The 349,211-nt window shown below is 58.8% G+C and carries 339 protein-coding genes, 5 tRNA genes, 1 other RNA gene and 3 pseudogenes; 218 read left to right on the top strand and 130 right to left on the bottom strand.

The window, feature by feature from the left end:
- Positions 1-185 (top strand): annotated as a pseudogene (locus tag ACR0K1_RS10615) (hypothetical protein); the annotation flags it as partial.
- Between the two features lie 640 nt (positions 186-825).
- Here ACR0K1_RS10615 and ACR0K1_RS10610 read toward each other — a convergent pair.
- Together ACR0K1_RS10610 and ACR0K1_RS10605 are read right to left on the bottom strand one after the other, a co-directional pair.
- Positions 826-1,689: a carbon-nitrogen hydrolase family protein gene (locus ACR0K1_RS10610; RefSeq protein WP_480850523.1), complete on the bottom strand. Its 864-nt coding sequence runs from the start codon at positions 1,687-1,689 to the stop codon at positions 826-828.
- Between the two features lie 151 nt (positions 1,690-1,840).
- Positions 1,841-2,857, bottom strand: coding sequence for a LysR family transcriptional regulator (locus ACR0K1_RS10605; protein ID WP_480850521.1), 1,017 nt, complete (start codon positions 2,855-2,857; stop codon positions 1,841-1,843).
- A 126-nt stretch (positions 2,858-2,983) separates the two neighbouring features.
- On the opposite strand from ACR0K1_RS10605, the gene ACR0K1_RS10600 reads away from it, so the two are divergent.
- The 8 genes from ACR0K1_RS10600 (at position 2,984) to ACR0K1_RS10565 (ending at position 10,973) form a co-directional block, all read left to right on the top strand.
- A complete protein-coding gene (locus tag ACR0K1_RS10600; RefSeq protein ID WP_480850519.1) occupies positions 2,984-3,760 on the top strand; it encodes a 5-oxoprolinase subunit PxpA in 777 nt (258 codons plus the stop codon).
- A gap of 24 nt (positions 3,761-3,784) precedes the next feature.
- Positions 3,785-4,021 (top strand): acetyl-CoA carboxylase, encoded by a 237-nt coding sequence (locus ACR0K1_RS10595; RefSeq protein WP_480850517.1) that lies wholly within the window; start codon positions 3,785-3,787, stop codon positions 4,019-4,021.
- Position 4,022: 1 nt separating this feature from the next.
- Positions 4,023-5,393 (top strand): acetyl-CoA carboxylase biotin carboxylase subunit, encoded by a 1,371-nt coding sequence (locus tag ACR0K1_RS10590; protein ID WP_480850515.1) that lies wholly within the window; start codon positions 4,023-4,025, stop codon positions 5,391-5,393.
- A 10-nt stretch (positions 5,394-5,403) separates the two neighbouring features.
- The gene (locus tag ACR0K1_RS10585) at positions 5,404-6,279 is read left to right on the top strand and encodes a 5-oxoprolinase subunit B family protein (RefSeq protein WP_480850513.1); all 876 of its coding nucleotides are present in this window, start codon (positions 5,404-5,406) and stop codon (positions 6,277-6,279) included.
- The gene (locus tag ACR0K1_RS10580; RefSeq protein WP_480850511.1) at positions 6,269-7,240 is read left to right on the top strand and encodes a 5-oxoprolinase subunit C family protein; all 972 of its coding nucleotides are present in this window, start codon (positions 6,269-6,271) and stop codon (positions 7,238-7,240) included. Before ACR0K1_RS10585 ends, ACR0K1_RS10580 begins: the two co-directional genes overlap by 11 nt.
- Before the next feature lie 71 nt (positions 7,241-7,311).
- Positions 7,312-8,388: a TMAO reductase system periplasmic protein TorT gene (gene torT, locus ACR0K1_RS10575; protein WP_480850509.1), complete on the top strand. Its 1,077-nt coding sequence runs from the start codon at positions 7,312-7,314 to the stop codon at positions 8,386-8,388.
- A 69-nt stretch (positions 8,389-8,457) separates the two neighbouring features.
- Complete coding sequence (locus ACR0K1_RS10570; protein WP_480850507.1) at positions 8,458-9,966, top strand: sugar ABC transporter ATP-binding protein; 1,509 nt, start codon at positions 8,458-8,460, stop codon at positions 9,964-9,966.
- Positions 9,963-10,973: an ABC transporter permease gene (locus ACR0K1_RS10565; RefSeq protein ID WP_480850505.1), complete on the top strand. Its 1,011-nt coding sequence runs from the start codon at positions 9,963-9,965 to the stop codon at positions 10,971-10,973. The genes ACR0K1_RS10570 and ACR0K1_RS10565 overlap by 4 nt, the downstream gene beginning before the upstream one ends.
- 112 nt (positions 10,974-11,085) lie before the next feature.
- Here ACR0K1_RS10565 and ACR0K1_RS10560 read toward each other — a convergent pair whose 3' ends face one another.
- The gene (locus ACR0K1_RS10560) at positions 11,086-11,652 is read right to left on the bottom strand and encodes a cupin domain-containing protein (protein ID WP_480850503.1); all 567 of its coding nucleotides are present in this window, start codon (positions 11,650-11,652) and stop codon (positions 11,086-11,088) included.
- A gap of 143 nt (positions 11,653-11,795) precedes the next feature.
- Between ACR0K1_RS10560 and ACR0K1_RS10555 the strand changes: the two genes are divergently transcribed.
- The 11 genes from ACR0K1_RS10555 to ACR0K1_RS10505 are packed head-to-tail and all read left to right on the top strand — an operon-like array spanning position 11,796 to position 21,767.
- Positions 11,796-13,073 carry a 4-aminobutyrate--2-oxoglutarate transaminase gene (locus ACR0K1_RS10555; RefSeq protein WP_480850501.1) on the top strand — a complete coding sequence of 426 codons (1,278 nt, stop codon included), beginning with the start codon at positions 11,796-11,798 and terminating at the stop codon, positions 13,071-13,073.
- Positions 13,074-13,075: 2 nt separating this feature from the next.
- Positions 13,076-14,530: an NAD-dependent succinate-semialdehyde dehydrogenase gene (locus ACR0K1_RS10550; protein WP_480850500.1), complete on the top strand. Its 1,455-nt coding sequence runs from the start codon at positions 13,076-13,078 to the stop codon at positions 14,528-14,530.
- A 30-nt stretch (positions 14,531-14,560) separates the two neighbouring features.
- Positions 14,561-15,970 (top strand): Glu/Leu/Phe/Val family dehydrogenase, encoded by a 1,410-nt coding sequence (locus ACR0K1_RS10545; protein WP_480850498.1) that lies wholly within the window; start codon positions 14,561-14,563, stop codon positions 15,968-15,970.
- A 3-nt stretch (positions 15,971-15,973) separates the two neighbouring features.
- A complete protein-coding gene (locus ACR0K1_RS10540) occupies positions 15,974-17,284 on the top strand; it encodes an NAD(P)/FAD-dependent oxidoreductase (RefSeq protein ID WP_480850496.1) in 1,311 nt (436 codons plus the stop codon).
- 7 nt (positions 17,285-17,291) lie between these two features.
- Positions 17,292-18,053 carry an energy-coupling factor ABC transporter ATP-binding protein gene (locus tag ACR0K1_RS10535; RefSeq protein WP_480850494.1) on the top strand — a complete coding sequence of 254 codons (762 nt, stop codon included), beginning with the start codon at positions 17,292-17,294 and terminating at the stop codon, positions 18,051-18,053.
- A complete protein-coding gene (locus tag ACR0K1_RS10530; protein ID WP_480850492.1) occupies positions 18,028-18,642 on the top strand; it encodes an energy-coupling factor transporter transmembrane component T family protein in 615 nt (204 codons plus the stop codon). The genes ACR0K1_RS10535 and ACR0K1_RS10530 overlap by 26 nt, the downstream gene beginning before the upstream one ends.
- A 1-nt stretch (position 18,643) precedes the next feature.
- Positions 18,644-19,207, top strand: a complete 564-nt coding sequence (locus ACR0K1_RS10525; RefSeq protein ID WP_480850490.1) for a biotin transporter BioY — start codon at positions 18,644-18,646, stop codon at positions 19,205-19,207.
- A complete protein-coding gene (locus ACR0K1_RS10520; RefSeq protein WP_480850488.1) occupies positions 19,197-19,880 on the top strand; it encodes a nitroreductase in 684 nt (227 codons plus the stop codon). The genes ACR0K1_RS10525 and ACR0K1_RS10520 overlap by 11 nt, the downstream gene beginning before the upstream one ends.
- A 31-nt stretch (positions 19,881-19,911) precedes the next feature.
- Complete coding sequence (locus ACR0K1_RS10515) at positions 19,912-20,208, top strand: cupin domain-containing protein (RefSeq protein WP_480850486.1); 297 nt, start codon at positions 19,912-19,914, stop codon at positions 20,206-20,208.
- Positions 20,205-21,272 carry a GNAT family N-acetyltransferase gene (locus ACR0K1_RS10510; protein WP_480850484.1) on the top strand — a complete coding sequence of 356 codons (1,068 nt, stop codon included), beginning with the start codon at positions 20,205-20,207 and terminating at the stop codon, positions 21,270-21,272. Before ACR0K1_RS10515 ends, ACR0K1_RS10510 begins: the two co-directional genes overlap by 4 nt.
- A gap of 21 nt (positions 21,273-21,293) precedes the next feature.
- Entirely contained in the window at positions 21,294-21,767 is a 474-nt protein-coding gene (locus tag ACR0K1_RS10505; protein ID WP_480850483.1) for a phosphoribosyl-AMP cyclohydrolase, read from the top strand.
- Between the two features lie 44 nt (positions 21,768-21,811).
- On the opposite strand, the gene ACR0K1_RS10500 is transcribed toward ACR0K1_RS10505, so the two are convergent.
- The 3 genes from ACR0K1_RS10500 to gltX are packed head-to-tail and all read right to left on the bottom strand — an operon-like array spanning position 21,812 to position 25,733.
- Positions 21,812-22,912 carry a thiolase family protein gene (locus tag ACR0K1_RS10500; protein ID WP_480850481.1) on the bottom strand — a complete coding sequence of 367 codons (1,101 nt, stop codon included), beginning with the start codon at positions 22,910-22,912 and terminating at the stop codon, positions 21,812-21,814.
- Complete coding sequence (locus tag ACR0K1_RS10495; RefSeq protein WP_480850479.1) at positions 22,909-24,030, bottom strand: ANL family adenylate-forming protein; 1,122 nt, start codon at positions 24,028-24,030, stop codon at positions 22,909-22,911. Before ACR0K1_RS10495 ends, ACR0K1_RS10500 begins: the two co-directional genes overlap by 4 nt.
- Positions 24,031-24,080: 50 nt before the next feature.
- Entirely contained in the window at positions 24,081-25,733 is a 1,653-nt protein-coding gene (gene gltX, locus ACR0K1_RS10490; protein WP_480850477.1) for a glutamate--tRNA ligase, read from the bottom strand.
- 522 nt (positions 25,734-26,255) lie between these two features.
- Here gltX and ACR0K1_RS10485 point away from each other — a divergent pair.
- From ACR0K1_RS10485 to ACR0K1_RS10470, 4 genes are all read left to right on the top strand, one after another.
- Positions 26,256-26,576 carry a hypothetical protein gene (locus ACR0K1_RS10485; protein ID WP_480850475.1) on the top strand — a complete coding sequence of 107 codons (321 nt, stop codon included), beginning with the start codon at positions 26,256-26,258 and terminating at the stop codon, positions 26,574-26,576.
- Between the two features lie 290 nt (positions 26,577-26,866).
- On the top strand, positions 26,867-27,613 hold the full coding sequence (locus ACR0K1_RS10480) for a bestrophin-like domain (protein WP_480850473.1): 747 nt from the start codon (positions 26,867-26,869) through the stop codon (positions 27,611-27,613).
- 128 nt (positions 27,614-27,741) lie between these two features.
- Positions 27,742-28,863 (top strand): alpha/beta hydrolase, encoded by a 1,122-nt coding sequence (locus tag ACR0K1_RS10475; RefSeq protein WP_480850471.1) that lies wholly within the window; start codon positions 27,742-27,744, stop codon positions 28,861-28,863.
- A 97-nt stretch (positions 28,864-28,960) separates the two neighbouring features.
- Positions 28,961-29,275 (top strand): hypothetical protein, encoded by a 315-nt coding sequence (locus tag ACR0K1_RS10470; RefSeq protein WP_480850469.1) that lies wholly within the window; start codon positions 28,961-28,963, stop codon positions 29,273-29,275.
- Between the two features lie 30 nt (positions 29,276-29,305).
- Here the strand turns inward: ACR0K1_RS10470 and ACR0K1_RS10465 are convergent, their stop codons facing one another.
- Together ACR0K1_RS10465 and ACR0K1_RS10460 are read right to left on the bottom strand one after the other, a co-directional pair.
- A complete protein-coding gene (locus ACR0K1_RS10465; RefSeq protein ID WP_480850467.1) occupies positions 29,306-29,950 on the bottom strand; it encodes a hypothetical protein in 645 nt (214 codons plus the stop codon).
- A 179-nt stretch (positions 29,951-30,129) separates the two neighbouring features.
- Complete coding sequence (locus ACR0K1_RS10460) at positions 30,130-30,525, bottom strand: lysozyme inhibitor LprI family protein (RefSeq protein ID WP_480850465.1); 396 nt, start codon at positions 30,523-30,525, stop codon at positions 30,130-30,132.
- A gap of 656 nt (positions 30,526-31,181) precedes the next feature.
- Here ACR0K1_RS10460 and ACR0K1_RS10455 point away from each other — a divergent pair.
- Positions 31,182-31,691 (top strand): HNH endonuclease signature motif containing protein, encoded by a 510-nt coding sequence (locus tag ACR0K1_RS10455; protein WP_480850463.1) that lies wholly within the window; start codon positions 31,182-31,184, stop codon positions 31,689-31,691.
- Positions 31,692-32,178: 487 nt separating this feature from the next.
- Here the strand turns inward: ACR0K1_RS10455 and ACR0K1_RS10450 are convergent, their stop codons facing one another.
- Entirely contained in the window at positions 32,179-33,846 is a 1,668-nt protein-coding gene (locus ACR0K1_RS10450) for a hypothetical protein (protein ID WP_171181334.1), read from the bottom strand.
- A gap of 546 nt (positions 33,847-34,392) precedes the next feature.
- On the opposite strand from ACR0K1_RS10450, the gene ACR0K1_RS10445 reads away from it, so the two are divergent.
- Positions 34,393-35,979 (top strand): ATP-binding protein, encoded by a 1,587-nt coding sequence (locus tag ACR0K1_RS10445; protein WP_480850460.1) that lies wholly within the window; start codon positions 34,393-34,395, stop codon positions 35,977-35,979.
- Between the two features lie 344 nt (positions 35,980-36,323).
- Here ACR0K1_RS10445 and ACR0K1_RS10440 read toward each other — a convergent pair whose 3' ends face one another.
- The gene (locus ACR0K1_RS10440; RefSeq protein ID WP_480850458.1) at positions 36,324-37,094 is read right to left on the bottom strand and encodes a TIGR01458 family HAD-type hydrolase; all 771 of its coding nucleotides are present in this window, start codon (positions 37,092-37,094) and stop codon (positions 36,324-36,326) included.
- Between the two features lie 105 nt (positions 37,095-37,199).
- On the opposite strand from ACR0K1_RS10440, the gene ACR0K1_RS10435 reads away from it, so the two are divergent.
- The 4 genes from ACR0K1_RS10435 (at position 37,200) to ACR0K1_RS10420 (ending at position 42,346) form a co-directional block, all read left to right on the top strand.
- Positions 37,200-37,273, top strand: a tRNA-Gly gene (locus tag ACR0K1_RS10435).
- Between the two features lie 266 nt (positions 37,274-37,539).
- Positions 37,540-39,360: an ABC transporter transmembrane domain-containing protein gene (locus ACR0K1_RS10430; protein WP_480850456.1), complete on the top strand. Its 1,821-nt coding sequence runs from the start codon at positions 37,540-37,542 to the stop codon at positions 39,358-39,360.
- Positions 39,361-39,520: 160 nt separating this feature from the next.
- Positions 39,521-41,410: an acyl-CoA synthetase gene (locus tag ACR0K1_RS10425; RefSeq protein ID WP_480612788.1), complete on the top strand. Its 1,890-nt coding sequence runs from the start codon at positions 39,521-39,523 to the stop codon at positions 41,408-41,410.
- Between the two features lie 12 nt (positions 41,411-41,422).
- Positions 41,423-42,346 carry an alpha/beta hydrolase gene (locus ACR0K1_RS10420; RefSeq protein WP_480612790.1) on the top strand — a complete coding sequence of 308 codons (924 nt, stop codon included), beginning with the start codon at positions 41,423-41,425 and terminating at the stop codon, positions 42,344-42,346.
- Positions 42,347-42,360: 14 nt separating this feature from the next.
- On the opposite strand, the gene ACR0K1_RS10415 is transcribed toward ACR0K1_RS10420, so the two are convergent.
- The 10 genes from ACR0K1_RS10415 to ACR0K1_RS10370 form a co-directional block, all read right to left on the bottom strand.
- The gene (locus ACR0K1_RS10415) at positions 42,361-43,197 is read right to left on the bottom strand and encodes an alkaline phosphatase family protein (protein ID WP_480612792.1); all 837 of its coding nucleotides are present in this window, start codon (positions 43,195-43,197) and stop codon (positions 42,361-42,363) included.
- 123 nt (positions 43,198-43,320) lie between these two features.
- A complete protein-coding gene (locus ACR0K1_RS10410; RefSeq protein ID WP_480612794.1) occupies positions 43,321-44,424 on the bottom strand; it encodes a glycerate kinase type-2 family protein in 1,104 nt (367 codons plus the stop codon).
- Entirely contained in the window at positions 44,424-44,861 is a 438-nt protein-coding gene (dtd, locus tag ACR0K1_RS10405; protein ID WP_480850453.1) for a D-aminoacyl-tRNA deacylase, read from the bottom strand. Before dtd ends, ACR0K1_RS10410 begins: the two co-directional genes overlap by 1 nt.
- 38 nt (positions 44,862-44,899) lie before the next feature.
- Positions 44,900-45,568: a nitroreductase gene (locus tag ACR0K1_RS10400; protein ID WP_480850451.1), complete on the bottom strand. Its 669-nt coding sequence runs from the start codon at positions 45,566-45,568 to the stop codon at positions 44,900-44,902.
- A gap of 73 nt (positions 45,569-45,641) precedes the next feature.
- Positions 45,642-46,730 carry a TFIIB-type zinc finger domain-containing protein gene (locus tag ACR0K1_RS10395; protein ID WP_480612800.1) on the bottom strand — a complete coding sequence of 363 codons (1,089 nt, stop codon included), beginning with the start codon at positions 46,728-46,730 and terminating at the stop codon, positions 45,642-45,644.
- A gap of 41 nt (positions 46,731-46,771) precedes the next feature.
- Complete coding sequence (locus ACR0K1_RS10390; RefSeq protein WP_480612802.1) at positions 46,772-47,920, bottom strand: SPFH domain-containing protein; 1,149 nt, start codon at positions 47,918-47,920, stop codon at positions 46,772-46,774.
- Between the two features lie 22 nt (positions 47,921-47,942).
- Complete coding sequence (locus ACR0K1_RS10385; protein WP_480612804.1) at positions 47,943-48,794, bottom strand: DUF2927 domain-containing protein; 852 nt, start codon at positions 48,792-48,794, stop codon at positions 47,943-47,945.
- Between the two features lie 120 nt (positions 48,795-48,914).
- Positions 48,915-50,105 (bottom strand): toxic anion resistance protein, encoded by a 1,191-nt coding sequence (locus ACR0K1_RS10380; protein ID WP_480612806.1) that lies wholly within the window; start codon positions 50,103-50,105, stop codon positions 48,915-48,917.
- Between the two features lie 30 nt (positions 50,106-50,135).
- Positions 50,136-51,050, bottom strand: a complete 915-nt coding sequence (locus tag ACR0K1_RS10375; protein ID WP_480612808.1) for a 5-bromo-4-chloroindolyl phosphate hydrolysis family protein — start codon at positions 51,048-51,050, stop codon at positions 50,136-50,138.
- Between the two features lie 174 nt (positions 51,051-51,224).
- On the bottom strand, positions 51,225-52,040 hold the full coding sequence (locus tag ACR0K1_RS10370) for a pseudouridine synthase (protein WP_480850447.1): 816 nt from the start codon (positions 52,038-52,040) through the stop codon (positions 51,225-51,227).
- A 61-nt stretch (positions 52,041-52,101) separates the two neighbouring features.
- Here ACR0K1_RS10370 and ACR0K1_RS10365 point away from each other — a divergent pair, with 61 nt between their 5' ends.
- Positions 52,102-52,557, top strand: coding sequence for a nucleoside deaminase (locus ACR0K1_RS10365; RefSeq protein ID WP_480612812.1), 456 nt, complete (start codon positions 52,102-52,104; stop codon positions 52,555-52,557).
- Between the two features lie 7 nt (positions 52,558-52,564).
- Here the strand turns inward: ACR0K1_RS10365 and ACR0K1_RS10360 are convergent, their stop codons facing one another.
- Together ACR0K1_RS10360 and ACR0K1_RS10355 are read right to left on the bottom strand one after the other, a co-directional pair.
- Positions 52,565-53,536 carry an adenylate/guanylate cyclase domain-containing protein gene (locus tag ACR0K1_RS10360; protein ID WP_480612814.1) on the bottom strand — a complete coding sequence of 324 codons (972 nt, stop codon included), beginning with the start codon at positions 53,534-53,536 and terminating at the stop codon, positions 52,565-52,567.
- Between the two features lie 7 nt (positions 53,537-53,543).
- On the bottom strand, positions 53,544-54,236 hold the full coding sequence (locus ACR0K1_RS10355; RefSeq protein ID WP_480850445.1) for a metal-dependent hydrolase: 693 nt from the start codon (positions 54,234-54,236) through the stop codon (positions 53,544-53,546).
- 59 nt (positions 54,237-54,295) lie between these two features.
- Here ACR0K1_RS10355 and ACR0K1_RS10350 point away from each other — a divergent pair, with 59 nt between their 5' ends.
- Complete coding sequence (locus tag ACR0K1_RS10350) at positions 54,296-54,991, top strand: ceramidase domain-containing protein (RefSeq protein WP_480612818.1); 696 nt, start codon at positions 54,296-54,298, stop codon at positions 54,989-54,991.
- Here ACR0K1_RS10350 and ACR0K1_RS10345 read toward each other — a convergent pair.
- The gene (locus ACR0K1_RS10345) at positions 54,951-55,709 is read right to left on the bottom strand and encodes a class I SAM-dependent methyltransferase (RefSeq protein ID WP_480850443.1); all 759 of its coding nucleotides are present in this window, start codon (positions 55,707-55,709) and stop codon (positions 54,951-54,953) included. The two genes, ACR0K1_RS10350 and ACR0K1_RS10345, sit on opposite strands and share 41 nt — an antisense overlap.
- A 6-nt stretch (positions 55,710-55,715) precedes the next feature.
- On the bottom strand, positions 55,716-56,279 hold the full coding sequence (locus tag ACR0K1_RS10340) for a DUF4202 domain-containing protein (protein WP_480850441.1): 564 nt from the start codon (positions 56,277-56,279) through the stop codon (positions 55,716-55,718).
- Positions 56,280-56,519: 240 nt separating this feature from the next.
- Here ACR0K1_RS10340 and gatC point away from each other — a divergent pair, with 240 nt between their 5' ends.
- The 5 genes from gatC to rnpB all read left to right on the top strand — a co-directional run bounded on the left by gatC (position 56,520) and on the right by rnpB (position 60,219).
- On the top strand, positions 56,520-56,807 hold the full coding sequence (gene gatC, locus ACR0K1_RS10335) for an Asp-tRNA(Asn)/Glu-tRNA(Gln) amidotransferase subunit GatC (protein ID WP_480612824.1): 288 nt from the start codon (positions 56,520-56,522) through the stop codon (positions 56,805-56,807).
- 3 nt (positions 56,808-56,810) lie between these two features.
- Positions 56,811-58,298 carry an Asp-tRNA(Asn)/Glu-tRNA(Gln) amidotransferase subunit GatA gene (gene gatA / locus ACR0K1_RS10330; RefSeq protein WP_480612826.1) on the top strand — a complete coding sequence of 496 codons (1,488 nt, stop codon included), beginning with the start codon at positions 56,811-56,813 and terminating at the stop codon, positions 58,296-58,298.
- Positions 58,299-58,336: 38 nt separating this feature from the next.
- Complete coding sequence (locus tag ACR0K1_RS10325; protein WP_480612828.1) at positions 58,337-59,041, top strand: hypothetical protein; 705 nt, start codon at positions 58,337-58,339, stop codon at positions 59,039-59,041.
- Entirely contained in the window at positions 58,992-59,702 is a 711-nt protein-coding gene (locus ACR0K1_RS10320; protein ID WP_480850438.1) for an N-acetylmuramoyl-L-alanine amidase, read from the top strand. Before ACR0K1_RS10325 ends, ACR0K1_RS10320 begins: the two co-directional genes overlap by 50 nt.
- A 124-nt stretch (positions 59,703-59,826) precedes the next feature.
- Positions 59,827-60,219, top strand: an RNA gene (gene rnpB, locus ACR0K1_RS10315) — RNase P RNA component class A.
- Positions 60,220-60,228: 9 nt separating this feature from the next.
- Here the strand turns inward: rnpB and ACR0K1_RS10310 are convergent.
- Positions 60,229-60,561, bottom strand: a complete 333-nt coding sequence (locus ACR0K1_RS10310) for a GYD domain-containing protein (protein ID WP_480612832.1) — start codon at positions 60,559-60,561, stop codon at positions 60,229-60,231.
- 52 nt (positions 60,562-60,613) lie between these two features.
- Here ACR0K1_RS10310 and ACR0K1_RS10305 point away from each other — a divergent pair, with 52 nt between their 5' ends.
- From ACR0K1_RS10305 to ACR0K1_RS10290, 4 genes are all read left to right on the top strand, one after another.
- Positions 60,614-61,018, top strand: coding sequence for a hypothetical protein (locus ACR0K1_RS10305; protein WP_480612834.1), 405 nt, complete (start codon positions 60,614-60,616; stop codon positions 61,016-61,018).
- Positions 61,019-61,042: 24 nt separating this feature from the next.
- Positions 61,043-61,747 carry a DUF533 domain-containing protein gene (locus ACR0K1_RS10300; RefSeq protein ID WP_480612836.1) on the top strand — a complete coding sequence of 235 codons (705 nt, stop codon included), beginning with the start codon at positions 61,043-61,045 and terminating at the stop codon, positions 61,745-61,747.
- A 128-nt stretch (positions 61,748-61,875) separates the two neighbouring features.
- On the top strand, positions 61,876-62,043 hold the full coding sequence (gene rpmG / locus ACR0K1_RS10295) for a 50S ribosomal protein L33 (protein ID WP_005630270.1): 168 nt from the start codon (positions 61,876-61,878) through the stop codon (positions 62,041-62,043).
- Positions 62,044-62,262: 219 nt separating this feature from the next.
- A complete protein-coding gene (locus tag ACR0K1_RS10290) occupies positions 62,263-62,769 on the top strand; it encodes a hypothetical protein (protein WP_480612838.1) in 507 nt (168 codons plus the stop codon).
- 143 nt (positions 62,770-62,912) lie between these two features.
- Here ACR0K1_RS10290 and ACR0K1_RS10285 read toward each other — a convergent pair whose 3' ends face one another.
- Together ACR0K1_RS10285 and ACR0K1_RS10280 are read right to left on the bottom strand one after the other, a co-directional pair.
- A complete protein-coding gene (locus ACR0K1_RS10285) occupies positions 62,913-63,650 on the bottom strand; it encodes a Bax inhibitor-1/YccA family protein (protein ID WP_480612839.1) in 738 nt (245 codons plus the stop codon).
- 183 nt (positions 63,651-63,833) lie between these two features.
- A complete protein-coding gene (locus tag ACR0K1_RS10280) occupies positions 63,834-64,043 on the bottom strand; it encodes a DUF1127 domain-containing protein (RefSeq protein ID WP_480612841.1) in 210 nt (69 codons plus the stop codon).
- Between the two features lie 126 nt (positions 64,044-64,169).
- On the opposite strand from ACR0K1_RS10280, the gene ACR0K1_RS10275 reads away from it, so the two are divergent.
- Positions 64,170-65,048 (top strand): LysR family transcriptional regulator, encoded by an 879-nt coding sequence (locus ACR0K1_RS10275; RefSeq protein ID WP_480612843.1) that lies wholly within the window; start codon positions 64,170-64,172, stop codon positions 65,046-65,048.
- Positions 65,049-65,054: 6 nt separating this feature from the next.
- Here the strand turns inward: ACR0K1_RS10275 and ACR0K1_RS10270 are convergent, their stop codons facing one another.
- The gene (locus ACR0K1_RS10270) at positions 65,055-66,011 is read right to left on the bottom strand and encodes an NADPH:quinone oxidoreductase family protein (protein WP_480612845.1); all 957 of its coding nucleotides are present in this window, start codon (positions 66,009-66,011) and stop codon (positions 65,055-65,057) included.
- A gap of 344 nt (positions 66,012-66,355) precedes the next feature.
- On the opposite strand from ACR0K1_RS10270, the gene ACR0K1_RS10265 reads away from it, so the two are divergent.
- From ACR0K1_RS10265 to ACR0K1_RS10255, 3 genes are all read left to right on the top strand, one after another.
- Positions 66,356-66,727: a helix-turn-helix domain-containing protein gene (locus tag ACR0K1_RS10265; protein WP_480612847.1), complete on the top strand. Its 372-nt coding sequence runs from the start codon at positions 66,356-66,358 to the stop codon at positions 66,725-66,727.
- Between the two features lie 45 nt (positions 66,728-66,772).
- Entirely contained in the window at positions 66,773-67,564 is a 792-nt protein-coding gene (gene hisN / locus ACR0K1_RS10260; protein WP_480612849.1) for a histidinol-phosphatase, read from the top strand.
- A 115-nt stretch (positions 67,565-67,679) separates the two neighbouring features.
- Complete coding sequence (locus ACR0K1_RS10255; RefSeq protein ID WP_480612851.1) at positions 67,680-69,014, top strand: 8-oxoguanine deaminase; 1,335 nt, start codon at positions 67,680-67,682, stop codon at positions 69,012-69,014.
- Here ACR0K1_RS10255 and guaD read toward each other — a convergent pair.
- Positions 69,011-70,297: a guanine deaminase gene (gene guaD / locus ACR0K1_RS10250; protein WP_480612853.1), complete on the bottom strand. Its 1,287-nt coding sequence runs from the start codon at positions 70,295-70,297 to the stop codon at positions 69,011-69,013. The genes ACR0K1_RS10255 and guaD overlap by 4 nt on opposite strands.
- 140 nt (positions 70,298-70,437) lie before the next feature.
- Between guaD and mgtE the strand changes: the two genes are divergently transcribed.
- Together mgtE and ACR0K1_RS10240 are read left to right on the top strand one after the other, a co-directional pair.
- A complete protein-coding gene (mgtE, locus tag ACR0K1_RS10245; protein WP_480612855.1) occupies positions 70,438-71,832 on the top strand; it encodes a magnesium transporter in 1,395 nt (464 codons plus the stop codon).
- Positions 71,829-72,386: a 5-formyltetrahydrofolate cyclo-ligase gene (locus ACR0K1_RS10240; protein ID WP_480612856.1), complete on the top strand. Its 558-nt coding sequence runs from the start codon at positions 71,829-71,831 to the stop codon at positions 72,384-72,386. Before mgtE ends, ACR0K1_RS10240 begins: the two co-directional genes overlap by 4 nt.
- On the opposite strand, the gene ACR0K1_RS10235 is transcribed toward ACR0K1_RS10240, so the two are convergent.
- A complete protein-coding gene (locus tag ACR0K1_RS10235) occupies positions 72,383-72,613 on the bottom strand; it encodes a putative hemolysin (RefSeq protein ID WP_480612858.1) in 231 nt (76 codons plus the stop codon). The two genes, ACR0K1_RS10240 and ACR0K1_RS10235, sit on opposite strands and share 4 nt — an antisense overlap.
- Before the next feature lie 131 nt (positions 72,614-72,744).
- Between ACR0K1_RS10235 and ACR0K1_RS10230 the strand changes: the two genes are divergently transcribed.
- The 3 genes from ACR0K1_RS10230 to ACR0K1_RS10220 all read left to right on the top strand — a co-directional run bounded on the left by ACR0K1_RS10230 (position 72,745) and on the right by ACR0K1_RS10220 (position 75,962).
- Complete coding sequence (locus tag ACR0K1_RS10230) at positions 72,745-73,557, top strand: TIGR00282 family metallophosphoesterase (RefSeq protein ID WP_480612860.1); 813 nt, start codon at positions 72,745-72,747, stop codon at positions 73,555-73,557.
- 76 nt (positions 73,558-73,633) lie between these two features.
- The gene (locus ACR0K1_RS10225; RefSeq protein WP_480612862.1) at positions 73,634-75,412 is read left to right on the top strand and encodes an SLC13 family permease; all 1,779 of its coding nucleotides are present in this window, start codon (positions 73,634-73,636) and stop codon (positions 75,410-75,412) included.
- A 97-nt stretch (positions 75,413-75,509) separates the two neighbouring features.
- Positions 75,510-75,962 (top strand): META domain-containing protein, encoded by a 453-nt coding sequence (locus ACR0K1_RS10220; RefSeq protein WP_480612863.1) that lies wholly within the window; start codon positions 75,510-75,512, stop codon positions 75,960-75,962.
- 10 nt (positions 75,963-75,972) lie between these two features.
- On the opposite strand, the gene ACR0K1_RS10215 is transcribed toward ACR0K1_RS10220, so the two are convergent.
- The 4 genes from ACR0K1_RS10215 to ACR0K1_RS10200 form a co-directional block, all read right to left on the bottom strand.
- Positions 75,973-77,634 (bottom strand): FAD-binding dehydrogenase, encoded by a 1,662-nt coding sequence (locus tag ACR0K1_RS10215; RefSeq protein WP_480612865.1) that lies wholly within the window; start codon positions 77,632-77,634, stop codon positions 75,973-75,975.
- 11 nt (positions 77,635-77,645) lie between these two features.
- Positions 77,646-78,503, bottom strand: a complete 858-nt coding sequence (locus tag ACR0K1_RS10210) for a bile acid:sodium symporter family protein (RefSeq protein WP_480612867.1) — start codon at positions 78,501-78,503, stop codon at positions 77,646-77,648.
- A gap of 73 nt (positions 78,504-78,576) precedes the next feature.
- Positions 78,577-79,311 carry a glutamine amidotransferase gene (locus tag ACR0K1_RS10205; protein ID WP_480612869.1) on the bottom strand — a complete coding sequence of 245 codons (735 nt, stop codon included), beginning with the start codon at positions 79,309-79,311 and terminating at the stop codon, positions 78,577-78,579.
- A gap of 16 nt (positions 79,312-79,327) precedes the next feature.
- Positions 79,328-81,100, bottom strand: a complete 1,773-nt coding sequence (locus ACR0K1_RS10200) for an SLC13 family permease (RefSeq protein WP_480850430.1) — start codon at positions 81,098-81,100, stop codon at positions 79,328-79,330.
- A 110-nt stretch (positions 81,101-81,210) separates the two neighbouring features.
- On the opposite strand from ACR0K1_RS10200, the gene ACR0K1_RS10195 reads away from it, so the two are divergent.
- The gene (locus ACR0K1_RS10195) at positions 81,211-81,951 is read left to right on the top strand and encodes a YebC/PmpR family DNA-binding transcriptional regulator (protein ID WP_480612872.1); all 741 of its coding nucleotides are present in this window, start codon (positions 81,211-81,213) and stop codon (positions 81,949-81,951) included.
- A 6-nt stretch (positions 81,952-81,957) separates the two neighbouring features.
- The gene (locus ACR0K1_RS10190; protein ID WP_480850428.1) at positions 81,958-83,379 is read left to right on the top strand and encodes an MFS transporter; all 1,422 of its coding nucleotides are present in this window, start codon (positions 81,958-81,960) and stop codon (positions 83,377-83,379) included.
- On the opposite strand, the gene ACR0K1_RS10185 is transcribed toward ACR0K1_RS10190, so the two are convergent.
- Positions 83,370-84,275 (bottom strand): LysR family transcriptional regulator ArgP, encoded by a 906-nt coding sequence (locus ACR0K1_RS10185; RefSeq protein ID WP_480850426.1) that lies wholly within the window; start codon positions 84,273-84,275, stop codon positions 83,370-83,372. The two genes, ACR0K1_RS10190 and ACR0K1_RS10185, sit on opposite strands and share 10 nt — an antisense overlap.
- Before the next feature lie 86 nt (positions 84,276-84,361).
- On the opposite strand from ACR0K1_RS10185, the gene ACR0K1_RS10180 reads away from it, so the two are divergent.
- The 7 genes from ACR0K1_RS10180 (at position 84,362) to ACR0K1_RS10150 (ending at position 90,862) form a co-directional block, all read left to right on the top strand.
- A complete protein-coding gene (locus ACR0K1_RS10180; protein ID WP_480850424.1) occupies positions 84,362-84,961 on the top strand; it encodes a LysE/ArgO family amino acid transporter in 600 nt (199 codons plus the stop codon).
- Between the two features lie 40 nt (positions 84,962-85,001).
- Complete coding sequence (locus ACR0K1_RS10175; RefSeq protein WP_480612880.1) at positions 85,002-85,910, top strand: DMT family transporter; 909 nt, start codon at positions 85,002-85,004, stop codon at positions 85,908-85,910.
- A gap of 88 nt (positions 85,911-85,998) precedes the next feature.
- Positions 85,999-86,571 carry a choline-binding transcriptional repressor BetI gene (betI, locus tag ACR0K1_RS10170; RefSeq protein WP_480612882.1) on the top strand — a complete coding sequence of 191 codons (573 nt, stop codon included), beginning with the start codon at positions 85,999-86,001 and terminating at the stop codon, positions 86,569-86,571.
- Positions 86,568-88,076 carry a choline-sulfatase gene (gene betC, locus ACR0K1_RS10165; RefSeq protein ID WP_480612884.1) on the top strand — a complete coding sequence of 503 codons (1,509 nt, stop codon included), beginning with the start codon at positions 86,568-86,570 and terminating at the stop codon, positions 88,074-88,076. The genes betI and betC overlap by 4 nt, the downstream gene beginning before the upstream one ends.
- 89 nt (positions 88,077-88,165) lie before the next feature.
- Positions 88,166-89,824, top strand: coding sequence for a choline dehydrogenase (gene betA, locus ACR0K1_RS10160; protein WP_480612886.1), 1,659 nt, complete (start codon positions 88,166-88,168; stop codon positions 89,822-89,824).
- 54 nt (positions 89,825-89,878) lie between these two features.
- Positions 89,879-90,523, top strand: a complete 645-nt coding sequence (locus ACR0K1_RS10155) for a thermonuclease family protein (RefSeq protein ID WP_480850421.1) — start codon at positions 89,879-89,881, stop codon at positions 90,521-90,523.
- Between the two features lie 99 nt (positions 90,524-90,622).
- Positions 90,623-90,862 (top strand): HP1242/YdcH family protein, encoded by a 240-nt coding sequence (locus tag ACR0K1_RS10150; RefSeq protein ID WP_480612890.1) that lies wholly within the window; start codon positions 90,623-90,625, stop codon positions 90,860-90,862.
- Positions 90,863-90,934: 72 nt separating this feature from the next.
- Here ACR0K1_RS10150 and ACR0K1_RS10145 read toward each other — a convergent pair whose 3' ends face one another.
- Positions 90,935-92,335: a helix-turn-helix domain-containing protein gene (locus ACR0K1_RS10145; protein ID WP_480612892.1), complete on the bottom strand. Its 1,401-nt coding sequence runs from the start codon at positions 92,333-92,335 to the stop codon at positions 90,935-90,937.
- 65 nt (positions 92,336-92,400) lie between these two features.
- Positions 92,401-93,606: a multidrug effflux MFS transporter gene (locus ACR0K1_RS10140; protein ID WP_480612894.1), complete on the bottom strand. Its 1,206-nt coding sequence runs from the start codon at positions 93,604-93,606 to the stop codon at positions 92,401-92,403.
- Positions 93,607-93,790: 184 nt separating this feature from the next.
- On the opposite strand from ACR0K1_RS10140, the gene ACR0K1_RS10135 reads away from it, so the two are divergent.
- The 3 genes from ACR0K1_RS10135 (at position 93,791) to ACR0K1_RS10125 (ending at position 96,405) form a co-directional block, all read left to right on the top strand.
- Positions 93,791-95,323: an acyl-CoA carboxylase subunit beta gene (locus ACR0K1_RS10135; RefSeq protein WP_480612896.1), complete on the top strand. Its 1,533-nt coding sequence runs from the start codon at positions 93,791-93,793 to the stop codon at positions 95,321-95,323.
- Positions 95,324-95,543: 220 nt separating this feature from the next.
- Complete coding sequence (locus ACR0K1_RS10130) at positions 95,544-95,915, top strand: DUF6497 family protein (RefSeq protein WP_480850418.1); 372 nt, start codon at positions 95,544-95,546, stop codon at positions 95,913-95,915.
- 136 nt (positions 95,916-96,051) lie between these two features.
- Positions 96,052-96,405, top strand: coding sequence for a hypothetical protein (locus ACR0K1_RS10125; RefSeq protein ID WP_480612899.1), 354 nt, complete (start codon positions 96,052-96,054; stop codon positions 96,403-96,405).
- An 86-nt stretch (positions 96,406-96,491) separates the two neighbouring features.
- On the opposite strand, the gene ACR0K1_RS10120 is transcribed toward ACR0K1_RS10125, so the two are convergent.
- Entirely contained in the window at positions 96,492-97,643 is a 1,152-nt protein-coding gene (locus ACR0K1_RS10120) for a DcaP family trimeric outer membrane transporter (RefSeq protein WP_480612901.1), read from the bottom strand.
- Between the two features lie 650 nt (positions 97,644-98,293).
- On the opposite strand from ACR0K1_RS10120, the gene ACR0K1_RS10115 reads away from it, so the two are divergent.
- Both ACR0K1_RS10115 and ACR0K1_RS10110 read left to right on the top strand, forming a co-directional pair.
- Positions 98,294-98,497 carry a hypothetical protein gene (locus ACR0K1_RS10115; protein WP_480612903.1) on the top strand — a complete coding sequence of 68 codons (204 nt, stop codon included), beginning with the start codon at positions 98,294-98,296 and terminating at the stop codon, positions 98,495-98,497.
- 116 nt (positions 98,498-98,613) lie between these two features.
- A complete protein-coding gene (locus ACR0K1_RS10110; RefSeq protein ID WP_480612905.1) occupies positions 98,614-100,659 on the top strand; it encodes an acetyl-CoA carboxylase biotin carboxylase subunit in 2,046 nt (681 codons plus the stop codon).
- 76 nt (positions 100,660-100,735) lie between these two features.
- On the opposite strand, the gene ACR0K1_RS10105 is transcribed toward ACR0K1_RS10110, so the two are convergent.
- Positions 100,736-101,182, bottom strand: a complete 447-nt coding sequence (locus ACR0K1_RS10105; RefSeq protein ID WP_480612907.1) for a DUF4174 domain-containing protein — start codon at positions 101,180-101,182, stop codon at positions 100,736-100,738.
- Between the two features lie 165 nt (positions 101,183-101,347).
- On the opposite strand from ACR0K1_RS10105, the gene scpA reads away from it, so the two are divergent.
- The 6 genes from scpA to ACR0K1_RS10075 all read left to right on the top strand — a co-directional run bounded on the left by scpA (position 101,348) and on the right by ACR0K1_RS10075 (position 106,839).
- Positions 101,348-103,474, top strand: coding sequence for a methylmalonyl-CoA mutase (scpA, locus tag ACR0K1_RS10100; protein ID WP_480850415.1), 2,127 nt, complete (start codon positions 101,348-101,350; stop codon positions 103,472-103,474).
- A 139-nt stretch (positions 103,475-103,613) separates the two neighbouring features.
- Positions 103,614-104,216, top strand: coding sequence for a VOC family protein (locus ACR0K1_RS10095; protein WP_480850413.1), 603 nt, complete (start codon positions 103,614-103,616; stop codon positions 104,214-104,216).
- Positions 104,213-104,701, top strand: coding sequence for an N-acetyltransferase family protein (locus ACR0K1_RS10090; protein WP_480850411.1), 489 nt, complete (start codon positions 104,213-104,215; stop codon positions 104,699-104,701). The genes ACR0K1_RS10095 and ACR0K1_RS10090 overlap by 4 nt, the downstream gene beginning before the upstream one ends.
- 45 nt (positions 104,702-104,746) lie before the next feature.
- The gene (locus ACR0K1_RS10085; RefSeq protein ID WP_480612915.1) at positions 104,747-105,427 is read left to right on the top strand and encodes a TerB family tellurite resistance protein; all 681 of its coding nucleotides are present in this window, start codon (positions 104,747-104,749) and stop codon (positions 105,425-105,427) included.
- Positions 105,428-105,431: 4 nt separating this feature from the next.
- Complete coding sequence (locus ACR0K1_RS10080) at positions 105,432-106,424, top strand: endonuclease/exonuclease/phosphatase family protein (RefSeq protein WP_480612917.1); 993 nt, start codon at positions 105,432-105,434, stop codon at positions 106,422-106,424.
- A gap of 37 nt (positions 106,425-106,461) precedes the next feature.
- The gene (locus ACR0K1_RS10075) at positions 106,462-106,839 is read left to right on the top strand and encodes a hypothetical protein (RefSeq protein WP_480850409.1); all 378 of its coding nucleotides are present in this window, start codon (positions 106,462-106,464) and stop codon (positions 106,837-106,839) included.
- 6 nt (positions 106,840-106,845) lie between these two features.
- On the opposite strand, the gene ACR0K1_RS10070 is transcribed toward ACR0K1_RS10075, so the two are convergent.
- Genes ACR0K1_RS10070 through ACR0K1_RS10060 form a run of 3 tightly spaced genes read right to left on the bottom strand, consistent with a single transcriptional unit; the run spans position 106,846 to position 110,203 of the window.
- On the bottom strand, positions 106,846-108,390 hold the full coding sequence (locus tag ACR0K1_RS10070) for a Ppx/GppA family phosphatase (RefSeq protein WP_480613324.1): 1,545 nt from the start codon (positions 108,388-108,390) through the stop codon (positions 106,846-106,848).
- 49 nt (positions 108,391-108,439) lie between these two features.
- A complete protein-coding gene (locus tag ACR0K1_RS10065) occupies positions 108,440-109,129 on the bottom strand; it encodes a P-loop NTPase family protein (protein ID WP_480612921.1) in 690 nt (229 codons plus the stop codon).
- The gene (locus ACR0K1_RS10060) at positions 109,130-110,203 is read right to left on the bottom strand and encodes an AI-2E family transporter (protein ID WP_480612923.1); all 1,074 of its coding nucleotides are present in this window, start codon (positions 110,201-110,203) and stop codon (positions 109,130-109,132) included.
- A 258-nt stretch (positions 110,204-110,461) separates the two neighbouring features.
- Here ACR0K1_RS10060 and proS point away from each other — a divergent pair, with 258 nt between their 5' ends.
- On the top strand, positions 110,462-111,802 hold the full coding sequence (proS, locus tag ACR0K1_RS10055) for a proline--tRNA ligase (RefSeq protein WP_480613326.1): 1,341 nt from the start codon (positions 110,462-110,464) through the stop codon (positions 111,800-111,802).
- Positions 111,786-112,679 (top strand): glycosyltransferase family 2 protein, encoded by an 894-nt coding sequence (locus tag ACR0K1_RS10050; protein WP_480612925.1) that lies wholly within the window; start codon positions 111,786-111,788, stop codon positions 112,677-112,679. Before proS ends, ACR0K1_RS10050 begins: the two co-directional genes overlap by 17 nt.
- Here the strand turns inward: ACR0K1_RS10050 and ACR0K1_RS10045 are convergent.
- A complete protein-coding gene (locus ACR0K1_RS10045) occupies positions 112,676-113,035 on the bottom strand; it encodes a hypothetical protein (RefSeq protein WP_480612927.1) in 360 nt (119 codons plus the stop codon). The two genes, ACR0K1_RS10050 and ACR0K1_RS10045, sit on opposite strands and share 4 nt — an antisense overlap.
- 379 nt (positions 113,036-113,414) lie before the next feature.
- On the opposite strand from ACR0K1_RS10045, the gene ACR0K1_RS10040 reads away from it, so the two are divergent.
- Together ACR0K1_RS10040 and ACR0K1_RS10035 are read left to right on the top strand one after the other, a co-directional pair.
- Entirely contained in the window at positions 113,415-114,710 is a 1,296-nt protein-coding gene (locus ACR0K1_RS10040) for a lipoprotein-releasing ABC transporter permease subunit (RefSeq protein WP_480850405.1), read from the top strand.
- Positions 114,703-115,389: an ABC transporter ATP-binding protein gene (locus tag ACR0K1_RS10035; RefSeq protein ID WP_480850403.1), complete on the top strand. Its 687-nt coding sequence runs from the start codon at positions 114,703-114,705 to the stop codon at positions 115,387-115,389. The genes ACR0K1_RS10040 and ACR0K1_RS10035 overlap by 8 nt, the downstream gene beginning before the upstream one ends.
- Here the strand turns inward: ACR0K1_RS10035 and ACR0K1_RS10030 are convergent.
- Positions 115,373-115,810, bottom strand: coding sequence for a DMT family transporter (locus tag ACR0K1_RS10030; RefSeq protein WP_480612933.1), 438 nt, complete (start codon positions 115,808-115,810; stop codon positions 115,373-115,375). The genes ACR0K1_RS10035 and ACR0K1_RS10030 overlap by 17 nt on opposite strands.
- A gap of 98 nt (positions 115,811-115,908) precedes the next feature.
- Here ACR0K1_RS10030 and ACR0K1_RS10025 point away from each other — a divergent pair, with 98 nt between their 5' ends.
- Positions 115,909-116,304, top strand: a complete 396-nt coding sequence (locus ACR0K1_RS10025; RefSeq protein ID WP_480612935.1) for a c-type cytochrome — start codon at positions 115,909-115,911, stop codon at positions 116,302-116,304.
- Positions 116,305-116,308: 4 nt separating this feature from the next.
- Here ACR0K1_RS10025 and ACR0K1_RS10020 read toward each other — a convergent pair whose 3' ends face one another.
- Entirely contained in the window at positions 116,309-116,995 is a 687-nt protein-coding gene (locus ACR0K1_RS10020) for a hypothetical protein (RefSeq protein ID WP_480850401.1), read from the bottom strand.
- A 42-nt stretch (positions 116,996-117,037) separates the two neighbouring features.
- On the bottom strand, positions 117,038-117,700 hold the full coding sequence (locus tag ACR0K1_RS10015; RefSeq protein ID WP_480612939.1) for a DNA-3-methyladenine glycosylase I: 663 nt from the start codon (positions 117,698-117,700) through the stop codon (positions 117,038-117,040).
- A gap of 401 nt (positions 117,701-118,101) precedes the next feature.
- Between ACR0K1_RS10015 and ACR0K1_RS10010 the strand changes: the two genes are divergently transcribed.
- The 5 genes from ACR0K1_RS10010 (at position 118,102) to ACR0K1_RS09990 (ending at position 123,533) form a co-directional block, all read left to right on the top strand.
- Positions 118,102-119,052, top strand: coding sequence for an ABC transporter substrate-binding protein (locus ACR0K1_RS10010; protein ID WP_480612941.1), 951 nt, complete (start codon positions 118,102-118,104; stop codon positions 119,050-119,052).
- A gap of 10 nt (positions 119,053-119,062) precedes the next feature.
- A complete protein-coding gene (locus ACR0K1_RS10005; protein ID WP_480850398.1) occupies positions 119,063-120,112 on the top strand; it encodes a quaternary amine ABC transporter ATP-binding protein in 1,050 nt (349 codons plus the stop codon).
- Positions 120,109-122,172 carry an ABC transporter permease gene (locus tag ACR0K1_RS10000; RefSeq protein WP_480612944.1) on the top strand — a complete coding sequence of 688 codons (2,064 nt, stop codon included), beginning with the start codon at positions 120,109-120,111 and terminating at the stop codon, positions 122,170-122,172. The genes ACR0K1_RS10005 and ACR0K1_RS10000 overlap by 4 nt, the downstream gene beginning before the upstream one ends.
- 105 nt (positions 122,173-122,277) lie before the next feature.
- The gene (locus ACR0K1_RS09995) at positions 122,278-122,943 is read left to right on the top strand and encodes an NnrU family protein (RefSeq protein WP_480850396.1); all 666 of its coding nucleotides are present in this window, start codon (positions 122,278-122,280) and stop codon (positions 122,941-122,943) included.
- Positions 122,944-123,011: 68 nt separating this feature from the next.
- Positions 123,012-123,533: a DUF2478 domain-containing protein gene (locus ACR0K1_RS09990; RefSeq protein WP_480850394.1), complete on the top strand. Its 522-nt coding sequence runs from the start codon at positions 123,012-123,014 to the stop codon at positions 123,531-123,533.
- A gap of 127 nt (positions 123,534-123,660) precedes the next feature.
- Here ACR0K1_RS09990 and ACR0K1_RS09985 read toward each other — a convergent pair.
- Positions 123,661-123,744: transfer RNA gene (locus tag ACR0K1_RS09985), tRNA-Tyr, on the bottom strand.
- Positions 123,745-123,859: 115 nt separating this feature from the next.
- Between ACR0K1_RS09985 and rlmB the strand changes: the two genes are divergently transcribed.
- The 4 genes from rlmB (at position 123,860) to ACR0K1_RS09965 (ending at position 126,160) form a co-directional block, all read left to right on the top strand.
- On the top strand, positions 123,860-124,633 hold the full coding sequence (gene rlmB, locus ACR0K1_RS09980; protein WP_480612949.1) for a 23S rRNA (guanosine(2251)-2'-O)-methyltransferase RlmB: 774 nt from the start codon (positions 123,860-123,862) through the stop codon (positions 124,631-124,633).
- On the top strand, positions 124,614-124,928 hold the full coding sequence (locus tag ACR0K1_RS09975) for a hypothetical protein (protein ID WP_480612951.1): 315 nt from the start codon (positions 124,614-124,616) through the stop codon (positions 124,926-124,928). Before rlmB ends, ACR0K1_RS09975 begins: the two co-directional genes overlap by 20 nt.
- A gap of 106 nt (positions 124,929-125,034) precedes the next feature.
- A complete protein-coding gene (locus ACR0K1_RS09970) occupies positions 125,035-125,487 on the top strand; it encodes a YHS domain-containing (seleno)protein (protein WP_480612953.1) in 453 nt (150 codons plus the stop codon).
- A 196-nt stretch (positions 125,488-125,683) separates the two neighbouring features.
- The gene (locus tag ACR0K1_RS09965; protein ID WP_480612955.1) at positions 125,684-126,160 is read left to right on the top strand and encodes a CoA-binding protein; all 477 of its coding nucleotides are present in this window, start codon (positions 125,684-125,686) and stop codon (positions 126,158-126,160) included.
- On the opposite strand, the gene ACR0K1_RS09960 is transcribed toward ACR0K1_RS09965, so the two are convergent.
- From ACR0K1_RS09960 to hisF, 3 genes are all read right to left on the bottom strand, one after another.
- The gene (locus ACR0K1_RS09960) at positions 126,157-126,720 is read right to left on the bottom strand and encodes a hypothetical protein (RefSeq protein ID WP_480850391.1); all 564 of its coding nucleotides are present in this window, start codon (positions 126,718-126,720) and stop codon (positions 126,157-126,159) included. The genes ACR0K1_RS09965 and ACR0K1_RS09960 overlap by 4 nt on opposite strands.
- Positions 126,721-126,793: 73 nt before the next feature.
- Positions 126,794-127,111: a phosphoribosyl-ATP diphosphatase gene (locus tag ACR0K1_RS09955; RefSeq protein WP_480612959.1), complete on the bottom strand. Its 318-nt coding sequence runs from the start codon at positions 127,109-127,111 to the stop codon at positions 126,794-126,796.
- Complete coding sequence (gene hisF / locus ACR0K1_RS09950; protein WP_480530064.1) at positions 127,108-127,869, bottom strand: imidazole glycerol phosphate synthase subunit HisF; 762 nt, start codon at positions 127,867-127,869, stop codon at positions 127,108-127,110. Before hisF ends, ACR0K1_RS09955 begins: the two co-directional genes overlap by 4 nt.
- A 120-nt stretch (positions 127,870-127,989) precedes the next feature.
- Here hisF and ACR0K1_RS09945 point away from each other — a divergent pair, with 120 nt between their 5' ends.
- The gene (locus ACR0K1_RS09945) at positions 127,990-128,436 is read left to right on the top strand and encodes a DUF302 domain-containing protein (protein WP_480612961.1); all 447 of its coding nucleotides are present in this window, start codon (positions 127,990-127,992) and stop codon (positions 128,434-128,436) included.
- 1 nt (position 128,437) lies between these two features.
- Here the strand turns inward: ACR0K1_RS09945 and hisA are convergent, their stop codons facing one another.
- Positions 128,438-129,157 carry a 1-(5-phosphoribosyl)-5-[(5-phosphoribosylamino)methylideneamino]imidazole-4-carboxamide isomerase gene (gene hisA / locus ACR0K1_RS09940; RefSeq protein ID WP_480612963.1) on the bottom strand — a complete coding sequence of 240 codons (720 nt, stop codon included), beginning with the start codon at positions 129,155-129,157 and terminating at the stop codon, positions 128,438-128,440.
- Between the two features lie 133 nt (positions 129,158-129,290).
- On the opposite strand from hisA, the gene ACR0K1_RS09935 reads away from it, so the two are divergent.
- The gene (locus tag ACR0K1_RS09935) at positions 129,291-129,689 is read left to right on the top strand and encodes a DUF2147 domain-containing protein (RefSeq protein ID WP_480612965.1); all 399 of its coding nucleotides are present in this window, start codon (positions 129,291-129,293) and stop codon (positions 129,687-129,689) included.
- A 3-nt stretch (positions 129,690-129,692) separates the two neighbouring features.
- On the opposite strand, the gene hisH is transcribed toward ACR0K1_RS09935, so the two are convergent.
- Both hisH and hisB read right to left on the bottom strand, forming a co-directional pair.
- Positions 129,693-130,331: an imidazole glycerol phosphate synthase subunit HisH gene (hisH, locus tag ACR0K1_RS09930; RefSeq protein ID WP_480612967.1), complete on the bottom strand. Its 639-nt coding sequence runs from the start codon at positions 130,329-130,331 to the stop codon at positions 129,693-129,695.
- Positions 130,332-130,919, bottom strand: a complete 588-nt coding sequence (hisB, locus tag ACR0K1_RS09925; protein ID WP_480612969.1) for an imidazoleglycerol-phosphate dehydratase HisB — start codon at positions 130,917-130,919, stop codon at positions 130,332-130,334.
- A 154-nt stretch (positions 130,920-131,073) separates the two neighbouring features.
- Between hisB and ACR0K1_RS09920 the strand changes: the two genes are divergently transcribed.
- Complete coding sequence (locus ACR0K1_RS09920) at positions 131,074-131,313, top strand: Lrp/AsnC family transcriptional regulator (protein ID WP_155147317.1); 240 nt, start codon at positions 131,074-131,076, stop codon at positions 131,311-131,313.
- A gap of 3 nt (positions 131,314-131,316) precedes the next feature.
- On the opposite strand, the gene ACR0K1_RS09915 is transcribed toward ACR0K1_RS09920, so the two are convergent.
- From ACR0K1_RS09915 to ACR0K1_RS09905, 3 genes are all read right to left on the bottom strand, one after another.
- Positions 131,317-132,183 carry a GNAT family N-acetyltransferase gene (locus ACR0K1_RS09915; RefSeq protein ID WP_480612971.1) on the bottom strand — a complete coding sequence of 289 codons (867 nt, stop codon included), beginning with the start codon at positions 132,181-132,183 and terminating at the stop codon, positions 131,317-131,319.
- Between the two features lie 85 nt (positions 132,184-132,268).
- A tRNA-Gly gene (locus ACR0K1_RS09910) sits at positions 132,269-132,343 on the bottom strand.
- A gap of 33 nt (positions 132,344-132,376) precedes the next feature.
- A tRNA-Gly gene (locus ACR0K1_RS09905) sits at positions 132,377-132,451 on the bottom strand.
- 146 nt (positions 132,452-132,597) lie between these two features.
- On the opposite strand from ACR0K1_RS09905, the gene ACR0K1_RS09900 reads away from it, so the two are divergent.
- A complete protein-coding gene (locus tag ACR0K1_RS09900; RefSeq protein ID WP_480612973.1) occupies positions 132,598-132,747 on the top strand; it encodes a hypothetical protein in 150 nt (49 codons plus the stop codon).
- Between the two features lie 27 nt (positions 132,748-132,774).
- Here ACR0K1_RS09900 and ACR0K1_RS09895 read toward each other — a convergent pair whose 3' ends face one another.
- From ACR0K1_RS09895 to ACR0K1_RS09880, 4 genes are all read right to left on the bottom strand, one after another.
- Positions 132,775-133,158: an MAPEG family protein gene (locus ACR0K1_RS09895; protein ID WP_480612975.1), complete on the bottom strand. Its 384-nt coding sequence runs from the start codon at positions 133,156-133,158 to the stop codon at positions 132,775-132,777.
- A 75-nt stretch (positions 133,159-133,233) separates the two neighbouring features.
- The gene (locus tag ACR0K1_RS09890; protein WP_480850386.1) at positions 133,234-136,671 is read right to left on the bottom strand and encodes a pyruvate carboxylase; all 3,438 of its coding nucleotides are present in this window, start codon (positions 136,669-136,671) and stop codon (positions 133,234-133,236) included.
- Between the two features lie 121 nt (positions 136,672-136,792).
- Positions 136,793-137,953: an alpha-hydroxy acid oxidase gene (locus ACR0K1_RS09885; RefSeq protein ID WP_480850384.1), complete on the bottom strand. Its 1,161-nt coding sequence runs from the start codon at positions 137,951-137,953 to the stop codon at positions 136,793-136,795.
- A gap of 38 nt (positions 137,954-137,991) precedes the next feature.
- Positions 137,992-139,737, bottom strand: coding sequence for a sensor domain-containing diguanylate cyclase (locus tag ACR0K1_RS09880; protein WP_480850533.1), 1,746 nt, complete (start codon positions 139,735-139,737; stop codon positions 137,992-137,994).
- A gap of 218 nt (positions 139,738-139,955) precedes the next feature.
- Between ACR0K1_RS09880 and ACR0K1_RS09875 the strand changes: the two genes are divergently transcribed.
- A complete protein-coding gene (locus tag ACR0K1_RS09875) occupies positions 139,956-142,577 on the top strand; it encodes an ATP-dependent helicase (RefSeq protein ID WP_480850383.1) in 2,622 nt (873 codons plus the stop codon).
- A 3-nt stretch (positions 142,578-142,580) separates the two neighbouring features.
- Here the strand turns inward: ACR0K1_RS09875 and ACR0K1_RS09870 are convergent, their stop codons facing one another.
- Together ACR0K1_RS09870 and ACR0K1_RS09865 are read right to left on the bottom strand one after the other, a co-directional pair.
- On the bottom strand, positions 142,581-142,871 hold the full coding sequence (locus ACR0K1_RS09870) for a DUF1330 domain-containing protein (RefSeq protein ID WP_480850381.1): 291 nt from the start codon (positions 142,869-142,871) through the stop codon (positions 142,581-142,583).
- Positions 142,872-143,246: 375 nt separating this feature from the next.
- Positions 143,247-143,594 (bottom strand): DUF1127 domain-containing protein, encoded by a 348-nt coding sequence (locus ACR0K1_RS09865; protein ID WP_480850379.1) that lies wholly within the window; start codon positions 143,592-143,594, stop codon positions 143,247-143,249.
- Positions 143,595-144,408: 814 nt separating this feature from the next.
- On the opposite strand from ACR0K1_RS09865, the gene mraZ reads away from it, so the two are divergent.
- The 9 genes from mraZ to ACR0K1_RS09820 all read left to right on the top strand — a co-directional run bounded on the left by mraZ (position 144,409) and on the right by ACR0K1_RS09820 (position 154,079).
- A complete protein-coding gene (gene mraZ, locus ACR0K1_RS09860; protein WP_480850377.1) occupies positions 144,409-144,876 on the top strand; it encodes a division/cell wall cluster transcriptional repressor MraZ in 468 nt (155 codons plus the stop codon).
- Positions 144,877-144,880: 4 nt separating this feature from the next.
- Positions 144,881-145,870, top strand: coding sequence for a 16S rRNA (cytosine(1402)-N(4))-methyltransferase RsmH (gene rsmH / locus ACR0K1_RS09855; RefSeq protein ID WP_480850531.1), 990 nt, complete (start codon positions 144,881-144,883; stop codon positions 145,868-145,870).
- The gene (gene ftsL / locus ACR0K1_RS09850; protein WP_480612991.1) at positions 145,867-146,235 is read left to right on the top strand and encodes a cell division protein FtsL; all 369 of its coding nucleotides are present in this window, start codon (positions 145,867-145,869) and stop codon (positions 146,233-146,235) included. Before rsmH ends, ftsL begins: the two co-directional genes overlap by 4 nt.
- Positions 146,232-148,019, top strand: coding sequence for a peptidoglycan D,D-transpeptidase FtsI family protein (locus tag ACR0K1_RS09845; protein WP_480850376.1), 1,788 nt, complete (start codon positions 146,232-146,234; stop codon positions 148,017-148,019). The genes ftsL and ACR0K1_RS09845 overlap by 4 nt, the downstream gene beginning before the upstream one ends.
- Before the next feature lie 21 nt (positions 148,020-148,040).
- Entirely contained in the window at positions 148,041-149,540 is a 1,500-nt protein-coding gene (locus tag ACR0K1_RS09840) for a UDP-N-acetylmuramoyl-L-alanyl-D-glutamate--2,6-diaminopimelate ligase (RefSeq protein WP_480850374.1), read from the top strand.
- Entirely contained in the window at positions 149,537-150,925 is a 1,389-nt protein-coding gene (locus ACR0K1_RS09835) for a UDP-N-acetylmuramoyl-tripeptide--D-alanyl-D-alanine ligase (protein ID WP_480850372.1), read from the top strand. The genes ACR0K1_RS09840 and ACR0K1_RS09835 overlap by 4 nt, the downstream gene beginning before the upstream one ends.
- A gap of 39 nt (positions 150,926-150,964) precedes the next feature.
- Positions 150,965-152,047 (top strand): phospho-N-acetylmuramoyl-pentapeptide-transferase, encoded by a 1,083-nt coding sequence (mraY, locus tag ACR0K1_RS09830; RefSeq protein ID WP_480612998.1) that lies wholly within the window; start codon positions 150,965-150,967, stop codon positions 152,045-152,047.
- A 150-nt stretch (positions 152,048-152,197) separates the two neighbouring features.
- Positions 152,198-153,595 carry a UDP-N-acetylmuramoyl-L-alanine--D-glutamate ligase gene (gene murD, locus ACR0K1_RS09825; RefSeq protein WP_480850370.1) on the top strand — a complete coding sequence of 466 codons (1,398 nt, stop codon included), beginning with the start codon at positions 152,198-152,200 and terminating at the stop codon, positions 153,593-153,595.
- Positions 153,596-153,704: 109 nt separating this feature from the next.
- Positions 153,705-154,079: a glycine zipper family protein gene (locus ACR0K1_RS09820; RefSeq protein ID WP_480613002.1), complete on the top strand. Its 375-nt coding sequence runs from the start codon at positions 153,705-153,707 to the stop codon at positions 154,077-154,079.
- 23 nt (positions 154,080-154,102) lie between these two features.
- Here ACR0K1_RS09820 and ACR0K1_RS09815 read toward each other — a convergent pair whose 3' ends face one another.
- A complete protein-coding gene (locus ACR0K1_RS09815) occupies positions 154,103-155,281 on the bottom strand; it encodes a BaiN/RdsA family NAD(P)/FAD-dependent oxidoreductase (RefSeq protein WP_480850368.1) in 1,179 nt (392 codons plus the stop codon).
- Between the two features lie 79 nt (positions 155,282-155,360).
- Positions 155,361-155,765, bottom strand: a complete 405-nt coding sequence (locus ACR0K1_RS09810) for a nuclear transport factor 2 family protein (protein ID WP_480850366.1) — start codon at positions 155,763-155,765, stop codon at positions 155,361-155,363.
- Between the two features lie 181 nt (positions 155,766-155,946).
- Between ACR0K1_RS09810 and ftsW the strand changes: the two genes are divergently transcribed.
- From ftsW to ACR0K1_RS09730, 16 genes are all read left to right on the top strand, one after another.
- The gene (ftsW, locus tag ACR0K1_RS09805) at positions 155,947-157,110 is read left to right on the top strand and encodes a putative lipid II flippase FtsW (RefSeq protein WP_480613007.1); all 1,164 of its coding nucleotides are present in this window, start codon (positions 155,947-155,949) and stop codon (positions 157,108-157,110) included.
- On the top strand, positions 157,110-158,207 hold the full coding sequence (locus ACR0K1_RS09800; protein WP_480850363.1) for a UDP-N-acetylglucosamine--N-acetylmuramyl-(pentapeptide) pyrophosphoryl-undecaprenol N-acetylglucosamine transferase: 1,098 nt from the start codon (positions 157,110-157,112) through the stop codon (positions 158,205-158,207). The genes ftsW and ACR0K1_RS09800 overlap by 1 nt, the downstream gene beginning before the upstream one ends.
- Entirely contained in the window at positions 158,204-159,616 is a 1,413-nt protein-coding gene (gene murC / locus ACR0K1_RS09795) for a UDP-N-acetylmuramate--L-alanine ligase (protein ID WP_480850361.1), read from the top strand. The genes ACR0K1_RS09800 and murC overlap by 4 nt, the downstream gene beginning before the upstream one ends.
- Positions 159,617-159,691: 75 nt before the next feature.
- The gene (locus ACR0K1_RS09790; protein ID WP_480613013.1) at positions 159,692-159,940 is read left to right on the top strand and encodes a DUF2484 family protein; all 249 of its coding nucleotides are present in this window, start codon (positions 159,692-159,694) and stop codon (positions 159,938-159,940) included.
- On the top strand, positions 159,937-160,203 hold the full coding sequence (locus tag ACR0K1_RS09785; RefSeq protein ID WP_480850359.1) for a DUF2484 family protein: 267 nt from the start codon (positions 159,937-159,939) through the stop codon (positions 160,201-160,203). Before ACR0K1_RS09790 ends, ACR0K1_RS09785 begins: the two co-directional genes overlap by 4 nt.
- 21 nt (positions 160,204-160,224) lie before the next feature.
- Positions 160,225-160,518 (top strand): hypothetical protein, encoded by a 294-nt coding sequence (locus ACR0K1_RS09780; protein ID WP_480850358.1) that lies wholly within the window; start codon positions 160,225-160,227, stop codon positions 160,516-160,518.
- Positions 160,515-161,441 (top strand): UDP-N-acetylmuramate dehydrogenase, encoded by a 927-nt coding sequence (gene murB, locus ACR0K1_RS09775; RefSeq protein WP_480850356.1) that lies wholly within the window; start codon positions 160,515-160,517, stop codon positions 161,439-161,441. The genes ACR0K1_RS09780 and murB overlap by 4 nt, the downstream gene beginning before the upstream one ends.
- A gap of 108 nt (positions 161,442-161,549) precedes the next feature.
- A complete protein-coding gene (locus tag ACR0K1_RS09770; protein WP_480850354.1) occupies positions 161,550-162,467 on the top strand; it encodes a D-alanine--D-alanine ligase in 918 nt (305 codons plus the stop codon).
- Entirely contained in the window at positions 162,455-163,456 is a 1,002-nt protein-coding gene (locus ACR0K1_RS09765) for a cell division protein FtsQ/DivIB (RefSeq protein ID WP_480850352.1), read from the top strand. Before ACR0K1_RS09770 ends, ACR0K1_RS09765 begins: the two co-directional genes overlap by 13 nt.
- A gap of 8 nt (positions 163,457-163,464) precedes the next feature.
- On the top strand, positions 163,465-164,799 hold the full coding sequence (gene ftsA, locus ACR0K1_RS09760; protein ID WP_480850351.1) for a cell division protein FtsA: 1,335 nt from the start codon (positions 163,465-163,467) through the stop codon (positions 164,797-164,799).
- Positions 164,786-165,205: a hypothetical protein gene (locus tag ACR0K1_RS09755; protein WP_480850349.1), complete on the top strand. Its 420-nt coding sequence runs from the start codon at positions 164,786-164,788 to the stop codon at positions 165,203-165,205. Before ftsA ends, ACR0K1_RS09755 begins: the two co-directional genes overlap by 14 nt.
- Positions 165,206-165,553: 348 nt before the next feature.
- The gene (ftsZ, locus tag ACR0K1_RS09750; RefSeq protein ID WP_480850347.1) at positions 165,554-167,161 is read left to right on the top strand and encodes a cell division protein FtsZ; all 1,608 of its coding nucleotides are present in this window, start codon (positions 165,554-165,556) and stop codon (positions 167,159-167,161) included.
- Positions 167,162-167,375: 214 nt separating this feature from the next.
- Positions 167,376-168,296: a UDP-3-O-acyl-N-acetylglucosamine deacetylase gene (gene lpxC, locus ACR0K1_RS09745; protein ID WP_480613029.1), complete on the top strand. Its 921-nt coding sequence runs from the start codon at positions 167,376-167,378 to the stop codon at positions 168,294-168,296.
- A 126-nt stretch (positions 168,297-168,422) separates the two neighbouring features.
- A complete protein-coding gene (locus ACR0K1_RS09740) occupies positions 168,423-169,265 on the top strand; it encodes an outer membrane protein assembly factor BamD (RefSeq protein WP_480613031.1) in 843 nt (280 codons plus the stop codon).
- Positions 169,266-169,301: 36 nt separating this feature from the next.
- Positions 169,302-170,951 (top strand): DNA repair protein RecN, encoded by a 1,650-nt coding sequence (gene recN, locus ACR0K1_RS09735; protein ID WP_480850344.1) that lies wholly within the window; start codon positions 169,302-169,304, stop codon positions 170,949-170,951.
- A gap of 92 nt (positions 170,952-171,043) precedes the next feature.
- Positions 171,044-172,729 carry a chloride channel protein gene (locus ACR0K1_RS09730; protein WP_480850342.1) on the top strand — a complete coding sequence of 562 codons (1,686 nt, stop codon included), beginning with the start codon at positions 171,044-171,046 and terminating at the stop codon, positions 172,727-172,729.
- On the opposite strand, the gene ACR0K1_RS09725 is transcribed toward ACR0K1_RS09730, so the two are convergent.
- Positions 172,726-174,093, bottom strand: coding sequence for a DUF3179 domain-containing protein (locus ACR0K1_RS09725; protein WP_480850340.1), 1,368 nt, complete (start codon positions 174,091-174,093; stop codon positions 172,726-172,728). The genes ACR0K1_RS09730 and ACR0K1_RS09725 overlap by 4 nt on opposite strands.
- A gap of 185 nt (positions 174,094-174,278) precedes the next feature.
- On the opposite strand from ACR0K1_RS09725, the gene ACR0K1_RS09720 reads away from it, so the two are divergent.
- Positions 174,279-175,451, top strand: a complete 1,173-nt coding sequence (locus ACR0K1_RS09720; protein WP_480850338.1) for an MFS transporter — start codon at positions 174,279-174,281, stop codon at positions 175,449-175,451.
- Here the strand turns inward: ACR0K1_RS09720 and ACR0K1_RS09715 are convergent.
- The 7 genes from ACR0K1_RS09715 to ACR0K1_RS09685 form a co-directional block, all read right to left on the bottom strand.
- A complete protein-coding gene (locus ACR0K1_RS09715) occupies positions 175,448-175,789 on the bottom strand; it encodes a DUF427 domain-containing protein (protein ID WP_480613041.1) in 342 nt (113 codons plus the stop codon). The genes ACR0K1_RS09720 and ACR0K1_RS09715 overlap by 4 nt on opposite strands.
- A gap of 64 nt (positions 175,790-175,853) precedes the next feature.
- A complete protein-coding gene (locus tag ACR0K1_RS09710) occupies positions 175,854-177,644 on the bottom strand; it encodes an aminopeptidase P family protein (protein WP_480850336.1) in 1,791 nt (596 codons plus the stop codon).
- Between the two features lie 74 nt (positions 177,645-177,718).
- A complete protein-coding gene (gene cobT / locus ACR0K1_RS09705) occupies positions 177,719-179,596 on the bottom strand; it encodes a cobaltochelatase subunit CobT (RefSeq protein ID WP_480850334.1) in 1,878 nt (625 codons plus the stop codon).
- A gap of 166 nt (positions 179,597-179,762) precedes the next feature.
- A complete protein-coding gene (locus ACR0K1_RS09700) occupies positions 179,763-180,140 on the bottom strand; it encodes a hypothetical protein (RefSeq protein ID WP_480850332.1) in 378 nt (125 codons plus the stop codon).
- On the bottom strand, positions 180,140-181,126 hold the full coding sequence (cobS, locus tag ACR0K1_RS09695; RefSeq protein WP_480850330.1) for a cobaltochelatase subunit CobS: 987 nt from the start codon (positions 181,124-181,126) through the stop codon (positions 180,140-180,142). The genes ACR0K1_RS09700 and cobS overlap by 1 nt, the downstream gene beginning before the upstream one ends.
- 155 nt (positions 181,127-181,281) lie before the next feature.
- Positions 181,282-181,650 (bottom strand): hypothetical protein, encoded by a 369-nt coding sequence (locus ACR0K1_RS09690; protein WP_480850328.1) that lies wholly within the window; start codon positions 181,648-181,650, stop codon positions 181,282-181,284.
- A 180-nt stretch (positions 181,651-181,830) separates the two neighbouring features.
- Complete coding sequence (locus tag ACR0K1_RS09685) at positions 181,831-182,457, bottom strand: J domain-containing protein (protein ID WP_480613052.1); 627 nt, start codon at positions 182,455-182,457, stop codon at positions 181,831-181,833.
- A gap of 107 nt (positions 182,458-182,564) precedes the next feature.
- Here ACR0K1_RS09685 and ACR0K1_RS09680 point away from each other — a divergent pair, with 107 nt between their 5' ends.
- On the top strand, positions 182,565-182,819 hold the full coding sequence (locus ACR0K1_RS09680) for a BolA family protein (protein WP_480850326.1): 255 nt from the start codon (positions 182,565-182,567) through the stop codon (positions 182,817-182,819).
- 37 nt (positions 182,820-182,856) lie between these two features.
- On the opposite strand, the gene ACR0K1_RS09675 is transcribed toward ACR0K1_RS09680, so the two are convergent.
- The 7 genes from ACR0K1_RS09675 to pepN all read right to left on the bottom strand — a co-directional run bounded on the left by ACR0K1_RS09675 (position 182,857) and on the right by pepN (position 191,804).
- Positions 182,857-183,933 (bottom strand): PLP-dependent cysteine synthase family protein, encoded by a 1,077-nt coding sequence (locus tag ACR0K1_RS09675; protein WP_480850324.1) that lies wholly within the window; start codon positions 183,931-183,933, stop codon positions 182,857-182,859.
- Positions 183,934-184,026: 93 nt separating this feature from the next.
- Entirely contained in the window at positions 184,027-184,437 is a 411-nt protein-coding gene (locus ACR0K1_RS09670; protein WP_480850322.1) for a DUF4177 domain-containing protein, read from the bottom strand.
- Positions 184,438-184,520: 83 nt separating this feature from the next.
- A complete protein-coding gene (pepT, locus tag ACR0K1_RS09665) occupies positions 184,521-185,762 on the bottom strand; it encodes a peptidase T (RefSeq protein ID WP_480850320.1) in 1,242 nt (413 codons plus the stop codon).
- A 93-nt stretch (positions 185,763-185,855) separates the two neighbouring features.
- Positions 185,856-187,367, bottom strand: a complete 1,512-nt coding sequence (gene gatB / locus ACR0K1_RS09660) for an Asp-tRNA(Asn)/Glu-tRNA(Gln) amidotransferase subunit GatB (RefSeq protein WP_480850318.1) — start codon at positions 187,365-187,367, stop codon at positions 185,856-185,858.
- 70 nt (positions 187,368-187,437) lie between these two features.
- Positions 187,438-188,697: a hypothetical protein gene (locus ACR0K1_RS09655; RefSeq protein WP_480850316.1), complete on the bottom strand. Its 1,260-nt coding sequence runs from the start codon at positions 188,695-188,697 to the stop codon at positions 187,438-187,440.
- Between the two features lie 129 nt (positions 188,698-188,826).
- Positions 188,827-189,255: a hypothetical protein gene (locus tag ACR0K1_RS09650; RefSeq protein WP_480850314.1), complete on the bottom strand. Its 429-nt coding sequence runs from the start codon at positions 189,253-189,255 to the stop codon at positions 188,827-188,829.
- A complete protein-coding gene (gene pepN / locus ACR0K1_RS09645) occupies positions 189,252-191,804 on the bottom strand; it encodes an aminopeptidase N (protein WP_480850312.1) in 2,553 nt (850 codons plus the stop codon). Before pepN ends, ACR0K1_RS09650 begins: the two co-directional genes overlap by 4 nt.
- Positions 191,805-191,992: 188 nt before the next feature.
- Here pepN and ACR0K1_RS09640 point away from each other — a divergent pair, with 188 nt between their 5' ends.
- From ACR0K1_RS09640 to ACR0K1_RS09630, 3 genes are all read left to right on the top strand, one after another.
- Positions 191,993-194,161: a malate synthase G gene (locus tag ACR0K1_RS09640; RefSeq protein ID WP_480850310.1), complete on the top strand. Its 2,169-nt coding sequence runs from the start codon at positions 191,993-191,995 to the stop codon at positions 194,159-194,161.
- 45 nt (positions 194,162-194,206) lie between these two features.
- Positions 194,207-194,632, top strand: a complete 426-nt coding sequence (locus ACR0K1_RS09635) for a GlcG/HbpS family heme-binding protein (protein WP_480613071.1) — start codon at positions 194,207-194,209, stop codon at positions 194,630-194,632.
- 220 nt (positions 194,633-194,852) lie between these two features.
- Positions 194,853-195,632 carry a gamma-glutamyl-gamma-aminobutyrate hydrolase family protein gene (locus tag ACR0K1_RS09630; protein ID WP_480850308.1) on the top strand — a complete coding sequence of 260 codons (780 nt, stop codon included), beginning with the start codon at positions 194,853-194,855 and terminating at the stop codon, positions 195,630-195,632.
- Between the two features lie 44 nt (positions 195,633-195,676).
- On the opposite strand, the gene ACR0K1_RS09625 is transcribed toward ACR0K1_RS09630, so the two are convergent.
- Both ACR0K1_RS09625 and ACR0K1_RS09620 read right to left on the bottom strand, forming a co-directional pair.
- On the bottom strand, positions 195,677-197,917 hold the full coding sequence (locus ACR0K1_RS09625) for a xanthine dehydrogenase family protein molybdopterin-binding subunit (protein ID WP_480850306.1): 2,241 nt from the start codon (positions 197,915-197,917) through the stop codon (positions 195,677-195,679).
- 3 nt (positions 197,918-197,920) lie between these two features.
- Complete coding sequence (locus tag ACR0K1_RS09620; RefSeq protein WP_480850529.1) at positions 197,921-198,385, bottom strand: (2Fe-2S)-binding protein; 465 nt, start codon at positions 198,383-198,385, stop codon at positions 197,921-197,923.
- Positions 198,386-198,484: 99 nt separating this feature from the next.
- On the opposite strand from ACR0K1_RS09620, the gene ACR0K1_RS09615 reads away from it, so the two are divergent.
- The 7 genes from ACR0K1_RS09615 (at position 198,485) to ACR0K1_RS09585 (ending at position 205,929) form a co-directional block, all read left to right on the top strand.
- The gene (locus ACR0K1_RS09615) at positions 198,485-199,063 is read left to right on the top strand and encodes a TetR/AcrR family transcriptional regulator (protein ID WP_480850304.1); all 579 of its coding nucleotides are present in this window, start codon (positions 198,485-198,487) and stop codon (positions 199,061-199,063) included.
- A 146-nt stretch (positions 199,064-199,209) separates the two neighbouring features.
- A complete protein-coding gene (locus tag ACR0K1_RS09610) occupies positions 199,210-199,659 on the top strand; it encodes a methyltransferase family protein (RefSeq protein ID WP_480850302.1) in 450 nt (149 codons plus the stop codon).
- A gap of 128 nt (positions 199,660-199,787) precedes the next feature.
- Positions 199,788-201,359 (top strand): Re/Si-specific NAD(P)(+) transhydrogenase subunit alpha, encoded by a 1,572-nt coding sequence (locus ACR0K1_RS09605; RefSeq protein WP_480613081.1) that lies wholly within the window; start codon positions 199,788-199,790, stop codon positions 201,357-201,359.
- A gap of 13 nt (positions 201,360-201,372) precedes the next feature.
- Entirely contained in the window at positions 201,373-202,827 is a 1,455-nt protein-coding gene (locus ACR0K1_RS09600) for an NAD(P)(+) transhydrogenase (Re/Si-specific) subunit beta (RefSeq protein WP_480613083.1), read from the top strand.
- A 154-nt stretch (positions 202,828-202,981) separates the two neighbouring features.
- On the top strand, positions 202,982-203,338 hold the full coding sequence (locus ACR0K1_RS09595) for a VOC family protein (RefSeq protein WP_480850300.1): 357 nt from the start codon (positions 202,982-202,984) through the stop codon (positions 203,336-203,338).
- A 107-nt stretch (positions 203,339-203,445) separates the two neighbouring features.
- A complete protein-coding gene (locus ACR0K1_RS09590) occupies positions 203,446-204,723 on the top strand; it encodes a DUF3422 family protein (RefSeq protein WP_480850298.1) in 1,278 nt (425 codons plus the stop codon).
- A gap of 69 nt (positions 204,724-204,792) precedes the next feature.
- Positions 204,793-205,929, top strand: coding sequence for an MFS transporter (locus ACR0K1_RS09585; protein WP_480850296.1), 1,137 nt, complete (start codon positions 204,793-204,795; stop codon positions 205,927-205,929).
- Between the two features lie 6 nt (positions 205,930-205,935).
- On the opposite strand, the gene ACR0K1_RS09580 is transcribed toward ACR0K1_RS09585, so the two are convergent.
- From ACR0K1_RS09580 to ACR0K1_RS09570, 3 genes are all read right to left on the bottom strand, one after another.
- Complete coding sequence (locus ACR0K1_RS09580; RefSeq protein WP_480613090.1) at positions 205,936-206,916, bottom strand: ABC transporter permease; 981 nt, start codon at positions 206,914-206,916, stop codon at positions 205,936-205,938.
- Complete coding sequence (locus ACR0K1_RS09575) at positions 206,909-207,916, bottom strand: ABC transporter permease (protein WP_480613092.1); 1,008 nt, start codon at positions 207,914-207,916, stop codon at positions 206,909-206,911. Before ACR0K1_RS09575 ends, ACR0K1_RS09580 begins: the two co-directional genes overlap by 8 nt.
- Positions 207,917-208,012: 96 nt before the next feature.
- Positions 208,013-209,722, bottom strand: coding sequence for a peptide ABC transporter substrate-binding protein (locus ACR0K1_RS09570; protein WP_480850293.1), 1,710 nt, complete (start codon positions 209,720-209,722; stop codon positions 208,013-208,015).
- 285 nt (positions 209,723-210,007) lie between these two features.
- Here ACR0K1_RS09570 and ACR0K1_RS09565 point away from each other — a divergent pair, with 285 nt between their 5' ends.
- From ACR0K1_RS09565 to ACR0K1_RS09545, 5 genes are read left to right on the top strand one after another with little or no spacing between them, the layout of a single operon-like run.
- Positions 210,008-211,828 carry an ABC transporter ATP-binding protein gene (locus ACR0K1_RS09565; protein WP_480613096.1) on the top strand — a complete coding sequence of 607 codons (1,821 nt, stop codon included), beginning with the start codon at positions 210,008-210,010 and terminating at the stop codon, positions 211,826-211,828.
- A gap of 4 nt (positions 211,829-211,832) precedes the next feature.
- A complete protein-coding gene (gene argE, locus ACR0K1_RS09560) occupies positions 211,833-212,999 on the top strand; it encodes an acetylornithine deacetylase (protein WP_480850291.1) in 1,167 nt (388 codons plus the stop codon).
- A gap of 29 nt (positions 213,000-213,028) precedes the next feature.
- On the top strand, positions 213,029-214,195 hold the full coding sequence (locus ACR0K1_RS09555) for a M20 aminoacylase family protein (RefSeq protein ID WP_480850289.1): 1,167 nt from the start codon (positions 213,029-213,031) through the stop codon (positions 214,193-214,195).
- Positions 214,196-214,210: 15 nt separating this feature from the next.
- The gene (locus tag ACR0K1_RS09550; protein WP_480850287.1) at positions 214,211-215,374 is read left to right on the top strand and encodes a M20 aminoacylase family protein; all 1,164 of its coding nucleotides are present in this window, start codon (positions 214,211-214,213) and stop codon (positions 215,372-215,374) included.
- Between the two features lie 17 nt (positions 215,375-215,391).
- On the top strand, positions 215,392-216,555 hold the full coding sequence (locus ACR0K1_RS09545) for a M20 aminoacylase family protein (RefSeq protein WP_480850285.1): 1,164 nt from the start codon (positions 215,392-215,394) through the stop codon (positions 216,553-216,555).
- Positions 216,556-216,601: 46 nt separating this feature from the next.
- Here ACR0K1_RS09545 and ACR0K1_RS09540 read toward each other — a convergent pair whose 3' ends face one another.
- Positions 216,602-217,930: a 3-deoxy-D-manno-octulosonic acid transferase gene (locus ACR0K1_RS09540; RefSeq protein WP_480850282.1), complete on the bottom strand. Its 1,329-nt coding sequence runs from the start codon at positions 217,928-217,930 to the stop codon at positions 216,602-216,604.
- Between the two features lies 1 nt (position 217,931).
- The gene (moaA, locus tag ACR0K1_RS09535; protein ID WP_480850280.1) at positions 217,932-218,939 is read right to left on the bottom strand and encodes a GTP 3',8-cyclase MoaA; all 1,008 of its coding nucleotides are present in this window, start codon (positions 218,937-218,939) and stop codon (positions 217,932-217,934) included.
- Between the two features lie 90 nt (positions 218,940-219,029).
- Here moaA and ACR0K1_RS09530 point away from each other — a divergent pair, with 90 nt between their 5' ends.
- Positions 219,030-219,443 (top strand): hypothetical protein, encoded by a 414-nt coding sequence (locus tag ACR0K1_RS09530; RefSeq protein ID WP_480850278.1) that lies wholly within the window; start codon positions 219,030-219,032, stop codon positions 219,441-219,443.
- On the opposite strand, the gene ACR0K1_RS09525 is transcribed toward ACR0K1_RS09530, so the two are convergent.
- Genes ACR0K1_RS09525 through glmU form a run of 3 tightly spaced genes read right to left on the bottom strand, consistent with a single transcriptional unit; the run spans position 219,431 to position 223,302 of the window.
- The gene (locus tag ACR0K1_RS09525) at positions 219,431-220,114 is read right to left on the bottom strand and encodes a DNA alkylation repair protein (RefSeq protein ID WP_480850276.1); all 684 of its coding nucleotides are present in this window, start codon (positions 220,112-220,114) and stop codon (positions 219,431-219,433) included. The two genes, ACR0K1_RS09530 and ACR0K1_RS09525, sit on opposite strands and share 13 nt — an antisense overlap.
- A 6-nt stretch (positions 220,115-220,120) precedes the next feature.
- Positions 220,121-221,944, bottom strand: coding sequence for a glutamine--fructose-6-phosphate transaminase (isomerizing) (gene glmS, locus ACR0K1_RS09520; RefSeq protein WP_480850274.1), 1,824 nt, complete (start codon positions 221,942-221,944; stop codon positions 220,121-220,123).
- A gap of 5 nt (positions 221,945-221,949) precedes the next feature.
- Positions 221,950-223,302, bottom strand: a complete 1,353-nt coding sequence (gene glmU / locus ACR0K1_RS09515) for a bifunctional UDP-N-acetylglucosamine diphosphorylase/glucosamine-1-phosphate N-acetyltransferase GlmU (protein ID WP_480850272.1) — start codon at positions 223,300-223,302, stop codon at positions 221,950-221,952.
- Between the two features lie 134 nt (positions 223,303-223,436).
- Between glmU and ACR0K1_RS09510 the strand changes: the two genes are divergently transcribed.
- The 3 genes from ACR0K1_RS09510 (at position 223,437) to ACR0K1_RS09500 (ending at position 226,657) form a co-directional block, all read left to right on the top strand.
- Positions 223,437-224,108 carry an HAD-IA family hydrolase gene (locus ACR0K1_RS09510; RefSeq protein WP_480850270.1) on the top strand — a complete coding sequence of 224 codons (672 nt, stop codon included), beginning with the start codon at positions 223,437-223,439 and terminating at the stop codon, positions 224,106-224,108.
- 40 nt (positions 224,109-224,148) lie between these two features.
- A complete protein-coding gene (locus ACR0K1_RS09505) occupies positions 224,149-225,339 on the top strand; it encodes a DegT/DnrJ/EryC1/StrS family aminotransferase (RefSeq protein WP_480850268.1) in 1,191 nt (396 codons plus the stop codon).
- Positions 225,340-225,493: 154 nt separating this feature from the next.
- Complete coding sequence (locus tag ACR0K1_RS09500) at positions 225,494-226,657, top strand: isovaleryl-CoA dehydrogenase (protein ID WP_480850265.1); 1,164 nt, start codon at positions 225,494-225,496, stop codon at positions 226,655-226,657.
- Positions 226,658-226,708: 51 nt separating this feature from the next.
- On the opposite strand, the gene ACR0K1_RS09495 is transcribed toward ACR0K1_RS09500, so the two are convergent.
- A complete protein-coding gene (locus ACR0K1_RS09495) occupies positions 226,709-227,314 on the bottom strand; it encodes an OmpW/AlkL family protein (RefSeq protein ID WP_480850527.1) in 606 nt (201 codons plus the stop codon).
- Positions 227,315-227,451: 137 nt separating this feature from the next.
- On the opposite strand from ACR0K1_RS09495, the gene ACR0K1_RS09490 reads away from it, so the two are divergent.
- The 32 genes from ACR0K1_RS09490 to ACR0K1_RS09335 all read left to right on the top strand — a co-directional run bounded on the left by ACR0K1_RS09490 (position 227,452) and on the right by ACR0K1_RS09335 (position 256,945).
- A complete protein-coding gene (locus tag ACR0K1_RS09490) occupies positions 227,452-228,978 on the top strand; it encodes an AMP-binding protein (protein WP_480850263.1) in 1,527 nt (508 codons plus the stop codon).
- On the top strand, positions 228,975-229,625 hold the full coding sequence (locus ACR0K1_RS09485) for a lysozyme inhibitor LprI family protein (RefSeq protein ID WP_480850261.1): 651 nt from the start codon (positions 228,975-228,977) through the stop codon (positions 229,623-229,625). Before ACR0K1_RS09490 ends, ACR0K1_RS09485 begins: the two co-directional genes overlap by 4 nt.
- On the top strand, positions 229,622-231,226 hold the full coding sequence (locus tag ACR0K1_RS09480) for a carboxyl transferase domain-containing protein (RefSeq protein WP_480850258.1): 1,605 nt from the start codon (positions 229,622-229,624) through the stop codon (positions 231,224-231,226). Before ACR0K1_RS09485 ends, ACR0K1_RS09480 begins: the two co-directional genes overlap by 4 nt.
- Positions 231,227-231,305: 79 nt before the next feature.
- Positions 231,306-233,237 (top strand): acetyl/propionyl/methylcrotonyl-CoA carboxylase subunit alpha, encoded by a 1,932-nt coding sequence (locus tag ACR0K1_RS09475; RefSeq protein WP_480850256.1) that lies wholly within the window; start codon positions 231,306-231,308, stop codon positions 233,235-233,237.
- Between the two features lie 78 nt (positions 233,238-233,315).
- A complete protein-coding gene (locus ACR0K1_RS09470; RefSeq protein ID WP_480850253.1) occupies positions 233,316-234,167 on the top strand; it encodes a hydroxymethylglutaryl-CoA lyase in 852 nt (283 codons plus the stop codon).
- 1 nt (position 234,168) lies between these two features.
- Positions 234,169-234,957 (top strand): crotonase/enoyl-CoA hydratase family protein, encoded by a 789-nt coding sequence (locus tag ACR0K1_RS09465; protein WP_480850251.1) that lies wholly within the window; start codon positions 234,169-234,171, stop codon positions 234,955-234,957.
- A 188-nt stretch (positions 234,958-235,145) separates the two neighbouring features.
- On the top strand, positions 235,146-235,511 hold the full coding sequence (locus ACR0K1_RS09460) for an NADH-quinone oxidoreductase subunit A (RefSeq protein ID WP_209504455.1): 366 nt from the start codon (positions 235,146-235,148) through the stop codon (positions 235,509-235,511).
- Complete coding sequence (locus ACR0K1_RS09455; RefSeq protein ID WP_037307875.1) at positions 235,502-236,035, top strand: NuoB/complex I 20 kDa subunit family protein; 534 nt, start codon at positions 235,502-235,504, stop codon at positions 236,033-236,035. The genes ACR0K1_RS09460 and ACR0K1_RS09455 overlap by 10 nt, the downstream gene beginning before the upstream one ends.
- A gap of 12 nt (positions 236,036-236,047) precedes the next feature.
- Positions 236,048-236,653: an NADH-quinone oxidoreductase subunit C gene (locus ACR0K1_RS09450; protein WP_480850249.1), complete on the top strand. Its 606-nt coding sequence runs from the start codon at positions 236,048-236,050 to the stop codon at positions 236,651-236,653.
- Positions 236,653-236,826, top strand: coding sequence for a hypothetical protein (locus ACR0K1_RS09445; protein ID WP_170433422.1), 174 nt, complete (start codon positions 236,653-236,655; stop codon positions 236,824-236,826). The genes ACR0K1_RS09450 and ACR0K1_RS09445 overlap by 1 nt, the downstream gene beginning before the upstream one ends.
- Before the next feature lie 10 nt (positions 236,827-236,836).
- The gene (locus ACR0K1_RS09440) at positions 236,837-236,962 is read left to right on the top strand and encodes a hypothetical protein (protein WP_480850247.1); all 126 of its coding nucleotides are present in this window, start codon (positions 236,837-236,839) and stop codon (positions 236,960-236,962) included.
- Positions 236,962-238,185, top strand: coding sequence for an NADH-quinone oxidoreductase subunit D (locus ACR0K1_RS09435; protein ID WP_480850245.1), 1,224 nt, complete (start codon positions 236,962-236,964; stop codon positions 238,183-238,185). Before ACR0K1_RS09440 ends, ACR0K1_RS09435 begins: the two co-directional genes overlap by 1 nt.
- Positions 238,186-238,444: 259 nt before the next feature.
- The gene (gene nuoE / locus ACR0K1_RS09430) at positions 238,445-239,536 is read left to right on the top strand and encodes an NADH-quinone oxidoreductase subunit NuoE (RefSeq protein ID WP_480850243.1); all 1,092 of its coding nucleotides are present in this window, start codon (positions 238,445-238,447) and stop codon (positions 239,534-239,536) included.
- Positions 239,537-239,566: 30 nt separating this feature from the next.
- Positions 239,567-239,785 (top strand): DUF5337 domain-containing protein, encoded by a 219-nt coding sequence (locus tag ACR0K1_RS09425; RefSeq protein WP_480850241.1) that lies wholly within the window; start codon positions 239,567-239,569, stop codon positions 239,783-239,785.
- Between the two features lie 12 nt (positions 239,786-239,797).
- Positions 239,798-241,096, top strand: a complete 1,299-nt coding sequence (gene nuoF, locus ACR0K1_RS09420; protein WP_480850239.1) for an NADH-quinone oxidoreductase subunit NuoF — start codon at positions 239,798-239,800, stop codon at positions 241,094-241,096.
- Between the two features lie 5 nt (positions 241,097-241,101).
- Positions 241,102-241,518, top strand: a complete 417-nt coding sequence (locus tag ACR0K1_RS09415) for an MAPEG family protein (protein WP_480850237.1) — start codon at positions 241,102-241,104, stop codon at positions 241,516-241,518.
- Positions 241,518-241,892, top strand: coding sequence for a hypothetical protein (locus ACR0K1_RS09410; protein ID WP_480850235.1), 375 nt, complete (start codon positions 241,518-241,520; stop codon positions 241,890-241,892). Before ACR0K1_RS09415 ends, ACR0K1_RS09410 begins: the two co-directional genes overlap by 1 nt.
- Positions 241,893-241,990: 98 nt before the next feature.
- Positions 241,991-242,395: a DUF5333 domain-containing protein gene (locus ACR0K1_RS09405; RefSeq protein ID WP_480850233.1), complete on the top strand. Its 405-nt coding sequence runs from the start codon at positions 241,991-241,993 to the stop codon at positions 242,393-242,395.
- A gap of 3 nt (positions 242,396-242,398) precedes the next feature.
- The gene (gene nuoG / locus ACR0K1_RS09400) at positions 242,399-244,420 is read left to right on the top strand and encodes an NADH-quinone oxidoreductase subunit NuoG (protein WP_480850231.1); all 2,022 of its coding nucleotides are present in this window, start codon (positions 242,399-242,401) and stop codon (positions 244,418-244,420) included.
- A gap of 45 nt (positions 244,421-244,465) precedes the next feature.
- Positions 244,466-245,503, top strand: coding sequence for an NADH-quinone oxidoreductase subunit NuoH (nuoH, locus tag ACR0K1_RS09395; RefSeq protein ID WP_480850229.1), 1,038 nt, complete (start codon positions 244,466-244,468; stop codon positions 245,501-245,503).
- A complete protein-coding gene (locus ACR0K1_RS09390; protein ID WP_480850227.1) occupies positions 245,500-246,129 on the top strand; it encodes a hypothetical protein in 630 nt (209 codons plus the stop codon). The genes nuoH and ACR0K1_RS09390 overlap by 4 nt, the downstream gene beginning before the upstream one ends.
- The gene (gene nuoI / locus ACR0K1_RS09385) at positions 246,126-246,620 is read left to right on the top strand and encodes an NADH-quinone oxidoreductase subunit NuoI (RefSeq protein WP_039524264.1); all 495 of its coding nucleotides are present in this window, start codon (positions 246,126-246,128) and stop codon (positions 246,618-246,620) included. Before ACR0K1_RS09390 ends, nuoI begins: the two co-directional genes overlap by 4 nt.
- The gene (locus tag ACR0K1_RS09380) at positions 246,617-247,027 is read left to right on the top strand and encodes a carboxymuconolactone decarboxylase family protein (protein ID WP_170545589.1); all 411 of its coding nucleotides are present in this window, start codon (positions 246,617-246,619) and stop codon (positions 247,025-247,027) included. Before nuoI ends, ACR0K1_RS09380 begins: the two co-directional genes overlap by 4 nt.
- Entirely contained in the window at positions 247,024-247,626 is a 603-nt protein-coding gene (locus tag ACR0K1_RS09375; protein ID WP_170466033.1) for an NADH-quinone oxidoreductase subunit J, read from the top strand. Before ACR0K1_RS09380 ends, ACR0K1_RS09375 begins: the two co-directional genes overlap by 4 nt.
- A 20-nt stretch (positions 247,627-247,646) precedes the next feature.
- Complete coding sequence (locus ACR0K1_RS09370) at positions 247,647-248,234, top strand: hypothetical protein (RefSeq protein ID WP_480850224.1); 588 nt, start codon at positions 247,647-247,649, stop codon at positions 248,232-248,234.
- Positions 248,231-248,536 (top strand): NADH-quinone oxidoreductase subunit NuoK, encoded by a 306-nt coding sequence (gene nuoK / locus ACR0K1_RS09365; protein WP_005984024.1) that lies wholly within the window; start codon positions 248,231-248,233, stop codon positions 248,534-248,536. Before ACR0K1_RS09370 ends, nuoK begins: the two co-directional genes overlap by 4 nt.
- Positions 248,537-248,542: 6 nt before the next feature.
- Positions 248,543-250,687, top strand: a complete 2,145-nt coding sequence (nuoL, locus tag ACR0K1_RS09360; RefSeq protein ID WP_480850221.1) for an NADH-quinone oxidoreductase subunit L — start codon at positions 248,543-248,545, stop codon at positions 250,685-250,687.
- On the top strand, positions 250,687-252,231 hold the full coding sequence (locus tag ACR0K1_RS09355; RefSeq protein WP_480613165.1) for an NADH-quinone oxidoreductase subunit M: 1,545 nt from the start codon (positions 250,687-250,689) through the stop codon (positions 252,229-252,231). The genes nuoL and ACR0K1_RS09355 overlap by 1 nt, the downstream gene beginning before the upstream one ends.
- A 15-nt stretch (positions 252,232-252,246) precedes the next feature.
- A complete protein-coding gene (gene nuoN, locus ACR0K1_RS09350) occupies positions 252,247-253,689 on the top strand; it encodes an NADH-quinone oxidoreductase subunit NuoN (RefSeq protein WP_480850219.1) in 1,443 nt (480 codons plus the stop codon).
- A 54-nt stretch (positions 253,690-253,743) separates the two neighbouring features.
- Positions 253,744-254,490 (top strand): biotin--[acetyl-CoA-carboxylase] ligase, encoded by a 747-nt coding sequence (locus ACR0K1_RS09345; protein ID WP_480850217.1) that lies wholly within the window; start codon positions 253,744-253,746, stop codon positions 254,488-254,490.
- An 11-nt stretch (positions 254,491-254,501) separates the two neighbouring features.
- Positions 254,502-255,281 carry a type III pantothenate kinase gene (locus ACR0K1_RS09340; protein ID WP_480850215.1) on the top strand — a complete coding sequence of 260 codons (780 nt, stop codon included), beginning with the start codon at positions 254,502-254,504 and terminating at the stop codon, positions 255,279-255,281.
- Complete coding sequence (locus tag ACR0K1_RS09335; protein WP_480850213.1) at positions 255,278-256,945, top strand: ribonuclease J; 1,668 nt, start codon at positions 255,278-255,280, stop codon at positions 256,943-256,945. Before ACR0K1_RS09340 ends, ACR0K1_RS09335 begins: the two co-directional genes overlap by 4 nt.
- Positions 256,946-256,949: 4 nt before the next feature.
- Here ACR0K1_RS09335 and ACR0K1_RS09330 read toward each other — a convergent pair whose 3' ends face one another.
- On the bottom strand, positions 256,950-257,651 hold the full coding sequence (locus ACR0K1_RS09330; protein WP_480850211.1) for an NUDIX hydrolase: 702 nt from the start codon (positions 257,649-257,651) through the stop codon (positions 256,950-256,952).
- 8 nt (positions 257,652-257,659) lie between these two features.
- Positions 257,660-258,058 (bottom strand): DUF983 domain-containing protein, encoded by a 399-nt coding sequence (locus tag ACR0K1_RS09325; RefSeq protein WP_480850210.1) that lies wholly within the window; start codon positions 258,056-258,058, stop codon positions 257,660-257,662.
- A gap of 223 nt (positions 258,059-258,281) precedes the next feature.
- Here ACR0K1_RS09325 and ACR0K1_RS09320 point away from each other — a divergent pair, with 223 nt between their 5' ends.
- From ACR0K1_RS09320 to ACR0K1_RS09305, 4 genes are read left to right on the top strand one after another with little or no spacing between them, the layout of a single operon-like run.
- Entirely contained in the window at positions 258,282-258,749 is a 468-nt protein-coding gene (locus tag ACR0K1_RS09320; RefSeq protein WP_480850208.1) for an EF-hand domain-containing protein, read from the top strand.
- Between the two features lie 6 nt (positions 258,750-258,755).
- Positions 258,756-259,370, top strand: coding sequence for an RNA polymerase sigma factor (locus ACR0K1_RS09315; RefSeq protein ID WP_480850206.1), 615 nt, complete (start codon positions 258,756-258,758; stop codon positions 259,368-259,370).
- Positions 259,363-259,707, top strand: coding sequence for a hypothetical protein (locus ACR0K1_RS09310; protein WP_480850204.1), 345 nt, complete (start codon positions 259,363-259,365; stop codon positions 259,705-259,707). Before ACR0K1_RS09315 ends, ACR0K1_RS09310 begins: the two co-directional genes overlap by 8 nt.
- On the top strand, positions 259,704-260,177 hold the full coding sequence (locus ACR0K1_RS09305) for a periplasmic heavy metal sensor (protein WP_480850202.1): 474 nt from the start codon (positions 259,704-259,706) through the stop codon (positions 260,175-260,177). Before ACR0K1_RS09310 ends, ACR0K1_RS09305 begins: the two co-directional genes overlap by 4 nt.
- 5 nt (positions 260,178-260,182) lie before the next feature.
- Here the strand turns inward: ACR0K1_RS09305 and ACR0K1_RS09300 are convergent, their stop codons facing one another.
- Positions 260,183-261,583, bottom strand: coding sequence for a diguanylate cyclase (locus ACR0K1_RS09300; protein WP_480850199.1), 1,401 nt, complete (start codon positions 261,581-261,583; stop codon positions 260,183-260,185).
- Between the two features lie 89 nt (positions 261,584-261,672).
- Between ACR0K1_RS09300 and ACR0K1_RS09295 the strand changes: the two genes are divergently transcribed.
- From ACR0K1_RS09295 to ACR0K1_RS09275, 5 genes are all read left to right on the top strand, one after another.
- Positions 261,673-261,957: a DUF3572 domain-containing protein gene (locus ACR0K1_RS09295; RefSeq protein WP_480850197.1), complete on the top strand. Its 285-nt coding sequence runs from the start codon at positions 261,673-261,675 to the stop codon at positions 261,955-261,957.
- Between the two features lie 25 nt (positions 261,958-261,982).
- Positions 261,983-262,675 carry an HAD family hydrolase gene (locus tag ACR0K1_RS09290; protein ID WP_480850195.1) on the top strand — a complete coding sequence of 231 codons (693 nt, stop codon included), beginning with the start codon at positions 261,983-261,985 and terminating at the stop codon, positions 262,673-262,675.
- Positions 262,676-262,795: 120 nt separating this feature from the next.
- A complete protein-coding gene (locus tag ACR0K1_RS09285; protein ID WP_480850193.1) occupies positions 262,796-264,355 on the top strand; it encodes a trimethylamine methyltransferase family protein in 1,560 nt (519 codons plus the stop codon).
- Positions 264,356-264,446: 91 nt separating this feature from the next.
- Positions 264,447-265,034, top strand: a complete 588-nt coding sequence (locus ACR0K1_RS09280) for a heme NO-binding domain-containing protein (RefSeq protein ID WP_480850191.1) — start codon at positions 264,447-264,449, stop codon at positions 265,032-265,034.
- Positions 265,031-266,017, top strand: a complete 987-nt coding sequence (locus ACR0K1_RS09275; protein WP_480850189.1) for a GGDEF domain-containing protein — start codon at positions 265,031-265,033, stop codon at positions 266,015-266,017. Before ACR0K1_RS09280 ends, ACR0K1_RS09275 begins: the two co-directional genes overlap by 4 nt.
- Before the next feature lie 34 nt (positions 266,018-266,051).
- On the opposite strand, the gene ACR0K1_RS09270 is transcribed toward ACR0K1_RS09275, so the two are convergent.
- The 8 genes from ACR0K1_RS09270 to ACR0K1_RS09235 form a co-directional block, all read right to left on the bottom strand.
- Positions 266,052-266,759, bottom strand: a complete 708-nt coding sequence (locus ACR0K1_RS09270) for a CbiX/SirB N-terminal domain-containing protein (protein ID WP_480850187.1) — start codon at positions 266,757-266,759, stop codon at positions 266,052-266,054.
- Positions 266,760-266,821: 62 nt separating this feature from the next.
- A complete protein-coding gene (locus tag ACR0K1_RS09265; protein WP_480613201.1) occupies positions 266,822-267,754 on the bottom strand; it encodes an AEC family transporter in 933 nt (310 codons plus the stop codon).
- 54 nt (positions 267,755-267,808) lie between these two features.
- A complete protein-coding gene (locus tag ACR0K1_RS09260) occupies positions 267,809-268,606 on the bottom strand; it encodes an MBL fold metallo-hydrolase (RefSeq protein WP_480850185.1) in 798 nt (265 codons plus the stop codon).
- The gene (locus tag ACR0K1_RS09255; protein ID WP_480850183.1) at positions 268,603-269,409 is read right to left on the bottom strand and encodes a TatD family hydrolase; all 807 of its coding nucleotides are present in this window, start codon (positions 269,407-269,409) and stop codon (positions 268,603-268,605) included. Before ACR0K1_RS09255 ends, ACR0K1_RS09260 begins: the two co-directional genes overlap by 4 nt.
- Complete coding sequence (locus ACR0K1_RS09250) at positions 269,406-270,527, bottom strand: DNA polymerase III subunit delta' (RefSeq protein ID WP_480850181.1); 1,122 nt, start codon at positions 270,525-270,527, stop codon at positions 269,406-269,408. The genes ACR0K1_RS09255 and ACR0K1_RS09250 overlap by 4 nt, the downstream gene beginning before the upstream one ends.
- A gap of 3 nt (positions 270,528-270,530) precedes the next feature.
- The gene (gene tmk / locus ACR0K1_RS09245) at positions 270,531-271,157 is read right to left on the bottom strand and encodes a dTMP kinase (RefSeq protein ID WP_480850179.1); all 627 of its coding nucleotides are present in this window, start codon (positions 271,155-271,157) and stop codon (positions 270,531-270,533) included.
- A complete protein-coding gene (locus ACR0K1_RS09240) occupies positions 271,154-272,314 on the bottom strand; it encodes a D-alanyl-D-alanine carboxypeptidase family protein (protein WP_480850177.1) in 1,161 nt (386 codons plus the stop codon). The genes tmk and ACR0K1_RS09240 overlap by 4 nt, the downstream gene beginning before the upstream one ends.
- Before the next feature lie 15 nt (positions 272,315-272,329).
- The gene (locus ACR0K1_RS09235) at positions 272,330-273,625 is read right to left on the bottom strand and encodes an SPOR domain-containing protein (RefSeq protein ID WP_480850175.1); all 1,296 of its coding nucleotides are present in this window, start codon (positions 273,623-273,625) and stop codon (positions 272,330-272,332) included.
- Positions 273,626-273,828: 203 nt separating this feature from the next.
- Between ACR0K1_RS09235 and ACR0K1_RS09230 the strand changes: the two genes are divergently transcribed.
- Positions 273,829-273,918, top strand: a tRNA-Ser gene (locus ACR0K1_RS09230).
- 375 nt (positions 273,919-274,293) lie between these two features.
- On the opposite strand, the gene ACR0K1_RS09225 is transcribed toward ACR0K1_RS09230, so the two are convergent.
- Genes ACR0K1_RS09225 through ACR0K1_RS09215 form a run of 3 tightly spaced genes read right to left on the bottom strand, consistent with a single transcriptional unit; the run spans position 274,294 to position 276,613 of the window.
- Positions 274,294-276,018 carry a recombinase family protein gene (locus tag ACR0K1_RS09225; protein WP_480850173.1) on the bottom strand — a complete coding sequence of 575 codons (1,725 nt, stop codon included), beginning with the start codon at positions 276,016-276,018 and terminating at the stop codon, positions 274,294-274,296.
- Complete coding sequence (locus ACR0K1_RS09220) at positions 275,970-276,386, bottom strand: DUF2924 domain-containing protein (RefSeq protein ID WP_480850171.1); 417 nt, start codon at positions 276,384-276,386, stop codon at positions 275,970-275,972. The genes ACR0K1_RS09225 and ACR0K1_RS09220 overlap by 49 nt, the downstream gene beginning before the upstream one ends.
- The gene (locus ACR0K1_RS09215) at positions 276,383-276,613 is read right to left on the bottom strand and encodes a DUF3489 domain-containing protein (RefSeq protein ID WP_480613218.1); all 231 of its coding nucleotides are present in this window, start codon (positions 276,611-276,613) and stop codon (positions 276,383-276,385) included. The genes ACR0K1_RS09220 and ACR0K1_RS09215 overlap by 4 nt, the downstream gene beginning before the upstream one ends.
- Before the next feature lie 461 nt (positions 276,614-277,074).
- Here ACR0K1_RS09215 and ACR0K1_RS09210 point away from each other — a divergent pair, with 461 nt between their 5' ends.
- The 3 genes from ACR0K1_RS09210 to terL are packed head-to-tail and all read left to right on the top strand — an operon-like array spanning position 277,075 to position 280,358.
- The gene (locus ACR0K1_RS09210; protein WP_480613220.1) at positions 277,075-278,469 is read left to right on the top strand and encodes a site-specific DNA-methyltransferase; all 1,395 of its coding nucleotides are present in this window, start codon (positions 277,075-277,077) and stop codon (positions 278,467-278,469) included.
- Entirely contained in the window at positions 278,462-278,893 is a 432-nt protein-coding gene (locus ACR0K1_RS09205) for a DUF5681 domain-containing protein (RefSeq protein ID WP_170693973.1), read from the top strand. The genes ACR0K1_RS09210 and ACR0K1_RS09205 overlap by 8 nt, the downstream gene beginning before the upstream one ends.
- Complete coding sequence (gene terL, locus ACR0K1_RS09200; RefSeq protein WP_480850168.1) at positions 278,880-280,358, top strand: phage terminase large subunit; 1,479 nt, start codon at positions 278,880-278,882, stop codon at positions 280,356-280,358. The genes ACR0K1_RS09205 and terL overlap by 14 nt, the downstream gene beginning before the upstream one ends.
- Before the next feature lie 439 nt (positions 280,359-280,797).
- On the opposite strand, the gene ACR0K1_RS09195 is transcribed toward terL, so the two are convergent.
- Together ACR0K1_RS09195 and ACR0K1_RS09190 are read right to left on the bottom strand one after the other, a co-directional pair.
- Entirely contained in the window at positions 280,798-283,932 is a 3,135-nt protein-coding gene (locus ACR0K1_RS09195; protein WP_170720343.1) for an efflux RND transporter permease subunit, read from the bottom strand.
- 15 nt (positions 283,933-283,947) lie between these two features.
- Positions 283,948-285,045 carry an efflux RND transporter periplasmic adaptor subunit gene (locus ACR0K1_RS09190; RefSeq protein ID WP_170746959.1) on the bottom strand — a complete coding sequence of 366 codons (1,098 nt, stop codon included), beginning with the start codon at positions 285,043-285,045 and terminating at the stop codon, positions 283,948-283,950.
- A 238-nt stretch (positions 285,046-285,283) separates the two neighbouring features.
- Here ACR0K1_RS09190 and ACR0K1_RS09185 point away from each other — a divergent pair, with 238 nt between their 5' ends.
- Positions 285,284-286,417: a patatin-like phospholipase family protein gene (locus ACR0K1_RS09185; RefSeq protein WP_170660734.1), complete on the top strand. Its 1,134-nt coding sequence runs from the start codon at positions 285,284-285,286 to the stop codon at positions 286,415-286,417.
- 367 nt (positions 286,418-286,784) lie between these two features.
- Here the strand turns inward: ACR0K1_RS09185 and ACR0K1_RS09180 are convergent, their stop codons facing one another.
- Positions 286,785-287,756, bottom strand: coding sequence for a TRAP transporter substrate-binding protein DctP (locus tag ACR0K1_RS09180; protein ID WP_170660735.1), 972 nt, complete (start codon positions 287,754-287,756; stop codon positions 286,785-286,787).
- Between the two features lie 237 nt (positions 287,757-287,993).
- Between ACR0K1_RS09180 and pip the strand changes: the two genes are divergently transcribed.
- Positions 287,994-288,950 (top strand): prolyl aminopeptidase, encoded by a 957-nt coding sequence (gene pip, locus ACR0K1_RS09175; protein WP_170689451.1) that lies wholly within the window; start codon positions 287,994-287,996, stop codon positions 288,948-288,950.
- 45 nt (positions 288,951-288,995) lie between these two features.
- Here pip and ACR0K1_RS09170 read toward each other — a convergent pair whose 3' ends face one another.
- A complete protein-coding gene (locus ACR0K1_RS09170; protein ID WP_480613230.1) occupies positions 288,996-290,279 on the bottom strand; it encodes a hypothetical protein in 1,284 nt (427 codons plus the stop codon).
- 117 nt (positions 290,280-290,396) lie between these two features.
- On the opposite strand from ACR0K1_RS09170, the gene ACR0K1_RS09165 reads away from it, so the two are divergent.
- Positions 290,397-290,792: a hypothetical protein gene (locus tag ACR0K1_RS09165; protein ID WP_170660738.1), complete on the top strand. Its 396-nt coding sequence runs from the start codon at positions 290,397-290,399 to the stop codon at positions 290,790-290,792.
- A 208-nt stretch (positions 290,793-291,000) separates the two neighbouring features.
- Here the strand turns inward: ACR0K1_RS09165 and ACR0K1_RS09160 are convergent, their stop codons facing one another.
- Positions 291,001-291,912, bottom strand: a complete 912-nt coding sequence (locus ACR0K1_RS09160; RefSeq protein ID WP_480561245.1) for a homocysteine S-methyltransferase family protein — start codon at positions 291,910-291,912, stop codon at positions 291,001-291,003.
- Positions 291,913-292,231: 319 nt separating this feature from the next.
- On the opposite strand from ACR0K1_RS09160, the gene ACR0K1_RS09155 reads away from it, so the two are divergent.
- Positions 292,232-292,693 (top strand): hypothetical protein, encoded by a 462-nt coding sequence (locus ACR0K1_RS09155; RefSeq protein ID WP_170660739.1) that lies wholly within the window; start codon positions 292,232-292,234, stop codon positions 292,691-292,693.
- Between the two features lie 328 nt (positions 292,694-293,021).
- Positions 293,022-293,855 carry an alpha/beta hydrolase family protein gene (locus ACR0K1_RS09150; RefSeq protein WP_170660740.1) on the top strand — a complete coding sequence of 278 codons (834 nt, stop codon included), beginning with the start codon at positions 293,022-293,024 and terminating at the stop codon, positions 293,853-293,855.
- Positions 293,856-293,938: 83 nt separating this feature from the next.
- Here the strand turns inward: ACR0K1_RS09150 and ACR0K1_RS09145 are convergent, their stop codons facing one another.
- Together ACR0K1_RS09145 and ACR0K1_RS09140 are read right to left on the bottom strand one after the other, a co-directional pair.
- Complete coding sequence (locus ACR0K1_RS09145) at positions 293,939-294,178, bottom strand: hypothetical protein (RefSeq protein ID WP_170736348.1); 240 nt, start codon at positions 294,176-294,178, stop codon at positions 293,939-293,941.
- A gap of 66 nt (positions 294,179-294,244) precedes the next feature.
- Positions 294,245-294,739: a DUF6714 family protein gene (locus ACR0K1_RS09140; protein ID WP_170517372.1), complete on the bottom strand. Its 495-nt coding sequence runs from the start codon at positions 294,737-294,739 to the stop codon at positions 294,245-294,247.
- A 76-nt stretch (positions 294,740-294,815) separates the two neighbouring features.
- Here ACR0K1_RS09140 and ACR0K1_RS09135 point away from each other — a divergent pair, with 76 nt between their 5' ends.
- Positions 294,816-295,523, top strand: a complete 708-nt coding sequence (locus ACR0K1_RS09135) for an IS6 family transposase (protein ID WP_480850162.1) — start codon at positions 294,816-294,818, stop codon at positions 295,521-295,523.
- Positions 295,524-296,969: 1,446 nt separating this feature from the next.
- Here ACR0K1_RS09135 and ACR0K1_RS09130 read toward each other — a convergent pair.
- Both ACR0K1_RS09130 and ACR0K1_RS09125 read right to left on the bottom strand, forming a co-directional pair.
- Positions 296,970-298,514 (bottom strand): ShlB/FhaC/HecB family hemolysin secretion/activation protein, encoded by a 1,545-nt coding sequence (locus tag ACR0K1_RS09130; RefSeq protein ID WP_171712220.1) that lies wholly within the window; start codon positions 298,512-298,514, stop codon positions 296,970-296,972.
- A 219-nt stretch (positions 298,515-298,733) separates the two neighbouring features.
- Complete coding sequence (locus ACR0K1_RS09125; protein WP_170790473.1) at positions 298,734-299,666, bottom strand: SdiA-regulated domain-containing protein; 933 nt, start codon at positions 299,664-299,666, stop codon at positions 298,734-298,736.
- A gap of 182 nt (positions 299,667-299,848) precedes the next feature.
- Between ACR0K1_RS09125 and ACR0K1_RS09120 the strand changes: the two genes are divergently transcribed.
- The gene (locus ACR0K1_RS09120) at positions 299,849-300,607 is read left to right on the top strand and encodes a DUF4956 domain-containing protein (RefSeq protein WP_480850159.1); all 759 of its coding nucleotides are present in this window, start codon (positions 299,849-299,851) and stop codon (positions 300,605-300,607) included.
- Here the strand turns inward: ACR0K1_RS09120 and ACR0K1_RS09115 are convergent, their stop codons facing one another.
- The 7 genes from ACR0K1_RS09115 to ACR0K1_RS09085 form a co-directional block, all read right to left on the bottom strand.
- Positions 300,608-301,519 (bottom strand): metallophosphoesterase family protein, encoded by a 912-nt coding sequence (locus tag ACR0K1_RS09115; protein ID WP_480850157.1) that lies wholly within the window; start codon positions 301,517-301,519, stop codon positions 300,608-300,610.
- Between the two features lie 19 nt (positions 301,520-301,538).
- Positions 301,539-302,972, bottom strand: coding sequence for a hypothetical protein (locus ACR0K1_RS09110; RefSeq protein WP_480850155.1), 1,434 nt, complete (start codon positions 302,970-302,972; stop codon positions 301,539-301,541).
- Between the two features lie 19 nt (positions 302,973-302,991).
- Positions 302,992-303,636 carry a protein-tyrosine phosphatase family protein gene (locus ACR0K1_RS09105; RefSeq protein WP_480850153.1) on the bottom strand — a complete coding sequence of 215 codons (645 nt, stop codon included), beginning with the start codon at positions 303,634-303,636 and terminating at the stop codon, positions 302,992-302,994.
- A gap of 120 nt (positions 303,637-303,756) precedes the next feature.
- Positions 303,757-303,930 (bottom strand): hypothetical protein, encoded by a 174-nt coding sequence (locus ACR0K1_RS09100; protein ID WP_170493938.1) that lies wholly within the window; start codon positions 303,928-303,930, stop codon positions 303,757-303,759.
- A 402-nt stretch (positions 303,931-304,332) separates the two neighbouring features.
- Complete coding sequence (locus ACR0K1_RS09095) at positions 304,333-304,947, bottom strand: hypothetical protein (RefSeq protein ID WP_171728198.1); 615 nt, start codon at positions 304,945-304,947, stop codon at positions 304,333-304,335.
- A 55-nt stretch (positions 304,948-305,002) separates the two neighbouring features.
- Positions 305,003-305,341 (bottom strand): hypothetical protein, encoded by a 339-nt coding sequence (locus ACR0K1_RS09090; RefSeq protein WP_480850152.1) that lies wholly within the window; start codon positions 305,339-305,341, stop codon positions 305,003-305,005.
- 324 nt (positions 305,342-305,665) lie between these two features.
- Positions 305,666-305,965 (bottom strand): hypothetical protein, encoded by a 300-nt coding sequence (locus ACR0K1_RS09085; RefSeq protein WP_170790054.1) that lies wholly within the window; start codon positions 305,963-305,965, stop codon positions 305,666-305,668.
- Positions 305,966-306,533: 568 nt separating this feature from the next.
- Here ACR0K1_RS09085 and ACR0K1_RS09080 point away from each other — a divergent pair.
- From ACR0K1_RS09080 to ACR0K1_RS09040, 9 genes are all read left to right on the top strand, one after another.
- Positions 306,534-307,049 (top strand): DUF805 domain-containing protein, encoded by a 516-nt coding sequence (locus ACR0K1_RS09080; RefSeq protein WP_480850150.1) that lies wholly within the window; start codon positions 306,534-306,536, stop codon positions 307,047-307,049.
- A gap of 73 nt (positions 307,050-307,122) precedes the next feature.
- The gene (locus ACR0K1_RS09075; protein ID WP_480617518.1) at positions 307,123-307,893 is read left to right on the top strand and encodes a hypothetical protein; all 771 of its coding nucleotides are present in this window, start codon (positions 307,123-307,125) and stop codon (positions 307,891-307,893) included.
- A gap of 162 nt (positions 307,894-308,055) precedes the next feature.
- A complete protein-coding gene (locus ACR0K1_RS09070; RefSeq protein ID WP_480609418.1) occupies positions 308,056-308,763 on the top strand; it encodes an IS6 family transposase in 708 nt (235 codons plus the stop codon).
- A 247-nt stretch (positions 308,764-309,010) separates the two neighbouring features.
- Entirely contained in the window at positions 309,011-310,060 is a 1,050-nt protein-coding gene (locus ACR0K1_RS09065; protein ID WP_480850147.1) for a substrate-binding domain-containing protein, read from the top strand.
- Positions 310,061-310,228: 168 nt separating this feature from the next.
- A complete protein-coding gene (locus ACR0K1_RS09060; protein ID WP_480609423.1) occupies positions 310,229-311,761 on the top strand; it encodes a sugar ABC transporter ATP-binding protein in 1,533 nt (510 codons plus the stop codon).
- Positions 311,762-311,773: 12 nt separating this feature from the next.
- Positions 311,774-312,934 (top strand): sugar ABC transporter permease, encoded by a 1,161-nt coding sequence (locus tag ACR0K1_RS09055; RefSeq protein ID WP_217354249.1) that lies wholly within the window; start codon positions 311,774-311,776, stop codon positions 312,932-312,934.
- A gap of 167 nt (positions 312,935-313,101) precedes the next feature.
- Positions 313,102-314,085: a substrate-binding domain-containing protein gene (locus tag ACR0K1_RS09050; RefSeq protein WP_480850144.1), complete on the top strand. Its 984-nt coding sequence runs from the start codon at positions 313,102-313,104 to the stop codon at positions 314,083-314,085.
- Between the two features lie 60 nt (positions 314,086-314,145).
- Positions 314,146-315,129, top strand: a complete 984-nt coding sequence (locus tag ACR0K1_RS09045; RefSeq protein ID WP_480609427.1) for a carbohydrate kinase family protein — start codon at positions 314,146-314,148, stop codon at positions 315,127-315,129.
- A gap of 34 nt (positions 315,130-315,163) precedes the next feature.
- Positions 315,164-317,512 carry a glycoside hydrolase family 65 protein gene (locus ACR0K1_RS09040; protein WP_480850142.1) on the top strand — a complete coding sequence of 783 codons (2,349 nt, stop codon included), beginning with the start codon at positions 315,164-315,166 and terminating at the stop codon, positions 317,510-317,512.
- Positions 317,513-317,563: 51 nt separating this feature from the next.
- Here ACR0K1_RS09040 and ACR0K1_RS09035 read toward each other — a convergent pair whose 3' ends face one another.
- Positions 317,564-318,721 (bottom strand): sugar-binding transcriptional regulator, encoded by a 1,158-nt coding sequence (locus ACR0K1_RS09035; protein ID WP_480609432.1) that lies wholly within the window; start codon positions 318,719-318,721, stop codon positions 317,564-317,566.
- Positions 318,722-318,858: 137 nt separating this feature from the next.
- Here ACR0K1_RS09035 and ACR0K1_RS09030 point away from each other — a divergent pair, with 137 nt between their 5' ends.
- The gene (locus ACR0K1_RS09030; RefSeq protein WP_480609434.1) at positions 318,859-319,521 is read left to right on the top strand and encodes an HAD family hydrolase; all 663 of its coding nucleotides are present in this window, start codon (positions 318,859-318,861) and stop codon (positions 319,519-319,521) included.
- 250 nt (positions 319,522-319,771) lie between these two features.
- A pseudogene (locus ACR0K1_RS09025) lies at positions 319,772-320,119 on the top strand (IS6 family transposase); the annotation flags it as partial.
- Between the two features lie 160 nt (positions 320,120-320,279).
- Here the strand turns inward: ACR0K1_RS09025 and ACR0K1_RS09020 are convergent.
- The gene (locus ACR0K1_RS09020) at positions 320,280-320,921 is read right to left on the bottom strand and encodes a GntR family transcriptional regulator (RefSeq protein ID WP_480850139.1); all 642 of its coding nucleotides are present in this window, start codon (positions 320,919-320,921) and stop codon (positions 320,280-320,282) included.
- A 131-nt stretch (positions 320,922-321,052) separates the two neighbouring features.
- On the opposite strand from ACR0K1_RS09020, the gene dctP reads away from it, so the two are divergent.
- From dctP to ACR0K1_RS08980, 8 genes are all read left to right on the top strand, one after another.
- The gene (gene dctP / locus ACR0K1_RS09015; RefSeq protein ID WP_480850137.1) at positions 321,053-322,033 is read left to right on the top strand and encodes a TRAP transporter substrate-binding protein DctP; all 981 of its coding nucleotides are present in this window, start codon (positions 321,053-321,055) and stop codon (positions 322,031-322,033) included.
- A gap of 64 nt (positions 322,034-322,097) precedes the next feature.
- A complete protein-coding gene (locus ACR0K1_RS09010) occupies positions 322,098-322,646 on the top strand; it encodes a TRAP transporter small permease (RefSeq protein ID WP_480850135.1) in 549 nt (182 codons plus the stop codon).
- A gap of 2 nt (positions 322,647-322,648) precedes the next feature.
- Positions 322,649-323,965, top strand: coding sequence for a TRAP transporter large permease (locus tag ACR0K1_RS09005; protein ID WP_480850133.1), 1,317 nt, complete (start codon positions 322,649-322,651; stop codon positions 323,963-323,965).
- Positions 323,966-323,989: 24 nt separating this feature from the next.
- On the top strand, positions 323,990-324,775 hold the full coding sequence (locus ACR0K1_RS09000) for a maleate cis-trans isomerase family protein (RefSeq protein ID WP_480850131.1): 786 nt from the start codon (positions 323,990-323,992) through the stop codon (positions 324,773-324,775).
- Between the two features lie 22 nt (positions 324,776-324,797).
- Positions 324,798-325,646 carry a helix-turn-helix transcriptional regulator gene (locus tag ACR0K1_RS08995; protein ID WP_480850129.1) on the top strand — a complete coding sequence of 283 codons (849 nt, stop codon included), beginning with the start codon at positions 324,798-324,800 and terminating at the stop codon, positions 325,644-325,646.
- Positions 325,647-325,749: 103 nt separating this feature from the next.
- Positions 325,750-326,283, top strand: coding sequence for a YbhB/YbcL family Raf kinase inhibitor-like protein (locus tag ACR0K1_RS08990; RefSeq protein ID WP_480850127.1), 534 nt, complete (start codon positions 325,750-325,752; stop codon positions 326,281-326,283).
- Between the two features lie 55 nt (positions 326,284-326,338).
- On the top strand, positions 326,339-326,974 hold the full coding sequence (locus tag ACR0K1_RS08985) for a YbhB/YbcL family Raf kinase inhibitor-like protein (protein ID WP_480850125.1): 636 nt from the start codon (positions 326,339-326,341) through the stop codon (positions 326,972-326,974).
- A gap of 50 nt (positions 326,975-327,024) precedes the next feature.
- On the top strand, positions 327,025-327,630 hold the full coding sequence (locus tag ACR0K1_RS08980) for a flavin reductase family protein (protein WP_480850123.1): 606 nt from the start codon (positions 327,025-327,027) through the stop codon (positions 327,628-327,630).
- Positions 327,631-327,897: 267 nt separating this feature from the next.
- Here the strand turns inward: ACR0K1_RS08980 and ACR0K1_RS08975 are convergent, their stop codons facing one another.
- Positions 327,898-328,977: a metallophosphoesterase family protein gene (locus tag ACR0K1_RS08975; RefSeq protein WP_480850121.1), complete on the bottom strand. Its 1,080-nt coding sequence runs from the start codon at positions 328,975-328,977 to the stop codon at positions 327,898-327,900.
- Between the two features lie 280 nt (positions 328,978-329,257).
- A complete protein-coding gene (locus tag ACR0K1_RS08970; protein WP_480850118.1) occupies positions 329,258-331,894 on the bottom strand; it encodes an AsmA family protein in 2,637 nt (878 codons plus the stop codon).
- Positions 331,895-331,984: 90 nt separating this feature from the next.
- Here ACR0K1_RS08970 and ACR0K1_RS08965 point away from each other — a divergent pair, with 90 nt between their 5' ends.
- Positions 331,985-332,395, top strand: a complete 411-nt coding sequence (locus tag ACR0K1_RS08965) for an AAA family ATPase (RefSeq protein ID WP_480850525.1) — start codon at positions 331,985-331,987, stop codon at positions 332,393-332,395.
- Between the two features lie 1,019 nt (positions 332,396-333,414).
- On the opposite strand, the gene ACR0K1_RS08960 is transcribed toward ACR0K1_RS08965, so the two are convergent.
- The 5 genes from ACR0K1_RS08960 to ACR0K1_RS08940 form a co-directional block, all read right to left on the bottom strand.
- On the bottom strand, positions 333,415-334,422 hold the full coding sequence (locus ACR0K1_RS08960; RefSeq protein WP_480617178.1) for an ABC transporter ATP-binding protein: 1,008 nt from the start codon (positions 334,420-334,422) through the stop codon (positions 333,415-333,417).
- Entirely contained in the window at positions 334,419-335,387 is a 969-nt protein-coding gene (locus ACR0K1_RS08955; protein ID WP_480850116.1) for an oligopeptide/dipeptide ABC transporter ATP-binding protein, read from the bottom strand. Before ACR0K1_RS08955 ends, ACR0K1_RS08960 begins: the two co-directional genes overlap by 4 nt.
- Before the next feature lie 9 nt (positions 335,388-335,396).
- On the bottom strand, positions 335,397-336,314 hold the full coding sequence (locus ACR0K1_RS08950) for an ABC transporter permease subunit (RefSeq protein WP_480850114.1): 918 nt from the start codon (positions 336,312-336,314) through the stop codon (positions 335,397-335,399).
- A gap of 11 nt (positions 336,315-336,325) precedes the next feature.
- Positions 336,326-337,249, bottom strand: coding sequence for an oligopeptide ABC transporter permease OppB (gene oppB / locus ACR0K1_RS08945; protein WP_480617175.1), 924 nt, complete (start codon positions 337,247-337,249; stop codon positions 336,326-336,328).
- A gap of 89 nt (positions 337,250-337,338) precedes the next feature.
- A complete protein-coding gene (locus tag ACR0K1_RS08940; RefSeq protein WP_480617174.1) occupies positions 337,339-338,961 on the bottom strand; it encodes a peptide ABC transporter substrate-binding protein in 1,623 nt (540 codons plus the stop codon).
- Between the two features lie 419 nt (positions 338,962-339,380).
- Here ACR0K1_RS08940 and ACR0K1_RS08935 point away from each other — a divergent pair, with 419 nt between their 5' ends.
- The 3 genes and pseudogenes from ACR0K1_RS08935 to ACR0K1_RS08925 all read left to right on the top strand — a co-directional run.
- Entirely contained in the window at positions 339,381-340,319 is a 939-nt protein-coding gene (locus tag ACR0K1_RS08935; protein WP_480850112.1) for a LysR family transcriptional regulator, read from the top strand.
- Between the two features lie 59 nt (positions 340,320-340,378).
- The gene (locus tag ACR0K1_RS08930) at positions 340,379-341,290 is read left to right on the top strand and encodes a glutaminase (protein ID WP_480850109.1); all 912 of its coding nucleotides are present in this window, start codon (positions 340,379-340,381) and stop codon (positions 341,288-341,290) included.
- Between the two features lie 86 nt (positions 341,291-341,376).
- Positions 341,377-341,535 (top strand): annotated as a pseudogene (locus ACR0K1_RS08925) (IS6 family transposase); the annotation flags it as partial.
- Between the two features lie 220 nt (positions 341,536-341,755).
- Here ACR0K1_RS08925 and ACR0K1_RS08920 read toward each other — a convergent pair.
- Positions 341,756-342,439 carry a GntR family transcriptional regulator gene (locus ACR0K1_RS08920; protein WP_480850107.1) on the bottom strand — a complete coding sequence of 228 codons (684 nt, stop codon included), beginning with the start codon at positions 342,437-342,439 and terminating at the stop codon, positions 341,756-341,758.
- Positions 342,440-342,745: 306 nt separating this feature from the next.
- On the opposite strand from ACR0K1_RS08920, the gene ACR0K1_RS08915 reads away from it, so the two are divergent.
- The 8 genes from ACR0K1_RS08915 to ACR0K1_RS08880 all read left to right on the top strand — a co-directional run bounded on the left by ACR0K1_RS08915 (position 342,746) and on the right by ACR0K1_RS08880 (position 349,032).
- Positions 342,746-343,717 carry a TRAP transporter substrate-binding protein gene (locus tag ACR0K1_RS08915; protein ID WP_480850105.1) on the top strand — a complete coding sequence of 324 codons (972 nt, stop codon included), beginning with the start codon at positions 342,746-342,748 and terminating at the stop codon, positions 343,715-343,717.
- A gap of 78 nt (positions 343,718-343,795) precedes the next feature.
- Entirely contained in the window at positions 343,796-344,329 is a 534-nt protein-coding gene (locus ACR0K1_RS08910) for a TRAP transporter small permease (protein ID WP_480850103.1), read from the top strand.
- 2 nt (positions 344,330-344,331) lie between these two features.
- Positions 344,332-345,618, top strand: coding sequence for a TRAP transporter large permease (locus tag ACR0K1_RS08905; RefSeq protein WP_480850101.1), 1,287 nt, complete (start codon positions 344,332-344,334; stop codon positions 345,616-345,618).
- Between the two features lie 18 nt (positions 345,619-345,636).
- The gene (locus ACR0K1_RS08900) at positions 345,637-346,071 is read left to right on the top strand and encodes a GlcG/HbpS family heme-binding protein (protein ID WP_480850099.1); all 435 of its coding nucleotides are present in this window, start codon (positions 345,637-345,639) and stop codon (positions 346,069-346,071) included.
- Positions 346,072-346,080: 9 nt separating this feature from the next.
- Positions 346,081-346,962: an NAD(P)-dependent oxidoreductase gene (locus ACR0K1_RS08895; protein WP_480850097.1), complete on the top strand. Its 882-nt coding sequence runs from the start codon at positions 346,081-346,083 to the stop codon at positions 346,960-346,962.
- Between the two features lie 56 nt (positions 346,963-347,018).
- Positions 347,019-347,762: an SDR family NAD(P)-dependent oxidoreductase gene (locus tag ACR0K1_RS08890; protein ID WP_480617165.1), complete on the top strand. Its 744-nt coding sequence runs from the start codon at positions 347,019-347,021 to the stop codon at positions 347,760-347,762.
- A 17-nt stretch (positions 347,763-347,779) separates the two neighbouring features.
- Positions 347,780-348,091, top strand: a complete 312-nt coding sequence (locus ACR0K1_RS08885; RefSeq protein ID WP_480617164.1) for a cupin domain-containing protein — start codon at positions 347,780-347,782, stop codon at positions 348,089-348,091.
- A gap of 5 nt (positions 348,092-348,096) precedes the next feature.
- The gene (locus ACR0K1_RS08880) at positions 348,097-349,032 is read left to right on the top strand and encodes a sugar kinase (protein WP_480617163.1); all 936 of its coding nucleotides are present in this window, start codon (positions 348,097-348,099) and stop codon (positions 349,030-349,032) included.
- Positions 349,033-349,211: the final 179 nt, after the last annotated feature.

Raw genomic sequence — 349,211 nt, 5'->3', positions numbered from 1 at the left:
TTCAGGCGAAAGGCTTCATTGTTGTTACAAGACTTGGCGCGCTTGGTGTGGAGGGTGAAGCACGTGGACCGGAGTACGAGTTGACCGAAATCAGAACGGCCACTGCACTGCCTAAACTGCTTTTTCTAAAATGGCCTGAGGAAGGTGATTTTGAAGTTCAGCGGCACCAACAATCAGGTGCCTAAGGATGAACAAGTCCGAAACCCCGTCTTGTATTTTGGAACACTGCTGTATCCGATACAGTGACGTTGAGAAGACACCGTCCTGCATCCGTTTGTCCATTGTCTTAACCCTTGTGACGTTGGGCTGGTTTAGCAGCTGTGTGTCGTCGCTAAAATCGCGACATCCTTATTACCATAGGGAAGAGCTTCGAAGGCGAGCTCGCCAAATCAATAGTGCAGTCAATGTGGAGATGCGGTGTGTGCCCATGCCCAAGGGGGGCGGGTAAAAGTCTGCATAGCGTATTAGGCTAGACCCGCCCTCCAATCATTCGGAGATTTTTTTTCTTCAGGTTGAAAAAATTTGCTTCAATAGTGGCGTGAAGTCAAGAATATCAAAGTAAATCATTGTAAATAAAAGACTTATTTATCTATTTCGACTGAATTCTGTAGTCAGAAGTGTTTTAATTTCTTTGAAGTCTGGGATTGGGTGTCGCTATCACCGAAAAACTTGATCAAGGACGCGCGTTTCAACACCCTCAGCTCTCAAATGCCAACTGCGCAAGCGCAACATCTGCACTTATGACATCGGATCCCATCCCTTTCCGGATTGATTGTTAGTGGCATAAGCATCGCTCATTCCTTTCTGGACCGCTGACAACGGAAATCAGCGCGGGTAAAAATCCCGGATTGGCATTTGAAGAGGGCCAAGACCGCGAAGGTATGTCGTGGTTGGCCCGGGTTTGTAGATGTCAAAATCGATCGGTTTGTCGCGGTATGACTTGAGTGTCTGGCCAAGCCCGATTGCGCCGCGTTTCCGGCATCGTTTAACCAGGTCGAGATCAAGCTCGAGCGGGAAAACGGCGTCTGCCTGACCCGCGTCGTGAACGATACGCCCTTTTGGATCAGCTACGACGGAGTGTCCGACGCCGCCAGCATCGAGCCCATTCACGTCTACCACGTAACACTGAAACATCACCGCAGTCGCTTGTGCGATGGCGAGTTCTGCTTGGCGGTCTGTGGTACCGGTCAAGACGGGGTGCAAAAGCACTTCTACGCCTTGCGACACAAGCGTCCTCGTCGTCTCCGGGAACCAGATGTCATAGCAAATCGTGATGCCAAATCGGCCGACGTTCGGTACGTCGAAAATCAGAAAATTTTCGCCGGCACGGACGCCTTGCTCGTATGGCCTGAACGGAAACATCTTGTCGTACTCGCCAATGACTTCACCTTCAGGGTTGATGATGACCGTATGGTTGAAGATGTCGTCACCGCGCTTCACGAAGTACGATCCTGGACATATCCAGATTTTGTGTTTTGCGGCGAACTCGCGAAATGGTGCTTCGACGCTGTTGGTATCTTCGGTTGCAAACGCAATGGAGGGCCCGTGAGGCGCGAGCTCACTGAATACGATCATGTCCGTCCATGGATGGACATGTACGATCTTGTTGGCCCGTTGGAGCATCGCTGGTGTGTTGTTTCCGGCGATGGAAACTGGCATTTGAACACCTGTAACAGAGAAGTAAGTCATCCAAGACACCTTTTGATTGATGCGTCACGGCCAAGAAAAGCGGCCGCGCGCGTTCAATCTGTTAGGGTCTTGTTGGGGACAAAATGAAGTTCAATTTAGTGATAGAGCATCTTCGGATTTACCGATTACAGTCTGTAATCAGAAAAGTTTCTCACTTCCGTCCGCTGAACTGGGCCATCTGAGGGGACACAAAGCTGGCCTTGAAGTAGTCCAGTAAGAGCCGCATGGCTGGCGAGAATTCAACCCCCTTTCGCCAAGCGATCCCTACGTCCATGGTTGGTGTCTCAACATCAGTCGATACTGTTTCCAACCGTTTTCCTTCCAGCGACCAAGGTCGATACACCATGTCAGAAAGGATGGCGACGCCATGACCGTTTGCCACCATGGAACGACATGCTTCTACCGATGATGTCCTAAGCTTAGTTTTGGGGCGGTAGTTTGTCTTGCTCCAGTATTTCATGGTTGTATGCGCCGCTTCATCGACCGTGAGCATGATATAGTCTTCTTTAGCAATTTCCGCGAAACTGGCCTTGCCTCCCTCCAGGAAACGATGACCGTTAGGAACCCAGAGCCTACGGGAAGACTTTAGCAGGGTTTCCGATTCAAGATCTGGATTATTGAGGTTTGAGGTCAAAACGACAGCTAAGTCGAACCGGTTGGACAGCAGCCCGTCTTCGATACTCTCACGATTTAGTTCACTAATCTGTATGTCGAGTCCAGGGTGAAGTTGTGCCAGTCGATGGATGTGAAAGGGAAGAAAGTATCCTAAAACTGTGTAAGTGGCAGCAACGGTAATCGTTCCGCTCACCTCAGATCGGCGTTTGGTCAACTTTTTGGCGTCGTCAACTTTGTCGAGGATCTCACGTGAGGCTGACAGGAACTCTCGACCGGAGTCAGTGAGCTCCATACCTTGCGAAGAACGCACAAAAAGCTCCGCATCTACAATAGCTTCAAGCTCTTTGATAGCTCCGGTCACTGACGACTGAGAAATGGACAAGGCGTTTGCAGCCCGACTCACCTGGCCTAATTCTGCGGTTGCAACGAAATACTTCAGATGTCGTAGATTCATGCGGATCAAATAACACAATGAATGATGCCTGGCCATCGGAAAAATCGATGGCAATTCTTTACTGTGCAGATGCAGAAAATAGATAAAATTTAAAAACAATGAGTTACGATATATATTGTGCAATCGCAGTATCAAAAAAAACGATAGAGCGTCCTCACAATAAAGAAATTCCAATTGATAACGTATTTTGCGACCGTATTCCAAACCAGAACAGGGATGCTAACCATGAAAGAGATTGTCGACCTCAACTGCGATATGGGCGAGGGATTTGGCCAATGGACATTGGGTGAAGCACCTGATGAAGAGATTATGTCCTTGATCAGCTCAGCCAACATTGCAGCAGGTTTTCATGCGGGCGACCCCAACTCTATGGATCGTGTTGTTAAGCTGGCGCATACCTATGGTGTCGGTCTTGGTGCACATCCTGGGTACAACGATCTTCAAGGGTTCGGACGTCGTTACATCAAAACCAGCTCGGAAGAGTTGGTGAACGACATTGTCTACCAAGTCGGCGCGATCCGGGAATTCGGCCGTCGGCATGGTGCGAGCCTACAGCACGTCAAGCCGCACGGCGCTCTTTATATGGAAGCTGCCGTCAACGAAGAGCTGTCTGAAATGATCGTGGACACTCTGAGCAAAACCTGCGGTACCGCAATCATTTTCTGCATGGGTACCTCCAAAACCTACGAGGTTGCAAAGCGCGTCGGCCATCCTGTCGCACGCGAGTTCTATGCTGACCGGGACTACGACAAATCTGGATCGATTGTTTTTGCTCGCCACGTATCTCGCCCCAGGCCCGAAGAAGTCGCTGCAAAGTGCGTGCGTGCCTGCAAAGAGGGGGTAGTGAGAACCGTCGATGGCGAAGACATCCCAATCGAATTTGAATCCATCTGCTTCCATTCCGATACGCCCGGTGCGTTGGATATGGGTAAGGCAATCCGCGCTGGTCTTACAGACGCGGGCATCACAATCGCTCCGGCCGCTACAGTACTAGGACTCTAAGACATCTCGAGGGAGGAGAAAAAAATGGCAAACGTGCTTTCGCCGCTACCAGGTACATTCTACACCAAACCGTCGCCCGATGAGGCCGCCTTCAAATCGGCTGGTGACGCTGTCGCTGTCGGTGACACCATCGGTCTTGTTGAAGTGATGAAGACCTTCATCCAAGTGAATTCCGAGGTTGCAGGCACCTTCACTGCTTATGCGGTAGAGGACGGAACACCAGTTCAGCCAGGCGAAATACTAGCCGAGGTGGCCGAATAACATGGGTATTCAACGTCTCTTCATTGCCAACCGTGGCGAAATCGCCGTTCGCATAATCCATGCAGCTAAAAAGCTCGGCATCACGACAATTCAAGCTTACTCTGAAGGCGACGCGGATATGCTGGCAGTGAGGCTGGCTGATGAGTCAGTGTGCATCGGGCCAGCCAAAGCCGCAGAGTCCTATCTGAACGTGAATGGCGTAGTTGCCGCAGCCATCGAAAAATCCGCTGATGCGGTTCACCCTGGCTATGGGTTCTTGTCGGAAAGCCCCGAATTCGCTCGTGCCGTCGAGCAGGCGGGCATCAAATTTGTAGGTCCTTCTGCAGACACAATTGAGCGGATGGGCGACAAGGTCGCTGCTCGTCAAGCCGCAGAGGCAGCAGGCGTACCCGTGGTGCCTGGCTCCAAGGGTCGAATTGAATCTGTCGATGAGGCTGTCGAAGTTGCTGCCAAAGTTGGCTACCCGGTGATGGTGAAAGCCGCAGCTGGCGGCGGCGGCAAAGGTATCCGGATTGCGGACAACGAAGAAGAGCTTCGGACGTTGGCCCCACAAGCCCAGCAAGAAGCTGCAGCGGCCTTCGGCGATGGCGGTCTTTATGTTGAGCGATCTGTCAAATCGCCGCGCCACATCGAAGTGCAGATTGTCGGTGATGGCAGACGCGCGGTTCATTTCTACGAACGCGAATGCTCTTTGCAGCGTCGCCGACAGAAGGTCTGGGAAGAGGCAGGGGCCGCTTGCCTTGATAATGAGACGCGCGAAAACCTTTGCATGGCTGCCGTCGCATTGGCGGAGTCTGTCAACTATCGCGGAGCCGGCACACTCGAATATCTCTACGAGGAAGCCACAAACGAATTCTTCTTCATCGAGATGAACACCCGAATCCAGGTCGAGCATCCCGTCACCGAAATGATCACCGGGTTCGACCTCGTCCAAGAGATGATCCGTGTCTGTGGAGGTGCGGCCTTGAGCGTCACTCAGGATCAGGTGAAGAAATCAGGCCACGCAATTGAAGTCCGGCTGAACGCTGAAGATCCGTTCATGCAGTTCATGCCGTGGCCCGGAAAGGTCGAAAGCCTGAAAGTCCCAACAGGGGAGGGCATTCGGTTCGATCACTTCATGTATGAAGGCTATCAAATTCCACCCTTCTATGATTCGCTGATCGGAAAGTTGATCGTGCACGGGAATGATCGCGCAGATGCGATTGCCAAGATGGCCAACGCGCTCGAAGACCTTGAGATCAATGGCCTGAAGACAACCGTTCCACTCCACAAGGCTCTTGCCAAAGACCCTGGCGTCGCCAACGACGACTTCCATACACAATGGCTGGAGCCATGGCTGGATGCTGGGAATTTGAAGCCCGAGAATACGTGAGGAAGCCAAAATGAAGACCAGATACACATTTGGGGGCGACGAGCACGTCTATGTCGAGATGGATGACGAAATGTCCCTCGACGCGTTCTTCAAGTCACTGTCCATGAGCAACGCGGTTCGTGATGCCAATATCGAAGGCGTTACCGAAATCTGCCCGGCGAACGCCTCCTTCCAGGTCCGCTTTGACCCTGACGTCATTTCTCCCGACGACATCATGACCAAAGTCAAGGAGCTGGAAGGTAAGGCGGAAACCGCCGAAAAGCGCCTCACCACACGCATTATCGAGATCCCTGTGTTCTATAAGGACCCATGGACTCATGAGACGCTGATGCGGTTCAGGGAACGTCACCAGGACCCGAATGGGACCGACCTTGACTATGCGGCGAAGATCAACGGTTTCGCGGATGCGGATGCGTTCATCGAAGCGCACCACTCGCAGCCTTGGTTCGTCTCGATGGTGGGTTTCGTTGCTGGCCTGCCGTTCCTCTACCAACTGGTAGAGCGCGAGAAACAGCTGCAGGTGCCAAAGTACCTGAGCCCACGGACCGATACTCCGAAACTGACTGTTGGATATGGCGGTTGCTTCTCTTGCATCTATTCGGTGCGTGGCGCTGGTGGTTACCAAATGTTTGGCGTCACACCGATGCCCATCTACGACCCGGAACAAAAGGTCGCGCATTTGAAGGACTTCATGGTGTTCTTCAAGCCTGGCGACATCGTGAAGTGGAAGCCAATCGACCACGCAGAATACGACACAATCGTCGCCGCAGTCGAGGATGGCACCTACGTGCCGCGTATTGCCGAAGTCGAGTTCGATCTCGACGAGTTCAACGCCGACATGCGCGGCACCAATGCCAAGATGTTGGAGGCCCTCAATGACGCTTAAGATCAAAAATCCAGGTCTTGCGACCTCCATTCAAGACCTAGGCCGCATCGGCTACTTCCACCTCGGAATTCCTCTTGGCGGTGCAATGGACCGTTATGCTCTGCGTGCTGCGAATATGCTTGTTGGCAACGATGAGGGCGCTGCTTGTCTCGAAGCTGTCTTTATGGGCCCAGAGATCGAGTTCACCGAAACAGCAACTGTTGCGGTAACTGGTGCAACGCTTCCGATCAAAGTTGACGGAGAGGCCCAGGAGCCCTGGACGTCGTTTGTTGTCAAGGCGGGTCAAACACTGAACTTTGAGTTCCTTCAGGCGGGCGCGCGCGCTTACATCGCGGTCAGTGGTGGGATCACCACACCCGAGGCTCTTGGAAGCAGATCTACCTACCCAATTGGAGCGCTTGGTGGTGTGGAAGGCCGCGCCATCCAAGCTGGAGATGAACTGCCAATCGGCGGTTCGGAAGGACCCGGTGCTGGCCGTACCGTATCGGAACCTCTACGCCGCAAGCCAGGTACTCCCGCCAGTTTGCGCGTCCTCCCCGGGCTGTATTGGCATCGCCTGACGGATGAAGCCGGTGCCGGGTTCTTCGAAGACGAATGGAAAGTGGCACCGGAAGCAGACCGCATGGGGTATCGCTTTAAAGGTGGACGACCACTTGAATTCGTAGATCGCGAGCAACCGTTCGGGGCGGGGGCTGACCCATCTAACATCGTGGATGGGTGTTATTCGTATGGCTCCATCCAAGTGCCAGGCGGGACGGAACCCATTGTGTTGCATAGGGATGCTGTCTCCGGCGGCGGCTACTTTACGCTCGGCGCGATCATTTCCGCTGACATGGATCTGATCGGCCAACTCCAACCTCACACCCCAGTGAAATTCGAGAAGGTCAATATGGCCCAATCGTTGGCTGCCCGAAAAGACAGGAAGGGCATGCTGCAAGAAATAAGAGAAGAGCTCGGCTAAGAGGCAGAAATCTAATCTGAAATCGCGATTTATCGCTTCGGACCACTGTAACTGACAAGGAGATCAGAACAATGAAACTCGTCCTAAAGACGGCCACGGCGCTGGCTTTGAGTGCTGCAATTCCAGCATCGGCTTTCGCCGAGGATGCTTGGTTCCCCTACGCTGCGGAAGAAGTCACCCCCGCATTCTCTGCTGACGGAGAAACGAGTGCAGTCACATATGAAGCTCTCGAAGCAGCTGAAAAGGCTTGGAACATCTGCGTTTCCTTTCCGCACATGAAGGACGCCTACTGGCTTGGTGTGAACTACGGTGTGACCGCTGAAGCTGAGCGTCTTGGCGTGAACCTCAACCTCGTCGAAGCCGGTGGTTACACAGAATTGGCACGTCAAATCAGCCAGATCGAAGACTGCGTTTCCGGCGGCGCTGACGCCATCGTTGTCGGCGCGATCTCGTTTGACGGTCTGAACAACGTCATCGGTGAAGTTGCCGCGCAGGGTATCCCCGTCATTGACGTGATCAATGGTGTATCCTCTGAAGGCATTTCCGCCAAGTCCTTGGTTTCGTTCCGCACGATGGGCTACCAAACCGGCGCTTATTTGGCCGCAAAGCATCCCGCTGGTTCTGAGCCCGTAAAAGTGGGTTGGTTCCCTGGTCCTGCGGGCGCAGGCTGGGTCGAAGGTGCGCATGCGGGCTTCATGGAAGCCGTTGAGGGCTCCGCAATCGAAGTGCTTGAGCCACGCTATGGCGACACCGGCAAGGAAACACAGTTGGCTCTCGTCGAGAACGTGCTACAGGCCAGTCCTGACGTTCGTTACCTGGCAGGCACAGCGGTGACTGCAGAAGCCGCGCAGGGCTTGATCCGTGAGCGCGGTCTGCAAGGTGAAGTGGATCTCTTGGCATTCTACATGACTCCCGGTGTCTACACGGGCATTCAGCGCGGCTTCATCCAAGCTGCACCGGCTGACAGCATGGTCATCCAGGGCCGTATTGCCATCGACCAAGCAGTTCGCATCCTGGAAGGCAAAGAGTTCGTCCAACACGTTGGCCCTGAAATCTTTGTCGTTGACCCAGACAACATTGGTGAAGTTGAGCGCACAAATATCCTGCCGCCGGATGGTTTCGCGCCCGTCTTCTCCGTGTCCAACTAACTCCCTCTCCCTGTTGGACTGCGGGCCGGTTTGGGCCAGTCCCTCCGGCCCGCATTTTTGGAGATATCAATGACCGCACAAGCACTCATCGAAACAAAGGGGCTGACCAAGCAATACCCCGGCGTTCTGGCACTTAACTCGGTAGACTTTGATCTGAAATCAGGTGAAGTCCACGTCCTCTTCGGCGAAAACGGCGCCGGGAAGTCAACTCTGATTTCAATGTTGGCTGGAGCAAACAATCCGTCTCAGGGCAGCGTGATCCTTGACGGTAAGGAAGTTCACTTCGACAATGTAGCCGATGCTCAGGCGAAGGGTATCTACACGGTGTTTCAGGAGTTTTCCCTGATCCCAACGCTGACCGTCGCGCAAAACATCTTCCTTGGTTGGGAGCCTATGCGTGGTCCTTTCATCGACCACAAGGCGATGCGCAAGCGCGCGCACGACATGCTGCTTGAGCTTGGTTTCGACATTGACCCGACTGAGGTCACAGCACGTCTGTCTCGCGCTCAACAACAGATGGTTGAGATCACCAAAGCCTTCCATGGCGATCTAAAGGTTCTGATCCTTGACGAGCCCACTGCATCACTCACCGATAAAGAAGTCGATCACCTCTTTGATTTCGTCAATGAACTGAAGGCGAAGGGCGTGGGGATCATCTATATCTCCCATCGCATTCAAGAGTTCTCCCGCATCGCAAATCGGGTCACCGTACTGCGCGATGGCGGCAAGATCGGCACAGTCGACATGACTGATACCGATGAAGATGCGCTCGTCGAAATGATGACGGGTCGCGCGATCGACGAAATTTATCCCAAGATCGAGAAAGGTTCGGGCGAGGTACTTTTGTCCGTGGAGAACCTTCGCACTGCCGGGATCCACAACGCGTCTTTTGAAGTTAGGGCAGGCGAAGTCTTGGGCGTTGCGGGCCTGGTCGGCTCCGGCAAGTCGAGGCTGTTCAGAACCGTCATGGGATTGACGACAAGGGTTGGTGGGCAGGTCACGCTGAAGGGCAAAGACATTTCTCACGCGCCAACCAGAGACATCATCAAAAGTGGGATCTACTACCTCTCCCCTGATCGGAAGGCGGAAGGGCTCGATCTTGCCAAGCCATCAAAGGACAACTTGGCAATCAATCTCGTCATGGGTGACAAGGTTGGTGGAGACGGACAGATGGTGAAATGGTCCGAGGTGAACTCCGAAACCGTGACCATCTCTGACTATGTTGAGTTGCACGAGGGATATCGAAACAAGCCTGTTTCGCAGCTCTCCGGCGGCAACCAACAAAAGGTCCTGTTCGGAAAGTGCTTTGGGCAGAATGCCGACATCATCATCTTTGATGAACCTACGGTTGGTGTCGACATGGGCACACGCGCAGCACTTTACCTCTTAATCAAAGAGTTGGCCGAGTCCGGCAAAGCCGTTGTCGTCATCTCTTCCGATCTACCCGAGGTCATGAACCTCTCTCACCGAATGATTGTTCTGGCGCATGGCCATGTCTCAGCAGAGCTGAGCGGCGATGACATGACCGAAGAACAAGTTCTCAAATACTTCTTCGACGAAACCGGAGCAAAACAATGACAACAGAAGCAAAAACATCCGGGCCAATGGAGCCCATCCGAAAAATGTTCATCAAAGTCGGTGTGCTGCCGTTCTTTTTGGTTGGGGCATTGATCATTTTCACGGCGCTTTCAGACAAGTTCCTGAGCCTTCAAAACCTGGTCAATGTGGCAAGGCAATCTGTGTACCTGGTTCTGGTATCGATGGGACAGATGCTCGTTCTCATCTCCGGTGGCTTTGACCTTTCAGTTGGTACTGCGATTGCTCTGACGTCGGTCGTGTCTGCTCTTGGCATGGTGTGGCTCGCGGGTATTTTTCCTGACGCAATCTGGGTCGCCATCTTGCTGGGCGCTTTCATGGGCTTTGCCGCAGCCATTGCTGTCGGTCTCGTGAATGGAATCGGTGTGGCCTATTTTGATGTGTCGCCCTTTATCATGACCCTTGGCGTGTCTTCGGTTGGTGCTGGTTTGGCGCTCTTCCTGACGGGCGGCGTTCCTGTTTCGAACCTGCCATTCGCATTTGGGGACACGTTCGGATTTGGACGCCTGTTTGGTGTGCCAATACCGGTCATCATTGCCGCAATTTGCATAGTCGCAATGTGGCTGTTTATGTCCCGGACACGCCTCGGTACACAAGTCTACGCTGTTGGCGGGAACATCAAAGCCGCGCATCTGTCAGCGATCAATACGAAGCGCACGCTGATGATGACCTATGTCATCTGCGCTCTGATCGCGTCCCTTACGGGTCTGCTGCTGACAGCACGGGTCGAGTCTGGTGAGGCAAACCTCGGAAGTTCAATCGCTCTTGAATCGATCGCAGCCTGTGTGATTGCGGGCGTGTCGTTGCGCGGCGGTATTGGTCGTGTCGAAAACGTGGTCCTTGGCGCGTTTTTCATTGTGCTTGTTCAGAACGGCATGAACCTCGCACAAGTCAGCTCATACATGCAGATGGTGCTGCTTGGCGCGTTGCTGATCCTGGCGGTGATCTTCGATCAAATGCGCTACCGAATGATCCTGAGTGGAGGCTAATCGGAAGCCCTCAAGTGAGAAGGGGGCTGGTTTCACCAGCTTCCTTTTTTTGTCGAAATAGGAAAGGAGAAACGTCAAACACCTCGATAATGATCTGGCATGAGCTTGAAGACTAGAACGTTGGAGGTGTGCAGGCACTCACCAGCACACAGGGTTCCGGTCCGACTTGCCGAAAGCGATGCGGGCACTTGCTGTCAAAATAGTAGGCGTCACCCGGGCCAAGGATCTTTCTTTGGTCATCGACGGTGATCTCGATGCGACCGTAAATCACGATTCCGCCTTCTTCGCCTTCATGAACATACATCACACGACCGGTATCGGCTCCCACGTCATAGGTCTCATGAAGTATCATCATCGCTCTGCCCAATAGATCGTTTCCGACCTGCTTAAGCGACAATCGCCCTTTCCCAATCTCGGGAAGTTCTTCGGCAGCATAAAACGTCGTCTTCTCAAGCTCTGGTTCAAATTCAAAGAACTCAGACAAGCTGATCGGAATGCCATTGAGGACCCGTCTTAGCGCCCCAACCGATGGATTGGTTTTCCCAGATTCCATCAAAGAGATCGTCGAATTTGGTGCTCCAGTCTTTTTGGCAAGAGCGCGCTGTGAGAGCCCCGCGCGTTCACGAATGGCGCGGAGGCGAGCTCCCAGGATGAAGTCTTCTTGAGTTGTGTTTGCCATGTCCAGAATACTCAAATTACGTGACTCACTGTTCATTAAATCAATGGGTTACGAGCATAAAGAAACAGGCTTTTGCATCATCGTGAACGCCATCACCATGAGAAAAAACGGGCGCGCCGCCCTGAGTCGAAAAGGAACCAACAATGTTGAACGCAGAAATCAGCAGCCGCAAAGATGAGGCCATCTCGCGCGGCGTAGGTATGCAAACGCAAATCTATGCAGACCGTGCAAAGAACTCCGAGGTCTGGGACGTCGAAGGCAATCGCTATATCGACTTTGCCGCTGGCATTGCTGTTGTGAACACCGGCCACTGTCATCCAAAAGTCATGGCGGCCGTCGAGAAGCAAATGGGGTCCTTCACCCATACCTGTCATCAGGTGCTTCCCTACGAAAACTACATCGGCCTCGCCGAGCGCTTGAATGCGCGGGTTTCAGGGGACTTTGAAAAGAAAACAGTCTTTGTCACAACCGGCGCGGAAGCTGTCGAGAATGCCATCAAAGTGGCTCGTGCCTACACTGGTCGGCCAGCCGTCATCGCTTTTGGGGGCGGTTTTCATGGCCGCACGTTCATGGGCATGAGCCTTACGGGCAAGGTTGCTCCATACAAGCAGGGGTTCGGCGCAATGATGCCAGACGTGTATCACGTTCCGTTCCCGATTGATGTCCATGGCGTCTCAACCGAAGACTCGATGAATGCGCTCAACAAACTTTTTAAAGCTGACCTCGACCCAGGTCGTGTGGCAGCGATCATCTTCGAGCCGGTCCAAGGTGAAGGGGGGTTCTACCCAGCACCCGTAGAGCTGGTTCGTCAAGTCCGGGCGCTTTGTGATGAGCATGGAATCGTCATGGTTGCTGACGAAATCCAAACCGGGTTTGCCCGCACGGGCCATCTTTTTGCCATGAAGGGCTATGGCGTCGCGCCTGACCTGACAACGATGGCCAAGGGCTTAGCAGGTGGCTTGCCTCTTGCTGCAGTGGTCGGCAAGGCGGAAATCATGGATGCCGCAGGACCCGGCGGACTTGGCGGGACATATGGCGGCAACCCGCTGGGTATTGCAGCCGCGCATGCCGTGCTCGATGTCATTGAAGAGGAAGAGCTTTGCGCTCGTGCAAACGAGCTTGGTTCTCGGCTCCGCCAGCGCCTTGAAGCCATTCGCGCCACGACACCTGAAATCGCCGACATTCGTGGGCCCGGCTTCATGGTCGCGGCAGAATTCAACACGCCTGACGGCTCTGCACCGAGCCCCGAGTTCACTCAGAAAGTGCGCGCGGAAGCACTCAAGCGCAATCTGATCCTCCTGACTTGCGGTGTCTACGGCAACGTCATTCGCTTCCTTGCCCCAATCACGATCCAAGATGACGTCTTTGCAGAAGCACTCGACATTCTCGAGGAATCCGTCGCCGCCGCGCAGGAGGCCTAACGATGCTGAAGTTGAACGACCCGAAGCTTCTTGAGAAACGTGCCTATGTTAACGGCCACTGGATCGAAAACGGCCAGACATTTCCGGTGACGAACCCGTCCACTGGCGAAAAGCTGGCAGATGTTACGGATCTTTCTGTTGAAGACGTGACGCTCGCGATTGATGGAGCCTACGACGCGCAAGCTGACTGGGCCGCCAAAACCGGTAAAGAACGTGGTGCCATTCTACGGAAATGGCACGATCTGATGATCGAAAATATCGACGATCTTGCCGCCATCCTGACCGCTGAAATGGGCAAGCCCTTGGCTGAGGCCAAAGGCGAAATCATGTATGGCGCATCCTACATCGAATGGTTTGCCGAGGAAGCGAAGCGGATCTACGGTGATGTGATCCCGGGCCATCAACCTGACAAACGCATTGTCGTCCTAAAGCAGCCAGTGGGCGTTGTTGGATCAATCACGCCTTGGAACTTCCCCAATGCAATGATCGCAAGGAAAGTTGCACCTGCGCTTGCTGTGGGGTGTACTTTTGTGGCGCGCCCCGCAGAGCTAACACCTCTTTCCGCGCTGGCAATGGCGGTCTTGGGCGAACGAGCGGGCATTCCCGAAGGTGTCTTGAGCGTCATTCCGAGCAGCGACGCATCGGCTGTTGGCAAAGAGCTCTGCGCCAACACCAAAGTTGCGAAGATCACTTTCACCGGATCAACGCGGGTCGGTAAAATTCTGATGGAGCAGGGAGCTGCAACCGTCAAAAAAGTCTCGATGGAATTGGGTGGCAATGCGCCGTTCATCGTCTTTGACGATGCCGATGTTGATGCCGCCGTCGAGGGTGCACTCATCGCCAAATTTCGCAACGCAGGCCAAACATGCGTGTGTGCAAACCGGATCTACGTCCAGTCTGGAATTTATAGGGAATTCTCTGAAAAATTGGCAAAACGTGTTTCGGAGTTTTCCGTGGGTGACGGCTTCGAAAACGGGGTAGTCATTGGCCCGCTCATCAATGAGGCGGCTCTATCGAAAGTGGAGTCCCACCTGTACGACGCTGTGACCAAAGGCGCTCGCGTCTTAACGGGAGGCCAGCGCTACACGTGTGGTGGAACCTTCTTTGAACCAACTGTTTTGACGGGTGTGACAAAAGACATGCGCGTCCAGCATGAGGAGACCTTTGGTCCGATCGCTCCGGTCTTTGAATTTGCCACGGAAGACGAAGCCGTCGAGCTGGCAAATGACACTGAATTTGGTCTCGCTGGGTATTTCTATTCCAAAAACATTTCGAGCGTGTGGCGTGTCGCAGAGCGCCTGGAAACAGGGATGGTTGGGATCAACACAGGTCTGATTTCAACGGAAGTTGCGCCCTTCGGCGGCGTCAAACAGTCCGGCCAAGGTCGCGAAGGCTCCAAATACGGAGCCGATGACTACCTCGAGCTCAAATACATGTGCTTTGGCGAGATCCGTTGAACTCGCTCAATCTGACTAAAGGATAAGAAAATGTCGGGCAGCAAAACATTCCTCCAAGACGTCAACCTGATGTTCCAGGAAGCGGCGGATTTGATTTCAATGGAAGAAGGATTGGCGACGAAAATAAGCGTCGCCAACTCCACCTATATCACAAGGTTCGGTGTCCGGCTTCGGGGCAAGATGCACACTTTTGAGGGGTGGCGCTCCGTCCACTCAAACCACCCCAGCCCGGCAAAAGGTGGGATCAGATATGCCTCCTATGCGAACCTTGATGAGGTAGAAGCACTCGCGGCTTTGATGACCTACAAATGCGCCTTGATGGACATTCCTTTTGGTGGATCCAAGGGTGCACTGAAAGTCGACCCGCAGGAATGGACCTCAGAAGAACTAGAGCGTATCACACGGCGCTTTACCCAAGAGCTGGTGCGCCATGAGTTCTTAACGCCAAGCCTCAATGTTCCAGCACCTGACGTCGGGACTAATGAAACAACGATGATGTGGATGGCCGACGAGTACCGGCGTCTCCGTCCCACCGACATCAACGGCTCTGCTTGCGTTACAGGAAAACCTCTCGCTGCTGGCGGCATTGAAGGTCGGATCGAAGCAACGGGCAGGGGGGTACAGTATTCTATCCAGGCCTTCTTTGAGGCTGAGAGTGATCGCACCAAAACCAAACTCCCACAAACACTCGACGGGGCAACTGTTGTCGTTCAGGGGTTGGGTAATGTTGGATACCACGCTGCAAAGTTCCTATCGGAAGAAGACGGTTGCCGCATCGTTTCTGTCATTGAGCGAGACGGTGTCGTCAGAAATCCTGATGGGCTGAACATCGAAGAGCTCAAACAGCACATTATCGACACCGGCGGTGTTCGAGGATTTGCCGGTGGAACGCACTCTCTAGATGCAACAGACGCTTTGGCTGACGAGTGCGATATCTTGATACCAGCGGCCCTCGAAGGCGTTATCACCGAAGAGAATGCACCCTACCTGCGGACCAAGCTCATCGTTGAAGCCGCGAATGGTCCGATGACGTTCAAGGCGAATGAAATTCTTAGAAAGCTCGGTGTGGTTATCATCCCCGACCTGTTCGCAAACGCAGGCGGGGTGACGGTTAGCTACTTCGAATGGGTCAAGAACCTGACGCATATCCCATTCGGTTTGATGGAGCGTCGCCGTGATGAAATGGGGCACCGAGTTCTTGCTCGATCTCTTGAGCGGATGACGGGCAGTCAGTTTCCCGAAGAAGGTGCCAATGCCTTCCTGCAAGGTGCGCGGGAGATCGATCTTGTGCGATCAGGTCTCGATGACAAGATGCGCTCGGCCTATGCCGAAATGTCAAACCTCTGGAACACTGACGAACAAATACCCGATCTTCGGACAGCGGCATACATCATCGCAGTACGCAGAATTGCCGGCATCTACAAAGCACTGGGGATCTGAACGATGGACGCGCAGGTTACACGGATCGTTGTTGTTGGGGGCGGGGCAGGTGGCCTCAACCTCGTCACACGTCTGAGCAGGTCTTTGGGGCGAAAGGGCCGCGCCGACATCACGCTTGTCGATGAAAACTTGTCCCACATCTGGAAGCCGTCGCTGCATGAGTTTGCAGCGGGAACGAAGGGCCCAGAGGAAGAAATCAGCTTCCTCGAGCATTCAAATAGAAATGGCTACAAATTCAGATTGGGACGCTTTGCAGGCATAGACTACCAGGAACGCTGGGTCATGTTGGACCCGGTCTTAAGCGATCAGGACGTCGAATTGGCTCCAGCTCGCGCTGTGCTTTATGACATTCTCGTCTTAGCCATCGGGAGCAGATCCAATGATTTTGGAACTCCAGGTGTCGTTGAAAACTGCTTGTTTCTTGACACACCAACCGAAGCCAAACGCCTTCAATCGCAGTTGCTGAACCTGTGCCTTCGCATGGAAACGGGTGCTCTTGAGGTTGAAGATGACAATGTTCGGATCGTTATCGTTGGTGGCGGTGCAACAGGCGTTGAGCTGGCGGCTGAACTTCGCGAAGCGACTGAACAGCTTGGGCGCAATGGCATCGACAAATTGCGGATACCAGACACGGTGGGCATCACCGTCGTGGAGGGATCGGATCGCCTGGTAGCAGCTCTACCCGAACAGATATCACAGAATGTCTTCGATGAGCTGAGGGAGCTTAATGTAGATGTCGAACTCGGCATGCGCGTCACTTCTGTCACTGAAACACAGGTTGAACTGGGAGATGGCAGAGTACTTGACGCCGAGATCGTGGTTTGGGCGGCGGGCATCCAAAGCAACAAAGCACTCGCATCCGCTGTTGGACTCGAAGTCGGCAGTCTTGGCCGTCTTGTAGTAAAGCCAACCCTTCAAGCCACAAATCAAGATCGAATTTTTGTGATGGGCGATGCTGCGGATTGCCTTTGGCCTGAGAAGGATTGCCCCTTGCCACCTCGAGCTCAAGTCGCTTCGCAGCAGGCCAAATTTTTGTCTTCTCAGATCGAGCGTGCCTTGAGTGATCAGCAACTGGTGGATTTTACTTACACGGATCGCGGATCCTTGGTTGCTCTTAGCTCAAATAGTGCCATCGGCTCGCTGATGGGGCGCGCGTTGGGAACAATGACCATCAAGGGTTGGTTGGCGAGGCGGGCCTACAAGTTTCTTCACTATCAGCACGAAGCATCAATCCAGGGACACTTCCGCGCGATGCTTCACACTGTTCTTTCGTTGGCGATGCGACGGGTGCGTCCACACTTGAAGCTGCATTGAGGACGCAATGAAAATAGATCCCATCAAAGCAAAAGGCATTGCCGCGCTAGAGGTCGATGTTGCGCTCTCTGGCGCAACTTTCGCTGTTGATGGCATCTCTATCCTCAACCAATTGTCATTCAATGTACGGTCGTCGCGCATTGGTGTCGTCGGTCGAAACGGGTCTGGAAAATCCTCACTCGCAAGATTGATGTCAGGACTGATCGCGCCAAGGAGCGGCTCTGTTTCAATCAATGGCCTTGATGTGGGGCGTGATCGGAAAGCGGCCCTTTCTGAGGTCGGCATTCTGTTTCAAAACCCTGATCATCAGATCATTTTCCCAACCGTTGAAGAAGAAATTTCATTTGGCCTGACCCAGCAAGGTCTACCCAAGCAGGACGTCAAGGATCGCACAACGCGTTTGTTGAAGGAGTTTGGTAAGGCGCATTGGGCGGGTGCTCATGTCGCAACCCTATCGCAAGGACAAAAGCACCTGGTTTGCCTGATGGCAATCGTCGCCATGCGTCCAAAACTCATCATCCTCGATGAACCATTTACCGGACTAGACATCCCGACCAAAGCGCAACTGAACCGGTATCTTTCCAGATATGACGGGGCACTGCTTCATATCTCCCACGATCCTCGAGATCTGGATGGATATGATCAGATCATCTGGCTGGAAGATGGCGCGGTCTCCTGCATTGGAGCCCCTGAAGACGTCCTGCCAAAATATGTAGATGAAATGAACAAGTTGGGAGGGCTCGATGATATCTCTGACCTCTCCCGTTAGAACCTTTGCGCATAGCTGGCCCGCAAGCCTAAAGCTCATAGGATTGTGTGCCGCGACGGCCAGTCTGTTTGCTGTCGACGATGTCTGGGTCCAAGGCGCTGTCTTTATGGCTGTAGCTGCCCTCTACGCTTTGCCAGGACGTTTGTTTTTTGCAGCCGGAATGCGTCAGCTTAAGCTACTGTGGCCGTTCATCGCAATTGTCGGCATCTGGCATCTATGGACGCAAGAGTTTGCACTTGGTGCAACAGTGATTTTGCGCATGCTTTCGGCCGTAGGCCTGGCCAATCTCGTCACGATGACGACCCGGCTTTCTGATATGATCGAGGTCATCAAAGTCATCACAAAGCCACTGAGACGCTTCGGGCTCAATTCCCGAATACTGGAACTCGCCATTGCGATGGTCATTCGATTGACGCCCGTTTTGGTTCAAAAAGGCAGCCAACTCAGCATGGCTTGGAGAGCGCGCTCTCGGCGTGCTCCGAGCTGGCGCATCATTTTACCCTTCACCGTTCTTGCGTTGGATGACGCAGATCATGTCGCAGAAGCACTGCGCGCCCGCGGTGGATTCAACAGTTTGGAGGAGACCTGACATGGAAAAAAAAGTAACCCTTGTTGCGCTCTTTGCGGCACTTATCGCAGCACTGGGCCTCATCCCCAAAATCACACTTGGCTTTGGGGTCCCAATAACAGCGCAAAGCCTTGGCGTCATGCTTTGCGGAACAATCCTTGGTTCGAAACGAGGTGCGCTTGCGGTCTTGTTGTTCCTGCTTCTTGTCGCTATCGGCCTGCCGCTTTTGTCAGGCGGTCGTGGTGGTCTGGGTCTGTTTGTATCTCCGTCCGCAGGCTTCTTGATCGGTTGGCCCATTGCAGCATTTGTCACAGGTTTGATCGTCGAAAAATGGCGGAGCGCTCCTTTGGCCGTTGTAGGAAGCATCGCATCCATCATCGGTGGCATTATTGTAATGTACATCTTCGGCATCATTGGCATGTCCATTACGCTTGAGAAATCCCTCATCGAAGCCACAGGGCTTGTGACGGCTTTTATACCGGGAGACATCCTGAAAGCGGTCATCGCCGGCATGCTAACAGCAGCATTGGCCAAGGCCCGCCCGGCAAGTGTTCTGTCGCGGTCTGGACCGGCTGATGCGGTCTGATCTGACCGAAATACTCGCGCAACGTCGTTCAATCCGAGCATACACCAATGATCGGGTTGAGCGGACCACGCTGGAACGGATTTGCGCGGCCGCACGGCGTGCACCGAGCGGCGCCAATCTGCAGCCCGGCAAGTTTCACATTCTGACTGGCCCGGCGTTGCGTTCTTTGACTGATAGACTTGCAACAGCACAGGCGTCCGACGAAACAGTCAGTTCGGAGTATTCCTACTTTCCTGCGAAGATGCCGCCGGCTTTGAAAGATCGGCAGCGACGAGCTGGATACGCTCTCTATCAAGCGCTTGGGATTGAAAGGCGTGACACTGAAGGGCGTCGCGCGCAGTTCGCCAAGAACTATGCATTCTTTGGAGCGCCGGTTGGTGTGGTCGTGACCATCGAACGTTCAATGGGGAAGGGATGCTTCATGGATCTCGGCATGGCGATCATGACCTTCCTCCTCAGCGCGGAAGATGAAGGCTTGGGAACCTCAGGAATAGGGGCTTTAGCGAATTATGGCCCAATCGTTCACGAGCACTTAGGCCTGCCAGACAGTGAATTGGTCGTTTGCGGCATCGCTTTAGGCGTCCCGGACAAGGGCGCCGGGGTCAACCACTTCAGAACCGAGCGGTGCAGCCTCGCAGAGTTCACAACATTCCGTGGCTTCGAAGATCTCTGATCAGCCATCGATTTCTATCCAGGACAGAAAAATGACCAAACGCAAACAAGCGACTGCGACCAAACTTGCAGATGATGATCGAGTTTTGATCACCCGCTACGATTTTGAGCCCAATTCTGAGACTGGGTGGCACCGTCACGCCATGGATTACGTGGTGGTCGCGCTGACAGATTGCCAGATGCTGATCGAGGATCGGGACGGTTCCAAGACAGTGAACGTAGCGCGTGGCGATGCCTACAGCCGAATGGCCGGGATCGAGCACAATGTCGTAAATTCCGCCGATCAAGCAATGTCTTTCGTCGAAATAGAATTGAAGTCGATGCGATGAATAATCGAGGACCAGTAACTCTTTTTGAGTGCGAAGCAGCTCTGAAACACATCATTGCTGCGCCCAAAGACTCTGCAGTAATAAGCGAACTGTGTGTCCGTCCAAATTTCAGCCAACGAGCGTTTCCTTCGGAAATCGAGGTAACCCAAGCAAATGGAATTTCCGGCGATCGTTGGCTTACGCATCCATGGCTCACTTTGGCCGATGGAAAGCCTGACCCAAGGATCCAAGTCTCTATCCTGTCCAAAAGGGTCATGGATCTATGTTGGCGCAGCCGCTTTACGGCACCTCACCCGGGTGATCTGCTCGTCGTGGATATGGATCTTGGCGAGGAAAACTTGCCGGCGGGAACCATTCTCAAAGCTGGAGAGGTAGAACTTAAGGTCAGCGACAAGTTTAACACTGCATGTGTGAAATGGCGACGCCGCTACGGTAATGACAGCTACCGCTGGATCAACCTCGCCAAGAACAGGCCTTTCAGATTGCGCGGTGTTCTCTGCAGCGTCGTGCGGGATGGCGCAATTAAGGTAGGCGACAGCCTCGAAAAAGCTTGGTGCTCTAAGGTGATCGTCCGAAGAGCCCGTCCGACTGATGTCGCAACGATCCAGGACGTGGTGCATCGAGCTTACACGAAATGGATCGACATGATTGGCAGAAATCCAATGCCGATGCAAACGGACTACCGCAAAGCAATCCGAGATCACGTTGTTGATGTTTTGGTGCTCAAAGGTCGCATCGTTGGCGTCATTGAACTGCATGTTCATGAAGGTTCTCTGGTTTTGGAAAACCTAGCTATTGCATCCGAAGTCCAGGGTTTTGGACTCGGCCAAAAAGCATTGCGCAATGCTGAAGATGCCGCTCGGGCGCTCAAGAAATCGGCGCTGCGACTTTATACAAATCAAGCGTTCCAATCGAACTTGGTCTTCTATAAACGCAATGGCTTCGTCGAGACGCATGAGGAAATGCTGCCCGACGGTGGCGTGCTCGTGCACTTCGAAAGGTCGCTGGATGTACCGCCAATTTCTCGTGACCCCGCAAATCCATTCACCACAGAACAACAATAATCCACTGATCGGAGGGACAAAATGGGTCAAGAACAAATACAAATGGCAAAGGCGCAGTCGCGTTGGGGCGACGGGCTGATTGAAATTTCGAAAGCCTATGAAAAAGACGGTATCGAGACTGCTGCAAAGGTTGCTGAGGGTCTTATCGATACGCTTTACGACTATGATGATCACCCTGTCCTTTTCAAACCGACACTTGCCAGCGGCGAGAAAACGTTCCGAAGCACAAAGCAAGGGGCCATAAGCTATTTCATCGGACATAATCCAGAGTATCCACTTGATACGGGATTTGCATTGAGAGGTTGGCGAAGCTGTGAAGCGGTGCAAGCCGTTTCTTACGTCGATGGCAACATATTTATGTGGATGGGCTCGGTTTTTCTTAAGGATCGAAATCGAGAAACAACTAAGGTCGACAAAAGCTGGGTCTACCGAGAGGATGCCAAAGGCAATCTTCGCATCACTCTTCATCATTCGTCTTTACCTTACGAACCATAGACGATTGGCGCGCATGGGATTCCCAATAAGTCTGGACTCGGGCACTAGCCCGCGTCCAGAACCAGACTTGTACCAAGGCCGCCGGCAGCTGCGATGGCCGCCAAACCTGGACCGCCCGTAGTTTTGAGCTGATGAAACAATTGTGTTGCTAGCACGGCACCCGACGCGCCGATCGGGTGGCCCCGCGCAAGACTACCGCCCCATTGATTAACTCTATCGATGGTAGCACTGACGCCCCTCATACAGGCGATGGCCTGGACGGCGAACGCTTCCATGATTTCAATGCTTTTCAGGTCATCCATCGTGAGGTTTGTCCGGTCCAGCGATCGTCTAATTGCCGAAATGGGTGCAAGGCCAGGCAGAACGGGATTGCCACCCAATGTTTGGCCTCCGAGAACACGAACTCCTTCGAGTTCTCGATCAAAGGCCCATGTGGCGGAAGCCAAAACCACAAACGCGGCCCCATCGGCAGCGACTGACATATTGGCTGCTGTTACGGATCCACAAACAATCGGTGCGCGTTTACAGTGTTTTTCGTTGAGTGATCTTGTAAAGCCATCATCTGTGACACCGCCAATCTCTACGCAATGATCTTTTGGGGCACATCGCGCCTTTGCATGACTGCTGACCGCCCATTGGTCTTGCTCCAATCTGGAAATTCTCAGTTTCTCGGCCAAGTCCGATGCCGCTTGTGCCATATCAGGGTCGCGATCGACCCAGGGCGTGAACTGGGCCTGTTCGTACTTCTCTGGCGGTCTGCCATCGGCGAAGGTCCTATACCGATCCGGACACCTTGAGTAGCTTTCGACGCCACCAGCGACGACGACATCGCAGTGACCCGAACGTATGAGGGCATCTGCAAGGAGTATTGCGTCCAAGCCACCCACACATTGGCGATCGATCGTCAAACCCGAGACTGTCTCGTTCAATCCGGCATACAGCGCCAAAATTCGAGCTGGGTTTCCGCCACCACCTAGGGCATTTGAAGCAATCAGTTCGTCGACTTGTGAGGGTCGGAGACCGGCATCCCGCAATGCCGCCAGAATGACTGGTTTAGACAGCTCTTCGATTGAATGACCGGAGAAAGCTCCGTTTCGGGGCGCAATTGGGCTGCGCCGCGCGGACAAAAGAACCGAGTAGGTCAATTTCCACTCACCGCTAGGCTTTGTATTTGCTTCATGTCGGGCTTGCCAGAAGGAAGTATTGGAAGCCTTGGGATGAAACGAACCTCCTTCGGGACATGGTGCTTACCCAGGCGTTTTCGACAATGTGCTCGAATTTCCGAGGGATCGACTTCTTGTGAACTCTTTTCAATGAAGCAAACGATGCGATTGCCGCGGTGTTCATCATCGACTGTGACAACGGCGCAAGTGCTCACACCCTTAATGTTCAAAACCTCCCGCTCGATTGCCTCGGGGAAAACGTTGACGTCCGAAACTGTGATCATCCTGTCGATACGGCCGAGAAGATGTAAGTTCCCGTCCGCGGCCTGGTAGCCGACCTCGCCGGTCCTAACCATGCCATCCACTGCTATCGGACCAGGATTTGGCCCGACATAGCATTCCGCAATATAGGGTCCAGTCACACAGACTTCACCGTGCAAGTCGTCTGGTGATTGCCGTCTAAACTGAAGTTCGACGCCGGGGTAGGGGCGTCCAACCGACCCCTTAGCGGCGTCGCCTGAGCGAATGGTCACGAAGCTGGTCTCGCTGGTGCCGTAGAACTCCGAAATGTCGGCGTTTGGCATAAAGTCCTGCACCGCAAACTGATCTTCCTCAAACAGCTTCCCCCCACCAACAAGCACTTGCCGCACGCTTTCAAGCCTAGATTTTACCCCTTTGCGATGGACGTCGCCAAGCATTCGAAGCTGTGTAGGTGTTGCATAAAGGAAAGTGACTTTCCTCGCATTTAACGTATCCAACTGTCGCGCAGGAGGTTGTCCTGTCAGCAGGCTGAGATTGGCCCCAACGTGGAGCGCTTCGAGGGCTGCGTAAAGACCAAGTGAATGACCGATGGATCCTAATACTGCATAATGGTCTTGAGGGCCAACACCGAACAAGGACGTGGAAACCTCAAAGCTAGCAATCCAGCTGGTTGGCGTCCTGCGAATGACTTTAGGCTCACCAGTAGTGCCGGAAGTTTCGCATTCAAGCCATTGTGCTCCGCCATGGCGTGTTGAAATCACTTTTGGACGCCTTTGCGATGACCGTATTGTCTTCCCAGCTTCCACACACTCCATCAACGCGGAAACACCCTGCGCCAATGGGTCGAGTACAATGCTATTGGTGTGAATGCAAAACCGTGAGTTGTTGTTCACGAGCTCAATCCCGATTTCAGGCGACGATTTATTCTGCTTTCGCCCAACGTCTGCATGACTGAGTAGAGATCAGGTGATGTAGAGTTTCCCGTTAGCAAGACGCGGAAGACTTGAGCTGCGTGCGCAACCGTACCCTTGAAGTCACTAGCTTGGCGTTTGAAGTCTTTCGGACGGGCCGCAAAACCGTGACGCAACGCGGTTTCTTTCAGCTTTCTAAACCAAATCTCACGAGTGTCGTCAAAGGCATAGGTTTCCATGAAATCCGATACGAAGTTTGCTATCTCATCAACAGCTAAGAAATCGATCTCATCGGCAACAGTGGAGCGATCCATTAAGTACCAGTCGTCAAAGAAATACCCTAATTCCCGCCGCAAATCCGTCCAGCGTCGAATGTCCTTGCGGGCATTATCGCCTCCTCTCTCAATTGAAAGAGCGGAAAGGGCGTAGTCGCGATCTGCCAGAAGCTGTGTGGCCAACTCATCATCGAACTCCTGGGCCCAAGCTAGTCCCTGATCGAAGACTTCGATGGCGCTCAAGTTGGCGATGTACTCTTTGCTAAGAAACTGAAGTTTCTCAAAGTCAAAAATCGGACCCCCTCCAGTCTGCAAGTTCCCAAGGACGATTGGAAACTCGAACAGTGATTTTGTCGCGTTTTCTTTGCGCCAGGCTTCAAAACTCGAGTCCGCTAGTGTCAGTAAATATTCAAGGACGGGTGTCCGCGGATATCCTTCCGCCGCGAAGTATTTAACGCTGGCCTCGGGGTCCTTTCGTTTGCTCAGCTTGCGGCGTGAATCGCCATCCATTTTGTTGATCGGAGCTACATGAGCATATTTGGGCGCAACCCATCCAAAGGCGTCAAACAGTTGCAAGTGTAAAGGTACGGACGCGAGCCATTCATCACCGCGAATGACATGCGTTGTACGCATCAAGTGGTCATCGATGACATGTGCGAAATGATAAGTGGGCAGGCCATCACTCTTCAGTATCACTACGTCTTGGTCGTTCTCTGAGGTCTCGCGCCCCCCAAACAAACAGTCATTGAACGCAATTCTATTCTCATGGCGGCCCGGTGACCGGAACCGTAGCACCCAGGGCTTGCCACTCTTTAGTGCCTGATCAACATCGTCACAGTTTCTGTCCCTCCAGGTGGCCCAAGCACCATAGTAACCGGTCCGAAACCCCAAGGACCGCTGTCTTTCCCTCGTTTCCTCTAGCTCATCCTTGGTTGCAAAACACGGGTAGGCTTTACCCTTTTCCACCAACAACTTGGCAAAGCTCTGGTAAATTCCCTTCCGGCGACTCTGGAAGTAAGGGCCGTAGGCACCCACTTCTGTTTTCGCGGCGACTGGCCCCTCATCTAACTTGACGCCAAAGTCCTTTAGGCTTTCCGCAATGAACGATGTGGCTCCATCGACTTCTCTTTGCTTGTCCGTGTCTTCGATTCGAAGGATTGAAACGCCTTGGGTCTGGCGTGCCAACATGAAATTCAGCAACCCAACATACAATGTACCAATGTGCATTTTCCCTGTCGGGCTGGGTCCAACACGCGTGACCCAAGCTCTGGAAGTGAGTTCGCGGATTGGGAACTGGTTCTCTAACTTATCCGGAGCGCTAAGTAGTTCCGGAAATAGAAGCGTTGTGTTGAGCAACTTTGGTTTCCTCATGAAATACGGCAATCTTTCATGAGATGAGAGTGTTTGGAATTTCAAAGAAATGAAGATCGAGTATCGAATTTTCCGATGGATTATAGATTTCAAGCTCACAACTGCCGCAACAGCGAAAAACCGCGGAACTTGTCCAGTTTACAAAAACCTAGGATCCTAAAAATTGTGCAAGTGATTTCCATTCCTTGCCCTAGGTCACTATAGAATGTCAGCACAAACCACACTGGACTAAATGGCCTGATCATCGTGAGACGTCCATTTTCATCTAAACACGCGACGCACCGCGAAAGCCTGTGGAGGTTTCTTCTGCTCCTAGAGCTTCTATTAGCCTACTTCGCGTATATTTGGTGGAAGTTCGACGCTGCAACAGGTGCCTGGATTGCCGTTCTTTCCTAGAGTTTTTTTGTACTTTGCACCCCTGTGGTGGATGGGGGTTTCATAATAGCATTCCCGGTGCGTCTCCTCTTTGGCGCACGAACGATCTGGACTCAAGTCGTCGTTTGGGTGTTGGCTATCCTGATCAATATCGCGGCACTGACACTTCTTCCATCTGCTTATGATAACAGTGCATTGACGCGCCTCCTGAAGGCAATACTGACCGAGCCTTGGCCATATTGGTCAATACTTGGGGTTTCCGTTGCCGGGACCGGCCTTTCAATTTGGTTCGGCGATGAATTGATGGATGTCACGTGCCATCGTGACCGGGAGAAGCACCATAAACACAGCTTTCTGTTCAAGATCGTTGCGACAGTCTCGCTCGGTGTTCTCACAGTTATTGGCTACTACCATCTCCTTCGCGAGCTTGGCGTGGAGATACCAGGCAGTTGAAATAGGCGCCTTTCGTTTTTTTGGCAGTTTCGACTTTCGCGCCATACGGGAAATTTACATGTGGGGTAATTGAACAGTGAGAATGATCCATGGTTGCGTTAATGCTTACAGATAGAGCTTCAGTCATAACTTGGAAGCCGCTATTCCGGCAACTGTCCGCCTAATCCGGGAGTTGTGTAGGCAGCGGGTGAATTTGAGATCAGTTTCTTATTGTCTTGTACAAAAGTTGCATCTTCGTTTCAGCGTCGATGTGTCTTTCGACGCAAGGATCGGTGGGAGCAAAATACCGAATGCTGACGGCAGTCTTTATCGTTCTCACAACTGTTTTTGCGGTTTACGCCGTTTACTTCCTTGCGCGGTTGATACTCGGCTCGAACCCGAACCAAGAAACGCGAGACCTTGCTGCATCGATTCTATTCCGAATTGCTGCTTTGCACAGCCTGGTTCTTGCCTTGGTCTTTGCCTCCGAAGTGGTTGAGTACCAACAATTGTCGTTCGAGAGCGCCGTCGAAACCAACGCTGTGTCTGATGCGTATTACGACGCTATCAGATATGGCGAGGAAGAAACGGGTGCAATTCAAGCTGCGCTTCGCAATTATTTATCGATTGCTGCTAACTCGGAATGGGAGAGCCTCGGAGAAACAGGAGATTTACTTGATTCAGGATGGGAAGCTTGGGGCATCGCTTACGATGCGGCACTAGAGCTTGGTCCCAAGACCGCACGCCATGAGTCCATCCGCGACAACTTGCTTGATAACCTAAATCTCGTCTCCGACAGCCGTGATCTCAGAGAATATCAAGCAAAATCGTCCTTGAGTTCTCTGTTTTGGATTGCCGCAATATCCGGCGTTCTGCTCTTGTCCATCGGGTATTTCCCATTCCCCCCAAGCAAAGAGAACCTCATCCTATTGGGGGCTTTTGCGGCATATACCGGGTTTGTCCTATTTACCACCTACGCAATGTCCAATCCCTATCGTATGCCGGCAGCCTTGGACCCAGTCCTATTCCATGATCTGGCACAAGAGCTTGGCAATTGAGGCTCTACATCTCTTGCGTTATGTCAACTCTTGTCCTTCGAACAGCTTGTAGATCTTATGGACAATCTGAAAAACCGGAACTTGGTAAAATCAGAAGCAAGTTAGGCGGTCATCGAGAGCGAAAGAGCATGATTGCGACGCATTTCTTTCGAATTCTTCTTCCTGTGTTTATCTCGGCAGCTTTTTTGATTGCCGCCTGTTCTCGCCCTCCTGACCTGATTGGTGTCGCCGATCCTGACAGTAGCCCTGAAGTTGACGCGCAGGCCTCTCGTCACGACATATTCATAGCCACAACACGTTCAACCTCGCCCGATACCGCTGAGTTATTTTCGTCAGAAAGATCTGACGAGTTGGGATTGGCAGTTGTCACAGTGACGATCCCACCCAACCACCAGCCCGGTGAAATCACGCGTCCTCGGAAGCTCCCCCCGGACGCCAGCCGGGACTTTACGGTCGTTGATCCAATAGTATTTCAGGACAGCTCGGGGTTTGTGGCAAAAATCAACAGCGCACTCTCCGAAAGACCGCGAGACAACCGAGACGTGTTGGTCTTTGTCCATGGCTACAACAATACACTGAGTGACGCAGTCTTACGCGTCGCACAATTCGTCGAAGATTCCGGATTTGAAGGCGTGCCGGTTCTGTTTTCCTGGGCTTCCGCCGGTCAGGTTGCGAAATACGCTTATGACCTGAACAGTGTCCTCGCGGCCAGACCGTTGTTGGAAGAGGCGTCCGGTCTGATAGTTCAAACAAATGCCTCCGGCTTCGATGTATTTGCACATTCCATGGGAACGCTTTTGGTCACAGAGGTCATGGTTCAGTCAGACTTGCAAGGATCGCTCGGCAGTTCTGGGCGTCTAAGGAACATTCTGTTTGCAGCGCCGGACATAGACGTGGACGTGTTCGCGTCTCAACTCAGCCAGATTACCAATAACCCTGGAAATCTTTATGTCCTCATTTCCGAAGGCGACGCCGCATTGGGGCTCTCGCGCCGGGTTGCCGGGGGCATCGACCGCGTTGGAGATGCCGAGGTGGACGAACTGGCCGGACTTGGCATCACTGTCATTGATCTCAGCGATATAGATGATTCCAGAACCGGGTCGCATTCCAAGTTTGCGGGCTCACCCGAAGTGGTGCAACTCGTAGGACGCACATTGCAGCAGCATGGATATTCGGAAAAGCGGACCGACACCATTGTGCTGGATGCGCTGCAACTTATCCCGAACACAGTGGAAAACTTAAGCAACTGAGAGGCTCAAGCGACAGACAGCGCTAATTGGCAAGTTTGATTGGCGCGGCGATGACCAATAACGCCTCTGAGCAACACGTATTTTTGGAGGAATAACAGTGAAACGAGTACTGGCCCTGCTGCTTATCATCACGTCCGGATGTGACATAACTTCTGATGATCTGACGGAGCCCGTCTATGTGATCGATGGTATCGCAGCAACTGTGCAACAATCCGATGATGAAGCTGTTGTGACGCTTGATACAGAAAACCCCTCTGATAGGGACGAGCAACAGAAAATGGTGCAGCGAGCACTGGAAGCAGCGGGTGTTTTGACCGGGTGTTATGCATCACCTAAACCGAACCGTGAACTGGACGCGTATATCGCAGGAGCGCAGCCCGTTCGCATTGCCGTCGATCTCCAGTGTTTTTGAACCTTGATGGCGCTTGATGAGATTCAATCTCTACTGTGCCGGTGCATCTTCGGGATCTAACGGCGCAACAAACACGTTTCGTATCACTTGCCGACTGGTCGCATAGTCTCCCGCACCCAGGTACTGAACCGGACCCAAACCAAGACGCTTCATGTCCTCCAAGCTATATGTCCAACCTGCTCGCCCACTTTGACGCCAAGCCTCAATATTGCCGGGGCGAAGGCCGTGCACAGTGAACTCGGCGTTAATGCCGAGAGTTGCGAAGAACTCCGCTTCGTCTTGTCGCGAGGCGTTTGCCAACTCGATTTGCTGATCTACTGCCTGCTCAATGTCCGCGTCAGAGGCATCTTCTGGCAAGACTGGGAGGAGTGCCGCTCGAAGCGACTCTCGTTCGAGAACCTCGCCACTCTTTCCGGGAATACTCAAAGCGGTAACCTCGTATTGCGTTTCAGAGCCATGCCAACCCACGAAAGAGTCGGCACGGATGCTGCGAGATGTCCCTGCCGGAAAAACGTAGTTGGCGCAGGAAGAAAAGCAGATCGCATCAACGACAACCTCCAGGCCTCGATCATAGATCCAGCGGCCAATGACACGACCAACGTGGGTATCGCCGCCAAGTGAGTTGATCACAAAACGCCTAAGACCTGACGTGTCTTCCGTCGCAACGAAATCCAAGAAAACGTCCTGTGAGTCGATTGAGATTGCACCCGAATAATGGATTGCATCTCCATCAATCCATATCTGCGCTGGGTCATCTTCTGCAAACTCGGGAACAGGTTCTTCGGCTGACGTGGCACTTGCGCAGATTGCAGCGACGATAGTCGCACAAACGCTGAATCGGAGTAGATGTGGAATCATGGAAGGGAATCCATGAGCTCAGCGATCCGTGAACGGGTCATCGCAACATGGCATGCGCCTTCAGCAATACCAGCCCCGGACCCACCACCGAACAATGCAGCACTATAGCTGCATTGTGCATCACGATAAGCTATCCAGGCTGTTTGTGCTGCTTCCAAAGCGGGCAGAGCAACATCGCGTTCAGTAACACGGTCCAGTTCGCTGGCTGCGTCTTGTGCAAAACCAATTGCCTGCTCCAGCGCTTGATTGAGAATGCGAACTTGCGCGTCGACGCAGGAGGCAATCTCAGCTTGGCTGGAGACTTGGACACCACACTCCATAGCTGTGTCCGCAAATGATTGCGCCATAGACGAAAACAATACAATTGAAGAAACCAGCGTAACTTTTTTCATTTAAGAATCCATTGCATCTGTGTGTGCTCAGTGGTGAAGATATCGTTGTCCACCCAGAAAACACCATTTTACCAAATGCTCAACAGCAGACACCGGAGAGCCGGATCACACTGTTAATGCGTCTTCTTCGCCTGCATTCGATGTGCACGATGCAGACGGCCGCTCTCTGCTTGGCGTAGGATTTCACACTCGTCTGCAACCGATTTCACCATGGACATCTCAAGAACGCCCTTCAGGAAAATCTGAAAGCGCGGAGCAAAAGTCTTGGCTCTCAGTGCCTTCAATAGCTGCTCTCAATTCCTTTGAAGCATAATGCTCAACAGATACGTCATGTCTGGTTTCTGCGCAGTTCTCAAGTTCTACAACCGTGACGCTGCTCGGCAGCGAATTGGAGCTTTCCCCGCAGAAGCAGACATTCGACCAAACTTGATGAACTACCGCTATGAGCCCCGAGCCGACATCGCCGCTCAGCTTAAGCGCTGCGGATGCATTCGGCGGCTTTCGGTCGGTTGCAGACCATGTACCTCAGGGTGATGAAAACGAACAATGCCGGACAAAGCGGGCTTTTCCAGGTAGGCTTTCTAAACGGAACGAAGTAAAATCACCTGACGACGACGGATCTACAACACCTACTGTCAGCACAGGAAAATCAAACCATGAATGAACCGCACGGTAACGCGATGCGAAAGCACGAGCTGCCGTCGATCGCTGAGCTTCGAGACAGATACGAATACGAGCCTGAAACTGGTGACATTAAGGGGACTTACGGAAAGGTCCTACGAGCTGAACTGCGTGGGTATTTGTGTGTAGATTTCCAAGGCGTAAAAATCTACCAGCATCGCCTGGCGTTCGCATTGATGATGGGCAGATGGCCTCACCTGATTGACCACAGGAATGGGAACAAGCTCGATAATCGATGGAATTACCTAAGAGAGACAACTCATTCAAAAAACATTACTGGTATACGCCGTCGGCCAAGAACAAAGTTCCCATATATTTCGAAAACTGAATTCGCTTACCGTTTCCGCTGCTGTGGTTTCAACGCGAAAACGAAACTATTTTGTAACGCCGTCAAGATCCGAAACGAATACGACCAATACGGACCAAAGGCTGCTAGAGACCTCGCGAACTTTCTCAAAGCTGCGAAGGGCGCGACGACTGCATAAGGCTCGAACCGACTGGCGGTCAGAGCCCTTATCGGCCGTTGATCACGCTTCAGTCTTTCGCCCATGCGTCAGGTCGCGAGTTTCAAAATCCGGACTTTCAGCACGTGGCGACAAATAGCAGGTGAGCGGACTTTCCCGTCGTTCGGTCTCGAGCGGTGAACTGGCGCTTTCTGCGCATTGCCGCCGTCGGACTGATTACTTTTTTCACACGCAATGTCGGTAGCGTGGTTTGTCCGACCCCAGAACGGACTTTGGACTAGTTTCTGTGAATTTCAGCAACAAGTCCAATGCAAGTTATCCAACCCATCCTTGCAATAAACAGAATAAGATGGCCACCAACATTTGTCATTGCGGCTGATTACTTGAATCCGGATTGCCAAATCGTAGAAATTAAGCCTCACAGTTTCGATGTTCTCATGACACTTGAAGGGAATGGGACAATGCTCGTTCCGATACTCAGGATATCTCTTGTCTTCGCCGCCAAGATTCAACTGTTGGCAAAATCATTGAGGTCTTTCACCTTGGATTTCAATTCATCAGCGGTTCCGACTATGGCGATAGATCCTGCTGCCACCTTCTCCGCCAGTGTTACTGATGCCTCGGCATACGCGATTGCAGCAGACGCGTCAGCCGCACCCCCTCCTGCGATTGCCGACAATTCCACGAGCGTCTTCGCCACCAAATTGGCCCGCTCCTGTGCCTTTGATATGTTTCCAATCCGTTTGAGCGTTGCATCAAGTGATTTGATTTTTTGCTCCACAGTGTGATAGCGACCTGATATCTTGGTTGCGCTTTTGAGAAGTTTGTCAAGCGGACGAGCAAACTCGTTCATGCATTGATCCAGGTCTTTGTACACTTTGGTATAGAAAAACTCCTTGTTTGGTGCCTTTGGAAACTTGGCGATTTTTTTCAAATCGTCAATCGCGTCCAACATGTCCATCACTTCATCAATCAGTTTCTGGGCTTGGAATCCACCGTGCCTCGTGTTCATTTTCAGGGTCTTCAGATCCGCTGTCGCCTTCTCCAACGTGGGGAATAAATCAACACCGATCAGGGCGTTAAAGGTAGTGCTGCCGGTCTCCGCTACACTACGTTTTGCTTTTTTGCGTTTCCGTTTCTCTGATACCCCTCCGCCTGCGGAGCCTACCTCGGATGCGGCAGAAGCCAGCGTCGTTAAGCCTTTCAACTCGGAAGATGCGACGGAGAAATTCCTTTGAAGCAATTTTAGTTTCTTTTCGAGCAAAGATGCTGCTTTGCTAATACTAAGATTATGCTCAACGATTTGCTGAGCCAAACCGGCTGCTGACCTGGCGCAGGCATAGATTGCAAGGGGTTGTGTCCCCGGCAAGGCAATTGCTGCTCCAGCTAACCCGGTCATCGCCGCTGACTTTGCTATCTGTTTTCGGCGCTTTTTCAGAGCTTTTTTGTACTCTGCCTCCATGGCCGCATTGAGACCAGCCTTCCGCAGAACGTTGGTTGGTGCCTTGTGGTGTTCTACTGCCAATGTCCCGGCATGGATGTTAATGATTTCGACCGCCTTCTCGCAAGTCGTGCCACGATGCTTGCCAACCCGTTCCTTGGCCATTTTCCGTATTTCGGTTGCCGCGACCTTGACCCGGCGTTCGAGAGGCTGAGAGTATTCTGCAAATAGCGCGTTCAGCAGGTTTTTTGTATCCAAATCTTGGACCATGGCTTCAAGCAGTTCGATTCTTACGTCATCTGACTTGAAAACCATTCCCGAAGCATATTTGTCCGATTTTAGGGCTGCCTCTACTCGGTTCCCGAAGTTAAACCGAAAAACTTCGCGAGTGGCTGTGCCAACCTTCTGTGTTCGTGCGATTTCAGCATCAACAAGCTTATCAAACTTGTCCAGATCCGTAGTTATGGCTTTCTCTCTGTTTTTTTCCTTCCGAAAAGACGATTTTGCATCCTTTCTCAACGCTTCTGTTTTCCGCTTTAGGTCCTCCAGCGCTGAGATTAAGTCATCCTTTGAAGACCCTCGAAGTGCCTTCTTGTAATCCTTTATTGAGAAAATCATAGGAGCGTAGTTGCCCGGCTGTTTGTCTCCTGGCCAAGCGCTCTTCCACCAACGTTCATTTAGCTCCGGTTTTGGCCGTTTTTTGACTTCTCTGTCCGTTAAGTCGCTACTCGACATGGTAATCTCCGCGTAGAAGTATGGGCCGGCATGATTTTAATATGATTTAACGTGGCAAAACAAACACGGATAATAGTTCGAATTTCCGATAATCGCAAATTCCTGCTTTGTCAGCTGTGTCGTCGTTAGAGCGACCCGTGCCGAATTTCCGGTTGGCGTCCGCCTTGCCCGTCGTAGGAAATGTTCCGAACGAATTGCTGCACGCGCAGCGAATGACTGCAAGATCGGCAAAGTGGCCGCCGGTGCTGCCCGCAGCATTCGGTAAAATGGGCTCGCTGCTGCCGTTCTCTGCGATGTGCTTCGAGTGGCGGTAAAGAGCCCATTGCCGACTTTGCCCTTGTTCAATGTGTTTGCAAACGCGGCATGATTGTCCGGCCCAATGCTGTCATCCAGATCATTTGCCAGCGCCGCAGTGCGACTTCCGAATTGCGGACATTGGCAGCGGCACATGGAACACCTACGATGTGCCCGGTATCGGCCTCCCCAGTAGGCCTGGCTGATGGACGCCTCTGGGTTTGTTGATCTGGCAAAAGCAAGGCAAAACTGATGGCCAAACAACGCAGTATTACCGATCAAGAAATCGCGCTCATCAAGGCGATGGCTGCGCGAGGCATGAAGAACAAGGACATTCAGTTCTTCTTCAACCGACCTGACCGCTCCGTAAATTCTGGCAGGATCACCGGCATCAAGAACGGCAGCTACAGCGATTCATCAAAGATTGGCGCGGCCAATGACAACACGCTTGATGCATTCCTGAAAGCATTCAAAGCGACCGGTGTTACCGCGTCGGTGGTGGTCCCAAGCGCGGGATCGCTGATGGTTCCTGAAAGCGGTCCGATGATTGAAGCCACCCTTGCCGCAATGTTCGAAAAGGATGACGGCGGTGTTTGGCGGTTCAAGTTTGGCGAAAGCGAAACTCACGAGTGCAAGCAGGACTTCGGTTTCAAGCACGCAGGGAAATGGCTTCGGGCTGTCGCGGCACTCGCCAATAACTCAGGTGGCTACATTGTCTTCGGAGTCAAAGACAAAAAGGTAACCGGCGGGAAAGTCGATCCCGAAAGTTACAAGGTGACCGGGCTCAAGGGGGCTGATTTCCCGAATGCCGATCCGGCAGATTTCACCAAGCGCATAAAATCAACGTTCGATCCTACGCCAAAAGTCGAGATCGGTGTTCTTGAAATTGACGGAATGACAGTGGGCATCATGTACGTTCATCAGCATGGCTCGCGCCCCGTGATTTCGCAAAAAGGCGACGGTGATCAAGTAAAGGAAGGAGACATCTTTTTTCGTTATCCGGGGCAGTCAGCCCGCATCAAGTACAGCGATCTGCGGTCAATTCTCGACGAACGTGATCGTCAGGCCAGAGAGCAGATACTTCCGATGGTGGAAAAGCTTCTCCAACTCGGCCCACGTGATGCTATGGTCGCGGACCTTGCAGATGGCAATTTAAGCGATGAAAAGCGATCCATCGTGATCGGAGAAGACCTCCTAGACAAGATCAAGTTCATCCGTGAGGGCGAATTCGATGAGAAGGAAGGCGAACCTACACTGAAACTGGTCGGAGAGGTTCAGGCTGTGGACGGGGCCGGTGGTGTTCTCCACAAAGGGTTTGCAACACCGACCGACCTGATACGCGATTTCCTCGACGGAACTTCGCCTTACGATCCCAAGGACTATGTGCGTTGTGCAGTCGAAGTGAGCAACGGGGCTTGGTTGCCAATGCAATTTTATGGCGAGAAGGCCGGGCTTGATCGCAAGGGTCTTGCAGATTTCATTCTCACGACCAAGGCGCCGGACAAACGTAGGCAAACCTACGCAGATCGTGCTCTCGGTAAAATCAGCCCATATCAAAAAGCTGGCGGATCCGCACTTGAGTACCTGGCCGAAATCAACAGCGGCAAAAAGCCAGAACCAAAGACACCGCAGACAGCGGCTGATGTCGCACGTGCGATTACTGGACTGGAAGACAAGCCGGAACTCTCTCTGGACGACCTGCTGTCAGTGCTGGATGTTTGCTGGAAAATCATTGAAACAAAGAAGCACAGTTGGCTTGGGATTGTCAGGAAGGCAATTGCACGGGTGGATGAGTTGTATTTTGCGAACGACGGAAACAAACAGCCCACAGGGAAATAGCACCGGGTGTTGAGAATCGAACGCGCAATCTGCCTGTTCTAAATCAGTTGATTGAATGTCCGCTCTCGCAAATGATGTCTTGGATTATTGCAACTGCGGCGAAAGTCCGGTTCCCGCCCTCCCGGCGGGTCGCTTTGCGTTTGCAGCGGGTTTTTCGCGCCTGCCGCGAACGTCGGCTGTGTGGCCAAATCGCGGCTCTGTTTACAGTGTTCTATGACACATTCGCATCGCCGCGGCATTGGAAGATTCAAAGGCGATTGCAATGAGTATTGATGCCTAACTATGGTGCCTGCGCACTTTCTGAATGCGGTATAGTTGCTGCAAAATTATCTTCTTGTCGTCGGTTAATCGGTTCGGTCTAAAATCTGCCTGGCAGCGGAAAGTATGGATTCTTCTGTTGATGACGGTCGCGGCTGGTGTCGCGCTTCATCTCCTGCTTGATACTTTCCCGTTCGGAGAAGAATGGCGGCTCCCAATCCTGCTTTCAAAGCGCCTGCGATATCGTTTTCGGCATCATCGCCGACCATTATGACCTTCGCAGGGTCTCGTTTTATGCTGTTGGCAGCGGCGTGGAAAAAGGCAGGTGCGGGTTTGCCGAACAGAAGTGCCTTTGTGCCGCTCGAATACTCGAGCGCCCGAACAAATGCGCCCGCATCCATGCTGAGTTCGCCATCTGCATCACGAAAGATCCTGTTGGACGCCAAAGCAAGAAAAGGCGCGCCATCTTTGATTAGACGAAAGGCAGCGTTCAGCCTTTCATAGGTGAAGTAGGGACCGGCATCTCCAACGATGACCGCGCAGGGATCTGACTTCCGGCAGGTTGCAAAGTCTTCCTCCAAATCTGGATGAATCAGCAGATGCGGCGCGTATCCGTTCTTTTCAAGCCAGGAACATGCAGCGGCCGCCGGTGTCAGGACTTCGTCAGAAGATGCGTCTATTCCAAAGCCGCGAAGCTTGTCCAATATCGTGCGCTTTGGCCGGCGGGTTGAGTTTGTTAGGAAACGGATCGGTAGCCCCGCGTTTCGAAGGCTCGAGACCGCTTCGGCAGCACCTGGCAGCGGTTGGTCACCCTGATACAAAACTCCAGCGATATCGAGCAAAACGCCGCGCGCCATACCAGCCTCGCACAATCCAGAACAGCTTTTTTGGGGCCAAATTGGCCCGCTGATAGTTCGCTCTTGACGCCCACTTGGCCATCACATAGGAAGGCGAAACCTTGAGCGGGTATAGCTTAATGGTAAAGCCCCTGCCTTCCAAGCAGGCTATGTCGGTTCGATTCCGTCTACCCGCTCCAAAAATAATCACCGACACATCGCCTGCAAAGTGTTTTGCTTTTTCACGTCAACTTATTAATAATATTGGCTAATTGGTGCTTTAAACGTTTGCCTTCCAAGCAGGCTATGTCGGTTCGATTCCGTCTACCCGCTCCACCTCAGCCCCCGAAAATCCTGCGTCAAATGGCCCTTGTCGGCCCTTGATTTGTGTCGTTCAGCTTGACCCGGCGAGTTGCTAAAGCCAAGAAGCATGCACCCGGATAGAAACTCAGCGCAAAGGCCAGACATGGCTAGAAATACAGCCGCCAGCCCAGCTACCGCACCAGCCCCCGGAGCGAGCGAAGAACGCGCGGGCTCGAAAAAGCTGGGCGTTCTGGCGTCGCTCTGGCCTTTCATGAAGCCGTACAAGCTGCTTATGGCGGGCGCGACGCTTGCGCTGATCCTGACGGCCAGCATGACACTGACCCTGCCGCTGGCTGTCCGCCGCGTGGTGGACAATTTCCGCATTCAGGACGGCGAACTGCTGGACTGGTACTTTCTGGCCGCGCTGGGCATTGCCGGGATTCTGGCGGTGGGCACTGGCATCCGCTACGCGCTTGTGACCCGGCTGGGCGAGCGTGTGGTGGCCGATATCCGCAAGGCGGTGTTCGACCGTGTCATCGGCATGAGCCCGGAATTTTACGAACGCATCATGACGGGCGAGGTGCTGAGCCGGATCACCACCGACACCACGCTGATCCAGTCGGTGATCGGGTCTTCGGTGTCCATCGCCCTGCGCAACATGCTGATGTTCATCGGTGGGCTGGTTCTGATGCTGCTGACCTCGGCCAAGCTGACGGCGATGGTGTTGCTGCTGATTCCGTTGGTCGTCGTGCCGATTCTGGTGCTGGGCAGACGCCTGCGCGCAATCAGCCGTGAAAATCAGGACTGGATCGCGGCCTCATCCGGCAACGCGGGCGAGGCGTTGGGCGCGGTACAGACCGTGCAGGCCTTTACCCACGAACAGGCCAGCCGCAGACAGTTCGGTGAGATGACGGAAACTTCGTACAAAGTTTCTCTGCGCCGCATCCAGACCCGGGCGGTGCTGACGGTCATCGTGATCTTTCTGGTCTTTTCCGGCATTGTCGGCGTTCTGTGGATGGGCGCGAACGATGTGCGCAACGGTGTCATGACCGAGGGCGTTCTGATCCAGTTCGTGATCTATTCCATCATCATGGCCGGATCGGTCGCTGCTCTGTCTGAAATATGGAGCGAACTTCAACGTGCCGCCGGGGCCACCGAACGTCTGGTCGAACTGCTGAATGCGCAGGACACCGTGACAGACCCGGCGCGTGCCGGGGTCTTGCCCGCCCCGGTGCGCGGCGAGATCCGGTTCGAGGATGTGACCTTCCGCTACCCCTCGCGCCCCGATGTCGTGGCGCTGGATCACATGTCGCTGCATGTCAGCCCCGGTGAAACTGTGGCCTTTGTCGGCCCCTCGGGCGCCGGTAAGACAACCGTGATCCAGATGATCCAACGGTTCTACGATCCCAATACGGGCCGTGTCACGCTGGACGGTCAGGACCTGCGCGATCTGGACCGTGCCGATTTCCGCACTCATATGGCGCTGGTGCCGCAGGACCCGGTGATCTTTGCCGCCTCGGCACGGGAAAACATCCGCTTTGGCCGTCTGGACGCCACAGATGCCGAGGTCGAGGCCGCCGCCCGCGCCGCCGCCGCGCATGAATTCATGGCGAAACTGCCCGAAGGCTATGACAGCTTTGTCGGCGAACGCGGCGTGATGCTGTCGGGTGGGCAGAAACAGCGCATCGCCATCGCGCGCGCGATCCTGCGCGACGCGCCGGTGCTGCTGCTGGACGAGGCGACCTCGGCGCTGGATGCGGAAAGCGAACGTGCGGTGCAGGGCGCGGTGGATCAGATGCGCGCCGGACGTACCACGCTGATCGTGGCGCATCGGCTGGCGACGGTCAAAAAGGCCGACCGGATCGTGGTGATGGAGGCCGGGCGGATCGTGGCCCAGGGCACCCATGCCGATCTGGTGGCGCAGGATGGTCTCTATGCGCGTCTGGCCCGCCTGCAATTCACCGACGGTGTCGCGGCGGAATAAGCTGACGTAGGGACAGCGCGCGTTTCGTCGCAGCGTCATTCTACTTTTTCCGCCAAACCCTCGCTAAACCCTTGCTTGCGCAACTTCAGATGTGGTCCCATCCCATTGGACAACAGGACCACGCCTTGCGCGTGGGAGAATAATAACGGGGAGGAGCCACATGGCCTTTGTGGGTCTTGAAGACAAAACACGGATCGAGCAGGAAATGCCCTGGGAGGATCGCGACCTGCCGGTCACGTTCCATCAATTGCTGTCCCGGACGGCTGGGAAATTTCCGAACCACGAGGCGATCAGTTTTCAGCTGCTGTCAGGGCCAAATGACAAGGCCGAGACGCTGACATGGTCCGATCTGCTGGGCAAGGTCAATCAGGCGGCGAACCTGTTCCGCTCACTGGGTGTTGGGGAAAAGGACGTGGTGGCCTATGTGCTGCCCAATTGTAACGAGACGCTGGTGACGATGATGGGCGGGGCTGTGGCGGGGATCGTGAACCCGATCAACCCGCTGCTTGAACCCGAACAGATTGCCGCCATCCTGCGGGAAACCGGCGCCAAGGTGGTGGTGACGCTGAAATCCTTCCCAAAAACGGATGTTGCGCAAAAGGTGGAAGAGGCGGTGCGCCACGCGCCCAAGGTCAACACCATTCTCGAGATCGACCTGAACCGGTATCTGACCCCTCCGAAATCCTGGCTGGTGCCGTTCCTGCGCCCAAAAATGGGTGACAAGGAAAAACTGGCCCACGCGGATTACAAGGATTTCAGTCAGGAGCTTGCCAAACAGCCGACCACGCTCAGTTTTGAGGACAGCACCGAAGATCGCGTCGCCTGTTACTTCCACACAGGCGGCACGACCGGCATGCCCAAGGTGGCGCAGCACAAATACTCGGGCCTGATCTACAATGGCTGGCTGGGCAACACACTGCTGTTTGACGAGAACGACGTGATCATGTGCCCGCTGCCCATGTTCCACGTCTTTGCCGTGCATGTGATCGTGATGGCCGCCGTATCCTCGGGCGCGCATGTGATCTTCCCGACACCTGCCGGGTATCGCGGTGATGGGGTGTTCGACAATTTCTGGAAGCTGATCGAACGCTGGAAGGTCAGCTTTATCATCACCGTGCCCACTGCGATTGCCGCCAAGATGCAACGCCCGGTCGATGCGGATATCTCCTCGGTGAAAACCGCGTTTTCGGGGTCCGCCCCGCTGCCGGTCGAGCTGTTCCGGCGGTTCGAGGAAGCCACCGGCGTGACCATCGTCGAAGGTTACGGCCTGACCGAGGCCACCTGTCTGGTATCCTGCAACCCGGTGGATGGCGAGAAAAAGATCGGCTCGATCGGGATTCCGTTCCCCTATACGGATGTCAAAATCCTTCAGGACGGGCCGGATGGGCCGGTGGAAGCGGCGGCGAATGAGATCGGCGAGATCTGTATCTCGAACCCCGGTGTCTATGCAGGCCAAACCTATACCGAGACGGATAAGAACACCAACCTCTACCACTACGACAAATACCTGCGCACCGGCGATCTGGGCCGGTTTGACGAAGACGGCTATCTGTGGATCACGGGCCGCGCCAAGGACCTGATCATCCGGGGCGGTCACAACATCGACCCCGCCGAGATCGAAGAGGCGCTGCTGGGTCACGACGCGGTTGCTTTTGCCGGCGCGATCGGTCAGCCCGACGCCTATTCGGGCGAGGTGCCCTGTGCCTTTGTCGAACTGGTCGACGGCGCATCGGTGACCGAAAAGGAACTGATGGACTACTGCCATGTCCACGTCCATGAACGCGCGGCGCAGCCCAAGCATATGACCATTCTGGACGAATTGCCCAAAACCGCTGTCGGCAAGGTGTTCAAGCCAGACCTGCGCAAACAGGCGATCACGCGCGTCTACAATGGCGCACTGGAAACGGCGGGGGTGGATGCGCGCGTTGTCTCGGTCATCGACGACAAGAAACGTGGCCTTGTCGCGCAGCTTGACGCGAACGGTTCCTCCGAGGACGATGTCAGCAAAGTGCTGGGCACATTTACCCGGCCGTGGGAGTGGGCTGCCTGACCGGGAGGGGCTATGGATTATGAACGTCTGATCGATGAAGACACCTGGGCGTTCATAAGGAGAACGGCTGAAAGCTATCCCGACGACGTGGTCGATCTGCCCATGGCGGAACAGCGCCGGGTCTACGAAAAGCTGTGTCAGGACTTTCGCCAGCCCCGCCCCAAAGGCGTGGAAACACAGGACCGGTCCGCCGATGGCGTGCCGGTCCGGGTCTATACCGCCGGAGACCCCACAAGAACCGTCGTCTATTTCCATGGCGGCGGTTTTGTTTTGGGCGGGTTGGACAGTCATGACGACATCTGCGCCGAAATCTGCGCCCAGACCGGGTATCGCGTTGTCTCGGTGGACTATCGCCTGTGTCCGGAACACATCCATCCCGCGCAGTTCGATGACAGTCTGGTGGCGGTAAACTGGGTGGCCAGCGAGTTCAGGGACCCTCTGGTTCTGGCCGGTGACAGCGCCGGGGGAAACCTTGCCGCCGCAGTCGCTCATGCGACCCGAGGCGACCTGAACCATGTTCTGGGTCAGGTCCTGATCTACCCGCTCCTAGGGGGCGATACCGACAAGGGCTCGTATCTGGATCACGCCCATGCGCCATCGCTGAGCCGCGAGGATGTTCTGTATTACGAAAAAATCCGATGCGGGGGAGAGGTGCCGGTGAACGATCCGACCTTCGCGCCGCTGCAGGATACCGATTTCACAGGCCTGCCGCCGACGGTCGCCGTAACCGCCGATTGCGACCCGCTGCGGGATGACGGCGCGAACTATTGCGCGAAGATCGTCGCCGCGGGCGGGCAGGCGCATTGGATCAACGAGCCGGGGCTCGTGCATGGCTACCTGCGCGCGCGAATGACGGTTGCACGTGCTGCTGCCAGCTTCGAAAGAATCTCGGTCGCCATTGAGGCGCTAGGGCAGGGCATCTGGTCCTACGACTAGACGCCCCGGGCGGGTTATTTCAGGAAAGGTTCGGCCTTCATCGTATCGGCAATAGGCGCGCCCATCCGCGTCAGGATCGTGGGCGCCAGTTGCAACTGGTCGATCACCGCGTCCGCGTCAGGCCCGGTCGCGTCACCGAAGTAGTACAGGGCGGTTTCCTGCTGCAACGGGCTGCGCCCGCCGTGATGGCCGCGTTCATCCTGACCGTGATCGGCGGTGACGATGACCTCGTACCCCAACTGTCGCCAGCGGGGGATGAACGGGGCCAGCATCTCATCGGCGACAAAGCAAGCGTGATCCATTTCTTCGCATTCGTGGAAGAAGCGATGGCCCATGCTGTCCAGCGTGCAGGCATGCACGATGCCGTAATCCAGCCCGAAGCGCAGGCACAGGTTGGTGAGTTGGGCGAACAGGTCCAGATCGCAAGGCGTCATCTGGTTGGCCTTGCTATAGCCGGTCATGGTGTGAAACCGGCCATGGTTGATGGTCTTGCTGTCCGGCTCGTCATATTCAATGTCGCGCACATAGTCGAAAGGGTGGCGGTTGAAGAATTGAGACCAGTAGCTGTGGGTAACGGCCCCGGTCACGCCTCCGCCCGCGCGCACCTGACTGAACACATCCTTGTGGCTTAGCCGAAAGACGTTGCCATTGCCGGTGCATCCATGTTCCTGCGGCGCGACGCCTGTGTGGATCGAGGCATAGCAACTGGCCGAGGTCGACGGCAGGACCGAGCGCAGTTTCCACACCCGCGCCTCGCCCGTATCGACCCACCCTTCAAGGTTGCCGAACAGGCGGCGGAAATTGCGCCACGGGACGCCGTCGAGGATAATCAGAAGCAGCTTGCGGTCCATGTCACGGCCCTTTGGTCAGAGGTCTTTGGGCCGACCATAGGCGGGGTCAATCCCGCGCGGTCGCCAGTTCGCGTCTGCATTTGTCCGTTTCCGACGCGATCCGATGCTTGGAAAACAGACAGTTTATTGACGTATCGCCACAACCAGATCCATGACGTTTGTACCGGTCGGACCGGTGACCAAAAGCGCGTTGGCCGTGTCCAGAAAACTGCCGCTGTCTGCCGCCTCCAACGCCCTTTCCGCACCGTCGCCCCAGGTCGATCCGTTGATGATCCCGCCGGCTGCGTTGGTCGGGCCATCGGTGCCATCAGTGCCGCCGACGATGACCGTAAGCCCCTCGGTCCCAGAGATTTCGCGGGCCAGCGCAAGGGCCAGCGCCTGATTGCGCCCGCCATTGCCGGGATTTTCCGGCAGAACTACGGTGGGTTCACCGCCAAACACCATCACACCTGCCTGCATTTCACGCACCTTAGGGCCAAGGCGCGCGGAGACCGCAAGATAGTCGTCATGCATCGCCTCTTCATCGGCCAGCACGGCCAACCCGTCCTCTTGCGCCGCTTCAGCGGCAGCCGCACGGGCATGGGCGTTCGACGCGATGATTTGCGTGGAGGCCTGAAAACCGTACGTTCCGGGCAAAGCGCCAATCCCCGATCCGATCACGCCAAGGTCATCGCCGGGCACGTCTGAAATGGCCAGAACGGTCGCCCGCGCACCTTTGAAATGCGACAGCAGCCCGCCGCCCTTGATCCGCGACAGCTTGCGGCGTTCGGCGTTCATGGCTTCGATATCCAGACCCTGCGATAGCAGCTGTTGGTTCAAAGCCTCCAGATCAGCCAGAGATTTGCCGTCGATCAGGTCCTCGGCCAGAGACGACGCGCCGCCCGAGACCAGCAGCAGCAGATGCGTGCCGGGGGCCATGTCCTCGACGGCGCGGCGCAGGGCGCGCCCACCGGCAAGGCTGCGGTCGTCCGGGACGGGGTGCGAGGCTTCGATGACCTCGATACCCTCGGGCAGATCGCGCCCGTGATCGTCCTTGGTCACAACCAGCGCAGGGACATCGCCAAAATGGTCCAGCGCGGCGCGCGCCATTGCGGCGGCAGGTTTGCCAACCGCCAGAATCCGGTCCGGTTCGGGCACGCCCGGCAAGGCCGCCTTGGTCGCCGTGTATCCGTCAACGGCAGCCACCCCGGCCCGCCAGAATTTGAGTGCTTGGTCCGCAAGTTTCATCACATTTCCATCCAGATCGTTACCGGCCCGTCATTGACCAATTCGACGGCCATATCGGCCCCGAATTGCCCCGTTTCGACCGCAATACCATGCGCGCCCAGAAGTTGGGCAAAAACTTCATACAGATGCTGGCCCTGATCGGGCGGTGCAGCCTCGGAAAACCCGGGCCGGTTGCCGCGGGATGTGTCCGCCGCCAGAGTGAACTGGCTGACCACAAGGGCCGAGCCGCCGATATCCAGAATCGACCGGTTCATCTTGCCCGCCTCATCCTTGAAGATGCGCAGTTTGGCAATCTTGGCGGCAAGTTTCGCAGCCTGTTCTTCCCCGTCGCCGCGCATGGCGCAGACGAGGATCATCAGGCCCGGACCCGATTGCCCGATCACCGCCCCATCGACCGAGACTTTGGCCCGTGAAATGCGTTGTAAGAGTGCGCGCAACGTGATCCTCCGAAAGTGCGTGTTGGTTCGGCGGCGGCTTATTCGCGCCAGTCCACGATCTCGGCAAGGGTGGCCCGATCCGTGCGAAAACTGTTGGCGGGGTGTTCCTTATCCGAATAGCCGAAGGAGATGGCGCACAACACCAGCCGGTCTTCGGGGATACGGAAATAGCGCCGCAAGAACGGGCTGTAGCTGGCAATAGCCGCCTGCGGAATGGTCGCAACGCCAAGGGCCTGCGCCGCCAGCGTGAAGGCGGTGACAAACCCGCCGCAATCCATCGCGCCGTAAGCGCCCAGTTCCGCCGGGCTTGAGACAATTGCGCAATGCGGCGCACCGAACAGCGAAAAGTTCTGCATCATCTGCCGGGCCGAGCCTTCGCGGTCGCCCCGTTCAACACCCACGGCTTCGTACAATGCCCACCCGCAGGCGCGGCGGCGGTCCTGATAGACGCCGGAATAAGAGGTCGGAAAAGGCAGGTCCGGTGCCGGAGCGCCCGTTTGCGCCTCATCCCGCATCGCCTGACGGAACCTGTCGGTTTCCTCGCCGCTGGTGACCACTACATGCCAGGGCTGCGCATTGCACCAGCTTGGAACGCGCGCGGCGCTGGTCAGGATTTGTTCGATCTGCGCCCGTGGCACGGGGTCGGACCTGAACGCGCGGCAGGAATGCCGGTCTTCAAGCAGCCCATTCAAAACGGAAATCGTCACGACGGTTTCGCCCCCAATCCTTCGCGGCGGAGGATGGCGGCTGGCCCGGGGATGTGCAAGGGGCCGATTGGCCCTATTGCTGTCCGGTCGCCATCAGATACCCGGCACCGGCGGCAACCAGAAGGCCCAGAACCACCGCGATGGTGATCTTGATCGCCGACCACGGCCGCTCTCCCTGCACGCGGCCGGTGCGGCCGTTTACCACGAACCGGAACGTTTTTCCGCGATATTTGTACGCGGCCATCCAGACCGGCAGCAGGATATGTTTGAACGTGACATTCCGGATATCGGTTTCGAGCATATGGATACGCTGCCGGTCCCCACCGATGTCGAACCGCACATCGCGCTCGATCACGCGGGCCATGTGATGCCGTGCCTCGGTGTAGCCGTCCTTCAGTTCGACCGTATAGGCCTCGGCCCGGAACCCGGCCAGGTATTCCGGCTGATACGGCTCGAGCGCGGGCAGGTCCCAGGGCTCCAAAGCATCGGTATAGGATTTGGGCAATGCGCGCGAGGCCAGTACCAGCACATCGTCAAACATCCGTGCGACCCGGCCCGACTTGGGCGTCCAGCGGACTTTGGGCACCATCTGCTGCACCTGTTTGCCATCGCGCATGATCGTGCGGGTTTCATGGTAAACGACGCCGCGCTCGCCGTGATAGCGCGATTTCGTGTCGGCGTCGAAGGTCCAGTAGGGGACATAGATCCCCTGCATCCTGCGCCCCTTTCGGGCGTAATCCTTCAATCTGTTGGGGGCAAACCACAGCCCGCCCAGCCAGTCGCTCATGGCGTTGTGGGCCTCGCGTTCGTCCAGAGCAAAAGGCAGCACGCCTTTGGGTTTGATATGCCGGTTCACGCCGGTATCCGTCACAACGGGCGTGGCGCAGAACGGGCATTCGGCGGCATGGGTGTTGGGATCGAACTCGACCTGAGCGGCACAGTTCGGGCAACTCAGAACGCGGGTTTCCTCGATCTCGCTATCAGGCAGGCGGTCGGCAATGGCGGCGTCGAAATCCAACTCGCGCAGGCTGGCACCGCCCCAGGGGCCCGCGTCAATCGGTTCGGAATGCCCGCAATGGTCGCAGGTCAGCGTGCCGTTCACAGGGTTGAACCGGTAGTCAGCGCCACATTGCTCGCAGGGGAAGCGGTGTTCTTCGGTCATATGCCCAACTTACGATTACCCATTCTTCACAGGCTTCTGCATCACGCCCCCGGCGGAGGCGGCGGCAGGATCGTGAACAACTGCGCCAGTTCCTGCACGTCGCCTGCCTTTTTCCAACCGTCCTGCCCGGCGGTCCAGACAAAGGTGTCGCGCGTCAACTGCCCCTCGGTGGCCATCCGTCCCATGCGGGCCTTGGAAAACGGGCCGCTGGTCTGACCATCCACCGCGATATGCCAGACATGCTCAACCGGCGGAGGGGGCGGCGGTGCCGCATGCGCTGCGGGTTGCGGGGCAGCGGGGGCGGGCGATCCCCAGGGGCCGCTCGGCTGACCTGCTGCCATGTTCGACATCTGTTGTGCCATCGCCATGCCCATTCCCATGCCAAGACCCGCGCCCATGCCGCCGCCCTGACCGGGGTTGTTGGCAGCTGCGGTCATCGCCTCGGCTGCGGAATACTGGGTGAACTTGCCCAGATCGCCCGCCAACCCCATCGAGGTCCGCTTGTCCAGCGCCGCCTCGACGGCGGGGGGGAGTGAGATGTTTTCGATGTAAAACTCAGGCATCTCCAGCCCATAGCTGTCAACGACCGGGGACACCTCGGCAGCAATCAGTTTGCCCAGATCGGCGGTATTAGCTGCCATGTCCAGCACCGGGATGCCAGAGCCCGCAATCACGCGGCTGAACTCCTGCACGATGATGTTGCGGATCTGAAAGCTGATCTCATCCATGGTGAATTCGCCATCGGTGCCGACGATCTCGATCAGGAACTTGGCCGGGTCTTTCACCCGCACGGTGTAGGTCCCATAGGCACGGATGCGGGTCGGGCCGAATTCCGGGTCACGCAGCATGATGGGGTTCTTGGTGCCCCATTTCAGGTCGTTGAACCGGGTCGTGTTGACGAAGTAGATCTCTGACTTGAAGGGTGACTGAAAACCGTGATCCCAATGCTGCAGGGTCGTCAGGATCGGCATGTTGTTGGTCTCGAGCATATAAAGACCCGGCGTGAACACATCCGCCAACTGCCCTTCGTGCACAAACACGGCGGCTTGCCCTTCGCGCACGGTCAGCTTGGCGCCATACTTGATCTCATGCCCTTCACGCTCGAACCGCCAGACCATCGTGTCGCGGGTGTCGTCGACCCAATGAATGACATCAATGAATTCTCCGGTCAGAAAATCGAAAATTCCCATAAGGACTCTCCTTGTCTTGGGGTCAGAGCTGCTGCCCCATCAATTCACGGGCAATGATCCGCACAACGGGCCGGGCCTGATCGACGGTCACGCCGGGCTCAAGCCGCTGATCATAGAGCATTGTCAGAAGTTTCTCGTCATGACTTGTCAGCAGGGCAAACTCGTCATCGTCGTTGAAGATCGAAGGCCTTGCCGCCGGGCTGTCATTTGGCAGGCCCAGACCTTGGGCGATTTCCTCGTGAATACAGCTGCGGCGCACCAGATCGGGCAGTTCCGAGCGGATCAGCGTCACCGCGCGCACGTAGCGATAGGGCGAGGCACTGGTGGCCGAGGCAAATACAAAACAGTCGAAATTGGCGCGCGGGTTGGCCACCAGTTCCAGCGAGGCCTGGCTGATATTCGGGATCAACTGTTTCAGCCGCGACACCACATAAGCACTGTCGTCCTTGCCCGCAAAAAAGACGTGGAAATTGGCCTTGCGGCTGACGACTGAAACGGGATGGCCGGTCAGCCGGGCCAGACGGTCGGCATAAGATTGCACCTGCGCCGCGTCCTGATCCCGTGTGGCAGGCAGGACCGAGGGCCCGAATTCGGTCTGGATGCGCACCGGTCCCGACCAGCGGCTGAGCTGCCCGTCGGTCTGGCGCGACCCGACCGAAACGGCGTGGTCGGGGTATTCGCTGTAAAAGGCGATGACCTCGAAATTGCGCGCCAGATCGTCGGCATCGTAAGGCGTGTCCGGCCCTCCACCATCGGTGCGCAGCAGGCCGCGGGTCAGCAGATCGCGTTCGACGCGCTGATAGAAGCGCGCCAGATCCTGACTGGCGGCAGAGGGCGGAACATAGGCATTGGCGGCCGCTGGGGGCGGGGCCACGGGGCGCGGTTCCGGTACCAGCGACGCCGTGAGGGTTTCGTCGCAATTGGCCAGCGCCAAAAACGCGAGACACCCAAAAGTCAGTCTAAGGTACCCAAACGGCCGCACGCTTTGCCCGCCTTAGCCCGGCACAGCCGTACCGGAATTGTCACCGATACCATCCTTGCGGGCCTTGGCCGCGGCCAGCGTGTCGCGCAGTTCGGTTTCCATCTTCTGCAGTTCGACCTCGGCGGCCGCGCGTTTGGCCTTGCCTTCATCGGCGATGGCGAGGCTTTCGTTGATGGTGCCGATCAGATCGGCATTGGCCTGTTTGACGGCTTCGATGTCGAACACGCCGCGCTCCATCTCTTCGCGGATCATCTTGTTCGACTCGCGCAGATTGGCCGCGTTCGAGGTCAAAAGCTCGTTGGTCAGATCGTTGGCCTCACGCACGGCAGCGGCGGCTTCGGCGCTGCGCTGGATGGTGACCGCCTGCGCCAGTTGCGTCTCCCACAGCGGCACGGTGTTCACCAGCGTCGAGTTGATCTTTGTCACCAGCGACTTGTCGTTTTCCTGCACCAACCGGATCGAGGGCAGCGATTGCATCGTCACCTGACGCGTCAGCTTCAAGTCGTGCACACGGCGTTCCAGATCGTCGCGCGCAGCCCGCATGTCGCGCAATTCCTGCGCCTTCATCACCTGTTCTTCTTCCGGTGCGGCCTGAACCTCGGCCTCTTTTTCCGGAATGTCGTGGCTGTCCAGTTCGGTCAGCTTTTCTTCGCCCGCCGCGATATACAGCGCCAGTTCATCGTAGAAGCCAAGCGTCTTTTCGTAGAGCAAATCCAGCGATTTGATATCTTTCAGCAGGGTATGTTCATGGCCCAGAAGGTCGTCGGTAATCCGGTCGATCTGGCCCTGCACCTGTTCGTACTGGGCGGTGAACTTGGCAAAGGGTGCGGCTTTGCCCATCAACCTTTCCCACCAGCTTTGCTTGCGCCGCACGTCCAGTTCGCTGACTGAAAAGCCCCGGATCGTGGTCACGATGTTGCGCAGGCTGTCCCCGGCCGGGCCCACATCCTTGTTGCGCACATCCGCCAGCATGGCCTGGCTGATTTCCTGCAACTCGGCCTGTGCCGATGACCCGAACGCAACGATCGAGTTGGTGTTGCCCATGTCGATCTCGTCCATCCGCTTGCGGATTTCGGCGCTGACGGGCTCGTCGGCCTCTTCCAGCGAGATAACCTCGGCCTGCGGTTCGGGCAGGGCAACAGCCGTGACTTCCTGCACAAGTGTTTCGGCCTCAACGGCTTTGTTCTTGATCTCATCGGACATGGGGATAATCCTCGCTCAAATTTTGGCCGGTCAGTCCAACCGGACGCCTTCGCGTTGCAGCCTTTCGCGCAACACGTCAATTTCAACCGTCAGATCGCTGCGGTCATCCAAAAGCATCTTGCGTGTGCGCGCGGCGAAATTCTGTTCCAGATCGTCCAGCAGCGCCGTGTAATCCGCCAGCGCCTGCGTATCCCGCGTGCGGGCATAGACATCGGCGAACTTGACCGTCGCGTCCCGTGCACCCTGCAGATAGACGGTCAGGTATTTTCGTGCCCCGGCCAGATCGCGGGGGTCTTCTTCGACCGTGCGGAACAGATCGCGGGCGGTGTCCTGAAACCGTTCCACGCGCGCCTCGACCCGGCGGTCGCCTGCGCGTTTGATGGCATCTGTCATCTCGGACAGGTGCTTTTCCGCATCTTCGACCACGCGCGCAACGCGGTCTTGCTGAAAGGTGTCGATGCCCTCCATGCCCTTATCCTTCATCGGGTCGAGGCCAAAGGACACCGAATGCAGAACCGTTGCCGCCGCACCAAACAGGACCGGGGCCAGCAGGCTGACCTGCGCCACGGTTTCGGCATTCAGGTATTCGGTCCGGTACGAGGCCAGCGCCGCACCCAGACCGGTCAGCACGCTTGCGAAGATCTTTCTTGGAAAAGCGGGGCGTCGCGCGGTGCGGCGCGCGTTATACTCTGCCTCGGCCCGCAACCCTTCGCGCAGCAAAAACGCCGCAGCCGTCAGCAGGCCCGCCGCGATCAGTCCGATGGTCATTCCTATCGCACCGTCATTCAGCGACAGGAACACCAGAGGGATCGCAGGCAGGAACAGGATATTGGCCCGCGCGCCAGCAGGTTCCACCCGCGCGCCATCAAACTGCCCGCATTGTGGCGGATCGTCCGGCGCAGCATCCCCTTGGGGGCTGTATTTTCCGCCATACCGCTTGGCCATGCCTTACAAGCCCCCCAAGATGCCAGTACAGACGCCCAGCAACAGCACCAGCAGGGCCACGTAGGCCAGTTTTTGCACTCCGGTCCCGGACATGACGCCCCCCAATAGCAGCACTCACGGAAAATTTAGGGGATGCGAGGGCTTGGCGCTAGGGGGAAGGTTGCGTAAGCCGCGTCACTTGCGAGGTTTCTTGCCGGATGATGCCCGTTTTCGTTGCGGTCGGGCGGGACGTTTGGACGGGTTGTCGGGTTTGACCTCGGCATCCAGCCCAAGCTGATCGCGCATGACGCGGCGGCGAATCTCTTCCACCTCGCCGGGTTTCAGGTTGCCAAGCTGGAACGGGCCGTAGGACACGCGCAGCAGGCGGTTCACGTTGAAACCGATATCCTCCATGGCGCGGCGAATTTCACGGTTCTTGCCTTCGCGCAGGCCGATTGTCAGCCAGGCATTGGCCCCCTGTTGGCGGTCCAGCGAGACCTCCATCGGCAGAAACCGCTCTCCTTCGATCACCAGCCCTTTGCGCAGGGGGGCAAAATCTTCGTCCTTGGGGCGTCCGTTGACCCGCACGCGGTATTTGCGCAGCCAGCCGGTCGAGGGCAATTCCAGCTTGCGCTTGATGCCGCCATCATTGGTCAACAGCAGCAGACCTTCGGAATTCAGGTCCAGCCGCCCGACGCTCATGACGCGGGGCATATCCTCGGGCAGATTGTCGAAGATCGTCGCACGGCCTTTTTCGTCGCGCGTTGTCGTTACCAGCCCCGACGGCTTGTGATACAGCCACAGGCGCGACGGTTCCGGCTCGGACACCGGTTTGCCATCAACCGCGATCTTGTCCTTGGCGGTGACATTCAGGGCCGGGCTGTCGATGATCTTGCCGTTCACCGCCACGCGGCCCGCTTCGATCATACGTTCAGCTTCACGGCGTGAGGCGACACCGGCGCGCGCCAGCACTTTGGCGATCCGGTCGCCGGGAGGAGGGGTTTTGCTCATCCGCAGCCCATAGCGCATCCCGTCGCCTTGCGAAAGACAGGTTTCTGATGCAGTCAGGGGCATGGTGTTCAGATCGCATATGGACAAGGCGCTGGAACAGGCGCGCGCGGCAGCGGATCGTGGTGAAGTCCCGGTAGGGGCCGTGATCGTGCTGGGCGACCGGGTGGTCGCTGCGGCGGGCAACCGGACGCGCGAGTTGAACGACCCCACGGCGCATGCCGAGATACTCGCGTTGCGCGCCGCCTGCGCCGAGGCCGGGTCGGAGCGGCTGCCGGATCATGACCTGTACGTCACGCTTGAACCTTGCGCGATGTGCGCCGCCGCCCTTGCCGCCGCACGCATCCGGCGGGTGTATTATGGCGCTGCCGACCCGAAATCGGGCGGCGTGGCCCATGGGGCGCGGGTGTTCACGCACCCGCAGACCCATCACAAGCCCGAGGTTTATGACGGAATTGCCGCCGAAGACTGTCAGGCATTGCTGCTTGAGTTTTTCGCCGAAAAGCGAGCGGCGAAGTGATCTGCGGCTAAGTCCAGTCCAGACGGTAAATCGTCTGCTGGCCTCCGAAGCCCTTCAACTGCACTGATTTCGGCGGGCTGAAATTCAGGTCGGGTACGGTTCCCAGCAGCAACCGAGTGACATCTGTTACGTGGATTTCGTTCGGCCCGCTTGCACCTGTCACCCTTGCAGCTTTGTTGACGACCGAGCCAAAGAAATCCTCGTCCCGTTGAATAACATCGCCGGTGTGAATTCCGATGCGAAGCCCCAAAGGCGCGTCCGGCCCCGAGGCCCGGTTTTCCCGTTGAAAATCCACGGCTGCATGAACCGCATCCTGAACCGACCGGAAAATCGACATGGTGCCATCGCCGAGCGATTTGACCAGTCGCCCGTGATGCCGGTCGATCACTCTCTCGGCCCTGTCGAAATGGTCCGAGATGACCTCGGTCCATTTCTGATCCCCCAGTTGCCGCGTCATCGCTGACGAATCCGCAATATCGGTGAACATGACCGAGGCGGTGCCTTCGCTTTGATCCTGCGTGAACCCGTCACGCGCGGCCTCGATCAGAGCGTTCAGGGCATCGTGGTCTACCCCCATCTTTTCAAAGTTTGAGGTCGGGTTCGAAACATGTAGTTGAACCAGTTTCCAGATGCCGTTTTCGAGATGCAGAACAAAGGTAAACCGGTGCCGCGACGAGTTGCCGTTGGACAGAAATGTCAGCGTGGCCTCGCAATGGGCCCAGCCCACGTCACCGCATTCAAAGGCTTCCGTGGCATGCTCTTGCCAGTCGAACTCGGGTATCTCTTTGGTGTGATCGGCAAAGCCTTGACGGATCACTTGCCCGGACCAGGATTCGTTGTCGTCAGACCCTTGATACCGCAGGTGCTCGGATGTTGAGAGCATGTTCACCAAAACAGCACGGTCCCTGTCACGAACCGCCTGATTCCACCGCCGAACAACAGCAACCAGTTCCGGGGACGGGGTGATTTTGCCGGACATCCCCGCGCTACAATGTGATCGGCTGCATGATTTCCGGCTCGATCACATCGACGCCCGGCAACCCGTCAATTAATTCTTGCGCCGATTGTTCCAGAATGGGGAAGGTCTTGTAGTGGCACGGAATGACGGTCCTGAAGTTGAAATACCGCTGCGCCGCATAGGCCGTCGCTTTCATGTCCATCGTGAAATGGCCGCCCGCAGACAGGATGCCGATATCGGGTTTGTAATAGTCCCCCATCCACTCCATATCCGCCATGATGTCGGTGTCGCCCGAGACGTACAGCATGTGCCCTTCGGCGGCGATCATGAACCCGACCTCGCTGCCGCCGGTGCGCAAACCGTCGGGGGTCGAGAAGGTCGAACTGTGCGATGCAGGCACCATCGTCACCTTGATGCCGTTCAGATCGACCGTGCCGCCCTTGTTGAAACCGACAGTCTCGACGTTTTCGGTTTCGCTCCAGAACCCCATCAGGTCGTACTGGCCTACAATCGGAACGTTCAGGGTTTTGGCCAGCGACAGCACATCGGCCACGTGGTCGAAATGCGTGTGGGTCAGCAGGATATGGGTCGCGCCCTGCAATGCGGCGTCATGCTGCGTGTCTGACAGAACCGGGTTGCCCGTCAGCCACGGATCGATCAGCAGCACCTGACCTTCGGTTTCGATGCGAAAGCTGCCATGGCCCAACCAAATGATGTTCATCAAAAATTCCTCCCGAACAGACTGTTGGCACCAGCCTAGCATCCGCTATGTAAATTTCCATGGACTGGATGCAGCAAATCGACGGCTATTGCGAACGTTTGTCGCCCGCCTATTGGGCCGAGCCGGTAAACGCGGTGACAAATGCGGCGTTTTTGATCTCGGCCTTTATCATGTGGCGGCGCGTGCGGGGGCAGGGCATGCCTTTGGCAATGGCGCTGGTGATTGTTCTGGCCTGTATCGGGATCGGCAGCTACCTGTTCCACACCCACGCGCAGGTTTGGGCGGCGCTGGCCGATACCACGCCCATTCTGTTGTACATTCTGATCTACATCTTCGCCGTGAACCGGGACATTCTGCGGATGTCCACCGGGCGGGCGTTGCTTGTGACAGCGCTGTTCTTTCCCTACGCCGCCGCGACGTTGCCTTTGTTCCGTCTGGTTCCGGGGCTAGGCGGCTCGGCAGCCTATGCGCCTGTACCTTTGCTGATCCTGATCTATGCGGCGTTTCTGCGCAACTCACAGCCGGAATTTGCGCGGGGGATGACGATCGGGGCGGGGATTCTGATCGCTTCTATCACGTTTCGCGCGCTGGACCTTCCGACCTGCGAACAGATTCCGCTGGGGACGCATTTCTTGTGGCATATCCTGAATGCAGTGATGCTGGGCTGGATGATCGAAGTTTACCGGGTCGCGATGGTGAAATCCCGCTTTGGCGCTAATCCGGCAGCTTACGCGCAACATAGAAGCCATAACTGAAATAGTTCGCGTAGGACTTGTACAAGGCAATCTCGGCCTCTTCCGCTGCGACGATGGCCTTGGCCTGATCCGAATAGTTGTTCCTTTGCAGAAACCCCTCGAACCTGTTTTGCATTGGGTCGTAGTAGTTCTGCAGCCAACAGGGTTTCGGCAGGGCAAAAAAGCCTAACGGAGCGAATCCGCAGGCCTCCAGTTGCGCGATTTTGGTCGAAGCGGTCGCCACCCCGGCATATTGCTGTTCCCAATGTCGGGTCAGATCCTTTGGGCGCTTGGCGGTCAGCCATGTCAGCTCTGACACCGCCAGAATGCCGCCGGGTTTCAGAAACCGCCGCCAGCTTTGGATGCCGGTCTCAAACCCGATATAGTAGATCGCCCCTTCCGACCAGATGGCGTCCAGAGAGCCATCGGAAAAAGGCAGCGCATCCATCGATGCCGCGACCGTGTGGATGCGATCTGACAGACCGGCATCTTCGGCGCGGGTGGTCAGCTTGTCCAGAAACGGCTTCAGCAAGTCCACTGCGGTGATCGTAGCGTCAAGGTCCTGCGCCAGAACCAAAGCGGCGGCGCCGGTCCCGCAGCCAATATCGGCGATCTGCAGGTCGCGGCCCGCACCGAGGCCGGACAGGCCGATTGCGATGCGCGTCTGTTGATCTCCGCCCGGTCCTTGCCGGTCGCCACCCTGATGCAGGTCCACCAGCAGTTGGATTTCGTCGCTCATCCCGCGTCAGTTTTCAAACGCGGCGGCGAGGTCCTGCGGCAAATCGAACTCCGCCAGCACCCGCGCCCGCCCGTCCGCCGACATCTTTCGGGCGGTTTTTTCAACGATGCTCTGGATCTTTTCGGCCGAGTGTTTCTCGGCAAAGGGTGCAAAGTACCATTTCAGATACACAAAGCAGATCACGTCTTCCAAAGCCTGCACATCGGGGTCCCGTTTGATCCCCTCCTTGCGCAGCATCCGGCCTGTCGCCTGAACATCGTCGTCGGAATACCCGGCATTGCCCATCATCCCCATCACCACCTCGGCATGATGCACGCCCTGCGCCCGCCGCCATGCCAGATAACCGGCGCGTCCTTCGGGGTATTCGCTGCGCGCCAGTTTCCAGCGTTCCACATGCTGTCCGCGCGCGGCGATCTGCAGCGGGTCCGACGCCTCGGGGAACAGGCGGTCCAACTCGGCACTCATGCGCTGACCGTAGAGCAGGTTGGCAGGCTGGCCGTCTTCGACCGAGGGGTCTTTTTGGTTGGCCGCATCAATCGCGTCCAGAACTGCTTGCTTTTGCGCGCTCATTGCTTAACTCCGTTGGCTTGCCGGACCTGCGGTGCGGTCCGGTTGAAATTCAAGAGCATCGTAGCGGGTGGCGGCGGCAAGTGCAGCACCGAATTGCCAGAAACCCCGGGGGCTGAACCCGGCAAAAGGGCCGCGGAACCAATCCGAATTCAACGCAGCGGCGGGGCCCATAGCATAGCGGTCTTGCGACCGGTGCGGCAGACGGGTAAACGCCCCCGTAAGCGTATATGAGGTTTTCCGATGTCGATTGACCAAAGCACCGCCGCCAAGGTGGCCAAACTGGCCCGGATCAAGGTCGAGGATGACGCGCTGCCCGCGCTGGCGTCCGAGTTCAACAATATCCTTGGGTTCATTGAGCAACTCAATGAGGTGGATGTGGATGGTGTCGAACCGATGGTCTCGGTCGAGCCGATGCGCCTGAAACGGCGTCAGGATGTGGTCACCGACGGCAACCAGCAGGACAAGGTTCTGGCCAACGCCCCCGACGCGCGCGAAGGGTTCTTCGCTGTTCCCAAAGTGGTGGAGTAAGACATGAGCGATCTTAACAAACTGGGCTTGGCCGAGGCCCGCGACGCGCTGCGCAAGGGTGATGTGACCTCGGTCGAGCTGACCGAATCCTGCCTGAAAGCGATTGATGAGGCCGACGCGCTGAACGCCTTTGTCCACAAAACACCCGAGATCGCGCTGGAACGCGCCAAGGCTGCGGACGAACGGATCAAGGCGGGCGACGCGCCGTCGATGTGCGGCCTGCCGATCGGCATCAAGGATCTGTTCTGCACCAAGGGCGTGCCCTCGCAGGCAGCATCAAAAATTCTGGAAGGCTTCAAGCCCGAATACGAATCCACCGTGTCGCAGCAACTGGCCGATGCCGGTGCGGTGATGCTGGGCAAGCTGAACATGGACGAATTCGCCATGGGGAGCAGCAACGAAACCTCGACTTACGGCAATGCCGTCAGCCCGTGGCGGCGCGGCAATGACGATGCGCAACTGACACCGGGCGGCTCGTCCGGCGGTTCGGCTTCGGCTGTATCTGCCGATCTGTGTCTGGCCGCAACCGGCACCGATACCGGCGGCTCGATCCGTCAGCCTGCCGCCTTTGTCGGCATCACCGGCATCAAGCCCACCTATGGCCGCTGCTCACGCTGGGGCATCGTCGCCTTCGCCTCGTCGCTGGATCAGGCCGGCCCGATGACCAAGAACGTCCGCGACGCGGCGATCATGCTGGAAACCATGTGCGGTCACGACCCCAAGGATTCTACCAGTGCCGAACTGGCCGTCCCGAATTTCGAAGCGATGCTGACCGGTGACATCAGGGGAAAGAAGATCGGTATCCCCAAGGAATACCGCATGGACGGCATGCCCGCCGAGATCGAAAAGCTGTGGGCCGACGGGGCCGAAATGCTGAAAGCGGCGGGCGCCGAGATCGTCGACATCTCGTTGCCGCACACCAAATACGCGCTGCCTGCGTACTACGTGATCGCACCGGCCGAGGCGTCCTCGAACCTCGCCCGCTATGACGGTGTCCGCTATGGCCGCCGCGCGCAGCTGGCGCAGGGCGACGGCATCACCGAGATGTACGAGAAAACCCGTGCCGAAGGCTTCGGACACGAAGTCCAGCGCCGCGTGATGATCGGCACCTATGTGCTTTCGGCGGGCTTCTACGACGCCTACTATAACCGCGCCCGTAAGGTCCGCACCCTGATCAAGAAAGACTTCGAAGATGTCTTCGCCGCAGGCGTCGACGCCATCCTGACCCCGGCCACGCCCTCGGCGTCCTTCGGACTGGGTGAAATGACCGAGGCCGATCCGGTGCAGATGTACCTGAACGACGTCTTCACAGTGACTGTCAACCTGGCGGGTCTGCCCGGTATTTCGGTACCCGCAGGGCTGGACAAGCAGGGCCTGCCGCTGGGCCTGCAACTGATCGGACGGCCCTGGGACGAAGGCGATCTGCTCAACACCGCCTATGCGCTGGAAAGCGCGGCCGGGTTTGTGGCCAAGCCCGGGAAATGGTGGTAAGCCTCGGGCAACGCACAGAACTGAAACGGAGCCGATGAATGCGGTTTAAGCATCTGGTCCCAGCCGTCGCCCTTGTCGCTGCCTGCAATACGGTCGCGCCGGTCAGCAATCCCGGGTTCAACACGCCGGAATACCGGGCTCAGCGCGAGGCACAATTGGCCGGGCAGGGGGTCGGAGGCAATCCTCTGCTGTCGCCCGTGGCCGTGTCGCAGGAACCTCTGGGCGCACCGGGCTCAGTCTCGACCCTGCCGCCCGCAACGGGTGAGAATGCGGATCTGGCAAACCAGACCGCCGCCGCTCTGGCCAGCACATCCGGGCAGGCGACGGTGCCGGTGGCTGCCCCCACCAACACCGCAATTTCCGACGAACAGGACTTTGCAGCCGTATCCGAACGCCGCAGCATCGAATCCGATGCCGCCCGGATCGAGCAGAACCGCCAGACCTACGAGGTTGTTGCGCCCACCGCCGTGCCGGAACGCGGGTCCGACGGGCAACCCAACATCGTGCAATACGCGCTGAACACGTCAAACCCGGTGGGCACCCAGCTTTACAGCCGCGCCGGTTTCAATCTGCAGGCCAAGGCCCAACGGAACTGCGCCCGCTTCCCCTCGCCGGACCAAGCCCAGATCGAGTTCCTGTCGAGTGGCGGCCCGCAGCGCGACCGCAAAGGTCTTGATCCGGATGGCGATGGTTATGCCTGCGGCTGGGATCCGAGCCCGTTCCGCAGTGCCATCAGCAACTGACCCGCATTCGCCGATCTGGCACCCGTCACCCAATTTCGGTCCGCGTCGGGATGGGCTGAGGCCCTCACTTGTGGTAATCCACTACACCGCGATGAACAGCGCGCAGGCCGCGCTGGACCGTTTGTGTGATCCGAGGGCCGAGGTTTCGGCCCACTACCTGATCGGCGCAGACGGCACCCTGTGGCAGATGGTGCGCGAAAAAGACCGGGCCTGGCACGCCGGGGCCGGGGAATGGCACGGCCAGACCGACATCAATTCCCGCTCCATCGGGATCGAGTTGGATAACCGCGGCGATCACCCGTTTTCACAGCCGCAGATGGCACGGTTGGAACACCTGCTGTTCTCCATCATGACACGCTGGTCCATCGCGCCCTCAGGCGTGATCGGCCATTCCGATATGGCTCCGGGCCGCAAATTCGACCCCGGCCCCCGGTTCGACTGGCAGCGGCTGGAACATCAGGGCCTCGCCGCCCCGCGCGGAGACAGCGAAACCTCGCAGGCCCCGTCGATGGACCAATTCCGCGCACTGGCCCGCGACGCAGGTTTCACTGCCGACACCGACGATGACACTCTGCTCGCGACGGTCCGGCTTAGGTATCGCCCTTGGGGCAAAGGCCCGCTGGACCCCTCTGATTTCGCCCCGCTCACTGCCAAAACCTGATCCGCTCTTCATCTGTCCGAAAATATCCCGGGGTTGAATTGGCCGCAGGCCAAGAAGGGGCTGGCCCCTTCTGCGTGCTATCCACCCTTGACGCCGCCGGGCCCAAAGCCTACCCAACGCCTGCGCGGAGGGCCGGATGGCCGCTTGGGCCTTGGCCCGAGAGGAAAGTCCGGACTCCACAAGACAACGGTGCCGGGTAACGCCCGGGCGGGGCAACCCGACGGAAAGCGCCACAGAAATCAGACCGCCACACGTGTGTGGTAAGGGTGAAACGGTGGGGTAAGAGCCCACCGCGCCGCTGGCAACAGCGGCGGCACGGCAAGCCCCACCGGGAGCAATGCCAAATAGGGTCCCCGCGCGGGCCGGTCGGTGCAAGCCGATACCGCCGCTAAGCCTGTCTTGGCCCAGAGGGACCGGGTTGGCAGCTTGAGCCGCGCAGCAATGCACGGCCCAGAGGAATGGTCATCGAAGGGGCAAGCCCCCGGAACAGGATCCGGCTTACAGGCTCTCCGCGCGTATCAGCAGTTCACTGGCCCGGCGGTGTATATGCGCCGGTCAGTTTCGCGGCCTTCTTGGTGATGGCAACAAAGTCCTTCGCCTTCCACGCACGCACCGTCTGCACATTCGATACAGCCCCCGAGGCCGCAACGGCCATGCCAATCGCCACTGCATCGGTCCCGTCCGGTGCCTCGCTAATGACAACAACGTCGTTGTCTCCGGTGGTCATGTAAAACGCCAAAAGCTTGCCGCCGACCTTCTTTAGCAACGCCCTGACGGGTCCGGTCCGGTCCTTGGGCTTTTTCAGCATGCCCCGGACACCTTCCTGAGAATAGGACGCATAAGTGATGAAAATGGGCATAGATACCTCCTGTTACGCAATTTGACAGAGGACCTGTAATTCGGCCGGTCCCTTGGCCTTTACGGGTGCCGAAACGCGCCGTATCTCAATCGTCCGCGACCTGAACCATGCCACAGATCAGCAATTCCCAATCCCCACGGTATGGGCAAACAACATTACGATCTTGCCGGTTTTTTCGTTGACCAAAACGCCCCCCTTTAAAACGCCATGCGCAAAAACTCTGCCGACAGAGGGTGATGCCTGTTTCCGGTGCCTCGAAGATCGAGCCCGTCTGGCCCAATGGAATAACGCGCAGACATATCACGAAACCGTGATCTGTTCAATTGAACCCACCAATTTGCAAGCCAAGGGTGATCTGGGGCCTGGGCAGCAAATCCCTCTGGTGGTGTGGTTCCCAGCCCGGATCAGCGCGTGGTTTCTCAGAATTCATTCAGGTGTTACCTTTTCAGGCAACTGACACAGAATTCATTGGGAGGACAAAATGAGTTTCATGAAAGCACTGGCCTCGGTCGCCGTAGGATTTGCCGCCGCAAAGGGGCTGGAAAAATACAAGCAGATGGGCGGTATGGCCGGCCTGCAGGACATGATGCAGGGGGGCGGTGGCGGCTTTGGCATGGATCAGCTTGGCAAGATGGCCGAGCAGTTCGGCATGCCCGGCGGTGCCGCTGGCCTGCAAGAGATGATGGGAAAGTTCGGCATGGCCAACCCGGCCGGGGCCGCCGGGCTGGGCGGGCTGATGAATGCCATGCAGGGCGCGGCCAAGACCGGCAGCCGGCAGACACTGGACATGATGGAGACGGTATTCGGCGGAACCCCCGGCGGTGCCGTGATGGAGGAACAGGCCAAACTGATGCTGCGCGCCATGATTCAGGCGGCCAAGGCCGATGGGGAACTGGACCAGCATGAAAAGGAAACCATCCTCGGTGAGCTGGGCGACGATATCAGCGATGAAAAACGCGCCTTCGTTCAGGAACAGCTGGATGCGCCGATTGATGTGATGGGTTTGGCGGCGGATGCCGGGTCCCCTCTGAAAACCCAGATCTACGCAACCTCGTTGGCAGCGATTCGTCTGGATAACGCGCGTGAGGCCGCTTATCTGAAGCAACTGGCCACCGCTTTGGGCCTGTCAGATGCCGAGCGGGACAAAATCCATACCTATATGGGGGCTCCAACCCTGTCTGGCTGAGGCCAGTTTCGCGCCCGCCGGTTTCGCGGGCACGATTGCCCTTGACATGGGCGGTGCAGCGCGTAAAAGCGCACGCTCATAGGAATTCAACCGAAAGGCCCCTGCCTTTTCGGACGCAGGAGATAACCATGGCGAAGCCGACGACAATCAAGATCCGTCTGAACTCGACCGCGGGCACGGGCCACTTCTACGTGACCAAGAAAAACGCACGCACCATGACCGAGAAAATGACCGTTCGTAAATACGATCCGGTTGCTCGGAAGCATGTCGAGTACAAAGAAGGCAAGATCAAGTAATCTGCCTTATCCATCGAATATTGAAAAAGGGTTCTGCCTTGGCAGAGCCCTTTTTCGTTGCGCCATTGCCGGTCGCGCTACGGCTGTTCGCCGGCTCAGGCGTGCATCTGTCCGTTGCATGGGCGCATCAGCGCCGGGCGCAATCGGTCCGCGGGTGGCTTGCTTTTTGCAACTCGCTGCCAGTACGGTTCAGCAACCCGCCACAAAATGTTGACCGCCATGAAAAAAATCTTGTTATCCACAGTTGTCGTTCTGAGCCTTGCAGCCTGTGAGGACCCGTTCAACCGGGAAGGCGTCGGATTTACCGGAATTGATGGCGAACCGCGCACCATTTCCGATGTGCAAGGCGCTGTGGCCTTTGTCCCGCCCGAGGTGAACATCCCCGCGGAACTGGCCTTGCTGCCCACCATCAACGTTCTGTCGGACGAGGTTGATCCGGCGAAACTGGCAAGCGTGGCCATCGACAATGGCGGACGCACGGATTCCAGCGCGGTTCCGCTGTCCGGCAGCGACACCACCCTGTTTCTGAGCACGGTCAGCGTCAACGGCTCGCTGTACGGGGTGCTGCGCACGCTGAACAACAGCACCCGGGTCGACAATTCCATCGGCGCGATTTTTGGCGAAGAGACCGAGCGATTCACCGGCTGTCTGGCTGCAGGCGACGTGTTCCGCAAAGGCGGTTCCGATCGCAGCTCGGGCTTTGCGGTGCCGCTGAATTGTAGCTGACACGAACTGAAGTTTTCTGAAAACGCCCTCGCCGATATCGGCGGGGGCTTTTTCTTTTTGATAGTTCCTTGGTCCACGATGCCCAAAAGAAAAGGGCGGGTCACGCCTGACCCGCCCTTTGGCAGCTTTATGAATGTCCCGCGTTACTCGCGGTTGCCCAGCAGTTGCAGCAGGAACATGAACATGTTGATGAAGTCCAGGTACAGGTTCAGCGCGCCCATGATGGCGGCTTTGCCCAGCCATTCCTGATCGCCGGCATGTGCCATCTGCAGATAGGTGGTCTTGATCTTCTGCGTGTCATAGGCGGTCAAACCGGCAAAGATCAGCACGCCCAGAATGGACACGGCGAACATGATCGCAGGCGACTGCAGGAACAGGTTGATGATCATCGCCACAATCAGACCGATCACGCCCATCATCAGGAACGTGCCCATGCCCGACAGGTCTTTCTTGGTCACGTAACCGTAAAGCGACAGACCCGCAAAAGCGATCGAGGTCACCAGAAAGACCTGAGCGATCGAGATGCCGGTGAAGGCCACGAAAATCCAGCTCAGCGACAGGCCCATGACCGCAGCGAAGACGTAGAAGAACAGCTGCGCGCCAGCCGCGCTCAGGCGGTTGATCGCGGCACCGAAGCCAAACACCATGGCCAGCGGGGCAAACATGATGATCCAGCCCAGAATGTTCGGGCTTAGCGTGACCGGGTCACGGAATACCGACAGCAATTGCGGGCTGGAGCCAACGGCCCAGGCCACGGCAAATGTGATCAGCATGCCCACGGACATTGTACCGTAGACTTTGTTCATATGGGCGCGCAGGCCCTCATCAATCTCGGCGGCGCGCGCGCCGGATGCCGTCCGGATCGTGTCGAATTGTGCCATCAAAGGGTCTCCCTTCACATATTTTTAGTACGCCTCGGCGACGCCGGGCGCTTTCCCTGCAAATATCGGCAACTGCAGGCGGTGTTTCAAGAGTTTCCGGGCCAAAACCGACTAAAATACGCAACAAAAATGGCGACCTGTGTCCACAGGCCGCCATTTCTGCGCTACGGGTCTGATTTTCCGCTATTTCTGCCAGAATTGAGGGGCATCCCAAACCGGCCGCCGAAGCTCGGCCTCGACCTCTGCGCGGGTTACGCCGATGTCTTTCAGCGCGCGGTCGTCCAGCCGGGCCAGGTGGCGGCGCTGCCGCAGAACCGAAAACGCGTGCTTGATCAGGTTCAGACCGGACCGTTTCGCCGGTTTGCCGGGGCGATGGATTGCAATTTGTGTCATAGCAATTGTCCTTTCTGCGTTTGAGATGGTTTTTCTGAATGCCATCAAGTTCCTTGATATATATGAGGCGCTATGACATATTTTAAAAACGAATATTTTTGATGACATGCATAAGGAATCGTGAAGATGCGAAATCTGGACATCACCACCTTGCGCTCTTTCGTGGCTGTGGCGGATCAGGGCGGCGTCACGCGGGCGGCGGGTTTTTTGCACCTGACGCAGTCGGCGGTTTCGATGCAGCTCAAACGGCTCGAGGAACTGCTGGATCTGGAATTGCTGGATCGCAGTGGCCGGACCATCGCGCTGACCGCCTCGGGCGAGCAGTTGCTGGCCTACGCGCGGCGCATGATTGCGCTGAATGATGAGGTGATTTCGAAACTTACCGATCAGGCCTTCGAGGGCGAGGTGGTGCTGGGCGTGCCGCATGACATCGTGTACCCGGCGGTTCCGCGGGTGTTGCAGCGCTTCAACGCGGATTTCCCGCGGGTGCGGGTGCATCTTATTTCGTCCTACTCGCTGCAACTGAAGGACATGTACAAGCGCGGCGAATGCGACTTGATCCTGACCACCGAAGCCACGGCGAATGATGAAGCAGAGACGATAGCGAAACTGCCCCTGCGCTGGATCGGCGCTCCGGGCGGGTCGGCATGGCGCAAACGGCCGATACCGATTGCCTTGGGGCGGCGTTGCATGTTCCGCCCGCAGGTGATCGCGGCGCTGGATGAGGCCGGGGTTCCGTGGGAGTTGTCGGTCGAAACAGAAAACGACCGGACCATCGAAGCCACGGTCAGCGCCGATCTGGCCGTCTATGCGGCGCTCGACGGCACCGAGGCCGCGCATCTGGAACAGATCGACTCGGGCGGCGTTCTGCCCGAATTGCCGGGGCATGTGATCAATCTTTACGGTGGAAAACCCGGCCGCGACGCGGTGGTCGAGGCTTTGGCCGCGCTGGTGCGGCAGAACTTCCGTTTGTTGGGTGGCGGGCAGCTTCGGGCCGTCGGGTGATCGTCGTCAGGGCGTAATCACGATTTTTCCGGTCGATTTCCGCTCTTTCAACAGCTGCATGCCCTGTTCGACTTCGCGCAGGGGCAGCACGTGGCTGATATGGGGGGTGATTCTGCCCTCGGCGTGCCAGCGAAACAGGGTCTGGAAACTCTCCTGCACGATCTGGGGACGGAAATTCAGATAGCCGCCGATGTAAAAGCCGATCACTGTCAGGTTTTTGACCAGCAGGTGATTGGCGGGTATCTGCGGCACGTCCCCGCCCGCGAACCCGATGGGCAGCAGACGCCCTTCGGGGTTGGTGGCGCGAAAGGCGGCCTTGAACACGTCGCCGCCGATGGCGTCATAGACGACATCCGCGCCGCCCAAGGCTTTGACCCGCGCGCGCAGGTCATCCGAGTTGTCGATCAGGTGATCCGCACCGGCGGTCTTGGCAACCGCCAGCTTGTCTTCACCGCGCGCCTGCGCAATCACGGTGGCCCCCATCAGCTTGCCGATCTCAACCGCCGTCAATCCCACGCCGCCCGCCGCGCCGGTGACCAGAAGCGTTTCACCCGGTTGCAGCCGGGCCCGGTGATCCAGCGCGATATGGCTGGTGCCATAGGCAATCTGAATGGCGGCGGCGTCTTCGAAACTGGTCGAATCGGGCAGGGGGATCACCCGGCTGGCGTCGAAGACACCATATTCCGCCAGCCCGCCCTGTCCGCAATAGACCGCAACCCGGTCGCCTTGGGTCAGATGGGTGACATCGGGGCCAACCGCGTCGACGATACCCGCGACCTCCATGCCTTGGGTAAAGGGGGCGGGCGGGGCGTCCTGATACGTGCCTTTCTGCATCAGCAGGTCTGCGAAGTTCAGCCCGCAGGCCCGAATTGCAATCCGCACCTGCCCCCGATCAGGCATGGGGACCCCAATGTCACATAGCTCTGGACCCGCTTCCGGGGAGTTTATGCGATAAGCCAGCATCTGGGCGCTCCGTTCTTTTTTGGGGCATGGGGACGTGGCGGGGCAACATTGTCAACACATAAGCCGCGGCCCGTTCCGGACAGAGGCTCTGTCAGCGCCAACTCCCACGCGCGTGCACGCAAACGGGATGGTGTTTCAATGCGACACAACCCTAAACCTCAGTTCATTGGAAGCGATTCAACCAGCTTGAAAAAAAATCAAAAAGAGGCATTATACGTCCTTAGTGCTGTTTCGGGGGGCGGTACGGTCCGGATTAGTGAGTGGTTAACGGCATCTCGCTAAGGTTGCGATCACGGACGTCGCGCATTCCCGTACAGATGTTTAGGTAGTAAAGGAGAATACCAATGACCCATCACGTCGATGTCCATGTGGGCAAGCGCGTCCGGCATCGCCGCTGGCTGATTGGCATGACCCAGCAGCAGTTGGCGCAGCAAGTTGGTATCAAGTTTCAACAAATCCAGAAATACGAAACAGGTGCCAACCGGATCAGCGCATCGCGCCTGTGGGACATTGCCGAGGCATTGGACGTTCCGGTCAGCTTTTTCTTCGAGGGGCTGGAAGAATCGTCAAAAAGCGATTCGGACAAAAAGTCGGTGCCAGCCGACCTGATGGGGGATAAAGAGGCGCTGGATCTGGTTCGGTCGTACTACGCGATCCCGGAAAATCAGCGCCGCCGCCTGTTTGAGCTGGCGCGGGTTCTCAGCGACGTCGCGTGACAGTAACTCCTTGACACTGCAGGGCGCAGGCCGCACGGGTGGCGTATGCAACAGAGCCCATTAAGTGATCTGGAAATAGCCGAGGAAATGGCCGACGCAGCGCGCGCGGCCATTCTTCCGTATTTCCGGCAGAGCAATCTTGAAACCTCCAACAAACTGGCCGACGGGTTCGATCCCGTCACCGTGGCTGATCGCAGCGCGGAACAGGCCATGCGCGCGGTCTTGGCCCGCCATCGCCCGGATGACGGCATCTTTGGCGAAGAGTTTGGCCATAGTCAGGGCAGCAGCGGGCGTACCTGGGTACTGGACCCGATTGACGGAACCCGCGCCTTTATCAGCGGGACTGCCAGTTGGGGCGTACTTATTGCGCTTTCCGAACAGGATGGCCCGGTCATGGGGGTGATCGATCAGCCCTATATCGGTGAGCGGTTTGTGGGCACGCCGGATGTGGCACAGGTCACCGGCCCGCTAGGCACGAGCCAACTGAAAACGCGCGCCACAAGGACGCTGGATCAGGCCATCCTGTTCACCACTTTCCCCGAGGTCGGCACGCCCGAAGAAGGCGCAGGCTTCCGGGCTGTTTCCGAACAGGTGAAACTGACGCGTTATGGCTTGGATTGTTACGCCTATGCACTGCTGGCCGCGGGCCAGATCGATCTGGTGATCGAGGCCGGGCTGAACGCCTATGACATTCAGGCCCCCATCGCTGTCATTCAGGCGGCAGGCGGTGTTGTTACCGATTGGCAGGGCGGTCCCGCCCATAACGGCGGACGCGCCCTGGCCGCAGCCAACCCGGAGATCCACGCCGCCGCGCTGGAGATTCTGCGCCGCTTCTGAAATCTGTTGCCGAAACGGGGCCGGGCGGGTAGAAATTACCCGGTCGGTTCTTGAGCCCGTTTTCCGCCGGCCTGCGCACTCCTTGCATGAGACGGGCAGATGCAGGAGGGCACACATGTCTGAAATTCTGATCAAAAACGCCGATTACGTCCTGACGATGGATGACGCGCGGCGCGAACTGTCCGGTGCGGATGTCCTGATCCGCGATGAGCAGATCGCGCAGATCGGCGCTGGTTTGACGACCACGGGGGAAACCCATGATGCGTCGGGCTGCGTGGTGACACCGGGGCTGGTGAACACCCATCATCACCTCTACCAAACGCTGACGCGCGCGGTTCCGGGCGGGCAGGACGCGCTGCTGTTCGGCTGGTTGCAGACGCTCTATCCGATCTGGGCGCGGTTCGGGCCGGATGAGATGTTCACCTCAGCCCAGATCGGATTGGCGGAATTGGCCCTGTCCGGCTGTAGCCTGAGTTCCGACCACCTCTACCTCTATCCCAACGGTGCGCGGCTCGAGGATACGATCAACGCTGCGGGGGAACTGGGGCTGCGGTTTCATCCCACCCGTGGCGCGATGAGCATCGGTGAAAGCGCCGGAGGCCTGCCGCCGGACAGTCTGGTCGAGGCGGAAGAGGATATTCTGAACGATATGATCCGCGTGGTGGATGCCTTTCACGATCCCGCCGAAGGGTCGATGTGCCGGGTGGGTCTGGCCCCCTGTTCCCCATTTTCGGTCAGCCGCGAGCTGATGCGGGACGCGGCGCTGCTGGCGCGCGACAAGGGGGTGATGCTGCACACGCATCTGGCCGAAAACGATGAGGATATTGCCTATTCCGAGGCGCAGTTCGGCTGCCGCCCCGGCCAGTATGCCGAGGATCTGGGCTGGACCGGCCCCGATGTTTGGCACGCCCATTGCGTCAAGCTGGACGGGGTCGAGATCGACCTGTTCGCCGACACCAGAACTGGCGTGGCGCATTGCCCCTGTTCGAACTGCCGTCTGGGGTCCGGCATTGCGCCGGTGCGGGCCATGCGGGACAGCGGCGTGAAGGTTGGGTTGGGGGCCGATGGGTCGGCCAGCAACGACAACGGCAACCTGATGCTGGAGGCGCGGCAGGCGATGCTGCTGCAGCGGGTCTCAAACGGGGCCGACGCAATGTCAGCCCGCGAAGCGTTGGAGATTGCGACCCGTGGCGGTGCCGATGTGCTGGGCCGGCCGGATTGCGGACGGCTGGCGCCGGGAAAACGCGCCGACATCGCGGTCTGGGATACGCGCAGCATCGAAAGTGCGGGCAGTTGGGATCCTGCCGCGCTGCTTCTGGCGGGGCCGATGAAGGTGAAACACCTGTTTGTCGAAGGGCGGCAGATCGTGCGGGACGGTCAGATCACGACGATCGACCTGCCCCGAGCGGTAGAGCGGCAAAACGCGCTGGCGCGGGCCTTGCAGGCTTAAGCCGCCTGCTGGCCGTTGATCCAGACCTGCGAGATTGCGCGATCATCGCCCATCATGATGGTCGGGAACACCGCCTCCCACAGGGTCTCGGCATGGGCTTCGCGCTGGGCGATGTCGGGGGTCGAGGCAAGGTCGAGGACCACCAGATCAGCCTCCATCCCCGGGGCGATATTGCCGATGCTATCCTCCATCCGCAGGGTGCGGGCAGAACCGACAGTGCCCAGCCACAGCAATTGCGCCGGGTGCAGCGGACGGCCGCGTAGCTGCCCGATCTCATAGGCGGCGGCCATCGTGCGCAGCATCGAAAAGCTGGACCCGCCGCCGGTATCGGTGGCCAGACCGACGCGGTGGCCGTCATGGATCAGGCCGTTCATGTCGAACAGGCCTGAGCCGATGAAGGTGTTCGACGTGGGGCAATGGATCAGCGCCGCATCCACCTCGCGCAGACGATCCCGCTCACGGTCTTCAAGATGGATCACGTGGCCATAAAGGCCGTTTTGACCCAACAGGCCGAATTTCTCATAGGTGTCCAGATAGTCGCGGGCGTCCGGGAACAGGGACCGGACCCATTCGATCTCATCCGTTTGCTCGCTCAGGTGCGTTTGCATCAGGCAATGGGGATGCTCGGCCCAAAGTGCGCCCATCGCCTCAAGCTGTTCCGGCGTAGAGGTGGGCGAAAACCTAGGCGTGATGGCGTAGGACAGCCGGTCGACGCGGTGCCATTTTTCCAGCAGGGTCCCGGATTGGTCATAGGCGGTCTGGGCGGTGTCGCGCAGGCCCTCGGGCGCGTTGCGGTCCATGCAGGTTTTGCCCGCCACAACACGCTGGCCGCGCTGTTGCGCCACCGTAAAAAACGCATCGACGCTTTCGGGATGGATCGTGCAGAAGCTGCACATGGTCGTGGTGCCATGTGACGCGGTCAGATCCAGATACCGGTTGGCGATTTCCGTGGCGTAGTCGATATTGCCGAACTTCATCTCTTCGGGGAAGGTGTAGCTGTTCAGCCAGTCGATCAGGCGCTTGCCCCAGCTGGCGATCATGGCGGTCTGGGGGTAGTGCACATGCGGATCGACAAACCCGGCCATGATCAGCCGGTTGCCGCAATCCTGCACCTGCGCCCCGGGATGCGCGCGGGTCAGAGCGTCGGCAGAGCCCACATCCGCGATGCGTCCGCCGTCGATCAGGACTGCCTCGTTTGTCCGGGCGGCATCGGTGGGTTCGCCGTCGAACGGCGATCCGTCAAAACTCAGTACGCGCCCTTTCAAAAGCGTCTTTTGCGCCATGTGCCCTGTTCTCCGACTGTTTGGAACCGCTTGGCAGCATAGGCGGGCGAAAGATGTGGGTAAATCGGCGCATTGTCATTGTTTTTCGGTAGCTGCTTCTTCTAATTAGGGGCCAATGGCAAGGAAAACGGGAGCAGCACATGACAACCGGCATTGATGATCCCGTAACTGACCCGGCCAGTGAAGAAGACGTCTATGCGCTGGACCGGCGGACCGTGGCGGCGATCCTGTACGCGGTAGATGTCGAGGACCGCGACAAGCTTATAGAGCTGATGGAGCCGCTGCACGCGGCCGACATCGCCGACCTTCTGGAACAGATCAACCCCTATGACCGGGGCCGTCTGATCCGCCTGTATGACAAGGAATTCGACGGCGATATCCTGTCGGAACTGGACGAGGCCGTCCGGGAAGAGGTCATCGGCATTCTGAAACCGGACGTTCTGGCCGAAGCCGTGCGTGACATGGAAAGCGACGACGTCGTTGACCTGCTGGAAGATCTGGAAGAGCCGCAGCAGGAAACCATTCTGGACGCGCTCGAGGATTCCGAGCGGATCGCGGCGGAACAGGCGCTGTCTTACCCCGAAAACTCTGCCGGGCGTCTCATGCAGCGCGAGGTCGTCATGTCGCCCGAGCACTGGACCGTCGGGCAGGCCATTGATTTCATGCGCGCCAATGACGATCTGCCCGAGCAGTTCTATCATGTCGTTCTGGTCGACCCGCGCCTGAAACCCGTCGCGCAGATCCCGCTGGGCAAGCTGATGGCAACCCGGCGCGACGTGCCGCTGCACGAAATCGCGGAAGAGGAATTCCATGTCATTCCCGTTGATCAGGACGAAGAGGATGTGGCCTATGCCTTCAACCAGTACCACCTGATTTCGGCCCCGGTGGTCGATGCGGATGGCCGTCTGGTCGGTGTGATCACTATCGATGACGCGATGGTCGTGCTGGATGAAGAGCACGAGGAAGACATCCTGCGTCTGGCGGGGGTCAGCGACGAAAGCTCGATCTCGGACAGTGTGGCTGCAACCAGTCGGCGGCGTTTGCCGTGGCTGGCGGTGAACCTGTGCACGGCGATTTGCGCCTCGTTGGTGATTTCGCAGTTCGAGGCGTCGATTGATCAGCTGGTGGCGCTGGCCATCCTGATGCCGATCGTGGCGTCGATGGGGGGTAATGCCGGCACGCAATCGCTGACCGTGGCGGTGCGGGCTTTGGCAACGCGCGACCTGACGCCTGCCAACGTGATGCGTGTGATCCGGCGGGAATTGCTGGTCGGGCTGCTGAATGGCCTGTGTTTTGCCATCGTGCTGGGAACGGTGGGGATGCTCTGGTTTGATTCACCGCTGCTTGGGGTCGTGATCGGGGCGGCACTGGTCGTAAACATGATCATCGCGGGCTTCGTAGGAACGGTAGTACCTGTGGTACTGGATCGTCTGGGCGCTGACCCGGCGCTTGCGTCCGGTACCTTTGTGACGACGACGACCGACGTCATGGGGTTCTTCCTGTTTCTGGGGCTTGCAACTGTGGTGCTTCTTTGACCGATCTCACCGAAATCAAGGCCGCTGCGCGCAAAACTGCCTTCGCCCGCCGCAAAGCCGCGTTCGATGCACGCCTGCCCGGTGGGGCCGGGCGTTTGTCCGAAGTGCTGGCGGGCTATCGCGGCGTACCCCTGTCCGGCTACATGCCGATCCGGACCGAGATAGACCCGCTGCCCGCAATGGCCGAGGCCTCGGCCTATGGTCCGGTCGGGGTTCCCGTGATTCAGGCAGCCGGTCAGCCGCTGCGGTTTTCCCGCTGGACCCCGGACGGTGCGCTGAAAGACGGCCCCTTCGGCGCCCGCGTGCCACAGGTCGATGACTATTTCGATCCGGAAATCCTGATCGTGCCGCTGGTGGCTTTTGACCCGCGCGGCGGCAGGCTGGGCTATGGCGGCGGGTTCTATGACCGCACGCTCGAGGGGCTGCGCGCCAAACGCTCGACGCTGGCCATCGGTTTCGCCTTTGACGCGCAAGAGGCAGACGATCTGCCGCTGGAGCCGACAGATCAGCCGTTGGACATGGTCATCACGGAAAGCCGGGTGCTGACGTTCTAGTTCTCAAAATGGCTGCGCAGATAGTTCCAGGCGTCGACCTCGGACCCGTCCTGCAGGATGCAGACGCCGTATTCGCTGCCATCGTCGTTCTTACGGATCTGGTATTCTCCGCCGTTTTCAAGGCAGAAGGTGGCCGCCGGATTTGCCATCGTGGTTTTGGTCGCTTTCTCTGCCGAAACGGCTGAGCCTGCCAGAATGGCGATTGCGGTTGCTGCGATGGTTTTCATGCAAATACTCCTGACCGGAATGCTCTTGTTCAGATTGGCATTTCTGCATGTGATTGCAAGCGACTTACGCGGCGTAGAAATTGCACGGTTCCGCCTTGTTATTGCCGTGCGCACCCCATAGGACCGCGATTATGAGGATTTTGTTTCTTGGCGACGTCATGGGCCGGGCAGGGCGCGCGGCTGTGCAGCAACATTTGCCGCGTCTGCGCGACGAATGGCGGCTGGATTTTGTTGTGGTCAATGGCGAAAACGCCTCGAACGGCATGGGGCTGACGGGGGACCACGCCAAGCTGCTGCTGGAGTCCGGGGCCGATTGTCTGACGCTGGGCGATCACGCGTTCGACCAGAAGGACATGCTGCAATTCATCGAGAAAGAACCGCGCATCGTGCGCCCGGTGAATTTCGCCAAGGGCGCGCCGGGGCGGGGGCACCGCCTGTACACCGCGCCGGGCGGACGCAAGGTTCTGGTGGTTCAGGTGCTGGGTCAGGTGTTCATGAAACGGCCCTTTGACGACCCGTTCTCCTCCATCGAGCCGATCCTGAAATCCCACCCGCGCAGCGGGCAGGCCGATGCGATCATTGTGGATATGCATTGCGAGGCGACGTCCGAGAAGATGGCGATGGGCCATTATTGCGACAAGCGCGCCAGCCTTGTGGTCGGCACGCATACCCATGTGCCAACGGCGGATGCTCAGATTTTGCCGGGCGGTACGGCCTATCTGACCGATGCGGGGATGTGCGGCGACTATGACTCGGTCATCGGCATGGACAAGGTCGAGCCGATGCGCCGTTTCATCACCGGCATGCCCAAGGCGCGGTTTACCCCGGCAAATGGCGAGGCAACGCTGAGCGGCGTGTTCGTCGAGACCAACGATCAGGACGGCAGCGCAAAATCCGTGCACATGGTGCGCGTTGGCGGGCGGTTGGAACAGGCGGGGCCGTAAAGGCTTGCTCTGCCCCGCGCAATGCGGGAAACTGTCCGTCAGGCGCTTGGGCCCGGGTTCGGACAGAATACCACGAATGCAACTCCTTCCACTGACAGACACAGGCGGCGCAATTCTCGCGCTTATGATCGTCGCGGGCATGTTCATCATGTTCCTGCGCGAGGTCTACCCGACCGAGGTGGTGGCCATTGGTGGCGTGTCCCTGATGCTGGTCACGGGTATCCTGCCCTATCAAAGCGCCCTTGCGGTGCTGTCCAACCCCGCGCCCTGGACCATCGCCGCGATGTTCATCATCATGGGGGCGCTTGTGCGCACCGGGGCTTTGGATGCCTTTACGTCCACGGCACAGAAACAGGCGCAGGTGAACCCGCGCATCGCCATCGGCTTACTGATGGCTTTTGTCGTGGTTGCGTCGGCGGTGGTGTCGAACACGCCGGTTGTGGTGGTCATGATCCCGGTCTTTGTGCAGATCGCGCGGACGCTGAATGTCCCGGCCTCGAAACTGCTGATCCCGCTGAGCTACGCAGCCATTCTTGGTGGGACCCTGACCCTGATCGGAACCTCCACGAACCTGCTTGTGGACGGTGTGGCCCGCGCGCAGGGGATGCAAGCCTTTACGATCTTCGAGGTCACGCCGTTGGGCATCGCTCTGGTCATCTACGGGATGGTCTACCTGCGCTTCATCGCGCCGCGTTTGCTGCCGGACCGGGACAGCATGGCCTCGCTGCTCAGCGACCGGTCCAGGATGAAATTCTTTACCGAGGCCGTGATCCCGCCCGAAAGCAACCTGATCGGGCGCGAAGTGACCGGCGTGCAACTGTTCAAACGCCCCGGCGTGCGTTTGATCGACGTGATCCGGGGCGATGAGTCGTTGCGGCGGAACCTGAAGGGCGTGACGTTGAAACTCGGCGACCGTGTGGTTCTGCGCACCGAAATGACCGAGCTGCTGAGCCTCCAGACCAACAAGGAACTGAAACGCGTCGATCAGGTCTCGGCCGTTGAGACCAAGACGGTCGAGGTGCTGATCACCCCCGGTTGCCGTATGGTCGGGCGCACGCTGGGCGCGCTGCGTCTGCGCAGGCGGTACGGTGTTTATGTTCTGGCGGTTCACCGGCGGAACCAGAATATCGGTCGTCAGCTGGACGCTCTGGTGGTCCGGGTGGGCGACACGCTGCTGTTGGAGGGCGCGCCGGCAGATATCCAGAAACTGGCCGCCGACATGGATATGGTCGATGTGACCCAACCCTCGGCCCGTGCATTCCGCCGCAGCCATGCGCCGATTGCGATTGGCGCGCTTGTGGGCATTGTCGCCCTCGCGGCGCTGGGCGTGGCACCCATCCTGTTGCTGTCGATTCTGGCCGTGGCTGTGGTTCTGCTGACCCGCTGCATCGACGCGGATGAGGCGTTTTCCTTTGTCGAAGGGCGTCTGCTGGCACTGATCTTCGCGATGCTGGCAATTGGCGCGGCGCTGGACAGTTCCGGCGCGGTGATGCTGATTGTCGAGGCGGTTGCACCCGGTCTGAGCATGCTGCCGCCGTTCCTGATTATCTGGGCGGTCTATCTGCTGACATCGGTGCTGACCGAGCTGGTTTCGAACAATGCGGTTGCCGTTGTGGTGACGCCGATTGCCATCGGGCTGGCGCAGGCGGTGGGGATTGATCCGCGCCCGCTGGTCGTTGCGGTGATGGTTGCGGCCTCGGCCTCGTTCGCGACGCCCATCGGCTATCAGACCAACATGATGGTGTACGGTCCGGGCGGGTACAGGTTCACCGATTTCATGAAGGTCGGTATCCCGCTGAACCTGACCGTCGGGCTGCTGGCCTCGTTGCTGATCCCGTTCATCTGGCCGCTGTAACATCGGCGCGGATTTGCCGGTTGTCCGGCGTCAGCCTTGTAAATGGCGATTCTGCCCCAATCTTTTCTTCAAATGTCTGAAGTGAAAGGACAGGATCATGCCTTTTCCAAAGATCGGTCAGGCCATTGTTGCAGGGGCCGTTGTGTTGGCCCTGTTGGGCAGTCACAGCATGGCGCAGAGCGACAGCGACCCGGCACAGACGCCGGATGCCGCTGTGTTGGAGAACACCAAATGGTCCGCCATCGGCATTGATGGCGGTGTGGTGAGTGGCGAAAAACTCCCGCAGCTTGCCTTTGAAACCGGCGGTGCCTTTGGCGGCAGTGGAGGGTGCAACCGCTTTACCGGCCAGGTCGAGATGTCGGGTCACCAGATCAGCTTCCCCGAGAACATCGCCGCGACCCTGATGGCCTGCCCGCCCGAGATCGAGCAGGTGGAACGGCAATTCTTTGATGCATTGCAGCGGGCGCAGACCTATGCCGTTGCAGGCGACAGTCTGGTCATGCTGGATCAGGGCGGAGAGCCGATCCTGAAGTTCGTCCGGCTGCCATAAAACGGGGCGGTTACGCCACAGCCCGCGACCGCCCCGCATTGCGACCCGAAAAGATGCAACCGCCCAGAAACGTGCCTTCGAGCGCGTTGTAGCCGTGATAGCCGCCGCCGCCGAAGCCTGCGACCTCGCCAGCGGCGAACAGGCCGGGGACGACCTTGCCGTCTTCGCCGATCATCTGGCTGTCGAGGTTGGTCTGCAACCCGCCCAGCGTCTTGCGCGTCAGCACATGCAGTTTGACCGCGATCAGAGGGCCGTTGGACGGATCGAGGAACCGATGCGGTTTGGCGGTCCGTATCAGCTTGTCGCCCCGGTAGTTGCGCGCGGCCAGAATCGCCATCATCTGCGCGTCTTTCGAGAACGGATTGTCGACCTGCGAATCCCGCGCCTCGATCTGGGCGCGCAGATGCGCCTCGTCAATCAGGCCGCCGCCCAGATGGTTCATGCCGTTCACAAGCTCGGTCAGCGTGTTGGCGACGACGAAATCCTCACCCTTTTCCTTGAACGCCTCGACCGGGCCCGTCGCTTTGGACCCTGAAAGGACGCGTTGGCGGATCACCTCTGTCCAGCTGCCGGATGTGAAATCTGGGTTCTGTTCGGACCCCGACAGGGCGAATTCCTTTTTGATCACCTTCTGGGTCAGCACGAACCAGCTGTATTCATAGCCGGTTTTCAAAATCTCGCGCAGTGTGCCCAGCGTGTCGAACCCCGGCAGGCAGGGCGGGGTAAGACGGTTGCCGCGCGCATCGAACCACATCGAACTGGGGCCGGGCAGGATGCGAATGCCATGCGCGGGCCAGATCGGATTCCAGTTCCGCACGCCCTCGGTATAGTGCCACATGCGGTCGCCGTTGATCACATGCCCGCCGGCCTTTTCACTGATGGGGATCATGCGGCCATCGACGTGGAACGGCACCCCGGCCACCATGTCCTTTGGCGGCTCACCCAGCCGTTCGCGTGGCCAGTTTTTCCGCACCATCTCGAAATTGCCGCCGATCCCACCGGAAGTGACGATGACCGAAGGCGCATAGACTTCGAATTCGCCGACCTCGTCCCGGTTGGTCTTGCCGCCGCGCTGGGCGGTGTCGTCGGCCAGCACCTCGCCCGACACTCCCTTGGCTGCGCCGTTCTGCATGATGATATGGCTGACCTGATGGCGGAACTTCAGCTGGATCAGTCCGGCGCTGACATGTTCCTGCACGCGGCGGATGAAATGTTCCAGCACGCCCGGCCCGGTGCCCCAGGTGATGTGAAACCGCGGGACCGAGTTGCCATGCCCGTCGGCAAATGACCCGCCGCGCTCGGCCCAGCCCACGACCGGGAACCAGCGCAAACCCATCTCATGCAGCCACGGACGCATCTCGCCAGCTGCGAATTCGACATAGGCCTGCGCCCATTTGCGGGGCCAGGTGTCTTCGTCCCGGTCGAACTGTGCGCTGCCCATCCAGTCGCGCAGGGCCAGATCATGGCTGTCGCGGATGCCCATGCGGCGCTGTTCAGGGGTGTCGACCATGAACAACCCGCCGAGGCTCCAAAAGGCCTGCCCGCCCAGAAAATGCTCGGGTTCCTGATCCACGACGATCACGCGCTTGCCGCGATCCCCCAGTTCCGCTGCGGCCGCCAGACCGGCAAGGCCGCCGCCGACCACAATTGCGTCTGCTGTGTTATCGGTCATCGGATTTCCTTTCAGCGGCTGCGGAACCAGAGGATGAAGGGGGTTACGACCACATACATGGTGATGCCGTAGACGGCGGCAGGCACGGCCAGAGGGCTGAAGCCGGTCGTGGTGCCGGTGATCAGTGCTGCAAGTGTGATGCCGAGGGCCGAGTTCTGGATGCCGGTTTCAATCGACACCGTCTTGGCCTCATCCCATGACAGATTGGCGATGCGCGCCAGCCCTAGTCCGATCAGCAGAAGGGCGACGTTCAGGGTGATCAGGGCCGCGCCGATGGAACTCAGGTTTTCGATGAAGAACTGCCAGTTCCCGGCCAGGGCGACGGCAACGATCAATACGAACAAAAGCGCCGCAAGCCGGGACAAGGGGGCGTCGATCCGCAACGCAAGGGTGCGCGCAAAGTGGCGCAGGCTGACGCCGATGGCGACGGGCAGGGTGGTGATCAGGAACAACGCCGTGGCCAGCGACCCGATCGAGACCTCGGGCGCGGCTTCACCCATGAAATGCCCGATGGACCAAGCGGCCAGCACCGGAACCGTCACCATCGACAACAGGCTGATCACCGCGGTCAAGCTGACCGACAAAGCCACGTCGCCTTTGGCGAATTTCGACAGGATGTTGCTGGTCACGCCGCCGGGGCAAAAGCTCAGCAGCATGACGCCGACTGCGATTTCGGGCGGCAGGCCGAACAGCTTGGCGGTGGCAAACGCGGCCAGAGGCAGCAGCAGAACCTGACTGATTGCGCCGATGGCGAAGGGATAGCCACGTGTCAGCACCCGGCGGAAATCGGCGGCCTCAAGCCCGATACCCAGCGAGAACATGATAATCGCCAGCGACAGCGGCAGGCCGACATTGATAAGAAGATCCAAGAACAACCCCTCCCAAAGTTGTTTGGGATCAACCTATGCGAGGGGCAAAGCGACAGGCAACCGCGCCGTTAGGTCATTTGTACCGTTCGGCAAACCGCCGCAGGATTTCGCCCGGTTGGGTGACGTCTGCGGCATGGCACATCTGGATCAAACCTTGCGCGTCTTCGGGCGGGAAATAGCCGTGGTCCTTGTAGATATGGATGCGCTGTTCAAAGTCTTTCGCATCGGCTTCGGGGTGGAACTGGGTGGCATAGACGTTCCGGCCCCAGCGGATCATCTGAAACGGGCAGGGGTCCGAGGCGATCAGGTGCACGCAGCCTTCGGGCAGGGCCTGCACAGCCTCTTTATGGCCAACGAACGCTTCGAATTCCGGGTGCAGGCCAGCAGTCAGAGGGTCCCGCGCGCCGTCTTCGGTCAGCCAGCAGTCTGACGGTCCGACGGGCTCGCCGTATTGCCGTTTGCTGACATCGCCGCCCAGATGCGCGGCGAGAATGCCCAAGCCATAGCAGCAGCCCATGAACGGGTGATCCTGCGCGGTGATCTGCGGCATCAGCCCCATGATCGCGCCTTCGATCTTTGCGTCCAGCGCGGATTTCGTCGCCGGATCGTCGCTGACGCAACCCGGCCCGCCGCCGACAATGACGCCTGCATAGTCGGTCACGTCCAGACCATCGGGCAGGTCTTCGCAATCCAATCGGATACGATGGGTCTGCGCAGGGATTAGCCCGGTCTTGTCGAGAATCGAGGCATATTCGGCATCCGAGGCATCGGTCTCGGGGCGCAATTGCAGGATCAGAAAGCGTGTCATGCGCTGCCTTTACCCGTCAAAGCGGCCAGAACACAAGGATGGCCGGAACCGATACCGCGACGATCAGAATCTCCAGCGGCAGGCCCATGCGCCAGTAGTCACCGAACCGATAGCCTCCGGGGCCCAGAACAAGCGTGTTGTTCTTGTGTCCGATGGGTGTAAGGAAAGCGGCCGAGGCCGCCACGGCGACGGTCATCAGGAACGGATCGGGCGACACGCCCAGCGTCTGCGCCATCTGTATCCCGACCGGGGCCGCGACAATGGCCGTGGCGGTGTTGTTCAGAACATCCGACAGCGTCATGGTGACAACCATCAGCACGGTCAGAATGGCCCAGGCGGGCAGCCCGTCCGTCAGCTGCACCAGCGCGTTGGCAATCAACTCGGTCCCGCCCGAGGTTTCCAGCGCGCTGCCCAAGGGGATCATCGAGCCCAGCAACACAACCACCGGCCATTCGATGTGATTGTAGATGTCGGCGATGGGCATGATCTTGGTCAGCACATAGGCAATCACCACAAGGCCCAGCGCAACGGGCAGGTAAATCAACCCGACACTGGCCGCCAGAACAGCCGCCGCGAACAGCCCGATGGCCAGCCATGCCTTATCGTTCGCCGTCACATTCAACCCGCGCTGCGCTAGCGGCAGGCAGCCCAGCCACTCGGTCACATCCGCGCCCCGGTCGCGGGGGCAGAGGAGCAGCAGGATATCGCCCGGTTCGACCTCGGTCTTGCGGACTTGTTCAGTGATCCGGCGGCCTTGCCGGGAAATGCCCATCAGAACGGTGCTTTGCCGCCACGCAAGCCCCAGCCCCTGCGCGGTGCGGCCCGTGATGCGGGCGCTTTCGGGCGCCACAACCTCGATCACTTCCAGCCCCTCGCCCTCAGCCGTCAGCAATTCCTGCCGGCGCGTGTCCGAGAAATCGAGGTTCAGGGCGGCGCGGAATTCATCCAGCGCCTCGGGCCGGGCTTCCAGAACCAGCGCGTCGCCCTCTTTCAACGTGGCGTGGGCGGACCGCCCATAGCGGCGCTTGCCATCGCGGATCAGGCCGATGATTGCGACATCTGACTTTTCGGCGGCCTCGTAAAGTTCACTGACGCGCTTGCCGATATGGGGGGACTCCGGCGGCAGGGTCAGTTCCGCGATGTATTCCGCCAGCGCCTCGGAGGTTTCGTCCTGCGGCCCCCGGTTGGGGATCAGGCGCCAGCCGATCAGCGAGACAAAGGCCAGCCCTGCGATGGCGGCCAGACCGCCAACCGGCGCAAAGTCGAACATGCGGAACGGCTCGCCCAGGGTTTCGGCCCGGATCGAGGCAATGATGATATTGGGCGGTGTGCCGATCAGCGTCGCCATGCCGCCCAGAATAGTGGCAAAGCTCAGCGGCATCAGGGTCAGGCCCACCGACCGACCCGCCTTGCGTGCGGTCTGAATGTCGACCGGCATCAGCAACGCCAGCGCAGCGACGTTGTTCATAAAGGCCGACAGCACCGCGCCGATCCCGCCCATCAGCGCGATATGCGCGCCCAAACCGCGCGAGGCATCGACCAGCGTTCGGGTGATCAGAAACACCGCGCCGGATCGCACCAGACCGGCTGAGACCACCAGCACAAGTGCCACAATGATCGTCGCGGGATGGCCGAACCCGGCAAAGGCGTTATCGACATGCACGACTCCGGTGACCACGCCCACCATCAGCGCCGCAAAAGCCACAAGATCATAGCGGAACCGGCCCCAAAGGAGCAGCCCAAACACGGTGATGAAAAGCGCAAAAAGAATGATCTGATCTGTCGTCATGCGGTCACCATACCTTCCGGGGGAGTCTGAGCAAGCCGCTCTCTTGATCCCGCACCCCGCAAACGTCTATATGAGCGCCGAATACGCAATCACTATCACGAGGACGCACCATGGCAGGCCATTCCAAATGGGCCAACATCCAGCACCGCAAGGGACGTCAGGACGCCGCGCGGTCCAAGCTGTTTTCCAAACTGTCGAAAGAGATCACCGTCGCCGCCAAGATGGGCGATCCCGATCCCGACAAGAACCCGCGCCTGCGTCTGGCCGTCAAGGAAGCCAAGTCGAACTCGGTTCCCAAGGACGTGATCGACCGCGCGATCAAGAAATCGGTTGCGGGCGAAGGCGACGATTACGAAGAAATCCGGTACGAAGGCTACGGCCCGAACGGCGTGGCCGTGATCGTCGAGACGATGACCGACAACCGCAACCGCACCGCCTCCACCGTGCGCTCGACCTTTTCCAAGAACGGCGGCAATCTGGGCGAAACCGGCTCGGTCGGGTTCATGTTCGAGCGCAAGGGCGAAGTGGTCTATCCGGCGGAGGCAGGCGATGCGGACACGATTTTCGAAGCCGCCATCGAAGCCGGTGCCGAGGATGTCGAAAGCTCGGAAGACGGTCACATCATCTGGTGCGCCGATACCGATCTGAATGAGGTGTCGAACGTGCTGGAGGGTGCGCTGGGCGAATCCGAATCTACCAAGCTGGTCTGGAAGCCCACCACCACGACCGAACTGGGTCTGGACGATATGCAAAAGCTGATGAAACTGGTCGATGCGCTGGAAGACGATGACGACGTGCAGCGCGTCACAACCAATTTCGAAGCCACGGATGAGGTCATGGCGCAGCTTTAACGCACCATGTCCACCCTTTCCGAAAGCCCGGCCCAAACGGCCGGGCTTTTGCGTTTGGCCGGATATGTCTTGGCCGCCTGCGCCGAACTCATTAAGTTTGAAACCGAAGACGCGGCGACACACAAACACCGGAAATTGCGCGCAGATTGCAGGCTGATGGCGACGAATACACCTGATACGGCGAAACGGAACGTCCCGGTTCTGACCGGGCAGAGCATCCTGTCCCAGGTTGCCTGGACGCTGGGCAGCCCATCCGTGGTGTTGCCGTTTCTGGCGGTGTCGTTTGAGCTGCCGATCTTCATCGCCGGGGCGCTGGTCTCGGTGCGGATGGTGGGCAGCATGATCGCCGATGTGTTTCTGGCCCAGCCCATCGCGGCGCAGCCGCAAAAAAAGCGCGGTATCGCCGTGACCGAGGTGGCAATCGGGGCCTGTCTGGTTCTGGCCATCCTGATTGCGGCAACGGGTGTGGTGCCCCTGATCGCAGTGGCCTTTATTGCCGTGTTCTTCCTGATCGGCCTGATCGACGAGATTCAGAACCTGATGTTCATGGATCTGCTTGGCGATCACGTGCAGTCGAAATCAAGAATGGTGATGCATTATATGCAGCTAGGGGCCGGAGGGCTGGGGGCCATTGGCCTTGCGCTGCTGCTCCACAAACTCACGGCGGAACACCCGCCTTTTGCGCGCCACTCCACCGTGATCGCCGTGTCTGTCGCGTTCTTTGTCCTGTCCGGCCTGACGATCATGGCGATGTCCGAACCAACCGGGCGGGCAGAGAAGGCAGAGGGCAAAAAGGCACAGAAGCTTTCAGTTTCCGCCAGTTTCAAAGCGATCAGGAACATGTTCGAACACGCGTGGTTCCGGCGCTACTTGCTCATGCGCATGCCGCTGGTCGTTGTGGCCCTGTCGGTGCCCTTCTTCGCGCTGATCGCGGCAGAGTCGCATCACAGTTCGGCCAAAGGCCTGACCGCCGTGATCGTGTCTTCGGCGTCGGGCTATCTGGTGTCGGCGCCTCTTTGGCATCTGGTCAACATGAAATCCCACCGCGCGGTTATGGTTACCGGAACCCTGATGGTGGCGGTCACCGGGATCGTGCTGCTGACATACCACTATCTGGGCTTTGATCACGACGTCCACCTGCACGCGATTGCCCTGTTTGTGGTCACGGTCGCGGTGACGGGGATCAGCGGAGCGCGGAAACTCTATTTCCTTGACGTCGCGCCCAAGGATCAGCGCATACAGGCCGCAGCGGCGATCAAAAGCCTGGCGCGGATAAGCGCGGTGATCGTCTCGGCGGCTCTGGCGGGGGTCGCCCATTTGAACGAGGTCGCTTTGGCCGTTGCATTTATTGTCGTGGCAAGTCTGGTGGCCAGTTTCGCCTGCTACCGTATCGTCCTGCCGAGGGCCGGAAAGACGGTTCAGCCGTAATTGGCTTGCAGTGTCGGCGGAACCAGCGCGCGCGCGGCGGCGTCGCGCACCGCCAGCGTCAACGGAGCCAGCGCCGGAGCCAGAACGCGACCGACCTGCCATGTAAGGTCGATATCCATCTGACCATCGGGTACGATGGGGCGCAATTGGTCCTCTTCGATCGCTTCACGGGCCAGTTCCTGGGGGTTCATCCCCCATCCCATCCCGGCAATTGCGGCCTCGACGAAGCCACGTGACGAGGGCAGGTAGTGCGAAGGAGGCGAGATGCGACTGCCCGTCCACGACTCCATCCAAGCCTTTTGCAGGCTGTCTTTGCGGCTGAAGACAAGACAGGGCGCGCGCGCAAGGGTCTTGGCGGTCACGCCTTCGCTGAACCAGCGGTCGATGAAATCGGGGCTGGCGGTCGGAAGGTAGCGCAGCGCGCCCAAAGGAATGGCGTCACATCCGGTCACGGACTGGCCGCCAACGGTCACGGCGGCGCTGACCTCTCCACGCCGCAGCCATTCCGCCGAATGGTCCTGATCGTCGATCACCAGATCGAACAGCATGTCCGACACCTGCGCCATCGCCTTGATGAACCATGTGGCCAGACCGTCTGCGGGCACCGCAATCCGTACGCGCGTTGGTCCCAGCCCCCGCTGTAGCGTCAGTTCGCGGGCCAGCTGAGCCTCGAGCAGGCCGATGTCTTCGGCGTGCTGCGCGATGCGCAAACCGGCTTGGGTTCCGGTGCAGGGTGGGCCACGGTGGATCAGCGAAGTGCCAACCCGATCCTCCAGCGCCTTGATCCGCTGAGAAATGGCAGAGGGTGTGACAGACAGTTCAGCCGCTGCCGCATCAAAGCTGCCATGCCTCAGAATGGCTGACAGCGCTCCTAAATGATGCGGGTCCAATAGCATTAGTACAACTTAATTCAGATTAACAACTTTAATTTGATAGAACGACTTCAGGGCTTTAGTCAATCTTTCTGAACGCAGGAGGTTGCATGTCCACGTCCCTAATTGCCGGTTTCGTAATGAGTTTTAGCCTGATTCTGGCCATCGGCGCGCAGAATGCCTTTGTCCTGCGGCAGGGTCTGCGGCGCGAGCATGTCTTTGTCCTTTGCCTGACCTGTGCCGTGTCCGACGCCATCCTGATCGCCGCCGGCGTTGCCGGGTTCGGAACGCTGGCGCAGGCCGCGCCATGGTTCGAAACGGCGATGCGTTACGGCGGTGCCCTGTTTCTGACGTGGTACGGCCTGCGCAGCCTCTGGTCGGCCTGGCGGGGTGGCGCGGCGATGGAGATCGGCGAAGGCCGCCGCACCAGCCTGCGCGCGGCCTTGCTGACGGTGCTGGCCTTTACCTGGCTGAACCCGCATGTCTATCTGGATACGGTTGTTCTGATCGGCTCGATCTCGGCGCAATATGACGACCGGCTGAGTTTTGCGATTGGCGCGATGCTGTCCAGCTTTGTCTTTTTCTTCTCGCTCGGATACGGGGCCAGAATTCTGTCGCCCGTCTTCACGCGCCCGCGCGCGTGGCAGGGTCTGGATGTGGGCATCGGGGTTGTCATGCTGAGTATTGCCGTCAAACTTGTTATCATGTGACGGGTTGTCCCTGCCGGGATTTCGGTGTTGAACCAATGCCATGACAACCTTTGCCGCCTCAGCCCGCCCGATTGCCGGTATGTTCTGGATGTTCACCGCCGGGCTGTCCTTTGTCGGGATGACGGCGATGGTCAAGTCGCTGGGCAATTCGATGGATCCGACTCAGGCGGCGTTCATCAGATATGCGCTGGGGCTGGTCTTTCTGCTTCCCATTCTGCGGACGATCATGAATACCCATCTGACACGCCGACACCTTGCCCTGTTCGGGATGCGCGGGATCGTCCATGCGCTGGCGGTGATGCTGTGGTTCTTCTCGATGACCCAAATCCCCTTGGCCGAGGTCACAGCGATGAACTACATGACCCCGGTTTACGTGACCCTGGGTGCGGCGCTGTTCTTGGGTGAAAAGCTGGCCTTCCGCAGAATAGCGGCGATTCTGGCAGCGTTGATCGGCGTGTTGATCATCCTCAGGCCCGGATTTCGCGAGGTTTCGGCAGGGCATATCGCCATGCTTGGAGCGGCCCTGATGCTGGGTGGGTCCTACTTGCTTGCGAAGCTTCTGGTGCGGGACATTCCGCCCTCGGTGGTGGTGGCGCATCTGTCGATCTGGGTCACGATCGCGCTGATCCCCTTTGCCGTGGCCGTGTGGGAAACACCCAGCCTGCATGATCTGGGGGTGCTGTTTCTGGTGGCCTGTTTCGCCACCGCTGGCCACTATTTCATGACACTTGCGCTTCAGGCGGCCCCAGTTGCGGTGACGCAGCCGGTCACGTTCCTGCAGTTGATCTGGGCGACCGTGATGGGCGCGGTGGTCTTCCACGAAAAGGTCGACATCTGGGTCGTCGCGGGCGGGACGTTGATTCTGGCCGCCGTCAGCTTCATCTCGTGGCGCGAGGCAGTGTTGAACCGCCGCGATCTGACGCCGCCCAGCATCGCGACCAAACTATAGGCGGCAGTCCCTGCGATACGTTATTGATTGACGAGTCAATAAAGATTCCCTAGCCTGTCTTTCCGTAAAGTCTGGTCAGGGGAGAGCGATGCCTAAAGTCGGAATGGAGCCGATCCGCCGCGAAGCAATCGTTCGGGCGACGATCGCAGAATTGGGCGTGCAGAAATCGCTGGATGTCACCGTCAGCCAGATTGCCAAACGCGCGGGCATGTCCAGCGCGCTGGCCCATCACTATTTCGGCGGCAAGGATCAGATTTTTCTGGCCGCGATGCGCCAGATCCTGTCCGATTTCGGCGATGAGGCCAGAAGCGAGCTAAAAGCCGCCGCGCCAAATGAACGGGCGCAGGCGATCATCCGCGCCTGTTTTGCGCCCTCGTGCTTTACCCCGGATGTGATCGCAGCATGGATGACCTTTTATGTGCTGGCGCAAACCAATGATGACGCGCTGCGCCTGTGGCAGATTTATCAGTCGCGCATTCGCTCGAACCTGATCTGCGCCCTGCGCCCCATGATCGCCGATCCGGTCGAGGCGGCGGAAAACATGATCGCGATGATCGACGGGCTCTATATCCGCGCCGCGCTCAGCGCCCCGGAAGAGCCGCAACTGGCCGTGAACCACGCGATGCGTGTCCTAAACACTCTGCTCGAGGCTGGAAAATGACAAAACCGAACATTCTGATCCTGATGGTGGATCAGCTTAACGGAACCCTCTTTCCCGACGGTCCCGCAGACTGGCTTCATGCGCCGAACCTGAAGAAACTGGCGGAAAGGTCGACCCGATTTGCCAACGCGTATACCGCCTCGCCGCTGTGCGCGCCGGGCCGGGCCAGCTTCATGTCGGGCCAGTTGCCCTCGCGCACCGGGGTCTACGACAACGCCGCCGAGTTCCGCAGTGACATTCCCACCTATGCCCACCACTTGCGCCGCGCAGGGTATTACACTTGTCTGTCCGGCAAGATGCATTTCGTCGGCCCCGATCAGTTGCACGGGTTCGAGGATCGCCTGACCACAGATATCTATCCCGCCGATTTCGGCTGGACGCCGGACTATCGCAAACCGGGTGAGCGGATCGACTGGTGGTATCACAACATGGGTTCGGTGACGGGCGCGGGCGTGGCCGAAATCTCGAACCAGATGGAATATGATGACGAGGTCGCCTACAACGCCAAGGCCAGGCTCTACGATCTGGCCCGCGGCAAGGACGATCGCCCATGGTGCGTGACCGTCAGCTTCACCCACCCGCACGACCCTTACGTGGCGCGCCGGAAATACTGGGACCTCTACGAGGATTGCGAACACCTGCTGCCCGAGGTCGGGGACCTCGGCTACGACAATCAGGACCCGCATTCGAAGCGGATTTTCGACGCCAATGACTGGCGCAGCTTTGACATCACCGAAGAGGACATCCGCAAATCCCGCCGCGCCTATTTCGCCAATATCTCGTATCTCGACGACAAGATCGGCGAGATTCTCGAGGTGCTGGAAACCACCCGGCAAGAGGCGATCATCCTCTTCGTCTCGGACCACGGCGATATGCTGGGCGAGCGCGGGCTGTGGTTCAAGATGACCTTCTTCGAAGGCTCCTCGCGCGTGCCGCTGATGATCTCGGCGCCGGAGATGCCCGCCGGTCGCATCGACACGCCGGTCTCGACAATCGACGTGACCCCGACACTGGGCGCGCTGGCGGGCGTAGACATGGCCGAGATCGCACCCTGGACCGACGGCGAAGACCTTGTGCCGCTGGCGCAGGGCATTGAACGCGCCGCGCCGGTCGCGATGGAATACGCGGCCGAGGCGTCATACGCGCCGCTGGTGTCGCTGCGCTATGGCAAGTGGAAATACAACCGCTGCGCGCTGGACCCAGATCAACTGTTCGACCTGCAGGCCGACCCGCACGAACTGACCAACCTTGCGGACAAGCCCGAACATGCCGGAACCCTGCAAACCCTGCGCACCAAGTCCGAGGCGCGCTGGGACCTCGACCGGTTCGATGCCGATATCCGCGCCAGTCAGGCCCGGCGCTGGGTCGTGTACGAGGCGTTGCGGCAGGGCGGTTACTACCCATGGGACTACCAGCCGCTGCAGAAAGCCTCGGAACGCTACATGCGCAATCACATGGATCTGAATGTCGTCGAGGAAAACGCCCGTTTCCCGCGCGGCGAATAACTTCTTCATCTTTTCAAAAATTACTCCCGCCGGAGGCGATGAGATTTTTTCACCTAAAATCTCGGCCCGCGGGTTAAGGAGACCCGAGAATGGAAGCAGATTTCGTCATTGTTGGTGCCGGATCCGCCGGTTGCGCGATGGCCTATCGCCTCAGCGAAGCCGGTGCGTCGGTGCTGGTGATCGAACATGGCGGCTCGGATGCCGGCCCGTTCATCCAGATGCCCGCAGCGCTAAGCTATCCGATGAACATGTCGATGTATGACTGGGGATACCGGTCCGAGCCCGAACCGCATCTGAACCACCGCGAACTGGCCTGCCCGCGCGGCAAGGTGATTGGCGGATCCTCTTCGATCAACGGGATGGTCTATGTTCGCGGCCATGCCCGTGATTTCGACACCTGGGCCGAGATGGGGGCCGATGGCTGGTCCTATGCGGATGTGCTGCCCTACTACAAGCGGATGGAGACCTGGCACCATGGCGGTCACGGGGGCGACGCGGCGTGGCGGGGCACGGATGGCCCCTTGCACGTCTCACGCGGCCCGCGCGAGAACCCGCTGTTTCAGGCCTTTGTCGATGCGGGCCAGCAGGCAGGTTATGAGATCACCGGCGACTATAACGGCGAAAAGCAGGAAGGCTTTGGCCCGATGGAGCAGACCGTCTGGAAAGGACGGCGCTGGTCGGCGGCGAATGCGTATCTGAAACCCGCGCTGAAGCGCGAGAACTGCGATATCGTCCGTGGTCTGGCCGCGCGCGTCGTGATCGAGAACGGGCGCGCGACCGGGGTGGAACTGATGCGGGGGGGCAAAAAAGAAGTCATCCGCGCCCGGCGCGAGGTGGTTCTGGCGGCCTCGTCGATCAACTCACCCAAGCTGCTGATGCTGTCGGGCATCGGCCCGGCGGCGCATCTGGCTGAGCATGGGATCGACGTGGTTGCCGACCGTCCCGGCGTTGGCGCGAACCTTCAAGACCATCTCGAGCTTTATATCCAGCAGGCCTCGCTGCAGCCGATCACGTTGTACAAGCACTGGAACCTGCTCAGTAAAGGTCTGATCGGGGCACAGTGGCTGTTCACCAAAACCGGTCTTGGCGCCTCGAACCAGTTCGAAAGCGCGGCTTTTGTGCGGTCGAAGCCGGGGGTGGAATACCCTGATGTTCAGTATCACTTCCTGCCCATGGCCGTGCGCTATGACGGACAGGCGGCGGCTGAAGGGCACGGGTTTCAAGCCCATGTCGGACCGATGCGATCGCCTTCACGCGGGGCGGTCACGTTGCGTTCGGCCAGGGCCGAGGACGCGCCGGTGATCCGGTTCAACTACATGAGCCACGAACAGGATTGGGAGGATTTCCGCACCTGCATCCGCCTGACGCGCGAAATCTTTGGTCAGGACGCTTTCAAGCCTTTTGCGGGCAAAGAGATTCAGCCGGGGGCAGAGGTTCAGACCGATGAGGAACTGAACAGCTTTATCGCCGAACATGCCGAAAGCGCGTATCACCCCTGCGGCACCTGCCGGATGGGCCGGGCCGATGACCGGAACGCGGTGGTCGATCCCGAAGGGCGGGTGATTGGCGTGGAAGGGCTGCGCGTCGCGGACAGTTCTGTCTTCCCGCAGATCACCAACGGCAACCTGAATGCGCCGTCGATCATGGTGGGCGAGAAAGTGTCGGATCATCTGTTGGGCCGGGACGCCCTGCCCAAAGCCAATGACCGCCCGTGGATTCACCCGGCCTGGGCCACCGCCCAGCGTTAACCTTTCTTAACAAGTCCCGTTGAATGCGCCCGCCTTCGGGCGCATATCGGGGGTATGTTAAGATTTTGTTTGGTTTTTGTTCTGGCTTTTCCCGCTGTTGGCTTTGCCGCTGACGTGCTGGACGGTCCAGTAGATGTCATCGACGCGGATACATGGGACGTCGGCGGCATCCGGGTCCGCTTGCATGGCATAGATGCGCCGGAACTGGATCAGACCTGCCGGGATGAAAATGGCGCTGTCTGGCCGTGTGGCGCTTGGGCGACCTCGGTCGTGCAAGAGCGGTTTCAGGGCAAAACGGCCCGTTGCACACCGCTGGATCGAGACCGCTACGGCCGTGTCGTCGCGCGGTGTCAGATTGGTGGCGTGGATGCGGGCAGGCATTTGGTTCTGGACGGTCTGGCCTTTGCGTATCGCAAATACTCGGATGATTACGTGGCCGCTGAAAACGCTGCCATGTCCCGATCAGCCGGATTGCATGCCTCGCAGGTTCGGTTGCCGTGGGTGCATCGGGCGTCCGGTCAGACGGTATCTCAGCCCTGCCGGATCAAGGGCAATATCTCGTCCAAGGGCGAGAAAATCTATCACGTGCGGGGGCAGCGCTATTATTCGAAAACCAAGATCGACGCTCGCAAGGGCGAGCGCTGGTTCTGTTCCGGGGCTCAGGCTCGCGCCGCCGGATGGCGGGCGGCCAAGCGCTGAATTCCCCTGATTTCGCAGGTCATTTGATGCGGGTCAAAGTGACATTCCGGAAATGCCATTACCATTGATTTGCAACGATAAATGAAGGAGCGAACAGGAATGTCCCACACCCCGCATGAACTGGCCGAAGAATTCCCCGACAAGGTCGAACTGATGAGCCAGCTCAAGCAGTCGGACGCGCATTTTGCCCGTCTGGCCGACGAATATCACGAAGTCAATCGGGTCGTGCACAAGGCCGAAACCAATATCGAGCCGATGGAAGAACTGGCCGAGGTTGAACTGCGCAAGAAGCGGGCGGTTCTCAAGGATCAGATCTGGGCGATCTTGTCCAAGGCCTGAACACAGGGCGGGGGCTCTGCCCCCGTCGCGGCAGGCCGCGACTCCCCCGGGATATTTTCAGACAGGTGAAGATCAGGTGACTTCGTAAGGCAGGGTGCCGCGCGTATGGGTGTCGATTGTCAGGCGTCGTTCCAGCGGCGGAACCGAGCGCTGGTGGCAGGTTTGCCGTTCGCAGATGCGGCACGAAATGCCGATGGGCTCGTAGGCGCTGGCGTTATTGATGTCGAGGTTATCCGCATAAACCAAAGCAGGCGCGTGGCGGACCTCGCACCCCAGCGCAATCGCGTAGCGCCGGACAGGTGCGCCGAACGACCCGCCCGATTTCGACACATCCCGCGCCAGTGAGATATAGCGCACCCCGTCCGGTGTCTCGGCAAGTTGCCGCAGGAAGTGACCCGGGGTTTCAAAGGCGCGGTGCACGTTCCACAGCGGGCAGGCCCCGCCGAAGCGGGCGAATTGCAGGCGTGTGGCCGAGTGGCGTTTGGTGATCGTGCCCGCTTGATCGACACGCACGAAGAAAAACGGAATGCCCTTTGCGCCGGGTCTTTGCAGCGTGGACAGCCGATGGGCGACCTGTTCGATCGAGGCACCGAACCGGTTGCTGAGCAGTTCCAGATCATGCCGGTCTTCCTGCGCGGCGGCCAGAAAGGTGGCATAGGGCATCAGCGATGCCCCCGCAAAATAGTTGGCCAGACCGATTTTGGCGATGGATCGCGCCTCGTCGCTTTGGAATTTTGCGAAGTCCAGTGTTGCCTCAAGCAGCTGGTCCTGACGGATCAGCGCTACCTGCAGCAGCAGTTGGAACACCTGTGTCTGTGGCGCGGCGCGCGAGGACAGGCGTAGGATTTTGCCCTCGGCATCATAGCTGCGCAGGGCGTCCATATCCGAGAACATGACCTGAATGCCGCGCTCGGACAGGCCGTTCAGCGCGGCCTCACGGATACCGCCCGAGCCGTCAGCACGTCTGGCGAACAGTTCGGCGGCGCGATCGACCGCATCGATGTAGTTGTCGCAATAGTGGAAGAAATCGCGCACCTCCTCCCACGGGCTGGCCTGAATGCGGGCGTCTTCGCGGCCCAAAGCCTCGTCCAGTGAGGCGAGGCGTTCATGGGTCTGGCGGTAGGTCCGGTGCAGTTCGATGAAGGCGCGCGCTAGGGCGGGGGCGTTCGAGGCGGTCAGGCGCAGGTCGGCAAGCGGCGGGATGGCATCGGCAAAGACCGGATCGGCCAGCGCCTCGCGCATGTCCGACACCAGACGTTCGCTGTCGCCGGTGCTGAGCTCGGTGACATCCATGCCGAACTCTTGCGCCAAAGCCAGGACCACCGTGGTCGAGATCGGACGGTTGTTGTTCTCCATCTGGTTCAGGTAGGGCAGCGAAACGCCCAGCTTGGCCGCGAATTCCTTTTGGGTCAGCGTCAGACGGGTGCGCATCTCGCGCAGCTTCGCCCCGGCATAGAGTTTTTGGGTGGCCATCGGGTGCCTTTGCAACTTTACCTTGGGCGCAGGCTAACTTTGCAAAGCCCCGAGGGCAAGCGCTGTCAAAGCCCCAGTTGACGCTCGCGCCAGACAACAACGGCAATCGCGCAAATGGCAAGGACGGCAGTTGCAAGCATGAGCCACAGCAGCGGCATGGCGCCGGTGTCTTTGGTCAGCAATGCGCCGGCCAATGCGCTCAGCCCTGCGCCGCCGCCCAGCATAATCGCCCCGCTCAGCCCGGATGCCGTTGCCGCCAGATGCGGGCGCACCGACAGCGCGCCCGAGGTGGCGTTTGGAATGGTCAAACCGTTGCCGATGCCCACAAAGGTCATGAGGCCGAAGAAGCTGAGCGCGCTGCCCATCCCGGCCAGAAACAAAACGGTCGAGATCGCTACGCCCGCAGCGTTCAGCCAACATCCCCAATACACCATCCGGTTTACGCCAAAGCGAACCGAATACCGTCCGCTGACGAAGTTGCCGAAAAAGTAACCGACGGCCGGTGCGCCGAAATAGATGCCGATTTCGACGGCGCTGAGGCCGAACATCTCGGTGCCGATAAACGGCGCGCCGCCGAGATAGGCAAAGAACGCGCCGGACGAAAACGCCGATGACAGCGAATAGCCCCAGAACCGCGGAGAGGTCAGCAACTCGGGGTATTCCCGAAACTGCTGCAAAAGGGTCTTGCCGCTTTTGGCCGAGGTTTCTCCGAAATCGGTGAAGGTCAGAAAAAGCGCCAGCGCGCCAACCGCGAAGGGCAGCCAGAAATTGGCTTTCCAGCCGAAGGCTTCCTCGAGCACGCCACCGATGGCCGGGCCGATCATCGGGACCACCGCCATGCCCATCGTCACATACCCGATCATCGAGGCGGCCTGGTCCTGATCATACAGGTCGCGCACTGCGGCGCGGCTGAGCACAATGCCGACCACGACAACGGCCTGACACATTCGGAAGGCCAGAAAAACCTCGGCATTCGGGGCGTAGATGCAGCCCAGGGTCGCCAGCAGAAACAGCGACAGCCCCCACAACAGAACGGGTCTACGCCCGGCCTTGTCCGCAATCGGGCCGATCAGGATCTGCAGGGCGGCGTTCACCAGCAGATAAAGGGCGATCGACAACTGCATGACCTTGTAGTCGGTGTTGAAATGCAGGGCCATGTTGGGCAGGCTTGGCAGGAACAGGTTCATGCTCAGGGCGGACAGCCCCGACAGTAATACAAGTGTGGTGATTGTGGGCGGTGTACGGTGAACCGAGGACAAGCTGAACTGCATGGTTCACATGTATAGCCAGCGCGTTTGTGAAAGCCAGTCACCTCGGTCGTATCAATTCGAAACTTAGCAAGTTTACACTTTTCCTTAGCCGTCTTGCTAAAGGTTTGCAAATTTGCGGAAAACTGCTTTGGGGTCCAGGGCGGAACGGGTAGGGTCCGCTCAAATTTCAAAGGGGATTATCGCCATGAAAGACATCCTTTCCGAGCTTGAAGACCGCCGCAACGACGCCCGGCTGGGTGGCGGGCAAAGGCGGATCGACGCGCAGCATTCGCGTGGAAAGCTGACTGCGCGCGAGCGGGTCGAACTGCTGCTGGATGAGGGCAGCTTTGAAGAGTTCGACATGTTCGTCAGCCACCGCTGCACCGAATTCGGAATGGAAAAACAACAGCATGCCGGGGATGGTGTCGTCACAGGCTGGGGCACGATCAATGGCCGTATGGTCTATGTGTTCAGTCAGGACTTCACCGTTTTTGGCGGTTCGCTGTCTGAAACCCACGCGCAGAAGATTTGCAAGATCATGGATATGGCGGTGCAGAACGGTGCGCCGATCATCGGCATCAACGACTCGGGCGGGGCGCGAATCCAGGAAGGTGTCGCCTCGCTGGCCGGATATGCCGAGGTGTTTCAGCGCAACATTACCGCCTCGGGCGTGGTGCCGCAGATCAGTGTGATCATGGGTCCCTGTGCGGGCGGCGCGGTGTACAGCCCGGCGATGACCGACTTCATCTTCATGGTCAAAGACTCTTCCTACATGTTCGTGACTGGCCCGGACGTGGTGAAAACCGTCACCAACGAGGTCGTGACGGCTGAGGAGTTGGGCGGGGCGTCGACCCACACCAAGAAATCCTCGGTCGCTGATGGCGCGTTTGAAAACGATGTCGAGGCGCTGGCCGAGGTGCGGCGTCTGGTGGATTTCCTGCCGCTCAACAATCGCGAGAAACCTCCGGTGCGTCCGTTCTTTGATGAACCGGACCGGGTGGAAACGTCGCTGGACACTCTGGTGCCGGACAACCCGAACACGCCTTACGATATGAAAGAACTCATCACCAAAGTGGCGGATGAGGGCGACTTTTATGAAATTCAGGAAGACTTCGCCAAGAACATCATCACCGGCTTCATCCGGCTGGAAGGCCAGACAGTCGGTGTTGTCGCCAACCAGCCGATGGTGCTGGCCGGGTGTCTGGATATCGACAGCTCGCGCAAGGCCGCGCGGTTCGTGCGCTTCTGCGACTGTTTCGAGATTCCGATCCTGACATTCGTGGATGTTCCGGGCTTTCTGCCGGGGACGCAGCAGGAATATAGCGGCGTGATCAAGCACGGTGCCAAGCTGCTTTATGCCTATGGCGAGGCGACGGTGCCAAAAGTCACCGTGATCACCCGCAAGGCGTATGGCGGTGCCTATGTGGTTATGGCGTCCAAGCATCTGCGCGGCGATTTCAATTATGCCTGGCCGACCGCCGAGATTGCGGTGATGGGTGCCAAGGGCGCGACCGAGATCATTCACCGCGCGGATCTGGCGGATGCAGAGAAAACGGCGCAGCACGTCGCGGATTACGAGGATCGTTTTGCGAATCCCTTCGTTGCCGCCGAACGCGGCTTTGTTGACGAGGTGATCATGCCGCAGTCGACCCGCCGCCGCGTATCCCGAGCGTTTGCGAGCCTGAGGGGCAAGCAGTTGAAGAACCCGTGGAAAAAGCACGACAATATTCCGCTGTAATCCCGTTTGGGGTGGCGCGTGCCGCCCCGATTCAATCCCGGAAAGGTCAAGTGGGCTGTTAAGAAAAAACCTCGGACTGAGGCATATTTGACAACGGCCGCCAAATAGTTGAATGATCCGTCCCGACAGACATAGAACTGCGCAGGCCAACAGCACTGCGCGCGCGACCCCGGAAGGAGGAGCCCGCCATTGGTGGGTCCGGGGTTGCGCCACATGTCTGGTGCTTTCGGTTCTCGGTTCCACTGCGTCGGCTCAGGCTCTGCTGCCTGTCCCTTCGGGGCAGCCGGTCGAACTGACCGACGTTCTGCTGGACAACAACCCCGGAGAGCTTTGGCTGCGGTTCCGCTTTGTCGCGCCGAAGATCGGCGCATCGGTCGGGCGGATCGGCTATGACGTGGCCTCGAACGACATGGAGCATTTGTGCCAGACGCTGGCGGTTGCCTATGTCGCCGAGCACAAGCTCGAGCCTGCGCTTGTCGTGATCTCGCTGTCCGACCGTCCGGTGGAATTTGGCGATGCCGCGCCGGATGCGACACAGTTTTTCGAAGCCTACCGGTTGGATCAATCCGGATGTATCTGGGAGGGGCTCTGACCGTGAACAACAGTTTTCATGCTGTCAGGGCATCTCGGACCAGCGATGCGGCTTTGGAGGTACGCGCTATGCCCTCATCCCCAAACGGATGCGACTTTATTGTTCCCATGAATGTGTCGGCGACAGGGGGGGCGGTATGCTGAAGCATCGCGGATTCCCCGGACGTTTGCCCGGCACGGATTATCAGTTCACCATTCGCCGCGCCAATCCCAAGGGCGTCACGCCACTGACCCGCCGCGAACGGTTTCGCGACCGCAAACCGGCGGACCGGCGCGCGGATGTGGCGTTCTTTGAGGCGCTGTGGGAGCATTTCGGCGACCAGCCGTTCGAGCGGGGCAATCTGGATGCCGGCCGGCTGAGCTGGCTGTTCGGGCGCGAGGTTGTACCGGCCGAAGACCCCTTTGATCCGGCCAGTTACGACGCGCTGCTGGTGATTGACCCCGATGCGGCGCGGCAATCCTTCCCCGATATCTTCGACAGGATGGGCTGAGCGTGAACGCGGCTGCCGCATATCATCGCGCGGGGACTGCCCTGGCGAAGACCCCGCCCCACAGGGGGCAGGGTCGCGTTATGCGTTCAGAAGTTCAGCTGCGCCGCAACCTGAACCCGGCTGCCGTCGAAATTCTGACCCGAGATCGTGTCGTTCCTTTCGCCATAGATGTACTCGGCGCTCAGCGTCAGAGTCTCGGTGGCCTGATAGAAGGCGTTGACGTGGATCGTCTCAAGCTCGGTGAAGGACAGCGTACCAGTCGAGGTCGGAAGATCGTAATCTTCGTAGCCGTAAGAGATGCCGACGTTCCATTTCTCGCTCACCTGCTGACGGAACTCGACGGTGAAACCATCGACATCATTGGCCTGACCGCCGACAACCGCGTCGCCGAGGCCGATCAGGTAGGGGCCCAGCGCCTCACCGGTCACGTAGTTGACCTGAAACAGGCCACCTTCCCACGGGCGGATCGAGCCCGACAGGGTCAGACCGGTCTGATCAACCTCGACACCGCCGCCTTCGGCTTTGCCATACAGGATGGCGCCGCGGGCGATATAGGTTCCGTCATTGTATTCAGCCGAGGCCGTGAGCACCGGGTCGTCCGAGTTCGAGCCGCCGACATTTTCCTCGATCGAGAGCGCGAACTCGGCATTGCTGCCGATTGTGTTGGTGTAACGTACCTGCGGAACACGGGCGAAGGCGATACCCACCGGACCGTTGAATTCTACCGAGGTCGGATAGGTGTCCAGCGGCTGGAAGTTGGTCCAGAACTGGCCGATCAGCCATTCGTCGCCGATGCGGATATTGGCGTGGCGCAGGCGCAACTCGGCAGCACCGCCGCCTGCAAACAGGTCAAGCTCCAACTGGCCGCCAATGTCACCGATGGCGCTGGGCGTGGTGGTCAGCAAACCGATCCGCGACTGGCGGACGGTGGCACCAAAGGTACCGCTTGTGGCAGCCGAGGGCTCTCCGATCACGTTCACGAACGCAGTGTCGCCCTGGTCGAAGTCGAAATCATAGAAGAAGTCGGCTTTGACGTAGCCATACACTTCAAGCGAGGTGTTTCCGATCCTGAAATCACCGGGGGTCGAGCCCGGTCCGACGGATTCCAGCGCCTCGATGCGAAGGCGCAACTCCTCCAGTTCGGCCTGAGTTCCCGCGTCTTGGGCAAAAGCGAGCGTGCTGGTCACACTAAACGCCGAGGCGGCAAGCAGAGTTGCCTTTTTTCTCTTTATAATCATGTGGATGTTTCCTTGTGTGCGAGTGTGCACAGGCAAAATTTCACGCAAATGTCAGCAGGGGAAATCACGAGAACGGGACAAAAACGGGCTGTTTTTTCAAGGAAAATTGCATTGGAATCGCCGGTCCATCACCGCTGGGTGAACAGATCGGTTAACCTTATGCATGGCAATGGAACTTTCACGGCAGGGCAGACCGGGTATCGTGATGCTGCATGTGCGAAAGATGGTGCCGCGGGCGACGTTTGTAACAGGAAAGTGACAGATCAGACTGTCTGCATGCGCTTCGACCCCAAAACCGTTGTCGGCGCGAAGTTGCGCGGAATTCAGCCGAATGGGCGGTTTCCAGCCGGAAAATCCCGTGGAAACAATACAGTGTTTGCGGCTTCGATTGTGCTGTGCATTCTGTCTAAGCCGTGCGGCTCTACTTTGCCTGCGTCGCACATGCACCTACTATTCCGTACCCCTTCCTTCCGCGGGCAGGCTTGTGTTCCCCACAATGTCCTGTCCGCGTTTTTCTTTGCGTGCACCTTGCGCCCGGACTGGCGTAATCCTGCGCAAATCCCGTTCTTTCGGCCCGTGTTATTGAATAACAAGGGCCTGTTCCTGCAAGTGCCTGTCAGTGAATCAAGAAACCTGAAGGGGCAGACAACATGCAATTCTCACGACTCATCCTTGCCGTTGCGACCTGCGCGGGCCTTGCCGCCTGTGGCGACACCACGGGCGAGCAGGCGATTCTGGGCGGCGGCGCAGGCGCGGTTGGGGCAGCGGTCCTCAACGCCGACCCGCTGTTCGGCGCGGTCGTCGGGGCTGCGGGCAACGTGCTCTACTGCAAGACGCAGAACAGCTGTAACTAATCCGAAGTTTTCCGGGGCGCGCGCCGTCCCGTCCGTCATCGCGAACAACGCCGTCGTGGGGTCATGCCCTGCGGCGGCGTTTCGCGTTTCCAGAACACCAAGCCAAAGGACGTTTCATGTTCAATAAGATCCTGATCGCCAACCGGGGCGAGATCGCCTGCCGGGTCATCAAGACCGCCCGCAAGATGGGAATCGGCACCGTTGCCATTTACTCGGACGCGGACAAGAACGCTCTGCACGTGTCGATGGCGGATGAGTCCGTGCATATCGGGCCGCCGCCCGCGAACCAGTCCTACATCGTGATCGACAAGGTGATGGATGCGATCCGCCAAAGCGGCGCGCAGGCGGTGCATCCGGGCTATGGCTTTCTGTCCGAAAACGCGAAATTCGCCGAGGCGCTAGAGGCCGAGGGCGTCGCCTTTGTCGGCCCCCCGAAAGGCGCGATTGAGGCGATGGGTGACAAGATCACCTCGAAGAAAATCGCGCAGGAGGCGGGCGTTTCGACGGTTCCCGGCTATATGGGGCTGATCGAGGACGCCGATGAGGCGGTCAAGATTTCGAACGAAATCGGTTATCCGGTGATGATCAAGGCCAGCGCCGGTGGCGGCGGCAAAGGCATGCGCATCGCATGGACCGATGAAGAGGCGCGCGAGGGCTTCCAGTCGTCCAAGAACGAGGCTGCGAATTCATTCGGCGACGACCGGATTTTCATCGAGAAATTCGTCACTCAGCCGCGCCATATCGAGATTCAGGTGCTCTGCGACAGCCACGGCAATGGCATCTATCTGGGCGAGCGCGAATGCTCGATCCAGCGCCGGAACCAGAAAGTGGTGGAAGAGGCGCCGTCGCCCTTCCTCGACCCCGAAACCCGCAAGGCGATGGGCGAGCAGGCCGTGGCACTGGCCAAGGCGGTTGGCTATGCCAGCGCCGGGACGGTGGAATTCATCGTGGACGGGGAAAAGAATTTCTACTTCCTTGAGATGAACACCCGCCTGCAAGTGGAACACCCGGTCACCGAGTTGATTACCGGCGTCGATCTGGTCGAACAGATGATCCGCGTGGCCGCAGGTGAGCCGCTGTCGATCACGCAGGATGACGTGACCCTGACCGGCTGGGCCATCGAAAACCGTCTGTATGCCGAAGATCCCTATCGCGGCTTTCTGCCCTCGATCGGTCGTCTGACCCGCTATCGCCCGCCGCAGGAAACCGCGGCCGGTCCGATGCTGGTCAACGGCAAATGGCAGGGGGACGCGCCCGAAGGCGAGGCCGCCGTGCGCAACGATACCGGCGTCTATGAGGGCGGCGAGATCAGCATGTATTACGACCCGATGATCGCCAAGCTCTGCACCTGGGCCCCAACCCGAGAACAGGCGATTGAGGCGATGCGCGTGGCGCTCGACAGTTTCGAGGTTGAGGGGATCGGCCACAACCTGCCGTTCCTGTCGGCGGTGATGGATCATCCGAAATTCATCAGCGGCGACATGACCACCGCCTTCATTGCCGAGGAATACCCGGAAGGCTTCGAAGGTGTTGAACTGCCCGAGCCTGACCTGCGCCGTATCGCGGCGTCCTGTGCCGCGATGCACCGCGTGGCCGAGATTCGCCGCACCCGTGTTTCGGGCCGGATGGATAACCACGAGCGTAAGGTGGGTAAGCGCTGGGTCGTGTCACTGGAAGGTCATGAATTCGCTGTTCAGGTCAACGCCGACAAAGAAGGCGCAACCGTCAAGTTTGAGGATGGTGTGACCCTCCGCGTGGCGTCGGACTGGACACCGGGCGATCAACTGGCCGTTTTGGACGTTGATGGCAGCCCGCTGGTTCTGAAGGTTGGCAAGGTTGCAGGCGGCTTCCGCATCCGCAACCGGGGAGCCGACCTCAAGGTGCTGGTACGCCGCCCGCGTCAGGCAGAACTGGCCAAGCTGATGCCCGAGAAGCTGCCGCCCGATACCTCGAAAATGCTGCTTTGCCCGATGCCCGGCCTGATCGTGAAAGTCGATGTCGAAGTGGGGCAGGAGGTGCAGGAAGGTCAGGCGCTCTGCACCATCGAGGCGATGAAGATGGAAAACATCCTGCGCGCCGAGAAGAAGGGCAAGGTTGCCAAGATCAATGCGGGCCCCGGCGATAGCCTCGCCGTGGACGATGTGATCATCGAGTTCGAATGATCATGACTGCGCTTTTGTCATATCGCTTTGCGGCTCCGGCGTTCTGCGCCGGGGGTCTGCGGCGTGGCGAAAGCGTTCAACCGCCCTCGCGCCGGTCGCGAATTTCGCGTTCGCGCAGGGGGGTTTTGTCGATGGACCTGCCGATTTCGCGCACGCTCCACGGGCTGGGCTTGCGCAGTTTGACCACGCCGTCCTTGTCGACGAACACCATCTGGAACCCGCGCGGGCGCAGCTGGGACCGGATCGCAGACCGGGCCGACGGATCGGTATCGGTCAGCACCACCACATCCCGGTCCCGCATTGCGGCTTCGCCCTCGAGCAGCATATCGATCTGCTGCTGGAATCTGGGATCAGCCGGGGTATCCGCAAAGACCACAATGGGGCGATGGGTCCACAGAAACTCGCTGAGCTCACTGTCGCCGACCGGACGGACAAAGGTGTCCTCGGCAGGCGCAGCCCCGTCGGCGGCCAGAGCGGCCAGCGGAATTAGTGCCGAGAAAACAAAGGCAAGCATTCGGGTCATGGGGCCTCCTGTCCCGTTGAATATAGCCCCTGCGCGCGCGAATGCGACCGGCGAATTGCGCAATGCGCTCAAAAATTCGCGCGGTGGCCTGCGAGGCGGGACCCGGATCACATCCACGCGCAGGCCTTGCCCTGCCGCGAACCGAATTGACAAGAGGAAGACTCTATGACCGACACAAGTGACTGGCGCGCGCTGGCTGAGAAAGAACTGCGCGGACGGCCATTGGATGATCTGACTAAAGAAACGCTCGAAGGGATCGACGTTAAGCCGCTTTATACGCAAGCGGACACGGCTGATCTGCCCCATATGGGCTCGCTGCCCGGGTTCGGGCCGTTTACGCGGGGCGTGAAGGCCACGATGTATGCGGGGCGACCGTGGACGATCCGCCAATATGCGGGCTTTTCGACGGCCGAGGAATCGAACGCCTTTTATCGCCGCAATCTGGCGGCTGGTCAGCAGGGCGTCTCGGTCGCCTTCGATCTGGCAACGCACCGCGGCTACGACAGTGACCACCCGCGCGTGGTCGGCGATGTGGGTAAGGCCGGTGTGGCGATTGACAGCGTCGAGGACATGAAGATCCTGTTCGACGGCATCCCGCTGGACAAGGTTTCGGTCTCGATGACCATGAACGGCGCGGTAATTCCGATTTTGGCAAGTTTCATCGTGGCGGGTGAGGAGCAGGGGCACGACAAGTCGGTCCTGTCGGGCACCATTCAGAATGACATTCTGAAAGAGTTCATGGTGCGCAACACCTATATCTACCCGCCGGACCCGTCGATGAAGATCATCTCGGACATCATCGAATACACCTCGAACGAGATGCCCAAGTTCAACTCGATCTCGATTTCCGGCTATCACATGCAAGAGGCTGGCGCGAACCTGGTGCAGGAACTGGCCTATACGCTGGCCGACGGGCGCGAATATGTGCGGGCCGCGACGCAGGCGGGGATGGACGTGGACAAATTCGCCGGGCGGCTGTCCTTCTTCTTTGCCATCGGCATGAATTTCTTCATGGAGATCGCCAAGCTGCGTGCCGCACGTACGCTCTGGCATCGGGTGATGACAGATTTCGGAGCAAAGTCCGAGCGGTCGAAAATGCTGCGGACCCATTGCCAGACTTCGGGCGTGTCTCTGCAGGAACAGGACCCCTATAACAACGTGATCCGCACCGCTTATGAGGCGATGAGCGCCGTTCTGGGCGGCACGCAAAGTTTGCACACCAACGCGCTGGACGAGGCGATTGCCCTGCCCACCGATTTCTCGGCCCGCATCGCGCGGAACACCCAACTGGTGCTGCAGGAGGAAACCGGCGTGACCGATGTGGTCGATCCGCTGGCCGGGTCCTATTACATCGAAAGCCTGACCAATGAGCTGGTCGAAAAGGCCTGGGCCCTGATGGAAGAGGTCGAAGAGATGGGCGGCATGACCAAGGCCGTCGCCAGCGGCATGCCCAAGCTGCGGATCGAGGAAAGCGCGGCGCGGCGTCAGGCGATGATCGACCGGGGCGACGAGGTGATCGTCGGAGTCAACAAGTATCGCAAGGAACAGGAAGACCTGATCGACATTCTGGACGTCGACAATGTCGCCGTGCGCGAGGCGCAGGTCGCGCGTTTGGAACGTATCCGCGCCACGCGGGACGAGGGCGCATGCCAACAGGCACTGGACGCCCTGACCACCACCGCCCGCGAGGGTGGCAACCTGCTGGCCGCCGCCGTCGAGGCCGCCCGTGCCCGCGCATCCGTAGGAGAGATCAGCATGGCAATGGAAAAGGAATTCGGCCGCCACCGCGCCGAAGTGAAAACGCTGGCCGGTGTCTATGGCGCGGCCTACGAAGGCGACGAAGGCTTTGCCGCGATCCAGAAATCCATCGAAGATTTCGCCGAGGCCGAAGGCCGCCGCCCCCGTCTGCTGGTCGTGAAAATGGGGCAGGACGGGCATGACCGGGGGGCCAAGGTCATCGCAACGGCCTTTGCCGATATCGGCTTCGACGTGGATGTGGGCCCCCTGTTCCAGACCCCTGCCGAAGCGGCGCAGGATGCGGTGGACAACGATGTGCATGTGGTCGGGATTTCCTCGCAGGCGGCAGGGCACAAGACCCTTGCACCGCAACTGGTCGAGGAACTCAAGAAGGCCGGGGCCGAGGATATCATCGTGATCTGCGGCGGGGTCATTCCGCAGCAGGATTACCAGTTCCTGTATGATCACGGCGTCAAGGCGATCTTTGGGCCGGGCACAAATATTCCCGAGGCGGCACAGGATATTCTGCGTCTGATCGGCGAGGCGCAGGCGTAAAGCGGGGCGGGGGCCTTTTCGCCCCTTTCTTCGCCTTGCGGTACATTCTCTCCCGAAGGCATTTCCAAACAGAAGAAGGGCGCGGCTGAGGCTTGCGCCCTTTTGCCTTGCGGGTAGGGTTGCTGGGATGGAGGGCCGAATGGAACTGGATCATATCGCGGTGGCTGGGACTACTCTGGAAGAGGCAGCGGCGCATGTGGAAGCGGCGCTTGGGGTCAGGTTGCAGGCGGGTGGAAAGCACGAGAAATTCGGAACCCATAACCAGTTACTCGGCCTGAAGGACGGGCTGTATCTTGAGGCTATCGCCATTGACCCCGATGCCCCCAACCCCAAGCGGACAAGATGGCTCGATCTGGACCGGTTTCAGGGCCTGCCCCGCCTGACCAACTGGATTTGCCGGGTCAGCGACATTGAGGCCTCGCTATCGATGTTTCCCGATGGCACCGGGCAGCCCATTGATCTGAGCCGGGGTGCGTTGCGGTGGCGGATGGCCGTGCCTCCGAATGGCCGGTTGCCGTTCGACAACCTGTTTCCTGCTTTGATTCAGTGGCAGGGCGACCTGCATCCCGCGCAAATGCTGCCGGACAGCCTGTGCCGGTTGCGCCGCTTGGTGGTGTATCACCCCGATGCCCTGACACTGGCGCGGCAATTGGGTGAACTGGACTATGTGGTGTTCGACACCGGCCCCGCCGCCTTGCGGGCGGAATTCGAGACACCGCATGGCTTACGCGTGTTGGAATGAGCATTCGTCAGGCGCAGGTTGGGGATGCGACCGCCATCGCGCAGATCACGAACGCGATCATTCGCGATACGCTGGTGACATTCACGACGCAGGAACGCAGCGAAGACAGCATCGCAGATGATATCCGGTCGCGTGGCCCCGGCTATCTCGTTGCTGAGTTGGACGGGCAGGTGGCGGGCTTCGCCACATACGGCCCGTTCCGCGCCGGTCCGGGCTATGCCCAGTGCCGCGAACATACGATCCAACTGGCCCCCGACGCGCGTGGTCGTGGTTTGGGACGGGCTTTGATGGCGGCGCTGGAGGCTTCGGCCCGTGCAGAGGACGTACATGTTTTTATCGCCGGGATTTCGTCAGCCAACCCCGATGCCATAAGGTTTCACGCGGCGCTTGGCTTTGCCGAAGTGGGCCGGATGCCCGAGGTCGGGTGCAAATGGGGTCAGCGCCTGGATCTTGTGCTGATGCAGAAAATTATTGTGCCCAGGTGATCTGTCGCACCTGACAGTCCCGGATTGGAACGCTAGGGTACGCCCATGTCGATCTGGACCCGCATATCCGATGCGCTGAGCGCGCTGGCCCAAGGCGAAAGCCTTACCGCCGTTTTCGAAAAGCTGCGCTCGCCGCCCGAACGGTCGGTGGCGTTTACCATCGCGGTGATCGCGCTGGGTGCGAAAATGGCCAAGGCCGACGGGCAGGTGACGCGGGATGAGGTCACGGCTTTTCGCGACGTTTTCCAGATCGCCCGCGAGGACGAAGAGGGCGCAGCGCGCGTTTTCAACATGGCCCGGACCGACGTTGCCGGGTATCAGGACTATGCCCGCAAGATCGCCCGGATGTTCAACGAGGACAGCACCACGCTCTGCGATCTGATGGAAGGTCTGTTCCACATTGCGATGGCCGACGGCTTTTACCACCCCAACGAAAACCAGTTTCTGGAGGATGTCAGCCGGATTTTCGGTCAAACAGACGCTCAGTTTCAGGCGTTGCGGGCCCGGTTTGTACCGGACGCGCCAAAGGACCCCTATACCGTTCTCGGTGTGCCGCATGACATGCCGCTGCCCGACATCCGCAAGGTCTGGCGGCAACTGGTTCGTGACACCCATCCCGACGCCATGATGGCGCGGGGCGTGCCCGAGGAAGCCATTCGGTTGGCCGAGAAAAAGATGATCGATATCAACCGCGCCTGGGACGAGATCAACGGCGCGCGGGCCTGATCGGATGCGGCTGGCGACCTACAATATCGAATGGTTCGCCAACCTGTTCGACCGGGATGACAGGCTGATCGTGGATGACAGCTGGTCCGGTCGGCACGATGTGACAAAGGCACAGCAGGTCGAAGCGATTGCCAAGGTTCTGACCGCGATTGACGCGGATGCGGTTCTGATCGTCGAGGCCCCGAACACCGGAAAACGTCAGAATACCGTCAGGGCGTTGCAGGCGTTTGCCGAGGCGTTTGGTCTGCGCACCTCGAACGCGATCATGGGTTTTCCCAATGACACGCATCAGGAACTGGCGCTGCTATATGATCCAAACGTTCTGACCGCGCGCCATGACCCGCAGCAGGATCAGAATGCGCCCCGGTTCGACGGCGAATTCCGGATCGATCTGGATGTGGACGCGACCGAGGATGTGGTGCGGTTCTCTAAACCTCCGATGGAACTGGCGGTGGAAACGCGGGCGGGGTTCGCGTTCCGCCTGATCGGTGCGCATCTGAAGTCCAAAGCGCCGCACGGGGCTGAAAGCCGCGACGAAGCGATCCGTATCTCGATCGCCAACCGGCGCAAGCAACTGGCGCAGGCGATCTGGCTGGCCCGCCGGGTCGCGGCGCATGTGGCGGCGGATGAGCCCGTGGTCCTGTTGGGCGATCTGAACGACGGGCCCGGTCTGGATGAGTTCGAACATCTGTTCGGGCGCTCCTCGGTCGAGATTGTGCTGCAGGCCGGGCTGTTTGACCCCCACGCGGTCACGGCGCACGGCCCGCGTCCGGGGTCTGTGCCGTCGACGGCGCGGTTTGCGAGGCCGAAAGAGGGCAAATATCTCGAGGCGCTTCTGGATTACATAATGGTCACCCAAAACCTGCGCGCGCGCCGCCCGGCCTGGCGCATCTGGCATCCGTTTCGTGACACGGACTGCTGGTCCCGGCCCGAATTGCGGGATGCGTTGCTGACCGCCTCGGACCATTTTCCCGTGACGCTGGATATCGATCTGTGATCTTTCAAGCGCGCCCCGGCTGGCCTATATTTTCAGCATGAGACATGTCCTGATGATCGGCGCGGTTTCCGCCGCCCTTGCCACGCCCGCCTTCGCCGAGGAAGACAGCGGCAAATCCCTGATGGAGCAGGGGGCCGAACTGTTCTTCGAAGGCCTGCGGGAAGAGATGTCGCCCACTCTGGAGGAACTGCTTGGGCTGGCGCAGAAATTCGGTCCGGCCATGCAGTCATTCTTTGAAGAAATGGGGCCCGCACTGGCAGAGCTTGCCGGTGAGATCGAAGACTGGAGCGTCTACGAGGCACCCGAAATTCTGCCCAACGGTGATATCATCATTCGCAAAAAGCCACCCCAGGAACCATTGGACGAACCAGATCAGGCCGAAGAGGCCCCCGATGACGGTCTGACCGACATTTAAGCCGGTTCAGCCTTTGATGATCACCCGGGTTTCGGATTTCAGGGTGCTGGCAAGGGAATTCAACCGCGCTTCGGCAACCTCGTTGAACAAGGGGCCAGCGGCTTTGGGCAGGAACAGATCAAGCTGTCGTCTTTTTGGATAGAACCGCATCCGCCCCATATTGGCGTCGTTGTGCATCCACAGCATCGCCCCGAACCGCATCGCCTTGCCCAGAACCTCGGCCTGTTTCTGCCCGTGCTCATCCAGCAGATCATACAGTTCGGTGAACCGGTTGCTCTCGCGTTTGTTGCGGTAGCGGTGTTGCAGGGCCAGACCGATAAAAATCCGCTCAGCGTGTTTCAGCCCGCCCAGATTGGCGCGCGTCACGTTGTCAAAGCAGACCTCGGCCCGGTAATCGGGATGGGCGCGCCAACTGACGTCGTGCAACAGGCAGGCCGCCTTGATCAGTCGAACCCGCGCCGGAGGGGCGGATTTGAACAGGGGCATCACAAACTCGAACAGGTGGCGGCCAAACCCCGGCAGACGGGCGTCTTTGGATTCGGAGAACCGGCTTGCCTCAATCAGCGGGTCGCGGTCGCGCAGCTCGGGCGACATCTGTTCGTATAACAGACCCTCGCGGATACCGTAGCTTGAGATTGCGATATCCTTGGGTTTGAACGTCCGGATCAGACGGGCCAGAACATCCATCGCATAGGGGATCAGCGCCATGCGCGAGCTCGAGACACCGGCGTTGCTGCGCAGCTTGTCGTGGTCGTTGGCTTCGATGAATTTGATGGTTTGGTGCACCTGCTTGGTGGTCATGCGGTATTCGTGCAGCACGTTCAGCGGATATCCCCGGCGCAGCATGTCCAACCGCGCAAAGGCGCGCCAACTGCCGCCGACAAGGAACAGACGGTCCCGCTGCTTTCCCATATTGTCGCGCAGCTCTTCCATCGTGGATTTGATATGCGCCTTGCGGGCCCGCCGCCCGCCCTTGATGTCGCGCAGCTTGAGCGGACCAAGGGGCGAGGTCATGCGCCGGCCCACCTCTCCATCTGCGATTTCGGCCAGTTCCATTGACGACCCGCCGATATCGCAGATCAGGCCATAGGCTCCGGGCCAGCCCAGCAGAACGCCCTGAGCGGACAGCCGGGCCTCTTCCTGACCATCGATGACTTGTACCTGAAGGCCGGTTTCGGCCTCGACCTGCTTGCAGAATTCGGGGCCGTCCTTTGCTTCGCGCACAGCCGCAGTGGCCACCACATGCAGACCGGGCAGGTCCAGATCGCTGGCAAGTCGCTGGAACCGCCGCAAGGCCGCCAATGCGCGGTCCCGCCCCGTAGGGTTCAGGCGCCCGGTTTCCGACAGGCCCGCGCCCAGTTCGCACATGACTTTTTCGTTGTAGAAATAGGCGGGCGAGCGGGCTGCGCCGTCAAAGATCACCATCCGGACCGAGTTCGACCCCACATCGACAACCCCAACGCGCGACAGCGCCCTGACCCCCGGGTCATCAAACAGAGGTTTTCCGAAAGGCCCCCAATCGGGAATGTCGGCTTTGACGGTCTGTTCCATGTCGTTCCCAGATGATCCGGCCACAGGATGCGAAATCGCAGGTTGCGGGTCAATCATTCGTATTATCCTTATTGGGATCGGCATTCAGAACCCGGACCGCCAGCGCACGGGTGATGTCGCGTTTTTCCGACAGCGCCAGATGATCCAGCTGCGCGACCACATTGGCAGCGGTTTCGAAGCGGCGATCCATATGTTTGACCAGATAGGCGATAACCTCGGGGCCGGGATTGAGCTGCCGGTCCAGAAACAGCTTCGCCAGCACCGCCCCCAACAGCGCGTCGTCGGGCGGATCAAGCGCAACATGATGCGCGCCTTCGACCCGGCTTTGCAGATCGGCCAGCGGCAGTTGCCAGAATTTCGGAACCAAGCGCCCGGTCATCAGCAGGGCATGCCCCTCGGCCAGAATCAGATTGTGCAGGTGGAACAGGGTTTTCTGCTGTTCCATGTCATCGGCAATTGCAGGCACGTCCTCGACCGCGATTGGCGTGCGGCACAGGTCGGGCACATCCTCGTGGCGCAGGTCGGCGGCATTGATGATCCGGCCGCCGGTTTCAGCCGCCCAGACATGGGCCAGATGGGTTTTGCCTGCGCCCGCCGGGCCGGTCAGCACCAGCTTGTTGCCGGGCCACGAGGTCGCCGAAATCATCGCCACCGCCAGCGCGTTGGCGGGCGAGACGAAAAAATCCTCTCGGCCCAGCGCGGTCTTGGCTGGCAGATCAAAGCTAAGCTGTCGGGCCATTTACGCGTCTTCCTGATCCTGGTCTTCCAGACCGGTATAGAGACGGCTGTCCAGATACAGCGAGGTCGCGAACCGCGCCAGAACGCCTAGTGCGGCGGCCACCGGTACGGCGACCAGCATGCCGACAAAGCCAAACAGCGCGCCAAACACCGACAGCGCCAGCAGCAGCCAGACCGGGTGCAGACCGACGGAACTGCCGACCAGCTTGGGTGTCAGGAAGTTGCCCTCGGTCACCTGACCCAAGGCGAAGATACCGGCCACCAGCCCCACATGGGCCCAATCGCCCCAGAACTGGAACAGCGCCAGCCCGATGGCCAGCGTGCCGCCGATCAATGCGCCGAGATAGGGGATGAAGGTCACCAGCCCGGCGATGAACCCGACGATCAGGCCAAATTGCAGGCCCACCAGCATCAGCGCCACGGCATAGTAGGTCCCGAGGATCAGGCAGACCGTCCCCATGCCGCGCACGAACGAGGCCAGAACACCGTCAATCTCACCCGCCAGCCGTTTGATGGTGGGGGCGTGATCGCGCGGCAGAAGCTCTCCGATCCGGGCGATCATGCGGTCCCAGTCCAGCAGTAGGTAGACTGCAACGACCGGAACGATGACCAGCAGGACAACTACGTTGATGGCCGACCCCAGCGAGGTGACAACCGATTGCAGCACATCGCCGGTTTTGGATTTCAGCGTGTTGCCCAGCGACACCAGAAATTGGTGAGAGCTGGATTCGCGGTCCAGAATGGAGGGGAACTGTTTTTCTATAAAGGCGCGCAGCTCTTTGAACAGGCTGGGCATCACATCGATCAGGTCGATCAGCTGCGTGATCAAAGCGGGCACGACCGCCAGGATGCCAACCACAAAGCCCAGCACGCCGACAACGGTGATGATGCCGGTCGCCGCCATGCGCGACAGGCCCAGATTTTCCAGCCGATCCGCGACCGGGTCCAGGAAATAGGCAATTGCGCCACCGATCACAAAGGGCAGCAGGACATCGCCAAGTGCCCACAGGATCAGCACAAAGATCGCCGTAGCGATGCCCCAATATCTGAGCTGATCCTTTACAGGCAAAGCCATGTCCGTCCCCTTGTTCAGGCGCTTTCAGATGTTCTTGGCCCAAGGGGCGGACCGATGCAAGCGGTTCATGAGGTTGATTTCCGTAGTGGTGGATTTGCGGCGCGGCGGCTCCGAATGGCCGCATCTGAAATCCGTCTTGGGCAGGTCAATTGCCAAACCAATCGGTCGGAGACCGCAAAAACGCCAATGCCCGATTGCCCCCGGCGGGGGTTTGGCATAATCACCTGAATGTTGAAGTTCCACCTAAAAGGTTACGAAATGCGCCTCAGCCGTTACTTTCTGCCCGTTCTCAAGGAAAACCCGTCCGAGGCCCAGATCGTCAGCCACCGGCTGATGCTGCGCGCCGGGATGATCAAGCAGGCCGCTGCTGGGATATACTCGTGGCTGCCGCTTGGCTTCAAAGTGCTGCGCAAGCTGGAAAACATCGTGCACGAGGAACAGGCGCGGGCAGGGCATATCGCCATCCAGATGCCGATCCTGCAATCGGCGGACCTGTGGCGCGAATCCGGGCGCTATGACGGCTACGGTCAGGAAATGCTGCGGATGAAGGACAGGCATGACCGGGATATGCTTTTTACACCGACCGCCGAAGAACTGGTGACCGACATCTTCCGCGGCCACGTGAACAGCTACAAAGACCTGCCGCTGACGCTCTATCAGATTCAGTGGAAATTCCGCGACGAAATCCGTCCGCGTTTCGGCGTGATGCGGGGCCGCGAGTTCTACATGAAGGACGGTTACAATTTCGACCTGACCAAGGAAGACGCGCTGCACGCGTATAACCGCCATCTGGTCAGCTACCTGCGCACCTACGAACGCATGGGCCTGCAGGCGATCCCGATGCGCGCCGATTCCGGCCCCATCGGCGGCGACTATACGCATGAATTCCTTGTTCTGGCCGACACCGGTGAATCCGAGGTGTTCTATGACAGCGCCGTTACCGATCTGACCTTTGGCGACCGCGAGATCGACTATGACAGCCGCGCGCAATGTCAGGCGATCATGGATGAGTTCACCTCGAAATACGCCCGCACCGATGAGACGCATGACGAAGCCCTGTTCAATCAGATCCCCGAAGACCGCCGCCGCGTGGCGCGCGGGATCGAGGTTGGTCAGATTTTCTATTTCGGCACAAATTACTCCGAGGCGATGGGCGCAACCGTACAAGTCCCCGACGGCAAGCCGGTTCCGGTCCATATGGGCAGCCACGGCATCGGCGTCAGCCGCCTGATCGGTGCGATCATCGAGGCCAGCCATGACGACAAAGGCATCATCTGGCCTGAAGGGGTGACGCCGTTCCACTGCGGGATCGTGAACCTGAAACAGGGTGATGAAGAGGCGGATGCGGCCTGCGAAAACCTCTACAAGGCGTTGACCGCGCTGGGCCTTGAGCCGTTGTACGACGACCGCAACGAACGCGCGGGCGGCAAATTCGCGACGATGGACCTGATCGGCCTGCCCTGGCGCATCACGGTCGGGCCGCGCGGGTTGAAGAACGGCGTTGTCGAACTGACCAGCCGCCGCACCGGCGAGAGCGAGGAACTGAGCCCCGAGGCCGCCGTCACCAGAATCGCCGAGATTTATGAGCAGATCGCCTGATCCAGGCGACGCGCCGCTGATCTCGGTCGTCACCGCGACCTACAAACTGCTGTCGCAAGGGCGACAGGACAGTTTTCGCCGCGTCATCGATTGCATGGCGCGGCAGAATTGTGCGCAGGCGGAACATGTGATTCAGGATGGCGCCTCGTCGGACGGAACCGTCGCGTTCATTCAGGACCTGACCGCCGCCGCGCCGCGCACCCGGTTCATTACCGAACCCGATGCCGGGCTGTATGACGCGATGAACAAGGGCGCGCAGGCGGCGCGTGGTGCGTATCTGCTGTTTCTCAATTCCGATGACTCTCTGGTGTCGGATGGCATTCTGAACATTGCGGCAGACAGGCTGCGGGCGACCCGGCCCGATTTTCTGTACGGCTCGACCGTGCAGCGGTTCGAAGATGGTTCGGAAAAACCCTTTCACCGGATGTCGCTGAAAGCGATCCTGCAGCGCATGCCGTTTTGCCACAACTCGGTGTTCATCAAACGGAATGTATTCATGGCCCTGGGCGGGCATGACACGCAATATCGCATTGCGGCGGATTACGACCTGATGCTGCGGATGATCGGGGCTGGTTATCGGGGTGAGCGGATGGAGGATGCGATTTCCCTGTTCTGGGACAGGGGGGCGACCAGCGACGATACCACAACCGGTCAGGATTACGCGCGGGTCTGGGTAAATTACTACGCGGGGTTCCAAACCGCGCGGGGCTTGACTGAGCAGGATTTTCAAAGGTTCTACCAGCGCGGCCACATGCCCGCAAAACTGATGGCTGAACTGTTGCGCCGATCCGATACTCCTGACGCCATCCGGGCGGCGGCCCGTCACAGTCTGTCAAAATCCCTGCGCCGGTCGGTTCAGGTCTGGCGCAGGTTTTAGCCGTGGCCGTTTGTCGGCCGGGTGATCAGCACCTCGCCATCCGCGCCGTTGCCACGCGCTACGACGATGGGGCGTCCCATGCGTCTGACCAGATCCCGAAGTTCGAAGCCCAGAAAACGTATCCCGCAAACCCGTGCGCCGGTGGCGCGGTCGGTGATACACAGCCGCCCTTCGCGGAAGGCCAGACGGTATCCCTTGTCCCTCAGGACATCCGCCAAATTCGCCCAGCTTGCCGCCGTGGCAAATACCGGGCGGATGGCTGCGCGCAGCAGGGCCGCGCTTTCACAATCCAGTTCTGATGATGCTTTTTGGGCCAAAATCGGGCCCGACCCTTGTGTACTCGTATCCATAAACATGAGCGACCCCCGCTCGTTAAATGTGTTCCCCCACAATAAGGGTGACAAAGTTTCGCTAAATAAGCAAAAGACGAAATAAAATTGCTTACAAATATGTTGCAGTTTGAATTCAGTCGCTCACGCGACAGCTACATTGACTTCATAGCTGAAACAATACCGCCCTGTCTGTGAACGGCATCACAACCAGCGGTATAATCGCCGCTCTCAAATCTCTTTTTACCAGAACTGCCATCCAGCGCTCGAAAACTGATTCGCACCGGGTTTTTGCGCTGAATGCCGCGTCCTGCGCGGTGCCTGACGCGCCTTGAACCCACTACCGGCTTGACCATCCGGCGAAATGCCGAAAGGGTCCCCGCACACAACAACCGCCGGAGCAGGCATGGCCAAGACCCCCCCGCCTTTTGCCCCTTTCGAATGGAAGATCGCATGGCGCTATCTGCGCGCCCGCCGCGCCGAGGGTGGCGTCAGCGTGATGACATGGATTTCGCTGATCGGGATCACGCTGGCTGTCTTCGCCCTGATCGCGACGCTGGCGGTCCGGTCCGGGTTCCGGTCCGAGTTCGTGGGCACCATTCTGGGGGCGAACGCCCATGTCACCGTCTATTCCTCGGGTCAGATCGACGCGCAGGGGCGCGTGGACCGCACCATGCCCGACTATGAGCAGCAGGCCGAGCGCATTGCGCAGGTTCCGGGCGTTCAGCGCACCGCGCCGCTGGTCAAGGGGCAGGTCCTGATCACCAACCGCGACCGTAGCAGCGGGGTCGAGGTGTTTGGCATCCGCCCCGACGATCTGCGCGATTTGCCCGGCGTGGCCCAAAGCGAGCAGGCCGTGGGCGACCTGTCACAGTTTCAGAGCGGCGAGGATGTGATCGCCATCGGATCAGGCGTGGCGCGCAGCGTCGGGGCAACGGTGGGGGATACGGTCAAGCTGACCTCGCCCAACGGGGTCAAAACCGCCTTTGGCACCTCGCCGCGCGTGAATGCCTATCGCGTGGTTTATGTCTTTTCGGCAGGCCGCTACGACATCGACCGCACCCGCGTTTACATGCCGTTTTCTCAGGCGCAGGGCTTTTTCAACCGCGAAGGCGTGGCGGACGAGATCGAGGTGATGGTCGAACGCCCCGAGGACCTGACTCCGATCCTGATCCCGATCATCGAGGCCGCAGGCGAGCGCAGCCAGATCTGGACCTGGCAGGACGCCTCGGGCGGGTTCCTGCGCGCGTTGGAGGTCGAGGACAACGTGATGTTCATCATCCTGTCGATCCTCGTGTTGATTGCGGCGATGAACATTGTCTCGGGCCTGATCATGCTGGTGAAAAACAAGGGCCGCGATATCGGCATTCTGCGCACAATCGGCCTGAGCGAAGGCTCGGTCCTGCGGGTCTTTTTCATCTGCGGCGCGTTTACCGGCATCATCGGTACGGCGATGGGAGTGATCCTTGGCTGCCTGTTTGCGATCTATATCGACCCGATATTCTCGTTCGTGAATTACGTGATGGGCGGCGGCGTCTGGGACCCGTCCATTCGCGGCATCTACGCGTTGCCCGCCGAGTTGCATCTGAGCGATGTGCTCAAGGCCATCGGACTGTCGCTGGGCCTGTCCTTCTTTGTTACCTATTTCCCCGCCCGCCGCGCGGCGCGGCTGAACCCGGTCGAGGCGCTGCGCTATGAGTGAGGTGACACTGCGGCTGAGCGGCCTGACCAAGACTTACCTGAAAGGCACACCGGGCGAGGTTCAGGTGTTACGCGGCGTCGATCTGGACCTGCGCGCGGGCGAGGCGGTTGCGCTGGTCGCCCCTTCGGGGGCGGGCAAATCCACGCTTTTGCACATCGCCGGGTTGCTGGACACGCCGGATGACGGCGCGGTCCAGATCGTGGGCCAAAGCGCGACCGGCAAGGGCGACCGGACCCGCACCGCGCTGCGGCGGCAGGATGTGGGCTTTGTCTATCAGTTTCACCATTTGCTGCCGGAATTCACCGCGCTGGAAAATATCACGCTGCCGCAACTGGCCAACGGTGTGTCCGAAAAGGCGGCGCAGCAGCGGGCGATGGCCTTGCTGGATCGTGTAGGCGTCGCGCCACGCGCGGGGCATCGGCCCGCCGCCCTGTCCGGTGGCGAACAGCAGCGCGTTGCCTTTTGCCGTGCGCTGGCGAATGCGCCGCGTGTCCTGCTGGCGGATGAACCCACCGGCAATCTGGACCCCGAGACCTCGGATCAGGTGTTCGACGCGCTGATGTCGCTGGTCCGGGACGAAGGGCTGTCGGCCCTGATTGCCACCCACAACATGGATCTCGCGGCGCGGATGGACCGGATGGTTCGGCTGGAAGGCGGCGTGCTCAGGCCAATTGAGTGATCGCCACGCCAACCGCCATCACCGCAATCCCGCCCGCGCGCATCCATGTCAGCGGCGTGACCTGCGCGCCGAAGAGGCCAAAGTGATCAATCGCCGCGGTGCTGATCAACTGCCCCAGCAGGACGAAGAACACCGCGTTTCCAACCCCGAAATGCGGCGCGACATGGGTGATCGACAGAACGTAGAAGGCGATCAGAACCCCGGCCAGCAGCAGGTGTTTGGGGGCCTGCGCCACTTTGGAAATCGCCTCGACCCCGGGAAACAGCAGCATCACGATCGCGGATGAGCCAAAGGCGATGGCGAACAAGACCACGGCGGCCGCGGTGGGTGAGCCGATCAGTTTCCCCAGCGCGGCGTTCAGCGCGGCAAGGATCGGAACACCGATTCCGGCGGCCAGCATGATGGCTGCGTATTGTGTCATGGCCCGAACCCTCGCTTGCTGCTTTCGTTGATCTGGATCATTGCGCCAAGCCGCGCGCCGGGCAAGCCTGCAAATGTCAATCGGAGCAGGAGGATGCGATGATCAGAGCGGTACTTTGGGCAGGCCTAATCAGTTGTGCGGCAATGGCTTCAGCGCAAGAGGCGGACAAAGGCGCCGAGCTTTATCAGCACTATTGCGCCACCTGCCACGGGATCGAGGCGACGGGGCATGGCCCGATGGCGGGTGTTCTGGTGATCCAGCCGACCGATCTGACCAAGCTGGCCGGTGAGGATGGCGTATTCCCCATCGCCCGCGTGGTTGCGCGGATCGACGGGCGCGAGCCGCTGGTCAGTCATGGCAGCCCGATGCCGGTTTACGGGCCGTATTTCGACGGGCAGGAAACGTCGATCAAAACGCCCGAAGGTCAGCCGGTCCTGACCAGCCAGCCCATCGTCGATCTGGTGGCCTATCTGAAAACCATTCAGGTGAATTGAGGCCTTAGCTGCAGATGCCCTTAACTTCTGCATCGCTCCACGGGATGACCACATCGCGTTCGCGGCCTTTGTCGGGCAGGGGCGACAGATCGAAATGCGCGCCAAGCATGGTGTGCAGCCGTTGTGTGCGCTTCGCCTGCGGGTCCAGCGCACGGCAGCACACATATTCCTCGACAATCGCGCCCTGCTGCTCGAACCCGTAGGACAGGAAATCGGGCGAGTTATCCAGATCGAAAAGATAGGGGTCCTTGCGCCCGCCATGTTCGAACGCCGCGCGCAGCGGGTGGTAGCCGGTGGTCTTGCGGTTCTGCCACTGCCAGACATGGGTCAGTTCATGGGCCAGCAGCATGGCGGCGACCAGATTCATTTCGTCCGGGAAGTCGGACATGTAGTCTTCCACATACCAGCCGTTCGAAAAATAGACCTTGTTGAACAGCGCGACCGCTGCGGGTTTTCCTCTGAATTCGCCCTCTTCCATCGGTGGCAGGATGCGTTCGCGGCAGGCCAGCCTTGGCCGCGCCTCGCGGAAATAGGTGACCTCGGTCACGGGCGCGCCATCGACCAGCCGGACACGATCCAGGTTCAGGGTGTCGCCCTGCACGGCGGTGGCAAATGCGCGCTCTTGCTCGGTCAGGGGGCGACCGCAGGACGACAATAGCAACAGGGCCAAAAACAGCACACGCAAAACCATAGGATCAACCCTAGCGCGAGGCTGCCAATCCGCAAGCCGATTTCATAAACTCATCGCGAGGACCCGGCTTATTTCCGTCAGGCCCCGCCCGGACTGATCCATCCAAGTATTGAACGCGTCCTGAACGGCGCTCATTGCCTTTTTCGAGGTCGCAGGCTTGTCGATCACGCCCTCGGCAATCAGCCGGGCGGTGACGTCCTGTGACAGGATGAAACTGTCCCGCCCAGCGAACCGCATCGCATATTGGGCCGAAGCCCCGCCAAGGCGCGACCCACGTTTGGCCAGCATGTCCAGCAGGCCGATATAGTCGGTCGAGGGCCACCCGCCCAGAACCTGTCCCGCGCCGCCATCCTCGCGCAGTTCCAGCAGAAAGGCCGCGTTGTCGCGGACGGTGGCGATCTTGGTGCCATTGCGGACAATGCGCGTGTCCTGCAGCAGGGAATCGAACTTTTCGTCATCCATGAAGGCACAACGCCCGACATCAAAGCCGTCAAACGCGGCCTCGAACCCGTCCCACTTGTTTTCGATGACCTTCCAGTTGAACCCTGCCTGAAAGATGCATTTGGTGAGTATCGACAGCCAGCGATCCTCGGGCATTGCTGCAAGTTCCGCTGTGCTTTTGGGTTTACTCAGCTTTTCGGCCAAGGCCTTTGGGCCGCCGTGGCGGTTTGCCGCCATTTCGAAAATTTCGTCAAATGAATGCATGTTCGCCACCCTCCGCGTTAAATGTTTTCTTTTTGTTCTTGTTTGGCAAGCGTTATTTTCAGCCAACTGTGGGTGCATAATGGTCGGCGGGGCCCGAGCGTTGCGAAGATTTGTCAAAGAAATCCTAGACAAACGAACGCAAAAAGGTTTCTGATTGACTCGTCAGTCAACGATTTTTGCCGAATGGTGGAAAACCGCGACGGGTCGGGGCGGTGTGCAAAGCCGTGTTGGGGAAATCGGTAATCTGGCCTGACGGGTTTTTCACGGCCACACTCAAACTGATGACTTTCCTTTTCCGGCGAAATTTGTGCATGTTGCGACATGGTATTGTCACAAGACAGTTCTGCCGGCGGGCTGTGCCTGCCGGGGTGGGCAAAAGTAAGAAGACAGGGAGAAAATCCATGAAAAAACTGAGTGTGAGCCTTCTGGCTCTGGCGGTCGCGGGATCGGCGCAGGCGGCGGATATGGGTGCCGTGGACGAGCCGATCAAGCTGGCGATCAACGAATGGACCGGTCAGCACGTCACCACGCATGTCGCCGGTGAGATGCTGAAGGCTGCGGGTTACAACGTGGAATATGTCACCGCTGGCATGATGAACCAGTTCCAGGCGCTGGCCGATGGCGACATCGATGCGACGCTGGAAATCTGGTCGTCGAACGTGTCGGACGAATACGCCAAGAAGATCGATGAAGGCACTGTCGTCGAGATTGGCGATCTGGGTCTGGATGCCAAGGAAGGCATTGCCTACCCGGCGCACGTGGCCGAACTGTGCCCGGGTCTGCCCGCGTGGGAAGCCCTCAAGGACTGTGCGCAGGTCTTTGCCACGGCGGAAACGCTGCCCGGCGGCCGTCTGGTTGACTATCCGGCGGATTGGGGCACGCCCGGCGCGGATCGCATGACCGGGCTTGAGCTGCCGTTCAAAGCGGTCCCTGCCGGGTCCGAGGGGGCCTTGATCGCCGAACTGCGCGCCTCGACCGAGCGCAAGTCGCCGCTGCTGATCACCTTCTGGCAGCCGCATTGGGCGATGTCGGCCTATGATGTGCAGTTTGTCGACCTGCCCGCCGGGGAAGAGGCGTGCTTCAACGATCCGGCATGGGGCCCGAACCCCAATGCAGTGAACGATTGCGATTTCTCGCCTTCGCGCATCTTCAAGGCCGGTTGGAGCGGTATGGCGGATAAATGGCCCGCTGCCTATGAAATCCTGACCAATTATCAGCTGGCGGTCGAAGACCAGCAGCCGATGATGGGTGCGATCGACGTCGATGGCGGCAAGGTCGAAGAAGTGGTCGCCGCATGGATGGCCGAGAACGAAGGCAAGTGGCGTCCGGTCGTTGACGCGGCAACGCAGTGAGCTTGCCTAAGTGACCGACGTTAATACGCCAGCCATCGCCTGCCAGAACCTCTGGCAGGTGTTTGGCCAAGGCGCTGACAAGGCCCTGACCGACGCGCTGTCTCGGTCAGGGAATGACGCCGACAAAGCCGCCGCCGAACTGCGCGAAGGTGGGTTCATTCCGGCCGTTCAGGACGCCAATTTCGAAGTTCGCGAGGGCGAGTTGTTCGTCATCATGGGCCTGTCGGGTTCGGGCAAGTCGACGCTGATCCGCTGCATCTCGCAACTGTTGCCCGGAACGGGCGGGGAGATTCGCGTGGATGGCGAGAATGTCATCGGCGCGTCCAAGAAAGTGCTGACCGATCTGCGCCGCAAGAAGCTGGGCATGGTGTTCCAGCATTTCGGCCTGTTCCCGCACATGACCGTCGCCGAAAACGTGTCCTATCCGCTGCGTGTTCAGGGCGTGGGCAAAAAGGAACGCCTGGCGCGCGCGCAAGAGGTGATCTCGCTGGTTGGTCTGGAGGGGCGTGAAGACAGCTTCCCACGCCAGCTTTCCGGCGGACAGCGGCAGCGTGTGGGGATTGCGCGCAGCCTTGCCGTGAACCCCGATATCTGGTTCCTGGACGAGCCATTCTCGGCCCTCGATCCCCTGATCCGCCGACAGTTGCAGGACGAATTCCTGCGCATTCAGGCGACGTTGAAGAAATCCATCGTCTTCATCACCCATGATATCCAGGAGGCGCTGAAACTGGCCGACCGCATCGCCATCATGCGCGATGGCAAGATCGTTCAGATCGGCACGCCGACGGATATCGTGCTGCGTCCGGTGGACGACTATGTGCGCGAGTTCTCGAAAGACGTGGCAAAAGGCCAGCACGCCAAGGTCGCCTCGGTGATGCGGGATGAGGCCACATGCGGCCCGGATGACCCCGGCCTGACCACCTCGATGACGTTGGACGCTGCTTTGGCGCATTGCATGGAGCTATATGATCCCGTGCCCGTCCGCGATGCTGCGGGAAATGTCGTCGGCACGGTGCATCCGTCGGATCTGGCCGCGGCCTTACAGGTGGATGAGACATGACCGCCGTGACGGACATCCCCGCGCAGCAGGCACGCCTGACCGCGGGGGCGCAGGCCGCCCTGATCACCGTGATCGTTGGTGCGGTGTGTCTTGCACTGGAAGCGCACGCCCCGTGGCTGGTCAAATGGCCCGCCGCGTGGGAACTGCCCGCGACACAGTGGGTCGGGGCGTTTCTGGATTGGTTTCTGAACGGCATCAAACCGGCCATGCGGCTGTTTTCGGACCTGATGACCTATCCGATGGATGCCGCCAATTATGTGCTGGGCAACACGCCCTGGCCGATCCTGATCGGTATCGTCACTGCATTGGGCTGGTATCTGGGTGGCCTGCCAATGGCGGCGCTGGGGTTCATTGGCCTCAGCTTCGTTCTTGCCTCGGGCTATTGGGCCGAAAGCATGAATACGCTGGCTCTGGTCGCCGTGTCTGTTCCGGTTGCGCTGATCATGGGCGGCGCGATCGGCATCCTCGCGAACGAGGTGCCTCGGGTGAAGTCATTCGTGCAGGCGGTGCTGGACATCATGCAAACCGTGCCGACCTTCGCCTATCTGACGCCGCTGCTGCTGCTCTTTGGCTTTGGCCCGGTGGTCGGTCTGATCGCCTCGGCCATCTACGCGGCCCCGCCCATGGCGCGCAACGTGATGCTGGGGCTTGAACGGGTCGAATCCGAGATCAAGGAAGCCGCCATCATGTCCGGCGGCACCCGCTTCCAGCAATTGTTTCAGGTCGAGATCCCGGCAGCGACCACGCAGATCATGGTCGGTGTGAACCAATGCCTGATGGCGGCCTTGTCGATGGTGATCATCGCCGCTGTCATCGGCGGCTTCAACGACATCGGCTGGGAGGTCCTGCTGACCATGCGCAAGGCGCAGTTCGGCGAATCCCTGATGGCCGGTCTGGTCATCGTTGTTTTTGCCGTCGTCATTGACCGGATGAGCGGCACTCTGGCCACCGAACGCAAACGCTATGACAGCCGCGTTGTCTGGGCGATGCTGGGCTTTGCGGTACTGTTTACCGCCGCTTTCTGGGCCTGGCTGCCGAACCCGTCCGAACTGACCGTTCTGGACCCGATGGCCGAGGCGATCGACAGCGGCCTGACCGCGTTCACGCAGGCCAACGGGCCGTGGCTGGATGCGCTCAAGAACAATTCGCTGTTCTACGTGCTGCTGCCGCTGCGGATCGGGCTGGATCAGGCGGTGCTGCCTTTCACTTGGGGCTTCGCATGGACACCCGCGATGAGCTACGGCCTCTTTGCCGTGGGTGCCGCCATCGCCTTGATGATGGCGTGGCGCGGGCATCTGACCGGAGGGCTGGTGGTTCTGATCCTGATCGGCATGTTGGAGACCGGCATCGCCAACCTGCCTTGGCCCTTTGTCCTGACCGGCGCTGCCGCGCTGGGCTGGGTCGCTGGCGGCTGGCGTTTGGCCGCGCTGTCGGTGGGGCTGCTCTGCACCATCCTCGTCTCGGGCCTTTGGGAACGCGCGTTGCTGTCGCTCTACCTAAGCGGTGCTGCGGTATTCTTCTGCGCCGTGCTGGGCGGGCTGATCGGCCTGGCCAGCGCGGTCTGGTCGCCGGTCTGGACCATCGTGCGCCCGATCTGCGACATGTTGCAGACGATCCCTCTGTTCGTGTTCCTGATCCCGGTGCTGATGGTCTTTCAGATCGGAGAGTTCTCGGCCTTCCTCGCCATTTGTGCCTATGCCATCGTTCCGATGATCCGCTACACGCGGCACGGGCTGGTCAACACGCCCGAGGAAATGATGGAGGCCGCCATTTCCAGCGGTGCGACCGAGTGGCAGATCATGCGCGACGTGCGCGCGCCTTATGCCGCGCCGACCATCCTGCTGGGGCTGAACCAGACCATCCTTTATGCCTTTGCGATGCTGGTGATCGCGGCGCTGATCGGCACCACCGGTCTGGGTCAGTCGATCTATCTGGCGCTGGGGCAGGCGGATGTGGGGCTTGGTATCTCAGCCGGGGCGGCGATGGCCATCCTCGCGCTGATCGCCGACCGCATGGTGCAGGGCTTTGCCGAGGAACGGCGCAAGGCGCTGGGCCTATAAGACAGGGCAGGGGCGGGCAACCGCCCCGCCGCCCGACTTGACTTCGGACAAAGACCGCCCTCGCGCAGGCAGATAAACCGGGCAAAAACGGGTTCGGAGAACATCATGTCCGGTTGGGGCTTTTTCGCAGCGGCGCTGATCACCTTCCTGCTCAGCCACATGATTCCCGTGCGCCCAATGGTGCGTGGCTGGCTGATTGAAACGCTTGGTCGCCGGACGTATTTCGCGGCTTATTCCACCTTGTCCCTGCTTGTTCTGGGGTGGTTGGTCATCGCCGCCGCGCAAGCGCCATATGTCGAGATCATCCCGCCGCTTCCCATACTGCGCTGGGTGCCGGTGCTGATCATGCCCGTCGTCTGCTGGCTGGCAATGGCCGGGCTGGCGATCCGGAACCCGTTTTCGTTCGGCGGATTGGGTACTCGCCCTTTCGATCCGGAACAGCCCGGCATCCTGCGCACAACGCGCCATCCCATCCTTGCGGCGCTTATGCTGTGGTCGGTAGCGCATCTGCTGGTCAATGGCAGCCTGTCCCACGTCATCCTTTTCGGCCTGTTTGCGGGCTTCGCCGCTATGGGAATGGTCCTGATTGACCGCCGCAAGGCGCGGGACATGGGGGCCGACTGGCCGCGGATGTCCCACAACACCGCGCGCCTGTCGTTCCGCGTACCAAGGCCCCTGCCGCCGCTCTGGGTCTGGCTTGCTTCACTCGCCGCTTTTGCGGTGCTGTTACACCTGCACGCACCTGTGATCGGCCTGTCGCCCCTGCCGTAAACGGGGGAGTGGTCGGGCGGGCGTTGGCGTGCTATCTGGAATATCGAACTTTGCGAAGGGGTCCCTGAATGTATCTGGCCTATGTCACAACAACCGATCGCGGCGCGACGGACCGTCTGCTCAGCGCGGTTGCCGAACACCTGCAGAACTTGGGCGCCAAACTGGCCGGAGTGGTACAGACCAACACTGAATGCGCAGACAGCAGCAAATGCGACATGGATGTCCGCGTTCTGCCCGAGGGCGAGACCATCCGGATTTCGCAATCGCTGGGCACACAGTCGCGCGGATGCCGTCTGGACCCGGCGGCTCTGGAACAGGCTGTGGGGTATGTCACCGCGTCGCTTGACGATGCGCCGCAGCTTCTCATCATCAACAAGTTCGGCAAGCACGAGGCCGACGGCCGCGGTTTCCGCCCCGTCATCGCCGAGGCGCTGGCGCGGGACATTCCGGTGCTGGTTGGCGTGAACGGTTTGAACAGCGAAAAGTTTCAGGACTTCACTGGTGGTGAGGCCGAACAACTTGCGGCGGACCTGCAGGCGATCACGGACTGGTTCAACCGCATCACGGCGGACCGCACGCAGGCGGCCTGAACCCCCGACGGTCAGGCTGGTCGGGCGCAGATCGAGGAATCTGTGCCAACTTGCAGACCGTTCTGTTTGACAGCACCCTCGACGGGCTCGGGGCTTGGCCGCTCGTGTATAGAAGCTTTGTAGGAAGTGGTGGGCGACCCTGGAATCGAACCAGGCGTGCGTCTCCGCGAGGGAGTTACAGTCCCCTGCCACACCTTGCGGCCTGTCGCCCACTGTCAGGCGTTGCACCTGACGTGGAGGCGTGATTACTAGCGCACCAAAGGAGCGTCAACAGGAAAATACCGCTTTGACGCAGGAAACCGAATTCCCGGCCCGGAGGCCCTGAAATGAAGAAACCCAAGTGGGTCGTCGAGAAGGAACAGGCGCGCAAAGCCGCCGCGAGTGAGACCGTCTGGCTGTTCGGTCTCCACGCCGTGCGCGATGCGCTGATGAACCCGAAACGGCAAAAATTGCGGCTGATCGTGACCCGAAATGCCCGTGATAAACTGGCAGATGCCATTGATTTTGCGGGGATTGAGGCGGAAGTGGTCGATCCGCGCAAATTCACCGCTCCGATTGATCCGGGCTCGGTCCATCAGGGCGCGGCGCTTGAGGTCAAGCCGCTGGACTGGGCCGGGTTGGCCGAGAATTGCATCGGGCGCGAACACCCTCGGGTCATTCTGCTGGACCGAGTGACGGACCCGCATAACGTCGGGGCGATTCTGCGCTCGGCCGAGGTGCTGGGGGCCAGCGCCGTGATTGGCACCCGTCACCACTCGGCCCCCGAAACCGGGGCGTTGGCCAAAACCGCCAGCGGCGCGCTGGAGCGTCAGCCCTATCTGCGGGTGCGCAATCTGGCGGATACGATCGTGGAACTGCAGGGCATGGGGTATCTGGTTCTCGGGTTGGATGGCGAGGCCGACGCGACCATCGAAACCACGCTGGACGGCCAGCGGGACCGCCCGGTGGCGCTGGTGCTGGGGGCCGAAGGGCCCGGTCTGCGGCAGAAAACCAAGGAAACCGTCGATCACCTGGTGAAAATTGACGCAGCCGGCGGGTTCGGGTCGCTTAACGTATCAAATGCGGCGGCAATCGCCCTATATGCATCCCGTTACAGGTAAGCAGGAGGCCGCCATTCCCAGCCCGTCAAAAATCGCCACCTGCTGCTATTGCGGGACCCGCGCCGCGCTGGTCCTGAAGGGCAAGGATCGGCACGAGCTCAGCTGTTCCAGCTGTGGCGCGCCCTTGCATGACCTGAAAATGCTGCCTCGGAAAAAGGTGGCTGAACGTCCGGCCCGGTATGGGGAAGGCGTTGGGCTGAAAAAGCCAAAGCCCAAAAAGAAAAAGAAGAAGAAAAGCCTTTGGTCACGCGCGATGGAAGAAGCTTGGGATGTGGTCGAGGATATCTTTGACTGACCCGCACGGTGCGGGTCAAAAAACGTTCACAACCCTGTCAACGGGGGTTTAATGCGGCCTGAAAAGTTGCAGTTTGGTACCCTGATATCATGATTCTGAACTTGCCATGCTGACCCGACGTTTTCTTTCCGGCGCGCTGTTCGCCGCTGCTTTTGGTTCTGCCGTCTCTGCGCAGGATGTCCCTGTCTACTTTGCGTCCGAAGGGGCCGCGATGTCGGGATACGATCCCGTGTCCTATTTCGAAGGCGATACGCCGGTCAGGGGGCAGCCCGAGATTGCGGTGGTGTGGAAAGGCGCCGAATGGCATTTCGCGTCTCAGGAAAACCGTGAACTTTTCGAAGCCAACCCGCGCGCCTTTGCGCCTCAGTTTGGGGGGTATTGCTCGTACGCGATGGCCTACGGGCAGCTCAAAAGCACCGACCCGCAGGCATGGCAGGTGGTCGATGGGCGCCTGTACCTGACGCATTCGCCGGAGATCGAGGAAATGTGGCGGGATGATCGCGCCGCATACATCCACATGGCCGAAGAAAACTGGCCGTCAGCCCTGTACCGCGAATAGGCGAATCTCCGCTTTTTGTGAGATGTCATCACAAAAATGCGCGCCCCCTCTTTTTTTCGCCAGATTTATGCCTAAATGTCACAGTGACCGCGGAACGGAACTGCCGCGGGTCATTTCACTGTCCCTCGTTCCAAAACTTGCGCCCAAGTCATCTTGGGCGCTTTTTTCTTCTCGGGACCCTGCGTAGGATGCGCCCATGCCCGAATATTCCGACGAATTCCTGAAAAATGTCCTGACACGCACCAAAACCGTGGCGGTGGTCGGCGTGTCGATGAACCCCGTGCGGCCCAGCTATTATGTGGCGCGGTACCTGTCGCTGAAAGGGTTCACGGTCATCCCCGTCAATCCCGGCCATGCGGGCAAGGAACTGTTCGGGCAAACGGTCCGGCAAAGCCTGTACGATATCAGTGAGCCTGTTGATATGGTGGATATTTTCCGCCGCTCCGAAGCTGTCCCGCCCATTGTCGATGAGGCGCTGCAGGCCTTTCCCGACCTGCAGACGATCTGGATGCAAATCGGCGTCGAACACGAAGGGGCGGCAGCCACAGCGCAGGCGCGGGGCGTCGATGTGGTCATGAACCGGTGTCCCAAGATCGAGTATCAGCGCCTGTTCGGGGAACTGCGCATGGGCGGGTTCAGCACCGGGATCATATCTTCGAAGCTGCAGACTTAACCTTTGTATGGCTTCAGCCGCGCCACCTGTTCCTGACGGCGCTTTTCCAGAACAACATCGCGCGGCACCCAGTCATACCGCGTGTCTTCCATCAGCGGAGACCAGAACAAAACCCCGCCATAGCGCCAAGGGTCCAGCACCACGCCGTCATGCATCGAGTCACCCTTGCGGCTGATGATCGCCGTGCTGTGGTCGATGCGGAACGGGTTGTCCGCGTTGGCGATGGCCCGGTGCAGGGTCAGCGTGTCGAAGTTTTCCTGGCGCAGGCGCCGCTCGATATCCTCGGCCCAATGCCAGCACAGACCGCGCGGGCGCAGGCCCTTGTTGACCTTGGCGTTGTGGATCAACGGCGGGTCGGTGATCTGGTATTCCTGCGCCAGTTGCGCGGTATAGGCATAGGCGATGCGGGCGGCGCGGTCGGCCTCGGCGGGATCGATATCGGGGCCGAGGCTTTGGATTTCGGCGGCCAGCCGTTGCACCTCATCCCCGGTTGAAGGCGGCGGTGCGGCGCAGGCGCCAAGCAGGGCAAAGGTCACCACTAGCGCCAAAGCTCTGATCATTCCGATGCCCTTTGCCTTGTGAACCGGGAGCCCCGATCATAAAGGGCAGGGCGCGTTGTTGAAAGCCCGCGCCTTACCCTTTAGGCCGCGCGGCTTTTTCAGCGATCCCGCTGACACCCTGACGCCGCGCCAGTTCCGCCAGGACATCATCCAGCGCCACATCCCGTGCGGCCAGCATGACAAGCAGGTGGTAGAGCACATCCGCCGCCTCGGTGGTCAACTTGTCCCGGTCACCTTTGACGGCTTCGATTATGGCCTCAATGGCCTCTTCCCCGAACTTCTCGGCGCATTTTTCGGGCCCTTTGGCCAGCAGCTTTGCGGTCCAGCTGCTGTCGGGGTCAGCGCCTTTGCGGGCTTCAATCGTGGCGGCCAGATCGTGCAGGATGCTCATGTCAGCCTCATCGGAATGCCAGCGGCGGCCATGTGTTCCTTGGCCTCGCGGATAGTATATTCGCCGAAATGAAAGATCGAAGCCGCCAGAACGGCGCTGGCCCCGCCTTTGGTCACGCCTTCGACCAGATGGTCCAGAGTGCCGACACCGCCCGAAGCAATCACCGGCACGTCCACCGCATCAGAAATCGCGCGGGTCAGGGGCAGGTTGAACCCGGCCTTGGTGCCGTCACGGTCCATCGAGGTCAGCAGAATTTCCCCCGCGCCCTTGGCAACAACCGTTTTGGCGAACTCTACCGCGTCGATTCCTGTCGGTTTGCGCCCGCCATGGGTGAAAATCTCCCACTTGCCGGGGCTGACGGTCTTGGCGTCGATGGCGCAGACGATGCATTGGCTGCCGAACTGGTCGGCTGCCTCGGCGATCACGTCCGGGTTGGCCACAGCCGCCGAGTTAAAGCTGACCTTGTCCGCCCCCGCCAGCAACAGGGCGCGCACATCATCCTTGGTGCGGACACCGCCCCCCACAGTCAGCGGCACGAAGCATTGCTCTGCCGTGCGCTGAACAACATCGAACATGGTGCCACGATTTTCGTGGGTCGCGTGAATATCGAGAAAACAGATCTCATCCGCCCCGGCGGCGTCATAGGCCTTGGCGGATTCCACCGGATCGCCCGCATCGCGCAGGCCCACGAAATTCACGCCCTTGACCACACGGCCATCGGCGACATCGAGACAGGGAATGATACGGGTTTTCAGCATGGGGCGTCCTTTGTTGAGGGCACCTCTACCGGCAAAGCCCCGCCGATGCCAGACTTGTGATTGTGATCCGGCGCGAAGCCATGGAAATTAGGGGTGAAATTCACGAAAAGGAATTCTGTTATGCGACATCTTCTGCTGGCTTCACTTCTCACTTTCGGAGGCACCCTGTCCGCCATGGCTGACGACATTATCAAGGTAGAAACCAATAAATCCGTGGCCGAGGTGCTGGACGCGCTGGAAGCTGCCGTGGGCAATGCGGGCGCCACCGTCTTTGCCCGCATCGACCACGCGGCGGGGGCCGAAAAGGTCAGCACGCCGATCCCGCCCAATCAGGTACTGATCTTCGGTAACCCGGCCTTGGGCACGCCCGCCATGCAGATCGACCCGCGTGCGGGGCTGTTCCTGCCGCTAAAAGTGCAGGCTTATCAGGATGCAGATGGGCAGGTCTGGCTGGCCTATGAAGACCCGAAAGAGACAATGGATGAGCTTGACGAGGTCGAGAAATCGCCGGTCATCGAAAAGATGCGCGGTGCTTTGGCGAAACTGACCGCAGCTGCCGCGCAGTAACTCAGTTCAGGGCGCGGATGGCCTGGGCCAGGTCAATCGCGCCATCATAGAGCGCCCGGCCCGAGATCGCGCCGTTCAGCGCGACGCCGCAATCGCGCAGGGCGATCAGGTCGTCCAGAGAGCTGACACCGCCCGAGGCAATTACCGGGATCGAAACCGCCTGCGCCAACGCTGCCGTGGCTTCGATGTTGGGGCCCTGCATCGCGCCGTCGCGGTTGATATCGGTGTAGATGATCGCCGCGACGCCTGCGTCCTCGAAACTGCGGGCCAGATCGGTGACCTGCACGTCGGTTTCCTCGGCCCAGCCCTTGGTAGCGACCATGCCGTTGCGGGCGTCGATGCCCACGGCGACCTTGCCGGGAAAGGCTTTGGCCGCTTCGCGCACTAGATCGGGGTTCTCGACCGCGACCGTGCCCAGAATCACCCGCGCCAGACCTTTGTCGATCCAGGTCTCGATGGTGGCCATGTCGCGGATACCACCGCCCAGTTGCGCCGGCACGTCACAGGCCTTCAGGATCGCCTCGACCGGGGCCGCGTTCACCGGTTCCCCTGCGAAGGCCCCGTTCAGATCGACCAGATGCAGCCACTCGCACCCGGCCTCGACAAAAGCGCGGGCTTGCGCAGCCGGGTCTTCGTTAAAAACCGTGGCCTTGTCCATCTCACCACGCAGCAGGCGCACGGCATGGCCGTCTTTCAGATCGATAGCGGGGTAGAGGATCATGTCGGGCGGTCCTATATCACTGTTACACGCGCGGGATATCGCACAGGCGGGGCAGGGGTGCAACGCGACGCTAAGTCAATCTTGCCCGGTGCCGAATGGCAGGTCAGACTGGCCACAATACAGGGAGGAACTTATGAAGACATTTACTCTTGCAGCCGGTTTTGCCGCGATGGCCACCGCCGCTCTGGCGGATGATCCGGCGGATGGTCTGTGGAAGACCGCACCGGGTGACACCGGCTCGTACCTTCACGTGTCGATTGCCGAATGCGGCAGCGCGATTTGTGGAACTATCGACAACGTATTTGATGCGCAAGGTAATGAGGATCTGAATTCCGATATTCTGGGTAAGCAGATCATCTGGGATATGGTGCCCGAAGGCGATGGCAATTACGCCGACGGTAAGATATGGGCCCCGGATCGCGACAAGACCTATAACTCGAAAATGACTCTCGACGGCAATGCCTTGACTGTCAAAGGCTGCGTTGCCGGAGGGCTGGTCTGCCGGGGGCAAACCTGGACCCGCATTCGCTGAATTTCAGGGCCTCCAGGTCAGGAAGTTCCCGATCATGCGCAAGCCCACGTCCTGACTTTTCTCGGGGTGGAACTGCATCCCAACCATCGTGTCGCGGCCGATCACGGCCGTGACCTCTTGCCCATACTCCACATAGGCCAGCCGCTGCGCAGGATCGGTGACGCGGAAATGGTAGGAGTGGACGAAATAGGCGTGATCGCCCGACGCCACGCCCTCGAACACCGGGTGAGCGCTTTCCAGAACCAGATCGTTCCAGCCCATATGTGGCACCTTCAGCGCGCTGTCTGACGGTTCGATCTTCACAACATCCCCGGCAATCCAGCCCAGCCCATCGGTCTCGGAATACTCATGACCCTTCGAGGCCATCAGTTGCATGCCAATGCAGATGCCCAGAAACGGGCGGCCCCTCTGCTCGACCGCCTCGACCATCGCATCATAGATACCCTTGTGGCCCCGCAACTCTGCCGCGCAGGCCGGGAAGGCCCCGTCACCCGGCAGCACGAGACGATCCGCCCGCGCGACAATTTCGGCGTCCGAGGTCACGACAACCTCACCTGCATCCACCTCGCGCGCCATGCGTTGGAACGCCTTTTCGGCGGAATGCAGGTTGCCGCTTTCGTAGTCGATAATGGCCGTCAGCATTTACAGCGCGCCCTTGGTGGACGGAATCGCATCTGCCTTGCGCGGATCGGTCTCAACCGCGTCCCGCAACGCGCGCGCGACAGCCTTAAAGGCAGCCTCGGCGATGTGGTGGCTGTTGAAGCCGTGCAACTGGTCGATATGCAGCGTGATGCCGCCATGAGTGCTGAGCGCCTGAAAGAACTCGCGCACCAGTTCTGTGTCGAAAGTGCCGATTTTGGGCGTGGGCAAGTCCACATTCCAGATCAGGAATGGGCGGCCCGACAGGTCCAGCGCACAGCGCACCTGCGCATCGTCCATGGGCAGATGGCATTCGCCATAGCGCCGGATGCCTTTCTTGTCGCCCAAAGCCTGTGTCAGCGCCTGACCCAGCGCGATGCCGGTATCCTCGACCGTGTGGTGGTCGTCGATGTGATAATCGCCCTTGGCGCGGATCGTCATGTCGATCAGCGAATGGCGCGCAAGCTGGTCCAGCATGTGATCGAAGAAGCCGACGCCGGTCTGGTTGTCATACTGGCCGGTGCCGTCCAGATTGACCTCGACCACAATCTCGGTCTCGGCGGTCTGACGGCTGAACTTAGCGCTGCGCATGGGCGAATTCCTTTTGCTACAGGGGCGCTTATAGACGTGGACGGGCGGCCTATCCAGACTGCTTTATGCCTTCGTGGCGAACTGTTGCAGGGGATTGCACCCACGCGCCGCCCATGCCAGCCTGCGGGCAACACGAACCAACAAGGCCCGGCCCATGTCCACCTGCGTTTTCATACAGATCCGCTGCAAACCCGGCACCACCTACAAGGTGGCCGAGGATATCGCCCTGCGCGAAATTCATTCCGAACTCTATTCCACCAGCGGCGAATATGACCTGCTGTTGAAGCTCTACATCCCCGAAACCGACGATGTCGGCCATTTCATCAACGAAAACCTGCTGGTGATTCCGAATATCGAGCGGTCGCTGACAACGATGACCTTCAAGGCGTTCTGAGGGTCAGCCCAGCTCAAACGTGGTGATGCCGTAAATCCGATCCAGATCGACATCCGGCGCGTGGCTGGAATACATCCGGCCGGTCTCGAACACCTTGTTCAGCCCAAGATGGTCAGCCAGAGCCATTGCCTGCGCGTTCGGGTTGGGCATGTCGATGAACACCTCGCTGCCCATCTGGCCTTCCGGCAGGGTGGTCAAAAGCGATACCAGCAGCGCGCGGGCGATGTCTTCGTTATCCGCAAACAGCGGCCCGACCTTGTATCCGTTCAGGCACCGCCGCAGCGTCGCATAGCCCCTGATCCGCCCGTTGTCCTCGAACACGCGCGAAACGTGGTTCGGCGCGTCCAGCCAGCCATGCAGGAAGGTATCACGCTCGGCAGGGAACAGGCCGCGGTCATAGGTCTTCAATTCGTTCGTTAGGGCGTTCAGGGGTGCAACATGATCCTGCGTATCCCGGCCCAGCGTGCGCAAGACGTCCCGCGCCGTGCCGCCGAAGCGGTAGTTGTCATAGGCCAGCGTGAAGCCGAACTTGTGGTAATTCTCCTGCTGTTCGACCACGCCGTCCATGCCCATGTTCCGGTCTTCGCAATGGGCCTTGACCGCGTTGGCGACCTGCAGGCCGTATCCCGATCCGCGATAGGCGGGTTGCACGATGTAAAAGCCCAGAAACGCATAGTGATCGTCGTAATTCACAGCCGAGGCCGACGCGATCATCTGACCGTCCAGAAAGCCGCCCTTGAACCCATGCGGATCCGAGCTGTGGAAACAGGTCGCGTCGTGAAGTCCGGGGTTCCACCCTTCCTGACCCGCCCAATCGACGGCCATCTGAACCTCGTCCGGTGTCAGCGCGCGAATTTCATATTCGGGCATGGGCGTATCTCCGTCAGGCATGTGATTGCGGCCAGAATGACGCAAGCCCGGCAAAAGAACCAGCATGTAAGGAAGGTTTGGTATCTGGAGCGGGCGAGGCGATTCGAACGCCCGACCCTAACCTTGGCAAGGTTATGCTCTACCCCTGAGCTACGCCCGCATCAGATACTTATGTGGTCCAAAGACCTCTCAATGGAGCGGGCGAGGCGATTCGAACGCCCGACCCTAACCTTGGCAAGGTTATGCTCTACCCCTGAGCTACGCCCGCGCCGTTGAGTGAGGAGGGATGTATTAATTCCAACGGGTGCCTGCAAGCGGAAAAACGCATCTGCAGGAAAATTTCTTTTGCCGCGACGGAAATCTGCCGGACCTGCGTTGAACCTTTAGACAGGACTAAAAAGTTCGAGGTGACAGGTGAAAAACAAAGAGAGTTTCAAAATCGCAGCACTGGCCATTCTGATGGCCGTCGCCGCGATTGTGACCCATGTTGTGCCAGAGCCAGAGGCCGACGTTCAGATGTGGCAATCGGCGCATACGGTCGTAGCGGGGCGTCTGGCGGGGTGATATCCGGCCCGCCCGGACGCCAAGAGTTCAGAGCGCCAGTCCCAGATTGACGAAAGCGGCAACCAGTATGGCAGCAAAGGTCAGCACCATGCCGATCTGGCGCAGAATCACGATTTGCGGGGTCTTGCCAAAGCCATAGACATGGCAAAGCCGCCCGGCCAGCAGGCACAACCCCAGCAGGTTCACCAGCAGGCCGCTGGCCCCCTGCAACTCGACCATTGCGATCAGCAGCAGCCCGAACGGGGCGTATTCGGCAAAGTTGGAATGCGTCCGCATCGCCTTGAGCATCGCGGTATCACCCGAATCGCCGTACGAAATCTTGTGGCTCCGCCGGGTGTTGATGACCCAGCCGCTAAGGCCGACATAGATGATCGCCAGCAACGCGGCGTAGATCGGCGTGATGGACAGCATTGTTCCCTCCCTGGTCGTGAAACGGGCCGCCCGGATATCCGGACGGCCCGCAGATCAGTCAATAAACTAGATCGGTCACTCCAACTCGACCAGTAGGTCCTTTGCGTCAATCTGGCCGCTGGGCTGAACGTGGACAGCCTTGACCACCGCGTCACGCTCGGCATGGATGCCGGTTTCCATCTTCATCGCCTCGATGGTCAGCAGCAGGTCGCCTTCTTTGACCTCCTGACCGGCGGTTACGGCAACGGTGGCCACAACGCCCGGCATCGGCGCGCCGATATGGTTGGGATTGCCGGCCTCGGCCTTGGGTCTTTGTGATGTCGAGGCTTTGACAAGGCGGTTCGGCACCCGGATCACGCGGGGTTGACCGTTGAGTTCGAAGAACACTTTGACTTCGCCCTTCTCATCGGTCTCGCCGATGGCCTGACAGCGGATTTCCAGCGTCTTGCCCGGATCGATCTCGGCGGTGATCTCTTCGCCCGGCTCCATCCCGTAGAAGAAGGTGCGTGTGGGCAGGGTGCGGACCGGGCCATAGGTCCGGTGGCGGCCCATGTAATCAAGGAACACCTTGGGATACATCAGATAGCCGTTCAGGTCTTCGTCATCGACCTCTTTGCCTTCCAACTGCTTCGACAGATCGGCGCGGGTGGCCTCAAGATCGACGGCGGGCACATCCTTGCCGGGGCGGTCGGTGTTGGGGGCTTCGTCCTTCAGCACCTTTTTGATGATCGTGTCGGGGAACCCGCCCGGAGGCTGACCCAGATTGCCGCGCATCATGTCGATGACGGAATCCGGAAAAGCCACGTCGGTCGCCGGGTTTTCCACGTCACTGCGGGTCAGGCCCTGACTGACCATCATAAGCGCCATGTCGCCCACCACTTTCGACGAAGGCGTTACCTTGACGATGTCGCCGAACATCTGGTTCACGTCGGCATACATCTGGGCGACCTCGTGCCAGCGCTCTTCCAGTCCCAAGGACCGCGCCTGCGCCTTGAGGTTAGTGAACTGGCCGCCGGGCATCTCGTGCAGATAAACCTCGGACGCCGGGGCCTGCAGGCTGGATTCGAACGCCGCGTACTGGCCGCGCACGGCCTCGAAATAATCGCTGATCTCGCGGATGGCCTTGATGTCCAGCCCGGTGTCGCGCTCGGTATGGCGCAGCGCCTCGACCACGGTGCCCAGCGTCGCCTGAGACGTGTTGCCCGAGAAACTGTCCATCGCGCAATCCACCGCGTCCACGCCCGCCTCGGAGGCAGCCAGAATGGTAGCGCTGGCGATGCCTGCGGTGTCGTGGGTGTGGAAGTGGATCGGCAGCCCGACCTCTTCCTTAAGTGCCCGGATCAGGATGCGGGCCGAGGCCGGTTTCAGCAGGCCAGCCATGTCTTTCAGGCCCAGCACATGCGCGCCTGCATCGCGCAGTTCCTTGGCCATGCCGACATAATATTTCAGGTCATACTTGGCGCGGTCGGGGTCGAGGATATCACCGGTGTAACAAACAGTACCCTCACAGATCTTGCCGTTCTCAACAACGGCATCCATCGCCACGCGCATATTCTCGACCCAGTTGAGCGAGTCGAACACGCGGAACACATCGATGTTTTGCGAGGCCTGACGGACGAATTCCTGCACCACGTTGTCGGGATAGTTGGTGTAGCCAACCCCGTTGGCCCCGCGCAGCAGCATCTGGGTCATCAGGTTCGGCATCCCTTCGCGCAGGTCGCGCAGACGTTGCCACGGGCATTCCTGCAGGAAGCGATAGGCAACGTCGAAGGTTGCACCGCCCCAGCATTCGACACTGAACAGTTGCGGCAGGTTCGCCGCATAGGTCGGCGCCACCTTGATCATGTCGATCGAGCGCATCCGGGTCGCCAGCAACGATTGATGCCCGTCGCGCATGGTGGTGTCGGTGATCAGCAACTGCCGCTGCGCCTTCATCCAGTCGGCCACGGCCTGCGGACCCTTTTGTTCCAGCAGGTTGCGGGTGCCCATCTGCGGTTCGGCTTTCAAAGCGGGGGGCCTGGCCTCTTTCAGATCGGCGCGCGGTTCGGGACGGTCCTTGGTTTCGGGATGCCCGTTTACCGTAATATCCGCGATGTAGGTCAGAACCTTGGTGCCCCGGTCGCGGCGTTTCTTGAAGGTAAACAGGTCCTGCGTCGTGTCGATGAATTTGGTGGTGTATTCATTCGACAGGAAGATCGGGTGCTTCAGCAGGTTGATGACGAAGTCGATATTGGTGCTGACCCCACGAATGCGGAACTCGCGCAGGGCGCGGTCCATCCGGGCGATTGCCATGTCCGGCGTTGGTGCCCAGGCCGTGACCTTGGTCAGCAACGAGTCGTAATACCGCGTGATCACCCCGCCCGAATAGGCGGTGCCGCCATCCAGGCGGATGCCCATGCCGGTTGCTTCCCGATATGCGGTGATGCGGCCATAGTCCGGGATAAAGTTGTTCTGCGGATCCTCGGTGGTGATCCGCGTCTGCAACGCGTGCCCGTTCAGTTGCACATCCGCCTGACTTGCCGCGCCGGTTGCTTCAGCCAGCGTTTTGCCCTCGGCAATCAGAATCTGGGCCTGCACGATGTCGATGCCGGTGACTTCTTCGGTAACGGTGTGTTCGACCTGCACGCGAGGGTTCACCTCGATGAAGTAGAACTTGCCGGTTTCCATATCCATCAGGAATTCGACCGTCCCCGCGCATTCATAGTTCACATGGGCACAGATGCGGCGGCCCAGCTCGCAAATCTCGGCACGCTGTGCGTCGCTCAGGTAAGGGGCAGGGGCGCGTTCAACGACCTTCTGGTTGCGGCGCTGAACCGAGCAGTCGCGTTCATAAAGGTGATAAATCTCACCATGCTTGTCGCCGAGAATCTGCACCTCGACATGGCGGGCGCGGGTGATCATCTTTTCCAGATAGCCCTCGCCATTGCCAAAGGCGGCCTCGGCCTCGCGGCGGCCTTCCAGCACTTTTTCTTCCAGTTCGTCTTCCGACAGGATCGGCCGCATGCCGCGCCCGCCGCCGCCCCAGGACGCTTTAAGCATCAGCGGATAGCCAATCTCGGCGGCTTCCTTGCGAATGGCATCCATGTCATCGCCCAGAACCTCGGTCGCGGGGATGACCGGAACGTCAGCGGCAATCGCCACCTTCCGCGCGCTGGCCTTGTCGCCGAGTGCGCGCATGGTTTCGGCCTTGGGACCGATGAAAGTGATGCCGTTCTGCACACAGGCATCCACAAAATCGGGGTTTTCCGACAGCAGGCCGTAGCCCGGGTGGATCGCGTCAGCGCCGCATTCCTTGGCGACGCGAATGATTTCATCGATGCTCAGATAGGCGGCAACCGGCCCCATCCCCTCGCCAATGCGATAGGCCTCATCCGCTTTGAAACGGTGCAAGCCCAGCTTGTCCTCTTCGGCAAAGACCGCGACGGTGCGTTTGCCCATCTCGTTTGCGGCGCGCATTACGCGAATGGCAATTTCGCCGCGATTGGCGATCAGGATCTTTTTGAAGTCGGTCATGTCAGGTCCCGGTCCTACTTGTTTGGCCGTTTTTCTAGGCGGACAATACGCGCAGGTACATAGGTAGTTCTGGGTAGAACCGGCATGTTATCGCTCGCAAACGCCGCTTATATGTGCAGGCTTAATACACGCGCTGCATTGCAGCATCAATCCTGATGCCCTGACCGCGCAATTTTTCCGGGGTCTCGACCCCCAACTGCCCCATATTGGCAAGCATGTCCTGCCGAAGAATATCTATGACATGTGCGGGCCCATCTGCCCCCAGCGCCGCAAGGCCGTACAGGAAACCGCGGCCCAGCATGACAAAATCCGCCCCCAGCGCGAACGCCCGTAGTATATCCAGCCCCCCCTCGACGCCGCTGTCAAAGATCAGGGGCAGGTCCGTCGCCAAACGGATTGCGGGCAGCGCGTCGATGCCGGCGGGGGCGCCGTCAAACTGCCGTCCGCCGTGATTCGACACCCACAGGGCGTCAATTCCGGCCTGTTTCAGGCGGTCAGCATCTTCGGCGCGCAACACACCTTTGACGATGAATGGCCCATCCCAGTTGTCCCGCAGCCATTTGACATAGTCCATATCCGGAGAGGTGCGCAGCAAATATCCGATATGCGCCGTCGGAGGCAGATCAACCGAGTTGTCGATGTACTTGTCCAGCGTGCGCATATGCGGCACCCCGCTTTGCGCCATCCCCATGGCCCAGGCCGGGCGCAGGGCGATCTGAGCCAGCAGGCGGGGTGTCAGTTTCGGGGGCTGCCGCAGGCCCGAACGGGTTTGCCGTTCGCGTCTGGAGGCCACAGGAACGTCCGCTGTCAGAACCAATGTGCCAAACCCGGCCTCCCTGGCCCGGCGCAGCATGTCTGTACGTATCTCCGGATCCCGGGGCGGATAAAGCTGAAACCATGCGTTTTCGCCGATATGCGGGGCCAGATCCTCGGGCATCTGGCTGGCGACGGTGGACAGGGTATAGGGGATACGCGCCGCCTTGGCGGCCCGCGCCAGATGTCCTTCCGCATCCGGCCAGACCAGCCCGGACATACCGATCGGCGCAATGCCGAATGGCAGAGGGTAATCCCGCCCCAGAAACTGAACGCCGGTGGAATAGTCCAACTCGCCATGCAGGATCGACGGCATGAGCCCAACCCGATCCAGCGCGTCGCGATTTCGCTGCCGGGCCTTTTCTGCCCCGGTTCCGCTATCGATGTAGTCCCAGACAAACCGAGGCAACCTGCGCCGCGCGTGGCGCTTCAAATCTGCAATACCGGGATACTTGCTGTGAAGGTCCATGAGGATTGATCCGACCTGCACCGCGATTCGGCAAGGTCTCAGGCGGCGGATGCCTCGGGCGGGGGCTTTTTTGTCACCTTTTCCCGTGTCTTGGCACAACCGTCGGGCTCCGCGCCTTTGGCCAACTGCACCTGATTGCGCCCCTTGTCCTTGGCCAGATACAGCGCATCGTCCGCCGCGCGCATCAAATCCTGCGGCATGGTCCCATGCGCCGGGTAATGCGCCACACCGACCGAGATGGTGATACGGGGCAGCGACTTCTCACCATAGCGGACCGAGACCGCCTCGACCGCCTGCCTGATATGTTCCGCCCGCGTCATTGCATCGTCCGGGGTGTTTTCGGGCAGGATCAGCATGAACTCTTCACCTCCGATCCGGCAGGCGATCTCATCCCGGTCACAGCCTTGCTCCAGCGCGGCGCCGACGGCGCGCAGCACCATGTCGCCTGCGTCATGGCCATGGGTGTCGTTGAATTTCTTGAAATGATCCACGTCCACCGCAATCAGGCTGAGCGGCGCGCCGATCTGCTGGCTGCGGCTGATCGACTTGCGCAGCGTGTCGGTCATGTGGCGGCGATTGAACAGCCCGGTCAGCGGGTCGCGCACCGACTGATCATGCAGCTGATCGCGCATCTGCACATTGGCAATCGCCATGCTGATCTGCTCGGCGCAGAGTTGCGCCAGCTTCTTGCTGGCGTGAAACTCCGCGCCGCTGCCGTCATGGGCACGCAGATGCAGCAGGCCCACCGTCTCGCCATGGGCCAGAATCGGGAAACAAAAATAGGGCCGCCCGTCATGGGGTTCGGCATGTTCGCACACAAAATCAATTTCGGACGCGCCAAATTCATAGGTCCGCCCGCGCCGCAGGCCCCAACAGCCCTCGGGGTGGATATGCGCCTTGTGGTTCCCGCCGTTCCAGCTGGCGCAGCCATCCAGCACATCGCGCGAGTTGGAATAGACATACACGCTGCCCTCAGCCTCGGGCAGGATATGGGTCATGAAACGCGAGACCATGTCGAACAGCTCGTCCAGCGAGCGGCTGGATTGCAGCCACTCATTCAACTCGCCCAGTAACCGCACTTCGCGCGCCAGCCGCAACTGATCATCCATTAACTCCCGCTCTTTGACCGCGCGGTTTTTCAGGCTGCGCAATTGTTGCCGGTTGCTGCGAAACACCACCGCGGCAACGGTCAGAATCGTTCCGATCATCAGGCAGCCGATCAGCGCCAGAAGCGGCCGGATTCGCCCCAGAAAGGCGACCCGCAGGTCGCTGACATCAGTGAAGAACTGCACCGCCCCCAGATAGGCACCACCATTGGTGACCGGAGCCACCGTTTCGGCCACATCGCGGGTTTGGTCGGACTGGCTGAGCGTTGCGGTCTCGGCGTGCAGAACCTCCAGCGCGGATTTCTGTGACAGTTCGTAGAAAATGCGCCCCTTGAACGTTTCATCCCGGCGTTCTTCCGACAGGGCCGGCGCGTGGCTATGCGGTCCGGCTGAGGACCAGATGGCCCGCCCGGTCGCATCATAGACCTGCATCCGGAACACGTCTGTCGCGCCCAGAAACCGTTTCAGAACGGCGGCTTCATCCGCGTTGATCTGACCGGTTGTGAATTCGAACTGAAAATCGGGCATCAGGACCGAAATATGGCTTTCCCAAACCTCGGCCCGGTGGCGCACTTCGGCCTCGATCATGCGATCGACCAGCGGGTCGGCCCCCTTGACCGATATCCATCCGGCCAGCCCGATCACGCACAGCAGCCCCGCGCCCGCAACCAGACGCATGAAAATGCGCCCCAGGGTTTCTTTCTTTTGCCCGTCCACCACACCAATCCCCTTATGTTCCTGTCTGCAGCGTCGGGGGATTTCTTTGAAAAATCGTTAAGGCCTAAGGATGCAGGCAGGGTTTACATCCCGCCAAGCCCGAAAATTCATGATATTGGGCGCGAACAAGGCGTGAACAAACCCTTTCCCTTCGCGCGCATCCGGCGTAGTTTGGAGCCATGAGCAGTTTTGACGAAATGGACGCCTTCGAGGGCGCATCGCTGTCGGCGCGGGCTATGCCTGCGGCGTCTGCCGAGTATCTGAACGACCTCAACCCGGCGCAGCGCGAAGCGGTTGAGCGACTGGACGGCCCGGTGCTGATGCTGGCCGGGGCCGGTACCGGTAAAACCAAAGCGCTGACCGCGCGGATCACCCACCTGCTCAGAACCCACCGGGTGCGCGAGAATGAGATTCTGGCGGTGACCTTCACCAACAAGGCCGCGCGCGAGATGAAAGAGCGCGTGGGTCGAATGCTGGGCCGACCCGCCGAGGGGATGCCATGGCTGGGAACGTTCCACGCGATCTGCGTCAAGCTGCTGCGGCGCCACGCGGAACTGGTTGGGTTGAAGTCGAACTTCACCATTCTGGATACGGATGATCAGAAACGGCTGCTTAAGCAACTCACCCAGGCCGCAAACATCGACGACAAACGCTGGCCCGCGCGGATGCTGGCCGGGATTATCGACGACTGGAAAAACCGCGCCCTGACGCCCGACAAGGTGCCCGCTGCGGATGCCGGGGCCTTTAACCACAAAGGGATCGAGCTTTACGCCCAGTACCAGGCCCGCCTGCGCGAATTGAACGCGGTGGATTTCGGCGACCTGCTGTTGCACATGGTCACGATTTTCCAAAGCCACCCGGACGTGCTGGAGCAATACCAGCGCTGGTTCCGTTACATCCTGGTAGATGAGTATCAGGATACCAACGTCGCCCAGTACCTCTGGCTGCGGCTGCTGGCCGGAGGGCACAAGAACATCTGCTGTGTGGGCGATGACGACCAGTCGATCTATGGCTGGCGCGGGGCCGAGGTTGGGAACATCCTGCGGTTTGAAAAGGATTTTCCGGGTGCCTTCGTGGTGCGGTTGGAACAGAACTACCGTTCCACACTGCATATCTTGGAATCGGCGACCAATGTAATTGGTGGAAATGCGGATCGGCTTGGCAAGGAGCTTTGGACAAATGCAGAGAAAGAGGGCCAAAAAGTAAAATTGATAGGCCACTGGGATGGCGAAGAAGAGGCGCGTTGGATCGGAGAGAAAATCGACGATCTGGCTAGCGGCAGGGCAGTCGAAGCGCAGAATAGGTTCAATCCTAGGCTTAAGAGTTTCGAGCAAGAGTTGGATCGTCGAGCAAAGGTAGGGCTGGGCCCAATTGATAGACACACTTACATCCAAGAAGCTTTCGAATCCGGCGATGTTTACACAGATATCAAAACTCAGAACCTAATTATTGAGTTGTTATCCAGTGATGAAAAGTCATCCAATATGCTTCAGTCGGTTCTGGCAGGGCGGTCGAATAAGTTCAGTCTAAACGAAATCGCCATCCTCGTCCGCGCCTCACACCAGATGCGCGCCTTCGAGGATCGGTTCCTGACCATCGGTCTGCCCTACAAAGTGATCGGCGGGCCGCGCTTCTATGAGCGGATGGAGATTCGCGATGCCATGGCCTATTTCCGGCTGGTGGTCAGCCCCGAGGATGATCTGGCGTTCGAGCGGATCGTGAACACGCCGAAACGGGGCCTCGGTGACAAGGCGCAGCAGACGATTCAGGTGTTGGCGCGTGAGAACGGGGTGTCTCTGGTCGAGGGTGCGCGGATCGCTGTCGATAACGGTCTGATCAAGGGCAAGGGTGGTAAGGCGCTGCGCGAGTTGATCGATGGGCTGGCGCGATGGAACGCGATGACGCGGGGGCCTCGGATCGAGGTGGATGATGACACGGTCATTGACGACGGCGTGTCGCCGATCCGCTACGGCGCACCAGAGCATACGCATATCGAACTGGCGCAGATCGTGTTGGACGAATCCGGCTATACCGCCCATTGGCAGAACGAAAAGACGCCCGAGGCGCCGGGGCGTCTGGAAAACCTCAAGGAACTGGTCAACCAGTTGGACAATTTCGAGAACCTGCAGGGGTTTCTGGAGCATGTCAGCCTGGTGATGGATAACGAACAGGACTCGGATGGCGCTAAGGTCTCGATCATGACCCTGCACGCGGCCAAGGGGCTGGAATTTCCCGTGGTGTTCCTGCCGGGGTGGGAGGACGGGCTGTTCCCGTCGCAAAGGTCGATGGACGAATCGGGCATCAAGGGCCTGGAAGAGGAACGGCGGCTGGCCTATGTGGGGATCACCCGCGCGGAAGAGGTCTGCACCATTTCCTTTGCGGCCAACCGGCGGGTGTTCGGGCAGTGGCAGAACTCCATGCCTTCCCGCTTTATCGACGAACTGCCCGAGGATCATGTGGAGGTGCTGACGCCCCCGGGTCTTTATGGCGGAGGGCAGACCACAGCCAGTATCGAGACCCGCGCGGCCGAGGCGAATGTCTATAATTCTCCGGGCTGGAAGCGGATGCAGGCGCGGCAGGGGCAGTACGGAATGTCTCAGCCCCGGGAAAGCCGCAATACGGTGATCGACGCGACCGCCGTGGCCAGTTTTACGCTGGGCGAACGGGTGTTCCACCAGAAATTCGGCTATGGCGCGGTTGTCGGGATCGAGGGCGACAAGGTCGAGGTCGAGTTCGACAAAGCGGGCACGAAGAAAGTGGTCTCGCGCTTTCTGACCACCAAGGATGATGTGCCGTTTTAAGGCTCAAATCCCTTCGACCAGCACCAGATTTGCCGTCGCTGTATTCTGCCTGATCTTGGCCAGTTCAACATAATTCGGGTCGTCTTTCCACGCTTTCGCGGTGGCCATGTCCGGAAACTCCATCAGGACGATGCCATCTTCCGCCCAACTGCCCTCGACAACCTCGACGGGTTTTGAGGAAACGGTTAGCAATCGCCCGCCATGCCGGTCAAAGATCGGCATGAAGCCTTCAAGGTATTTCTGGTATCCGTCCGGGTCGTGGATGGAAATCTGGGCGATGAAATAGGCGGCCATGGGACACTCCTGAAAAACCGTTCGCGCCTTTAGCTTACATCGCTTGTGCTGAAACGAAAAACGGCGGTTCCCAGGGAGGAGGAAGGGGAACCGCCGTTCTTTTCTACATCAGGGCAGGGAGGAGGAAGCCCCGATGTATCCGAACCCGGGTTTGATCCCGGTATGAGGAAGACGCGGCGATGTCAGGGAGGAGGAAGGACATCGCCGCGCACTTTCAACATCGAGGCAGGGAGGAGGAGAGCCCCGATGTATCAGGTTCCGGCGTTCAGGGCCGGTATAAGGTGCGGCAGCATCAGGGAGGAGGAGAGACGCTGCCGCTGATTACAGACCCTAATGGGAGGAGGAAGGGCCTGATCTCGGTTATCTTTTTGACGCTTAGCGCGCCGAGAAATCTTCAACTGCCTGCAGCGCCAGGCTGCGGATCATCGAACGGCTCAGCCCCAGATCGGCCAGTTCGCGGTTCGACAGCGACGACAGTTCGCTGACTGTCTGGTGATAAAGACGATACCGCGCGATCCGTGTTTTCACCGCCTCGATCACCGATGCAAACCCGCTTGCATGTGTGCTTTTCAGCATCGACGTGTTGCTAGCTACTGCCATGTCCATAACCCGTAAATTTTGTTGTTGCCGGTGTCGTCCGGCGTTTGCTTGAGACTGAAAATAGGCAATTGCTGCAATTGCACAATAGGTCACGTCGTCAATGCTGCTATGCAGCAAATGCATGGTTATCATAGGGTTGAGAGCGGCTGTCCGAATAAGCCTTGAAAATATATGATTTCCGGTTCGCGGGTAGGGTCCGCAGGTCTCGCGATTTCTGTTTGCGCAAACGAGACGCCCCATCTTTGAGCGCGTTTTGCTAATATTTGTGCAAGCTGAATGCACGGTTTCTGATCGGGTTCTGTTGGATCATGCCGTGCCGTTGGTGTCATGGGAAACCATGGGCAAAGGTCCAGAGCCGTGATTTGCCCGCCGTTGAAGGGGCGCGATTCGTGGGAATTGCCGACAAATCTACGGGTTCAGGCTGTGCAAAATCGCCGTAGACCAGTTTTTCGGGAATTTATGGGAAAATCTGGTTAGGCAAGTTTTCATCTATATATTGTGTCGCGTTCTCAATTGTGTCGCAGATAGGGTGCAATTGTCCGGCTTTCCATTTCCAATCAGTGTGTCTAAACTAGCAAAGCGCCCTTAGTGGTTGAAAATTCCTGTTGATTTCCATGAATTCCCATGGCATCCCTTATTCATCCGATGAGGACGAGGCAGCAGGGGCACCAAACGACCCCGAACCAAAATAATCAGGTTTCATACAGGCATCTCGCTTTCATCACTTCGAAGATCCGGCGCGCGGGCGAGCAGACATCCCCCCAGGTGGCGCGTGCAGCTGGACATCCCGCTCAGCGGGCCAATGCGGCGGGTTGATCAGTGGCAGCAGATCAACCCGCCGTTTTTCATCCGGGGGGAACGTGAATTTTGAGGTGGGGCGCAAGCGAAAGGGACAGTCGTCTTGGCGCGCAGGTTTAGAGGTGAAAGCCACCACAAGGTGGATTCGAAGGGCAGGGTCTCGATCCCGGCCTCGTTTCGCCGTGTGCTTGAAGCCTCGGACCCCAACTGGCAGCCCGGTGACAATCCTGAACTGGTGATTGTCTATGGCGACCACCGCCGCAAATACCTTGAATGCTATACGATGCAGGCGATTGACGAGGTCGACGCCAAGATCGATGCGCTGCCGCGTGGTTCAATGCAGCGCCGGATGCTGCAGCGCCTGTTCCACGGCCAGTCCTTTCCGACCAATGTGGACGAAACCGGGCGGCTGGTGTTGCCCGCCAAGCTGCGCAACAAGATCGACCTTGAAGGCGAGGCGTTCTTTATTGCCGCCGGTGACACTTTCCAAATCTGGAAACCCGAGACATACGAGGCCGACGAACTGGCCGCCACCGAGGAATGGCTGGACGATCTGCCCGAGGATTTCGATCCGATGCAGTATCTCGACGGCATCGGGGATGCGTAACGGCATGGCCGGCGCTCAGACTTCATCTAACCCTCACATCCCTGTTCTGTTGCGTCCGTTGCTGGCTGCCGTGGCACCCGTGTCCGGTGTCTGGCTGGACGGTACCTTTGGCGCGGGCGGCTATACCCGTGGCTTGCTGGAGGCTGGGGCCGAGAAGGTCATCGGCGTGGATCGCGACCCGCTGGCCTTTGAGATGGCCGCCGATTGGGCCGAGGATTATGGCGACCGATTGGTGATGCAGCAGGGGGTGTTCTCGCGCATGGATGAATATGCGCAAGATCTGGACGGGATCGTACTGGACCTTGGCGTCTCGTCCATGCAGTTGGATCAGGCCGAGCGCGGTTTTTCCTTCATGAAAGACGGCCCGCTGGACATGCGTATGAGCCAGCAGGGTGAAGCGGCAGATGATATCGTAAATCATGCATCCGAAAGTCATTTGGCTGATCTTCTATACCTTTATGGTGAAGAACGGGCGAGCCGCCGCATTGCTAAAGCGATCGTAAAGGCTCGTGCCGAGGAATACATCGAAACGACCCTGCAACTGGCCGAGATTATCGAATCCTGCTTGCCGCGCCCGAAGCCGGGCCAATCACACCCCGCGACTCGCAGCTTTCAGGCGTTGCGCATCGCGGTAAACGCCGAATATGAAGAACTGTTTCAGGGTCTTATGGCCGCCGAACGCGCCTTGAAGCCCGGCGGGCAGCTGGCCGTTGTGACCTTCCACTCCATCGAGGACCGGATGGTCAAGCGGTTCTTCCAATCGCGCGCGGGCAAGACGGGCCGCGCCAACCGATATGCGCCCGAGATGGAACAGGAACTGCCGCAATTCACGCTAAAGACCCGCAAGGCCGTGGGTCCCGACGATCAGGAATTGCAGGAAAATCCGCGCGCGCGCTCCGCCAAGTTGCGTGTCGCGGTACGAACTGAGGCTCCGGCGGGGGAAATTGAGGCCCGCGTCATCGGGATGCCGCAACTTGGGGGAAGGGCAAGATGAAGAGTGTTTTGTATGTGTTGACTGCCTTGGCCGTATTCGGACTGGCGCTTTGGGCGTATCAGGAGAACTACCGGACCCAGCAGGTGGTGAAGGAAACCCAGAAGCTGCAGCGAGAGATCGGCGTGGCGCAAGTGCGGCTGGCCGTGTTGAATGCCGAATGGGCCTATCTCAATCGCCCCGACCGTCTGCGCGAGCTGGCCGATCTGAATTTCGAACGTCTGGGCCTGCTGCCCCTGCGCGCCGAACAGTTTGGCCGGGCAGACCAGATCGCCTATGCTGAGGACCCGGACCTGCCCATCGTCGATCCGATTGAATTGCAGGCCATCACCAATATTCAGGCGCTGGGCGAGGTGCAGATCCCATGACCCGAACGCCGCTGCGCCCTCTGGCCCGTGTCCTTGACGCCCGCGCGCGGGGCGAAAACCCCAAGGTGATCGAGCGCGAGAACATCCGCCAGCGCCACGAAGACATGAAAGACCGCGCCCGGGCCCGTGCCGAGGGGCGGTTGCTGGTTCTGGGCCTGTTCTTCTTCTGCGCCTTTTCTGTGGTTGGCGTCCGCATGGGCATGCTGGCAACGTCTGAGGCGCAGGAGCCTCTGGCCAGCGCGCCCGGTGCCGCCATCGCCATGCAGCGCGCCAATATCGTGGATCGCGAGGGACGCATTCTGGCGACCAATCTGGATACCTATTCGGTCTACGCCCAGCCGCCCCTGATGATCGATCCGGTTGCGGCGGCGGATCAACTGGTCGCAATCTTCCCCGATCTGGAAAAAGAGCGTCTGGTCAAGGACTTCACCGGCGACCGCAAGTTCCTGTGGATCAAGAAACGCATCTCGCCCGAACAGAAACAGGCCGTGCATGACATTGGCGATCCCGGCATCCTGTTTGGCCCGCGCGAAATGCGGCTTTATCCCAACGGCAAGCTGGCCGCCCATATCCTCGGCGGTTCGGGCTTTGGGCGCGAGGGCGTGAGCGCTGCCGAAGTGATCGGCGTGGCAGGCGTTGAAAAACAGTTCGACGACTACCTGCGCGACCCGGCCAATGGCAACAAGCCGCTGCAATTGTCGCTGGACCTGACCATTCAGGCCGCGGTGGAGCAGGTGCTGTATGGCGGCATGAAGATCATGAACGCCAAGGGCGCCTCGGCGGTTCTGATGAATGCGCATACGGGTGAGGTTGTCTCGGCGGCGTCGCTGCCGTCCTTTGACCCGAATGACCGCCCGCGCCCGCCGACCTCGGGCTTTGACCCGTCGGACAGCCCCTTGTTCAACCGTTATGTGCAAGGCGTTTATGAGCTGGGGTCCGTCTTCAAGATTTTCACTGCTGCGCAGGCGGTGCAACTGGGTCTGGTAAACTCGAACACCATCATCGACACATCCGGCCCGATGAAGATCGGGCGTTTCCCGATTGGTGAGTTCAACGGCAAGAATTACGGCAAGATCAGCGTGGCCGATGTGATTGTCCATAGCTCGAACCGCGGCACCGGGCGGCTGGCGCTGCAGATCGGCGCGCGGCGGCAGCAGGACTTCCTGCAATCGCTAGGCATGTTCGAACCCACACCGTTCGAGATTGTCGAGGCGAAAGGCGGGGAACCGCTCAAGCCCAGGAAATGGGGTGAGTTGAGCACCGTGACCATCTCGTACGGCCACGGGCTGTCGACCAGCCCGATGCATCTGGCGGCGGGCTATGCGGCGATTGCCAATGGCGGGCATTATGTCAGCCCGACGATTCTGCGGAGGAACGGCCCGCAATACGGGCCACGGGTGTTGTCGGATAGTGCTGCGACGCAGGCGCAGAAAATGTTGCGCAAGGTTGTCACCGATGGCACGGCCAGCTTTGGCGATGTGGCGGGCTATGATGTGGCGGGCAAGACCGGCACGGCGGATAAACCCAAGCCGCGCGGGGGCTACTATGATGACAAGGTCATTGCCACTTTTGCCACGTTTTTCCCGGCTTACGATCCGAAATACGTGCTGATCGTCACGCTGGATGAACCCTCGATCGTCGCTTATGGCGAAAAGCGCCGGACGGCGGGCTGGACAGCGGTGCCGGTGGCGGCGGAACTGATCGGGCGCATCGCCCCGTTGCTGGGTTTGCGGCCCCGGCTTGAGCCTGAGGCGGGCGCTGCTATAACCCTGACCTCAAATTAGGCTGTCCAACAGAGGTGGGTCATGGGCGCAAGGACAAAGAAACTCAGCCAACTGGCCCTGACCGCGCGCGGAGGGGCCAATCCTGACATCACCGGGCTGGCCGTTGACAGCCGTGAGGTCAAGGACGGTTTTTTGTTTGCAGCGCTTCCCGGCACGCGGGTTCATGGCGGCGAGTTCATCCAGTTCGCCCTGCGCATGGGGGCAGCCGCAATCCTGACCGATGCCGAAGGGGCGGCAATTGCCGCTGACGAACTGGCCGCCTCGGACGCGGCCCTGATCGTTGTCGAAGACCCGCGTCAGGCACTGGCCGGATGCGCCGCGCTGTGGTTTGGTGCGCAGCCGCAGACCATTGTGGCCGTGACCGGAACAAACGGCAAAACCTCGGTCGCTTCCTTTGTCCGGCAGATCTGGACCGAGCTTGGCCATGCTGCCGTCAACCTTGGCACCACCGGGGTCGAGGGCGCATGGACCGCCCCGCTGGCCCATACCACGCCCGAGCCGATCACCCTGCACCGCTGCCTTGCCGGGGCTGCCGAGAACGGCGTGACCCATGCGGCGATGGAGGCATCCTCGCACGGGTTGGAACAACGCCGTCTGGACGGGGTGCATCTGACCTCGGCGGGGTTCTCGAACTTCACGCAGGACCATCTGGACTATCACGAAACATTCGAGGCGTATTTCAACGCCAAGGCCGGCCTGTTCGACCGGGTTCTGCCCCAGGACGGGACCACGGTGATCAATCTGAGCGATCCCAAAGGCGCGCAGGTGCGCAAGATCGCTGAGGCGCGCGGTCAGGAGGTTCTGACTGTTGGGCTGGGTGACGCCGACCTGTGCCTGATCCGTCAAAGGTTCGATGCCACCGGTCAGGACCTGCGCTTTTCATGGCAGGGCAAGCCGTACCAGACCCGCCTGAATCTGATCGGCGGTTTCCAGGCCGAGAACATCCTGTTGGCCTGCGGTCTGGTGATCGCTTCGGGGGATGACCCCGAACGCGTGTTCGAGACCCTGCCGCACCTGACAACCGTGCGGGGGCGGATGCAACTGGCCGCCACGCGTGAAAACGGCGCGGCAGTTTTTGTGGATTACGCCCACACGCCCGACGCGGTGGCCACTGCGCTGAAAGCCCTGCGCCCGCATGTGATGGGTCGCCTGATTGCCATCGTCGGCGCGGGCGGGGATCGCGATGCCACCAAGCGCCCCCTGATGGGGCAGGCGGCGGCAAGGCATGCCGATGTGGTCTTTGTCACCGATGACAACCCGCGCAGCGAAGACCCCGCCACCATCCGTGCTGCCGTCATGGAAGGCGCGCTCGGCGTGGGCGGGACCGTCAGTGTGACCGAGGTCGGCGACCGCGCCGAGGCCATCCTGCGCGGCATCGACGCCCTGCAACCCGGCGACGCGCTGCTGATCGCGGGCAAGGGCCACGAGACCGGCCAGATCGTTGGCGATCAGGTGCTGCCCTTTGACGATGTCGAACAGGCCAGCATCAGCGTCGCGGCTTTGGACGGGAGGGTGGCATGACGCTCTGGACCGCGGCCGAGGCTGCCGAAGCGACCGGAGGGCGCGCTACAGGTGACTGGCAGGTTGACGGCGTGTCGATTGACACCCGGACATTGCAGCCCGGTGATCTGTTCGTCGCCCTCAAGGCCGCGCGGGACGGGCATGATTTCGTGGCGCAGGCGCTGGAAAAGGGCGCGGGGGCAGCGCTGGTGTCCCGCGTGCCCGACGGCGTTTCCGAGGACGCGCCGCTGTTGATTGTCGATGACGTGCAGACGGGGCTTGAGGCGCTGGGGCAGGCGGCCCGCGCCCGCACCGATGCCCGCGTTGTGGCCGTGACCGGAAGCGTCGGCAAGACCTCGACCAAAGAAATGCTGGCCAACATACTGGAGACGCAGGGCAAAACCCATGCCAGCGTGGCCAGTTACAACAACCATTGGGGCGTACCCCTGACACTGGCGCGCATGCCGCGCGACACCGAGTTTGCCGTGATCGAGATCGGCATGAACCACCCTGGCGAGATCGCCCCGCTGGCCCGTCAGGCCCGCCCGCATGTGGCTTTGGTCACGACGGTTGCGGCAGTGCATCTTGAGGCGTTCGATTCAGTTGCCGGTATCGCCTACGAAAAAGCAGCAATCTTCGATGGGCTGGAAACCGGCGGTGCGGCCATCGTGAACGCGGATACCGACCACGCGGACATCCTGCGCCGGATCGCGCAGGAGCAGGGCGCGGGGATCGTCGATTTTGGCCGCGAGGCTGCGGATTATCGTCTGAAGGATGTGACGCAAGCGGCGAATTCAGTTCGCGCGGATGCGTCGGTCGGAGAGGCTCGGATCAGCTTCGACGTTCAGTCGGCGGGCACGCATTTTGCCATGAACGCGCTGGGTGCGCTGGCGTCCTGCGTCGAATTGGGTGTCGATCTGGATGAGGCTATTGAAGGCCTGCGACAATGGTCGCCCGTCAAAGGGCGTGGCGTGCGCGAGACTCTGCGGCTTGCGGGTGGGCAGATCGAGCTGCTGGACGACAGCTACAACGCCAACCCGACCTCGATGGAGGCTGCGCTGGAGGTGCTGGCCGTGTCGCAAGGCGACCGCCGGATCGCGTTTCTGGGCGATATGAAGGAACTGGGCGCGCAGGAACATGCCATGCATGCCGATATGGCAAAGGTCGGGGCGATGGCGCGGGTCGATCAGGTGCACTGCATCGGTCCGCTGATGCAGGCGCTGCACGACGCGCTGCCGGACGACAAGCGCGGGCTTTGGTTCGCCACCAGCACCGAGATGGCCGAACATCTGCCGGGGCTTATCAAACCGGGTGACACTGTTCTGGTGAAAGGCTCGCTCAGCATGGCGCTGGCGAAGATTGTTGACGCTCTGCGGAAAATGGGGCAAGGGGGCGCGCTTGACTGATGCCCGTACCCGCGACCGCTGCGTGAGAAAGGTTTTGCGATGCTCTACTGGTTGACCGCCTTGTCGGACGGAGGGGATTTCTGGAACCTCTTCCGTTATATCACGTTCCGTGCAGGCGGCGCCTTTATGACCGCGCTGGTCTTTGGGTTCCTGTTTGGCAAACCGCTGATCAACGTGCTGCGCAAGAAGCAGGGCAAGGGCCAGCCGATCCGCGACGACGGGCCCGAGGGGCATTTCTCGAAGGCCGGAACGCCGACGATGGGCGGATTGCTGATCGTGGGCGCGCTGGTGACATCGACGCTTATCTGGGCGCGGTGGGACAATCCTTATGTCTGGATGGTGCTGTTCGTGACGTTGGCCTATGCGGCCATCGGGTTTGCCGATGATTACGCCAAGGTGTCGAAGCAGAACACCCAAGGCGTGTCCGGCAAGATGCGGCTGGCGCTGGGCATCATTATTGCCGCTTTGGCGGCGCTGTGGGCCACTTTGCATCACCCCGATGCGCTGCAAAGCCAGTTGGCGGTGCCGGTGCTGAAGGACACGCTGATCAATCTGGGTATTTTCTACATCCCGTTTTCGATCGTGGTGATCGTCGGGGCCGCAAATGCGGTGAACCTGACTGACGGGCTGGACGGGCTGGCGATCATGCCTGCGATGATCGCGGCCTCGACCCTTGGGATCATCGCCTATGCGGTGGGCCGCGTCGACTTTACCGAGTATCTGGACGTGCACTACGTGCCGGGAACCGGTGAGATATTCATCTTCACCTCGGCGCTCTTTGGCGCGGGGCTTGGGTTTTTGTGGTACAACGCCCCTCCGGCGGCGGTGTTCATGGGCGATACCGGGTCGCTGGCGCTGGGTGGGGCCTTGGGCGCAATTGCCGTGGCGACCAAGCACGAGCTTGTGCTGGCCGTGGTTGGCGGCTTGTTCGTGGTCGAGGCGCTGAGCGTGATCATCCAGGTGCTTTACTTCAAACGCACTGGCAGGCGCGTGTTCCTGATGGCCCCGATCCATCACCATTATGAGAAAAAGGGCTGGGCCGAGCCGACGATTGTGATCCGGTTCTGGATCATCTCGCTGATCCTGGCGATGATCGGTCTGGCAACGCTGAAAGTCCGGTAGCTCTCGCGCCAGGTTCGGCGGACCTGCGGTCTGCCTGCCGCCTGTTGGGCCGGGCTCGCGCTGGCGCGCGAGCCTTTGGCGCTCTTGCCAATCCGCGCGTGTTCGGTGCAGTGTCGCGGCGCATTCGAATATCTGAACAAGGTGGGCAGCATGATCCCGGTCAAAGGGTTTTCAGGACAGAAGGTTGCGGTTCTGGGGCTGGGCCGGTCGGGTCTGACCACGGCGCGCGCGCTGCGCGCGGGCGGGGCCGAGGCGATCTGCTGGGATGACAACCCGGCGGCAAGAGAAGCGGCAGAGGTCGAAGGCTTCCATTGCGCCGATCTGCGCCGGCACGGCGCGTTTGACGGGATCGCAGCGCTGATCGTGTCGCCGGGCATTCCGCATCTATACCCCGAGCCCAACCCGGTTGTGGCCGCCGCGCTCGAGGCGGGCGTGCCGGTGGACAACGATATCGGCCTGTTCTTCCGGTCGTTCTCTGGCCCGGAGTGGAACAATTTCGAAACGCCGCCCCGAGTGATTGCCGTGACCGGTTCGAACGGCAAATCCACCACGGCGGCGCTGATCCACCACATCCTGACCGCAGCCGGGCGCGAGGCGCAGTTGGCCGGGAATATCGGACGCGGGGTTCTGGATATCGATCCGGGTTCGGACGGGTCGGTCGTGGTTCTGGAACTCAGCAGCTATCAGACCGAACTGGCGCGTTCTTTGACGCCGGATGTGGCGGTGTTCACCAACCTCTCGCCGGATCATCTGGATCGTCACGGCGGCATGGGCGGGTATTTTGCCGCCAAGCGCCGCCTGTTTGCCGAAGGTGGACCCGACCGGGCCGTGATCGGAGTGGATGAGGACGAAGGTGCTTTTCTGGCCGGTCAACTGTCCGAGGGGCCAGCGGATGACCGGGTGATCCGTATCTCGGTCGCACGCAAGCTTACCGGGCCGGGATGGCAGGTCTTTGCCCGCAAGGGATATCTGTCGGAATACCGCAAGGGCCGCCAGACCGGCTCGATTGACCTGCGCGGGATCAAAGGCCTGCCCGGCGCGCATAACCATCAGAACGCCTGCGCGGCTTATGCGGCCTGCCGGTCGTTAGGCCTTGCGCCGCGCGTGATCGAGGATGCGCTGCACAGCTATCCGGGCCTGCCGCATCGCAGCCAGATCATCGCCGAGGCGGAGGGCGTGACCTATGTGAACGACTCCAAGGCCACCAACGTCGACAGCGCGGCCAAGGCGCTGAGCGCGTTCAAAAAGATCCGCTGGATATGCGGCGGGCTGGAAAAAGAGGGCGGGATTGCCGCCCTGAACGGGGCCGCGACCGAGGTTCTGAAAGCCTATGTCATTGGCCGGGAAGCCGCGAAATTCGCCATGCAGCTTGAAGCGGACGCGCAGGTCTGCATCACGATGGAGGCCGCCGTCGAACAGGCGATGGCAGATGCCGAGCCGGGGGAAACCGTGCTGCTGGCCCCGGCTGCGGCCAGCTTTGACCAGTATGACAATTTCGAACAGCGCGGCGACGACTTTACGGCGAAGGTGCGACAACGGCTGGCTTAGCCCCGTTCTTGCAATCGCCCGCCGGTCACTTAAGTTTTTAGGCTATCAGCTTGACGCGCATCGGGAATTGGGTTTGCGTCAATGGCAGTTCAAAAAAGGGGTGCCGGAAATGTCTGCACGCAAGTTTTTCTTTGTCCTTCCCGTGGTTGCGCTGGCCGGAGCCTGCGCCAATACGGGGGCGAACTATGTACCGATCATCGACGGTCCGGTCGGGCCGAACTACCAGTCCGATCTGGCGAACTGTCAGGCTTTGGCACGCACGCAGCCGACGCTGGATAGCAACACCGCAGGCGCGGCGGCCATCGGTGCGGCCGGTGCGGCAGCGACCACGGCGATTATCGACAACAGCGCCAGCGATCTGGGGCGCGCTGCGGCTGCGGGTGCGCTGATCGGTGCCGGGGCAAGCGCGGTCAGCAACACGCAGAACCAGGCCGTGATCGTGCGCAACTGCATGCGCGGACGGGGCTATAACGTCGTCGGCTGATGCCGCGCAATTGAAAGTGTCGGCTAACGGGCCGCGATTGCAGTTCCGGCGGCGTGGCCCGAGGACCACGCCCACTGGAAGTTGTAGCCGCCCAGCCAGCCGGTGACATCCACCGCTTCGCCAATGATATAGAGGCCGGGGACATCCCTGGCCTCCATCGTTTTCGACGACAGATCATTGGTGTCGATTCCGCCCAGAGTGACTTCGGCAGTGCGATACCCCTCGGTGCCCGAGGGGGTCAGGTGCCAGTTGGACAGAGCCTCGATTAGATCGGTCAACGCCGCGTCGGACTGGTCGGCCAGATTGCCCAGCATCGGGATTTGGCTGCTCAGGTGCTCGACTAGCCGTGCTGGCAGGTGGCGGGCCAGTTCGGTGGTCAGCGCTTTGCGCCCGCCGCTTTGCCGCTGATCGCGCAGCAGATCGTATAGTGGCAGATCGGGGATCAGGTTGACCCGGATCGCCTCGCCCTCGCGCCAATACGACGACAGTTGCAGCACCGAAGGTCCGCTGAGGCCGCGATGGGTGAACAGCAGCGCCTCATCAAAACTGGTGCGGTCGTTTGACAGGCGGGCGGGCAGGGAGACGCCCGACAGGTCTTTGAACTTGCCGTCCGAAAAGGTGAAGGGCACCAGCGCGGCTCGCGTCTCGGTCTGGCGCAACCCGAATTGCCGCGCGATGTCATAGGCCAATCCGGTCGCGCCCATCTTGGGGATCGATTTGCCGCCGGTGGCCAGCACCAGATTGCGGCAGGTGAGGGGGATGCGTTGGCCCTCGCGCTCGACCTCCAAGTCGAAGCCGCTTTCGGTCTTTCGCAGGTCCTTAAATTCGGTCCGAACCCACAACTCAGCCCCGGTGCGGTTCATTTCATCCAGCAGCATCTGGATGATCTGCTTCGAGGACCCGTCGCAGAACAACTGCCCCAGCGTCTTCTCATGCCATGCGATGCCATGGCGGTTCACAAGATCAACGAAATCCCATTGCGTGTACCGCGCCAAAGCGGATTTGCAGAAATGCGGGTTCTGCGTCAGGAAGTTGGCAGGGCCCGCATACATATTGGTGAAATTGCACCGCCCGCCGCCCGAAATGCGGATTTTCTCACCCGGAGCTTTGGCGTGGTCGATCACCAACACGCGCCCGCCGCAATGGGCCGCGCACATCATACCGGCTGCACCGGCCCCGAGGATGATCGTGTCATAGGTCATGCGCGCGGCATGGCGGGGTTTGGGGCGGAAGGCAAGGAAAAGTCGCGGCCATCACGTGGTCTGGCTGCGACTGCCGAACTCAGCCCGTTTGCCAGCCGTTGGAACAGGCAACGGCCACCGTGAGCCGCCAGCCATCCTCTGTCTTCCGGGCCACGTAGTGCCCGTCAATGGCCTCGAGCAGCGATCCGTCATGCTTCAGCCTGTTGACGTCTTTTGCGTCCACAATGGCAATCCCATCGCCGCAAAGTCGGGCCTCGACCGCGCCAATTGTCGTGTGGCTGAACCCCGCCTGCTCCAGCCCGTCGAATACCTTTTCCAGAAGTGCGACCAACGCGGTTCGGTCGGGCAGGGCGATGGCCCCTGCCGGGAGAATGAACATCGCAGGTTCGTCAAAACAGGCCGCAACCCCTTTCAGATCGTGGTTGTTCCAGCAGGTCAGGTATTGCGAGAACAAGTTTTGCGCTTCGCTGGAAATACTCACCATATGAACCTCCGATATCAAATTAACTTGTGGGGTTAATTATACCGGGACAGTTCCACAGGAACAACGTAGCGCAATTTTCCCGGTGCCCCTCATTTCCCTAGCCGAAACACCAAAACCCCTGTAAACTCTCAATCAGATCCCGAAAACGGGGCGTTAACGAGGCAGAGAGTGGCGGTATCTCATGACTGAGATGGTGTATGGCGCGGTCCGGGACACGCGCGGTGAACCGATTCTTCCAAAGTGGTGGCGGACGATTGATCGCTGGACGATGTCCTGCGTGCTGATCCTGTTTGTCATCGGGTTGTTGCTGGGGCTGGCCTCGTCGCCGCCGCTGGCCGGGCGCAACGGGTTCGATCCGTTCCACTATGTCGAGCGGCAGGCGCTGTTCGGCGGGCTGGCGTTGATCGCGATGCTGCTGACCTCGATGATGTCCCCCACTTTGGTGCGGCGTCTGGCGGTGTTGGGCTTTCTGGGCGCGTTTGTGGCGCTGGCCTTTCTGCCGGTTTTCGGCACCGATTTCGGCAAGGGGGCGGTGCGGTGGTATTCGCTGGGCTTCGCCTCGCTGCAGCCGTCTGAGTTCCTGAAACCCGGTTTTGTTGTCGTGGCAGCGTGGCTGCTGGCAGCCTCGCAAGAGATCAACGGCCCGCCCGGGCGGCTGTGGTCATTCGCGCTGTGCATGGCGATTGTGGCGATGCTGGTGCTGCAGCCCGATTTCGGGCAGGCCTGTCTGATCCTGTTCGGCTGGGGCGTGATGTATTTTGTGGCAGGCGCGCCGATGCTGCTGCTGGTCGGCATGGCCGGGGCCGTGGTTCTGGGCGGGATGCTGGCCTATTCGAACTCGGAACACTTTGCCCGACGGATTGACGGGTTCCTGAACCAAGAGGTCGATCCGACCACCCAGCTTGGCTACGCGACGAACGCCATCCGCGAGGGCGGGCTGTTCGGTGTTGGCGTGGGTGAGGGGCAAGTGAAGTGGTCTCTGCCCGATGCGCATACGGATTTCATCATCGCTGTCGCGGCCGAGGAATACGGGCTGATCCTGGTGCTGATCATCATCGCGCTCTACTCGCTGATCGTGGTGCGGTCACTGCTGCGGCTGATGCGGGAACGCGACATGTTCATCCGTCTGGCAGGCACCGGTCTGGCCTGCATGTTCGGCGTGCAGGCGATGATCAACATGGGCGTTGCCGTGCGCCTGCTGCCCGCCAAGGGCATGACACTGCCCTTCGTCAGCTATGGGGGCTCGTCGCTGATTGCGGGCGGTATCGCGGTTGGCATGCTGTTGGCCTTCACCCGCACCCGCCCACAGGGCGAGTTGGGTGACATTCTGCGCGGACGAGGGTGATGACCACGCCTTACCTTTTGATTGCGGCAGGCGGCACCGGGGGGCACATGTTCCCCGCGCAGGCGCTGGCCGAGGCGATGCTGCACAAGGGCTGGCGTGTGCGCCTGTCCACCGACCCGCGCGGCGCGCGGTATACCGGGGCATTTCCGGACGGTGTCGAGATTGTCGAGGCCTCGTCGGCGACCTTCGCCCGTGGCGGTTTGGCAGCTAAGGCGCTGGTAGGCCCCCGGATCGCAGCCGGGGTTACCAGCATGGCGGTGCAGATGATGCGAGACCGGCCAAACGCGGTGGTGGGGTTTGGCGGATACCCCTCGATCCCCGCGCTGGGGGCGGCGGCGCTGCTGAAAGTCCCGCGTATGATCCACGAACAGAATGGCATTTTGGGCCGGGTGAATCAGCTCTTCGCCACCCGCGTCGCTCAGGTCGCCTGCGGCGTCTGGCCCACCGATCTGCCCGAGGGCGCAAGGGGCATTCACACCGGCAACCCCGTCCGCGCCGCCGTGCTGGAGCGAGAGGCGGCCCCCTATATCCCGCCGGGCGAATACCCGATGTCGGTTCTGGTGATGGGCGGCTCGCAGGGTGCGCGCATCCTCAGCGATGTTGTGCCGGGGGCCATTGCGGCGCTGCCCGAGTTCCTGCGATCCTACATCCGCGTCTCGCATCAGGCCCGCGATGAGGACGGCGAGCGGGTCAAGAAATTCTACCGTGAAAACGGCATCAAGGCCGATGTTCAGCCGTTCTTCGATGATGTCCCCCGCCGCATGTCGGAGGCGCAACTGGTGGTCAGCCGCTCGGGCGCGTCGAGTGTGGCCGATATCTCGGTCATTGGCCGCCCGTCGATCCTGATCCCCTTTGCCGCCGCAGCAGGCGATCATCAGACCGCCAATGCGCGCGGGCTGGTGCAGGCGGGCGGGGCGATCATGATCCCTGAAAACGCCCTTGACGTTTCCGCGCTGACCCAGCAAATGACCACGGTTCTAACCAACCCCGAAGCCGCTCAGAAGATGGCTCACGCTGCCTTGTCGGTCGGGGCGCCCGACGCGACCGAGCGTCTGGTCGCCCTCGTCGAGCAACTGGCGCAGAAGGAGACCGCATGAAACCAGCAACCAAATTGCCGCAGGACGTCGGGCCGATCCACTTTGTGGGCATCGGCGGGATCGGAATGTCCGGGATTGCCGAGGTGCTGTTGAACCTTGGCTACCGGGTGCAGGGCTCGGATCTGAAAGCCTCAAAGATCACAGATCGTCTGGCGCAACTGGGGGCTGAGATATTCGAAGGCCAGCGTGCCGAAAACCTCGAGAACGCCGCCGTGGTCGTAGTCTCGACCGCGATCAAACCGGGCAACCCGGAACTGGATGAGGCGCGCGCGCAAGGCCTGCCGGTGGTTCGTCGTGCCGACATGCTGGCGGAACTCATGCGTCTGAAATCCAACATCGCCATCGCCGGAACTCATGGCAAGACCACCACGACCACGATGATGGCCGAGCTGATGGTGGCCGGGGATTTCGACCCTACGGTCATCAATGGCGGCATCATCCACGCCTATGGTTCGAACGCACGCATGGGGCAGGGCGAGTGGATGGTGGTCGAGGCCGACGAATCCGATGGCTCGTTCAACCGTCTGCCCGCCACCATCGCCATTGTCACCAATATTGACCCCGAGCATATGGAGCATTGGGGCGATTTCGACCTGCTGCGCGCGGGCTTTGACGAGTTTGTCTCGAACATCCCGTTCTACGGCCTCGCCGTCTGCTGCACCGACCATTCCGAGGTTCAGGCGCTGGTCGGCCGCATCACTGACCGCCGCGTGCGCACCTATGGCTTCAACGCGCAGGCCGATGTGCGGGCCGAGAACCTGACCTACAAGGGCGGCGTCGCCCATTTCGACATTCACCTGCAATACGAAGACAAGGTGATCGAAGGCTGTACCCTGCCGATGCCCGGCGACCACAACGTCTCGAACGCGCTTAGCGCCGTGGCCGTGGCCCGCCATCTGGGCATGAAGGCTTCGGAAATCCGCGACGCGCTGGCCAATTTCGGTGGCGTCAACCGCCGCTTCACCAAGGTCGGAGAGGTCGAGGGCGTCACCATCATCGACGATTACGGCCACCATCCGGTTGAAATCACCGCCGTCCTGAAAGCCGCCCGTCAGGCCACCGAAGGCCGCGTGATCGCCGTGCACCAGCCGCACCGCTATTCCCGCCTGTCGAACCTGTTCGAGGATTTCTGCACCTGCTTCAACAACGCCGACGTGGTTGCCATCGCCGAGGTCTTTGCCGCTGGCGAGGACCCGATCGAGGGTGCTTCGCGCGATGATCTGGTGCAGGGCCTGATCCGCCACGGCCACCGTCACGCCCGCGCGCTGCTGGATGAAAACGACCTTGAGCGTCTGGTCCGCGAACAGGCCCGTCCGGGCGATATGGTCGTCTGTCTCGGGGCCGGTACGATCAGCGCCTGGGCCAATGGGTTGCCCGAGAGGTTGCAGCAACAAAAACAGGCGGTTTGACCGCTTTCTCAGAATGGCGCACAACCTGAGAGTGTGATACCCTGGGCGCAGAGCCTCGGCCCTCGGAAGGAACGTATGGACTATTCGATGATCTTCGCCGCCCTCTGGGTGGTCTGCGCCACTGTGGTCGCTTTGTTGCCCATGCGTTTGCAGTTCCCACCGGGATTCGTCCTGCTGATCTGCGCGCCGGTGCTGATCGTCTGGCTGGGCTATGATCACGGCTGGTTCTGGTCGGTTGCGGCGCTGGGTGCGTTTGTCTCGATGTTCCGCCGTCCCATCCGCTACTACTGGCGCAAATGGTCGGGCCGAGAGATCGCGGAATGAGCTGGTCCCTCGCCCTTGCCGCCGCATGGGGGATCGCCGCGAATGTGCTGGCGATGATCCCCAGCAAGGACAATCACTGGACGCGGGCGTATATCCTGATTGCGGTCGGCATCCCCATTCTGGGCTGTGTCACCTATGAAAACGGTCCCTGGATCGGCCTGATCGTACTGGTCGCAGGCATGTCTGTGCTGCGCTGGCCGGTGATTTACCTGACCCGTTGGACAAAGGCGAAAATGCAGGGCATGAAGGCGACCAACAAGTAACGGCCGTTTTCAGGAGGCCCCATGGTCGACATCGCCACTTTCGCTTATCTGCCGCTGATCGCGCTTATCCTCGGGGCTCTTGCGGGCTTTGTCGCGGGCCGCTGGATTGGCCTCAAAGGGTTGCTATGGCTGATCGGGCTGAGTTCTGTCGCAGCACTTGCGCTGATCGTGATGCTGGCAGGCGTGGGCACCGGCGAGGAAGACCGGGCCTTTGGCCCCTTCGTCTGGCTGACCGGCGCGGTCCTGCCCTTCTTGTTCGCCGCCATCATGGGCGGCGTTGGCGGGCGCAGTCTGGCGGCACGGGCAGACGGATGACCCAGTTGCCCGACGTCCGGGGCCGCCTGACGCAGGCCCGCCCCCTGAACGACCTGACCTGGCTGCGCGTCGGCGGTCCTGCGGATCATCTGTTTCAGCCCGCAGACGTGGAAGACCTGCAGGGTTTTCTGCGCAACCTGCCCGAAGATGTGCCGATCTTCCCGATGGGCGTCGGCTCGAACCTCATCGTTCGGGATGGCGGTTTGCGGGCGGTGGTGATCCGGCTGGGGCGCGGGTTTAACGGGATTTCCGTCCAAGGCAACTTGGTCACCGCCGGAGCCGCTGCGCTGGATGCACATGTGGCGCGCAAGGCGGCGGATGCGGGTGTTGACCTGACGTTTCTGCGCACCATTCCCGGTTCGGTTGGCGGCGCGGTACGGATGAATGCGGGCTGCTATGGCAGCTACACGGCGGATGTGCTGCAAAAGGCCACTATCGTGACGCGGGGCGGGGATGTCGTTGACCTGACGCCGCAAGACCTCAACTTCCGGTATCGTCAAACAGACCTGCCCGACGGCGCGGTGCTGATCTCGGCCACCTTCCAAGGCCCTGCGGGCGATCCAGCCGAACTGCACGCCCGCATGGAAGCGCAGCTGCAAAAACGGGATGAGACCCAGCCCACCAAGGACCGCAGCGCCGGGTCGACTTTCCGCAACCCCGCCGGGTTCTCGTCCACCGGCAAGGCGGATGATGTGCATGACCTAAAGGCGTGGAAGGTGATCGATGATGCGGGCATGCGCGGGGCAACCAAGGGCGGCGCGCAGATGAGCCCCAAGCACTCGAATTTCCTGATCAATACCGGTGACGCAACCGCCGCAGACCTCGAAGGACTGGGCGAAGAGGTGCGAAAAAAGGTTTACGAAACAAGCGGCATCACGCTAGAGTGGGAAATCATGCGGGTCGGTGATCCGCTGACAGAATAAAGCCCCAACCGTCAGACCAAAACAGGCAATTAACGGCGACGGATCAAAGGCATAAACGCAGTACGGACCACCACATAAGGTCCGGGGACATTGAGGCACACGTTGGGTATGTCGAGCAGGACAAACCCCAAAGTGGCGGTATTGATGGGCGGCCCCTCGGCGGAACGCGAGGTGTCTCTCAGCTCTGGGCGCGAATGCGCGGCCGCCCTTGGGGGAGAAGGCTTTGAAGTGGTCGAGCTGGACGCGGGTCCCGACCTTTATGCGCGCCTATTGGACATCAAGCCGGATGTGGTTTTCAACGCCCTGCATGGCCGCTGGGGCGAGGATGGCTGTGTGCAGGGCCTGCTGGAATGGATGCGCATTCCGTATACGCATTCCGGTGTGCTGGCCTCGGCGCTGGCGATGGACAAGCAACGCAGCAAAGAGGTCTATCAGGCTGAAGGCCTGCCGATTGTGCCCAGCATGATCGTGCCCAAGGTCGAGGTGGTCGAGGTCCATGTGATGGAGCCTCCTTACGTGGCCAAGCCCAACAACGAAGGCTCCAGCGTCGGCATCTATATCGTGCACGAAAACGCCAATGGGCCGCCGCAGTTGGACGAGGCGATGCCCGATCAGGTGATGGTCGAAAAATATGTCGCAGGGCGTGAACTGACCGTGACCGTCATGGGCGACCGCCCCCTGACCGTGACCGAGATCATGACGGATGGCGGCTGGTATGACTATGACGCCAAATACAAGCCTGGCGGCTCGTGGCATGTGCTGCCCGCCGACATTCCGCAGGACATCTTCGACCGCTGCATGGAATATGCGGTGAAGGCCCACAACGCTCTGGGCTGCCGGGGCGTGTCCCGCACCGATTACCGCTGGGACGACAGCATGGGCGCGGATGGCCTTTTCCTGTTGGAAACCAACACCCAGCCCGGCATGACGCCAACCTCGCTGGTGCCCGAACAGGCCGCGCATATCGGCATGACATTCGGCCAGCTTTGCGCCTGGATGGTGGAGGACGCCTCATGCGACCGCTGACCGCCACGCGCGCGCCGGTGATCCACCGGACCAAGGCTCTGTCCGGGCCGGATGCCGAATTCGAAACCGCCGAGACGCACGATGCGCAGCCGCTTCTGCGTTTGCGGGGGGCGAAGATGTTCGGTCGAAACACAGGCCGGTCGGACCCTGCGCCGTCGCGGCTCAGCTACCGGTTCCAGCGCTGGATGCTGACGCCCGGCATTCGTCTGGGCGTCAAACTGGGCGTGCCGATCTGCGCCGTTGCGGCAGCGATTGGCATCTACTTTGCGTCCCCGGACCGGCGCGAGGCGGTCAGCGCTTATATCGCCGACATCCGCACCTCGATTCAGGAGCGGCCTGAATTCATGGTCAACCTGATGGCCATCGATGGCGCGGGCACCGATCTGGCCGATGATATCCGCGAAGTGGTGCCGCTGGATTTCCCGATCAGTTCCTGGGATCTGGATGTCGAGCATATGCGCGACACGATCTCGGGCTTGGACCCGGTGAAATCCGCGACCGTGCGCATCCGCCCCGGCGGAATCCTGCAGATTGACGTTGTCGAACGGCAGCCGGTCATTGTCTGGCGGACGCATGACGGGACCGAGTTGCTGGACGAAACCGGCGTGCATGTGGATCAGACAGCCTCGCGCAAGGAACACGCGCATCTGCCGTTGATCGCGGGCAAAGGCGCCGACCAGCATGTGGGCGAGGCGCTTCAGCTGTTCCGAACCTCGCGCAGCCTTGGCGACCGCGTGCGCGGGTTGGTGCGCGTGGGCGAGCGGCGCTGGGATCTGGTGCTGGATCGCGGGCAGCGCATCATGCTGCCGACCGATCAACCGGTGCGGGCGCTGGAACGCGTGCTGGCGGTGAACGAAGTGCAGGACCTTCTGGAACGCGACGTGGCCGTGGTTGACATGCGCCTGGGGCAGCGGCCGACCATCAGAATGACCAAAGCCGCCAGCGAAGACTGGTGGAATACAAAATCAGATGTGAGTAGCGGGCAGTAACGACCATGATGACCGATCTTTATCAGTCCCAACGGGCCATGCGGCAGATGCGCAGGCAGGCGATGCAGCGCGGTGTTGTCGCCATTCTGGACATCGGCAGCTCGAAAATTTCCTGCCTCGTGCTGCGTTTTGACGGAACCGGGCGGCTGAGCGAGGATAACAGCATTGGTTCACTGGCCGGACAGACCGGGTTTCGCGTGATCGGGGCCAGAACCACCCGCTCGCGCGGGGTGAAGTTTGGCGAAGTTACCGCCATGCAGGAAACCGAGCGCGCCATCCGCACGGTTCTGCAGGCGACCCAGAAAATGGCCGATATCCGCGTCGATCACGTGATCGCCTGTTTTTCGGGTGCCAACCCGCGCTCCTACGGGCTGGACGCGCAGGTCGATCTGGAAGGCCAGGTCGTGACCGAGGCCGAGGTCGGGCGGGTTCTGAACGCCTGCGACGTGCCGGATTATGGCGCGGGGCGCGAGGTGCTGCATGCGCAACCTGTTAATTTCGCGCTCGACAACCGCTCGGGCCTTATCGATCCGCGCGGGCAGATGGGGCAGTCGCTGGCCGTGGACATGCACATGCTGACCGTGGATGCGGTGGCGATCCAGAACATCGTGCGCTGCATCAAGCGCTGCGATCTGGAATTGGCAGGAATTGCGAACTCGGCCTATGTGTCCGGTATTTCGTCTCTGGTCGAGGATGAGCAGGAACTGGGCGCGGCCTGTATCGACATGGGCGGCGGCACGACCAGCGTTTCGATTTTCATGAAGAAACACATGATCTATGCCGATTGCGTGCGCATGGGCGGCGATCACGTGACCGCCGATATCTCGATGGGGCTGGGCGTGCCGACAGCAGTGGCAGAACGCATCAAGACCTTCAACGGTGGTGTGCACGCCACCGGAGCGGATGACCGCGATCTGATCGAAATTGGCGGCGACACCGGCGATTGGGAACATGACCGGCGTACCGTCAGCCGTGCCGAACTGATCGGCATCATGCGCCCTCGGGTCGAGGAAATCCTGGAAGAGGTCCGCGTGCGGTTGGATGCGGCCGGGTTCGAACATATGCCCAGCCAGCAGATCGTTCTGACCGGTGGCGGCAGTCAGATCATGGGGCTGGACGGGCTTGCAACCCGCATCCTGGGGCAACGCGTCCGGCTTGGCCGTCCGCTGCGCGTGCATGGTCTGCCGCAATCGGCGACCGGGCCGGGGTTCTCTTCCGTTGTCGGGCTCAGCCTGTTTGCGGCCCATCCGCAGGATGAATGGTGGGATTTCGAAATCCCGGTCGACACCTATGCCGCGCGCCCGTTCAAGCGCGCCGTCCGGTGGTTCCGTGACAATTGGTAAGGCACTGCGCCGGGGCATCCTCGGTGCTTGCCTGTTGCCGGGCTGGGCTGCGGCACAAACCGTGATCACGCCCGAGGCGTTTCTGGATGCCCTCCTAGGTAAAACGGTGACATTCTACGAAATCCGCAGCGGTGATCTGGTGGGAACCGAGCAATTCCTGACCCGCACCACCTCGGTCTGGCGGGAAGAGGGGCAGGGATGCGTCTACGGTCAGATCACAACGCCCAATGGTCAGATCTGCTTTCTCTATGACAACGACCGCGATGGCATTCCGGTCTGCTGGTGGCCATTCATGCACGAAGGACGGCTGATGGTCCGGCTCGCCTCGTTCACCGATGGCGAGATTCAGGAGGTTCGCAGCATCACGGAAAACAGCCTGAACTGCCCAAGCGCCCCGATCAGCTAAAGAAACGGGTTGCGGCCCCCGGAATTATCCCTAAAGATATCCACAAGGCCCGTCAGAGGCCCCGCGGCAGGACATTGAGCAGTTTTCCGCAGTTGAATTGAGACAAATCTAAGGCGTGACGCATATAGATGATGCGCACTGGCCTGGCATGTCTTGTAGTGATCAGCGATGTTTCCGCTATATCTCGCAGGGGTCGCGAAATGCCGCTGTCTGCTGCCTTATTTCCTCCATATTTTGTGGATTCATGCGATTTTTGACGTGACCTTTTTGCATATCAGCGGTAGGATCAAAGGCGGATAGGTAAGAAAAACACCGCTTTGGCGGGACATAAATACAGGCGGACAGAGCATGACATTGAATCTTTCGATGCCCGGGCACGACGAACTGAAGCCTCGGATTACAGTATTTGGCGTTGGCGGCGCGGGTGGGAACGCTGTCAACAACATGATTGAAAAACAACTGGACGGCGTTGATTTCGTTGTTGCCAACACCGACGCGCAGGCGCTGCAGCAAAGCCAGTCCTCGGCGCGGGTGCAACTGGGCGTGAAAGTCACCGAAGGTCTGGGCGCAGGGGCCCGTCCGACCGTTGGGGCCGCAGCAGCCGAAGAAAGCATCGAGCAGATCGTCGATCATCTGGCCGGTGCGCATATGTGTTTCATCACCGCCGGCATGGGCGGCGGCACCGGCACCGGGGCCGCGCCGATCATCGCGCAGGCGGCGCGTGAGCTGGGCGTTCTGACCGTGGGTGTAGTGACCAAACCCTTTCAGTTCGAAGGGGCCAAGCGGATGCGTCAGGCCGAAGACGGCGTTGAATCGCTGCAAAAGGTCGTCGATACGCTGATCATCATCCCGAACCAGAACCTGTTCCGTCTGGCCAACGAAAAAACCACGTTTACCGAGGCATTCTCGATGGCCGATGACGTTCTGTATCAGGGCGTTAAAGGTGTCACCGACCTGATGGTGCGTCCGGGCCTGATCAACCTCGACTTCGCCGATGTCCGCGCCGTGATGGACGAGATGGGCAAGGCGATGATGGGCACTGGCGAAGCCACCGGCGAAGATCGCGCCATTCAGGCGGCTGAGAAGGCGATTGCGAACCCGCTGCTGGACGAAATCAGCCTCAAAGGCGCCAAGGGCGTTCTGATCAACATCACCGGCTCGAATGACCTGACCCTGTTCGAACTGGACGAGGCGGCCAACCGCATCCGCGAGGAAGTGGACCCCGAGGCCAACATCATCGTCGGCTCGACCCTCGACACCGCGATGGAAGGCGGCATGCGGGTGTCGGTTGTTGCCACCGGCATCGACGCCACTGAAAAGACCGAAGATGTGCCGGTCGCGCGCCGTTCGATGTCGGCCCCGCTGACCCGCACGGTTTCGGCGGAAGAGCCCGAGTTGGAACAAGTGGTCGCTGCCAAGGCCGAGGAAAAATCGGACATCGCGCCCTCGCTGTTTGAAACGGTGGATGAGCCCGAGCGGGACGACAGCTGGCACGCGGACAAGGTTGCGTCGTCCAAGCAGGACGATGACGGATTGCCGCCCCCGGCCTATCAGCCGCGCGTGGCCGAGTTTGAGCCGCAGCCCGAACCTGCGGAACCGGCGCCGGAAAGCTATGTTGCGCCGCGCGCCAACACGGCCGGAAACCCCTCGCCCGAGGCGCTGCAGCGCCTGCAGGCCGCCGTTCAGAACTCGCCGTCCGGCCAGCCGCGTGCGGCCGCGCCCCGGTCGCCTGAACCTGCGCCGCAGCCGCAGGCCGGGCAGCAGGAACGCCGGGGTTTTGGCTTCAACAAGCTGATCGACCGGATGACCGGCCACGCACCGGATACCCCCGCGCAACCGCCCCGTCAGCAGCCCACAATGCGCCAGGCTGACGCTACGGCACCTGCGCATGATGAGGCGGATCCGGATCAGGAACGGATCGAAATTCCGGCCTTCCTGCGCCGTCAGGCCAACTGATCGCGGTAACAAATTAGGGTCAAAGGGCCGTCATTTGGCGGCCCTTTCTCTTTTGTTTTCATTGCTTTAAAGTGTTGTCAGCAGGGTTTTGCCGATCTGTCACATTCATGTTTCATTCGGTTGCAAAGAGTGAGTTGAGCCTGAGCCGTCTCTTCCTTAACTGAGTGTCCAACGCAGCCGTCACAGGCTGAACTCCACTCAACTGAGGCTAAATTTGCAACATACGCTCAAATCTCCGGTGACGTTCAAAGGCGTGGGACTGCATGGCGGTCAGCCTGCAACCATGGTTCTGAAACCGGCTGCCGCCGGTCACGGCATCTGGTTCAAACGGACGGATATTGAGCTGGGCAATGCCCTCATCCCTGCAATCTACGATGTGGTCGAACGCACCCCGCTGTGCACCCGTCTGGTGAACGAGGCCGGTGTTTCGGTTTCGACCGTTGAACACATTATGGCCGCTTTGGCCGGGTGCGGTGTGCATAACGCTCTGATCGAGATTGATGGCCCCGAGGTTCCGATCATGGACGGGTCGTCCATCGATTTCGTGCGCGGGATCATGGCCAAGGGTGTCCGCCGTCAGGCTAGCCCGGTTCTGGCCTACGAAGTGCTGAAACCCGTGACCGCATCGCGCGAAGGCGCCAGCGCGTCGATTGCTCCGGCGGACGGTCTGATCATCGATTTCCACATCGATTTCGAAGACGACGCCATTGGCGACCAGACAAAGACGCTGGACATGCGCAACGGGTCCTTTGCCCGCGAGCTGAGCGATTGCCGTACATTCTGCCGCCGCACCGATGTCGAAGCGATGCGCGAAAACGGGCTGGCCCTGGGCGGCACGCTGGAAAACGCGGTTGTCGTGCAGGGTGACGAGGTGCTGACACCAGGCGGTTTCCGCCGTGCGGATGAGGCGGTGCGCCACAAGATGCTGGACGCGTTGGGTGACCTCTATCTGGCAGGCGGCCCGATTCTGGGGCATTTCACCGGCGACAAGTCGGGCCATTCGATGACGAACACGCTGCTGCGCAAACTGTTCGAAACCCCCGGTGCGGTGCGTCCGATCCTGTGCACGCCCGAACAGGCCGCGCGTTTGCCGGGCCAGGGCCTTGTTCTGGACGAAATTCCGGAAGTTGCCTGACCTGATCAACTCTGACGACATTTGCGCCAGAGCGCGGATAAGGCGTTTTGCACCGGAAATATCTATGCTAGACCAAGGCCTGATCCGGGGCGGGCCCCGTTAGGTAAGACGACAAGGATGGGCGGTATGGTTGGCAGCAAAGCGGCAGTCAGATTCGCAGGTGCGATTCTTCTGGCAGCAGCGTTGGCGGCGTGCAGCAGCAAAGGTGCGGACCGCGATCAAAATCTGGAAGGCTTCACGCCGGAACAGATTTATACCCGTGGTGAGTTTGAACTTTCCCAGAATCGCTCGGACGATGCGGCGTGGTACTTCTCGGAGGTCGAGCGTCTTTACCCCTATTCCGACTGGGCCAAACGCGCGCTGATCATGCAGGCGTTCTCGTATCACAACGACAAGAATTACGAGGAAAGCCGCGCTGCCGCTCAGCGTTACATCGATTTCTACCCGACCGATGAAGATGCGGCTTACGCGCAGTATCTGCTGGCGCTCAGCTATTACGACCAGATCGACGAAGTGGGCCGCGATCAGGGCCTGACCTTTCAGGCGCTGCAGGCCTTGCGGACCGTGATCGAGGTTTATCCGGATAGCGAATACACCACCTCGGCGGTGCTGAAATTTGATCTGGCCTTTGACCATCTGGCCGGCAAAGAGATGGAGATCGGGCGCTACTACCTGCGTCAGGATCACTATACCGCCGCCATCAACCGCTTCCGCGTTGTCGTCGAGGATTTCCAGACCACATCACACACGGCTGAGGCGCTGTATCGTCTGGTCGAGGCCTATCTGTCGCTGGGCCTGCTGGATGAGGCGCAGTCGGCGGGTGCGATCCTGGGCTACAACTATCAGTCCACGGAATGGTATGACGACGCTTACAAGCTGCTGACCTCGCGCGGGTTGGATCTTAAGAGCCGTGGCAACAACTGGCTGTCCACAATCTACCGTCAGACCATCAAGGGTGAGTGGTTGTAACGGCCATGGCTGAAGGCGAGGGACGCTAAAGACCCGATGCTGCGCGCCCTCGATATCCGCGACATGCTGATCATCGACCGGTTGGAACTGACGTTTCAGCCGGGTCTGAACGCGTTGACCGGTGAGACCGGCGCGGGCAAGTCGATCCTGCTGGATTCGCTGGGATTTGTGCTGGGCTGGCGCGGGCGGGCCGAACTGGTCCGTGAGGGCGCTGCGCAGGGTGAAGTCGTGGCCGAGTTCGAACTGCCCGAAGGCCATCCCGCCCATGCCGTCTTGGCCGATGCGGGTCTGCCCGGCGGCGAAGACCTGATCCTGCGCCGCGTCAACACCGCCGAGGGGCGCAAAACCGCATGGGTCAACGACCGGCGGTGCTCGGGCGAAGTGCTGCGGGCGTTGTCGGAGACCCTGATCGAGTTGCATGGCCAGCACGATGATCGCGGCCTGCTGAACCCGCGCGGCCACCGCGCCATGCTGGATGCCTATGCCGGGGCAGGGGATCACCTTGCCGCCGTGCGTGACGCGTGGACCCAGATGTCCCGCGCCCGCAAAGCGCTGGCTCAGACCGAATCCGCGCTGGACGTCATGCGCGCCGAGGAAGAATTCCTGCGCCATTCCGTCGCCGAACTGGACCAGCTTGACCCGCAGCCGGGCGAGGATGCGGAACTCGATGCGCGCCGCCGCATGATGCAGGGGGCCGAGCGCATCCGCGACGACGTGGCCCGCGCCTTCGACCTGCTGGGCGGGGACGGGGCCGAGGGCGCGATGGCCGACGCCGTGCGCTGGCTCGAAGGGGTCGCGGACAATGCAGGCGGTCAGTTGGAGGAACCGATTGCCGCTCTGGGCCGTGCCCTGATCGAACTGGGCGAGGCGCAGGATGGGGTCAACACCTGTCTGCAGGCGCTCGATTTCAATCCGGCAGAGCTGGAACAGGCCGAAGAACGCCTGTTCGCAATCCGCGCGCTGGCCCGTAAGCATGATGTCGGGCCGGACGATTTGGGCGCCTTCGCCGATACCCTGCGCGACCGGTTGAGCCGACTGGACGCGGGTGATGCCGACCTTAGCGACAAACGCGCCGCCGTGGATGCGGCGCAGGCGGCCTATGACACGGCAGCGAGTGCGCTCAGCGCCTTGCGCCAACAGGCCGCCGGGCAGTTGGACAGCGCCGTCATGACCGAACTCGCACCACTGAAAATGGAGCGGGCGGTGTTCAAAACCGAAATCACAGCCACCGATCCCGGCCCCGAAGGCACCGACGCAGTGGCCTTCACCGTCGCCACCAACCCCGGCGCGCCCTCGGGCCCGCTGAACAAGATCGCCTCGGGCGGGGAACTCAGCCGGTTTCTGCTGGCGCTCAAGGTCTGCCTGACCGGCGATGACAGCGCCCGCACCATGATCTTTGACGAGATCGACCGCGGCGTCGGTGGGGCCACCGCCGATGCGGTTGGCCGCCGTCTGGCATCGCTGGCGCAGGGCGGGCAGGTTCTGGTGGTGACACATTCGCCCCAGGTCGCCGCACGGGCCGCGCATCATTGGCGGGTGCAGAAACAGGTGACGGGCGGCCAAACCCTGTCGACCGTGATCCCGCTGGCGACCCCCGACCGGGTCGATGAAATCGCCCGCATGGTCGCAGGCGACACCATCACCGACGAAGCCCGCGCCGCCGCCCGCGCCCTGCTGGACGCGTAAGGCGTAACACTCGCCAACAATCACCTGTAAACCGACTTTTCTCAGGTCCTCGCGTGGCTTACTAAGGGATATGAATTGATCCCCGAGGGCAAATGACCCAGTCCACCCGCACCGTTCTGCGCAACCAGTTCAATCAGGCTTTGGCCGCGATCCGGGATGCGTGGCAGGTCATGCGCCGGCGCGGGCCAAGCCAGATCCAGTTCTGGTTTATCGCTCTGGCCATCGGGATCGCGGCGGGCTTCATGGCGCTTGGGTTCCGCAAAGGCATTCAGGCCCTGCAAGCCTATATCTACCAGACCGAAGACATCCTGCTGCTGCACAGCCATGCCGAGAAACTTCCGTGGATTATGGTGTTCATCACGCCCGTGATCGGCGGGCTGGTTGTCGGCGTGATCCTGCATAAATTCACCGATGACGGGCGCGTGCGTTCGGTTGCCGATGTCATCGAAGGCGCCGCCGTGACCGATGGCCGGGTGGAAACCAAGGCGGGTGTCGCGTCGCTCTTTGCCTCGCTGATCACACTCAGTTCCGGCGGGTCAACCGGGCGCGAAGGGCCGGTGGTGCATATGGCGGGGGTTATCTCGACCTGGGTCAGCAACCGCATCCATGCCGACGGGATCACCGGGCGCGACCTGTTGGGCTGCGCCGTGGCTGCCGCCGTTTCGGCCAGTTTCAACGCGCCTATCGCCGGGGCAATCTTTGCGCTCGAGGTGGTGCTGCGCCACTTCGCGGTTCACGCCTTTGCGCCCATCGTCATCGCTTCGGTCGCGGGGACGGTGATCAACCGGCTGGAATATGGTGACGTGACCGAGTTTGTTCTGGAAACCCCCGGCTCGCTGCAGTTCTACGTCGAACTGCCCGCTTTCCTGATCCTCGGGCTGATCTGCGGGCTGGTGTCGCTGCTGCTGATGCGTTCGATCTTCTTTGCCGAGGATATCGGCAGCCATGTTCAGGCCCGTCTGTCCCTGCCGCGTTGGCTGCGGCCCGCCGTTTCGGGGGCCATGCTGGGCCTTCTGGCGATCTGGTTCCCGCATATCATCGGCGTGGGGTATGAGACGACGATCCGCGCCCTGACCGGCGATCTGGTGCTGACAACGGCGATCCTGTTTGCCGTGGTCAAAACGGTGGCCGTTGCCATCACCATGGGCGGGCGCATGGGTGGAGGTGTGTTTTCCCCCTCGCTGATGATCGGTGCGCTGACCGGGCTGGCCTTTGGCCTGATCGCCACCGGCTTGCTGCCGGATGTGTCGGGCACCCACACGCTCTATGCCTTTGCGGGCATGGGGGCTGTGGCGGCGGCGGTTCTGGGTGCGCCGATCTCGACCACGCTGATCGTGTTCGAACTGACCGGAGACTGGCAGATCGGTCTGGCGGTGATGGTCTCGGTCTCGATGTCCACCGCGCTGGCCTCGCGCCTTGTGGATCGGTCATTCTTCCTGACGCAGCTGGAGCGTCGCAATGTGCATCTGGCCGCCGGGCCGCAGGCCTATCTGCTGGCGATGCTGCGGGCCGGGGCGGTGATGCGGCCAATTGACGATGAGCGCTCGATCACAAAGGACGAGGCGCGCGCCCTGATCGATCAGGGCCTGTGCGTCAAAGCCAGCGCTACGCTTGAGGCCGCGATGCCCTATTTCGACCGCGAGGAGATCCCCTGCATCCCCGTTGTCATCGTCGATAAGGACGGTCAGGAAGAACCGGTCGGGGCGCTGTATCACATCGACGCGCTCAAGGCCTACAACCGCGCGCTGGCCGCCACCGCGGCCGAAGAACACTCCTAGCCCTTATACACCGTGGCCGCATCCCCAAGGTAATTGTCCCAGGCAAACCAGTACGAGATATGGCCCGCCACCCGGGGCAGCCGGGTTCCGTCGGGGCCGATCAGGTCCTCTTCGGTCATGGTCCACTTGCCGCCCGCCTGATCGACCAGACCGCCATCGGCTGCGGTAAAGCGGTAGGACTTCCGCTCATACGCCCGCACGGTGCGTCTGTCGGAATTGCCAACCAGAACCAGCGGACGGTCGGCGATTGCGTCGTTGATCACGCGGGTCCGGCTGAACGCCTCCAACGGCCATGCCCGCGCCGCGCCGAACTGGCGGATGGCGAAGATGTAATCCTTTTGCCGATGCTCGGACTGATCCACCAGCGCCGGGAACATCAGGTTGGGTGACGCGAAGTAATCGCGATACACGACCCCCGAGCCGTAGTTTCGCCGGTGACCCGTCTTCAGCGACAGAACCCTGCTGTCGGGATGCGAGGTTTTCCAGCTTTCCCACGTGGTAATCACCACCGGGCGCTGCTTCAGCGTGATGCCGCTGCCCACAAGCGGGCCGACAACCGGCTTGCCGGTGTACTGGTTCCACAACGAATGCGTTTGCCGGTCAAACATCAGCTTGTTGGACCGGTACAGGAACCCGGAAGAGCCAAAGACAAACGGCTTCCGGCGCGCCTGCACCTGCGTTTCGAACAGAATGCCCGATCCGCAGAGGGTGCAATAGGCCAGCGCCACAGGCACGCCGCCGATCACCTCATTGAACATCTCGTGCCAGCCCATGATCCGCAGCGGATAGGCGCGTTCATCGCCGTTGATGGCGACCCCGAAGACCAGATCGCTGCCCTTCAGATAGCTGGCACCGGAGGCCGGGATCAGCGTCGGATTGTCCAGCGAGGGGATGCCGTCCTTGTGCACGCCGCCCCACGAAATCTCTTCCAGACGGATCTTCATCTTGTCCCGCTGCAGGTATTGAGGCCGCAGAAAAACGTCGAAATTCGCATCGATCCCCAAAAGAACTTCGCGTTTGAACGGGATCAGCGAGGGGTGGGGCACCACTTGTGGGTTACGCTCTTGCCACAGCATCCATTCAAACCAGTCGGTGCCGAGTCTCTGGCCGGTCAGCGCCTCCATCACCTCGGCGATATCATCCCGCCGCCGGTCGGAATACCGCATCGCCGTCAGCAGGCCTGGAACCACATCCGGGTTTCCGCGATCTTTCAGGTAGGCCATGCTGTCTTCGAACTGGGTTCTGCTCAGGTAAAGCGTGCTGCGCAGCGCCTCGAGCACCGGGTCCTGCTGGGCCCACAGTACGCCCGGCATCAATGCCCCTGCGCCAACCATTCCCGCAAAGCCGCGACGTGAAAAATGCATGACACCCTCCGATCACATCCCACACCAGTTTGCCCCCTGTCGCGATCACTTGCATGCAACAGGTGCGTGAGCGGGGCGCGTCACAAGATGCATATGCCAGCCATTTCAAAGCACAGGGCACGCGGCTGTTGCATCGCGCGGCCAAATTTGAAAGACAAACCATGTCTTTAACAGGATTGTAAAACATGCCCGACAGCCAGATCGCCACACGGCTTCTGTTTTTGCTCCTGTTGTTCTGCGGGACCATTTGCAGTTCGATGATCATCCCCTTCATGGGCTTCTTTCTGGTTGACGGATTGGGATACCAGCCCTGGATCATCAGTGTGTATTCCGTTCTGGCCGTCAGCCTGACGCTGGTAGCCAACAGGCAATTCGCCCGGCGGATCGATGACGGGGCCCGCGTCTTCCCCCTGATCGGGGTCGCGGCGCTGGGCTTCCTGACGGCCTGCTTTGCCCTGTCCCTGTCGCCAGCGCTGTGGACCGTGATGACCGTGGGCGTTCTCGGCTTCGGCATCAGTTCCAGCGCCGTTTCGACCATGTTCAGCCTGGGCGGCAGCATCGCCGAGCGCGACAGTATCGAGCGCAGCCGCTTCAACGCCTATATGCGCGCCACCACATCCACCGCCTGGATGATCGGACCTGCGGTGACGTTTCTGGTCGCCGACCGGTTTGGGGCCAACATCGTGTTTGTGGTCGCGCTTGGCGTCGCCCTGATCTGGCTGGCCTTGTGGTGGACAACGCTGCCGCGCGACATCGCGGCGAAAGCCAAACCAGCCTCAGCCACGCCCGAGGGCGCGACACCAGCGCGGGGCCTCTGGCTGGCGGCGGGTTTCGTGTTCTGCCTGTCGCTGGCGCATTCCCTGACGTTTACATCCCTGCCGATCTTCTACGTGCAAGAGGTTGGGTTGCCCGGCTACGCCCCCGGTCTGGCCTTCAGCATCAAAACCTTTGTCGAGGTTCTGGCCATCTTCAGCACGCCGATGATCATCGCGCGGTTCGGTATGCGCCCGGCGCTGATCGCAACGACCTTGCTGGCGGTGGTGACAATCCAGTTGCTGGCCGCAGTTCAGACCTTCCCGCAGATGCTCGCCGGGGCCGCGCTCGAGGGGCTGTATTATGGCTTCTACGCCAGCCTCGGGATCAGCTATGTTCAGTCCTTCGCCAAGGACCGTCCCGCGCATGCGACGGCGGTTTACTGGAATACGCTGATGGTTACCGGCCTGCTTGCGGGCCCTGTGGTGGGCCTGATCGCGCAAGCTTATGATTTCCAGATGGTGGTGCGGGTTGCGTCCGGTGTTGCCCTGGTGGCCGCGATCACGCTGATCGCGAGCCGCCCAAAGGAAAAGGTTGCGGTTTAGATCTGCTCGACCTTCACCGAGTCCGCCGGATAAAACGCCAGATACTCTTTCAGCTCACCGACCGCCGGGGCCGGGTCTTCATAGCTCCACGCGGCGTTTTCCGTGACCGAGGATTTGTTCACGATGGAAAAATGCACCGCATCCCCTTTATGAGGGCAATGCGTGACCTTGTCTGTCCGGTCCAGAAAGGCCATCGCGATGTCCGAGCGGGGAAAGTAGATAACAGGCGCCAAATCGCCTTCTTCCAGCGCCAGCGCGTTGCTCGTTTCGCCCAGAATCGCGCCGCCGGAACGGACGCTCCATTTGCCTGCGGCCTTTTGAATTGTAATCTCGGTCATGCATTCTCCTTCCCTCGCGGATGTCGGGGCCTCTCCTCTGCCCATTCTATGTAACAGTTTGGTGTCAGATCGGCGCGGTTGCGGCATCCAACCACAGTTGTGCGTCAAGTCCCAGCCTTGGCCTGACTTTTGCCGCCACGTCGCTGTGATAGGCGTTCAGCCAGATGCGTTCTTCGGCGGTCAGCATTTCGGGCACGATCAGTCGGCGGTCGATTGGCACATAGGTCAGCGTGCGCCAGTTCAGCATGGCGCGCTCGGCATCGCCGCCGGGCAGGGCGGGGGCCTCTTGCACGACCACCAAGTTTTCGATGCGGATGCCAAATGCGCCTTCGCGGTAATAGCCCGGTTCGTTCGACAGGATCATGCCCGGCTCCAGCGGCACATGGCTGACCTTGGACAGGCGCTGCGGGCCTTCATGTACGCTCAGATACGCGCCGACCCCGTGCCCGACGCCGTGGTTGAAATCCTGCCCGGCCAGCCACAAGGGCGCGCGGGCGATGCATTCGATATCGCGACCGGCCAGACCCACCGGCCAGCGCTGCATCGACAGCGCGATCATGCCTTTCAGAACGCGGGTGAAACAGGCTTTTTCCTCGTCGCCAACCTCGCCAATGGCAATGGTGCGGGTGATGTCCGTGGTCCCGTCCAGATACTGCCCGCCACTGTCCAGCACCAGCAGATGACCGTTCTGCAGCAGGCTGTCGGTTTCCTCGGTCACGCGATAATGCATGATCGCGCCGTTGGGTCCGGTGCCCGCGATGGTATCGAACGAGATATCCTGCAGCACATTGTCCTTGCGGCGGTTGTCTTCCAGCCGGGTCACGACCTGCGTTTCGGTCAGGCTGCCGGGTTCCTGCGCATCCAGCCAGCACAGGGTCTCGACAACCGCCACCGCGTCGCGCATATGCGCCTCGGCACTGCCGGCGATTTCGGCCGGGTTCTTGCAGGCCTTAGGCAGCGCGCAAGGGTCGCCGCCATCCTCCATCCGATCCCCCAGCGCGTCAGCCACGATCTGGGGCAGGGTGTTGGGATCGACCTGCACCTTACCCTCCAGCGCTGCAACCGCGCTCAGAAAGCCCTCGGGCTCAAAGACCGAGACGTGATCGCCCAGATGATCGCGCACTTCGGTCAGCTTGGCGGCGGCCATGAACAGATCAACCCGGCCATCGGCATGCAGAATGGCAAACCCGTGCGCGACAGGGTTATAGGCAATGTCCGAGCCGCGAATGTTCAGCAGCCACATGATCGAATCCGGCAGGGTAATCACCGCCGAGGATTTCCCTGCCTCGCGCAGCGTCTGCGCCAGACGCGCGGTCTTGCTTTCTGCCGTCTCACCGGCAAATTCAATCGGATGCGCCTTGACCGGGTTCATCGGAGGGTCGGGCTGATCCGCCCACACGCGATCCACCAGGTTGTCGCAGGGCACAAGCTCGATGCCGCTGCCATCCAACTCCTTGCGGGTGCCGGAGATCTGACCTGCGGCATGCAGCCATGGATCAAAACCAACCTTGCCGCCATTTGGCAGTTGCTCTTTCAGCCAGACACTCAGGCTGACATCCGGCCACGGCACCGGCGTGTAGTCCTCGGCCACCTGCGCCTTGACCTGCGTGCGATACCGCCCGTCGATGAACACACCGGCCACATCCTTTAGCGCGGCGCAGAACCCGGCTGATCCGGTGAAGCCGGTCAGCCACGCCAACCGCTCGTCCCGGGGTGCCACATACTCGCCCTGATGCGCATCTGCACGCGGGATCAGAAATCCGTCCAACCGGTCGCCCGCCAGTTCCGCCCGCAAGGCCGCCAGCCGGGGCGGCCCCTGTTCCGGGCGCGCGGTCACTTTGAAAGACTGGAACATCTCACACCTCATGCAAACGGGGGCTGACCCCTTCATCTTTTTGGAAAATACTCCCGTCGGAGGCAAGGCCAGCCTTAGCTGGCCTTTTTCATTCCCATAACCCGCGCCCGCGCGCGCGGATCGCTGTCGAACAGGGCGGCCAACTGCTCCGTCATCGCGCCCGCCAGTTGCTCGACATCCGTAATCGTCACCGCCCGATCGTAATACCGGGTCACATCATGGCCGATCCCGATCGCCAGCAACTCGACTATCTTGCGCTTTTCCACCATCGCGATCACGTCGCGCAGGTGTTTTTCCAGATAGTTCGCCGGGTTGACGCTGAGTGTTGAATCATCGACCGGAGCGCCATCCGAAATCACCATCAGAATCTTGCGCTGCTCGCGCCGGGCCAGCATCCGGCGATGCGCCCATTCCAGCGCCTCACCATCAATGTTTTCCTTCAGCAGACCTTCCTTCATCATCAGGCCCAGATTGGGCCGCGCTCGCCTCCAGGGCGCATCCGCGCCCTTATAGATGATGTGCCGCAGATCGTTCAGTCGCCCGGGTTGCTGCGGGCGGCCATCGTTCAGCCACGCCTCACGCGCCTGACCGCCTTTCCAGGCGCGGGTGGTGAAGCCCAGAATCTCGACCTTCACGTTGCAGCGTTCCAGCGTGCGGGCCAGAACGTCGGCACAGATGGCCGCAATGGAAATCGGGCGGCCGCGCATGGACCCCGAGTTGTCCAACAGCAGCGTGACGACCGTATCCCGGAATTCGGTATCCTTCTCGACCTTGAAGCTCAGCGGCGTCGTGGGGTTCGCCACCACCCGCGCCAGACGGCCTGCGTCCAGTATCCCTTCCTCACGGTCGAACTCCCAGGATCGGTTCTGCTGCGCCTGCAACCGGCGCTGCAGCTTGTTGGCCAGACGGCTGACGGCCCCCTTCAGGGGCTCCAGCTGCTGATCCAGATAGGCCCGCAACCGTTCCAGCTCCGCCGGTTCTGCCAGATCCTCAGCGGCAATCTCTTCGTCATAGCTGTTCAGATAGACCTTATAATCCGGGTCGGCCTCGGACGCGGGCGGCGGGGCGGGCGGCTCCAGCGGAGCCTCACCTTCAGGCATCTCAGCCTCATCGCCCAGTTCATCCTCGGCCATCTCATCCATCGAGACCTGGGCCTGGGACTGGTCCTGCTGTTCTTCCTGCGTCTGCTCGGGCGTTGCGTCCGGATCCTGCTCGTCCTGTTCATCCTGTCCGGTGCTGTCGGGATCGGGCTGTTCCTCGGCATCGTCTTCGGTCTGATCTTCCTGGTCCTCGTCCAGTTCATCCGGGTCGTCGCCCAACTGGTCGCCGTATCCCAGATCCTTGATCACCTGACGGGTGAATTTGGCGAACTCCGCCTGATCCGACAGGATGTCCTGCAGGTTTTCCAGCGTGCCCCCGGCCTGTTCCTCGATGAACCCGCGCCACAGGTTCATGACATTCGCCGCCGCCGGTGGCAGATCGCGCCCGGTGGCCAGATGGCGGATCAGATAGCCCGCCGCCACCGACAGCGGGGCCTCGGCAGGCTGTTTGCACTGATCATAGCCGCGCCGGATCGCCTCATGCCCGATCTTGACGTCGATGTTCGACGCCGTTCCCGGCATATCCCGCGCGCCCATCGCTTCGCACCGGGCCACTTCCATGGCCTCATACAGGTCGCGCGCTATATCGCCCGGCGGCGCATAACGCGCATGGGTCGCGTCATCATGATACTTGCGCTGCAAGGCCAGAGCGTCCGCCGTGCCGCGGGCCAGCAAAACCTCTTCCCGCGTCATCCGGCGGCTGACCTGCGGCAAGCGCATCGACTCGCCCGTCATGCCCGACGGATCGACCGTGTAGGTGACGTTCAGTTCGGGATCGTCGGCCATGACCTTGGTGGCCTCGGCCAGCGCCTTCTTGAACGGATCGGCGGGGTTGTCGTTGGGTTTACTCATTGATGTACACCTGCCCTTGCAAGAAATTTGCACGGAGATTGCGATTTGCAGATCGCGTTACAAGATTACCGCGCTTGACCAAGGTTGCGAAGTCTACTTTATCTCTAAGGCCTGTCTGCATGGGTAAAATCCTCAGTTTGTCTGCCCTCTCAAAGGCACACCCATGCTATTTGTTGGGAAAGGTACATCTGAGACCCTCCAATCTGATAGCGTATTTCTCAGTTTGATCATCGCAGTTTTTGCTCGGTGGTTTGACGACTTGCAGCCAAGGCTCATCGTCAATCATCTCGAGTCTCTCTATGTAGAATACTTGCCCGAATTCGGTAATTGCGCTCGATATCCGGCCGCTTTCAGGTTCTCTGATCTCGAGCGGGCCGGTCGCAACTTTCTCGCAAATAGCAAATATGTCGTAGCCAAGCTCTATTAGCTTATTGTGAGAATACACATACCTTTCAATACACGGAAAACGCACTTCAGAGATAGCAGCCTCGGTTGTGAGTGCATAAAGCGTCAGCAAAATTGGGATTTTGCCGGCACTGCGCATCACCCCAAACTCGCAGACGCCGCGCTTTCCGGCAATTCCTCATCAAAGCAACGCTGATAGAACTCGGCCACCGTCTGGCGCTCCAACTCATCGCATTTGTTCAGGAAGGACAGGCGGAACGCATAGCCTACATTGCGGAAAATCTCGGCATTTTGCGCCCAGTTGATCACGGTCCGCGGGCTCATCACCGTACTCAGATCGCCGTTCATGAAGGCGGTTCGGGTCAGGTCGGCCACGGTCACCATCTGGCTGACTGTCTTGCGGCCCTTCTCGGTGTTGTAATGGGGCGCTTTCGAAAGAACGATCATGGTCTCGGCATCGTGGCTGAGGTAGTTCAGGGTCGAGACCAGCGACCAGCGGTCCATCTGTGCCTGGTTGATCTGTTGGGTGCCGTGATAGAGGCCCGTGGTATCGCCAAGACCCACAGTATTCGCGGTGGCGAACAGGCGGAAGTTGGGGTTGGGCGTGATGATCTCATTCTGGTCCAGCAGGGTCAGCTTGCCGTCATGCTCCAGCACCCGCTGGATCACGAACATCACATCTGCGCGGCCCGCGTCGTATTCGTCGAACACGATGGCGACGGGGTTGCGCAGCGCCCAGGGCAGGATGCCTTCGTGGAACTCGGTCACCTGCTTGCCATCGCGCAGCTTGATCGCATCCTTGCCGATCAGGTCGATCCGGCTGATATGGCTGTCCAGGTTAACACGCACGGCGGGCCAGTTCAGACGCGCGGCGACCTGTTCGATATGGGTCGACTTGCCGGTGCCGTGATAGCCCTGGATCATCACCCGGCGGTTATGGGCAAAGCCTGCCAGAATCGCCAGCGTGGTTTCCGGGTCGAATTTGTAGGTCGGATCGACGACGGGCACGCGGTCGCTGCGGTCGGCGAAGCCCTTGACCGCCATGTCGCTGTCAATGCCGAACACCTCACGGACCGAGATATCTTCGGTGGGTTTCGCGTTGATATCGATCGATCCGTCAGCCATGCGCCTTGTCCTTATCCTTTGGCCCGAATTGCCGGGTTTGAACCTGTGTGTGGTGCAACATATTGCAGGCAAGGGCAAGGGAAAGCCGCCCGTGTCGAGACGTCGGCGGATGTTTCTTTGAAACTGGCCTTATCGGTACCTTAGCTCTTGCTGTCTTAGCCGTTTCCGGGCGGCTCGAACCGCAGCCTGACCAGGAAAGGTTCCGGCCGGGCCGAACGGAGCATCTGAAAGACCCGAATTTCAAGATGCCCAGGCAAATCGCCGAGGAACTGCCGGTCGTTGCGCGCGTCATAGTAGCCGGGAACCGTAATCGAGACATTCCGGCCGCTGGCAAGCTCGATGCTCATGTTCTGGCCGCGCGGGAACGACAGGTTGTAGCAGATGAACCCCTCGGGCGGGGCATCTCCGGGGATGTCGCCGATGGTGAATGTGCTGTCCAGATCCAGACGCAGACATCCCTGGGCCTGGCTTTGGTGGGGCGCAATGCAGAGTAGCCCCAACAGGATCAATGGAATGAGACGCATATCCCTCGCCTTTCTTAAATGCAGCAACGCAAGAACAAGACCGCAAAGGTCGATCAAATGACATGCCTAGAATAGCGGATTGGGTGGAAAAAATCACCCAAAAGCCCCCTTGCAGTGAAACTGCGGGGGTGCGCCTGTTTCAGATCGGACGCCCGTGTCGGTCAGAGCGCCCGGCCAAAGTTATTTGAAGTTCCGGCTGTCCTTGATCTGATCCCAGGCCCAGACAACCTCTTGCAACTGCTCTTCCTGAGACCGGTCGCCGCCGTTCATGTCCGGGTGCAGGACCTTGATCAGCTTTTTGTAGGCCTTGCGCACCTCGGCCTTGGTCCAGCTGTCATTGGCTTCCAGAATCTCAATCGCGCGGCGTTCGGTGGGGGGCAGGCGGCGGCCGCCACCGCCCGAGGTCCGGCCCTTGTTCTGCGTACTGTTTGCGCCCAGCACCTGATGCGGGTCTTCGATGCCCAGACGAGCCCAGGCGCGGGCTTCGGGGTCGCCCATCGGCTTGGTTTCGCGTTCCCACACCTTGTCCTTGGACCGTTGCGCGTTCAGTTCAGCCTCGGTCGTGCCGTCGAAAAAGTTCCATTTCTGGTTATATTCGCGCACGTGTTGCTGGCAGAACCAGAAGAAATCATCCAGCACGTCCGGTGCCTTGGGCGCGCGGAACTTGCCCGGTTCTTCGCAGCCTTCGTGGTCACAGATCCGGACCGAGGTTTCAGACGCACCCGACATGCCCCTGCGCCCACGCGGGTTTTTCTTTTTGGCGCTGGAAACGGACATATCGAATCCAAAGGGGTCTGACTTGGCCATATACTGATCCTCACGAACGTGTCTTTTCGACTCGGAGGCAGCAGTTTAATCTAAGCAGCCGAAAGTAGAAGAGGGGGGCGGCAAAAATTTTGCCGCTGAGCAGAAAAATGACCGTGACCGACGAAATCCGCGAACGCCTGCAGGCCGCCTTTGATCCGCGCGAGCTGGAGGTGATCGATGACAGCGAAAGCCATCGCGGTCATGCGGGGTATCAGGACGGCGGCCAGAGCCATTTCAACGTGCGCATCCGCGCCGCCGCGTTCGAGGGCCAGTCCCGCGTCGCCCGCCACAGGGCCGTTCACAAGGCACTGGGCGATATCGTGCCGCGCATTCACGCCTTGGCACTGGATATCGGAACCTGACAGGGGACGGAACAGCCCCTGTCAGAATCCGATCCGGTTAACCTGCATCCATCTGCGCCGACGGGGTAGAATTAGAAATCTCGCGTTCTTCTTCCGTCATGTCTTCCTCGATCCCTTCGAACAGCGGGGTCGACAGGTACCGCTCGCCGGTGTCAGGCAGCATGACCAGCATGACCGAGCCTTGCGGCGCGTCTTCGGCCACTTTCATCGCCACAGCAAAGGTCGATCCGCCTGAAATTCCGGTGAAGATGCCTTCTTCCGCGGCCAGACGGCGGGACCATTCGATGCCTTCGGGGCCGGGAACGGGGATCATCTCGTCATAGTAAGAATTATCGATCGCCTCTTGCAGCACCCATGGAATAAAGTCCGGTGTCCAGCCCTGAATCGGGTGCGGCTCGAAATTGGGGTGACTCTCGGTCGGTTGATGCGCGCCGTTGCGGGTGTTGGTGTAACCCGACGACACGATGGCGGCATTGGAGGGTTCGGTCAGAATGATCTTGGTCTCGGGACGTTCTTTTCGAAGCGCCCGAGACACGCCGGAAATCGTTCCGCCGGTGCCATAGCCGGTGACCCAATAGTCGAGCTTACCGCCGTCGAAATCGGCAAGAATTTCCCGCGCGGTGGTGGTTTCGTGAATATCCGCATTGGCGGCTGTTTCGAACTGGCTGGCAAGGAACCAGCCATTCTGTTCGGCCAGTTCCTTGGCCTTGGTGTACATGCCAAAACCCTTTTGCGCCCGTGGGGTCAGCACAACCTTCGCGCCCAGAAAACGCATCAGTTTGCGGCGTTCGACGGAAAAACTGTCGGCCATGGTCACGACCAGCGGATAGCCCTTGGCGGCGCAAACCATCGCAAGGCCGATCCCGGTGTTGCCCGAGGTCGCCTCGACCACGGTTTGTCCGGGTTTCAGTGACCCGTCCCGTTCCGCCGCTTCGATGATATTCAGCGCCAGCCGGTCCTTGACCGACCCTGCGGGGTTAAACGCCTCGAACTTCACATAGACCGTCACGTGATCCGGAGCGATCCGGCCAACGCGGATACAGGGCGTATCGCCGACGGTGTCCAGAATGCTGTCATACAGGCGCTTGCGCCCGTGGGTCTGCCGTATTGCCATCTCAAAGCCCCCTTTTGTTGCATCGTTAACATGCCACAGCGGGGGTGAAATTGATAAGACTCTTTGGCGCGGTCGCGCGCGGGGCAGTGCCGCTTAAGGCTTTTCGGGCTCTTCCGGATTGCCTTCAGGTGTTTTCAGCGTCAGCGGCGGGTCCTTCGCCTCTTCCGCAATCGGCTCGGGGGCCTGTACCGTTTCGGGCCCCGGCACCGGCTGAGCCAGCGGCACGCCCTCGGGCGTTTCCGTGGGCGATGGCGTGGGAATGACAGCCTGTTCAACCGCACGCCGGAACACCAGCACATTGCGCCAGTTCGTGGTCGATCCGGTCAGGCCCGAGCGTTCCTCGCTGGGCAGCAGCTCGGCCCGCTGATATTCCCAGCCGTCCTGTCCCATCTGGTTCAGCACCTGCTCGACCGAGGCGGCGAACCGGCCCTCGGCGGTTTTGACACCCTTGGCCTTGACCCCTTTCTGCGGGGCGGGGACGACCTTGTATTCGTAGCGCTGCATCAACTGATCCTTAGTGCCTGTTGCCGCCAACTTATCAGGTTGATCCCGGCGGGAAAGAGACCTTGCCCCACCGGCACATTTCATCACTTGGCCTGCGCCGCTTTGGCCACAACCGACAGGCACAGCTCGGTCGCCTGTGCCATGTCCTGTACCGAGATCCATTCCAGCGGCCCGTGAATGCACTGCATGCCGGTGAACAGGTTGGGGCAGGGCGTGCCGAACTCGGTCAGGCGCGAGCCATCGGTGCCGCCGCGGATCGGGACGGAAAGCGGCTCGATCCCCAGCTCGCGGCAGGCGTCGCGGGCCAGATCGACCGGGGTCATGTCCTTTTCCAGCCAGTAGCGCATGTTGCGGTACTGGTGGTTGATGTCGCAGGTGATCTGCGCGCGCGGTTCGGTAGCCTGCACCGCATCGCAGACCTGACGCACGATGTTGCGCTGTGCCTCCAGCCCGTCCATCTCGAAGTCGCGCAGGATCAGCTTGATCTCCATCTCCGAGGAACCGCCGCTCAGGTCGGTGATGTGGATGAACCCTTCGCGCCCGTCTGTGGTTTCGGGCGTCATGGTGGCCTGAGGCAGCGTCTGCACGATCTTCGCCGCCAGATGCGCCGCGTTCACCATCTTGTCTTTCGCCAGCCCCGGGTGGATCGACACACCCTTGACCCGGATCACTGCCTGATCGGCCGAGAAGCTTTCATATTCGATCTCGCCCACCTGCTGACCGTCCAGCGTAAAGGCGAAATCCGCGCCAAGATCCTTGGGCAGTTGCTCCGTCACGCCGCGCCCGATCTCTTCATCCGGGGTGAAGGCGATTCGGATCGGGCCGTGGGGGATGTCTTTGTTTTCAAGCAGATGCCGCGCCATCGTCATGAGGATCGACACGCCCGCCTTGTCGTCCGACCCCAGCAGGGTGGTGCCGGATGCGGTGATCAGGTCGTGCCCGATCTTCTCGGCCAGATAGGGGTGTTCCTCGGGCGACAGAACCAGATCGGGATCGTCGGGGAAGGTGATATCGCCGCCGTTATATCCTTTGATCACCCGTGGTTTGACGCCTGTGGCATTGAACTGGGGCGCGGTGTCCACATGGGCCAGAAAGCCCACGGTCGGACCCTCAGCCGTGCCGGGGATGGTCGCCACGACCACGCTGTCGGCGGTCAGTTCAACATCCTGCGCGCCGATGTCGGTCAGTTCCTTTTGCAGCAGATGCAGCATATCGAACTGAATTTCGGTGCTGGGGGTCGAGGCCGAGTTTTCGTCGCTTTGGCTGTCGATGGCCGCGTAGCGCATCAGCCGGTCTTCGAGTTCCTGATCAAATCTTTTCTGCATGGCACCTTACCTCTCTGGTGCCGAAGAAAGAGCGGAAACAAAAACGGAGTCAAGCCGATGGCCTGACTCCGTTCCGTTTGGGCAGCCGGGGACTTATGATCCCAGCTTTTTGCTCACCAATTCGTTCACGGCCTTCGGGTTGGCCTTGCCGCCGGTGGCCTTCATCACCTGACCGACGAACCAACCGGCCAGTTTCGGGTTCACCTTGGCCTTTTCGACCTGTGCCGGATTGGCGGCGATGATCTCGTCCAAGGCGGCCTCGATGGCGCCGGTGTCTGTCACCTGTTTCATGCCGCGCTCTTCGACGATTTTCGTCGGGTCGCCGCCTTCGGTATAGACGATCTCGAACAGGTCCTTGGCGATCTTGCCCGAGATTGCGTCCGAAGCGATCAGGTCGATGATCCCGCCCAGTTGCGTGGGCGAGACCGGAGACTCGGTAATGTCGTGGTCTTCTTTCTTCAGGCGGCCAAACAGCTCGTTGATCACCCAGTTCGCGGCCAGTTTGCCACTGCGGCCCTTGGCGACCTCTTCGAAATAGGCGGCGCTTTCGACCTCGGCCGTCAGGACCGAGGCGTCATAGTCGGTCAGGCCGAATTCGCTGATAAACCGTGCCTTTTTGTCGTCGGGCAGTTCTGGCAGCTTGGCCGCGATGTCGTCAACCCATGCCTGTTCGATCTCCAAAGGCAGCAGGTCGGGGTCGGGGAAATACCGGTAATCATGCGCCTCTTCCTTCGACCGCATCGAGCGGGTCTCGCCCTTGTCCGGATCGTACAGGCGGGTTTCCTGATCGACCGTACCGCCGCCTTCGACGATGGCGATCTGACGGCGGGCTTCGACCTCGATCGCCTGCTGGATAAAGCGCATCGAGTTCATGTTCTTGATCTCGCAACGGGTGCCCAGATGCGAGAAGTCCTGTGTTTCCTGATATTTCTCATAAGCCCCTGGCAAGCAGATCGAGACGTTCACGTCCGCCCGCAGGTTGCCGTTCTGCATGTTGCCGTCGCAGGTGCCCAGATAACGCATGATCTGGCGCAGCTTGGCGATATAGGCGGCGGCCTCTTCCGGCCCGCGAATATCGGGGCGGCTGACGATTTCCATCAGGCAGACACCGGTGCGGTTCAGGTCGACAAAGGACATATGCGGGTCCATGTCGTGGATCGATTTGCCCGCGTCCTGTTCCATGTGGATACGCTCAATTCGCACCATGCGCGCGATGCCGTCGCCCATCTCGACCAGCACTTCGCCTTCGCCCACGATGGGGTGATACAGCTGCGAGATCTGGTAGCCCTGCGGCAGGTCGGGGTAGAAATAGTTCTTGCGGTCGAACGCCGATTTCAGGTTGATATCCGCCTTCAGGCCAAGCCCGGTGCGCACCGCCTGTTCCACGCAATATTCGTTGATCACCGGCAGCATCCCCGGCATCGCCGCGTCCACAAAGGCCACGTTCGCGTTCGGCTCGGCCCCGAATTGGGTCGATGCGCCCGAGAACAGCTTAGCATTGGATGAGACCTGAGCGTGCACCTCCATCCCGATCACCAGTTCCCAGTCGTGCTTGGCCCCGGCAATGGTTTTGACTTTGGGCATGTCGTAGGTCAGGTCGAGCATGGCGCGCCTCATATCCGCAGAAATCTAAGCCTGCGTATTAGGCGCGCCGCGCCAAAGGGGCAAGGGGGAATCAGTGCTGCGACAGGCGCAGGCCCGCAGGGGTAAAGGTCACATCCATACCGCTGTGCAGCTCGTCGCGGAACAGATCGCCAATGGCCCGCAGGGCGCAGCGATGACCACGGGCGGCAAAGCGCTCGGGCGAGTTGATGCGGAGACTGTTGTTGAACCCGTTGGCGGCATGGGCCCAGATCAGCGGGTAAAGCTCGGTCAGGTGGTCGCGGATCAGCCAGTTTGCGGCCTCGCGCATCTGGGCGCGGACCGCGTTGGCTTGCGGGCTCAGGCCGGTACCGCCTTGCATCGTGATGGCGCAATAGGCGGACAGCGTGTTGATCATCGGCTGATCGGGACGCAGCCGCACGATGTCGTGCAGGCCTTCCAGGAAGTATTCGACATCCAGCCGCGCGCAGGCGTCTTCGTCCAGCGCGATGGCATCGAATTGGACCCAGGTATAACCCCCGGCGCCCCAGATGTTCTGGGTCCGGGCCGCATTGCGCAGGGCCTGGAGTTCCAGTTCCTCATAGCTGCCGAACCAGCGCGGCAACAGATGGCTGCCCATGGCGCGCATATGGCGCTGGTTGTTCGGGTCCAGATCGATCAGACGTTCATATTCATCCCCAACACGGGCCGAGGTTTTGCGCTGACCCGCCAGCAGAGAACAGGCGGCCGCCGCGATCAGCGGGCTGTCCGGCGCAGCTTCGCGGCATTTTGGCAGGATCGCCGCCGCGCGGTCGAAATGCGCGGCGCAGCGCGAACGATGAAGCGGCGGCAGGGCGCTGTCCAGCGCGTTGCCGCGCCAGGCCCAGGCCAGATCGATATGCGACAGGGCGACAACGACGGCCAACATCGGGTCATCGGGACGGTCCGACATCTCACCTTCCAGTTCCGAGATACCGCCCAGCAGATCATAATCGGAAATCGCCTTGCCATCGGACAGGGCGTGCTCGGCGGCCATCACGACGTCCGAACGTGCACCAAAGGCCAGCAGATCGGCGATAGGCATGCCATCCGGGGCAGCCTCGCGCGCCTCATCTGCCGCGCGCATTTCCGATGACAGGTCGTCCCAGCGGTCCTGACGCGCCAGATAGCGGCCATGTTCGATGGTGGTGTGGCTCAGCAGATCACCGGATTCGGATTTTGCGACGGGAATATTGATCTGTCCCTGATCGGGCAGAGCGGCGGCCAAAGCGGCCTCGGTCGCGCAGATTTCGGGCGCGGATTTCGATGAAGATGCTGATAATCTGGCTGAAATCGCCTGGAATACCCGGAACATGGCAAAACTCGAAACTGAAAAACTGGTAACTTAGGCATGAACATTGGCCGCTATCCCCGCCCAAATCAAGTTAATTGCGGGACATTTTAGAAAAACGCGGGTCAATCCGGCCACAGTCAGGGGATCGTTTCAGAAAACAGTGAAATGATGCCGTTTGACGCGAAACCCCGCTTGCTGCAGCACATCTTCGAATACGCGGTGCGGTGGAATCGACTCGTCCGGCAGGCGAATCCGCTTTTCATTGTTCAGAACCATCGACACGCGAACCGAGAAGTCCCAGCGCGTGTCGAAGCGGAAATAATCTACGTCGCTCAGGTCGATCTGACCCTGCCGCTTGCCGGAAAACCAGCGCAGTTGCGTCTGATCCAGTTGCAGCCCCGCGCTGCTGTCCTGAAAGACGTCCCAGACCGCAGGCAGGGTGGTCAGGGCCAGCGCCCCGACGATCCACCAGGCGGCGTCAAACACGATCACCAGTGCCAGCAAGGCAGCATAGATCCCGATCAGAATGAATACCGTGCGCGAGTTCCTGTGGTGGCGCGTAAAGGTGTAGGGTGTCATGCGCCGAGGATACGGGACACCATCTCGGTCGTGTCGCGCGACAGGTTTGGTGTTTCCGCGATACGGGTCATTTGCGCGCGCATCAGGTCTTGCCGATCTGCGTCATAGCGTTTCCAGGTCTGGAAGGCCGAACACATCCGCGCCGTGGTCTGCGGGTTCACCGGGTCCAGCCGGATCAGCCAGTCTGCCAGCACCTGATAACCCGCGCCATCGGCCTGATGGAACCCGGCATGGTTCATCGCCAGCCCGCCCATCACCGCCCGGAAACGGTTGGGGTTTTTCCAGTTGAAGTCGCCGTGCCCGGTCAGACGGCGCGCAGTTTCGGGGGTCGCCTCGGGCGCGGACATCCCGACCTGCAGGCCGAACCATTTGTCCATGACAAGCCGGTCATGCTGCCATTGATCGTAGAACGCGGCCAGTTCCGCCTCGCCCTTGCGGGCGCGTAGCAGGCAGGACAGGGCGGTCAGTTGCAGGGTCATGTTGTCAGCATTGGCATAGGCCTCGGCCGCCATCGCTCCGCCATCCAGGCGCGAGGTCAGGGCCAGCGCCGCGCTGCCCAGGGCGCGCTTGCCCGATTGTTCGGCGTCGGGTGCGTAGGGGGCTTCGACCAGCGCCTCGCTATGCAGCCTTGGCAGCAGGTCCTGCATGTGCTGCGCGGTGGCTTGCCGCAAGGTCTCAACGGCGGTCCAGATCGCCATCGGGTCGGGCGTGGTGCCGCCTTCATGCAGGGCGGCGGCCAGTTCCGACTGGGTTGGAAGGCCCAGCATCAGGGCGCGATAGGCCGGGTCCAGAGTCGCGTCGCGCAGAACCGCCAGCAACCCGTCCAGATATTCGGCGTCAGGGGTGGCCTCGTCCGTGATCATGCGCAGCAGCGTGTCCTGCGCCAGCGAGCGTCCGGCCTGCCAGCGGTTGAACGGATCGCTGTCATGGGCCAGCAGGAACGCGCGCTCGGCATTCGAGGGGTTATGTTCAAGGATCACCGGGGCCGAGAATTCCCTCAGAATCGAGGGCACAGGTTTGGCCGCCAACCCGCTGAAGGTAAAGCTTTGCTGCGCCTCGGTCAGTTCCAGCACCTCGGTCCCGCGCACTTCATCCCCGTTGGGGCCCAGCAGGCCAACGGCGACCGGGATCACCTGTGGCTGCTTGTTGTCCTGACCGGGCGTGGGCTCGGTGCGCTGGTCAAGGGTCAGGGTGTAGGTGCCATCACCCCAGTCCTCGGACACCGACACACGCGGCGTGCCGGATTGGCTGTACCAGCGCTTGAACTGGCGCAGATCGCGGCCAGTTGTGTCCTCGAACACCTTGATCCAATCCTCGATGGTGCAGGCCTGCCCGTCATGACGGTCGAAATAGAGGTCCAGCGCTTTTGCATAGGCCTGATCCCCGACCAGCCGTTTCAACATGCCGATCACCTCGGCGCCTTTCTCGTAGACGGTTGCGGTGTAGAAGTTGTTGATCTCCTGAAAGCTTTCGGGCCGCACTGGATGGGACAGCGGGCCATTATCCTCGGGGAACTGCCGCGCGCGCAGGTCGATGGCGTCGTGGATACGTTTGACCGAGGCCGAGCGCAGGTCGGATGTGAACTGCGCATCGCGGAAGACCGTCAGCCCTTCTTTCAGGCAAAGCTGGAACCAGTCGCGGCAGGTGATGCGGTTGCCAGTCCAGTTGTGAAAATACTCATGCGCGATGATCGCCTCGATCCGTTCGAAATTGGCATCGGTCGAGGTTTCGGGGCTGGCCAGAACAGCGGAAGAGTTGAAGATGTTCAGCCCCTTGTTCTCCATCGCACCCATGTTGAAATCGTCCACGGCCACGATGTTGAACACGTCCAGATCGTATTCGCGGCCATAGACGTCCTCATCCCATTTCATCGACTTCTTCAGCGCCTCCATGCCAAAGGCGCATTTGCCTTCGTCACCGGGGCGGACCCAGAGGTTTAGTTCGACATCGCGCCCGGATTTGGTGGTGAACTGGCCGGGATGGGCGATCAACTCGCCCGCAACCAGCGCGAACAGGTACGCCGGTTTGGGCCATGGGTCGGTCCATTCGGCCCAGCCATCGCCCTTGCCCGAGGGGTTGCCGTTCGACAGCAGCACCGGCAGATCGCCGTTGATGCGCACGGTGAAGGTGGACATCACATCGGGACGGTCGGGGTAATAGGTGATCTTGCGGAACCCTTCGGCCTCGCACTGGGTGCAATACATGCCGTTGGACATGTAAAGACCTTCGAGCGCCGTGTTGTTGCCGGGGTCAATTTCGACCTCGGCCTCCCAGACGAAGGGGGCGTCCGGGACTGCAACGGTCAGGCCCTTTTCGGTGATCTCGGGCGTGACTGCGGCCCCGTCGATTGATGCGCGGATCAGGGTCAGGTCTTCGCCGTGCAGAAAGAAGGTGCGGTCGGTCGCCTCGGGGTTCGTGCGAAATGCGATACGCGAGGTGACGCGCGTGGCGTGGGCTGCCAGATCGAAGGTCAGATGCACGCTATCCACCAGATAGCCGAACGGCGAATAGTCTTTCAGGTAGATCGTGGTGGGGGCAGCGTCGCGCATCGGGGGCCTCGCATCGGTTGGAGTTTGGCGCGACGTTATGGGGATCGGGGCAGGGCTGCAAGCGTCAGAAGGTGCGCGACTTTGGTAATATTTTTTGACCAAATATCCGGCGGTAATGTTGCCTATCGGAAACTTTCGTCCTAACTGATGAGCGCATACAATCGCACACAAAGCGGGAGAATCGGAACATGAGCGGCAGAATAAGCCGGAACGGGCTGCAGATTGCTGAGGAACTGGCGGACTTCATCGACACGCGGGCCCTGCCCGAAACCGGTGTTTCACCCGAGGTGTTCTGGGCGGGACTGGCCCGTATGGTGGAAGAACTGGGACCGAAAAACCGCGAACTTCTGAGAAAACGTGCAGATATCCAAAGCCGAATTGATGCCTGGCACGAGGCGCGCAAAGGGCAGGCGCATGATGCCGAGGCTTATCAGACCTTTTTGCGCGAGATCGGATATCTGGTGGAAGAAGGCGAGGATTTCCAAATTGACACCTCGAATGTCGATCCCGAGATCGCGCAGGTCCCCGGACCGCAACTGGTCGTGCCGATCACCAATGCCCGGTATGCGCTGAACGCCGCCAATGCGCGTTGGGGGTCATTGTATGATAGCCTTTACGGCACCGACGCGATGGGAACGCCTGCGCCGCAAGGCGGCTACGCAAAGGGCCGCGGCGCGCGCGTTGTGGCGCGGTCACGTGTCTTTCTTGACGACGTGTTTCCGATCCATCTGACCAGTCACGCGGATGTGCGCCGCTACCATGTTCAGGACGGTCAGTTGCTGGTGGATGACCAGCCCTTGCTGCAACCCGATAAATTCGTGGGCTATCGCGGCAACCCCAAGGCGCCTGACGCGGTTCTGCTGCGCAATAATGGCCTGCATGTCGAACTTGTCTTTGACCGGGCGCATCCGATCGGTGCGCGGGATCAGGCTGGCTTGGCGGATGTGGTGATCGAAAGCGCGATGTCCGCGATCATGGATTGCGAGGATTCGGTGGCCTGCGTCGATGCCGAGGATAAGGTTCTGGCCTACTCCAACTGGCTGGGCCTGATGAAAGGCGATCTGGAATCCTCGTTCAGCAAGGGCGGCGAACCCGTGACGCGGTCGTTGAACCCGGATCGCGAATATACCGCGCCGAACGGCGACACGCTGACATTAAAGGGGCGGGCGCTGCTGTGGGTGCGCAATGTCGGCCATCTGATGACGAACCCGGCGATTCTGGATGCCGATGGCAACGAGATACCCGAAGGGCTGATGGATGCGCTGATCACCGCGATGATTGCAATGCATGACTTGCAACGCGACAGCGGCAACTCGGTTCATGGTTCGGTCTACGTGGTCAAACCCAAGATGCACGGCCCCGCCGAGGTCGCCTTTGCGGATGAGATATTCGATCAGGTCGAAGACATTCTGGGTCTGCCGCGCCATACGGTCAAATTGGGCGTCATGGACGAGGAACGCCGCACCTCGGTAAACCTGAAGGAGTGCATTCGTGCCGCCAAAAGCCGGGTGGCCTTTATCAATACCGGCTTTCTGGATCGCACCGGCGACGAAATCCACACCTCGATGGAGGCGGGGCCATTCAGCCGTAAGGACTTTATCAAGCGCAAGGGCTGGATTACGGCATATGAAAACCAGAATGTCGATATCGGTTTGGAATGTGGTCTGCAGGGCCGGGCCCAGATCGGCAAGGGTATGTGGGCCATGCCCGACCTGATGGCGGCGATGCTGGAGCAGAAGATCGAACACCCCAAATCCGGTGCCAATTGCGCATGGGTGCCCAGCCCGACAGCGGCGACCTTGCATGCGATGCACTATCACAAGGTGGATGTGCTTGCGGTTCAAAACAAACTCAAGGCTGGTGGGCGGCGCGCCTATGTCGATAGCCTGCTGGATATTCCGCTTGCCGCCTATCGCAAATGGAGCCCGGAACAAATCCAGCGCGAGGTTGAAAACAACGCGCAAGGCATTCTGGGTTATGTCGTGCGCTGGATCAATCACGGGGTCGGATGTTCAAAAGTGCCCGACATTAACAACGTAGGCCTGATGGAGGATCGCGCAACTTGCCGAATCTCGGCGCAGCATGTGGCCAACTGGCTGCATCACGGCATCGTGGACGAGGCACAGGTCATGGCCGCGATGCAAAAGATGGCCGCCGTAGTGGACCAGCAAAACGAGGGCGATGCGGATTACATGCCGATGGCCCCTGCCTTTGACGGCATCGCCTTTCAGGCGGCCTGCGATTTGGTCTTCAAGGGGCGGGTGCAGCCCTCGGGCTATACCGAGCCCGTGCTGCACGCGCGTCGGCTGGAGTTGAAAGCAAGCAATCAACCGGCGGAACACAAGGTCAGCGCGTAGCGCTGGCCCTGCCTCGATTAACCCTTCTGGAAAGAGGAACCTCTTATGACGGTGTCATTGCGCAAGGCGCGAACAATCATCCGAAAGGCCCTTGAAAAAGGGCGTGAGATGGATCTGAAACCCTTGTCCGTCGTCGTTCTGGACGCAGGCGGACATGTGATTGCGTTCGAACGCGAAGACGGCGCCGCGCCCGGTCGGTTCGCGATTGCCCAAGGTAAAGCCTATGGTTCGGTCATGCTGGGCATGGCGGGCACGGCGCAGATGCAGCGGGCCGAGGCGCAGGCCTATTTCATGGCCTGCGTGAACGGCGTTTATGGCGGTCAGGTGGTGCCGGTTCCGGGGGGCGTTTTGCTGCGCAACCGCAAGGGGGACATCATCGGCGCAGTCGGCGTGACCGGCGATACATCCGACAATGACGCAGCTGCGGCAATGAGCGGAATTGAGGCAGCCGGTTTGACGGGCGAGATTTAATCTCTGCCCGTTCAAGGCCTGAGGTTTCTGTGTGAACAGGGACCAATTCCCTGATTGCATCTGATTCTTGGGAAAATCTTCCAGAAATCAGCGATAATTAAGAACAATACGTGCGAATTCGAACATGTTCCTGCGCTATGGCGCAGGGCGTGTTCTGTTGCACGTTTCCAAGTCTGCGGATAGCTTCCTTGTTAAACAATGCAATAACAAGGAAAGCGGAATGGCTCGACCCGTCGTCGGAATTATCGGCAACTCTTACCTCATGAACGATCAGTATCCGACGCATGCGGGCGGGACGATGAATTCGGATGCGGTAGCCAATGTGTCCGGTTGCCTGCCGCTGCTGATCCCGGCTGATCCGCGTTACGTCTCGGTCGATGAGTTGCTTCAGGTCTGCGACGGTTTCCTGCTGACCGGCGGGCGGCCCAACGTGCACCCCGAGGAATACGGCGAAACCGCCACCGACGCCCATGGCGATTTCGACCGGGCGCGCGATGCGATCACGCTGCCTCTGGTCCGGGCCTGCGTGGATCGAGGGCAGCCCTTCATGGGCATTTGCCGTGGCTTTCAGGAGGTCAACGTGGCCATGGGCGGAACGCTCTATCCTGAAATCCGCGATCTTCCGGGCCGGATGAACCACCGCATGCCGCCGGACGGCACGCTGGAAGAAAAATTTGCCCTGCGCCACGTGGTGTCGCTGACCGATGGTGGCGTGTTTCACCAGTTGTTCGGCGCATCCGAGGTCATGACCAACACCCTGCATGGGCAGGGCATCAAGACCATCGGCCAGCGCATTGTGATTGACGGCCACGCGCCCGATGGCACGCCCGAGGCGATGTATATCAAGGGTGCGCCCGGCTTTACCCTGTCGGTGCAGTGGCACCCCGAATGGGACGCGATCAACGATCCGGTCTCGCGCCCGCTGTTCGAAGCGTTTGGCGAGGCTGTGCGGTCGTGGTCAGCAGGTTCCGGCGCGCGTTTTCTGCAGCAAACCGCATAGGTTAGGCACCGGCCCGGCTGCTACGCCAGCCCGGTGCATTGCGATCAGACCAGCAGGTTGAACTGGTTGATCAGCGGCAGGGTGCGGGCGCGGTCTCCGGTCAGGTCAAACAGCGCATTGCCGAGCGCGGGCATCGAGGGGGGTGTGCCCGGCTCACCTGCGCCGCCCATATGGCGGTTGGTCTCGAGAACGCGCACCTCGACCTGCGGGGCCGTGTGCATGCGCAGCGCGTCATAGTCAGGGAAGTTGAACTGCTCGACCTCGCCCTCGGCAAAGGTGATTTCGCCGTAGCAGGCCGCTGACAGGCCATACATCATGCCGCCGAACATCTGGGCCTTGACGTTTTCGGGGTCCAGAGCGATGCCCATGTCACAGGCGATCCACGCTTTGCTGATGCGGATGGTGCCGTCTTCGTCCACCACCTCGATCACCTGAGCGACCGGCGTGCCAAAGCTGTAGGTGAATGCCACGCCGCGCCCGACGCCCTCCGGGGTCTGGCCCGTCCAGCCGGACATCTCGCGCACGGCCTCCAGACAGGCGGCAGAGGGCGCGTGTTCGTTTTTCATCAACTCCAGCCGGAACTCCAGCGGGTCGCGGCCTGCGGCATGGGCCATCTCGTCCATGAACGTCTCGTGGAAGAACCCGTTATGGCTGTTTCCGACCGAGCGCCAGAAGCCTGCCGGAACGTCGAGATCAACGATATGCCCACTGATGCGGTAGTTGGGAACGGCATAGGGCTGGTTGAACATACCTTCGACCAGAACCTTGTCAGGACCGCCGCCCGGGAAACCTGTCACGCGTTCAACCGCCTGATGGGTGCAGGATTGCGAGGCGACCTTGCCGTCGATCAGAACCGCCTGACCGTCCTTGATCGCGCCGCGCATCCGCGCCAGCGCGCCGGGGCGGTAAAAGTCGTGGCGCATGTCTTCCTCGCGGCTCCAGGTTGTCTGAACCGGGGTGCCGGGGACGGCCATTGCGACCTTGGTGGCAATCTCGCCAAAGTCCAACTCACCACGACGGCCAAAGCCGCCACCCAGATAGGTGGTGTGGATCTGAACCGCGTCGGTGTCCAAACCGGCCGTGTTGGCGACCCGGAACTGGATCAGGGTCGGGGCCTGATTGCCGCACCACAATTCCAGCGCGTCGCCAGTATAAAGCGCAGTTGCGTTCATCGGCTCCATCGTGGCGTGCGCCAGATAGGGCACCTGGTATTCGGCGGTGATCTCGGTTGCGCCGCCGGGCGTGACGCTGACGTCACCATCATCGCGCATGGTCGAATTGGGCGCGTCGTCAAACGCCTCGGCGATCTTTTCGAAAATCGCGTCGGTTTCGGGCGGGTAGGGGGCATCGCCCCAGTCAACCTCGATGGCCTCGACCGCCTGATTGGCCAACCATGTGTTGCTGGCGATAACCGCAACGCCGGTGCCAAGATCGACGATTTTCTCGACCCCCGGCATGGATTTGGCGGCGCTGTCGTCAAAGCCGTTCATCGCGCCACCCAGTTTCGGGTTCATGCGCACGCTGGCGAATTTCATGCCCGGCAGGCGGACATCCACGCCGAACTCGGCGGTGCCGGTCGCCTTTTCAACCATGTCCAGCCGGGGCTGAGTCTGACCAAGATAGCGCCATTCCGACGGATCGCGCAGAGGTGCCTCGACGGGCTCGATCAGCGCGACTTCAGCGGCGAGGTCGGTATAGGCGATCCGGGTTCCACCGGGCGCGATCACATGCCCCGAGGATGTTTTGAGCTGATCCCGGTCAACCCCCAACCGGTTCGCCGCCGCCTGTTTCAACGTCTCACGGGCCGAGGCTCCGGCCTCGCGCATCCGCTCAAACCCGTCCTTCATCGAGGTCGAGCCGCCGGTAACCTGCAGGCTCAGCACCTTGCCGATCCCGCCGAGAGCCTCCCCCAGATTGTGTTGGAAATCGGAAACGTCATAGCCCTTGTTGGGCAGGCTTTCCCCGATCAGGGCCGAGTTGTAATAGGCGGCAGCCGCAGGGCCGTGCAGGACCGTGATCTGATCCAGATCCACGTCCAGTTCCTCGGCAATCAGGGCGGCCCATGTGGTTTTGACGCCCTGACCCATCTCGGCGCGCGGCGCAAAGAGGGTGATGCCGTTCTGATCAATCAGGACAAACGGGTTCAGCGCCGCCTCGCCCTCGGCCGGTTTCAGCGGGTTCGGGGCCGGTCGGTCCACGTAATACACACCAAAGGCCACCCCACCCGCAATCGCGGCAGAACCGATCAGGAAGGTGCGGCGGAGGATTTTACCGATTCGGGCCATCGCTTACACCTCCTTCAGCTTGGACGCGGCGTCGTGGATTGCGGCGCGGATACGGGGGTAGGTGCCGCAGCGGCACAGGTTGCCCTGCATGGCGTCGTCGATCTCCGCATCCGTGGGGGTGGGGTTTTCTGCCAGCAGCGCTGCGGCCTGCATGATCTGACCCGACTGGCAATAGCCGCATTGGGCGACCTGATGGTCGACCCAGGCCTGTTGGATGGCCGCCATCGCGTCCGGAGTGCCGACGCCTTCGATCGTGGTCACATCGCCCCAGACATCCGACAGGGCGACCTGGCACGAGCGCACCGCCTCACCATCAATGTGGACCGTGCAGGCCCCGCAGGCGGCAACGCCGCAGCCGAATTTGGTGCCGGTCAGACCGATCTCGTCCCGCAGCACCCAGAGCAGGGGAACATCGTCAGGCAGGTCCACCTGATGTTGCTTGCCGTTGATTTTCAGACCCGTCGCCATGGCGCACCTCTCGTAGCTGTGGCTGGTTTCTGACATATTTAGCGCAAAGTGTCAGTGTGTCAATTGACAAAATGGACAAAAAATGTCAGAGGTTCGTTTATGACGGAAACCTCTGATGATTCACGGCAAACAGCGATCCTGAACTCGGCCTTTCAGGCTTTTGCGAGCTATGGGTTTCGCAAAACCTCGATGGACGACATCGCACGCGGTGCGGGCATGTCCCGTCCCGCCGTCTATTTGCACTACAAGAACAAAGAGGCGATTGTCCGCAGGCTCACAGAGCTGCACTATGAGGAAAAGATCGCCGCTGTCGGTCAGGCGCTGGACGGCGACGGGCCTGTGTCCGGGATACTGAAAGACGCGGTCGGTGCCCAAAGCGAAGGCATGGCCGCCATTCTGGCCTCGCCGCATGGGCTCGAGATGCTGGACACCACCAAATCCATGTCGACGGATATTGTCGAGAAAGGTGAAGCGCAGCTGACCGCGCTCTATTCCGCCTGGCTGGCGCGCGAAGCGGCGGCTGGCCGGGTCAAGCTGATGGCGGGCCCGGATGAGACGGCGCAAACCATCACCGCCTCGCTCAAAGGGATCAAGATGACGGCCTCGGGCGCCGAGGAGTTCGAGACGCGAACGGCGCAGTTGGCCGCGTTGCTCGGGGCCGGGCTCGAGGTTGGATAAACCGCTGACGGGTTCGATTCAGGGCTGACATAAATTGCGGTTCTATCGATGCGACATCCTGTTTTTTGCCATTGTGGCCTGAAACCGGTAGGACGTGGTGCAGAAGCGACATGTGCCATGCGTGTCGTCACCCAGAAGGATCGCGCATGCGCCGGATCGACATACCGCCTGTCTGGCTTTTGGGATTTGCCTTGCTGGCCTGGCTGCAGGCGAATTACCTTGGCTTCGGGCTATCCCTGTCGGGCGGCGTCACGCAATTGCTGAGCGGTATTCTGATCGGCGGCGGCATAGTGCTTGCCCTGCTCGCCGTTCTTGAGTTCCGCCGTCACAAAACCACCGTTATCCCGCATGAAACGCCCTCGGCCATTGTGCAGACCGGTATCTACAAGCGCAGCCGGAACCCGATTTACGTGGGCGATGTGCTTATCCTTGCAGGCCTGATTTTGCGGTTTGACGCTGTTCTGTCGCTGGTATTGGTTCCGATATTTGCCTGGGTGCTCGAACGGCGGTTCATCCTGCCCGAAGAAGATCGCCTGCGGCGGACCTTCCGAATGGATTTCGCCAGATATGAACGACAAACCCGGCGATGGATATGAGACGACCAACCGATAACATCACGTCGGGAATGCTGCGCTTGCGAAATAATCTTGCGCGAGATACATGATTGCTTAACAAACGATGCTGAACACCCGCTCAGCCTGAATGAACATTAGGGGGACTGCCAGTGAAGATAGGCACACCGAAGGAAATACTGGATGGAGAGAACCGGGTTGCGATGACGCCGGACTCGGCAGTTCAGCTACAGAAACTGGGTTATGACTGCGCCATTGAAAAAGGAGCAGGGGCCGCTGCCGGGTTTTCGGATGCGGCCTATGAGGCCGTCGGCGTTGAGATCGTCAAGACCGCGGCCTCGTTGTGGAAGACCTCGGACATTGTCGCCAAGGTCCGTATCCCGACCGAGACCGAGCTGAAGCGGCTGACCAAGGGCAAGACGTTGATTTCCTTCTTCAATCCTGCGGGCAATGAAGAGGGGATGGAACTGGCCAAATCCAAGGGCGCCAACGTGATCGCCATGGAGATGGTGCCACGTATTTCCCGCGCTCAGAAGATGGACGCGCTGTCGTCCATGGCCAATATCGCGGGCTACCGCGCGGTGATCGAGGCGGGCAACAACTTCGGCCGCTTCTTCACCGGTCAGGTGACGGCGGCGGGTAAAGTGCCGCCTGCCAAGGTGCTGATTGTGGGTGCGGGCGTGGCGGGTCTGGCCGCCATCGGGACTTCGACCTCGCTGGGGGCCATCACCTATGCGTTCGACGTACGCCCGGAAGTCGCTGAACAGGTCGAATCCATGGGCGCCGAGTTCGTCTATCTGGATTTCGAAGAAGAACAGCAGGACGGCGCGGCCACCGGCGGCTATGCCTCGGTCCAGTCCGAGGAATTCCGCAACGCGCAGCTGGCCAAGTTCCGCGAGCTGGCGCCTGAGATGGACATCGTCATCACCACCGCCCTGATCCCCAACCGCCCGGCACCCAAGCTGTGGCTGGAGGATATGGTCAAGGCGATGAAGCCGGGCTCGGTCATCGTCGACCTTGCAGCGGAGCGTGGCGGCAATGTGGAAGGCACCGTGCCGGATGAGAAGGTTGTGACCGACAATGGCGTGACCATCATCGGCTATACCGACTTCCCCAGCCGGATGGCGGCGCAGTCCTCGTCGCTTTACGCGACCAATATCCGCCACATGATGACTGACCTGACGCCCGAAAAGGACGGTCAGATCAACCATGACATGGAAGATGACGTGATCCGCGGCTCGACCGTGACCCATGAGGGTGAGATCACCTTCCCGCCGCCGCCACCCAAAGTGCAGGCGATTGCGGCGCAGAAAAAGCCCGAGGTCAAGGAACTGACCCCGGAAGAGAAAAAGGCACAGGAGATCGCGGCCTTCAAGGCGCAGACCAAACAGCAGTTCACCCTGCTGGGGGTCGGCGGTGCGTTGATGTTGCTGGTGGGGCTGGTTGCCCCGGCCAGTTTCATGCAGCATTTCATCGTCTTTGTGCTGGCGATCTTTGTGGGCTTCCAGGTGATCTGGAACGTCTCGCATTCGCTGCACACGCCGCTGATGGCGATTACCAACGCGATCTCGTCGATCATCATCGTCGGGGCCTTGATGCAGATCGGATCGGGATCGTTCCTTGTCATTCTGCTGGCGGCGCTCAGCGTCTTCATGGCCGGGATCAACATCTTCGGCGGTTTCCTCGTAACCCGGCGCATGCTCGCCATGTTCCAGAAATCTTAAGGAGGCCGGGCACATGGAATTTGGCTTCACCACTGCCGCCTATGTCGTTGCGGCTGTTCTTTTCATCCTTTCGCTCGGCGGTCTGTCGAACCAGGAAAGCGCCAAGCGCGCGGTCTGGTATGGCATCGTCGGTATGGCGCTGGCGGTCTTTGCCACGCTGGTTGGCCCCGGTTCCGGCCTGTGGTTGCTGTCGATCCTGCTAATCATCGGCGGCGGTCTGATCGGTCAGTACGTGGCGCAGCGCGTCCAGATGACCGAGATGCCGCAACTGGTGGCCGCGATGCACTCGCTGGTCGGTCTGGCGGCTGTGTTCGTGGGCTTCAACGCGCATTTCGAGATCGGCAACGTGGCGCAGGTCATGGCAATTGCCGACAGCGCCAAAGAAGCGGATCTGTCCGATCTGGGCGCCTTCGCCAAGCTGATCGCCAAGAAAACGGCGGCCGAACTGGCGATCCTGCATGTCGAGCTGTTCCTGGGCATCTTCATCGGCGCGATCACCTTTACCGGGTCGGTCGTGGCCTATGGCAAGCTGGCGGGCAAAGTGACCTCGGCGGCGACCAAGCTGCCCGGCGGTCACGCGCTGAACGCGGCGGCGGCGGGTCTCTCGCTGATCTGCCTGATTTGGTACACCTCGACCGGGGGTCTGTTCCCGCTGATCCTGATGACTCTGGCCGCATTGTTCATCGGCTACCACCTGATCATGGGTATCGGCGGTGCCGACATGCCGGTGGTTGTGTCGATGCTGAACAGCTATTCGGGCTGGGCGGCTGCGGCGATCGGTTTCTCGCTGGGCAACGACCTGCTGATCGTGGTGGGTGCGCTGGTGGGCTCGTCCGGTGCGATCCTGTCCTACATCATGTGTAAGGCGATGAACCGGCATTTTGTCAGCGTGATCCTGGGCGGCTTTGGCGGCCCGCAGGGTGAGCAGATGGCTGTTGAAGGCGAACAGATCGCGATTGAAGCGGACGGTGTCGCTGCGGCCCTGAACGACGCGGACAGCATCGTTATCATCCCGGGCTATGGCATGGCGGTGGCGCAGGCGCAGCAGTCGGTCAGCGAATTGGTTCGCAAGCTGCGGGCCAAGGGCAAGAATGTGCGCTTTGCGATCCACCCCGTTGCGGGTCGTCTGCCCGGGCACATGAACGTGCTGCTGGCCGAGGCCAAGGTGCCTTACGATATCGTGCTGGAAATGGATGAAATCAACGACGACTTCCCGGATACGGATGTCGCCATCGTCATCGGCTCGAACGACATCGTGAATCCTGCGGCGCAGGAAGACCCCAACAGCCCCATCGCCGGCATGCCGGTGCTGGAATGCTGGAAGGCCAAGCAGGTGTTTGTCTCGAAACGCGGCCAGGGCACTGGTTATTCGGGCATCGAGAACCCACTGTTCTTCAAAGAGAACACGCGGATGTTCTATGGCGATGCCAAAGCCTCGCTGGACAAGCTGCTGCCGATGATCGACTGATCGACCGGAAGTGTTAAATTGCAAAGGGCGCCTGCGGGCGCCCTTTTCTTTTTTTGTTGTTGGGGGGCTTTGCCCCCCACCGGCCCCCCAGGATATTTTTGGCCAGATGAAGCAGGCGGGGTGTGGTACATTGGGATCAGGTTGGAGGTCTGTGATGCAGAAGGTGAACGGCATAGGCGGTGTGTTCTTTCGTGCCAAAGATCCTGCGGCGTTGGGCGCTTGGTATGAGAAACATCTGGGCGTCCAACACTATGATCCGGTGCCGTGGAAGCAGCGTGAGGGCTACACAGTGTTTGCCCCATTTGCGGAAGACACCGGGTATTTCGGACGCGCTGAACGGCAGTGGATGATCAATTTCCGTGTCGATGATCTGGCTGCCCTGACTGCGCAGCTTGAGGCTGCCGGGATCACTGTTGAGACCAATCCGGAATGGGACAGCGAGGTCGGAAAATTCGCCCGCATTCACGATCCCGAGGGCAATCCGATCGAGCTGTGGCAGCCAAATCAATGAGATAGCGGCTTTGTATACCGTTGCATTCGTGTAAGTATATGAAATAAAAAGAGAATTGATGTATTTCTGATGTGTCGTATAGTGCGCAGCAGGAAACGGAGCCATTTATGACCCCCATAGACGACCATCCCCTGCGCTATGCGCTGGCCAACGAGCTGCATGCGCGGCCGTTTCCGGTTGCCAATGTGCCCTGTACCGTTGCCTTTCTGGCAATCAAGAAGCCGGACAACGCCGCTGGTCGGGATAAAAATGACGATATCGCGCATCTGACCGATCTTCTGGACCGCCACGGCGCACCGCATCCGCAACCCGCCGCCACGCATTACGCAGGCCAGATCGGACGTCACTGGCTGAAATGGGAGCAACATACCGAGTTTGTCACCTATACCGCGATTACGCAGAATGTCAGCGAAAGGGCTTTCAACCCGGCTGATTTCGAGGTGTTTCCGCCCGATTGGCTGATGTCCAGCCCCGGGCAACGGGTGACATCCGTTCTGATGCGGGTGGTTCAGCGCCCGGATGACGAACAGGTCAGAGCCTGCCTGTTCGACTGGTTTGAACCCGAAAGCCTGGCCGTGGCCGGTGTGCTGGATGGCGCGGCCATTTGCGCCAGCGATTTCAGGATCGATCCGGCGGGGCATATGCGGTTTGCCCTGTTCGTCTCGGACGGGACGGGCAACAGGCGGACGGGGCGGGTGATCCAGCGACTGTGCGAAATCGAGACCTACAAGGCCATGTCGATGCTTGGCTTTGCGCGGGTCAAAAGCCTGATGCCGCGCATAGGCGAGTTGGACAAGCGGCTGTCAGACCTGATGGTCGAGATGACGGATGGTGGCAATCTTCCCGATGATCTGCTGCCGCAGCTGCTGACAACCTCGACCGAGCTGGAAACTTTGTCGGCGCGCTGTGCCTTTCGGTTTGGGGCCACTGGGGCTTATGAGGCCATCGTGAACCAGCGAATCGAAGTGCTGCGCGAGGAACGGTTTCAGGGCGGGCAGACCTTTGCCGACTTCATGATGCGCCGGTACGACCCGGCCATCCGCACGGTGAAATCGACGGAAAAGCGCCTGCAGACCTTGTCGGACCGCGCCATCCGCGCGGGTGAGTTGCTACGGACACGGGTGGATGTAGAACGCAGCGCGCAGAACCAGGCGCTGCTGGAAAGCATGGATCGCCGCGCCGATCTGGCGCTGCGGCTGCAGCATACGGTCGAAGGGCTGTCGGTGGTGGCGATCAGCTATTATGCCGTGTCGCTGGCCGGTTACCTGCTTTATCCGCTGACGCAGGCGGGGATCAGCAAGGGCATGCTGACGGCTGTGGTCACGATTCCGGTCGTGCTGGCCGTCTGGTATGCCATTCGCCGCATTCGCCGCCGGTTGGAGTAGCGGCTTGCCAGCCTCGCAAAGCGGTGTAGAACGGATCGCGATCAAGGATTGTCGAACCGGGAGTTTCCAGTGATCGGAGTTGTTGCTGCGTGGCGAGCCGTGGCCGCCATGTTCATTCTGAACGGTGCCCTGTTCGGCATCTGGGCCTCTCGCATTCCGGCGGTGCGTGACCATCTGAACCTCAGCCACGAAGATTTGGGGTACGGTCTGCTGTTCATGGCGGCAGGGGCGGTCATTTCGTTTCCCATCACGGGGCGGCTGACGGACCGGTTTGGCGCGGTGGCAGTGACGCGGGTGATCGCGGTTCTGTACACTCTGTCGCTGGTCCTGCTGGCGCTGGCGGACAGCTTTGTGTCCTTGGCGCTGTTTCTGTTCATCTTCGGGGCCTTTCACGGCTCGATGGATGTGGCGATGAACGCCTGGGCTGCCGAGGTTGAGCAGCGTTTTGACAGGCCGCTGATGTCCTCGTTCCACGCCATGTGGAGCCTTGGGGCAGGGTTGGGCGCGGTCAGCGGCTTTGTGGCTGTGCAGGTCCAGTTCACCGTGCTGCAGCATTTTCTGGTGGCAGGCGGTTTTGTGGTTCTGTTTGCCTTGGCTTTGTCTTGGGTCCAATGGACATCGCGGCGGTCCGAGTCAAAACCGGGGTCGATATTCGCCTTGCCCTCGGGGGCGCTGATCCTTGTCGGCGTCACCGCGCTGTGCGGCGCGTTGGGCGAAGGGGCCGTTGCGGATTGGAGCGCGATATTCCTGCGCGACGCCGTCGATGCGGCCGAAAGCGTGGCCGCGCTTGGCTATGCGGTGTTTTCCGTGGCGATGGTGGTTTGCAGGCTTGCGGGTGGCGTGGTGATCGCCCGGTTCGGCCCTGTCGCCTCGGCCCGGTTCGGGGGGCTCTGTGCGGCGTTGGGGGTGTTCTGCGTTGTGTCCTCAGGGGCTGTGCCGCTGGCTTTGGTCGGGTTTGGGATGATGGGTATCGGCTATGCGGTGATCATGCCGCTGGCCTTTAGCCGGGCGGCGAATGACCCCAACGTGCCGCCGGGGCAGGCCATCGCCAGTGTCGCCACGCTTGGATACGGAGGGTTGCTGATCGGTCCGCCGCTGATCGGGTTTCTGGCCGAGCTTCTGACCCTGCGGATGGCTTTCGCGGTGCTACTGCCGCTGGCCGTTCTGATCGTGGTGTGCGCCGGCGCGCTAAAGCGCGCCGACTGAGTTTGCTTAGCGCCCGCGAATACGCGGGTCCAGCGCGTCGCGCAGGCCATCGCCCAGATAGTTGACGCTGAGAACGGTCAGTGAGATCGCCAGACCGGGCCAGAACACGCGCTCGGGGTATTGCTGCAGATAGTCGACACCATCGAACAGCAACCGGCCCCATGTCGGGAAGTCGGGCGGGAAGCCCAGCCCGAGGAAGGACAGCGCGCTTTCGGTGATGATCGCCGTCGCGATGCCCAGCGTGGCCGACACCATGATCGGCGACAGTACGTTCGGCAGGATATGCCGCGTGATGATCTGGCTGTTGCTGGTGCCGATCGATCGCGCGGCCAGAACGAACTCACGCTCTTTGATAGCCAGTACGTCGCCGCGCACGATCCGCGCGGTTGGCATCCACGATGTGATGCCGATTGCGCAGACAATCAGGATGAAAATCCCTCGCTCAAGCCCGAAGGCGGCGGACAAGGGCTCGCGGAACAGCAGCATCATGACCAGCAGCAGCGGCAGCAGCGGCAGGGCCAGGAACAGGTCCGTCAGGCGCATCAGCGGGCCGTCGAGCCGTTTGAAGAACCCGGCCAGAACGCCGATGAACGAGCCCAGAAACAGCGCCAGCAGCATCGCCGTGATGCCGACCGAGACCGAGGTCTGCCCGCCGGACATCATCCGCGCCATGATATCGCGGCCCAACTGGTCGGTGCCGAACGGGTGCGCCAGAGATGGCCCCTGATTTCGCGACCGGACATCGATCTGCGTCGGGTCGATGGTCCAAAGGAATGGGCCCAGATAGACGGCGGCGACGATGAAGATGAACATGACCGCCCCAATCATCGCGCCTTTGTGGGTCTTGAACTGATCCCACACATCGCGCCACTGGCTGCGGGGCGGGGTGGCCAGTTCCTCCATCACGTCCGCCGTCGGAAGGGCGGTCGAGGCCGGGGCCAGACCTTCGTCGGGGATCAGCGTGTCTGATTTGTCGTGATCAGTCATAGCGAATCCTCGGGTCCAGAATGCCGTAGAGTACATCGGCCACCAGGTTGAACAGCACGATCAGCACGGCAAAGATGAAGGTCAGGGTTTGCACCATCGGCAGGTCGTTGGCCTGAATGGCGCCGATCAGCAACTGGCCGATGCCGTTCACCTTGAAGACCTGCTCGGTGATGATGGCACCGCCGAAGATGGCCGGGATCCCCAGCGCAATCACCGTGACCACGGGGATCATCGAGTTGCGCAGGACGTGGACCATGACGACCGTGTATTCGCTGAGGCCCTTGGCACGGGCGGTGCGGACATAGTCCTGATTGAGGTTGTCGAGCATCGAGGCGCGCATGAAGCGTGAAAGCTGCGCGGTGATCTGCAGCGCCAGAACCATGACGGGCATGATCATCTGCTTCAACTGCACTACGAAGCTGTCCCAACTGTTGACCACATGGGTGGTGTCATAGATCGACGGGAACCAGCCCAGCTGGACCGAGAAGATCACGATCACCAGCACGCCCGAGAAGAAGGGCGGGACCGAAAAGCCGACCATCGACACGAAGGTGCCCATCTGGTCGAACCAGGAATACTGGCGGTACGCGGAATAGATGCCGATGGGCAGCGCGATCAGGATGGCGACCACATAGGCGGTGCCGACAACCCACAGGGTCTGCGGGATACGCTGAACCACGATGTCCATGACGGGCGAGCGGGTCTGCCACGAAATCACGCGCAGGTCGCCTTCGGAAAAGGTGGTGCCGAACATGTGGTCGATCAGAACCTGCGGTTCGATCCAGAAGAACTGCACGATCCATTTCCAGAACCGGATATGCATCGGCTGGCCGAGGCCAAGCGCCTCGCGCATTTGTTCGCGGACCTCTGCAGGAACGGTCAGGGGTTGACTTGCCATTGGATCGCCGGGGGCGAGTTCCAAAAGCAGGAAAATGACGAGGCTGATGAATATGAGCGTCGGAACCGCCAGCACCAGCCGTCTTATTGTGAAGTTGAGCATTCAAAGGCGCCTTTGTATATGCGTCTTATTATTGGAGCGGACTGCAAATGGCCGCGCCCCGATGATGATCGGGGCGCGGCTTTGCACTGTTGACGTTTAGGAACCGGTCTTGCGATACCAGTCTGCGACGTTCCACATTTCGCTGTCCCAAACATTCAGGACCACGCCACCCAAGGTGTTCGAGTGGGCGGAAATCCGGCCGCGATGAACCAGCGGAATCATCGCCCCGCCTTCAACCGCCATGTCGTTCAGTTTCTTCCCGATTTCAGCACGTTGCTCGAAATTTGCGGTGACCGCCAGTTCGGCATGCAATGTGTCATATTCCTCACGGCACCAACGCGAGATGTTCTGTCCTTGCCACTGCGTATCCGGGCGGGGCGCGTCGGAACACAGCAAGTTGGCCAGATACACCTGCGGGTCGGTTCCAGAGTAGGTGTTGGCGTACATTTCTACGTCCGCGTAGAACTTCTGGAACGTGTCCGGGCTGCCCGGGTCACCGCCAAAGAACACGGATGCGTTGATGTTGCGCAGTTCGGATTCGATGCCGATCTCGCTCCACCACTGCTTGATCAGGGCCTGGAAATCCTGGCGCACGGCGTTGGTCGAGGTTTGGTAGAGAATCTTCATCGGCACGCCGTCCGGCGTTTCGCGCACGCCGTCGCCATTGGTGTCCTTGTAGCCAGCCTCTTCAAGCATGGCTTTCGCGCCTTCGATGTCCTGTTTGTCACAGGTGAGTTTGGTCGAGTTGAACGCGTCCGGCGCAGGAATCCAGTTACAGGTCACCTTACCAGCCGTGCCATAGCCGATCTCGACCAGCAGCGGGCGGTCGATGGCCAGCGACATTGCGTTGTAAACCGCCGGATCGGTCAGGAAGGGATGCGGATGCTGGGCTGTCGAGCGCTCACCTTCCGGCAATTCGGGCGACGGGTTGGTCTGGTTCAACATGATGCGTTCGACCAGCGGGCCAAATCCAGCGACCGGAGTACCTTTGCCGCCTTCCTGCATCTGCGCGATTACTTCAGGCGCCAGTTGCAGGTTCCAGGCATAGTCGAACTCACCCGTTTCCATGACGGCGCGGCCGGCCGCAGTTGCGTCGCCGCCGCCTTTGAAGGTCACGCTGGCAAAGGCCGGCTTGGCAGGATCGCGGTATTGCTCGTTGGCGGCCAGGGTAATCACGTCATTCGGACGGAATTCCGTCACCGTGAATGGGCCGGTGCCGATTGGATTGAAGTTGGCGTCGGTGCATTCCGGAGCCTTGGTTCCCAGACAATCTGCGAATTGCGCCGCTTGAATAATCGGGCTTTCGCCGCCGACAAACGGACCATAGGGGTTTGGTGTCGGGCTTTCGAAATTTACAACAACCGTCAGATCATCCGGTGTTTCCACACTGGTAACACCCTCGAACTTCACAAGCTGTGCGCAACCGCCCTCGGGGTGCGTGCAGTATTCATGCGTGAATTTGACATCAGCGCTGGTGAAGGGGCTGCCATCCGACCACACGAGGCCAGACGAAATCTTCCATGTAATCGAGGTCAGGTCTTCGGACACGCCGCCGTTCTCGACGGTCGGAACTTCGTCAACCAGCCAGGCTACAATCTCGCCCTTTTCATTGTACCGCGCCAGCGGTTCGATCACCAATGCAGAGGCGTCAATGTCCTTGGTGCCGCTCGACAGATAGGGGTTCATGATCGAGGGGGCTTGCCAATAGATAATGCTGACGTTGCCGTCCGATCCGCGCTCGGCAAAGGCCACAGGCGCCATCGCCGTGCTTGCGATCGCGCCAAGCAAAAGGGTTTTGATTTTCATCATACACTCCATGTTGGACACATACGTGTCTCTGTATTCTCCGCGATGCCCGCGGATTTGGCGTTGCCGCTTTGGGTTTTAGGGTGTTGAAAAACAACGATAACGGCAGTCACACAAGCGTGTATTCCGTCTTCTCCCCAAAACGGTTACCCGGCGTATCGAAGCAGAGTTTTAGAAAATTGCAAGCCTTGCCTTCAGGAAAACCGGCAATGGATTTGACTTTTCCCGCCCCGCCGCCTTAGCGTTTGGCACTCAAACCAAATGGCCGCCAAGGGGAGAGCGCGCGTGCTGGATCAGCCTATTGCCCAGATCAAAAAACTGCGGGTCGAGTTTCAGACAAAGGACGGCCCGGTGGTGGGCGTCGAGGATGTCTCGTTCGAGGTGAACCCAGGCGAAACCGTATGTATCGTTGGCGAATCCGGGTCCGGCAAGTCGGTGTCATCCCTGTCGCTGATGCGGCTGGTCGAGTTCGGCGGAGGCGAGATTGCGGGCGGGCAATTGCTGTTCGACCGGCGCGATGGCGATGAGATGAATCTGGCCGATGCCGATCAGGATCTGATGAAACAGATTCGCGGCAACGAGATCGGGATGATCTTTCAGGAGCCGATGACGGCTCTGAATCCGGTCTTTACGGTTGGTCGGCAACTGACCGAAGGCCTGCGCATCCACAAGGATATGTCCAAGGCGCAGGCTGAGGAGCGCGCGCTGGAATTGCTGCGTCAGGTGCGTATTCCCGAGCCCGAGCGGCGGTTGAAGCAGTACCCCCATGAACTGTCCGGAGGGATGCGTCAGCGTGTGGTCATCGCGATGGCCATGGCTTGCGAGCCGCGGCTGCTGATTGCGGATGAGCCAACAACTGCGCTGGACGTGACCATTCAGGCCGAAATTCTGGCACTGATGGACCGGCTCAAGCGTGAAACCGGGACGGCGGTGATGTTCATCACGCATGACATGGCTGTTGTGGCGCAGATGGCTGACCGCGTTGTGGTCATGTTCCGAGGCAACAAGGTTGAAGAGGGTACGGTTAACGAAATCTTCGAAAACCCGCAACATGACTACACTAAGGCGCTGCTGGCGGCGGTGCCTAAGCTGGGAGAGATGCAGGGCAAAGCTGCGCCCGAGCCGATGAAGCTGCTGGGCATTGAAGGGCAGAACATCGCGCCCATCCCCGGCACCGAAGAGGTGCTGCTGACCGTCAAGAACCTGACCACGCGGTTCCCGGTCAAAGGCGGCCTGCTGCGCCGCACGATTTCGAATGTGCATGCGGTCGAAGATGTGTCGTTCACGCTGAACCGCGGCCAGACGCTTAGCCTTGTGGGCGAATCCGGCTGCGGAAAATCCTCGGCCGGGCGCTCGATTCTGCGGCTGGTCGAGCCGATGTCAGGCGAGGTCGATCTGGACGGCGTCGATATCATGAAGCTGGATCAGAACGGCTTGCGCAAGGCGCGGCTGGATATGCAGATGATTTTTCAGGACCCGTTCGCCTCGCTCAATCCACAGATGCAACTGGTCGATCAGGTGGCCGAACCGATGCGCAACTATGGTGTGGCTTCGGGCTCGGAACTGCAGGACCGCGTGGCGCAACTGTTCGACAAGGTGCAACTGCCTCGCAGCTTCATGCGCCGCTTCCCGCATGAGATGTCGGGCGGTCAGCGCCAGCGGATCGCCATCGCCCGCGCCCTGGCCCTGAACCCCAAGCTGATCATCGCGGACGAGGCGGTCTCGGCGCTGGATGTGTCGGTGCAGGCGCAGGTTCTGAACCTGATGATGGAGCTGCAATCCGAACTCAGCCTGTCCTATCTGTTCATCAGCCACGACATGGCCGTGGTGGAACGGGTCAGCCACCATGTGGGCGTGATGTATCTGGGCAGGATCGTTGAACTCGGCCCCCGCGCGCGGGTGTTCGAGAATCCGCAGCATGCCTATACGCAAGCGCTGATGAAGGCGGTGCCGATTGCTGATCCGAACAAGCGCAAATCGGAAAAAGACTTGAATTTCAAACCGATTCCGTCGCCAATTCACCCAATCGGCTACACGCCAGAGCCCTCGCAATATAACGAGGTTGAGCCGGGGCATTTCGTCCTGACCACCGACAGCGGATATTGACCTGATGGCACAGCGCCTGACGCCGCTTGAGATCATGACCACGCTGATCTCTTTCCCGACGGTAAGCCGCGAAACCAATCTGCCGTTGATCGACTGGGTCGAGACCTATCTGGGTGGTCACGGGATCAAGCCGCATCGCTGGCCGGACCCGAACCAGCCGCATAAGGCGGCGCTTTATGCCCATGTCGGCCCATGGGAAGACGGGGCGGTCATTCTGTCCGGCCACACGGATGTCGTGCCGGTGGACGGTCAGCCGTGGGACACCGATCCGTTCACGGTGACCGAGGCGGACGGCAAGTTTTTCGGGCGCGGCACCTGCGACATGAAAGGCTTTGATGCCCTGGCGATCTGGGCCCTGGTCGAGGCACAATACGCCGGGATAAAACGTCCCCTGCAACTGGCGCTCAGCTTCGATGAAGAGGTCGGCTGCACCGGCGCCCCGCCGATGATCGAGGCGATGCAGGGGGTTCTGCCGAAAGGCTCGGCCGTGATCGTGGGCGAACCGTCGATGATGCAGGCTGTCACGGGGCACAAGGGCGGATTTGGCTTCGATACCCATATCGTGGGGTTCGAGGTTCACAGCTCGATCATGCATACCGGCGTCAACGCGATCATGGAGGCCGCGCCTCTGATCGACTGGGCAAACTCGCAGAATGCCAAGAACAGGGCGGCCACACCCAGCGATACAGCCGCTGTGTTCGATCCGCCCTGGACGACCCTTCATGTCGGTATGATCGAAGGCGGGACGGCGCATAACATCACCGCCAAGGATTGCCGGTTCATGATGGATTTCCGAACCGTCCCGGATGAACGGAAAGCCGATTGGCAAGAGGCTTATTTCCAGCAAGTGCGTCGGGTCGAAGCCCATATGAAGGCCGTGCATCCCGAGGCGCGGATCGAACTGTCCGAGCGCTTTTCGATCCCCGGACTGGTGCCGGAACCGGATGGTGAGGCCGAGGCGCTGGTGCGGGCCCTGACCGGCGACAATGCCAGCCATGTTGTCAGCTACGGCACCGAAGCAGGACAATTTCAGGAGGCGGGCTATTCCGCTGTGATCTGCGGCCCTGGCGACATTGCGCAGGCGCATCAGCCCAACGAATTCATCTCGATTGCGCAATTCGAGGCCGGGCACAAATTCATGGAACGTCTGGTGCAAAAGCTGGCGCACTGACCCGTCAGACACCGGAAGAGAGGCCCCGTATGCCGGTCAAAAACAGACTTGCGGAAATGCAGGACGAGATCACCAAATGGCGCCGCCACCTGCATGCGCATCCCGAATTGATGTATGACGTTCACGAAACGGCGGGTTTTGTCGTGGACCGGCTGAAAGAGTTCGGGGTTGACGAGATCACGCCCGGGATCGGAAAAACCGGCGTCGTTGCCGTGATCAAGGGGCGCACGGATACCAAAGGCCGGGTGATCGGGTTGCGGGCCGATATGGACGCGCTGCCGATTGAAGAGGCGACGGGGTTGGACTATGCCTCGACCATTTCGGGCAAGATGCACGCCTGCGGGCATGACGGGCATACCTCGATGCTGCTGGGCGCAGCGCAATATCTGGCCGAGACGCGGAATTTCGACGGTACGGTTGTCCTGATCTTTCAACCCGCCGAGGAAGGCGGCGCAGGCGGTCTGGCCATGTGTCAGGACGGGTTGATGGAGCGTTGGGGCATTCAGGAAGTCTATGGCATGCACAATATGCCCGGTCTTCCGGTCGGTGAATTTGCCATCCGTCCCGGCGCGCTGCTGGCCTCGTCGGATGAGTTCGAGATCACCGTCACCGGCAAGGGCGGCCACGCTGCAGCTCCGCATGAGGCGGTCGATACGACGCTGGTGGCCTCGCATATTGTTGTGGCTTTGCAATCGGTTGTCTCGCGCACCGTCGATCCGATCAAGCGGGTGGTGCTGACGGTCGGGATGTTTGAAACCGACAGTGTGGCGTCCAACGTGATTGCGCACACGGTCCGGCTGAAGGGCACGGTTCGCACGCTCGATCCGGAATATCGCAGCATCGCCGAACAGCGCGTGCGCCGGATCGCGGAAGATACGGCGTCGGCTTTTGACGCCAGGGCCGTGGTGAGCTGGACGCCCGGCTATCCCGTGATGGTGAACTCTGAGGCGGAAACCGGCTACGCCGCCGAAGCCGCGCAGGCCGTCGCAGGCAAGGTGAATGACAGCACCGATCCGATCATGCCGTCCGAAGATTTCGCCTATATGCTTGAAGAACGGCCCGGAGCCTACATCTTTATCGGCAACGGGGACACGGCGATGTGCCACCACCCGGAATACAATTTTGACGACAACGCCATTCCCGCCGGCTGTAGCTGGTTTGCCGAGCTTGTGGAACGACGATTGCCTATTGCCTGAAACAGGGAGAATGACATGCCGATCAAAAACCGTCTTGCGGAAATGCACGAGGAAATCACCGGCTGGCGGCGTGACATTCATCAACATCCCGAAATCCTCTATGAAACCCATCGCACCAGCGCGCTTGTTGCGGAAAAGCTGAAAGAGTTCGGCTGTGATGAAGTCGTGACCGGTATCGGTCGCACCGGTGTCGTGGGTGTGATCCGGGGCAAGACCGACACGCAGGGCCGCGCGATTGGATTGCGGGCGGATATGGATGCGCTGCCGATGCAGGAGCAGACCGGGCTGGACTATGCCTCGCAAACACCAAATGCGATGCATGCCTGCGGCCATGACGGCCACACGGCGATGGTGCTGGGCGCGGCAAAATACCTGGCCGAGACGCGGAATTTTGATGGCACCGCTGTGGTGATATTCCAACCGGCGGAAGAGGGCGGCAACGGGGCCGAAGCCATGTGCAAGGACGGTCTGATGGACCGGTTCGGCATTCAGGAAGTCTATGCGATGCACAACGTGCCCGGCGTCCCGACCGGGCAATTCGCCATCCGGTCCGGTCCCTTGCTGGCCGCTGCGGATGAGTTCGACATTCATCTGGAGGGGCGCGGCGGTCATGCGGCCAAACCGCAGGATACCGTGGATACGACCGTGATGCTGTCTCAGCTGATCGTTGCGCTTCAGACCATTGTGTCGCGCAATGCGGACCCGATTTTGCAGGCGGTTCTGTCGGTGACATCCGTCGAAACCTCGTCCAAGGCGTTCAACGTGATCCCGCAATCGGCGCAGGTGAAGGGCACCGTGCGCACCCATTCAAATGAGATGCGCGACCTGATCGAAAAGCGCCTGACCGAGGTCGCCTCGGGCGTCGCCGCGGCGATGGGCGGCACTGCGACCGTGACCTACACCCGGGGTGTCCCGGTGACGATCAACGCCAAGGACCAGACCGGCTACGCCGAAGAGGTCGCCAGATCGGTCGGCGGCAGTTGCGCCGAGGCTCCGATGGTCATGGGGGGTGAGGATTTTTCCTTCATGCTGGAAGAACGCCCGGGTGCGTTCATTGTGCTGGGCAATGGCGAGGGCGCGGGCTTGCACCACCCCGAATACAATTTCAACGACGAGATCATCCCCATCGGATGCTCGTGGTTTGCCGAAATGGTCGAGCGCCGGATGCCGGCGGCTTGAAATAGGAGAGAGAAGATATGCCAGTCAAAAACCGCTTTGCCGAGCTACAGGGTGAAATCACCGAATGGCGACGGGACCTGCACGAGAACCCCGAGATTCTATTTGAAACCCACCGCACCAGCGCCATGGTTGCGGAAAAGCTGAAAGAGTTCGGCTGCGATGAGGTTGTCACCGGCATTGGCCGCACCGGCGTTGTGGGGGTGATCAAAGGCAAGTCGGACAGCAAGGGCAAAGTGATCGGCCTGCGCGCGGATATGGACGCGCTTCCGATCCATGAGGCGACAGGGCTGGACTATGCCTCGAAAACCGATGGGGCTATGCATGCCTGTGGGCATGACGGGCATACCGCGATGCTTCTGGGGGCTGCCAAATACCTTTCCGAGACCCGCAATTTCGACGGAACCGTGGTGGTGATCTTCCAGCCCGCTGAAGAGGGCGGCGGCGGCGGTCGCGAGATGTGCGAAGACGGCATGATGGATCGCTGGGGCATTCAGGAGGTCTATGGGATGCACAACTGGCCGGGTAAACCGGTGGGCAGCTTCTCGATCCGGCCCGGTTCGTTCTTTGCGGCGACCGATCAGTTCGACATCACGTTCGAGGGGCGCGGCGGCCACGCGGCGAAACCGCATGAGACGGTGGACACCACGGTGATGACCGCGCAGGCGGTGCTGGCGCTGCAGACCATCGCCTCGCGCAATGCGGACCCGATCGATCAGGTCGTGGTTTCGGTTACCTCGTTCGAGACATCGTCGAAGGCGTTCAACGTGATCCCGCAGACGGTGCAGATCAAAGGCACCGTGCGCACCATGAGCAAGGACATGCGCGATCTGGCCGAGCAGCGGATCAACGAGATTTGCAACGGGGTTGCGGCGACTTTCGGGGGCACGGCGGATGTCACCTATATCCGGGGTTACCCGGTGATGGTGAACAGCGACGAGCAGACTGAATTTGCCGCTGGCGTGGCGCGCTTGGTCTCGGGCGATTGCGAAGAGGCGCCGCTGGTCATGGGGGGTGAGGATTTCGCGTTCATGCTGGAAGAACGTCCCGGTGCCTATATTCTTGTGGGCAATGGCGACACGGCCATGGTGCATCACCCGGAGTACAACTTTAACGACGAGGCTATTCCGGCCGGGTGTAGCTGGTGGGCCGAGATTGTCGAACAGCGGATGCCTGCGGCCTGATTGTTGGTGCCGGTGGGGGCTCTGCCCCCACACCCCCGGGATATTTTTAGACAGATGAAGTTGGATCCTGCTCTGAGCCGCTCAGGTTGAGTGACGAGCAGAGGGTGGCGATGACCGTGTTGAGCGCGTCTTTTTGAGTGTTGACGCAGGCGCGGGCCGCGTTGCGGGCCTCGGTGAGGGCTGCGTCGTCTGATAGCCAGGTTTGGACTGTGTCTGTCAGGTCCTGCGCTGTGCGGATCTCGGTCGCGCCTCCGGTTGCGATCAGGGGGGCGAATGTTTCGGCGAAGTTAAAGTAGCCCGGGCCGGTGATCACGGCGGCCCCGGCCTGTGCCGGTTCGAACGGGTTGTGGCCGCCGATTTCTTTCAGCGAGCCGCCCAGAAAGACGATTGGGCAAAGCGCATACCAGGTGCCGGTTTCCCCGAGTGTGTCGGCGACGTAGACTTGGGTGTCAGGGGTTATCTTGACGTTGTCTGAACGGAGGGCGGCGGTCAGTTTGGCCTTGTTCAGCAACGCGGTGACTTCCCCGCGACGCTCTGGGTGGCGGGGGATCAGCAGCAGCAGAAGGTCAGGCCAGCGTTCCAGCAATTGACGGTGTGCCGCCAGAACGGTTTCTTCCTCGCCCGCGTGGGTGGAACTGGCGATCCAGAGCGGTCTGTTGCCGATCTGAGCGCGGATGTCGCCAAGCGTAGTCTGATCCACAGGCAGCGGGTCGGACATCGCTTTGAGGTTGGTGCCGGGGTGCACGCGGTCAGGACGCGCGCCCATCGCCACAAGATTGGCCGCGGTTTTGTCGTTCTGCGTCAGGAACAGGCGGAAGCGGTTCAGAATGAAGCGCGCGGTTTTGGGCCGTTTTTTCCAGCCTGCGACGGATTTGTCGGACAGGCGGGCGTTGAGCAGGGCCAGCGGCACGCCGCGCCCGGCGCTTGCGACGATCAGTTGCGGCCAGATCTCGCTTTCGACGAATATTCCGGCGTCGGGTTTCCAGTGGTCCAGGAACCGTTGCACCGGCCCGGCAGAATCCAGCGGCGGGTATTGGTGGCGCGTGCGGGGCGGCAGGCGTTTTTCGATCAATGCGGCAGAGGTCGGGGTGCCCGAGGTGATCAGAAACTCGGCGTTTGGCAGCCGCTCGCCCAGCCGTTTGATCAGGCTCAGCACCGACAGGCTTTCGCCGACGCTGGCGGCGTGGAACCAGATCAATTGGCCATCGGGGCGGGGTGTCGTGGCGCGGCCGAGCCGTTCCTGCTGGCGCTCCGGTGAAACACCTGCCGCTTGCAGCTTGTTCCGAACGGTGCGCCACGCCAATGGCGAGGCCACAGCAGTCAGGCCGCAATACAGATGGTAAAGCAGCGTTGGCTGGCCTTCGGGGTCGGCCATGTCAGCCGCCCGTGTGGCTCATGTGGCGGCTCATCTGGCCGTCGACGGCCTGACGGGAATAGTCGAAATCGTGCCCCTTGGGCTTGAGGTTGATTGCGGCGCGGATTGCATCCTCGAGCGGTTGCTCGGTCTCGGGGTGGTCGCGCAAGGCGCCGCGCAGATCGGCCATGTCCTCTTGCCCGAGGCACATGTAAAGCTCGCCGGTGCAGGTCAGGCGCACGCGGTTGCAGCTTTCGCAGAAATTGTGGCTGAGCGGCGTGATGAAGCCGATCTTCTGACCGGTTTCCTCGAGCCGGACGTAACGGGCGGGACCGCCGGAGCGTTCTGCCAGATCGGTCACGGCATAATGGTTTTCGTATTCCTTGCGCACATCCTTGAGCGACCAGTATTGGTCCAGACGATCCTCGTTGCCGATATCGCCCATGGGCATGACCTCGATCCAGGTCAGGTCCATGTCGCGTTCGGCGCACCATTCGGTGATGCGGGGCAGTTCCTCTTCGTTGAAGCCTTTCAGCGCCACCGCGTTGATCTTGATCCGCAACCCGGCCTTTTGCGCCGCATCAATGCCGTTCAGCACCTGTTTCAGGCGGCCCCAGCGGGTGATGTTGGCGAACTTGTCCTCGTCAAGCGTATCCAGCGAGACATTCACCCGGCGCACCCCGGCGGCATACAGGTCATCTGCAAAGCGATGCAGTTGCGAGCCATTGGTTGTCAGCGTCAGTTCTTTCAGCGCCCCGCTGTCCAGATGCCGGGTCATGCTGTTGAAGAACGTCATGATGTTGCGGCGTACCAGCGGTTCGCCGCCGGTGATCCGCAGCTTTTCGACCCCCATCTTCACGAAGGTTGAACACATGCGGTCCAGCTCTTCCAGCGTCAGCAGGTCTTTCTTGGGCAGAAAGGTCATGTTCTCGGACATGCAATACACGCAGCGGAAATCGCAGCGGTCCGTGACGGAGACGCGGAGATAGGTGATGGCACGTGCGAACGGGTCGATAAGCGAAGCAGTCATGCGACATAGGTAAAGCTGGAACCCATCTGCGGCAAGGGCGAACTGCGCTTTGGGCTGGTACAGATGCGTCGAGGACAGTAGGTTTCGGGTATGAGATATGCGTTTGTAGTTCTGGGTGTTTTTGTCGCCGGCTGTGATGCTGTCCGGTCCACCACGGATCGTGTGTTTGGCGGGGATGAGGCCCCTGCGGAAGAAACACCCGTTGCCGCTGAAAGCACGGTGTACACCGAGGCTCCGGTCGCCACTGCGGGCTGGGTCGGGGCCAAGAGAACGGTTGCCAGCCTGGGTGACCCGACAACGCCGGGCCGCTGGATGCAAACGCCGCTTGTCGATACCGAAGTGACGGCGCGTGTGGTGGTGCCCCGAACCGGGGCGCAGGCCTATATCACTCTGGTGCCCGAGCGGGGGCCCGAAGGGGGCGGCAGCAGGCTGTCACTGGATGCGATGCGGGAATTGTTGATACCGTTTGACGAGTTGGTCGAGGTCGAAGTCTACGCCAACTGATCTTTCAGGTATTTCCCCGCCTCGCGGCGGGCGAAGGGCTTCATGGCGTCCCCATGCTCGTCCAGAAACGTGACCACGCGCGCCGGGTCATGCTTGGACAATTCGCGCAGCCACCACGCGATGGCTTTGTGAATGAACCAGTCACGGTCGGGGACGTATCCCGCCGCCCAACCCAGGATCCGGTCGCGCCGTTGCAGGTCGTCCGGTTTGGGGTGGTTTTGCTTGGTCCAGGGCAGGGTGGCCACCAGCGCGGCGCGGCGGGTCCACATGTGATCGGCCCTTGTCCACTGTTCAACCTGATCCAGACGTGACGGATCGGCTGACAGCCGTTTTTGCATCGCCATACAGGCGTGATCGGCCACGGCCCAGGCGTCGAAATCCGGCAACCAGCTTTGCAGCAGGTCCCAGACCGCCGCATCCGGTCTGATCCGCGCCTGTGTCAGAAGTTTTGCGGCGGCAACGCGGGCTTCGTGGATGTTTGTCTGCCACAGCGCGTCAGCGACGGCCACCCGGTCAGGGATATCAAGCTCCCGACGCCAGGTTTTGGTCAGATCGTTCAGCACAGGGTTCGGAACGCCCAGATAGGGGCGGTCGACCTTGTGATAGGCCGCTACCTGCTCGGCACGCTCAGCATCGGCATGGGCTTTGATCTGGTCCAGATAGGCCTGCACGGCAGCTCACTCGACCGTCACGGATTTCGCCAGATTGCGCGGCTGGTCCACATCCGTGCCTTTCGCCACCGCCGTGTGATAGGCCAGTAATTGCGCGGGAACCGAATACAGGATCGGGGCGAGGCTGGTGTGGATATGCGGCATGCGGATCGTGCTCCAGACGCCATCCTCGGCCTCGGCAATGCCGTCATCGTCCGACACAAGGATCACCTTGCCTTTGCGGGCCATCACCTCTTGCATGTTCGAGACGGTTTTGTCGAAGACCGTATCGCGCGGGGCCATGACCACCACTGGCATATGCTTGTCGATCAGCGCGATGGGGCCGTGTTTTAACTCGCCCGAGGCATAACCTTCGGCGTGGATATAGCTGATTTCCTTGAGTTTCAGCGCGCCTTCCATCGCCAGCGGATACATCAGCCCGCGCCCCAGAAACAGTACGTCGCGCGCCTCGGACAGGCGCTGGGCGGCTTTGCGGATGGCGCGGTTCTGATCCAGCGCTGCGTTCAGGACCGAGGGCAAACCACGCAGGGCGGCGGCGTGATCGGCGATTTCCTCGTCTGTCAGAGTGCCACGCTCGGCTGCGGCCTTGAGGGCCAGCATCAGCAAAACGCTCAGCTGGCAAGTAAAGGCCTTGGTCGAGGCGACGCCAATCTCGACCCCGGCATGGATCGGCAGAGCAATGTCGCTTTCCCGCGCGATCGAGCTTTCGGGGACATTGACGACCGAGACGATCTTGTCCGCCTTCCCCTCGCAATACCGCAGCGCCGCAAGCGTGTCGGCGGTTTCGCCGGACTGGCTGACGAACAGGGCCAGCGTGCGGTCGGTGATCGGCGGTTCGCGATAGCGGAATTCGCTGGCGATATCGACCTCGACCGGCATTTTCGCCAGTTGCTCGAACCAGTATTTCGCGGTCAGACAGGCGTAAAACGCCGTGCCGCAGGCCACCATGGTCAGGCGATCCAGCTTGGTGAAATCCAGATCGGTGTCCGGCAGAACCACGCGGTCGCTGCCGGTGGGCAGATAGGACCGGATCGCCTCGGCTACCACCACGGGCTGTTCGGCGATTTCCTTGGCCATGAAGTGCTTGTGCTCGCCCTTGTCGGCGCGCGCATGATCCAGCTTGATCTTGCGCTTCTCGCGGTTGGCCAATTCACCCGCTTCGTTGCGGATTTCCAGCGAGGTGCGGGTCAGAACGGCGCGGTCGCCCTCTTCAAGGTAGGTGATCTGATTGGTCAGCGGGGCCAGAGCGATAGCGTCAGAGCCCACGTACATTTCTCCGTCACCGTGGCCGATGGCCAGAGGCGATCCCTTGCGCGCTGCCACGATCAGATCGTCCTGACCATCGAACAGGAAGGCCAGCGCGAAGGCGCCTTCCAACTTGTCGAGTGTTTTGAACGCGGCCTCGACCGGCGACAGGCCCGTTTTCATGAAATGCTCGGTCATCAGGGCAACGGTTTCGGTATCCGTTTCAGTCTGAAACCCGACCCCGTGTTCCGCCAGTTCGGCGCGCAGTTCGCGGTAATTCTCGACGATTCCGTTGTGCACAACGGCCACGGGCCCCGCCTTGTGGGGGTGCGCGTTGGTGACGGATGGCGCGCCGTGGGTGGCCCAGCGGGTATGCCCGATCCCGGATTTTCCGGGCAGGGGGTCATGCACCAGCAGGTCGCTGAGGTTCACCAGCTTGCCAACGGCCCGCCTGCGCCCCAGCGCGCCGTCATTGACCGTTGCGATCCCGGCGCTGTCATAGCCGCGATATTCCAGCCGCTTCAGGGCCTCGACCAGAATGGGGGCGGCCTCGTGCTGCCCCAATACGCCAACAATTCCACACATGGTTCTCAGGCTCCTTTGTCGCGGCGAGCCTTTTTCGCCCTCAACATATCAAACAATTTACGTGCATAACCCGGTTTGTTTTCCTGTCTGGCGCGGGCCACGGCCAAAGCATCAGAATCAACATCCTTGGTCACAACGGTTCCGGTCGCCGTCATCGCGCCGTCGCCCAGCGTCACCGGTGCGACCAGCATCGTGTTCGACCCAATAAAGACGTTATCCCCGATCACCGTGCGGTGCTTCATCACGCCATCATAGTTACAGGTGATCGTACCCGCCCCGATATTCGTCGCAGCCCCGACCGAGGCATCGCCGATATAGGTCAGGTGATTGACCTTCGCGCCCTCGGCGATTTCGGCATTTTTGATTTCCACGAAATTACCGATGCGCGCGTTTTCTGCCAGTTCCGCGCCTGGGCGCAGGCGGGCATAGGGGCCGACAATGGCGCCTCGGCTGACATGGCAGCCTTCCAGATGAGAAAACGCCCGGATGGTTGCGCCGCTTTCAACGGTGACGCCGGGGCCGAAGGCCACATTGGGTTCGATCACCGTATCCCGTCCGATCACGGTGTCTGCGGCCAGATACACCGTGTCGGGGTCCATCAGTGTCACGCCCAGATCCAGCAGGTCTGACCGCGCGCGGCTTTGGAACACAGCATCCGCCGCAGCCAGATCGGCGCGGGAGTTCACCCCCAGCGTCTGTGCCTCATCACAGGCGACGGCCGTGACGTTCAGGCCTCGGTCACGGGCGATTTCCACGACATCGGTCAGGTAGTACTCGCCCGCCGCATTGTCGTTCTCAACCGCGTCGATGAGCGACATCAGTACCTGCGCGTCACAGGCCAAAAGGCCTGAGTTACAGAAGGTTATGGCGCGCTGCTCATCCGTGGCGTCCTTGAACTCGACGATCCGTTCCAACGTGTCGCCGTTCATCACCAGACGACCGTAGCGCGCGGGATCGGCAGCGTCGAACCCCAGAATGACCAGATCGTTCGCGGCCCGCGCCTCGATCATGCGTTCCAGCGTGTCGGGCTGCAGAAAGGGTGTGTCACCGTACAGGACAACGACGTCGCCCTCGAAGCCCTCCAACGCGTCCCGCGCCTGTGCGACCGCGTGGGCAGTGCCCAGCTGCTCTTCCTGCACGGCGATCTGCGCGGTTTCGTCTTCGGCTTGCGCGACCTTTGCCACCGCCTCGGACCCGTGTCCGGTGACGATCACGGTGCGCTCGGGCGACAGGACGGAACCGGCGCGCATCGCGTGCACCAGCATCGGGGCCTGGGCGATGGGATGCAGGACTTTTGGGATATCCGAATTCATCCTGGTGCCTTTTCCGGCGGCAAGGATGACAAGGGCAGTGGTCATGAAATCGTTTTCTCTTTGTGTTTTGTTGCCGTCCGTTTTATCCGCTGGGGGCAAAGGCGCAAGCGGTTCGGGCATCAAACAAGATTGCCGTTTGCAACATCTTATGGCGGGAACCTGCCGAGCAAGGAGGCAAAATGCGCACGGTCATCTTCGATCTGGACGGCACATTGGCGGATACATCCGGCGATTTGCTCGAGGCCGCGAACCATTGTTTCCGCCACATGGGCCATGGCGATGTGCTGGTTCACGGGCAGGATGCCGGGGTTGCGTTGCGCGGCGGGCGGATGATGTTGATGCATGGTCTGAAGCGCGTCGGCGACTATGACGAGCAGACGGTTCTGTCTTATTACCCGATGCTGCTTGAGGCCTATTCGCAGGCCATCGACACCCACACGGAATTCTATCCCGGTGCGCTGGGCGCGGTTGAGGCTTTGAAATCCGCCGGATACGGCGTGGGGATTTGCACCAACAAGCCCGAGGCGCTGGCGGATCAATTGCTGACGCAGATGGGCGTGCGCGATCAATTTGCGTCGCTCGTGGGCGCCGACACGCTGCCGGTGCGCAAGCCCGACCCCGAACCGCTGCGCGAAGCTGCGCGCCGGGCCGGCGGGCATCCGGACCTGTGCGTGCTGATCGGCGATTCCGATACAGACCGCAATACCGCCCGCGCAGCCGGTGTACCCTCGGTGCTGGTGACATTTGGCCCGTCGGGTGCCGACATGGCCGCGCTGGAACCCGAGGCACTGCTGCATCACTTCGACGATTTGCCACAAGTGATCGCCGGGTTGATCGGTGCGGCTGCATGATCCCTTGACCCGGACGGGATGGAGCCCCAAGAACAAGCCTATGACCGAGACATTCACTGGCAGCTTTACCCAACAGGAACCCATCCCCGACGAGGCGATCGAGGCCGCTTTGGCCGTCATGCGCCACGGACGGTTGCATCGCTATAACGTCGCCCCGGGGGAATTGGGCGAAACCGCCCTGCTGGAACAGGAATTTGCCGCCCAGATGGGGGCGAAATACTGTCTGGCGGTGTCGTCGGGGGGGTATGCGCTGGCCACCGCTTTGCGGGCCGTCGGGGTGCAGCCGGGCGATCCGGTTCTGACCAACGCCTTCACCCTTGCGCCGGTGCCGGGGTCCATCGCCTCGGTCGGGGGTAGGCCGGTCTTTGTTGGCGTGACGGAAAGTCTGACCATCGATCTGGACGATCTGGAGGCAAAAATTGATCAGGCGCAGGTCCTGATGCTGAGCCACATGCGCGGACATCTGTGCGACATGGACCGGCTGATGCAGATCTGCGACGCCGCCGGAGTGATCGTGATCGAGGATTGCGCCCACACAATGGGCGCCGCGTGGCACGGGCAACTGTCCGGGCGGCAGGGGGCTATCGGGTGCTATTCCTGCCAGACCTACAAACATGTCAATTCGGGCGAGGGTGGTCTGCTGATCACCGATGACGAGGAACTGGCCGCCAAGGCAACGATGCTGTCCGGGTCCTACATGTTGTACGAGCGCCATCTGGCCGCTCCGGGACCGGAGGTGTTCGAGCGGATCAAATACACCACGCCCAACGTCTCGGGCCGCATGGACAATCTGCGGGCGGCGATCCTGCGCCCTCAGTTGCGCGATCTGGATCGGCAGGTCGAACGCTGGAACGAGCGCTATGCAGAGATCGAACAGGGGCTGCGTGACACGCCCGGTCTGACCGTTGTGGCGCGGCCCGAGGCGGAAACCTTTGTTGGCTCATCGATCCAGTTCCTGCTGCTGGACTGGTCGCCCGAGCGTATCGACGATGTGATCAAACGTTGCGCGGCCCGTGGGGTCGAGCTGAAATGGTTCGGCGGGGCAGAACCGACCGGTTTCACCTCGCGCTATGACAGTTGGCGTTATGCGGACAGTGCGCCTATGCCCGCAAGCGACCGCATTCTGACGGCGATCATGGATATGCGGGTGCCGCTGACCTTTTCGCTTGAGGATTGCCGCCTGATCGCCCGCATCATTCGCGCCGAGGTGAGTGCGGTCTATCAGTCGTAATCCAGCGGAGTGCGCCTGCGGCGCACGCATGATGAGCAAAAGCCGCCCTTTCGGGGCGGCTTTTTCGATTTTGTAACGCTCATTGACCGACTCAGTCTGCGCTGGTATCTAGTTATTGAACACTTGTTCATTAATTTCGAAAAGGGAGGCGCGGATGTTCACAGCGGTGATGCAATTCGATCTTGGGGAAGACGTGAACGCGCTGCGCGAGATGGTGCACCGCTGGGCGCAGGAGCGGGTCAAGCCGATGGCGGCCGAGGTCGACAAATCCAACGCATTTCCCAACGAGCTTTGGCGTGAAATGGGGGATCTGGGCCTGCTGGGCGTCACTGTGCCCGAAGAATATGGCGGCGCTGGCATGTCTTATCTGGCGCACACAATCGCGGTTGAGGAAGTGGCGCGCGCCTCGGCCTCGGTATCCTTGTCTTATGGCGCGCATTCGAATCTCTGTGTGAACCAGATCAAGCTGAACGGCACGCAAGCGCAGAAGGAAAAGTACCTGCCCCGCCTGATCTCGGGCGAGCATGTGGGGGCCTTGGCGATGTCCGAACCCTCGGCGGGTTCTGATGTTGTGTCGATGAAGCTGCGGGCGGAAAAGCGGAACGATCACTATCGCCTGAACGGCAACAAATACTGGATCACCAACGGGCCGGATGCTGACACTCTGGTTGTGTACGCCAAGACCGACCCCGACGCTGGCTCGAAAGGGATCACAGCGTTTCTGATCGAAAAAGAGATGACCGGGTTTTCCACCTCACCCCATTTCGACAAGCTGGGGATGCGCGGGTCGAACACGGCCGAGCTGATTTTCGAGGATGTCGAGGTGCCGTTCGAAAACGTGCTTGGGGAAGAGGGCAAGGGCGTCGCCGTTCTGATGTCCGGGCTGGATTACGAACGCGTGGTTCTGGCTGGGATCGGCATCGGCATCATGGCGGCGTGCCTTGATGAGGTCATGCCGTATATGGCCGAGCGCAAGCAATTCGGTCAGCCCATCGGTAATTTCCAACTGATGCAGGGCAAGATCGCCGACATGTACACCGCGATGAATTCTGCCCGGGCCTATGTGTACGAGGTCGCCAAGGCCTGCGACCGGGGCGATGTGACCCGTCAGGATGCGGCGGCATGTTGCCTTTATGCGTCCGAGGCGGCGATGACGCAGGCGCATCAGGCGGTGCAGGCGATGGGCGGTGCCGGGTTTCTGGCCGACGCCCCCGTCAGCCGGATTTTCCGCGATGCCAAGCTGATGGAGATCGGCGCAGGCACCAGCGAGATTCGCCGGATGCTGATCGGCCGGGAACTGATGAGCGAAATGCTCTGACAAAAACGCCCCGCGGTCGAGGGACAGCCGCGGGGCGTTTCAGGCGAAGGATCAGAAGCGATGGACGTAGGATACGCCGACCAGCCACGGATCGATCTCGGCAGTGCCGATATCGGCACCGTTCAGCTTGACGTCCGAGTCGATGTCGAACCAGCGGACGTTCAGACGCACAGCGCCGTTTTCAGTGACCTGATAGTCCAGACCGGCCTGCAGCGCGATGCCGAAGGAATTGTCGAGCTCCAGATCGCCCAGCGGGGATTTCTCGTCAAAGAAGATCGTGTAGTTCAGGCCCGCACCGACATAGGGTTTCCACGCGCTGTTTGTCGGGAAGTGATAGTTCAAAGACAGGGTCGGCGGCAGGTGATCGACGCTGCCCGCGTCAACGCTGCCACCCAGCGTTATGTCGTGGGTGTAGGGGGTCGAGGCCAACAGTTCGATCCCGAGATTGTCGCGGATGAAGTATTCGACGGTGAAGATCGGGCGGGTATCCGCGTCGATGTCGGCGTCGAGCCCGGCAAGGGTTCCGTTGTCGGATTTCGGGTCCAGATAGCCGACACCGACACCGACGGTCCAGTCACCCTGCGATTGGGCGAGTGCGGGTGCGGCCAGCGCGGCCAATGCGGCGGACAGGGTCAAAGCGGCGAGTTGCTTGGTCATATTCATGCCTTTGCTTCTGTTGATGCTCCTGATTTCGCAGGGACAGGGCGGGTACACTCTGATCTGCATCAAATTCAGGTCAGGTGTTCGCGGGGTGCTTCCATCGGGAAGATGCTGGAAAACAAGGGAAATCCGTGATGTCGGGCGCTGGACGCATACCGGGTTTGCACCCTGATGGCGGCTGGGACATTCCGGACCGGCTGAACATGGCGCGGCAATGTCTGGATCATGCGTCTGACAAGGTGGCGCTGATCGATCTGACCGGGGATGCGGCGCGCAGCGTTACCTACGCAGAACTCACCCGGATGGTGGACGGGATAGCCCGTGTGCTGTTGGCCAAATCACAGCCGGGGGACCGGATCGGCGTACTGCTCAGCCAGTCCCCATGGTGTGCGGCGGCGCATCTGGCGATCTGGAAGATCGGCGCGATATCGGTGCCTCTGTTCAAGCTGTTCAAGCGAGATGCGCTGGCCTCTCGCGTCGGTGACGCAGGCGCGGGTCTGGTGCTGACCGACGCCGAGGGCGCGGCGTTGCTGGGCGATCTGGCCGAGCCGCTGATGGCGGATGAGATCGGTCAACAGGGTGCCCCCGTGCCTTACGCTGACACCGGCCCCGAGGACCCGGCGGTGCTGATCTACACCTCGGGCACAACCGGCAGCCCCAAGGGCGCGTTGCACGGCCATCGGGTTCTGACCGGCCACCTGCCCGGCGTTTCGATCAGCCACAACCATTTGCGGCGGGGCGATTGCCTGTGGACCCCAGCCGACTGGGCCTGGATCGGAGGTCTGTTCGACGTGCTGATGCCCGGCCTGGCGCTGGGCATTCCGGTGGTCGCTGCGCGGTTGGAAAAATTCTCGCCCGAATCCTGTGTCGATATCGTCATGCGGGGCGGGGTGCGGAACGTGTTCTTCCCGCCGACGGCCCTGCGAATGCTCAAGGCGGCGGATCAGTCGATCCCCGGTCTGCGCTCGGTCGCGTCAGGTGGTGAGCCCTTGGGGGCCGAGATGCTGGCCTGGGGGCAGCAGGCGTTTGGCCTAACGATCAACGAATTCTACGGCCAGACCGAATGCAACATGGTCGTGTCCTCCTGCGCTGAGGATTTCCCGGTGCGCCCCGGCTGCATCGGCAAACCGGTGCCGGGGCATGAGGTTGCGGTGATTGATGCGGACGGCCAGCCGACTGATCAAGAGGGCGACGTGGCGATCCGGCGCGGCTCGGCCTCGATGCTGCTGGAATACTGGAACCGGCCTGAGGCGACGGTTGAAAAGTTCCGCGGCGACTGGCTGATCACCGGTGATCGCGGCGTATGGGAGGGTGACTATCTGCGTTTCGTGGGCAGGGACGACGACGTGATCACCTCCGCAGGCTACCGCATCGGTCCGGTCGAGATCGAGGATTGCCTGCTGACCCACCCTGCGGTGGCGACCGTGGGCGTGGTCGGCAAGCCCGACCCGCTGCGGACCGAGATTGTGAAGGCTTATGTGGTGTTGAAGCCGAGGGCCGAGGCGTCAGGGGCGGAGTTGCAGGATTGGGTCAAGGCCCGTCTGGCGCAGTATTCCTATCCGCGTGAGGTGGCGTTTCTGGAGGAACTGCCGATGACGGTGACTGGGAAGGTGATCCGGAAAGAACTGAAGGCGCGGGCGGTGGCAGAGGTGGTGCAATGACACCGAAAAATTCATCAAGATTGATCTGTCACCTGCTCACGTTGGCGTTCGGCGCAAGCTTCCTTCCTCAAGCCTCTCATGCGTATGAAATCGCTTCTGAACAAAACGAAAACTACTGGATAGAAACTGAAGTCATTGAGGAATGTTTGAGTGATGCGCGGGGGAAACTCGAAAAGAAAAAACCTCAGAGAGCAATCCCAGATGCAGTTTACGAATGCATTGGGATCGCCGCCGGGGATTGCATGGATCGGACCAATTTCTCGACCTATGGAATGATCATGTGTTTCGACGCAGAGACCATTTATTGGGACAGAGTGCTGGACCAAAATTACTCAGATTTGACGGAGTGGGCTGAGAAACTTCATGGCCATGTCCCCCCGGATGATCATGCCTTCAAGTGGACCGCACCCGATACACTAAAAAGGATGCAAGCCGAATGGAAAGTGTATTCCGAGGCTGTTTGCCGTTTCCAAGCCAGTGATTATTGGGGTGGAACAGCTGCCGGACCGACCAGAGGCGCATGCTGGATGCGCAGAACAGCTGAACAGGCTCTAAAGATGGAGCGAGAGGTACTTGGCATCTGTAGTTGGCAACAAGGCAGCATCATACGCGAAATTTGCGAAACTCGTGGGGTAGCTGAACAATGAAACTCACATCCAAAGCCATGCCCGCCTCCGAGGGTTTCAAATCCAACCACGCGGCTCATCTCGACGCACTAGCGCAAATCTCTGCCGCTGCCGAGGCCGCCCGCATAGGCGGTGGTGAGAAATCCCGCGCTCGGCATGAATCTCGGGGCAAGATGCTCCCCCGCCGCCGTGTGGCGAACCTGCTGGACCCGGGGTCTCCGTTTTTGGAAATCGGTGCGACGGCGGCGCATGGGATGTATGGCGATGCCGCGCCGTGCGCCGGAGTCATCGCGGGGATTGGTCGGGTGCAGGGCCGTGAGGTCATGGTGGTGTGCAACGACGCCACCGTGAAGGGTGGCACCTATTACCCGATGACGGTCAAGAAACACCTCCGGGCGCAGGAGATTGCCGAGGAGAACCATCTGCCCTGCATCTATCTGGTCGATAGCGGCGGCGCGAACCTGCCCAATCAGGATGAGGTCTTCCCCGACCGCGACCACTTTGGTCGCATCTTCTACAATCAGGCGCGGATGAGCGCGAAGGGCATCCCTCAGATCGCGGTGGTGATGGGGTCGTGCACGGCGGGCGGGGCCTATGTGCCTGCGATGTCCGATGTGACGATTATTGTTAAGGAACAAGGGACGATCTTTCTGGCCGGGCCGCCCTTGGTCAAGGCTGCGACCGGAGAGGTGGTCAGCGCCGAGGACTTGGGCGGCGGTGACGTCCATACCCGCCTGTCTGGCGTGGCGGATTATCTAGCCGAGGATGACGCCCACGCGCTGGCTTTGGCGCGCCGCGCCGTGGGGTCGCTGAACCTGCGCAAACCGCAAACGGTCGATTGGGCCAGCCCCGAGGACCCGGCCTATGACCCCGAGGAAATCCTCGGCGTTGTCCCTGCCGATCTGCGCACGCCCTATGATATCCGCGAGGTGATTGCGCGCTTGGTCGATGGCTCGCGCTTCGACGAATTCAAGCCACGGTTCGGTGAAACACTGGTGACCGGCTTCGCCCATGTCAAAGGCTGCCCGGTCGGGATCATCGCCAATAACGGCGTCCTGTTTTCCGAGGCCGCGCAAAAGGGTGCGCATTTTGTCGAGCTGTGTTCGCAGCGTCGCATCCCCTTGGTTTTCCTGCAGAATATCACCGGCTTCATCGTGGGTCGCAAATACGAAAACGAAGGCATCGCGCGGCACGGGGCCAAGATGGTGACGGCGGTGGCGACGACGAGCGTCCCTAAGATCACCATGCTTGTCGGGGGGTCTTTCGGGGCCGGGAACTATGGCATGGCCGGTCGCGCGTACCAGCCGCGGTTCCTGTGGACCTGGCCGAACTCGCGGATTTCCGTGATGGGCGGAGAGCAGGCGGCGGGCGTTCTGGCCACCGTCAAACGCGACGGCATCGAGCGTCAGGGCGGCACATGGTCCGCCGAGGAAGAGGCCGAATTCAAACGCCCGACGCTGGATATGTTCGAGGAACAATCGCACCCGCTTTATGCCTCGGCCCGGCTGTGGGACGACGGCATCATAGACCCGCGCAAATCCCGCGATGTTCTGGCCTTGTCGTTGAGCGCAGCGCTGAACGCCCCGATTGAAAAGACACGTTTCGGCGTGTTCAGGATGTGACGATGGCTAAGAGTATTCGCCGAAAATTCTCGGGCGGAAACCCGGCGTTGGCTGTTGGTTTGAAGAAGGGGCTGGTAAAATGTTCAACAAAATCCTGATTGCAAACCGGGGCGAGATCGCTTGCCGGGTCATGGAAACCGCTCAGAAGATGGGCGTGGCCTGTGTGGCTGTGTATTCGGATGCGGATGCCTCGGCCAAACATGTGCAGATGGCGGATGAGGCCGTGCATATCGGCGGCGCCGCCCCGGCTGAGAGTTACCTTAAGGGCGATGTGATCATTCGGGCGGCTTTGGACACCGGCGCGCAGGCGATCCATCCGGGCTATGGGTTTCTCTCGGAAAATCCCGATTTTGTGGATGCGGTTGAGGCTGCGGGGCTGACCTTCATTGGCCCGTCGGCGGACGCGATCCGCAAGATGGGTCTGAAAGACGCCGCCAAGGTGCTGATGGAGCAGGCGGGCGTGCCCGTTGTGCCCGGCTATCACGGTGACAATCAGGACCCCGAACATCTGTCCGGTGCGGCGGATGCCATTGGCTATCCGGTTCTGATCAAGGCCGTCGCCGGTGGTGGCGGCAAGGGGATGCGGCTGGTCGAACGGTCCGAGGACTTTGCGACCGCTCTGGACAGCGCACGCGGCGAGGCGCGGACCGCCTTTGGCAACGACGCAGTGCTGGTCGAGAAATTCGTGGCCAAGCCGCGCCATATCGAGGTTCAGGTGTTCGGCGATGGCACCCATGCGGTGCATTTGTTCGAACGCGATTGCTCGTTGCAGCGGCGGCATCAGAAGGTGATCGAAGAGGCTCCGGCCTCCGGCATGACGCCCGAGATGCGCGAGGCGATGGGGCAGGCAGGCGTACGGGCGGCTGAGGCGATTGGCTACAAGGGCGCGGGCACCGTCGAGTTCATCGTCGATGCCTCGGACGGGCTGCGCCCGGACCGGTTCTGGTTCATGGAGATGAATACGCGCCTGCAGGTCGAACATCCCGTGACCGAGGCAATCACCGGGGTCGATCTGGTCGAATGGCAGTTGCGTGTGGCGGCGGGGGAGAGCCTGCCGAAACGTCAGGGCGATCTGACGATCACAGGCCACGCGTTCGAGGCACGGCTTTATGCCGAGGACGTGCCCAAAGGCTTCCTGCCCGCAACGGGCCTGCTGACGCATTTGCGCTTTCCGGCAGGATGCCGGGCCGATAGCGGCGTACGGGCCGGGGATACGATCAGCCCGTGGTACGATCCGATGATCGCAAAGGTGACCGTGCACGGGCCGACGCGCGCCGTGGCGCTTGAGACTTTGCATCGGGCACTCGGGGAAACCGAAGTGGGCGGCACGGTGACGAACCTCGCTTTTCTCGGGGCTTTGACACGGCATGAGGGTTTTGGATCGGGCGACGTGGATACTGGTCTGATCGGCCGCGACCTCGATGCGCTTATGCGCGAAGCCGAGGTTCCTGCGGTCAGTTTCGTGGCTGCCGCGATGCATGCGCTTGGGCTGGTGGACACGCACGCCGAGACCGGGTTCACCCTGTGGGCGCCGCTGCACCGCGCGGTGCAGTTGATGCATGCCGAAAATGTGGTCGATCTGGATGTGCAGGTCGAAGGGCCAAACCGGCAGCTTTGGCAGATCGGTGAAACGACGCTCGTGGCCGAGTGGCGCGACGGAGTTTGGCGCATCGATGGTCGGCGGATGCCGAATGTCGAACGCTTTGGCTCCAGAATCACCGTGTTTCTGGATTTTGGGCAGGAGTTCGAGATCGTTGACCTTCTGGACCGCGATGCCACCGCGGCGGGAGATACCAATGTGATCGAGGCCCCGATGCCCGGTCTGGTCAAGGCGGTGTTTGCCACCGCGGGGCAGACCGTGAAAGAGGGCGACCGGCTTGCCATTCTGGAGGCCATGAAGATGGAACATTCCCTGCTGGCCGCGCGCGACGGGGTTGTGGCCGAAGTGCTGGCGCAGGACGGTGCGCAGGTCGAGGCCGGGGCGGCTTTGGTCCGGTTGGAAGAGGATTGACCTGTTCGGTCCGTGCATTGCGTGGCACAGTCGGGCCAGCCGTATTTGAAACGAGAAGAAGCCGGGAGGGGCGCGCTGATGAAAGAACGGGTCGAGATATTCGAGGTCGGGCCGCGGGACGGATTGCAGAACGAACAGCGCGAGATTCCGGTGGCCGAGAAAGTGGCGCTGGTGGATTGCCTGAGTCGTGCGGGCTTTAACCGGATTGAGGTTGCCAGCTTTGTCTCGCCCAAATGGGTGCCGCAGATGGCAGGCAGTGCCGAGGTTCTGGCCGGGATCACACGGGCCGATGGCGTTCGTTACGCGGCACTGACGCCGAATATGCGCGGGTATGAGGACGCCTTGGCGGCGCGCGCGGGTGAGATTGCGGTATTTGCCTCGGCCTCCGAGGGATTCTCGAAGGCCAATATCAATGCGACGATTGCCGAATCCATCGAACGGTTTGTGCCGATCCTTGAGGCGGCGCGGCATATCGATCTGCCGGTCCGGGGCTATGTCTCATGTGTGACCGATTGCCCCTATGTCGGTCCGACCCCGCCCGAAAAGGTGGCCGAGGTGGCGGATGCTCTGTTTGCCCATGGCTGCTATGAGATATCGCTTGGCGATACGATTGGGCAGGGCACGCCGGACAAGATTGCCCATATGCTGCTGGCGGTGCGCGAACGGGTGCCGGTGACGCGGCTGGCCGGGCATTTCCACGACACCAACGGGCGGGCGATTGACAACATAGATGCCTCACTGGCGCTGGGCGTGCGGGTGTTCGATGCCGCCGTGGGGGGCTTGGGCGGATGCCCCTTTGCGCCCGGTGCTGCCGGGAATGTCGCCACCGAAGCGGTTGCCGCGCATCTGGAGCGGTTGGGGTATGAGACCGGTCTGGATGCCGAAGTGCTGGAAGAGGCCGCGCAGATGGCGCGGTTCATGAGGGGCTAATATGTTTGAAACGGTCACCGTGGCAACGGACGCGCGGGGTGTCGCGAAGCTGACCCTGAACCGGGCCGAAAAGCATAATGCGATGTCGGCGCTGATGATTTCGGAACTGACGCAGGCGGCCTCGGATCTGGGTCAGGACGATGCGGTCCGGGCCGTGGTTTTGACCGGCGCAGGCAAGACCTTTTGCGCCGGCGGCGATCTGGGCTGGATGCGCGCCCAGATGGCGGCAGATTCGGCCACCCGGTTTACCGAGGCGCGCAAGCTGGCGGAAATGCTTCAGGCGCTGAACACGATGCCGAAACCGCTGATCGGGGCGCTGCAGGGGAACGCGTTTGGCGGCGGTGTTGGTCTGGCCGCAGTCTGTGACGTCGCCATTGGCGTGGAGACACTGAAAATGGGCCTGACCGAGACGCGTCTTGGTCTGATTCCCGCGACCATCGGCCCCTATGTGACCGCAAGGATGGGTGAGGCCAAGGCCCGCCGCGTTTTCATGTCGGCGCGGCTGTTCGATGCCGCAGAGGCCGTCGATCTGGGTTTGCTGGCCAAGGCGGTGCCTGCGGACGGGTTGCAGGATGCCGTGGAACACGAAATCCGCCCGTATCTGTCCTGTGCGCCGGGGGCTGTGGCCTCGGCCAAGGCGCTTGTGCAAAGCCTGGGTCCCCGGATTGACGACGACGTGATCGACCAGTCCATTCAGGCCTTGGTTGCACGTTGGGAAACCGATGAAGCGCGCGAAGGGATTGCCGCGTTCTTCGAAAAACGTAACCCCCGGTGGAACAACAAAGATTAACTTTGCCCGGATAACCCCGAACCGGGCGGTCCGCAGATGATTCCCCGCTGCCCTGTCAAGTCCAGGATTGATGCGGTGCGCGCTTGTGTTCGGTTGACCCTCTGACCCCGCGCGGATAGAGAATGGCCAGTCAACACGCCAATTGACCGCGCGCCTTTATATTGGGGGGCGCAGGAAAGGAGCTTTACGTGGAAGACCTGCTGCGGGAATACCTCCCGATTCTGGTGTTTCTGGCCGTGGCCGTCGGCCTTGGAATCGTCCTGATTCTGGCTGCTGTCGTTCTGGCTGTCCGCAATCCCGACCCCGAAAAGGTCAGCGCGTATGAATGCGGGTTCAATGCATTTGACGATGCCCGGATGAAATTCGACGTCCGCTTTTACCTCGTCTCGATCCTTTTCATCATTTTCGATCTCGAGATTGCCTTTCTGTTCCCCTGGGCCGTGGGTTTCCGCGACATCAGCGATGTGGGCTTCTGGTCGATGATGGTGTTCCTGGCGGTGCTGACCATCGGCTTTGCCTATGAATGGAAGAAGGGGGCCCTGGAATGGGAGTGATGACGGGTGCCAACACCGCTGGCGTCGACAAGGAAGTCGCCACCCAGGCCCTGAACGCCGAGCTACAGGACAAAGGGTTCTTGCTGACCTCGACCGAAGACATCATCAACTGGGCGCGCACCGGCTCGCTGCACTGGATGACCTTTGGTCTGGCCTGCTGCGCGGTTGAGATGATGCATACCTCGATGCCGCGCTATGATGCGGAACGGTTTGGCATCGCCCCGCGCGCCTCTCCGCGTCAGTCGGACGTGATGATCGTGGCTGGCACCCTGACCAACAAGATGGCCCCGGCGCTGCGCAAGGTTTACGACCAGATGCCCGAGCCGCGCTATGTGATCTCGATGGGGTCCTGCGCCAATGGCGGCGGGTATTATCACTATTCCTATTCCGTTGTGCGCGGCTGCGACCGGATTGTTCCGGTGGATATCTACGTCCCGGGTTGCCCGCCGACGGCTGAGGCGCTGCTCTATGGTCTGATGCAGCTGCAACGCAAAATCCGCCGTACCGGCACCATCGTACGCTGAGGGAGAGGGCAGATGAGCGAAGCACTCAACGAACTTGGCGCGCAGCTTGAACTGAAACGGGCCGATTGTGTTCTGTCCTGGGATGTCACCCATGGCGAGTTGAACGTGGATGTGGCCCCGTCGAACCTTGTGGAATTCGTGGAATTCCTGCGGTCCGATCAGAACTGCAAGTTCTCGACCCTCGTGGATATCACCGGTGTCGACTATCCCGAACGGGCCAAGCGGTTCGACGTGGTGTATCACTTCCTGTCGATGTACCAGAACCAGCGCATCCGCCTGCGGGTCTCGATCCGGGAAGAGGACATGGTGCCCTCGATCACCGATGTGCACCCCTCGGCTAACTGGTTCGAGCGTGAGGTTTTCGACATGTTCGGCATCCTGTTCTCGGGCCATCCGGACCTGCGGCGCATCCTGACGGATTATGGTTTCCGCGGCTATCCGTTGCGCAAGGATTTCCCGACCACCGGCTATACCGAGGTGCGGTATGACGAGGCGCAAAAGCGCGTGGTCTATGAACCGGTGTCGCTGGTGCAGGAATACCGCCAGTTCGACTTCATGTCCCCGTGGGAAGGTGCCAATTACATCCTGCCCGGGGATGAAAAGCAGGAGAGCGAATAATGGGCGGCATCTGGTGGTTGATCCTGTCGGCGCTGACCATCATCCCGATGGTGAAGATTCTGCCGTTTTTCGGAATCAACAAATACTGGTGCCTTCTCTGTCTGATCCCGTTCGGCACAATCGCGTTGCTGTGGTGGGTCGGGTTGAAATTGCAGGAACTGGAGCGCCGCTGAGATGGTGACGATGCTGGGGGAACTGATCGCGCTGGGTGCGCTGGGGGTCTTGCTGGCAGGGGCCGCAGCCAAGGCGGCTGAGGCGGAAAAGGTCCGGGTTCGGGCCGAAGCGAAGAAGAATAAGCGGGGGCGTTGATGGACGGCTCAAGATATGATGACGGCAGCACGGACGCGCTGAGCGGAGAACAGAAGATCCGCAACTTCAACATCAACTTCGGCCCGCAACACCCTGCGGCGCACGGGGTTTTGCGCCTTGTGCTCGAGCTTGACGGCGAGATTGTCGAGCGGTGCGACCCCCATATCGGTTTGCTGCACCGTGGTACCGAAAAGCTGATGGAAAGCCGAACGTACCTGCAGAACCTGCCGTATTTCGACCGTCTGGATTACGTGGCGCCGATGAACCAGGAACATGCCTGGTGTCTGGCTATCGAAAAGCTGACCGGGGTCGAGGTGCCGCGTCGGGGCTCGCTGATCCGGGTTCTGTATTCCGAGATCGGGCGCATCCTGAACCACCTGCTGAACGTGACTACGCAGGCGATGGACGTGGGCGCGCTGACGCCGCCTCTGTGGGGGTTTGAAGAGCGCGAAAAGTTGATGGTGTTCTACGAGCGTGCTTGTGGTGCCCGCCTGCACGCGGCTTATTTCCGCCCCGGCGGTGTTCATCAGGACCTGCCGCCGGAACTGCTGGACGATATCGAGGCGTGGAGCCACGAGTTCCCCTCGGTCATGGATGACATTGACCGGCTGCTGACCGAAAACCGTATCTTCAAACAGCGCAACGCCGATATCGGCGTTGTGACCGAGGATGACATCCAGAAATACGGCTTCTCGGGCGTCATGGTGCGCGGGTCTGGCCTCGCGTGGGACCTGCGTCGCGCGCAGCCCTATGAATGCTACGACGAGTTCGAATTCCAGATCCCCGTCGGCAAAAACGGCGACTGCTATGATCGGTACCTCGTCCGCATGGAAGAGATGCGCCAATCACTGCTGATCATCCGTCAGGCCATCGCCAAAATCCGCGAATGCCCGGGCGACGTGCTGGCGCGCGGCAAGATCACCCCGCCGAAACGGTCGGACATGAAGACCTCGATGGAAAGCCTGATCCATCACTTCAAACTCTATACCGAAGGCTTCCACGTTCCCGCAGGCGAGGTCTACGCCGCCGTTGAGGCCCCCAAGGGTGAGTTCGGCGTCTATCTGGTCGCCGACGGCACCAACAAACCCTACCGCGCCAAATTGCGCGCACCGGGGTATCTGCACCTGCAAGCCATGGACCACGTCGCCAGAGGCCACCAACTGGCCGACGTCGCCGCGATTATCGGGACGATGGATGTGGTGTTTGGGGAGATTGATCGGTGACTAGGTCGCTCACGAGATATTGGATCGAATTCGCCGAACCGCGCCCATTTCTGGCTAATCTTGGGGTCGGCGTTACGGCCTTCGACGAAAAAGATGCGATGGGTCTTGTGTCCAGTTCTCTTTCTCTGAGTTGTGAAGTAGCCAAGGTCCACGCTGATATCGATGTCCGCGACCTTGATCAAAATCACGTAATTCCAAATATGGGAGCCCCCTCGAATAGAGGTGTATGGTTTCCACTAACTTGAAGAGCGGATGAAAAATGCTACGCCGTTTACACTCTGAACAGCCGGATACCTTCGCGTTCACCGCTGCCAACCGGCAATGGGCCGAAGCGCAGATGACCAAGTACCCCGAGGGGCGTCAGGCCAGCGCGGTGATTCCGCTGCTGTGGCGTGCGCAGGAGCAGGAGGGCTGGCTGAGCCGTCCGGCGATCGAGTCCGTCGCCGACATGCTGGGCATGGCCTATATCCGCGTGCTCGAGGTGGCGTCGTTCTACTACATGTTCCAGCTGCAACCGGTTGGCTCTGCGGCGCATATTCAGGTGTGTGGCACGACCTCCTGCATGATCTGCGGGGCCGAGGATCTGATTGCGGTCTGCAGGGAAAAGATCGCCGCCAAGCCGCATGAACTGTCCGCCGATGGCAAGCTGAGCTGGGAAGAGGTCGAATGCCTCGGCTCCTGCACCAACGCGCCGATGGCGCAGATCGGCAAGGATTATTATGAGGATCTGACGGCGGAAAGCCTCGGCAGGATCATCGATGATCTGGTGGCTGGAAAGGTGCCGGTGCCCGGTCCACAGAACGGGCGCTATGCGGCGGAACCGCTGAAAGGGCTCAGCAGCCTGACGGAGTATGAGGCCGGGAAACCCAAGTACAACGCGAGCGTCGAACTGGCGACCGATCTGGGCGATACAGTCAAGTGTATAGACGGGACCGAGGTGCCGATCCTGACCCCGTGGCTGGGCAAGGACGGGAAGGCTGCGGCAACCAAGGCGGCTCCGAAACCGCCGAAAGCGCCCGCGCCTGCTAAGCCTGCGGTCAAGCAGGCGGAAGAGGCGAAGGAAGCCCAGCCTGAAACGCTGACCGCAGCGCGGGACGGCAAAGCGGATGATCTGAAGATGCTGAAAGGCGTCGGGCCCAAGCTGGAGCAAACACTGAACGTGCTTGGGTTCTACCACTTCGACCAGATCGCGAAATGGACCCCGGAACAGGTGGCCTGGGTCGATGCGCGGCTGAAGTTCAAAGGCCGGATCGAACGCGATGGCTGGATCGAACAGGCGGCCAAGCTGGCAGCGGGCGAAGAGACCGAGTTTGCAAAACGTGCCAAGGAAGACGGCACTTACGAGGATTAAGACAGGTGCCCAGCGGGGCATCGGGATGAGATGGACAAGGACAAGGAACTGGCTATAGCCCGCAAGGGCCGTCATATCGGCATCGTCATCGCCGTGACGATGCTGCTTTGGCTTGCCATGTCTTCTATCGGCCCGCAGTTGGGGCTGCCGGGCCGTTATGCTCTGCTTTTTGATTTTGCCGCTCTGGCAGGATTCATTTATGCGGGCGTCAACATTTTTCAACTCTGGCGCATGCGTCAGGATAGCTGAAGGTAACACGGGATGCTCAAGGATCAGGACCGGATCTTTACCAACATCTACGGGATGCACGAGCGGACGCTGAAAGGCGCGCAGGCTCGGGGGCATTGGGATGGCACCGCCGGCCTGATCGAAAAGGGGCGCGACTGGATCATCCAGACGATGAAGGATTCGGGGCTGCGTGGTCGCGGCGGTGCGGGTTTCCCGACCGGTCTGAAATGGTCGTTCATGCCCAAGGAAAGCGACGGGCGCCCGGCCTATCTGGTGGTGAACGCGGATGAATCCGAACCCGGCACCTGTAAAGACCGCGAGATCATGCGCCATGATCCGCATACGCTGATCGAGGGCTGCCTGATCGCGTCTTTCGCGATGAATGCGCATACCTGCTACATCTACCTGCGCGGCGAATATATCCGCGAGCGTGAGGCGCTGCAGGCCGCGATTGATGAGGCCTATGACGCTGGTCTGCTGGGCAAAAACGCGGCTGGATCGGGCTGGGATTTCGATCTGTTCCTGCATCACGGGGCCGGGGCCTATATCTGTGGTGAGGAAACGGCGCTGCTGGAAAGCCTTGAAGGCAAAAAGGGCATGCCGCGTATGAAACCTCCGTTCCCGGCGGGCGCGGGGCTCTATGGCTGCCCGACCACGGTAAACAACGTGGAATCCATTGCCGTTGTGCCGACCATCCTGCGGCGCGGGGCCGACTGGTTCGCGGGCTTTGGCCGTCAAAACAACGCAGGCACCAAGCTGTTTGCGATCTCGGGCCATGTGAACAACCCCTGTGTGGTCGAAGAGGCGATGTCGATCCCGTTCGAGCAACTGATTGAAACCCATTGCGGCGGTATTCGCGGCGGCTGGGACAATCTGCTGGCGGTGATCCCCGGTGGCTCTTCGGTGCCGTGCGTGCGCGGGGAAGACATGCGCGACGCGATCATGGATTTCGACCACCTGCGCAACGATCTGGGTTCGGGTCTTGGCACGGCGGCGGTGATCGTGATGGACAAATCCACCGATATCATCAAGGCGATCTGGCGGCTGTCCAAGTTCTACAAGCACGAAAGCTGCGGGCAATGCACGCCCTGCCGCGAAGGCACCGGCTGGATGATGCGTGTGATGGACCGTTTGGTGCGGGGCGAGGCCGAGTTGGAAGAGATCGACATGCTGTTCGATGTGACCAAACAGGTCGAAGGCCACACGATCTGCGCGCTCGGCGATGCGGCAGCCTGGCCGATCCAGGGCCTGATCCGCAACTTCCGCGAAGAGATCGAAGATCGCATCAAGGCGCAGAAATCGGGCCGAACAGGCGCAATGGCGGCGGAGTAAAGGCTATGGAAGCACTGATTGAATATTCCCACGCAATCGCTTCGGTTGTGATTTTCACCCTGATTATTCTGCTGTTGGCCCCGTTTTCGGCACTGGCGAAGCAGGGCAAAGGGTTGGCTCCGGGTGCGACGCCGGAACAGGACTATGCCGATCAGGCCTATCGCCTGAACCGCGCCTACCTGAACGGAACCGAAACACTGCCTGCTTATCTGGCGGTGGTGATGGCGGCGATTGTGATGGGGGCGAGCCCGTTCTGGGTCAACCTGCTGGCCTCGGTCGCGTTGCTGGCGCGCTTGGCAATGCTGGTGATCCATATCCGTGGGATCGGAAAGCCGCACAGCGGATTGCGCTCGGTCCTCTATGTGGTGGCTTGGGCCTGCATGTTTGTGATGGGGCTTATGGCGTTGGTGGCGGCGTTTTGATGATTATTAACGCAAAATACCTCCTGCGTGCCGGAAAGCCCATTGCTGCGGTTCTGGTTTTGTCGCTGGTGACCGCCTGCGGCCTGATCAAACCGTCGGAAGACCGGATTTTGTTTGATGGCAAGTCCTTCCGGGCCAAGGCCAAGGTCGTGGACAAGAAAACGTCACCGACCGACTTTACCGTGGTCGTCAATGGCGTCTCGGCCTCACTCGATGGCGCGCGCGAGGCTGGCCGGTATGAGGGGACAAAATTCTGCATCCAGAATTTCGGATCATCCCGCATCGCCTGGAAAGTCGGGCCGGATACCGAGCCTCAGAATCTTCAGATCAGCGATAACAAGCTGACATTTGCGGGAACCTGCCAAAGACCATGAGCCGCGCAGTTGCATATCATGACATTCCCGGGCGGTTGCTATCGCATAGCAAACCGTCTGGCCTTTGTTTTGGGATATCCAAAACGAAAGGAACAGTCATGTCTGTTGCAAAAACGCTTGTTGTGGCCACGTTGATGACCGTGCCTGCCGCCGCGCAGGCCAAGCCCCCCTTGAGGGATGTCAAAGAGATCGACAACGAACTCTACTACATCGCCATCGCAAATGAGATTTCCGAAGTGTGCCCGTCGATCAGCGGGCGTCGGTTGAAGGCGATCAGCGTGATGTGGGGACTGCGGTCCAAAGCGAACAATCTGGGTTATTCGGACAGCGAAATCCGAAACTACGTCGAGTCGGACGCCGAAAAAGACCGGATGCGCACCAAGGGTGAGGCGTATCTGGCGCAGAACGGCGTGTCCTACGACAACCCGGAAACCTTCTGCACGCTGGGGCGGAAGGAAATCGAAAGAAACAGCGCCATTGGCGTGTATTTGAGGGCGAACTAGGCGATGTCTGACCTCCGCAAGATCAATATCGACGGGCAGGAAATCGAAGTCGATGGCGCGATGACCCTGATCCAGGCTTGTGAGCAAGCCGGGGTCGAGGTGCCGCGCTTCTGCTACCACGAGCGTCTGTCGATTGCGGGCAACTGCCGGATGTGCCTGGTCGAGGTTGTGGGCGGCCCGCCCAAGCCTGCTGCGTCCTGTGCGATGCAGGTCCGCGATCTGCGCCCCGGCCCGGAAGGGCAGGCTCCGCAGGTCAAGACCAACTCGCCCATGGTCAAGAAGGCCCGCGAAGGGGTGATGGAGTTCCTGCTGATCAACCACCCGCTGGATTGCCCGATCTGTGACCAGGGCGGTGAGTGTGACCTGCAGGATCAGGCGATGGCCTATGGTGTCTCTGGCTCGCGCTTCAAGGAAGCCAAGCGGGCGGTCGATGATCTTGATCTGGGGCCGCTGGTCGGCACCGCGATGACCCGCTGCATCAGCTGCACCCGCTGCGTGCGGTTCACAACCGAGGTCGCCGGGATCACCCAGATGGGCCAGACCGGGCGGGGCGAGGATGCCGAGATCACCTCGTACCTGAACGAGACGCTGAATTCCAACCTGCAGGGCAACATCATTGATCTGTGCCCCGTTGGGGCGCTGACCTCGAAGCCTTATGCCTTTACCGCGCGTCCTTGGGAACTGACCAAGACCGAGAGTATCGACGTGATGGATGCCTTGGGCTCGAACATTCGCGTGGACACCAAGGGTCGTGAAGTGATGCGGTTCCTGCCGCGCAACCATGATGGCGTGAACGAGGAATGGATCAGCGACAAAACGCGGTTCGTGTGGGATGGCCTGCGCCGTCAGCGACTTGACCGGCCTTATGTGCGCGAGAATGGCAAGCTGCGCCTGGCCACCTGGCCCGAGGCGTTGGGCAAAGCCACCGAGGCGCTGAAAGGCGCCGAGAAACCCGCCGGGATCGTGGGCGATCTGGCCCCGGTCGAGGCCGCCTTTGCGCTGAAGCAGATGATCGAAGGGCAGGGCGGCGTCGTCGAATGCCGCACCGATGGGGCCAAGCTGCCTGCGGGCAACCGGGCGGCTTATGCCGGGACGGCTGCCATCGAAGACATCGACACCGCCGAGCGTATCCTGCTGATCGGCACCAACCCGCGCGATGAAGCGCCGGTTCTGAACGCGCGTATCCGCAAGGCGTGGATACATGGGGCCGAGGTTGCTCTGGTCGGGCCTGCCGTCGATCTGACCTATACCTATCATCACGTGGGCGATGATCGCGCGGCGCTGAAACAGGTTGTCGACATGGGCGGCGATGATGAGATCAAGGGCAAACGCTCGCTGGTCATCGTCGGGCAGGCGGCCTTGCAAGAGGCGGACGGGGCCGCCGTTCTGGCCGCCGCGCAGACCGTTGCCGCCAATACCGAAAGCGGCCTGATCGTCCTGCACACCGCCGCCGCGCGCGTCGGTGCGATGGATGTGGATGCCACCAACGAAGGCGGCATGGACGCGGTTTCGGCGGCGGACGTGATCTATAACCTCGGCGCGGATGAGGTCGAGATCGGCGAAGGCGCGTTCGTGATCTATCAGGGCAGCCACGGTGACCGGGGCGCGCACCGCGCCGACGTGATCCTTCCGGGCGCGGCGTACACCGAAGAAAACGGCCTGTTCGTGAATACCGAAGGCCGCCCGCAACTGGCGATGCGCGCCGGTTTCGCGCCGGGTGAGGCCAAGGAAAACTGGGCCATCCTGCGCGCCCTGTCGGCGGAACTGGGCGCAACGCTGCCCTACGACTCGCTGGCGCAATTGCGCACCGCGCTGATCGAGGCGGTACCGCATCTGGCCCGGATCGATGAGGTGATCGAGAATGAGGTTCAGCCGCTCGAGGCCGGAGTTCTGGGCGACGCCACCTTCCGCAATGCGGTCAAGGATTTCTACCTGACCAACCCGATTGCCCGCGCCTCGCAACTGATGGCCGAGCTGTCGGCGCAGGCCAAAGCGCTGAACGCAGACAGGATCGCCGCAGAATGATCCGCCCCGCAGACATATCCAAGACGACCCACGGTGTGAGGACCAATGGCTGAATTCTTTAACACCCCAGGCGGCATCGCCATCATCATCCTGGCGCAAGTGCTTGCAGTGGTTGCGTTTGTGATGATCTCGCTGTTGTTCCTTGTCTATGGCGACCGCAAGATCTGGGCTGCCGTCCAGATGCGCCGTGGCCCGAATGTGGTGGGCGTTTACGGCCTGCTGCAATCGGTGGCGGATGCGCTGAAATACGTGGTCAAAGAGGTCGTGATCCCTGCGGGTGCCGACCGTACCGTCTTTATGCTGGCACCGCTGACCAGTTTCGTTCTGGCGATGATCGCCTGGGCGGTGATCCCGTTCAACGACGGCTGGGTTCTGTCCGATATCAACGTCGCGATCCTGTATGTTTTCGCCGTATCCTCGCTGGAAGTTTATGGCGTGATTATGGGCGGTTGGGCGTCGAACTCAAAGTATCCTTTCCTGGGTTCGCTGCGCTCGGCGGCGCAGATGATTTCTTACGAGGTCTCGATCGGGCTGATCATCATCGGCGTGATTATCTCGACGGGATCGATGAACTTCGGCGACATCGTGCGGGCGCAGGATGGATCGTTCGGGTTCTTTAGCTGGTACTGGCTGCCGCATTTCCCGATGGTGTTCCTGTTCTTCATCTCGGCACTGGCCGAAACCAACCGGCCCCCGTTCGACCTTCCGGAAGCGGAATCGGAACTGGTCGCAGGCTATCAGGTGGAATACTCGGCCACGCCCTTCCTGCTGTTTATGGCCGGAGAATACATCGCCATCTTCCTGATGTGCGCGTTGACTTCGCTGCTGTTCTTCGGCGGCTGGCTGTCGCCGATCCCGGGTCTGCCGGACGGCGTGCTGTGGATGGTCGCCAAGATGGCTTTCTTCTTCTTCCTCTTCGCGATGGTCAAGGCAATCACCCCGCGCTACCGCTATGACCAGCTGATGCGGCTGGGCTGGAAAGTCTTCCTGCCGTTCTCGCTGGCCTGGGTGGTGTTCGTGGCCTTCGCGGCGAAATTCGACTGGTTCTGGGGCGCGTTCGCACGTTGGGGAGCGGGAGGATGAATATGCCGAGGAAAACCATTTTGGCCGCATGCGCTTTTTTTTCTAGTGGCTCGTACTCAGTTGCGGGTCAGGAAACATCGCCGCTGGAACAGCGGAGCTTCCTTGAACTTGCGCGTGTTTCTTGTGCGGCTCAAGTTGACGCTCTCTCTGCTGTCGATACCCACACCATTGATGTCCTCGAAGCGCAGACGGGCGGTCTGGATCCCAATGTGCCGCCAAACTATCATGCGTTTTTCGACAAATTCGCAGTCGGTACATTGATGAACGCAATCCAGACCGGAGACATTGCGTCATATGTTGCCGCGCTCAATTCTGATGCGCCTGTCTCACCCGAGAAACATGAAAAGTCTTCGGTCACATTGGATTTGGTCGAATGCTTGTGGATCACTCCAGAAGACCGGATTGTGCTGGATGAATTCGTCCAATGGGGCATTGAGTCGGGGAATATCCCCAATGGGACGACAGCAGACGACGTCCTTCACGCTGTAAACTACTCAGAGTGCATTCGTCATATCGAAGCGAGCCGCCGTATCTTGGCCATTGACCTAGATTCCTTAGATGCCCCAAACCAAGTGCAGGCTACCTATGAGGATACAATTGGAAGCTGCGAGGAGGCATACAAGTGACCCAAATCGACTACACCCGCGCTGCCAAATACTTCCTTCTGCAGGACTTCTGGGTCGGCATGAAGCTGGGGCTGAAGTACTTCTTTGCCCCCAAGGCTACCGTTAACTACCCGCACGAAAAGGGTCCTCTGTCGCCACGGTTCCGGGGCGAACACGCTCTGCGTCGTTACCCGAATGGCGAGGAACGCTGCATCGCCTGCAAACTTTGCGAGGCGATCTGCCCGGCCCAAGCCATCACTATCGACGCCGAACCGCGTGAAGACGGCAGCCGCCGCACCACGCGCTACGACATCGACATGACCAAATGCATCTATTGTGGCTTCTGTCAGGAGGCCTGCCCGGTCGATGCCATCGTCGAAGGCCCGAACTTCGAATTCGCGACCGAAACCCGGGAAGAGCTGTTCTACGACAAGGAAAAACTGCTGGATAACGGCGAACGCTGGGAAGCCGAGATTGCCCGCAATCTGGAAATGGACGCACCGTACAGATGACTGACAGCCCGACAAATCCGTTCGAGCTGATGATGAAGCAGGCTCAGGACATGGCCAAGGCGATGAACCCGGCGATGGAGAACTTCTCGCCCAAAGGGTTCGAGGCGCTGTGGCCAACCATGCCGAAAGAGGTCATGGAGATGATGTTCGGCAACACCGTCAACAAGGACGGGCTGGATGCCAAAACCCGCCTGCTGCTGACGCTGGCCGGGCTGACCTGTCAGGGCGCGCAGGCGGATTCGGCGGTGCGCCAGACCGTGCGTCATGCGTTGGAAGCAGGCGCAAAGAAACAAGAGATCGTGGAAACGATCGGTCAGATGTCGGTCTTTGCCGGCATCCCGGCCATGACCCGCGCGCTGGATCTGGCGCAAGAGGTCATGGGCGATAACGAGGATGAGGATCAATGACCGTCTTTGCCTTCTATCTGTTTGCCATCAGCGCCATCACCGGCGGGCTGTTCACGGTGATCAGCCGCCAGCCGGTGCACTCGGTGCTGTGGCTGATTCTGTCCTTCCTGTCCTCGGCGGGGCTCTTCGTGCTGTTGGGGGCCGAGTTCGTGGCGATGCTGCTGATCATCGTCTATGTCGGCGCGGTTGCGGTGCTGTTCCTGTTCGTGGTGATGATGCTGGACGTGGACTTTGCCGAGCTCAAGGCGGAAATGGCGCGCTATATGCCGCTGGCCCTGCTGATCGGTCTGGTGATCCTGATGCAGTTCGTCATGGCCTTTGGCGCCTGGGACAGCGCGCAAGGAGCCGCCGCCAATCTGGCCCAGCCGGTTCCGGCAGACCGCCACAACACCGAGGCGCTCGGCGTCATTCTTTATGATCAATACTTCCTTCTGTTCCAACTGGCAGGCCTGATCCTGCTGGTGGCGATGATCGGCGCGATTGTTCTGACGTTGCGCCACCGTCAGGACATCAAGCGTCAGGACATTGTCGGCCAGATGATGCGCGACCCGGCCAAGGCGATGGAGTTGAAGGACGTGAAACCGGGGCAGGGGTTGTGAGGTTTTCCAAACTCATAGTCGTGGCTTCGTTAGCCATGGGCGTTTCGTTTGACGCGAGAGAGGCTTTTGCCTGCTCCATAGAAGAGCCGAGCAATGCCCAGAAACGGAGAGATAACCGCCAAGCGCGGGTTTCAAGCGAACCTGTTGTTATTGGTCAACGCTGCGAAATGTCGAATGTTGGAATACGGGACCGCTTAAAAACTGGGGCGGCAATGGCTCTTGGCGGTTCTCGTTTTTATCAAGTGATTGACCATGGCAAAGGCCAAGTCATCGACGTGATCGTCGGAGACTGCGCTTCACGTGAAGTAATGCGCGTTTTCAGTTTTGAAGAATGGTCAATCGAAAAGTTGGACTCGGCGTGCAACCTTGTTGGACGGGAACCCGTTTCGTTTTTAGAGCCCAATAGTCCGTTTTCACTCACAGAAGGCTCGACTCTTGCCGAGTTAAGAACCCATCTGTCGGCGTATTCAGATCAGGTCACCATCGACGAAGACCTAGAGCCACTGTTGTTGGATGACCTCGGCAAAAAAGTACCCAAAAAGGATCGTTTTGACCCTCTTTGCGGCTGCAAACTCTACTACCCCGACTCGCCAGGAGCGAAGCTATGATCGGACTTGAACACTATCTTACGGTCGCGGCGACGCTGTTCGTCATCGGCATCTTCGGTCTCTTCCTGAACCGCAAGAACGTCATCATCCTGCTGATGAGCATCGAACTGATGCTGCTGGCGGTGAATATCAACCTCGTGGCGTTTTCCAGCTTCCTCGGCGATCTGGTCGGGCAGGTGTTTACGCTGTTCGTTCTGACCGTCGCGGCAGCCGAGGCGGCGATTGGGTTGGCCATTCTGGTCTGCTTCTTCCGCAACCGTGGCACCATCGCGGTTGAAGACGTCAATATGATGAAGGGGTAAGGGACTATGGAAACAACCATCCTCTTTGCCCCGCTGGTGGGCGCGCTGATCTGCGGCTTTGGCTGGCGGTTCATTGGCGAGAAAGCCGCCATGTGGACCGCCACGGGCCTGCTGTTTCTGGCCTGTCTGCTGTCGTGGATCGTGTTCTTCACCTTCGACGGGGTGACGCAACAGATCGAGGTTATGCGCTGGATCGAAAGCGGCTCGCTGTCGACAAGCTGGGCGGTGCGTCTGGACCGGCTGACCGCGATCATGCTGATCGTGGTGACGACCGTCTCGGCGCTCGTGCACCTGTACTCCTTTGGCTACATGGATCACGACCCGCAATGGCGCGAGGGCGAGAGCTATAAGCCGCGTTTCTTTGCCTATTTGTCCTTCTTCACCTTCGCCATGCTGATGCTGGTGACAGCTGACAATCTGGTTCAGATGTTCTTCGGCTGGGAGGGCGTGGGCGTCGCCTCGTACCTGCTGATCGGTTTTTACTACCGCAAACCCTCGGCCAATGCGGCGGCGATGAAGGCATTCATCGTGAACCGCGTGGGTGACTTCGGCTTTGCGCTGGGGATTTTTGCGCTGTTCTTCCTGACGGACAGTATCAATTTCTCTGACATTTTCGCCTCGGCCTCGACGCTTTCGGAGACGCAGTTGCATTTCCTGTGGGGCGAGTGGACCGCGGTTGAGGTGATCTGCGTCCTGCTGTTCATCGGCGCGATGGGTAAATCGGCGCAGTTGATCCTGCACACCTGGTTGCCCGACGCGATGGAGGGCCCGACGCCTGTGTCCGCCCTGATCCACGCCGCGACCATGGTGACAGCGGGCGTGTTCCTCGTCTGCCGCATGTCGCCGTTGATGGAGTTCGCACCGGGCGCGACCGGGTTCATCACGTTCCTTGGGGCCTCGACCGCGTTTTTTGCCGCGACCGTGGGGCTGGTGCAGACCGACATCAAGCGCGTCATCGCCTATTCGACCTGTTCTCAGCTGGGATACATGTTCGTAGCCGCTGGCGTCGGCATGTATTCGGCTGCGATGTTCCACCTGCTGACACACGCGTTCTTTAAGGCGCTGCTGTTCCTTGGCGCCGGTTCGGTGATCCACGCGATGCATCACGAGCAGGAGATGACCGAGTATGGCGGTCTGCGGAAGAAAATCCCCTACACCTTCTGGGCGATGATGATCGGCACGCTGGCCATTACTGGCGTCGGTATCCCGCTGACCCAGATTGGCTTCGCCGGGTTCCTGTCCAAGGATGCGATCATCGAAAGCGCCTTTGCCGGTGGCACCGGGTATGCGTTCTGGATGCTGGTGATCGCGGCGGCGTTTACCTCGTTCTACAGCTGGCGGCTGATCTTCCTGACCTTCTATGGGGAAGAGCGGGGCGACAATCATACTCATGACCACGCCCATGAAAGCCCGATGTCCATGCTGATCCCGCTGGGTGTCCTGTCTTTGGGCGCGGTGTTTGCCGGGATGATCTGGTACAGCAACTTCTTCGGTCACGCGGATAAGGTCGGCAAGTTCTACGGCATTCCGGTTGCGGAAGCGTCCGAACATGCCGAGGCCGGGGACCACGCAGCCGACACATCGCATAGCGATGAAAGTCACGCTGACGACAGCCATAACGAAGCCCACACGGATGACGGACATGGTGAGAAAGACGCCCATGGCGGCGATCATCACTATGCCTTTGTCGGCGAACCGGGCGAGGGCGCGATCTATATGGGCCCGGACAACCATGTTCTGGACGACGCGCATGCGGCTCCGAAGTGGGTCAAGGTGTCACCCTTTGTTGCGATGCTGCTCGGGTTTGTGGTGGCCTATTGGTTCTACATCGTGAACACCTCTCTGCCCGCGCGGCTGGCGCAGAACCAGCGTCCGCTCTACCTGTTCCTGCTGAACAAATGGTATTTTGACGAGATCTATGACGCGGTCTTCGTCAAGCCCACAGTGGCGCTTGGCCGGTTCCTGTGGAAGCGCGGCGATGGCAACACCATTGACGGCTTCCTGAACGGGGTTGCGATGGGCGTTGTTCCCTTCTTCACCCGCCTCGCAGGCAAGGCGCAGACCGGGTACATCTTTACTTACGCCTTCTGGATGGTCTTGGGGCTAGCCGCCCTTGTCACCTGGATGTCGATCGGCGGAGGCGCGCACTAATGGACAATATCCTATCTATTGTCACCTTCATCCCCGCTATCGCAGCAGGCATTCTGGCCCTGTTCCTGCATGGCGACGATGCCGCTGCGCAGCGCAATGCCAAGTGGATTGCCCTGCTGGCAACAACCGTGACTTTCTTTGTCTCGATTGGAATCTACACGGGCTTTGACCCCTCGAACACCGGCTTCCAGATGGTGGAGGAAGGCGAGTGGCTGCTGGGCCTGAAGTACAAGATGGGCGTTGACGGCATCAGCGTTCTGTTCGTGCTGCTGACGACCTTCATCATGCCGCTGACCATTCTGGCCAGCTGGCAGGTGACGGATCGCGTCAAGGAATACATGGTGGCCTTCCTGCTGCTGGAAACGCTGATGCTGGGCGTGTTCATGGCGCTGGATCTGGTGTTGTTCTACCTGTTCTTCGAGGCGGGCCTGATCCCGATGTTCCTGATCATCGGCATCTGGGGCGGCAAGGACCGTATCTACGCGAGCTTCAAGTTCTTCCTGTATACCTTCCTCGGCTCGGTGCTGATGTTGGTGGCGATGGTCGCGATGTATGCGGATGCGGGCACCACGGATATCGAGGCGCTGATGCTACATCACTTCTCGTCCGAAGGGTTCAGCGTACTGGGCATCTATATCGTCGGCGGCATGCAGACGCTGATGTTCCTTGCGTTCTTTGCCTCATTTGCGGTGAAGATGCCGATGTGGCCGGTGCATACGTGGTTGCCGGATGCGCACGTGCAGGCCCCGACGGCGGGGTCTGTGGTGCTGGCGGCGATCCTGCTGAAGATGGGCGGCTATGGCTTCCTGCGGTTCAGCCTGCCGATGTTCCCTGTTGGCTCGGCCGTGATGACCGATCTGGTGCTGTGGATGTCGGCAATTGCCGTTGTCTATACCTCGCTGGTGGCGCTGGTGCAGGAGGATATGAAAAAGCTGATCGCCTATTCCTCGGTCGCGCATATGGGCTTTGTGACCATGGGCATCTTCGCGGCGAACCAGCAGGGTATTGATGGCGCGATATTCCAGATGCTCAGCCACGGGTTCATCTCGGCGGCGCTGTTCCTGTGTGTCGGCGTGATCTACGACCGGATGCACACCCGCGATATCGAGGCTTATGGCGGTCTGGTGATCCGCATGCCCGCTTATGCGCTGGTCTTCATGCTGTTCACCATGGCCAATGTGGGCCTGCCGGGCACATCCGGTTTCATCGGCGAATTCCTGACCCTGATGGGCGCGTTCCAGGTCAACACCTGGGTGACGGCGGTGGCCGCGACAGGCGTGATCTTCTCGGCCGCTTATGCGCTGTGGCTGTACCGCCGCGTGGTGTTTGGCGATCTGATCAAGGAAAGCCTGAAGGCGATGACCGACATGAGCTCGCGCGAGCGGCTGATCTTTGCGCCGCTGATCATCATGACGATCCTGTTGGGGGTCTACCCGTCGCTGGTGACGGATGTGATCGGCAACTCGACCGCCGCGCTGATTTCGAACTATGACACGGCTCTGGCCGCGGCTGAGGCCGCGACCCAGACAGCCGCCTCGCATTAAGGGAGCTTTGGAGGCATGATCCAGGCTGATCTCACAATAATCCTGCCGGAAATCGTTCTGGCCGTGTATGCGATGGCCGCTCTGATCGGGGCTGTCTACACCACCAAGGACGCGCTTGCGCCGGTTCTGGTCTGGACCACGGCGGGGCTGATGGCGCTGCTGTCGTTCTGGATCGCCACCAACGGCGGCGGGACCAACGTGGCCTTCAACGGCATGTTCGTCGATGACGGCTTCTCGCGCTTTGCCAAGGTTGCGATCCTGCTGTCTGCCGCGGCGGTTCTGGTGATGAGCCAGGATTACATGGCGCGCCGCGATCTGCTGCGGTTCGAATATCCGCTGCTGGTGGCTTTGGCCGCTGTGGGCATGATGATGATGGTCAGTGCGGGCGATCTGATGTCGCTTTACATGGGACTGGAACTGCAATCCCTGTCGCTCTACGTCGTTGCTGCCCTGCGCCGCGACAGCGCAAAATCGACCGAGGCCGGTCTGAAATACTTCGTGCTGGGTGCGCTGAGTTCGGGCCTGCTGCTGTATGGGGCCTCGCTGGTCTACGGCTTCACCGGCACCACGCTGTTCTCGGGCATCATCGCGACGGTGCATCACGGAGACGTCTCTCTCGGCCTGCTGTTCGGCCTGATCTTCCTGATCTCGGGTCTGGCCTTCAAAGTGTCCGCCGTGCCCTTCCACATGTGGACCCCGGACGTGTACGAAGGCTCACCCACCCCGATCACCGCCTTCTTTGCCACCGCGCCGAAAGTTGCCGCAATGGCACTGTTCGCGCGCCTGATGCATGACGCGTTCGGTGGCATCATCCAGGACTGGCAGCAGGTGATCGTTCTGCTTTCGGTTCTGTCGATGCTGCTGGGGGCCGTGGCAGCGATTGGTCAGCGCGACATCAAACGCCTGATGGCGTTCTCGTCGATTGCCCATATGGGCTACGCGCTGATCGGCCTTGCCGCCGGGACCGAGATGGGCGTCAAGGCGATGCTGATGTATCTGGCGATCTACGTGACAATGAATATCGGCACCTTCGCCTTCATCCTGATGATGGAGCGGGATGGCAAGCCTGTCACCGATATCGATGCGCTGCGGCAATATTCGAAACGCGATCCGGGTAAGGCGCTGGCGGTTCTGATCCTGATGTTCAGCCTTGCAGGCGTGCCGCCGATGCTGGGCTTCTTCGCCAAGTTCGGCGTCTGGCAGGCGGGTGTCAGCGCGGACCTGACCGGGTTGGTGATCGTCTCGGCCATCGCCTCGGTCATCGGTGCCTTCTACTATCTGCGGATCGTGTTCTACATGTATTTCGGCGAGGAAAACGAGGACCCGATCGAAACCCATTCGACCCCGGTTCTGTGGGTCGCCCTGATGGGATCGGCCGCGCTTATGCTGATCGGTGTTTTCTATCAGTTCGGCGTCGAAGGGGCTGCAGCGGCAGCGGCGGCTACACTTGTCAACTGATGTCCTGAAACGTCAAACGCAGGGGGCTCGGTCTTTGCACCGGGCCTTTTTGACATGAGTGAATGGCCCCAAGGCTACGGCCTGCATGTGCTGCAAGAGGTCGACAGCACCCTGAACGAAGCCGCACGCCTTGCGCCCACGGCCCAGGGTCCGGTTTGGATCATGGCGCATCACCAGACCGCCGCGCGCGGGCGGCGCGGGCGGGCGTGGGCGAACCCCAAGGGCAATCTTGCCGCAACTCTGCTGATGCGCCCGCAGGGCGAACCCGAGCAGGCCGCGCTGCGCAGTTTCGTGGCGGCCTTGGCGCTGTTCGATGCGTGCGTGGCCGTGACCGGACGTGCGGCGGGGCTGTCGCTGAAATGGCCCAATGACGTGTTGCTGAACGGCGGCAAACTGGCCGGTATCCTGCTGGAAAGCACCGGGCAGGGCCGGGGCGTGACGCATCTGTCAATCGGCATCGGCGTAAACCTGTCCGAGGCGCCCCGAGCCGACATGCTCGAACCCGGCGCCGTCCGCCCGGTGTCGCTGCTGTCCGAGACCGGCGCGCATGTGAGCGCGGAGGATTTTCTGACCGAACTCGCCGCCGCCTATGCCGGCTACGAGACGCAATTCACCTACGGGTTTGAGCCGATCCGCACCGCATGGCTGGCGCGCGCCGCCCGGTTGGGCGAGGTGATCACCGCCCGGACCGCAGCGTCAGAAACCGTCGGCACCTTTGAAACGGTGGACGCCGGGGGCAACCTTGTCCTAAACACCGCAAAAGGCCGCGTCAGCATACCGGCGGCGGATGTGTTTTTCTGAAGGGGGCTCAGATGCTTCTGGCCATCGACTGCGGCAATACAAATACGGTGTTCTCGATCTGGGACGGTGAGAGGTTCCTGTGCACGCTGCGCACCTCGACCCACCATTCGCGTACGGCGGATGCCTACTTCACGTGGTATTCGACGCTGGTAAAACACTATGGGATCGAAGCGGACATCACAGATGTCATCATCTCGTCCACCGTGCCCCGGGTTGTGTTCAATCTGCGGATCTTTGCGGATCGGTTCTTTGGCTGCAGACCGCTGGTCGTGGGCAAACCCGATTGCCTGCTGCCGGTCCCGCCTCGGGTGGATCAGGGCACGGTCCCGGGACCGGATCGACTGGCCAACGCAGTCGCCGCGTTCGACCGCCACGGCGGGAATTCGGTTGTCGTGGACTTTGGAACCGCGACCAATTTCGACGTTGTTGCCGCGGACGGGGCCTATGTCGGCGGTATCATCGCGCCGGGCGTGAACCTGAGCCTGGAGGCACTGCATCAGGGCGCAGCGGCGCTGCCGCATATCGACATCACCCGGCCCGAAAAAGTGATTGGTACAAATACGGTTGGCTGTATCCAATCCGGCGTGTATTGGGGGTATTCCGGTCTGATCGAGGGGCTGATTGCCCGCATCAAGGCCGAATTCGGAATGCCGATGAAAGTCGTTGGAACCGGCGGGCTGGCCCCGCTGTTCGATCAGGCCGACGTTGGGTTCGACGTTATCGAAGATGATCTGACGATGCATGGCCTGACCGTGATCCATCGTTACAATAAGGAAAATGGCTCAACATGAGCAGTGAACGACTGATCTACCTGCCGCTGGGCGGAGCGGGCGAAATTGGCATGAACGCCTATGTCTATGGCTATGGCAAGCCGGGGCAGGAACGGCTGATCCTTGTGGATCTGGGCGTGACCTTCCCCGACATGGACACAACGCCGGGGGTGGACCTGATCCACGCCGATATCGCGTGGCTGCAGGAACGCGCCGACCGGCTCGAGGCTGTTTTTGTCACCCACGCGCACGAAGACCACGTGGGGGCCGTGGCCCATTGCTATGACGCGCTCGGTGCGCCGGTTTATGCCCGCGCCTTCACCGCCAACATCGCGCGCCGCAAGATGGAAGAGCACGGCCACCCCGAAGACGCCGTGCGTACGGTTTCGGGCTGGCCCGAGCAGGTCTCGGTAGGCCCCTTCACGGTCGGGTTCCTGCCGGTTTCGCATTCGATCCCCGAAAGCGCGGCGCTGGTTATTGACACTCCGGCAGGGCGGGTCGTGCATTCGGGTGACTTCAAGCTGGACGCAAACCCCGTAGTGGGTGAGCCGTTCGACCCCGATCTGTGGGCCGAGGTCGCCAAGAGTGGCGTCAAAGCGCTGGTCTGTGACAGTACGAATGTGTTCTCACCGCATGAAGGACGCTCGGAATCCGAGGTCGGCCCCGAGATTACCAAACTGGTCGAAGGTGCCGAGGGGATGGTGGTAGCGACCACTTTTGCGTCGAACGTGGCGCGTGTGAAAACACTGGCCGAGGCGGGCCAGCGGGCCGGGCGGTCCGTCGTTCTGCTGGGCCGCGCGATGCGCCGGATGATCGAAGCGGCGACGGAAACCGGCATTCTGTCGGATTTTCCCAAGGTGATCAGCGCGGAAGAGGCGGTAGACCTGCCGCGCCAGAATCTGATGCTAATCGTCACCGGCAGCCAGGGCGAACGCCGCGCCGCCAGCGCGCAGCTGGCACGTGGCAAGTATCGCGGGATCGAGTTGAAAGAGGGCGACCTGTTCCTGTTTTCCTCAAAAACCATCCCCGGCAACGAACGCGGCGTGATCTTCATCATCAACCAGCTCAGCGAAAAGGGTGTGGATGTCGTGGATGACAGCTCGGGGCTGTATCACGTCTCGGGCCACGCCAACCGGCCCGATCTGGAAAAGGTACATGCGCTGGTCGATCCGCAAATGGTCATCCCGATGCACGGCGAACACCGTCATCTGCGCGAACACGCCAAACTGGCCGAGGCCGGTGGCCGCACCGGCATTCTGGCAGTGAACGGCACCATGCTGGACCTGACCGGGAACGCGCCGCGGGTTGTGGATTACGTCGAAACGGGCCGGACTTATCTGGATGGCACCGTCAAAGTGGGGGCGCTGGATGGCATCGTTCGGGATCGTATCCGCATGGCGCTGAACGGCCATGTCACGGTCACGGTCATTCTGGATGATGAGGATGAGCCGCTGGGCGAGCCCTGGTGCGATACGATGGGTCTGCCGGAAACCGGCACCTCCCGCGCCGCGCTGGTTGAGGTGCTGGAAGAGGATCTGAACCAGTTCCTGATGCGGGCCGATGCCAAAACCTTGCGCGATGACGAAAAGCTGGAAGAGGCGATGCGCCGGATCGTGCGCCAGACCGCCAAGACCGAGATTGGCAAAAAACCCGAAGTCACCGTGGTGATCAGCCGGATGAGGTGACCACTTAGTCGGCTTGCGGCATGGGATAGCCTTTGAGGCGCAGGAACAGGTTCTGCTCGTCCTCATTCTTGTAGAAGGGGACGGAATCGGGCGGCTCGGGGGTCGTCACCCGGGCGGCGATTTCGGCCAGAACGACCTCGGTTATGAAGGGCAGGTCGAAATCCCGCGCCCGGTCAAGTTTGACCCATTGCAGATGCGACAGCTCGTCCGAAGCGCGGCTGAAATCATCCAGATCGCCCTGAATCGCCCCGGCATCGACCAGAAAGAACCGCGCATCAAAGCGACGGGGGCGACCGGGCGGGGTTATGGCCCGGAAAACGAATTGCAGCGCCTCGGCCGCGGGTCGGAACCCAAGCGCGGCGAAGCTGGCCCAATCATCGGGCGCGTCGCCCTGCCATGCACCCGGCTGGCCCAGGATCAGGCCGGTCTCTTCCCAAAGCTCGCGGATTGCCGCGATGGCAAGGGCCTGTTCCAGACCGGGCTGCGATTGTTCACTCAGCCGATCGTGACAAAGCGCCGGAAGCGGCGAAGCGAGCGGCACGCCAGCGTCTTCCGGATCAACCGCACCGCCGGGGAACACGAACTTGTTCGGCATAAACGCCGCTTTTGCGCCGCGCTGACCCATCAGTATTGACGGATCGGTCAGTCGGTCGCGCAGCACGATCACCGTTGCTGCATTGCGGATTGCGGTTTTGTCTGGTGTCATGCCTGTGGTCACGAGGCCTTGTCGAACCCGTGCATGCGCCGGGCCCACTGATAGGCAACAACCGCCCCTTTCAGGCGCGGCAGCAGGTACAGCGACAAGGCCACGCAGCCAATCGAAAAGCCGATGGCCATGGTCCACGGATCAGGCCGCCAATGCACATAGGACACATGCAGCGCCGGTGCCAGCAAGTGACCGACCAGCAGAATCGTCAGATAGGCTGGCCCGTCATCGGCGCGATGGTGAAACAGTTCCTGCCCGCAGTTCGAGCAGGTATCGTTGACCTTCAGGTAGCTGTGCAGCAGCTTGCCTTCGCCACATTTGGGGCATTTGCACCGAAACCCTTTGACCAGAGCGGGCCATGTCTGGCGCTCTGTCCCGTCCGTGGTGTCGATCGTCTGATCCGTCATAGTATAACTCGCGCGTTCATCTTTGCCGGATATTGCGCCTGTTTCGGCCAATATTAAAGGGGGGTGCGTCGCTTTGCATCGCCCCGAACGGGAAAACTCTTGTGAGCGCCGACGGGGGCCGTTTCGAAAAAGTTGAGATACTGGCGACGGAAATCCGGCCCCGCCGCGTTTGAATGGGTATGAGCAGCGGCAATCAGGTCGCGTCAACAAGGGAAAAACCGATATGAAAAGCTCGAAAATCATCACGGCCATTGTTCTTTCGGCGGTCGCAGTCACAGGCACATCCGTTTTGGCCGCAGGCCCAAAAGACCGCGAGCCAGTGTCGTTTCAGGAACTGGATGCCAACAATGATGGTCAGGTGACACAGGAAGAAATGCTGGCGCATCGCAACCAGCGTTTCACGCAGGCCGACACCGATGGCGACGGCCAGCTGAGCGTCGAGGAAATGCAGGCGGCGGCCCAGCAAAAGGCAAACGACCGGGTCACGAAGATGTTCGACAAGTATGACGCCAACAGCGACGGATTTCTGAGCGACGATGAGTTGCCCAAGCCGCGCCGGGCTGACAAGATGTTTGATCGGATGGATGCGGATAACAGTGGCGGCATCTCAGAGCAGGAATTTGCCGATGCGAAGGAAAAGATGGGCCGGCATCACAAGAAGCGTGCCAAGGCGGGCTCTGACGACAACTGATGCGGGATGGAGGATCTGACCTCCCACATGCAACAGGTTCGCGGTGCGGATTGCACCGCGAACGACCTCAGCGACGATGTGTTGCTGGGGCGCTTTGCCAATGGCGACGCAAAGGCCGCGCGGGTTTTGACCGACCGTCTGGGGCCGCGCAGCTATTCGGTCGCGCTGCGTATGCTCGGGAACCGGGCCGAGGCCGAGGATGTGACGCAGGACGCGATGATGCGCCTGTGGCAGATGGCGCCGGATTGGGTTTCGGGGCAGGCCAAAGTGTCGACATGGCTCTATCGGGTGACGCTGAACCTGTGCGTCGACCGCAAGCGCAAAAAGGCCCCCGACCGATTGTCGGACGTGCCCGAGCCCGAGGACGGCGCGGCCAGCGTTGTCGACCGGATGCAGGACACGGCGCGCAAGGACGCGCTGCAAGTGGCGCTGTCGCAACTGCCTGACCGGCAACGGCAAGCGGTGATCCTGCGCCATATCGAAGAATTGCCCAACCCCGAGATTGCCGGGATCATGGGGATTTCGGTAGAAGCGGTCGAAAGCCTGACGGCGCGGGGAAAACGGGCGTTGGCGGCCATATTGGCCGGGCGTAAGGACGAACTGGGGTATGACGATGGCTGATGACAACATGGAACTGGATCAATTGTTTGCCCAGGCCCGGCAGGATCGCCCGGCGCTGCCGGATGATCTGGCCGTGCGCATCCAGACCGATGCCGAAGCGGTTCGGCTGGGGCGCCTCAGACCCGCGCGCCAGCCGCGTTGGGCCCGCATTCTGAGCAGTATCGGCGGCTGGCAGGGTATGGGCGGACTGGTTGCCGCCAGTGCGGCGGGCATCTGGATCGGCTTTTCGGCCCCCGGATTTCTGCCCGACCCCGCAGGTCTTCTGACCGCGCAGGACACCTCGTATCTGGTGGCTGACCTCGGGTTCGACACCACCTTTCTGGAGAGCACGGAATGAGCGCTGATCCCAAACCGAAACGGCGTTGGATGCCGATTGTACTGGTCGTTTCACTGGCCCTGAACCTTCTGATTGTCGGCATGGCGGCTGGGACGGCGCTGCGGCTGAAGGGCAGTGATCACGCAAAGTCACCGCCGGGGTTTGCCTCGGCCCTGTACCGTGCGCTGCCCAAAGAGGATCGCAAGGCGATGCGCGGCGAATTGTCGGGGCTGCACAAGAAGGGTTCGAAAAACCGCAAGCAGGACTTTCAGGAACTCAGTCAGGCCCTGCGCGCGGTGCCGTTTGATCCGGCTGCCGTCGAAATCCTGTTGCAGCAGCACGCGCAATCCATGGCCGATCTGCAGGTGGCTCTGCAAACCCAATGGCTGGACCGCGTGACCGATATGAGCGATCAGGAACGTCAGGACTATGCGGATCGATTGGAAGAGGTCGTGGATCGCGGCCCGCGCGGCCACAAGAAAAAGGACTGACCGGATCAGGCGGCGTTTTGCCTGATCCAGACCTGATTGCGCCCGGCCTTTTTCGCGGCATAAAGCGCCTTGTCGGCGGACTTCAAAAGGTCTTCTGCAGGTTCCGGCGTGCTGTCTTGGGACAGGTAAGCCGGGGCGGACATTTTCAACCCGATGCTGATAGTCACATCGACCGAGCCGTGATGATCGGGAAGATGGAACGGTTTTTCGCAGATGCGGGCGCAAAGAGCCTCGGCCAGTTTCAGGGCTTTGGTCCGCGACGTGTTCGGCACCACGATCACAAACTCTTCTCCGCCGATACGGGCGACGAATCCTGTTTTGCCAAGAACGTCCCGCATACGCGCGGCGGCCTGGCTGAGAACCAGGTCGCCGCCCGCGTGACCGAAACTGTCATTGATGGCTTTGAAATGATCGAGATCGGCCAGCATGACGGCAAACCCTCGACCGGTCTTGACCGACTGGCGTGCGATCAGATTCAGTTCGTGCATCGCGTAGCGCCGGTTGTAGAGGCCGGTCAGCGGGTCGATCCACGAATCCGCGATACCCTTTTTTAACGAGGCCCGCATACGGTCCATCCGCGCCTTGCGGGCGATCTGGTTTTCCAGCCTCAGCAACACCTCCTGCCCGCAGAACCCGCCAAGACAGACGGCATCTGCGCCCCGGTCCAAAGCCTCAGCCGCGCGGGCGGCGTTGTTGTCCTGCAGCACCCCGATCAAGACCGTGTTCCGCGTGGCGCCGCGCGATCTGAGGTCGGCCAGAGTGCGCAGGCAGGATGGGTCTGCGTCCAACTCGACCACAATCGCGTCCGGAACCGCGCCGGACAAAACACCCCGCAGGTCGGATTGGGTGGACCATGTCAGGTTGCAGCCCGACTGCCCGCTCAGCGCCCTGAGCCATGCCGCGCCGGTGCGCGCCGTGTTGGTCAGGATACCCACATGTGCGGGTCTGGGCGGGGCGATCGGGTCGGCAGCGAGTTCCGCAAAACCGATCGATTGCGGGCCGTCTTTGACGTCAAGCTCCTGCGTGTCGGCGCGGGCCCGCAAAAGGCTGCGGATGCGCGCCAGCAGCAATGTGTCCTTGAATGGGTGAACCAGCACATCGTCCAGCCCATCGGCCAAGGCCCGCAGCCTTGCACCCTTGTCATTCTGAACCGCGATTGCAACGACCGGAACATCCGCAAGGTCCGGTTCATTCGCGATCATCTTCTTGACCTCTGCCGCTGTTCCATCGGGCAAGGTCTGGGCGGTCAGCACCAGATCGGGCCGCGTGCGCCGAAGAAGGGCTGGCAGGCCTTTCAGTTTTTCCCCCTGAACCACGTGATACCAGGCCGCCGTCAGCTGAACCTTCAGCATGATGCGATTTGTCGATACCCCGTCGAGGACAAGGATGGTTCCCTGCACGGACATTGTTGCTCACCATTGATTGCATGCGTGAACAAAGTGTTTATGAGTCTGGTTAACAAACCCTTTCCAAGCCTGCGATCCGGGAAAAATTAATGTCCATCTCCGACGATTCTGCGCAAACGCTGGCCCTGAACGCTCTGGGCTGGCTGGTCGGGAATGAGGAACTTCTGCCTGTTTTTCTGGGCTCAACCGGACTGGCCGCAAGCGATCTGCGCGACCGGGCGGCCGAGCCGGAATTCATGGCCTCGGTGCTGGATTTCCTGATGCTTGACGATTCGTGGATCATGGCGTTTTGTGACGCAAACGCAGTCGCCTATGACCAACCCGCACAGGCGCGGGCGGTTCTGTCGGGCGGCGCGGATATCCACTGGACCTAACTACTACTGCCGCAGGAGCCCCCGAATGCCCATCGAAGCGATCTTGTTCGACAAGGACGGCACGCTGTTTGACTTTGCCGACACATGGGGCACCTTCGCGCGCACCTTGCTGCTGCGCCTGTCCGACAACGACACCGCGCGCGCCGCCGAGTTGGGGCAGGCTATCGGCTTCGACTTTGAGCGCGAGCATTACGCGCCCGACAGCGTCGTGATCGCCGGAACGGTCGAGGAAATTGCCGAAGCCCTGCACCCGCATCTTGAGGGCATCGACCGCGCTGAGCTGATCGAGTTGATGAACCAGGAAGCCGCCGCCGCGCCGCAAGCGCCTGCAGTGCCCTTGGGGCCGTTTCTGGAAGGGTTGAAGGAATCGGGGATCAGGCTGGGTGTGGCGACGAATGACAGTGAACACCCGGCGCTGCAGCATCTGGAATCGGCGGGGATCAAAGACCATTTCGACTTTATTGCCGGGTATGACAGCGGCCACGGGTTCAAGCCCGGACCCGGCCAGTTGCTGGCCTTTGCGACCCATATCGGCATCGATCCGGCCCGAATTGCCATGGTCGGGGACAGTTTGCACGACCTTCAGGCCGGGCGGGCCGCTGGAATGACCACAATCGGCGTGCTGACCGGACTGGCCGAGGCCGAAGCGCTGGCCCCGATGGCGGATGTCGTGCTGCCGGATATCGGGCATATCCCGGCATGGCTGGCGCAAAACTGACCGCACGAAGCTGAAATTCGGCGAGTCAGGTTAGAAAACCGACACAACCTGTCGCAGACAGAGCGGCCTGCTGCCCCGCTTCGGGGCTTGCTTGAAGGAAAGCAAAAGCAGGAGGTGATGATGGCCGACACCACAACTCGCAAACGTCGTGGCGGCGGGCGTGCCGGAGCAGCCGCGCGTCGGGGTAGCGCTGCCATCGATCAGATGCCCTGGAACCCGCCGGTCAATATCGACCGCCCCACCGAACCATTGGATCAGGCGGGGGTCGAGGCGATCCACGATGGCGCGATGCGCATCCTCGAAGAGATCGGTGTCGAGTTCTACAATGAAGAGGCCATCGGAATTCTGCGCCAGGCCGGGTGCACCATAGACGGTGACAACGTGCGCATGGGCCGCGATTTCGTGATGGAGATGGTGGCGAAAGCGCCAAGTCAGTTTTCGATCACGCCGCGCAACCTGAACCGTAAGATCGAGATCGGCGGTAAGAACCTGCTGTTCGGCAACGTGTCCTCTCCGCCGAATTACTGGGACATGGAGATCGGCACCAAGGTTCCCGGCAATCGCGAGATGTGCCGGAATCTGCTGAAACTCACGCAGTATTTCAACTGTATCCACTTCGCAGGCGGCTATCCGGTTGAGCCGGTGGATCTACACGCAAGTATCCGGCATCTGGACGTGCTCTACGACAAGTTGACCCTGACGGACAAGGTGATGCACGCCTATTCGCTGGGTAAAGAGCGTGTCGAAGACGTGATGGAGATGGTCCGCATAGCGGGCGGCCTGACCCACGAAGAGTTCGAAGCAACCCCCCGGATGTACACCAACATCAACTCGACCTCGCCGCTGAAGCATGACCATCCGATGATCGACGGCTGTCTGCGTCTGGCGCGGCGGGGGCAGGCGGTGGTGGTGACACCGTTCACGCTGGCCGGAGCGATGGCCCCGGTGACCATGGCGGGCGCGGTTGCCCAGTCTTTGGCCGAGGCCTTGTGCGCGATTGCGTTGTTCCAGTATGTGCGTCCGGGTACGCCTTCGGTGATCGGCACGTTCACCTCGAATGTGGATATGAAAAGTGGCGCGCCGGCCTTTGGAACGCCGGAATATATGCGTTCGACCCAGATGACCGGCCAGATGGCGCGGTATTACGGCCTGCCGATGCGGTCCTCGGGGGTGTGTGCCGCGAATGTACCGGATGGGCAGTCGATTTGGGAAACATCGAACTCACTGTGGGCGGCGGTGCAGTCGGGTACGAATGTCGTCTACCACGCTGCGGGATGGCTGGAGGGCGGGCTGATTGCCAGCCCCGAGAAGTTTATCATGGATTGTGAAATCCTGCAGCAAATTCAGCGGTATATGAACCCGGAGCTGACAGCGACCGGCCCGGATGAGATCGCGCTGGATGCCATTCGCTCGGTCGGTAATGACGGTCATTTCTTTGGCATCCAGCACACGCAGGACCGTTATACCACCGCGTTCTACCAGCCGTTCCTCAGCGACTGGAAGAACTACGAGGGCTGGGACGCGGCCGGCGGTATCTGGACGGCGGAACGCGCGCATCACATGTTCAAGGAAATCATCACCAGCTTCGAGGCCCCGCCGATGGATGACGCCATTCGGGAGGAACTGGCAGACTTCGTGGAACGGCGCAAAGCCGAAGGTGGCGCGCCCACGGATTTCTGACACTCAAAAGCTTCGCATATCTGAGCCGAGCTTGTCGTTTTGTTAAGGATTGTCGGGCCAGATTGGGGGCGTAACCAATCCGGGGCATCTGATGCATGGTCTGATCAATCGGGCGCTACAGTCGTTTGTCTGCGCAACCTACGGGCGCCCCTGCTGGCAGCGCGTGACCGAGGTGGCAGGCCTGGGCTTTACCGAATTTGAAGCCATGCTCGTGTATGACGATGTGGTATCGGCGCGGGTTCTGACGGCGCTGAGTGACGACCTGAACCGCCCGCAGGCAGAGATTCTCGAGGACCTTGGCACTTACCTTGTGTCGCACCCGAACACGGAAGGGCTGCGCCGTCTACTGCGTTTTGGCGGGGTGACTTATGTGGAGTTTCTGCACTCGCTGGATGATCTGGCGGATCGAGTAAGGTTGGCGGTCTCGGACCTTGCCTTGCCTGCCTTGGAACTGCGGGAACTGAACGCCGCCGAATTCCAACTTCTCTGCTTTCCCGGTCTGCCGGGCTATTCCAGCGTCATGGTCGGTGTGCTGCGGGCTATGGCGGATGATTACGGGGCGCTGGTGATGCTGTCGCATGACGGGGTACAGGGCGAGGCCGAGGTAATCTCGGTCATGCTGGTCGAAAGCGCTTTTGCCGAGGGGCGTCATTTCGATCTGGGGGCGCGTAAGGGATGATGCAATCGGATAAGCTTGCCGGTTTGCTGGAAACGCTTTGCCCGATGTTCGTGTTGGTGGATGACGGCGGCTGTATACGGCGGGCCGGTCCGACGCTGCAGAAACTGCGGTCTGATACAGTGCTGATCGGTCGGAACTTTCTGGATGTTTTTGAACTGATCCGCCCGCGTGCGGTGACAACGATGCCTGCTCTCATGTCGATGGCCGGGGCGCGGGTGCACCTGAAATTCCTTGATGAACCGCGCACGGCGCTTAAGGGTCTGGTCGCGCCGCTGCCCGATGGGGGCGGGGCAGTGATCAACCTGTCGTTCGGGATTTCGATACTGGACGCAGTGCGCGACTACGCTCTGACCAGCGCCGATTTCTCGGGCACCGATCTGGCGATCGAACTGCTCTATCTGGTCGAGGCGAAATCGGCGGCGATGGAGGCGTCGCGATCCCTGAACCTTCGCCTGCAAGGCGCGATGCTTGCCGCAGAAGAGCAGGCGTATACCGACACGCTGACGGGGATAAAGAACCGGCGCGCCATGGATCACATGCTGGGGTATTTGGTTTCGGCAAACTCGAGTTTTGCGCTGATGAATCTGGATCTGGATTTCTTCAAATCGGTAAACGACCGGTTGGGACATGCCGCAGGTGATTTTGTTCTGCAAAACGCTGCCCGGATCATGGTCGAGGAAACGCGCGGCAGCGACATGGTGGCCCGGGTTGGGGGTGATGAGTTTGTGATTTTCTTCAAAGACTTGAACGACGAAGCTGTGCTTGCCGCGATTGCGGACCGCATCATCACGCGCCTGCAGGAACCGGTGGTCGTTCAGGGTGAAACCTGCCGGATTTCTGCCAGCATCGGCATGGCCCTGTCGACCCAGTTCAAACAGCCAAATGCTGCAGCGATGTTGAAGGCGGCGGATCAGGCCTTGTATCAGGCCAAACGCGCTGGGCGATCACGCCACCGGCTGCATTCGACCCTGTCCAGCGCATAACGTTGTGTGATCCATCGCGGACCCGATGCCGCAGTCAGGGGCGCGCGCCTTCGGAAAACGCCTGGCGCAGTTTTTCGGCAATCCGGGTTTGGATCGGGGGCAATTCGCCCACGACCGGCATCACGTGGCCTGTGAACTGCGCCCGGTTCAGTTCCTCGGGGATGTCGTCCAGAACATGACCTCCGACGCAGGCAAAGAAGGGCAGGCAGATGGCGTTCTCTCCGGTGCCACTGGCGGTGTCGGAGATAGAGGGCGGCTCCTCAACAAATCCCACGCGGATGGATTTGAGCGTAAGCAACTGGCCCAACCGGGTGGCAAACGCGTTGGCCACGGCAGAGGGGTTTCGACTGCGGCCAGACCCGTGCGCGGCGATCACCAGATCGGTCGCGGCCGCATCCCATCGCAGCCCCGCCACCGTGTCACGCACCGCATCCGCCGCCAGCCGGGGCAGGTCTTGGTCGATGCCCAACGGGTCGAGAACGCGCAGATTCCGGTCGCCGATCCGTTTCGGCAATGCACTGGTCACAAACCACCCTTTGGCCATGAACAGAGGGTAAATCACGGCCCCCTCTGGAAGGTTGTCCATTTGCGCCTCAAGCGCGCCGGGGGCGGCCAGGGTGGCCGAGCGTACGGAAACCGACCCGGCCAGCGCGTCGACCTTGGCCGCGAAAGACGCAAGGGCCGCCTCGGCCGGGTCCGGGTCCGAGGGCTGGCCATGAGCGACGATAATGGCATGCGGCATGCGCGGGTCTCCTGTCTGAGTGCGCGAAAGATGTGTCGCCCGACACAAAAGTCAAACCGTGATTAACCCAGAAGGGTCAACCAGAGCCAGACAGTCAATATCGAAGCGGCGGTCCCGAGCAGGACGGATGAGGCGGCAACCCGCTTGGCCCGACCATACATGGAGGCGAAGATATAGGCGTTGAAGCCCGGAGCCATCGCTGCGTTCAACACGCCGGACCGGAACAGGTCCTGCGGCAGCCCCACGGATTTGCCAAACAGCCAGACCAGGCTTGGATGCAGCATCAGCGAGATGCAACAGACATAGGCGATGGTGCGCAGATCGCCTTCGGGTTTGTATTTGACCAGTACACCCCCAAGCGCAAACAGCGCCCCCGGCAGGGCTGCGCGTGTCACCAGTTCCAGTGCCTCGTCCACAACGGCCGGGATGGTCAGACCGGACAGATTGACCACAAACCCCAAGCCGATACCCAGGATCAGCGCGTTTTTGAACATGGCCGACAGAACCGACCGGGCCATATGCGCGCCGCTGTGACCCCGGTTGCGGACAACCTCCATCACCGTGATCCCGACGCCGTAGCAAAAGGGCGAATGGAAGGCGATGATCGCGTAGTTCCCGGTCAGGTTTTCCGGTCCGTAGGCGCGTTCGGTGATCGGAAGGCCCAGCAGGACCGAGTTCGAGAACAGGCAACAGAACCCGATCGCGACGCAATCCTCCCAATCGCGGCCAAAGATGATGCGCGCGCCGAACAGGCCGACCGTGAAACACAAGGCCGCCGCCGAATAGAAGCTGGCTAGCAGGCGGGGATCGAAACTTGCGCTGAGGTCCAGATGGGCAATCGCCAGAAACAGCAGGCAGGGAATGGCAAAGCCCTGCGTGAACTTCATCAGCCCGTCAACGTGGACTTCCTTGAAATACCCGGAGCGTGTCGCGGCGTAGCCGGCACCGATCACCAGAAAAACCGGTAGGATGACGTTGATCAGGTTCTGAAGCATGCCGCCCCCGCTGGCTGTGCCGCTGACGATATCCGGCAGGCGCGGGGCAGGGCCTCACAGCGCCTGATGGATCACCATGCCGTCAAAAGCGGGGGTGATGTAGTCGGGTGTCTCGGCCTCGACCGTGGCATAGTCGAGGTCGATATGCATGTTGGTCAGAACGGCGCGCTGGGGACGCAGTTTCTCGATCCAGCCCAGGGTCTTTTCCAGATGCGCGTGGGTGGGGTGCGGCGCGCGGCGCAGGGCGTCGATGATGAGGCAATCCAGCCCCTCCATCTCGGGCCAGGCGTCGTCGTAAATCTCGGCGACATCAGGCAGATAGACGAGTTTTCCAAGACGGAACCCCAGAGAGTCTATCGAGCCGTGATTGACCTTGAAGGGGTGGAACGGGATCGGGCCGCCGGGGCCGTCCACTTCAAACGGGCCATTAATGGATTTCAGGTCCAGAATAGGCGGATAGGGTGAGCCTTCAGGCTGGATGAACGCGTAACCGAACCGCCCAAGCAGGGCGTTTTGCGTGTCGCCATCGGCCCAGACCGGAACGCGCGTCTTCATGTTGAAGACGATCATGCGCAGGTCGTCGATGCCGTGAACGTGATCCGCATGCGAATGGGTATAGACCACTCCATCCAGCCGCCCGGTTCCCGAATCCAGCAACTGGCTGCGCATGTCCGGCGAGGTGTCGATCAGGACCGAGGTCGTGCCCTCGGGGCCGTCCCGTTCCACCAGCATCGAGCAGCGGCGGCGGATATTTCTTGGATTATTCGGATCGCACGCGCCCCATTGCCCGCCCAAACGGGGAACGCCGCCGGATGATCCGCAGCCCAGAATGGTGCAACGCAATTGGGTCATGCAGCGGCCTTGTCGTGGGCCGCTTTCGAAAACAGCCGCTCGAAATTGGATTGCGTCTGCGTCGCAAAGGCGGCGTAGTCCATGCCAAACACCTCGGCCCCTTTGCGGGCGGTTTGGGCCGTATAGGCAGGCTCGTTGCGTTTACCGCGATACGGTGGTGGCGCCAGATATGGCGCGTCGGTTTCGACCAGAATGCGGTCTACAGGGGCGCTGGCGAAGATGTCGCGCAACTCCTGACTTTTGGGAAAAGCCGCGATGCCGGACATGGACAGGTAAAAACCAAGATCCAGGGCCGCTTTGGCCAGTTCGCCTGAGGATGAAAAGCAGTGCATGACGCAGGAATAGGGCGCGTTGCGGTATTCTTCGGTCAGGATGCGGGCCATGTCGTCATCGGCGGCGCGGGCGTGGATGATCAGGGGCAGGCCGGTGCGCTGGGCCGCTTCGATATGGATGCGCAGGGATTGCTGCTGAATGTCCTTGCTTTCGGCGGTGTAGTGATAATCCAGCCCGCTTTCGCCGATGCCGACGAATTTCGGGTGCTGCGACAGGGCGACCAGTTCGTCCACCGTTGCCATCGGCTCATCAGCGGCGCTCATCGGGTGGGTGCCTGCGGCGTAGAAGACCGGCGCGTGCGCCTCGGCAATGGCGCGAACGGTGGGTTCGTTGCGCAGGCGGGTGCAGATCGTGACCATGCGGGTGACGCCAGCCTCGGCGGCATTGGCGATGATCTGGTCCAATTGCCCTTCGAAATCGGGGAAATCCAGATGGCAATGGCTGTCGGTGATCTGGGGGGTGTCGCTCATCTGCTCTGACCGGCGGTTTCCTGTATCTTGAACACCGTATCTAGGACCAGAGCGGCAGGGTCAAGGTTCACCGCTTGACCATGTCGCGCGCGGGCAGTGATTGTCGCCGCAACCTCGGCCCAGCGGCGGGCCTGATGCGGTGAGGCGGACAGGCGCGCCAGCGTCTCCGCCTCGTTCGGGGCGGCCTCGGGCGTTGGGGGTGCCCCCGTTGCCCCGGTCAGCGCCAGACGCGACAGGGCTACGTCGATCAGCGTCAGCAACAGGTCGAACCTTTCCGCCGCGCCGCGCTGGGCGGCGGCTTCGGCCAGGGCCAGCGCGCGTTGGCGATCCATGCGGGGCAGGGTGCCCAGAATGGCGATAAGCTCGGCGTAAATCTCCAGCCCGCCCAGATTGATCAGGCGTACCGCGTCGCCTACCGATCCGGCGGCGAGGGCGGCCAGATGGTCCGTCTTGCCCGGCAATTCGGCCCCGGTCTGGGACAGCGCGGCCTGCATGTCCCCGGGTCCCAGAGCGGACAGGCGCAAGGTGCGGCAGCGCGACCGGATCGTCGGCAACAGGCGTGACGGCTGGTGCGAAACCAGCAGCAGCGTTGTCCGCGCGGGCGGTTCTTCGAGCATTTTCAGCAGAGCGTTTGCAGCGCTGACATTCATCTCGTCCGCCGCATCCACGATCACCACCCGGCGACCGCCATCGGCAGAGGACAGGCCGAAGAATTTGCCAAGCTTGCGAATGTCGTCCACGACGATCTCGTTCCGCAACCGGCCCTGATCGTTCAGCGAGCGGGTGATTGCGGCCAGCCCCGGTTCCGCCCCTGCCAGAATGCGGTGCGCGACCGGGTGTTCGGGATCGATATCCAGCGTTTCAGGGGGTGGGGGCGCACCAAACAGCCCGCCATCATCCGCCGGGGGCGTCGCCAGCAGGAACCGCGCGATCCGCCAGGCCAGGGTCGCCTTGCCAACCCCGCGCGGCCCCGTCAGCAACCAGCCATGATGCAGGCGATCCGAGTTGAACGCCGTCAGAAACGCCTGTTCCGCCGCGTCCTGTCCGAACAAACGGGTGGTTTCGCGCGGATGCGGTGCGCCGGGGGCCTGATCCGGGGTTGGGGTATCGTCGCTCATCTTCTATCGCAGGGCTGCCATGACGATATCTGTCACATCCCGGGCGACGCTGTCCATGTCCCGATTGCCGTCAACCACGCGAAAACGGTCCGAGAATTCCTCGGCCAGGGCCAGAAACCCGGCCCGCATGTTCTGTTGCAGGGTCGGCCCAAAATCCTCGAACCGTTCTTCGGTGCCTTGCCGACCCTTGGCGCGGGACAGGCCGGTTTCGGGGTCCATGTCGATCAGCAGAGTTATATCCGGCTCGCGCCCGATCATCAGGCTGTGCAACTGGTCCACCACCCCGCGCAGATCACCGCGCGACAGGCCCTGATACATGCGGGTGCTGTCGGCAAAACGGTCGCAGATCACAACCTTCCCCGCGGCCAGCGCAGGTTCGATTGTACGTTCCAGATGGTCGCGGCGGGCGGCGGTGAAGAGTAGAATCTCGGTCTCCGCCGACCAGCGGTCCGGGTCCCCTTCCAGAACGAGACTGCGGATTTCCTCGGCCCCGGCAGAACCACCCGGTTCTCGGGTCAAGACGACCTCATGACCCGCCTCGCGCAGATGCTGCGCCAGCATCCGCGCCTGAGTGGATTTTCCCGAACCGTCAATGCCTTCGAAGGTCAGAAACAACCCCGCCCGCGTCACATCGACTCCAGCGGAGTATTGATCACGTCTTTCAGAACGATCCCGCCCACGGTCATCATCCGCACCAGAAAGCCGCCAAGGGCCACATCTTCAGCCGCGACCAGAGGGCGGCGGATTTCCGGCAGCCCTTCGGGTTTGATCACCAGTTCGGCCAGTTGCTGGCCCTTAGCCACGGGCGCATTGATGGGGCCTTCGTAGACCACTTCGGCCTCGACATTTTGGGTGCCCAGAACCGGGAACAGCACGGACAGGTCGCCCTCGGGCACCAGCCCGACGGTGCTTTTCTCACCCATCCACAGCTTGGCTTCGGCTATCGGCGTTTCCGCGTTGGCAACTGTCCTCTCGACAAAATTGCGAAACGACCAGTTAACCACGGCCTCAGCCTCCTCTGCGCGCTGGCCGGTGCTGTCGAGGCCCGAAAGCACAAAGATCACCCGCCGGTCGCCCTGCTTGGCCGAGCCGACAAGTCCATACCCGGCCTCTTGCGTGTGGCCGGTTTTCAGGCCATCCGCGCCGATATCCAGTTTCAGCAGCGGGTTCCGGTTGCGTTTGTTCGATGGCGCGCGCCCGTCAAATTCGTATTCTTCCTCGGCGAAGAGCGGGTAGTATTCAGGGAAATCGCTGATCAGACGGTCCGCGAGAACGGCCAGATCATGCACCGACATCATATGACCTGCGGCGGGCCAGCCGTTGGAATTGGCGAAGTTCGAGTTGTCCATGCCCATCTGCTTGGCCCGCTGGGTCATGTATCGGGCAAACCCGGCCTCGGTTCCATCGGGGCTAAGCGCCTCGGCAATCACGACACAGGCATCGTTGCCGGACAGCACGATGATCCCGCGCAGCAAATCCTCGACCGTCACCCGATCCTGCGTGTTCAGGAACATGGTCGAGCCGCCATAGCTCATGGCATGTTCCGACACTGGAAGGGTTTCGCTGAGCGTCAGCCGCCCGTCCCGCAGCGCCTCGAACGCCACATAAAGTGTCATGAGCTTGGACATTGAGGCAGGCGGCAACGGCTGATCTGCGTCTTTGGACAGCAGCACCGTGCCGGTCGTCTGGTCCATCACATAAGCAGCGCGCGCCGAAGTGTCGAACGCATGGGCCGGTACCGCCAAAAGGGCCAGCGCCAGAACAGAATTTCGCAGTGAGGACAGCATAGATTGCCTCCTATCTCAGTTGGATACGGTGAACGCGTCGGAAAAGCCCAGGTCTTTCACATCACTCTGCATGGCCCGGCGCTCGGCCCTGTTTGTGGCAGGTCCGACCAGAACGCGCCAGACGGTCTTATCCTCGGTCTCTAACTCGCGCACTTCGGCGGCCATTCCGTTTCGGCGGATCTTTTCAGCCGCGCTGTTTGCATTCACTTCGACGCCAAAGGTCCCGATTTGCACATAGGGTTTCGACAGCGAAGATGTCGCCGCCGGAGCCGCAGCGGCCACGGGCGTTGGGTCCGACGCCTCGATTGCGGCAGCGGCACCTTCGATGGGATCAAGCGGCGTTTCGGTGATCTCGTTCGGGTCTTTCTTCTGCCACCATTTCCGTTTCGCGGGCTTTTCGGCAGGCGCTTCAACTGGCGCATCTGTCAGGGCAGGGGTTGCAGTCGCGCTGGCCACTTCGGTCGCGGTACTGGCGGTTTCGACCGTCGCAGCGGTGGCCGCCGTGGCTGTACCCGCGGCTGCGGCAGTCGCGGGCTCTTTCTTTTGCCACCATTTGCGCTTGGCGGGTTTTTCGGCCGCTTCCGTTTCCTCAGGCTCTTCGGCAGAGGTATCGGCGTCAGCGCTTGCAGTTTCTTCGGCCGCTTCCGTCGGGGCCTCGACGGACGCAGCAACCGCCGCTCCGGTCGCAGCAGCGGCACCTGCCGCCGGTTCCTTCTTTTGCCACCATTTCCGTTTCGCGGGTTGCTCTGTTTCGGTTTCGGCCACTTCGGTGGCCTCATCCGTCACGTCTTCGGCTTCAGTGCCTTGGGCCTCGGTTTCTGCTGCCGGGGGCGGAGTTTCCTCAATCGTCTCGCGGCGCAGCGCGACGACCTGAATCTTGACCGGCGCGCCCGCCAACATCCCAAGTTGTTCGGCGGCGGCGGACGACACCTGCAGGGCCGGTCCCGGCAGGTTCCGTTCGCGCCGGAACAGCGCACCGACTACAGTCTTGTCATTCGCGGCGTTCTTGATCACCACTCGTTCGGGCTGGTCCACATCGGGATGCGCCACCCAGATGCCGCCAAGCGATGGCCGCCCGTCCCAAAGCCCGGCCTCGGACACCTCGAATACCTCGGGCGCTTCAATATCGCGCTGTGAGGCCTTGGAGACACTGGGTAAAAGCTCGGTTTTACTGCTGTCTCCCGCGGCGTCGGGTGCCTCGGTATCGCTTTGTGATAATGCGGCCTCATCACACCCCGACAATACCGTCAGGGTGACGGCGAGAATAGCCAGTCCTCGCGGTTTTGCGCCTGTCTCAGTCGCTCGCTTCATCTGTGTCATCCCTTGCCTGAAGGGGCTGCGTTTCCCGAGCCCCGCCGCCAACCGACTGGTTCTGCATGCCAGCCTGATACGGTCTTATTTCGGGATCATAACGCGGCTGCGGAGCCATGGAAAGACTGCCGCGCGGCCTTCGGCAAGATTTCCCGATTTCGACTTGCCTCTGCACCAACTTGGCCTTAGACCCGGCCCCACGCGGGGAGGTGGCAGAGTGGTCGAATGCGGCGGTCTTGAAAACCGTTGGGCGTGAGAGCGTCCCCAGGGTTCGAATCCCTGTCTCCCCGCCACTCATACCTGTCTCACTTCAGTTGTGTTTTCTGACCCGGAATTGTGCCGCAATTCCTGCGAGTTGGCGCGTGCGCTTTCAATCAGAGACGGAGCAGACTGTACATTCAAAGCGCAATTCCGGCCGCAGTCTCAGTGCCGCATTTTGGCGGGGTCGCTTTGGGCTGGATTTCCCTGATAACCTGCAATTTACAGGGAATTTCTGCAAAACAGTTCTGAGTTCCGTCATTCCTCACTTAAGAACTGTATGTTTTCCAGAGGTTTATGTTGCAAATTCCCTAAAACGTGGAACAGGGAATTTTCTCGTGGGAACAGGGAATTGTTCCGCCGGATCAGGGAGGGCGAACCCTGTATCAGGGACGCAGGATCTGGAGCTATCAAAAGCCGAACAGGCGTTCCTGTTCGGACCAATCAAGTGGGTGGGTCACGCTGACCAAACGTTTGAGTGTAAGTTCGGGTGGCTGGGTGCCGTCGAGAATCGCGGCCTGAATCTTCGGTGAGAGAAATGCGAGCTGGGCACGGGTACGGATGAATGCGCCGGGAACGCTTTCGCGGCGTGCAATCTCCATCAGTTGAACTCCAGCTTTCAGATCACGGGCCCAGCCATGGGCGCGGATCAGCATGGACCGGAGGTGGGGATCAGGTTGGGGTGCCATATCTCCGGCGATGACCTTGGCCTCGACGCCGCGGCGGCGCAGATCGAAAGATGCGGTGACGTGGGTGAGGTCCGGGTGCAGATACTCCGCAGCAGTGCCAAATGCGCTTGCCAGAGTTTTGGGGTTTAATTCGAGGTCAATGTGTCCTCGTGCGATTCCACCGCTGGCCAGAATATCAACGCCGACCTGACCGCCTTGGTGTTGAAGCCGGGTTACTAAATCCGCAACTGAAGTCTGAACTGCCTCGGCTGACCCGGCCTCCGGCTGCGCCAGAACTCGATGCGTGATTGCGGCGTCTTGCAGATGTCTGACGATGACATCAATGACAGCGTTTTCCAGCGCAGGGCCGGGCAGTCGCCAGCCGGAGATATCCTTTCCGCCCGAGATGAGTCTGTTGGAGATATAGTAGCTCAACCGTCGGCCTTTGCGTGTGGTGTGGGTTGGCGTCAACCGATCACCAGTTTCGTCCTGCAGCAGACCGGTGAGCCAGGCCCCGGGGTCATTGGTGTGTTGGCGCTCATCGGAACCATCACGTGCCCGGGAGCGGTTGGAGGCCCGTCGCATTTTTTCCTGCACCCGGTCCCAGATGTCCTGGTCGATGATCGCTGGATGTTGTCCGCCCCAGATCTTATCCTTGTGGCGGATTTTTCCGAGATAAACCGGGTTGCGCAGCAGGTAATAGATCTGGCCGCGTGACAGCGGACAATCCCCTTTCACGCTGCCATCTGTCCGAAGAACCCGTTTTGACCGCAGTCCTTCTGCCGTTGCCCGTTCTTCTACTTTGCGAAGGCAACCCAGCTCGTCATAAAGCCCAAAGAGATGCCGGACCGTTCTGGCCTCATCTTCGTTCACCACCAGCGTTCTTGCTTTTGGATCGGGGTGGCGGTCATAGCCCAGGGGCAGGTTGCCACCCATCCAAAGCCCCTTTTTCTTGGACGCCGCGATTTTGTCGCGAATACGTTCGGCGGTGACTTCCCGTTCAAACTGAGCAAAGGACAACAGCACGTTCAGGGTCAGCCGGCCCATGGAGGAAGAGGTGTTGAAGGCCTGCGTGACGGACACAAAGGAACAGTTCGCCTGTTCCAGCCGTTCGACCAGCTTAGAGAAGTCGGCAAGCGACCGGGTCAGCCGGTCAATCTTGTAGACCACCACCATGTCAATACGCCCGGCATCGATCTCTTCAAGAAGGCGCTGAAGGGCAGGGCGCTCTAGGGTGCCGCCCGACAGGCCACCGTCATCGTAGCGGTCTGGCAAAAGGGTCCAACCTTCGTGCCGCTGGCTGGCGACATAGGCCGCGCAGGCCTCATGTTGCGCATCCAGCGAATTGAAGTCCTGATCCAGACCATCTTCTGAGGACTTGCGCGTGTAGATGGCACATCGGGTTTTACGGCGCAGGCTCATTTGGCCCCCTTGCCAGAGAGTCCGAAGAAACGCGGCCCTGACCAATGCGCACCGGTAATCTCTCGGGCGATGGCCGAGAGCGAGCGATGGGACCGACCGTTCCAAGTGAAGCCGTCCTCTGTCACATCGACCATATGGGTCACGCCATTCCACTCGCGCAGCAGGCGCCCGCCTGGTTTAAGGGTAGGGCATTTAGGCCGGGGCTTTTTCTCACAGCCCTTTCCCAGCGTGGCTTTGGCATGCCGGGTTAGCCCGCCATGACGGCGAGACTGCATCTCAAAGCCGATAAAACGGCGCAGGAAGGGTTGGCTGAGCATGGCGGGGGCTGGTTGATGAAACAGATGCTGCCAAAGCGTGACTAGATCCGATCGACCCATGGCGGCGAGATCGGCGACATCGCTGATCTTCGTCATGACTCGCCGCCCTTGTTTGCTGTGAGGTGATATGTGGAAAAACCATGTGGCTTGTCGGATTCGCGTCGTTCAATTGTGACGCCTTTCTTCCGTAACCCACTCAATGCCGCTCGGACCGAATGAGGCTGCCATCCCGTTGCTTTGCAGAGCGCCTCAAGGCTGGCGCCGCTTGGGCGACGCAACAAGGCTTGCACCTTGTCAATTTTGGTTTGTTTCGATTTGGACATGTATCGTCTCCTCTGATCCGGGGCTGGCGGAATGCCAAACCCCGGTACCGAGGAGCGCCCGAATGGCTCGGGCGTGGATCCAGTGATGCGTGGTTCACAGCAACAGTCCAGCTCTTTCTGGGGCAGCCTCAGGAGGGGTGTGTTTTGCGGGGCGCTGCTGCCGTACCCCCGATTATTCGTCAACAATCTTAATTGGTTACTTTTTGCTTGGGGGTTGCAATTGCAAAAGCCCGCGCATAGATTCTAGCCAGCCCTGCAAGGGACAAGGTCCCAAGGGGAGGTGAATACATCTCCCAGGCAGCGTTCGGCGCCGCTTTTTTTGCGGAGTAAGACCGAGAGCATTCGAAGGGGCAACGAACCGGATCGATTGGTCCGGAGAGTTGCTAGTCGTGCTCTCTCCGAATTCCCAACACGATCCTTTCTTGTCGACGCTAACGAGCGTCAAACGAAAGGAGGCGGTTATGCCTGCCAAAAAAACACAGAGCGACGCCAAGGCGTCCAACACGCCGATCTGGATGGCGGACAAAGTCGTCCAATCTCAAATCAGCCAGATCAAGCCCTACGCCAACAACAACCGCGTGCACGCGGCCAAGAATATCGACAAGCTCAAAGCGTCGGTGGCCAAGTTTGGCTTTGTCACACCGATCCTGTTGGATGGTTCGGGCACAATCATCGCGGGTCATGGCCGCTATGAGGCCGCCAAGGCTCTGGGGTTGAAGTCTGTGCCGACGGTTGTCGCGGATCACTTGTCAGACGCGGAAGTACGCGCCCTGCGCATCGCGGATAACAAGCTGGCGGAATTGTCCGACTGGAACGAAGATGCTCTGCAGATTGAATTTGCTGAGCTGATGGATCTCAGCCTTGATGGCGAGCTGGACTTTGATCTGGATATCACCGGGTTCGAGACGCCGGAGATTGACATCATCATCGATAGTGCAGGCGAGGCCACGGAGACTGAAGCAGAAACTGTTGAGACGCCGGACCCTGCGGCACCGGCAATTACGCAGCCGGGCGACCTTTGGATTCTTGGAGATCATCGCATCTTCTGCGGGGATGCCCTGCAAACCCAGAGCTACGACACCTTGCTGAAAGGCGAGACCCCACAGATGGTCTTCACTGATCCGCCTTACAACGTGCCGGTCAATGGGCATGTCCGTTGCGGCACCGGCGGCGATCATCGCGAATTTGCCATGGCGTCGGGAGAAATGTCGGACAGCGAGTTCCGTGGCTTTCTTTCAGAGGTGATCAGTCGGTTGTTTGACTGTCTGCCGGATGGGGGCATCGCAATGATCTGCATGGACTGGCGTCACATTGAAGAACTGATTGCGTCCGGCAAGGCAGGTGGCTTTGATCTCATCAATCTCTGCGTCTGGAACAAGACCAATGGCGGGATGGGCAGCCTTTATCGGTCCAAGCAAGAGCTGGTTTGCATCTTCAAGAAGCCCGGTGCACCGCATATCAACAATGTCGAACTGGGCAAACACGGGCGCTACCGGACCAACGTCTGGGATTACGCCGGTGTGAACAGCTTTGGGGTAGGGCGCGAAGCGGACCTTGCGGATCATCCCACAGTGAAGCCGACAGCTTTGGTGGCAGATGCCATCATGGATGTGAGTCATCGCGGCGATGTTGTGCTGGACGCCTTTGGCGGGTCTGGCGCGACCTTGCTGGCAGCAGTGAAAACAGGACGCCGGGCGCGGCTGATTGAGCTCGACCCGGCCTATGTCGATGTCGCCATCCGCCGTTGGCAGGAGATGACCGGTGAGAACGCCGTGCATTCGGTGACCGGCCAGACGTTCGATGCGCGTTCTGCGGCCAGCGACACCACCTCGAAGCAGGAGGCGGATCATGTCTGACGATACGAGAGAGTTTGAGGTGGGCTACGGCAAACCGCCCAAAGCGACCCAATTCAAGAAAGGCCGATCCGGCAATCCTAAAGGGCGGCCGAAAGGTGCCAAAGGAGTGAATGCCAGCCTGAAACGCGAATTGGAAGCCAAGATCACCGTCCGTGAAGGCAGCCGGGAAGTCCGGATTTCCAAGGCCGAGGCAATTGCCAAGCGGGTCACGGCCAGCGCATTGAAGGGCGACACGAAAATGCTGATGGCGCTGCTGAAGCTGGACACAGATCTGTTCAACACAAGTGACATGGACGCGCAAGAAAGCGTCCGTGCGGTTGAGCCGGATGCTGTCGACTACGACATCCTCCGGGATTTCTTTTCCAGTCACCCGGATGGTGACGGCGGTCCTGAAGATGAGGAGGCCAATGATGTCAGCTCCTGATCCCAAAATGGTCCGGCAGGTCGCTCGCGAGGTTTGCCGGGACAATTTCTTTCCCTTCGTGTGGCGCGTGTTTGACACGCTTCACCAGGGAACTGACCGCAGCTTTGATCCGGCCTGGCATGTGCGGGCCATGTGCCATGAGTTGGACAACGTTCGCGTCGGCGAGAACAAGCGATTGATCATCAACATTCCGCCCCGGTGCCTGAAATCGGTCACCGTAGCTGTTGCATATGTCGCTTATCTTCTCGGTCATAACCCCAGCGCCAAGATCATTGTTGCCAGCTACGGGCTGGATCTGGCGCGCAAGCATTCCGAAGATTGTCGTCGGATCATGTCTGCGCGCTGGTACCGGGAAATGTTCTCTGAAACGGTCTTGGCTAAAAAGGGCAACACCTCAGAAGAAATCCGCACCACAAAGGGAGGCAGCCGTAAGGCTGTCTCCATTGGCAGTTCTGTGACTGGACATGGCGCTGATTACATCATCATCGATGACCTGCTGAAAGCCGGAGATGCGGGCTCCGAGGCCGAACTGATCAAGGCGCAGGAGTTCATTGAGGGGACCTTGCTGTCGCGCTTTGACAACCCGGCCGAAGGGCGTGTGGTTATGGTTGCACAACGGTTGCACGAGATGGATCCGCCTGGTTATCTGCTGGAACGCGGGACCTATCGGCATCTGAATCTGCCTGCCATCGCCGAAGACCATGAGACGGTGCCTCTTGGGCGCGGAAAGGTCATGCGCCGCAAACCGGGTGATCTCCTGTGCCCGTCGCGCCTGGATCAGAACACGCTGGATACCAAGCGTCGTGAAATGGGCGCAGCTGTGTTCAATTGCCAGTATCAACAGAACCCGATTGCGCCAGACGGATCGCCGCTGCGCTGGGAGTGGTTCGGCACCTATGAGACAATCGAAGATCGTCGCTGGTATCAGCTTGTCGTTCAAAGCTGGGATACGGGGATGTCTGAGGATCCCAGGTCCGACTTCTCGGTCTGCACAACTTGGGGGTTCCGCGAAAACGCGTGGTACCTTCTCGACGTCTGGCGTGGGCAGGTGGACTACCCAGACCTGAAAGCCAAGGCACTGCAGCTTGTCAGTCGCTGGGATCCGGATCGTGTTTTGATCGAGGATGCCGCTTCTGGCAAACCGCTTTTCGATGAGTTGTTTCGTGATGACCGCCGGCGGTACGACCGTGTCAAACCTGATAAGGACAAGGAAACCCGGTTCCAGTCCGCGTGCGGTCCTGTCGAAGAGGGCAAGGTGTACCTGCCTGCAGACGCGCCCTGGCTGGCGACGTTCAAACGCGAACTGCAGTCCTTTCCACGCGGTCGCAATGACGATCAGGTCGACAGCTTTGCCCACTTTGTGAACTGGTCCAAGGGAGTGGGGTTCTATCGGGCGCTAGGCCATGATCATCAGATAAACATCGAACGTCGCGAGCGCCGTCGCGAGCGGATCAGACGGCGGTAGAACAGAAACCAAAGTTCGAGGCCGGTAGTCGGCCTAGAACCGCCCAGCGAAACCTTGGTCATTGGGTCCGAAGGGCGGAAACCGGAAGTTCGCTGCAGGTGCCAACAACTCTTTGTGCTGGCATCGAAGCGGACCTTCAGATTGCCAAATGTGCGATCAACTGAAAGTGGGTGACGGAACCGCGAAATTGCGTTCTTGTTCATCAGAGAACCACATTTACTTGGCATATACATACAACAATATTGGATTACTCTCGTCGGTGGATAGACAAAGTAATTAAGTGAAAAAGTGATTTACAGTATCGCTCAGTCTCTAGTCGGTTGACGCAAAGCGAGAACCAGCAGACCCGACGCCGGCCGCATCCAAGTATTCGGGCCAGTTGTCGGACACCCCTGTTTCCAGGCCATCGTTCTTTACGCTCCTCTGAGCCGAATTGCTTTCACTTTGAACATGCTGTACGCGGATTGCCCGGCAAACGCTCTGACAGACTTTGGAACACTGCGTACAATACCGGTATCATAAGAAGGCCGAGGGTGCTGTCGATGATCATGCCTGCAAAGACTGGATAGCCGATAGACACCCGGCCCGCCGCGCCCGCACCGCTGGCCAGCATCAGCGGCAGCACGCCCATGATAAAGCATAGGCCCGTCATCGTGACCGGCCGGAACCGCATGTGGGCGGCCTTGATCGCCGCATCATCAATAGATATGCCTTCATTGCGCCGCATGTTATGGGCAAATTCGACAACCATGATGGCCTTCTTTGCGGCGAGGCCGATCAACAGAACGATCCCAATCTGTGCGTAGATATTGTTGTTGATGTTGGGGATGAATTGCAGCGGAATGAGCGCGCCCAGAACCGCAAAGATAGTGGACGCCATGATCGCAAGGGGCAAAATCCAGCTTTCATATTGGGCGACCATAAACAAATAGGCAAAAACCACCGCAAGCGCCAGGATAATGAGAACGAGGTCACCGGCTTGGACCTCCTGCAGTGATACGTCCGTCCACTCTAGGATGTAGCCTTCGGGCAGGGTGCTCGCGGCGACCTGCTCAACCAGCGCGATGCCTTCGCCAGAGCTGACCCCCGTTTGCAGCTGGGTACTGATCGACGCTGAATTGAACAAGTTGTAGCGATAAAGGATCTCGGCCCCCAGTTGCGGCTTGACGGTCACGAATGTCCGCAGCGGCAGCGCGGTGCCTGACGCATTCTTGACATACACTCCTTCAATCTCATCCAACGATTGCCGGTGTTTTGCATCTGCTGACATGACCACCCAATAGACCCGGCCGCCGCGCACGAAATTGTTCACGTACAGTGACCCAAAACTTGCCTGCAGAGCGGTGAAAATCTTGCTAACATCCACTTGCAGCGCTTCGGCCCGGTCTCGGTCTATATCTAGGAAATACTGGGGTGCATTGGCTGACATGGAGCTGTAGGCCTGCTGCACTTGAGGCTGTTTCATCAATGCGGCAAGCAAGCCGTTTTTAACCGCATCAAACTCCTGCACGTCATGGGACTGCAGATCCAGCAGTTGTGCCGACAGGCCGCCTGCCTGCCCGACGCCGGAAATAGCAGGTAGTGGGAAAACAAACGAGGTCGCCTCTGGTCTTGTCGCGAGAATATCGTTCAAGGCGAACATGATGTTATACCACTGGGTTTCCTTGGATTTCCTCTCGTCCCATGGATCGAGAAGCATCACCAACATACCTACATTTGACTTGTCCCCGGCGATCAGGCTGAACCCTGCAACCGACGTCACCGAAGCAACTCCGGGGTGCTCTTTGACCTGTTCGCCGATGTCCAGCAACACCTCTTCGGTGCGCTGAAGCGATGCACCATCGGGCAGGGTAATGCTGGCAAAGAGAACGCCGTTGTCTTCGGGCGGGATAAACCCGGTGGGTGTGTGCAGGAACAGATACACGGTTCCGGCCACAACGCCAGCGTATAGGATCAGGCACAGGGCCTTGAACCTCAGCGTGAGCCTGACCAGTGCCACATAGACATCCCGGCATCGGTTGATCGCTTTGGGTATGATGCGGGCAATCCCTTTGGGATGCCCGGTTTTACGACTTAGAAACTGAGCGCACAGTACCGGGCCTAGCGTGAGGGCGTTTATTGCAGAAAGGGTGAAGGCAAAGGTGATTGTCAGGGCGAATTGAAGGTAGATGCGGCCGGTAATGCCCGGAAAGAAGCAGACCGGTATGAACACGGCGGCCAGAACAAAAGTTGTTGCGATGATCGGTCGCGTAACCTGCGACATGGCCTTGAGCGTTGCCTCGCGCGGCTCCAGACCGTCTTCTTCCATGATCCGTTCGGTGTTTTCGATGATGATGATCGCATCATCAATCACCAGAGTGATGGCCAGTACCAAAGCAAAAAGAGTGATCATATTGGCGCTAAACCCAATCAGGTAGATGAGAGCAATCGTCCCCAGAAGGGACACAGGGATGGCAACCGCTGGGATGATCGTGGCGCGTATGCTCAGCAGGAACACAAAGGTCACGGCAACAACGATGGCGGCTGTTATGGCCAGTGTTGTGATTATCTCTTCGATCGACTGACGCACCGCGTCGGTCACGTCATAGGCAAGGATGTATTCTACATCATCGGGGAATTGTTGGGCCAGTTTTTCGATCTCGGTCTGTACGGCTGTAGAGACATCGATTGCGTTGGCTCCGCTTTCCTGAAAAATCGCAAGGATCGCGGAAGGCTGACCGTTGTAGTAGGCGATGGCGGAATAGTTCTCAGCGCCTAATTCGATGCGGGCAATGTCCTTAAGACGCACAAATGAGCCGTCATCCTGCGCTTGAACAATGATGTTCTCGAACTGTTTTGGATCGTCCAACAGGCCTTGAGCATCCAAAGTGAACTGAAACGCAGTCGTTTCATCGTCGAACGGGGCCGCGCCAATCTGCCCTGCTGCGGCTTCGATATTTTGTGCCTGTATCGCGGCTTCCACGTCAGTGGCATCAATGTTAAGGGCCGCCATCTGATCCGTGTTCAGCCAGATCCGCATGGAATAGTTCAACTGACCAAACTGCGTTGTTGCACCCACTCCGTCGATGCGGCTGAGAGGGTCTTGCAGGAAATCCGCCGAATAGTTGCTCAGAAACAGTTGATCGTAGGTTTTATTGGGCGATACCAGGTTAATCACCTGCAGCATGTTGCTGTTCTGCTTCGAGGTGGAAATCCCTTGCTGAGTCACCGTCTCGGGCAGAAGCGCTGTGGCCAGCGCGACGCGGTTTTGCACATTTACCGCGGCAATATCCGGGTCGGTGTTAATATCGAAAGTGATTGTCAGACTGTATGTACCTTCGCTCGACGACGAGGAGGACATGTAGATCATGCCCTCAACTCCGTTCACTTCTTCTTCGATAGGTGTTGCCACAGCGTCCCGGATCAGAGCAGCATTAGCGCCGGGATAGCTCGCTGTGACCTGGATCTGTGGCGGAGCGATTGACGGGAATTCGGCGATGGGTACCAATCGGGTCGCGATGGCACCCAGCAGAACCATAATCACAGCCAGAACAATGGCAAAGTTCGGACGATCAATGAAGAATTTGGATAGCATATTAAGGACTACCGCTTAGGATTGGTTCTCGGTCGGGGTGACTTTTTCATCCTCCCGGACCCGTTGCAGACCCTGAACGATGACCAAGTCCCCGGCCTGCAGGCCCGAAGAGACCACCCAGTCAAGACCAGTTTGTGCCCCCAAGGTAACATCCTGCCGTTTTGCGACGTTGTCGCTGTTCACAACAAACACGAAGTGACCCTTTTGGTCCAATTGGATGGCGGTCTGAGGGATCACAACCACTTCTTTGGCATTAGGATCGTCGAAGGTGACCGTCACCACTTGTCCGGGGATCAGCAGACCGTCAGAGTTTTCGAATGTGGCACGGATTTCAATCGTGTCGGTTGCCGCTTCGATTTCGTTGCTGATGTAGGTAACCTGCCCGCTTTGCGCATAGGTCGCCCCGCTACTCAGTTCCAGCCGAACACCCAGCGTCGATGTATTTTGTCCGATCAGTCCTTGCTGCCGCTTTTGGATCAGATCACGCTCGCTGACGTAGAGGCTGACATAAATCGGATCGACGCTGGTGATGGTCGCAAGCACGCCGGAGTTTGAGCTAACAAGATTGCCAACGTCGACGTTTGACTTCGATATGCGACCGTCGATTGGGCTGGTGATCGTTGTATAGCTTAGATTGATTTTCGCCTGTTCCAGTTCCGCTTCGGCCTTACTGACCGCAGCCTGATCCGCGCCAAGCGTTGCCTGTGCCGAGTCAACCGTGGATTGCGGAACATCGTCGCGCTGCAGCAGGGCCAGCTGACGCTCGTAGTCCACCTCAGCGCCTTTTGCGGTCGACTTTGCGCCGTTGACCGTCGCAGCGGATTGATCGACCAGCGCCTGGTAGGAATCTCGTTCGATCTCAAACAGGATATCGCCTGTTTTGACCAGCCCACCTTCGACGAACTTTCGCGCATCTAACGTGCCTTCGACACGCGCCATGATATCCACCGTGCTGATCGCCTCGACACGGCCCACATAGGAATCTGTCAAGCCTGATTTTTGGGTTTGGGCCTTCAGGACAAGCACACTTGGTGGGGTCGCATCAGTCTGCGCATGAGCGGCCGCCGAAACAAACAAAAGAGCTGTTGCCAGAACGAACCAAACACTTCGCATCAACTCAAATCCACCTTTGTATGAAAACAACTGTTGCGAGCGTTGCATTGGTTTGCCCGTCAGTCAATCATTCAGGCAGCCGGACCTCCATTGGCGCCTTGCGACCCGAACAAAGTGAGAATGGCGAAATGAACACCGCGCGCTTGGTGAACCTACCTGACCGTTTCACCGATCGCGGTTGATGAATTGGCAGGGGCAGCTATGACTGAACTATCTTCTCAATCGAGACAGGGACCGTATGAAGCGCCTCATTCAAATAGTCGGAACTGTTCTGGTCTGTATGATCCCTCTTGTGCTGATTTACGCCGCAAGCGTGTTTTTCTATGGCAGGTACTTTTACGACAGCCAGTCTGAACTGCCAGGCTGGCCGGATACAAAAGACTTTGATGATCCGCTGGAATGGCGTACCGACGATCCCAAGCGGGTGCGCATACTGGCGATGAACGGTGGCGCCTTATATGGTCTGGCAGAGCTTGAAGTTCTGAAGGCGCTTGAGGAGAAATCAGGCAAGCCTGTACACGAACTTTTTGACTTTGTAGCCGGATCATCGACCGGAGCAATCATAGCCGCGCTGTTGTTCAGCCCCAGCGGGGAGAACGGACAACCGATCACGGCCGAAAAAGCGCTGGAGGACTATGAGCAATATGCAAGAGAAATTCTGGGAATCCCTATTTATCATAAAATACTGACGGGCCATGGTCTGTTCGGCCCGGCCATCCCAAATGAGGGCCGCTTTAGAGTGTATGAACAAGCATTTGGTGACACTAGGTTCAATGACCTTCTGCGCCCGGCTATGTTCCCGTCTTATTCGCAGAAAGAGAACGGACTTAGAGTGTTCCGAAACTGGGATACTGTAGAAGGCAACATCTATCTACATTCACTTGTAACGGCGGTGACCAGTGCTCCGGTTTATTTTCCTGCGGTTACGTTCTCGGGCGAACATGCATCTGGGGAATTCCTTGGGGATGCTGCCATGATTTTGAACGCTCCGGGTGAAATCGCGTATCTGCACGCGCGCTCGAACCTGCCAGAACATCAGGAATTCGTAGTTGTCGCGCTTGGAAGCAAGCTGCGACAGCCTGTATCACCCGCGACCGCCGAAGGTGGCGGATTGATTAAGTGGTTCTTTCCTATGATGCATATGGTTTTCAACGGAGAAGCGACGGTCAGTTCGCACGCATTGCAAAGACATGCGGATTTTGAGTCGTCCATTGATATAGACAGCTATTTCCTGTCACCAGACGCGGTGACAGGCGTCAATGGGTTCAATCCTAAACAAGAAAATATCGACCAGATTCGGGCCTCTGGCCAGCGCTATGTCAAAGAAAACACTGAGTTGATTGATAAAGTTGTGAAGAAGCTCACCAACTAGATTCAGTAACACATGTCTCGATACCGAAAACTCTGGGTTTTTATGGGGCACTTTGATTGGCAGGTGGGTCCGGAAGCGATTTGTCGTTTGACTATTCGGCAAGCCAAATACGAGCGGGTATTCCAATATATATATCTGCATCAACTCCGGTCGTTCGTGAACGCCAAAAATAATTGAAGTTTGGGCTGGATCATCAGCAAAGAGGACGGATACACCGGAAGATCGCTCGTCATCGGAGTTACATAGCGCGCTAGACTCAGAACCCATGGCCTTTACTCGATGATCTGAGGAATCGAGACCTTTGGTTTGCGTAAGTACAAGCTGGACGCTTGCAAGGATAAGATCAGAGACACACGCCTTGGGTCACTCACTTCAAATAGTTTTGAATGAACTCCGGCGATTGTTCAATGTAGTCACTCCTGATAGCGTCTGCCGCAGTTTTGAGGACCGCCGCATCTGCCCCTGAGATTTCTGTGTATGTCGTGCCGACCGCGCGCATTTGCTCCTCGAATGCAACTCTTTCATCTTCAAGTTGCAACCAACGCGCGGCTAAGGTGTTTGACACTTCTTCAATCACGATTTGTCTGTCGCGTTCACCGAGCGAAGCGAGCCAGTCATCGTTTAATACGGCACCGTAAAACCCGACGCGCATGTCAAGATCAACCAATACATATTCCCCATCGGTTGGGCCAATCAGGTTCCATCCGGCGAAAGACGTTAAAACGACATCTACCCTCTTGTCTCCTAGGATCTTTGGCAACTCAGGCGCTGGAAAGTTGACGCCTTTCGCTCCAATCGCTTCCAGGTAATCCGTCAGCATTGGCGACCCTGGTACGCGGACGATCTTTCCCGGCAGCTGGTCAACACTGGTCAGAGGGTTCTTACTCACAAACAGAGTGTATCCGGCCGGGGCTAGACCCAAAATGTCCAGGCCCACATTGTGAAGCCGGTTTGAAAGGTCGTCTACTAGCGCCGCGTGGCCTTTTGCATCGCGAATGGCAAACAAGTCGATGCTATACGGAAGCGTCAGCAGCATGAATTCGGGGGCAAAGCGTTCAAGACGCGCCACCGGAGGCCAGACCATCTGAACTTGATTGTTGACCAAGGCGTCCAGTGCGGTGTCTTCATTCGGAAACAAACCCGATTCTGCACTAAAGAACTCGGCTTTGATCCGCCCCTTGGTTCGGTCCCGAATCTGGGTCACCAAGGACGCCAGCAGTTTAGATTTCGGATGCGTGGACGGCGTATCCGAATACACACTCATACTTACTTGCGAAAGCGCCGCCACAGGAAGAAACATCATACAAGCAAAAGCTGTAGCTACCGATAGCATTCTCATAACAACACTCTCCTGTATGGATACTTTGGTGCCAGTCCTCTCTATCCTAGGTTTCAAGCGGCGCCTTGTAAAATCACGCCAATCGCAAACCACGCAAATCTCGCGATCAATACGAATACAGTTAGAAACGCCGGCAGACGTAAGAAATGGGCAAGCTTTGTCGCGCTGAGAAGAAGCTTCACGGCGACGGGGTGCATCGAGCTATCGAGGCTTCCTAAAGCAGTGTATGACAGCGTAATGGCTCTCTATCATCCTTCGCTGCCTCTGCTCTCTGGTGTTTTACCAGAAGAAGATGGCCACTCTGTGTTTTGGCAAACATTCGGTAACGAAAATGCGCCAGCTATTGTGCTGCTGCACGGAGGGCCCGGCGGTGGGACGCGTCCGCAAATGGTTCAGTTGTTCGATCCGGAACGTTGGCACATTGTGACAATTGACCAAAGAGGGGCGGGGCGCTCCAAGCCGCACGCGGGCGACAGCGTGGATGGCCTCACGGCGAATACGACAAAACACCTGATCCATGATCTTGAACGATTACGCGCAAGTTTGGGGCTGGCGAACTGGTACATTTATGGTTCTTCATGGGGTACCACGCTTGCCGTGGCCTACGCGCTGGAACATCTGGACCGGGTGAACGGTTTAATCCTTGCGGCGGTGGCAATGACATCCAGCGAAGACCTCGACTTTCTCTATTTTGGAGCCCGTCGGTTTTTGCCCGAGGCACATGAACAGTTCCATGCTTTAGTACCCGAAGCTCACGACGGGATTGAAATTGCAGCCGGTTACAACGATCTTCTGATGGGTGAGGACGCAAGCTTGAGGTCCGCTGCCGCGCTCGCGTGGTGCACATGGGAAGCCGCCGTAGTAAGCTTGGACCCCCGCGTAGAGCCCAATTTATCTTACGATGACGAACGCTTTCGGCTTGGTTTCGCAAGGGTCGTCACCCACTACTTTCGCAACCTTGCCTGGCTCGACACGCCATTATTAGAGCAAGTCTCCAAACTCGCTGATCTAAAGACATATCTTATCCACAGCCGGCTCGATCTCTCGGCTCCTTTGTGGACACCTTGGCGTCTGCATAGGGCCCTGCCTCGATCAGAACTCGTTATTGTGCCGGGTGGATTGCACGGAACCCTTTATGGCCCCCTTGCCGATGCCATCATCGCCGCAGCGAACAAAGCACTGCAGTCGCAATAACCTGTCTTTAGCTGACGACAGATTTCAACTCTCAGCACGGACGAATTACCCTGAGGGCGTTTTTTCCGGTTTCTCGGTCAGCGACAGGGCAAGATAGACAGAAATAGCATTAAGCCCGGCCAGAACGATCAATGGAAACAGGACGCTTTGGATTTGCGCCACCAGTCCAAGCACCGCAGCGAAAATGATCCCGCCTATACCTGCCACCGCGTCTGCGAGCGCGACCATATATGGGCGATTAGTGTCAGAGGACATCGAAAGCAGATACAAATACCGTCCTTCAGTTTCCCCACCGATTCCAAAGGACAGAAAAAAGATCGTTGTGGCATAAACCCAGGGGTTGCTGGCCAGGCCGAACAGGTCGAATCCAATCGCCATAAGCGCCGAAAGGCAAGCGATCATAGACGCGCCAGCGATTGTGTAGCGGATCGACTTGCGAACAACCCGGCGCCACAAGATCGCGCCAAGTGCGCGTCCAGCACTTGTTGCCGTAACGAAGATACTCAGGATGTGCGGAGTAGACAGGTGAAATGTAGCCGCATGAATTGTGTAGAATGGCGTCGCCAGTTCGACTGACAAAAAGAAAAGTCGCGCGACGAGGAAGCGGCGGAACCAGGCAAATTGGAGCGCCAGGGACCAACCCCGCGAAACCTGATTGAAAAAGGTCTCTTTCTCCTCGGAAGCCTCCGGATTGCTAACCTCTTCGGGCGATTTCGTTAGTACAAGTCGAAACATGCAAAAGCACGAAACCAAAAGTGCCAGCACACCCAACCAAAGCAAAACACGATGTCGCTCGAACGGAGTTTCTCCTGTCATCAGCGCTCGTGTGGCCCAAACGAGGACTATCGCTATGATGCAACTTAGTGCCAGTTGCGTGAAGATGATCTGCCCTCGTTCTTCGTCTTCGAGTTCCGACCCGTAGATGTGGTTACTGCCCAAGGCCCAGATTCCGTAGCAACAGCCAACTACCAAGGCGACCAGCACAAACAGCACCATGACGACCCCATTGGGAAGTGCCGCACCCGACAACGCCAAAACGACTAGGACCAAAGCAATGACAAGGTTGGGAAGGATCATCGCCTTTTTGGAGCGTTCCCCCACGCGCACATACGGAGACATCACGGCTTCAGCAACAATACGAGCACCCTTTACACATGGAAGAAGCAGCCCCGCGAGAAATTGGGGAGCCCCAAGCGCCAGATACAAAAATGGAAGCACAATGCTCGGGCTGGCGAGAATATCGGACAAGGAATCCGCAATGCCACCCCAAAGTAGGTACGCGCGGTTCTTTTTCCCCGTTGAACCCGCTGGCTTGTCTGAGCCACTCATCGCGCTGAACTTTTTGCCATAGATTGTGCCTCGACCCGCTGGCTTGCATTGCCGATCTTGATATCATCATACACGTAGTTTTTGCGAACTTACCCAATGGAAGGAGGATCAACCAACATGAGTGTTGCAGACCTGTTTGACACCGCCATTGCCCGCCTCGAAGCGCAGGACAAAAAAGCTTTCAATCCAAAGTTTGGCGTTGGTGCATACCGTCACGAGGGCGCGAGCTGCTTGTTTGGCGGTATGATCGAAGATGAATTCTACGAACCCACAATGGATGCGCATCACGACGAGTTGGGCAACGTCGTTGCGCAATCGCCTGCGCACAAAGCACCGGTGCTGAAAGCGATCCAGTCTTCTACCGGTGTAAATCTGCTTGATCGTCTGACCGTTGAGGATATCCAAACCATTCATGAAATACACGAAGTGGAGTGGCGACCAGGGCATTCCTTCAGGGACCTCCTGCCATCCAGGATTTCAGCCAAGATATGGTCCACGGCCTCCAGCAAATAAAATTCGTTGATTCATTGTATCCTGTTCGACGTAAATCTGGTTAATTGCAAATTTCGCTCGCGCAGCGAACGGCAGGAAAGAGGGCTGCGGTCGCAGTATCCAGGTGCTCAGCTGAGTGACCGCTTTGGGCCGTCTCCTAACAAGTTGTGGAAAAAATCACGGTATCACCTTAAATATCAGTGCTATCGCTCAGATTGTACCAAGTTGGCTACGCCAATTCGCTGACAATCGACTTCAGATGGCGCATGTCGGTACCGCAGCATCCTCCAAATACTTGGATCGACGGATTCTGCCTCGCAATCGCGGCAATCTGCTTACCAAGTTCAATTGGATCGCCTTCGTCCAGCTCATCTGCTTCGTCAAGTTCCGCATGCGAGCAACTCGAAGCGTTCGCCACCATGCCTCTCAGCCGGGGGTGGTTGCCAAGCGCTCCGGCGAAATGGGTCGGATGAGCGCAGTTGACCATAAAAAACAGCGCCGCCGAGTCGGTTGCCTCGTCGATCTGATCAATTCCGTCCACAAGTTTGGTCCCGTCCGCCAGACACCCGTCCGTTTCGACAACCAGAGACATGATGATCGGCAGATCTGCGTCTCCGGCGGCGAGGATGCATCCCGCAGCCTCACTTGAACGGTTGAACGTATAAGCGGTGACCAGGTCGACGCTTGTGTCTTTCAGGCTGTGCATTTGTGCGGCGTGGTATTGGCGTGCATCTTCGACCGTCACCGGAGGGATGTCGGCGTAAGGATCATAGCGCGGGCCGATACAGGCCGACACCAGTATATCATTGCGAGCGGAAGCTTGGCGCACGTCTTCCATTAGACTGACCGCGTCTTTGTTCACCTCAACGAGCCGTTCTGCATCGTACCCCAAAGGCGCTGCCCGGTCGGCGTTCGCCATCCATGTGGGCGCATCAAGGATGCATCCGACACTCATTTCACCGGCGAGATCGACAAGTGCCTGCATTTGACCAGCCAGTATTGCCCTGGTGTCAGGTTCTTCCAGCAATGGAAACGACGCGAAACCGGGTAGCTCAACCCCATGATTAAATATCAGGTCTGTGCCAGTGCCGGCATAAACCAGAAAGGTCTTGTCACCTTCGAGTGGGAACTGTCGCGCCATTCTGATCCACGCCTATTGCTGTCAAATCTTCATAGAAATCTACATTGTCTTGGGTCTCCTGTGAACCTTAGGGCGACGACAGGGTGTCTTCCCTGAGCATGACCTCATCTGGCCGGGCAACTGGCAACCGCAGCGAAATTCTTTTTCTGCGGGCTGCACCGCAGCGTCATCAAGCCCTTGCCGATGCCCGATTTGGTCCGCCATCAATTGGCTGGAACCGCGTAACCCCGTACACCATTAGTGGTGGGTCCGCAGAGTTATTGCTGATTGTAAATGCTTTGAAGGCCCTTAAGATGAGTGGCAATCTTTGGAGGACCAGATGAGAGTCCTACGGATTAGCCTGCTTTTGGCGACACTCGGTGTTCCCGCCAGTGCTGACGAGCAACGCATCGAAATCAACAATGTCTACCCTCTAAATCAAGAGAACTTTGACCTTGGGGATCACATTTTTCACCTAACAGACAATCGGGGTGGTTTCGAAGTAATTGAGGGTCCAATGGATGATGGGCCTGCCAGATGTTTGGGTTCTGGATTTGGATTTGAAGACGGCACCAACTCAATCAATGGAATATGCGTTTTCGGTGAAGGTGATGACACTTTTATCATGCGATGGAAGGCCGGGGAAAAAGGCGAGGCAAACACTTGGGAAATCGTCACCGGGACGGGGCGCTACGAAGGAATGACTGGCAGCGGCATAGCGACAACAGATATCGCCTCAGCATACCAAGCGCTGCCCCTGAGGCGAACTCATATTGTCGGAACCGTGGAAATCCCGGACTAAGACGGCAGCGGATCTAGTATCTGTCCAGTTTCGATTGGTCTCGAACTAATTCGGTCTTAAGTGGCTTTTGCGGCTTGGCCTCAATCCTTCCGGGATAACTTGCATTAGTGCGGCGTACGTCCGCTTAGTCCCACGAAATGTGAGTTCGTGTATCGTCCGCCAGCACCTCAAACCATCATACCCATGGAGCAAAAGCCGCTGATGCACTAACGATCATTTTGGATCAGTCAGGTGAGGCTGCTCAGCAAAGTGGAATTCTGCACCACCGCCGTCTCAAAAAAGCCCTTTCCGTAATATGGTACGGTCAGACATCGGGAGGGATCCAGATATGCTCGAAAAGGTAACAATCGCATTGTCCATGTTTCTGATTTCGGGGCAGGCCTTTGCGCTTGATTGTGGAGATGTATCCAATCCCTGCAAAATAGACACCGGTGAATACCACATCGCCCTGCCAGATGAATGGCGGGGCGGGCCGGTCGTGATGCACTTGCATGGTTATGGCGGGTCCGGAGCAAAGGTACTTAAAAACAAGCAGTTCGTCGAAACATTCACTGCGCGGGGTTATGCGTTTGTGGCACCGACCGCATTGCCATGGCTGGAAGGAAAACCTGCTGACTGGTCGGTTAGGGATGGGTGGATTACCTATCCCCGCTCTGATGTCAGGTTTCTCCGTGACGTGCTGGCGGATCTCGTGATCCGTGCAGACGTAGACCCGGACCAGGTGCTGCTGACAGGGTTCTCACGAGGTGGTTCCATGGTGTGGGAAGTTGCGTGCCTCGCGCCTGACCTGGCGCGTGGCTATGCTCCTGCGTCCGGTGGCTTCTGGCTTCCCATGACCCAGGAGTGTCTTGACCCGGTACATATGCTTCATACGCACGGTTTCACTGACAAGGTTGTGCCGCTTGAGGGCAGATCAATACACAATGAAGAGTTCGATATCACCATTACCCAGGCCGATGTCTGGGAGGGTCTTTCGTTATGGCGGCGAAGAAACGAATGCCAACACAACGCGACAGAAAACGAAGTGACGGCCAATCTTTGGCGCAAACGGTGGGAATGCGAACACGGTAGTCTTGAACTCTTTTTACACGACGGTGGGCACGGCTATCCAAAGGAATGGGGAACGATGGCGCTCGACTGGTTCGAAAGCCTGGAAAACTGACGAACCACGAAATCACAGCGGTCGGGTGATCGCTCAGCCAAAACTAGCCCATTTGCTCCGAGGCACACCGTGTCGGGTGAACTTCACTTACCCTTAAAGGAAATTGCCCAGATAGCAGCAATGATGACACCGGCGCAGGCGGCGGACACCAATGCGATAGCGCTGAAGAACAAACGCGGCTGGCTGGAGCGGCGGATAATCGAAAAATGAATTCTTATCTGGCCTCTGAGTAAACCACCCGCTGCCATGGATATTGCAAAAAGGCCAAGTGACAGCGCACTGGAACCGCCCCATAGCCGTTGCCATTGCTCATTCTCAGTCACTGACAGCAGTAAACCGGTTAGGACAAAAAAGCGCTGCGAAGAGCCACATCAGATAGGTAGAAATAATCAACCCGGTGACCGCACGCCTTGGTCAATCCAGTAGTTGACCAATGCAGTTTCCGCTAACTCACCGAGATCAGGATGGTCGCTAAAATAGTACAGAAACCTCAACACGGCCTCGTTCTGTGCAGGCGTCAATTGGTTGAACTTGGACTTCCTGAACTCATGCAGCAGTTCTTTCGATGTGCCGGGGTCGAGTGCAAGTAGGATGCTTTCACTGGCATATTCCGGACTGTCTGAATTTCGCAGAGTCCAAAGCAGATACGCGGGCAAATAATACTGAAAGGCCTTGGCGCTGAAGGCAGTGGGGGCTGCGTACCCGTATACGATCATTTGATCGGTCATCTCATGCCATTTGACCCCTCCATAGAATTCAAGAATATCCACGTCATCCATACTTTCGGGGTGAAGAAGTTCATCATCAGCAGGTGGATCAAGGCCGTCAAATGCAGCAGTGATCCGGGTTGCAAGAGCTTCCGTTGTTGTCGTTACCTTTGGCATGGTGACATATTAAACTGGCGGTCTTGTCAGAAGAACTTGGGTTGAGTGGGGCAGGGGGCTTTCGTAGCTTTTGCCCATGACCAAACCTGCCTCCTTCAAATACTTTAAAACCAGCCCCGAGATCATCCGCCTTGCGGTGATGTTATACATCCGTTTCCCACTTTCGCTTCGGAATGTCGAAGATCTGTTGCACGAGCGAGGCATCGACGTGAGCCACGAAACTGTCCGATATTGGTGGAACAGGTTCGGGCCGATGTTTGCTGCTGAGATCAGACGGAAGCGTGTTCAGCAACTGCGCGCGTTCTCCAAATGGAAGTGGCACGTGGACGAAGTTTTCGTGAAGGTAAATGGCAAGCGGCATTATCTTTGGCGGGCTGTTGATCACGAAGGCGAGGTGCTGGAAGCCGTTGTCACCAAACGCCGAAACAAAGCTGCAGCACTGAAATTCCTCAAGAAGTTAATGAAGCGACACGGCAAAGCGGAAACCGTCGTCACGGATCGCTTTGCCTCATACAGAGCCGCGCTCAGAGAACTGGGTGCGCTCGAAAAACAAAGGACGGGCAGGTGGCTCAACAACCGCGTCGAGAACTCGCACCTGCCGTTTCGACGACGCGAACGCGCGATGCAGCGTTTCAGGCGCATGCGAAGTTTACAGAAATTCGCCTCCGTTCATTCCTCCGTCTACAATCACTTCAATCAGGAACGATCGCTCACCAGCCGAGACACCTTCAAGTTGACCCGCAGCGCCGCTCTTACCGAGTGGCGTCAACTTTGTTCCGGATAGGTTCACGGTTTCCGCGGCAAACTGAGACTGGTTCGAATTCGTCTGACAGCACCCTTTAGATTGTTGTCCTAATTGAGGCAAATTTAGGTACAGAGCATTTTTGGGCTACGTCAGCCAACGTAAACGCCAGGGAATATGGGCAATACGAAATCCAATTATCCAGATGACAATTGACGAACTATTGGTCGACTAATCTCATTGTCCGAGCAAAACCTACCATGCGAGCTTCAGCGCTGCTTTCGTTTGACCGAAATAATGCATCCAGAATGTTTTGGATGCCTTGCAGGCACATCCCGTGCCATTGCGTCCACGTTTCCCAGGTGCCGTAACGCTCCGTTGTTCAGCAACACGCCTCGCCCAGCATCATAACGGCGCTGTCCAAATCCGCTGGCAACGCATTCCCAGTCTTCCTTGGCCGCCGCGTTGCGGAATCTCGGTAGGTCGTGCGGGTCATGTCGTCCAGGTGTTGCTGCGACGTGATCGTGTTTCTTCGCATTGCTTTGGTGCGTTAGATGGTGGGTCACTTGTGTTGTGCCAGGTTGCTGGACAGTACCGGTTGTCGGCCTCGGCTTAGGGCGCATGATTGTCACGACGCCTTGTGGCTTCGGATGCCCTGGGACTGCCACGTGAGTTGCCGTCGGTTTTGGTGTCAACTGTGGAACCTGGCCAGGAACCGCCGTGGGAACCTGATTGGGGGTTGCGGTTGGGACAAGCGGTGGTGTCGCCGTAGTACCGCTGGGTTGCGGAACACGGCCGGGCACTGCGACCGGAATCTGGTTTGGTGTTGCAGTTGGGACGAGCGGTGGCACAGCAGTTTGTCCAGTGGGCTGAGGTGGGACCTGACCAGGAACTGCGACTGGTATTTGGTTTGGTGTTGCGGTGGGCACAAGTGGCGGCACCGCTGTTGGGCCGGTGGGTTGAGGCGGAACCTGGCCAGGGGTAGCGACCGGAACTTGATTGGGAGTTGCAGTCGGAACTTGCGACGGCACCGCGGTAGGACCGGCGACCAATGGTGGAACCTGATTGGGAACGGCTGTCGGAACCCGGTTTGGTGTCGCGTTTGGTGCCAAAGGCGGAGCTAGAGTTGGCGCTACTACCGGCGTGGGAACCTGACCAGGAACCGCTATCGGTGTCGCAATAGGAACCTGACCGGGAATTGCGTTCGGGACCGCGCCCGGCGCAAGGACTGGAACAGTAACGGACGTGGGCGTTTGCTGCGTTCCCTTAGGCGGCAACTGATTTGCCACCGGCTGAGTTGGGCCAGTAACTTGATTACCTGCCCCTTGCCCACCAGCCTGCCCGCACCCTTGGCTCGACTGGTGTGGGTTCCCTACACCTCGGCACCACCCGTAGTGATTTCCGCGGGCAAAGACCTGAGTAACGGCCAGTTCTGTAATTAGACAAGTTGCGGTAAGTACAGCAATTCGGTTCAGTTTCATAACATTCTCACCAACTTGTTGTCAGAGCAAGATACGCGCCAGGATCGCCAGAGTCGGTCAAAGGGCCGTCTCTCAAAGGGACACCGACATATCCGGACAGAAATAGATTTTTCTTAAACTCAATGTCCAAACCCAGACCTGTCGACGCCAGTGTAGCATTATCAACTTCGAAACTCGCAGGGTCATTGTTCGAGATGTAACCCACGTCGAAAAAGGCAAAGGGCGTTAAGCGATGTATGCTCTGGGAACTGGGGAAGTAGGAATGAGACACTTCGAAAATCGCGGAAATCCCGGAATCGCCATCCACTTCGTCAAAACGATATCCGCGCAAAGCATAACGATCACCAAGGAAGTACTCTTCGACCGAGGGCAGCCGGTCTGTTGTGTACTGCCCCCAGATCTCGGTTCGCCAAGCTGTGTTGGGAGACAAGCCCGTTAGCGGGCTTTCGTATCCGACGCCGCCTCGTAGATGCCAGAACGAAGAGTCCCCGTCGTCAAAATTCGCGTCTGTCGTGTCGTTGTCATTGTCACCAAAAGATAAGGTTAGCCCCGCTTCCAGAGCTTGTCCCTTTGGATAGTTTTGCCCGTAAAGATATGTAAGGCCAACGACACTCGCGTCACTGGATAGTGGAACGCCACCACTGACTGAGTCCGCTTTTGAAAGGCGATAGTCCAACAGAAGATACCCATAACGGGCCACATCGCGGATCACGGGGTAACCCATCGCGACTGTGAAGTTCTCGCCGTCAATATCTGTTCTCGCAAAGTCCCCCGAGAGGTCACGTTTTGCGTTTATGTTCCCGTAGAAGATCTCACCGTACAGACCATTGCTGTTCAGCGGCGTGCGATACGTAAGAGCGCCCCATAAAGAGTGTTCATCGTCTTTGTCCCAATTGTAATTGCCTGATCCCTCAAATCGCAGCAAATCCCCGACGGTCAGCGTTGAATAAAACTCTTGTACGACATAGAAGCTGAGCGCTTCTCCAAGCTCACGCGGAGGGTTGTCGAGTGTCGCACTACCGGCTTGTTTGCGCAGAGGTTCTCCCAATACCCTCAGCCGAGCACCAGCCTGATCCGGGTAATCAAGTTCGGTCGACACGTCCAAATCGGGTATGTCCTCGGCTAGCATAACCGCCCGCTCAAATCGTTTGAGAGTTATTGGATATGCGGTGGTGAGGGGCTGAAAAATCTTCTCTAGTGTTTTGAACGTGCGAGTATCTACGCCTTCAATTTCGATGGTTTGAATGCGCCCTTCATCAACAACTATGCTCTGCCCATCGGGACCAGGCCACGCCTCAGCCAAGAAGTAGCCGTCTTCTCGGTAGATCTGAGTGATCGTTGATGCGACCTCCACCGCTGTAATGCGCCCTGATCGATCAAAGGCCAACTGACCGGCAAAAGTTAACAGCTCATCCGCATCATACACCGTTACGCCGCTGACCGAGTGCTGGGATGCGATGTCCCAGGTTTGGGCAATGCTACTTCTTGGAACTGATGCAGTGGCCACAAGAGTGCAAATGATCGCAAAAACAACTGATCTGAATACGCGCATTTTTGACAACCTTAAAGTGACTGAGCATGTTGAAGTCCAATGTTATTATGTGGTTCGCATGTGTGAACCTGACGCTACTCGAATGTATTGATGGGTGATGTTTTTAAGAAACACAGTGAACAGAACGCAGATTTACTTATTACGCCGCACATACGACGGCGCTGAATTACACAAACCGGCTTTTCAACAAGTTAGAGTAGAGAACTAGTAGGACAGTCCTCACAATTCCGGTTGCTCAAAAACATAAAGCCGCGATTTCTTGGCATCGTCTGTTAGGACATAGAGAAGCCCTTTGGTCTCATCGAGAGCGATTCCTTCGGGATGTTTAACTTCCTTTTGTTTGCCATCTTCTGTGAACGTCAAACTGATAGACTTTACGGACTTGGACTCTGGATTGTAGACGAAGATTTGACGGCCTTTGTCACTTACAATCCAAAGAGAACGTGAGGACGGGGACCATGCTAGGCCGCTCAAATCCAGTTCATCATCATCTACACGCTCGGAGATAAAACCTGCATCGCGGGCTAAAGGAATGATCTCAACAATTTCGTCTAGCGCTGGTGATACGACCATTAACAACCTTGGTTGTCCTTCAATGCCAATGAAGACCCGCCCCGATTCCGGGTCAACAGCGATACCTTCGGGTCCCTTGTTTAATGGGTTGCCAACGAGTAATTCAGCGGCGGCCGAGTAACCTTTAAGAGATGTGAGAGGTATTGTTGTCAATTGAATGGGTTCGGTTGGGTGAACGACTAGAATTGATCGGTCAGTTTCCTGAAGCACCAAAACAGACCCATCCTTTCGAGGTGCAACACCCTCCAAATCTGATCCTGCCAATGCTGGCAACTTGAAAGAGTTTCCTAATACCCCGTCGACTCTGAGTAGGTGCAGTTTAGGTTCGGCATCACTTACAGACCACAAGAAGCCTTCAGCGTTAGACATTGCCAAACCGGAAGGCTCTGAAAATCCCTCTGATTTGTCTGCCACCTTGAATTTATCGACCAGAACCAAACCAGCACTTTCGGCGTAGGCAAAATTGGTCCAAGGCAAGAAGGCTGCCGCAACCGAGCTGGCCGTAAAAGCGAGTCGTCTAAGTTTGCAGAAACACCGTGAAATTTCAGCTTTTGACGAAAACACTCTGTTTTCTGTCATTGGATTCTCTCGCGCTTGGACTACATCCCTGTATCAGCGTTCGTATCACAGTCCGGATACGATGTCCGAAGAATGCACTGTAATCTCTTTACCTGATCCCGCCTGTTGCGATTGAATTGAATAGGGCACGATGTGCCTTTGGTTAAGCGTAAGCCTTTGGCGTGAGCAGGGAGGAAGACAAGTTGAATACGACCCTCACATTTGTGACCGTGTTGGTGATGCTGCTGTTGCCAGGTGCTGCGGTGTCACAAGTCGACCCTGCGACGATGCTGGCCGGGGCTTCGGGGTCGGAAATCGTTATCGAACGCCGGTGGACGCAGTTTCGTGGCAAACAGGAACTGTATTTCTTTACTCTCGATGTGATCGTCACGATCATTCTGGCTGGCTTGATCGTATATCATCCGGTGAGACGTAAAGCCCGTAGAAGCGTCCGCGACATAGTTATGCCAAGGCTTTTCTTCCTGTATGCGCTTATCGGCATGGCGGTTGGTTTCCTGGTGGTTCAGCACGGGTCAATGATCGGTTTCGTTATCTTTGGTATCGGAGCGTTGCTCAGGTTCCGCTCCAATCTCGATGATCCGGTGGACACTGTCGAAATGATAATCGTGACTGTTCTTGGTCTTGCGGTCGGTTTGGGCTTGCCGCTGATGGCCACACTAGTGGCGGTTGTTTGTTGGTGTTTCATTTGGCTCGGAGGGCGAAACAAGGGTGTGGAAATTTCGCTCAAAGCTTCGGACGAAGAGCACTCATTGAAAGTCACCGGAGCCATTGAAGCCATGGCCACAGAGGCTGGCTGGAAGCTGGTCAGAAAACACCACGTCCCCGGAAAATCTCGGGTTTCATTGCTTTTCATCACCTCGGGTGGACTGACGGAAGCCCGGATCGAAGAGATGATAAATGATCTGGTCCCTGAAAAAGTCGAACTGAAACTCAACCTCTAGTCATTTCACAAGGTCTAAGCGTTTCAACACCGCATTCGGGGATCTGATCTCTTTCGGGAGCGACTTGAAGTTTACCGACCTTTCGAAGTCAGGGCCTCGATATACGGCTATCTCAAACTCTCCGTTCGGCTGGAACGTAACATGAGTGAAGCTGTGAGGTGATCTGGCGCTATCGCCAATAAGCCGCCGCGGACCACCTCCCAAACAAGCTTGAGAGACATAAGCCACACCGTCTTTCCAACCGGGGTAGAAGGCATGATGGTGGCCTGAAAGATGCAGAACAACACCGCTTTCCAGATAGATTTTTTCAAGTGTTGGGTCACCGATGATTTCGCGTTCGCGCTGGATCGCGAACGGCCAAAGTGGGAGGTGACTGAAAGTGACAATCGGGTCTCCGTCTGCACCCAATTCCTGTAACCGGTCCTGCTGGTCACCGGATAGGGGTCCTAGGGTCGTTGCATCCAAAGACGCAAACGTAATGCCCTGCATCTCAAATGCGTAGAAGAACGGGTAGTCATCTGAAACCAGGAAGTCGACGCCTGGTTTTCTCGGCGTCCATTCCTCTGCGTATATTTTCCTTTCACGCTCGAACCCTCGGTAGGCGGAGGCATCATGGTTTCCAGGTGTGACCGCAAATGGAATGCCGGCAGCCTCTAATGGATCTGATACGACCTCGTGAAACGCATTCCACATATCCCTGACCTGTTTGTCGGACAAGTTGGGAATGCGCTGTCCCGCAACCATATCTCCGGTCGAAATAACCAGATCTGGATCAAACTCGATTATGCGCTCAATCGCCTTGTCGACGCGGGCATCGTATCTTACCGAACCATAGCTTCCATTCAGATCCGATATGACGATGACATCCAATGCCGCCGCTTTGCAGGCGAGCAGAGCGGTCCAAATACACACCGCAATAAGAGCAGAACACCTACGGTACATAACAGTCCACAGCCTCTACCTCGGTGCCGTTTCTCAAAAAGAATGCGACAGGATCCAAGTCGAACATCAAATCGCCATTTGAGCAATTGCTCTGGAGAATGGACGTTGCCAGCGCAGTATTTTTGACAACTTGTGCAATCTGACTGCCTGACAAACCAAAGCTTTGCGATAGCCAGTCATAGACTGGGCCTTGGGATTGAAGGTCACTATTCAATGCAACCAAGCGCCGATACGTGCTTGGAGAGAAGTGGCGAATTTTCTCCAGCATTTGAGTAGATTTCGCGAAGTTGGCGTATTCGACACGCCCACCAGCATCGTTGTCGTTTAGATTGCTGCGACGGATCAATAATGCGTCGTCGGGAACGTCTCCATCGTTTGGCTCATGGTGCTTGGCTTTCTTATGCTTCAGCTTTCCGTCTTCGACCCAATACCAATAGGGTGTGAAGTCTATGTTTCCTACGCGGTCCTGCTGGCTAAAGATGAAATCGAGGAGTACAATCTCGGTAAGTTCTTGCATCCAAAATGCCATCTGTTGGTCGCTGACATCGGGACCGAGATCCTTGTTGATCATCCGGTCTCTTCGACCTTCTCCAACGCCCTCTACAATGGCCTCTGGCAAGGGTTTTGAAGAACGCAAAGCCAAGAAAGCAGGAGTTTCCTGAAAATCGCGGTTCTGACCTTTCCCCCAACCAGATTTACGGGTGCCGTTGATTTCCGAGCCGTATCGATGCCCAGGGCTATCAAGCAGCGCACCGTATATTTGCGTTCGATCTGCGGTGAACAGATCGTCGGTTGGCTGGTACGAGTTCGGGTCGGCATCCGCAGCCGCGAAGACCCGCCAGCCTTCGTGGTTCATGCGCCCACCATGAGAGCCGCCAGAAATCGCAAGGCCGGGCTCTGCGACCTCGGAAAAGTGCGCCTGGGCGTCCATGCTACGCCAAACGGCGACTGGAACTTTTACAGTCGTGTCGAAATATCTGGAGAAATGATAGTAAAGCAGCGACGAGGTGGAAAAGGTTCCACTGGTGCCCTTTTGGTTCATGGTGGATTTGAATTTGGCCACCCTGTCCTTGGCCAGATCTTTCGCCGCCTTCCCCTCTTTGCAAGCGTTTCTCTCGAACTCAGTACGGTTCCCTGTGTAGGGTCCTTCCGAAATATCGTACACGGCCATTCCTGGGCTGGTACTCCAGGTTTTTGGGCAAATAGCAATTTCGGAGGCATAGAAATCGATCTCGCAATAGGCCGTTTCTTCCTCAAGATCGCTTTTCTTATACTCGCCCGTTGAAACTTTTTCGATCCGAATACAGCGTTCAGTAACGCCGTTGGGACTATCAAATGTCGTGGCTTCACCGAGGACATCCTCGTTCGCCCACAAGACGGTGGGTGCAATGAAAGCAAGTGACCCCAGAAGAATGAACTTCATTTGGATAGTTCTCCCAATATCATTTGGGGCAAATCGCTGCCTTTTGTTCGGTAGAGATCTTCAAATTGGGGTCGACACTGAAGTTGGAGAACTTTGAGTCAATCCACTGGTCACACCCGCCTGAACATGGGGCCCCGTTTCGGGCCTCATTCCAATATTCCTTGGCCCTTTCTTCTGTCCAACCGCAAAACTGAACGAGCGCCATCGCCGACAATGCACCTGAGGAATGAACGCCCCACATGCAGTGCACCAGAACAGGGCCCTTTCCAGGGTTTTGAATCACCTCGTGTATGGACGCCATGACAGCACTGGGTCGGGAGGATCTGGCGCTTTGATAGTCGAAAGATCCGTTTCCGCAACTTGTGCGGCCGTATTCGGTGTTCTTGCCGAAGTCTGCGTAAAACCCGGTTGAAAACCCTTCATCGCAAAGGGTCTCGCGTTGAACTTTACTCAGACCCGTTCGATCCTTGTCGCCGCCTTTGAAACCAGAGCGATACAATACTCCGCTTAAGACTGGGCGAAAGAAAGCGACGCCATCAACACCTCCGTCGCCACCCTTTGAAAGCATTTGACTGTTGCTTGGGCCACCGTTTCGACTGGTTACGTCAGAATTCGCCGCGGTTGCCAGAGCACCAATGAATATGAGGGACGTCAAAAACCGCATGCCAGCTCCTTTCTATTTTTCAGCCTGTTATGCTCAAACTCTTCCTACTTGGTAATCTATTGGAGCGGCTCATTCTCAACAGCCGTATCAAGTGCGGGATAGACTTTCCGACCTGAAGCTTTAAATCGGCCACACCAGATTGATGATAAAGACGACCACGAAGTAGGCCAGAAAAACTTTCCAGTTCCATTGGTGTTTGCTTTCTTCGTTGATCACGCCGGACGACTTCAATGCCAGGTTTGTGACAATCAGAGCGACAACGATGACCGCCGCATGTGCCAGATCAAAATGCAATCTTAAGCTCCCTTTTGCAGATGTTTGATTTATGAAAAATGTGTCAGCAGTCACCTGATGGCAGCATAGCTACATCTGAGTACCTTCCCTCAGATGTCGTGATCCGAGCACATGCACCAGTATCCGTGTTAAACCAGTACGAGGTGAGCCCTTCGCTTCGGATGAGTTCAAATCCGAGACTCTGGATGCCCATTTCAGCCTGTCCCGCTCTTGCCCCTTCAAATGACGAAAGATCGCTAGAGCTGCCCACAGTTGGTGCACTTGCATCCACTGATCCGCCACTCTCGTCGCATGCTGCAAGCGCAGTAATACACGTCGTGCCGATCACCAATAGGACCTTGGGATTCATCTGTGTTTCCCTCGCTTTTTTGGACTTGCGTTCCAGGGTTTCTGATTGATCACCTATTCAATTCCGAAAATTACGTTGTAGTCGACGGAAGAGTTGCTGCGATTGATAACTTCCACAACATGATCACCGGATTGCCAAAGCTGTCCTCGATACTCCTTGTCCGCCGACATCAATCCCAACAGTTCAGAACCATCGGGGTTACGAATGACGTAGTCCAAGGAGCCATTTCGCGGAGCAACGCGGACGTAAAGGAACTGTTCGTTCTTTGCACCGAGAAGGTATTGCTGCGACGCTCCGGGCGCGAGTTGGCCGACAAGTTCGGCGCCAGTGGAACCGACATCGAATTTGACACGCTGGCTACCGGTAGAACCGGCGACGCCTGCAATGGCTCCACCGCCATCATCCATCGCCTCGACAACCGACATCTCTCCAATGCTTCCATCCTTGTACGCGATGCAGCGCCAAAGTGTTCCACCTGCATCTCGTAGCATGACGAGCGTACCTGCTTCCGAGAACTCTGAGCTTTCTATCGTACCTGATTGACCGTCTGGTCCTCCAACCTGCCGTAATTGGTCGATACACGCGTCATCGGCTTCTGACATTGCAAAAGCAGCAGTGCCCGCGATTGCGAACATGGGAGTGAGGAGTTTGAGTAAAACGAGTTTCATCAGATGGTTCCCTGTTGGCTTGTCCTTACAGTTTTGTTCCGTACTAAGCGGAACCTCACTTTGCATCCCTCAACTTTGATAGAAACTCATCGCATGCCTGTGCGCTGCCGACGACCTCGTCTGTCGTTTCAATTCCTTGCAGTGATGCCATCTCGGAATTTACGCGATTGAGGATCTGATCCGCTTGCTCGGGGGTGATCAGGTTCTCTGCTTGTGCTCCTTTCAATGTGGTGCAGACACCGGCGGACAAGCCTGTCGCAACGCCGACACCCACTGCGGCCCCGCCACCTAAGGTCATCGCCCCAACCACGCCGAGGACGAGCCCGATCACAATACCCAAGATCACTTTTCCCATGTTTTCCTCCCTTTTGGTGAGAATAAGCGCGGCTTTCACTACCGGCGCAAACCATGTGCCCATCTGCAAATCAAGACCAGCGCTAACAGGTTGAGCACCGGTGCGAGCGCCGCGAACCACGGTTTGGCCGACTCTGAGATCGAGTCCGCTACAAGTATCCAAGGTAGTCCCAACGGCAGAAGGAACACCCCGGACAAAGGGTCTCTTTCCTGTCCCAACCAGCCAAATGTGCCCGTCAAGAATGCAATCAACGCCAACAGGTAAAGGATCGCGAATACAATGATAGTGGTTCTACAAACCAAGTCGAGCCTCAGCAAATCAAGCCAGTGCTACGCAGCCGTTTTCGGCTACGCAGCAGACTGGTCACAATGCGCCTTCGTCGCCCAGGAACTCGATACCAGCTGTCGTGCCATCACTGTAAGCAATGCAATTCCAAGGAGCACGATCCTCGCCAACGCCTACAGTGACCTGTGTCCCCGCCTCGCTAAACGCGGATGAGAGCACCACGACTTGCGAATTGTTCGTTGTGCTGGCTACATCTCGCAAACACGCCTGCTGAGCGGGTGTGAGTTCGGCGGACGCACTGGATGTACTCGTATCGTCGCAGGCCGCAAGCAGTGCGAAACAAGTTGCGCCCGCAATCATCACCATCTTTTTAGACATTTTCTTCTCCCTCTGGTTCCGTTGAAATTGGTGAAATTGGATGGCTTGTTTGAAGTTCTCGCGTCGGAGCAGGCTATGAAACATACTTCGGCCCTGTAACTTCCCTTCCCAACAACTTGTCGCGGGGGGTGGCGGGCGGAGCTATATTACTTTGACAACCGAGACCGCCGACAACGTGTGAAGGCTGAATGACGACAATGGCAGAAGCTCGAGCGAATTCTGGAGGTAGGCCGAGTACACTAAGTATAAGCATCGCGTCCTCCCAACGCTCAATCATTGTAAAGTGCCTTCCGACCGCCAGCACTCACTCCAGCGGCCGGTAGGGCCCGACAAGTCGGGCGACAGCGATCACAACGGAGGTAAAATGAAAGTTGTGTCAAATTCACATGTTTGAATCTAATTTTTAATAAATCAACATTTTTTCCGCGCGTAAACTTCATTACGCTCTCGTACGATAGGCGTCTGCCCTCAAACAAAAAGGTAGGTGGGAGCACCCATGAGGGCGAATGTGTTCTTTTGGGTCGGCGAGGCGTTCTGAGGTCGCGCAGAAACCAAGAAAGGATTGAAAATGGGTTTTGTTGAAGCCGTCAAAACGTGTTTCTCGAAATACTTCCAGTTCTCCGGTCGGGCTATGCGCTCAGAATACTGGTGGTTCTTCTTGTTTGTGGTTCTCGTGAGTTCTGCTTTAGCTGTGGTGGATGCGATCATATTCGGGACCAACCCAGAAACAGGGCAAGGATCTCGAGTTCTGTCCTCTGTTTTCCAACTGGCCGTTATCATCCCTATGCTGGCCGCCGGTTGGCGGAGGTTGCATGATACAGGGCGACCTGGCTGGTACTTGCTGCTGCCGATGGCGCTCAGCACTACAACGCTTTTTGTTATGCTGGGTGGCGTGGCGTTCTTCTCGGCATTGGAGCAAGGGGCCGAAAACCCCGATGCATTGCGAGGACCCGCGGCAGTTTTGGGCGTGACCGGTATTGTTGTTGTCTCAATTCTTCAATTGGTTCTGTCCATCCTGATGATCTGGTGGCTGACGCGACCTTCTCAAGAAGGCGCAAACGAATACGGCGCACCTGTTTCCTGACCTGGTTGCGCAGGCAGCGGGTCAGAATCTCTGCTGAATGACAGTTCGATTCTTAATACCAGGGAGAGAGAAAATGAGTTTCAAGCTGATTCCCATTGGAACGCTACTGATGGCTATGGCGACCACAGCATCAGCAGAATGGTCGTTCAGTTCCGGGCCTAATCCCAATGCATTTATTCAGACTGGAAACATGACATTGGAACTTCAGTGTGACCGTATCCGCTTTGCTCCGGCTGGATACGAGGACAGCCAGGACATTGTGGACAAACAAGGGCTTTCCATTCGTTTTTTGAAGAACGGCACCACCGAAGTTGGGGCATTTCAGGTTGGCGCAGAAAACGCTGCCGTGCAGATCGTCGACAACTATCCCGTCGAGGTCAGTTTCAATAGTCAAGAGGACTATGGTTTTGTACAGGACCAGCTTGCAGCCAATGCATCCGTTAATCTGTCCATGATTGATCAAGATGTTAGCTACGGAATCTTTGACTTGAAAGGTTCCAGCGCGGCAATTCAGTCCCTTCGTTCCGCCTGCGATTCAGGTGCTAGCCAGGGGGCCTCCTACGAACCCCCCGAAGGCATCGTCTATTGTGGTGGCGGAGCGGTGGAGCGAGTCATCGAACCTGTAATTTTGGACAATCCGGAAGGAGAGTGGGACGCGCGAGTAACGGTCAACGGCGAGTCGATCAGAGCCATGACAGCCTACAGCTTTTTCGGAAACTCTGAGCCGCCGACCGGATTTGTTGTCGCCCTGCTTGGGGAAGACAGGTCCGAGTTTCTAATTTTTAGCGAAGGTTCGGCAAACTGGCTGGAATACGGGGACTACAGGTATGATCAGTGCAATTGATGCCACCCTCCAACCGGCTTCCCAATTAGTGGGCCTGTTGAAAGGGTTGGTTTCCGGGATTGTGCTGGTTTCGAGCCCAGTATGGACCTCACCAGCTGTCGCGGCGGTCTTGTCAGAGGAACTTTGCTTGAGCGGGGCAGGGTGGTCGCATAGCTTCTGGCAATGACCAAACCCGTCTCGTTCAAATACTTCAAAACCAGCCCTGAGATCATTCGCCTGGCGGTGATGCTGTACATCCGTTTTCCGCTTTCATTGCGGAATGTCGAAGACCTGCTGCACGAGCGAGGCATCGACGTGAGCCACGAAACTGTCCGATATTGGTGGAACAGGTTCGGGCCGATGTTTGCTGCTGAGATCAGACGGAAGCGTGTTCAGCAACTGCGCGCGTTCTCCAAATGGAAGTGGCACGTGGACGAAGTTTTCGTGAAGGTAAATGGCAAGCGGCATTATCTTTGGCGGGCTGTTGATCACGAAGGCGAGGTGCTGGAAGCCGTTGTCACCAAACGCCGAAACAAAGCTGCAGCACTGAAATTCCTCAAGAAGTTAATGAAGCGACACGGCAAAGCGGAAACCGTCGTCACGGATCGCTTTGCCTCATACAGAGCCGCGCTCAGAGAACTGGGTGCGCTCGAAAAACAAAGGACGGGCAGGTGGCTCAACAACCGCGTCGAGAACTCGCACCTGCCTTTCCGACGACGCGAACGCGCGATGCAACGTTTCAGGCGCATGCGAAGTTTACAGAAATTCGCCTCCGTTCATTCCTCCGTCTACAATCACTTCAATCAGGAACGATCGCTCACCAGCCGAGACACCTTCAAGTTGACCCGCAGCGCCGCTCTTACCGAGTGGCGTCAACTTTGTTCCGGATAGGTTCACGGTTCCCGCGGCAAACTGAGACTGGTTCGAATTCGTCTGACAGCACCCCCAACGGCGTTGTGAATATGTATGCTACCTATATATACAAATTCTCCCCTGTTCTCCACTGCTATGTTAGCGTTATCGCTTTGAGATTGACGCTTGTTCTCACCGGTTAGTCGGCATCCAGCACAATTTGCGAAGCATTTCATGCTGCCGAACCTATTGGTCTGGCAGCCAAGGAACATACACTGGAGGAAATATGGCCCTGTTGCAGACCATTACCCGTAGAACCGCCTTGCTTTCCGTCGCCGCCGTCGCCCTGACCGCCGGCACAGCGTATGCAGGCGATGTCAAAATTGGCTTTCTGCTGAAAACCATGCAGGAAGAGCGCTACAAGCGTGACCGCGCCGCGTTTACTGCGAAAGCTGAGGAACTGGGCGCCGAAGTTATCTTTGATTCAGCGAACAATGACGAGCTGACCCAGCTGGCTAAGTTTGAAAACATGCTTGCCAAGGGTGCGAACGTCATCGTGTTGCAGCCTGTGAACACCGGTACCGCCGGAAGCATGGTCAGCATGGCAAACAGCGAAGGTGTGCGTGTCGTCGGATATGATTCGATGCTCGTGGACGGGCCGCTGGATGCGATGGTGATGCAAGACAGCTGGGCTGTGGGCCGTTTGCAGGGTGAGGCCATGGTCGAATGGCTACAGGACAAGAACGGAGAGGTGTCCGGCAAGATCGCCCTGATTCAAGGTCAACCCGGCGACTCCAACGCGATTGCCATGAGCAGCGGTGTGTTGGAGATTGTCGAAGCGAACCCGGGGTTGGAACTGGTGACCAATCAGGCGCATGAAGGTTGGTCATCTGAGAAGGCCATGGCAACTGCGGAAAACACGCTAACCTCTAACAGCAACAGCATCGACGCATTTATCGCCAACAACAGTGGCATGGCCCGTGGTGTTATCGCGGCATTGGAAGCACAGGGACTGGCGTCATCAGACAAAGTGTTTGTAGCCGGATCTGATGCCGACCTGGCCAATATCCAATATGTTGCGCAAGGCAAGCAAGCCGTTGAAATCTGGAAACAGATCGATCCTCTGGCTGAAACCGCGGCAGAAGTGGCCGTTGCTCTGGCTGCTGATCCGGACACCGCACCCGCCGATCTGGTCGAGGTGGACAAGGTTATCAACAACGGTTTCGCCGATGTACCGACGATTGTCACCCCGATCACGCTTGTGACCCAGGACAACATTGATGACACGATCATCGCTGGCGGCTTCTACTCCAAGGAAGAAGTCTACGGGAACTGATCCTCGGGACGTATTCCTGAAGGAGGGCGTTTCGCCATTTGGCTCCCTATGCGTGTACTCCCCGCGCGCGGCTTCATGGTGCCCTCCTTCCTTAAACTCCTTGCGGCAGGACTGTCGGTCAGAGTGGGGAGTGTCCGAAACACCTTTCTGAATGTGATGGGAAAAAGCATGTCTGAAGTCGTCCTGAAAATGCAGGGTATCATCAAGGATTTTCCCGGAGTTCGCGCCCTGAACAATGTCAATTTCGAAGCCCGCTCGGGCGAGCTTCTGGCGTTGATGGGAGAAAACGGAGCGGGCAAATCCACGCTTATGAAAGTGCTCAGCGGGGTTTGGCCCTATCCAACCTACGAGGGCGATATCTTTTTGCGCGGCGAAAAAGTCCGGTTCGCGAATACGAAAGAGGCCGAGGCGGCCGGCATTGGCATCATCTATCAGGAACTCAACCTGATTCCCGGCTTGTCAGTTGCGGAAAACATCTTTCTTGATCGACAGTTCACCGATGCCAAGGGCAGGATCAACTGGAACCAGACTTTTGCCGAAACCCAGAAGCTGTTGACCGAACTGGGGATCAACGACATTCGCCCGACAGATCTGGTGCAGAACATCACTGTGGGCAAACAGCAGATGGTTGAGATTGCCAAGGCGCTGTCGCTCAAGGCCGAGATACTGGTTTTAGACGAACCGACGTCGGCGTTGACGGATAAGGAGGTCAAGGATCTCTTCCGTATCATCCGCAAGCTGAAAGCCGACGGTGTCTGCATGTGCTACATCTCGCACAAGATGGAAGAGATCGAGCAGATCGCCGACCGGATCGCGGTTCTGCGCGATGGCCAGACGATCGGTGAAGTCACTCCGATCGCGGATATCACGCTGGATCAGATCATCGCCCGAATGGTCGGGCGCGACATCAAGGATATGTTTCCCAAAGTCGATTTCACACCGGGTGAGGTGACTTTAGAGGTCAACGATCTGTCCGTCACAAACCCCGATCTGCCTGGCAGCTATCTGGTCAAGAACGCCAGCTTCGTTGCCCGCAAAGGCGAGATATTGGGCATTTCCGGGCTAATGGGCGCGGGTCGGACCGAACTGGTTGGCGGTGTATTCGGTGCCTATCCGGATCAGACCACCGGTGAGGTAAAGCTGAACGGGCAAAAGCTGGACATCAAGTCGCCGAAAGACGCCATTGATGCCGGCATCGCGTTGTTGACCGAAGACCGTAAGGCGCTGGGTTTGTTTCTCGACAAGTCCATCTCATTCAACACGACGATTTCCTCACTTGAGACGATCAGTTCAAAGGTTCTGGGCATTATCAACACCCAGCAGGAGCGCAAAGTCGTTAAGGAATATGTCGACCAGCTCGGTGTCAAAACACCTTCGATTGACACAGTAATCGGTACGCTTAGCGGCGGAAACCAGCAGAAGGTCATTCTGGGTAAGTGGCTGAACTCACGTCCAGATGTGTTCATCCTGGATGAACCCACACGCGGAATCGATATCGGCGCCAAAGTCGAGATTTACAAGCTGCTGAACGAGTTGGTCCAGCAGGGTGTCACCGTCATCATGATCTCATCGGAACTGCCCGAGGTTTTGGGCATGTGCGACCGGATTCTGGTGATGTGCGAAGGCGAGATCGTGTCGAACTTTGAACGGGACGACGCAAAGAAAGAAGCAATCATGGCGTATGCCACCGGCAGCGCATAAGGGAGGAAGCAAATGAGTGCTGACAGCAACGTTGCAGGTGTTGGCGTCAATGGCGCCAAGGAAAACCACCTGATAAACTTCATTAAGGACAACGCGACGCTGATTGCGTTGATCGTGCTGGTCGTCGGGCTCAGTTTTGCCGACGACGCGTTTTTCACTGCACGGAACCTTAGCAACCTGTCCCGTCAGGTCACCATCATCGGGATCATTGCCGTGGGTATGACCATGGTCATCCTGATTGCAGGTATTGATCTGTCGGTTGGCTCTGTCGTCGGGTTATCAGCCGTCGTCTGTACGCTCATGATGCAATGGGGCGTGCCGACAATATTGGCGGTACCTGCGACCCTTTTGATCGTGGGCGTCGGAATAGGTCTATGGAATGGGTTCTGGATAGCCAAGTTCAACATACCACCATTCATCATAACCCTTGGAATGCTGACCATTGCACGCGGTTTGGCACTGACCCTGACCAACGGCAGTTCTGTACCGGTAACGAGTAATGTGTTTCCGTTGATTGGTGGTGCTTATATCCCGCCGATGATGTCCAGTATCGTGCTGATCGTGTGTGCTGCGCTTGCGGTCTATTCGATCTTCCGGGACGTTCAACAAAGCAAAGCTCACGGCGTCGAAGTGAATATGCAAGAGTTGCTGGTCAACGGGGCCGTAATGATCGGCGGGTTTGCTTTGGCCTTCCACGTGTTCACCAGCTACAAAGGGATCCCCGTTCCTGTCGCGATCTTTGCAGTCATTGCGTTTGCCGGGATCTATACGCTGAACAGCACCCGCTTTGGTCGCCGCCTCTATGCGCTTGGCGGAAACGAGGATGCGGCCCGCCTGTCCGGCATCAACGTCGTCCGCACCAAGATGATTGTTTACACGGTCATTTCGGTACTGTCGGCGCTGGCCGGTATCATTCTGGCCTCGCGTCTGAACGGTGCCTCGCCCAACCTTGGAACCATGTTCGAGCTTGATGCGATTGCGGCCGTTGTTATCGGCGGTACGAGCCTGGCGGGTGGTTCTGGCAAGGTGAGTGGAACCATCATCGGTGCCCTGTTGATCGGCGTCCTGAACAACGGCATGAGCTTGCTTGGTGTGGTCACGTTCTATCAGTTGATCATCAAGGGCCTGATCATCATCCTCGCCGTCTGGTTCGATGTGATGCAGAAGAAATAATGTTGCTGGCCTGCCCCCGGTCCCACGCACCGTGGGCAACGCCAAAATCCCCGAAAACTTGAATGACAGTTGGGAGGTAAACGATGGTCCAGTCCATTTTAGCAACCTTATGCACAAACGGCCTCAGAGTTTTGGGTTTGGCCGGCCTTCTATCCGCATCGCTGCCAATGATCGCGGTAGCGCAGGACAACGCTACAATCGGGTTCCTGCTCAAGACCATGCAGGAAGCCAGATACCAGACTGACAAATCCCTATTCATTGCACGCGCGGAATCCCAAGGCGCAGATGTGATCTTTGATAGCAGCGGCAATGATCCATTGCGTCAGTTGCAGCAGGTTGAGGAAATGCTGGAATCTGGGGTGGACGTTCTGGTCCTGCAACCCGTCAACACCGCAACCGCTGGTGCCCTTGTTGATTTGGCCCACGATCAAGGCGTCAAAGTCGTCGGGTACGACTCGATGCTGCAGGACGGGCCGCTTGACGTCATGGTTATGCAGGACAGTTGGGCTGTCGGGCAGCTTCAGGCCGAAGCGATGGTGGACTGGCTGAATGATACCCGCGGTGAGGTCAAAGGCCGGGTCGCCCTGATCCGCGGTCAGCCTGGTGATGCCAATGCCGAAGCGCTCAGTAGGGGTGTGCTTAAAGTGATTGCCGATCATCCTGGGCTCGAGCTTGTTGCGGATCGCAGCCATGTAGACTGGTCTCCCGATATGGCCAGAGACACTGCCGAGAACCTACTGGTCGAATATGACAACGACATCGATGCGTTCATCGCCAACAACAGCGGGCTTGCCTTTGGGGTTCTGGCAGCATTGTCCGACGAGGACCTGGCATCGGCGGATCAGGTCTTTGTTGCAGGGTCAGACGCTGATCTGCGGAATGTCCAGCTCGTCGCCAATGATGTACAGGCGCTGGAAATCTGGAAGCAAATCAAACCTCTGGCCTATGAGGCGGCGGATATCGCCGTGAAAATAGCGCAGTCTCCGGATGCGGAAGTTGGTGATTTGATCGGAGACCATGCGCTGATTGACAATGGTTTCGCGGAAATCCCAACGGTTATCACCCCTGTTTTCGCAGTGTCAAAAGATACGATCGACAGCACGGTAATCGACGGCGGGTTCTATACCAGCGAACAGATCTATCAGAACTGAAGCTGTTATAATCACGCACACGCCCGTCGGCAAAACAGCGAATACAAGCAAGGGACCGAAATGTCTGACAAGATCAATGTCGCAGTTGTTGGCCCGATCCCAAGGGACAATATCACCAGCTATCAAGGTGAAAAATTCCAGAAATTCGGCTGCGCGGTCTATACGGCGGTCTGCATGTCCTCGCTGGCCGGTCCGGGTTCGCGGATCCACGTCGTCAGCCATGTGCGCAGGTCGGACGTCGACAATGTTCGCAACTTGCTGTCTGAGTTTCCGTATCTGGATGTTAGCCATGTTACAGGCGACGCCGATCAGGGTGCGGTGATCGATCTGGTTTACGTCGATCAGAACCATCGCAACGAAAAGCAAACGGGTTTCATGAACCCGATCCTGCCCGACGACATCGAAGACCTGATGGATTGCGAGGCTTTCGTTTTCGTTCCGATCACGGATTTCGAGGTTCCGTTGGAAACGATCCGATACATCAAGGCCAACAGCGATGGTCTGGTTGTATTTGATGCGCATGGTCCCACCAGCGGGTGTTCAGCACATGGCGAACGGTATCATAAATTCTGGATCGACCGGGATCGCTGGCTTCCGCATATCGACCTTCTAAAGATGAATTTGGAAGAGGCTCAATGCAGTTGGTTCAAGGGAGAATACGGTTCTGACGAGTTGCAGGACATAAGCGAACTCACGATGGACCAGTTGCCCAAGTTCGCCCAACACTGCCTGGATCTGGGGGTCAAGGCGCTCTACGTCACGCTGGATCAACACGGCTGCGCCGTCTACCACAAGGATGAAACCGGCCGGATGCGGGAACATCTGGTCAAGCGCGTGCTTGTCGAGGATGTGGTCGACACCACCGGCTGCGGTGACAGCTTTGCTGGTGGCTTGGCTTTTGGCTACCTCAAGACTGGCGATTTCGTCAAAGCCTGCCAGTTCGGAAACTGTGCAGGAGCGCAGCGCTGCTCGAGCAGCGAGTTGGATGTCTACGGATCACTGGAAGAAACCGAACGTCAGATTGCTGAAACCTACGGCGACTGAATTATCCCAAATATCACCCGAATGGAGCCCTGACATGCAGACAATGCTGAGCAGTAGCGACTGGCTGATCGAAGAAACCCAATTCAATCTGGATGAAGCGAACTTCAAGGAGACCATTTTTACGGTCGGCAACGGCTATCAGGGCACACGTGGGTCGCTGGAAGAGGGTCACAAAGGAGAGCTGTCTGGCACCTATCTGGCTGGTGTTTACGATCACCATGACTCGACGGTGATCGATCAGGTCAATGTGCCGACCTGGCTGCCGCTTCGGGTTCGTGTCGAAGGTGAAATTCTGGATGTCCAAACGTGTAAAGTTGTCGAACATAGGCGGGTACTAGATCTGCAGACCGGATTTCTGCATCGGGATACCGTGTTTGAAGACAGCACAGGCCGTCGCACCCGCATCAACAGCATCCGGTTTGCCAGTTTTGCCGATCAGCATATCTGCGGCATCCGTTTGACGGTGACGCCGGAAAACCACTCGTCCAAGATAACTGTCGAAAGTGCACTGGATGCCCAACGGTACAATCTGGACCGCCTGCCAGCTTATCAGGGAAACCCTGAATTCCACCCCGAGGTTAAATGGGAAAAATGGGCCAAAAGCCGACACCTGAAGGTGACTCAGTCTCATGCAAACAGCGATGTATCCTATATCGAAGCTTTGACACTGGACACTGGCATTTCGATTGGAATGGCGTCTGTCTTGGATCGACCCTCAATCAGTGAGTTCAAAGGTGCAAGCCGCGACTATGAGCAGGTTTCACAAACCGTTTCGCTTGAGGCGCTCAATGGGCAAAGCCTGACCTTCGAAAAGCTGGTGTCGATTTATACGTCGCGAGATCTGAACGGCGAGGAATTGGCGGCCAAATGTGAAGCGTCTCTGGAGACAGCACAAGCCAAGGGGTTCTCAACTTGTCTAAGTGAAAGCGCTGCAGCATGGCGCGCAAAGTGGGACGCTTGTGATTGCGAGGTGATGGGTGATACAGAAGCGACACGCGCAATGCGTTTCAACATCTATCATCTGCTGATCGCTGCCAACAAAAACGACCCGCGCGCGAATATCGGCGCCAAATCCATGTCTGGGGAAGGGTACAAAGGTCACGTTTTCTGGGATACCGAAATTTTCCTGCTGCCATTCTACATTTTCACGCAGCCGGAGACGGCCAAAGTCCTTCTGAAATACCGTTACAACACGTTGAACGGCGCACTTGAGAACGCCCGAATGAATGGGCTTAAGGGCGCGCAGTACGCATGGGAATCTGCTGATACCGGAGTGGAGACAACGCCAAAATGGACAGCGGACGGTGCGAACCGTATCTGGACCGGAGAAGAGGAGATTCACGTCACCGCATGCGTGGCGTATGGCATCCTCAGTTATGTTGCGGCGACCGGAGACAGAGATTTCCTTCGCGATTTCGGTGCCGAGGTTTTGTATCAAACCAGTCGGTTCTGGATCAGTCGGCTGGAATGGAACAAAGACAAGGACCGGTACGAGCTGACAAACGTTATCGGGCCGGACGAGTTCCACGAACATGTCGACAACAACACGTTCACTAACCGAATGGCGAAATGGCATCTGGAGCAATCCGCACGTGTTTTTTCTGAACTCAGCGAAACCTCAACTCTGACCCATGATGACCTTCTGAACCAGTTGGGGCTGACAGCGAACGAAGTAGAGCAGTGGATTAAAGCCTCCAAAAAAATCTACGTTCCGTTTGACCCGTCTCGCAATCTAATTGAACAATTTGAAGGGTATTTTCAGCTTCAGGACATTCCCATCACGGAATGGGACAAAAACCGTATGCCAGTCTACCCCGAAGGGCATGACCACTTCTCACTGAACGGTTCAATGCTGCTCAAGCAACCTGACGTGATCATGTTGAACTATCTCTTGCCCGACGAGTTTTCGGACGAAATCAAAGCCGCAAACTATGCGTTTTATGAGAAACGTACGATGCACAAGTCTTCACTTAGCCCGGCCATTCATTCGATCATGGGGATTGAAGTCGGCGACATTTCCTCGGCGCATCACTATTTCGAACGGTCTGCCTTTGTTGATCTGGTCAACAATCAGGGTAACACGCAGGACGGGATGCATATCGCTTCGGCTGGCGGCACCTGGCAATCGCTTGTGTGTGGGTTTGGCGGGTTCAGGGTCAAGCACGGCAAGATGACGTTCAAACCCTGGCTGCCCGAGGCATGGTCCGGCATCCGGTTTAATCTGAAGTGGCAGGGGAATGACGTCGAAGTTCTAATTTCTCATGACGAGTGTCGGTTTAAGCTGATTGCTCCGTCCGGTACGAAAGAAGATATCGAGGTGATGGGCCATCCTGTTACTTTGATTGCCGGAGAGGAAGCGGTCTTCGCGCCGCAGCCTGCGTGACAATCAAGGTTATTCTCGCAGGAAGGGCCAAGGTGTGCCGAGGTGCTGTCGTCAGTCTGCAAGAGCCTCGGCAACGCGCGTGTGCAGTTGTTCCGCTGCCGCGTGATCGATGAGCAATTCGTTAACAAGCCCCCGGGTGATCAGTTCGAATACCGTATCACCTCGTTCCTTCTGAATCGCGACGACCACAACACCACTTTGGTCAGAATCGTCAAATGCCCGATCTGCTATGGCTTTGACATGCACTGTTTTGATCCCGGTCCACAGCCCGTTCAGTTCGTCAATCAGGTCCATCTTGGCCTGAGAAATTTCGGTTCTCGGGATCAAAATACCGCCAAGGTCCCCGACGACTAATTGCCGGAGATCGTCAGCTCTTAACCCGCCTGCCTGAACCAGCTCTTCAAAACTGCCCAGAACTGGAGTGCTTGAAGACCCGACGCTGGAAATCAACATATCCATTTTGCCAATCAACGCGTCTGGACCTGAAAACACGCGGTGAAATCCCGGGGTGTCAGAGATGTACTGCCAGATGGAACGGCGCATGGTCTCATCGTAGTGACGGGGTATGTATGCCGGGAAACCAGTGAGCTGAGGGCTATCCTCCGGCTGATCATTAAATAGCTCATCAAAAGTTCCGGCAAGCCGGCTGGCAGAGTATCCATGCTGAGCCAGCGACATCAATTCTGCGCAAACCGCTGCAAACTCTGTCTTTTGCGACTTATCTATGGGCCGCCTTGAGGCTGCAATCCCTTCTGCCAGGGACTTGATTGTTCGACCCCACGCAACGCCGATGACGTTCGATTTCTCAATCAGTTCTATCAATCGCCCGGATGCGGTTCGTCCAAACCTGGTACGGCGCTGTGACAGCGCAGCCTCGGTGTTCCCCGGGCCGCTTTCAAACACCCCAAGCCGAGGCGGTCTAAGCTTGTTCCTGTTGCAATATCGTTTCAGATCAGAATTCAACCCTGAAGGAGCCAGCAATTCGTCCATCTGGGCAATCCACTCGTCTGAGAATTGTTCTTTGACGAAGCGTTGTTCGATGACCAAGTAATTTTGGCGTTCAGCGTGTTTCAGTAACCGCGATACGTGCGGTTGGGATAGGCCACCAAGAATGGCCCCGATCTCTACCTGTGACATATTGTGCGTCGCGCGCATATAGGCCGCGCATTGGGCGCGTTCTTCGAAGGGCAGTTTCTTCACGTCGATCATTTGTTCAATATTGTCCGTTAGCAGGATCCTGACAGCGTGAATAATTATGCCAGATTAACATTCACATGCCAGCCGATTGAAGAAAATTCCCGACATGCTACGTGTTTCTGGCACAGGCTCGAACCAGGAGATTCAGCATGCCAATCAAAGGACTTATCTTTGACCTCGATGGTGTTTTGGTCGACACCGTGCCGGCGCATTTTGCGGCCTGGAAACGCATGTTCGAAGAACACGGGTATGAGTTTGGAAGGGCAGAATATCGACGTCTTGTCGACGGTCGCCCCCGTTTTGACGGGGCGCGTGCGGTCATGACCCGGCATTCGGAAACCGAGGTCAGAACCGCCGCAGACAAAAAAAATGTCTATTATGTTGAAATGATCGAGCGAGGCGAATTTCGTGTCTTCGATGCTGCTGTGCGCCTCGTAAGACAATGCCAGTCGGAGGGTTACGGGCTGGCGGCCGCTTCCAGCAGCGCTAATGTCCGAGCCGTTCTTGAAAAAGCTGGTTTGTTGGATGCCTTTCCGGTTGTTATCGGGGGCGATGATGTCGAAAAAGGGAAACCCAACCCTGATATATTCCTCACCGCCGCCAGCGGGCTGGGGCTGAAAGTGGATGAATGTGTCGTGATCGAGGATTCCTCCTCCGGGGTCGAAGCGGCAAAGAATGGTGGTTTCTACTGCGTTGGTCTTCTTCATGAAGATCACGAGAGTGAACTAACGGCGGCGGATTGCGTCGTTTCTTCGCTGGCCGAGATTGACATTGAGCAGATAGACGAAGCTAAGTCGTCATTGCCTGTCTAAGTACTTTTTTGCGAAACAAAACTGGATTTTTCGGGACAGATAACAGACTTCGCCTAAGGTTCAGTATCGTGTGCTCAACCTCTCGCAATTCCGTGTGCCCGAGTTGGACTATTGGCCGATTGGGTCAAGCTCCGATGCGGCGCTTGACCTTGCTGGGAAGGCACAGTTGGGACCGTTTGCGCGCGTGTGAAGCGGTCTTGTCAGAAGAATTTGGCTTGAGGCGGTCAGGGCGGTTGCGTAGCTTTTGCCCATGACCAAATCTGCCTCCTTTAAGTACTTTAAAACAAGTCCCGAGATCATCCGCCTTGCGGTGATGCTGTACATCCGTTTCCCGCTCTCGCTTCGGAATGTCGAAGATCTGCTGCACGAGCGAGGCATCGACGTAAGCCACGAAACCGTCCGATATTGGTGGAACAGGTTTGGCCCAATGTTTGCTGCTGAGATCAGACGGAAGCGCGTTCAGCAACTGCGGGCCTTCTCCAAATGGAAGTGGCACGTGGACGAGGTTTTTGTGAAGGTGAATGGCAAACGCCACTATCTATGGCGTGCGGTCGATCACGAAGGTGAAGTGCTGGAAGCGGTTGTTACCAAGCGCCGTACCTGGATTGAACTGGCTCGCGGATAACGTCTGCTCAGGCTAAACTATGCAAATGCAGCGAATGTCTCCTCTGACGGGCCGCACTGCGGCGACGGTCATCAAGGTCGAACGACGGCTCTGGGCCGCGATGAACCCAAAACTCAAATGGTGCCCAAGCTAATTACTCCAAGGCTTTCAGTAAACTTGGCAGTCGTGCACCTTGAAGCATGATATGATCGCGCATCAAAGTGTTCGCAGTTGCTCCATCCTTGTTGAAGATCGCCTCGGCGATCTGCTCATGCTCTTCGACCGATTTTTCCAGTCGACCAACAACTTCATATGGCAAGAGCCGATAGACGTTTATGCGAGCCTGAAGTCGTTCAAGTTGATCAATGAGCCATTCGTTTCCAGCTGCCCGGTGGATAGCCGCGTGAAACACGAGGTTTGCAGCTGCATAGGCAGCTGGGTCTTCTTTCGCGGCTGCGTCCTTGCATTGTTGCAAGCCTTCTTGGATCGACTTCTTGTGTGAGAGCGTCAAAGACTCGCTGGCTAAACGCGCCGCCATCCCTTCCAATTCCGCGGCGACTTCGAATAAATCGTTCAGTTCTTTCGCAGACAAAACTCGAACTATGGCACCTTTGCGAGGCCTCGTTTCGAGAAACCCGCCATCCACCATTGATCTAATCGCTTCACGTATTGGAGTGCGGCTGACGCCAAATCTTTTGGATAGTTCAGCTTCTTCCAACTGATCGCCAGGCTTCAGTAACCCACTGAAAATCTCGTTTTTTATCTGCTCGATAAGCATATCTGATGCACGCGGCATGACGGCTCCCTTCCAACATTTTCATACAGTGCGCCGGATTCCAATTCCATACAAAAAAGCATCAACAGGATTTTTTTAGTTGCTATATGTATACATATAAGACATGTAATAATCCACAAGGAGGAACCACGATGAAAAATTTTGCACGATCAACCACGCTGGGTTTGGCGCTATTGGCAGGCAGCGCGCAGGCGGAAGAACTGCGTCTGTCTCACCAATGGTCGACCGCAGATGTTAGACATGAGGTCGCTCAAATCGTTGCTGATGAAGTCGCCGCCGCGGATGTGGATCTTGAGATCAAGATCTTCCCGTCCAAATCGCTCTTTAAGCCGCGCGAACAGTATCGGCCACTGTCACGGGGGCAGCTTGATATGACGGTTTTCCCACTGTCCTATGCAGGTGGGCAACAGCCATCATTTAACCTCACTCTGATGCCGGGTCTTGTGAAGAACCACGATCATGCAGCGCGTTTGAGCCAGTCTCCCTTCATGGAAGCGCTCGAAAAGAAGATGGCAGAAGATGACGTGATGGTTCTTGTGCACGGTTATCTGGCAGGCGGCTTCGTCGGCAAGGACAAGTGCATCACCAATCCCTCCGATGTCGAAGGAATGCAGACCCGTGCGGCTGGAAAAGCCTTTGAGCAAATGTTGGTCGGGGCTGGTGCGTCGATTACATCGATGGCCTCGTCAGAAATCTACTCGGCCATGCAGACGGGTGTTTTGGATGCAGCAAACACATCATCTTCCTCATTTGTGTCCTACCGGATTTTCGAGCAGGTTGCGTGCTATACGCCGGCCTCCGACATCGCGCTTTGGTTCCTGTATCAGCCGCTATTGATGAACAAATCCACGTTTGAAGGCTTGTCGGGTGAGCAGCAGGCCGCACTCCTCGCCGCAGCGGAGAAAGCCGAGGCGCATTACCTCGAGCAGGCGAAGCTTCAGGACGCGAAATCGGTTGAGGTCTTCAGTGCAGCTGGTGTCGAAATCGCCGAAATGACTGCCGAAGACTTCCAAGATTGGCAAACGCTCGCACAGGAGACGTCATATGCCACTTTTGTCGCCGAAGTACCTGGCGGTCAGGAGCTTTTGGATCTCGCTTTGGCCGTCGAATAGCCCTGTTGCGTCCGAGGCCAATGCGCCTCGGACAACCTTTCCACTAAAGCAAAGGACGCCCGACATGTCCGGACACGCCCCTGCATCAATTGTTCGAACGACAAGTGACAACCAAATCGTTCGAACCATTCACCAAATTTCAAGCGCCGCCGGTTGGTGCTCTGCTTTAATGATCCTGACAGCTGTCGTTCTGACTTGTCAGATGATCTTTGTTCGATTTGTCCTCAATGGATCGACTGTGTGGCAAACAGAGATCGTCGTCTACCTCGTCATCGCCGCAGCTTTGGTCGGGTTGCCATTCGTTCAATATCAGCGGGGGCACGTCAATGTTGACTTGATCCCATTGGCACTGCGGGGGCGCGCTCGGTTTGGCCTTGCAGTTCTGACCCTCAGTTTGTCCATCATCATCACGGCGGTGCTGCTATTCTACGGCTACGAGTATTGGCACTTTGCCTACAAGCGTGGTTGGACATCTGACACGGTCACAGCCGTTCCGCTGTGGATCCCGTATCTGTCGCTACCTGTCGGTTTCGGTTTGTTGCTTCTCCAACTTCTGGCTGATCTTGTTGCCCTTTTGACAAAATCTGAAACCCCATTTGGGTTGGAGGCATAACGATGGACCCCCTCATCCTTGGCGCCCTTGTTGGCGTTTGCACTATCCTCGTTCTTTTCTCTGGCGTGTCTGTTGCCGTAGGCTTGATGATCGTCTCTGCTGGTTTCTTGTTGGTCTTTGACGGCATTCGGTCGTTGGAACTGATGCCAGAGATTTTCTTTGGAAAGCTCGACAGCTTTGCGCTTCTCTCGATCCCGATGTTCATCATCATGGGGGCATCGATTGCATCAACGCGAGCAGGAGCGGACCTGTATGAAGCACTCGAAAGATGGCTCACGCGCGTCCCCGGCGGGTTGGTGGTCTCGAACCTGGGCGCCTGCGCATTGTTCGCTGCAATGTCTGGTTCGAGCCCCGCAACCTGCGCCGCGATTGGTAAGATGGGCATTCCAGAAATGCGCAAACGCGGCTACCCGGAAGGGATCGCGACGGGTTCTATCGCGGCAGGTGGTACGCTCGGTATCTTAATCCCACCGTCGGTTACAATGATCGTCTACGGGATCGCGACGGAGACCTCGATTGGCCGTCTGTTTCTGGCAGGCGTCTTTCCTGGCCTGCTTTTGGTGGGGCTCTTCATGGTTTGGTCGCTCTACGCGACCTGGCGATCCGGCGATGCCGCGCTGCTGACCGCGCGCAGCTATTCCTGGGGGCAAAAATTCGAAGTTCTGCCGCGTGTTCTGCCGTTTATCGCAATCATCATCGGTGTGCTTTACACGATGTACGGCGGCGTTGCCACGCCGTCGGAAACGGCAGCAGTCGGTGCGATCCTGTGCCTTGTCGTGGCCATCGTCATCTACAAACTTTGGGATATCCGCAAAATCTGGATGATCCTGCAGGACAGCACCAAGGAAAGCGTGATGATCCTCTTCATCATCGCAGCGGCTGGCGTGTTCTCTTACATGCTGTCGAGCCTTTTCATCACGCAAAGCATTGCGACCTGGATCGGGACGCTGGATGTGAACCCTTGGGTCTTGATGATCGCTGTGAACATCTTTCTGATCATTGCGGGCTTCTTTCTTCCTCCGGTCGCAGTGATCCTGATGGCAGCTCCGATTTTGTTGCCGATCATTACAACCGCCGGCTTTGATCCGATCTGGTTTGCTGTGATCCTGACGATCAACATGGAAATCGGTCTGATCTCTCCACCCGTTGGCCTGAATCTATATGTCATCAACGGTATCGCCCCGGATATTTCGTTGAAGACGATCCTGACCGGCTCCCTTCCATTCGTTGCCTGCATGTTGATTGCCATCATTTTGCTCTGCGTTTTTCCCGGCATCGCAACTTGGTTGCCCGAAGCCGTCATGGGCCCCGCGCTCTAACCCTATCCCCTGAAAGGAAAGACCATGTCTTTTGCTACAAAGTACCGCCGTGTTGGCCTGATTGTTCCCAGTTCTAACGTCACCATGGAAACAGAAATTCCGGCGCTTTTGAAAGCGCGGGAGACGATTCTGCCCGATCGTTTTGCATTTCATTCGTCCCGAATGCGGATGAAAAGTGTGGTGAAGGAAGAGCTTGAAGCTATGGACGCCGACAGCCAGCGTTGCGCGGTCGAGTTGTCCGACGCGGCAGTCGAAGTGCAGGCCTATGCGTGTCTGGTTGCGATTATGTCCATGGGGTTGGGCTATCACCGAAAATCTGAAGTCAATCTCAATCAAGCGACGGTCGACAATGGATGCCCAACTCCTGTCCTGAACTCTGCGGGCGCGCTCATCGATGGAATGAAGGATCTTGGGATCAAAAAGGTCTCGATAATTTGCCCGTACATGAAGCCGCTCACGAAAATGGTCGTGGATTATATCGAGAACGAGGGTATCGAAGTGCAGGACTTCCTTGCACTGGAAATACCGGACAACCTCAAAGTCGCATCACAAGACCCAACAGCTCCTACCGAGCTATGGCGTAAGCTTGATACGCGCGGTGTCGATGCCATTGTTGCATCTGCCTGTGTCCAAATGCCGTCGCTCCCATCCATCGAAATGATTGAACGTGCGTCCGGCCTCCCAACTCTGTCAGCCGCCGTTGCAACGACGCGCCAAATATTGCGTCGCTTGGATTTGACTGAAGTTGCACCGGGCGGTGGTGCCTTGTTGTCAAACGGCATGACAGCGTCCTTGCAAGAAGTGGCCTGATTACTCTCTGCGCTGCTCTCTCGTGGGGCAGCGTATTTCCAAGCGAGACCAAATCTTGAACCTTGAACCGATTACCGAAGCTTTCGAAATGTCGCATCAGGTATCCATCTATCCGATCTCTCAAGCGACGACAGCAACGTTTACGGAACTCTATTTTCGGCTGACTTTCCTGTTCTTTATTCAACGCGGCAGCAAATACGTTCTGCACCCGACCCAAGGCGAAATGCTTGGCGAAGAAGGGGATTTGATGATCTTTCCACCGGGCGCTATGGTCACCATGGAAAACCGGCCGGTCATGAATGAAACCTACCGCGCTTTGGGAGTCTGCTTTTCTCACGATTTGGTGGATGGCGTTTTCTCTGATGTGCCCAAAACGCAGGCTGAAAGGGGCGTCCAAATTGTTAGAGCTTCAGAGCACAACCCATCTGATATCCTTAGCTTGATCACAGATACGCTGAACAACGCCTCGCTTCCGGAAATGATAAAAAAGCATCGACTATTAGAGCCTTTACTCTGGCTTCGCGCACAGGGATTCAATCTGCCAACGCAAGTTGAAGACGATCCAATCAGTCAAGTCCGCCGCTTGATCGAAACGGACCTCAGCCATCCTTGGATGGCCGGGGACGTCGCTGACCATTTCGCGATGAGCGAAGCTACCATGCGACGATGGCTGTCAAAAACAGGTCAGGGGTTTGCAAAGATTCTATTGCACACGCGATTGGAACGAGGGTTGAGTTTGCTGCAAACCACAGACAGCCAAATCTCCGCAATCGCAATGGATTGCGGTTTTAAAACGCCATCTCATTTTTCAGACGCATTCCACAAAAGGTTCGGGATTAGGCCAAAAGACATCCGTTCCGCGAAAGGTTGATCGAATTTCGACATTAGTTGCGTGGCTGCCGGAGGCGGCACCTGTGTGTGGTGTCTAATTTACTTCCATCGACAACACAAAAGTTCAGGAAAGGAACTGAACAATGCTACGCACATCTCTTCTTGCGCCCCTGTTGGTCGCAAGTGGTCTGACGTCCCCTGTTGTGGCGGACACCTTCCAACTCTCCAGCCCCCATATTGCCGAAGGCAGCCAGCTTGACGCGGCCCAGGTTTTCCAGGGCTTTGGCTGTGCAGGCGGCAACATTGCGCCGACACTGGCCTGGACCGGCGCACCTGAGGGTACTGAAAGTTTCGCGGTCACTGTCTACGACCCAGATGCGCCAACCGGCTCTGGCTGGTGGCACTGGTTCGCTTTCAACATCCCGGCAGATGTAAGTGAACTGCCCAGCGGCGCGGCGGTCCCGACAGGTGTAGTGGAACTGACCAACGACTATGGCGCGGAAGGCTTCGGCGGCGCATGCCCACCGCCGGGTGAGGTGCACCGCTACAACTTCACGGTTCATGCGCTCGGCACCACTCTGGAGTTGGACGATTCCGTCAGTAATGCACTGGCCGGGTTCATGGTGAACGCCAACAGCCTTGCCTCTTCCACCATCACAGCCGTCTACAATCGTTAACCACTTGCGCCCCGGGTTGGCACCGGGGCGTGACGTTTCCTCACGGAGAACACCCATGAAAATTACAATCAACAGCTTTGCCAATGGCTCACCGATACCCGCTAAGTTCGCCTTTGGACGAATTCCGACCAAAGGTCGCTTCGCATTGTCGAATAACGTGAACCCTTCGATCGCGTGGAGCGACGCACCTGAAGGCACAAAGTCCTTCGCTATCATTTGCCATGACCCAGATGTTCCATCATCTGGAGACGATGTGAATCAAGAGGGTAGGACGGTTCCAGCCGAGCTGCCACGAGTGGATTTCTATCACTGGGTCGTGGTGAACATCCCTGCAAACGTGTCCGAGATTCCAGAAGGTGCCGACAGTCTTGGGGTTACGGCCAAGGGCAAAACCGCCGGCCAGCGTTCCTACGGCAAAACGGGGATCAACAGCTACACAGACTGGTTTGCTGGCGATGGTGAAATGGGGGGGAATTACGGCGGTTATGACGGCCCGTGCCCACCTTGGAACGACAGCATCATCCATCACTACCACTTTACTGTCTATGCATTGGACATCGACCAGCTGGATCTACACGGATCCTTTACCGGGGCAGACGCGCTGGCGGCCATGAAAGGTCATGTCCTGACAAATGTCTCCCATATCGGCACCTACAGCATGAACCCCGACGTAGTTGCCTTAGCAATCTAATCACCGGGAGCCTCTTACAGGCGAGGCTTCCGCTCCCCAAGGGTCGACCCATGTTTTACGAACCGCAAAACGGCCACAGTCTGCCGCACAATCCCTTCAACGCGCTCATCACACCAAGACCGATTGGCTGGGTTTCCACCCGCGGCGCAGATGGATCGGAGAACCTCGCACCGTATTCGTTTTTCAACGGTGTCTCTTACTCCCCTCCGCAGGTCATGTTTGCATCAACGTCCAGCAAAGAGGATCGCCAACGCGGTAAAGACTCTATCGGCAACGTGATCGATACAGGGGTATTCTGTGTCAACGTAGTTGGGCACGAAATGCGCGACGCGATGAACAAGACCTCTTTGTCGGCGAGCCGCGATATCGATGAATTTGAACTCGCCGGGCTCGAACGCACTGAATGCGAAACGATCCCTTGCTCACGTGTGGCCCACGCCCCTGCGAGTATGGAGTGTAAACTGACCAAGGTCGTCGACCTGCCTGGCAGCTCCAATATCGTAGCCTTTGGTGAAGTCACAGGCATTCACCTCAACGAGAAATATCTGATCAATGGCATCTTTGATGTTACCAAATTCCAACCCTTGGCACGTTTGGGCTACCAGGACTATGCGCGTGTCACAGAGCTGTTCAGCCTCAAACGGCCAAGCGGGTAAATCTCTTCAAAGGGCAGAGGAATTGAGTTTTTCTCTGGCTATGTCAGTCAGACAGAGACAAAAACTCCCAGGGTGGCAAATTGCCTTAAGTCGGCCATAAGCGCCATTGTTGCGCTTAGAAAGCCAATATTGATCAATGGCTTTGCCGCACTGCAGCGAACGGCAGCTATGTAGATTGCGACCGCAGCATACGGGGAGGGTGCCCAAGGTCTGCTATGGGCCGAGAGTGACGGCTACGAAACCTTTCAAACCACACTCAGGTTTGCGTCACTCGCAAGAAAGCGAGCGCCCGATAAGACGGCATTGATTTCGAGTTTTCCCCTTTGCATCTATTGCATCCATCGACCAGCTAACATTCGACTCCCGGGTCAACATTAAGAAGCCGAAATCGCTGTTGCTGACTACTATACTTGCAAGGCTGCCAGCAACTTCAACGTTGGTAGCAAGATCGGTGGGCATGGGATCAAGCTGCGTTCCTCCATTGCCGCTTATCCACTGGACTGGACCGTCCAGTAAATCGATCGCCTGAAAGGCGTGAATGTGGCCTGACAAAACAAGTTTGACTGTTTCCGGAATGATCGGGCTGAACGCCTCACGCTGTGTGTCGTCACCATCAATCAGCTCTCCGAACGCGTGCATGTTTACCCAAAGTGGACGGTGCGTGAGAAACCAAGCGTCGACGCTGGTACTTTCAAACAGGTCTTGGGCCATTCCTCGGTAAACGTTTGTCAACTCGGGGCTGCTATGCGGTGCCGGTCCGGCGGAGGAGTCGAACGAAATCAGATCAAGACCATCGACAGAAGCGATCCGCGGCAAGGTTACAGCGGGACAATTCGAGGGAACGGGCCCGGCTTCGAAATACCGAAACCACCCTTTGTCGCCGCGTCCGCAGTTCTCGTGATTGCCCCTCAGGAGAAGAATTGGGACGCGCCTGAACAGACTGTTCGCCGGGTCCAGCCAGTCTGCCGACCAGTATTTGAAGGTGTCACCAAACGGAGATCCACCGCATTTTTCTGCGTCCGGGCATTCCGACGCCTGATACACGTAGTCACCAACATGGATAACCAAATCTGGCGATCTGGACGCGATCTCCTCGAGGATGGAATTCAACGGCCAGGTGGCTGGATCATTGCAATTTTGTACTCTGCTGCCGCGAATTCGGCACCCGGTATCCCCGATAACGGCAATCCGTTGCACGCTTGGATTGAGCGTAGGCAGCGGGTTTCCTTCGAGCATTATTTTTTGAGCCAGTATTGGCGCGTGGTAGTCGCAAACCAGATGGGGAAACCGGCCCTGTGGCATCGCTCGCTTTTTCATCGCAACAGTCTGATCATCGATTTGCAACAAGGGGCAGTCAGGCGATGCAGTGATTGCTCTTACAATGATCTGATTATCCGGTCCGAGATGGACCCAATGATGCAGCACGTCTGCCTTGGAAGACAAAACCGTGAAACACAGCCAAACCCATGCCGCAAAAGCGAGTGAAGCGGTTCTCGTCAAAATGCCGGGCCCTCTTTCGGAATATACTGCAAGCTTAGGTGTGAGGCGAAGTAAGTCCAGTGAATATCAAATCCGGCTGACTTAAGCGGAACAATAGGAACTCACTTCAGAATATCTGAGATGGCTCCTATTGTCTCAGCTGATTAATATCCGGAACGCAGGATTTTCGGTGTTCGGGTAACTTTGTGGCTCCATCTGCGCGCTTCTGGAAAATGTTGTGATGAAGAAGTTTGATTTTTGGATGCGTCAGCGTCCCTACGACTTCGAATGGCCAGGCGCTCCGAGATAAAGGCCTGCCGAGTTTTCGGGCCTCAGCCTGAATTGAAATCGTGTTTTTTATCCAATCCAGATCGCCATGGGCAACAAGCTGTACCTTTTGGGTCTCCGCAACAAACGAACTGAATGAAACGTCGCCAGCATCGATTTTGATCGGCACGGCCAGGCAAGTGATCTTGCTATACCCTTTTCTTAACTCTTCGGAAATCAACCATGGAAAAATGCCAAGACCGGACAGTTCGAGAAGACTGGTTGAAATTCCGCCATTTGACATCACGATGAATGCCGAGCCTTTCATCGAGTTAATATAGGCATCTGCCGAGCGCCTGTTTCCGGAGAGTTCAAAACTTCCATGCAGCCGCCCGACAGCAGAATATTTGGTATCGAACTCTTTGAACAGGGTTGCCAGATTCCAGTCCTTTATGGTGCCTAGAAGTGAAAGTAACTGCGGGCTCTTCACCATATTCATTTTTGCAGTGGCAGAGAAATGACCGCCATCATAAGCAACCTCGACGGGCCCAAGCTGGGCAAGGCCGTTCTTTGCTTTAAGGTTGCTGGATAAGCTGGTTATCGCCTGTTCGCCCTCTATTTTCTTGATGTCAATGGACACATCGACATCCTGATCCAGCAGGAAATCTTCTGCTTCAATGAGGTCGGCAGGCTTCCGTTTCGACACGTTCCGATCTGCGCCCCGGGTGCCAGGTTGGCGAAAGCTTGTCGCGATGCGCGAACCAACGGCAACAGCGTTTTTGATGTCCTGCAATGCGATGCTTTGGCTGGAAATCTTGCCTTGTGTCATTACTCGCGCGCCAGCCGTGGATGTCTTCAGGTTGGCATTCAGCACCGACTTGCCGGATGTCAGCGCAATTTCACTTGAGAAGTCTTCTTGTTTTCCGTTCGAGGACACGCTGACCGTTAACGGTCTGGTGTTGACCGATTTCTGGCCGATGGCGGCCAGGAATTGCGCGCTGTCTTTGATGTCCAGATTGAAATCGAAGGACAGGTTTTCAAAGTCGTTTACGTTCCCGAGTTTAGCCTGGGATCTCAGTTCCCAAATCTCGGTATCAACCGTGTGCGCATCGAACTGGTTGAGACTGAGGAACCCCTGAAGATCATCGACAGAAAAGCTGCCTTTGACACCGCCAAGCGACTTTGCACTAGGGTCTCGAAAAAACAGCGATGACGGGATCGACATCGTGCCGCTAAAGTCGATCTCTTTCAGGCGCAACAGGTCTTTGATGTCGCCTTTGGCAGTAAAGTAGGGTTGATCCTGCGGTCCTGCCTGCAACGCGATGTCTTCCAGTATGAGGTTACCATTGTCAGCACGAAACATGCGGCCAAAGCGCACCGGACCGATTTGCTTCAACTCGTTGTCAAACGCATTTGTCGTGAGGATCAGATCCTGAAATTCCAGCGCGTTTTCCGTGCCGACGATATGGGTCGAAATGTTGGTGAGCTTTAAATCTTTTAGGTCTGTAGCCGTTTCAGGTGGTTCACCCTGCGGATAGAACCGTCCGTTAATTGCCAGATCGATCCCTTCAAAACCGATCAGATCGTCGACAGTACCCTTCGCAGTTAGCAATTGACCGTTCGAAAGGTTTAATGCTGTGCTGAAATCCGAGACCTTCAGTTTTGGGTTTTGGTTTTTTACATCGGCCACCAAAGTTGCCTGACCTTCAACATCACGGTCGAGTCGGAGAAGCTCGAGTAGATCGCCAATTTCGCCAGTAACCAACGTCAGCTTGCCTTCGAAGCCACCACCGTTTTGCGCGGTGATGGGACTTCCGTTGAAACCGAGTGTCATCGCACCGAAATTCGCATTTGTTGTGAATGGTTGGCCTCGTGGATAGTCACCTTTGATCTGAAAGCTCTGCCCGTTCACGGTTCCGTTGCTTGTGACTGTTGCACCTGCATTATCGCCGAGTTGATCCAAGTGCAGGTTTGCCAATTTGAAATCGAATTCGAAACCAGTTGTCTCATTGTCCACGATCAGCGCGACCGACGTGAAAGCCACCGTTTTATCGCTCAGGAAATCCAGAATACCATCCGTGTCATTCTGTATCCCTAACGCTGTAGTACTGACCTCAGGCCGATTGTCCGCCACCCAGCTTTGCACCCCGTCTGTGTCGGTCAGCAGTTGAACATTCAGGCCATCGATTTTCAGGTTGTCGATATTGATCTGGCCTGAAATCAACGCTGGCAGGTCTAATTCCAGTTCCAGAACCTCCAAGACTGCCAGGTTCACGTTCTCTATGGTCTCGCTAGGCACCACGACTTTTGTTGCACGAACGTGACTTGTTGCACTCAGAATGATGCTGACATCCCCTTCAATATACACCGTCTGACCGATTTGTTCTGAAAGTATCTTCTCCAACATTGGAGTTCGAAGCCCGGAAAATACAGGCAAGGCCAAAGCAGACCAAAGGAGCACGAAAAATAGAACGACGAGCAAGGCAGCGCGTCTTGTTATGCGTAGAGTCGCCGTCATAGAATCCCGCCACCTTTGCCGTACATCGACAACATCCTTGAAAACATCTGCTCAGAGAGGGTACCGAACGGCACCACGTGAGGAAACTAAATTGAGCTGCGTGGCAAAGCCCTGCCATGGATCAATATGAATGCCTTCGCAATGCGGGCTATCGAAACCGCTCGGTCTGACTTAGAAGCGGCTCAACTACAATGCGGTCCAGTGTTTTTTGACAGAGGTCTCATTGATGAGGCGGTCGCATTAGAATACTCGCGCGGACCATCGCTTGGTGAAACTCTTGGCGATGCTCGTGTCCACTCGGCGCCAGTAGTCTTGTTTCCACCTTGGAAAGAGATTTTCGAAAGTGACGCTGTACGCAAACATGATTTTCAAGCTGCGGTAGAGGAGTATCATCGCATAGAAAGTGCGTTGAATGACCTTGGTTACGAGGTTTTGGTTTTACCAAGGGTATCCGTGAGCGAGCGGGTTGAATTCGTGCTGGATAAAATTGGAACGACTTAGTTCGGATGACTGCTTGGTGCGCGATTTGTAATTTCGACCCACGCGGATTGCCATACGGCAGATCAAGGTCTGCTTTAATAGGCTACACTATGGCATCAAACGAATGGCAGGAACTGCCGGTTTGGACGGGATATTTTGAGGGAAACGGAGCAGGGGTATGTGCTGCGTCTGTTCCGAAGTCGGCTTCGCTCCGGACACGGAGCGATTGTTAAGAGCAAGGGCAGAAAGCTGCCCTTACTTGATTGTTTCCTTAAAAAGGGAACCGATGGTGTGAAGGAGGCGGATGTTCAACCTCCGGTGGAAGGCCGACGTCCTTCCTCAGGTGAGCCGGAAGCTCGGCTTTTCTGCGTAGAACAGACTGTTCGGCGCTGGATCGCCGGGCGAAGATAGCCGTTAGCCGCAGTAAGAGGCCACGCGACCGGTTGATTGGATTATAAAGTGATAAGCTTGGCATTGTTCTCTCCATGAAATGATGGAAAGCCGCCACATGAGAAAAACACAAAAAAGGCCGCTCACGAGGCGGCCTTCAGATCGGAAACCTGTCAGACCGCTTTAACGGGCTACTGCGCCTACCGCGCGAAGCATTGAGGTCTGACAATTCATCATATCTGATCTCTCCTGTATCAGGGTTTCCGGTTCATCCAGTTACCAGACGAGTGGTCTCAATTCAACTACCCACACACGTATTGGTCGAATTTCGCTGGATAACCGCGGCGAACTCTCACTTTGTTGCGTGGGGTGCGCGCTTTCCAGCCGCCAAACTTCGCTACTGCAGCGAATGTCTCCTCTGACGAGCACACCGCAGCGACCGTACCCTTTTTTCAACGGCAGCTTTGGGCCGTCCCTGCTGCAGGAGTGCGCCCTGTCCGGCAATCAAGCTGCGTTCGATCTAACGACTGCGAAGAGCCCACACTTCGGAGTATCCGCATTGCGGCCCAATCGTGGTGTTAGAAAGGTTTCTCAAACGAACAGCAGAATGGTTCCAATTCAACCGGTTTGCGGGATTTTTATTGACTAATTCAGTTGTCTTGCTGCGCAACTTTAGGGAAATGACACGCGACACCGTGACCGTCGGAGGATGTTTCAAGCTTCGGCTTCTCAACACTGCAGATTTTTTGAGCTACAGGACATCTCGTGCGAAACGGGCACCCAGACGGAGGCGATAGCGGTGACGGCAGTTCCCCGTCGACCATCAATGACGCCCGGTCCGCTGGAGCAGTCTTGTCCAAATCCGGCACAGCAGCAATCAAAGCGCGGGTATATGGGTGCGACGGGTTCCGATATATGGCGTCGCTGTCGGCCAGTTCCACCACATTACCCAGATACAGAACCATTACGCGTGTGGAGATATGTTTTACAACGCTCAGGTCATGGGCGATGAACATCAGAGAGAGATTCATCTCTTTCTGCAGATCCATCAGCAAATTGATCACCTGCGCCTGGATCGAGACGTCCAGCGCAGAAACCGGCTCGTCACAAATGATCAGCTTGGGCTCCAGTATCAGTGCCCTCGCAATCCCGATCCGCTGACACTGGCCACCGGAAAACTCATGCGGATAGCGGTTGACCATGCTGGGCAACAGGCCAACCCGCGCCATCATGGCAGCCACTTTCGAGCGGATCTCGGATCGGGGCATCTGGGGGAAATGTGTCCTTAACGGTTCGGCGATGATCTGACCTAAAGTCATGCGCGGATTCAGCGATGCTAGAGGATCCTGAAAGATCATCTGCAGGTCCTTGCGCTGGTCGCGCATGGCGTTGCTATCCAATTCCAACAGGTCCTGCCCCATCCACAACACCCGCCCGGAATGCGCAGGTACCATCCGTATGACAGCGCGGGCCAGTGTGGATTTACCGCAACCGCTTTCGCCCACGATACCCAGCGTTTCACCGCGTTTGATGTCGAAACTGATCCCATCAACTGCCTTGATGTACCGCTGTTCTTGTTTCGCTGCGAAGACGGCACGACCGTATTCGAAATAGACTTTGACATCATCGACCGTCAGCAGTGTTTCGGGGCTAGTCATGCGAGTTCCTCCGGGGACAAATGACAAGTGCGGCTGCGATCCCTCGCGAAGCGTTCCAGTCGGGGCTTTTCAACGATGCAGCGGTCAATGGTATTACTGCAGCGCGGGGAAAAAGCGCAGCCTTTGGGCGGGTGTTGCATGTTGGGCGGGTTGCCGGGAATGGTGGCCAACTTGGTGTCATTTGACTCCAACCGAGGCACCGCGTGCAGCAATCCACGGGTATAGGGATGGGTAGGTCTGGCAAAGAGTTCGCTCGTCGGGCCGGTTTCCATGACGCGCCCACCATAGAGAACCAGCGTGTTCTCGCATGATCCCTTCACAACGCCAAGGTCGTGGGTAATCAACATGATACTCATGCCGAAATCGCTTTGCAGGTCGCTGAGCAGATCCATAATTTGCGCCTGAACAGTTACGTCCAGCGCAGTTGTCGGCTCGTCGGCGATGACCAGCCTGGGATGGCATAGCAGGGACATCGCGATCATCACCCTCTGTCGCATACCACCGGAAAACTCGTGCGGGTACATGTGTACACGTCTTGCCGGATCGGGGATTTTCACCGCGTCCAGCATTCTGGTGCTGTCTTTGATGGCATTTGTTTTACTGAGCCCTTTGTGAAGCATCAGTACCTCAGCCATCTGTTTGGACACTCGGACGAACGGGTTCAGCGAGGTCATTGGATCCTGGAAGATCATCGCAATCTGCGCAGCGCGGTAGGTGTTCATCACTTTTTCCGACGCATTCAAGATCTCGGTTCCGTCGAATTTGACCGAACCGGTCACGCGCCCGTTCCCCGCGATCAGCCCCATGATTGAAAACGCTGTCTGGCTCTTCCCTGATCCGCTTTCGCCGACGATGGCCAGCGTCTTCTGTTCTCCGAGCGTAAAGCTGACGTCCTGCACGGCACGTACTTGTCCATCGGGCGTGTCGAATTCAACGGACAGATTTTTGACTTCCAACAAGCTCATGATTGGTCCCTACCTGTCTTTGGGGTCCAGCGCATCGCGCAGGCCGTCACCGATGAAGAAGAAGCAAAAGAGCGTCACAATAAAAAAAGCGAGCGGGAAGAAAAGCTGCCAGTAGGTGCCGTATTGCAGGGTCGAGGCACCTTCGGAGATCAGCGCTCCCCAGCTTGTGTTGGGCTCCTGAACGCCGAGGCCAAGGAACGAGATGAAGCTCTCGGTCAGGATCATCTGAGGCACCAGCAGGGTGGCGTAGATCACGATCACACCCAGCAGGTTCGGGATGATGTGCCGGATGACAATCACATGATGCTTGACCCCGATGGCCAGCGCCGCCTCGACATATTCCTTGGATTTCAAAGCCAACGTCTGGCCGCGTACAATCCGTGACATTTCCAGCCAGGAAATTAAACCGACGCCTACGAACAGCAACCACATCGAGCGGCCAAATACGACCAACAATAGGATCAGCACAAACATGTACGGGATCGACATCAGGATATCGACAAGCCGCATCATGATGTTGTCGGTGCGTCCGCCAACATATCCGGCGGTCGCGCCGTAAAGAGTCCCGAATGTGACGGCGATCAACGAGCCGACGATCCCGACCATGAGGGAAACCTGCGTTCCCTGAATAACGCGCGCAAAGAGGTCCCGGCCCAGTTCATCGACGCCGAAATAGTGGCCGTTTTCGAATGACGGCGCGCCTAGCGTCGCGATGTCGCCCAACACGCTCCAATCCACCTCTTCGTTGCTCCACGCGGCCATAAACGGGCCAAGAACGGCAACAATGCATATAAAACTAAGCACGAACAGGCTGATGACGGCGGCCCGGTTCTGCAGGAACCGACGGCGCGCATCCTGCCAGAGGGAACGCCCTTTGGTCGGTGCTTCCACAAGGCCGTTTGGATCTACAATAGCGGTGTCAGACATAGTGCGGCCTTCTATAGTTTGATCTTTGGGTCAATCCAGGCGTAAAGGATGTCTACGACCAGGTTAAACAGAATGGTTAGGCAGCCGATCAGGATTGTGATCCCCATCATCACCGAATAATCCCGGTTCAGGGCCGAGTTCACAAAGGCCTGTCCGATACCGCCGGTAGTGAAATAGAGGTCGATCACGACAGAACCGGTGATCATGATCACGAAGGTCGGACCGAGGTAGGAAATCACTGGCAGCATCGCCGGCTTCAAGGCGTGTCTAAACAGGATTGCCCGTGCCGGCAGGCCCTTAGCGCGCGCGGTGCGGATAAAGTTGCTGTGCATCACTTCCAACAGCGACGACCGCATGATCCGCGCAATCGACGCCATGAAACTGGTCGACAATGCGATCACCGGCATGACCAGGTAAGGCCATTGCCCACCGTTCCATCCGCCGCCGGGCAGCCATCCCAGCCATAGCGTAAAGATCAGCACCAGGATTGGTGCCATGACAAAGTTTGGTAGCACCTGTGCGCCGATAGAGATACCCACGGCAAAGTAGTCCAGCCAAGAGTTCTGGTTCAGCGCAGCCGTGATGCCCAAGGCGCACCCAAACACAACGGCAACCACAAATGCGATCGACCCATAAGTCAGTGTCACCGGAAAACCCTGAGCAATGATCTCGTTCACCGTCCGATCCTTGTATTGAAAGGAGGGACCGAAATCGAACTGAGTGACGATGCCCACGACGTAATTCCAAATTTGTAAGGGCAGGGGATCGTCCAGATGATATTTGGCTTCGATATTGGCCAACACCTCAGGGGGCAGGGGTCGGTCAGAAGAAAACGGGCCGCCGGGTGCTGAATGCATCAGCAGAAAGGAGAAGATGATCAAAACCAGCAGCGTAGGGATCGCGGATAGCAGGCGTCTGATGATGAACTCGGTCATTGGGACCTCCCGGGGAAAGGGAATGTTTGGGGCGAATTCGGGATGACGTGCAGGACCAGAGACGTGTTGTGCGGCCCGGTGCCACTCAGTCAGTCAGCTGCGAAATAGAGCTCGCGCGAGTACCATTTCTGCTCGACATTCCCAACGGGCCAGTTCCGAAGATCGTCGTTCATCATGTAAACGCCTGCGTAGTGATAGATCGGAATGATCGGGAAGTCGGTGGCCAAGATTTCCTCGATACGCGTAAAACTTGCAGACGGATTGGGGCTGGTCTTGGCTTTTTCCAGCAGCGCGTCAACCTCGGCATTGGCATAGCCCGCGTCGTTATAAGCATGAGTGCTGCTCATCAAGTCAAGGAAGGACGATGCCAGGTTATACGGCCCGCACCATCCGGCGCGGCCTATGTCGAACTGCTGGTTCGAACGCGCTTCGAGGAAGGTCTTCCATTCCATGTTTTGTAGGACGGTATCGATACCCAGCTTCTGCTTCCACATCTGGGACGCGATAATCGCAATCTTCTTGTGTGCCTCGCTGGTATTGTAAAGAAGATCCAGCTCAATCTCTTCACCAGTGTAGCCAGCCTCGGCCAGTAAAGCCGACGCGCGCGCGTCTCTTTCGGCTTGCGTCATACTACGGGCCGGCGTGTCTGGGCTGACGAAGTTCGCAGTCGCCTCGGGCGTGAACGTATAGGCCGGAAATTCGCCACCCTGCAGGATCGCGTTGGTAATTACCTCTCGGTCAATGGCGAGGTAAAGCGCCTCGCGAACACGCGGGTCCAGCAGTGCGGGGTGCGTGTTTTCAGTCATGTTGATGAAGTAATAGTAAGCACAAAGACGCGGAAAGCTGACCGCGTCGTCTGGGTGTTTTTGGCTTAGGGCATTGTATTGCCCGGTGGGCACCTCTGTGCGATCCAACTCACCGGCTAGGTAGCGCGTCAGGGCACCATTGTCGTCACTGATGACAAGAGCCTCTACCCGCTCCAAAATCGTGTTCTCGTCGTTCCAATAAAGCGGATTGCGTTCGCGCACGGATTTTTCTTGGGGGACATGTTTGGTCAGAACATAGGCACCGTTTGATACGATGTTCCCGGGCTTGGTCCAGTCCGAACCATGCGCATCAATCGCCCATTTCGGAGACGGGAATGTCGGTTCGCTCGTCGTCATCAGGGGAAAGTGCCCCATGCTGTTTTCCAACCGAACTTCCAGAGTGTGGTCATCCAGGGCTTTCACACCAAGATCGGACGGATCCATGTCTCCGGCCATAACAGCTTTGACATTCTTCAGTCCCATTTCCTTAGCGAACCAGGAATAGGGAGAGGCCGTGTTCGGATCGGCAAGTCGCTTCCATGAATACTCAAAATCGTGGGCGGTCACAGGTTTGCCGTCCGACCATTTTGCGTTGTCACGCAATTGAAAGGTGTAGACGGTGTTGTCAGCATTCGCTTCAAAATGAGTGGCGACACCCGGCACCAAATTGCCATCGGCGTCCTGGTTCATAAGCCCTTCGAAAAGGTCCCGAATGAATTCACCACCCTGTACATCTTCCGCCAGTTGCGGATCAATCGAAGCAAATTCATCACCGACGCGGTAAGTGAACACTTGTTCTTCTGCCAGCTCTTCATTTGTAACTGGATGGACATCCGCTATCAAAGGCGTTGCAAGCAACGAGATGCTAAAAACGGAGGACAGTGCGAGTGCGCGTTTCGAGGTCATGTTTGCTCCGTGTCTGGACAACGGCATCAGCAAATATGGTGCGCAAGATCACCCGAGCGGTTGATTGGCGGGTCTCTTTGTTTGCGTCGCTGTGCCTTGTGGTTCAACGTGGTTGTTTTGGTAGCAAACATTTCCTGCTTCGATTCTTGCTGAATCATCAAGATGGTTGACCTATGGTCAGCTATAGGAAATTATCACATATTTTCCAATAGCTTGATCTATGGCATGGTGTGGATCGTTTCTTGACAGCTGTCGCTCAGGAACGCGTCATCAACTTGTGAATCGATGTGGTGCGTCGTATTCTGACCTTAATCGACGCCCTGCCAATTTCGATCAGGAATCGCTTTCCTAAACTCAAAAGACCCAGAGCGAACGGTTGGCCACGCCATGCTTGATCATTCCTCGAAGAAAGTGGGACAATGACATTTAGGCAAATTCAGGCATTTCTGCTGGTGGTGCGAACCGGGACATTGGCGGCCGCTGCGGAACATATGGGGTTAACGCAGTCGGGCGTAAGTCGACTTGTAACCGAACTCTCCCGGAATGTGGGGTTCGAGCTTTTTACCCGCGTGGGCCGTGGCGTCACGCCGACAACGCAGGGGATGGCATTTTTTAGGATTGCTGAGGGTGTGTACAATAGTGCCGAGTCGTTACAACGTGCTGCTGCTGAAATCCGTGCGGGGATCGAAGAAAGGGTTCGCCTCGCTTGCTTGCCAACAATCGGTGCCGCTGTAATGCCGGCAGTCCTGGAATCGTTTCACCGGGACTATCCGAATGCTTTCGTCGACATCTACGATCAGCATGCCAAGGAAACTGTGGAAGCATTCCACGAAAGGAAGCTCGATTTTGCCGTAACCCATAAGGTTGGTCATATAGAAGGGATCCACACCGAGGCGTTCGCGGTTGCCGATTATGTGTTCGCTGTGCACAAGGATCATGAATTGGCCGCGCAAAAGGTGATCAGAAACACAGATCTCAGCGGACATAGCCATGTGGGGTTTGAAAGCGAAACGATGTTTCTGCCCAATGATGATGAGACACGGCTAATCGGCGAAGTGTCCGGCAGCATATCCAAGCGGATTTGGTGTCAGTCATCGGTTATGCGGTATGCATTGCTTGCCAACAAGCGAAACGTCAATATTGCAGAGCCGTTTTCCCTGCCGCTATTTACGCCGCATGGCATTGTTGCGCGCAGGTTTGAACCGCGGGTTACCATTGAGATGGAATTTGTGATGCCGACGGAAAACGCAAATGTGTCTTTGTATGTTGACCTAAAACGAGCATTTCGCAAAGCCACATCTGAATTCGCAGCCCGTCACGATCTGCCGATCTTTGTAGGCGGCGCAGAGAAGCTGTAAGCTAGGCCGGCCTCGGTGTACTGGACAACAAACGTCACTGCTAAAATTAGGATTGGCTGATGCTCGACTTACAGGCGCTGCTGACAAGCATATCAGATCGAATCTACTACGAAGCGGATTGGGGGCAGCCTGCGCAGTACATCCCGGATCTTGCCGAAATTGACCCCGCCAAGTTTGCCATCAGTGTCTGCACGGCAGACGCGATGACCTATTCCGCGGGCCTGGCCAATCAACGGTTCTCGATACAAAGCATCTCCAAAGTCTTTGCACTTATTGCGACCTTGGGACGGATCGGCGACCAGTTGTGGGCACGGGTCGACCGCGAACCCTCAGGTACTGCTTTCGACTCAATCGTTCTTTTGGAAAGCGATAAAGGTCATCCCAGAAACCCGTTTGTGAATGCGGGGGCCATTGTCACTACAGACTCACTATTGTCTGGCAGGGAACCAAAATTTGCATTGGCAGAAATCCTGAATCTCTTGCGCGCGATGACCGATGATGATGACATTCATATCAACAGCGCCGTGGCCAGGTCCGAACAAGCGACAGGGGCCAGAAACAAGGCGCTTGCTCATTATCTGGCTTCATATGGAAATCTCTTGAACCCGCCAGATCTCGTCCTCGGCACGTATTTCCATCAATGCGCAATTGAAATGACAACCGTCCAGCTTGCGCGGGCCGGACGTGTTCTTGCCGGTTTACATGGTGCGCCAGGAGTGATGTCCCCAAATCACGCGCGCCGTGTCAACGCATTGATGATGACCTGCGGTCACTACGATGGTTCTGGCGATTTCGCTTTTCGCGTTGGTTTGCCTGGAAAGAGCGGCGTTGGCGGCGGAATCCTCATTATTGCACCCAAAATCGCTTCCATCGGTATTTGGTCGCCAGGACTGAATCTCTACGGCAATTCAAATGCTGGCACACGGGCAGCCACCTATTTGAGTCAGGAGACCGGATGGTCAGTTTTCTGAGATATTGCATTGTTTGTAGGAATGTGCAGGGTCTCGTCAGAAGAACTTGCCTTGAGGCGGGCAGGGGGCTTTCGTAGCTTTTGTCCATGACCAGACCTGCCTCATTCAAATACTTTAAAACCAGTTCCGAGATCATCCGGCTTGCGGTGATGCTGTACATCCGTTTCCCGCTCTCGCTTCGGAATGTCGAAGATCTGCTGCACGAGCGCGGGATCGATGTCAGCCATGAAACCGTCCGCTATTGGTGGAACATCTCACGCAGCAGCTTCAGCATGTCTTCGTTCGAGTATCGCTTCCGAGCCATCTCTTGTTCCCCATTCTCGGCCAAAGTAGTGGCCCAATTTTAAGAGGCAAAGACAGTATTGACCCCCAAGAAGCGACAAGATTAACGAACAACCGGCTGGCAAGATAAGCACTTTGTCGGGACTAGACATTAAATGAAGTTAGCGGCACAAGTCTCAGAAATTACTCAAAATACTCCGGATGGCGTTCGTGAATAAACGCAATGGTGTCATCGAGGCGGGACAAGTGTTTTCTAACTGCGGTCTGCGCTTTTGACAAATCCCGCGAAGCGAGCCCGTTTGCGATTTCATAATGGTCTTCCAAAATGGAATTCGCTTCGCGGTCTTTCCCAAGGCCAAGCATGCAGAGACGATCCACTTTTTGCTTGCATTCTAGCATTACTTCGAATGCTAGTGGATTGCCGCCCAGAACATAGATCAGTTTGTGAAAATCATAATCAAGCGCATGGAAGGCGGGTAGATCCCCTTTGGCCAGGGCGTTCTCCTGAAGGGCGAGGTTTTCGCCAAGCTTCGCATCTTTCTCTGCGTTCCAAGTTTCGATCGCTCCATGAATAACTTCAAGTTCGACAGCCCTACGAACCAAACGAGCAAGCTCTAATCGATCCATTGAAAACCCGCGCACCTCGGTCGCTTTTTGTGGCCGAATGAGCAGCAAATCCTCATTGCCTAGCCTGGTGAAGGCGTTGCGTACAGGTTGGCGGGAGACGCCAAATCGGCGTGCGACTTCGGTCTCGGACAGTTTTGTACCGGGAAGAATTTGGAGCGAAACGATCTGATCGTGTAGAGTATCGTAGACGACATCTGTGGTTGTTCGGGTCCTAATTCCGTCCACGATTTTTTCTTTCACCCTCTGATTCATAGTTCTACTGCCACGGATTACGACTGATTTAAGTAATTGTTATATGTCGATAAAAACTAGTTTGGCGTTCACTTGAAGGTACGTTTTTTTCTGGTGACATCAAAGAGCCTCTGTTCATCAGAGTCAAGGCCGTCACATGTTTCAAACGAGTTGTTGACATAACTGGGATACTAGTGTCCTTATTGGTTCAGCAGTGATTCCGGCTCTGGGAGGAAGCAGGAAGTTTTGCGACTTTCATCCTCCAGACGACACGTTATTGGCCTGTTGCTGCCCAAAAAAAACGGGAGGAGACCCATGACTTCTACGAAATCGCTTTTTGCAGCAGTAACCGTTGCACTGATAGCCTCATCAGCATCGGCGGAAAGCTGGCGCGCTTGGAACATTCACAATGACGGCCACCCCAATACGGCGGCGATGGACAAGTTTGCTGAGCTTGTAGACACAGCCACAGATGGTGAAGTCACGGTAGATGTGTTCCACGGCGGCGTTCTTGGCTCGCAGCCCGATGCGCTGGAGCAAGTGCGTATTGGAGCCATCGAAGTTGGTAACTTCAACCTTGGCCCGATTGGTCCGATGGTCAAAGAGGCAAACCTTGTATCGCTTCCGTTCATTTTCAAAAGTGTTCCTCACATGTTCCGTGTGATGGAAGGTGACGCAGGCGAGGTCGTTGCCGAAGCGATGGGTGAAGCGGGTATCCTTCCACTTGCATATTTTGACGCAGGAGCACGTTCATTCTACAGCCAGAAACCGATCAACTCTCCAGCCGATGTGGAAGGCCTGAAGATCCGAGTCATGAACAACGATCTCTACACTTCGATGATTTCGGCGATGGGTGGAAATCCGTCTCCCATGGCGTTTTCGGAAGTACAACAGGCGCTGAAGACGGGCGTCGTTGATGGGGCGGAGAACAACTTCCCGTCGTTCAAAAACGTAGGCCATTACGAAGTCACATCGCACTATTCCCTATCTGAGCATCTGATCATCCCCGAGTGCATCTGTGTGAATACAGCCAAGTTCAACGCACTTAGCCCTGAACTGCAAGAAGCTGTTCGCAGTGCGGCTCAAGAAGCGGCTCTATACCAGCGCGAACTGTGGGCCGTTGGATCTGCGCAAGCGCGTTCTGACGTTGAAGCGGCTGGCATCACAGTCAACGAAATCGCAGACAAGGGCCCCTTCCAGTCCGCGATGGACGTAGTCTATGCTGACTACCTCGCTGCGAACCCTGATATGAAAGCGTTGGTCGAGATGGCCCAGGCCACCGAGTGATTTGCCAAAGCGAATACTAAAAAGCGCGTCCGGTTTCCTTCAAAGAAGCCGGGCACGTAAAACCCAAAAGGGGGCGGCATGCAAGTTTCAGGCAAGACATCAGAGTTTCTGCGGAGGATGGATTTCTTCCTCGACCTGCTCGCCAGCCTTTGTACCTTGTTGGCCGGCGTCGCCATCGTGACTATGACCGCCATCTTCGCGTGGCTGGTCTTTGGCCGGTACGTCCTCAATGACACCCCCACCTGGGTTGAACAGGTATCGCTTTTACTTGTCATGGTCATTGCCTTCCTCGGCGCAGCAGCTGGAGTGCACAACCACACCCATCTATCTGTTGTTCTTTTCCGGGGCATAGTGCCACCAAAAGTACGAACAGTCTTTGTCTGCATCACAGATATGCTGCTCGCCGGATTTGGCGCGATGATGTTCTGGTATGGGCTTGAATTGACCGAATTCAAATGGGGCACGTTGATCCCACTTATTCAATGGCCCGAGGGCCTGAGGTCCCTGCCTATGACCATTAGCGGAGCATTGGTCCTTCTGTTTTCCATCGGTCATCTGATCCGCCTGTTTCTGGGCGAGGATGCGCGCCAAGACAGTATAGATCAGGGTTAATCATGGGACTTGCAGTTCTTCTCGGGGTCTTTGCCCTTTCCGTCATCATCGGCACTCCAGTCGCTTACGCACTCGGGATTTCTGCCTTGGCTGCGTTTTGGTTTGAAGGCTTGCCCTTGTTCGTCGGCTTTCAACGAATAGTCGCAGGAATCAACGTTTTTTCGCTTATGGCGATCCCGTTTTTCATTTTCGCTGGCGAACTGATGTTCCATGGCGGCATAGCCGTCAGATTGGTAAGGTTCGCGCAAGCTGCTGTCGGTGCCGTGCGCGGCGGGCTTGGCATTGTGAACGTGTTTTCCTCCATGCTTTTTGGCGGGATCTCAGGTTCGGCGATCGCGGACATCTCCGCGCTGGGCTCAATTCTCATCCCCGTTATGAAGGACAAGGGATACGATGCTGACTATGCAGTGAATGTGACGGTGACGTCTTCCATCGCCGGGATCATCATTCCACCCAGTCACAATATGATCATCTTTGCTCTTGCCACGGGCGGTGCGGTATCAATTTCCAAGCTGTTCTTGGCGGGTGTGATCCCCGGCATCCTGATGTGCTGTTGCTTGGCAATTGCTGCGTATGTGGTCGCAGTAAAGCGCGGCTATCAGGCTGAACGGTTTCCAGGATGGACCGCGCTGGCATACGCATTTGTTGGCTCCATCCCCGGCCTGCTGACTGCGGTCATTATCGTCGGTGGTGTCCTATCAGGCATCTTTACTGTGACAGAGTCCGGCGCGTTCGGAGCTATGTATGCCTTTGTTGTCACGCTGATCGTCTACCGCAGCCTGTCATGGGATGCCTTCAAGACTGCTGTAATTTCATCCGTGCGCACAACGTCGATGGTCATGATCCTGATCGCCTGCGCCGGGGCCTTCGCCTACATGCTGACCTACAACCGCGTACCAACCAAAACGGTCGAGTTCCTTTTGGCGATAACCGAGAACCCGATCCTGATTTTGCTGATGATCAATGCCGTTCTTTTGCTGCTTGGCATGATTATGGATATGGCAGCCTTGATCCTCATTTGCACGCCGATCTTCTTACCGGTGATGAATATGCTAGGGATCGATCCGCTGCAATTCGGCATGATCCTTCTGGTGAACCTTGGTCTGGGGCTTTGCACGCCTCCGGTCGGGACCTGTCTGTTTGTAGGCTGTGCGGTTGGCCAGTTGCCGATGGAAAAAGCCATTAGAACGATCTGGCCTTTCTACCTTGCGATCTTCGCAGCGCTGATGCTGATCACCTTCGTTCCTGCCATCTCGCTCACACTTCCGACTCTCCTAATCGGCCCATAAAGCCCAAAGGACGCCGCTATGCTGAATATCAAACGATTGGACATTGAAGAGGCGCGACGGCTGATCGCGGTTGCTAGGCTCAAAGCCGAAGATATCAGGGTGCCCATGTGTATCGCTGTTACCGACGAGAGTGGTATCCTTATCGCATTTGAGCGAATGGATGGCGCCAAGATTACCAGCGTCAATCTGGCGATCGACAAGGCTTATACCGCATGCGGCATCAAAAAGAGCACGCAAGCCTTAGGTGAAGTCAGTCAACCGGGAATGCCAGCGCATGGCATCGCCTCGGCCTTAGGCGGACGTATGGTGACCGTTGCCGGCGGTCTTCCTGTGCTTGCTGGTTCTGATGTCGTCGGTGGCATTGGTGTAAGCTCAGGCTCGCCTGCGCAAGATCATGACGTCGCCCAAGCTGGGGCCGATGACTTTTCCAAAATGAAAAACCCAAACGCTTAGGAGGCGAATATGTCGAATCCAAAAATCGGTTTCATTGGTCTAGGCCAAATGGGCAGCAAGATGGTTGAATGCCTCCAAAAAAATGGTTTTGATCTTGTGGTGATGGGCCGCAACAAAGCGGCGGTTGCCCAAACCGTAGCGCGCGGCGCGGTCGAGGTGAGCACCCCTAAGGAACTCGCCGCGGCCAGTGATATCGTCATGCTCTGCGTGACAACATCTGACGTGGTCGAAAGCCTGATTTACGGTAAGAATGGTATTCTTGCCGGGATCCAAAAAGGCGCGGTGGTCATAGATTTCGGCACGTCCATTCCAGCGTCAACAAAGAAAATTGGAGCGGACCTTGCGACAAAAGGGGCCGGGATGCTCGACGCGCCGTTAGGGCGTTCACCTATGCACGCCAAGGACGGTTTGCTGAACATCATGGCAGCGGGCGATATCGAAACGTTTGAAAAAGTCAAACCTGTGCTCGATGTGCAGGGCGAGAACGTGTTCCATCTTGGCGCGCTCGGCGCGGGACATACGACCAAGCTGATCAATAACTTCATGGGTATGACAACAGCGTGTACCATGAGCCAGGCATTTGCAGTTGCAAAACAAGCGGGCATCGATGGCCAGCAGCTTTTTGAGATCATGTCTGCGGGCCCGTCCAATTCCCCGTTCATGCAATTTTGCAAGAATTACGCCGTCGATGGTGTAAGTGATCTTGGGTTTTCGATCAGCAATGCCAACAAGGACATCGCCTACTTCGTTCAGATGATCACTGACATTGGAACCCGCTCCGAAATCGCTGAAGGCACTTCCGCAAATCTTCAAACGGCGCTTGATGCAGGGATGGGCGAAGGGAATGTACCCGAAATCTACGACATGTTCGTCAAACGCGGTGCAGCTTAGGCGGCCCACAATGGCACACGACAACTTTCAACGCTGAGCAAAGATGAGGGATGCGCATGAAACTCGCTGGAAAATCGGCAATTGTAACTGGAGCCGGCCGCGATATCGGTGCAGCAGTCGGTCTCAAGCTTGCCTCCGAGGGCGCAAACGTCGCAATAAATTATTTTGCCAGCAGCGCAGGCGCTGAGGACGTTGTGGCCAAGATCAAAGCAGATGGCGGGACCGCATTCGCGCTTCAAGGAGACCTAACGCAGAAAAGCGACGTTGACGCATTGGTGGCGCGATCTCTCGCGGAATTCGGCAGTATCGACGTTTTGGTCAATAATGCGGGCGGTTTGGTTGCCCGTAAAACAGTCGCAGAGTCCTCACTTGAACATTGGCAGTATGTGATGGACTTGAATCTGACCAGCAACTTCATGATGACGAACGCCTGTTTGGCTCATATGAAAAGCGGTGCAATTGTCAACTTGGCAAGCCAAGCTGCTCGCGATGGCGGTGGCCCCGGCTCAGTTCCCTATGCGACCTCAAAGGGCGCGATCATGACGCTGACGCGGGGTTTGGCCAAAGAGCTGGGCCCGGATATCAGGGTCAATGGGCTGTGCCCTGGGATGATTGATACTGATTTTCATAACATCCACACACCGGACGCAGGACGTCGCGGCTTTGAAGCCGCTGCGCCAATGAAACGTCAGGGCACAATTGAGGATGTCGCAAACCTTGTCCTATTCCTAGCCTGCGACGACAGTGCTTTCATTACAGGAGCTAATGTCGATCTGAATGGTGGAATGCTTTTCTCATAGTGTAGCGGAGGTACACCTTGCCTGAATTTCCAGTTGTCTCGACAGGAGAGAATGTCACACGGCAAGTTCTCTCTGATCATCCTAATCTCATGGTTGTTGCCTTTCGGTTCAGCAAAGCAGGTGCGATAGGCGCGTTGCACAGCCATCCGCATGTCCAGTCAACATATGTCGAAAGTGGCCGGTTCCGGTTCACTTTGGGCGAAAGTGACCAAGAGTTCGGGCCAGGAGACAGTTTTGTCATTCCTTCAGATCAAACCCACGGATGTGTTTGCCTGGAACCAGGAATGCTCGTGGATAGCTTCACTCCGCGGCGTGACGATTTTTTGTAGAACCCATGCGTATTTTGGCAATCGGTGAGTGCATGGCGGAGCTTGCTCCCTTGGGCGATCCAGGGGAATTCAAGGTTGGATATGCGGGCGATACGTTCAACACGGCTTGGTATTTGGCACAATTATCGCCGAATACCGAGGTCGCCTATTTCACGGCAGTTGGTGACGACACGCTATCTTGCGAAATGCGAGACTTTATTGACAGCACGGGCATTGACACCTCTCACATCCGAGAGATTTCCGGTGGAACCGTGGGTCTCTATATGATCCACCTTGCCAATGGTGAGCGTAGTTTTTCCTATTGGCGCAACATATCTGCGGCAAAACGGCTTGCGGACGACGCAGATGCGCTTGACCGGGCAATCGAAGAAGCAGATTTGATCTACTACTCGGGAATTACGTTGGGGATTCTTGGTACGCAATCGCGTGCAAATCTACTTGGCGCACTTCAAAGGGGGCGTGAAGCAGGGAAAACCGTGGCCTTCGATACAAATATCAGGCCCACCCTTTGGCCGAACGGCGAAGATATGAAACTTGCAATCATGCGCGCTGCAGAGTTCTCGGATATCGTGATGCCGTCTTTTGACGACGAAAGCGAGTGGTTTAAGGACGACTGTCCGACCGCAACACTTGAACGATATGCAAAACTTGGTGTGGACCGGATCGTTGTAAAGAACGGCGAGCATTCAGTGATTTATCAAGATGGAGACATTAGGGGGGAGGTGTCCGTTAGGCCGGAAACTTCCGCTATTGATACAACAGCCGCTGGTGATAGTTTCAACGCTGGCGTTTTGCTCAGTGTTTTGGAGAAAAGCGATTTCCGCGCAGGAATATTACTGGGCTGCCAATTGGCCAGCCACGTAATCCAAGCCAAAGGAGCGCTGGTTTCTTTCGATGCTGTGCATATGACAACCTCAGGAGATAAATCTCGATGTGTGTGAAGCGGAACAAGCAGTTTGCACGACCACTCATCGAAGAAAAAAGAACTTAATCAATGAAACAATAAGGGCGGAAAGCGGTCGTTCACTGAATCCCATTGAAACGGCAACAATACGCGGCTTGCCATTGGTCGTTTAAGTAAAGAGCAGATGTGAGTGTGCCCTGGTTTCCGCGATGATCT

The sequence above is a fragment of the Ruegeria sp. F5 genome (assembly GCF_056533845.1).
The sequence above is the reverse complement of the archived record's forward strand: the minus strand, read 5'-3'. Positions and strand labels throughout refer to the sequence as shown.

What these genes read in the sequence shown, in the direction of transcription:
- ACR0K1_RS10610 (WP_480850523.1), bottom strand. Translation starts at nt 1,689, where the DNA reads ATGACTTACTTCTCTGTTACAGGTGTTCAAATGCCAGTTTCCATCGCC.
- ACR0K1_RS10600 (WP_480850519.1), top strand. Translation starts at nt 2,984, where the DNA reads ATGAAAGAGATTGTCGACCTCAACTGCGATATGGGCGAGGGATTTGGC.
- ACR0K1_RS10595 (WP_480850517.1), top strand. Translation starts at nt 3,785, where the DNA reads ATGGCAAACGTGCTTTCGCCGCTACCAGGTACATTCTACACCAAACCG.
- ACR0K1_RS10590 (WP_480850515.1), top strand. Translation starts at nt 4,023, where the DNA reads ATGGGTATTCAACGTCTCTTCATTGCCAACCGTGGCGAAATCGCCGTT.
- ACR0K1_RS10585 (WP_480850513.1), top strand. Translation starts at nt 5,404, where the DNA reads ATGAAGACCAGATACACATTTGGGGGCGACGAGCACGTCTATGTCGAG.
- ACR0K1_RS10580 (WP_480850511.1), top strand. Translation starts at nt 6,269, where the DNA reads ATGACGCTTAAGATCAAAAATCCAGGTCTTGCGACCTCCATTCAAGAC.
- torT (WP_480850509.1), top strand. Translation starts at nt 7,312, where the DNA reads ATGAAACTCGTCCTAAAGACGGCCACGGCGCTGGCTTTGAGTGCTGCA.
- ACR0K1_RS10570 (WP_480850507.1), top strand. Translation starts at nt 8,458, where the DNA reads ATGACCGCACAAGCACTCATCGAAACAAAGGGGCTGACCAAGCAATAC.
- ACR0K1_RS10565 (WP_480850505.1), top strand. Translation starts at nt 9,963, where the DNA reads ATGACAACAGAAGCAAAAACATCCGGGCCAATGGAGCCCATCCGAAAA.
- ACR0K1_RS10560 (WP_480850503.1), bottom strand. Translation starts at nt 11,652, where the DNA reads ATGGCAAACACAACTCAAGAAGACTTCATCCTGGGAGCTCGCCTCCGC.
- ACR0K1_RS10555 (WP_480850501.1), top strand. Translation starts at nt 11,796, where the DNA reads ATGTTGAACGCAGAAATCAGCAGCCGCAAAGATGAGGCCATCTCGCGC.
- ACR0K1_RS10550 (WP_480850500.1), top strand. Translation starts at nt 13,076, where the DNA reads ATGCTGAAGTTGAACGACCCGAAGCTTCTTGAGAAACGTGCCTATGTT.
- ACR0K1_RS10545 (WP_480850498.1), top strand. Translation starts at nt 14,561, where the DNA reads ATGTCGGGCAGCAAAACATTCCTCCAAGACGTCAACCTGATGTTCCAG.
- ACR0K1_RS10540 (WP_480850496.1), top strand. Translation starts at nt 15,974, where the DNA reads ATGGACGCGCAGGTTACACGGATCGTTGTTGTTGGGGGCGGGGCAGGT.
- ACR0K1_RS10535 (WP_480850494.1), top strand. Translation starts at nt 17,292, where the DNA reads ATGAAAATAGATCCCATCAAAGCAAAAGGCATTGCCGCGCTAGAGGTC.
- ACR0K1_RS10530 (WP_480850492.1), top strand. Translation starts at nt 18,028, where the DNA reads ATGATATCTCTGACCTCTCCCGTTAGAACCTTTGCGCATAGCTGGCCC.
- ACR0K1_RS10525 (WP_480850490.1), top strand. Translation starts at nt 18,644, where the DNA reads ATGGAAAAAAAAGTAACCCTTGTTGCGCTCTTTGCGGCACTTATCGCA.
- ACR0K1_RS10520 (WP_480850488.1), top strand. Translation starts at nt 19,197, where the DNA reads ATGCGGTCTGATCTGACCGAAATACTCGCGCAACGTCGTTCAATCCGA.
- ACR0K1_RS10515 (WP_480850486.1), top strand. Translation starts at nt 19,912, where the DNA reads ATGACCAAACGCAAACAAGCGACTGCGACCAAACTTGCAGATGATGAT.
- ACR0K1_RS10510 (WP_480850484.1), top strand. Translation starts at nt 20,205, where the DNA reads ATGAATAATCGAGGACCAGTAACTCTTTTTGAGTGCGAAGCAGCTCTG.
- ACR0K1_RS10505 (WP_480850483.1), top strand. Translation starts at nt 21,294, where the DNA reads ATGGGTCAAGAACAAATACAAATGGCAAAGGCGCAGTCGCGTTGGGGC.
- ACR0K1_RS10480 (WP_480850473.1), top strand. Translation starts at nt 26,867, where the DNA reads ATGCTGACGGCAGTCTTTATCGTTCTCACAACTGTTTTTGCGGTTTAC.
- ACR0K1_RS10475 (WP_480850471.1), top strand. Translation starts at nt 27,742, where the DNA reads ATGATTGCGACGCATTTCTTTCGAATTCTTCTTCCTGTGTTTATCTCG.
- ACR0K1_RS10460 (WP_480850465.1), bottom strand. Translation starts at nt 30,525, where the DNA reads ATGAAAAAAGTTACGCTGGTTTCTTCAATTGTATTGTTTTCGTCTATG.
- ACR0K1_RS10455 (WP_480850463.1), top strand. Translation starts at nt 31,182, where the DNA reads ATGAATGAACCGCACGGTAACGCGATGCGAAAGCACGAGCTGCCGTCG.
- ACR0K1_RS10450 (WP_171181334.1), bottom strand. Translation starts at nt 33,846, where the DNA reads ATGTCGAGTAGCGACTTAACGGACAGAGAAGTCAAAAAACGGCCAAAA.
- ACR0K1_RS10445 (WP_480850460.1), top strand. Translation starts at nt 34,393, where the DNA reads ATGGCCAAACAACGCAGTATTACCGATCAAGAAATCGCGCTCATCAAG.
- ACR0K1_RS10440 (WP_480850458.1), bottom strand. Translation starts at nt 37,094, where the DNA reads ATGGCGCGCGGCGTTTTGCTCGATATCGCTGGAGTTTTGTATCAGGGT.
- ACR0K1_RS10430 (WP_480850456.1), top strand. Translation starts at nt 37,540, where the DNA reads ATGGCTAGAAATACAGCCGCCAGCCCAGCTACCGCACCAGCCCCCGGA.
- ACR0K1_RS10425 (WP_480612788.1), top strand. Translation starts at nt 39,521, where the DNA reads ATGGCCTTTGTGGGTCTTGAAGACAAAACACGGATCGAGCAGGAAATG.
- ACR0K1_RS10420 (WP_480612790.1), top strand. Translation starts at nt 41,423, where the DNA reads ATGGATTATGAACGTCTGATCGATGAAGACACCTGGGCGTTCATAAGG.
- ACR0K1_RS10415 (WP_480612792.1), bottom strand. Translation starts at nt 43,197, where the DNA reads ATGGACCGCAAGCTGCTTCTGATTATCCTCGACGGCGTCCCGTGGCGC.
- ACR0K1_RS10410 (WP_480612794.1), bottom strand. Translation starts at nt 44,424, where the DNA reads ATGAAACTTGCGGACCAAGCACTCAAATTCTGGCGGGCCGGGGTGGCT.
- ACR0K1_RS10395 (WP_480612800.1), bottom strand. Translation starts at nt 46,730, where the DNA reads ATGACCGAAGAACACCGCTTCCCCTGCGAGCAATGTGGCGCTGACTAC.
- ACR0K1_RS10390 (WP_480612802.1), bottom strand. Translation starts at nt 47,920, where the DNA reads ATGGGAATTTTCGATTTTCTGACCGGAGAATTCATTGATGTCATTCAT.
- ACR0K1_RS10380 (WP_480612806.1), bottom strand. Translation starts at nt 50,105, where the DNA reads ATGTCCGATGAGATCAAGAACAAAGCCGTTGAGGCCGAAACACTTGTG.
- ACR0K1_RS10375 (WP_480612808.1), bottom strand. Translation starts at nt 51,050, where the DNA reads ATGGCCAAGCGGTATGGCGGAAAATACAGCCCCCAAGGGGATGCTGCG.
- ACR0K1_RS10370 (WP_480850447.1), bottom strand. Translation starts at nt 52,040, where the DNA reads ATGAGCAAAACCCCTCCTCCCGGCGACCGGATCGCCAAAGTGCTGGCG.
- ACR0K1_RS10365 (WP_480612812.1), top strand. Translation starts at nt 52,102, where the DNA reads ATGGTGTTCAGATCGCATATGGACAAGGCGCTGGAACAGGCGCGCGCG.
- ACR0K1_RS10360 (WP_480612814.1), bottom strand. Translation starts at nt 53,536, where the DNA reads ATGTCCGGCAAAATCACCCCGTCCCCGGAACTGGTTGCTGTTGTTCGG.
- ACR0K1_RS10355 (WP_480850445.1), bottom strand. Translation starts at nt 54,236, where the DNA reads ATGAACATCATTTGGTTGGGCCATGGCAGCTTTCGCATCGAAACCGAA.
- ACR0K1_RS10350 (WP_480612818.1), top strand. Translation starts at nt 54,296, where the DNA reads ATGGACTGGATGCAGCAAATCGACGGCTATTGCGAACGTTTGTCGCCC.
- ACR0K1_RS10345 (WP_480850443.1), bottom strand. Translation starts at nt 55,709, where the DNA reads ATGAGCGACGAAATCCAACTGCTGGTGGACCTGCATCAGGGTGGCGAC.
- ACR0K1_RS10340 (WP_480850441.1), bottom strand. Translation starts at nt 56,279, where the DNA reads ATGAGCGCGCAAAAGCAAGCAGTTCTGGACGCGATTGATGCGGCCAAC.
- gatC (WP_480612824.1), top strand. Translation starts at nt 56,520, where the DNA reads ATGTCGATTGACCAAAGCACCGCCGCCAAGGTGGCCAAACTGGCCCGG.
- gatA (WP_480612826.1), top strand. Translation starts at nt 56,811, where the DNA reads ATGAGCGATCTTAACAAACTGGGCTTGGCCGAGGCCCGCGACGCGCTG.
- ACR0K1_RS10325 (WP_480612828.1), top strand. Translation starts at nt 58,337, where the DNA reads ATGCGGTTTAAGCATCTGGTCCCAGCCGTCGCCCTTGTCGCTGCCTGC.
- ACR0K1_RS10320 (WP_480850438.1), top strand. Translation starts at nt 58,992, where the DNA reads ATGCCTGCGGCTGGGATCCGAGCCCGTTCCGCAGTGCCATCAGCAACT.
- ACR0K1_RS10310 (WP_480612832.1), bottom strand. Translation starts at nt 60,561, where the DNA reads ATGCCCATTTTCATCACTTATGCGTCCTATTCTCAGGAAGGTGTCCGG.
- ACR0K1_RS10300 (WP_480612836.1), top strand. Translation starts at nt 61,043, where the DNA reads ATGAGTTTCATGAAAGCACTGGCCTCGGTCGCCGTAGGATTTGCCGCC.
- rpmG (WP_005630270.1), top strand. Translation starts at nt 61,876, where the DNA reads ATGGCGAAGCCGACGACAATCAAGATCCGTCTGAACTCGACCGCGGGC.
- ACR0K1_RS10290 (WP_480612838.1), top strand. Translation starts at nt 62,263, where the DNA reads ATGAAAAAAATCTTGTTATCCACAGTTGTCGTTCTGAGCCTTGCAGCC.
- ACR0K1_RS10285 (WP_480612839.1), bottom strand. Translation starts at nt 63,650, where the DNA reads ATGGCACAATTCGACACGATCCGGACGGCATCCGGCGCGCGCGCCGCC.
- ACR0K1_RS10280 (WP_480612841.1), bottom strand. Translation starts at nt 64,043, where the DNA reads ATGACACAAATTGCAATCCATCGCCCCGGCAAACCGGCGAAACGGTCC.
- ACR0K1_RS10275 (WP_480612843.1), top strand. Translation starts at nt 64,170, where the DNA reads ATGCGAAATCTGGACATCACCACCTTGCGCTCTTTCGTGGCTGTGGCG.
- ACR0K1_RS10270 (WP_480612845.1), bottom strand. Translation starts at nt 66,011, where the DNA reads ATGCTGGCTTATCGCATAAACTCCCCGGAAGCGGGTCCAGAGCTATGT.
- ACR0K1_RS10265 (WP_480612847.1), top strand. Translation starts at nt 66,356, where the DNA reads ATGACCCATCACGTCGATGTCCATGTGGGCAAGCGCGTCCGGCATCGC.
- hisN (WP_480612849.1), top strand. Translation starts at nt 66,773, where the DNA reads ATGCAACAGAGCCCATTAAGTGATCTGGAAATAGCCGAGGAAATGGCC.
- ACR0K1_RS10255 (WP_480612851.1), top strand. Translation starts at nt 67,680, where the DNA reads ATGTCTGAAATTCTGATCAAAAACGCCGATTACGTCCTGACGATGGAT.
- guaD (WP_480612853.1), bottom strand. Translation starts at nt 70,297, where the DNA reads ATGGCGCAAAAGACGCTTTTGAAAGGGCGCGTACTGAGTTTTGACGGA.
- mgtE (WP_480612855.1), top strand. Translation starts at nt 70,438, where the DNA reads ATGACAACCGGCATTGATGATCCCGTAACTGACCCGGCCAGTGAAGAA.
- ACR0K1_RS10235 (WP_480612858.1), bottom strand. Translation starts at nt 72,613, where the DNA reads ATGAAAACCATCGCAGCAACCGCAATCGCCATTCTGGCAGGCTCAGCC.
- ACR0K1_RS10230 (WP_480612860.1), top strand. Translation starts at nt 72,745, where the DNA reads ATGAGGATTTTGTTTCTTGGCGACGTCATGGGCCGGGCAGGGCGCGCG.
- ACR0K1_RS10225 (WP_480612862.1), top strand. Translation starts at nt 73,634, where the DNA reads ATGCAACTCCTTCCACTGACAGACACAGGCGGCGCAATTCTCGCGCTT.
- ACR0K1_RS10220 (WP_480612863.1), top strand. Translation starts at nt 75,510, where the DNA reads ATGCCTTTTCCAAAGATCGGTCAGGCCATTGTTGCAGGGGCCGTTGTG.
- ACR0K1_RS10215 (WP_480612865.1), bottom strand. Translation starts at nt 77,634, where the DNA reads ATGACCGATAACACAGCAGACGCAATTGTGGTCGGCGGCGGCCTTGCC.
- ACR0K1_RS10205 (WP_480612869.1), bottom strand. Translation starts at nt 79,311, where the DNA reads ATGACACGCTTTCTGATCCTGCAATTGCGCCCCGAGACCGATGCCTCG.
- ACR0K1_RS10200 (WP_480850430.1), bottom strand. Translation starts at nt 81,100, where the DNA reads ATGACGACAGATCAGATCATTCTTTTTGCGCTTTTCATCACCGTGTTT.
- ACR0K1_RS10195 (WP_480612872.1), top strand. Translation starts at nt 81,211, where the DNA reads ATGGCAGGCCATTCCAAATGGGCCAACATCCAGCACCGCAAGGGACGT.
- ACR0K1_RS10190 (WP_480850428.1), top strand. Translation starts at nt 81,958, where the DNA reads ATGTCCACCCTTTCCGAAAGCCCGGCCCAAACGGCCGGGCTTTTGCGT.
- ACR0K1_RS10185 (WP_480850426.1), bottom strand. Translation starts at nt 84,275, where the DNA reads ATGCTATTGGACCCGCATCATTTAGGAGCGCTGTCAGCCATTCTGAGG.
- ACR0K1_RS10180 (WP_480850424.1), top strand. Translation starts at nt 84,362, where the DNA reads ATGTCCACGTCCCTAATTGCCGGTTTCGTAATGAGTTTTAGCCTGATT.
- ACR0K1_RS10175 (WP_480612880.1), top strand. Translation starts at nt 85,002, where the DNA reads ATGACAACCTTTGCCGCCTCAGCCCGCCCGATTGCCGGTATGTTCTGG.
- betI (WP_480612882.1), top strand. Translation starts at nt 85,999, where the DNA reads ATGCCTAAAGTCGGAATGGAGCCGATCCGCCGCGAAGCAATCGTTCGG.
- betC (WP_480612884.1), top strand. Translation starts at nt 86,568, where the DNA reads ATGACAAAACCGAACATTCTGATCCTGATGGTGGATCAGCTTAACGGA.
- betA (WP_480612886.1), top strand. Translation starts at nt 88,166, where the DNA reads ATGGAAGCAGATTTCGTCATTGTTGGTGCCGGATCCGCCGGTTGCGCG.
- ACR0K1_RS10155 (WP_480850421.1), top strand. Translation starts at nt 89,879, where the DNA reads ATGTTAAGATTTTGTTTGGTTTTTGTTCTGGCTTTTCCCGCTGTTGGC.
- ACR0K1_RS10150 (WP_480612890.1), top strand. Translation starts at nt 90,623, where the DNA reads ATGTCCCACACCCCGCATGAACTGGCCGAAGAATTCCCCGACAAGGTC.
- ACR0K1_RS10145 (WP_480612892.1), bottom strand. Translation starts at nt 92,335, where the DNA reads ATGGCCACCCAAAAACTCTATGCCGGGGCGAAGCTGCGCGAGATGCGC.
- ACR0K1_RS10140 (WP_480612894.1), bottom strand. Translation starts at nt 93,606, where the DNA reads ATGCAGTTCAGCTTGTCCTCGGTTCACCGTACACCGCCCACAATCACC.
- ACR0K1_RS10135 (WP_480612896.1), top strand. Translation starts at nt 93,791, where the DNA reads ATGAAAGACATCCTTTCCGAGCTTGAAGACCGCCGCAACGACGCCCGG.
- ACR0K1_RS10125 (WP_480612899.1), top strand. Translation starts at nt 96,052, where the DNA reads ATGCTGAAGCATCGCGGATTCCCCGGACGTTTGCCCGGCACGGATTAT.
- ACR0K1_RS10120 (WP_480612901.1), bottom strand. Translation starts at nt 97,643, where the DNA reads ATGATTATAAAGAGAAAAAAGGCAACTCTGCTTGCCGCCTCGGCGTTT.
- ACR0K1_RS10115 (WP_480612903.1), top strand. Translation starts at nt 98,294, where the DNA reads ATGCAATTCTCACGACTCATCCTTGCCGTTGCGACCTGCGCGGGCCTT.
- ACR0K1_RS10110 (WP_480612905.1), top strand. Translation starts at nt 98,614, where the DNA reads ATGTTCAATAAGATCCTGATCGCCAACCGGGGCGAGATCGCCTGCCGG.
- ACR0K1_RS10105 (WP_480612907.1), bottom strand. Translation starts at nt 101,182, where the DNA reads ATGACCCGAATGCTTGCCTTTGTTTTCTCGGCACTAATTCCGCTGGCC.
- scpA (WP_480850415.1), top strand. Translation starts at nt 101,348, where the DNA reads ATGACCGACACAAGTGACTGGCGCGCGCTGGCTGAGAAAGAACTGCGC.
- ACR0K1_RS10095 (WP_480850413.1), top strand. Translation starts at nt 103,614, where the DNA reads ATGGAACTGGATCATATCGCGGTGGCTGGGACTACTCTGGAAGAGGCA.
- ACR0K1_RS10090 (WP_480850411.1), top strand. Translation starts at nt 104,213, where the DNA reads ATGAGCATTCGTCAGGCGCAGGTTGGGGATGCGACCGCCATCGCGCAG.
- ACR0K1_RS10085 (WP_480612915.1), top strand. Translation starts at nt 104,747, where the DNA reads ATGTCGATCTGGACCCGCATATCCGATGCGCTGAGCGCGCTGGCCCAA.
- ACR0K1_RS10080 (WP_480612917.1), top strand. Translation starts at nt 105,432, where the DNA reads ATGCGGCTGGCGACCTACAATATCGAATGGTTCGCCAACCTGTTCGAC.
- ACR0K1_RS10075 (WP_480850409.1), top strand. Translation starts at nt 106,462, where the DNA reads ATGAGACATGTCCTGATGATCGGCGCGGTTTCCGCCGCCCTTGCCACG.
- ACR0K1_RS10070 (WP_480613324.1), bottom strand. Translation starts at nt 108,390, where the DNA reads ATGGAACAGACCGTCAAAGCCGACATTCCCGATTGGGGGCCTTTCGGA.
- ACR0K1_RS10065 (WP_480612921.1), bottom strand. Translation starts at nt 109,129, where the DNA reads ATGGCCCGACAGCTTAGCTTTGATCTGCCAGCCAAGACCGCGCTGGGC.
- ACR0K1_RS10060 (WP_480612923.1), bottom strand. Translation starts at nt 110,203, where the DNA reads ATGGCTTTGCCTGTAAAGGATCAGCTCAGATATTGGGGCATCGCTACG.
- proS (WP_480613326.1), top strand. Translation starts at nt 110,462, where the DNA reads ATGCGCCTCAGCCGTTACTTTCTGCCCGTTCTCAAGGAAAACCCGTCC.
- ACR0K1_RS10050 (WP_480612925.1), top strand. Translation starts at nt 111,786, where the DNA reads ATGAGCAGATCGCCTGATCCAGGCGACGCGCCGCTGATCTCGGTCGTC.
- ACR0K1_RS10045 (WP_480612927.1), bottom strand. Translation starts at nt 113,035, where the DNA reads ATGTTTATGGATACGAGTACACAAGGGTCGGGCCCGATTTTGGCCCAA.
- ACR0K1_RS10040 (WP_480850405.1), top strand. Translation starts at nt 113,415, where the DNA reads ATGGCCAAGACCCCCCCGCCTTTTGCCCCTTTCGAATGGAAGATCGCA.
- ACR0K1_RS10035 (WP_480850403.1), top strand. Translation starts at nt 114,703, where the DNA reads ATGAGTGAGGTGACACTGCGGCTGAGCGGCCTGACCAAGACTTACCTG.
- ACR0K1_RS10030 (WP_480612933.1), bottom strand. Translation starts at nt 115,810, where the DNA reads ATGACACAATACGCAGCCATCATGCTGGCCGCCGGAATCGGTGTTCCG.
- ACR0K1_RS10025 (WP_480612935.1), top strand. Translation starts at nt 115,909, where the DNA reads ATGATCAGAGCGGTACTTTGGGCAGGCCTAATCAGTTGTGCGGCAATG.
- ACR0K1_RS10020 (WP_480850401.1), bottom strand. Translation starts at nt 116,995, where the DNA reads ATGGTTTTGCGTGTGCTGTTTTTGGCCCTGTTGCTATTGTCGTCCTGC.
- ACR0K1_RS10015 (WP_480612939.1), bottom strand. Translation starts at nt 117,700, where the DNA reads ATGCATTCATTTGACGAAATTTTCGAAATGGCGGCAAACCGCCACGGC.
- ACR0K1_RS10010 (WP_480612941.1), top strand. Translation starts at nt 118,102, where the DNA reads ATGAAAAAACTGAGTGTGAGCCTTCTGGCTCTGGCGGTCGCGGGATCG.
- ACR0K1_RS10000 (WP_480612944.1), top strand. Translation starts at nt 120,109, where the DNA reads ATGACCGCCGTGACGGACATCCCCGCGCAGCAGGCACGCCTGACCGCG.
- ACR0K1_RS09995 (WP_480850396.1), top strand. Translation starts at nt 122,278, where the DNA reads ATGTCCGGTTGGGGCTTTTTCGCAGCGGCGCTGATCACCTTCCTGCTC.
- ACR0K1_RS09990 (WP_480850394.1), top strand. Translation starts at nt 123,012, where the DNA reads ATGTATCTGGCCTATGTCACAACAACCGATCGCGGCGCGACGGACCGT.
- rlmB (WP_480612949.1), top strand. Translation starts at nt 123,860, where the DNA reads ATGAAGAAACCCAAGTGGGTCGTCGAGAAGGAACAGGCGCGCAAAGCC.
- ACR0K1_RS09975 (WP_480612951.1), top strand. Translation starts at nt 124,614, where the DNA reads ATGCATCCCGTTACAGGTAAGCAGGAGGCCGCCATTCCCAGCCCGTCA.
- ACR0K1_RS09970 (WP_480612953.1), top strand. Translation starts at nt 125,035, where the DNA reads ATGCTGACCCGACGTTTTCTTTCCGGCGCGCTGTTCGCCGCTGCTTTT.
- ACR0K1_RS09965 (WP_480612955.1), top strand. Translation starts at nt 125,684, where the DNA reads ATGCCCGAATATTCCGACGAATTCCTGAAAAATGTCCTGACACGCACC.
- ACR0K1_RS09960 (WP_480850391.1), bottom strand. Translation starts at nt 126,720, where the DNA reads ATGATCAGAGCTTTGGCGCTAGTGGTGACCTTTGCCCTGCTTGGCGCC.
- ACR0K1_RS09955 (WP_480612959.1), bottom strand. Translation starts at nt 127,111, where the DNA reads ATGAGCATCCTGCACGATCTGGCCGCCACGATTGAAGCCCGCAAAGGC.
- hisF (WP_480530064.1), bottom strand. Translation starts at nt 127,869, where the DNA reads ATGCTGAAAACCCGTATCATTCCCTGTCTCGATGTCGCCGATGGCCGT.
- ACR0K1_RS09945 (WP_480612961.1), top strand. Translation starts at nt 127,990, where the DNA reads ATGCGACATCTTCTGCTGGCTTCACTTCTCACTTTCGGAGGCACCCTG.
- hisA (WP_480612963.1), bottom strand. Translation starts at nt 129,157, where the DNA reads ATGATCCTCTACCCCGCTATCGATCTGAAAGACGGCCATGCCGTGCGC.
- ACR0K1_RS09935 (WP_480612965.1), top strand. Translation starts at nt 129,291, where the DNA reads ATGAAGACATTTACTCTTGCAGCCGGTTTTGCCGCGATGGCCACCGCC.
- hisH (WP_480612967.1), bottom strand. Translation starts at nt 130,331, where the DNA reads ATGCTGACGGCCATTATCGACTACGAAAGCGGCAACCTGCATTCCGCC.
- hisB (WP_480612969.1), bottom strand. Translation starts at nt 130,919, where the DNA reads ATGCGCAGCGCTAAGTTCAGCCGTCAGACCGCCGAGACCGAGATTGTG.
- ACR0K1_RS09920 (WP_155147317.1), top strand. Translation starts at nt 131,074, where the DNA reads ATGTCCACCTGCGTTTTCATACAGATCCGCTGCAAACCCGGCACCACC.
- ACR0K1_RS09915 (WP_480612971.1), bottom strand. Translation starts at nt 132,183, where the DNA reads ATGCCCGAATATGAAATTCGCGCGCTGACACCGGACGAGGTTCAGATG.
- ACR0K1_RS09895 (WP_480612975.1), bottom strand. Translation starts at nt 133,158, where the DNA reads ATGCTGTCCATCACGCCGATCTACGCCGCGTTGCTGGCGATCATCTAT.
- ACR0K1_RS09890 (WP_480850386.1), bottom strand. Translation starts at nt 136,671, where the DNA reads ATGACCGACTTCAAAAAGATCCTGATCGCCAATCGCGGCGAAATTGCC.
- ACR0K1_RS09885 (WP_480850384.1), bottom strand. Translation starts at nt 137,953, where the DNA reads ATGGACCTTCACAGCAAGTATCCCGGTATTGCAGATTTGAAGCGCCAC.
- ACR0K1_RS09880 (WP_480850533.1), bottom strand. Translation starts at nt 139,737, where the DNA reads ATGCGTCTGGTTGCGGGCGCGGGGCTGCTGTGCGTGATCGGGCTGGCC.
- ACR0K1_RS09875 (WP_480850383.1), top strand. Translation starts at nt 139,956, where the DNA reads ATGAGCAGTTTTGACGAAATGGACGCCTTCGAGGGCGCATCGCTGTCG.
- ACR0K1_RS09870 (WP_480850381.1), bottom strand. Translation starts at nt 142,871, where the DNA reads ATGGCCGCCTATTTCATCGCCCAGATTTCCATCCACGACCCGGACGGA.
- ACR0K1_RS09865 (WP_480850379.1), bottom strand. Translation starts at nt 143,594, where the DNA reads ATGCATTTGCTGCATAGCAGCATTGACGACGTGACCTATTGTGCAATT.
- rsmH (WP_480850531.1), top strand. Translation starts at nt 144,881, where the DNA reads ATGGCCGGCGCTCAGACTTCATCTAACCCTCACATCCCTGTTCTGTTG.
- ftsL (WP_480612991.1), top strand. Translation starts at nt 145,867, where the DNA reads ATGAAGAGTGTTTTGTATGTGTTGACTGCCTTGGCCGTATTCGGACTG.
- ACR0K1_RS09845 (WP_480850376.1), top strand. Translation starts at nt 146,232, where the DNA reads ATGACCCGAACGCCGCTGCGCCCTCTGGCCCGTGTCCTTGACGCCCGC.
- ACR0K1_RS09840 (WP_480850374.1), top strand. Translation starts at nt 148,041, where the DNA reads ATGGGCGCAAGGACAAAGAAACTCAGCCAACTGGCCCTGACCGCGCGC.
- ACR0K1_RS09835 (WP_480850372.1), top strand. Translation starts at nt 149,537, where the DNA reads ATGACGCTCTGGACCGCGGCCGAGGCTGCCGAAGCGACCGGAGGGCGC.
- mraY (WP_480612998.1), top strand. Translation starts at nt 150,965, where the DNA reads ATGCTCTACTGGTTGACCGCCTTGTCGGACGGAGGGGATTTCTGGAAC.
- murD (WP_480850370.1), top strand. Translation starts at nt 152,198, where the DNA reads ATGATCCCGGTCAAAGGGTTTTCAGGACAGAAGGTTGCGGTTCTGGGG.
- ACR0K1_RS09820 (WP_480613002.1), top strand. Translation starts at nt 153,705, where the DNA reads ATGTCTGCACGCAAGTTTTTCTTTGTCCTTCCCGTGGTTGCGCTGGCC.
- ACR0K1_RS09815 (WP_480850368.1), bottom strand. Translation starts at nt 155,281, where the DNA reads ATGACCTATGACACGATCATCCTCGGGGCCGGTGCAGCCGGTATGATG.
- ACR0K1_RS09810 (WP_480850366.1), bottom strand. Translation starts at nt 155,765, where the DNA reads ATGGTGAGTATTTCCAGCGAAGCGCAAAACTTGTTCTCGCAATACCTG.
- ftsW (WP_480613007.1), top strand. Translation starts at nt 155,947, where the DNA reads ATGACTGAGATGGTGTATGGCGCGGTCCGGGACACGCGCGGTGAACCG.
- ACR0K1_RS09800 (WP_480850363.1), top strand. Translation starts at nt 157,110, where the DNA reads ATGACCACGCCTTACCTTTTGATTGCGGCAGGCGGCACCGGGGGGCAC.
- murC (WP_480850361.1), top strand. Translation starts at nt 158,204, where the DNA reads ATGAAACCAGCAACCAAATTGCCGCAGGACGTCGGGCCGATCCACTTT.
- ACR0K1_RS09790 (WP_480613013.1), top strand. Translation starts at nt 159,692, where the DNA reads ATGGACTATTCGATGATCTTCGCCGCCCTCTGGGTGGTCTGCGCCACT.
- ACR0K1_RS09785 (WP_480850359.1), top strand. Translation starts at nt 159,937, where the DNA reads ATGAGCTGGTCCCTCGCCCTTGCCGCCGCATGGGGGATCGCCGCGAAT.
- ACR0K1_RS09780 (WP_480850358.1), top strand. Translation starts at nt 160,225, where the DNA reads ATGGTCGACATCGCCACTTTCGCTTATCTGCCGCTGATCGCGCTTATC.
- murB (WP_480850356.1), top strand. Translation starts at nt 160,515, where the DNA reads ATGACCCAGTTGCCCGACGTCCGGGGCCGCCTGACGCAGGCCCGCCCC.
- ACR0K1_RS09770 (WP_480850354.1), top strand. Translation starts at nt 161,550, where the DNA reads ATGTCGAGCAGGACAAACCCCAAAGTGGCGGTATTGATGGGCGGCCCC.
- ACR0K1_RS09765 (WP_480850352.1), top strand. Translation starts at nt 162,455, where the DNA reads ATGCGACCGCTGACCGCCACGCGCGCGCCGGTGATCCACCGGACCAAG.
- ftsA (WP_480850351.1), top strand. Translation starts at nt 163,465, where the DNA reads ATGACCGATCTTTATCAGTCCCAACGGGCCATGCGGCAGATGCGCAGG.
- ftsZ (WP_480850347.1), top strand. Translation starts at nt 165,554, where the DNA reads ATGACATTGAATCTTTCGATGCCCGGGCACGACGAACTGAAGCCTCGG.
- ACR0K1_RS09740 (WP_480613031.1), top strand. Translation starts at nt 168,423, where the DNA reads ATGGTTGGCAGCAAAGCGGCAGTCAGATTCGCAGGTGCGATTCTTCTG.
- recN (WP_480850344.1), top strand. Translation starts at nt 169,302, where the DNA reads ATGCTGCGCGCCCTCGATATCCGCGACATGCTGATCATCGACCGGTTG.
- ACR0K1_RS09730 (WP_480850342.1), top strand. Translation starts at nt 171,044, where the DNA reads ATGACCCAGTCCACCCGCACCGTTCTGCGCAACCAGTTCAATCAGGCT.
- ACR0K1_RS09725 (WP_480850340.1), bottom strand. Translation starts at nt 174,093, where the DNA reads ATGCATTTTTCACGTCGCGGCTTTGCGGGAATGGTTGGCGCAGGGGCA.
- ACR0K1_RS09720 (WP_480850338.1), top strand. Translation starts at nt 174,279, where the DNA reads ATGCCCGACAGCCAGATCGCCACACGGCTTCTGTTTTTGCTCCTGTTG.
- ACR0K1_RS09715 (WP_480613041.1), bottom strand. Translation starts at nt 175,789, where the DNA reads ATGACCGAGATTACAATTCAAAAGGCCGCAGGCAAATGGAGCGTCCGT.
- ACR0K1_RS09710 (WP_480850336.1), bottom strand. Translation starts at nt 177,644, where the DNA reads ATGTTCCAGTCTTTCAAAGTGACCGCGCGCCCGGAACAGGGGCCGCCC.
- cobT (WP_480850334.1), bottom strand. Translation starts at nt 179,596, where the DNA reads ATGAGTAAACCCAACGACAACCCCGCCGATCCGTTCAAGAAGGCGCTG.
- ACR0K1_RS09700 (WP_480850332.1), bottom strand. Translation starts at nt 180,140, where the DNA reads ATGCGCAGTGCCGGCAAAATCCCAATTTTGCTGACGCTTTATGCACTC.
- cobS (WP_480850330.1), bottom strand. Translation starts at nt 181,126, where the DNA reads ATGGCTGACGGATCGATCGATATCAACGCGAAACCCACCGAAGATATC.
- ACR0K1_RS09690 (WP_480850328.1), bottom strand. Translation starts at nt 181,650, where the DNA reads ATGCGTCTCATTCCATTGATCCTGTTGGGGCTACTCTGCATTGCGCCC.
- ACR0K1_RS09685 (WP_480613052.1), bottom strand. Translation starts at nt 182,457, where the DNA reads ATGGCCAAGTCAGACCCCTTTGGATTCGATATGTCCGTTTCCAGCGCC.
- ACR0K1_RS09680 (WP_480850326.1), top strand. Translation starts at nt 182,565, where the DNA reads ATGACCGTGACCGACGAAATCCGCGAACGCCTGCAGGCCGCCTTTGAT.
- ACR0K1_RS09675 (WP_480850324.1), bottom strand. Translation starts at nt 183,933, where the DNA reads ATGGCAATACGGCAGACCCACGGGCGCAAGCGCCTGTATGACAGCATT.
- ACR0K1_RS09670 (WP_480850322.1), bottom strand. Translation starts at nt 184,437, where the DNA reads ATGCAGCGCTACGAATACAAGGTCGTCCCCGCCCCGCAGAAAGGGGTC.
- pepT (WP_480850320.1), bottom strand. Translation starts at nt 185,762, where the DNA reads ATGCAGAAAAGATTTGATCAGGAACTCGAAGACCGGCTGATGCGCTAC.
- gatB (WP_480850318.1), bottom strand. Translation starts at nt 187,367, where the DNA reads ATGCTCGACCTGACCTACGACATGCCCAAAGTCAAAACCATTGCCGGG.
- ACR0K1_RS09655 (WP_480850316.1), bottom strand. Translation starts at nt 188,697, where the DNA reads ATGTTCCGGGTATTCCAGGCGATTTCAGCCAGATTATCAGCATCTTCA.
- ACR0K1_RS09650 (WP_480850314.1), bottom strand. Translation starts at nt 189,255, where the DNA reads ATGACACCCTACACCTTTACGCGCCACCACAGGAACTCGCGCACGGTA.
- pepN (WP_480850312.1), bottom strand. Translation starts at nt 191,804, where the DNA reads ATGCGCGACGCTGCCCCCACCACGATCTACCTGAAAGACTATTCGCCG.
- ACR0K1_RS09640 (WP_480850310.1), top strand. Translation starts at nt 191,993, where the DNA reads ATGAGCGGCAGAATAAGCCGGAACGGGCTGCAGATTGCTGAGGAACTG.
- ACR0K1_RS09635 (WP_480613071.1), top strand. Translation starts at nt 194,207, where the DNA reads ATGACGGTGTCATTGCGCAAGGCGCGAACAATCATCCGAAAGGCCCTT.
- ACR0K1_RS09630 (WP_480850308.1), top strand. Translation starts at nt 194,853, where the DNA reads ATGGCTCGACCCGTCGTCGGAATTATCGGCAACTCTTACCTCATGAAC.
- ACR0K1_RS09625 (WP_480850306.1), bottom strand. Translation starts at nt 197,917, where the DNA reads ATGGCCCGAATCGGTAAAATCCTCCGCCGCACCTTCCTGATCGGTTCT.
- ACR0K1_RS09620 (WP_480850529.1), bottom strand. Translation starts at nt 198,385, where the DNA reads ATGGCGACGGGTCTGAAAATCAACGGCAAGCAACATCAGGTGGACCTG.
- ACR0K1_RS09615 (WP_480850304.1), top strand. Translation starts at nt 198,485, where the DNA reads ATGACGGAAACCTCTGATGATTCACGGCAAACAGCGATCCTGAACTCG.
- ACR0K1_RS09610 (WP_480850302.1), top strand. Translation starts at nt 199,210, where the DNA reads ATGCGCCGGATCGACATACCGCCTGTCTGGCTTTTGGGATTTGCCTTG.
- ACR0K1_RS09600 (WP_480613083.1), top strand. Translation starts at nt 201,373, where the DNA reads ATGGAATTTGGCTTCACCACTGCCGCCTATGTCGTTGCGGCTGTTCTT.
- ACR0K1_RS09595 (WP_480850300.1), top strand. Translation starts at nt 202,982, where the DNA reads ATGCAGAAGGTGAACGGCATAGGCGGTGTGTTCTTTCGTGCCAAAGAT.
- ACR0K1_RS09590 (WP_480850298.1), top strand. Translation starts at nt 203,446, where the DNA reads ATGACCCCCATAGACGACCATCCCCTGCGCTATGCGCTGGCCAACGAG.
- ACR0K1_RS09580 (WP_480613090.1), bottom strand. Translation starts at nt 206,916, where the DNA reads ATGACTGATCACGACAAATCAGACACGCTGATCCCCGACGAAGGTCTG.
- ACR0K1_RS09575 (WP_480613092.1), bottom strand. Translation starts at nt 207,916, where the DNA reads ATGCTCAACTTCACAATAAGACGGCTGGTGCTGGCGGTTCCGACGCTC.
- ACR0K1_RS09570 (WP_480850293.1), bottom strand. Translation starts at nt 209,722, where the DNA reads ATGAAAATCAAAACCCTTTTGCTTGGCGCGATCGCAAGCACGGCGATG.
- argE (WP_480850291.1), top strand. Translation starts at nt 211,833, where the DNA reads ATGGCACAGCGCCTGACGCCGCTTGAGATCATGACCACGCTGATCTCT.
- ACR0K1_RS09555 (WP_480850289.1), top strand. Translation starts at nt 213,029, where the DNA reads ATGCCGGTCAAAAACAGACTTGCGGAAATGCAGGACGAGATCACCAAA.
- ACR0K1_RS09550 (WP_480850287.1), top strand. Translation starts at nt 214,211, where the DNA reads ATGCCGATCAAAAACCGTCTTGCGGAAATGCACGAGGAAATCACCGGC.
- ACR0K1_RS09545 (WP_480850285.1), top strand. Translation starts at nt 215,392, where the DNA reads ATGCCAGTCAAAAACCGCTTTGCCGAGCTACAGGGTGAAATCACCGAA.
- ACR0K1_RS09540 (WP_480850282.1), bottom strand. Translation starts at nt 217,930, where the DNA reads ATGGCCGACCCCGAAGGCCAGCCAACGCTGCTTTACCATCTGTATTGC.
- moaA (WP_480850280.1), bottom strand. Translation starts at nt 218,939, where the DNA reads ATGACTGCTTCGCTTATCGACCCGTTCGCACGTGCCATCACCTATCTC.
- ACR0K1_RS09530 (WP_480850278.1), top strand. Translation starts at nt 219,030, where the DNA reads ATGAGATATGCGTTTGTAGTTCTGGGTGTTTTTGTCGCCGGCTGTGAT.
- glmS (WP_480850274.1), bottom strand. Translation starts at nt 221,944, where the DNA reads ATGTGTGGAATTGTTGGCGTATTGGGGCAGCACGAGGCCGCCCCCATT.
- glmU (WP_480850272.1), bottom strand. Translation starts at nt 223,302, where the DNA reads ATGACCACTGCCCTTGTCATCCTTGCCGCCGGAAAAGGCACCAGGATG.
- ACR0K1_RS09510 (WP_480850270.1), top strand. Translation starts at nt 223,437, where the DNA reads ATGCGCACGGTCATCTTCGATCTGGACGGCACATTGGCGGATACATCC.
- ACR0K1_RS09505 (WP_480850268.1), top strand. Translation starts at nt 224,149, where the DNA reads ATGACCGAGACATTCACTGGCAGCTTTACCCAACAGGAACCCATCCCC.
- ACR0K1_RS09500 (WP_480850265.1), top strand. Translation starts at nt 225,494, where the DNA reads ATGTTCACAGCGGTGATGCAATTCGATCTTGGGGAAGACGTGAACGCG.
- ACR0K1_RS09495 (WP_480850527.1), bottom strand. Translation starts at nt 227,314, where the DNA reads ATGACCAAGCAACTCGCCGCTTTGACCCTGTCCGCCGCATTGGCCGCG.
- ACR0K1_RS09490 (WP_480850263.1), top strand. Translation starts at nt 227,452, where the DNA reads ATGTCGGGCGCTGGACGCATACCGGGTTTGCACCCTGATGGCGGCTGG.
- ACR0K1_RS09485 (WP_480850261.1), top strand. Translation starts at nt 228,975, where the DNA reads ATGACACCGAAAAATTCATCAAGATTGATCTGTCACCTGCTCACGTTG.
- ACR0K1_RS09480 (WP_480850258.1), top strand. Translation starts at nt 229,622, where the DNA reads ATGAAACTCACATCCAAAGCCATGCCCGCCTCCGAGGGTTTCAAATCC.
- ACR0K1_RS09475 (WP_480850256.1), top strand. Translation starts at nt 231,306, where the DNA reads ATGTTCAACAAAATCCTGATTGCAAACCGGGGCGAGATCGCTTGCCGG.
- ACR0K1_RS09470 (WP_480850253.1), top strand. Translation starts at nt 233,316, where the DNA reads ATGAAAGAACGGGTCGAGATATTCGAGGTCGGGCCGCGGGACGGATTG.
- ACR0K1_RS09465 (WP_480850251.1), top strand. Translation starts at nt 234,169, where the DNA reads ATGTTTGAAACGGTCACCGTGGCAACGGACGCGCGGGGTGTCGCGAAG.
- ACR0K1_RS09455 (WP_037307875.1), top strand. Translation starts at nt 235,502, where the DNA reads ATGGGAGTGATGACGGGTGCCAACACCGCTGGCGTCGACAAGGAAGTC.
- ACR0K1_RS09450 (WP_480850249.1), top strand. Translation starts at nt 236,048, where the DNA reads ATGAGCGAAGCACTCAACGAACTTGGCGCGCAGCTTGAACTGAAACGG.
- ACR0K1_RS09445 (WP_170433422.1), top strand. Translation starts at nt 236,653, where the DNA reads ATGGGCGGCATCTGGTGGTTGATCCTGTCGGCGCTGACCATCATCCCG.
- ACR0K1_RS09440 (WP_480850247.1), top strand. Translation starts at nt 236,837, where the DNA reads ATGCTGGGGGAACTGATCGCGCTGGGTGCGCTGGGGGTCTTGCTGGCA.
- ACR0K1_RS09435 (WP_480850245.1), top strand. Translation starts at nt 236,962, where the DNA reads ATGGACGGCTCAAGATATGATGACGGCAGCACGGACGCGCTGAGCGGA.
- nuoE (WP_480850243.1), top strand. Translation starts at nt 238,445, where the DNA reads ATGCTACGCCGTTTACACTCTGAACAGCCGGATACCTTCGCGTTCACC.
- ACR0K1_RS09425 (WP_480850241.1), top strand. Translation starts at nt 239,567, where the DNA reads ATGGACAAGGACAAGGAACTGGCTATAGCCCGCAAGGGCCGTCATATC.
- nuoF (WP_480850239.1), top strand. Translation starts at nt 239,798, where the DNA reads ATGCTCAAGGATCAGGACCGGATCTTTACCAACATCTACGGGATGCAC.
- ACR0K1_RS09415 (WP_480850237.1), top strand. Translation starts at nt 241,102, where the DNA reads ATGGAAGCACTGATTGAATATTCCCACGCAATCGCTTCGGTTGTGATT.
- ACR0K1_RS09410 (WP_480850235.1), top strand. Translation starts at nt 241,518, where the DNA reads ATGATTATTAACGCAAAATACCTCCTGCGTGCCGGAAAGCCCATTGCT.
- ACR0K1_RS09405 (WP_480850233.1), top strand. Translation starts at nt 241,991, where the DNA reads ATGTCTGTTGCAAAAACGCTTGTTGTGGCCACGTTGATGACCGTGCCT.
- nuoG (WP_480850231.1), top strand. Translation starts at nt 242,399, where the DNA reads ATGTCTGACCTCCGCAAGATCAATATCGACGGGCAGGAAATCGAAGTC.
- nuoH (WP_480850229.1), top strand. Translation starts at nt 244,466, where the DNA reads ATGGCTGAATTCTTTAACACCCCAGGCGGCATCGCCATCATCATCCTG.
- ACR0K1_RS09390 (WP_480850227.1), top strand. Translation starts at nt 245,500, where the DNA reads ATGAATATGCCGAGGAAAACCATTTTGGCCGCATGCGCTTTTTTTTCT.
- ACR0K1_RS09380 (WP_170545589.1), top strand. Translation starts at nt 246,617, where the DNA reads ATGACTGACAGCCCGACAAATCCGTTCGAGCTGATGATGAAGCAGGCT.
- ACR0K1_RS09375 (WP_170466033.1), top strand. Translation starts at nt 247,024, where the DNA reads ATGACCGTCTTTGCCTTCTATCTGTTTGCCATCAGCGCCATCACCGGC.
- nuoK (WP_005984024.1), top strand. Translation starts at nt 248,231, where the DNA reads ATGATCGGACTTGAACACTATCTTACGGTCGCGGCGACGCTGTTCGTC.
- nuoL (WP_480850221.1), top strand. Translation starts at nt 248,543, where the DNA reads ATGGAAACAACCATCCTCTTTGCCCCGCTGGTGGGCGCGCTGATCTGC.
- ACR0K1_RS09355 (WP_480613165.1), top strand. Translation starts at nt 250,687, where the DNA reads ATGGACAATATCCTATCTATTGTCACCTTCATCCCCGCTATCGCAGCA.
- nuoN (WP_480850219.1), top strand. Translation starts at nt 252,247, where the DNA reads ATGATCCAGGCTGATCTCACAATAATCCTGCCGGAAATCGTTCTGGCC.
- ACR0K1_RS09345 (WP_480850217.1), top strand. Translation starts at nt 253,744, where the DNA reads ATGAGTGAATGGCCCCAAGGCTACGGCCTGCATGTGCTGCAAGAGGTC.
- ACR0K1_RS09340 (WP_480850215.1), top strand. Translation starts at nt 254,502, where the DNA reads ATGCTTCTGGCCATCGACTGCGGCAATACAAATACGGTGTTCTCGATC.
- ACR0K1_RS09335 (WP_480850213.1), top strand. Translation starts at nt 255,278, where the DNA reads ATGAGCAGTGAACGACTGATCTACCTGCCGCTGGGCGGAGCGGGCGAA.
- ACR0K1_RS09330 (WP_480850211.1), bottom strand. Translation starts at nt 257,651, where the DNA reads ATGACACCAGACAAAACCGCAATCCGCAATGCAGCAACGGTGATCGTG.
- ACR0K1_RS09325 (WP_480850210.1), bottom strand. Translation starts at nt 258,058, where the DNA reads ATGACGGATCAGACGATCGACACCACGGACGGGACAGAGCGCCAGACA.
- ACR0K1_RS09320 (WP_480850208.1), top strand. Translation starts at nt 258,282, where the DNA reads ATGAAAAGCTCGAAAATCATCACGGCCATTGTTCTTTCGGCGGTCGCA.
- ACR0K1_RS09315 (WP_480850206.1), top strand. Translation starts at nt 258,756, where the DNA reads ATGGAGGATCTGACCTCCCACATGCAACAGGTTCGCGGTGCGGATTGC.
- ACR0K1_RS09310 (WP_480850204.1), top strand. Translation starts at nt 259,363, where the DNA reads ATGGCTGATGACAACATGGAACTGGATCAATTGTTTGCCCAGGCCCGG.
- ACR0K1_RS09305 (WP_480850202.1), top strand. Translation starts at nt 259,704, where the DNA reads ATGAGCGCTGATCCCAAACCGAAACGGCGTTGGATGCCGATTGTACTG.
- ACR0K1_RS09300 (WP_480850199.1), bottom strand. Translation starts at nt 261,583, where the DNA reads ATGTCCGTGCAGGGAACCATCCTTGTCCTCGACGGGGTATCGACAAAT.
- ACR0K1_RS09295 (WP_480850197.1), top strand. Translation starts at nt 261,673, where the DNA reads ATGTCCATCTCCGACGATTCTGCGCAAACGCTGGCCCTGAACGCTCTG.
- ACR0K1_RS09290 (WP_480850195.1), top strand. Translation starts at nt 261,983, where the DNA reads ATGCCCATCGAAGCGATCTTGTTCGACAAGGACGGCACGCTGTTTGAC.
- ACR0K1_RS09285 (WP_480850193.1), top strand. Translation starts at nt 262,796, where the DNA reads ATGGCCGACACCACAACTCGCAAACGTCGTGGCGGCGGGCGTGCCGGA.
- ACR0K1_RS09280 (WP_480850191.1), top strand. Translation starts at nt 264,447, where the DNA reads ATGCATGGTCTGATCAATCGGGCGCTACAGTCGTTTGTCTGCGCAACC.
- ACR0K1_RS09275 (WP_480850189.1), top strand. Translation starts at nt 265,031, where the DNA reads ATGATGCAATCGGATAAGCTTGCCGGTTTGCTGGAAACGCTTTGCCCG.
- ACR0K1_RS09270 (WP_480850187.1), bottom strand. Translation starts at nt 266,759, where the DNA reads ATGCCGCATGCCATTATCGTCGCTCATGGCCAGCCCTCGGACCCGGAC.
- ACR0K1_RS09265 (WP_480613201.1), bottom strand. Translation starts at nt 267,754, where the DNA reads ATGCTTCAGAACCTGATCAACGTCATCCTACCGGTTTTTCTGGTGATC.
- ACR0K1_RS09260 (WP_480850185.1), bottom strand. Translation starts at nt 268,606, where the DNA reads ATGACCCAATTGCGTTGCACCATTCTGGGCTGCGGATCATCCGGCGGC.
- ACR0K1_RS09255 (WP_480850183.1), bottom strand. Translation starts at nt 269,409, where the DNA reads ATGAGCGACACCCCCCAGATCACCGACAGCCATTGCCATCTGGATTTC.
- ACR0K1_RS09250 (WP_480850181.1), bottom strand. Translation starts at nt 270,527, where the DNA reads ATGAGCGACGATACCCCAACCCCGGATCAGGCCCCCGGCGCACCGCAT.
- ACR0K1_RS09240 (WP_480850177.1), bottom strand. Translation starts at nt 272,314, where the DNA reads ATGCTGTCCTCACTGCGAAATTCTGTTCTGGCGCTGGCCCTTTTGGCG.
- ACR0K1_RS09235 (WP_480850175.1), bottom strand. Translation starts at nt 273,625, where the DNA reads ATGAAGCGAGCGACTGAGACAGGCGCAAAACCGCGAGGACTGGCTATT.
- ACR0K1_RS09220 (WP_480850171.1), bottom strand. Translation starts at nt 276,386, where the DNA reads ATGACGAAGATCAGCGATGTCGCCGATCTCGCCGCCATGGGTCGATCG.
- ACR0K1_RS09215 (WP_480613218.1), bottom strand. Translation starts at nt 276,613, where the DNA reads ATGTCCAAATCGAAACAAACCAAAATTGACAAGGTGCAAGCCTTGTTG.
- ACR0K1_RS09210 (WP_480613220.1), top strand. Translation starts at nt 277,075, where the DNA reads ATGCCTGCCAAAAAAACACAGAGCGACGCCAAGGCGTCCAACACGCCG.
- ACR0K1_RS09205 (WP_170693973.1), top strand. Translation starts at nt 278,462, where the DNA reads ATGTCTGACGATACGAGAGAGTTTGAGGTGGGCTACGGCAAACCGCCC.
- terL (WP_480850168.1), top strand. Translation starts at nt 278,880, where the DNA reads ATGTCAGCTCCTGATCCCAAAATGGTCCGGCAGGTCGCTCGCGAGGTT.
- ACR0K1_RS09195 (WP_170720343.1), bottom strand. Translation starts at nt 283,932, where the DNA reads ATGCTATCCAAATTCTTCATTGATCGTCCGAACTTTGCCATTGTTCTG.
- ACR0K1_RS09190 (WP_170746959.1), bottom strand. Translation starts at nt 285,045, where the DNA reads ATGCGAAGTGTTTGGTTCGTTCTGGCAACAGCTCTTTTGTTTGTTTCG.
- ACR0K1_RS09185 (WP_170660734.1), top strand. Translation starts at nt 285,284, where the DNA reads ATGAAGCGCCTCATTCAAATAGTCGGAACTGTTCTGGTCTGTATGATC.
- ACR0K1_RS09180 (WP_170660735.1), bottom strand. Translation starts at nt 287,756, where the DNA reads ATGAGAATGCTATCGGTAGCTACAGCTTTTGCTTGTATGATGTTTCTT.
- pip (WP_170689451.1), top strand. Translation starts at nt 287,994, where the DNA reads ATGGCTCTCTATCATCCTTCGCTGCCTCTGCTCTCTGGTGTTTTACCA.
- ACR0K1_RS09170 (WP_480613230.1), bottom strand. Translation starts at nt 290,279, where the DNA reads ATGAGTGGCTCAGACAAGCCAGCGGGTTCAACGGGGAAAAAGAACCGC.
- ACR0K1_RS09165 (WP_170660738.1), top strand. Translation starts at nt 290,397, where the DNA reads ATGAGTGTTGCAGACCTGTTTGACACCGCCATTGCCCGCCTCGAAGCG.
- ACR0K1_RS09160 (WP_480561245.1), bottom strand. Translation starts at nt 291,912, where the DNA reads ATGGCGCGACAGTTCCCACTCGAAGGTGACAAGACCTTTCTGGTTTAT.
- ACR0K1_RS09155 (WP_170660739.1), top strand. Translation starts at nt 292,232, where the DNA reads ATGAGAGTCCTACGGATTAGCCTGCTTTTGGCGACACTCGGTGTTCCC.
- ACR0K1_RS09150 (WP_170660740.1), top strand. Translation starts at nt 293,022, where the DNA reads ATGCTCGAAAAGGTAACAATCGCATTGTCCATGTTTCTGATTTCGGGG.
- ACR0K1_RS09140 (WP_170517372.1), bottom strand. Translation starts at nt 294,739, where the DNA reads ATGCCAAAGGTAACGACAACAACGGAAGCTCTTGCAACCCGGATCACT.
- ACR0K1_RS09135 (WP_480850162.1), top strand. Translation starts at nt 294,816, where the DNA reads ATGACCAAACCTGCCTCCTTCAAATACTTTAAAACCAGCCCCGAGATC.
- ACR0K1_RS09130 (WP_171712220.1), bottom strand. Translation starts at nt 298,514, where the DNA reads ATGCGCGTATTCAGATCAGTTGTTTTTGCGATCATTTGCACTCTTGTG.
- ACR0K1_RS09125 (WP_170790473.1), bottom strand. Translation starts at nt 299,666, where the DNA reads ATGACAGAAAACAGAGTGTTTTCGTCAAAAGCTGAAATTTCACGGTGT.
- ACR0K1_RS09110 (WP_480850155.1), bottom strand. Translation starts at nt 302,972, where the DNA reads ATGAAGTTCATTCTTCTGGGGTCACTTGCTTTCATTGCACCCACCGTC.
- ACR0K1_RS09105 (WP_480850153.1), bottom strand. Translation starts at nt 303,636, where the DNA reads ATGCGGTTTTTGACGTCCCTCATATTCATTGGTGCTCTGGCAACCGCG.
- ACR0K1_RS09095 (WP_171728198.1), bottom strand. Translation starts at nt 304,947, where the DNA reads ATGAAACTCGTTTTACTCAAACTCCTCACTCCCATGTTCGCAATCGCG.
- ACR0K1_RS09085 (WP_170790054.1), bottom strand. Translation starts at nt 305,965, where the DNA reads ATGTCTAAAAAGATGGTGATGATTGCGGGCGCAACTTGTTTCGCACTG.
- ACR0K1_RS09080 (WP_480850150.1), top strand. Translation starts at nt 306,534, where the DNA reads ATGGGTTTTGTTGAAGCCGTCAAAACGTGTTTCTCGAAATACTTCCAG.
- ACR0K1_RS09075 (WP_480617518.1), top strand. Translation starts at nt 307,123, where the DNA reads ATGAGTTTCAAGCTGATTCCCATTGGAACGCTACTGATGGCTATGGCG.
- ACR0K1_RS09070 (WP_480609418.1), top strand. Translation starts at nt 308,056, where the DNA reads ATGACCAAACCCGTCTCGTTCAAATACTTCAAAACCAGCCCTGAGATC.
- ACR0K1_RS09065 (WP_480850147.1), top strand. Translation starts at nt 309,011, where the DNA reads ATGGCCCTGTTGCAGACCATTACCCGTAGAACCGCCTTGCTTTCCGTC.
- ACR0K1_RS09060 (WP_480609423.1), top strand. Translation starts at nt 310,229, where the DNA reads ATGTCTGAAGTCGTCCTGAAAATGCAGGGTATCATCAAGGATTTTCCC.
- ACR0K1_RS09055 (WP_217354249.1), top strand. Translation starts at nt 311,774, where the DNA reads ATGAGTGCTGACAGCAACGTTGCAGGTGTTGGCGTCAATGGCGCCAAG.
- ACR0K1_RS09050 (WP_480850144.1), top strand. Translation starts at nt 313,102, where the DNA reads ATGATCGCGGTAGCGCAGGACAACGCTACAATCGGGTTCCTGCTCAAG.
- ACR0K1_RS09045 (WP_480609427.1), top strand. Translation starts at nt 314,146, where the DNA reads ATGTCTGACAAGATCAATGTCGCAGTTGTTGGCCCGATCCCAAGGGAC.
- ACR0K1_RS09040 (WP_480850142.1), top strand. Translation starts at nt 315,164, where the DNA reads ATGCAGACAATGCTGAGCAGTAGCGACTGGCTGATCGAAGAAACCCAA.
- ACR0K1_RS09035 (WP_480609432.1), bottom strand. Translation starts at nt 318,721, where the DNA reads ATGATCGACGTGAAGAAACTGCCCTTCGAAGAACGCGCCCAATGCGCG.
- ACR0K1_RS09030 (WP_480609434.1), top strand. Translation starts at nt 318,859, where the DNA reads ATGCCAATCAAAGGACTTATCTTTGACCTCGATGGTGTTTTGGTCGAC.
- ACR0K1_RS09020 (WP_480850139.1), bottom strand. Translation starts at nt 320,921, where the DNA reads ATGCCGCGTGCATCAGATATGCTTATCGAGCAGATAAAAAACGAGATT.
- dctP (WP_480850137.1), top strand. Translation starts at nt 321,053, where the DNA reads ATGAAAAATTTTGCACGATCAACCACGCTGGGTTTGGCGCTATTGGCA.
- ACR0K1_RS09010 (WP_480850135.1), top strand. Translation starts at nt 322,098, where the DNA reads ATGTCCGGACACGCCCCTGCATCAATTGTTCGAACGACAAGTGACAAC.
- ACR0K1_RS09005 (WP_480850133.1), top strand. Translation starts at nt 322,649, where the DNA reads ATGGACCCCCTCATCCTTGGCGCCCTTGTTGGCGTTTGCACTATCCTC.
- ACR0K1_RS09000 (WP_480850131.1), top strand. Translation starts at nt 323,990, where the DNA reads ATGTCTTTTGCTACAAAGTACCGCCGTGTTGGCCTGATTGTTCCCAGT.
- ACR0K1_RS08990 (WP_480850127.1), top strand. Translation starts at nt 325,750, where the DNA reads ATGCTACGCACATCTCTTCTTGCGCCCCTGTTGGTCGCAAGTGGTCTG.
- ACR0K1_RS08985 (WP_480850125.1), top strand. Translation starts at nt 326,339, where the DNA reads ATGAAAATTACAATCAACAGCTTTGCCAATGGCTCACCGATACCCGCT.
- ACR0K1_RS08980 (WP_480850123.1), top strand. Translation starts at nt 327,025, where the DNA reads ATGTTTTACGAACCGCAAAACGGCCACAGTCTGCCGCACAATCCCTTC.
- ACR0K1_RS08970 (WP_480850118.1), bottom strand. Translation starts at nt 331,894, where the DNA reads ATGACGGCGACTCTACGCATAACAAGACGCGCTGCCTTGCTCGTCGTT.
- ACR0K1_RS08960 (WP_480617178.1), bottom strand. Translation starts at nt 334,422, where the DNA reads ATGACTAGCCCCGAAACACTGCTGACGGTCGATGATGTCAAAGTCTAT.
- ACR0K1_RS08955 (WP_480850116.1), bottom strand. Translation starts at nt 335,387, where the DNA reads ATGAGCTTGTTGGAAGTCAAAAATCTGTCCGTTGAATTCGACACGCCC.
- ACR0K1_RS08950 (WP_480850114.1), bottom strand. Translation starts at nt 336,314, where the DNA reads ATGTCTGACACCGCTATTGTAGATCCAAACGGCCTTGTGGAAGCACCG.
- oppB (WP_480617175.1), bottom strand. Translation starts at nt 337,249, where the DNA reads ATGACCGAGTTCATCATCAGACGCCTGCTATCCGCGATCCCTACGCTG.
- ACR0K1_RS08940 (WP_480617174.1), bottom strand. Translation starts at nt 338,961, where the DNA reads ATGACCTCGAAACGCGCACTCGCACTGTCCTCCGTTTTTAGCATCTCG.
- ACR0K1_RS08935 (WP_480850112.1), top strand. Translation starts at nt 339,381, where the DNA reads ATGACATTTAGGCAAATTCAGGCATTTCTGCTGGTGGTGCGAACCGGG.
- ACR0K1_RS08930 (WP_480850109.1), top strand. Translation starts at nt 340,379, where the DNA reads ATGCTCGACTTACAGGCGCTGCTGACAAGCATATCAGATCGAATCTAC.
- ACR0K1_RS08915 (WP_480850105.1), top strand. Translation starts at nt 342,746, where the DNA reads ATGACTTCTACGAAATCGCTTTTTGCAGCAGTAACCGTTGCACTGATA.
- ACR0K1_RS08910 (WP_480850103.1), top strand. Translation starts at nt 343,796, where the DNA reads ATGCAAGTTTCAGGCAAGACATCAGAGTTTCTGCGGAGGATGGATTTC.
- ACR0K1_RS08905 (WP_480850101.1), top strand. Translation starts at nt 344,332, where the DNA reads ATGGGACTTGCAGTTCTTCTCGGGGTCTTTGCCCTTTCCGTCATCATC.
- ACR0K1_RS08900 (WP_480850099.1), top strand. Translation starts at nt 345,637, where the DNA reads ATGCTGAATATCAAACGATTGGACATTGAAGAGGCGCGACGGCTGATC.
- ACR0K1_RS08895 (WP_480850097.1), top strand. Translation starts at nt 346,081, where the DNA reads ATGTCGAATCCAAAAATCGGTTTCATTGGTCTAGGCCAAATGGGCAGC.
- ACR0K1_RS08890 (WP_480617165.1), top strand. Translation starts at nt 347,019, where the DNA reads ATGAAACTCGCTGGAAAATCGGCAATTGTAACTGGAGCCGGCCGCGAT.
- ACR0K1_RS08880 (WP_480617163.1), top strand. Translation starts at nt 348,097, where the DNA reads ATGCGTATTTTGGCAATCGGTGAGTGCATGGCGGAGCTTGCTCCCTTG.